Here is a 459307-nt window from a genome sequence, read left to right as displayed (position 1 = left end):
AGGCCGGCAGGAGCAGCACCGCCAGCAGCGAGGGCGCGGCGCGATAACCGGCGAAGCCGGCCAGGGCCGCGCCCAGGCCGTGGCCGTCGCTGAGCCAGGCGGAGGTGTCCCAGAGCGGATCGCCGAACAGCCCATAGCACCACTCGGGCAGGTCCAGCGCCATGACCTGCCCCGCCACCCGATCCAGCGCCGCCATCAGCAGGGCGCCGCCGAGCAGCAGCAGGAGGACTTCGCTGACGCGGAAGAAGCGCCGCCAGGTGAGTATCCGCGAGGACCACTGCAGCGCGGCGTAGGTGGCCAGCGCCAGCAGGAAGCCGAGCACGCCGCCCAAGGCGAACCAGCTCCAGTCCGCCCCCTGCTGCGCGCCGATGCCGTAGAGGAACACCACCGTCTCGCTGCCTTCGCGGGCCACCGCCAGCATCGCCAGCAGCAGCACGCCCCAGCCGCCGTCCTCGGCGATGCTGCGCTCGGCGTCCTGCTCCAGCTGGCGCTTCATGCCGCGCCCATGGCGGTGCATCCACACCACCATCTGCAGGATCAGCAGGCTGGCGCAGAGCACCATGGCGGCCTGGAACCATTCGCCGGACGGCCCCGCCAGCCACTCCCCGGCAAGCATGAACAGCGCGGCCAGCGAGCAGGCCAGCACGACGCCCAGCCCTACCCCGCTCCAGAGCATGCGCAGGCCGCGCGCGGGCTCCGGGCGATGGCAGAGCCAGGCATGCAGGATGCCGACGACCAGCAGCGCCTCGACGCTCTCCCGCCAGACGATGAACAAGGATTGCAGCATGCTTGGCTCCCGGTCAGTGCGCCACGATCTCGCCTTGCGGCAGGTCCATGTGGAACTCGTCGAAGAAGGGGTAGCGGCCGGGACGCAGGGGGTGGATCACCACGAACGAGGTGACGCCCGGCGAGAGCACCTTCTCCACCCGCAGCGGCGTGCTCTCGAACTCGGCCGGCCCGCTGCCGGCGTTGCGCACCACGACCTTGAAGCGCTGCCCGGAGGGCACTTCCAGAGTCTGGGGGGTGAAGTGGCCATCCGTGATGGTCAGCTCATAGGTGGGGAGCGGCGCTGCCTGCGCGGCAACGGCGAACGACAGTGCCAGCAGGCAGAAGAACGAGCGCAACATGACGGCCTCGCGACTCTCGGGAAATTAACGCCGCACCCGCAGCGGGTGCGGCCCGCGCATCAATAGCCGCCTTTCTTGCCGATGCCGGCGTAGGTGAAGTCGTATTCCACCTTGCAGGTCTCGAACCAGGGCGCCACGCCGGTTTCCTTGTCGACGTGGCGGCCGAACATGGAGGCTCCCGACGGCGGCAGGATGGTGTAGGTCAGGTGGTACTTGCCCGGGCCGAGCAGCTTGAGGTTGTCGCCGTAGTGCGGGCCGTCGCTGGCCACCATGCCGTGGAAGTCGCCCTTGAGGACCTGCTCGCTGCCGTCCTTGCGCAGTTCGTAGGCCACCCGCAGGTAGGGAATCCAGCTGCCCTCCTGGAAGCCGTTGGGGTTGTCGGCGGTGGCGGCGATGTCGGCTTCCAGGTGCACGTCGGACTGCGCGGCGGCGCGCATCATCCCGGGCGGGTCCATTTCGATCGGCTGCAGGTACACCGCGCCGATCTCCATCCCGCCGCAGGCCTGCGGCGCGCCGATGGGGTACTCCTTGGCCGCCGCGAACGGGGCGGCGAGCGCCAGTATCACGGGAACGGCGCGGTTGATTCGCATGGTCTTCTCCTTGGCTCGATAGATGAGGAATCGCGAGCCCGCATTTAGGAACCAAACGACGCCATTGAGAATGATTTGTATCAAGAATTCCTGAAGTAAATCCGCAACGCCTGCGCGGCGAGGACAGGAAGACCAGGGCTGTCCACTTCCACGCTCACGGCGTTGATCGCCGATAGGCCTGCCCGGCGCAGAAGAGGGAGCGCCAGGCGGCGCTCCCCTTTCGCCGGCCCTGCCCTACCAGAGCGGCAAGGTGTAGCTGACGATCAGCCGCGTTTCGTCCAGGTCGTTGCCGAAGCTGCTGCGGAAGGTGCTGTTGCGCACCTTGAAGCCGAGGTTCTTCAGCGCCCCGTCCTGCACCACGTAGCCGATGTCGGTGTCGCGCTCCCACTCCTTGCCGTCGCCCTGGCCGTTGAGCAGGTCGATGTTGTCGCCGCGCAGGTAGCGCGTCATCAGGCTCAGGCCGGGCAGGCCGAGGGCAGCGAAGTTGTAGTCGTAGCGCAGTTGCCAGGAGCGTTCGTCCTTGTTGGCGAAGTCGCCGATCTGCACGTAGTTGACCAGGTACGGATCGGTGCCGGTCAGGTAGGCGAAGCCGGTGTCGCCGGACATGCGCTGGTAGCCCAGGCCGAAGGCGTGGTTGTCGAGCCTGTAGGTGAACATCGCGTTGAGCGCGCGGTTGTCGACGTTGCTGCCGCCGTCGTCGGTGGAGCGCGCCCAGCGGATGTCGGACTTCAGCGACTGGCCGGCGGCGATCGGTAGCAGGTGCACCAGGCCCAGGTAGTGCTGGCGGTAGAGGTCTTCGAGATTGGCGTAGTGGTAGCTGGTGCTCAGGCGCTCGCTCCAGCGGTAGGTGCCGCCGGCCAGGTTGAAGCGGTCGCTGCTGAGGTGGCTGCCGGCACTGATGTTGCGCTTGTTGCCGCGGGTGACGCTGAGGTCCTCGGCGTTGGACGAGTCGCGCTGCTTGACCTGGCGCAGCTGGCCGGCCTGCAGGTCGAGGTCGTCGAGTTCCTTCGACTCCACCAGCGCGCCCTGGAAGGTCTGCGGCAGCAGGCGGGTGTCGTTGTACTGCACCACCGGCAGCTTGGGCAGCAGGGTGCCGACTTTCAGGGTGCTGCGGGAGACGCGCAGCTTGGCGGTCAGGCCGAGGTCGCTGTAGTCGTCGGCGGCGCGCCCGCTGCTGGCGGAATACGGCAGCAGCCCGGAGCCGGAGCGGTCGGGGCTGGAGTCGAGCTTGAGGCCGAGCAGGCCGAGGGCATCGACGCCCACGCCGACGGTGCCGTCGGTGTAGCCGGACTCGTAGCGCAGCAGGAAGCCCTGTGCCCACTCCTCCGAGTAGGACTGTTTGGCGCCGCTCTGGCGGTAGTCGCGATTGAAGTAGAAGTTGCGCATTTCCAGGCTGGCCTTGCTGTCGGCCAGGAACTCGGCATGGGCGAACGGGGGCAGCAGCGCCAGTCCGGAGACCAGCACAGGGAGTCGACGAATAGTCATTGTTGTTGTTTCTTTGCAGGAGTGTTGGCGAAACGCCGGGCCGGCGGAGTCCGGCCCGGCAAGGGATGGGCTGGGGCTCAGACGGCCTTTTCCAGCGCCGGGACGAGCTCGAACAGATCGCCCACCAGGCCGTAGTCGGCGACCTGGAAGATCGGCGCCTCTTCGTCCTTGTTGATGGCCACGATGACTTTCGAGTCCTTCATGCCAGCCAGGTGCTGGATGGCACCGGAGATGCCCACGGCGATGTAGAGCTGCGGCGCGACTATCTTGCCGGTCTGGCCGACCTGCATGTCGTTGGGCACGAAGCCGGCGTCCACCGCGGCGCGGGAAGCGCCCACCGCGGCGCCGAGCTTGTCGGCCAGGGCATAGAGCAGCTTGAAGTTGTCGCCGTTGCCCATGCCACGGCCACCGGAAACCACGATCTTCGCGGCGGTCAGCTCCGGGCGGTCGGACTTGGCCAGCTCTTCGCCAATGAAAGTCGAGCTGCGGGCATCGAAGACCTCGCCCAGCGCCTCGATGCTGGCACTGCCGCCTTCGGCGCCCGCCGCATCGAAGCCGGTGGTGCGCACGCTGATGACCTTGATCGGCGCCGAGGACTGCACGGTGGCGATGGCGTTGCCGGCATAGATCGGGCGCTTGAAGGTGTCGGCGCTGAGCACCTCGATGATCTCGGAGAGCTGGTCGACGTCCAGCAGCGCGGCGACGCGCGGCAGGTAGTTCTTGCCGTTGGTGGTGGCCGGGGCCAGCAGGTGGGTGAAGTTCTGGGCGATGGAAACCACCAGCGGCGCGATGTTCTCCGGCAACTGGTGGGCGTAGGCGGCGTCGTCGGCGACCAGCACCCTGGAAACGCCCGCGACCTTGGCGGCGGCTTCGGCCACTGCGCCGACGTTCTGGCCGGCGACCAGTACGGCGATATCACCACCCACTTTCTGCGCAGCGGTGACGGTGTTCAGCGTCGCCGCGGCCAGCACGTCATTCGAATGTTCTGCAACAACCAGGACAGCCATCAGATCACCTTCGCCTCGTTCTTAAGTTTCTCGACCAGTTCGGCCACGGACTTGACCTTGATGCCGGCGCTGCGGGCCGCCGGCGCCTCGACCTTGAGGGTCTTGACGGTGGAAGCGGTGGAAACGCCGAGAGCGTCCGGGGTGATCACCTCCAGCGGCTTCTTCTTCGCTTTCATGATGTTCGGCAGCGAGGCGTAGCGCGGCTCGTTCAGGCGCAGGTCGGTGGTGACGATCGCCGGCAGGTTCAGCGCAACGGTCTGCAGACCGCCGTCGATTTCACGAGTGACCTTGACCTTGTCGCCAGCCACTTCGACCTTGGAGGCGAAGGTGCCCTGGGCATAGCCAGTCAGCGCGGCGAGCATCTGCCCGGTCTGGTTGTTGTCGCTGTCGATGGCCTGCTTGCCGAGGATCACCAGCTGCGGCTGCTCCTTGTCGACCACGGCCTTGAGCAGCTTGGCGACGGCCAGGGAGTTCAGCTCGTCGTTCGACTCGACCAACAGGGCGCGGTCGGCGCCCAGGGCCAGGGCGGTGCGCAGTTGCTCCTGGGCAGCACCGGGGCCGACCGAAACCACCACGATCTCACTGGCAACGCCCTTCTCCTTCAGGCGCACAGCCTCTTCCACGGCGATTTCGCAGAAGGGGTTCATGGACATCTTCACGTTGGCGAGATCGACACCGGAGCTGTCCGCCTTCACCCGGACCTTGACGTTGTAATCGACCACGCGCTTTACCGCGACCACTACCTTCATTCGACTCTCCTCTTGTTGCAGGTGCGTAGGGCGAATAACCGTTCCCGGTTATCCGCCGCTTGACCTTGGTTCCGCGACGCGCCGAGGCTGGCCACGAAGCACCCCCTGGGCCGCTCCGGACTCGACCTCGGCAGCACCGCCCGTAATTTGGCTGGGTTCGCGAGCAAGCTCGCTCCTACGATGCGTCCGCCTCCGAGCCCACCTGTAGTACCGACCGCGCCGAAGGGGCTCTTCGTAGGATGGGTTGAGCGAAGCGATACCCATCACCAGGGTCCGATGGGTATCGCAAGCTCAACCCATCCTACGGGGCTTGCTCGCGAACTCCCCAGGCCGCTCCGGGCTCGACCTCGGCAGCGCCCCCGTAATTTGGGTGGGTTCGCGAGCAAGCTCGCTCCTACGAAGAGCAGGTGCTTCCCTGTAGGAGCGAGCTTGCTCGCGAACGCTTCACTCGCCGAGCTGCTCGATCACGCCCTGGGCCTTGAGTTCCGCCAGGCGCGCCTCGTCCAGCCCCAGCCGGCGCTTGAGCACCTCGTCGGTGTGCTCGCCGAGCATCGGCGCCGGGCGCTGGTACTGCACCGGCGTCTCGGACAGCTTGAGCGGGCTGCCGACCATCCTGAAGCCGGGGTTGAGGGCGTGCGGAATCTCCACCAGCATGTCGCGCGCCAGCACCTGCGGCTCGTCCAGGGCGCGGCCGATGTCGTTGATCACGCCGACCGGCACCTTGACCGCGTGGATGCGGGCCACCCAGTTGTCGGCGCTGTCCTTGCGGAAGTGCTCGGCCAACTGGCCGACGATGGCCTCGCGGTTGCGCACGCGGTCGGCGTTGCGGGTGAAGCGCGGGTCCTTGGGCAGTTCCGGCAGGCCGATGGCCTCGCACAGGGCGACGAACTGGCTGTCGTTGCCGCAGGCGATGATGAAGTCCCTGTCGCTGCCGGAGAACACCTGGTACGGCACGATGTTGACGTGGGCGTTGCCCTGCCGCCCCGGCGAGCGCCCGGTGGCGAGGTAGTTCTGGCTCTGGTTGCCGAGCATGGCCACCTGCACGTCCAGCAGGGCCATGTCGCAGTGCTGGCCGCGGCCGGTCTTCTCCCGCGCCAGCAGCGCGGCCTGGATGGCGACCACCGAGTACAGCCCGGTCATCACGTCGGACACCGCCACGCCGACCTTCTGCGGGCCGGCGCCGGGCACCCCGTCCTTCTCGCCGGTGATGCTCATCAGCCCGCCCATGCCCTGGATGATGAAGTCGTAGCCGGGCTCTTCCGCGCGCGGCCCGGTCTGGCCGAAGCCGGTGATCGAGCAGTACACCAGGCGCGGGTTGAGCTTGGACAGACTCTCGTAGTCCAGCCCGTACTTGGCCAGCGAGCCGGCCTTGTAGTTCTCGATCAGCACGTCGCATTCGCCGGCCAGCGCGCGCACCAGCGCCTGGCCCTCGGGGCTGGCCAGGTTCAGCGCCACCGACAGCTTGTTGCGGTTGGTCGACTGGTAGTACGACGCCTCGGGGCTGTCCGAGCCGTCCGCCGCCTTCATGTAGGGCGGGCCCCAGCCGCGGGTGTCGTCGCCCACGCCGGGCCGTTCGATCTTGATCACCTCCGCGCCCAGGTCGGCCAGGATCTGGCCGCACCAGGGGCCGGCCAGGACACGGCTGAGGTCGAGTACGCGGTATCCGCTCAAAGCACCCATCTTCATATCCTCACTGGCGCGCTCAGACGCGCTCGATAACCATGGCGAGCCCCTGGCCCACGCCGATGCACAGGCTGACCACCGCATAGCGTTGACCACTGCGCTGCAGTTGTCGCGCCGCGCTCAGCGCCAGCCGCGCGCCGGAAGCCCCCAGCGGGTGGCCGACGGCGATGGCGCCGCCGTTGGGGTTGACCCGCGCATCGTCGAAGGCGACGCCCAGGCCGCTCAGGCAGCCGAGCACCTGGGAGGCGAAGGCTTCATTGATCTCGATGATGTCCATGTCGGCGAGGCCCAGGCCGGCGCGCGCCAGCGCCTTGTTGATCGCCTCGACCGGGCCGACGCCCATGATCCGCGGCTCCACGCCCACGGCCGCGGCGGAGAGGATTCGCGCCATCGGCGCGAGCCCATGGCGCTCGCCGGCCGCGGCGGAGCCGATCAACAGCGCCGCCGCACCATCGTTCACCCCCGAGGCGTTGCCGGCGGTGACCACGCCGCCCTCGAACAGCGGCTTCAGGCGCGCCAGCGCGGCTTCGTCGGACTCCGGGCGCGGGTGCTCGTCCTGCTCCACTACCTTCGGCGGCGTCTTGCGCCCGGTGGGCACGCTCACCGGGACGATCTCGCCGGTGAAGAAGCCGGCCTGGCGAGCCGCCTCGTAGCGCGCCTGGGACGCCGCGGCGAAGCGGTCGGCCTGCTCGCGGCTGATGCCGTATTCGCGGGCCACGTTGTCGCCGGTCTGCGGCATGCTGTCGTTGCCGAACCCGGCGACGATCCTGGGGTTCGGGAAGCGCGCGCCTATGGTGCTGTCGAACAGCGCCAGGTCGCGGCTGTAGGCGGCCTCGGCCTTGGCCATGACGAAGGGCGCGCGGGACATGCTCTCGACGCCGCCGGCGACGAACAGCTCGCCCTCGCCACAGGTCACGGCCCGCGCGGCGTCGATGACCGCAGCCAAGCCGCTGGCGCACAGGCGGTTCACCGTCTGGCCCGGCACCGTCACCGGCAGCCCGGCCAGCAGCGCGGCATGGCGGGCGACGTTGCGGCTGTCCTCGCCGGCCTGGTTGGTGTTGCCGAGGATCACGTCCTCGATGGCCTCGCCCGGCACGCCATGGCGGGCCAGCAGTTCACGGATGACGTGGGCCGCCAGGTCGTCCGGGCGCACCGGCGCCAGGGCCCCGGCATGGCGGCCGAAGGGGGTGCGCAGGCCGGCGTAGATAAAGGCATTGAGCATGGAGGTCTCCTTGGATCGGGTGAGCGCCGGGCCTCAGCCCTGCGCGGGCTCGGCATGGCGCAGCGACAAGCCCAGCGCGGCGCGGCGGCGCAGCCACGGGCCGGGGCGGTAGCGGGCATCGCCGGTCAGGTCGGTCATGCGTTCCAGTATCGTCAGCAGCCGCGCGGGGCCGACGGCGTCGCCCCAGGCCAGCGGCCCCTGCGGGTAGCCCAAGCCGCGGCGCACGCCTTCGTCCAGGTCGTCGACGCTGGCGATGCGCTGCTGGACGATGTCGCCGGCCAGGTTGACGATCAGCGCCAGCACGCGCTGGGCGACGAAGCCGACGCTGTCGTTGATCAGGCTGACGCCGACGCCATCGGCGGCCAGCAGCGCATGGGCGGCATCGCGCATGGCCGGGGCGGTCGCCGGGTTCTGCATCAGGCAGCGGTGGCGCTGCAGGTCGAGCAGCAGGTCGATGCACAGGGTGCGCGCCGGGTCGCTGCCGAAACGCCGGCAGGCGCTGGTGGCGTCGATGCCGTAGGGGGCCAGTAGGCAGAGGGCCTCGCTGCTCGGCGCGCTGCCCTGCTCCAGGCGCGCGCCCAATTTTTCCAGCAGCGCGGCCAGCCGCTGGCGGTCTTCGTCACTCTCGGCGCCGATCCATACCGGCGGCAGCACGGCCACGCTCGGCACCGGTTGCGGCGCCGGCGGGTCGATCATCTTGCCGTCTTCATAACGGTAGAAACCACGGCCCACCTTGCGGCCCACGAAGCCGGCTTCGAGCATCTGCCGGGTGAGCGCCGCCGGCCGGTAGCGCGGCTCCTGGTAGAACTGGTTGTAGATGGACTCGATCACCGGGTGCGAGACGTCCAGCGCGGTCAGGTCGAACAGCTCCAGCGGCCCCATGCGGAAGCCCAGGCCCTCGCGCAGGATGCGGTCGATGTCGGCCGGCTCGGCGATGCCTTCCTTGAGCATCTGCAGCGCCTCGGTGCTGTAGGCGCGCCCGGCGTGGTTGATGATGAAGCCGGGGGTGTCCTTGGCGCGGATGCCGCGGTGGCCCATACGCGCGGCCAGCGCCTGCAGGCGGTCGCCCACCTGCGGGTCGCTGGCCAGGCCGTCGATCACCTCGACCACCTTCATCAGAGGCACCGGGTTGAAGAAGTGGAAGCCCGCCACCCGCCCGGGGTGCCGGCAGCCGCGGGCAATACTGGTGACCGACAGCGACGAGGTGTTGGTCGCCAGGATGCAGTCGGCGGCGACCACCGCCTCCAGCTCGGCCAGCAGCGCCTGCTTGGCGTCCAGGCGTTCGACGATGGCCTCGACCACCAGCTCGGAATCGGCCAGCTCGGCCAGGGAGCCGGCGACCAGCAGGCGGGCCAGGGTGGCGTCGGCTTCCCCGGCGCTGATCTTGCCCTTCTCCGCCAGCTTGGCGAGAGTGCGCCCGAGGTTGTCGCGCGCCGATTGCGCGGCACCCTCGCGGGCGTCGAAGAGTTTCACCTGGATGCCGGCCTGGGCGGCGATCTGGGCGATGCCGCTGCCCATCACGCCGGTGCCGACGATGGCCATGCGTTGGATGTCACGCGTCATGGGTCATTCCCCCTGGAAGCTGGCTTGGCGTTTTTCGAGGAAGGCGGCGGCGCCCTCCTTCTGGTCGCGGGAGTCGAACAACAGTTGGAAGGCCTTGCGCTCCAGGGTCAGCGCGCTGTCCAGCGGCAGGTCGGCGCCGGCGAGCATCACTTCCTTGATCTGCGCCACGGCCAGCGGCGGCAGCGCGGCGATCTCGGCGGCCAGTTCCAGGGCGCGCGGCAGGGTCTGCGCATCGCCGACCACCTCGCTGACCATGCCCATCGCCAGGGCTTCCGGCGCCTTGACCAGGCAGCCGGTCAGGGCCATGCGCATCGCCTGGAACTTGCCCACCGCGCGGATCAGCCGCTGGGTGCCGCCGGCGCCGGGCATCAGCCCGAGTTTCACCTCCGGCTGGCCGAAGCGCGCCGACTCGCCGGCGACGATGATGTCGCAGTGCATCGCCAGCTCGCAGCCGCCGCCCAGGGCGAAGCCGTTCACCGCCGCGATCACCGGCTTGGGACAGCGACCGATGGCGTCCCAGAGCAGCTCGGTGTGCCGGCGGTACATCTCGATGGGGCTGGCCTGGGCGAACTCGCGGATGTCCGCGCCCGCCACGAAGCACTGCTCTCCCCCGGTCAGGACGATGGCCCGCACCTGGCTGTCGTCGGCCAGCGCGCGGAAGTGCTCGGCCAGTTGCTGGCGCACGGCGGCATTGAGGGCGTTGCGGGCTTCGGGGCGGTCGATGCGGACCACCGCCACGCCATCGGCCTGGATCGTTCGGTGGACCACGCTGGGGTGCTGGTTGCTCATGATCGTGCTTGCCTCAGTCTTGTTTCGTCTGACGAAACTACATTCCGTATTTACGATTCATCATAGTGAGCCTCGATCGAAGCTGTAAACGGCATCTGCTCGGATCTGTTATTTTTACTTTTAAAAACAATTAGTTAGTAAATATATAAGCGACAATTTTACGCAGACTGGAAAACCCTCTATAATTTCGTCTGACGAAACTGAATTTTATTTTATTGATTTTCTCGGAAAAGGGGTTCTACCATGCGCCGCAACAAGACGGAGCTGGATTCGGCTGCGCCGACGAAAAACGAAGGTGAGATCGGCCTGCTGGAACGGGGGATGTTCGACCCCGCCACGGCGCTGAGCGAGGAGGAAAGCAGCGGTCAGTTCGTCACGGCCCTGGCTCGCGGCCTGGAAATCCTGCGCTGCTTCAACCCACGGGAAAACGTGCTGAGCAACCAGGACCTGGCGCGCAAGACCAGCCTGCCCAAGCCGACCGTGACGCGCCTGACCAACACCCTGATGCGCCTGGGCTGCCTCAAGCGCGAGGTGCACTCGGGCAAGTACCAGCTGGACGTCGGCGTGCTGGGCTTCGGCTACGCGATGCTGTCGAACCTGTCGATCCGCGCGGTGGCCCACCCGCTGATGGAGGAGCTGGCCAACCACGCCCAGGCGGCGGTGGCCATGGCCGCCCGCGACCGCCTGCAGATGGTGTACCTGGACGTGGTCCAGGGCCAGGGGAACATGACGATGCGCCGGCAGATCGGCAGCTACCTGCCGCTGGCGGTGAGTTCGGTGGGCCGCGCCTGCCTGGCGGCGATGCCGGAGAACGAACGGGAGTTCCTGCTCGACCACATCCGCGAGCGCGAACCGCAACACTGGCCGGCCATCCGCAAGGGCCTGGACCGCGCCTTCAGGGACTTCACCGACTACGGCTACTGCCTGTCGATCGGTGAATGGCACCGCGACGTCAACTCCGTCGCCGTGCCCTTGGTACATCCGCAGTACGGGCTGCTGGCCTTCAACTGCGGCGGACCGAGCTTCCAGCTGACCCGCGAGAAGCTCGAGGACGACATCGGGCCCCGCCTGATCAACATGGTCAACAACATAGGTGCCGCCGCTCGCTGATGCCCGGGTGACGGTGCCCTGCCAGACAGGCCCGCCCGGCGGGCCCTTGAGGAGAGCACATGATCCGAGACGCAGAGACGCTGCAGATACTTCTGGATTCCATCCACCAGTTCGTCGACGAGGTGCTGATACCGCGCGAGAACGAAGTCGCGGAAACCGACGCCATTCCCCAGGACATCGTCGAGCAGATGCGTGAGATGGGCCTGTTCGGCCTGACCATTCCCGAAGAGTTCGGCGGCCTGGGCGTGACCATGGAAGAAGAGGTGAACATCACCTTCGAACTCGGGCGCACCTCCCCCGCCTTCCGCTCCTACATCGGCACCAACAACGGCATCGGCTCCATCGGCATCCTGATCGACGGCACGCCCGAACAGAAAGGCCACTACCTGCCCAGGCTCGCCAGCGGCGAACTGCTCAGCTCGTTCTGCCTGACCGAGCCGGACGCCGGCTCCGACGCCGCCTCGCTGAAGACCAGCGCGGTGCGCGACGGCGACCACTACGTGCTCAACGGCACCAAGCGCTTCATCACCAATGCCCCGCATGCCGGCATCTACACCGTGATGGCGCGCACCAACCCGGAGATCAGGGGCGCCGGCGGCATCAGCGCGTTCATCGTCGAGCGCGGCACCCCGGGCATCTCCCTGGGCAAGCCGGACCACAAGATGGGCCAGAAGGGCGCGCATACCAGCGACGTCATCTTCGACAACGTGCGCGTGCCGGCCAGCCAGCTGATCGGCGGCGTCGAGGGCGTGGGCTTCAAGACCGCCATGAAGGTGCTCGACAAGGGCCGCCTGCACATCGCCGCGCTGAGCGTCGGCGCCGCCGAACGCATGCTCGACGACGCCCTGCGCTACGCCCTGGAGCGCAAGCAGTTCGGCAAGCCGATCGCCGAGTTCCAGCTGATCCAGGCGATGCTCGCCGACAGCAAGGCGGAAATCTATGCCGCCCGCTGCATGGTGCTGGACGCCGCGCGCAAGCGCGACGAGGGCCGCAACGTCAGCACCGAGGCCTCCTGCGCCAAGATGTTCGCCACCGAGATGTGCGGCCGCGTCGCCGACCGCTGCGTGCAGATCCACGGCGGCGCCGGCTACGTCAGCGAGTACGCCATCGAGCGCTTCTACCGCGACGTGCGGCTGTTCCGCATCTACGAAGGCACCACGCAGATCCAGCAGGTGGTCATCGCCCGCAACATGATCCGCGAAGCCACGCACTGAACGACGCCCTCGCCGCCCTGCCCCGCCGGGCGGCGACCCGCAGGCTTACCGATGGGCCGCAAGCACCGGCCCACGAATAAATACAACAGGTAGTTCGCCCATGGAAACCACTGCTTCGACTTCCCAAGCGACCACCCAGAGCAAGACCTGGGTGATCGTGTTCCTGTTCTGCTTCATCGGCCTGCTGATCGACGGCGCCGACCTCATGCTGCTGTCCTACAGCCTCACCAGCCTGAAGGCCGAGTTCGGCCTGAGCAACGTCCAGGCCGGCAGCCTGGGCAGCTTCACCCTGGCCGGCATGGCCATCGGCGGCATCTACGGCGGCTGGGCGTGCGACCGCTTCGGCCGGGTGCGCACCGTGGTCTGGACCATCGTGCTGTTCTCGGTCGGCACCGCCATGCTGGGCCTGACCCACAGCTACTGGCAGTTCGCCGCGGCGCGCTTCGTCGCCTCCCTGGGCCTGGGCGCGCTCTACGTCGCCTGCAACACCCTGATGGCCGAATACGTGCCCACCAAGTACCGCACCACGGTGCTGGGCACCCTGCAGGCGGGCTGGTCGGTGGGCTACATCGTCGCCACCCTGCTGGCCGGCTGGATCCTGCCGAGCTACGGCTGGCGCTACCTGTTCTACGTCGCGATCATCCCGGTGGTGCTGGCCGTGGCCATGCGCCGCCTGGTGCCGGAACCGGCCGCCTGGGTGGAAGCCCAGGCCGAGCGCAAGCGCCGCAAGGCCCTGGGCCAGGAGGAAGTCGTCGAGAAGAAATCCGCCGGCGCGTTCCGCATGATCTTCGGCGACCGCCGCGCCCGCAGCATGTTCATCTTCTGGTCGCTGACCGCGGGCTTCCTGCAGTTCGGCTACTACGGCGTGAACAACTGGCTGCCGTCCTACCTGGAAACCGAGATGGGCATGAACTTCAAGTCCATGACCGCCTACCTGGTGGGCACCTACGCGGCGATGATCCTCGGCAAGGTCCTGGCCGGCGTCGCCTCGGACTGGCTGGGCCGGCGCAAGGTGTTCGCCTTCGGCGCCCTGGGCACCGCGGTGTTCCTGCCGGTGATCGTGCTCTACCACAGCCCCGAGGCCATTCTCTGGATGCTGGTGGTGTTCGGCTTCCTCTATGGCATCCCCTACGGCGTCAACGCCACCTACATGACCGAAAGCTTCGCCGCCCGCTACCGCGGCACCGCCGTGGGCGGCGCCTACAACATCGGCCGCATCGGCGCGGCCATCGCCCCGGCGGCCATCGGCTTCCTGGCCACCCAGGTGTCCATCGGCGCGGGCTTCCTGGTGATGGGCGCGGCCTACTTCGTCTGCGGCATCATTCCCGCCCTGCTGATCCGCGACAAGCAGTTCGATCCGCAGACGGAGTGACCTGCGAAGGGGCCAGGGACCGCTCGTGGTTATCCGCCCTACGTGGCTGAAGAGCGCCCTCTCCCTAACCCTCGGCTGCGCGCCCCGCCCTGAAGGGAGAGGGCTGGGGAGAGGGGACGGCGTTCATCTCGAACACTGCTGCTACCGGGTAACTCTGTTCGCGAGCAAGCTCGCTCCTACGAGATAAAAAAGCGCGGCACACCCCGAAGGGCTGGCCGCGCAACACGCTCAACAGGGAATCGGAACTGCTCGGCCTCCAGCCCATACAGGCTTTCGCTCCCGGCCCGCACGCGCACGCGAATCAAGGCCGCGCTTCGATGTCGATGCTTGCCGGAACGGGGCTTCGCGCATGGACCGACTTCTTCATCTTCCCCAGCACCCTGAGGGTAAGCCGGCTACGCGGATAGATGCGGCATGCCAGCACTATTCCCCGTGACTCATCCTCGGCGCTGACATGCTGGCGGCTCATGGCGCAGGACATGTAGCTGCCGCTGATGATCTGCACCTTGCACACGCCGCACCCGCCGCCACGGCAGCCGACGGGAATGCCCTTGCGGCAAAGCCGCGCCATGCCGGCCAGCACGCTTTCCTTTTCGTCGCACTGGAAGCCTTCGTCCGTATCCTCGATCACCACCTCATGCTTCATGGCCGCCCTTCCCTGCCCGGGCCTGGACTTCCTCGGCCCGCCGCATGCTGGCGGGCACACCGCCTATGCCCCAGTTTCCGGGGGCAACGCACAGGCACATGCCGCGTACCAGTTCGCTGCGGACATCCAGTGTCCTGACCAGCAGTTCGGTGAAGCCGAACAACAGGCGCCGGCGCTCCTCCTGGGGGCGTCCGTCCAGCACCATGAACTCGAAGAAGGGCGCGGCGAGTCGGGTGTCGCTGCAAAGCTCCCCGGCCACGGCGAAGTGCCTTGCCTCATGCAGGGTGATGAAGGCCCTGGTCCGCTCCAGGGGCGTCTGCAGGACCTCGCTGTAGAGGTGGCAGGCGCCCTTGAGCAGCAACGCATCCTGCTCGGGGCTGCTCTGCCCGGCCAGCAGGTGGAAATTGACGACCGGCATGCGGCATCTCCTGTTGTTGTTTTTCGTAGCGCACGCAGACTCCGGCTCAGGGCAGGCCCCGGCGTCTCCCGGAATCCAGCATCAGGGCCGAGCCGGTCATGGCGGCGGCTTCCTCCGCCAGCAGCAGGGAGACGGCCCAGGCCACCTGCTCCGGCGTAGTGAAGGCGCCGATCGAAGACTCGGCACGCATGGCGTCGAGCACCGCCTCATGGCTCAGGCCGCGCTGGGCCGCACGGTCGGCGACCACACGGTGCAGCCGTTCGGTGTCGGCGGGCCCGGGGGCGATCAGGTGGGCGGTGATCCCCCGCGTACCGTAGGCCAGGCTGAGCTGGCGTATCAGGTTCATCAACGCCGAGTTGGCCACCCCTGCCGCCGCCGCATAGGCGGAGGGCTCGAAGCCGTAGTGACCGCCGATGGCCACCAGCCGCGCCCCGGCGACCAGGTGGGCATCCAGAGCCCGGACCAGGCGCAGCATCCCGCCCACCTTGAGGTTCATGGCCTCCGCCAGGGCGACCGGCGGCGCCTCCAGCACCCCGCCGGCTACCGTCACTCCCGGCCCATGCACGGCCATGCGCACGGGCCGGTCGATCCTGCCGGCGATCCGTTCGATCGCTTCGTCGCTGGCAAGGTCGGCGACACAGCCCAGCACGCCGGCATGTCGTTCGCCCAGCGCAGCGAGGTCACCCTCGCTGCGCGCCACGGCCAACACGTCCAGGCCACAGGCCCGCAGCCTCGCGACTATCGCCTGCCCGAACGCGCCGGTCGCGCCGACCACCACGGCCAGCTCCGCACCCGTTCCCATGACTTCTCCTCCGTTTTGCGTCGGTGAGCGTGGCGCGGCCTCAGGTGGGCAACCAGCCCCGTTCCCTGGCCATGGTCATGGCGGTGTCGAGGATCATGTCTTCCTGGCCGCCGATCATCTTCTTGCGTCCCAGCTCGACCAGGATGTCGCGCGCCGGCACGCCGAAGCGTTCGGCGGCGCGCTTGGCGTGCAGCAGGAAGGTGGAATAGACGCCGGCGTAGCCCAGGGTCAGCGATTCGCGGTCGACGCGCACCAGGTGCTCCATCATCGGCACGATGATGTCTTCGGCGACGTCCATCAGCTTGAACAGGTCCACGCCGGTTTCGATGCCCATGCGCTCGCACACCGCGGCGAACACTTCCAGCGGGGTGTTGCCGGCGCCGGCGCCCAGCCCGGCCACCGAGCCGTCGATGCGGCTGGCCCCGGCCTCGATGGCGGCGATGGAGTTGGCGATGCCCATGCCCAGGTTGTGGTGGCCGTGGAAGCCGATCTCGGTCTGCGGATCGAGCACCTCGCGCAGGGCGCCGACGCGGGCCTTCACGTCCTCGGGGAGCATGTAGCCGGCGGAGTCGGTGACGTACACGGTTTGCGCGCCATAGGACTCCATCAGCTTGCCCTGCCTGGCGATGCCCGCCGGGTCGTTGAGGTGGGCCATCATCAGGAAGCCCGAGGTGTCCATGCCCAGCTTGCGGGCGAAGGCGATGTGCTGCGGCGAGGTATCGGCCTCGGTGCAGTGGGTCGCCACGTGCACGCTGCGGGCGCCGCAATCGTAGGCCGAGCGCAGTTCGGCCATGGTCCCCAGGCCAGGGATCAGCAGCACCGACACCTTGGCCTGCTTCATCCGGCTGGCCACGGCGGAGATGTATTCCTCGTTGCTGTGCGGGGCGAAGCCATGCTGCAGCGAGTTGCCGCCCAGGCCCGCGCCATGGGTGACCTGCAGGTAGGGAACGCCGGCGTCGTCCAGGGCCGTGGCCACTTTTACCATCTGCTCGACGCTGATCTGCTCGCGCTTGGCATGCATGCCGTCGCGCAGGCACATGTCATGCAGGATGACCTTCCGCCCCTTGAGGCCGGAACCGTTCGACTGGCTCATCAGGCCACCTCCGTCGCTTCGAGTTGGATCTTGCCGCTGAGGATTTCCTCGGCGAACATCTCGGCGGTCCGCGTGGCGGCCGCCGTCATGATGTCCAGGTTGCCGGCGTAGGTCGGCAGGTAGTCGCCGAGGCCGGCGACCTCCATGAACACCGAGACCTTGTTGCCGTCGAACAGCGGCCCGTTGACCAGCCGGTAGCCCGGCACGTACTTCTGCACCTCGCCGATCATCTGCAGGATCGATTCCGTCACGCGCTCGCGGTCGGGCTCCTGCTCGGTCAGGCAGTAGATGGTGTTGCGCATGATCAGCGGCGGCTCGGCCGGGTTGATGATCGCCAGGGCCTTGCCGCGCTTGGCGCCGCCGACCTTCACCAGCGCGTTGGAGGTGGTGTAGGTGAACTCGTCGAGGTTGGCGCGGGTGCCCGGACCGATGGACTTGGACGACAGGCTGGCGACGATCTCGGCATACTCGACCGCCTGGATGCGGGACACCGCATGGACGATCGGGATGGTCGCCTGTCCGGCGCAGGAAATCATGTTGACGTTCATCTCCAGCTTTTCCGCATGCTGGCGCAGGTTGACCGGCGGCACGCACAGCGGGCCGATGGCCGCCGGGGTCAGGTCGATCATCAGCACGCCCAGGGCGTTGAGCTTCCTGCTGTTCTCCGCGTGGACGTAGGCGCTGGTGGCGTCGAAGGCGATCTGGATGTTGTCGTCCTTGATGTGCGGCAGCAGCCCGTCGACGCCTTGCGCGGTGGTCTTCAGCCCCAGCTCGCGCGCCCGCGACAGGCCCTCGGACTCAGGATCGATGCCGACCATCCAGACCGGCTCCAGCAGGGGGCTGCGCTTGATCTTGTAGATCAGGTCGGTGCCGATGTTGCCCGAGCCGATCAGTGCGCATCGTATTTTCTTCATTGGCTTTGCCCTTCGTTGTTCGCGGCTTTCTCAGCGGCCTGCGCCCTGTTCATTCCAGCGACGTAGAACTCTTCGGCACCGTGCTCGGTGATCAGGATGCGCACGGTTTCCGCGCCGCACTCCAGGCTCCGGCTCACGGCCTCGGTGACCGCCGCGGCGACGCGGCGTTTCTGCTCGGCGGTGCGCCCGACGAGCATGTGCATTTCAATGATTGGCATGGCTGAGTTCTCTCGAACCTTGGTTGTTGTTCTCACTCGGTGAAGCGGATGGACACGCTGCCCAGTTCCTGGAAGCGCGCGACCACGCAGTCGCCCGGCTTCACCGCGACGGCCTCGGTGATCCCGCCGCTCATGACGAAGCTGCCGGCGGGCAGGGTCTCGCCGAGCTCGGCGAGGATGTTCACCAGCATGGCGATGGCTTCCGCCGGGTGCCCCAGCACGGCGGCGGAAGCGCCCAGCGCGACGATTTCGCCGTTCTTCTCCAGCACCACGCCCAAGGTCCGCAGGTCCACGTCCTCGACGTAGCGGGGCCGCCCGCCGCCGACGAAGCGCGCCGAAGAACCGTTGTCGGCGACGACGCTGGGCAGGTCGAACTTGAAGCCGGAAAAACGCGAGTCGATGATCTCCACCGCCGGCAACACATGGTCCGTGGCGGCCAGGACGTCCTCGGCCGTGCAGCCGGGCCCCCACAGGTCCTTGCCGATGACGAACGCCACTTCGCACTCGACGCGCGGGTGCACCAGCAGCGCGGTGGAGATCGCGGCGTTCTCCGGGCAGGCCATGCGGTCGGTGAGGAAGCCGATGGAGGGCACGTCGACGCCCATCTGGCGCATCTTCGCCCGGGAAGTCAGGCCGGCTTTCCAGCCCACCAGCCTGTGGCCCTGGGCCAGGAAGCGGCGGCGCAGCTCGCTCTGCACCGCATAGCCATCGGCGACGGTCATCCGCGGGTATTCGTCGGTCAGCTTGGGGATCGCGTAGGCGCGGCGCTGCGCGCCTTCGACGCGCTCGCACAGGCGCACTATGTCTTCGCGGGACAGCGTCAGGTCGAGGTTGCTCATACCGCGCTCCTCCCGCTGAACCTGACCCGGCAACTGCCCACGCCACCGACGGTGCAGACCAGTTCGTCGCCGTCGGCGACCGGGACCAGGCTCGACTGCGAGCCGGACAGGATCACCTCGCCCGCCTTGAACGGGATGCCCAGTTCGCCCAGCGTGTTGGCCAGCCAGGCCACCGCATTGGCCGGCGAACCCTGCACGGCGGCGCCGGCGGCAGTGGAGAACAGCTCGCCGTTCTTTTCCAGCACCATGCCCGCCAGGGTGATGTCGACCTGGCGCGGATCGGCCTTGGCCTCGCCCAGCACATACACGCCGCAGGAGGCGTTGTCGGCCACGGTGTCCTGGATCTTGATCTGCCAGTCGTCGATCCGCGAATCGACGATCTCGAAGCACGGCATCACGTAGTCCGTCGCCCGGATCACGTCCATGGCGGTGACGCCGGGCCCCTGCAGGTCGGCCTTGAGGACGAAGGCGAGTTCCGCCTCCGCCTTGGGCTGGATCAACCCGCCCAGGTCGATGGTGTCGCCGTCGCGGTGGACCATGCCGGAGGTCAGCATGCCGAAGTCCGGCTGGTAGACGCCGAGGAATTCCTGCACCGGCTTGCTGGTGGCGCCGATCTTCTTGCCGACGATGCGCTCGCCGGCGGCCAGGCGCCGGGCGACGAAATGCTGCTGGATGCGGTAGGCATCCTCGATGCTGATGTCCGGCTCGCGCTGGAGCAGCGGTGGCACGCTGCGCCGGGCGACGAACGCCTCGTACAGCTCATTGCCGTATTGCTCGATCTTGTGATTGTCCATGGGGGTCTCGAACGGTCTCGGTGGGGAGCCGCGGCGGCTCAGCTCAGAGCTTCACGCAGACGTTGCGTGTCTCGGTGTAGAACTCCAGCGAATGCACGCCGCCCTCGCGGCCGATGCCCGATTGCTTGGAGCCGCCGAAGGCGGTGCGCAGGTCGCGCAGGAACCAGCTGTTGATCCAGGTGATGCCGACCTCGATCCGGGCCGCGACGCGGTGGGCGCGGGACAGGTCGTTGGTCCAGATGGTGGTGGACAGGCCGTACTCGGTCGCGTTGGCCAGGCCGACGACTTCGGCCTCGCTGTCGAACGGACGGATGTGGCAGCAGGGGCCGAAGATTTCCTCGCGGACCACAGCCGCGCTCTCCGGCAGCCCGGTCCAGATGGTCGGCTGGACCCAGGCGCCCTCGGCCAGCTCGCCCGGCATATCCGGCACGCCGCCGCCGGTCACCACGCAGGCGCCCTCCTCGACCGCCTTGCGGTAGTAGGACAGTACCTTCTGCCGGTGCTCCTGGCTGATCAGCGGGCCGTAGTCGGCGGCGGAATCGTCCGGCCGGCCAAAGCGCACGGCCTCCGCTTTGGACTTCAGGGCCTGGACGAAACGCTCGAAGATCGGCCGTTCGACGTAGACGCGCTCGGTGCCCAGGCACACCTGGCCTGAGTTCAGGAACGCGGAACGGAAGATGCCGTCGACCGCGGCGTCGAAATCGCAATCGGCGAAGACGATGCCGGCGTTCTTGCCACCCAGTTCGAACGACACGTCGCGCATGCCCTGCGCGGCAGCCTGCATGATGATGGTCCCGGTGCGGGTCTCGCCGGTGAAGGTGATCGCGTCCACCCCCGGATGGCGGGTGACGAACTCGCCGGCCGAATCCGGGCCGAAGCCCTGCACCACGTTGTACACGCCCTTGGGAACCCCCACGGCGTTCATCACCTCGCCCAGCAGCGCGGCGGTCGCGGGGCTCTCCTCGGACGGCTTGACCACCACGCTGTTGCCGCAGGCCAGCGCCGGGCCGACCTTCCAGGTCATCAGCATGAAGGGCGCATTCCACGGGCAGACCACGCCGATCACCCCCTTGGGCACGCGCAGCGCGTAGTTCAGCGCACCGCGCCCGTCCGGGGTCGGCGTCTGGAACGACTCGCTGGCGACGTTCTTCACCACGTCGGCGAACACTTTGAAGTTGGCCGCCCCGCGCGGAATGAAGACGTGCTTCATGACGTGCGCCGGCTGGCCGGTGTCGGCCATCTCGGCCGCCACGAAGTCGTCGAAGCGGCGGGTGATCTCGTCGGCCACGCCATACAGCAGGTCGACCCGCTGCTCGGTGCTCAGGCTCCCCCACTCGCCCTGCAGGGCGCTGCGCGCGGCGTCGACGGCCGCGTTCACTTCCGCCTGCCCGGCCTCGGCGATGGAGGCGATGACCCGGTTGTCCAGTGGAGAGCGCTTCTCGAAACGCCTGCCGCTGGCGGCGGCGACGAACTCTCCGGCAATGAAATTCTCGATGTGACGCATGGCAGCTCCGCTCTCTGGTTGGCGCCCGTTCCCGCAACCCCGGCTGGGTTGGCGAACCCTGTTGCCGCGAGTCTAGGAAATGGTTTTCATACCGACTAATACTTTTATCCTTGAGAGGAGATACCTAAAAGGTATCCCCTCCGAAGGCCCCGGATGCCGGCTAGATCGCCTTGAACAGCGGGCTGCGTACCTGCTGGGCATCGGCGGCCGAGATGAATTTCTCGGTGTAGATGTCGCGCTCGAACAGGCGCCCCTGCATCAGGGTGGTGATGCAGGCGTCGATCATCAGGGGCGGTCCGCACAGGTAGGCCTTGTGGCCGCGGAAATCGTTGGCGAAATGGACTTTCGCCGCGTCATGCACGAAGCCCCGCAGCCCCTCCCAGGCCGAGCCTTCCGGCTCGTGGGACAGCACCGGCACGTAGTGGAAGTTGCCGAAGCGCGCCGCCAGTTCGAGGAACGCCTGGTGGTAATACAGTTCCTCGCGGTTGCGCTGGCCGTAGACCAGGGTGATCGGCAGCGTGCAGCCCTCCTCCAGCAGGTCGAGGATCATCGAGCGGGGGCTCGACAGGCCCGAGCCGCCAGCCATGAAGATCAGCGGGACCTGGGCCGACTTCTTGACGAAGAAGCGCCCGTAGGGGCCGCTCAGGGCCACCCGATCACCCGGCGCCAGCCGCTCGTGGATGTAGCCCGTGCCCTGGCCGCCCGGCACGATGCGGACGTTGAGTTCGATCTCCTCCGCCTGGGCTGGCGAGCTGGCGATGGAGAAGGCGCGGGAGCCGATGCCGTCCGGCAGTTCGAAGTTGATGTACTGGCCGGCCTGGAAACGCAGCGGCTCGTCCAGGCGGATCCAGATGCCCTTGATCGTCGGCGTGAGCCGCTCGATACGGCTCACCACCCCGACGTAGTCGCGCACCGGGAGGTTCTCGGCGTCGACGTCTTCCTCGATCTCGGCCTCGATCACCAGGTCGCTCTGGGCGGTGGCGCAGCAGGCCAGGCACTTCTGCTCCTCGCGCTCGAAGTCCATCAGGGCGAAGCTGGAGGCCTCGCCGTGCTCCACCTCGCCGTCCACCACCTGGACCTTGCAGGTGGCGCACAGGCCGTGGCAGCAGGCATGGGGCAGGTAGATGCCGGCCCGCAGCGCGGCATCGAGGATGGTCTGGCCTTCCTCGATGGCGATGGTCTGGCCGAGCGGCTCGATAGTCAGTTCGTAGCTCATCTCGCCTCCGTCAGCCCAGGCGGCACAGGCTGTTCAGGGCCGGCGTGCGCAGGCGCAACTGCTCCTTGTGGCCGATGCCGTTGGCGGCCAGGCTCGTGTTGAAGTCCGGTACCCAGGGGCGGTTGCCCTTCAACCACTCGACCGCCTGCCAGTCGATGGCGGCAGCGTCCGGGTCGGCCTGCAGCAGCGGCTGCAGCGCACCCTCCAGCATCTCGCCGAAGGGCGTTTCCGGCGGCAGGCAGAGCAGGAAGGGCGCGGCGAACAGCAGGTGCCGGTCCCAGCTGACGTAGAGCAGTTGCTTGCCGGCGAAGTTTTCGACGCGGTCACGGGGAACGGCGGTGTAGTCGCCCAAGGTGGCTACAGGCATTGTGCTTCTCCTTTCTTGTTATCGAAGGGGCGCGCTGGCGCACGGGGCCGCCAGGCGCCCTGCTCTATCAGTGGTTGGAGGTGGCCAGGTCGCGCCATTGCTGGAAGTTGCCCTGGTCCTGGGAGCCGACGAAGTCGCCGTTGTCCTGGCCGTCGCGCAGGCTGACCCAGTCCATCCAGGCGGCCAGGTCGCCGTTGAGCGGCGCCTGGAACAGCTGCGGCATCGGCAGCCAGGCCTGCACGTACTTCTCCGGCTCGTTCTCGAAGATGCTCTGGCAGTGGTCCGAGCAGAAGTGGTACTTCTCGCCCTGGTAGTCGACCTCCCGGTGGCAGAGCAGCGTCGGGTCCGCCGGCTCGGTGAACACCGCGGGCAACTGGCAGCACTGGCACAGCTTGGCCAGGCCGAAGTTCTTGAACGGGGTGCCGGCCTCCGCCAGCTTGCGGATGTGCTGCCAGCGCGGCCGGTAGTACTTGTCGAAGGTCTCGGGGTACTTCTCGGACAGCCAGGCCATGTCGGCGTCGGACGGAATCCAGCTGTGGAAGGCGGTGCCGAAGCTCCACTGGTACAGGCCCAGCATCAGCTGGTGGGACATGTGGTCCACCGCGGCCTCGGCGTCGTCCCAGCCCTTGGGCGGGCGGATGCCGTAGCGCGCCAGGTCGCGGAACAGCGCGCTGCCGTTCTCCACGCCGTAGATGTTCCAGGCCTCGCGCCAGGACATCACGCGCTTGGGCAGCATGTAGTCCATCATGGTGCTGACCAGGCTGAGCACGCGCACGCCGCGCCAGAACCACTTGTCGATCCAGCCCTGGACGATCGGCAGGTTGTCCGGCGACTGCTCGAGCATGAACTTGATGCACTCAAGCCCCAGGGTCATGTGCCGCGCCTCGTCGGACTGGGCGGAGAAGCCGAAGGTCACCGTCGCCATGTCGCCGTTGTAGGCGGCGCCCGACATGAAGGGTACGAACAGCAGGTTGGTCAGCACGTACTCGAAGGAGAAGCCGATGGCGATCATGAACTCGAACGGCCCGGCGCTCATGGCGTCGTCGAAGAACGAGCGCGCCACCGAGGTGTACCAGATGCGGTCGCGCTGGTCGGCGAAGGCGTGGAAGCCGTTGTAGTACTTGTTGTAGTTGGACAGCGCGTGGATCTGCGTCTGCGCGTGGCGGATCTCGTCGATCGCCTGCATCTGGCAGGCCACCTGGGTGCCGACCCCGGGGAACTCGCGGCCGACGCGGGCGAAGCCCTTGTGCGCGGCGTACTCGCCCGGGCTGATGGCCTGCAGGAAGATCTTCAGCGCCGACAGGTAGCGGGCATCGGTGATGTGCAGGTGGCCGTTGTTCTGCGCATGGGCGTCGATGATTGCGTAGAACTTGCGCTCCTTTTCCGCCTGGTACTTCCAGTAGGCGTCCATGGTCAGGCGGAAGGGGTCCTCCCACTGGTCCCAGTCGTGGATCTTGATGCCCTCGTAGTGCACGTAGGGGAACAGCTCGTCCTTGGTCCGGTAGGAAGGTTCCCAGCCCAGGTCACGGGTGAAGCACTTGTATTTCTCTTTCAGGCTCAGCTTCTTGTTCGAACTTTTCATGTCCATGACGGCGTCTCGCTCAGCTATCCCAGGTCAGGGTCAGGGTGTCTTCGTCTTCGTCGACGTTGCCGGAAAGCGTGATCAGGTTGATCTGCAGTTCCTGCAGGTCGAAGCTGCGGCCGATCTGCTCCTCGATGGTGTCCTTGCGGATCACCAGGCGGTTGGGCGCGTCGATCTTCACCATCGCCGGCTCGCGGTGCACCACCGCGCGGGGGTTGTCGATCTCGATCGCCTCGATGATCGGGCGGGTTTCTTCGTTGGCTTGCAGGGCAATGAATACGGTCGACATGGTTCCCCCTCAGAGCGCGATGCCGTTCTTTTCCAGACGCGCCTTGAAGGCGCCCACCTGTTCGCTGACCACTTCGTCGGCCTGCGAGCCGAACACCAGCTCGACCACCGGCAGCAACGCCGAGGCCGCGCGATCACCCCAGGTAACGCTCCAGGCCCGCAGTTGCTCGCGGTTGTGCTCGGACTCGGCCGCGGCGACCTTGATCACCGCATCGACCCACTTGCGCGTCTCGTCGAACCAGTCGCTCATGAACTGGGTGAGCATCGCCACCGCCGAAGCGCCGCGGCTCGACAGGTAGTCATCGACGATGCGCTCGTAGACCAGCGGATAGAGCAGGCCATCGAGGCAGGCGTTCTGCGCCATGAACAGCTCGAACGGGTCGCGCACCGTCATGCTGTCCTCGACGTAGCGGCGCAGCGGCTGCCAGGCCAGGGCGTCGAGCCAGGCGCCCTTGCCGGCTTCCAGGGCCTCGGTGCCGCCCAGCAGCAGGCCGAGGCGCGACAGGTACTGGGCGCTGCCCAGGTTGTCCATGGCGTGGTACATGCAGGGCTGGGTGAAGGTGGTGCCGAAGCCGTAGCCGCAGATGAAGGTGTTGTTCTGGTTGGCGCCCCAGGCCGCGTGGCGCAGCGGCACCAGCACGTCGAGGGCCAGTTGGCGCAGTTCGTCCGGCAGCATGTCGGCCAGGCCACGCGATTCGACGAAGTCGAAATTGGCCTCGGCAGTGTCCTGCTGGCGGGCGCGGGACAGGGTGTAGGTGCTGTAGAAGAACTGCCGGGGGTCCTTCAGCGCGTACCAGTCGCGCATGACGATGCGGCTGATGGTCGGGTCGTAGAGTTCCTGCTCCGGCGCCCAGGTGGGCCGGTAGTGCAGGTTCTCGCTGGCCTGGATGTCGTAGCTGCCTTCCTGGTAGCGCGAGGCCGGCTTGTCGCCGAAACGGCGGGCCAGGTGATCGAAGGTCTGGCGCAGCGGCTGGATGCTCACCGTGCGGAGGTCGATTTGCATGGGTCTCTCCTGAGGGCGCCGGAAAACGTTGGCGCCGCTCCTGGTCATTGTCTGAAGCGGGTCTGGGTGGCATCTGCCAAACGCCAGTCCCAATCGCTCGTGTCACTGTCCGCGTCCGTTCTGGGCGGCAGGATTTCCACCTGGTTGGCCGTGCAGAATTCGGCGAAGGCCTCCGGGCCCAGGATCATCTCGACGAACAGCTCCGGCTCGCCGATGGCGAAATCGAATTCGACGAAATCCTGGCCACGGCTGCCGGTGACGCGCACGAAGCGGCGGCGGGTATCGAGCCTGGCCGGCACCAACTCGCGGGGGCGGTTCGAACGAGTCATGGCGGCCCCTCAGGTCACGACGGTGAGGAAGGTTTCGTGCAGCTTGCGCTGCGGGTAGTCCAGGCCCTGGGCGAAGTTGTCCCAGGTCCAGGTCAGCGGCTGGTAGTCCGGGTACGGCTGGTAGCCGCCCATGAAGGTCTCGAAGCGATTGCCCGAGGGATCCCAGGCGTAGATGGTGCAGCCGCGGGTGACGCCGTGGCGGGTCGGGCCGATGTCCACCGCGACTTCGTTCATCGACATGATGTCGCCGGCGCGCAGCACCTGTTCCCAGGTGTCCATGAGGAACGAGCAGTGGTGCAGCTTGCCTTTCTCGGGGTATTCGACAAAGGCGATGTCGTGCACCTTGTGCGAACAGGACAGCCAGATCGCCGCGTTGGCGTCCCCTTCGGGGTTGAGTACCCGCTCCACCAGGTAGAACCCCAGCACCTCGGTGAAGATCTTCTGCACCTCGGCGACGTTCGGGCCATACAGCAGGCAGTGGTCGAGGCGCACCGGCGCGATGCCGTGTTCGCGCTGGGCGTTCCATGGCGCCGGGTTGACGTAGGAGATACCGTTGCCCACGCTGGTCTTTTCCGCGTAGAGCTCGATGAGGTGGCCCGAGGGCAGTTCGAAGCGCACCCGCTCGCCGGTTTCCAGCAACTCGCCGGCCGGGATGCGGGTGGTTTCCAAGCCATAGGCCCGGAGGTCGGTTTCCAGCTTGTCGAGGGTCGCCTTGTCCAGCACCTTGAAGCCGAAGAAATCCAGGCCGGCGCTTTCCGCCTCGCGAATCACGTAGCTGTTGTGGTCGCGCTCGTCCCAGCATTTGAAATACACCCGCCCCTGGGCATCCCGGCCGGTTTCGACCAGGCCCAGCACATCCCGGTAGAAGCGGATGCCTTCTTCGAGGTTCAGCACCCTGACCTGGGCATGGCCGGGTCTCAACACACCTGTCATCGCCATTTCTTGTCTCCTTTATCGGCTCGATGAACATGGAGAAGTCTTCCTGGCCGAATGGCCGTTCGAGGCTTCCCACAGTGCCGTGTCGCGCACTTGCAGAGAGTCATTGCAGAGACGGTGCCAGAAAATATAACTATCTGTTTTTCAAGTATTTTTTAATGAAATACAGGCTGCCGGGAAGGTGCCGGGCCTGACGCTTTTGTCCAGTGGCCAGGGGCGCCTTACAAAAGCGTCAGGCACACCTGGACAGCGGGCCCGGAAATCACCCAGGAAAAAGCCCGGTACCTCCCGTCAGCGGGCGGTCCGGGCAAAGGAGCACGATGAAAACCGGTGATGATGGCCCGTCTGTCGGCCGTACCTGACCAGAGTCAGGCACGGCCCGGGGCCTTGCTCATCGGAGCACGTGGGGATGTTCGCTTTCGTCAGTTGTCGCCGGGGCAATGCCCGGCTTCGCCGCCCTGCTTCAGGCGGTACGCCAGTTGCCGCCGGGTGATGCCGAGCAGGCGGGCCGCGTGGGTCAGGTTGCCATGGGCCCGGCGCACCGCCAGCTCCAGGAGGCGCTGCTCATGGGCCTGCAGGTCGAAGCCTTCGTCGAGCAGCTTGTCGTAGAGCTGTTCGCGCCGCGCCTCGTCCGCGCTGCCCAGCTGGCCGTGCCGGTTGAGGACGCCACCCTGCGGTGCGAAAGGCGTGGCCCCGGAGAACAGGTGCTCGACCTCGATCAGCGCGCCAGGCTGTACCAGCAGCACGGCGCGCTCGATGAGGTTCTCCAGCTCGCGGACGTTGCCCGGCCAGTCGTACGCCATCAATGCCTGCAGGGCGCGATCGGTCAGCCCGGGCAAGGCCTTGTGGTAGATCGGCGCATACTTTTCCAGCAGGGAAGAGACCAGTGCCGGAATGTCCGCCTTGCGTCCCCGCAAGGGCGGGATCACCACCGGATAGGTCGCCAGGCGGTAGTAGAGATCCGCGCGGAAACGCCCTTCGGCGATGGCTTTCTGCAGGTCGACGTTGGTGGCGGCCACCAGGCGCACGTTGACCTTGCGGGCCTTGTCGTCGCCCAGGCGCTCGACCTCGCCGGTCTGCAGGACGCGCAACAGCTTCACCTGGGCCGAGGGCGAAAGGTCGCCCAGTTCGTCGAGAAACAGGGTTCCGCCATCGGCGCGTTCGAAACGCCCGGGGCGCGACTGTTGCGCCCCGGTGAAGGCGCCCTTCTGGACGCCGAACAGTTCGGACTCGATCAGGTCGTTGGGAATCGCCGCGCAGTTGACGGCCACGAAAGGCTGATCGGCGCGGCAGCTGTTCTCGTGCAGCCATTGCGCGAAGACTTCCTTGCCAACCCCGGTTTCTCCCAGCAACAGCACGGTAATGGGGCTGTTGGCGGCGCGGCTGAGCAGGTCGAAGGCGGCACGGAAGGCCGGGGAGCTGCCGACCAGCTTGTTGGGCGGCAACTGCTCGCGCTGGTGGCCGCGCAACTGCACCAATTCCTTCTCCAGGGCCTGCAGCGGATTGTCGACGTCATCCTTGCGGAAATACTCCAGGTGGGCGTCGTCTCCCCAGGCTTCCACGGGCTTGCCGACCATCACGCAATGGTGGTCGCCACGGCAGGTGCATTGCGTCTCGCGGAACACGATGAAGCGCTTGAAGAAGCGCGTCGTGTAGCCCGACGCATAGCCGGCCAGGCTCCAGCAGGCGGTCTCCTCGCTGGTGCCGAACTGCTGCAGATGGGCCTCGGCCTCCCAGGAATTGCTGCACTCCACCTCGCCGAAGAAGCTGCCTTGCTCCCAGTCTATCTGCGCATCGGTGATGCGTGAGCGGACCAGCCCCTCGAAGGCATGCAGCTCCGGCCCGATCTGGAAGACATCGTAGTTGTCCCCCTCGCCGATCAACTTCGACGCCAGGTCGGCATCCTGCTGCCCGGCGGCGAAACCCATGCGGAAGAGCAGGCCCTGGGCACGCTTGGCCCCCAGCGAGTCGTACAGCTCACGGCGCATTGCGCTGAAAGCCTTGGCATGCAACAGGAGCATCCGACTTTCATTCAGCCAGATCTGGCCGGCTTCGATGTCGAAACGCAGCCTCGAGCGCAGATTGAATCGTTCTATCAATTGCAGTACTGCCACGATTGTCTTCCTGCACCACGGGTACGCCGGCGGAAGGATGGCCTACCGCAGCGGCGCCCGGTGGATTGTCGTTTTTGTAATCAGGAAATAGTAGGACGACCGATACCTTACGCTACCTTGTCCTTTCGTAGGGGGGCCAGTGACGAACAAATCTCCTTGACCCGTCGATAGGCATCGCGAACCCGGGGCGCGGCACGCCCGCGGACGCTCTCCAGCTCAGTGCCACCCCGCCGGGCGATGCCGAGCAGTTCGTCGCGGATCCTCCGGTAGTCGCGCAGCGCATCGCGCAAACGCGCCAGGCCCTCCTTCTGCTGCTCGTCCGCCCAGCCGGCGGCGAGTTCCACCTGGCTGTCCACCTCCCGGTCCAGCGCCTCGATCCTGGCGATGTGCGGCAGCATCTGCTCCACGCTGCGCGCATTGAGCACCATGATGTTGTGCGCCCGCGTCTCTTCGACGGCATCCACCAAGGCAACCAGGGCATCGCCCCCGACGTCCAGGTGGCCAGCGAGCCCCTTGAGCTCCACCAGCCCCAGCATCAGCTCGCGCAGGCCGCTGTTGCAGGTGTTGACCTTGTCGTCCAGGTCGCGGGCCAGATGGGCCACGGTATCCGAGCCTTCGAGCAGGCGCACCGAGCTGTCCGCCTCGCAGGCCGCCCGGTCGGCGATCCCCTGTACCGCGCTGACGGTCCCCTGGGAGGCGCCGGCAATCCCATCGAGCACCGTCGAGGCGCCCATCGCCCGTGCCAGGCCTTCCGCCGTTTCCGTCCGGGCGCGAGCGAGCCCCTGGTCGAGGCGGTCGATACCCTCGCCGATCAGGCCGACGATCTCGCCCACGCTGAGGGTGGCCTGCCCCGTGCGCTCGGCCAGTTGCCGCACCTCGTCGGCGACCACGGCGAAGCCCCTGCCCTGCTCGCCGACGCGCGCCGCCTCGATGGCCGCATTGAGCGCCAGCAGGTTGGTCTGGCCGGCGATGCCGCGGATGATCTCGACGATCTCGCCGATGCGCGACACCTGCTGCCGGACCCTGTCGAACTCGACGCCCACCTCCTCGACGACACCGGCGAGTCCGGTCATGCCCGTGGCCACCTGGCGCACCTGGCCACTGCCATTGGCGGCTTGCTCCCGGGCACGCGAGGCGACCTGGATCAGCTCCTGGGCTTCGCCGGCGGTTCGCGTCGCCTGCTCCGCCATGTCCTTGACCGCCGCGACCGAGTCCACCGCGAGCGCCGACTGGCGATCCGCCGTATCGATCACGTCGGTGAACCCCGAGACCAGGCTGCCGGTGGCCACGGTCAGGTCGCCGGCCAGCTCGCGCATGCGGCCGGCCGCACCGACCTTCTCCTGGAGGATGGCGAGCAGCCGGCCCATGGCGTCCTCCAGGCTCCCTTCGGCAGGCTGCGGATCATTCAGCAGGGCGCGGATGTGCCCGAGGCCCGCCTGCAGCGCCTGTTCCCGCTGCCGGTTGGCGCGCAGCGACCAGGCGCCGGCGAGGACGGCGAGCAGCGCCCAACCCCAGCGCCCGTTCCCCAGGTCGGCGCCTGCCGCCGTGCCGGCCAGCAGTACCACCAGCATTGCCAGCGACCCCTGTCCCAGTCGCATGCCGCGCCCCCCGGTCTCAGTTCCCATGTTCGCTCTGCCGTGGGTGCAGCAGGAAGTAAGCGAGTGCCGGAAGCAGAATCAGGGCGCCGAGCATGTTCCAGATGAACATGAAGGCCAGCAGAATCCCCATGTCCGCCTGGAACTTGATGGGCGACCAGAACCAGGTGGCCACCGCAATGCCCAGGGTGATGCCTGTCAGCACCACGACCTTGCCGGTGAAGATCAGGGCACGGTAGTAGGCTTCGGAGAGCGTCATGCCATCCTTCAGGCGGGCCAGCGTCACCGTCATCACGTACAGGGCGTAATCCACGCCGATACCGACGCCCAGGGCGATCACCGGAAGGGTGGCGACCTTGACACCGATGTTCAGCCAGACCATCAGCGCCTCGCACAGTATCGAGGTGAGCATCAGCGGCAGCACCGCACAAAGCACCGCCCGCCAGGAACGGAAGGCGATGAACGCCAGGGCGATGACCGCCAGGTAGACCAGCATCAGCATCTGCACGTTGGCCTTTTTCACCACGATGTTGGTGGCGGCCTCGATGCCGGCGTTGCCGGCGGCGTTGAGGAAACGAATGTCGGGGCTGTCATGGCGCGCCGCGAAGGCTTCCACCGTGTCGACGACACTGGTGAGGGTGTCGGCCTTGTGATCCTTCAGATAGGCATAGATGGTCAGCAGGTCGCAGTTCTGGTTGAACATCTCCCGCGGCGCGCGGGTGATGATGGCGTTGAGCATGTCCTGCGAGCGCGGCATGTCGTACCACTTGAGGCTGCCCTCGTTCATCCCGGCATTGTCGATCTTGGCCAGCCCGGCCAGCGAGCTGGTCGCCTCCACCCCGGGGAGCTGCTGCAGCTGGCGCTCCAGGGCATCCACCGCCATCAGCGTGCGGTAGTGCGCGCAGGCGTACTGCGGGGTTTTCACCATGACGATGAACACGTCGCTGCTGGCCGCATAGTTGGCCACCATGAAGGCGTTGTCGCGGTTGTAGCGGGAATCCGGACGCAGCTCCGGCGCCCCCGGATCGGTGTCGCCGATTTTCAGGTGGGAGCTCACCGCCAGGCCGACGACGGCAAGCCCAACGCCGGACAACACCGCTGCAGTCGCCCACGGACGCCGGGTGAAGCGATCGAGGAAGGCCCAGAACGGGTGCCTCTTGTGCTTGGCATCGGTGCATTCCAGCAGTTCGGCGCGCAGGCTGCGCTGGGCCGCCACGGCGCTCACCCCGGTGAAGGACAGCAGGATGGGCAGCAATACCAGGTTGGTGAAGATCAACACCGCCACGCCGATGCTTGCGGTAATGGCCAGGTCGCGGATCACCTGGATGTCGATCACCATCAGCACGGCGAACCCGACGGCGTCGGCGAGCAAGGCGGTGAGCCCGGCCAGGAACAGGCGCCGGAAGGTATAGCGGGCGGCCACCAGCCGGTGCGTACCGCGGCCGATGTCCTGCATGATGCCGTTCATCTTCTGCGCGCCGTGGCTCATGCCGATGGCGAACACCAGGAAGGGCACCAGCACCGAATAGGGGTCCAGCTCATAACCGAGCGTCGGCAGCAAGCCGAGCAGCCAGACCACCGCGATCAGCGAGCAGAACACCACCAGCAGGGTGCTGCGCAGGCAGCGGGTATACCAGAACAGCACCAGGGTGCAGATGACGATCGCCACGGCGAAGAACACCAGGACCTGGCGCAGGCCGTCGATCAGGTCGCCGACCACCTTGGCGAAACCGGTGACATGGATGGCGATATGGTCCGACTGGTACTTGGCGCGCAGCTGCTCGATACGCTGGGACAACGCGTGGTAGTCGATGCGCTGCCCCGTTTCGGCGATACGATCCTGCAACGGGATCAGGATGATGCTGGAACGGTAGTTGGCCGCGACCAGTTGGCCGATCTCGCCGGAGCGCTCGACGTTGATGCGCACCTGCTCCAGGCTCCGCGCGGAGCCATCGTAGTCGTCCGGTATCACCGGCCCGCCGTCCAGGCCCTCTTCGGTGACGCCGGTCCAGCGTACCGCCGGCGCCCACAGCGACTTCATGTAGGGACGGTCGACGCCCGGCAGCAGGAAGATCTCGTCGCTGAGCTTGCGCACCGTATCCAGGTAGGCCGCATCGAAAATGTCGCCCTGCCTGGCCTCTACCGCAATGCGCAGCGTGTTGCCCATGCCGGACATCTGCTGGCGATTGTCGAGGAAGTTGACGATGTAGGGATGCCCCGTGGGGATCATCTTCTCGAAAGCGGCATTGAGCGACAGGTTGAATGCCTGGTAACCCAGGACGAGGCTGACCAGCAGGCAACCCAGCACGATGGCCAGGCGATTGTTGAACAGCAGGCGCTCCACGAGCGTCCCCGACTGCCTGTCGAAATCATTCAGGTCGGCGATTACCGCATCGGCAGAAATGGAGTGGACATGATTCATCACTGAGCTCCCGCCAGTTGCTCGCGCAACTCGATACGCGCCAGGCCACGCGCGCTGGACAGCACCAGCGCCCCATCGCGGGCCTCGCCGATGCCGGTAAGGCCGGTTCCCGGATGCACCGGGAGGGCGCTGAAACTGCGCCCTTCGTCCCGGCTACGCAGCAGGCGGCCACTCTCGTCCGCGAGCAGGAGGGAGCCATCGCCCAGGCGCAAGCCGGCAGTCACAGTCACCGGCTGGCCGAGGTCGACCTTCACCCAGTTGCTGCCGCCGTCCTCGCTGCGCCAGGCATTGCCCCGCAGCCCGTAGGCCAGGAGGCGTTCGCCGGTCATGCCGAGGACACCGAAGAAGGTGCCGCCATAGGGGACCGACAGGCCATGGAAACTGGCGCCGCCGTCATCCGAGCGGAACAGCACGCCCTGCTCCCCGGCGATCAGGATGCGCCTGGCGTCGATCTGGATCTGGTAGAGGTGGTTGCCGCGCGGATTGGGAATGCGCCCCACCAGGGAGTGCCAGTTGCCGCCGCCATCGGTGGTGGCCAGGGCGATGCCGTAGGCGCCCACGACGAAGCCGTTGCGGGCATCGACGAAGCGCACGCCCAGCAGGGGCTTGTCCGGGCCATCGTCGACCAGGCGTTGCGCATTGCGCACTTCGGCCGAATCGGTGGCCGCGCGGCTGCGCGCATCGTCGAGGATGATCCTGGCGACCTGGTTGCCGTCGAGCTGCAATTGCCAATGCTCGCCACCGTCGGCGCTGTGCAGCACCACGCCGCTGTGCCCCACCAGCCAGCCCTCGCTGGCGGAAACGAAGTGGACGTCCGTCAGGGTCACGCTCACCGGCACGCTGGCAGCCTGGCGCCAGGTGGCGCCGGCATCGTCCGATAGCAATACGACGCCGCGCTCGCCGACGGCGACGAGGCGATCCCCGGCTCGGGCCAGGGCCAGCTGAAGGCTGTGTTGTGCCCGCAGGCTCTGCTCCGCCGGCAACACCAGCGGATCGGCAACCTGCTCTGCCGCCAGGGCCGGGCGGAGCAGGCAGCCGGAAAGGGAAAGGAGAACACAGGCCAGGGCCCGACGCGAACGGCTCAATTTTTGCGCGTGCATTTCTTCTTCTCGAATCCAGACCTCCCGGTCGCCGCAGGCTTGCCCGCGGGGCTGGGAGATCGTCACTAAGTACACCGGCAACCAGGCGGCCGCCGGTCCTGCAGACCGCGTGCTTAACGAACCCCCTCGGCGGCGACCGAGTCACCGGTGAAATAGGTTTCGGGTTTTCGCGGCACGATGCTGAAGGTCGCCCCGTTCAGCGACTGGGTGGTGCTCATCGTGTTGGCCTGCAGGTTGAAGATGTGCGCCGGCTTCAACCCCAGCATGGGCACCGAGGGCAGCACGAAGGGCGTGACCTGGGTGGTGCGCCAGAGCTTGCCTTCGCTGTCATAGCCATCCATCAGCAACACCATCCAGGAGTCTTCGTCCAGGTAGTAGCGGCGCATCGGCACCGCATGCCGCTTGCCCGCGGCCACGGTGGCCTTCACCTCCCATACGCGGTGAAGCTCCCAGCGCACCTTGTCCGGGTTCAGGTGGTGCTTGCCATAGGCCTCCTCGGGCGAGGCGGTCACTATCTCGTTGTCGTTGTAGGGCACGTACATTTCGCGCTTGCCGACCAGCGTCCAGTCGTAGCGGTCGACCTGCCCCATCAGCCCCATGACCTCGTCGAAGTAGTTGGCGCCCGAGGCGACGAAGTCCGGCGTGTCGTAGGCGACGGTCGGCGCCCGGCGCACGCGGCGCTGCCCGACCAGGTACTGCCAGGCCTGGCGCGCCTGGCTGACGTCGATGCTGTCGCGGAAAACCAGGGACTCGCCGGCCTTGAACGGTGGCGCGGTGGTGCTGAAGCGCTGCAGGAAGTACTCGCCGCTCCACTTGTCCGCCGTCCCGTCCTTGTAATAGTAGGGATACTGGTTGGCCTGGTCGTTCATGGTCGCCAGGCTGCGGGAGCCGTCGGCGGTCAGGATGATGTTCTTGAAATTGGCGACGTTGGTGGCCTCGCTTTCAACCCGCAGCAAGTGGTTCCAGATGGCTTCGGTGCCGGACTGCGGAATGGGGAAAGGTATGCCGCCATAGCACCCCTGCAGAGACTTCCCGCCACTGTTGAGTTTGCATTGGGTCGCGTTCTTCAGGGTGTTGTCATAGACATACTGCGGTGCTGCGGCAGTACGGTGCGTGGGATAAATATCGACTCGGAAGCTATCGGGATACTTCTTCAATAGCGCCTGGGTTCCCTCCGACAACTTGTCGGCGTACTGCGCCATATTCGTCGCCGTGATCTGCAGCAGGGGTTTCTCGCCGGCAAACGGCTGAACCGGAATATCGCCAACCTTGGCGGCGGAGTCGGAAACGCCCTGGGAGCCCGTCCAGGCCGGAATGCTGCCGTCCTTGTTGCCGGCCCTTTCCCCGCCCAGGGGAGTCAGGACACTGTTCAGCTCGGCGGCTTTCTGCGCATCGACGGCAGCCTGCGCTACGGAAGTGGCAGACGCGACAGCGAACATCGCTGCCCAAAGAATGGACTTCTTATACATTGTGATTACCTCGGGTAACCGGAGTTTGGGCGTTAGAAAGTGCGCTGGAGGGAGATCGACACGAAGTCACGGTCGCCGTGGAAGTTGTCGTACGACAGTTCGGGTACCGCCGTGTCGTATTTGATGACCGAGCCGGAAGAGCCGTAGTAATGGTTTACCGTCAGGCTGGCCTGCCAGGTCTTCATGTAGTCACCCTTGAGCCCGACGCTGACATTCCCGCCATGATCGGAAGGGAAAAGAACGCCATTGACCGAAGAGCGCCCACTCAGGCCATAGCTCACGCCGATCGGAACCTGGAGGTCGAGCCCGGGGGCGACCTGGAAATACTCGGGGCTGAAGATGAACTGCAGGGCACTGGCGTCCCGGGTCGCGGACGGGTCCAGTTGGTCGCGGTTATCGGTGATGCTCAGGCGCCGGTTGAAGGCGAACTCGCCCAGGAAGGAAGCGCCGTCCCAGAAGGGCGTGGCGGCCAGCACGCTGATTGCCGAAAGGTTGAAATGCAGGGTCCGCCCGACCGGGTAGGCTGCATGGTTATCGCCATCGGCACCCGCACTGGAAGCGACGATGACCGTATTGCCGCTGGCCACCAGCGGCATGTTATCCCGCCAGGACAGTTCGCCTGCGACATTGGTCTCGCCCACCAGGGTGCTGACGCTGAACCCCAGCGTGCGGATATTCTCCCCGAACACTTCCTCGTAGATGCCGGAATCGGGGTACAGGTAGAACTGCGGCATCTTGTCATGCCACTGCGCCGCATAGATTCCGTACTCGACGTCACCGGAGCTGAACTTGAGCTGCATACCGCCCTGCCCCGAGTTCTTCGGCTCGATATCCCCGCCGCGCAACGCCGATACGCCGGGCCCCAGGATCAGGGACTCGCCGCCATCATCGACAAAGTCGGCAAAGCTGAAATAGCTGCCGGCGGCCGGCAAGCGGCTCTTGCGCCACTCCAGCTGGTAGTAGGCGCCAATCGAAACGTCGGGGCTGAGCTGCAGTTGCCCGGCAACCTGCCCGACCGGCCGCATGATTTCCTTGAACTGCGAGTTGGGAACCGAGAGGGCCTTAATCAGGTCCAGCGAAGTCTGCGCCGCCGCAATACCGTTGGAACCAAAGAAGAGACTTTCACCATAGAGTTGAGTGAAACGCCCCGCCTTGACGTTCAAACTCATGTCGGCAGGGGCGAAGTTCCCATAGACGAATGCATCGAGTAATTCAGCGTCTCGCCCCTGCAGCTTCCTGGTGTCGTCGGTGAACTTGTCATAAGCAACGGAACGGGAATTCACCAGGGCGCCGTCAAAGGCCCCCGGATTGTCGTTGCGCTTGTTGTAGACATCGTCGTACCAGGCCGCGCCACTGAGGCGCATCCCATACTTGTCCTGGTAGCGCAGGTCCAGTTCGGAAAGAACATCCAGCCGGTTCGATATCAGGCCACGCTTGAAGTTAAGGTCGCCATCGTTGGTGTTGGCCTGAACCCCCACGGACTCATCGGCCACTTTGGAATCGGGATTGTGCAAGCGCCAAGCTGCGCTGTATTTGACGGTATTGTCCCAGGAAAGACGAAAGTCCGGACTTCCGGTATCCACCTGAAAAGCCAACGCAACACTGCTTAGCGATACTCCGGCAAACACCCCAGCAACTGGCAGTAAAGTTTTTTTCAGGCCGAACATGTTCAGACAAGCACTCTTGCCCATGTCTTTCTCCTCGAAATCATTATTTTTCTTGTGAGTTTCGTTCCACCCCGAGTGCACTAGCGCACCAGGACGGAGAAGAGTTCGAGTCCACGTTATGGCCCGGGAGAATTACCGTCCAATACCATAAAAAGCCCCGAGAGATACCTAATAGGTATCGCGCCAGGGCTTCGAATGCGCGAAAGGATCACGCAGGCAATCCGCTCGGCCTGGAGTTCGGGATCTTGATCGTCGCCGGGCCGGCCAAGGGAAACGCGTAGCGCAGGCCGGACCTGGCGCAAGTCAGGTCACATCACGAAGCCGCCCTGCCGGCGACGGGCAATGCGGAAACGGCAGGGGTGATTGCTGCCGAGACATACTCTCCAATACTATCGATCAGCCACCTCATTACCTTCACGGTATGGCCTCAACAGAAGAAGAACATCCGCATGGACCTACGACACCTGCGCTACTTCATCGCCGTTGCCGAAGAACGCAACATCGGCCGGGCCGCGACGCGCCTGCACATCTCGCAGCCGCCGCTGACGCGGCAAATCCAGCAACTCGAGGAGGAATTGGGGGTGCAGCTGTTCACCCGCACCCCACGGGGCATGGAGCTGACTCAGCCCGGCGAGATGTTCCTGGAGGAAGCGCGGAATATCCGCTCCGTTGTCGAGCAGGCAACCGAGCGCACCCAACGCGCCGGCCAGGGCAAGCTCGGCAGGTTGGACATAGGTATCTTTGGCTCGGCGATCCTCGGCACCATCCCGCGGTTATTGCTGGCATTCCGCAGTGCGTACCCGGAAGTCAAAGTCATCCTGCACAACATGAACAAGGAAGCCCAGATAGAAGCCCTGAGGCAACGACGCATCGACTTGGGCTTCAATCGCTTCATTGAACCGTCCGACGACATCGCCCGTGAACACGTCGCCACGGAACAACTTTTTCTTGCGATCAACATCAGCAACCCGCTCGCGCAACGGCCAACAGTCCCCTTTGGCTTGCTGGCGGAGCACCCGCTCATCCTGTTTCCAAGCGGCCCGCGCCCAAGCTTCGTCGATAAAGTAATGGGAATGTGCCAACAAGCAGGCTTCACACCGCAAGTCGCTCAAGAGGTTGGAGACACGGTAACCGGTATTGCCTTGGTGGCCAGCAACTTTGGAGTATGCCTGGTTCCCGAGTCCGCCACGGTCCTCACCCTGCCAGGTGTTGTATACCGCCCCTTAAGCGACGCACCCGAAAATGCACCGGTTGACTTGAGCTGCATGTATCGCATGGGCGACGCATCCCCGATTCTCAACTCCTTTCTTGAGACTATTCGGACTAGTAGGAACGGAATCACTTCCCAGTAGTCGTTGATCGACTCTATTGAAGAGCCCACCTTCCAAATCCCTCTGAAATCCGCCGCGTCGCCGCTGCGGCGAATCCGCTCGCACACGCCCCCTTCGCTTCTCATGCACCCTCCAAAGCCACCTCCTCACTCCCCGTCAGGAAGGTGCGTTTGATGTCGGATGTTTCTGGAAGCGAACCGACATGCAGCTTTATCGAACAGCGGCTTCTGCTGTCACTGCATGAATCAGAAAAAATCCTTGAAGAGCTCCGCAGAAACAGAAAACAAGAAAACCATTCCACTGATGCAGATCAATGAAACCGATAAAAATGATGTCATATTGACATTATTCGTAAAGAAAACTGCACAGAGAAAACAACGATTGCGTGGCAAAGACAGGGTAAGGATCGATGTTTGCGAATTGACCGTCGGGATGTATGTGCTGGAACTCGACGAGTCCTGGGAGAACACCCCGTTTCTGTTCCGTGGCTTCCAGATCAGGACCCTCAAGGAACTGGAGCGGATCAGGCAGGTAGCCAAGCATGCCTGGGTCGAGGCCCGATCCCTGCCCGACGGCATCCCCGGGGACACCCACGCGGAGCTTGTGCCACTCATTGGCAAGGTGGATTTCCGGCAGGAGATAGAGCAGGCGCAGCAGACCTGGGGCGAAGCGCTGGAGGTTTCCCGGGGCCTGCTGGACGCGGTGCGTCTCGGCCAGGCCCTGGACATCCCCGGGGTCAAGCGCACCATCGAGAAGTGCGTCGACAGTATTCTGCGCAACCCCGCGGCAATGCTCTGGCTCACCCAGATCAGGAACAAGGACGACTACACCGCCGAGCACTCGCTGAGAACGGCCATCTATGCGATTTCCCTGGGCCGCAGGCTCGACATGCTGCCACGGGAGCTGGTCGATATCGGCATGTGCGGCATGCTCCACGACCTCGGGAAGATCAAGGTTCCGCTACCGATACTGACCAAGAACGGCCGGCTGTCGGCGGACGAATACCTGATCATGCAGACCCACGCCGACAGCGGCCGCAAGCTGCTCATGAGCACCAGCGACATCCCGCCGGCGGCCGTCGATGCCGCCTACTGCCACCATGAGCGCCTGGACGGCAGCGGCTATCCCCGGGGCCTGCGGCACGACAGGATTCCGCAGGTGGCGAAGCTGGTGGCGATAGTCGACACCTACGACGCCATCACCAGCGACAGGGTCTACAGCAAGGGCCGCTCCAGCCTCGAAGCGTTGCGGGTGATATTCGATGCCTCCGGCACGCATTTCGACGAGGAGATGGTCGCGCACTTCGTCAAGCTCATCGGCATCTACCCGCCGGGCGAGATCGCCGAGCTGAGCAATGGCGAAGTTGGCATCATCATCGGCTGCCCGCCCGGCAACAAGCTCAAGCCCAAGCTGCTGAGAGTGCTGGACGCCGACAAGCAGCCCTGCCGGGAACGGGTCGTCGACCTGGCCACGAACCCGAAGGACGACCAGGGAAAGCCCTATTACCTCTACCTGGTCCACCCCAGCGGTGCCTTCGGCATCGACATCGAGCACTACCGCAGGAAGGGCCTGCTCGTTCCCGAGAACCTTTAGCCGAATCCAAGTGCCGACCTGTTAATCGCGCCCCGGCCCATCTGGCGCTTGCCGCCGTTTACTGAGATGATAATGATTCCCATGTTCGATTAAACCTCCTCCCCCGCGCCCCTCAGACTCCCGGCACCGTGACAGACCCAGGCCAACACAAGCTGCAGCTGTTCCTCACCCACCGTACCGCGCTGGTCACCTATGCCACGCCCATCGTCGGTTGCAGGGCACACGCCGAAGACGTCGTCCAGGAAGCCTGGCTGCGCTTCGCTAGCGCCGAACTGAGCGTCGCCCAGTTGCATCAGCCCAGCGCCTACCTGTACCGCATCGTGCGCAACCTGGCGCTGGACTTCGTGCGTCGTCCGCTGCATGGGGAACGGCAGGCGGCGGACGACGACTTCTTCGACTTCCTCAGCGACCCGCGTCCCTCGCCGGAGCAGATCGCCCTGCAGCGCGAGGAGCTGCAGCGCGTGCACCGCGCGCTCGACGAACTGCCCGAGCGCACGCGGCGCGTCTTCGAGCTGTACCGCCTGGAGGGGCTGACCCTGCAGGCCATCGCCGACCAGCTGGAGCTTTCCGTGGGGATGGTCCACAACCTGGTGCGCCAGGCCCTTGGCCACTGCGCGCGGAACCTGACCGACGATGGACAATGAAGCCTGGCGCCGCGGGCGCAAGCGCCCGACAATGTCCCCCTCCGCCCCCATGGATGAGCAGGACCGCGTGAGCGAGACCGACGAGCGAGACATACCCCTGGACGACGATCCGGTCTGGCAGCAGGCCATGGACTGGCTGATGCGCCTGCGCGACGCGCCGGATTCGATGGAACTGCGCCGGGCCTGCCGCGCCTGGGCCGAGGCCGACCCGCGCCACGCCCAGGCGCTGCGCCAGGTCGGGCGGGCCTGGCAGCTCAGCGGCATGCCTGCCGGAAGCGCGCAGACGCCGAGGCCAGCGCCCGAGGCCGCGCCTGCGGCTCCACGGCCTCGACAGCGCAGGCGCTGGCCATTGGCGCTGGCCGCCTCGCTGCTGCTGGGCGTGCTCGCCTGGGCCCTGCAGCCGGACGATCCCGACCGCTTCAGCGCCCGCGCCAACCGCGAACTGCGCCTGCCCGACGGCAGCCAGGTCTCCCTGGCCGCCGGCAGCCGCCTGGAACTGGCGTTCAGCGGCGACCGGCGGCAGGTCCGCCTGGTGCAGGGAGAGGCCTTCTTCGACGTCGCCCACGATGCTGCGCGGCCCTTCAGCGTCGAGGCCGGCGATGGCGAGGTGACGGTGACCGGCACCGCCTTCGACGTCCGCGCCGAGGGCAAAGCCTGGGAAGTGGCGGTGGCGCGCGGCTCGGTACGCGTCCAGCCGCCGCTGGACCTGCCGCCGCGCCAGTTGGGCCCCGGTGACCGGCTGCGGGTCGAGCTTCCGGGTGGGCAGGCGCGCCAGGAGAAGGTTCCCGCCGAACAGATCGGCGCCTGGCGCCAAGGCCAGTTGCTGGCCAACGACACGCCCCTGCCCGACCTGCTGGAGCAACTGCGGCGCAATTACCCGGGCGTGCTGCTGGTGGACGAAAAGGCCTTCGCCGGCAAGCGCGTCACCGGTATCTACGACCTGCGCGACCCACGCCGCGCGCTGCAGGCCATGGTCCGGCCATTCGGTGGCGAAGTCGGTGGCTGGGGCCCGTTGTGGCTGTCGGTAAATCCTAGGAGATAAGAAATTTCATGCGGCGATTGAAAAAATCGCCGTAGGTTACGTCATTGAGCGCTGAACACGACTGAGAGTCGTTATCAACTGCAACTGGCGCCTCGCGCGCCTTTCGGAGACAGCGCTCCATGAATCTCAACGGGAAGTCCGTAGCCCGCGGCTGCGGCCGTTTCTACCTGCCCCTGCGCCGACTCGGCGGCATCGGCCTGCTCTGCCTCACCCCGCTCGCTCCCCTGCCCGCCTGGGCCGCTACCCCGCCCCAGGACGACGAGGCGCCGCTGGAGCACCAGCGGCACTTCGAGATTCCCGCACAATCCCTGGCCTCCGCCCTGCTCGTCTTCGGCCAGCAGAGCGGCCTGCAGGTCAGCGCCGACAGCCAGCTGCTGGAAGGCCTGCGCAGCCCGGCGGTTGCCGGGCGGATGAGCGCCTGGGATGCCCTCGACCGGCTGCTGCAGGGCAGCGGCCTGCACTGGCGCTACGGCGAGCCCAACCTGGTCTCGCTGTTCCGCGTCGACCTGAGCAATGCCGTCTCCGCCGGCGACATGTGGGTGCGTGCCCCGCGGATCCGGAACTTCCAGGGCGAGATGGACTTCGACCGCGAGATCATCGAGCGCATGCCGGCCGGCAATGGCGACATCACCAGCCTGCTGAAGATGAACCCCAACGTGCAGTTCGACGACGCCCAGCTCAGCAGCAAGACGCCCGGGGAGATCGACCCGGCCAACGTCAGCATCAACGGCGCCAAGTACTGGCAGAACCTGTTCCTGGTCGACGGCGTGAGCATGAACAACGACCTCGACCCGGCCGCGGACGCCAGCAGCGCCGTCTCCATGACCGACGTGCCCGGGCGCAGCCAGGGCCTGGCCCTGGACACCGACCTGCTGGAGTCGGTGAAGGTGCTCGACAGCAACGTCCCGGCCTCCTATGGCGGCTTCAATGGCGGGGTGATCGAGGCCAACACGCGGCAGCCGAGCCGCGAGCTGCACGGCAAGGTCTCGGCGCAGATGAGCCGCTCGGAGTGGACGCGCTACCACATCGACCAACGCGACCAGCAGAACTTCGAGGACTCCACCAGCTACGCCAACCAGCCGGAGTTCGACAAGCTGGTCCTGCGCAGCACCCTCGAAGGCCACGTGACCGACGACTTCGGGCTGCTGCTCAACTATTCCTCCAAGCGTTCCACCATTCCACTGAAGGGCTACAACGCGAACACCTACGATGCCCCGGCCGAGGGCATGGACAAGGACCAGACCCGGCGCATCGACAACTACTACCTCAAGGGCGTCTGGCAAGCCCGCGAGGACCTGAGCTTCGAGGGGGCGCTGACCTATGCCCCGCAGGACAACCGCTACTTCATCGTCAACGGCCGCGACTCCATGCTGGACATCAAGTCCGGCGGCTACCAGGCCAACCTGCGGGCGATCTGGGACGCCTCCCTGGCCGAGGTCACCCAGACCGTCGCCTGGTCGCGCATGGACAACTCCCGCGACAGCGAGAAGGACTACTTCAAGGGCTGGCGCTGGTCGCCGGAGAAGAACTGGGGCGCCCCCGGCGCCAGCAGCGCCACGGTGCTCAGCTCCGAGGGCAACTACGGCGACATCGAGCAGCGCCAGACCACCTGGAGCTACAAGCTCAACGCCGACTGGCATCCCTGGCAGGTGCTGGGCAGCCAGCACAAGGTGCAGACCGGCCTGGAGCTGACCCGGCAGAACGCCTACTACGACCGCCTGGAGGAATTCCGGTACGGCTCGCTGCTCAAGGTCACCAGCACCTGCAGCGAAAGCGACTGGTGCTCGCTGAGCCCGACGCCCTACTTCGCCGGCAAGGGCCAGGCCTTCACTCAGCTGAACGTCTACGAAGCCGGCAAGATCGAGTTCGACACCACTGCCTGGGCGCTCTACACCCAGGACGAGATCGCCATCGGCCGCCTCACCCTGCGCCCCGGCCTGCGCCTGGATGGCGACGACTACATGGACAAGAAGACCCTGGCCCCGCGCTTCGCCGCCGAATACGACCTGTTCGGCGATGGCCGCACGCGCTTCACCGGCGGCGCCAACCGTTACTACGGGCGCAACATGTTCGCCTATCGCCTGTACGACGGCCGCAGCGCCCTGCAGTACAAGCTGACGCGGGCCAGCGGCGGCGCCGACTGGGGCTCGCCGGTGCGCACCCTGAACAACACGCGCTTCAACCAGCTGGACATCCCCTACGACGACGAATGGACTCTGGGCATCAGCCAGATGCTCTGGAGCACCGAGTTCGCGCTGAAGTACGTGCACCGCGACGGCCGCGACCAGATCATCCGCACCCAGGGCCGCTACCTCGGGCAGCCGGCCAGCGACGACCTGAGCACCAGCTACTACACCTACACCAACGGCGGCAGCAGCGAGAGCGACATCCTCACCCTGACCGTCACCCCGCAGCGCCGCTTCGAGCTCGCCGGCACCAGCAGCCTGCTGCAGCTGGCCCTGGACTGGACCGACGTGACCAGTTCCAACGTCGACTACGCCACCGCCGTCAGCGAAACCGACCTCGCCGACCCGATCATCCAGTACGACGGCAAGTTCATGCGCTACTCCGAACGCCCGGCGGACAACTTCAACCGGCCCTGGACCGCGCGCCTGACCACCATCACCGAAATCCCCCGGGCCAACCTCACCTGGAGCAACTTCCTGCGCTACCGCGCCGGCTACCGGCAGATTCTCGATACCGGCAAGAAGGTGGACTACCAGGGCTCGCCGGTGGAAGTGTGGGAGGAAGAAGACCAGTCCGCCGCCCTCACCTGGGACCTGCGCCTGGCCTGGGAGCAGCCCACCGCCAAGGACCAGGCGCTGTTCGTCAACCTCGACGTGTTCAACGTGCTCGACAAGGTTTCCGTCAGCAGCGTGAACAGCAGCAGCGGCATCCCCACCTACGAGGTCGGCCGGCAGTTCTGGGTGGAGGTGGGTTATCGCTTCTAGGACGCTGCTGGCCGCCGGCTTGCTGCTGGCCGGGCTGGCCCGGGCCGACGACTGCGCCACGCACCTGGACGCGCAGCCGGTGGACTACGCCTGCCTGCGCCAGGTCTACAGCCAGCCTTCGGCGAATTGGCCGGCCCCGGACATCAGCCCGGGGCTGGCCTGGCGCGAGCTGGCGCCGCTGTCCGCGCCCCCGGCGCTGGACGAGCGCCAGGTCGAACTGGGCCGGCGGCTGTTCTTCGAGCCGCTGCTGTCGCGCTCCGGGCAGATCGCCTGCGCCTCCTGCCACGAGCCGGACCTGGCCTTCGCCGACGGCCGCCGCGTGTCCTTCGGCCACGACCGCCAGGCCGGAACCCGCAACGCCCCCAGCGTAGCCATGGCCAGCCACTTCACCAACCTGTTCTGGGACGGCCGCGCCGGCAGCCTGGAACAGCAGGCGCTGATGCCCATCGTCGATCCCACCGAGATGGCCTTCGCCCTCGACCCGCTGCTCCAGCGCCTGCGTACGCACCGCGACTATCCACGGGCCTTCGCCGAGGCCTTCGGCAGCACGCCGATCGACGCCGCTCAACTGGGCCGGGCACTGGCCACCTACCAGCGCAGCCTGGCACCCCGGCGCGGCGCCCTCGACCGCTTCCTGCTGGGCGACGGCAAGGCCCTGAGCGATACCCAGCTGCATGGCCTGCACCTGTTCCGCGGCAAGGCCCGCTGCCTGAACTGCCACCAGGGCGAAGCCTTGAGCGACGACAGCTTCCACAACCTCGGCCTGACCTACTACGGCCGCCGCTACGAGGACCTAGGCCGCTACAGGGTGACCGGCCGCGCCGAGGACGTCGGCGCCTTCCGCACGCCCTCGCTGCGCCAGGTCGCGCGCACCGGGCCCTGGATGCACAACGGCCTGTTCGGCGACCTGCGCGGCATCCTCAACATGTACAACGCCGGGATGTTCCACCCGCTGCCGACGGCGCAGCAGAAGAACGACCCGCTGTTCCCGAAGACTTCGCCGCTGCTCGAACCGTTGCGGCTGAATGCGCAGGAGTTGCAGGCCTTACTGGAGTTTCTCCAGGCACTGTAGGAAACAAGGCTTAGGCGTCATGCGGGATGTCAGCCCAATCCTCCACGCGGGCACCCAGTGTGGTGATCGAACAAACCAAGTGGCGCTGCGATACGGAAGTGGCGTTAAGCATGCGGAAATGATCCGGCAGCATAATCCCCTGCATTCGGAACCGGCCAGAAACGCAAAAGCCCCGCAGTGCGGGGCTTTCAGCTTGGGCAAGATGGCGGAAGCGCAGAGATTCGAACTCTGGGGGCTGTTACACCCGGCGGTTTTCAAGACCGCTGCCTTAAACCACTCGGCCACACTTCCTTTCGGGGGCGCATAGTACCGGATCGCAACACACTGTCAAACTCTGATCCTACGTCTGACAGGCGGCTTTGATATCATCACTGCAACTATGGTCACGGAATCCCATTCCGCTTACAGGAGTGTCTAGCCATGCAAGAACGGCAATATCTCAACCCCGCCGCGGCGGAACAACGGGAAGTCAGCGGAGTCCTGCGCAACACCTACGGCCTGCTGGCCATGACCCTGGCCTTCAGCGGCCTGGTCGCCTATGTCTCGCAACAGCTGCACCTGCCCCACCCGGGCCTGCTGCTGACCCTGGTCGGCTTCTACGGCCTGTTCTTCGCCACCCTCAAGCTGCGCGACAGCGGCTGGGGCCTGGTCACCACCTTCGCCCTCACCGGCTTCATGGGCTACACCCTCGGCCCGATCCTGAACCTGTACCTGGGCATGGCCAACGGCGCCAGCATCATTTCCTCGGCGTTCTTCATGACCGCCCTGGTGTTCTTCGGCCTGTCCGCCTACGTGCTGACCACCCGCAAGGACATGAGCTTCCTGTCCGGCTTCATCACCGCCGGCTTCTTCGTCCTGCTGGGCGCCATGCTGGTCTCGCTGTTCTTCCAGATCAGCGGCCTGCAACTGGCGATCAGCGCCGGCTTCGTGCTGTTCTCCTCGGCGGCCATCCTGTTCCAGACCAGCGCCATCATCCACGGTGGCGAGCGTAACTACATCATGGCCACCATCAGCCTGTACGTGTCGATCTACAACATGTTCCTCAGCCTGCTGCAGATCTTCGGCATCATGGGCAGCGACGACTGACGCTTCCCGGCAACACCGGAAAAGCCCGCCTTGGCGGGCTTTTTCCTTTTCCGGCGCAGCAAAATCCCCGCGCTGGCCTTATCATCGCGCTGTAATCCGCCGACCGGCCCATGCCATGAAATTCGCCATCGCCCTCTTCGCCCCGCCCCACTCGCCCGCCGCCCGACGCGCCCTGCGCTTCGCCGAGGCGGTGCTCGCCGGCGGCCACGAGATTGTCCGCCTGTTCTTCTACCAAGACGGCGTGCACAGCGCTTCGAGCAACCCAGTGAGCGGCCAGGACGAACTGGATGTGGCAGCGGCCTGGACGCGCTTCGTCGGCGAGCACCGCCTCGATGCCGTGGTGTGCATCGCCGCCGCCCTGCGCCGCGGCGTGCTCAACGCCGAGGAAGCCGCCCGCTACCAGCGCCCGGCGGCCAACCTGCAGGCGCCCTGGGAGCTATCCGGCCTCGGCCAGCTGCATGAAGCGACGCAGATGGCGGACCGCCTGGTCTGCTTCGGAGGCAACTGATGGCCAAGTCCCTGCTGATCGTCAGCCGCCAGGCCCCGTGGAGCGGCCCCGGCGCCCGCGAGGCGCTGGACATCGCCCTGGCCGGCGGCGCCTTCGACCTGCCCATCGCCTTCCTTTTCCTCGATGACGGGGTGTTCCAGTTGGCTCCGGGCCAGCAACCCGCCAGCCTCGAACAGAAGGATCTGCAGGCCAACCTGCAAGCCCTGCCGCTGTTCGGCGTCGAAAGGCTCTACGCCGCCGAGCGCAGCCTCACCGAGCGTGGCCTGGCCGGCGCCAGTCTGAGCCTGCCGGTGGAGGTGTTGGACGACCTCGCATTGCGCCAGTTGACCCAGCAATACGACCAGGTGATCACCCTCTGATGAGCACGCTGCATCTGCTTTCCCATTCCCCGTTCGGCGACGGCCGCTTCGACAGCTGCCTGCAACTGCTGTCCCACGACGACGGCCTGCTGCTCAGCGGCGATGCCGTCTACGCCCTCGCCGCCGGCAGCGCCCCACGCCAACGCTTGGAGTGTCTGCCCAACGCCTGCTTCGCCCTCGCCGAGGACCTGCAGGCGCGCGGCCTGCAGGAGCACCTGCCGGCCAACCTGAAGGCCGTGGACTACCCCGCCTTCGTCGACCTCTGCACCCGCTACGACAAGGTCAACGCCTGGCTATGACTACCCTCACGGTGGAAGGGCGCGCCATCGCCCTGGACAAGGACGGCTACCTGCAATACCTGGACGACTGGTCGGTAGCCGCCGCCGAAGCCCTGGCCCGCCAGGAAGGCCTGCACCTCACGCCGGAACACTGGGAAATCCTCCACCTGTTGCGCGAGTTCTACGGGCAGTTCCAGCTGTCGCCGGCCAACCGCCCGCTGATCAAGTACGTGGCCCAGCGCCTGGGCGCGGAAAAGGGCAGCAGCCTGCACCTCAACCTCCTGTTCAAGGGCACCCCGGCCAAGCTTGCCGCCAAGCTCGCCGGCCTGCCGAAGCCGACCAATTGCCTATGACCGCCACGCCTCTCGTCCTGCAGACACCCGCCGAGCATCCTTTCGCGCAGTTCGTGCGCATCCTCGGCAAGGGCAAGCGCGGCGCGCGCAGCCTGACCCGCGAGGAAGCCCGCGAGGCCCTGGGCATGATCCTCGACGGCCAGGTCGAGGAAGCGCAGCTGGGCGCCTTCCTCATGCTGCTGCGGCACAAGGAGGAAAGCGCCGATGAGCTGGCCGGCTTCACCGAGGCCGTGCGCGCGCGCCTGGCCGCGCCGCGGATCGCCGTCGACCTCGACTGGCCCAGCTATGCCGGCAAGAAGCGCCACCTGCCCTGGTATCTGCTCGCCGCCAAGTGCCTGGCCGGCAGCGGCACGCGCATCCTCCTGCACGGCGGCGGCGCGCACACCGCCGGGCGCCTGTACACCGAGCAGTTGCTGCAGACGCTGGACATCCCGCTGTGCCGCGACTGGAACGCCGTGGGCGAAGCGCTCGACCGGGGCGGCATGGCCTTCGCCCCGCTGGTGGACTGGATGCCGGAGCTGCAGCGGATGATCGACCTGCGCAACACCCTTGGCCTGCGCTCGCCCATTCATTCCCTGGTGCGCCTGCTCAACCCGCTGGGCGCGCACTGCATCCTGCAGAGCATCTTCCACCCCGGCTACCAGGAAACCCACCGCGAAGGCAGCCGCCTGCTCGGCGACCGCGCCATCGTGATCAAGGGCGAAGGCGGCGAGATCGAGATCAACCCGGACAGCCCGGCGCATCTCTACGGCACCGAAGCGGGCCAGAGCTGGGACGAGGAATGGCCGGCCCTCTCGGCGCTGCGCCACGTCAAGCCGGAGCGCCTGGAGCCGCAGGTGCTGGTCGAATTCTGGCGTGGCGAGCGGGAGGACGCCTACGGCGAACTGGCGGTGGTCGCCACCATCGCCCTGGGCCTGCGCGGGTTGGGCCGCGACCGCGAGGCGGCCTTCGCCGAGGCCCGGCAACGCTGGGCCGCCCGGGACAGATCGATCGGGTAGATAGCTTCTACCCTGTTTTTGCAGCGATCCATCGATAGCAAGGGCGTAGACTGGTTCCCATTCCCTTTCCTGAGGAGCCAGTCATGGGACAGCTCATCGATGGCCGCTGGCAAGACCAGTGGTACGACACCAGCAAGGATGGCCGCTTCCAGCGCGAGAACGCGCAACGCCGCAACTGGGTCACCGCCGACGGCCAGCCCGGCCCCAGCGGCGAAGGCGGCTTCCGCGCCGAGGCCGGGCGCTACCACCTGTACGTCTCCCTCGCCTGCCCCTGGGCACACCGCACGCTGATCTACCGCCAGCTCAAGGGCCTGGCCGGGCTGATCGACGTTTCGGTGGTCAGTTGGCTGATGCGGGAGAACGGCTGGACCTTCGACCGCAGCCTGGGCTCCACCGGCGACGCCCTGGACGGCCTGGAGTTCCTGCACCAGCGCTACACCCGCGACGATCCGCGCTACACCGGCCGCGTCACTGTGCCGGTGCTATGGGACAAGCAGCGCAAGCGCATCGTCAGCAACGAGTCGGCGGAAATCATCCGCATGTTCAACTCGGCCTTCGACGGCCTGACCGGCAACGATCTGGATCTCTACCCCGCGCCGTTGCAGGGCGAGATCGACGCGCTGAACGAGCGCATCTACCCGGCGGTGAACAACGGCGTGTACCGCGCCGGCTTCGCTACCAGCCAGGAAGCCTATGAGGAAGCGTTCGTCACTCTGTTCGAGGAACTGGACTGCCTGGAGAAGCGCCTGGGCGAACGGCGCTACCTGACCGGCGAACACCTGACCGAGGCCGACATCCGCCTGTTCACCACGCTGATCCGCTTCGACGCCGTGTACCACGGGCACTTCAAGTGCAACCTGCGGCGCCTGGCCGACTACCCGAACCTGTCCGGCTGGCTGCGCGAGCTGTACCAGTTGCCGGGGGTGGCGGGCACGGTGAACTTCCAGCACATCAAGAATCACTATTACGGCAGCCACCACACCATCAACCCGACCGGCATAGTGCCGCTGGGGCCTCAGCAGGATTTCAGCGGGCCGCACGGGCGCGAGCATCTGCCGGGCAAGGGGATTGCGCGCAAGGGCTGAGACCCGGGCTATTCGTAGGAGCGAGCTTGCTCGCGAACAAGCCCCGCAGCGGAATGGGTTCGCGAGCAAGCTCGCTCCTACGAGAAGCCGTGCCCGCCGGTCGGCTCGATTCTCGGGTGAACAAAGCGGGGCTCAGAGCGGCTTGTCGATGCCGTCGTAGATCTTCTGCAGGGCGTCCAGGCGTTCCTGGTAGCGCTGCTTCAGGCAGGCCTTGTCGCGGCCGCAGGCGCGGCGCTGGTCCAGCCAGGCGAGTTGGGCATCGCCCATGTTGCCGCGCATGCCCATGGCGAACAGGCCGCTGAGCAGGCGGTAGGTGGTGGCCATCTGCACGTCCAGTTCGGACAGCTGGCGGTCGGCGCAGATGGCTTTTTCGTCGGCGTGGCGGGCCTTCTTGCAGTCGAAGCTGGCGGCGCCGGCCGGCAAGGCGGCGGCAGCCAGGGCGCAAGCCGCACCCCAGGCCATCGCCGCATGCCAGACCTTCATGGCTGGCCTTCGAACCAGGCTAGCTTGTCGCGCAGGGTGACCACTTCGCCGACGATGACCAACGTCGGCGCGTGCACTTCGTGCTCGGCGACCAGTTGCGGCAGGTTGGCCAGGGTGCCGGTGAACACACGCTGATGTTCGGTGGTGCCCTGCTGGATCAGCGCTGCGGGGGTGTCGGCGGAGCGGCCGTGGCGCACCAGTTCCTCGCAGATTACCGGCAGGCCCACCAGGCCCATGTAGAACACCAGGGTCTGGCCCGGCGCCACCAGGTCGTTCCACGGCAGGTCGGTGCTGCCGTCCTTCAGGTGGCCGGTGACGAAGCGCACCGACTGCGCATAGTCACGGTGGGTCAGCGGAATGCCGGCGTAGGCCGCGCAGCCGCTGGCCGCGGTGATGCCCGGCACCACCTGGAAGGGAATGCCGTTGGCCGCCAGTTCGTCGATCTCCTCGCCGCCACGGCCGAAAATGAACGGATCGCCGCCCTTCAGGCGCAGCACGCGCTTGCCCTGTTTGGCCAGCTCGACCAGTTTGCGGTTGATCTCGTCCTGCGGCACGGCATGGTCGGCGCGGCGCTTGCCGACATACAGGCGGTCGGCGTCGCGGCGGCACAGCTCGAGGATGGCCGGGGCCACCAGGCGGTCGTAGAGCACCACGTCGGCCTGCTGCATCAGGCGCAGGGCGCGGAAGGTCAGCAGGTCCGGGTCGCCCGGGCCGGCGCCGACCAGGTAGACCTCGCCGCGGGCCTCGGCCTGGCCGTTTTCCAGCTTGTCGGCCAACAGGCGCTCGGCTTCCGCCGGCTGCCCGGCGAGCATGCGTTCGGCCACCGGGCCCTGGAACACTTCCTCCCAGAACTGGCGGCGCTGCTGCAGGTCCGGCAGGCGCTGCTTGACCGCTTCGCGGAAGCGGCTGGCCAGCCCGGCCAGTTGGCCGTAGGTGGCGGGAATCCAGGTTTCCAGCTTGGCCCGCAGCAGGCGCGCCAGCACCGGCGCGTCACCGCCGCTGGAGACAGCCAGCAGCAGGGGCGAACGGTCGACGATGGCGGGAAAGATCACACTGCACAGCGCCGGCGCATCCACTACGTTGACCGGCACACCGCGGGCGTGGGCATCGCGGGACACCTGGGCGTTCAGCGGCTCGTCGTCGGTGGCGGCGATGACCAGCACGCAGTCGCCGAGGTCAGCCTCGGCGTAGCGGCGTTCCAGCAGTTCGCCACCGCCCTGCTCCACCAGCTCGCGCAACTCGCTGTGGACCTGCGGCGCGACCACGCGCAGCACGGCGCCGGCACTGTCGAGCAGGCGCGCCTTGCGCAGGGCGACTTCACCGCCGCCGACCAGAAGTGCGCGACGCCCGCGCAGGACGTGGAACAGCGGCAGCGCATCCATCTCAGCCGATCACCTCGATGCCGCCCATGTAGGGCTTGAGCACCTCGGGTACGCGGATGCTGCCGTCGGCCTGCTGGTAGTTTTCCAGCACGGCAACCAGAGTGCGGCCCACCGCCAGGCCGGAGCCGTTGAGGGTGTGCAGCAGTTCCGGCTTGCCGGTTTCCGGGTTGCGGAAGCGCGCCTGCATGCGGCGGGCCTGGAAGTCGCCGCAGTTGGAGCAGGAGGAAATCTCGCGGTACTTGTCCTGGCTCGGCACCCAGACTTCCAGGTCGTAGGTCTTGGCCGCGCTGAAGCCCATGTCGCCGGTGCACAGGGCCAGCACGCGGTACGGCAGCTCCAGGGCCTGCAGCACCTTCTCGGCGTTGCCGACCAGGCTTTCCAGGGCTTCCCAGGACTTCGTCGGCTCGACGATCTGCACCATCTCGACCTTGTCGAACTGGTGCTGGCGGATCATCCCGCGGGTGTCGCGGCCCGAGGCGCCGGCTTCGCTGCGGAAGCACGGGGTGTGAGCAACGAACTTCAGCGGCAGCTCCTTGGCGTCGAGGATCTGCCCGGCGACGATGTTGGTCAGCGAGACTTCGGCGGTGGGGATCAGGTACAGGTCGGCTTCGCCGTCGCGGCCGATCTTGAACAGGTCCTCCTCGAACTTCGGCAGCTGGCCGGTGCCCTGCAGCGCCGGCGCCTGCACCAGGTACGGGGTGTAGGCCTCCTCGTAGCCGTGCTCGCGGGTGTGCAGGTCGATCATGAACTGCGCCAGGGCGCGATGCAGGCGGGCGATCGGGCCGCGCATCAGGGCGAAGCGGGCGCCGGACAGCCGCGCGGCGGTCTCGAAGTCCAGCCAGCCGTGCTGCTCGCCGAGGGCGACGTGGTCCTTGATCTCGAAATCGAAGCTGCGCGGGGTGCCCCAGCGACGCACTTCCAGGTTGTCGTCCTCGTCCGCGCCGACCGGCACCGACTCATGGGGCAGGTTGGGGATGGTCAGCAGCAGGGCGTCCAGCTCGGCCTGGATCGCATCCAACTCGCGCTTGCCGGCTTCCAGCTCGTCGGCCATGCGGTTGACCTCGGCCTTGAGCGGCTCGACGTCCTCGCCACGCTTCATGGCCTGGCCGATCGCCTTGGAGCGCGCGTTGCGCTCGGCCTGCAGGGTTTCGGTGCGGGTCTGCACGGCCTTGCGCTGGTTCTCCAGCGCTTCGATGCGCGCCACGTCCAGGGTGAAACCGCGGGCGGCGAGGCGGTCGGCCACTTCCTGCGGCTGGGTGCGTACCAGTTTGGAATCGAGCATGGTCTGTTCTCGTGTCTAGTGTCGGCGGCGTGCGGGCGCCGCTCAGGATTTTCTGCGTTTTCTCGGGCTGGCCCGGTCCAGGGCCGCCAGGTGCTTGAGCTTCTCGCCGATCTTCAGTTCCAGGCCGCGGGGCACGGGCTGGTAATACTGGCGCGGTTCGAGCTGTTCGGGGAAGTAGTCTTCCCCGGCGGCATAGGCGTCGGGCTCGTCATGGGCATAACGATACTCCTCGCCGTAGCCGAGGTTCTTCATCAGTTTGGTCGGCGCGTTGCGCAGGTGCAGCGGCACTTCCAGCGAGCCGTTCTCGGCCACGTCGCGGCGCGCCGTGTTGTAGGCGTTGTAGACGGCGTTGCTCTTCGGCGCGCAGGCCAGGTAGACGATGGCCTGGGCGATGGCCAGCTCGCCTTCGGGGCTGCCCAGGCGCTCCTGCACGTCCCAGGCATGCAGGCACAGGGTCAGCGCGCGGGGGTCGGCGTTGCCGATGTCCTCGCTGGCCATGCGCACCACGCGGCGGGCGATGTAGAGCGGGTCGCAGCCGCCGTCGAGCATGCGTGCGTACCAGTAGAGCGCGCCGTCGGGACTGGAACCGCGCACCGACTTGTGCAGCGCGCTGATCTGGTCGTAGAAGGCCTCGCCGCCCTTGTCGAAGCGCCGGCGGCTGTCGCCCAGCAGGTTCTGCAGCAGTTCGGCGCTGATCTCGCCGCCGTCCTCGGCCAGGTCGGAGGCGTTCTCCAGCAGGTTGAGCAGGCGCCGGCCATCACCGTCGGCAGCGGCCATGAGGATGGCGAAGCTCTCCTCCGGCAGGCTCAGGTGGCGCTTGCCCAGGCCCTTTTCCTCGCTCAGGGCGCGCTGCACCAGCTTGCGCAGGGCGGCTTCGTCCAGGCTTTTCAGCACGTAGACGCGGGCCCGCGAGAGCAGCGCGTTGTTCAGCTCGAACGAGGGGTTCTCGGTGGTGGCGCCGATGAAGATCAGGGTGCCGTCTTCGACGTAGGGCAGGAAGGCGTCCTGCTGGCTCTTGTTGAAGCGGTGCACCTCGTCGACGAAGAGGATGGTGCGGCGGCCGTACTGCGCGGCCTGCTGCTTGGCCATCTCCACCGACTGGCGGATTTCCTTCACCCCCGAGAGCACCGCGGAGATGGTCTCGAAGTGGGCGTCGGAGACCTGCGCCAGCAGCTTGGCCAGGGTGGTCTTGCCCACGCCCGGCGGGCCCCAGAAGATCATCGAGTGCAGCGCGCCCTGCTCCAGGGCCTCGCGCAGCGGCTTGCCGCGGGCGAGCAGGTGCTCCTGGCCGACGTATTCGTCCAGGCTGGCGGCGCGCAGGCGCGCGGCCAGGGGCTGGGCTACGGGTTCGGAACGGAACAGGTCCACGCTGCTACCTCACGGGCGCCGCGCCAGGCGGCGGCCCTTCACTCCTGGATGACGTCGACGCCCTTGGGCGCTTCGAACACAAACTGCTTGGCGTCCACCGGCTGGTTCATCTTCACGTCGAAGAACAGGATATTGGTGCGCTGGCCGACGCTGTCGATCAGTTGCATGTCGTTGACCACCCCGTTGCGGAAGGAAATCCGCAGGTTGTCGAACAGGGTGTCCTTGTCCTTCGGCTTGAGGATGAAGTCGACCACGTTGCCGCCGTCCTTGCTGGTGATGTCGAAGCTCTCGTGGATCTTCGAGATGTCGCCGGAGAGCAGCAGCGCCGGGGTCTGGGTCAGGCGCTGGTCGAGCTTCTGGATGGTCACCTGCTGCAGGTCCGGGTCGTACAGCCAGATCTTCTCGCCGTTGGAGATCAGCAGTTGCTCCTGGGGCGCGTCGGTGTGCCAGCGGAACAGGCCCGGGCGCTTGAGCGCCAGGTTGCCGGCGGTTTCCTGCAGGCGGGTGCCGCTGCCGTCCAAGGTCAGCTGGGAGAAGCGCGCGCTCAGTGTCTGGGCCTTGCTCAGCATCGCGCTCAGGCGCTGGGTGGCGGCGTCGTCGGCGTGGGCCTGGACGCCGGCGACGGCCAGCGCTGCAAGCACGAGCATGCGGATCAGTCGCATGGAAATCCTCGATCAGTCGCGGATGGGAGCCGGCGCGACCACTTCGCGCGAGCCGTTGGAATTCATCGGGGTGACCACACCGGCCATTTCCATCGCCTCGATCATGCGCGCGGCGCGGTTGTAGCCGATCTTCAGCTTGCGCTGCACCGCGGAGATGGAGGCGCGGCGGCTCTCGGTGACAAAGCGCACGGCCTCGTCGTACAGCGGGTCGTCCTCGCTGCCCTCGCCGCCTTCGCCACCACCGCCGCCGCCACCGTCGAAGCCGCCACCACCGCCTTCATCGGCACCGGCGAGGATGTCTTCGATGTAGTCGGGCGCGCCACGCAGCTTCCAGGCCTCGACCACGCGGTGCACTTCCTCGTCGGAGACGAAAGCGCCATGCACGCGGATCGGCAGGCCGGTGCCCGGCGGCAGGTAGAGCATGTCGCCGTGGCCGAGCAGCTGTTCGGCGCCGCCCTGGTCGAGGATGGTCCGCGAGTCGATCTTGCTCGACACCTGGAAGGCGATGCGCGTGGGGATGTTGGCCTTGATCAGGCCGGTGATCACGTCCACCGAGGGGCGCTGGGTGGCGAGGATCAGGTGGATGCCCGCGGCCCGCGCCTTCTGCGCGATACGGGCGATCAGCTCCTCGACCTTCTTGCCGACGATCATCATCATGTCGGCGAATTCGTCGACCACCACGACGATGGTCGGCAGCGTCTGCAGCAGCGGCGCCTCGTCTTCCATGCTCTCGCGGCGGTACAGCGGGTCGGTCAGCGGCGCGCCGGCTTCCTCGGCGTCCTTCACCTTGCGGTTGAAGCCGGCCAGGTTGCGCACGCCCATGGCGGCCATCAGCTTGTAGCGCCGCTCCATCTCGGCGACGCTCCAGCGCAGGGCGTTGGCCGCCTCCTTCATGTCGGTGACCACCGGGCAGAGCAGGTGCGGGATGCCCTCGTAGATCGACAGTTCGAGCATCTTCGGGTCGATCATGATCAGCCGCGCGTCCGCCGGCGTGGACTTGAACAGGATCGACAGGAGCATGGCGTTCACCCCCACCGACTTACCCGAGCCGGTGGTACCGGCCACCAGCAGGTGCGGCATGCGCGCCAGGTCGGTGATGACCGGGTTGCCGCCGATGTCATGGCCCAGGGCCAGCGGCACGGTGGACTTGTGCTCGTCGTATTCCGGGGTCATCAGCACTTCGGAGAAGCGCACCATCTGCCGGTCTTCGTTGGGGATCTCGATGCCCACGGTGGTCTTGCCGGGGATCACCTCGACCACCCGCACGCTGATCACCGCCAGCGAACGCGCCAGGTCCTTGGCCAGGTTGGAGATGCGGCTGACCTTGACGCCGGCCGCCGGCTGGATCTCGAAGCGGGTGATCACCGGGCCCGGATGGACCGACTCGACCACCACCTCGACGCCGAACTCCTTGAGCTTGATCTCCAGCAGGCGCGACATGGCCTCCAGGGATTCGGGGGAGTAGCTGCGCTTCTTCTCGCCGGCCGGGTCGAGGATCGACAGCGGCGGCAAGGTGCCTTCGACGGCGGTATCGACGAACAGCGGCGCCTGTTTTTCCTTGAGCACGCGCTTGCTGGGCTCGACCGGCTTGGGCGGCGGCGGCGCGTCGATCTTCGGCGCCGGGCGCTTCTCGCGCTCCTGCACGCTCTTGACCAGGGCCTCCTCGCGCTCGATCAGGCGTTCCTTGACCTTGGCCTGCTCGCGGCGGTCGGGCACCACGGGCGCGGCCACCTCGGCGACGCGCTCGTCCACCTCGCGCAGTTGCGCGACCAGTTGCTTGCGCTCGCTGCGCGCGCTCAACCAGCGGTTGAAGGCGTTCTGGATCAGTTCGAAGAGGTCGAGGGTGATCTTCCCGGTGACGTCCATCACCTGGAACCAGGACAGGTCGGCGAACACCGTCAGGCCGAACAGGAACAGGGCGATGAACAGCAGGGTGCTGCCCTGCACGTTGAGGGCGTTCAACGCCAGCTGGCCGAGGCTTTCGCCCACGGCGCCACCGGCGGAGGCCGGCAGGTGGCCGCCGCCGATGTGGAAATGGATGTAGGCCAGCGCCGAACCGGAGAGGATCAGGAACACCAGGCCGATCAGCCGCCAGGAGAACAGCCAGCCGCTGAACTCCCAGGCCATGTGGCGCTTGCGGAAGATCTGCCAGGTCTTGACCCCCAGCAGCAGCGGGAACAGGTAGGCGAAGTACCCCAGCGCGACGAAGAGGATGTCGGCGCTCAGGGCCCCCAGGCGACCAGCGGCATTCTGCACCTGCTCGACGTGGCTGGAATGGCTCCAGCCCGGATCGGACGAATCGTAGGTGAGCAGCGCCATCCACAGGTAAAGGCAGAGCGCGCCGAGCGCGATCAGGGCCCCTTCCTTCAGGCGAATGTGCAATTGCTGACGCCAGGCTGCGGCGTGGCTAGCGGTGGTCGAGTCCTTCAAAACGCGTCTATTCCTGCGCACTGGGCGCGTCCGAGAGTCATCTGGCGACAAAACGGGCCTATTGTACGGCTTTGGCCGCTCGATGCCACAGGGCCCGCCGCGGCGCCTTTTGCCGCCTTTTCCAGGTTCGGTGTAGCATAGCCCACCAAGGTTTCACGGCTGCTCAATTGGAGCATGCATTCTCTTACGTGACAAAGGCTTATGGAGTCTTTTTATGAGTGAAGTCAAGCATTCGCGCCTGATCGTCCTGGGCTCCGGCCCGGCGGGTTACACCGCTGCCGTGTACGCCGCGCGGGCCAACCTCAAGCCTGTTGTCATCACCGGCATCCAGCCCGGCGGCCAGCTCACCACCACCACCGAGGTCGACAACTGGCCGGGCGACGTCGAGGGCCTGACCGGTCCCGCCCTGATGGAGCGCATGGAGCAGCACGCCAAGCGTTTCGATACCGAGATCGTCTACGACCACATCCACACCGCCGAGTTGCAGCAGAAGCCCTTCATCCTCAAGGGTGACAGCGGCACCTACAGTTGCGACGCGCTGATCATCGCCACTGGCGCCTCCGCACAATACCTGGGCATGAGCTCGGAAGAGGCCTTCATGGGCAAGGGCGTTTCCGCCTGCGCCACCTGCGACGGTTTCTTCTACCGCAACCAGGTGGTCTGCGTGGTCGGCGGCGGCAACACCGCGGTCGAGGAAGCGCTGTACCTGGCCAACATCGCCAAGGAAGTGCACCTGATCCACCGCCGCGACAAGCTGCGCTCAGAGAAGATCCTCCAGGACAAGCTGTTCGAGAAGGCCAAAAACGGCAACGTGCGCCTGCACTGGAACACCACCCTGGACGAGGTCCTGGGCGACGACATGGGTGTGATCGGCGTGCGCCTGAAGGACGTGGACAGCGGCGAGACCCGCCAGCTGGACCTGGCCGGCGTGTTCATCGCCATCGGCCACAAGCCCAACACCGACCTGTTCACCGGCCAGCTGGAAATGCGTGACGGCTACCTGGTGGTCAAGGGCGGCGGCGAAGGCAATGCCACCGCCACCAGCATCCCCGGCGTGTTCGCCGCGGGCGACGTGGCCGACCACGTCTACCGCCAGGCCATCACCTCGGCCGGCGCCGGCTGCATGGCCGCGCTGGACGCCGAGAAATACCTCGACGACAGTCACTGACAGGCCCGGGGAGGGCCCGCCCTCCCCTACCCCGCCATGCTCAGTTGGCTTTCCCGCAGCAATTTCGACTTCCCGCCCCTCGAACAGGCCCTGCATGAGCCCAACGGCCTGCTCGCGGCCGGCGGCGACCTCGACCCGCGCCGCCTGGTGGCCGCCTACCGCCATGGCTGCTTCCCCTGGTACCAGGACGACCAGCCGATCCTCTGGTGGTCGCCGGACCCGCGCACCGTGCTCTTCCCCGACGAACTGCACGTTTCCCGCAGCCTGGCCAAGTGCCTGCGCCAGGGCCGCTACCGGGTGACCTTCGACACGGCCTTCGACCAGGTCATCGCCGCCTGCGCCGCGCCGCGCGACTATGCCGACGGCACCTGGATCACCCAGCCGATGCAGGACGCCTACCGCCAACTGCACCGCATGGGCATCGCCCACTCGGTGGAAAGCTGGGACGGCGACGAATTGGTCGGCGGCCTCTACGGCCTGGCCATGGGCCGGCTGTTCTTCGGCGAATCCATGTTCAGCCGCGCCGACAACGCCTCCAAGGTGGCATTCGTCACCCTGGCGCAACATCTGCGCGCCGCCGGGTTCGTATTGATCGACTGCCAGATGCCCACCCAGCACCTGCACAGCTTCGGCGCCCGCGCCATCAGCCGTGCCGATTTCGCCAGCCACCTGCGCCGTCATCTCGACGAAACGCCGCTCTGCGACTGGCGTTCGCAAGCGGACTCGCGCGGACTGGCATAAACTTGCCAGAGGGTTATCGCGGGGGTTGACCATGACCGAACTGGCCCGACTGAAGTTCTACGCGACGCAGCCGCATCCATGCAGCTATCTGCCCGAGGAGCAGGCCACCACCCTGTTCCTCGATCCCAGCCAGCCCATGGACGCGCAGCTGTACGCCTCGTTGTCGGAAGTCGGTTTCCGTCGCAGCGGCGAGCACCTCTATCGCCCGCACTGCCAGCACTGCACCGCCTGCATCCCGGCGCGCATCCCCGCCGCGGGCTTCCAGCCCAACCGCCAGCAGAAGCGCATCATCAAGCGCAACACCGATCTCAAGGTGCTCAAGCGCCGCCCGGCCTTCACCGAGGAGTACTACGCGCTGTACATGCGCTACATCGAGCAGCGCCACGCCGACGGCGACATGTATCCACCCAGCCGCGACCAGTTCAGCACCTTCCTGGTGCGCGATCTGCCGTTCAGCTGCTTCTACGAGTTCCGCCTGCAGGGCCGCCTGCTCGCCGTGGCGGTCACCGACGTGCTGCCCAACGGCCTGTCGGCGGTCTACACCTTCTACGACCCCGACGAGGAACGCCGCAGCCTGGGGCGCTACGCGATCCTCTGGCAGATCGCCGAAACCGAGCGCCTGGGCCTGTACGCGGTGTACCTCGGCTACTGGATCAAGAACTGCCGGAAGATGAACTACAAGACCCAGTACCGGCCGATCGAACTCTTCGTCAACCAGCGCTGGGTGGCGCTCAGCTGAAGCAAGCGCTCCGCTTCTGGCGTACGACATGGATTTCAGGCACAATACTCGCCTTTTTTCAGGCCACCCAGGCCATTCATAGACACCGAGGGCTCTACTGCATGTCGAAAGAAGACAGCTTCGAAATGGAAGGCACTGTCGTCGACACCCTGCCCAACACCATGTTCCGCGTGGAGTTGGAGAACGGGCACGTCGTTACCGCGCACATCTCCGGCAAGATGCGCAAGAACTACATCCGCATCCTGACCGGCGACAAGGTTCGCGTCGAACTGACTCCCTACGACCTGAGCAAGGGTCGCATCACCTACCGCGCCCGTTGAGCGCAAGGTGAATCCGGGCCACGGCCCGGACGAATAGCAAAACGCCCGGCATTGCCGGGCGTTTGCGTTTCTGCCGCAAGGCCGACCGTCAGGCCGGCTCCGCGGTGACCACCTCGTACTCGAAGACCAGCTCGCCGTCCTTCAGGTCGATGTGCGCCACGCCGCCGTGCTCGGCCAGTTCGCCGAACAGGATCTGCTCGGCCAGCGGCCGCTTGATCTTGTCCTGGATCAGCCGCGCCATCGGGCGAGCGCCCATCTGCGGGTCGTAGCCTTTCTCCGCCAGCCAGTTGCGCGCCGCGTCGCTGACCTCGAGCTGGACGCGCTTGTCCTCCAGCTGCGCCTGCAGCTCGGTGAGGAACTTGTCGACCACGCTCTTGATCGTCTCGTGGCTGAGTCGGCCGAACTGGATGATGGTATCCAGGCGGTTGCGGAACTCCGGCGTGAAGCTCTTCTTGATCACTTCCATGGCATCGCTGGTGTGGTCCTGCTGGCTGAAGCCGATGGAGGCCCGCGCCGCGGTTTCCGCGCCGGCGTTGGTGGTCATGATGACGATGACGTTGCGGAAATCCGCCTTGCGCCCGTTGTTGTCGGTCAGGGTGCCGTGGTCCATCACCTGCAGCAGCAGGTTGAAGACTTCCGGGTGGGCCTTCTCGATCTCGTCCAGCAGCAGCACGCAGTGCGGCGTCTTGGTGATGGCCTCGGTGAGCAGGCCGCCCTGGTCGAAGCCGACATAGCCCGGCGGGGCGCCGATCAGCCGCGACACGGTATGCCGCTCCATGTACTCGGACATGTCGAAGCGCACCAGCTCCACGCCCATCGCCTTGGCCAGCTGGCGGGCGACCTCGGTCTTGCCCACCCCGGTGGGGCCGGCGAAGAGGAAGGAGCCGACCGGCTTGTCCGGCGACTTCAGACCCGCGCGGGACAGCTTGATGGCGGTGGACAGCGACTCGATGGCCGCATCCTGGCCGAACACCGTCAGCTTGAGGTCGCGCTCGAGGTTGCGCAGCAGCTCCTTGTCCGAGCTGGTGACGTGCTTGGGCGGAATCCGCGCGATCTTCGCCACTATGTCCTCGACCTGGGCCACCTCGATGCGCTTCACGCGCTTCTCTTCCGGCTGCAGGCGCTGGTAGGCGCCGGCTTCGTCGATGACGTCGATGGCCTTGTCCGGCATGTGCCGGTCATTGATGTAGCGTGCGGCCAGTTCGGCGGCGGCGCGCAGGGCCTCGTCGCTGTACTCGATGTGGTGGTGCTGCTCGAAGCGCGGCTTCAGGCCCTTGAGGATGCCCACGGTGTCTTCCACCGACGGCTCGGTGACGTCGACCTTCTGGAAGCGCCGCGCCAGGGCCCGGTCCTTCTCGAAGATGCCGCGGAATTCCTGGAAGGTGGTCGAGCCGATGCAGCGGATCTCGCCCGAGGACAGCAGCGGCTTGAGCAGGTTGGACGCGTCCATCACCCCGCCGGACGCCGCACCGGCGCCGATGATGGTGTGGATTTCGTCGATGAACAACACCGCATGCGGGCGCTTGCGCAATTCATTGAGCAGCGCCTTGAAGCGCTTCTCGAAGTCGCCGCGGTACTTGGTGCCGGCCAGCAGCGCGCCCAGGTCCAGGGAGTAGACCACGCTGTCGGCCAGCAGGTCCGGCACCTGGCCGTCGACGATGCGCTTGGCCAGGCCTTCGGCGATGGCGGTCTTGCCGACGCCGGCCTCGCCCACCAGCAGCGGGTTGTTCTTGCGCCGCCGGGCGAGAATCTGCGCCACGCGCTCCACCTCGGCCTCGCGACCGACCAGCGGGTCGATGCGGCCCTGGCGGGCCAGGTCGTTGAGGTTGCTGGCGTAGGCGTCCAGCGGGTGGCTGGAGGTGGAGGACTCGCCACCCTCCTCGTCCTGCATTTCCTGGTCGCTTTCCGGGTGCTCGGCATGGCCCGGCACCTTGGAGATGCCGTGGGCGATGTAGTTCACCACGTCTATGCGGGCGACGCTCTGCTGCTTGAGCAGGAACACCGCCTGGCTCTCCTGCTCGCTGAAGATGGCCACCAGCACGTTGGCGCCGGTCACTTCGCGCTTGCCGGAGCTCTGCACGTGAAACACCGCGCGCTGCAGCACGCGCTGGAAGCCCAGGGTCGGCTGGGTCTCGCGGTCCTCGTCGTGCTGCGGGATCAGCGGCGTGGTGGAATCGATGAATTCCTGCAGATCACGACGCAGCTTGTCCAGGTTCGCCCCGCAGGCGCGCAGCACTGTGGCCGCCGCCTCGTTGTCCAGGAGCGCCAGCAGCAGGTGCTCGACGGTCATGAACTCATGCCGTTTTGCCCGCGCTTCCTTGAAGGCGAGATTGAGGGTGACTTCGAGCTCTCGATTCAACATGGCTTCACCTCGCTCCAAACATCCGCATCAGCTTTCTTTCTCAATCTCACACAACAGTGGATGCTGGCTCTCCCTCGCATACTGATTGACCTGCATGGCCTTGGTCTCGGCGATGTCACGGGTGAACGTGCCGCAGACCGCCTTACCTTGAGTATGTACGGTCAACATGACCTTGGTCGCCTGTTCCCGGTTCATGTTGAAGTACAGCTCCAGTACCTCTACCACGAAATCCATCGGCGTGTAGTCATCGTTGAACATGATGACCCTGTACATCGGCGGAGGTTTCAGGGCCGGCTTGGATTCTTCGACCGCGAGCCCGGCCCCCTCTTCCTCGAGGGGATCGGGACGGTCCTGATTGAATGTTAGTCGAATCTGGCTACTTGCATGCATGCTGGAATAAATGGGTTCGCAACGTGGGAATTAAAGGCCTGAGTGGAGTTTGACCTGAATCTCAGGCGCGGACGAGAGCGCCTTGACTAACCCCAAAACGGTGTTACAAACAAAGGATACCCCACAGCGGGTATCAGGCGTTCTGCGGCCCTGGAACCTCTGGGGCTGGAGCGGAATCGTAGTGGATGATACTCCAGCGATGGAGTCCTTTGCAGAGGGATATCAGCATGCTCAGCGGTAAGGTCAAGTGGTTCAACAACGCCAAGGGCTATGGATTCATCCTGGCCGACGGCCGAGATGAGGACCTGTTCGCTCATTACTCGGCAATCCAGATGGATGGCTACAAGACGCTCAAGGCCGGCCAGCCGGTCAGCTTCGAGATCCTGCAAGGTCCGAAGGGTCTGCATGCGGTGAACATCCAGCCGATCGGCGCCGGCGCGCCGGCCAGCGCCGCCCAGGCCAGCCCCAGCAGCGAGGTGCAGAGCGTCACCGCAGAAGCCTGATTCCCCCTGCCCCGCCATTTCCGGCGAAGCGATGAAGAAAGGCCGGTGGGAACCGGCCTTTTTTCGTTGTCTCACGCCCGTTACATCCTGGCGATCATGGCCTCGCCGAACTCCGAGCAGGACACCAGCTTGGCGCCGTCCATCAGCCGCTCGAAGTCGTAGGTCACGGTCTTGGCCGCGATGGCGCCGTTCATCCCCTTGATGATCAGGTCGGCCGCCTCGGTCCAGCCCATGTGGCGCAGCATCATCTCGGCGGAGAGGATCAGCGAGCCGGGGTTGACCTTGTCCTGCCCGGCGTACTTGGGCGCGGTGCCGTGGGTCGCCTCGAACATGGCCACCGAATCCGACAGGTTGGCCCCCGGGGCGATGCCGATGCCGCCCACTTCTGCCGCCAGGGCGTCGGAGAGGTAGTCGCCGTTCAGGTTCAGGGTGGCGATCACGTCGTATTCGGCCGGGCGCAACAGGATCTGCTGCAGCATGGCATCGGCGATCACGTCCTTGACCACGATGTTCTTGCCGGTCACCGGGTTCTTGAACTGCATCCAGGGGCCGCCGTCCAGCAGCTCGGCGCCGAACTCCTCGCGGGCCAGCTCGTAGCCCCAGTCCTTGAAGGCGCCCTCGGTGAATTTCATGATGTTGCCCTTGTGCACCAGGGTGACCGAGCTGCGGTCGTTGTCCACGGCGTACTGCAGGGCCTTGCGCACCAGGCGCCTGGTGCCGTCGCGGGAGACCGGCTTGATGCCGATGCCGCAGTTCTCGGTGAAGCGGATCTTCTTGACGCCCATCTCCTCGGTGAGGAACTTGATGACCTTCTCGGCTTCGGGCGAACCGGCCTTCCACTCGACGCCGGCGTAGATGTCCTCGGAGTTCTCGCGGAAGATCACCATGTCCACGTCGCCGGGCTTCTTCACCGGGCTGGGCACGCCCTCGAACCAGCGCACCGGGCGCAGGCAGACGTAGAGGTCGAGCTGCTGGCGCAGGGCCACGTTGAGGGAGCGGATGCCGCCGCCGACGGGGGTGGTCAGCGGGCCCTTGATGGACACCACGTAGTCACGCACGGCTTCCAGGGTCTCTTCGGGCAGCCAGGTGTCCTGGTCGTAGACCTGGGTGGCCTTCTCGCCGGCATAGACCTCCATCCAGGCGATCTTGCGCTGTCCGCTGTAGGCCTTTTCCACTGCCGCATCGACGACGTCGATCATGACCGGACTGATGTCCACGCCGATGCCGTCGCCTTCGATGTAGGGAATGATCGGGTTGTTCGGTACCTTCAGGGAATTGTCGGCATTGACGGTGATGCGCTCACCTGCGGCCGGCACCTGGATCTTCTGGTATCCCATGCTGAACTCCGTGCTGTGGTTGAACCTCAGGGACCAGCCCCGCTTCGTCGCGGCGTGACGGGAACAGGCCCGGGTTCCTGAGGGTAGCCCAGTTGCCGGCCCCTAACCACAATCTTATGCCTTAGTCTAAAAGCCGCGGGTGCGTCACCCCGCCGCGAGAGTGGTATACTGCGCGCCGTGACTTCACAGTCATCGAGGTCCGAGCCGTCTGGGACCAGACCCCTCCCCTCGCAACGGCCACGTCGCCACCCTGACGCGGTCGTACAACGCTCTACTGGCGCCCCTATATCCCCGCGGCAATTCTCGAATGCCGGCACCTTGCCGTGTCGGACGAAAGCGCCCACCAAGGCGTATCGAGACTCTGTGCGCGCCCAGCAAAGAAGAGAGTCATAGTAGATGTCCAACCGCTCGAAGATCACCTACACCTTCACCGACGAAGCACCCGCCCTCGCCACCTACTCGCTCCTCCCGATCGTCAAGGCGTTCGCCGCCTCCGCCGACATTGACGTCGAAACCCGCGACATCTCTCTTGCAGGACGCATCCTCGCCGCCTTCACCGACAAGCTCGGCGACAAGGCCATCGAAGACGACCTGGCCTACCTCGCCAAGCTGGCCACCGCACCCGACGCCAACATCATCAAGCTGCCGAACATCAGCGCCTCGGTACCCCAGCTCAAGGGCGCCATCGCCGAGCTGCAGGCCCTGGGCTACGCCGTCCCGGACTTCCCGGAAGACCCGCAGACCGACGCAGAGAAAGACACCCGCGCCCGCTACGCCAAGGTCCTGGGCAGCGCCGTGAACCCGGTCCTGCGCGAAGGCAACTCCGACCGCCGCGCCCCCGCCGCGGTCAAGGCCTACGCCCGCAAGCACCCGCACAGCATGGGCAAGTGGAGCATGGCCTCGCGCTCCCACGCCGACTACATGCGTGGCGGCGACTTCTTCTCCAGCGAGCAGTCGGTCACCATCCCCAAGGCCGGTGAAGTCCGCCTCGAGTTCGTCGGCAAGGACGGCAAGGTCGAGCTGAAGAAAACCCTGAAGATGCAGGAAGGCGAAGTCCTCGACAGCATGTTCATGAGCTGCAACAAACTGCGCGCCTTCTTCGAGAAGACCCTGCAGGACTGCAAGGAAACCGGCGTCATGTGGTCCCTGCACGTCAAGGCGACCATGATGAAGATCTCCCACCCGATCGTCTTCGGCCACGCCGTCACCGTCTACTACAAGGACGTGTTCGACAAGTGGGGCCAACTGTTCGACGAGCTGGGCGTGAACCCGAACAACGGCATCTCCAGCGTCTATGACAAGATCAAGTCGCTGCCGGCCTCGCAGCAGGAAGAGATCCTCCACGACATCCACGAGGTGTACAGCCACCGTCCGGAAATGGCGATGGTCGACTCGGTCAAGGGCATCACCAACCTGCACATCCCCAGCGACGTGATCGTCGACGCCTCGATGCCGGCGATGATCCGCAACTCGGGTCAGATGTGGGGCAAGGACGGCAAGCAGAAGGACACCAAGGCGGTGATGCCGGAGAGCACCTACGCCCGCATCTACCAGGAGATGATCAACTTCTGCAAGACCAACGGCGCCTTCGACCCGACCACCATGGGCAGCGTGCCGAACGTCGGCCTGATGGCGCAGAAGGCCGAGGAATACGGCTCCCACGACAAGACCTTCGAGATGGAAGCCGACGGCACCATGCGCGTGGTCGACGAAGACGGCAAGGTGCTGATGCAGCACGAAGTCGAAGCCGGCGACATCTGGCGCGCCTGCCAGACCAAGGACGCCCCGATCCGCGACTGGGTCAAGCTGGCCGTCACCCGCGCCCGCCAGTCCAACACCCCGGCCATCTTCTGGCTGGACCCGGAGCGCGCCCACGACAACGAGCTGCGCAAGAAGGTCGAGCTGTACCTGAAGGACCACGACCTGACCGGCCTGGACATCAGCATCAAGGGCTACAACGAAGCCATCCGCACCAGTATGGAGCGCATGATCCGCGGCCAGGACACCATCTCGGTGACCGGCAACGTCCTGCGCGACTACCTGACCGACCTGTTCCCGATCATGGAGCTGGGCACCTCGGCCAAGATGCTGTCCATCGTTCCGCTGATGGCCGGCGGCGGCATGTACGAGACCGGCGCCGGCGGCTCGGCTCCGAAGCACGTGCAGCAACTGGTGGAAGAGAACTACCTGCGCTGGGATTCCCTGGGCGAGTTCCTGGCCCTGGCCGTATCCCTGGAAGAAGAAGGCATCAAGACCGGCAACGCCAAGGCCAAGGTCCTGGGCAAGACCCTCGACGAGGCCACCGGCAAGCTGCTGGACAACAACAAGTCCCCGGCGCGCAAGGTCGGCGAGATCGACAACCGCGGCAGCCACTTCTACCTGGCGCTGTACTGGGCCCAGGCCCTGGCCGCGCAGAACGAAGACGCCGAGCTGAAAGCCCACTTCACCCCGCTGGCCAAGACTCTGACCGAACAGGAAGCGGCCATCATCGCCGAACTGAACGGCGCCCAGGGCAAGGCCGTGGACATCGGTGGCTACTACCGCTCCAACCCGGAGAAAACCAGCCAGGTGATGCGCCCCAGCGCCACCTTCAACGCCGCCATCGACTCGCTGAACTGAATCGAAGGCTAGCGTGACCGACGAAAACCCCGGCCTGGTGCCGGGGTTTTTGCTTTTCGGGGCTGCGCCTCCACCCAACACCGTCCCCACCTTCCAGGGTTATCATGCCCATTTCCCCCGGAGGACCACCCATGCGCTGGCAACCGCATATCACAGTCGCAACCATCGTCGAAGACCAGGGCCGCTTCCTGCTGGTAGAGGAAACCTCCCACGGCAAGACCGTGCTGAACCAGCCCGCCGGCCACTTGGAGGCCGACGAGAGCCTGCTGCAGGCAGCCGTACGCGAAACCCTCGAAGAAACCGGCTGGGAAGTCGAGCTGACCGCGGTCACCGGCATCTACCTCTACACCGCGCCCAGCAACGGCGTGACCTACCAGCGCGTGTGCTTCGCCGCCCGGCCGCTGCGGCATCGCCCGGAGCTGCCGCTGGACGACGGCATCATCGGCCCGCGCTGGCTGACCCGCGAGGAGCTGGAAGCCTGCCGGGACAGCTGGCGCAGCCATCTGGTAGCGCGCTGCATCGACGACTACCTGGCCGGCGGACGCTTCCCCCTGGCGCTGATCCGCGACGCCGAACTGCCCGTGCCGAACCCGGCCTGATAGAATCCCGCTTTTGCACCGACGCCTGCGATAGCCCGCCATGTCCGATTCCAGCACTACCTCCCCCGTCCAGCCCGGCAAGGGCCGCGTCATCGTCGGCATGTCCGGCGGCGTGGATTCCTCGGTTTCCGCCCTCCTGCTCAAGGAGCAGGGCTATGAGGTGGAAGGCCTGTTCATGAAGAACTGGGAAGAGGACGACGGCACCGAATACTGCACCGCCATGACCGACCTGGCCGATGCCCAGGCCGTCTGCGACCGCATCGGCATCAAGTTGCACACCGCCAACTTCGCCGCCGAGTACTGGGACAACGTCTTCGAGTACTTCCTCGCCGAATACAAGGCCGGGCGCACGCCGAACCCGGACATCCTGTGCAACCGCGAGATCAAGTTCAAAGCCTTCCTCGACTACGCCCTGGCCCTGGGCGCCGACCTGATCGCCACCGGCCACTACGTGCGCCGCCGCGACATCGACGGCCGCACCGAACTGCTCAAGGGCCTGGACCCGAACAAGGACCAGAGCTACTTCCTCCACGCCGTGGGCGGCGAACAGATCGCCAGGACGCTGTTCCCGGTCGGCGAGCTGGAGAAGCCGGAAGTGCGCGCCATCGCCGAGAAATACGGCCTGGCCACGGCGAAGAAGAAGGACTCCACCGGCATCTGCTTCATCGGCGAACGCCGCTTCAGCGACTTCCTCAAGCAGTACCTGCCGGCCCAGCCGGGCGACATCGAGACCACCGACGGCACCGTCATCGGCCGCCACGCCGGGCTCATGTACCACACCATCGGCCAGCGCCAGGGCCTGGGCATCGGCGGCATGAAGAACGCCGACGACAGCCCCTGGTACGTGCTGGAGAAGGACCTGGCGCGCAACGTGCTGATCGTCGGCCAGGGCAACGACCACCCCTGGCTGTTCTCCCGCGCCTTGCACGCCTCGAACATCTTCTGGGTGAACCCGCTGGAGTTGCCCGAGCCGCGCGCCCTGCGCGCCAAGGTGCGCTACCGCCAGGCCGACCAGGACTGCGTCCTGGAGCGCACCGCCGCCGGCTACCGCGCAGTGTTCGACCAGCCGCAGCGCGCCGTCACCCCGGGCCAGTCCGTGGTGTTCTACGACGGCGAGGTGTGCCTGGGCGGTGGTGTGATCGAATCGGCCGAACCGGCCTACGCGAAGGAGCGTGCATGAGCGAGTTGCGCGACCAACTGATCGCCCTCGCCGGCGTCTTCGAAGCCGCCGCCCTGGTGGACCGCCTGGCCCGCACCGGGCAGATTCCCGAAGCCCCGCTGGGCTGCATGCTCGGCAGCCTGCTGGTGCGCGAGCCGAAGACCACCCTGGACGTGTTCGGCGGCGACATCCACAACCTGCGCGAGGGCTTCCGCGCCCTGGCCAGCGCCCTGGAGCGCGATCCCAACAGCCTGCAGCGCGAACCGCTGCGCTATGCGCTGTCGCTGATCGGCCTGGAGCGCCAGTTGGCCAAGCGCGACGACATGCTCGACCTGATCGGCTCGCGCCTGGACCAGGTGCAGCAGCAGGTGCAGCACTTCGGCCTGGTCCACGAGAACGTCATCGCCTCCTGCGCCGGCCTCTACCAGGACACCCTGAGCACCTTCCGCCAGCGCATCCAGGTGCACGGCGACATGCGCTACCTGCAGATCAACGCCAACGCCGCGCGCATCCGCGCCCTGCTGCTGGCCGGCATCCGCTCGGCGCGCCTGTGGCGGCAACTGGGCGGCAACCGCTGGCAAATGGTGTTCGGCCGGCGCAAGCTGCTCAACGAGTTGCGCCCGATCCTGCGCGGCGCCGACTGACCGGCCCGGGGCGCCCGCCCGGGCGCCTTCCACATGGCAGCAAGTACGGGCGACGGCGCGCCCTTTCGTGTATGATGTGCGCCCTTTTCGTTGACCGACAGCCACGAGAACGCCCCATGCAGCTTTCCTCCCTCACCGCGGTTTCCCCCGTCGACGGCCGTTACGGCAGCAAGACCAGCGCCCTGCGTCCGATCTTCAGCGAATACGGCCTGATCCGTTTCCGCGTCCTGGTTGAGGTCCGCTGGCTGCAGCGCCTCGCGGCGCACGCCGGCATCCCCGAGGTGGCGCCCTTCTCCGGCGAAGCCAACGCCCTGCTCGACAAGCTGGCCGAGGACTTCCAGCTGGAGCACGCCGAGCGCATCAAGGAAATCGAGCGCACCACCAACCACGACGTGAAAGCCGTGGAGTACCTGCTCAAGGAACAGGCGGCCAAGCTGCCGGAGCTGGCCAAGGTCAGCGAGTTCATCCACTTCGCCTGCACCAGCGAGGACATCAACAACCTGTCCCACGCCCTGATGCTGCGCGAAGGCCGCGACCAGGTGCTGCTGCCGCTGATGCGCCAGATCGCCGAGTCGATCCGCGAGCTGGCGGTCAGGTTCGCCGACGTCCCCATGCTCTCGCGCACCCACGGCCAGCCGGCCTCGCCGACCACCCTGGGCAAGGAACTGGCCAACGTGGTCTACCGCCTGGAGCGGCAGATCAAGCAGGTCGCCGAAGTCGAGCTGCTGGGCAAGATCAACGGCGCCGTGGGCAACTACAACGCCCACCTGTCGGCCTACCCGCAGGTGGACTGGGAAGCCAACGCCCGCGAGTTCATCGTCCATGACCTGGGCCTGGCCTGGAACCCCTACACCACCCAGATCGAGCCGCACGACTACATCGCCGAGCTGTTCGACGCCATCGCCCGCTTCAACACCATCCTCATCGACTTCGACCGCGACGTCTGGGGCTACATCTCCCTGGGCTACTTCAAGCAGAAGACCGTGGCCGGCGAGATCGGCTCCTCGACCATGCCGCACAAGGTCAACCCGATCGACTTCGAGAACTCCGAAGGTAACCTGGGCATCGCCAACGCGATCTTCCAGCACCTGGCCAGCAAGCTGCCGATCTCCCGCTGGCAGCGCGACCTGACCGACTCCACCGTGCTGCGCAACCTCGGCGTCGGTTTCGCCCACAGCGTCATCGCCTATGAAGCCAGCCTCAAGGGCATCGGCAAGCTGGAGCTGAACGCCGCGCGCATCGCCGACGACCTGGACGCCTGCTGGGAAGTCCTGGCCGAGCCGGTACAGACCGTGATGCGCCGCTACGGCATCGAGAACCCCTACGAGAAGCTCAAGGAGCTGACCCGCGGCAAAGGCATCAGCGCCGAGGCCCTGCAGGTGTTCATCGAAGGCCTCGACATGCCCGCCGAAGCCAAGGCCGAGCTGAAGAAGCTGACTCCGGCGAACTACATCGGCAACGCCGCCGCCCAGGCCAAGCGCATCTGACATGCGCTGAACATTTGCACGCCCGGCTGTGCCGGGCGTTTTTGTTTCAAGGACTTACATATGAATCCTGCTATTCCTCTTCAGCTCCTGGGCGGCATCAGCGCCGATGAATTCCTCCGCGACCACTGGCAGAAGAAACCCCTGCTGGTGCGCCAGGCCATCCCCGGTTTCGAAAGCCCGCTGGAGGCCGACGAGCTGGCCGGCCTGTCCCTGGAGGACAGCGTCGAGTCGCGCATCGTCCTCGAACACGGCAACACCCCCTGGGAAATGCGCCGCGGCCCCTTCAGCGAGGACACCTACAAGGAACTGCCCGAGCGCGACTGGACCCTGCTGGTGCAGGCCGTCGACCAGTTCGTGCCGGAAGTCGCCGGCCTGCTGGAGCACTTCAAGTTCCTGCCCAGTTGGCGCATCGACGACGTGATGATCAGCTACGCCGCTCCCGGCGGCGGTGTCGGCCCGCATTTCGACAACTACGACGTGTTCCTGCTGCAGGGCCACGGCCGCCGTCGCTGGAAGGTCGGCCAGCTGTGCGACGCCGACAGCCCGATGCTGCAGCACGCCGACCTGCGTATCCTCGCCGACTTCCAGCAGAGCGACGAATGGGTGCTGGAACCCGGCGACATGCTCTACCTGCCGCCGCGCCTGGCCCACTACGGCATCGCCGAGGACGAGTGCATGACCTACTCGGTCGGCTTCCGCGCCCCCAGCGCCGCCGAGGTGCTGACCCACTTCACCGACTTCCTCGCCCAGTTCCTCTCCGACGAGGAGCGCTACAGCGACGCCGGCATGGCCGCCGTGCAGAGCGGCGAGGACCAGCACAAGATCCAGCGCGACGCCCTCGACCGCCTGAAGAACCTGCTGCAGGAGCACATGAGCGACGAGCGCCTGCTGCTCACCTGGTTCGGCCAGTTCATGACCGAGCCGCGCTACCCGGAACTGGTGACCGGCGAGGAGATCGACGACACGGACCTGCGGCAGGCCCTGGAAGACGGCGCCGTGCTGGTGCGCAACCCCAGCGCGCGCCTGGCCTGGAGCGAAGTGGACGTCGGCCTGCTGCTGTTCTCCAGCGGCCAGAGCGTGGTGCTGCCCAAGGCCATGGAGCCGCTGCTCAAGCTGGTGTGCTCGGCGGACGCCCTGCACAGCGACAACCTCGGCCAATGGCTGGGCGACGAGGATGGGCGTAAGCTGTTGGCAGAATTGGTCAAACAGGGCAGTTTGGAGTTTGCCGATGAGTAACAAGATCAGGGTTCGCCTGGCCGATTGGCAGAAGGACAATGCCGACCTGCGACGCATCCGCGAGGCGGTCTTCATCGCCGAGCAATCGGTGCCGCCGGAACTGGAGTGGGATGCCGAGGACGCGGAAGCCGTGCACTTCCTCGCCTTCGAGGGGGACTACGCAATCGGCACGGCGCGCCTGCTGCCCGACGGCCACATCGGCCGCGTCTCGGTACTCAAGGACTGGCGCGGGCTGAAGGTCGGCGACCAGTTGATGCGCGCCGCCATCGAGGAAGCCGAGCGCCGCCAGCTCAAGCGCCAGCTGCTCACCGCCCAGGTCTATGCCATCCCCTTCTACGAGCGGCTAGGCTTCAAGGTGGCCAGCGGAGAATTCCTCGAAGCCGGCCTGCCCCACGTCGACATGGTGCGCGAAAGCGCCTGAGGAAGCCGCGATGAAAGACGCCCCGGACCACGAAGGCCAACTCCCGGCCATCGACTTCCAATCCCCGGGGCGTTTCAGCGTGCACAACCCGGCGCCCGACCTGCCGGCCTCCCAACCCTGGGAACCGGCGCCCTTCCGCCTCGGCGAGGCCAGCGGCCTGCAACGCTTCGGCGAACCAGAGGCCGCCCGCTCCCATGCCCTGGCGCTGATGCAGCAGGCCAGCCGCAGCCTGTGCCTGTACAGCCCCGACCTGGAAGCCTGGCTGTACAACCACAGCAGCATCCAGGAAGCCTGCACCCGCCTGCTGCTGCGCCATCCGCAGAACCGCCTGCGCATCCTCCTGCGCGACAGCACCCGCCCGGTCAGGGAAGGCCACCGCCTGCTCAACCTCAGCCGGCGCCTGTCGAGCAACCTGCACATCCGCCTGCTCAACCCGGACTACCCCAGCCCGGAACAGGCCTTCCTGCTCGCCGACCAACTCGGCCTGCTGCTGCGAACCGAACCAGCGCTGCCCGCCGGCCATGCCCACTACAACGACCCCGGCCGCGTGCGCCAGTTGCAGGCGCAGTTCGACCAGGCCTGGGACACCAGCCTCGCCGACCCGAACCTGCGGAGCTTCCTGCTGTGAGCCATCGCCGAACCGCCCTGCTCCTCGCCTGCGCCATCAGCCTGGCCGCCCAGGCCGCGCCGCGCACCGAGATCCTGCCGCTGAGCTACCGCACCGCCGACGAAATCCTCCCGGTGGCGCAGCAGGTCCTCGGCAACGAAGGCCGGGTGACCGCCTACGGCAGCCAACTGGTGGTCAACGCCGAGCCGGCGAAGATCCGCGAGCTGCAGCAGGTGCTGGAGCAACTGGACACCCGCCCCCATCGCCTGCTGATCAGCGTCGACACCAGCGATTCCAGCCAGCGCAGCCGCAGCGGCTATTCGGTGAACGGCTCGGCCAGCGTCGGCAACGTCGAGATCCAGAGCGGCCGCGGCGAGGTCCACGGCCGCGACCAGGTGCGCATCATCGACAGCTCCACCGCCAGCCGCAGCGGCGGCGTGCAGCAGATCCAGACCACCGAGGGCTCGCCGGCGCTGATCCAAGTCGGCCAGAGCCAGCCGGTGTACAACGTCGGCGTCGGCCCCTACGGCCAGGTCTACAGCCAGACCGAGTACCGCGACGCCAACCGCGGCATGTACGTGACCGCCACCCTGAGCGGCAACATCGTCCACATCGACCTGGACACCCGCAACGACCGCTTCAACAACAGCGCCCCCGGCGCCATGGACACCGCCGGCGCCAGCACCCGCCTGAGCGGCCGCCTCGGCGAGTGGATCGAGGTGGGCGGCGTCAGCGAAAACAGCCAGAGCAGCCAGGGCGGCCTGACGCGCAATTACAGCACCCAGGGCCGCAGCGACAGCAGCCTGCGGGTGAAGGTCGAAGTGCTCGACTAAGCCTTCCGAAGGTGACCGGAGAGTCCTCCTTAGACCTTCGTGTAGTAGTCCAAAAAAAACACTACAAAACGTTTGACGAACGTTTGTTCGAAAGGCATGATGGCCTCGCTCCCGCTAACCAGGGGCCCTGAACCGGGCCTCCGGATCGAGCCCGCAGCCCACTCGCTGTGCCGGTCCGTGTTGTTACAGCCCACAAGGCGAAATGACGAGGTTGCGACTGGCAAGAAGTTGTCCTGAGGGACGGGGAAGCAAACAACGTATCAGCAAGATGGTCGAATGCAGCCATTCGCCCTCGCCCAACGGCAGCCACGAGCCGGCAAGCGATCCCGAATGCCATCGCTGCGATCATCTACCTGTTCGCCCGCGCCACCCCCTCCCCCTCTGCGTCAATCCTTCCAGTCGTCATTTCGCCATCTGCGGCGAGCGATCCCACGGGTCCTGCGTGGGAAGTCGGTGCTCAACCAACACATTTTTTGAAGGATTGTTGACCATGTCCGCATATCAGAACGACATCAAGGCCGTTGCCGCCCTGAAAGAGAAGTTCGGCAGCAGCTGGAGCGCTATCAACCCCGAGTCCGTCGCCCGTATGCGCGCCCAGAACCGCTTCAAGACTGGCCTGGATATCGCCAAGTACACCGCGGCCATCATGCGCAAGGACATGGCCGAATACGACGCCGACTCCTCCGTCTACACCCAGTCCCTGGGCTGCTGGCACGGCTTCATCGGTCAACAGAAGCTGATCTCCATCAAGAAGCACCTGAAGACCACCAACAAGCGCTACCTCTACCTGTCCGGCTGGATGGTCGCCGCGCTGCGCTCGGACTTCGGCCCGCTGCCCGACCAGTCCATGCACGAGAAGACCGCGGTTTCCGGCCTGATCGAAGAGCTGTACACCTTCCTGCGCCAGGCTGACGCCCGCGAACTGGACCTGCTGTTCACCGCCCTGGACGCCGCCCGCGAAGCCGGCGACAAGGTCAAGCAGGACGAGATCCAGGCCCAGATCGACGGCTACGAAACCCACGTCGTACCGATCATCGCCGACATCGACGCCGGCTTCGGCAACCCTGAAGCCACCTACCTGCTGGCCAAGAAGATGATCGAAGCCGGTGCCTGCTGCATCCAGATCGAGAACCAGGTTTCCGACGAGAAGCAGTGCGGCCACCAGGACGGCAAAGTGACCGTTCCGCACGAAGACTTCCTCGCCAAGATCAACGCCGTTCGCTACGCCTTCCTCGAGCTGGGCGTTGACGATGGCGTGATCGTCGCCCGTACCGACTCCCTGGGCGCCGGCCTGACCAAGCAGATCGCCGTGACCAAGCAACCGGGCGACCTGGGCGACCAGTACAACTCCTTCCTGGACTGCGACGAGATCAGCGCGGCCGACCTGCAGAACGGCGACGTGGTGATCAACCGCGGCGGCAAGCTGCTGCGTCCCAAGCGCCTGCCCTCCAACCTGTTCCAGTTCCGCAAGGGCACCGGCGAAGACCGCTGCGTCCTGGACTGCATCACCTCGCTGCAGAACGGCGCCGACCTGCTGTGGATCGAAACCGAGAAGCCGCACGTTGGTCAGATCAAGGGCATGGTTGACCGCATCCGCGAAGTCATCCCGAACGCCAAGCTGGTCTACAACAACAGCCCGTCGTTCAACTGGACCCTGAACTTCCGCCAGCAGGTGTTCGATGCGTTCGTCGCCGAAGGCAAGGACGTTTCCGCCTACGACCGCGCCAAGCTGATGAGTGTCGAGTACGACGAGACCGAACTGGCCCAGGTTGCCGACGAGAAGATCCGCACCTTCCAGCGCGACGGCTCGGCCCACGCCGGCATCTTCCACCACCTGATCACCCTGCCGACCTACCACACCGCCGCACTGTCGACCGACAACCTGGCCAAGGGCTACTTCGCCGACCAGGGCATGCTGGCCTACGTGAAAGGTGTTCAGCGTCAGGAACTGCGTCAGGGCATCGCCTGCGTCAAGCACCAGAACATGGCTGGCTCGGACATCGGCGACAACCACAAAGAGTACTTCGCCGGCGAAGCCGCGCTGAAGGCCTCGGGCAAAGACAACACCATGAACCAGTTCCACTAAGAACCGGTTCGCCCGGCCCCTCGGGGCCGGGAAGCGGCCCAGCCGCAAAGGTGTAGCGCCAATGAAAACGCCGTTTCCCTTGGGAAACGGCGTTTTTTCATGTCCGGCGCCGAGATGCGGCGGATAACCGCGAGCGGTTATCCGCCCTACGAACTCGCCGACTGACGCCGAACTATCCGCCCACTCCGAACGCCCCCTCTCCCGCTTGCGGGAGAGGGGGCTCTTCTGCGAGTACGCGGAGTGAACAACTGGCTTGCCGGCTACGCCGAGATGCTCTTCGTAGGAGCGAGCTTGCTCGCGAATGAGCCCCGCAGCGGAGTTTGTTCGCGAGCAAGCTCGCTCCCACGAGAAGCCATCGGACCTTGTCCGCGATAGCCGGAGGTTCCCGCGCGATTCGCGGATAAGATCCGCTCCTACACTGCCCCACCCACGTCATTCCATGTAGGAGCGCGCCCTGCGCGCGAATCGCGGGCAGGGCCCGCTCCTACAGTTCGCCGGGAGGCGCTGCGCTCCGGGCTGACACCCACCTGTAGGAGCGGATTCATCCGCGATCCGGCCGGCAGGCCGGCCTATGCCGACGCTCACACCACCCTGTAACCGTTATCCGCCCTAGGCAGCGGCCTCCGGCGCACACCCCAACGCCCCCAAAACAGCTCATTGGGAAATTCCCGACGCCAATTGACGCCCATAAACCCTTAAAACCGCCGACAATAAAAAGTACGACGCCTATATGTAGTAAAGTTACGGATAAACGACACCGCGAATGATAATATTTATCATTTAAAGAGCACTAGAAACACTTTCTTCATATCCGTAAAAGTGCCATTCGACCAAAGCCTGATCCGCGCCAGCCCAGGCGTAGAGCGGCCTACAGCCGGGGCCCGGACAAAAATGCAAAAGCCTTTTGCCCGATTTGGAAGCATCTGTTTGTGTTAGAAAAATTTACTTGCCCGAGGCTTTGGGCATAAAATTGGAAAGATCACTCGAACCCTTAGCTCGCTATCTTGAGCCCGAGGTTCATGCAGCCGGGCGAAGGCCCGGAATCCAAGACCACCGCTAATTTTTGTAGGAAGGAGTATCGGCATGCCCAACCCAGCTGAACTTGCAGCTCAACACTGGGGACTCGCCGCCTTCCTTCTAGGCGTGGTCGGCCTGCTGGCCTTCATGCTAGGGGTTTCCTCGCTGCTGGGCAGCAAGGCATTTGGTCGCAGCAAGAACGAGCCCTTCGAATCCGGCATCGTTCCCACCGGCAGCGCACGCCTGCGCCTGTCGGCAAAATTCTATCTGGTCGCGATGCTCTTCGTGATCTTCGACGTCGAAGCCCTCTTCCTCTTCGCCTGGTCCGTGTCCGTCCGTGAAAGCGGTTGGGCCGGTCTGGTCGAGGCCACCATTTTCATTGCAATTCTGTTGGCAGGTCTTGTCTACCTCTGGCGGGTCGGCGCGCTCGATTGGGCGCCGGCGGCACGTCGCGAGCGGCAGGCGAAGCTAAAACAATGAGGCTTTGGCGATGCAATACAAACTTACCCGGATCGACCCCGATGCGGCCAACGATCAGTACCCGATCGGCCAGCGCGAAACGGTAGACGACCCTCTAGTAGAGGGGCAGGTCAGCAAGAACATCTTCATGGGCAAGCTCGAGGATGTTCTCAACGGCGCCGTCAACTGGGGTCGCAAGAACTCGCTGTGGCCCTATAACTTCGGCCTGTCCTGCTGCTACGTGGAGATGACCACGGCGTTCACCGCGCCGCACGACATCGCCCGCTTCGGCGCCGAAGTGATTCGTGCCTCGCCGCGCCAGGCGGACTTCATGGTCATCGCTGGCACCTGCTTCATCAAGATGGCCCCGGTCATCCAGCGCCTGTACGAGCAGATGCTGGAACCCAAGTGGGTGATCTCCATGGGCTCGTGCGCCAATTCCGGCGGCATGTACGACATCTACTCGGTGGTCCAGGGGGTCGACAAGTTCCTCCCCGTGGACGTCTACATCCCCGGCTGCCCGCCCCGCCCCGAGGCGTTCCTGCAAGGCTTGATGCTGCTGCAGGAATCCATCGGCCAGGAGCGTCGCCCGTTGTCCTGGGTGGTTGGCGATCAAGGCATCTACCGTGCCGAAATGCCTGCCCAGAAGGACCTCAAGCGCGAACAGCGCATTGCGGTCACCAACCTGCGCAGCCCCGACGAAGTGTGAAGCCGACCTCCACGAGAGGCCCTTACTTCACTCCACCGTTGACCGATAGCGACCGAGACCATGACCGCAGACTCCGCTCTGTACATCCCGCCCTATAAGGCGGACGACCAAGACATAGTCGTCGAACTGAATTCCCGCTTTGGCGCCGAGACCTTCACCGTCCAGGCCACCCGCACCGGCATGCCGGTCCTCTGGGTGAGCCGCGAGAAGCTGATCGACGTCCTCACCTTCCTGCGCAACGTACCCAAGCCCTACGTGATGCTCTACGACCTCCACGGGGTCGACGAGCGCCTGCGCACCCACCGTCGCGGCCTGCCGGGCGCCGACTTCAGCGTGTTCTACCACCTGATGTCGCTCGAGCGTAACAGTGACGTGATGATCAAGGTGGCCTTGTCCGAAGGCGACCTCAACCTGCCCACCGCCACCCGTATCTGGCCGAACGCCAACTGGTACGAGCGTGAGGTCTGGGACATGTACGGCATCCACTTCAACGGCCACCCGCACCTGGCCCGCATGCTGATGCCGCCGACCTGGCAGGGTCACCCGCTGCGCAAGGACTACCCGGCGCGCGCCACCGAGTTCGATCCCTACTCCCTCTCCGTGGCCAAGCAGGAGCTGGAACAGGAAGCCCTGCGCTTCAAGCCCGAGGACTGGGGCATGAAGCGCCACGGCGAGAACGAGGACTTCATGTTCCTCAACCTCGGCCCGAACCACCCCTCCGCCCACGGTGCCTTCCGCATCATCCTGCAGCTCGACGGCGAGGAGATCCTCGACTGCGTGCCGGAGATCGGCTACCACCACCGCGGCGCCGAGAAGATGGCCGAGCGCCAGTCCTGGCACAGCTTCATCCCCTACACCGACCGCATCGACTACCTCGGCGGGGTGATGAACAACCTGCCGTACGTGCTCTCGGTGGAGAAGCTCGCCGGCATCAAGGTGCCGCAGCGCGTCGACGTCATCCGCATCATGATGTCGGAGTTCTTCCGCATCCTGAACCACCTGCTGTACCTGGGCACCTACATCCAGGACGTGGGCGCCATGACCCCGGTGTTCTTCACTTTCACCGACCGCCAGCGCGCCTACAAGGTGGTCGAGGCCATCACCGGCTTCCGCCTGCACCCGGCCTGGTATCGCATCGGCGGCGTCGCCCACGACCTGCCGCGCGGCTGGGACAAGCTGGTCCGCGAATTCCTCGACTGGATGCCCAAGCGTCTGGACGAGTATGAAAAGGCGGCGCTGCAGAACAGCATCCTGCGCGGCCGGACCATCGGCGTGGCGCAGTACAACACCAAGGAAGCCCTGGAGTGGGGTACCACCGGCGCCGGCCTGCGCGCCACCGGTTGCGACTTCGACCTGCGCAAGGCCCGCCCCTACTCCGGCTACGAGAACTTCGAGTTCGAAGTGCCGCTGGCCCACAACGGCGACGCCTACGACCGCTGCATGGTGAAGATGGGCGAGATGCGCCAGAGCCTGCGCATCATCGAGCAGTGCCTGAAGAACATGCCCGAAGGCCCCTACAAGGCCGACCACCCGCTGACCACGCCGCCGCCCAAAGAGCGCACGCTGCAGCACATCGAGACGCTGATCACCCACTTCCTGCAGGTTTCCTGGGGCCCGGTCATGCCGGCCAACGAAGCCTTCCAGATGGTCGAGGCGACCAAGGGTATCAACAGCTACTACCTGACGAGCGATGGCAGCACCATGAGCTACCGGACGCGCATCCGGACGCCCAGCTTCGCGCACCTGCAACAGATTCCGTCGGTCATCAACGGCAGCATGATCGCCGACCTGATCGCCTATCTGGGCAGCATCGACTTCGTTATGGCTGACGTGGACCGCTGATCATGAGCACCATCATCCAGACTGACCGTTTCGCCCTGAGCGAAACCGAGCGCTCGGCCATCGAGCACGAGCTGCATCACTACGAGGACTCCCGCGCGGCGTCCATCGAGGCCCTGAAGATCGTCCAGAAGGAGCGCGGCTGGGTGCCGGACGGCGCCATCCCGGCGATCGCCGAGATCCTCGGCATCCCCGACAGCGACGTCGAGGGCGTGGCCACCTTCTATAGCCAGATCTTCCGCCAGCCGGTCGGCCGCCACATCATCCGCGTGTGCGACAGCATGGTCTGCTACATCGGCGGCCACGAGTCCGTGGTCGGCGAGATCCAGAAGCAGTTGGGCATCGGCCTCGGCCAGACCACCGCCGACGGCCGCTTCACCCTGCTGCCGGTGTGCTGCCTGGGCAACTGCGACAAGGCCCCGGCGCTGATGATCGACGACGATACCCACGGCAATCTCGAGCCGTCGGCGGTCGCCAAACTGCTGGAGGCCTACGCATGACGCTCCTTACCTCCTACGGCACCCCCAACCGCACCGCGCGCGCCGCGGAAACCCACCCGCTGACCTGGCGCCTGCGTGACGACGGCGCCCCGGTCTGGCTGGAGGAATACCAGGCGAAGAACGGCTACGCCGCCGCGCGCAAGGCGCTGGCCGAAATGGCTGCCGACGACATCGTCCAGACCGTCAAGGACTCCGGCCTCAAGGGCCGCGGCGGTGCGGGCTTCCCCACCGGCGTGAAGTGGGGCCTGATGCCCAAGGACGAATCCCTCGACATCCGCTACCTGCTGTGCAACGCGGACGAGATGGAGCCCAACACCTGGAAGGACCGCATGCTCATGGAGCAGCTGCCGCACCTGCTGGTGGAAGGCATGCTGATCTCCGCGCGGGCGCTGAAGGCCTACCGCGGCTACATCTTCCTGCGCGGCGAATACGTCGACGCGGCGCGCAACCTCAACCGCGCCATCGACGAAGCCAAGGCCGCCGGCCTGCTGGGCAAGAACATCCTCGGCAGCGGCTTCGACTTCGAGCTGTTCGTCCACACCGGCGCCGGCCGCTACATCTGCGGTGAAGAAACCGCGCTGATCAACTCGCTGGAAGGCCGCCGCGCCAACCCGCGCTCCAAGCCGCCCTTCCCCGCCGCCGTCGGCGTCTGGGGCAAACCGACCTGCGTCAACAACGTCGAGACCCTGTGCAACGTGCCGGCGATCGTCGAGAACGGCGTCGACTGGTACAAGGGCCTGGCGCGCCCGGGCAGCGAAGACATGGGCACCAAGCTCATGGGCTTCTCCGGCAAGGTGCAGAACCCCGGCATCTGGGAACTGCCGTTCGGCATCCCGGTGCGCGAGGTCTTCGAGGACTACGCCGGCGGCATGCGCGAGGGCTACAAGCTCAAGGCCTGGCAGCCCGGCGGCGCCGGCACCGGCTTCCTGCTCCCCGAGCACATGGACGCCCTGTTCTACGCCGGCGGCATCGCCAAGGTCGGCACCCGCATGGGCACCGGCCTGGCCATGGCGGTGGACGACAGCATCAACATGGTCTCGCTGCTGCGCAACATGGAAGAGTTCTTCGCCCGCGAGTCGTGCGGCTGGTGCACCCCGTGCCGCGACGGCCTGCCGTGGAGCGTGAAGCTCCTGCGCGCGCTGGAGCGTGGCGAAGGCCAGCCCGGCGACCTCGAGACCCTCGAGCAGCTGGTCAACTTCCTCGGCCCAGGCAAGACCTTCTGCGCCCACGCACCGGGCGCCGTCGAACCGCTGGGCAGTGCCTTGAAATATTTCCGTCCCGAGTTCGAAGCGGGCGTCTCCCGCCAGGCTCAGGCCGCGCCGCAACCGCAACGCGTCGGCGCGTAAAGCTTTGGATGCCGGGCCCGCGGGCCCGGCGATGTTCCGTCGTAGCGCCGCGGCATGCCGCCGGCCCGACGGAGCCGTGATTTCCCTTAGCCAAGCCCGCTGACAACGGGCCAACGAAGAACTTGAACCATGGCCACTATCCACGTAGACGGCAAGACGTTAGAAGTCGATGGGGCGGACAACCTGTTGCAGGCCTGCCTGTCCCTCGGACTCGACATCCCCTACTTCTGCTGGCACCCGGCGCTCGGTAGCGTCGGCGCCTGCCGCCAGTGCGCGGTCAAGCAGTACACCGACGAGAACGACAAGCGTGGTCGTCTCGTCATGTCCTGCATGACCCCCGCCACCGACAACACCTGGATCTCCATCGAGGACGAAGAGGCCAAGGCCTTCCGCGAGAGCGTCGTCGAATGGCTGATGACCAACCACCCGCACGACTGCCCGGTGTGCGAGGAAGGCGGTCACTGCCACCTGCAGGACATGACGGTGATGACCGGCCACAACAAGCGCCGGTACCGCTTCACCAAGCGCACCCACCAGAACCAGGAACTCGGCCCGTTCATCGCCCACGAGATGAACCGCTGCATCGCCTGCTACCGCTGCGTGCGCTACTACAAGGACTACGCCGGCGGCACCGACCTGGGCGTCTATGGCGCGCACGACAACGTGTACTTCGGCCGCATCGAGGACGGCGTGCTGGAGAGCGAGTTCTCCGGCAACCTGACCGAGGTCTGCCCGACCGGCGTGTTCACCGACAAGACCCACTCCGAGCGCTACAACCGCAAGTGGGACATGCAGTTCGCCCCGAGCATCTGCCATGGCTGCTCCAGCGGCTGCAACATCAGCCCCGGCGAGCGCTACGGCGAGATCCGCCGCATCGAGAACCGCTACAACGGCTCGGTGAACCACTACTTCCTCTGCGACCGCGGCCGCTTCGGCTACGGCTACGTCAACCGCGAGGACCGTCCGCGCCAGCCGATGCTGATGCTCAGCAAACAGAAGCTGAGCCTGGACGGCGCCCTTGACCAGGCCGCCGCCCTGCTCAAGGGCCGCAAGGTGATCGGCATCGGTTCGCCGCGCGCCAGCCTGGAAAGCAACTACGCGCTGTCCGAACTGGTCGGCGCCGGCAACTTCTACAGCGGCATCGCCGCCGACGAGCTGCAGCGCCTGCGCCTGGTGCTCAAGGTGATGCAGGACGGCCCGCTGCCCTCCCCCACCATCCGCGACATGGAAGACCATGACGCGGTCTTCGTGCTCGGCGAAGACCTGACCCAGACCGCCGCCCGCATCGCCCTGGCCCTGCGCCAGTCGGTGAAGGGCAAGGGCGAGGACATGGCCGCCGCGATGAAGATCCAGCCGTGGCTCGACGCCGCGGTGAAGACCATCGCCCAACACGAGAAGAACCCGCTGTTCATCGCCAGCCTCGCCGAGACGCGCCTGGACGACGTCGCCGCCGAGTGCGTGCACGCCGCCCCCGAGGACCTGGCCCGCCTGGGCTTCGCCGTGGCCCACGCGATCGACCCGAGCGCCCCGGCCGTAGCCGGCCTGGAGCCGGAAGCGCAAGCCCTGGCCCAGCGCATCGCCGACGCCCTGGTCGCCGCCAAGCGCCCGTTGGTGGTCTCCGGCGTTTCGCTGCGCAGCAACGCCCTGATCGAAGCCGCGGCGAACATCGCCAGCGCGCTGAAGCAGCGCGAGAAGAACGGCTCGCTGAGCCTGGTGGTGCCGGAAGCCAACAGCCTGGGCCTCGCCATGTTCTGTGACAAGCAGGGCGGCGGCGAGTCCGTCGAAGCCGCGCTGGAGCAACTGACCTCCGGCGCCGCCGACGCCGTGGTGGTGCTGGAGAACGACCTGTACCGCCGCGCCGAAGCCGCCCAGGTCGACGCCGCCCTGGCCGCCGCCAAGCTGGTGATCGTCGCCGACCACCAGAGCACCGCGACCAGCGCCAAGGCGCACATCGTCCTGCCGGCCGCCAGCTTCGCCGAAGGCGACGGCACCCTGGTCAGCCAGGAAGGCCGCGCCCAGCGCTTCTTCCAGGTCTTCGACCCGACCTACTACAACGCCGACAACCTGGTCCGCGAAGGCTGGCGCTGGCTGCACGCCCTGCACAGCACCCTCGAGGGCAAGCGCGTCGACTGGACGCAGCTGGACCACGTGATCGACGCCGTGGTCGCCGCCAAGCCGCACCTGGCCGGCATCCGCGACGCCGCGCCGAACGCCGCGTTCCGCATCAAGGGCCTGAAGCTGGCGCGTGAACCGCACCGCTATTCCGGCCGCACCGCCATGCGCGCCAACATCAACGTCAGCGAGCCCCGCGCCCCGCAGGACATCGACAGCGCCTTCGCCTTCTCCATGGAAGGCTATTCCGGCAGCGCCGAGCCGCGTCAGCAGATTCCCTTCGCCTGGTCCCCGGGCTGGAACTCGCCGCAGGCCTGGAACAAGTTCCAGGACGAGGTCGGCGGCCACCTGCGCGCCGGCGACCCGGGCGTGCGCCTGATCGAGGCCAAGGGCGAGGCCCTGTGGTTCAGCGACGTGCCGGCGCCGTTCCACACCCCGGCCAGCCAGTTCAAGGTGGTGCCCTTCTATCACCTGTTCGGCAGCGAGGAGAACAGCTCCCGCGCCAAGCCGGTGCAGGAGCGCATCCCGGAAACCTACGTGGCCCTGGGCCGCGAGGAAGCCGAGCGCCTGGGCCTGGCCGAAGGCAAGCTGCTGCGCCTGAGCGTCAAGGGCCACGAGCTGCGCCTGCCGCTGCGTATCAGCGAAGAGCTGGGCGCGGGCCTGGTCGCCCTGCCGGCCGGCCTGGCCGGTATCCCCGCCGGTGTGTTCGGCGGTGTCGCTGAAGGTCTGCAGGAGGCTGCGCAATGAGCTTGATGAGCATGAGCTGGCTGACACCCGCCATCGTCGACATCATCATCGAGGTCATCAAGGCCATCGTCATCCTGCTCGCCGTGGTCGTCTGCGGCGCGCTGCTGAGCTGGGTCGAGCGGCGCCTGCTGGGTCTCTGGCAGGACCGCTACGGTCCCAACCGGGTCGGCCCGTTCGGCGCCTTCCAGCTCGGCGCGGACATGATCAAGATGTTCTTCAAGGAAGACTGGACGCCGCCGTTCGCCGACAAGATGATCTTCACCCTCGCCCCGGTCATCGCCATGGGCGCGCTGTTGATCGCCTTCGTGATCATCCCGATCAGCCCCAGCTGGGGCGTGGCGGACCTGAACATCGGCATCCTGTTCTTCTTCGCCATGGCCGGCCTGACCGTGTACGCGGTGCTCTTCGCCGGCTGGTCGAGCAACAACAAGTTCGCCCTGCTCGGCAGCCTGCGCGCCTCGGCCCAGACCATCTCCTACGAGGTGTTCCTGGCCCTGTCGCTGATGGGCATCGTGGCCCAGGTCGGCTCGTTCAACATGCGCGACATCGTCGACTACCAGGCCCAGCACCTGTGGTTCATCATTCCGCAGTTCTTCGGCTTCTGCACCTTCATCATCGCCGGCGTCGCCGTGACCCACCGTCACCCGTTCGACCAGCCCGAAGCTGAGCAGGAACTGGCCGACGGCTACCACATCGAGTACGCCGGGATGAAATGGGGCATGTTCTTCGTCGGCGAATACATCGGCATCGTGCTGATCTCGGCGCTGCTGGTGACGCTGTTCTTCGGTGGCTGGCACGGCCCGTTCGGCCTGCTGCCGCAGATCCCGTTCATCTGGTTCGCCCTGAAGACCAGCTTCTTCATCATGCTGTTCATCCTGATCCGCGCCTCGCTGCCGCGTCCGCGCTATGACCAGGTGATGGCCTTCAGCTGGAAGTTCTGCCTTCCGCTGACCCTGATCAACCTGCTGGTGACCGGCGCCTGTGTGCTGGCCGCGGCCCAGTAAGGAGAACCACCATGATCAAAGAAATCCTGCACATCGTGCATGGCACCTACACCCAGCTGCGCAGCCTGGTGATGATCTTCGGCCATGCCTTCCGCAAGCGCGACACCCTGCAGTACCCGGAAGAGCAGGTCTACCTGCCGCCGCGCTACCGCGGCCGCATCGTCCTCACCCGCGACCCCGACGGCGAGGAACGCTGCGTAGCCTGCAACCTGTGCGCCGTGGCCTGCCCGGTCGGCTGCATCTCGCTGCAGAAGGCCGAGGCCGACGACGGCCGCTGGTACCCCGAGTTCTTCCGCATCAACTTCTCCCGCTGCATCTTCTGCGGCCTGTGCGAGGAAGCCTGCCCGACCACCGCGATCCAGCTGACCCCGGATTTCGAGATGGGCGAGTTCAAGCGCCAGGACCTGGTGTACGAGAAGGAAGACCTGCTGATCTCCGGCCCCGGCAAGAACCCGGACTACAACTTCTACCGCGTCGCCGGCATGGCCATCGCCGGCAAGCCCAAGGGCAGCGCGCAGAACGAGGCCGAACCGATCAACGTCAAGAGCCTGCTGCCGTAAGGAGACGTCGCGTGGAATTCGCTTTCTACTTCGCCGCCGGCGTCGCCGTGCTGGCAACCCTGCGGGTCATCACCAACAGCAACCCGGTGCATGCCCTGCTCTACCTCATCGTTTCGCTGCTCGCCGTGTCGATGACCTTCTTCAGCCTCGGCGCCCCGTTCGCCGGCGCCCTGGAGATCATCGTCTACGCCGGCGCGATCATGGTGCTGTTCGTCTTCGTGGTGATGATGCTCAACCTGGGCCCGGCGATCGCCGAGCAGGAGCGCAAGTGGCTCAAGCCCGGGGTCTGGATCGGCCCGGGCGTGCTCTCCGCCGTCCTGCTCGTCGAGCTGCTGCTGGTGCTGTCGCGCAACCCCAGCGGCGCCGGCATCGGCCACACCACCGTGGACGCCAAGGCCGTGGGCATCGCCCTGTTCGGCCCCTACCTGCTGGTCGTCGAACTGGCCTCGATGCTGCTCCTGGCGGCACTGGTCGCCGCCTACCACCTCGGCCGCCACGACGCGAAGGAATAACACCATGAATGCAATCCCCCTGGAACACGGGCTGGCACTCTCCGGCGTGCTGTTCTGTCTCGGTCTGGCCGGCCTGATGGTCCGGCGCAACATCCTGTTCGTACTCATGAGCCTGGAAGTGATGATGAACGCCGCCGCGCTGGCCTTCGTGGTCGCCGGCAGCCGCTGGGCGCAGCCCGACGGCCAGGTGATGTTCATCCTGGTGCTCAGCCTGGCCGCGGCCGAGGCGAGCATCGGTCTGGCGATCCTGCTGCAACTGTATCGCCGCTTCCATACCCTCGATGTCGACGCTGCCAGCGAGATGCGCGGATGAACCTGCTGCCCCTCACCTTCCTGTTCCCCCTGGTCGGCTTCCTGCTGCTGTCTTTCTCCCGCGGCAAGTGGTCGGAAAATCTCTCCGCGCTGGTCGGCGTCGGTTCGGTCGGCCTGGCCGCGCTGTCCGCCTTCTGGGCGATCTGGAGCTTCCACAGCGCCCCGCCGGAAGGCGGCGCCTACACCCTGGTGCTGTGGCAGTGGATGAGCGTCGACGGCTTCGCGCCGAACTTCGCCCTGTACCTGGACGGCCTGTCGGTCACCATGCTCGGCGTGGTCACCGGCGTCGGCTTCCTGATCCACCTGTTCGCCAGCTGGTACATGCGCGGTGAAGACGGCTACTCGCGCTTCTTCGCCTACACCAACCTGTTCATCGCCAGCATGCTGTTCCTGGTGCTGGGCGACAACCTGCTGTTCCTGTACTTCGGCTGGGAAGGCGTGGGCCTGTGCTCCTATCTGCTGATCGGCTTCTACTACAGCCACGTACCGAACGGCAACGCGGCGCTCAAGGCCTTCATCGTCACCCGCGTGGGCGACGTGTTCATGGCCTTCGGCCTGTTCATCCTGTTCCAGCAGCTGGGCACCCTGAACATCCAGGAGCTGCTGGTGCTGGCCCCGCAGCACTTCGCCCAGGGCGACCTGTGGGTGAGCCTGGCGGCCCTGGCGCTGCTTGGCGGCGCGGTCGGCAAGTCGGCCCAGCTGCCGCTGCAGACCTGGCTGGCGGACGCGATGGCCGGCCCCACCCCGGTTTCCGCGCTGATCCACGCGGCGACCATGGTCACCGCGGGCGTCTACCTGATCGCCCGCTGCCACGGCATCTTCACCCTGGCGCCGAACGTGCTGGAACTGGTCGGCGTGGTCGGCGCGGTCACCCTGGTCCTGGCCGGCTTCGCCGCCCTGGTGCAGACCGACATCAAGCGCATCCTCGCCTACTCGACCATGAGCCAGATCGGCTACATGTTCCTGGCCCTGGGCGTCGGCGCCTGGGACGCGGCGATCTTCCACCTGATGACCCACGCCTTCTTCAAGGCCCTGCTGTTCCTCGCCTCCGGTGCGGTGATCGTCGCCTGCCACCACGAGCAGAACATCTTCAAGATGGGCGGCCTGTGGAAGAAGCTGCCGCTGGCCTACGCCAGCTTCATCGTCGGTGGTTCGGCCCTGGCCGCCCTGCCGCTGGTCACCGCCGGCTTCTACTCCAAGGACGAGATCCTCTGGGAAGCCTTCGCCAGCGGTCACCAGAACCTGCTGATCGCCGGCCTGGTGGGTGCCTTCCTGACCTCGATCTACACCTTCCGCCTGATCTTCATCGCCTTCCACGGCGAGCAGAAGACCGAGGCCCACGCCGGCCATGGCATCAGCCACTGGCTGCCGCTGTCGGTGCTGATCGTGCTGTCGACCTTCATCGGCGCGCTGATCACCCCGCCGCTGCACGGCGTGCTGCCGGAAAGCGTCGGCCATGCCGGCGGCGAAGCTCAGCACAGCCTGGAAATCGCCTCGGGCGCCATCGCCCTGGCCGGTATCCTGCTGGCCGGCCTGCTGTTCCTCGGCAAGCGCCGCTTCGTCAGCGCCCTGGCCAAGAGCGCGCCGGGCCGCTTCTTCGGCACCTGGTGGTACCACGCCTGGGGCTTCGACTGGCTGTACGACAAGCTGTTCGTGAAACCCTATCTGCTGCTCTGCCGCCTGCTCGGCCGCGACCCCATCGACCAGACACTGGTCCTGGTGCCGCTGTCCGCCCGCGGTGGGCACACCCTTCTGAGCCTGACCGAGAACGGCCGCCTGCGCTGGTACGCCGCTTCCCTGGTCGGCGGCGCGGTGCTGCTGCTCGCGCTGCTACTGGCCTAACGCATTCACGAAAGAGATCGAGCCCGTCATGATTCTGCCCTGGCTAATCCTGATCCCCTTCATCGGCGGCTTCCTCTGCTGGATCGCCGAGTACACCAGCAAGACCCTGCCCCGCTGGGTCGCGCTGGGTTCCATGACCCTGACCCTGGCCCTGAGCCTGTGGCTGTGGCACACCGGCAACTTCCACCTGGCGCCCGCGCCGGGTGGCGAGCCGCAGTGGACCGCCGAATTCAAGCTGCAATGGATCGAGCGCTTCGGCATCAGCGTGCACCTGGCCATCGACGGCCTGTCGCTGCTGATGGTCGCCCTCACCGGCCTGCTCGGCGTGCTGTCCGTGCTCTGCTCGTGGAACGAGATCCAGCGCCGCATCGGCTTCTTCCACCTGAACCTGCTGTGGATCCTCGGTGGCGTGATCGGCGTGTTCCTCGCCGTCGACCTGTTCCTGTTCTTCTTCTTCTGGGAAATGATGCTGGTGCCGATGTACTTCCTCATCGCGCTCTGGGGCCATAGCTCGGACGACGGCAAGAAGACGCGCATCTACGCCGCCACCAAGTTCTTCATCTTCACCCAGGCCAGCGGCCTGGTGATGCTGGTGGCGATCCTCGGCCTGGTGTTCGTGCACTACAACAGCACCGGCGTGCTGACCTTCAACTACGCCGACCTGCTGAAGACGCAGATGAGCGAGCACGTCGAGTGGCTGCTGATGCTCGGCTTCTTCGTCGCCTTCGCGGTGAAGATGCCGGTGGTGCCGGTGCACTCCTGGCTGCCGGACGCCCACGCCCAGGCGCCGACCGCCGGTTCCGTGGACCTGGCCGGCATCCTGCTGAAGACCGCCGCCTACGGCCTGATCCGCTTCGCCCTGCCGCTGTTCCCCAACGCCTCGGCGGAGTTCGCGCCCATCGCCATGACCCTGGGCCTGATCGGCATCTTCTACGGCGCCCTGCTGTCCTTCGCGCAGACCGACATCAAGCGCCTGGTGGCCTTCTCCAGCGTGTCGCACATGGGCTTCGTGATGATCGGCATCTACTCCGGCAGCCCGCAGGCGCTGCAGGGCGTGGTGATCCAGATGATCGCCCACGGCCTGTCCGCCGCCGCGCTCTTCATCCTCTGCGGCCAGCTCTACGAGCGCCTGCACACCCGTGACATGCGCAAGATGGGCGGCCTGTGGTCGCGCATCCCCTACCTGCCGGCCGTGGCCCTGTTCTTCGCGACCGCGTCCCTGGGCCTGCCGGGCACCGGCAACTTCGTCGGCGAGTTCCTGATCCTGCTGGGCGCCTTCAAGACCGTGCCGGTGGTCATCGTCATCGCCACCTTCGGCCTGGTGTTCGCCTCGATCTACTCGCTGATCATGATCCACCGCGCCTACTTCGGTCCGGCGAAAGCGGACTCGCCGATCGCCGGTCTGAACGCCCGCGAGCTGAGCATGGTCCTGGGCCTGGCGGTCCTGCTGATCATCCTCGGCATCTACCCGCAGCCGGTTCTCGATACCTCCGCCGCCACCATGCACGGTGTCCAGCAGTGGTTCGATTCCGCCCTTTCCACCCTTGCCGCACGGTAGTCGCGAAATGACCTTCACGATCCAACACTTCATCGCGCTCCTGCCACTGCTCATCACCAGCGCCACCCTGGTGGTGGTGATGCTGGCGGTCGCCTGGAAACGCAATCACCGGCTGATCGCCACCCTCTCGATGATCGGTCTCAACCTGGCCCTGCTGTCGATCCTCTGGGCGATCAAGGCTACTCCCATCGCCGTCACCCCGCTGCTGCTGATCGACAACTTCGCGCTGTTCTACTCGGCGCTGATCCTGATCGCCGCCCTCGCCTGCTCGACCCTCGCCCATGCCTACATGGAGAGCTACCCGGGCAACCGCGAGGAGCTCTACCTGCTCCTGCTGCTGGCCACCGCCGGCGGCCTGGTGCTGGTGGCGGCGCAGAACCTGGCCGGCCTGTTCATCGGCCTGGAACTGCTCTCGGTGCCGGTCTACGGCATGGTGGCCTACGCCTTCTTCAACAAGCGCAGCCTGGAAGCCGGCATCAAGTACACCGTGCTGTCCGCCGCGGGCTCGGCCTTCCTGCTGTTCGGCATGGCCATGCTCTACGCCGAAGCCGGCACCCTGGACTTCGCCGGCCTGGGCAGCGCCCTGGCCGAAGGCACCGTGCACAGCCCGCTGCTGACCATCGGCGTGGGCATGATGCTGGTGGGCCTGGGCTTCAAGCTGTCGCTGGCGCCCTTCCACCTGTGGACCCCGGACGTCTACGAAGGCGCCCCGGCCCCGGTGGCGGCGTTCCTCGCCACCGCCGCCAAGGTCGCCGTGTTCGCCGTGCTGCTGCGCCTGTTCCAGATCGCCCCGGCGGCCCTGCACAGCGGCGTGCTGCACGTCGCCCTGGCGGTCATCGCGGTCATCTCGATCCTGGTCGGCAACCTGCTGGCACTGACCCAGAGCAACCTCAAGCGCCTGCTCGGCTACTCCTCCATCGCCCACCTGGGCTACCTGCTGATCGCCGTGGTGGCCAGCAACGGCCTGGCCGTGGAGACCGTCGGCGTCTACCTGACCACCTACGTGGTCACCACCCTGGGCGCCTTCGGCGTGGTCACCCTGATGTCCACCCCCTACGGCGGCCGCGACGCCGACGCGCTGTTCGAGTACCGCGGCCTGTTCTGGCGCCGTCCGGTGCTGACCGCGGTGATGACCGTGATGATGCTGTCCCTGGCCGGCATCCCGCTGACCGCCGGCTTCATCGGCAAGTTCTACGTCATCGCCAGCGGCGTCGAGTCGCACCTGTGGTGGCTGGTCGGTGCCCTGGTGCTGGGCAGCGCCATCGGCCTGTACTACTACCTGCGCGTCATGGTCACCCTGTTCCTGGTCGAGCCGAACATGAAGCGCCACGACGCGCCCCTGGACTGGGCCCAGCGCGCCGGCGGCATCATGCTGGTGGCCATCGCCCTGCTGGCCTTCTTCCTCGGCGTCTACCCGCAGCCGCTGCTGGACATCCTCCAGCACTCCGGCCTGGCGGTAGCCGTCGCCGGCTGATTGCCAGGCAGCAAAGAAAAACCCCGCCTCGGCGGGGTTTTTTGTTGCCTGCGAAACGCTGTTCGTACGCGCCGGGATTGTTCTTCGTAGGAGCGAGCTTGCTCGCGAACAGGCGCCGCTGCAGAGCTCATTCGCGAGCAAGCTCGCTCCTACGAAAAGCCGTGCTTCCTGGAGCGTAGGAGCGGATCTTATCCGCGACTCCGCCGGCAAGGCCGGCGTTCATGCCATCGCGGACAGAGTCCGCTCCTACCGCATGAGCGAGCATGGCTTTTCGTAGGATGGTGTTGAGCGAAGCGATACCCATCAGCGCAACCGCATGGGTTTCGCAAGCTCAACCCATCCTACGAAAAGCACCTCGGCGCAGACCGTTGCTCCTACGCAACCCTCAGGCCCTCCCCTACCCCGCCGGGTCTTCCAGTTCCTCGCGGCCGGTGAACAGGTCCCAGCTGGCGATGAACAGCGCGGCGATCAGCGGGCCGATGACGAAGCCGTTGAGGCCGAACAGCGACATGCCGCCCAGGGTGGAGATCAGCACCACGTAGTCGGGCATCTTGGTGTCCTTGCCCACCAGGATCGGGCGCAGGATGTTGTCCACCAGGCCGATCACCAGCACGCAGAAGAGGATCAGCACCACGCCCTGCCAGATCGCCCCGGTGAGCAGGAACCAGGCCGCCACCGGCACCCATACCAGCCCCGCGCCTATCGCCGGCAGCAGCGACAGGAAGGCCATCAGCGTGCCCCACAGCAGCGAGCCCTGGATGCCGAGGAACCAGAAGATCAACCCGCCCAGCGCGCCCTGGGTGGCGGCCACGGCGATGTTGCCCTTCACCGTGGCGCGCACCACGGTGGTGAACTTGGTGAACAGGTGCTGCTTGTGCTCGTGGTCCAGCGGCACCGCCTGCTTGATCCGCCGGCCCAGGGTGCGGCCGTCGCGCAGCAGGAAGAACAGCAGGTAGAGCATCACGCCGAAGCTGACGACGAAGTCGAAGGTGTTCTGGCCGATGCTGAAGGCCTTGGTGGCGACGAACTGGCTGGCCTGCATGGCGCCGCTGGAAAGCTTCTCCTGCAGGCTCGAGAGGTCGCCCAGGTCGAAGCGCTCCAGCCACTGGTGGGCCCACGGCGGCAAGGCGGCGAAGGCCTGCTGCACCAGGCCGGCGAGGTTCAGCTGGCCGGACTTCAGGCTCTGGTAGAGGTTGGCGCCTTCCTGCACCAGCGAGCCGGCGATGAAGATCACCGGCAGGATCACGATGAGGATGCAGGCGCTCAATGTGATCAGCGCCGCCAGGTTCCTGCGCCCGCCCAGGCGCGCCTGCAGCCGGCGGTGCACGGGGGTGAAGATGATGGCCAGGATGGTGCCCCAGAACACCGCGCCGTAGAACGGCAGCAACAGCCAGGCGAAGGCGATGCTGACCACCGCCAGCAGTATCAGGAACGTCCGGTTTTCCAGTTTCGAATCGAGCATGTGCAATCCCATCTGCCGAGAGTGGCCTGCACATTAGTCAGCAGATGGGTGGCGAAGTGCAACCCGGCGCGAGACTGGCGCCCCAGAGGCCCAGCCGACGGACGGCAGCAATGTCTGTAAAGAAAATCGCACAGCCGCCGATATTTCCGAACACCCCCAAGGTTCCCGCAGAGGACACCCCCATGCCTTTTCGTCGCCTCTCCATCCAGTGGAAGATCACCCTGCTCGCGGGCCTGTGCCTGCTCGGCGTGGTCTCGCTGCTCGCCGGCCTCTCGATCTTCCGCATGCAGCACAGCACCGCGCTGGTGAAGGAATCCAGCACGCACATGCTGGACGATGCCGCCGAGGCCCGCCTGCGCGCCCGCGGGGAAATCCAGGCGATGCGCATCCAGCGCTACTTCAGCGATGCCTACCGCTACGCGCAGAGCTTCGCCCGCCAGACCCTGGCCATGCGCCAACTCGCCGCCCAGCGCGGCCTGGACACCCTGGCCCTGCGTGAGGAGTTGAACCGGCAGATGCGCGACGCGGTGGCGGCCAACCCCGAGCTGCTCGGCCTGTACCTCGCCTTCGAGCCCGACGCCCTCGATGGCCACGACGCGCAGGCCGAAGGCCGCACCGAGATCGGCAGCAACGAAAAGGGGCGCTTCTCGCAATACTGGGCGCAGGCCACCCCCGGCAAGCTGGAAGCCGAGCCGATGGACGAGAAGATGCTCGCCGACACCAGCCCCGGCCCCAGCGGCGCGGCCTACAACGCCTGGTACACCTGCCCGAAGGCCGCCGGCAAGACCTGCGTGCTGGAGCCCTACGTCGACGAAGTGGGCAACCGCAAGATCCTCATGACCAGCATCGCCCTGCCCCTGCAGGTGGACGGCAAGCTGGTCGGCGTGCTGGGCGTGGACATCGCCCTCGATCGCCTGCAGGAAATCGCCCATGAAGGCAGCCAGGAACTCTACGAAGGCCAGAGCCGCGTCGCCATCATCAGCCCCGCCGGCCTGCTCGCCGGCTACAGCGCCGACGCCGGCAAGCTCGGCAAGAAGCTGCAGGAGGTCTACCCCGCCCAGGGCGAGCAGTTGCTGCAACTGCTCGGCGCCGACCAGCACAAGATCCTCGAACACGACAGCGAGCTGCGCGCCCTGCAACCGCTGCGCCCGATCCCCGAGGCCGACGCCTGGGGCGTGCTCATCGACGTGCCGCTGCAGGCCCTGCAGGGCCCGGCGGTGAAGCTGCAGCAGGAGCTGGACCAGCAACGCACCCAGGGCACCGTCGTCGAACTCGGCCTGGGCCTGCTCGCCGCCCTGCTCGGCCTGCTGCTGGTATGGCTGACCGCCCGCGGCGTGACCCGCCCGATCCTCGGCGTGGCCGGCATGCTGCGCGACATCGCCAGCGGCGAGGGCGACCTGACCCAGCGCCTGAAGTACCAGGGCCAGGACGAACTCGGCGAGCTGGCCGGCTGGTTCAACCGCTTCCTCGACAAGCTGCAGCCGATCATCCGCGACGTGAAATCCTCGGTGCAGGATGCCCGCGCCACCGCTGACCAGTCCGCCGCGCTGTCGACCCAGACCAGCGCCGGCATGCAGCAGCAGTTCCGCGAGATCGAGCAGGTGGCCACCGCCTCCCAGGAGATGAGCGCCACCGCCCACGACGTGGCCAACAGCGCGGCCATGGCCGCCGACGCCGCCCGCGGGGCCGACGGCGCCACCCGCGACGGCCTGGCGGTGATCGACCAGACCACCCGCGCCATCGACGAACTGGCCCGCGACATGAGCCAGGCGATGACCCAGGTCGAAGGCCTGGCCGCCAGCAGCGAGCAGATCGGCTCGGTGCTGGAAGTGATCCGCGCCATCGCCGAGCAGACCAACCTGCTGGCCCTCAACGCCGCCATCGAAGCGGCCCGCGCCGGCGAGGCCGGGCGCGGCTTCGCGGTGGTGGCCGACGAAGTGCGCAACCTGGCCAAGCGCACCCAGGACTCGGTGGAAGAAATCCGCCAGGTGATCGAAGGCCTGCAGAACGGCACCCGCGAAGTGGTCACCGCCATGCACAGCAGCCACCAGCAGGCCCAGGGCAGCGTCAGCCAGGTCGAGCAGGCGGTGGCGGCGCTGCAGCGCATCGGCGAGGCGGTGGGGGTGATCAACGACATGAACCTGCAGATCGCCAGCGCCGCCGAGGAACAGAGCGCAGTGGCCGAGGAGATCAACCGCAACGTGGCGGGCATCCGCGACGTGACCGAGTCGCTGTCCGGCCAGGCCCAGGAATCGGCGCAGATCAGCCAGTCGCTGAATGACCTGGCGAATCACCAGCAGGGGTTGATGGGGCAGTTCCGCGTATGACCGCGGAAGGTGCCTCCCTGTAGGAGCGAGCTTGCTCGCGAACAGGACTCCCCGGCGGCTGCGGCGTTGGGTGTAAGAGCGCCCTCTCCCCAACCCTCTCCCTGAAGGGAGAGGGGGCTGTCCTGAGCGGCGTCAGACTCAGGCGCAGTCCTCACACCCCGTCATTCCCGCGAACGCGGGAACCCAGTGACTGGCGGCTCGCGAGCAAGCTCGCTCCTACGTAGGGCGCATAACCGTTCGCGGTTATCCGCCGTTGGCCGTACCACCGGGGCGTTGGTCCCTCCCCCCTGAAACCAACAAAAAACGCCGTTTCCCATGACGGGAAACGGCGTTCTTTCTCGAACCCCGGGCCATCACCGGCCCGCCGGTATTACAGACCGAGCTGGCGGTTCGACGCCTTGAGGAACTCCTGCTTCAGGTCCTCGTAGGTGTGCACCGCCGGGAACTGCGGGAACTCGCGGATGACGTTCTCCGGCGCATGGAACAGGATGCCGGCGTGGGCTTCGCTGAGCATGGTGGTGTCGTTGTACGAGTCGCCGGCGGCGATCACGCGGTAATACAGGCTCTTCAGGGCGATCACCGACTGGCGCTTGGGGTCCTTCTGGCGCAGCTGGTAGCCGACCACGCGGTCGGTCTCGTCGGTGACCAGCTTGTGGCACAGCAGGGTCGGGAAGCCCAGCTGGCGCATCAGCGGCTGGGAGAACTCGTAGAAGGTGTCGGAGAGGATCACCACCTGGAAGCGCTCGCGCAGCCAGTCGACGAACTCCACCGCGCCTTCCAGCGGCTTTAGGGTGGCGATCACTTCCTGGATGTCGGCCAGCTTCAGGCCGTGCTCGTCGAGGATGCGCAGGCGCTGCTGCATCAGCACGTCGTAGTCCGGGATATCGCGGGTAGTCGCCTTGAGCGCTTCGATACCGGTTTTTTCAGCGAAGGCGATCCAGATTTCCGGGACCAGTACCCCTTCCAGGTCGAGACAGGCGATTTCCACGAACGATTCCCCGCAGGTTTGGACAGAAGGCGGCACTCTAGCGGCTCGCCCGGGCCGGCGCAACGCGGCACTTATACTCAAAGCACACAGTCGACCTTCCTGATGGTTATTTAGGGGCATATCCCTGCCTTTGTTAAGATCGGCAGCCTTATAGCGCACCGCGCAAGTACAAGTGGAAAACCGCCTGATGAGCCATCCGTTCGACGTCGCCGAAATCGCCGCGACCTATGCCAGCAAGTCCCCCCAGGACATCCTCAAGTTCGCCTTCGAGCACTTCGGCGACGACCTGTGGATCTCCTTCAGCGGCGCCGAGGACGTGGTGCTGCTGGACATGGCCTGGAAGATCAACAAGAACGTCAAGGTATTCAGCCTGGACACCGGCCGCCTGCACCCGGAGACCTACCGCTTCATCGAGCAGGTGCGCGAGCACTACGGCATCGCCATCGAGGTCATGACCCCCGATCCGCGCCTGCTGGAGCCCTTCGTCAAGGAAAAGGGCCTGTTCAGCTTCTACAAGGACGGCCACGGCGAGTGCTGCGGCATCCGCAAGATCGAGCCGCTCAAGCGCAAGCTCGCCACCGTCAGCGCCTGGGCAACCGGCCAGCGCAAGGACCAGAGCCCCGGCACCCGCAGCCAGGTGGCGGTGGTCGAACTGGACGGCGCCTTCTCCACGGCGGAAAAGCCGCTGTACAAGTTCAACCCGCTGGCCAGCATGAGCAGCGAGGAAGTCTGGGCCTACATCCGCATGCTGGAGACTCCCTACAACAGCCTGCACGAGCGCGGCTTCATCAGCATCGGCTGCGAGCCCTGCACCCGCCCGGTGCTGCCCAACCAGCACGAGCGCGAAGGCCGCTGGTGGTGGGAGGAAGCCACCCAGAAGGAATGCGGCCTGCACGCCGGCAACCTGATCAGCAAGGGCTGAGCGCGTCGTCGGCGGGTTTTCCGCCGGCGCCGCAGCGCTTAAGGTAGGCCCTGCCCCTACCGCGAGAGGAAAGCCCTATGCGCATCACCATGGTCAAGAAGGTCCTGGCCGACGGCGAGGACTGCGGCAAGTGCAAGGACGTGCAGCAGCGCCTGGAGAAAGGCGGCTACCTGCCGCGCATCGACCGCGTGCTGGTGGCCGACGAACGCAACCCGGGCAGCGCCGGCTGGATGGTCGCCGCCCAGTACGGCGTGGACAGCGCGCCCTTCTTCGTGGTGCGCCACGACGACGGCCGCGAGCAGGTGTTCACCGTGTTCATGAGCTTCCTCCATGAGATACTCGAAGGCCGCGGACCGGCGCCGCAGGACTCGCCCGAGGTACTGGCCGAGCTGGCCGGGCGCAACGACCTCGACCGGCTCTGATCGCCCTTCCGTCCCAGCTTAATGTCGCCTTCAGGCTCCTACGTCTATAGTCCCGCGTGCCCTCTTACAAGAATCGACCATGCCCACCTTGCTCCCTACTCCCGGCCCCAGCCTGCTGGAGGCGCTCGACCGCCAGGCGTTCCTCGCCATCAACGCCACCGCGCAGACGCCAGCCTGGCTGATCGACGCTGCGCGCTTCATCGCCACCGTGCCGCTCTACCTGTTGCCGCTGGCATTGCTGTACCTGTGGTGCCGGGGTGACCACGGCCTGCGCGGCCATCTGCTGCGAGCCCTGGGAGTGACCGCCGTGGCGCTGGCCTCCAGCCTGCTGATCGGGCTGTTCTGGCCGCACCCGCGGCCCTTCGCCATAGGCCTGGGCCACGCCTGGCTGGCCCACGCCGCCAACGCCTCCTTCCCTAGCGACCACCTGACCATCTTCGCCGGCTGCGCTCTCAGCCTGCTGTTCGACGATGCCTGGCTGCTGGGTGCGTTGATCGGCGCCGTCGGGCTGGCGGTGGGCTACGCGAGGGTCTATCTGGGCATCCACTCTCCGCTGGATATGCTCGGCGCGCTGGCCGTTGCAGCGGTGAGCAACAGCCTGGTCTGGCTGCTCTGGCAGCGTCATGGCGGCACGTTAACCGCCCAGGCCGAGGCGCTGTATCGACGCGCCCTGGCGCCGGTCATCAGCCGGGGGTGGCTGCGTCACTGAAGGCGTCTGGCGAGTGGCATGGTTTCGGTTGTGAACCTGGCCTCTCGCTCCTTCCTTAACAACCTCGTCATTCCCGCGGACGCGCACTGCTGTCCGGCACGCCTCATGCTATTAACAGCTGCCCCTGACGCAGGTTGATCTCGCGCATTCGCTCCTGCCGTCGTCGGTAACGTTCGGCCTCCAGGCCAGGACGCTGAAACAGCGTCGCCTGCACCTCCACCATCAGCATCCACAGGCTCTGCTGCGTTCCCGTTCTGCGTTGGTAAAGACTCAGCAGCAAATAGCTGATCAGCGCACAGAGAATCTGGAGGCGCACGGCATTCTCGCTACGGCCCAGGAAGCGCCTGACCTTCAGGTGTTGCTTGATCCATTTGAAAAACAGCTCGATCCGCCAGCGATCCCGATAGCGCTGGGCGATCTCTACCGCCGGACTGGTCAGGTCGTTGGTCGCCAGGCTCAGGGGCGGCTCATCGCCTGGTCGATCCACCAGGACTCGCCGCAATGGCTTGGTGTAGCCATTACGCCGACGGCCGCCTGGGTTGCGATTGGAGAAGCTCACCTCTTCGTCTCGCAGGATCGTTTCCCGGTCTTGCTGGGGGATCTCGCGCTGAGCCAGGACCTTGAGCTGCACATTGGACTTGAATCGTGTGACGAAGCGGGCCTTCTGGGCATCCAGGCTCGCCCACCAGTTGAAGTCGTAATAACCCTTGTCAAACACGTAGGTGGCCTGCGGTTCGATGTTCAGCCTCCTGCCTTCATCGATATCGTTGACGTTGGCTGCGCTGAAGCTGCAGTGCACGGGCGCAGCCGCCTGCTCGGCATACAGCACATGGACTTTCAGCCCCTGGGAGCGGGTTCGATTGGACAGCGTCCATTCGTCGAAGCCAGGGCCCTTGAGGGGGATCGTGGTGGAATCCAGCAGGTACAGCAGCTCTTTCCCGTCACGGCGTAACTGCCGGCAGACGCCCGCCATCAGGTAGTGCGCCGCCTGGGCGAAGACCTCGGTATTACGGCGTTCGTTGGCGTCGGCCAGGGTGGAACGTCGGATCGGGCCCGTACCCAGGTGATAGTGCTGATGGGGGTGGCTGTTGAAACTGGTTTCAAGCGCACGCAGGCTGCTCGCGCCTGCCAGGTGGGCGTACACCATGGCCACCAGGTGATCCCAACTGCCAAAGCGCTTGCTGTGCTTGTCGGCGTTTTGTTCGGCGACCAGTCGATCGAAGACGCCGCGAGGCAGCGCTTTTAGAACATCGTGAAAACGGCTTATCCTGAACATCTTGCGGGGGCTGTGAGGTTGAGTTGGCGCTCAACGGTTTAACCCGTGCCTTCAGCCCCCGCAAGCCCTCCAGACTTTCCCCGATAAATATTCCGGACAGTAGTGCGCGGACGCGGGAATCCAGTGACTGCGGGGTTCGCGAGCAAGCTCGCTCCTACGAAAAGCAAAAGCAAAAGCGCGTTCGCTCTGGCTTTGGCTCTTGGACTTCCAGAGAAATATCCGAGCGCACCGGAACGCCCCTTCAGAAGGCCGAGCGAAACCCGCGCTCAGGAGGTCATGCGACATGGATGTCGCGAGAGCCCCGCGGGCTACAGGGACGTACCCTCGGGGCGTGCCTCCGTGGCGGGGGAATTCGCGAGGGTAGCCCGGCTCCATCGGGCCCGTATGTTGGGGCAAGCCTTTTTGGTTCCTTTTGTGGCGTTTGACAAAAGGGACTCGCCCGAGGGGGCGAAACAAGAAACATCAACGCACTCGGAGCGGCGCGCTACACCGAGCAAGAAGGCAGCTGGGTTCCCGCGTTCGCGGGAATGACGGGGTGAGGTTAGGGGTGGGAGGATGGCGCCTGACCGACGCACCGCTCAGGACAGCTCCCTCTCCCTTCAGGGAGAGGGTTGGGGAGAGGGCGCTCTTGAACCCAACACCTACCCCACCTAACCCCCGCCAATCCCCACCCGTTTCACACCAGCCTCAATAAACCGGCAGCTCGATCCCTTCGAACAGCTCATCCAGCTCAGCCTTGTTGTGGCACTGCACCGCCTTGGCCAGCAGCTCGCGGGTCAGGTGCGGAGCGAACTTCTCGATGAAGTCGCACATGAAGCCGCGCAGGAAAGTGCCGCGGCGGAAGCCGATCTTGGTCACGCTGGACTCGAACAGGTGGCTGGCGTCGAGCATCACCAGGTCGCTGTCCAGTTTCGGGTCCACCGCCATGTGCGCCACGATGCCCACGCCCAGGCCCAGGCGCACATAGGTCTTGATCACGTCGGCGTCGGCGGCGGTGAACACCACCTTGGGCACCAGGCCGCGCTGGTTGAAGGCCTCGTCCAGCTTGGAGCGGCCGGTGAAGCCGAACACGTAGGTGACGATCGGCTGCTCGGCGAGCAGTTCCAGGGTCAGCTTCGGCACCTTGGTCAGCGGGTGGCCCTGGGGCACTATCACACAGCGGTTCCAGCGGTAGCAGGGCATCATGATCAGGTCGCCGAACAGCTCCAGGGCCTCGGTGGCGATGGCGAAGTCGACGGTGCCGTCGGCGGCCATCTCGGCGATCTGCATCGGCGTGCCCTGATGCATATGCAGGGAGACGTCCGGATACTGCTTGATGAAGCCGCTGATCACGCCCGGCAGCGCGTAGCGCGCCTGGGTGTGGGTGGTGGCGATGGACAGGGTGCCCTTCTTCTCGTTGGAGAACTCCTGGGCGATCTGCTTGATGCTCTCGACCTTGCGCAGGATCTCGCCGGCGGTGTTGATGATGCGCTCGCCGGCCGGGGTGACGCGGGTCAGGTGCTTGCCGCTGCGGGCGAAGACTTCCACGCCCAGTTCGTCTTCCAGCAGGCGGATCTGCTTGCTGATGCCCGGCTGCGACGTGTACAGGCTCTGCGCGGTGGCGGAAACGTTGAGGTCGTGGTGCGCGACTTCCCAGATATAGCGCAGTTGCTGAAGCTTCATGGAGATTCCTCGAAATGGATGTCGCGGCCCGCGACCCGGGCTCTGCTTTTATAACCATATTAATGGTTTGAGGAATAAAGTTAGACGTTTTTTTCGAGCTTGCCTACTACGTCCCCTATGGCAACATCCCGGCAACCCACGGACACCGGGAAAAGTGCGCGGCAGAGCGCCGCGTCCGTTCGTCGCGCAGCCGCCTTCAGCTGCGGTGCTGCAACATGGGCACCAGGTAGACCGGCACTTCCGCCAGTTGCACCACCCGTGCGGCGGTACGCCCCAGGGGCGTGTTCATGCCCTCGCCATGGCTGTGGCTGCCGGCGACTATCAGGTCCACGGCCAGGCGCTGCGCCTCGTCGAGGATCACCTGCGGCGGGTCGCCCTGCAGCACGCGCACCGAACGGATCATGTCCGACTCCTCGTGCAACTCGCCGAGTTCGTCGCGGAAGCCTTCCATCACCCGCCGCTCGATGTTGCCCATGACGGTGCTCAAACCGCTGCTGCGCAGCTCGGCGAGGGTGTCGGCATCCAGGTAGGTCTGCAGCACGGAGTCGGCGAACAGCCCCATCGGCTCCACGGCGTGCACCACGTGGATCTCGGCGTCGTAGGCGCGGGCGAGGGACATGGCGTGCTGGAGGACGTACGGGGCGTAGAGACCAAGGTCGGTAGCGTAGAGAATCGATCGGATCATGCGGCCTCCTACTGCCTTGGCGGCGGGCCTCTGAGCAGAGTAGCAGCAAGCGGCCGAGGCCGCGCTAGCTGGCCGTCTGCGGCTCGTTGCTGACGCCGTGGGGCACGTGGCCGGTGGCGACCACCTCCCGGGCCCGCTCGCAATGCCCGGGCTGGTCGTCGAAGAACACGTCGGCGCTGAAGGCCTCGAGGAACGCCGACTTGTCCAGGCCGCCGAGGAACAGCGATTCGTCCAGGCGGATGTCCCATTCGCGCAGGGTGCGGATGACGCGCTCGTGGGCCGGCGCCGAGCGCGCGGTGACCAGCGCCGTGCGGATCGGGCAGGACTCCTGGGGGAAGGCCTGCTGCACGCGGTTCAGCGCCGCCAGGAAGGGCTTGAACGGGCCGCCGCCCAGCGGCTCGCGGGCGGACTCCTGCTCGCGCGTCTGGAAGGCCTCCAGGCCGCCCTGCTGGAACACCCGCTCGGCCTCGTCGGAGAACAGCACGGCGTCGCCGTCGAAGGCGAAGCGCAGTTCGCCGGCGGTCTCGCGGCGGGCCCCGGCGGAGAGGATGGTCGCCGCGGCGAAGCCGTTTTCCAGCGCGCTGCGCACGTCCTCGACGTGGGTGGAGAGGAACAGGTGGCAGCCGAACGCCGCCAGGTACGGGTATGGGCTGCGCCCGCCGACGAAGGCCGCGCGGGAGATGCCCAGGCCGTGCTGCTGGATGGAGTTGAACACCCGCAGGCCGGTGTCGGCGCTGTTGCGCGAGACCAGCACCACTTCCACCAATTGCCGGCCGAGCATCTCGTTGAGCCCCAGCAGCTTCTGCACCAGGGCGAAGGCGTCGCCGGGCGGCAGCACCTCGTCCTCGTGGGCGATCTGGTACTGCCGGTAAGCCTCCACGCCTTCGGATTCGTAGATGCGGTGGCTCTCGTCCAGGTCGAACAGCGCCCGCGAGGAGATCGCCACCACCAGCTTGTCGCCCAGCCCCTTGCCCATTGCCCGTTCCCCCGTGATGGATCAGCGCGCCTGGTTGCGCGCGTCGATGAAGCGTAGCGCCCGTTGCAGCGCCTCGATGCGCGGCATCGCCACCCCGGCGGCGGCCGCCGCGGCCAGGGGCGCGTCGTAGATCGCCTGCAGCTCCAGCGGCCGGCGCTGGGCGAAGTCGTGGTACATGCTCGGCAGGTAGTCGGGCATGCGTTCGGTCGCGCTCAGCATCGCCGCCGGGTAGCCGGCCGGCAACTCATGGCCGCAGGCGGCGGCGCCGGCCATCACCTCGTCCATGATGGCGGCGATCAGCGCGCGGCTGTCGGCATTGGCCATCAGCGCCCGGGTGCCGCTGTCCAGCAGCACGGAAAGACCGTTGTAGGGGACGTTCCATACCAGCTTCTGCCAGCGCGCGTGCTCCAGCGCCGGCATCGCCACGGAATCCAGCCCGGCCTGGCGGAACAGCGCGGCGCCCTCCTCGGCGATGGCCTGGCCGGCGGCGGCAGCCGGCCCGCTGTGATAGCCCAGGTGCACAGCGCCCAGGGCCTGGTGCTCGATCACCCCGGGGGCGGAACGGTGCACGCAGATGTAGCAGAGCCCGCCGAGCAGGTGCAGCGCGTCCGGCAGCAGCGGGCGCAGGCCCTCCTCCACCGCAAGGCCGTTCTGCAGCAGCAGGACCTTGGCGCCCGGCGCCGCGGCGCGGGCGATCAGCGGCGCCAGTTCGGCGTTGCTGGTGGTCTTGGCGCCCACCAGCAGCCAGTCGCACGGCGGCAGGTCGGCGACGTCGTGATAGGCCTGCACCGGCGCCAGACTCAGGGCGCCGTGCACCTGGCTGTTCAGGCGCAGGCCGTGCTCGGCCACCGCGGCGTATTCGCTGCGCAGCAGGAAATGCACGTCGAAGCCGGCGCGGGCCAGCATCAGGCCGTAGAAACCGCCGATGGCGCCAGTGCCGATCACGCCGATGCGGACGGGGGAAACAGTCATTCAGGGCAACTCCTCGGGAATGCGCAAGGCCGCGGCGCGCAGGGCCTGGGCCAGTGGGCCGGCGCGCAGGGGCGCGTCGAGGCGGCCATGGAAGGCGCCGTCGCGCACCAGGAACAGCGCCGGCAGGTGGAAGACTTCATAACGCTCGACCAGGCCGCCATTGCGCCCGGCATCGACCCAGCACAAGCGCCGCACCGGCAGCCCCATGCCCGGCAACTGCGCGCGGGCCCAGCGGCAGGAGGCGCAGCCCTCGGCGCTGAACACCAGCAGCGAGTCGCCTGGCAACTCGAGCAACCGGTGATCGGCATCCAGGTCGGTGAGTTCCAGCGACGGCACTATACTTTGCCCAATGCCAACGCCAAAAAGATTGCAGTCGGAGCCTTCCGTCATGCGACAGTTCCTGCGTCACCCCTGTGATCTACCGGTGGAGCTGGTGGTCCGCAGGCAGCTCTTCCTGCCGCGCCAGCGCCTGTACAATATCAGCCTCGGCGGGGTGGCCTGCAACGCCCCGCGCGGTTTCCGCCGCGGCACCGCGGTCGAGCTGCGCATCCCGCTGCTGGGCGACGCCGCGCGCTACCCCGGCGTGGTGGCCTGGAGCCGCAAGCTCAGCGACGACTACCTGGTGGGCGTGGCCTTCCTCGACGAAGACACCCTGTTCCGCGCGCGCATGGTCGAGCAGGTCTGCCAGATCGAGCACTTCCGCCGCCAGCGCGAGCGCGAAAGCGGCCAGGCGCAGCCGGTGGAAGACACCGCCCTGGAGTGGATCGCCTGCAACGCCGCCGACTTCCCCCTGTTCTGCGCCATCTGAAACGGCGCCGAACCCCGTCATCCGGGCATTTTCCCGCTGCCTGCCCATTGTCGAGCCGGCGTCCGACGCGTTAAGGTTCGACTTCCCCTTAGCGAGATTCATGCCTGCGCCCCATCGCATGGGGGGTTCCTGGCGGCCGGCACCCGTGACCTGACTGAGTACCACGATGGCTGATTTACAGATCGACGACCTTAACGTTGCCTCCAACGAGACCCTGATCACGCCGGAGCAGCTCAAGCGCGAAATCCCCCTGACCGAAGCCGCCCGGCAGACCGTCGCCCATGGCCGCCAGGTCGTCCGCGACATCCTCGATGGCAAGGACCACCGCCTGTTCGTGGTGATCGGCCCCTGCTCCATCCACGACGTCAAGGCCGCCCACGAATACGCCGAGCGCCTCAAGGTCCTGGCCGCCGAAGTCGCCGACACCCTGTTCCTGGTAATGCGCGTGTACTTCGAGAAACCGCGCACCACCGTGGGCTGGAAAGGCCTGATCAACGACCCCTACCTGGACGACTCCTTCAAGATCCAGGACGGCCTGCACATCGGCCGCCAGCTGCTGCGCGACCTCGCCGAGATGGGCCTGCCCACCGCCACCGAGGCGCTCGACCCGATCTCCCCGCAGTACCTGCAGGACCTGATCAGCTGGTCGGCCATCGGCGCGCGCACCACCGAATCCCAGACCCACCGCGAGATGGCCTCCGGCCTGTCCTCCGCGGTCGGCTTCAAGAACGGCACCGACGGCAGCCTGACCGTGGCGATCAACGCCCTGCAGTCGGTCTCCAGCCCGCACCGTTTCCTCGGCATCAACCAGGAAGGCGGCGTCTCCATCGTCACCACCAAGGGCAACCGCTACGGCCACGTGGTGCTGCGCGGCGGCAACGGCAAGCCGAACTACGACTCGGTGAGCGTGGCCCTGTGCGAACAGGAGCTGAACAAGGCCAAGGTGCCGCTGAACGTGATGGTCGACTGCAGCCACGCCAACTCCAACAAGGACCCGGCGCTGCAGCCGCTGGTGATGGACAACGTCGCCAACCAGATCGTCGAAGGCAACAACTCCATCGTAGGCCTGATGGTGGAAAGCCACCTGGGCTGGGGCAATCAGCCGATCCCGAAGGACCTCTGCCAGCTGCAGTACGGCGTCTCCGTCACCGACGCCTGCATCGACTGGGAAACCACCGAGAAGGCCGTGCGCAGCATGCACGCCAAGCTCAAGGACGTGCTGCCCAAGCGCCAGCGCGGCTGAATCGGACGCAACGAAAAACGCCGGGCAATGCCCGGCGTTTTCATTGGTGCTGGCGGCTCAGGCCATGCGGTCGGCGTGGCGCGGATGGCGCTCCAGGTAGCGCTCGACGTAGGAGCAGGAGGGAATCACGCTGTAGCCCTTGCGCTCGGCGTACTGCAGCGCGTGCTCGGTGAGCGCCGCGGCGATGCCGCGGCCGCGCAGGCTGTCGGGCACGAAGGTGCGGTAGATGTCCAGCGTCTGCTTGCCCAGATCCATGTAGGCCAGGTAGGCACGATGACCGTCCACCGTCGTGACGAACTGGTGGCTGGACTCATCATGATGGATGGACAACGACTCACTCACTTGCACTCTCCTCTTGCGCGTCTCACAACTCGACGCGCACCTGATTGATCTTGTTCAGGCGGAGGTTCATCTCGGCCGAGCCCGTCCCCATGAGGACCGTGATATAGACTCGTCCGTTCTCCACCTTGTGCAGTACACCCTGATAATAGGCACCATCGAAGGTGATGAACTGCAGGCGCTTGCCGGTGTACTGGGCAAGGCTGTCGATACTGACGAAGCCATATTGCTGCGTTCTCTTCTCCGACTCAACCGTTTCTTCGGCTGAAATCTTCTGCGTGGCCGAATCGGCGGTGACCTTGTGCTTCAGCGGGTCGACCCAGGCGAAGCCGATCGGGTTCACCGCCTGCTGGTTCACCAGCACCACCGGGCGCAGCATGCCGACCACGTCCTTGGCCTCGAAGAACTGCAGCCCGCTCCAGGTCATGCCCTCGCTGGGGTTGAGTTCCAGGCGCAGCGACTGCGGGTCGGCCAGGTAGCGGGCGTAGGCGTCAAGCAGCGGCTGGTCCAGCGCCACGCGCTGGCTGCGCATGGCCTTGTCGAACTGCGCCAGGGCCTGCTTGAGGTACTCCTCGCGCTTGACGCCCAGGCGCGCGGCGCAGAATTCCTGGACCTTGCGCTGGTACTGGTTGTCGTCCAGCTCGACGGTCACCTGGGACACCCGCGGCGGGTTCACGCGCATGTCGCCGGGGCGTTCGGAGACGTTGCTCAGGGACATGCCGACGCGGGTGTCGAGCATGCCGCGGGCGTCCGAGCGCAGGTTGAAGGTCAGCTTCTGCGCGCCGGGTTCGAACAGGTACGAGAACTCGATATCCGATTCCAGGGTGCGGTAGCCCATCTGGAGCAGCTCGTCGGAGCCGATGTTGCGGATGTTGCCGCAGGCCACCTCGCTCATGGCGGTGAACACGCTGCTCTCCGCCGGCTGCTGGTACAGCGCCTGCATGAACGGACCGTGCACCTGCAGCTCGACGCCGGTGAGTTCCATGGCCATCTGCTTGGGCAGCTTGCCCTCGGCCAGGCGCTCCTTGAAGCTCAGCAGTTCGCGCAGGCCGTTGAACCTGAGCTGGGCATGGGCCACCTTCAGGCTGTCGCGGGCGGCCGGCACGCGGATCTCCACGTTCTTCAGGCCGACGCGGCCGTCGAAGGAAGAGGAAATCCCGCCGTAGGTGATCTCCACCATCGGCGACAGGCGCGCCACGGCGTCGTCGACGATGCTGCGCACGGACAGCCACAGCGACACCTTGATGATGAGCGCGACGGCCACGATGCCGAGCAGGCCCCACTTGAGCAGTTTCGACATTCGGAAGGACTTCCTTGTAAGCGGATTGATACGGACGGCGGTGCTGGCAGCTTAACAGCACGGCCTGTGCGCCTCCATGCGCCACCCGCCAAATTCACCGGTTCGCCCGCCAGAGAGTGAAATCCGTCGCAAATCGATGGTGACCGGCCGGTCGGATACAGCGCTTTACGGTCGCCGTGGCCGCCAGTATGTTCTGCGCCACGCCCTTTTTCCGGATGTCCTGCCATGAGTGAACTGATCAGCTATCAACTCGACGACGGCGTCGCCACCCTGACCCTCGCCAACGGCAAGGTGAATGCCATCTCCCCCGCCGTGATCGAGGCCTTCAACCAGGCGCTGGACCGTGCCGAGCAGGACCGCGCGGTGGTGATCCTCACCGGCCAGCCGGGCATCCTTTCCGGCGGCTACGACCTCAAGGTGATGACCTCCGGCCCGGAGAACGCCGTGGCCCTGGTGGCCGCCGGCTCGACCCTGGCCCGGCGCATGCTGGCCCACCCCTACCCGATCATCGTCGCCTGCCCCGGCCACGCGGTGGCCAAGGGCGCCTTCCTGCTGCTCTCGGCGGACTACCGCATCGGCGTCGACGGCCCCTTCCAGATCGGCCTGAACGAAGTGGCCATCGGCATGACCATGCACCACGTGGGCATCGAGCTGGCCCGCGACCGCCTGCGCAAGTCGGCCTTCAACCGTTCGGTGATCAACGCCGAGATGTTCGCCCCGCAGGAGGCCATGGCCGCCGGCTTCCTCGACAAGGTGGTGAGCGCCGAGGAACTGCTGGACACCGCCCGCGCCGCCGCCCAGCAGCTGAAGAAGCTGAACATGACCGCGCACCGCAACACCAAGCTGAAGGTGCGCCGGCAACTGCTGGAAACCCTGGACCAGGCCATCGAGAAGGACAAGCAGCACCTGGCCTGAGGTGCTCCTACGCCGCCCCACCCGCGCCCTGCGTGCGATATCGCGGGCAGGGCCCGCTCCTACAATTCGCCGTTAGGCATGGCGTTTCCCCGTAGGAGCGGACCTTGTCCGCGATGGCCGGACATATCGGCGCGGTTCGCGGATGAGATCCGCTCCTACCATACGGGCGGGCACGGCTTCTCGTAGGAGCGAGCTTGCTCGCGAATGTGGCCCCGCTGCGGACTCTGTTCGCGAGCAAGCTCGCTCCTACGAAGAGCCCCTCGGCACAGCCGCTAAGACCCTGCCCCACACCATTCCCTGTAGGAGCGGACCTTGTCCGCGATAGCCGGCCATTCCGGCGCGATTCTCTTGTAGGAGCGCGCCCTGCGCGCGATTTCGCGGGCAGGGCCCGCTCCTACGGGGGCGCCTCGAATAGTTACGAAAAAGGCAAAACTGATTAAGCCAGTTCAGTCTTTTTCAAAAATTATTGCGCGTTAACCTATTGATGAACCCACAGGAAAAGCAACCAACGAGGTGTTCATCATGAAACTCCAACTGATCGCCACTGCCCTCCTCGCCAGCGCCACCCTGCTCGGTGCCCAGGCCGGCTTCGCCGAAGAATCGCCGCTGATGCAGAACCGCATGGTCAACCTGAACCAGGCCGCGCTGCAGCACCAGGCCGAGCGGACCGCCAGCCAGCAGCACGACGCTACCCCCGCCCACCAGGGCTGACCGGCGCTCGCCGGCACTCCGACGGCCACGCCTCAGCCGAGCTTCTCGTCGGCGGCGACTCCCTTGCGATAGACCGCATAGACCACTACGGGGATGTCTAGATGGCCGAGATACCTGTCCAGCAACGGTCGCACGTCCTTCCAGTCCAGCCCGCCGACTCCGGTGGCCAGGCACGGCAGCGCCAGGCTGCGAACGCCCTCCCCCTCAACATACTTAGCCAATTCCCGCAAGCAGTGCCCGACGTTCTCCAGGCTGGCCTTGGCCGGCTTGGCGCTGCGCCCGCTGCTTTGCATGTCCTGGGTCAGCAGGTTGACGATGCCGCGGGTCGAACCGTCGGCGTCCACCCCCGACCAGGCCCAGATGGAACCCGGCGCGGGCGCCGAGGCATGGGCCGCATGACGGTAGTCGCGGACCAGCGACGGCCAGCGCTCACGCAGGGCCAGGGCCAGGCCGCTGTCGAACGGGTCCTGGGGCGCGATGCCATGGGCGATGACCTGGGCCTTGCTCAGCAGAATGTCGCCTTCAACTTCTCGAATCATGGATCTTTCCTTGCTCGGTGGAGTACCTCGGAAGCCTTGCCTTGCGCTCCCGTCTATTTCCACGTTACGCCTGGCCGCACCACGGACCTTGACCCGCATCAAGACCGCATCCCCCTCGCGGCAGGCGGCAAAACATCAATTCCACCGATAGTTGAAAGCAACGAACTTCGTTATTCCATCGACGAGACTGCTGGGAAACTGGCCCCACTCCCACTTCCGGCAGCCACCGCCATGCACCGTTCCACCGCCCGCACCCTGCGCAACGGCGCCCTCGCCAGCATCGGCCTGTACAGCATCGTGGTCCTGGTGGCGCTGGCCCTGAGCGGCGGCTTCCAGCTCACCCGCAACATCCAGCCGGACGGCGTGGACAAGAGCGCGCTGTTCCAGCGTTTCAACGAAGTGCTGCCCAACGCCCTGGCGGTGCTGCAGCAGAGCCTGCGCCCGCACTCCTGAACCCGCGCTGGCGGCCTGCGCCAGCTTGCCCATACTTTGCAGATCGCCGCCGGCGCCCGCCGGCACCGCCCGCCTCCGCCTGCCGGGAGAACGCGCCATGGGTCGAGTCGTCGCATCCGCCGTCTACTGCAAGGGCAAGAAGGTCGCCGATATCCCGCTGGAGGCGGGCTATCGCTGGGCCTGCCAGCCCGACCACTTCGTCTGGACCGGCCTGCAGGAACCCACGCCGGAAGAGCTGATGAACCTGCAGAAGCAATTCAACCTGCACGAGCTGGCGATCGCCGACGCCCTGGAGAAGCACAGCCGGCCGAAGCTGGAGACCTTCGGCGACGCGCTGTTCATGGTGATCTATTCGCCGGTGCGCGCGGACAGCCGGCTGATGTTCGTGGAAACCCACCTGTTCGCCGGCATCGGCTACATCATCAGCGCCCGCCATGGCTTCTCGCAGTCGTACTCGCAGGTGCGCCAGCGTTGCGAGGCGCGCCCGCTGCTGCTGGCCCACGGCACCGACTTCGTGCTCTACGCCCTGCTCGACTTCGTGGTCGGCAACTACGAGCCGGTGGTGGAGGAGATCCGCGGCGAGATCGAGGTGCTGGAGCAGCGCGCCCTGCGCACCTCGCTGAGCCAGGAGGAGATCGAGCGCATCTACGGCCTGCGCCGCGAGGTGCTCAAGCTGCGCCACTACGCGGCGCCCATGGTGGAGATCTGCCAGGAGCTGCAGCGCCTGGACTTCCCCTTCATCGACAAGCAGATGCGCCCCTACTTCCGCGACGTGGCGATCCACGTCAACCGCCTGCTGGAAGACCTCAACTCGCTGCGCGACATCGCCAGCCAGACCATCGAGGTCGGCCTGCTGCTGGAGTCCTCGCGGCAGAGCGTGGTGCAGCGCAAGTTCGCCGCCTGGGCGGCGATCCTCGGCTTGCCCACGGCGGTGGCCGGCATCTACGGGATGAACTTCGAATACATCCCGGAGCTGCACTGGCACTACGGTTACTTCCTGGTGATGGGCCTGCTGGTGATCGGCTGCATCGGGCTGTACGTCAGCTTCAAGCAGGCGGATTGGCTCTGACCCGCCGACCGCGCCAAAGCGCTTGCGTAGGATGGGTTGAGCTTGCGATACCCATCACCATGGCCCGATGGGTATCGCTTCGCTCAACCCATCCTACGGAGGCATCCTGCGCGGGATGCTCTTCGTAGGATCGAAGGGGACGCCTAGTTCTTGCTCGCGAACAAACCCCGCTGCGGAACCTGTTCGCGAGCAAGCTCGCTCCTACGAAAGGCGGTTTGCCTCGGCGCGTGAACGAAAACGCCGCTCCGGGGAGCGGCGTTGGTGGGCGCGGCGGGCTCAGGCGGCGTTCTGCTCGTCCTTTTTCCGGCCCAGCTGGACGAAGCGCATCATCCATTCCGCCACGGTGGCGCCCTGGTGCTCGCGGTCGAGGCTGTCGATGCCCTTCCGGTAGACCGGCTCGCTGAAGATCTCGCGGCGCAGGTCGAGGATCGCCTGGGAGTAGTCGGCGACGAACTCCGGGTGGCCCTGGAAGCACAGCACCTGGTCGCCGATGGCGTAGGCGGCGTTCGGGCAGAAGTCGCTGCTGGCGATGCGCCGGGCGCCCTCGGGCAGCTGGGTGACCTGGTCCTGGTGGCTGACTAGCAGGGTCAGGTCGTCCAGTTGCGGCTGCATCCACTGCGGCTGCTCTTCGATGCGGTAGTCATGGATACCCACGCCCCAGCCCTGGCCGGCGCGCTCGGTCTTGCCGCCCAGCAGCAGGGCCAGCAGCTGGTGGCCGAAGCACACGCCCAGCAGCTTGTCGCCGCGCTCGTAGCGGCTCAGCAGGTAGTCCTTGAGCTTGCGGATCCAGGGTTCGTCGCCGAAGGAGTCGTACTTGCTGCCGGTCACCAGGTAGGCGTCGTAGTGCTCGCTGTCGGGCGGGTAATGGCCCTCCACCACGTTGTACACCTTGAACTCGGCGGGCACCGGTTGCTTGGCGAACAGCTGCTGGAACATCCAGCCGTAGCCGGTGTACTGGTCGATCAGCTCGGGACGCAGGATATCGGTTTCCAGAATGCAGATTTGCAGCGACATGTAGTGGTGGGTTCCTGATGTTAAGCGGGCACGAACGCGCGTTTTCTTAACAAACTGCACGCCCCGTGAAAACTACACACTGTTTTTTCACGATACAAGATGGCAAAGCCATTCCTTGCATCGGAATTTCAGGGGAAATACCCGAAAAACCGCCGCGCATCAATGCCGGCGGAAACGATGGCGACCGGCTGCTCAGCAGTCCCGCGTCATCCCCAGTGCCTGCGCGGTCTCCAGCACCCAGGCGTACTCGCCCTGCAGGTTGCCCAGGGCCATGGCGTGGACCCTGCCCTTGCATGTCGATGACGATCAGGGCGGGGGTTGGGCATGGTGGGTCCGGGGTGATGGGTTTCGCTGCGCTCAACGCCATCCTACGGGGGCGCGGGGAAGAAAAAACCGGCGGGGGGGCCGGTTTTCGGGGGCGTCGCATTCCTGCTTTGGCTTTTGCTTTTCGTAGGAGCGAGCTTGCTCGCGAATGGTGCTCACCTGGGACTGCAGTGTTTGGGCTGGGCGCCTTTCCCTCTCCCTAACCCTCTCCCTGAAGGGAGAGGGGACCGTTCGGTGCGCTCTGGTTTTCCCGAGTCAACCGGCAAGCAAGGTGATTTCCGGCTGAAACCATTCCCTATCTCGGCACGGTCTGGCCCCCTCTCCCTTCAGGGAGAGGGCTGGGGAGAGGGAGCGGAGCCGATCCCAGGCACCGCGCTCTCCGGCAGACTCCCGTTCGCGAGCAAGAACCAGGCGTCCCCCTCGCTCCTACACCAAACCCATTCAGAAGGTCTCGTTGCGCAACGCCTTGTCCAGCAACAACGCCGGCGGCTCGAAGCGTTCGCCGTACTGCTCGGCCAGGTACTGCGCGCGAGCGATGAAGTCCTGCAGGCCGTACTGGTTGATGAACTGCAGCGCGCCGCCGCTCCAGGCGGCGAAGCCGATGCCGAAGATCGAGCCGATGTTGGCGTCGGCGGTCGACAGCAGCACACCCTCCTCCACGCAGCGCACCGTCTCGATGGCCTGGACGAAGAGGATGCGGTCGCGCACGTCTTCGGCCGGGATCATGCCGTCGGGCTTCTCGAAGCGCTGCTTCAGCTCCGGCCACAGGTGCTTCCTGCCGTTGGCCGGGTAGTCGTAGAAGCCGCCGCCGGCCGCCTTGCCCGGGCGCTTGTACTCGTTGAGCATCAGGTCGACCACGGCGAAGGCCGGGTGCTGCGGCAGGGCCTTGCCTTCGGCTTCCAGGTCCTTGCGGGTCTGTTCGCGGATGTGGCTCATCAGGCTCAGCGAGACCTCGTCGCTGATCGCCAGCGGGCCCACCGGCATGCCGGCCTGGCGCGCCTGGTTCTCGATCATCGCCGCCGGCACGCCCTCGCCGAGCATGGCCAGGCCTTCGTTGGTGAAGGTGCCGAACACCCGCGAGGTGAAGAAGCCGCGGCTGTCGTTGACCACGATCGGCGTCTTCTTGATCTGCAGGACGTAGTCGAAGGCGCGGGCCAGGGTGGCGTCGTCGGTCTTCTCGCCGCGGATGATTTCCACCAGCGGCATCTTGTCCACCGGGCTGAAGAAGTGCAGGCCGATGAACTTCTGCGGCTGCGCCACGGCCTGGGCCAGGCCGGTGATCGGCAGGGTCGAGGTGTTGGAGGCGATCACTGCATCAGGCAGCGCGGCGGCCTCGGCGGCGGCGGTGACCTTGCCCTTGAGCGCGCGGTCCTCGAACACCGCCTCGATGATCAGGTCGCAGCCCTCGAAGTCGGCTTCGCTGGCGCTCGGCTTGATGCGGGCGAGGAAGGCATCACGCTTCTCGGCGGTCATCTGGCCCTTGCCGACCTTCTTCTCCAGCAGCGCGGCCGAGTAGGCCTTGCCCTTCTCCGCCGCTTCGATGGAGACGTCCTTGAGCACCACCTCGATACCGGCGGCGGCCGAGACGTAGGCGATGCCCGCGCCCATCATGCCGGCGCCGAGCACGCCGACCTTCTTCGTCGGCTGTTGCGGGTAGCCCTGCGGGCGCGACTTGCCGGCGTTGATCTCGTTCAACTGGAACCAGAAGGTGCCGATCATGTTCTTCGCCACCTGGCCGGTGGTCAGCTCGGTGAAGTAGCGCGCCTCGATCAGTTGCGCGGTGTCGAAGTCCACCTGGGCGCCTTCGACGGCGGCGCACATGATCTTCTCCGGCGCCGGGAAGCAGCCCTTGGTCTTGTCGCGCAGCACGCTCGGGGCGATGGCCAGCATCTGCGCCACGTTCGGACTGGACGGGGTGCCGCCGGGGATCTTGTAGCCGGCCGTGTCCCACGGCTGCTTGGCGTTGGGGTTGGCGGCGATCCATTCGCGGGCCTTGGCCAGCATGTCGTCGCGGCTGGAGGCCAGCTGGTGGATCAGCCCAGCCTTGAGCGCTTGTTCCGGGCGCACCTTCTTGCCTTCGGCGAGGTACGGCAGGGCCTTCTCCAGGCCCAGCAGGCGCACCATGCGCACCACCCCGCCGCCGCCGGGCAGCAGGCCCAGGGTGACTTCCGGCAGGCCCAGCTGCACGTGGCTTTCGTCCAGGGCGATGCGGTGGTGGCAGGCCAGGCAGATTTCCCAGCCGCCGCCCAGGGCCGCGCCGTTGATGGCGGCCACCACCGGCTTGCCGAGGGTCTCCAGGCGGCGCAGCTGGCCCTTGAGCACCAGGATGCCGGCGTAGAAGGCCGGGGCGTCGGCCTTGGTGACCTTGATCAGTTCGTTGAGGTCGCCGCCGGCGAAGAAGGTCTTCTTCGCGGAAGTCAGGATAACGCCGGCGATGGAGTCCTTCTCGGCCTCCAGGCGGGCGACGGTGGCGGCCATGGCCTCGCGGTAGGCGCCGTTCATGGTGTTGGCGCTCTGGCCGGGCATGTCCATGGTCAGGACGACGATGTTGTCCTGGCCCTTTTCGTAGCGGATGGCTTCGGTCATTTCTTCAATCCTTTTCGACGGCTGGCGCAGGGACGCCGGTTTCTGGTTCCCCGCGTTCGCGGGGATGACGATGGGGAGCACCGAGCTTCACCCGTCATTCCCGCGCACGCGGGAACCCAGTCGACGCAGCCCCTGCCCCGGCTCAGATTCGTTCGATGATGGTGGCGATGCCCATGCCGCCGCCCACGCAGAGGGTGGCCAGGCCGTAGCGCAGGTTGCGCCGCTCCAGTTCGTCGAGCAGGGTGCCGAGGATCATGCAGCCGGTGGCGCCCAGGGGGTGGCCCATGGCGATGGAGCCGCCGTTGACGTTGACCTTGCTCTCCGGCACGCCCATGTCCTTCATGAACTTCATCACCACCGAGGCGAAGGCTTCGTTGACCTCGAACAGGTCGATCTCGTCCACCCGCAGGCCGGCCTTGGCCAGGGCCTTGCGGGTGGCCGGCGCGGGGCCGGTGAGCATGATGGTCGGGTCGGTGCTGGTGACCGCGGTGGCGACGATCCGCGCGCGGGCCTTCAGGCCCAGCTCGCGGCCCTTGGCCTCGGAGCCGATGAGCATGGCGGCGGCGCCGTCGACGATGCCCGAGCTGTTGCCCGGGGTGTGCACGTGCTCGATGCGCTCGACGTAGCTGTACTTGCGCAGGGCGGTGGCGTCGAAGCCCATCTGCCCCATCATCTCGAAGCTCGGCTTGAGCGCGCCGAGGCCTTCCAGGGTGGAATCGGCGCGGATGAATTCGTCGTGGTCGAGGATGACGATGCCGTTCTGGTCGGTCACCGGCACCAGGGATTTGCCGAACAGCCCCTCGGCGCGGGCCTTGGCGGCCTTCTGCTGGGAACGCAGGGCGAAGGCGTCGACGTCGGCGCGGCTGAAGCCTTCCAGGGTGGCGATCAGGTCGGCGCCGATGCCCTGGGGCACGAAGCTGGTGTGCAGGTTGGTTTGCGGGTCCAGCGCCCAGGCGCCGCCGTCCGAGCCCATGGGCACGCGCGACATGGATTCCACGCCGCCCACCAGCACCAGGTCCTCGAAGCCCGAGCGCACTTTCATGGCGCCCAGGTTGACCGCCTCCAGGCCCGAGGCGCAGAAGCGGTTGATCTGCACGCCCGCCACTTGCTCGTCCCAGTCGGCGACCAGCGCGGCGGTCTTGGCGATGTCGGCGCCCTGGTCGCCCACCGGGGTCACGCAGCCCAGGACGATGTCGTCGACCTGCGCGGTGTCCAGCTGGTTGCGCCGCTGCACTTCGCGCAGCAGGCCGGCCATCAGGTCGACCGGCTTGACGCTGTACAGCGCGCCGTCCTTCTTGCCCTTGCCGCGGGGCGTGCGCACCGCGTCGTAAATCAATGCTTCGGTCATGGCGTTCTCTCTTGGGAGTGCTCTCTTGGCGTGGAGGTCACGCAGGCAGCGTGTCGGCCTACCTTAACCGCGCGGTGGCGGCCGGCAATGACCGGATCGCTCAGGCGGATTGACCCCCGCGCTCAGCCCGGGCGACCGGCGGTCGCCTGGCGCACCGCTCTGGGCTGCGCGCCGACGGGCGGTCGGATGGGCGGTCGAGCCGCAGGCCAGAGCCGTCACCGCCTTGTCATATAGATGGAATATGCCTGGAACCATAGGATTTGCTGCCAGATCGTCTAAGCCCGCGCCAGCCGGGGCTTAGACTGAAATTTCGCAGTACCTATGGGACGTCGCTGCCGGGTTTTGCCGGAGCGGCCGGTATGCCAAGCCAAGGCCACAGCCACCCGGCGCCGGGTCGTACGAGCGCGCGGGAGCGGGCCAACAACAAGAAAGGCGGGAACATCATGATGGATCAACAACCGAAGAAATGGCGGCAGGCCAGCCTGATCGTCTTCGTTACCGCAGTGGTGCTCATCATCCCCAACCTCAGTCGCCTGGTCGGCTAGCCAACCGTCCGCCTGCTGCTGCGAAGCCGGCGTCGCCCAAGGGGCCGCGGCCCTCGCAGCGCAGGTGGCAGTGCCGTTCGTCGGCATCCTCTGCTATGTTTGCGCAGCCCATCGCTGGAGCCCGCCCATGCGCTTCATCCTGTCGCTGCTGATCCTGCTCTGCCCCACCGTATTCGCCGCCGAACTGACCCTGGAGCTGCCCGCCGGCACGCGCACGCTGAGCAGCGCCGAGCTGCTGGGCAACGCCCAGGCGCGCAACATCGAGATCAAGGACGACGTGGCCTACAAGCGCACCATGCACTACCGCGCGGTGCCGCTGGCGGCGCTGCTGGAGGGCGTGGACGGCCGCGCCCACGTGCAGGCCGTGGCGCTGGACGGCTTCGCCGCCGAGCTGCCCGCCGCGCCGCTGCTGCAGAAGGACGGCGCGCGGGCCTGGCTGGCCATCGAGGACGAAAAGAAGCCCTGGCCGCCGCTGGGCCAGGACAAGCCCTCGGCCGGGCCCTTCTACCTGGTCTGGACCGACCCGCAGGCCTCGGCCATCGGCCCGGAGCAATGGCCCTTCCAGGTCAGCAGCCTGCGTGTGCTGGATTCGGTGGAAATCCGCTTCCCGGCCCTGGTCCCGGCCAAGGACGCCAGCCCCGACGTGCAGGCCGGCTTCGCCCTGTTCCAGAAGCACTGCCTGGCCTGCCACCGCCTGAACGGCGCCGGCGACGCCCAGTTCGGCCCGGACCTGAACCAGCCCTACAGCCCCACCGAGTACTTCGCCAAGGACTTCCTCCACGCCTACATCCGCGACCCGCAGAGCCTGCGCCGCTGGCCCCAGGCGAAGATGCCCGGCTTCGCCCCGGAAACCCTCGACGACACCGAGCTGGACCAGCTGATCGACTACCTCGCGCACATGGCAGCGCGGCGCCAGGCGCTGATGTAGAGCGCGCCGGCAAAGAAAAAGGCGGACGCTCCACAGGGGCGTCCGCCTTTTTTTCGCACCCAAGGCAGCGCAAACGCCGCCCTCCCCGCCTCACAGCTTGGCGATGGACACCTCGGTGGATTTCACGAAGGCGATCACTTCGCTGCCCACGGCCAGTTCCAGTTCCTTCACGGAGCGGGTGGTGATCACCGAGGTGACGATGCCGGCGGCGGTCTGCACGTCGATTTCCGAGAGTACCGGGCCTTCGAGGATTTCCTTCACGGTGCCCTTGAACTGGTTGCGGACGTTGATGGCTTTGATGGTCATGGCGTTTCTCCTATGGGGAATGTCGGTAGTGCACGGATGAACGGTGGATCAGAGCGCCCAGCGCAGTTGCGTGGGCAGTGGGGATACGGGTTCCGGCTCGGGCGGCAGCGGCGGCAACGCCAGCACGCGGTCGAGCACTTCGGCCTCCAGCGCGGCCAGGCGCGCCGAGCCGCGGGAGCGCGGGCGGGCCAGGTCGACGTTCAGGTCCAGGCCGATCTCGCCCTCCTCGATGAGGATCACCCGGTCGGCGACGGCCACCGCCTCGCTGACGTCGTGGGTGACCAGCAGCACGGTGAAGCCGTGGCGCTGCCAGAGGTTCTCGATCAGCCGCTGCATCTCGATGCGGGTCAGCGCATCCAGCGCGCCCAGCGGCTCGTCCAGCAGCAGCAGGCGCGGCCGGTGGATCAGCGCGCGGGCCAAGGCCACGCGCTGCTTCTGGCCGCCGGACAGGCTGGCCGGCCACTCCCGGGCGCGGTCGGCCAGGCCCACCGCTTCCAGGGCTTCCAGGGCCTGCTTGCGCCAGTCGCCGGACAGGCCCAGGCCGACGTTGTCGATAACCCGCTTCCAGGGCAGCAGGCGGGCGTCCTGGAACATCAGGCGGGTGCCTTCGCGGGCCTCCTCCAGGGGCGCGGAGCCGGCCAGCAGTTGGCCGTCGCTGGGGGCGTCGAGGCCGGCCAGCAGGCGCAGCAGGGTGCTCTTGCCGCAGCCGCTGCGACCGACGATGGCGACGAACTGGCCGGCGGGGATGCGCAGGTCGATGCCCTTGAGCACCTCGCGCTCGCCGAAACGCTTGACCACGCCGCTCAGCGCCAGCGGGATGCCCTGCTTGAGGTTCTGCGGAGTGCTGAGGGCGTTCATGCCGCACCTCCCTTGGCCTGGTAGGCCGGGTGCCAGCGCAGCCAGACGCGCTCCAGGCCGCGGGCGGCGAGGTCGGCCAGCTTGCCCAGCACGGCGTAGAGCAGGATCGCCAGGACCACCACGTCGGTCTGCAGGAACTCCCGGGCGTTCATCGCCAGGTAGCCGATGCCGGAGCTGGCGGAAATGGTCTCGGCGACGATCAGCGTCAGCCACATGAAGCCCAGGGCGAAGCGCACTCCCACCAGGATCGACGGCAGCGCGCCGGGCAGGATCACTTGGCGGAACAGGGCGAAGCCGGACAGGCCGTAGCTGCGCGCCATTTCCAGCAGCCCCGGATCGATGTTGCGGATGCCGTGGTAGGTGTTCAGGTAGATGGGGAACAGGGTGCCGAGGGCGACCAGGAAGATCTTCGCCGACTCGTCGATGCCGAACCACAAGATCACCAGCGGGATCAGCGCCAGGTGCGGCACGTTGCGGATCATCTGCACCGAGCTGTCGAGGAAGCGCTCGCCCCACTTCGACAGGCCGGTGACCAGGCCCAGGGCCAGGCCGATGGAGCCGCCGATGACGAAGCCGATGGCGGCGCGCCAAGTGCTGATCGCCAGGTGTTGCCAGAGCTCGCCGCTCTTCACCAGCTGGTAGCCGGCCTCGACCACCGCGCTGGGCGCCGGCAGGATGCGGCTGGAGAGGAAACCGCCCTCCACCGCCACCTGCCAGACCAGCACCAGGGCCACCGGCAGGGCCCAGGGCGCCAGGCGCTGGGCCACTTGGTTGAGAGTATTTGTCTTCATGTCTTGTGCTTCTCCGGGTTGCTCGCGGGGTTCGCGAGCAAGCTCGCTCCTACAAAGTCGACTTCAGCTCTGCGCGGCCTGCTGCTTGGGCAGGATGTCGTTGGCCACCATCTCGCCGAAGGGGCTGACGTAGCCGCGGGCCTCGGGCTGCTGCGGGCGGGCGAGGTCCAGGTGCGGGAACAGCAGTTCGGCGACGCGGTAGGACTCTTCCAGGTGCGGGTAGCCGGAGAAAATGAAGGTGTCGATGCCAAGCTCGGCGTATTCCTTGACCCGCGCGGCCACGGTCGGGCCGTCGCCGACCAGCGCGGTGCCGGCGCCGCCGCGCACCAGGCCGACGCCGGCCCAGAGGTTGGGCGAGACTTCCAGGTTGTCCTTGCTGCCGCCGTGCAGGGCGGCCATGCGCTGCTGGCCCACCGAGTCGAAGCGGGCGAGCGAGGCCTGGGCGCGGTCGATGGTGTCCTGGTCGAGGTGGCTGATCAGGCGGTCGGCGGCCTTCCAGGCCTCCTCGTTGGTTTCCCGCACGATCACGTGCAGGCGGATGCCGAAGCGCACGCTGCGGCCCTGCTTGGCGGCCTTCTCGCGGACCTGGGCGATCTTCTCGGCCACCGCGGCCGGCGGCTCGCCCCAGGTCAGGTACAGCTCGACCTGCTCGGCGGCGAGGTCCTGGGCGGCCTCCGAGGAGCCGCCGAAGTACAGCGGCGGGCGCGGCTGCTGGATCGGCGGGTAGAGCAGCTTGGCGCCCTGCACCTGGATGTGCTTGCCGGGGTAGTCCACGGTCTCGCCTTCCAGCACGCGGCGCCAGATGCGGGTGAATTCGACGGAGGCCTCGTAGCGCTCCTCGTGGTTCAGGTGCAGGCCATCGCCGGCCAGCTCGTCCGGGTCGCCGCCGGTGACCAGGTTGAACAGCGCGCGGCCGTTGGACAGACGGTCCAGGGTCGCTGCCTGGCGCGCGGCCACGGTCGGCGAGATGATCCCCGGGCGCAGCGCCACCAGGAACTTCAGGCGCTGGGTCACCGGGATCAGCGAGGCGGCGACCAGCCAGGAGTCCTCGCAGGAGCGCCCGGTGGGGATCAGCACCCCGCCGAAACCGAGGCGGTCGGCGGCCTGGGCCACCTGCTGCAGGTAGCCGTGGTCGACCGCGCGGGCGCCCTCGGCGGTGCCAAGGTAATGGCCGTCGCCGTGGGTGGGAAGGAACCAGAAGATGTTGAGGCTCATCGCTATAACTCCAGATTGAGCGCGCCGGCGTGGCGTAGCCGCGCGATGATGGGATTCGTGTATGTGGTGATGCTCTTCGTAGGAGCGAGCTTGCTCGCGAACAAATCTCCCGGCCGCTCTGAAGCTGGGCGGGTTCGCGAGCAAGCTCGCTCCTACATCGTGATCGTGCTCGTCAGTTGCTGGCAGCCACCTTGGCCTTGCTGTCCGCCGGCGGCGTCCAGACCACGTCCTTGATGCTCAGCGCCTTGGGAATCAGCTTCAGCTGGGTGAAGGCGTCGGCGATCTTCTGCTGCTTGGCCACCACCTCGGGGGTGATGAACTGCGCGCCATAGCCCTGGCGCTTGACCGCGGTGAGGGTGATGTCGGCGGGCAGGCCGAGCAGCGGGGCGACCTGTTCGGTGACCTGCTCGGGGTTCTTCTGCGACCACTCGCCCACCGAGCGCACTTCTTCCACCAGGGTGGTCAGCACCTGCGGGTGCTCCTTGGCGTAGGTGCGGGTGGCCAGGTAGAACTGGTGGTTGTCGGCCAGGCCGCGGGCGTCGACCAGGGTGCGGGCGTGCAGCTGCTTCTCGGCGGCGGCCTGGTACGGGTCCCAGATCACCCAGGCGTCGACGGCGCCGCGCTCGAAGGCGGCGCGGGCGTCGGCCGGCGGCAGGTACACCGGCTGGATGTCGCTGTACTTCAGGCCGTTCTCCTCCAGGGCGCGCACCAGCAGGTAGTGCACGTTGGAGCCCTTGTTCAGGGCGATCTTCCTGCCCTTGAGCTCGGCCACGGATTTGATCGGCGAGTCCTTCGGCAGCAGGATGGCCTCGCTGGTGGGCGCCGGCGGCTCGTTGGCCACGTAGACCAGGTCGGCGCCGGCGGCCTGGGCGAACACCGGCGGCGTCTCGCCGGTGACGCCGAAGTCGATGCTGCCGACGTTCAGTCCTTCCAGCAGCTGCGGGCCGCCGGGGAATTCCGTCCACTGCACCTTGATGCCCTGCTCGGCCAGGCGCTTCTCCAGCGTGCCGCGGGCCTTGAGCAGCACCAGGGTGCCGTACTTCTGGTAGCCGATACGCAGGGTACCGGGTTGTTCTTCGGCTTGGGCGCCGTGGGCCAGGGCCGCGATCAGCAGGGCCGCCAGTCCACCACGCAAAGTGAGGTTGCGCATTGCATGCTCCTTTGTCGTTGTGTGCTCGCCGGACCTGCGCTCCCGTTGGCGGAATGCTGAGGACCTGATTTCTTGTCGTCTGGCAGTCACGCACCTGCCTATTCGAGGCTCGGTAGCGCTCCACGCTTTTTCTTGCAGCTTGCAGCTTGCCGCTTGCCGCTTGCCGCCTGCAGCCGCTTCTTTCAAATACTCCAGCGTGCCTTGAGCAGGCGCTCGCTGAGCAGGTTCGGGTCGATGGGCCGGGGCCGCCGCGCCAGGGCGCCGTGGAACTGTTCCAGGGACTCCAGCAGGCGCCGCTCCAGGGCCGGCTCCAGCTGCGCCGGCGCATCGGCCGTGGCGTAGGCGATCTGCGAATCCTCGGCGAACACCCCATGGAGCATCTCCTGGGCCTTCAGCGCCGCCAGCACCGGCTTGAGCGCGTAGTCCACGGCGAGCATGTGGGCGCTGCTGCCGCCGGTGGCCAGGGGCAGCACCACCTTGTGGCTCAGGGCGCGCTCGGGCAGCAGGTCCAGCAGCACCTTGAGGGCGCCGGCGATGGAGGCCTTGTACACCGGGGTGGCGATCACCAGGCCGTCGGCCCGCGCCACCTGTTCCAGCAGCTCCAGCACCTGGGGGCTGTCGAAGCGGGCATGCAGCAGGTCCTCGGCGGCGAAGTCGCGCACCTGGTAGGCGCGCACCTCCACCCCTCGCTCATGCAGCCACCGGCGGGCAACGTCCAGCAGGACCGCGGAACGGGAGCGCTGGCTCGGACTGCCGGCGAGGGTCACCACATACATTGCACGCTTCCTTATAACTGAAAGAGCCGACTTGAAGCCGGCTCGCTAACCAACGTGCATAGACCTTAACAGGGGTTTTGATATTCCAATAAATGTTATTTATTCATTTGCTTATAACTTGAATAAAGACTGTAGGAGCGAGCTTGCTCGCGAACGGTGCTCGCCGGAGGCCATGGTGTTTCCGGTTGCTCCGTCCCCTCTCCCCAACCCTCTCCCTGAAGGGAGAGGGAGCTTGTCCGTGCCGAGAGAAGGCAAGGTTTCCGCCGGAAGCTTTCGGTGCTGCCGGCTGACTCCAGAACATCCAAGCGCGCCGAACGGTCCCCTCTCCCTTCAGGGAGAGGGTTAGGGAGAGGGAGCGGAGTCCCCCCAGAACACCGCTGCCACAGGTAACTCCCGTTGGCGAGCAAGAACTAGGCGTCCCCCCCCACTCCTACAAAAAGCGCTGCGGCATCTAGATAACGTGAGAATGCTGCAACTCCGTCAACGCCTCTCCCCGCAGATACGCCAGCTCCACCGCGCGGCGGTCGCGCGGGCGTGGCAGGGGCACCGGGAACTCGCGGCGCAGGCGGCTCGGGGCGCCGCCCAGGAGCAGCACGCGGTCGCCCAGGTAGAAGGCCTCGTCGAGGTCGTGGGTGACCAGCAGGATGCTGATATCGTATTCCAGGGCCAGTTGCTGGATCAGGTCCTGCAGGCGCAGGCGGGTGAAGGCGTCCACCGCGCTGAAGGGCTCGTCCAGCAGCAGCACCTGCGGCCGGCCGTAGAGCCCGCGGGCGATGGCCGCGCGCTGGGCCATGCCGCCGGAGAGCTGCTTGGGCAGCAGGCCGCCCTTGCCTTCCAGGCCGACGTCGCGCAGCAGCCGGGCGATGCGCTGGTCGTCGGCGAGCCAGCCGTCGGCGAAACCGACGTTCTGCGCCACCGTCAGCCAGGGCAGCAGGCGCGGCTCCTGGAACACCACGCCGATGCCGCCGCCGCGGCCGCTCTCGCCGTCCGGGCCGAAGCCCAGCAACGGGTTGCGCTGCAGTTGCCCGGCGAAGTCGGCGTCCAGGCCGGCGGCGATGCGCAGGAGGGTGCTCTTGCCGCAGCCGCTGGGGCCCAGCAGGCTGACCACCTCCCCCGGCGCCAGCGCCAGGCTGACGTCGTCGAGCACGCGCAGGCCATCGAAGCTCTTGCGGATGTTGTTGAGTTCCAGCAGCGCGCTCATGCCTTGCCCTCCAGGCCTTCGAAGCTGTCGCGCCAGGCCAGGGCGCGGCGTTCCACGGCCTTGAGCAGGCCGTCGCTGAGCTTGCCGAGCACGGCCAGGACCAGGATGGCGGCGATGACGATGTCCGGCCGCGAGGTTTCGCGGCCGTCGCTGAGCAGGTAGCCCAGGCCACGGGTGGCGGCGATCAGCTCGGCGGCGACGAGGAACATCCAGCTCAGGCTGAGGGCGCCGCGCAACCCGGTGAACAGGCTCGGCAGCGCCGCCGGCAGGAGGATGCGCCGCGCCAGGGCGAAGGTGGACAGGTGGTACAGCCGGCCCAGCTCCACCCATTTGCGGTCCACCCCGCGAACGCCGGCGACCAGCGCCAGGTACACCGGGAAGAAGGCGCCGAGGGCGATGAGCACCACCTTGGGCGTCTCGTCGATGCCCAGCCAGAGCAGCAACAAGGGCACCCAGGCCAGGCTGGGGATGGCCCGCAGGGCCTGGAAGCTCGGCTCCAGGTAGGCCTCGGCGCGCTGGCTGAGGCCGACCCAGGTGCCGATCAGCAGGGCGGCGAAGGAGCCGATGGCGAAGCCGCTGGCCACCCGCGCCAGGCTGGCGCCGATGTGCTGCCACAGCTCGCCATGGGCCAGTTGCCAGAGGGTGAGCGCGACGCTGCTGGGCGCCGGCATCTGGTTCTCCGCCAGCCAGCCGGCGCGCACAGCGCTCTCCAGCGCGGCGCACAGCAGCAGCGGCAGCACCCAGGCCCGCCAGCGCAGCGGGCGCAGCCGCAGCGACAGGGCCAGGCGGCGGCTACGGCCCAGGTCGAGGGGCTGGCTCGGCACGCCCATGGCTCATTCCGCCCTGGCCAGGGGCTGCTTGCCGATGACCTCGCCGGCCAGTTGCGGGGCGATCAACTGGTCCACCACCTTGGCCACGTCTGTGCCGGGGCGCACCAGTTGCTCATCCACCAGGATGGGCGCGGCGGCCTTGAGTGCGGCGACCTGCTCGGCGCCGGGCAGCGGCTGGCTGAAGTCGGTGCGCGAGAGCTGCAGCCTGGCCACTTCCAGCGGCAGCTTGGCCTCCTCGGCCAGCAGCCTGGCGGTCTCCTCCGGATGCTCGATGGCCCAGTGGCGGGCCCGCTCGTAGGCGCCGATGACCTGCTTGATCAGCTGCGGCTGCTCGTTGGCGAAGCGCTCGGTGACGCTGAGCACGCCGTAGCTGTTGAAACTCACGTTGCGGTACAGCAGCCGCGAGCCGGCCTGCAGTTCGCTGGCCGCCATGTGCGGGTCGAGCCCGGCCCAGGCGTCCACCTGGCCGCGCTCCAGCGCGGTGCGGCCGTCGGGGTGCTGCAGGTGGACGATCTCCACGTCGCCCTTGCCCAGGCCGACGCTCTGCAAGCTGCGCAACAGGAACAGGTAGGGGTCGGTGCCCTTGGTGGCGGCCACCTTGTGGCCCTTGAGGTCGGCCAGGGATTTCAGTGGCGAATCCTTGGGCACCACCAGCGCGGTCCATTCCGGGCGCGAGGCGATGTAGACGGTCTTCAGCGGGCTGCCGTTGGCGCGGCTGAGCACCGCGGCCAGCCCCGCGGTGGAGGCGAAGTCGGTGCTGCCGGCGTTGAGGTATTCCAGCGAGCGGTTGCTGCCCTGGCTGAACACCCAGCGCACCTCGGTGCCCTGGGGCTTGAGCGCCTGCTCCAGCCAGCCGAAGTGCCTGAGCACCAGGCTGGTGGGCGCGTAGTAGGCGTAGTCCAGGCGGACTTCCCTTGGCGTTTGTGCGGAGGCGGTGGCAGTGAAGGCGCCGAACGGCAGACACGCCAGGAGAGCGGCGGTCAGGCTGCGGCGCCAGGTGGACGGACCCATGGTCGATCTCCTTGGCGGCGTGGCTGACGTCTTCTCCCCGTGTGGCGGGCAAGTCAGAGCGGGAAAACAAAGCGCGGCGCGAGGCCGGGCGGGAACGGAAAAAAAGGCGGCCGGCGAACCGGCCGAATACCCTACTCGTGGTTTGGAACAGGTGCGGCTGCGCGGGGCAGCCGCGGGAAAATCAGCGGTTGGGCTGCGGGGTCAGGCGCAGGTACGGCTTGACCGCGCGGTAGCCTTTGGGGAAACGCTGGCGAATCTCGTCCTCGTCTTTCAGCGAGGGGACGATGACCACCTCGTCGCCGTCCTGCCAGTTGCCGGGCGTGGCGACCTTGTGGTTGTCGGTCAGTTGCAGCGAGTCCACCACCCGCAGGATCTCGTTGAAGTTGCGCCCGGTGCTGGCCGGGTAGGTGATGGTCAGGCGCACCTTCTTGTTCGGGTCGATGACGAACAGCGAACGCACGGTCAGGGTGTCGTTGGCGTTCGGGTGGATCAGGTCGTACAGCTCGGAGACCTTGCGGTCGGCGTCGGCGATGATCGGGAAGTTGACCACGGTGTTCTGGGTTTCGTTGATGTCGTCGATCCACTTCACGTGGGATTCCACCGGGTCCACCGACAGCGCGATCACCTTGACGCCGCGCTGGGCGAAGTCGTTCTTGAGCTTGGCGGTCAGGCCCAGCTCGGTGGTGCACACCGGGGTGAAGTCCGCCGGATGGGAGAAGAGAATGCCCCAGCTGTCGCCGAGCCATTCGTGGAAACGGATGCGGCCTTCGCTGGATTCCTGTTCGAAGTCGGGGGCGATGTCGCCGAGGCGCAGACTCATGGGTTGGGCTCCTGGTTCGTGTGGGGTTCACTATGCACAAGGGCGGATTGCATTAAAAAGAATATATTTCGATTTTCTTATAACTAAAAAGACATGCAGCCGCCTGGCCTCGCGCCACTGGCCATTGAGCATAGCCGCCGGGGCCCGCGCCGCCGCCCATTCGTCGCCTGCGCCCCGCCGCCGTGCGGCCTGACTACACTGAAATCATTAACCCGCAAGGTGTGGGAGGTGTCTTCATGTTCGGTAAACGAGTGACTGACGGCGAGCCGGGCACCCACTATCGGAGCGACCGGATCAGCGCGGTCAATGGCCAGTACTTCTTCTCGACCCGCGAAGGTACGCTGGAAGGGCCGTACTTCACCCGCTTCGATGCGGAACGCGAGGTGATGCAGTACATCAACCGGATGCAGCAGGCCGCCGGCTTGTATGCGCGGGTGGCGCAGTAGGTGTCGTCTGGGTTTTAGGCGAGTCATGAACCCCGGCCAGGTGCCGGGGTTTTTCTTTGGGGGTGCCGGGGTGGGCTTTTCTGTAGGAGCGAGCTTGCTCGCGAACAGAGGTTTCCGGGTGTATTGGTGCATCGACTGACCTCCCTTCCCTCTCCCCAGCCCTCTCCCTGAAGGGAGAGGGGGCTTGTCCGTGCCGAGAGAAGATTTGGCGTCAGTCGGAAACTTCGCGGTAGCCGGCTAACGCCGCAACACCCGAGCACACCGAACGGTCCCCTCTCCCTTCAGGGAGAGGGTTAGGGAGAGGGCGTTCTTCAGGACGCACACCGAACCTAGCCGGCAGAACGCCGTTCGCGAGCAAGAGCTAGGCGCCCCCCTCGCTCCTACGAAAAGCCCCTCCAACGAAAAAAGCCCCGGCATCGCTGCCGGGGCTTCGCTATCGGCCCTCCAGCGTGGGGACGGCCGCCAGACTCAGCGGACCGCTTCGAACAGGCCGGTGGCGCCCATGCCGCCGCCCACGCACATGGTCACGATGCCGTAGCGCAGGTTGCGCCGCTGCAGTTCGCGCACCAGGTGGCCGACCTGGCGCGAGCCGGTCATGCCGAAGGGGTGGCCGATGGAGATGGAGCCGCCGTTGACGTTGTACTTCTCATTGTCGATGCCCAGGCGGTTGCGCGCGTACAGGCACTGCGAGGCGAAGGCTTCGTTGAGTTCCCACAGGTCGATGTCGTCGATCTGCAGGCCGCGGGCCTTGAGCAGCCTGGGCACCGAGAACACCGGGCCGATGCCCATCTCGTCCGGCTCGCAGCCGGCCACGGTGAAGCCGCGGAAGAAGGCCTTGGGCTTGAGGCCCAGTTCCAGGGCCTTGTCCAGGCTCATCACCAGGGTCATGGAGGCGCCGTCGGAGAGTTGCGAGGCGTTGCCGGCGGTCACCGAGCCGTCTTCGGCGAACACCGGTTTCAGCGAGTTGAGTCCTTCCAGGGTGGTGTCCGGACGGTTGCAGTCGTCGCGGTCGACCACGCCTTCGACCACTTTCTTCTCGCCGGTGGCCTTGTCTTCCACGGCGTAGCGCACGTTCATCGGCACGATTTCGTCATCGAACAGACCCTCGGCCTGGGCGCGGGCGGTGCGCTGCTGGCTCTGCAGGGCGTAGAGGTCCTGTTCTTCGCGGGTGACGTTGTAGCGGCGGGCGACGATCTCGGCGGTCTGCCCCATGGGGTAGTAGATCCCCGGGAATTCCGCTTCCAGGCGCGGGTTGACGAAGTGGTCGGTGTTGCGCGACTTGGCCGTCAGGGTGATGGACTCGACGCCGCCGGCCACCAGGATGTCGCTGCAGCCGGAGGCCACCTGGTTGGCGGCGATGGCGATGGCCTGCAGGCCCGAGGAGCAGTAGCGGTTGAGGGTCATGCCGGCGACGTGGATGCCCAGCTTCGACAGCACCGCGGCGTTGCGGCCGATGTTGTGGCCCTGGGCGCCCTCGTTGGAGCCGGCGCCGACCACGCAGTCGTCCACCAGCAGCGGGTCCAGGCCGTTGCGCGCCAGCAGCGCGTCGATGCAGTGGGCCACCATGTCGTCGGGCCGGGTCATGTTGAACTTGCCGCGGAACGACTTGGCCAGGCCGGTACGGACGCTGTCGACGATCACCACTTCACGCATGGGGAAACCTCGTTGCTTGTTGTTCGATGGGGAGGTGCAGTCGGCCAAGCATAGGGCGAGGAAATGCCGGGGCGCGACGATCATTCATCCCGGATATGCGCTGCCATCCCCCAGCGGATACGCGACCGCCGCCCAAGGGCGGCGGTCGCGGGGCGCCCTTGCGGCGCGGTCAGACGGTGTCCACCTTCAGCGCGTGGTCGGCCAGCAGGCCGTTGAGCACCGCATGGGTGTCGCCGCTGGAGACGATGGGGCCGCCGTGGTGGTCGGTGTACTTGGCCACCAGGTCGACGTTGGCCAGGTCGATGGTCTGGGTCGTCGCGCCCCCGGTCGCGCCGGTGGGGTTCACCGAGATGGTGGTGGTCGAGGTGGTGGTGTTGACCGAGAAGGTCAGGTACTGCGCCAGCGAATCGGCGGTGGCGTGCTCGCCCTGCAGCAGGTCGGCCAGGTTCAGCGAGTCGCCCTCGCCGATGTTGAAGTCCGTGACCACGTCGTGCCCGGTCTCGCCCTTCTGCCAGACGAACTGGTCGGCGCCGGCGCCGCCGGTGAGGGTGTCGTCGCCCATGCCGCCGAACAGGATGTCGTTGCCGTCGCCGCCGAGCAGGGTGTCGTTGCCGCCCTGGCCGAACAGCAGGTCGTCGCCCTTGCCGCCTTCGAGGATGTCGTTGCCGCCGCGGGTGTCGCCGGCGACGTTGAGCTCATAGGCGTGGGCGACGATGTAGTTGGTCACCTGGCTCTGGGACGGCGCGGCGCCGCCGTTGGCGGCGGTCAGGTAGTCCAACAGGCCCTGGTAGCCGGCGCCGTTGTGGGTGCCGGCGGCGTGCCCGGTCCAGCTCAGGGCGTCGGTGTTGATCACGTCGCCGAAGAGGATGTCGTTGCCGTCGCCGCCGACCAGGTGGTCGTGGCCCACCGCCTGCGGCGAGGTGTTGCTGAAGCCTTCCTGCAACGCGGTCTGCAACTGTTCGGCGGTGTTGATGATCTGCGGCTGGCCGACGTTGGCGGTGAGGTCCGGGGTGTTGCCGGTGAAATGCAGGGTGGCGGTGCCCGTGGTGCTGGTGTTGTCGAAGAACTGCAGGATGCCGCTGTTGATGCCGTCGCCGATGCCGATGGCGTTCACCGACACATGGTCGCTGCCGCTGAACAGGCCGCCGCCGTTGAGCAGGTTGTTGGCGACGTCCAGCGCATCCTTGATGTCGTGGTAGTTGGTGACGGTGCCGCTGTTGCTGGTGTCGCCGATGTAGGTGGTCGGGTTGCCGTCGGTGAGGAAGAACGCCAGGTTGATGTAGTCGTGGGCGGCGTTTGCGCCCCCGCCCACCGTGGCGTTGAACCAGTCGACGGTGGACTTCAGCGCCGCCTCGTAGTTGGTCCCGCCCACGGCGCTGAGGCTGTTGATGGCGCTGATCAGGGTGGCGACGTTGGCGCTGTTCAGGCCATGCACCTGGGTCAGCGTCGAGCCGTCGGCGAAGGACACCAGGGCCAGGTTGATGGTGCCGTCGTGGCCCTTGATCTGGTTCAGCAGGTTGATCAGCGCCGCCTTGGCCAGGGCCATGCGACTGAGCCCGGCGGTCCCGGAGGGGTCGGCCATGCTGCCGGAGGTGTCGATGATCAGCGCGATGTTGTAGTTCTTGCCGGGCGTGGTGGTGACGGAAACGCCGCCCACGTCGCCGATCAGCACGTCGTTGCCGAAGCTGCCGGCGATGGTGCCGTGGTCCGGCCCGAGCGGGCTGGGCACGATGTGGGGCGTCGTCGAGCCGTCGGTGTCGCTGGCATTGCTGCCCACCACCAGGATCGGCGCGCCGTATTTCACGCAGATGTCGAGGTTGGCCGAGGCGGTGTCGCCGTCGCCATCGACGATGGTGTACTGGAACGACTCGCTGATCTGCCCGCTTTCCGGGAAGCTCACGCTGGCCTTGACCGCGTAGGTGTAGTCGCCGGCGTGGTGGCCGCCGCCATCCTTGAGGTACAGCGTCAGGGTGCCGTTGTCGGTGCTGATGGTGAGCAGGCCGCTGCTGGCGTTGTAGCTGCCGGTGGCGTGGCTGGCGCTGGGGTTGAGGTTGGTGAGATTGCCGTTGGCGTCCACCGCGAAGGTCTCGCCGCCGATGCTCACCTGGGTGATGCGCACGGTGCCGTCGGCGCTTACCGGCAAGTCATTGGCCAATACGTTGCCGCTGACCGCGTCGAGGTGGCTGAGGTTGACCAGGGTGGCGCTGAGGTCGCTGGGGTCGGTGACGATGACCGGGGTGCCGTGGCTGTCCACCCGCACCAGGTCCTGGTCGGTGATGGAGGTGCCGACGCCGACGGCGAAGGCCTCGACGTTGTTGGTGCTGCCGTTGTGCGCCGCGAGGAAGCTCTGCCAGGCGTTCAGCGCAGAGTTGGTGCTACCCGTGGTGGGCTCGCCATCGGAGATGAAGTACACCCGGTTGATCGCCGCGGGGTCGGCCCCCGGCGCGTTCAGGTCGGCGTTGATGCTGGTCTGGGCGCGGTTCAGGGCGGCCTCGTAGTTGGTGTTGCCGCCGGCCTGCAGGCCGTTGATGGCGTTCACCAGGCTGGTGTAGCCGCTGTCGCCGGCGTCGTCGAAGCTGTAGTGGCTGGCGGCGCTGGCCGAGGTGGCGAAGCTGATCAGCGAGACCTGGATCAGCAGGCCCATGGACGCGTACTCGTGCAGCATGTTGATCAGCGCGGCCTTGGCCTGGGCCAGCTTGCTGCCCTGCATGCTGCCGGAGACGTCGAGCACCAGCGTCAGGTTGACCGCCGGCGGCGGCTGCACCAGCAGGCATGCCGGGTGGTCGTCCACCGCGGTGGGGCCGTCGTCGGCGAAGCCGATCTTGTTGCCCAGGTCGAGGGTCTGGCTGCTGCTGGCCTTGTCGCCGTCGTAGTCAGTGATGCTGGCGGTGCCTTCCAGGCCGACCAGCCCGGTCTTCAGCCAGGCCACCTGGCTGTCGTAGTTGCCGGAAGCCCCCGGCCCGTCGTGCTGGATGGCCGAGTACTGGGTGAGGATCACCTTGCCGCTGTTGCCGTCCAGGCGCAGGTCGAACACGGTGTTGGCCGTGGTCACGCCCTGCAGGCTGGTGGCGGTGCTGCCGACGATCTTGCCGCCGACGTCGTACAGGTGGATGGTCGCGTTGCCGCTGCTCAGCCCGCTGTCGGCGCCCTGCCCGGCCAGCAGCTTGAGGCTGTAGCTCCAGCTCACGGCGGAGGCCGGGGCATCGGCGCCGGCGCTCTGCGAGGTGATGACGAAGGCGCTGGTGAAGTCGCCGCTGGCGGTGTCGGAGTTGGCGCCTATGGTGTCGGCGTCCTGGGTCAGCACGACGGCGGACTGGCCGCCCAGGCCGACGCTGATGGACGGGCCGTCGTCGGCGAAGGCCACCTTGTTGCCCAGGTCCAGCGAGGCCGTGGAGCTGGCCTTGTCGCCGTCGTAGTCGGTGATGGTCGCGGTGGCCTGCAGGCTCACCAGGCCGGTGGCCAGGGGGGCCTGCTGGGTGGCGTAGTTGCTGGTGGCGCCCGGCAGCGCGTGGTCGATTTCGGCGTACTGCGTCAGGGTGACATTGCCGCTGCCATCCACCTTCAGGTTGAAGATAGTGTTGCTGGCATTCACCCCGCCTTCGGTGTTCGAGGTGCTGCCGATGATCTGGCCGTTCTGCTCGTACAGGTAGATCTTCTGCCCCGCACTGTTCAGGCCCGATTGGGTGCCTTCGGCCACGTCCAGCTTCAGCGCGTAGCTCCAGTTCACCGAAGCCGGAGTGTCAGCACCAGCGCTCTGCGATGTGATGGCGAAGGCTGCGGCGAAGCTGGTGGTGGCGGTGTCGAAGTTCGAGCCGATGGTGTCCGCGTCATGGGTCAGAAGCACGATGGGCTTGCTGCCGCTGAGGTCGATGCAGATGGACGGGCCATCGTCGTCGAACGCGACCTTGTTGCCCAGGTCCAGGGACGCCGTGGAACTGGCCTTGTCGCCATCGAAGTCAGTGATGGTGGCGGTGGCCTGCAGGCTCACCAGCCCGGTGCCGAGGAAGGCCTGCTGCGCGGCATAGTTGCTCGTGGCGCCCGGCAGCGCGTGATCGATCTCGGCATATTGCGTCAGGGTGACGTTGCCGCTGCCGTCGACCTTGAGGCTGAAGATGGTGTTGCTGGAATCGACACCAGCCTCGGTGCTGGAAGTGCTACCGATGATCTGGCCGTTCTGCTCGTAGAGATAAATCTTCTGCCCGGCGCTGTTCAGGCCCGACTGAGTGCCCTCGGCCACGTCCAGTTTCAGCGCGTAGCTCCAGTTCACCGAAGCCGGAGTATCGGCGCCAGCGCTTTGCGAAGTGATGGCGAAGGCTGCGGCGAAGCTGGTGGTGGCAGTGTCGAAGTTCGCACCGATGGTGTCGGCGTCCTGGGTATGCAGCAGCACCGGAGCGTTGCCGCTCAGGCCGACGCTGATGCTCGGACCGTCATCGTCGAAGGCGACCTTGTTGCCCAGGTCCAGGGAGGCCGTGGACGTGGCCTTGTCACCGTCGTAATCGGTGATGGTCGCGGTGGCGTCCAGGCTCACCAGACCGGTGCCGAGGAAGGCCTGCTGCGCGGCATAGTTGCTCGTGGCGCCCGGCAGCGCGTGATCGATCTCGGCATATTGCGTCAGGGTGACGTTGCCGCTGCCGTCGACCTTGAGGCTGAAGATGGTGTTGCTGGAATCGACACCAGCCTCGGTGCTGGAAGTGCTACCGATGATCTGGCCGTTCTGCTCGTAGAGATAAATCTTCTGCCCGGCGCTGTTCAGGCCCGACTGAGTGCCCTCGGCCACGTCCAGTTTCAGCGCGTAGCTCCAGTTCACCGAAGCCGGAGTATCGGCGCCAGCGCTCTGCGAAGTGATGGCGAAGGCTGCGGCGAAGCTGGTGGTGGCAGTGTCGAAGTTCGCACCGATGGTGTCGGCGTCCTGGGTATGCAGCAGCACCGGAGCGTTGCCGCTCAGGCCGACGCTGATGCTCGGACCGTCATCGTCGAAGGCGACCTTGTTGCCCAGGTCCAGGGAGGCCGTGGACGTGGCCTTGTCACCGTCGTAATCGGTGATGGTCGCGGTGGCGTCCAGGCTCACCAGACCGGTGCCGAGGAAGGCCTGCTGCGCGGCATAGTTGCTCGTGGCGCCCGGCAGCGCGTGATCGATCTCGGCATATTGCGTCAGGGTGACGTTGCCGCTGCCGTCGACCTTGAGGCTGAAGATGGTGTTGCTGGAATCGACACCAGCCTCGGTGCTGGAAGTGCTACCGATGATCTGGCCGTTCTGCTCGTAGAGATAAATCTTCTGCCCGGCGCTGTTCAGGCCCGACTGAGTGCCCTCGGCCACGTCCAGTTTCAGCGCGTAGCTCCAGTTCACCGAAGCCGGAGTATCGGCGCCAGCGCTCTGCGAAGTGATGGCGAAGGCCGCGGCGAAGCTGGTGGTGGCGGTGTCGAAGTTGCTGCCGATGGTGTCGGCGTCCTGGGTATGCAGCAGCACCGGAGCATTGCCGCTCAGGCCGACGCTGATGCTCGGGCCGTCGTCGTCGAAGGCGACCTTGTTGCCCAAATCCAGGGAGGCCGTGGACGTGGCCTTGTCACCGTCGTAATCAGTGATGGTCGCGGTGGCGTCCAGGCTCACCAGACCGGTACCGAGGAAGGCCTGCTGCGCGGCGTAGTTACCGGTCGCGCCCGGCAATGCGTGATCGATCTCGGCGTACTGCGTCAGAGTGACGTTGCCGCTGCCGTCGACCTTCAGGTTGAAGATGGTGTTGCTGGAATCGACACTAGCCTCGGTGCTGGAAGTGCTACCGATGATCTGGCCGTTCTGCTCGTAGAGATAAATCTTCTGCCCGGCGCTGTTCAGGCCCGACTGGGTGCCCTCGGCCACGTCCAGTTTCAGCGCGTAGCTCCAGCTCACCGCGGCCGGCGTATCGGCGCCGGCGTTCTGCGAGGTGATGGCGAAGGCCGCGGCGAAGCTGGTGGTGGCGGTGTCGAAATTGCCGCCGATGGTGTCCGCATCCTGGGTCACCAGGTTGCCGAGTTGCGCGCCGCTGGCGCCGATGCCGATGCTCGGGCCGTCGTCGGCGAAGCCGATCCGGCCACCCAGGTCGAGGTTCTGGCTGGCGCTGGCCGGGTCGCCGTCACGGTCGGTGATGGTGACGCTGCCCTGCAGTTGCACCAGGTCGCTGCCGAGGGAGACCTGCTGGCTGTCGAAGCCGCTGGTGGCGCCCGGCAAGGCATGGTCGATGGCGGCGTACTGGGTCAGGGTGACCTTGCCGCTGGCGGCGTCCACCGCCAGCGAGAAGACGGTGTTGGCGCTGCTGACCGCGCCGGCGCTGGCGGCGGTGGAGCCCACCACCACGCCATCGATCAGGTACAGGTGGATGCCCTGGCCGCCGCTGCTCAGGCCCGAGGCCTCGCCCTGGCTGGTGACGTTCAGGCTGTAGTGCCAGGCCACGCTGCCGGCGCCGTCGGCGCCATAGGCCAGGGTCGCCTTGAAGGCGCTGGCGAAGTCCGCCGAGACGCTCTCGGAAGCGCCGCCGCGGGTGCCCGCGTCATGGCTGAGCAGGCTCGGCGCCTCGCCGTCCAGGGCCAGGGAGGCGGTGGGGCTGTCGTCGTTGATGAGGATGGCCAGGTTGCCGCTGGCGGGGGTGCCGTTGCCGTCGGTCAGGGTGTAGGGGACGCTGAGGGCGATGTCGTCCTCGACGCCGTGCTGCGGGTGGTCCAGCGGCTGCTGCAGGACCAGTTCGTAGGTGCCGTTGGCGAGGTTGGTGAGGCTCAGGGTGAACACCGTCTGGCCATTGGCCGAGGCCGTCAGCACGTGGCCGTCGGGGCTCACGCTGTAGCTCAGGGCCACGCCGCCGGAGGTCAGCGCCGGCAGGCCGGTGGTGCTCCAGGCGAAGGTCCCGGGGCCGTCGGCGCCGAAGTCGTAGCCGAGGCTGCCGGAAGCGCTGGCGCCGACGCCGGGCAGTCCGTCGTTGCCCTGGATGCCGCCGGGCAGGCCGTCTTCATCCACCACCGCGCTGGCATTGCCCGCCGTGGGCACGCCGTCCACCGGCGGCGCCGGCGGTGCGGGCGGGCTCGGTGGCTCGGGCGGAGGCGCCGCCTGTGCCTGCTCGGGGCTGGGTATGCCGTCGAACAGCCGCGGGAACAGCGGGCCGCTGGCCAGGGGCCCGGTGGGGAAGCCGATGTCCGGATCGATGTGGCCGCCGATCTCGGTCAGCAGCACGAAGGAGTGCCCGCCGCCGGCCTTGGCGTTGCCGCCGGCGGAGAACGACGGGCCGGCCGCGGTGGCCTCGGCGACCTGGCTCGGGTCCTGCCCGGCGGCGATAGCCGCCTGCAGCGCCTTGACGTCGGTGATGTCCTGCTGGCTGGGCGCGACCGGCGCCTGCGCCGGCGCGCTGTCCGCGTACTGGTGGTGGGCGGCGGCGACCAGTTGATTGCTCATCGGCATCGAACTGTCGCGCCCCAGGGTGAGTTCGCCGCCACCGGCGATCGCCACGGCCACGGCACCTTCGTGCCCGGTCACCAGTTGTTCGCCGACGAACAGCTTGTCGCCCTGGTGCAGGATGCGACGCGAACCATCCGCGGCCACGGCGAAGACCTCGCCCACCGCCTTGCTGACGATACCTACCAAGCTGGCCATGACTGCATCCTCCGCGCTCACCGCCCGGCGCCGCCTCCGGCGGCACCCAAGACCTCCGAGTTGGCCATGCCGTCACCGGCGCGCAGTGATGCGTAGAGGGAAGCAGAAGCCTGAAGGCGCTTTGGCATCAAAAAGCCAGCGGATGAATCCGCCATTTTTTTGACCACGCTTGCTTCGGTACTTCGCGGAAACGCCCGCCCTAGCCGCCTGAAACGTACATGGCTGTATGTGCAAGCCCTATTCGTCCCCATAGCCAAGAAAAATCAGGGTTTGCGAGTTTTACAATGTGCCGCTTTTCATAGGTGTCATAAGATTTTTTCTGAATATGGGATGTGAAAAATTCTTCTGAGGTTCTCGAAAAGTTGTTCTTAGCTCTGATGTTACAGGCGTGAAACGCTTGATATCAGAAAAAAGCCAAGTTTTTGGCGAATTGAAAGAGCATCGAAGTCGAGAACACCAGGAGAACGCCATGCGCAGTCGTAACGCGACGCTATGGAGCGGTGTATTTCTGGCGGCCACCTGCGCTCAAGCCCACGCGATGAGCCTGACCCAAGCCATACAGAGCACCCTGCAATATCACCCGGAGATCAGCCAGAGCATGAACAGCCGGCTGACCGCAGACCAGGAACTGAAGATCGCCCGCGGCGGCTACCTGCCCACCGTCGATCTACTGCTGGGTTACGGCCGCGAAGGCGTCGATAGCCCCTCTACCCGTCAGGAAGGCAACCACAACAAGGAGACGCTCAACCGCGGCGATGCCGAGCTCCGCCTGCAGCAGATGCTGTTCGACGGCTTCGCCACGCCCAACGAGGTGGCGCGCAACGAGGCCAACGTCAATTCCAAGGCGTTCCGCGTGCTGGGCACCTCGGAGAACGCCGCGCTGCGCACCGTCGAGGTCTACCTCAACGTGCTGCAGCACCGCGAGATGGTGAGCCTGGCGCGCAACAACCTGCAGGCCCACCAGCGCATCGGCGACCAGATCCGCATGCGCAGCCAGCAGGGCGTCGGCAGCACCGCCGACAACGACCAGGCCACCGCGCGCCTGGCCCTGGCGCAGAACAACCTCTACACCGAGGAAGTCGACCTGCGCGACGCCGAGGCCAACTTCTACAGCGCCGTGGGCAAGCAGCCCGACGAGCTGGAGACGCCCTCCACCGTCAAGGCCCTGGTGCCGGGCGACATCAACAAGGCGCGCCAGGAAGTGCTGAGCAACAACCCGCTGCTCAAGTCGGCCCAGGCCGACGTGAACGCCGCCGAGAAGCAGTACGAGGCGGCCAAGTCGCCCTTCTACCCGCGCTTCGACCTGGAACTGTCGAAGGCGGCGAACAACAACGTCGACGGCGAGGTGGGCCACTACAACGACTGGGAAGCCCAGGTGGTGATGCGCTACAACCTGTTCAACGGCATGCGCGACAAGAACCGCCTCGGCGCCACCTCGCACCAGATCGACGAAGCCAAGGACATCCGCGACAACGCCCTGCGCCTGCTCAACGAGAACCTCTCGCTGGCCTGGGACGCCATGGAGAACGCCACCAAGCAGACCGGCCCGGCGCGCGAATACGCCGACTACACGCGCAAGGTCCGCGAGGCCTACCAGCAGCAGTTCACCCTCGGCCAGCGCACGCTGCTCGACCTGCTGGACAGCGAGAACGAACTGTTCACCGCCAACCGCCGCTACACCCAGGTGCGCTACACCGAGGAGTACTCGCGCTACCGCGTGCTGGCCGCCATGGGCGCCCTGCTGCGCTCGCAGAACGTCGTGCCGCCCCATGAGGGCGTGGCGCTGTCCGACGTGAAGACCGAGACACGCCTGCCCGACATGAAATAAGGCCCTGCCCGCCCCGCCGCCCGACGCCGGCCCTGCCCGGCCGGCGGCGTTTGCGGGGCGCGGCGGCCGCACGGGGCTCGCAGAAGCCCGGGAGAAGTAGCGTGACCATGATCATCCAGGAGCGCGGCAACCCCGCAGCGGACGATCCCCGCCTGAGCCACGACGACCCCCTGCTCGACGGCCTGCTGATCCTCTGCCGCCTGCACGGCTGTTCGGTCAGCCGCACCAGCCTGAGCGCCGGCCTGCCGTTGCCGCAGCAACGCCTGAACGCCGAGCTGCTGCCCCGCGCCGCGGCCCGCGCCGGCCTGCAGGGGCGCCTGCTGCGCCGCGAGCTGAAGGCCATACCGGCGCTGAACCTGCCGGTGCTGCTGCTGCTCGACGGCGGGCGCAGCGCGGTGCTGCGCCAGTGGGGCGCGGACGGCCAGGCGCTGATCCTGCCCTGCGAGACCGAGGGCGGCGAGCAGTGGGTGAGCACCGAGGAGCTGGCCGCGCAGTACAGCGGCCTGGCCCTGTTCGCCCGCCCGCGCCACGAGCTGGAAGCGGCGCGCCAGCCGCTGGTGCCGCGGGTCGAGGCCTGGTTCCGCGACACCCTCAAGCTGTCGCGCTGGCTCTATACCGACGCCCTGGTGGCGAGCCTGCTGATCAACCTGCTGAGCATGCTGGTGCCGCTGTTCGTCATGCAGACCTACGACCGCGTGGTGCCCAACCAGGCCATCTCCACCCTCTGGGTGCTGGCCAGCGGGTTGCTGCTGGGCACCCTCTTCGAGCTGCTGCTGCGGGTGCTGCGCTCGCACCTGCTGGACATGGCCGGGAAGAAGACCGACGTGGTGCTCTCGGCCACGCTGTTCGAGCGCATCACCGGCATGGCCATGAAGTTCCGCCCGGCCACGGTCGGCGGCTTCGCCCAGAGCATCCACGACTTCCAGGGCCTGCGCGAATTCCTCACCGCGCTGACCCTCACCAGCCTCATCGACCTGCCCTTCTCGCTGCTGATGATCGTGGTCATCGGCCTGCTCGGCGGCTGGCTGGTGGCGGTGCCGCTGCTGGCCTTCCCGCTGACCATCGGCTTCGCCTACCTGATCCAGGTGCGCCTGCGCGACACCGTGCAGAAGAGCCTGACCCTCGGCGCCGAGCGCCAGGCCCTGCTGATCGAGACCCTCGGCGGGCTGGAGACGCTCAAGGCGTGCGGCGCCGAGAGCGAGCGGCAGTACCGCTGGGAAGCCACCCACGGCGCCCTCACCCGCCTGGACAACCACGCCCGCTTCCTCGCCACCCTGGCCACCAACGGCACCCTGTTCGTCCAGCAGTTCGCCGGCATGGCCCTGATCATCTGCGGCGTCTACGCCATCCTCGATGGCCAGCTCAGCGTCGGCGCCCTGGTCGCCTGCTACATGCTCAACAGCCGGGTGCTGGCGCCGCTGGGGCAGATCGCCGGGCTGATCACCCGCCACCAGCAGGCGCGCCTGACCATGAAGAGCACCGACGCGCTCATGGCCCTGCCCCAGGAGCGCCAGGCCAGCCAGCGCCCGTTGGAGCGCACCCAGCTGCACGGCGCGCTGGAGATGCGCCAGGTGGAATTCCGCTACCCCGAGCAGAACGCCGCGGCGCTGAGCCAGATCGGCCTGCGCCTGGCCCCCGGCGAGAAGGTCGGGCTGATCGGCCGCAGCGGCTCGGGCAAGAGCACCCTGGCGCGCCTGCTGCTGGGCTTCTACCAGCCGGACGAGGGGCAGATCCTGCTCGACGGCCTGGACCTGCGGCAGATCGACGTGGCCGACCTGCGCCAGCAGGTCGGCTACGTGGCCCACGACCTGCCGCTGCTGGCCGGCAGCCTGCGCGACAACCTGACCCTCGGCGCGCGCTACGTCGGCGACGCGCGCATGCTGGAAGTGGCCGAGCTGACCGGCGTCAACGAACTGGCCCGGCAGCACCCGGCCGGCTTCGACCGCCCGGTGGGCGAGCGCGGCCAGCTGCTCTCCGGCGGCCAGCGCCAGGCCGTGCTGATGGCCCGCGCGCTGCTGCTGGACCCGCCGATCCTGGTGCTCGACGAGCCCACCAGCGCCATGGACAACAGCAGCGAGGAAGCCCTGCGCCGGCGCCTGCAGGCGTGCTGCGCGGGGAAGACGCTGCTGCTGGTCACCCACCGCACCTCGATGCTCGCCCTGGTCGACCGGCTGATCGTCCTCGACGCCGGGCGCATCGTCGCCGACGGGCCGAAGGACGCGGTGATCGAAGCATTGCGCAAGGGCCACGTCGGCCCGGCAGCGGGGTGAAGCCATGAGCAGCATGCAACCGACGCCGGGCTACCTCGGCGGCCGCAGCGACACCGAGTTCATGCCCGAGGTCCAGGGCACGGTGCTGGAGGACTCGCCGCTGGCCGCGCGCATCACCCTCTGGGCGGTGCTCGCGCTGCTGGTCTGCGCGCTGGCCTGGGCGCACTACGCGCACCTGGAGGAAGTCACCAAGGGCGAAGGCAAGGCCATCCCCTCCAGCAAGGTGCAGACCATCCAGAACCTGGAGGGCGGCATCGTCTCGGAAATCTTCGTCCACGAGGGCCAGGTGGTGGACAAGGGCCAGACCCTGCTGCGCCTGGACGACACCCGCTTCGCCTCCAACAAGGGCGAGACCGAGGCCGACCGCAACGCCCTGGAGGCCCGGGTGGAACGCCTGAGCGCCGAGGCCGAGGGCCGCGAGCCGGCCTTCTCCGACGCCCTGAAGCAGACCGCGCCGCAGGTGGTCGACGACCAGCTGCAGCTCTACCACAGCCGCCAGGCGCGCCAGGCCAGCGAGGTGAGCATCCTCCAGGAACAGCTGCGGCAGAAGAACCAGGAACTGCAGGAATTCCGCGCCAAGGCCCAGCAGTACCGTTCCAGCCTCGGCCTGGTGCAGCAGGAGCTGAACATGTCCACGCCGCTGGTCAAGAGCGGCGCCATCTCCCCGGTGGAACTGCTGCGCCTGCGCCGCAGCGTGGTGGAGATCAACGGCGAGCTGAGCGCCACCACCCTGGCCATCCCCCGCGCCGAGGCGGCCATGCAGGAGATCGCGCGGAAGATCGACGAATCGCGCCAGGCCTTCCGCACCGACGCCCTGAAGGACCTCAACGAGGCCCGCACCGAGCTGAACAAACTCACCGCCACCAGCCGCGCCATCGACGACAAGGTCAGCCGCACCACCGTGGTGTCGCCGGTGCGCGGCATCGTCAAGCAGCTGAAGGTCAACACCATCGGCGGCGTGGTGCAGCCGGGCAGCGACATGGTGGAAATCGTCCCGCTGGAGGACAACCTGCTGGTGGAAGCGAAGATCCGCCCGCAGGACGTCGCCTTCCTCCACCCCGGCCAGCCGGCCACGGTGAAGTTCAGCGCCTACGACTACACCATCTACGGCGGCCTGAAGGCCAAGCTGGAGATGATCAGCGCGGACACCATCACCGACGACAAGGGCAACGCGTTCTATCTGATCCAGGTGCGTACCGACAAGAATCATCTGGGGCCGGACAACAAGCCGCTGCTGATCATTCCGGGGATGGTGGCGACGGTGGATATCATCACGGGCGAGAAGAGCGTGCTGGATTATCTGCTCAAGCCGGTGCTGAAGGCGCGCTGGGAGGCGTTGCGGGAGCGGTGAGGGCTAGGGAGAGGGGGCGTCCGGTGTGGCCGGTGAGTCCAATCGCGGACAGAGTCCGCTCCTACGTCCGTGCTTCCCTGGAACTGCAGGAGCAGTTGTCTCACCGACTGCGCCGGGGTGCTTTTCGTAGGATGGGTTGAGCTTGCGAAACCCATGCGGTCATGGCGATGGGTATCGCTTCGCTCAACACCATCCTACGAGCAGACCTGCACCCGTAGGAGCAACTGTCTTACCTGCTGCGCCGAGTCGCTTTTCGTAGGATGGGTTGAGCCTGCGAAACCCATGCGGTGGTGGCGATGGGTATCGCTTCGCTCAACACCATCCTACGAGCAGACCTGCACCCGAGCGGACCTTGTCCGCGATTGGACGCCCCGGTGGCACGAACAGCTCCCCTAGATGTTGTACTCCACCGGCGGCGCCGGCAGCTCCGCCAGCAGCTCATGCAACCCCGCCGACCACTGCTTGCGGATGCTCGCGTAGTACGCATCCTCCTCCGTCACCCGGTAGCCCGCCGGGACGATCAGGCTGTCGCGGTGGTACACCAGCAGGTCCAGCGGCATGCCCACCGAGAGGTTGCTGCGGATCGTCGAATCGAAGGACACCAGCGCACAGCGCAGGCCCTCGGCCAGGCTGGTGGTGAATTCCAGGTTGCGGTCGAGGATCGGCTTGCCGTACTTGCTCTCGCCCAGCTGCAGGAAGGGCGTGTCCTCGGTGGCCTGGATGAAGTTGCCCTGGGGGTAGATGCTGTACAGCTCCGGCGGGCCACCGGCGATCTGCCCGCCGACCAGGAAGGAGCAGGTCAGGTCGGTGTTGCCGGCCAGGGGCGCGGCGTCGCGGGCCACCACCTCGCGCACGGTGGCGGCCACCAGCGCGGTGGCTTCGTAGAGGGTCGGCACGCTGTGCAGGTTCACCTGGCCGGCGTCGTCCAGGCGCTGCTTCAGCAGGTTCACCACCGACTGCGAGGTGGCCAGGTTGCCAGCGCTCTGCAGCACGATCAGGCGCTCGCCGGGCACGCCGAAGGTGAACAGCTTGCGGAAGGTGGCGATGTGGTCGATGCCGGCGTTGGTCCGCGAGTCCGAGGCGAACACCAGGCCCTCGTCCAGGCACATGGCTACGCAATAGGTCATGGGATGGCCTTCTTCAGGGGTTGCCCGGCAATACTAGACCACTACGGGTTTCCATCCCGTGGCAGCCTCCCCGCCGGCCTCACTGCTGGCTGCGCAGCAGCGGCGCCACCACCACCCGCGCGTGCATCTGCTCGCCCAGGCCGCTGCCGCGGCGCATGCCGCGCACCGGGCAGGCGTCCAGGTAGTCCAGGCCCACCGCCAGCTTCAGGTGGCGCTCCGGGCGCGCCAGTTCGTTGGTCACGTCGAAGCTGTACCAGGCGTCGTCCAGCCAGGCCTCGGCCCAGGCGTGGCTGGCCAGGTCCCGGTCGCTGCCGCGGTACAGGTAGCCGGAGACGAAGCGCGCCGGAATGCCCAGGCTGCGCGCGCAGGCGAGGAAGGCGTGGGTGTGGTCCTGGCAGACCCCGGCGCCGCCGGCGAAGGCCTCGGCCGCGGTGCTCTCGACGCCGGTGGCGCCCGGCTGGAACGGCATCTGCCCGTGCAGGGCATGCATCAGCTTGATCAGCGCGTTGCGGTCGCGGGCCTCGCCGCACTGCGCCAGGGCGAAGGCGCGCAGGGTGTCGTCCGGGGTGGTCAGGCGGGTGAAGCGCAGGAACGGCAACGGCGACTGGTCGTCGTGCTCGGCCTCGCGGCTCTCGTCGATCTCCACCAGGCCGCGGGCGCGGATCACCACGGCCTCGTGGGGTTCGTCGATGCTCAGCACGTGCAGCACGTTGCCGTAGGGGTCGCGCTGGGCGCGGGCCGGGCGCGGCAGCGTGAGCTCCCAGCTGAGCACGTGCTGGCGCTCGCTTTCCTGGGGCGTCAGGCGCAGGTACTGGATGCTGGCGCGCACCGGGTCGTCGTAGCGGTAGGTGGTGTCGTGGCTGATGGCGAGTTTCATACGGCCTCCAGATAGGAACTGTGGATTGCCCGGGCCAGCTGGCGGATCAGCAGGATGAAGTCGGTGAGCCAGGCGTGCAGGCCGTCACCGAGGATTTCGTCGATCGCCGTGTAGCGCAGGCGCGCGGCCAGTTCGGCGGCCAGGCGCTGCGCCGGGCGGCCGTTGTCGCCGGGCAAGGTGGATAGGATGCCGTCCAGTTCCTCCACGCAGGCTTGCAGGGAACGGGGCACCTCGGCACGCAGAAGCAGCAGTTCGGACACGTGGCGGGCATCGGGCGAGCCACGGTAGATCTCGTTGTAGGCTTCGAAGGAGGACAGCGCGCGCAGCAGCGCGCTCCACTGGTAGTAGCCGCGCGCCGAGGTATCGCTGACCTCCTCGGCCTCCTCGCCGAGCAGTTCGTAGCGGGCGTCGAGCAGGCGCAGGGTGTTGTCGGCGCGTTCGATGAAGGTGCCCAGGCGGATGAAGCTGGAGGCCTCGCCGCGCATGATGGTGCCGTAGGTGGCGCCGCGGAACAGGTACGAGCGCTCCTTGACCCATTCGCAGAAGCGGCTGATGCCGTAGCGGCCCAGGCCCTGCTGGGCGATGCTGCGCATCTCCAGCCAGGTGGCGTTGATGTTCTCCCAGATGTCCGCGGTGATCCGCCCGCGCACCGCGTGGGCGTTGCCGCGGGCGGCCTGCAGGCAGCGGTAGATGCTCGCCGGGTTGTCGGCGTCGAGGGCGAAGAAGTGCAGCATGCGCTCGGGCTGCATCTGCCCGTGGCGCTCCAGGTAGTCGTCCATGGTGCCGGTGATCAACAGCGGCATGGCCAGTTCGTCGGCGCCGCCGCCGCGATCGTCCGGCGGCATCAGCGACAGCGAATAGCTCACGTCGAGCATGCGCGCGAGGTTCTCCGCGCGCTCCAGGTAGCGGGACATCCAGTACAGGTCGGCTGCGGTACGGCTCAGCATCTCAGTCCTCCACCACCCAGGTGTCCTTGGTACCGCCACCCTGTGACGAATTGACGACCAGCGAGCCCTCGCGCAGCGCCACGCGGGTCAGCCCGCCGGGCACCAGGCGCGTCTCGCGGCCGGACAGCACGAACGGCCGCAGGTCGATGTGCCGCGGCGCGATGCCGCTGTCGACGTAGGTCGGGCAGGTCGACAGGCACAGCGTCGGCTGGGCGATGTAGGCGTGCGGGCGGGCCTTGATGCGCTCGCGGAAGGCCTCGATCTCCTGGCTGCTTGCAGCCGGGCCGACGAGCATGCCGTAGCCGCCGGAGCCCTGGGTTTCCTTGACCACCAGCTCCGGCAGGTGCGCCAGCACGTGGGACAGGTCGGCCGGCTTGCGACACTGCCAGGTGGGCACGTTCTTCAGTATTGGTTCCTCGGACAGGTAGAAACGCACCATGTCGCCGACGTACGGGTAGATCGACTTGTCGTCGGCCACCCCGGTGCCGATGGCGTTGGCCAGCACCACGTTGCCGGCGCGGTAGGCCGCCAGCAGGCCGGGCACGCCGAGCATCGACTCGGGGTTGAAGGCCAGCGGGTCGAGGAAGGCGTCGTCCAGGCGCCGGTAGATCACGTCCACCGGGCGCGGGCCGGCGGTGGTGCGCATGTACACGCGCTCGTCGCGGACGAACAGGTCGGCGCCTTCCACCAGCTCCACACCCATCTCGCGGGCCAGGAAGGCGTGCTCGAAGTAGGCGCTGTTGAAGCGCCCGGGGGTCAGCACCACCACGCTGGGGTTGTCCAGCGGGCTGGAGCTGCGCAGAGTCTCCAGCAGCAGGTTCGGGTAGTGGTCGATGGGCGCGATGCGCTGCGCGGCGAACAGCTCGGGGAACAGCCGCATCATCATCTTGCGGTCTTCGAGCATGTAGCTCACGCCGCTGGGGGTGCGCAGGTTGTCCTCCAGCACGTAGTAGCTGCCGTCGGCGTCGCGCACCAGGTCGACGCCGGCGATGTGGGCGTAGAGGTCGCGGTGCAGGTCCAGGCCCTGCATGGCGATCTGGTAGCCCTCGTTGGTCAGCACCTGTTCCGCCGGCACCACCCCGGCCTTGATGATGCGCTGCCCGTGGTAGAGGTCGGCGAGGAACATGTTCAGCGCGCGCACCCGCTGGATGCAGCCGCGCTCCACCACGCGCCATTCGCTCATGGGAATGCTGCGCGGGATGGTGTCGAACGGGATCAGGCGCTCGGTGCCCTGCTCGTCGCCATAGAGGGTGAAGGTGATGCCGGCGCGGTGGAACAGCAGGTCGGCCTCGCGCCGGCGCTGCTCCAGCATCTCCGGCGGCGCCGCCGCCAGCCATCGGGCGAATTCGCGGTAGTGCGCCCGGCACTGGCCATTCGCGTCATACATCTCGTCGTAGAAAGTGCGGGACATGCCGAACTCCTTGTCGCCACCAGTAGCCTTGCCATCGCAAGCCCCGTGCCATCGAAACAAAGCCTTGGGTTTCAATGGCTTGCAAAACAAGCCCGGCCTGGGTGCGCCACTTTGGTGCAACCGGCGCGGGCAACGGGCCGGCGCCGCCCCTTTTGGCGCCAACCGCTTCAGTCTAGGCCAGCGGCGGCAACCGGCCCGCCGCGCTTGCGCCTATGCTTATGCGTGGATGGCGAGCCTGCGCTTGTAGCCCCCGCCGGGCGCGGCTAGGCTGCCAGAGATGTCGTTTCGCCATGACACAATGCTGTCGCCCAGGTGCCCCGCCTGCGGTGCGGTACGGCCGCAGAGGCTCCGAACCCCCAACAGGAGTCCGACCATGCCTTCCCCGAAACTCGCCCCCCTGGCCTTCGCCGGCGCCTGCGCCCTGGCCAGCGCCGCCCTGCAGGCCGCCCAGAGCGGCACGCCCGAGGGCGCCCTCGACATCATCGCCTGGCCCGGCTACATCGAGCGCGGCGAGAGCGACAAGAACTACGACTGGGTGACGCCCTTCGAGAAGGAGACCGGCTGCAAGGTCAACGTGAAGACCGCCGCCACCTCCGACGAGATGGTCAGCCTGATGGCCAAGGGCGGCTACGACCTGGTCACCGCCTCGGGCGATGCCTCGCTGCGCCTGGTGTACGGCAAGCGCGTGCAGCCGATCGACGTCAGCCTGATCCCCAACTGGAAGAACGTCGACCCGCGCCTGCAGGACGCGCCCTGGCACACCGTGGACGGCAAGCACTACGGCACGCCCTACCAGTGGGGCCCGAACGTACTGATGTACAACACCAAGGTGTTCCCCAAGGCGCCGGACAGCTGGAGCGTGGTGTTCAAGGAACAGCAACTGCCCGACGGCAAGAGCAACAAGGGCCGCGTGCAGGCCTACGACGGGCCCATCTACATCGCCGACGCCGCGATCTACCTCAGGGCCACCGAACCGTCCCTGGGCATCCAGGACCCGTACCAGCTCACCGAGGAACAGTACGCCGCGGTGCTCAAGCTGCTGCGCGCCCAGCACGCGCTGATCCACCGCTACTGGCACGACGCGACCGTGCAGATGAGCGACTTCAAGAACGAAGGCGTCGCCGCCTCCGGCTCCTGGCCCTACCAGGTCAACGCCCTGCAGGGCGAGAAGCAGCCGATCGCCTCGACCATCCCCGCCGAAGGCGTCACCGGCTGGGCCGACACCACCATGCTGCACGTCGACGCCAAGCACCCGAACTGCGCCTACAAGTGGCTGAACTGGTCGCTGGAACCCAAGGTGCAGGGCGACGTCGCCGCCTGGTTCGGCTCGGTGCCGGCGGTGCCGGCCGGCTGCAAGGGCAGCCAGCTGCTCGGCGCCGAAGGCTGCGCCACCAACGGCTACGACCAGTTCGACCGCATCGCCTTCTGGAAGACGCCGCAGGCGGAGGGTGGGAAGTACGTGCCCTATAGCCGGTGGACGCAGGATTACATTGCGATCATGGGCGGCAGGTAGCGCGCCGGCTTTTCGTAGGAGCGAGCTTGCTCGCGAACGGGGTTTGCCGGTGGCTGCGGTGCCAGGACCAGGAGCGCCCTCTCCCCAGCCCTCGGCTGCGCGCCCCGCCCTGAAGGGAGAGGGGGCTAGTCCGTGCCGAGAGAAGTGATGGTTTCAGCCGGCAACTCGGTACAAGCCGGCTAACTCAAGAGCATCCGCGCACTCCGAACGGTCCCCTCTCCCTTCAGGGAGAGGGTTAGGGAGAGGGGCTCTTGCATCGCACAGAACCCCCGGCAACCGTTCATGACTATCCGCCACCTGACGTCGATCGCCAGCCCACTCGGACTCAGGCGCAACGGCGTACAACCGCAAACGGTCGTACGCCCCACGTCGGCCCCTCCCCCATGCACTACCCTGTTAAAGCACACCAGCCACGCGGGTAGCGCCATGACCACAGCCGTCCAGTTCACCGAGGTGAGCCGCCACTACGGCGAGGTGAAAGCCGTCGACCGGGTGTCCATCGAAATCCGCGATGGCGAGTTCTTCTCCATGCTCGGCCCCTCCGGCTCGGGCAAGACCACCTGCCTGCGCCTGATCGCCGGGTTCGAGCAGCCCTCCTCCGGCTCCATCCGCATCCATGGCCAGGAGGCCGCCGGGCTGCCGCCCTACGAGCGCGACGTGAACACGGTGTTCCAGGACTACGCGCTGTTCCCGCACATGAACGTGCTGGACAACGTCGCCTATGGCCTCAAGGTCAAGGGCGTGGCCAAGGCCGAGCGGCTCAAGCGCGCCGAAGAGGCGTTGGACATGGTCGCCCTCGCCACCTACGGCAGCCGCAAGCCGGCGCAGCTCTCCGGCGGCCAGCGCCAGCGCGTGGCCCTGGCCCGGGCCCTGGTCAACCGCCCGCGGGTGCTGCTGCTGGACGAACCGCTCGGCGCGCTGGACCTGAAGCTGCGCGAGCAGATGCAGGTGGAACTGAAGAAACTGCAGCGCCAGCTGGGCATCACCTTCATCTTCGTCACCCACGACCAGGGCGAGGCGCTGTCCATGTCCGACCGCGTGGCGGTGTTCAACAAGGGCCGCATCGAACAGGTGGACACCCCGCGCAACCTCTACATGAAGCCGGCCACGCCCTTCGTCGCCGAGTTCGTCGGCACCGCCAACGTGCTGCGCGGCGACCTCGCCCAGCGCCTGCTCGGCGCGGCCGGGGCCTGGTCGCTGCGCCCGGAGCACGTGCGCTTCGGCCAGCCGCGCGAGGGTGAGCTGCAGGTCGCCGGCACCCTGGTGGACGTGCAGTACCTGGGCGCCGCCAGCCGCTACGAAATCGCCCTGGACGCCGGCGGCCGGCTGGTGGCCGCGCTGCCCAACGGCGAGCGCGAGGAGCAGCGCCCGCAGCCCGGCGAGGCGGTCAGCGCCTGCTGGGCGCGCAGCGCGCTGGTGCCGCTGCGCGAGGAACCGCTGCCATGATGCGCGCCGTCTCCAGCTTCCTCTACCGGCGCAGCAGCCTCTACCTGCTGATGCTGCTGATCCCGCCGCTGCTGTGGTTCGGGGTGATCTACATCGGCGCGCTGTTCGCCCTGCTCTGGCAGAGCTTCTACACCTTCGACGACTTCACCATGGCGGTGACGCCGCAGCTGACCCTGGCCAACTACGCGGCGCTGTTCAACCCGGCCAACTACGACATCGTCCTGCGTACCCTGGGCATGGCCGTGGCGGTGTCCCTGGCCAGCGCCGTGCTGGCCTTCCCCATCGCCTACTACATGGCGCGCTTCGCCGGGCCCAAGGAGAAGGCCTTCTTCTATATCGCGGTGATGCTGCCGATGTGGGCCAGCTACATCGTCAAGGCCTACGCCTGGACGGTGATCCTGGCCAAGGGCGGCATCCTCTACTGGATCATCGAGAAGCTGCACCTGCTGGGCCTGCTCAACCTGCTGCTGGACGTGCCCGGGGTGGGCGGCAACACCCTGTCCACCTCGCACCTGGGGCGCTTCTGGGTGTTCACCTACATCTGGCTGCCGTTCATGATCCTGCCGATCCAGGCCGCCCTGGAACGCCTGCCGCCGTCGCTGCTGCAGGCCAGCGCCGACCTGGGCGCGCGGCCGCGGCAGACCTTCGCCCAGGTCATCCTGCCGCTGGCCTTCCCCGGCGTGGTGGCCGGCTCCATCTTCACCTTCAGCCTGACCCTGGGCGACTTCATCATCCCGCAGCTGGTGGGCCCCAGCGGGCTGTTCATCGGCACCATGGTCTACGTGCAGCAGGGCTCCATCGGCAACATGCCGCTGGCCGCGGCCTTCACCCTGGTGCCCATCGTGCTGATCGCCGTCTACCTGTCCATCGCCAAGCGGCTGGGGGCCTTCGATGCACTCTGAGCGAGCTTCCTGGGCCTTGCGCCTGGCCGCCTGGGGCGGGCTGGTGTTCCTGCACTTCCCGATCCTGGTGATCCTGCTCTACGCCTTCAACACCGAGGAGTCGGCCTACAGCTTCCCGCTGCAGGGCTTCACCCTGCGCTGGTTCGCCGAGGTGGCCCAGCGCGGCGACGTGCTCGACGCCATCTGGCTGTCGGTGAAGATCGCCTGCGTCGCCACCCTGGTGGCCATGGTCCTCGGCACCCTGGCCGCCGGCGCGCTGTACCGCCGCGACTTCTTCGGCAAGGAAGGCATCTCGCTGATGCTCATCCTGCCCATCGCCCTGCCTGGCATCATCACCGGTATCGCGCTGCTCTCGGCGTTCAAGACCCTCGGCATCGAGCCGGGCTTCCTGACCATCGTCATCGGCCACGCCACCTTCTGCGTGGTGATCGTCTACAACAACGTGATCGCGCGCTTCCGCCGCACCTCGTTCAGCCTCATCGAGGCCTCCATGGACCTGGGCGCCGACGGCTGGCAGACCTTCCGCTACATCGTCCTGCCGAACATCGCCACCGCCCTGCTGGCCGGCGGCATGCTGGCCTTCGCGCTGTCCTTCGACGAGATCATCGTCACCACCTTCACCGCCGGCCACGAGCGCACCCTGCCGCTGTGGCTGCTGAACCAGCTGACGCGCCCGCGCGACGTGCCCATCACCAACGTGGTGGCCATGCTGGTGATGCTGGCGACCATGCTGCCGATCCTCGGCGCCTACTACCTGACCCGCGGCACCAGCGACGTGGCCGGCGGCGGCAAGTGAACCGGCGGCCCGCCGCGGCGGGCATCCAGCCACCGAAGCAGAGGAGCCCCGCAATGCAAAGCAAACTCCTGATCAACGGCCAGTTCGTCGCCGGCGAAGGCGAGAAACTGGACATCCTCAACCCCTCCACCGGCGAGGTGCTGGGCCAGATAGCCGAGGCCAGCGAGGCCCAGGTGGACGCCGCCGTGCGCGCCGCCGACGCCGCCTTCGACGGCTGGTCGCAGACCACCCCGAAGGACCGCGCGCAGCTCCTGCTGCGCCTGGCCGACAAGATCGAGGAACACGCCGCGGAGCTGGCGCGCCTGGAATCGCAGAACTGCGGCAAGCCCTACGCCGCCGCGCTGAACGACGAGATCCCGGCCATCGCCGACGTGTTCCGCTTCTTCGCCGGCGCCTGCCGCTGCCTGCCCGGCTCGGCGGCCGGCGAGTACCTGCCCGGCTTCACCTCGATGATCCGCCGCGACCCGGTGGGGGTGATCGCCTCCATCGCGCCCTGGAACTACCCGCTGATGATGGCCGCCTGGAAGCTCGGCCCGGCCCTGGCCGCCGGCAACTGCGTGGTGCTCAAGCCCTCGGAGCAGACGCCGCTGACCGCCCTGCGCCTGGCCGAGTTCATCGCCGAGCTGTTCCCCGCCGGGGTGGTCAACCTGGTGTTCGGCCGCGGCCCCACGGTGGGCAGCCCGCTGGTCAGCCACGCGCTGGTGCGCATGGTCTCGCTGACCGGCTCGGTGGGCACCGGCAAGCACATCATCCGCAGCGCCGCCGACAGCGTGAAGCGCCTGCACATGGAACTGGGCGGCAAGGCCCCGGTGATCGTCTTCGACGACGCCGACCTGGCCGACGTGGTCGATGGCATCCGCACCTTCGGCTTCTACAACGCCGGGCAGGACTGCACCGCGGCCTGCCGCATCTACGCCGGCAAGAAGATCTACGACAACTTCGTCGCCGACCTGGCCAGCGCCGTGTCCAGCCTGAAGACCGGCCTGCAGGACGACCCGGCCACCGAGCTGGGCCCGCTGATCACCGCCAGCCAGCGCGAGCGCGTCTCCGGCTTCGTCGAACGGGCCAAGGCCAGCCCGCACATCCGCATCGCCACCGGCGGCGCGGCGGTGGCCGGCAACGGCTTCTTCTACCAGCCGACGGTGGTGGCCAACGCCCAGCAGGACGACGAGATCGTGCGCAACGAGGTGTTCGGCCCGGTGGTCTCGGTCACGCCGTTCAGCGACGCCGAGCAGGCCATCCGCTGGGCCAACGACTCCGAGTACGGCCTGGCCAGCTCGGTGTGGACCCGCGACGTCGGCCGCGCCAGCCGGGTGGCGGCGCGCCTGCAGTACGGCTGCACCTGGGTCAATACCCACTTCATGCTGTGCAGCGAAATGCCCCACGGCGGCTTCAAGCAGTCCGGCTACGGCAAGGACCTGTCGCTGTACGGCCTGGAGGACTACACGGTGGCGCGGCACGTGATGATCAAGCATTGAGGCTGGCCGGGCGCGAAGAGCCCCTCTCCCCAACCCTCTCCCGCAAGCGGGAGAGGGGGCTGTTCGGAGCGAGCGGGGAATTCGGAGTCATCCTGATACTCCTAAAAACCCCCTCGTCATTCCCGCGAACGCGGGAATCCAGTGACGGATGGTTGGGTTCGCGAGCAAGCTCGCTCCTACGAAGAGCAGCCCTGGCGTAATCATGAGGCCACCCTGTAGGAGCGGATCTCATCCGCGAATCGCGCCGGTACCTCCGGCTAACCACCTGTAGGAGCGGGCCCTGCCCGCGATTCGCGCGCAGGGCGCGCTCCTACGAAGCGCATCGGTGTCAGAGATCGATCACCAGCCGCGCCGTCCGGGCGCGCGATACGCAGAGCATCAGGCTCTGCTGCGAGGCCTTTTCCGCGTCGCTCAGGTACTGGTCGAAATGCTCCGCCTCGCCTTCGAGGATGGCCGTCTCGCAGGTGCCGCAGACGCCCTCGCGGCACAGGCATTCGACCTTGGCCGCTTTCACGTTCTCGATGGCCTGGAGGATGGTCATGCCCTCCTCCACCCGCAGTTCGCGGCCGGAGCGTGCCAGCACCACGGTGAAGGCGGCGCCTTCGGCCGGGGCGGCGGCGAACTGTTCCCAGTGCACGCGCTCGTCCGCGATGCCGGCTGCCTTGGCGCCTTCGATCACCGCATCGATCAGCGGCTTGGGCCCGCACACGTACACATGGGCATCCCCGGCCAGGCCGGCGAACAGCGCCGCCAGGTCGAGCTTGCGCCCCAGGCTGTCGATGTAGAAGCGCACGTGCCCGGCGTGCGGGCCCTGCTCCAGCTCGGCCTGGAACGCGCCGTGCTCCGGGCTGCGGAACGCGTAGTGCAGTTCGTAGGGCGTGTCACCGCCTTCCAGGTCGTGCAGCTGGGCCAGGAACGGGGTGATGCCGATGCCGCCGGCGATCAGCACGTGGCGCCCGGCGCTCGGGTCCAGGGCGAACAGGTTGTTCGGCGTGGAGATGGTCAGCCGGGTGCCGACCTCCACTTGCTGGTGCATGAAGGCCGAGCCGCCCCTGGACTGCTCTTCCAGGCGCACGCCGATCTGGTAGTGGCTGAGGTCGCGCGGGTCGCTCATCAGCGAGTAGGCGTTGCTGAAACTACCCGCCGGGTCCTGCACGATCACATGGCTGCCGCCGCTGAACGCCGGCAGCGGCTGGCCGTCCTCGCGCACCAGGGTGAAGCGCTTGATCAGCGGCGTCGCCTGTTCCACCGCGCTGACGCGGACGCTGAACATCTCGTATTTGTTGGCCATCATTCACCTCGACTGCAAGGGCGAGCGGCAGGCCCTGCCGCTCCCCGTGACCTCTCCCCGCTCAAACGGCGAGGCACAGGTACTTGATTTCCAGATAGTCCTCGATGCCGTACTTGGAGCCCTCGCGGCCCAGGCCGGACTGCTTCACCCCGCCGAACGGCGCCACCTCGTTGGAGATCAGCCCGGTGTTGATGCCGACCATGCCGTATTCGAGACGCTCGGCCACCTTGAACACCCGGCCGACGTCGCGGCTGTAGAAGTAGGCGGCCAGCCCGTACTGGGTGGCGTTGGCCAGTTCGATCACCTCGGCGTCGCTGGAGAAGCGCACCAGCGCCGCCACCGGGCCGAAGATTTCCTCCTCCAGCAGCGCCATGCCCGGGCGGATGCCGGCCAGCACCGTGGGTTCGAAGAAGCCGCCGCCCAGTTCATGGCTGCGGCCGCCCAGCACCAGTTCGGCGCCCTTGCCGACGGCGTCGTCGATCAGGCTGCGCACCTTGGCCACCGCCTTGTCGCTGATCAGCGGGCCGACCTGGGTGCCCTCGGCGCTGCCATGCCCGACCTTGAGCTCGCGCACGCGCTCGACGAAGCGGGCGGCGAAGCGCTCGTACACCGCGTCGTGCACGTAGAAACGGTTGACGCACACGCAGGTCTGCCCGGCGTTGCGGTACTTGGCGATCAGCGCGCCTTCCACCGCCGCGTCTATGTCGGCGTCGTCGAAGACGATGAAGGGCGCGTTGCCGCCCAGCTCCAGGGAGACTTTCTTGATGGTCTCGGCGCACTGGCCCATCAGCAGGCGGCCCACCGGGGTGGAGCCGGTGAAGGTCAGCTTGCGCACCAGCGGGTGGCCGGTGAGCTGCGCGCCTATGGCCACGGCGTCACCGGTGACGATGTTCAGCAGCCCCGCCGGCAGCCCGGCGCGCTCGGCCAGTTCGGCCAGCGCCAGGGCGCTGAACGGCGTCTCGTTGGCCGGCTTGAGCACCACGCTGCAGCCGGCGGCCAGGGCCGGGGCGACCTTGCGGGTGATCATCGCCGCCGGGAAGTTCCACGGGGTGATGGCCGCGCACACGCCGATGCCCTGCTTGATCACCAGCAGGCGCTTGTCGTTGCTCGGGCTGGGGATGACGTCGCCATAGATGCGCTTGCCTTCCTCGGCGAACCACTCGACGAAGGAGGCGGCGTAGCGGATCTCGCCCAGGGCCTCGTGCAGCGGCTTGCCCTGCTCGAAGGTCATCAGCCGGGCCAGGTCGTCTTCATGTTCCAGCAGCAGCTCGAACCAGCGGCGCAGCACCTGGGCACGCTCCTTGGCGGTCTTCGCGCGCCAGCCTTCCAGGGCCGCGTCGGCGGCCTCGATGGCGCGCACGGTCTCGGCGCCGCCCATCAGCGGCACATGGCCGAGCAGCTCGCCGCTGGCCGGGTCGGTCACCGCGACCGTGCGGCCGTCGTCGGCGTCGCACCAGGCGCCGGCGATGTAGGCCTGCTGGCGGAACAGTTTCGAATCGTTGAGTTTCACGCAAGTCTCTCCAGGCAGCGCCGCCGGCCACGCGGGCCGGCGGCGCTGGCCATCAGTCGTCCAGGTGGGCGACGGCGATCAGGTTGTGGAAGTGGGCGATGCCGTGCTCGCTGATGCCGCTGCGCTGCTTGTCCACCATGATCCGGCCCTGGCCGCGGTAGCCGCGGGACTTCAGGCCCTTCTGCACGCTTTCCACCAGGCGCAGGTCCTCGGGGCGGAACACGTCGCGGTACCACTCCACCAGCACCTTCTGCTCCTCGGTCAGCTCCTTGTCGAGGAAGTAGATGTCGTAGTGCTGCAGGGTGGTCTCGGCGTCCACCGGGAACTCATAGATCACGGTCATGAAGTTGGCGCCCGGCGGCACGTTGAACATGGTGCACGGCCAGGCCCAGAAGCCGGCGAAGGACGGGTCCTTGACCGATTCATCGACCTTGAACGACTGCTCCGAGGACTTGGCGATGCCGTACTGCAGGCTCCAGTTGCCGTGCAGGGTGTGGCCGTACTGGCCGACGTCCACCGAGTCGGCGAAGCTGGGGTGCGCCGGGCCGCAGTGGTAGCACTCCAGGTAGTTGTCGACGATGGACTTCCAGTTGGCCGGGGTGCTGGTGACGAAGCGCGCCGCCAGCTGCAGGTCGTCGATCACCGCGCAGGCCTGGCGCATGCGCGCCTGCAGGCCCGGCAACTGGTCTTCGACGCTGCCGGCGTCGTTGTCCATGTTGATGAAGATGAAGCCGGCGTATTCCTCCACGCGCAGCGGCACCAGGCCGTAGTCGCCCTTGTCGAAGCCCTGCACGGCGTCGCAGTTGCGCACGTGGGTCAGCTCGCCGTCGAGCTTGAAGGTCCAGGCGTGGTACGGGCAGGCGATGACGTTCTTGGCCTTGCCGCTGCCTTCCAGCAGCTGGTGGCCGCGGTGCGGGCAGACGTTGTAGAAGGCCCGCAGCACGCCGTCGCGGCCGCGCACGACGATGATGCTTTCGCCGATCACCTCGCGGGTGATGTAGGCGTTGTTCTCCGCCACTTCGCTGCGGTGCCCCACGCAGATCCAGCTGCGGGCGAAGATGTTTTCCTTCTCGTGCTCGTACACCGCCTTGCTGGTGTAGAAGTGCGCGGGAATGGTGAAGGCTTCTTCGTGGTTGGCGCAGAAATCGGCCGGCAGGCGTTGGAAGTCGTTCATCGGTTGGTCTCCGGTTTCAGGCACGGGCGTCGCCGTGCTTTTTACTTATTGGTTAACGGATATCTGCTGGTTAACAAGCCGGGCAAAAAAATTTGCCGCGGGGTGCCCGCCTCCGCTCGGGAGGCGGGCCGTATCGCTTACTGCGCGGGCGCCGCGGCGGCCACCGGCTGCGGCTCTGCATGGGGCTCCTCGCCGGCCAGGCGGGTGGCCTCTTCCTCGATCAGGTGCGCCGGCATCGAGCCGTAGTCCTGCACCATCCACTTGAGGAAGCCGTAGATCTTCACCAGCAGGATCGCCATGAACGGGATGGCGGTCAGCACTACCGCGGTCTTCATGGTCGACAGCGAGGCCTTGGCGAAGAGCATGGCCAGCGGCACCAGGGTCAGGGTCACGCACCAGAACAGCCGGTGGGTCGGCGTCGGGTCGTCGCCTTCCTGCAGGTTGCGGGTGCTGGTGGCGGCCACCGCGTAGGCCGCGGCGTCCATGTGCGAGGCGCAGAACACCGCCATGATGAACAGGTACACGGCGAGGAACGCCTTGCCCATCGGCAGGGCCGCCAGCAGCGCTTCCACCGCGCTCTCGCCGCCGTGTTCGCTGAGGATCTTCGGCACGTCGATGGCCCCAGTGATGAACTGGTGCATGCTGTAGCTTTCCAGCGCGCCGAAGAAGAACCAGCAACCGAAGCTGCCGCCCATCAACAGGGCAAACACCACTTCCCTGATCTGCCGGCCGCGCGACACGCGGGTCACGAACATGGCCACGCCGGGCGCGTAGGACACCCACCAGAGCCAGTAGAACACCGTCCAGTTGCGGGTGAAGGCGCCGTCCCCGGCGGGGTCGGTGAACAGGCTCATGTGCACGTAGTTCTGGATCATCAGGCCGAAGGCGTTGGCCGTGTTGTTGATGGTGAACTGCGTCGGGCCGACCAGCAGCACCACCGCGGCGAACACCAGGGCGCCGTAGCAGACCATCTTGCTCAGGTGCTGCAGGCCGCCATCGATGCCGATGTAGGAGCTGAGCGAGAAGAGCACGGCGATCACGCCGATGACCATCAGCTGCACCATGAAGGTGTCCGGCGTGCCGACCAGGCCGGAGAGACCGCGGGTGAGCGTCGAGGCGGTCAGCGCCAGGGACACGGTGAGCGCGCCCATCATGGTCAGCAGGAAGATCAGGTCCACCGCGCGGCCCACCGGGCCGGTGGCCTTGAAGCCGGTGACGGCCTCGACGATGGAGGCCAGGTTCAGGCCGCTCTTCTTGCGCACGTGGAAGTGATAGGCCATGGCCAGCGAGGCCAGGGCGTAGATCGACCAGGCGCTGATGCCCCAGTGGAAGAACGAGTAGCTGACGCTGTACTCCAGCGCCTGGGCCGACTCGGGAACCATGTTCAGGCCGGGGGTCTGGTAGTAGTAGGCCCACTCCATCACACCCCAGTACAGGGTCGAGGAGCCCATGCCGGCGCAGATGAACATGAACACCCAGGTGGCGGTGGAATATTCCGGCTTGCCGCTCCCCAGGCGGATGTGGCCGTACTTGCTGAAGGCCAGGTACAGCACCACCAGGGAGCTGGAGAACACCAGCAGCTGCACGCTGGTGCCGAAGGTGCGGGTGGAGAGTTCGAACAGGGTGTTGGCCAGCTGCCCGGACTGTTCCGGGAACGCGGCCAGGCCGACCACGGTGAGCAGCACGGCGACGAGGCTTACGGTAATCAGGAACACATCAATCTTTTTGTTCTTGTGCGACATCAATCGACTCCTGGAGCTATGGAAGTCTCCCCGCCCGCGGGTAGGCAAATCCCGTCTGTGGGTGGGAAGGGCTGTTTCGTTCGGCTGAGCTTGCTCTTTCCTCTGTAAACCTTAAGTTAACCAAAATCCAATGGTTAACATTGTGCCCGCAACGCTTTCTGCCTGCAAGCCTGAAGCGCAGGTCTGATGGGGCTTTCCGGATGATTGGCGGCCCGCTGCGCCTTCCCGTTGCGCAGCGGGCCGCCGGGTAACTCAGCCGGCGACGCGTGCGGCGATGGCCTCGCCCACTTCCTGGGTGGAACGCTGGCCGCCCATGTCGCGGGTCACCTCGCCTTCGGCGATGACCTGCTCGATGGCCGCGAGGATGTCGTCGTGGGCGGCGCGGTAGCGCGCGTCCCCCTGGCCGAGGAAGTCCAGCATCAGCGCGCCGGACCAGATCATGGCGATGGGGTTGGCGATGTTCTTGCCGTAGATGTCCGGCGCCGAGCCGTGCACCGGCTCGAACAGCGAGGGGAACTTGCGCTCGGGGTTGAGGTTGGCCGAGGGCGCGATGCCGATGGTGCCGGCGCAAGCCGGGCCGAGGTCGGAGAGGATGTCGCCGAACAGGTTGGAGGCCACCACCACGTCGAAGCGCTCGGGCTGCAGCACGAAGCGCGCGCAGAGGATGTCGATGTGCTGCTTGTCCCAGGTGATCTGCGGGTAGTTGGCGGCCATGGCCTCGGTGCGCTCGTCCCAGTAGGGCATGCTCACGGCCATGCCGTTGGACTTGGTGGCCGAGGTCAGGCGCTTGCGCTCGCGGCTCTGGGCCAGATCGAAGGCGTACTTGAGGATGCGGTCGACGCCGCGGCGGGTGAACACCGATTCCTGCAGCACGAACTCGTTCTCGGTGCCTTCGAACATGCGCCCGCCCAGGGAGGAGTACTCGCCCTCGGTGTTCTCGCGGATCACCACGAAGTCGATGTCGCCGGGCTGCTTGTTCGCCAGCGGGCACGGCACGCCGGGGAACAGGCGCACCGGGCGGATGTTCACGTACTGGTCGAACTCGCGGCGGAACTTCAGCAGCGAGCCCCACAGGGAGATGTGGTCGGGCACCTTGTCCGGCCAGCCGACGGCGCCGAAGTACAGGGCGTCGAAGCCCTGCAGCTGCTGGAACCAGTCGTCGGGCATCATCTTGCCGTGCTGCAGGTAGTAGTCGCAGCTGGCCCACTCGAAGTGCTCGAACTCCAGCGCCAGGCCGTGTTTGGCGGCCGCCGCCTGGACGACGCGCAGGCCTTCGGGGAGGACTTCGTTGCCGATGCCGTCGCCGGCGATGGCGGCGATGCGATAGGTCTTGCTCATGCTGGGCACACTCTTGTGGCTGTAGGGCTTGTCGTGCCGACCATGCTATAAGCGCCATTCGAAAACATAATCCCGCTTTCCATGGATTCTTAAGACACGAATCGTGAACAATCTGCCGAACCTGGAAGACCTCGCCGTCTTCGTCCAGGTCGCCAAGCGCGCGAGCTTCGCCGCCGCCGCCAGCGAGCTGGGCATGTCCACCGCCTTCATCAGCAAGCGCATCCGCCTGCTGGAGCAGAACCTCGGCGTGCGCCTGCTGCACCGCACCACCCGGCGGGTGTCGGTGAGCGAGGACGGCGAACGGGTGTACCACTGGGCGCTGCGCATCCTCGACTCGGTGCAGCGCATGGGCGACGAGGTCTCGGCGCTGCACCGCGAGCCCAGCGGCCAACTGCGCATCGCCAGCAGCCTGGGCCTGGGCCGGCGCTTCGTCGCCCCGGCGCTGTCGGAGCTGGCGGCGCGCTACCCGCAGCTGGACATCCGCCTGGACGTCCACGACCGCCTGGTGGACCTGGTGGCCGAGGGCGTGGACCTGGACATCCGCGTGGGCAACGAGATCGCCGCCAACCTCATCGCCAAGCCCCTGGCGAAGAACCGCCGGGTGCTCTGCGCGGCGCCGGCCTACCTGGAACGCCGCGGCACGCCGCGCAGCCTGGCCGAGCTGACCAGCCACGACTGCCTGGTGATCAAGGAGCGCGACCACCCCTTCGGCGTCTGGCACCTGGAGGGGCCCAGCGGCGAGGAGAACGTGAAGGTCACCGGTCCGCTGTCATCCAACCACGGCGAAGTGGTGCACCAGTGGTGCCTGGACGGCCGCGGCATCCTCCTGCGCTCCTGGTGGGACGTGCACGACAGCCTGGCCGACGGCCGCCTGGTGCAGGTGCTGCCGGAATACCAGCAGCAGGCGGACATCTGGGCGGTGCACGCCTCGCCCCTGGCCAGCTCGGCCAGGGTGCGGGTGGCGGTGGAGTTCTTCCGGCAGTATTTCGCCGAGCGCTATACGCTGCCGGAGAGCTGAGCGGAGAAGGCTGAAGGCTGAAGGCTTTTCGTAGGAGCGAGCTTGCTCGCGAACGGTGTTCACCGCTGGCAGTTGCGGTGATGGGTATCGCTTCGCTCAACACCATCCTACGGGTCTTGTGCTTACCGGAGGGGGTAGGAGCGGACTCCGTCCGCGATTGTGCTCCCCGTCGGCAATGGTGTTTCGGGTTGCCTCCTTACCCTCACCCCAGCCCTCTCCCAGAGGGAGAGGGGGCCGTTCGGCGCGGCCGGGTTGATCGGTTTCAGCCTGATACCGCAACGCAGTAGAACTTTCAGGATGAAGCCTGACTTCCACTCCGCTCAGGACAGCCCCCTCTCCCTTCAGGGCGGGGCGCGCAGCCGAGGGTTGGGGAGAGGGCCCGCGGCCACCCCCAGCACCGAAACACCCGGCATACACCACGCCGCCCCAGCCCCTCAAATATCCGGCAACGCCCAATCGATCGGCGTCTTGCCATTCTGCTCGAGGAATTTGTTGGTCCGGCTGAAATGCCCGTTGCCGAGGAAACCACGGTAAGCCGACAACGGCGACGGATGGGCGGACTTGAGGATCAGGTGCTTGCGCGGGTCGATCAGCTTCTGCTTGCTCTGCGCGTGGGAGCCCCAGAGCAGGAAGACCACGCCGTCGCAGCGCTCGTTGACCACCTCGATCACCCGGTCGGTGAACTGCTGCCAGCCGGCCTGGGCGTGGGAACCGGCGCGGGCCTGCTCCACCGTCAGCGAGGTGTTGAGCAGCAGCACGCCCTGCTCCGCCCAGTGCTGCAGGTAGCCGTGGCTGGGAATGGGGACGTTCAGGTCGCGCTGCAGCTCCTTGTAGATGTTCTGCAGCGACGGCGGCGCCGGCACCCCCGGCTGCACCGAGAAGCACAGGCCGTGGGCCTGGCCGGGACCGTGGTAGGGGTCCTGGCCGATGATCACCACCTTCACCTTGTCCAGCGGCGTGGAGTCGAGGGCGTTGAAGATCAGCGGGCCCGGCGGGTAGATCACCTTGCCGGCGGCCTTCTCCTTGCGCAGGAATTCGCCCAGCTCGCGCATGTACGGCTTGTCGAACTCCTCGCGCAGGGCACTCTTCCAGCTCTCTTCCAGTTTGATACGATCGTCGGTCTCGGTCATGGGACACCTGATGGAACATGGCCGCCGCACCCTAAGAAAAGCTCCCGCCCCTTGTCAATGCGGCAAAGTCCATGGATCCCTCGGAAAGCTCTCCTGCCATCCCCCCTGCCGACGCCGTGCGCTTCGCGCTGTACAACCGTTTCCTCAAGGGCGAGGCCAAGGTGCCGCAGATGCCCGAGTCGCACCTGCGCGTGCGCCGCCTGCTGGGCGATGCGCGTACTTCGCTGGAGCAGCTGGCGCGGGTGATCAACGCCGACCCGCCGCTGGCCGCCTACCTCATGCAGTTCGCCGAAAGCCCGCTGCTGCGCGGCGCGCGCCCCTGCGCCTCGCTGCGCGACGTTTTGGCGCGCCTGGGCACGCGGCGCCTGGGCAACCTGGTGCTGGGCTTCTCCCTGCGCAACCTCTACATCGGCAAGGAACGCATCCTCCAGCAGATGTTCCGCGCGCGCTGGAACGCCGCCCGCGAGCGCGCCGCCTACAGCGCCCTGCTCGCCCAGCACAGCCAGGTGGCCGAGGCCGACGACGCCATCCTCGCCGGCCTGCTGCAGGACGTCGGCAGCCTGCCGCTGCTGGCCGAGCTGGAGCGCTGGCCGCAGTACCCGCGCGATGCCGAGTCGCTGCAGCGCCTGTGCGAGCAACTGTCCGGCGACATCGGCGTGGTCATCATGACCGTCTGGAAGCTGCCCACCCTGACCATCGAATGCGCCCGCCAGCGCAGCCGCTGGAACCGCGAGCACGACGGCCCGGCCGACCTCGCCGACCTGGTGCAGGTGGCCGAGCAACTGCGCAATCCGGCCCTGGCCGGCGACGCCCTGGCCGAGCTGCCGGCGTTCCGCCGCCTGGCGCAGAACTGCCCGGCGCTGCAACAGCCCATCCCGCAGTTGCGCACGCAGTTGAACGAAGAAGTGAAGCTCTGGCAGCGCCTGCTCGCCGGCCGCTGAGCCTCAGCCCTGGTGCAGCGCCCGATAGTGGCTGGGCGCCATCCCCACCACCCGCTTGAACAGCCGCGAGAAGTAATAGGCATCGGCATAGCCGAGCTGCTCAGCCACCTGGCGCACCTCCAGGTGGCCCTGGTCGAGCAGGCGGCAGGCGTGGGTCATCTTCAGCCGGATGAAGTCCTGGATCGGCGCCTGGCCGGTCAGGGCGCGGTAGGTCTTGGCGAAGTGGAAGCGCGACAGGCGGAACTGCGCGGCCAGCTCGTCGAGGTTGAGGCTGCTGTCCAGGTGCTCGCGCATCAGCGCCTGCACCGCCTCGATGTCCAGCACCGCGCCGGACTTCAGCCGGGCGCGCACCGGGCGCAGCGCCAGGGAGGTCAGCAGGGCCTGCAGCAAATGCGCGGCGTGGATGAAGTGCGGCAGGCTCAGGCCCTGGCGGCGCAGCGCCAGCAGCGCGTCGAACTCCCCGCGCAGGCGCGGCTGCACGCCCACCCGCAAGCGTGGCGAGGAGCCCAGCGGGCGCAGGAACTCCTCGGCCAGGGCGCCGTCCAGGTGCACCCAGTAGATCGACCAGGGCCGCCCGGGCGCGGCGCCATAGGCGTGGGCCAGGCCCTTGGGCAGCACCAGCAGGTCGCCGGCCAGCACCTCGAATCGTCCATCCGCGCAGGTCAGCCAGCCCTCCCCCGCGTTGCAGTAGATCAGCAGGTGATCGTCCGGCGCCTGGCGCTCCATGCGGTGCCCGGCGGCGGCCGGGTAATAGCCCAGCGCCAGCGGGTAGCAGGCCTGGCCCAGCGGGTGCCGGGCCAGGGCGCGGCGCAGGCGCGGCGGGGTGATGAAGCGGACGCCCTGCTGCGGCAGGGGCCAGGCCGAGAGAAGCGGGCTGCCGGACATGCGGATGAATACCCTGGGAAGTCGATCCAATGCCAAGATCGTCCATCCCCGAGGCAAGATCGTCAATCCACAGCGGGGCCCGCCTCGCGCTATAACCGTGGCAGGCTGTCCCACTCCACAAGAACAAACCGAGGAAGCTCCATGGAATTCGATCTCAGCGAAGAACAGCGCCTGCTGGTGGAAAGCGCCAAGGCCTTCGCCCGCCACGAACTGGCGCCGCACGCCGCGGACTGGGACCGCGAGCACCACTTCCCGGTCGACGTCATCCGCCGCGCCGCCGAGCAGGGCTACCTCGGCCTCTACATAGCCGAGGACGACGGCGGCCTGGGCCTGTCGCGGCTGTCCGCGTCGCTGATCTTCGAGCAACTGGCCGCCGGCTGCGTGGCCACCACCGCCTACATCACCATCCACAACATGGCCGCCTGGATGCTCGCCAGCTTCGGCGACGCGGCGCTCAAGGCGCAGTGGCTGCCCGGGCTGATCGGCGGCGAGTCGCTGGCCTCCTACTGCCTCACCGAGCCGGACGCCGGCTCCGACGCCGCGCACCTGCGCACCCGCGCCCGCCGCGACGGCGAGGAATACGTGCTGGACGGCGCCAAGACCTTCATCTCCGGCGCAGGCTCCACCGACGTGCTGATCGTCATGGCGCGCACCGGCGCGGACGGCGCCAAGGGCATATCCTGCTTCCTGGTGCCGGCCAACGCCGAAGGCATCCGCTACGGCCGCAACGAGGACAAGATGGGCTGGAAGGCCCAGCCCACCCGCACCATCACCTTCGAGGGCGTGCGCATCCCGGCGGGCAACCGCATCGGCCCGGAAGGCCAGGGCTTCGTCTACGCCATGAAGGGCCTGGACGGCGGCCGCCTGAACATCGCCAGCTGCTCCCTGGGCGCGGCCCAGGCGGCGCTGGAGCAGTCGCTGCGCTACGTCGAGGAGCGCAAGCAGTTCGGCAAGGCCCTGGCCGAGTTCCAGGCCCTGCAGTTCAAGCTGGCCGACATGCTCACCGACCTCACCGCCAGCCGCCAGATGGTGCGCCTGGCCGCGCACAAGCTGGACCACAAGGACGCCGAGGCGACGCTGTACTGCGCCATGGCCAAGCGCTTCGCCACCGACCGCTGCTTCGCCCTGTGCAACGAGGCCCTGCAGCTACACGGCGGCTACGGCTACCTCAACGACTACCCGCTGGAGCGCTGGGTGCGCGACAGCCGCGTGCACCAGATCCTCGAGGGCACCAACGAGATCATGCGGGTGATAGTCGCGCGCCGCCTGCTCGACCAGGGCGGCATGCTCGACCGCCTGCTGTAGCGCCTTTGATCTTCGTAGGAGCGAGCTTGCTCGCGAACCCGTCCCGATTGTTCGCGAGCAAGCTCGCTCCTACGAAAAGCGGAAAGCGGAAAGCACGAAGCCCCGTAGGATGGGTTGAGCGAAGCGATACCCATGCCACGAAAAGCGCCGCGCAGAAAGATGGAAAAAACGCCCGCCCGGGCGGTCCAATCCGAACGCAACGGACATGGACGCCCGGGCCCGGGCCCCCTAGAGTCCCCGCATACCCCGGCGCCGGCCACGGCCCGCGCCCTGCCAAGGAGAACCCCATGAGCACCGCAGTCGAACCCTACAAGCCCGGCCACTTCGACCTGACCCACAAACTCACCGTGGAGAAGCACGGCCACACCGCGCTGGTCACCATCAACCACCCGCCGGCCAACACCTGGGACCGCGACTCGCTGATCGGCCTGCGCCAGCTCATCGAGCACCTCAACCGCGACGACGACATCTACGCCCTGGTGATCACCGGCCAGGGGCCGAAGTTCTTCTCTGCCGGCGCCGACCTGAACATGTTCGCCGACGGCGACAAGGCCCGCGCCCGCGAAATGGCCCGGCGCTTCGGCGAGGCCTTCGAGGCCCTGCGCGACTTCCGCGGCGTGTCCATCGCCGCGATCAACGGCTACGCCATGGGCGGCGGCCTGGAATGCGCCCTGGCCTGCGACATCCGCATCGCCGAGCGCCACGCGCAGATGGCCCTGCCCGAGGCCGCGGTGGGCCTGCTGCCGTGCGCCGGCGGCACCCAGGCGCTGGCCTGGCTGGTCGGCGAAGGCTGGGCCAAGCGCATGATCCTCTGCGGCGAGCGGGTAGACGCCGAGACCGCCCAGCGCATCGGCCTGGTCGAGCAGGTGGTGGACAGCGGCGAGGCCCGCGGCACCGCCCTGCTGCTGGCGGCCAAGGTGGCGCGGCAGAGCCCGGTGGCGGTGCGCACCATCAAGCCGCTGATCCAGGGCGCCCGCGAGCGCGGCCCGAACACCTGGCTGCCGGAGGAGCGCGAGCGCTTCGTCGACCTGTTCGACGCCGACGACACCCGCGAGGGCGTCAACGCCTTCCTGGAAAAACGCGAACCGAACTGGCGCAACAAGTAAGGATGACCCGATGAATGTACTTTTCGAGGAACGCCACGGGCTGCACGGCTTCCGCATCGGCATAGCGACGCTGGATGCGGAAAAGAGCCTCAACGCCCTCAGCCTGCCGATGATCGAGGCGCTGCTGCAGCGCCTGCAGATCTGGCGCGACGACCCGCACATCGCCTGCGTGCTGCTGCGCGGCGCCGGCACCAAGGCCTTCTGCGCCGGCGGCGACGTGCGCAAGCTGGTCGACGCCTGCCGCGAACACCCCGGCGAGGTGCCGGAACTGGCGCGGCGCTTCTTCGCCGACGAATACCGCCTCGACCACCTCATTCACAGCTACGGCAAGCCGCTGATCTGCTGGGCCCACGGCTACGTCATGGGCGGCGGCATGGGCCTGATGCAGGGCGCCGGGGTGCGCATCGTCACCCCGTCCAGCCGCCTGGCCATGCCGGAGGTGAGCATCGGCCTGTACCCGGACGTCGGCGCCAGCTGGTTCCTCGCCCGCCTGCCGGGGCGCCTGGGCCTGTTCCTGGGCCTGGGCGCCACCCAGATGAACGCCCGCGACGCGCTGGACCTGGACCTGGCCGACCGCTTCCTGCTGGACAACCAGCAGGAGGACCTGATCACCGGGCTGATCCAGCTGAACTGGCGCGAACAGCCCGAGGTGCAGCTGCACAGCCTGCTCCGCGCCCTGGAGCACGAGGCCCGCGGCGAACTGCCCGAGGCCCAGCTGCTGCCGCGCCGCGAGCGCCTGGACCAGCTGCTCGACGTGGCCGACGCCAACGACGCCTGGCAGGCCCTGGCCGCCCTGCAGAACGACACCGATCCGTTGCTGGCCAAGGCCGCGCGGACCCTGGCCAGCGGCTGCCCGCTGACCGCCCGGCTGGTCTGGGAGCAGATCCGCCGCGCGCGCCATTCGTCGCTCGCCGAGGTGTTCCGCATGGAATACGCCATGAGCCTGAACTGCTGCCGCCACCCGGAATTCCCGGAGGGCGTGCGCGCCCGGCTGATCGACAAGGACAACACGCCGCACTGGCACTGGCCACGGATCGCTGCCATACCTGAGGCAGTGGTGGACGCGCATTTCGAGGCGACCTGGGAGGGCGCGCACCCGCTGGCGGACCTGTAGCCCCGCCCCCTCCCCTGTAGGAGCGAGCTAGCTCGCGAACGCTTTTCACCGGCAGCCCCGGCGTGAGGCAGGTTCGCGAGCAAGCTCGCTCCTACGCAAAGACGTGCTTCGTGGCGTTCACCCCTGGCAACCAGAGGAGAACGCGGATGAAACAGATAGCCTTCATCGGCCTCGGCCACATGGGCGCGCCCATGGCCGCCAACCTGCTCAAGGCCGGTTACCTGCTGCGGGTCTTCGACCTGGTGCAGAGCGCCGTCGACGGCCTGGTGCCGCTGGGCGCCAGCGCCGCGCGCAGCGCCCACGACGCGGTGGACGGCGTCGACGTGGTGATCACCATGCTGCCGGCCAGCCAGCACGTCGAGGGGCTCTACCTCGGCGAGCAGGGCCTGCTGCAGCACATCGCCCCCGGCACCCTGGTGCTGGAGTGCTCCACCATCGCCCCGGCCTCGGCGCGCAAGGTCCACCATGCGGCGGCGGAACGCCGGATTCCCATGCTCGACGCGCCGGTCTCCGGCGGCGTCGGCGGCGCCGTCGCCGGCACCCTCACCTTCATGGTCGGCGGCGATGCCCAGGTGCTGGAGAAGGCCAAGCCGATCTTCTCCGCCATGGGCCGCAACATCTTCCACGCCGGCAGCGACGGCGCCGGCCAGGTGGCCAAGGTGTGCAACAACCAGTTGCTGGCCATCCTCATGATCGGCACCGCCGAATCCCTCGCCCTGGGCGTGGCCAACGGCCTGGACCCGCTGGTGCTGTCCGAGATCATGCGGCGCAGCTCCGGCGGCAACTGGGCGCTGGAGGTCTACAACCCCTGGCCCGGGGTGATGGAGAACGCCCCGGCCTCGCGCGGCTACGAGGGCGGCTTCCTCAGCGCGCTGATGGCCAAGGACCTCGGCCTGGCCCAGGAGGCCGCGCAGCTCACCGGCAACGCCACGCCGCTGGGCAGCCTGGCCACCAGCCTCTACCGCCTGCTGCTCAAGCAGGGCTTCGGCGACAAGGACTTCTCGGTGGTGCAGAAGCTGTTCGACCAGGGATTGTGAAGCACGGCTTACGAGTGCATGGCGACCCGGCCGGTTTTTCCCGCGCAGGGCAAGGCCGATCATGGGCGCCATTCCGCCGTGCTACGGCCTTTGCCCTGGAGCTTAACGATGAAAATCGCCCTGATCGGTGCCACCGGCCATGTCGGCCATTACTTCCTGGAAGAAGCCCTGCGCCGCGGCCTGCTGGTGACGGCGCTGGTCCGCGACCCGGCCAAGCTGGCCGACCGCGCCGGCCTCACCGTCGTGCGCGCCGACGTCTACGACGCCGCACAGGTGGCCAAGGCGGTGGCCGGCCATGACGTGGTCATCAGCGCCTTCAACGCCGGCTGGGGCAACCCGGACATCCGCGCCGCCCATGCCCGCGGCAGCCAGGCCATCCTCGACGGCGCCAAGGCCGCCGGGGTGAAGCGCCTGCTGGTGCTCGGCGGCGCCGGCAGCCTGGAAATCGCCCCCGGCCAGCGCCTGGTGGACAGCCCGGAATTCCCGGAAGCCTGGAAACAGGGTGCCCTGGGCGCCGCCGACGCCCTCGACCAACTGCGCGGCGAAAAGGACCTGGACTGGGCCTTCCTCAGCCCGGCCATGCTCCTCGAAGGCGAACAACGCACCGGCAGCTTCCGCATCGGCGGCGACCAGGTGCTGTTCGGCGCCAAAGACGAAAGCCGCATCTCCCTCCCCGACCTGGCCGTGGCCATGCTCGACGAAGCAGAACGCCCCGCCCACCACCGCCAGCGCTTCACCGTGGCCTATTGACCGGAACATTGTAGGAGCGGGCCCTGCCCGCGATTTCGCGCGCAGGGCGCGCTCCTACAAGGGAACACCGCGGGTGGGGCGGCGTAGGGCGTATAACCGTTCGCGGTTATACGCCGCCGGCCGGAACACCGATGCCCCATGCCGATCCGCCCTTCGTAGGAGCGAGCTTGCTCGCGAACGGGCGCGGTGCCGTGCGGTTCGCGAGCAAGCTCGCTCCTACAAAAAGCAAAGCCACGCGATCACCCCTCCCGCTTCTCCGGCGTGGCGATATCGAACCAGAACTCGAAGTCATCCAGCATCCCGAACAGCTTGGCCAGCAACAGCGGATTGCCCGAGCTCTTCAGCTTGCCCTGGGCGATCAGCACCACCGGGTTGGCCTCCTTGAGCAGTAGGCGGTTGAGGTCGGCGCGGTCGATGGTCACCGTCTGCCCGGCGTCCTCGCTGTGCACGCCGCGGATGTTGTTCAGGTGCGAGTTCTTCAGCTCCAGCAGGTATTCCTGGCCGATGTCCGGCAACACCAGGTTGATGGCGAAGTCCTCGCCCTCGGCCTTGCCGGCGTTCAGGCGCACGCCCAGGTAGTCGAACAGCAGGCCGGTGTCCATCGCGGCCAGGGCGTCGGCGCTGGAGGTCTTCAGCGACGGCAGGTCGCGCGGCACGCCGTGGCGCAGTTCGTCCGCCGCGGCCAGGTAGCTGTTGCGCCAGCCGGCGTTCTCCGCCTGGTAGCCCAGCTGCTCCAGGGCGTCGGCCTGCAGGCGGCGGGCAGCCTGGTTATCCGGCTCGGCGAAGACCAGCTTGTTGACCACCTCCACCACCCAGCGGTACTCGCCCTGGTCGAAGGATTTCTGCGCCATCTGCAGCACGTGCTCGGCACCGCCCATGAATTCCACGTACTTCTTCGCCGAATCCTCCGGCGCCAGCGGGTTGAGGGTGGCCGGGTTGCCGTCGTAGTAGCCCAGGTACTTGTTCACCACCGCGCGCACGTTGTGGCTGACCGAGCCGTGGTAGCCGCGGTTGTACCACTCGTTGGCCAGCTCCGGCGGCAGTTGGAAGCGCTCGTGGATCTGGTTGATGGTCACGCCCTGGTTGGCCAGGTGCAGGCTCTGATCGTTGAGGTAGCCGTAGAGGTCGCGCTGCTTCTCCAGGGTGCGGACGATGTCCTCATGCCCCCAGCGCGGCCAGTTGTGCACGGCGAACATCACCTCGGCCTGGTTGCCGTAGCGGTGCAGCGCCTCGTTGATGTACTTGCTCCAGCCCAGCGCGTCGCGGGTCTCGGCGCCGCGCAGGGTGTAGAGGTTGTGCAGGGTGCCGGTGACGTTCTCGGCCATCAGCAGGGCCTTCTGCTTCGGCAGCCAGACGTTCATCTCCGAGGGCGACTCGGTGCCGGGGGTGTTCTGGAAGGCGAAGTCGACGCCGTCGATGCGCAGTTGCTCGTCGTCCTTCTCGATCAGCCGGGTCGGCGCGATCAGGCTCATCGGCCCGTGGGCGACGGCCTTGCCGATGGCCATGTCCACCAGCCCCCGCGGGCCCTGGGGCAGCTCGGTGCCGTACTGGTAGGTGGCGCGGCGCAGCATGGCGTTGCCGGCCAGCACGTTCTCCTTGATCGCCGACTCCATGAAGCCCTTGGGCGCGATGATCTGCACCTCGCCCTTGTCCACCTGTTCCTGGCTCACCAGGCCCTTCACCCCGCCGAAATGGTCGACGTGGGCGTGGCTGTAGATGATCGCCTTGATCGGCTTCTGCCCCAGCTCCTGGCTGACCAGGGCATAGGCAGCCTTGGAAGTGGCCGGGGTGGTCAGGGTGTCGATGATGATCCAGCCGCTGTCGCCCTGGACGAAGGTGATGTTGGCCAGGTCGAAGCCGCGCACCTGGTAGATGCCGTCGGCGACCTTGTACAGCCCGTACTTGAGGTTGAGCAGGGCCTGGCGCTGCAGGCTGGGGTTGATGCTGTCGATGTCCTGGCCGGCATCGAGGAAGCCGAAGCCGCCCAGTTGCCAAGCCACGCTGCCGTCCTCGTTGCGGATCACCAGCTGCTCCGGGCGCTTGATCAGGCCCTGCTCGACCCGCGCGAAGTCGCTGCGGTCGTTGAACGGCAGCGCCTCGCGGACCTTCTGCTGCAGGGCCACGGTGAAGGCGCTGGGCGGCTTGGGCGCATCGGCGGGGTCGTCGGCGGCGAGCAGCACGGGCGACAGGCCGGCCAGCAGGACGGCGGCGGAAAGGCGCAGCATGGAAAACTCCGGTTCTTGTTATGGGAATGCCTGGCACTATGCCGGCAGGCATGGCAATAATTCCAATGCATTCCTTTACCGATCCTGATGCATACCAAGCATGACCGACCTGCGCCAGCTCCGCCATTTCGTCGCCCTCGCCGAACACGGCCACTTCGCCCGCGCCGCCGAAGCGGTGAACCTCAGCCAGCCGGCGCTCTCGCGCAGCATCCAGGCCCTGGAAAGCCAGCTCGACTGCCGTCTGCTGGACCGCAACCCGCGCGGCATCAGCCTGACCGCCCACGGCCGGCTGGTGCTGGAGCACGCCCGCCGCCTGCTGGCCGGCAGCCGCGCGCTGGACAACGCGGTGAGCCAGCTGGGCAACCTGGAGGCCGGCGAACTGCGCCTGGGCGCCGGCCCCTTCCCCGCCGCGCGCCTGCTGCCGCAGACCCTCGCGGCCTTCAGCCGGGCCCACCCGCGGGTCAGCGTGGCGCTGGCCATCGAGAACTGGCAGCTGCTGCACCGGCGCCTGCTGGACGATGAGCTGGAACTGTTCGTCGCCGACTGCCGCGAACTGCTGGGCGACCCGCGCCTGGACATCCAGCCGCTGCGCGAGCACGACAGCCTGCTGTTCTGCCGCCCCGGCCACCCGCTGCTGGCGCGCGGGCGCCTGGCCATCGACGACCTGCGCGACTACCCGCTGGCCGGCCCGCGCCTGCCGCGCGACGCCCACCAGCGCCTGGCGCGCAGCCTGGGCCGCGAGCAGCCGCTGGACGTGCAATGCGACGACGTGCTGATGCTCAAGGAACTGGTGCGCGGCAGCGACGTGCTGTGCCTGGCGGTGGCCGACGTGGTGGCCGCCGACGTCGCCGCCGGGCGCCTGGCCACCCTGCCCTGGCCGCGCCAGGCCGGCGACGCCGCGCTGCGCGGCTCGGCCTACGGCCTGGTGCGCCACGCCAGCCGCAGTCTGTCGCCGGCGGCGCAGGCATTCGTCGAGCTGTTGCTGCAGGTCGATGGCCAGGGCGTCGAAGGCCCGGCGCAGAACGACTGACGGCACCCGAAGGTGCCGTCAGCAGGGGCATCAGCGATGCCAGTAGTAGCCGGGGGCCGGGGCGTAGCGCACCGGCGGCGGCGGAGGCGCGTAGTAGCGATGGCCACCGCGCCAGCCGCCATGGTCGTGTTCGTAGACCACGCAGCCGGACAGCGGCAGGAACAACAGCAGGGCAACGAGAAGGCGACGCATGGCTAACTCCTGATCGGCATCCGCTTCGAATCAGCGGCTTAAACGATCAGACCCGGCGCCCCGGCGGCGGTGCCCGGCTACAGGGTAAAGCTTATGTAAATCACGGATTTACCCGCAGCGCGGGCAGGTGCAGCACGCCGAAGAACAGCACCTGCAGGCGCTCCAGCCAGGGTTGCCGGCGCGCCTTCAGGCGCCGGCCCAGCAGCAGCACCTCGCCGGCATGCACCGCCAGCAGCACGACCGAAAGCGACAGCAGCGGGCGGTACAGCTCGCCGAACGGGTACAGCAGGTTGACCGCGGCGGCCAGCCAGAACATGGCCAGCGCGCCCTTGGCGAAGGACAGCAGGTGCGACATGGGCGACTCCGATGGGGTGGATGGTCCGCGCAGTCTGCCGCGGGCCGCGCGCCGGCCGACACCGACTTTCGACTGGCGCACCAGGATGTGGCGGCGTGCCTCATCAGGGCGCATGGCGGCCCGGCGCAACACCCTGCCCGGCGGAGCCAAGCCTTCTGCCACGGGCCCTGGGCGAAGTTGGCACGCCCCTCGCTTTGTCAGCGGCGTGCAGGAATCGCCCGCCAACGCGGGCCGGCGGCACCACAATTCGAAAATGGATGGCTAGGGTTCCGGCTCGCATGGCGAGTGACTGGTCCGAGAGCCATCGACCTCCAGCGAGGTTACACGGCGGGACAAAAGCCCGGGAGAAGAGCGCGACCTAGCCGCCCGACTCCTGCCCGCCCGACAACCAACCGGAGGTTCCCCATGCGCAAGCCCCGTCTGCCCGCCCTGCTCGCCGCAGCCCTGACAGCCCTAAGCCTCGGCGCCTCCGCCGCGCCCAAGGACAGCTTCAACCTCTGCTGGACCATCTACGCCGGCTGGATGCCCTGGGAATACGCCGCCAGCCACGGCATCGTCGACAAGTGGGCGAAGAAGTACGGCATCCAGATCAAGGTCACCCAGCTCAACGACTACATCGAGTCGATCAACCAGTACACCGCCGGCCAGTTCGACGGCTGCACCATGACCAACATGGACGCCCTGACCATCCCCGCCGCCGGCGGCGTGGACTCCACCGCGCTGATCGTCAGCGACTTCTCCAACGGCAACGACGGCATCGTGGTCAAGGGCGCGGGCAAGACCGTCGCCGACCTCAAGGGCATGGACATCAACCTGGTGGAACTGTCGGTCTCCCACTACCTGCTGGCCCGCGCCCTGGAACACGCAGGGCTGAGCGAGAAGGACGTGAAGACCGTGAACACCTCCGACGCCGACATCGCCGCGGCCTTCAACACCGACGAGGTGCAGGCGGTGACCACCTGGAACCCGATGCTCGCCGAGGCCCGCGCCAAGCCCGGCACCAGCGAGGTGTTCGACTCCAGCAAGGTGCCCGGCGAGATCATGGACATGATGGTGGTCAACAGCCGGACGCTGAAGGACAACCCGGCCCTGGGCAAGGCCCTGGCCGGCGCCTGGTTCGAGACGGTGGCGCTGATGAAGGCCGACGACGCGCAAGCCAAGGCCGCCCTGGAACACATGGCCAAGGCCTCGGGCACCGACCTCTCCGGCTACCAGGCGCAGCTGGCCACCACCCGGCTGTTCGCCACCCCGGCCGAGGCCCTGGCCTTCGCCACCAGCCCGGCGCTGGCGGAAACCATGCAGCGCGTTGCGAAGTTCTCCTTCGCCCACGGCCTGCTCGGCGAAGGCGCCAAGTCGGCCGACGCGGTGGGCATGAGCTTCGCCGGCGGCGCCAGCTACGGCGACGCCGGCAACCTCAAGCTGCGCTTCGACCCGACCTACGTGCAGCTGGCCGCCGACGGCAAGCTCTGACGCGTGGTTTCTGGTTCCCCGCGTTCGCGGGGATGACGAGACGAAGCTCCTTCCCCCAGCGTCATTCCCGCGAACGCGGGAACCCAATGAAAAACAGGTAGGGAACCATGCGCCTGATCAACCTCCACCCCCAGCGCGGCGGCCGCCTGTTCCTGGTGCTGCTGCCCTTCGCCCTGCTGCTGTTCGCCTACCTCACCGGCTCGGCGGCGCGGCTGGCGGAGAACCCCAACGACAAGCTGCTGCCCGGCGTCGCGCAGATGGCCGACGCCGTCCAGCGCCTGGCCTTGCACGAAGACAAGCGCACCGGCGAAGTGCTGTTCTGGGGCGACACCGGCGCCAGCCTGCAGCGCCTCGGCCTGGGCCTGGGCATCGCCGCCCTGCTCGGCCTGGTGCTGGGCATCGCCGCCGGCAGCGTGCCGCTGTTCGGCGCGCCGCTGTCGCCGCTGCTCACGGTGCTGTCGATGATCCCGCCGCTGGCGATATTGCCGGTGCTGTTCATCGTCTTCGGCCTGGGCGAGCTGTCCAAGGTGGTGCTGATCGTCATCGGCGTCGCCCCCTGCATCGCCCGCGACATCGAGCAGCGCGCCCGGGAAATCCCCAACGAGCTGCTGATCAAGGCGCAGACCCTCGGCGCCAGCACCTGGACGCTGATCCTGCGCGTGGTGCTGCCGCAGCTGCTGCCGCGCCTGCTGGTCTCGCTGCGGCTGATGCTCGGCTCGGCCTGGCTGTTCCTCATCGCCGCCGAGGCCATCGCCGCCACCGACGGCCTGGGCTATCGCATCTTCCTCGTGCGCCGCTACCTGGCCATGGACGTGATCCTGCCCTACGTGGCCTGGATCACCCTGCTCGCCTGGCTGATGGACTGGGCCCTGCGCATGCTCACCCGGCGCGCCTTCCCCTGGTACGAAGGAGGCAAGGCATGAGCTTCATCGACGTGAACAACGTCTGGCAGGAATACGCCGGCAACGTGATCCTCGAACGCCTGAACCTGCGCGTCGCCGAAGGCGAGTTCTGCACCCTGGTCGGCGCCTCCGGCTGCGGCAAGTCCACCTTCCTGCGCCTGCTGCTGGGCCAGGAGCGCCCCAGCCGCGGCGAACTGCTGCTGGACGGCAAGCGCCTGGCCGCCGAACCCGACCCGAGCCGCGGCGTGGTGTTCCAGCGCTACTCGGTGTTCCCGCACCTGAGCGTGCTCGACAACGTCGCCCTGGGTCTGGAGCTGCCGCGCTCGAAACTGCTCGGCCGGCTGTTCGGCGCGGCCCGCCGCGAGGCCCGTGAACAGGCCGCCGAACTGCTGCGCAAGGTCGGCCTCGGCCATGCCCTGGACAAGTACCCCAGCGCGCTCTCCGGCGGCATGCAGCAGCGCCTGGCCATCGCCCAGGCGCTGGTGATGAAGCCGCGCGTACTGCTGCTCGACGAACCCTTCGGCGCCCTCGACCCGGGCATCCGCAAGGACATGCACGAACTGCTGCTGCAGCTCTGGCGGGAAACCCAGCTGACCGTGTTCATGGTTACCCACGACCTGTCCGAGGGCTTCAGCCTGGGCACCCGCCTGCTGGTCTTCGACAAGGTCCGCCACGACCCGCAGGCGCCCAACGCCTACGGCGCCCGCATCACCTACGACATCCCGCTCAACGCCGACCGCCGCGCGGCCCGCGCCGCCCTCCCCGCGCCCCTGGCGGCGCGCCTGGAGCAGCCGGCCGCGCCGGTGATCACCCCGGCCTACTGAGGAACCCCCATGACCGCATCCCTCGCCCTGCGCCCCACCCTCTACGAAGAAACCGTCCCCGGCGGCGGCCACACCTCCTTCGTCCTCAAGCGCGGCCAGCTGCTGCGCCTGACCGACCTCGAAGGCGGCGCCAACGTCAGCCTGCTGCTGTTCAACGCCCAGGAGAAAAGCGAGCGGCTGAACCTGCCGGACAGCCTCAAGGCCCAGCACACCGCCAAGCTCAGCGCCGGCCACTGCCTGTACTCGGACATGGGCCGGGTGCTGGCCGCCATCAGCGCCGACACCTGCGGCTGGCACGACAGCTTCGGCGGCGTGCTCAACGCCGCCGAAGTGCTGGAGAAGTACGGCCAGGGCCGCTACCAGGAACTGCGCAACGGCTTCCACCGCAACGGCGCGGACAACCTGCTGGTGGAAATGGGCAAGTGGGACATGCGCCTGCAGGACCTGCTGATGTGCCTGAACCTGTTCAGCCGCGTGGACGTCGACGCCGACGGCTGCTTCCGCTTCGCCGAGGGCAACTCCAAGGCCGGCGACTACGTCGAGCTGTACGCGCCCATGGACACCCTGGTGGTGCTCACCGCCCTGCAGCACCCCATGGACCCGAACCCGCAATACGCGCCCAGGCCCATCGGCCTGAGCTGGCACAAGGTCGAATCCGACGGCATCAGCGTGCTCTGCCGCACTTCGCGCCCGGAGAACGGCCGCGGCTTCCACAACACCGAACGCCTGTTCATTTGAATAGACAGAGGACACTTGCATGCCCATCAGCCACAGCGCCAAGCACCCCGAAGCCGCCGTCTCGCGCACCCTCATCAATGCCGGCGAACCCAGCCTGAGCGAACTCAAGGCCGGGCAGACCCTGCGCATCCTCGACCTGGAAGGCAACCAGGCGGTCGACACCCTGTTCTACAACGCGCGCAACCCGCGCGAGCGCTACGACGTGCAGCGCACCCTGCGCAAACAGGGCAGCGTCTACCTCAGCGCCGGCAGCGTGCTCTACTCCAACCTCGGCAACCCCATGCTGAGCATCGTCGCCGACACCTGCGGCCGCCACGATACCCTCGGCGGCGCCTGCGCCCAGGAAAGCAACACGGTGCGCTACGCCCTGGACAAGCGCTACATGCACAGTTGCCGCGACAACTTCCTGCGCGCGGCCCTGCACGACGGGCGCCTGGGCAAGGCCGACATCAGCCACAACATCAACTTCTTCATGAACGTGCCGGTCACCGCCGAGGGCGGCCTGACCTTCGAGGACGGCATCTCCGCCGCCGGCAAGTACGTCGAACTGCTCGCGCACATGGACATCATCGTGCTGATCTCCAACTGCCCGCAGCTGAACAACCCCTGCAACGGCTGGAGCCCGACGCCGGCGGAGTTGCTGGTATGGGACTGAAGCAGCCGCAAGCTGCAAGCGGCAGGCTGCAAGCGGTACGGCGCTGGCTGTTCCTGCTGTGCCAGAGCCGTTCGGGACAATGCCTGCACGGAGCCCCCGTAGGATGGGTTGAGCCCCGCGAAACCCATCGCGAATCCTCCGGCGATTGATGGGTATCGCTTCGCTCAACCCATCCTATGGAACCTGTTTCCACCACGGACGACCGTGGTGCGCACCGACTGACGGCGGGACGGCCCGCCACCCCATGGGGACTTCCTCATGTTCGACAAGCTCCTGATCGCCAACCGCGGCGCCATCGCCTGCCGCATCCTGCGGACGCTTCGTGAACTGCGTGTGGGCGGCGTGGCGGTCTACGCCGAGGCCGACGCCGCCAGCCTGCACGTGCAGCAGGCCGACGAAGCCTTCGAGCTGGGCGCCGGCCCCGCCGCCGGCACCTACCTCGCGGTCGACAAGATCCTCGCCGCCGCCCGCGCCAGCGGCGCCCAGGCCATCCACCCCGGCTACGGCTTCCTCTCCGAGAACGCCGCTTTCGCCGAAGCCTGCGAGGCCGCCGGCATCGCCTTCGTCGGCCCGACGCCGGAACAGCTGCGGCTGTTCGGCCTGAAGCACACCGCCCGTGCCCTGGCCCGCGAACAGGGCGTGCCCATGCTCGAAGGCACCGACCTGCTGGAAAGCCTCGACATCGCCCTCGCCGCCGCCGAACGCGTGGGCTACCCGGTGATGCTCAAGAGCACCGCCGGCGGTGGCGGCATCGGCATGCGCGTGTGCCGCTCGGCGCAGGAGCTGGGCGAAGCCTTCGACGCGGTGAAGCGCCTGGGGCAGAACAACTTCAGCGATGCCGGGGTGTTCATCGAGAAATACATCCAGCGCGCCCGCCACCTGGAAGTGCAGGTGTTCGGCGACGGCGCCGGCGAGGTCATCGCCCTCGGCGTGCGCGACTGCTCGGTGCAGCGGCGCAACCAGAAGGTGCTGGAGGAAACCCCGGCGCCGAACCTGCCGGCCGGCATGGCCGACGAGCTGTGCGCGGCGGCCATCCAGCTGGCCAAAGCGGTGAACTACCGCAGCGCCGGCACCGTGGAATTCGTCTACGACAGCGAGGCCGAACGCTTCTACTTCCTCGAAGTGAACACCCGCCTGCAGGTGGAGCACGGCGTCACCGAGCAGGTCTGGGGCGTCGACCTGGTGCGCTGGATGATCGAACTGGCCGCCGGCTGCCTGCCGCCGCTGGCCGAACTGGCCGCCGCACTCAAGCCCAGCGGCCACGCCATCCAGGCGCGCCTGTACGCCGAGGACCCGGGCCGCGACTTCCAGCCCAGCCCCGGCCTGCTCACCGCCGTGCGCTTCCCGCCGGCCGACGGCCAGGCCCTGCGCATCGACACCTGGGTGGAAGCCGGCTGCGAGATACCGCCCTACTTCGACCCGATGATCGCCAAGCTGATCGCCTGGGCGCCCAGCCGCGCCGAGGCCAGCGCCGCCCTCGACCGCGCCCTGGCGGACACCCTGCTGTACGGCGTGGAAAGCAACCGCGCCTACCTGCGCCAGATCATCGCCGACGCGCCCTTCGCCAGCGGCTCGCCCTGGACGCGCTGCCTGGAGGGCCTGCGCTACCGCGCCGACACCTTCGAGGTGCTGGGCGCCGGCACCCAGACCAGCGTGCAGGACTACCCCGGCCGCCTCGGCTACTGGGCCGTGGGCGTGCCGCCGTCGGGGCCGATGGACGACCGCGCGCTGCGCCTGGGCAACCGCCTGCTGGGCAACCCGGAAGGCGCGGCGGCGCTGGAGATCACCCTCAGCGGCCCGAGCCTGCGCTTCAACACCGACGCGGTGGTGGCCGTGACCGGCGCGCCGCTGGCCGTGCAACTGGACGGCCGCGAGCAGCCCATGGACACCAGCCTGTTCGTGCCCGCCGGCGCCACCCTGAGCCTCGGCGCCATCGCCGGGGCCGGCGCGCGCAGCTACCTGTGCCTGCGCGGCGGCCTGCAACTGCCGGACTACCTGGGCAGCAAGAGCACCTTCACCCTCGGCCAGTTCGGCGGCCACGGCGGCCGCGCCCTGCGCGCCGGCGACGTGCTGCACCTGGCGCCGCTCGCCGACGCCCGCCACGGCGCCAGCCTGCCCGCCGAACTGCGCACCGAGCTGCCGGCGCTGCGGCGCATCCGGGTGATCTACGGCCCCCACGGCGCGCCGGAATACTTCACCCCGGCGTACATCCGCACCTTCTTCGCCACCGACTGGGAAGTCCACTTCAACTCCAGCCGCACCGGCGTGCGCCTGATCGGGCCGAAGCCGGAGTGGGTGCGCGACAGCGGCGGCGAGGCCGGCCTGCACCCCTCGAACATCCACGACAACCCCTACGCCATCGGCGCGGTGGACTTCACCGGCGACATGCCGGTGATCCTCGGCCCCGACGGCCCCAGCCTGGGCGGCTTCGTCTGCCCGGTGACGGTGATCGAGGCCGACCTCTGGCAGCTCGGCCAGCTCAAGGCCGGCGACAAGGTGCGCTTCGAACCGGTCGACATCCCCTTCGCCCGCGCCTTGGCTCTCTCCCAATCCGCGGAATATCGCGCTCTTCGTAGGAGCGAGCTTGCTCGCGAACAGCTCGGCACCGGGTTCGCGAGCAAGCTCGCTCCTACGAGAGCAAGCGAGCCAAGCTCGCCCATCGTCCTCGACCTCGGCCGCGATGACACCCGCCTGCTCGCCCGCCTGGCCGGCGACACCCACCTGCTGCTGGAAATCGGCCAACCCGAGCTGGACCTGGTGCTGCGCTTCCGCGCCCACGCCCTGATGCAGGCGCTGGAGGCCCTGGCGCTGCCCGGCGTGATCGACCTCACCCCGGGCATCCGCTCGCTGCAGGTGCACTACCAGCCCGAGACGCTGCCTCTGGCGCAACTGCTGGAAACCGCTGCCGGCCTCTGGAACGAAGTCTGCGCGGCGCGCGACCTCAAGGTGCCCTCGCGAATCGTCCACCTGCCGCTGTCCTGGGACGACCCGGCCTGCCAACTGGCCATCGAGAAATACATGACCACGGTGCGCAAGGACGCCCCCTGGTGCCCGAGCAACCTGGAATTCATCCGCCGCATCAACGAACTGCCGGACCTGCAGGCGGTGTACCGCACGGTGTTCGAGGCCAGCTACCTGGTCATGGGCCTGGGCGACGTCTACCTCGGCGCGCCGGTGGCCACCCCGCTGGACCCGCGCCACCGCCTGGTCACCACCAAGTACAACCCGGCGCGCACCTGGACCGCCGAGAACTCCGTGGGCATCGGCGGCGCCTACCTGTGCGTGTACGGCATGGAAGGCCCCGGCGGCTACCAGTTCGTCGGCCGCACCCTGCAGATGTGGAACCGCTACCGCGAGGTCGAGGCCTTCGCCGGCAAGCCCTGGCTGCTGCGCTTCTTCGACCAGATCCGCTTCTACCCGGTGAGCGCCGACGAGCTGCAACGCATCCGTCGTGACTTCCCGCTGGGCCGCTACCCGCTGCGCATCGAGCACAGCGAGCTGCGCCTGGCCGACTACCAGGCCTTCCTGGCCCGCGAGGCGGACAGCATCGAGGCCTTCCGCGCCCACCAGCGCGCCGCCTTCGACGCCGAGCGGCAACGCTGGATCGCCTCCGGCCAGGCCCACTTCGAAAGCGAGGAAGTCGCCCCCGAGCTGGGCGAGGACGCGCCCCTGGGCGCCGGCCAGCACGCCATCGAAAGCCACGTCGCCGGCAACCTCTGGCAGGTGCAGGTGAGCGAGGGCGCCAGCGTCAAGGCCGGCGACACCCTGGTGATCCTCGAGTCGATGAAGATGGAGATCCCCCTGACCGCCCCACGCGACGGCGTGGTCCGCGAGGTCCGCGTGCAGCCCGGCTCGCCGGTGCGGGCGGGGCAGCGGGTGGTGGTGCTGGAGGAGGCGTGAACGGGTCCGCCAAGCAAGAGCAAAGAGCCCCTCTCCCCAGCCCTCTCCCGCAAGCGGGAGAGGGGGCTGTTCGGAGCGAGGGGACACGCTGGAGTCATCCTGAAAACCCATCGTTAGACACCGCGCCAGGCAGCTCTTCCCCCTCGCCCTTCAGGGAGAGGGGGCTGTCCGGAGCAGGGATAGAGATTCGATTCATCCTGAAACCACGGCCCAGCCCGTGATTTGAACCCGACATCGCGCCGGGCCGCTCTTCCCCCTCTCCCTTCAGGGAGAGGGCCGGGGAGAGGGTTGCCGGCCCAGAACTGGAATCCCGAGCATGCCCCACACCTTCGACCTCCGCCTCGCCACCCTCCGCGCCGCCTACCGCGAAGGCCGCGCCACCCCGCGCCAGCTGATCGCCCAGCTGCGCGACAAGGCCGCCGCGCTGAACCCGGACTACCACCTGTTCATCCACCTGCTCACCCCAGCGGAACTTGAGCCCTACCTGGCCGCGCTGGACGGCCGTTCGCCCGACGAGCTGCCGCTGTACGGCATCCCCTTCGCCATCAAGGACAACATCGACCTGGCCGGCATCCCCACCACCGCCGCCTGCCCGGCCTTCGCCTACACCCCGCAAGCGTCGGCGACGCTGGTGCAACGGCTGGTCGAGCTGGGCGCCGTGCCCCTGGGCAAGACCAACCTCGACCAGTTCGCCACCGGCCTCAACGGCACCCGCTCGCCCTACGGCGAATGCCGCAACAGCGTGCTGGCCGACTACCCCTCCGGCGGCTCCAGCGCCGGTTCCTCGCTGGCCGTGGCGCTGGGCGTGGCGAGCTTCGCCCTGGGCACCGACACCGCCGGCTCCGGCCGCGTGCCGGCGGCGCTGAACAACCTGGTGGGGCTCAAGCCGAGCAAGGGCCTGCTGTCCAACCACGGCCTGGTGCCGGCCTGCCGCACCCTCGACTGCATCAGCTACTTCAGCGCCACGGCGGCCGAGGCCAGCGAACTGCTCGCCCTGAGCGCCCGCCACGACCCGCAGGACGCCTACAGCCGCGCCAACCCGGCGTGGAACGACGGCAGTGCCTTCGGTGCGCCGCGCCCCTTCCGCTTCGGCGTGCCGCGCGAACAGGACCTGGAGTTCTTCGGCTGCGCGGAAGGCCCGACGCTCTTCGCCCAGGCCATCGAGCAGCTGCGCAGCATCGGCGGCACGCCGGTGGAGATCGATTTCGCGCCCTTCCTCGAAGCCGCCCGCCTGCTCTACGAAGGCCCCTGGGTGGCGGAGCGCTACAGCGTCGCCGGCGCGCTGATCGAGCGCCAGCCCGACGCCGTGCTGCCGGTGATCCGCGCCGTGCTGGAGAAAGCCCCCGGCGCCAGCGCCGTGGAACTGTTCCGCGCCCAGTACCGCCTGCAGGCGCTCAAGGCGCGCTGCGACGCCATCATGGCCGAGCTGGACTGCGTGCTCACCCCGACCATCGGCCGCCCGGTCAGCCTCGCCGAACTGCACGCCGAACCGGTGCTGCGCAACGCCGAGCCGGGCTACTACACCAACTTCATGAACCTGCTGGACTACGCCGCCCTGGCCCTGCCCAGCGCCTTCATGGGCAACGGCCTGCCCTGGGGCCTGACGCTGTTCGGCCGCGCCTTCAGCGACCAGTACCTGCTCGGCCTGGGCGATGCCCTGCAGCGCGCCAGCGCCCTGCCCCTGGTCGGCGGCAACGCCCTGGCCGGCCCGGCGCCCAAGGCCCCGGCGCGCAACGACCGCGTGCGCCTGGTGGTGTGCGGCGCGCACCTGGACGGCCTGGCGCTCAACTGGCAACTGCTCCAGCGCGGCGCGCGCCTGCTGCAGGCCACCCGCAGCGCGCCGGCCTACAGGCTCTACGCCCTGGCCGGCGGCCCGCCGCTGCGCCCGGGCATGCTGCGGGTGGCCGAGGGCGGCGTGGCTGTCGAAGTGGAAGTCTGGGAACTGCCCAGCGCCGAGCTGGGCTCCTTCCTCAGCGGCATCCCGGCGCCGCTGGGCCTGGGTAAGGTGGAACTGGCCGACGGCAGCTGGGAAACCGGCTTCATCTGCGACGCCTGGGGCCTGGCCGGCGCCGAGGACATCAGCGCCTTCGGCGGCTGGCGCGCCTGGCTGGCCAGCCGCGGCTGAGCGCCGCAGTGGAGAGCCGCCGCGGGAGTCGCTAGAGTGGAAAGGTGACCGCCCCCACTCCACCGGATGAACGCACTCGTAGGATGGGTTGAGCCTGCGAAACCCATGCTGCCGTGATGATGGGTATCGCTTCGCTCAACCCATCCTACGAAAAGCGCTTCGGTGCAGTCGGCAAGACAGTTGCTCCTACGAGGTGCGCCATGCCCACGCTCAGCCATCACGACGCCCAGCAGCGCGTCGATGACATCCACGCCTTCACCCGCGAGCTGCAGCGCCTGGGCGAGGAAGGCGCGCTGAGCCTGGACGCGGCCCAGCGCGAGGGCCTGCAGGCGCACCACCTGCGCCTGCTGGACGAATACCGCGAGCAGTTCGACATCGACCGCGACAGCCAGGACAGCCGCCTGTCCCTGGGCATGCGCATCGCCTCCTGCCTCGGCGCGCTGGCCCTGGCCGCCAGCCTGTTCTTCCTGTTCTACCAGTTCTGGGGCCTGTTCGGCGAAGCCGTGCAGGTGGGCATCCTCGTCGGCGCCTCGGTGATCACCCTGCTGGCCACCTTCTGGCTGCAACGCCGCGACGCCTCCGGCTACTTCGCCAAGCTGGCGGCCATGCTGGCCTTCGCCGCGCTGGTGCTGAACATCAGCATGCTCGGGCAGATCTTCAACATCACCCCGTCCGAGCGCGCCCTGCTGCCCTGGGCGGCCTACGCCCTGCTGCTGGCCTACCTGTGCGACGCGCGGCTGCTGCTGGGTGCCGGGCTGCTCTGCCTGATGGGCTTCATCGCCGCGCGCTTCGGCACCTGGGGCGGCGTCTACTGGCTGGACGCGGGCGAGCGCCCGGAGAACTTCTTCCCCGCCGCCGTGCTGGTGTTCCTGGTGCCGCTGCTGTTCGAGCAGCGCCGCTTCGACGGCTTCGCCGCGCTGTACCGGGTGTTCGGCCTGCTGGCGCTGTTCGTGCCCATGCTGGTGCTGGCCAACTGGGGCAACGGCAGCTACCTGCCCTTCGCCCCGCACCGCATCGAGGGGCTGTACCAGGTGCTCGGCTTCGTCTGCGCCGCCGCGGCCATCTGGCTGGGCGCGCACCGCGAGTGGCCGGAGGTGGTCAACACGGGGCTGGCGTTCTTCGTCATCTTCCTCTTCACCAAGTTCTACGACTGGTGGTGGGAGGTGCTGCCCAAGTACCTGTTCTTCCTCGCCCTGGGCGTGGCGGCGGTGCTGATCCTGCTGTTCCTGCGCTACCTGCGCAACGCCCACGGCCTGCTGGGAGGACGCCTGTGATGAACATCACCCGCAACCACGGCCTGCTGCTGGGCCTGGGCCTGATCCTGCTGAGCAACGCCGCCGCCCTTGGCGCCGCGGCCTGGAACCGCAGCGGCGAGCCGGACAGCCGCCTGAGCCTCAGCGAGCGCGAGCTGCAGCGCAACAGCGACTGGCACCGCGAGAACAGCGGCGTGAGCCTGCGCCTGCTGTGGCGCATTCCCGGCGACGAGGCCAATGCCGCCTGGGCCCCGCGCATCCCGCTGGAGACCATGCGCGCGCTGGGCTTCCGGGTGCCGGACAAGGTCGACCGCGACAGCGCCCTGGCCTTCGACCGCCAGCAGGCCCGTGACGCCCTGCTGGTGCTGGAACTGGACGGCCCGCTGTACCAGCGCGAACTGGCCCTGGCCCGCGAGCGCCTGGCCCAGGCGGAAAAACGCCTGGCCGCCAGCCCCGACGACGTGCACCTGAAGAGCGAGCGCGACTTCCAGCGCAGCGCCCTGGACAACGAGGAACAGCGCGCCAGCCGGCTGTTCCTGGCCGACGCCGGCACCGACCTGCAGGCCCTGCGCCAGCAGTACCCGGACCGCCAGCACTACGCCATCGTCCACGGCCAGGTGCGGCCCCTCTCGCTGTACCGCAACCGCGCCTGGGCCCTGGGCGGCAGCGCCAGCACCGAGGGCGTGCGCGCGCTCAACGTGCCGCAGCGCTGGCACGACGAACTGGAGGGCCTGGCCCCGCGCGCCGAACAGCGCGCGGCCCAGGAGCAGCCGCAGCCCTTCGGCGCCGAGGTGGCCTTCGGCCAACGCCTGGAGCCGTGGATAGAGCAGATCCAGGCGCGCTGAGCGGCCGGCACGAACCGCCGCGCGGACCTGGCCGGGCGCCATCAGGACTTTGGTCCTAGTACCTATTGCACATTGCGCCCCGCGGCCGGGTGGCTAAGGTGAAAGACAGGCCCTGCCGACATCCGCGGCCGGGCCCGTGCCAGTTGTAGACTCTCGAGGACTGCTCCCTTCCTCCCAGCCCCGCCGTCCGGCGGGGCTTCTTTATGCCCTGGCGGTCGCCTGGCACTCCCCTTGCTAGAGCTTCTGTGGCACGGCCCAACGGCGGGTCGTCCACCGACACCGGCGTCCCTTCGCCCGCCCGACGCGGCGCGAAGCGGCGCCTTTTTGCCCCGAGGTAGCGATGACCGACATGACCGCCAAACTGCACCCACTGGCCTGGGTCGCGGGTTCCGATGCACCAGAAAAGAGCGTGCTCGACCTGGGCTTCATGGCCCTGAGCGACGCCGCCTCGCTGATAGTCGCGGCCACCCAGGGCTTCGCCCAGCCCTACGGGCTGACGCTCAACCTGCACCGCCAGGGCTCCTGGGCCATGCTCCGCGACGGCCTGCTCGGCGGCCAGCTGGATGCCGCCCATTGCCTGTACGGGCTGGTCTACGGCGTGCAGCTGGGCATCGGCGGGGTGCCGGCCACCGACATGGCGGTGCTCATGGGCCTGTGCCAGAACGGCCAGGCGATCAACCTCTCCGCCGCCCTGCAGCGCGACGGCGTGACCAGCGCCGATGCCCTGCGCCAGCTGGTCCTGGGCCAGGGCGCGCGGCTGACCCTGGCGCACACCTTCCCCACCGGCACCCACGCCCTGTGGCTCTACTACTGGCTGGCCAGCCTGGGCATCCACCCGCTGCAGGACGTCGACACCCTGGTGGTGCCGCCGGCGCAGATGGTCGAGCACCTGCGCGCCGGGCGCATCGACGGCTTCTGCGCCGGCGGGCCCTGGGGCGCCCTGGCCATCGACGAAGGCATGGGCTTCACCGTCGCCACCAGCCAGTCCATCTGGCCGGACCACCCGGAAAAGGTCCTCGGCGCCACCCGCGCTTTCGTCGAGGAATGCCCCAACGCCGCCCGCGCCCTGGTCATGGCCCTGCTCGACGCCAGCCGCTTCATCGAGGCCAGCGAGGCGAACCTGCGCGGCACCGCCCAGTTGATCAGCGGCAGCGACTACGTCGACGCGCCCCTGTCGAGCATCGAGCCGCGCCTGCTCGGCCACTACCAGGACGGCCTCGGCCACGCCTGGAAGGACGCCCACCCGCTGCGCTTCCACGACGCCGGGCGGGCCAACCAGCCCTGGCTGTCCGACGGCCTGTGGTTCATCACCCAGTTCCGCCGCTGGGGCCTGCTGCGCGGTGAGCCGGACTACCTCGCCGTGGCCGGGCAGGTGCAGCAGCAGGCGCTGTACCGCGAAGCCGCCCAGGCCCTGGGCATCGCCGTGGACGAGCGCGGCCTGCGCAGTTCGACGCTGCTCGACGGCAAGCCCTGGGATGGCACGGACCCCGCCGGCTATGCCTGCGGCTTCGCCCTGCACGCCCTGAACGACGCCTGAGGGAGCTGCGAAGATGCTGCGCATCCTGCTGATCAACGACACCGCCAGCAAGGTCGGGCGCCTGCGCGCCGCACTGGTCGAGGCCGGTTTCGAAGTGCTCGACGAATCCGGCCTGAGCGTCGACCTGCCGGCGCGGGTCCAGGCCCTGCACCCGGACGTGATCCTCATCGACAGCGCCTCGCCCGGCCGCGACGTGCTGGAACAGGTGGTGCTGGTGAGCCGCGACCAGCCCCGCCCCATCGTCCTGTTCACCGACGAGCACGACCCCCAGGTGATGCGCCAGGCCATCCGCTCGGGGGTCAGCGCCTACATCGTCGAAGGCATCCAGGCCGAGCGCCTGCAGCCGATCCTCGAAGTGGCCATGGCCCGCTTCGAGAGCGACCAGGCCCTGCGCGCCCAGCTGCAGGCCCGCGAGCAGCAACTGGTGGAACGCAAGCGCATCGAGCTGGCCAAGGGGCTGCTGATGAAGATGAAGGACTGCCCCGAGGAAGAGGCCTACACCCTGATGCGCCGCCAGGCCATGAGCCGCCAGCAGAAACTGGTGCAGGTCGCCGAGCAGATCATCGCGATGCACGAGATGCTGGGCCACTGAGCCGCGGCCAGTGGCCAGCGGCGGCACCGCGCGATCATCGCGCCAGCGCCACTGCTGGCCCAGCCCGCGAGCGAAGCGGCCTATGCTGCCGCCGCCCCGCCGCCATGGCGGGGCCAGGATCCGCTTCCGCCGCCTGCGCGGAAGCCCGCAGTGGGCGTGCCTGGCCAGGCACCCGGACGTCCACCCGTCAGCGCCGCCAAGCCGGCCCAGCAGAGGCACCCATGCTCGACATCAGTACCTGGAACCTCAGCGTTCCCACCGACCCCAGGCCCACCGAGGTCACCACCCAGCAGATCGCCCGCGGCTACCAGAGCCACTTCTTCACCCGCAACAGCGCGCGGATGACCTTCTGGGTACCGGTCACCGGCTCGCACACCTCCGACAGCGTGTTCCCGCGCAGCGAACTGCGCGAGACGCTGCCCGACGGCTCCATCTACAACTGGTACTACCGCGCCGCCGACAACGAACTGCGCGCCACCCTGGCGGTGGAGCAGGTGCCGTCGAAGAACAAGGTGATCATCGGCCAGATCCACAGCAAGTCGCCCTACAGCAACGACGGCGAGCCGCTGGTCAAGCTGCAGTACCACTACATCCCCGGCCAGGAGAGCGGGCGCATCGAGGCCCTGGTGCGCAACCACCCCGACGACTCCGCGGTGGTCAACGTGCCCCTGCTCAACGGCGTGCAGCTGGGCGAGCGCGTCACCTACAGCCTGCGCGTCACCTCCTCGGGCAACCTGGGCATCCGCGCGCGCAGCGCCGACGGCGCGGAGAACTACTACAGCAAGGCGCTCAGCAGCACCTGGTCGAAACAGCTGCTGTACTTCAAGGCCGGCGCCTACATCGCCGACAACTATGGCCCCAGCGACGAGGGCGCGCGGGTGACCTTCTACCACATCAACATCGCCCACCGCTGAAATCACCCACCGGCAGGCTGCCCGGGCGGGCCGCCAGGGCCTAGAATCGGCCCCCTCTTCCACCGCTTCGCGCAAGGTACCCATGGCCCGCCTCGACCTGCAGTTCCCCGAGGAACTGTTCTGCTACCAGACCCAGTTGACCGTCCGCGTCACCGACATCAACGGTGCCCGCCACCTGGGCAACGACTCCATGATCTCGATGATCTCCGAGGCCCGCGCGCGCTTCCTGTTCGACTTCGGCATCAGCGAGGGCGTCGGCGCGGACGGTGTCGGCATCATCGTCACCGACCTGGCCACCACCTACCGCGCCGAGGCCCATGCCCGCGACCGCCTGCTGTTCGAGGTGGGCGTGATGGACTTCAACAGGTACGGCGGCGACATCATCTTCCGCATCACCCGCCCGGCCGACGCCACCCTGGTGGCCATGGCCAAGTCTGGCTTCGTGTTCTTCGACTACCGCCAGCGCAAGGTGGTGCCCATGCCCGAGGCCATGAAGACGGCCTTCCCCGCGGTCAACCGGGTGGACTGAAGCGCCCCATCGGCGGGCACCGGGCCCGCCCCGGCGCCCCTTTCTGGTTCGCCCCTGGGCCGGTTTCGCCGGCCAGGTAGCCGATTCCACGCCATCTGCGCGGTTGGCCCGGCCCTTGCTGTGGCACCTGCGGTGGCGATCAACGGCGATCCCCCATTCACACGACAAAGGCGTCGCATCCGCACCTGCCCCCCGGGGTAGTGCGCGGAGCGGCGCCTTTTTCGTTTCACCCCGGCGCAGGGGTGTGCGGGACCTGAACGAGACGCGCGACCGCCGCTGACGGCGGCGCCACGACCCCCTCTACCGTTGCTGACGAGGTACCCTCCATGAACACCAGCTTCTGGAAAGCCGGCCACGCGCCGACGCTGTTCGCCGCCTTCCTCTACTTCGACCTGAGCTTCATGGTCTGGTACCTGCTCGGCCCGCTGGCCGTGCAGATCGCCGCCGACCTGCAGCTGACCACCCAGCAGCGCGCCCTGATGGTCGCAACGCCCATCCTCTCCGGCGCGCTGTTGCGCTTCGTCATGGGCCTGCTGGCCGACCGCTGGTCGCCCAAGCGCGCCGGCCTGTTCGGCCAGGTGATCGTCATCGCCAGCCTCGCCGGGGCCTGGAGCCTGGGCATCCACAACCTGGAGCAGGCGCTGTTGTTCGGCGTGCTGCTGGGCATGGCCGGCGCCTCCTTCGCCGTGGCCCTGCCGCTGGCCTCGCAGTGGTACCCGCCGCAGCACCAGGGCAAGGCCATGGGCATCGCCGGCGCGGGCAATTCCGGCACCGTGTTCGCCGCCCTGTTCGCCCCGGTGCTGGCGGCGGCCTTCGGCTGGCAGAACGTCTTCGGCTTCGCCCTGATCCCGCTGCTGCTGACCCTGGTGGTGTTCGCCCTGCTCGCCCGCAACGCCCCCGAGCGGCCGGCGCCGAAATCCCTGGGCGACTACCTCAAGGCCCTGGGCGACCGCGACAGCTGGTGGTTCATGTTCTTCTACAGCGTGACCTTCGGCGGCTTCCTCGGCCTGGCCGCCACCCTGCCCGGCTACTTCCACGACCAGTACGGCCTGGACCCGGTCACCGCCGGCTACTACACCGCCGCCTGCGTCTTCGCCGGCAGCCTGATGCGCCCGCTGGGCGGCGCCCTGGCCGACCGCATCGGCGGCATCCGCAGCCTGCTGGCGATGTACACGGTGGCCTCGGTGTGCATCGCCGCGGTCGGCTTCCACCTGCCCAACGCGGTGGCCGCCCTGGGCCTGTTCGTGGCCGCCATGCTCAGCCTGGGCGCCGGCAACGGCGCGGTGTTCCAGCTGGTGCCGCAGCGCTTCCGCCAGAGCATCGGAGTGATGACCGGGCTGATCGGCATGGCCGGCGGCATCGGCGGCTTCTGCCTGACCGCGGGCCTGGGCGCCATCAAGCAGGCCAGCGGCGACTACCAGCTGGGCCTGTGGCTGTTCGCCGCCCTCGGCGTGCTGGCCTGGTTCGGCCTGCATGGGGTGAAGCGGCGCTGGCGTACCACCTGGGGGAGTGCTGCGGTGACTGCGGCGCGGGTTTGACCGGGGCGGTCGACGCGGTCGGTGAATCCGATCGCGGACGGAGTCCGCTCCTACGCCCGTGCTTCCCTGGAACGTAGGAGCGACTGTCTTGCCGACTGCACCGGGGTGCTTTTCGTAGGATGGTGTAGGAGCGGACTCTGTCCGCGATTATTACGGCAGACCGGGAATCAACCCCCTTCGCGAGCAAGCTCGCTCCTACGAAGAGCACGCAACCCCCATGACCTTGCAACTGACCATCGCCCAAGCCAGCGCCACTGGCCCGCGCACGGAGAACCAGGATGCCCTGCGGGTGGTCACCCCGCCCGCCGGCCTGGCCGCCAGCAAGGGCCACCTGTTCGCCCTGGCCGACGGCGTCAGCCAGTGCGCCGACGGCGGCCTGGCCGCGCGCCTGACCGTGCAGGCGCTGGCCAGCGACTACTACGCCACCCCGGAGACCTGGGCCATCGCCCAGGCCCTGGACCGCCTGCTGCTCTCGCAGAACCGCTGGCTGCAGGCCAACGGCGGCGGCCAGCCGCTGCTCACCACCCTCACCGCGCTGGTCCTGCGCGGCCGGCGCTTCACCCTCGCCCATGTCGGCGACTGCCGCCTGTACCGCTGGCGCGACGGCGAGCTGGAGTGCCTGACCCTGGACCACGTCTGGGAACAGCCGGGCATGCAGCACGTGCTCAAGCGCGCCCTGGGCCTGGACCAGCACCTGGTGGTGGACTACCGCGACGGCGAACTGCAGGACGGCGAGAGCTTCCTGCTGGCCAGCGACGGCGTCTGGGCCACCCTGGGCGACGCCGGCATCCGCCGTATCCTCGCCGATGCCCGCGAACCGCGAGGCGCTGCCGAGGCCCTGGTCAAGGCCGCGCACCTGGCCGGCAGCCAGGACAACGCCAGCGCCCTGCTGGTGCGCATCGACGCCCTGCCCGCCAGCGGCCTGGGCGACACCCTGGCGCAACTGGAACACTGGCCGCTGCCGCCGGAACTGCGCCAAGGCCAGATGTTCGAGGGCTGGCAGGTCGAGGGCCGCCTAGCGCAGTCGCGGCAATCGCTGATCTACCGCGTGCACGACGCCCAGCAACGCCCCTGGCTGCTGAAGACGCTGCCGCCGGCGCTGCACGACGAGCCACAGGCCAGCCAGGCCCTGCTGCTGGAGGAATGGTTCCTGCGCCGCGTGCAGGGCCGCCACTTCCCCGAGCTGCACGGCCTGCCGCAACGCCAGCACCTGTACTACGTGATGCGCGAATACCCTGGGCAGACCCTGGCCGAACGCCTGCGCCAGGGCCCCCTGCCGCTGGCCCAATGGCAGTCCCTGGCGCCGCGCCTGTTGCATGCCCTCGGCCAGCTGCACCGGCGCAACATCCTGCACCGCGACGTCAAGCCGGAGAACCTGCACCTGGGCGAGGACGGCGAGCTGCGCCTGCTGGACTTCGGCCTGGCCTACTGCCCGGGCCTGTCCGGCGACGAAGCCCACCAGTTGCCCGGCACCCCCTCCTATCTGGCCCCGGAAAGCTTCCAGGGCGCCGCCCCGGAGCCGCGCCAGGACCTCTACGCCGCCGGCGTCACCCTCTACCGCCTGCTCTGCGAACGCTACCCCTACGGCGAAATCGAAGCCTTCCAGCACCCGCGCTTCGGCAGCCCGACGCCGGCCAGCCGCTACCGCCCCGACCTGCCGGCCTGGCTCGACGCCTGGCTGCTGCGCGCCGTGGCCGCCGACCCGGCGCAGCGCTTCGAGACCGCCGAGGAGGCCCTGCTGGCGCTGGAACAGGGCGAACGCCAGGCCGGCCTGGCCAGCCGCCCGCGGCCGCTGCTGGAACGCGAGCCGCTGCGCTTCTGGCGCGGCCTGGCGCTGGCCTCGCTGCTGCTCAACCTGGCGTTGCTGGCCTGGCTGCTGCGCCACTGAGCACGCACCAGTTCGAACCCGCCCGCCTCATCACGGTGCAGGAAAACCCCGGCAGCACCGCGAAACCCCGCTGAATCCGCGCTCCGACGACCTGGCACGGCACCTGCAAGAGCACTGGCAACAATCTACAAAAGCGCGTCCCTCAACGAAGAGGCTCGCACTTCCCGATCGATCGGGACTTGGACAAAGGCGTCCTCGCCGGGCAACCGGCGGGACGCCTTTTTTGTTTTCCGTGATTCCTGGAGCCCTCCCATGAAGAAGCTCAAGCTCGTCCTGATCGGCAACGGCATGGCCGGCATCCGCACCCTCGAGGAACTGCTGAAGATCGCCCCGGACCTCTACGAGATCACCGTGTTCGGCGCCGAGCCCCACCCCAACTACAACCGCATTCTGCTCTCGCCGGTGCTGGCCGGGGAGCAGACCTTCGAGGACATCGTCCTCAACGACCTCAACTGGTACGCCGACAACGGCATCCGCCTGCTGCTCGACCGCAAGGTGGTGAAGCTCGACCGCCGCCAGCGCAAGGTCTACGCCGCCGACGGCAGCGAGGCCGAGTACGACCGCCTGGTCATCGCCACCGGCTCCAACCCCTTCATCCTGCCGGTGCCGGGCAACCGCCTGGAGGGCGTGATCGGCTACCGCGACATCGCCGACACCCAGGCCATGATCGACACCGCGAAGCGCCACAGCCACGCGGTGGTGATCGGCGGCGGCCTGCTCGGCCTGGAGGCGGCCAACGGCCTCAAGCAGCGCGGCATGGACGTCACCGTGGTGCACCTCGCCGACTGGCTGCTGGAGCGCCAGCTCGACCGCACCGCCGGCAAGCTGCTGCAATCGGCCCTGGAGGCGCGCGGCATCCGCTTCCGCCTGAACACCGTCACCGACGAGCTGATGGACAACGGCGACGGCCGCGTCTGCGCCGTGCAGTTCAGGGACGGCGACGTGGTGGCCGCCGACCTGGTGGTGATGGCCGCCGGCATCCGCCCCAACACCGAGCTGGCGGAAAAGTCCGGCATCCCCTGCAACCGCGGCATCCTGGTCAACGACACCCTGCAGACCTACGACCCGCGCATCTACGCCATCGGCGAGTGCGCCAGCCACCGCGGCATCGCCTACGGCCTGGTGGCGCCGCTGTTCGAGCAGGCCAAGGTCTGCGCCAACCACCTGGCCCAGTTCGGCTTCGCCAGCTACAAAGGCTCGGTGGTCTCGACCAAGCTCAAGGTCACCGGCATCGACCTGTTCTCCGCCGGCGACTTCATGGGCGGCGAAGGCACCGAGACCATCACCCTCTCCGACCCCATCGGCGGCGTCTACAAGAAGCTGGTGATCAAGGACGACGTGCTGGTCGGCGCCTGCCTGTACGGCGACACCGCCGACGGCGGCTGGTACTTCCGGCAGATCCGCGAGAACCACAACGTGGCGCAGATCCGCGACCACCTGATGTTCGGCGAAAGCAGCCTGGGCGACGCCGGCCACCAGGGCCAGAGCAGCGCCGCGAGCATGCCCGACAGCGCCGAGGTGTGCGGCTGCAACGGCGTGTGCAAGGGCACCATCGTCAAGGCCATCCAGGAAAACGGCCTGTTCAGCGTCGACGAGGTGAAGAGGCACACCAAGGCGGCCAGCAGCTGCGGCTCCTGCGCCGGCCTGGTGGAGCAGATCCTGATCAGCACCGTGGGCGGCGCGGCGGACGTCAAGCCGAAGAGCGAGAAGGCCATCTGCGGCTGCAGCGAGCTCAACCACGGCCAGGTGCGCAAGGCCATCCGCGAGCATCACCTGACCTCCATGGCCGAGGCCATGCGCTTCATGGACTGGAGCACGCCCAACGGCTGCGCCACCTGCCGCCCGGCGCTGAACTACTACCTGATCTCCACCTGGCCGGGCGAAGCGAAGGACGACGCGCAGTCGCGCCTGATCAACGAACGCGCCCACGCCAACATCCAGAAGGACGGCACCTACTCGGTGGTGCCGCGCATGTGGGGCGGCGTGACCAACCCGGCCGAACTGCGGCGCATCGCCGACGTCGCCGACAAGTACCAGGTGCCCATGGTCAAGGTCACCGGCGGCCAGCGCATCGACCTGCTGGGGGTGAAGAAGGAAGACCTGCCGGCGATCTGGAAGGACCTCGACATGCCCTCCGGGCACGCCTACGGCAAGTCCATCCGCACCGTGAAGACCTGCGTGGGCAGCGAGTTCTGCCGCTTCGGCACGCAGAACTCGACGCAGCTGGGCATCGACCTGGAGCACGACCTGTTCAACATGTGGTCGCCGCACAAGGTCAAGCTCGCCGTCTCCGGCTGCCCGCGCAACTGCGCCGAGGCCGGCATCAAGGACATCGGCATCATCGGCGTCGACTCCGGCTGGGAGCTGTACATCGGCGGCAACGGCGGCATCAAGACCGAGGTGGCGGAGTTCTTCGTCAAGCTCAAGACCTCGGACGAAGTGCGCGAGTACAGCGGCGCCTTCCTCCAGCTCTACCGCGAGGAAGCCTTCTACCTGGAGCGCACCGTGCACTACCTGCAGCGCGTGGGCATGGAACACATCAGGAAGGCCGTGCTGGAGGACGCGGAGAACCGCAAGGCGCTCAAGGCCCGCCTGCAGTACGCCCTGTCGCTGGAGCAGGACCCGTGGCAACAGCGTATCGAGCAGCCGCAGCTGAAGAAGGAATTCGAACGCATCCCGCTCGCACAACTGGAAAGCGCCTGACCGGCCTGGGGAGAACACCATGAACTGGCAAGACATCTGCGCCCTGGAAGACATCCAGCCGCTGGGCTCGCGCGTGATCGCCGCGCCGCGCGGCGACATCGCCCTGTTCCGCAGCGCCGACGACGAAGTCTTCGCCCTCGACGACCGCTGCCCGCACAAGGGCGGGCCGCTGTCCCAGGGCCTGATCTTCGGCAAGCGGGTGGCCTGCCCGCTGCACAACTGGCAGATCGAGCTGGACAGCGGCAACGCCGTGGCCCCGGACGTCGGCTGCGCCCACCGCCACCCGGTGAAGGTGGAGAACGGCCGCGTGCTGCTGGCCCTGAAAGACCTGGCCGCCTGCGCCTGACGCGGCCGCGACACGGGAGAGCCCCATGAGCGAACGCCAAGTCACCGCCAGCACCTGCTGCTATTGCGGCGTGGGGTGCGGCGTCCTGATCGAGCACGACGGCGAGCGCATCCTCGGCGTGCGCGGCGACCCGGACCACCCGGCCAACCTCGGCCGCCTGTGCAGCAAAGGCTCCAGCCTGCACCTCACTGGCGACCTGGCCGCCCGCGCGCTGCATCCCGAGCTGCGCCTGGGCAAGCAGCTGGCGCGCAGCCGGGTGGACTGGGACAGCGCCCTGGAGCACGCCGCCGGGGTGTTCGCCGAGACGATCCGCGAGCACGGCCCGGACAGCGTGGCCTTCTACGTCTCCGGGCAGTTGCTGACCGAGGACTACTACGCCTTCAACAAGCTGGCCCGCGCCCTGGTCGGCAGCAACAACATCGACAGCAACTCGCGGCTGTGCATGTCCTCGGCGGTGGTCGGCTACAAGCGCAGCCTCGGCGCCGACGCCCCGCCCTGCTGCTACGAGGACCTGGAGCAGAGCGACTGCGTGCTGGTCGCCGGCAGCAACATGGCCTACGCCCACCCGGTGCTGTTCCGCCGCCTGGAGGCGGCCAAGGCGGCGCGGCCGCAGATGAAGGTGATCGTCATCGACCCGCGGCGCACCGACACCTGCGAGCTGGCCGACCTGCACCTGGCGATCCAGCCCGGCACCGACGTGGCGCTGTTCCACGGCATCCTCCACCTGCTGCTCTGGGAAGGCTGGGCGGACCGCGCCTACATCGAGGCGCACACCCAGGGCTTCGACGAACTGAAGAACCTGGTGCGCGACTACGGCCCGCTGGCGGTGGCGGGCATCTGCGGCATCGCCGTGGAAGACCTGCAGCGCTGCGCCGAGTGGATCGGCCGCGCGCCGAGCTTCCTCTCGCTGTGGTGCATGGGCCTGAACCAGTCCAGCGCCGGCAGCGCCAAGAACAGCGCGCTGATCAACCTGCACCTGGCCACCGGGCAGATCGGCCGCCCCGGCGCCGGGCCCTTCTCCCTCACCGGCCAGCCCAACGCCATGGGCGGCCGCGAGACCGGCAGCCTGGCCAACCTGCTGCCCGGCCACCGCGACGCCGGCGATGCCGCACACCGCGCCGAAGTCGCGCGGTACTGGGGCGTCGAAGCGCTGCCGGAGCAGCCCGGGCTGACCGCCATCGAGCTGTTCGATGCGGTGCGCGACGGGCGCATCAAGGCGCTGTGGATCGCCTGCACCAACCCCGCGCAATCCCTGCCGGACCAGGCGCAGGTCCGCGAGGCGCTCGCCGCCTGCCCCTTCGTGGTGGTGCAGGAAGCCTTCGCCACCAGCGAGACCTGCCGCTACGCCGACCTGCTGCTGCCGGCCGCCAGCTGGGGCGAGAAGGAAGGCACGGTGACCAACTCCGAGCGCCGCGTCAGCCACGTGCGCCGCGCCGTGCCGGCCCCCGGCGAGGCCCGCGCCGACTGGTCCATCGCCTGCGACTTCGCCCGCCGCCTGGAACGCCGCCTGCGCCCCGGCCGACCGAGCCTGTTCGACTTCGCCGGCCCCCAGGCGCTGTTCGACGAATACCGCCCGCTCACCCAGGGCCGCGACCTGGACATGGGTGGCATCAGCTACGCCCTGCTGGATGCGCGCGGCCCGCAGCAATGGCCGCTGCCCGAGGGCGCCAGCCAGGGCCTGAAGCGTCTCTACGCCGACGGCAACTTCGCCACCGCCAACGGCCGCGCGCGCTTCATCGCCGAAGCCTACCGCGCGCCGAAGGAGCGCCGCGAGGCGCGCTTCCCGCTGACTCTCAACACCGGCCGGCTGCGTGACCAGTGGCACGGCATGACGCGCACCGGCACCGCCGCCAGCGCCTTCGGCCACGTCGAGGAAGCCTGCCTGAGCCTGCACCCGGCGGAACTGCGCCGGCGGCGCCTGGAAGACGGCCAACTGGTGCGCCTGAGCAGCCGCCGCGGCAGCCTGGTGCTGCCGGTGCAGGCCGACGACGGCCTGCTGCCCGGCCAGGCCTTCCTGCCCATGCACTGGGGCGAACGCTTCCTCAAGGGCCTGGGGGTGAACGCCCTGACCCTGCCGGCCGTCGACCCGCTGTCGCGGCAGCCGGAACTCAAGCACGCCAGCGTGGAAGTCGCCGCCGTAGCGCTGCCCTGGCAGTTCTATGCGCTGGTCGAGGGCGACGTGCAGCGACGTTTCGAGGCGCTGCGCCCGATTTTCGACGGCCTGGACTACGCCAGCTTCACCCTGGCCGGCCGCGAGCGCCCTGCCCTGCAGGTGCGCGCCGCCGCCAGCGCGGCGCCGGACGCCGTCTGGCTGCAGCAGGTCGATGCGCTGCTCGATCTGCTCGACGGCCCGGTGCTGGCCTACGACGACCCACGCCGCGTCCAGGGCAAGCGGGTGCGCCTGGAAGACGGCCGCATCGCCGGCCTGCGCCTGGCCGGCAGCGGCATCGCCAGCGACTGGCTCAAGGCGCTGTGGCTGTCCGGCGAAAGCGACGCCGACCTGCGCCGCAAACTGCTCGCTCCGCCCGGCGCGCAGGTCGCCGCGGCCAGCGACAAGACCCTGTGCAACTGCAGGAACGTGCGCCTGAGCCAGGTGCGCGAAGGCATCGTCCGCGGCCTGGACCTGGACGGCCTGAAGCGCGAACTGGGCTGCGGCACTCAATGCGGTTCCTGCGTTCCCGAAATACGGCGGTTGCTGGCCAGCGAAGCCGGCGCCCTCGCCGCCAACGCCTGAGGAGAGAGAAGATGAGTGGAAAAGTCTGGCTGGTCGGCGCCGGTCCCGGCGACCCGGAGCTGCTGACGCTGAAGGCCGTGCGCGCCCTGTCCGGCGCCCAGGTGGTGCTGCTCGACGACCTGGTCAACCCGCAGCTGCTGGAGCACTGCCCGGCGGCGCGGGTCGTGCGCGTGGGCAAGCGCGGCGGCTGCCGCTCCACGCCCCAGGATTTCATCCAGCGCCTGATGCTGCGCTACGCCCGCCAGGGCTTCAGCGTGGTGCGCCTGAAAGGCGGCGACCCGTGCATCTTCGGCCGTGGCGGCGAAGAAGCGGCCTGGCTGGAGGCCCGCGGCATCGCCTGCGAACTGGTCAACGGCATCACCGCCGGGCTGGCCGCCGCCACTTCCTGCGGCATATCCCTGACCCTGCGCGGCATCAGCCGCGGCGTCACTCTGGTGACCGCACACACCCAGGACGACAGCGAACCGAACTGGCCGGCGCTGGCCCAGTCCGGCACCACCCTGGTGGTCTACATGGGCGTGGCACGCCTGGCGGAAGTCCGCGACGGCCTGCTGGCAGGCGGCATGCGCCGGGGCATGCCGGTGGCGATGATCGAGAACGCCTCGCTGCCGCAGCAACGCGAGTGTCGCAGCAGCCTGGGCGCGATGCTCGACGACGCCAGCGCCTTCGGCCTGCGCAGCCCGGCCATCCTGGTGATCGGCGAAGTGGCCGCCGAGGCCGCGCTGGAGCTGGCGCGTAGCGCCTGAACGACCTTTCCGCAGAGACGTAGGGCGTACAACCGTTCGCGGTTATCCGCCGTTGGCCGTGCTACCGGGGCGTTCGGCGTGGCCGGGGAATCCAATCGCGGACAGAGTCCGCTCCTACGGTTCAGGGAAGCACGGGCGTAGGAGCGGACTCTGTCCGCGATTCGGCGGATAACGCCGTAGGCGTTATGCGCCCTACGGATTTCCGGTGGGGTTGAGGCTCTGCAGAAGAGCGCCCTCTCCCCAGCCCTCGGCTGCGCGCCCCGCCCTGAAGGGAGAGGGGGCCGTTCGGAGTGGGTGGGGAGTTCGGAGTCAGCCTGAAACTCCTCACTCTCCATCGTCATTCCCGCGAACGCGGGAATGACGATGGGGGGATGGGAGCACAGAGCCAAGAACCACAAACGAAGCCCTCTCCCAAGCACCTGAACAGACTTTTTCGCAGGCAAAGAAAAACCCGGCCGAAGCCGGGTTTTTCCTGGAACTCAGACCAATTACTGCTGCTTGGCCTGGGCTTCCACTTCGGCTTCTACGCGACGGTTGACGGCGCGGCCTTCAGCGGTGCTGTTGTCAGCAACCGGACGGCTCTCACCATAACCAACGGCGTTCACGCGGCCACCTTCCACACCGTACTCGTTGACCAGCACGTCACGAACGGCGTTGGCACGACGCTCGGACAGTTTCTGGTTGTAGGCGTCGGTGCCGACGGAGTCGGTGTGGCCTTCAACGGTGGTGGAGGTGGACGGGTACTGCTTCATGAAGTCAGCCAGGTTCTTGATGTCAGCGTAGCTGTTCTCTTTGACCTTGGACTTGTCGAAGTCGAACTTGACGTCCAGCTGGACGCGGACGACTTCAGCGACGGCCGGGCAGCCGTTGGCGTCAACGGTGACGTTGGCCGGGGTGTTCGGGCACTTGTCGACGTTGTCGCAGACGCCGTCGTGGTCTTCGTCGGAGCAGACTTCAGCGACCGGTTCCGGAGCCGGGGCCGGCTTGGCGCCGCCACCGAAGTTCATGCCGACGCCGACGCCAGCCATCCACTCGCCCTGGTGACCATTGTCACGCTTCTCCAGGCCGTACTGGCCGTCGAGGCTGGCCTTGGCGAAGAAGTTCTCGGTGAAGTAGTACTTCAGACCGGCGCCGATGTTGGCCATGGTCAGGTTCTGACGGCTGCCGTTGGCGCTGTTGACGTTGGTCAGGCTCTGGTGGCCGATACCGGCGGAAACGTACGGACGCAGGCCGACACCCGGAGTACCGAAGTGGTAGACGGCGTCCAGGGAAGCCAGGTTGCCATGGACCTTCTTGTTGCCGGACTCGTAGGTGCCACGAATGTCGTGGTATTCACCGTAGGAGAGCGCCAGCTCGACGTCGTCGGTCAGGAAGTAGCCGACGGAACCGCCGTAGAGGTCGCCGTTCTTCATGTTGCGGGTGCTGTCAGTGAAGTAGCGCTTGCCGAAGGCTTCGGCTTCGACTGCGCCTTGGCCTTGAGCGAAAGCATTCACGGCGGAAGCGGCGATCATGGAGCCGATCACGACGCCCAGGGTGTTCTTCAGTTTCATCCGTTAAATCCCCATCTTGGTGGTCAGTAAGCCGATGACCGCCGACAAAAGGCAGGCCATACAACTTGCGGGCAAGTTTATCAGAACTTGCGAATTAGAGAGACAACATTTACCCAACTATGTTTCGGATATGCCCGAAAACTTTTCGCGCAGCCGATCGAGTGCACGCTTGTATCGCATCTTGGTCGCACTCAGGCCCATGTGCATGATGTCGGCGATCTCCTGGAATTCGAGCTCTGCGACAAATCGTAGCACCAGAATTTCCCGATCAATGGGGTTGACATGTACCAGCCATCGGTCCAGGCCGCCCCGTTCCTCGACCTTCGGCGCCTTCTCCTCGGAAGCCTCCTCGAGCGGGTCCAGGCTCAGCGCATCGAGCAGGCGACGCTTTCGTCTTTCCTTGCGATATTGGGTAATGCACTCGTTGTAAGTGATGCTGTACAACCAAGTTTTGAACTTCGATTTACCCTCGAAGTTCTTCAAACCGTACAACACCTTGAGCATCACTTCCTGACACACGTCATCGGCATCCCGATCGTTGCCCAGATAGCGTGCGCAGACGTTGAACAGCGTGCGCTGGTATCGGCGCATCAGCTCCTCGTACGCCCGGGTGACGTGGAACAGCTCGTCATGGGCGCGCTCCACCAGCTCCTCGTCGGTCAGCTGGCGCGGGTCGTAGCGCTGGGACAATGGTTGCGGCTTGTTCAAGTCGGGTCGGGCCAGGTCATGTCGGCCGCCGACGCGGCTTTCGCGAAGCGGCGTCGGCGTTGCACGGGATCATCTCAGCGGCTGGTCACACGGCGCTCGAGGAGCACGCGGTTGGCAATGGACACCAACTCGCCCTCATCGGTCATCAGAATAGTCTTGATGGTGCCGATTTCTTCGATGATGCCTTCGACATCGTCCACTTTCACCTCTTGCCCGACCTGGTACAGCTCGCGCACGTAGATGCCGGCGATGATCTGCCCGGCGATCTCCCGACTGCCCAGGCCCAGGGCCAGGGCGGCGGCAAGGCCGACGGTGATCAGCACGATGGCGATGATGTAGTTGAGCAGGTCGGTCTTGACCTCGAGCTGGCCGACGGCCACCGAGATGCTGATGATGATCACCAGCCACTGGGCCACGCGCCCCAGGCCGCCGGCGTATTCCAGGCCCACGCCCTCGGCGGCGCCGCGCACCACGCTGTTGAGCAACTGCGCCAGGAGCACGCCGACGATCAGCACCAGGGCCGCGCCGAACACCTTGGGCAGGTACAGGGCGAGCACGTCGAGGGTGGCGGAGACGCGCTGCAGGCCGAGGGACTCGGCGGCGGAGACCAGGAACACCAGCAGCACGAACCAGTAGACGATCTTGCCCACCAGGGTCGAGACCGGCACCTGGATGCCGACGCGGGCCATCAGCTTGGTCAGGCCGGTGCCGCCCATCAGGCGGTCCAGGCCGAGCTTGGCCAGCAGCTTGGACAGCAGGGCGTCGAGCAGCTTGGCCACGACGAAGCCGAGCAGCACCACCACCAGGGCGCCGAGCAGGTTCGGGATGAACCCGGCGAGCTTGCTCCACAGGGTGTTCATGGCGGTGAGCAGGCTTTGCGTCCAGATATCGAATTGCATCTTCAGTCGGCCTTGTCAGCGGAAGGGGCGGAATTCTGCGGGCGCCGGGACACCGGCGCAAGGTGGGCGGCGCCGCGGCTCACGCCCAGGCTCAGGGCTTGCAGCCAGTGGCCCATGAGGCTGAACAGGTCGCCGGCGCCGACCTGGCGGTTGGCGGTCTTCAGCACGCGACCCAGGCGCGCGTCGTCCTCCGGCTCCTGGGCCGGCATGCGCAACAGGTTGCGCAGGGATTCTTCGAACGGGTCGTGCATGCACAGCTCTCCTTCGTGTGCTGCCTTGACGCAGCCACACCCCCACAAGTCACATCAGAGCCAGCGCAGGCGGCGGAAGATCCACCACTGGGTCACGGCGATCACGGCCATCAGCAGGCAGGCCATGGCGAAGCCGTGCGGCGCGCTGGAGCCCGGAATCCCGCCTACGTTGATGCCCAGAAGCCCGGCCACGAAACTCATGGGCAGGAAAAAGCCGGTGATGATACCAAGAATGTACATGGTCTTGTTCATCCGCTCGGTGATCCGCCGGTGCTCGGCCTCCTGGATCAGCGAAATGCGCTCGCGCACCAGCTCCAGTTCCTCGAGGTTGCGCGTCAGGCGGTTATACAGCTCGTTCCAGTAGTCGGCGTCGTCGCCCAGCGTCCAGGACAGCTTGATCCGCGTGAGTTGCGAGTAGATGTCGCGCTGCGGCGCCAGGTAGCGCCGCAGGCCCGCGGAGCGCCGGCGCAGGGCGCGCAGCTCGGCCTGGTCGGGCACGTTGCGCTCGTCTTCCTCGATGGCCTCCTCCATGGCGTCGAGCTCGTCGGCCAGGCCGCCGATCAGGGTGTCGATGCGGTCGGTGAGGTAGTGCGCCAGGCTCAGCACCAGCTCCGAGGCGTTCTTCGGGCCGCGCCCGGCGGCCAGGTCCTGGCGCAGGTCGGCCACCGCCTTGAGCGGGCGCAGGCGCAGGGAGATCACCCGCTGCTTCTCGGCGAACACCCGCAGCGAGACCATGTCCTCGGGCACCGCGCCGGGGTTGAGGTTGACGCCGCGCAGGAACAGCAGCAGGCGCTCGGCGCCCAGGTCCAGCAGGCGCGGGCGGGTCGCCTCCTCCAGCAGCAGATCGCAGGTGAATTCGTTCAACCCGCTGGAGTCGCGCAGCCAGGACTGTGCTTCGGGGACGCCGCGGTCCCAGTGCACCCAGAGGCTTTCCTCGGGCTTGAGGTCAATCAGGTGCAGTTCCGCGCGGCTGATCTGCCGGCCGCCGCCGTGGCCATCGAGGACGTAGCCGTAGATGAGCCCGCGCTCGGTTCCGCTTTCGTATTGCTGCATCGCCTGTTCCTGAAATGCCATGAAGTGCCGGGCGCCGCCGGCGGCTGCGGTCATTGACCGGCGAAGGCGCCCGGCGTTCAGCTCACTCGGGCATTTTCAGGGCCTGGGGGGAAACGATGATGCCGTTGTTGTCGGCGTAGACGAACTCGCCCGGACGGAAAGTGATGCCGCCGAAGGTCACGGCCACGTTGAGGTCGCCGATGCCGCGCTTGTCGGTCTTCATCGGGTGGCTGGCCAGGGCCTGCACGCCCAGGTCGGTCTGCGCGATCACGTCGACGTCGCGGATGCAGCCGTAGACCACGATGCCTTCCCAGCCGTTCTTCGCCGCCTTCTCGGCCAGCATGTCGCCCAGCAGCGCGCGGCGCAGCGAGCCGCCGCCGTCGACCACCAGCACCTTGCCCTTGCCGTCCTTGTCCACCTGCTCCTTGACCAGCGAGTTGTCCTCGAAGCACTTGATGGTGACGATTTCGCCGCCGAAGGAGTCGCGACCGCCGAAGTTGCTGAACATGGGCTCGACGACCTGGACCAGGTCGGGATAGGCATCGCACAGATCAGGGGTGACGTATTGCATGGAGAGACTCCTTGGAGTGTCGGGATGAACCTGCGGCGGACCGGCGGAGCGGCGATGAAGCCCGGAATGACCGGAACCCGGCTTGGCGTCACAGTCTAGCGACTGTCACGCCATCCGCCTACGCCCGCCGCCCTGCTCCGCGGCTTGGCGGCCTTCGGGCACAGATTGCCGAGAGGCACGGTATTCCTCCCGTAGGAGCGGACCTTGTCCGCGATAGCCGGCCATCCCGGCGCGGATCGCGGATAAGATCCGCTCCTGCGCTGCCCCACCCGCATCATTCACCTGTAGGAGCGCGCCCTGCGCGCGAATCGCGGGCAGGGCCCGCTCCTACAGCCCGCCGGATGGCACGGTATTCCTCCCCCGTAGGAGCGGACCTTGTCCGCGATAACCGGACGTCCCGGCGCGGATCGCGGATAAGATCCGCTCCTACGCCACCCCACCCGCATCATTCACCTGAAGGAGCGCGCCCTGCGCGCGAATCGCGGGCAGGGCCCGCTCCTACAGCCCGCCGGATGGCACGGTATTCCGCTCCTACGCTGCCCCACCCACGTCATTCCCCTGTAGGAGCGCGCCCTGCGCGCGAAATCGCGGGCAGGGCCCGCTGGCGAGTATGGCTTCTCGTAGGAGCGAGCTTGCTCGCGAACCGCATGGCACCGCGCTTGTTCGCGAGCAAGCTCGCTCCTACGAAAGCACCTCGGCGCAGCCTGTAATCCTACGGGTTGCCGGGAGGCAGGGCCTGGTGTTCCAGCCAGTGCCGGACCCGCGGCCAGACCTCGCACTGGGCGCCCTTGCTCACCAGCATCTCGACGTGCCCGAAGTTTTCCAAAAAGCCCTGCCGGCGCCCCAGGCAGAGATATTCGCGGACTTCGGAGCCGAACTGCTCGAACAGCTTGCGGCAGGCCCAGGGCGGGTCCTGGCGGTCGCCCTCGGCGCTGACCGCCAGCACCGGCGCCGTCACCTTGGCCAGGCCGCCCCACCAGTCGTTGTCGCGTTCGCCGAAGCGGCCGAACAGGCCATGCCAGCGTAAGGCTTCCAGGGCCAGGCCGATGGGCTCGTCCTCCGGGCCGCGGCGCAGGCGCGGGCCGGGGATCACGCCCATGCGCTTGAGCAGCAGGCGCCCGCTCCAGGCCACCGGCGGCAGCTTCAGCGCCCAGTAGTCACGGCTGACCTGGCTGCCGAACAGCGCCACGCTGGCCACCTGCTCCGGCGCCAGGTAGCCGCCGCCGAGGGTCGCCGCCAGGCTGGTGCCGCCCAGGGAATGGCCGATCCAGTGCGGCGCCTGGCCACTCTGTTCGACGACGAAGGCGGCGATGGCCGGCAGGTCGAAGCGCGCGTAGGCGGCGACGCTGTTGCGCGAATAGTCGAGGTTGCGCGGCGACAGGCCGTGGCCGCGCATCTCCGGTATCCACACGTCGAAGCCGGCGCGCGCCAGGTACGGCCCCAGGCCGATGGCCTTGGGCGAGTACCAGAAGCGCCGGTTGGAGAAGCTGCCGTGCACCAGGATCACCGGTACGCCACGCTGCTCGCGGCCCGGCAGGCCCAGGCGGGTCAGCGCCAGCTCGACGCTGGGATCCGGGCTGTTGTTGGGTTTCAGGCGGTAGACGTCCTCGGTGAGGCCGCCACGCAGTTCGGCGCTGACGAGCGCCACGGGAAAGAGTCGGCTACTGCTGTGCATGTCGTGGAATGGGTTGGCACGAAAAAAGGGCGGGTGCAAGCACCCGCCCTTCCTGAACCCGCAGGTTCGGTTGGCGTCAGGCCTGGCCTTCGGCCAGGAAGAACCAGGTGTCGAGCACCGAGTCGGGGTTCAGCGAGACGCTTTCGATGCCCTGCTCCATCAGCCACTTGGCCAGGTCCGGGTGGTCCGAGGGGCCCTGGCCGCAGATGCCGATGTACTTGCCGGCCTTGTTGCACGCCTGGATAGCGTTGGCCAGCAGCTTCTTGACCGCCGGGTTACGCTCGTCGAACAGGTGCGCGACGATGCCCGAGTCGCGGTCCAGGCCGAGGGTCAGCTGGGTCAGGTCGTTGGAGCCGATGGAGAAGCCGTCGAAGAACTCCAGGAACTCCTCGGCCAGCAGGGCGTTGGACGGCAGTTCGCACATCATGATGACCTTCAGGCCGTTCTCGCCGCGCTTCAGGCCGTTGGTGGCCAGCAGTTCGACCACCTGGGAAGCCTCGCCGAGGGTGCGCACGAAGGGCACCATCAGCTCGACGTTGGTCAGGCCCATCTCGTTGCGGACCTTCTTCATCGCCCGGCATTCCAGCTCGAAGCAATCGCGGAAGGATTCGCTGATGTAGCGCGAGGCGCCGCGGAAGCCGAGCATCGGGTTCTCTTCTTCCGGCTCGTAGAGCTTGCCGCCGATCAGGTTGGCGTATTCGTTGGACTTGAAGTCCGACAGGCGCACGATGACCTTCTTCGGCCAGAAGGCCGCGGCCAGGGTGCTGACGCCCTCGACCAGCTTCTCGACGTAGAAGCCCACCGGATCGTCGTAGCCGGCGATGCGCTTCTCGACGCTTTCCTTGATGTCGGCCGGCAGGCTGGCGAAGTTCAGCAGCGCCTTGGGGTGCACGCCGATCATGCGGTTGATGATGAATTCCAGGCGGGCCAGGCCCACGCCCTCGTTGGGCAGCTGGGCGAAGTCGAAGGCGCGGTCCGGGTTGCCGACGTTCATCATGATCTTGAACGGCAGGTCGGGCATGGCGTCGACCGAGTTCTGGCGCACGTCGAAGCCCAGCTGGCCTTCGTAGATCAGGCCGGTGTCGCCTTCGGCGCAGGATACGGTGACCTGCTGGCCGTCCTTCAGCACGGCGGTGGCGTTGCCGCAGCCGACCACCGCCGGGATACCCAGCTCACGGGCGATGATCGCCGCGTGGCAGGTACGCCCGCCGCGGTTGGTGACGATGGCGCTGGCGCGCTTCATCACCGGCTCCCAGTCCGGGTCGGTCATGTCGGAGACCAGCACGTCGCCGGGCTGCACCTTGTCCATCTCGGAGACGTCGTGGATGACCTTCACCGGGCCTGCGCCGATGCGCTGGCCGATGGCGCGGCCTTCCACCAGGACCTTGCCCTTCTCCTTGAGCAGGTAGCGCTCCATCACGGTGGCGCTGGAACGGCTCTTCACGGTTTCCGGGCGGGCCTGGACGATGTACAGCTTGCCGTCGTCGCCATCCTTCGCCCATTCGATGTCCATCGGGCGCTGGTAGTGCTTCTCGATGATCAGCGCCTGCTTGGCCAGCTCGGTGACCTCGGCGTCGGACAGGGCGAAGCGCGCGCGGTCGGCCTTCTCCACGTCGACCACCTTGACCGACTTGCCGGCCTTGGCTTCGTCGCCGTAGATCATCTTGATCGCCTTGCTGCCCAGGTTGCGGCGCAGGATCGCCGGGCGGCCGGCTTCCAGGGTGGGCTTGTGCACGTAGAACTCGTCGGGGTTCACCGCGCCCTGCACCACGGTCTCGCCGAGGCCGTAGGCGCCGGTGATGAACACCACGTCACGGAAGCCGGACTCGGTGTCCAGAGTGAACATCACCCCGGCGGTGCCGGTTTCCGAGCGGACCATGCGCTGCACGCCGGCGGACAGGGCGACCAGCTTGTGGTCGAAGCCCTGGTGCACGCGGTAGGCGATGGCACGGTCGTTGAACAGGGAGGCGAAGACTTCCTTGGCCGCGCGGATCACGTTGTCCACGCCGCGGATGTTCAGGAAGGTCTCCTGCTGGCCGGCGAAGGAGGCGTCCGGCAGGTCTTCGGCGGTGGCGGAGGAGCGCACGGCCACGGCCATGTTGTCGTTGCCGCCGGCCATCTCGGCGAAGGCCTTGCGGATGTCGGCGTCCAGCTGGGCGGGGAACTCGGCGTCCATCACCCACTGGCGGATCTGCGCGCCGGTCTTGGCCAGGGCGTTGACGTCGTCGACATCGAGGGCGTCCAGGGCGGCGTGAATGCGGTCGTTCAGGCCACTCTGCTCGAGGAAGTCACGGTAGGCCTGGGCGGTGGTGGCGAAACCACCGGGAACCGAAACCCCAGCACCGGCGAGGTTGCTGATCATTTCGCCCAGGGATGCGTTCTTGCCCCCCACACGTTCGACATCATGGACGCCGAGCTTATCGAGGGAAACTACGTACTCTACCAAGGTGATCTCTCCACTGAATGTTGGAAAAGCTCAAACGGGCCACCGCGACGCTGTCCCTTTCTGGCCGCGGCCAGAAAAATAAGTGACAATGCCCCGGCAGGAGGCCTTGCAAAAGCGCGGCCTATCATACTCAGGATTCTTTCCTACATTAAGGCCCGCAGCGCAATGAAACGTACGGCTTTCTTCATTTCCGACGGAACCGGCATCACCGCCGAAACCCTCGGCCAGAGTCTTCTTGCGCAGTTCGAGAACATCCATTTCCACAAACTGACGCGACCGTACATCGACACCGAAGAAAAAGCGCGCGTCATGGTACAGCAAATCAACGCGGCTGCGCAGGCGGACGGCGCCCGCCCGATCATCTTCGACACCATCGTCAACCGTGAGATCCGGGCGGTCCTGGCCCAGTCGAACGGCTTCATGATCGACATCTTCTCGACCTTTTTGTCCCCTCTGGAGCAGGAATTATCCGCGGACTCGTCGTATTCCGTCGGAAAATCCCACAGCATCGGCCACAATCCGCACTACATGGAGCGGATCGACGCGGTCAACTTCGCCCTCGACAACGACGACGGCGCCCGCACCCACTACTACGACAAGGCCGACCTGATCCTGGTCGGCGTGTCGCGCTGCGGCAAGACGCCCACCTGCCTCTATATGGCAATGCAATATGGCATTCGTGCGGCGAACTATCCGCTGACCGAGGAGGACATGGAGCGCCTGCAGCTGCCCAACGCCCTCAAGCCCTACAAGGGCAAGCTGTTCGGCCTGACCATCGACCCCGACCGGCTCACCGCCATCCGCAACGAGCGCAAGCCCAACAGCCGCTACGCCAGCTTCGCCCAGTGCGAGTTCGAGGTGCGCGAGGTGGAGAACCTGTTCCGCCGCGAGAACATCGCCTACATCAACTCCACCCATTTCTCGGTGGAGGAGATCGCCGCCAAGATCATGGTGGAGAAAGGCGTCGAGCGCCGCCTGAAGTAGCCCCGCACGGCCCTGTGAACCGGCTCACGCTGCCGCCCGCCGGGGCCTGGCGGGTGTCGTCACACGGGACCTGCGTGCTAGAATCGCGCCCCGCATCCCTCCTGGGGGGCCCAGGCCCCGGCCAAGGATGACTCGCCCGCAGGCCGTGGCGTTTGCCGGATGTACCCGTTCACTGGCCTACGGCCCCCAGCGCTCAGGACTTATGAGACTCAAGCCCACAGCCCTGCTGCTCCTGATTTTCCTGGCGGCCTTCGGCGGCCCCGCCGGCGCGGCCGGCAAGACCGTTTACGGGCTCATCGAATACGCCCACATCGGCCAGCTCGACCAGGTGCTGGCGGCCAAGCTCGACACCGGCGCCAAGACCGCCTCCCTGAGCGCCCGCGACATCAAGCGCTTCAAGCGCGACGGCGAAACCTGGGTGCGCTTCTACCTGGCCACCGACACCGCCGACAGCCAGCCGCTGGAGCGGCCGCTGGCGCGCATCAGCAAGATCAAGCGGCGCCACGGCGACTTCGACCCCGACGAGGGCAAGGCCTACACCGCGCGTCCGGTCATCGAGCTGGACGTCTGCCTGGGCAGGCTGCGCCGCACCATCGAAGTGAACCTTACCGACCGCAGCGCATTCCAATACCCCCTGCTGATCGGCTCCGACGCGCTCAAGCGCTTCGGCGCCCTGGTCGACCCCAGCCTGAAATACGCCGCCGGCCAGCCCGGTTGCCCCGTTGCGAAACCTGCCGAGTAAAGCCCATGCGCTCCATCAACCTGCACCTGAAGATCCTGATCGCCATCCTGGTGGTCCTGGGCGTTTCCATCACCGCCTACCAGATCTTCATCCTCGGCATCCCCATGACCGAGGCGGAAACCGACGACCTGTGGAACATCGACGCCAAGGTCGAATTCCTCGCCGCGCCGAAGACCCCGGTCAAGGTGCAGATGTTCGTGCCGCCGCTGACCCAGGGCTACGTCAGCCTCAACGAGAGCTTCGTCTCGAACAACTACGGGGTGAGCATCAACCGCGCCGACGGCAACCGCAAGGTGACCTGGTCCTCGCGCCGCGCCAACGGCAAGCAGACGCTCTACTACCGCCTGGTGCTGACCAAGCGCTTCAGCGGCGAGCAACCCAAGGAAAAAGGCCCGATCTTCCGTGACAGCCCGCCCCTGGAAGGCCCGGAGAAGATTGCCGCCGAGGCCCTGATCGCGCCCATCCGCCAGCACTCGGCGGACATCGAGACCTTCGTCAGCGAAACCATCAAGCGCGCCAACAACCTGGCCGACGACAACGTCAAGCTGCTGCTGGCCGGCGACACCAGCCTGGAGAAGCGCTCGTACATCGTCGAGACCCTGCTGGCCCAGGCCCACGTGCCCATGGAGCGCGTGCACACCCTGCGCCTGCTGGCCAACCAGGCGCAGAGCCCGGAACTGTGGCTGCGCAGCTACAACGGCAAGGACTGGCTGTACTTCAACCCCGAGACCGGCGAGCGCGGCCTGCCCGCCGACCGCCTGATCTGGTGGCTGGGCGACGAGCCGCTGCTGGCGGTGGAAGGCGGCAAGAAGGCGCTGATCAGCTTCAGCCTGAACAACAGCGAGATGAACGCCATCCGCCTGGCCAAGCTGACCAACGAGAACACCGACGCATCCTTCCTCGACTACTCGCTGTACGGCCTGCCGCTGTCCACCCAGCAGACCTTCCAGATCATGATCATGATCCCCTTCGGCGTGCTGGTGATCCTGGTCCTGCGCAACCTGATCGGCATCCAGACCCTCGGCACCTTCACCCCGGTGCTGATCGCCCTCGCCTTCCGCGAGACCGGCCTGCAGTGGGGCATCGGCCTGTTCACCGTGATCACCGCCCTGGGCCTGTCGCTGCGCTCCTACCTCGAGCACCTGAAGCTGCAGATGCTGCCGCGGCTGTCGGTGGTGCTGACCTTCGTGGTGGTGATGATCGCCGCCATCAGCCTGCTCAGCCACCGCCTGGGCTTCGAGAGCGGCCTTTCGGTGGCGCTGTTCCCCATGGTGATCCTGACCATGAGCATCGAGCGCCTGTCGATCACCTGGGAAGAGCGCGGCGCCGCGCACGCCATGAAGGCGGCGGTGGGCACCCTGTTCGCCGCGGCCCTGGCGCACATCCTGATGCGCGTGCCGGAGCTGGTGTACTTCGTGTTCACCTTCCCGGCGGTGCTGCTGCTCCTGGTGGCCTTCATGCTGGCGATGGGTCGCTACCGCGGCTACCGCCTGACCGAGCTGTTCCGCTTCAAAGCCTTCCTGAAGGACTGAGCCATGTTCGGCCTGATCAAGCGGTGGAAAGCCCTGGAAGCCAAGGGCATCATGGGCATCAACCGGCGCAACGCGGACTTCGTGCTGAAGTACAACAAGCGCCACCTGTACCCGATCGTCGACGACAAGATCATCACCAAGGAACGCGCCATCGCCGCCGGCATCCACGTGCCGGAGATGTACGGGATCATCTCCACCGAGAAGGAGATCGAGAAGCTCGATTCCATCATCGGCGAGCGCAACGACTTCGTCATCAAGCCGGCGCAGGGCGCCGGCGGCGACGGCATCCTGGTGATCGCCGACCGTTTCGAGGGCAACTTCAAGACCGTCTCCGGGCGCATCATCAGCCGCGACGAGATCGAGTACCAGCTCTCCAGCATCCTCACCGGCCTGTACTCCCTGGGCGGGCACCGCGACCGCGCGCTGATCGAGTACCGCGTCACCCCCGACCAGATCTTCCGCAGCATCAGCTACGAGGGCGTGCCGGACATCCGCATCATCGTCCTCATGGGCTACCCGGTGATGGCCATGCTGCGCCTGCCGACGCGCCAGTCCAACGGCAAGGCCAACCTGCACCAGGGCGCCATCGGCGTGGGCGTGGACCTGGCCACCGGCATCACCCTGCAAGGCACCTGGCTGAACCGCAAGATCGCCAAGCACCCGGACACCACCAACGCGGTGGATGGCGTGCAGCTGCCGCACTGGGACGGTTTCATGAAGCTGGCCGCCGGCTGCTACGAGTTGTGCGGCCTGGGCTACATCGGCGTGGACATGGTGCTGGACCAGGACAAGGGCCCACTGATCCTCGAACTCAATGCCCGTCCCGGGCTGAACATCCAGATCGCCAACGACTGCGGCCTGACCGGCCGCGCCCAGGCGGTGGAGGCCCACCTGGTGGAGTTGCAGGCCAAGGGGGTGCAGGAGACTCCGGAGGAGCGGGTGCGCTTCTCGCAGAAGCTGTTCGGGCATGTGCCGGGGCGGGAGATCTGAGGCGGAGTCGGGGGCTTTTCGTAGGAGCGAGCTTGCTCGCGAACGGTGTTTCCCGGGGGCTTTCGGTGCTGGGTTCGAGAGCGCCCTCTCCCCAACCCTCTCCCTGAAGGGAGAGGGGGCTGTCCTGAGCGACGCGTCGGTCAGGCGCCATCCTTCAACCCCGTCATTCCCGCGAACGCGGGAACCCAGAGACTTTTGGGGTTGGGCTCGGTGTAGCGCGCCGCTCCGAGTCTGCGGAGATTTTTTGTTTCGCCCCCTCGGGCGAGTCCCTTTTGTCAATCGGTGGAAGGCCACCCCCGCAAAAAGGAACCAAAAAGGCTTGCCCCGCATACGGGCCCGATGGAGCCGGGCTACCCTCGCGAATTCCCCCGCCACGGAGGCCCGCCCCGAGGGTACGTCCCGAGGGTATGTCCCTGTAGCCCATCGGGGCTCTCGCGACATCCATGTCGCATGACCTCCTGAGCGCGGGTTTCGCTCGGCCTTCTGAAGGGGCGTTCCGGTGCGCTCGGAGGTTTCTCTGGAAGTCAGAATCGCGGACGGAGTCCGCTCCTACGGTTCCAGGAAGCTCGGCTTTTCGTAGGATGGTGTTGAGCTTGCGATACCCATCACCACGGCAGCATGGGTATCGCAAGCTCAACCCATCCTACGGTTCAGGGAAGCACGGGCGTAGGAGCGGACTCCGTCCGCGATCGACCAACCGCCCGCAGCGGGCTATCCGGTGACGCTCAGCGCACCACCGCCAACTCGAACCCACCCTGGTCGGCATGCTGCCGCACCTTCATCCCCTCCTCGTTCACCGCCAGGTTTTCCAGCGGGCGCTTGTAGGGTTTGTTGTCCAGCGTCTGCAGGGCGCGGTCCTCGTCGGTGGTCAGCAGCAGCACGTAGCGCTCGCCCTGGTTGGCGCGCACCGGCACCGTGCCTTCGATGAAGGCGTAGCGGTACCAGGTTTCCGGGTTGAGCTTGTAGACCGCGTCGCTGACCAGGCGCGTCGGGCGTTTGCGTTCGTCGAGGAACAGCAGCGACGGGTAGACCACCTGGTGGTTGGAGAAGCTGCGCACGCGCAGGCCGTAGACCTGCTGTGAGGCCGGCAGCTTCATGGCTACGTAGTAGCTCTTGCCCATGGGGAAGTCGAAGCTCGGCGAGAACTTGTTGAGCTCCTCGTAGCGCGGCTCGTCGGCGTTCAGCTCGGTGAACTCGCCCTCGGCGATCTGCTCGCAGCAGCGCCTTTGCAGGTCCTGGTAGAGGTCATTGAGGGTCTTGCCGCTGCCCTTGAGCAGGGCCTTCATGGCGTCGCTCTGCTCGCCGCTGCCGTCCAGCCCCGGCAGGGCCTGCGGGCGCTGCTTGAATTGCACCTCGCGGCCCTCGGTGAAGGCGATCTGGTTGCGGCGGATGCCGTCGGCGCGGTCCTGGGCGGTGATCGGCGAGTTGTGCATGCGGCCCTGCTCGTCGACCCAGGTGTAGTACGGGTTGCCGTTCTCGCTGCGGACGAAGCCCTTGTCCTCGTAGGCCTCGGCGTCGATGTACTCGGAGGAATGGTCGCCGTTGGGCAGCACGTAGTCGCCGCGCCCGGCGGGCACCTGGTTGCCGGCGTAGAAGCTGTTCTGCAGGTTGCCCTGGCCGTCCACCCAGGTGAAGTAGCGGCGCTTGCTCTCCCCCGCCGGCGCGCTGCCGGGCCAGAGGGTGCCGCCGTCGTCGCGCAGGCGGGCGCGGTCGCTCTGGTCGATGCGCCTGGCCGCCTGGCGCTGCTGCTGGCCGTAGCCGGCGTCGACGAAGGTGTTGTGCACCTGGCCGTTGTCGTCGATCCACGACAGGTAGCGCCCGGCGTCGGCCAGCGCCGGCAGCGGCGCGGCCGCCGTGGCCAGCAGGCAGAGGAACAGGTGGCGGGAACGCTGCATCGGGCCGCTCCTCAGAAGGTGGTGTTGTAGGTCAGGGCGAAGATATAGGCCTTCACCGTGGTATGTACATCCATGCCGGCATAGGGGTTGTAGACCAGGTTGTCGATGCCGGTGCAGGTCAGGTTGCAGCTCTGCCCGGCCTTGATGCTCTGCTTGGAGACGAAGTAGTTGAAGCCCAGGTCGATGTTGGTGTCCTTGTCCCAGCGGTAGCCCAGGCCCAGGCCGTAGAGGTCGGCGTCGCCGATGGGCACCAGGGCGTCGGCCTTGCTCTTGGGAATCGCCGAGGGCCGGTATTCGTAGCCGGCGCGCAGCTGCAGGCGGTCGTTGACGTCATACTGCACACCCATGGCGTAGCTCCAGGTGTCGCGGTAGCCACGGTCGAGGATGATGCTGTGGTCGGTGGCGCCGTTGGGGGCGAAGTTCTTGGCGATGCGCAGCAGGTCCAGTTCCCTGTCGAACTCGATCTCCAGGTTGTTCCAGTCACTGTAGCCGCTCCACTTCAGGTCGAAGTTGAACTGCCAGTCATCGAACGGGCGCAGCTTGATGCCGGTGGAGAAGTTGTCCGGGTTGGTCATCTTCAGCGTCGCCACGCCGTGCTCCTCCTCGGCGTTGCCGTAGGGGAACAGCGGGCTGAGGAAGGCGCCGAACACCGAGTTCTGCAGGCCGGACCAGAAGCCCTGCCAGTCCTTGGTGTAGTCCACCCGGTACTTGCCCTTGAGCTTCATGCGCGACTCGCTCTGGTACACCGCGCCCCAGGCGAACCAGTCGGTGGGCTCCCAGAGCACGCCCAGGTTGTAGCTGGGCGAGAGGGTCTGCTGCATGTCCAGCTTGAGGTTGGCCAGGGTGTCGTAGGGGCCGATGCGCCCGCCGCAGACGTTGAACACCAGCTCGACGATCTCCTGCGCGCCGGGCACGCAGGTGGTGTCGTGGAGGGTCTGCAGCAGGCCGGTGAGCAGGCCGGGGTTGCGGAAGTCGGTGTCCAGGGCCATGGCCTGGTGGGAGAAACCGATGGACAGGCCGAAGGACAGCGTGTCGTTCATCTGGTAGCCCACCGACGGCGAGAAGTAGGTCAGCCGCTGCAGCGACACGCGGCGCCCGTCGTAGCGCCCCGGGTCGCTGTCCGAGTCCCGCGAGTAGCCCAGCGCCTGGGGCGTGTAGACGTTGGTGGCGAAGGTGAACTTGGAGCCCGGCGGGTTGATCGACAGGCCCGCCAGCGGCGCCACCAGCATGGGCACGTCGGTCATGCCGCCCAGGCCCGGCAGGTACATGGTCGGCGTCATGGTGCGGCTGTGGGAGTTGGCCACCGGGTCGTCGGACACGCCGAAGGTGCTCTCGCCGTAGTTCGGCGGCGCGTGGAAGCCGGCGCGGATGTCCATCACCCCGCTGACCAGCTTCACCGTGGTCTGCCGGCCCTTGAGCTTGGTCAGCGCCGCGGGGTTGTAGTGCACGGCGTCGATGCCGGTGGAATCGGCGGTGACCGCGTTGCCCAGGGCCATCGCCTTGGGGTTGCCGATGGTGATGTCGTTGGCCAGTTGGGCCTGGGCCGGCAGAATCCAGCCAAGCCCCGCCCCTGCCATCGCCAGCAGAAGTGGCGAAATGCGCTTCGTCATGGGAACTCCGCTCGCCGTTTAGTCGGGCTTAAGGCCCTTGATATCCAGGGGCAGGGAAACCCCCAGCAAGATATCCGGTGAGTCTTCGGTCAGGCCGAAGCCGGCGTTCACGTTGACGATGTAGTCAGGCGAGGTGCGCAGGCCGAGCGAGAAGTTCATGACCGCGCTGGTCTGCTCGGGAGCCTCCACCGTGCGGGTGTCGAAGTGGTAGCGGCTCTTCATCTGGTAGGCCATCTGGTAGGAGGTGGCCAGGGACACGTCGTAGGACAGCGCGTAGGCCATGCCCATGGCGAAGTTCAGGGTGTCGCCCGGGGTGACCTTGTTCAGCTCCTCGCCGTACTGGTTCTGGTGGATGTTGTCGACCTTGAGGTTGTAGGTGTAGCCGAGCGAGCCGTAGAGCACGACCGGGTCGATCACGTAGGACATGTTCGCGCCCACGCCGAGGCTGTAGTAGCCGTTGCCGGTGGATACGTCCTTGTCCGGGTTCATGTCGAACGGGCTGTCGCCGGTGGGCAGGCCGAGGGTGGCGTAGAAGGTGGTGACCGGGCGGCCGCGCATCGCTGCCCAGGGCTGCCAGCGCAGAGTCGCGGAAATGTCGCCGAGGCTGTAGGCGTGGACGTCGCTCTCGGTGTCGTACTTGGCCACGAAGGGCAGGCGCAGGCTGAAGGTCAGGTTGTCCCAGACGCCGTAGTCGAAGGTGAAGGAGTTGGTGAAGGTGTGCTGCGCCTCGCTGGTCGCCAGCACGCTGTAGACGCTGTCGCCGGTGCGCACCTGCTGGATGCGGGTGTCGCGCATCATCGAGTAGTCCAGGCCGTAGGTGAGGGTCCGCTCGCCCTTCTTCAGCAGGGTGTAGCTCTTCTCCGCCGCCTGGAACACCTCTTCCAGGGCCTTGGCGCTGTCGGCGTCGTCGGCCTTCTTGGCCAGCGCGTCACGCGCCTGGTCGACCGAGCCTTCCTCGGCCGGCGCCGGGCCCGACGCAAGCAAGGCCAGTATGGCGGCGCACGCATACCCCCTGAATCTCATGATGCAATCCCCTGGTCTTGTTCTTATGGAAGGATGAAACGTCGATCACTTGCTGCGTATGAACTGCACGTCGCCTTTGGATGCGGCCTCGATCATCTGGTTGCTGGTGAACTTGCTCATCTCCGGGAACTCGCGGAAGGCCAGCAGGCTCACGGTGCGGTCGTCCACCAGGCGCAGGTCCTGCTCCTTCAGGGCCAGGGCGTTCTTCGGCTCCTGGCCGCTTGGGTAGATGACGAAGAGGACGTTCTGGTCCCAGATCGCCTCGAAGCGGCTGCGGGTGAAACTGATGTTGCCCAGGGCAGGATCGGCAACGAAGACGTGGTCGTTGTAGACGTCGCGCACCACCACGAAATGCTTGAAGCCACCGTAGTGGATGGGTACCAGCGCCGGGTGCTCCAGCGAATCCAGGTCGGAGAATTCGGCGCGGAAGCCGCCGCTCCTGTAGCCCAGCGCGGCCGCGTAGCGCTTCATGTCCAGCAGCGAGAAGCCGCGGCGCTGGACGATCTTGTCGGCCTCGCCGTACTTCAGCAGGCCTTCCATCACCTGGCGTTCCTGCAGGTCGCGGCCCAGGTAGTAGTCCAGCAGGGTGGTCAACGCCGCCGAGCCGCAGCTGTAGTCGTAGGCCTGGCGGATGACGTTGCGGAACTGCACCTGGCTCATGGGTTCGAGTTGCACGGCCTCGCGGAAGGGGCCGTTGGGCGTGAGCTGCTGGGTGATGTTCACCGTGCCCCGGGGTTGCGGTTGGGTATCCACCGTCTGGGTGAAACCGAACAGGCCGAGCAGGCTTCCCAGCAGTATCTCGAACATCCCCTCTCCTCTCTCCTGGAAGAACCCTTGCCGGCACGGGCCGGCAAGGGGATACGCGTCACACGACCGATGGATCAGTGGCCCCAGATGCGAACCTGGGAACCGGCCATGTTCAGGTTGGAAACGGTCAGCGAACCGATGCTGGCGGCGCTGGTGTCGCCCACCTTGATGGCGCCCACCGAGACGTCGCCGGTCATGCCCGGCAGGCCCAGGGCCAGCTGCTGGGTGTCGGCGGTGCCGATCTTGGTGGTGACCACGTCGACGGTCAGCGGGTTGGCATCGTCGATCTTCAGGGCGGTGCCGCCCGGGCCGGTCAGGGTGATGTTCTCCAGGCGCAGGGAACCGGACTTGGTGTCGTCGATCTTGTCGGTGTAGACCACCGCCCCGATGCTCGCCTTGAAGTCACCGGCGATGCTGATGCCGTCCTGGCCGGTCACGCCGGCGAGCGCGCTGTCGTCCATGGATTTCAGATCGGCATGGGCCAGGAAGGGAGCGGCCAGAACAGCGCTTGCAAGAACCAGTTGTTTGATTTTTTTCATTCTTGTTTCTCTCCAGTGTTCAGGTGGGGTTGCCCCAGGGCACTGCAGGGGGCGTCCTGCCCCGCTGCAGGTTGGCCGGCCAAGCCGACCCTCCAGACCCGCGCCGTCTTCCCTAGGTGCCGCGGGCATGGATTCGTGAAGCACCAGGCTTCGCGTCCTGTTTCCCAAGCTACTGGGCAACCCCCCACCTGCCAGCCCATCCAAGGGATGGAGCCGGAAACGCCGTTCGCCTCAGGCTTCGCTGAGCAACCCCAGGCTCTTGCCCTTGAGTACCGCCTGGGTGCGGCTGCGCACCCCCAGCTTGGCGAACAGGTTGTGCAGGTGCCACTTGATGGTGGCTTCCGACAGATGCACCGCCTGGGCGATGTCGCGGTTCGAAAGCCCGGCCGCCACCAGCCGCAGGATTTCCCGCTCGCGGTGGCTAACATCTTGATTTTCCTCGAAACCCGCCGGGTCGACGGACAGCCTGCGGCACTGTTCGCGGAGCAGTTCCGCCACCCCCTGCCAGGCCGCCGCGCGCTTGGGCTCGGCCTCGCGCCAGGCGTCCCAGAACGGCAGCAGCCAGATGGCGTCGTCCTGGAACAGCCGGCGGTAGCCCTGGTTCCAGGCTTCCTCGAGGGTGGGCGCGAACAGGGCGAAGGCCTTTTCGCTGTTACCTTTCTGCCAATACGCCACAGAAAGTAACAAGGCCAGACGCAACCGCCGGTCGCGCAGATAGGGCGAGGCGTTCGCCGCCAGCGCCGATTCCAGACGCTGCTGGGCGCGCTCGGCGCGCCGCTCGGACAGCGCCACCCGCGCCTCGGCCAGGGCCAGCGCAGCCTGGGCATCGGCATAGCGCTCGGCGGAGAGCCCCGACAGGTGCCGGGCCAGTTGCAGGCACACGCGCTCGGCCTCGTTCGGCCGGCGCAGCCACAGCAGCAGCTGCACCTTGCAGCCCATGGCCAGCGCGTAGACGCGCTCGTAGCCCGGCGACTGCAGGCCGGCCAGCCATTCGTCGAGCTGGGCCAGGCCCTGTTCGGCCTCGCCGGCGAAGAAGCGCGCCTTGGCCATCACCAGTTGGCCGCGGCTGATCAGCTCCATGGGCGTGGCCACGTCGCGCCAGGTGGTGGCCAGCGGCAGTTCGGCGAGGATGGCCGCATGGCGGTCCTGCTCGTAGAGGATGTCGGCGTAGGCCAGGGCCAGCGGCCCGCCCACCCGGCTGCGCCGGCCGAACACGCGCTCGACGCGGCTGCGCGCGCCCTCGGCGATGGTCCGGCCGCGCTCCAGCTCGCCGCTCTCCTTGCAGATCAGCGCCTCGATCATGCTCGCCACCACCTGCAGGTACTCGCTGTCGGCCATGCGCAGGCACTCGCGGGCCACGCCGATGGCGCCGGCGGCCTCGGCGTAGTCGCCCAGCAGCGCATGGGCGGCGGCCAGGATGCAGGCCAGGCTGGCGCGGAACACCGGCTGGTTGGCCGGCACCAACGCCAGCCACTGGCGCGACACCTTGAGGCTGGCCTCCAGCTTGTCCTGGTACAGCAGCACCAGGGCCTTGAGCACCTGGGCCACGGCCAGCAGCTCGGCCAGGCCGAAGTTGCGCGCCTTGCCCTGGCCCATCAGCAGGCGGGCGCTGAGTTCCTCGATGAGCGCCTCGGCTTCGGCGAACTTCTGTTCGAAGGCCAGCTGCCAGGCGTAGAAGATCTGGAACACCGGATGCTCGCGGATCACCTCGGCGGGAATGCCGCCGAGCATGCCGAGGATGCTGTACACCCGGTTGCCGGCGATCAGCCGCGCGCCCTGGCGCTCCAGCAGGTCGGCGGCGAAGGCGTAGTCGCGGGCGCGCAGGGCGTAGCGCACCGCGCGGTCGGCCATGTCGCGGCTTTCGCACCAGCGCGCGGCGGCGTTGAGCAGCGGCGTGGGGTCGGCGCTGCGGGCCAGGCGCCCCTGGAGGAAGTCGGCGAACAGGTGGTGGTAGCGGAACCACTCGCGCGTATCGTCCAGGGGGATGATGAACAGCTGCTCGTTCTGCAGGCGCATGAGCATGTCCAGGCCGTCGCGGCGCCCGGTCAGGGCGTTGCACAGCTCGGCGCAGAACTCGTCGAGCACCGAGGTCTGGTCGAGGAACTGCTGCAGCGCCGGCGGCAGGCTGGCCAGCACGTCCTCGGCGAGGTAGTCGGCGATGTCCCGCTCGGTGCCCGACAGCCCGCGCAGGAAGCCCTCGCGGTCGCTGTGCCGGGCCAGCGCCAGGGCGGCCAGGTGCAGCGCGGTGATCCAGCCCTCCGTGCGCTTGTACAGCAGGCCCAACTCGGCGTCGTCCAACTGCAGGCCCTTGAGTTCCAGCAGGTAGGTGTCGGCCTCCTCGCGGGTCAGGCGCAGGTCGGCGCCGTTGAGGCAGAAGGCCCAGGGCGCCAGCGCCGGCTCGTCCACCAGGAAGCGCGGGCGGTAGCGGGTGCTGGTGACCAGGCGCACGTTGTCCGGCAGGTGCTCAATGAGGTAGCGCGCCCCCGGCTGCAGGGCCGGGTGGCGGATCTGGTGGAAGTCGTCGAGGAACAGGTAGAGCGCTCCGTCGATGCGCTTGAGGTCGGCGAGGAAGGCATCCAGCAGCCCTTCCAGCGGCAAGGTCATGTCCGACTGCAGCAGGTTCGAGGTGTTGGCGCCGAAGCCGGGGGCGACGCTGCGGATGCTCTCCACCAGGTACTGCAGCAGGCGCTGCGGCTCGCTGTCGCCCTCATCGCAGGACAGCCAGGCCACCAGCGCGCCGCTGGCCAGCAGGCGCTCGCGGAACAGGCTGAGCACGGTGCTCTTGCCGAAGCCGGCCGGCGCGCTGAGGATCAGCGCGCGCTGCTGGCGCGCCGAGAACAGGCGGTCGATGAGCGCGCGCCGCGGCAACAGCAGGGCGCCCTCGGTGCGCGGCGGGAACAGCTTGGTGCGCAACAGCGGCAGGGGCGGCTGCTGGGAATTGAGTGTGGTCATGTCAGAGCAGGCTCAGTTCGCGGGCACGGCGAATCGCTTGGGTCCGATTGCGCACCTTGAGTTTCTCGTAGATGTTGTGCAGGTGCCATTTGACGGTGCCCAGGGCCAGCGACAACTGCTGGCCGATCTCCTCGTTGGAGAGCCCCTGGGCCGCCAGGCACACCACTTCCCGCTCGCGGTCGGTCAGCCCTTCCTCGAGCACGTCCTGTGCCTTGCGCGTTTCCTGGCCGGGCCACAACCCCAGCAGGCTGCGGATGAACACCTGCAGCGCCGGCTGGCGCTCGGTGGCCTCCAGTTGCTGGAGCATCTGGCGGATGCCCTCGCCTTCCTCGATGAACAGGCTGCGCACGCCTTCGCGCTCGGCGCCCACCAGGCATTGCCCGAGCAGGCTGTTGGCGCGCTCCTGGTAGCCCAGGCGCTGGTAGCTGAGCGCCGCCAGCAGGTCCAGGCGCAGGCGCTGCAGGCCGTGCCAGTTGGACTGCAGCAGGCCGCGCAGCTGGGTGATCTCGTGCAATGCCTCGCTGAAATGGCCGCGCGCCTGCAGCAGGCGCACGCGGCTCAGGCCGCGCACCCAGAGCACCGGGTTGAACGGGCCCTGGCGGTAGGAGGCGGCGAGCTTCTGCCAGTCGATGCCGTTGAGGCGCTGCTCGGCGCGCTTGCAGCGGTCGGCCGCCGGCTCCTGGAGGATCAGGTTGATCTCCTCGCCCACGGCCATGGCGAAGATGCGCCAGGAATGGTTGCGCGAGGCCAGGCTCTGCATCAGCCCGAGAGTCGCCAGGGCCTCCTTGCCGCGCCCCTGCAGGCGCTGCACCCGCGCCAGGCACTGCATGCCCTGGGCATAGAGGTCGATGGGATTGATCACGTCGACACGCCCCAGCGCCCAGCGCAGGCGCTCTTCCAGGCCGTCGACGTCCATGCGGTAGTAGGCGGTCAGACCCTCGGTGATGGCCGGCAGGGCCAGCGCCTGGGAGCGCCGGTCGAACAGCGGCACGGCCTGCTGCTTGACGCGCTCCACCAGCAGTTGCGCCTGCTTCACCTGGCCCTGCTCCAGGGCCAGCATCACCTCGATGGTGGACAGCTGCATGTGCAGGTAGCGGCCGTCGAGGAAATGGTTGCGCTGCTGCGCCAGGCCCATCAGGCGGCGCGCCTGCTCGGGCTGGCCGTGCATCACCTGGGCGAAGGCGGCGACCAGCAGGATGGCGCATTCGAGGAAGGCCGAGTTCTGCCCCAGTTGGCTCTCCACCCGGCGGGCCAGGGCGATGCACTGCTCCAGGTCGTCCTTCTGCAGCGCCAGCACGGCCTTGACCGCCAGCGCCGAGAGGTACTGGTCGCCCATCGGCGTCTGCGGCTTGCCGTCGCTCCAGCGCGCCAGCAGCTCGTCGAGCATGCGGTTGGCCTCGGGCAGGCTCAGTTCGCTGGCGCGGGTCCAGACGTCGCTGAGCACCAGGATCGGGTAGCGCGCGGCGATCTCGTCGGGCACCTGCCGGCGCCAGCGCGAGATCAGGTACAGCTGGCCGCGGTTGATCAGCTCCAGGCCGTAGCCGTCGACCAGGGCGGCGAGCATCTCCGGGTCCTCGGCCAGGCAGGCGTGCTCGATGGCCAGGGTCGGCATGTGGTGGTTGGTGAACCACAGGCTGGCGTTGAAGTGCAGTTGCTTGAAGCGCTCCGGCTCGCGTTCGCGCAGGTGCGCGCGGAGGAAGTCGGCGAACAGCTGGTGGAAGCGGTACCAGTGGCGCTCGCGGTCCAGCGGCATGAGGAACAGTTGCAGGCTGTCCAGGCGCTCCAGCAGGGCCTGGCCGTCCTGGCGGCCGGTCAGGGCGTTGGCCAGCTCGCCGTTGAAGCGGCTTGCCACGCTGAGCGTCAGCAGGCTGTCGCGGATGTCCCGGGGCAGGCGCTCGAAGACGCTGCGCAGCAGGTAGTCGCCGACCTCGGCGGGGCCGCCGCCCAGTTCGGCCAGGTCGCGCTGGGCGCCGGCGGGCGGCTGGCGCAGCCACAGGCCGAACAGCTGCACGCCCATCACCCAGCCCTCGGTGCGGGCGTACACGGCCTTCAGGCAGGCCTCGTCGAGCGCCACTCCCTCGCCGCTCAGGTATTCGCGGGTCTGCTCCTGGGACAGGCGCAGCTCTTCCACCCCGACTTCCAGCAGCAGGCCCTTGGCCCGCCAGGTGGCCAGGCTCAGCGGCGGCTGCGAGCGGCTGCCGATGGCCAGGGTCAGGCCCGGCGGGGCGTACTGCACCAGGCGGTTGAGGCCGGCGAAGATGTCCGGGTGGGTGATCCGGTCCAGGTCGTCGAGCACCAGCAGCAGCGGCACGTCGACGCGCAACAGGTCGGAAAGCAGGCTCTCCATGACCGCCACGGCCGGCACCCGCAGGGTGTTGTGCAGGTAGGCCGCGGCGTCCCGGCCGACGTCCGGCAGGCTGGCGGCCAGGGCCTCGGTGAGCTTGCCGCAGAAGCGCCCCGGGTCGTCGTCGGAGCCTTCCAGGGAAAGCCACACCACCTTCTGCCCCTGCGCTTCGCGGCGCTCGGCGAGCATGGCCAGCGCGGCGCTCTTGCCGAAGCCGGCGGGGGCGCTGAAGAGCAGGACGCGATGATGGGCGGAACGCTCCAGGGCAGCCTGGAGCTGGGGGCGGTACTGGTATTCGGCAGGCACCCCGGGGGGTGTCGATCTGGTACGCAGAAGGCTGCCGGCTGCGGTTTTTAGCACTACGTCCACGGCCTCTATCCCTGTTTCATTATCGTTGTGGTACGGAGCATGGCTTCCGCGGGATAATCCAATTCTTATCAGAATGCTTACCTTGCGTAAACCGAAGAGAAGGGCTCTAGCATCGACTCTTCGGGCGTGCGCAGGAATGGCTCTCAGCCTAGCCCAGGGTTCCTGTTCCTACCTATGTCCCGCTATTCCGTACACCCGCTCCCCTACCGGGAAGATCCGACGGCGCGCTTCGCCCGCATCGCCCAGGCGCCCGGCGCCGTGCTGCTGGACGCCGGCAGGCCTGGCGCCGACCGTGGACGCTATGACCTTATGAGCGCCTGGCCATTGGCAGAACTGGCGCCAAGTGCCGACGAATCGGCCAAGGCGTTCTTCGCCCGCCTGCGCACGGCGCTGCAGAGCCTCGGACAGGCCGACGCGGGGGAAATTCCGGACCTGCCATTCGTCGGCGGAATGATCGGCTATCTGAGCTACGACCTGGGACGGCGCATCGAACGCCTGCCGCAGCACAGCCGGGACGACCTCGGCCTGCCCGATGCGCGGGTCGGCCTGTACGCCTGGGCGCTGGTCACCGACCACCAGCGTGGCACCAGCCAGCTGGTGTTCCACCCGCGCCTGGAAGCCGCCGAGCGCCAGCGCCTGCTGGCGCTGTTCGAGGCCGACGCGCCGGCGCCGGCGCTGCCGCCCTTCCGCCTGCATGCCGGCTTCCGGCCGGACCTGAGCCGCGAGCAGTACCGCCAGGCCCTGGAGCGGGTGCAAGGCTACATCCTCGCCGGCGACTGCTACCAGGTGAACTACACCCAGCGCTTCCGCGCGCCCTGCAGCGGCTCGCCCTGGCTGGCCTACCTGGCCCTGCGCGAGGCCTGCCCGACGCCCTTCGCCGGCTACCTGGGCCTGGGCGACGGCGCCATCCTCAGCCTGTCGCCCGAGCGCTTCATCCGCATGCACCGGCGCCAGGTGGAGACGCGCCCGATCAAGGGCACCCGCCCGCGCGGCCGCACACCCGCGGAGGACGCGGCCAATGCCGAGGAACTGCTGGCCAGCCCCAAGGACCGCGCCGAGAACCTGATGATCGTCGACCTGCTGCGCAACGACCTGGGGCGCAGCTGCACGCCCGGCACGGTGCGGGTGCCGGAACTGTTCGCGCTGGAGAGCTACCCCAACGTGCACCATCTGGTCAGCAGCGTGACCGGCGAGCTGGCCGCCGACAAGGACGCCCTCGACCTGTTGCTGGGCAGCTTCCCCGGCGGCTCCATCACCGGCGCACCCAAGGTCCGCGCCATGCAGATCATCGACGAGCTGGAGCCGAGCCGCCGCGGCATCTATTGCGGCAGCCTGTTCTACCTGGACGTGCGCGGCGAGCTGGACAGCTCCATCACCATCCGCACCCTGCTGGTGAAGGACGGCCAGGCCAGTTGCTGGGGCGGCGGCGGGATAGTCGCCGATTCGGACTGGGAGGCGGAATACGCGGAGTCGCTGACCAAGGTGGACGTGCTGCTGCGCACACTGGAACGCCTCGGCGACTGAGCGCAGCGCCGCGCAGAGCGCTACGCCGTCGCCCGCCTCGGCAGGGCCACCCGCACCCGCAGCCCGCCCAGTTCGCTGCCCTCCAGCGCCAGGCTGCCGCCGCAGGCCTCGGCGATGTCGCGGGCGATGCCCAGGCCCAGGCCGTGGCCGGCCACCTGCTCGTCCAGGCGGGTGCCGCGTTCGAGCACGCTGTCGCGCAGTTCCTCGGCGATGCCCGGGCCGTCGTCGTCCACCAGCAGGCGGTAGCCGTCCTCACCCTTCTCCACCTGTAAGCGCACCTCACTGGCCGCCCACTTGCAGGCGTTGTCCAGCAGGTTGCCGAGCAGTTCCAGCAGGTCCTCGCGGTCGAACGGCAGGCGCAGGCCGGGCTCGGCCTGGCAGCTGATGCGCAGGTGCTCGCCGTGGATCAGCTGGAGCATCTCGCGCAGGCTGGGCAGCTCGGCGTCGCAATCGAAATGCGCGCCGGGCAGCGCCTCGCCCACCAGGCGCGCGCGGCCCAGTTCGCGGGCCAGGCGTTGGTCGATCTGCTCCAGCTGCTCCTGCAGCACCCGCTTCAGCTCGGGGTGCTGCCGCAGTTCCTCGCGCTCGGCCAGGCTGATCAGCACCGCCAGCGGCGTCTTCAGCGCATGGCCAAGGTTGCCCAGGGCGTTGCGCGAGCGGCGCAGGGTTTCCTCGGTGTGCTGCAGCAGGTGGTTGACCTGCTCCACCAGCGGCTCCAGCTCCTGCGGCACCTGGGTGTCCAGCTGGCTGCGCTGGCCGTCCTGCAATTGGGCGATCTGCTGGCGCACCCGCTCCAGCGGGCGCAGCGCGCGGCGCACCGTCAGGCGCTGGAAGAACAGGATCAGCAGCAGCGCCAGCGCCCCGGCGCCCAGGCCGATGTTGCGCAGGCGGTTGAAGCTCTTGAGGATCGGCGTGTAGTCCTGCGCCACGCTGATCTGCAGGCTGCGGCCGTAGCGCTTGTAGTCGCCGCGGAAGACCAGCAGGCGCTGGCCTTCCGGGCCCTTGGCCAGGCCCTCGCGCAGGCCCGGGTGGCCCGGCACCTTCAGCTCGTGGTCCCACAGCGAGCGCGAGCGCCAGTCGGTCTGTTCGAAGTGGATCTGGAAGTAGCGCCCGGAGAACAGCCGCTCGTAGGCGCCGTCAATACGCTGCGGGTCCAGCTGCAGACCGGCCGGGCCGCGGATGATCGCCACCAGCAGGCTTTCCGCCTCGTCCTGCAGGCCGCTGGCCAGGTAGCGGCGCAGGCCCTGGTCGTAGAACCAGAGCCCGGCCTGGGCCAGCGCCAGGCCGACCACCAGCAGCACCGCGGCGAGGCCGAAGCCCAGGCGCCGCTGGATCGAGATCAAGCCGCGCCCCCGCTGCTGCCGGCGAAGCGGTAGCCCTGGCCGCGGCGGGTCTCGATGATCTCGCGGCCGAGCTTGCGGCGCAGGTGGTTGATGTGCACCTCGATGACGTTGGAGTCGCGCTCGGTCTCGCCGTCGTAGAGGTGCTCGGCCAGGTGCGACTTGGACAGCAGTTGGCCCGGGTGCAGCATGAAGTAGCGCAGCAGGCGGAACTCGGCGGAGGTCAGGTCGACCTCGCGGCCATCCTGCTGCACGCACTGGCGCGCCTCGTCCAGGCGCAGGCCGCCGGCCTCCAGCTGGGCCTGGTTGGCCACGCCGTGGGCGCGGCGCAGCAGGGCCTGGATGCGCAGGAAGAGTTCTTCGGGGTGGAAGGGCTTGGTCAGGTAGTCGTCGGCGCCGGCCTTCAGCCCGTCGATGCGCTCGGCCCAGGAACCGCGCGCGGTGAGGATCAGCACCGGGGTGGCCAGGCCCAGGCCGCGCCATTCGCGCAGCACGTCCAGGCCGGGGCGGCCCGGCAGGCCGAGGTCGAGGATGATCAGGTCGTAGGGCTCGCTGGCCCCCTGCACCGCGGCGTCGCGGCCGTCGGCCAGCCAGTCCACGGCGTAGCCCTGGCGGCTCAGCCCGGCCAGCAGTTCGTCGGCGAGGGGGACGTGGTCTTCCACCAGCAGCAGACGCATCAGTCGTCTTCCTTATCCTTGAGGATGCGCCCGTCACGGGCATCCAGTTCCAGTTCGCGGACCACGCCGCCGGCGGTGAGCAGCTCGATCTCGTAGATGTAGGTGTCGTGCTCCTTCTCCAGCTCCGCCTCGAGCAGGCGCGAGCCGGGGTAGCGCTGCAGCGCGGCCGGCAGTATCGACTCGAAGGGGCGGATCACCCCTTCGCGGGTCAGGCGCAGGGCCTCGTCCTGGCTGAGGTCGTGGGCCAGCGCCGGCCCGGCGACGCACAGGGCGGCGAGCAGGGCGTAACGCAGAGGATAGGTCATCAGTGGTCCTGGCGGTCCTTGAGCACTTCACCGCTCACCGCGTCCAGCTCGACATCCCACTTCACCCCCTGGGCGTCCTTGATGTCGACCTTGTACAGGTAGCGGCCGTGTTCCAGTTCGAGCTCGCTATCGTACACGGTTCCGCCGGCGTGCTTGGCCAGCGCGGCCTGGTTCAGGCGCTGGAAGTCCTGGATGGTGCCGGCGTCGCGCAGGCGCAGGGCCTCGTCGGGGCCGATGTCGTGGGCCAGCGCCAGGCTGGAGGCGCCGAAAAGAGCGGTGGCGGCGATCAGACGGGTGAGGGTTTGCATGGGAAGGCTCCTGCGAATGGCCAATGCTCGCAGGCTATCGAAAGGCCATTAACTCAAGCTGAATGGATGCAGGACGGATCATTCACCGGATGAAGGATGCTGCCTAGGAAAATACAGCGCTTATAATCGCCGGCTCGCCAGAGAGTGCCCCCATGACCGCCATCCACATCAAGTCCCCCGCCCTCACCGTCAAGGCCGGCGCCCGCGCCCTGCGGCGCATCCGCGAACGCGGCCTGAGCCCCGCCGACGTCGGCATCCTGCCCGGCGCCGCCGGCGGGCCGAAGGCGCTGGGCATCCAGGGGCTGGACCTGGCGCTGTTCGGCGAATGGCTGCCGCGCGCGCCGCGCGAGCGCTCGCTGATCGGCGCCTCGATCGGCTCCTGGCGCTTCGCCAGCGCCTGCCTGCCGGACGCCGCCGCCGGCATCCGCCGCCTGGGCGAGCTGTACACGCAGCAGCGCTTCTCGCGCAACGCGGACATAGCCGAGGTCTCCGCCAGTTGCACGCGGATGCTCGACGACCTGCTCGCCGGGCAGGACGCCAGCGTGCTGGCCAACCCGCACTACCGCCTCAACGTGGTGGTGGTGAAGAGCCACGGGCGCCTGGCCGACGACGGCAAGCGCACGCTCGGGCTGGGCCTGGGCGCGGTGATCCGCGACAACCTGCTCGGCCGCCGCCACCTGCACCGCCACTTCGAACGGGTGATCCTCCACGACGCGCGCCTGGCACCGCCGCTGGCGCCGCTGCGGGACTTCCCCTCGCGCTGCCTGCCGCTGGACGTCGGCAACCTGCGCCACGCGCTGCTCGCCTCCGGCTCCATCCCCATGGTCATGCAGGGCGTGCGCGACATCCCCGGCGCCGGCCCGGGCACCTACCGCGACGGCGGCCTGCTCGACTACCACCTGGACCTGCCCTACGAAACCGACGGCGTGGTGCTCTACCCGCACTTCACCGACAAGGTCATCCCCGGCTGGTTCGACAAGGGCCTGCCCTGGCGCCGCGGCGACGCCACCCGCCTGCAGGACGTGCTGCTGCTGGCGCCGTCGCGCGAATACCTGGCGCGCCTGCCGCACAACAAGCTGCCGGACCGCAAGGACTTCAAGCGCTACCTGGGCGACGACGCCGGCCGCGAGCGCTACTGGAACAAGGCGATGGACGAAAGCCGGCGGATGGGCGACGAGTTCCTCGAACTGGTCGACGGCGGACGCCTGGGAGAAAGGTTGGTGCCGTTGTAGGGTGCATAACGCCTACGGCGTTATCCGCCGCTTGGCCTTGGCCATAATCCCACTCGTTGCCGGGCACGGAGCTGCCGTCAAAGCCGCGCCAGGCTCAGCCATGCAGGGGCCGGCGAGGAAAGTGTAGCGGCGGATAACCGCGAACGGTTATTCGCCCTACGTCCATGGTGAGCTTGGCGTAGGGCGCATAACGCCTACGGCGTTATCCGCCGTTTGACCTTAGCCATAATCCCGCTCGTTGCCGAGCACGGAGCCGCCATCAAAGCCGCGCCAGGCTCAACAGGGAAGCACGTACGTAGGAGCGGACTCCGTCCGCGATGGGCCGAGCCCGCACACCACGCCCCACAGATGAATCCCCTACCCCGGCTGCCCGTCGATCCGGGCCTTCCACAACATCGGCCCGTAGTACCCGGCGAAGATCAGGAACGCCAGCGACCAGCACAGCGCCGCCAGCAGCAAGCCACCCAGCGGCAGCCACCACACCACCAGCACCCGAGCCAGCACTCCCAGGTTGAGCAGGGCGAAGCCCCAGGCCATCGCCTTCGGCGGCTGCAGCGCGCGGCCGGTGTGGCCGAGGCTGACGCGGGCGATCATCGCCAGGATCAGCCCGCCGACGCCGCCCACGGTCAGCGCGTGCAGCGGCAGGCTGGAGGGCAGCGCCGCGCCGGCCGCGGAAGCCGCCAGGCCGAACAGCGCGAGGGTCATCCAGGCATAGGCCAGGTGCAGCGACCACAGCAGCGGCACGCTCCACAGGTCGCGGTCGTACCAGCGCACCAGGCGCACCAGGTGGCCCAGGCCGAGCAGGCCGAAGAGCAGCGCCAGCAACGGCCCCGGTTGCAGCGCCGGGCCGGTGGCGCTGAGCACCGCGAGCAGCGCGCCACCCAGCAGCAGCGCCCAGTCCAGCCACGGCCAGGCCGGCACCTGAGCGGTACGTCCCAGGCCGCGCTGGGTGAAGAAGGGAATCACCCGCCCGCCGATCAGGCTCATCAGCGCCACCACCAGCCACAGCGCAGCCAGAACGCCGCCACGCTGCCAGGCCTCGTTGCCCAGCGCCTGTCCAGCCATGACCAGGGCGTCGGCCAGGGTCAGCAGGACCAGCACCATCAGCACCGGGTAATTGCGCGTCTGCCGCACCTGGTAGAGGCTGCGGCCGACGAACCAGGCCAGGGCCGGCGGGAAGGCCAGCTCCAGCACCGTGGCCAGCCACCAGGGCGCGCCCAGCAGCCAGGCCAGTCGCGCCGCCAGCCAGAGCAGCGCCAGGTTGCGCAGCGGCGCACCGCTAAGACCGGGACGCCCGGTCCAGGTCTGCACCGCGGTGAGCAGGAAGCCGGCGATGATCGCCAGGGCGAAGCCGAACACCATCTCGTGGCGGTGCCAGCCCAGCCAGCCGCCCAGCGGTTGCCACGCGGGCAGCCAGCCGGCCAGCGCGGCGAGCCAGAGGAATATGGCGAGCGCCGCGAACAGCGCCCCACCGAGGAAGAAAGGACGGAAACCCAGCCGCCACAGCGGCGGAATCGCCAGCAGAACCTTGCGATCAACCAACAGCACAACAGACCTCCCAGCCCGGTTGGCGCATCTGCCGCTGGGCGATCAGGCGCAGCACGTAGCCCAGCTTGATGGCGGTCGGCCCGAGGACGGTCAGGGCGTGGGCGGCCACCAGTTGCGGCAGGTTGAGAAAGGCGTCGATGAAATAGGCGCCGAAGATGCCTCCCAGCAGCATAGCGGCCCCCGCGCTGAGCAGGGCGTTGGAATGGCTGAGATTGCGTTGCGGACAGGCGAAGAAGCCTTTCATCACACACCTCCGGTAGTTCGGGGTGGCCGGCCCGCATGGGCCGGCCGGTCTAGCCTCAGGCCTCCAGCGCGCTGGCGGGGCCGAAGAACTCGTAGTGGCACTGCTTTTCCGGCACGCCCAGCTCGCGCAGGAGGCGCTTCACCTGGGCCATGAACGGCTTGGGCCCGAGGAAGTAGGCGTCCAGGTCGCGCTGCTCCGGCAGCCAGTTGCTCAGCAACTGCTGGCTGATGAAGCCCTCGGCATCGGCCTGGTCCTGCTCGCGCGGCTCGCTGTAGCAGAAGAAGTGCAGCAGCGTCGGGTGCTTGCGCGCCTGGTTCTCGATGAACTCGCGGAAGGCGTGCACGCCGCCGTGGCGCGCGCAGTGGATGAAGTGCACCACGCGGCCGGCGTCCAGCGCCTGCTGCAGCATGGCCAGCGACGGGGTGATGCCGACGCCCGCGGTGATCAGCGCCAGCGGCTTGTCGCTGTCGCCCAGGACGAAGTCCCCGGCCGGCGGGAACAGGTCGATCTCGTCGCCTTCCCGGAGCTGGTCGTGCAGGTAGTTGGAAACCCTGCCCTCGGGCTCGCGCTTGACGCTGATGCGGTACTCGCGGCCGTTGGCCGGGGCCGACAGCGAATAGTTGCGGCGCACTTCCTCGCCATCCAGGTCCAGGCGCAGGCCGATGTACTGGCCCGGCTCGAAGTCCAGCAGCGCGCCGCCGTCCACCGGTTGCAGGTAGAAGGAGGTGATTTCCTCGCTCTCGGCCACCTTGCGCGCCACGCGGAAGCGCCGCGCGCCGCGCCAGCCACCCTCTTCGGCGGCATTGCGGGCGTATACCGACTCCTCGGCTCCGATCAGGATGTCGGCCAGTTGCTGGTAGGCGGCGGCCCAGGCGGCGATCACTTCATCGGTGGCGATCTCCTCGCCCAGCACTTCGCGGATGGCGCGCAGCAGGCAGGCGCCGACGATAGGATAATGTTCCGGCAGAATCTGCAGCGACACGTGCTTGTTGACGATCTGCCCCACCAGCGGGCCGAGGCGCTCCAGTTCGTCGATGTGGCGGGCGTACATCAGCACGCCGTTGGCCAGGGCCCGTTGCTGGTCGCCGGAGGCCTGGTGGGCCTGGTTGAAGAGCGGACGCACCTGCGGATACTCGGTCAGCATCAGCTGGTAGAAGTGCCGGGTCAGGGCTTCGCCACCGGTTTCCAGCAGCGGGACGGTCGCCTTGATCAGAGTGCGTTGTTCGTTGGACAGCATGCGGATCTCCTTGGAACGCAAGACAGGGTGGGAACTGCCTGTAATCCTTCAGAAAACGTGCCAAGGCCGGCGGCCAGTATTCGCGGGACTTCCGCGGCGTCAGAAGTCATAATGACCAGCAATCATTCGAGTCATACGGACTACATAGAGGTCATAATGACCAGCAATCCCTTGCTTGCCACCCTGCTCCCCCTGGTCGACGACCTGTCCCGCGAACTGCCCGACGAAGAACGCTACCGCCGCCTGCTCGAAGCCCTGCGCGAACTGCTGCCCTGCGACGCCAGCGCCCTGCTGCGCCTGGAAGGCGAGCAGTTGGTGCCCCTGGCGGTGGACGGGCTGAGCCCGGACACCCTCGGCCGCCGTTTCAAGATCGCCGAACACCCGCGCCTGCAGGCCCTGCTGGAACGCCCCGGCCCCACCCTGTTCGACGCCAACTGCGGCCTGCCCGACCCCTACGACGGCCTGGTGGAAGGCGTACACTTGGAAGTACACGACTGCATGGGCTGCCCGCTGTACCTCGACGAGCAGCCCTGGGGCCTGCTGACCCTCGACGCCCTCGAGCCCGGACGTTTCTCCAGCGGCGACCTGGACAACCTGCAGGCCTTCGCCAGCCTGGCAGCGGCCACGGTGAAGGCCAGCCAGCGCATGCTCGACCTGGCCCTGCGCGCCGAGCACGAACAGCAGCGCGCCGACGCCTACCAGCGCGCCGCCGGCGAGGCCCCGCGCGAACTGGTCGGGCAGAGCCCGGCGCACCGCCAACTGGTGGACGAAATCAAGCTGGTGGCCGGCAGCGACCTCAGCGTGCTGGTCACCGGCGAGACCGGCGTGGGCAAGGAACTGGTGGCCCAGGCCATCCACCAGCGCTCGCTGCGCCACGCCCAGCCGATGATCAGCCTGAACTGCGCGGCGCTGCCGGAAACCCTGGTGGAGAGCGAACTCTTCGGCCACGTGCGCGGCGCCTTCTCCGGCGCCGTGGGCGAGCGCCGCGGCAAGTTCGAACTGGCCGACGGCGGCACCCTGTTCCTCGACGAAGTGGGCGAGCTGCCGATGGCGATCCAGGCCAAGCTGCTGCGCGTACTGCAAAGCGGCCAACTGCAGCGCCTGGGCTCGGACCGCGAGCACCGCGTGGACGTGCGCCTGATCGCCGCCACCAACCGCGACCTGGCCGCGGAAGTGCGCGCCGGGCGCTTCCGCGCCGACCTCTACCACCGCCTGAGCGTCTACCCGCTGCGGGTGCCGCCGCTGCGCGAACGCGGCAACGACATCCTGCTGCTGGCCGGCTACTTCCTCGAACAGAACCGCCCGCGCCTGGGCCTGCGCAGCCTGCGCCTGAGCGCCGAGGCCCAGGCCGCCCTGCTCGGCTACCCCTGGCCGGGCAACGTGCGCGAACTGGAACACCTGATCGGCCGCGCCTCGCTCAAGGCCCTGGCCTCAAGCCCCGAACGCCCGCGCATCCTCACCCTGGAGCTCGACGACCTCGGCCTCGAACAGGGCCTGCACCTGCCGGAAACCGGCAAGTCCGCCCCCGCCCGCGAGCTGCCCAAACCCGGCATCGAACTGCGCACCGCGCTGGACGACTTCCAGCGCCAGCTGATCGCCGCCAGCCTGCAACGCCACACCGGCAACTGGGCGGCAGTGGCCCGCGAACTGGGAGTGGACCGGGCCAACCTGAACCGCCTGGCCAGGCGCCTGGATCTCAAGTGAGCCGGGCCTGGGCTATCTTTGCAGACGCATAGCCCATGCCCCGGAGAAACCTTCATGCGCCACCTGCTCGTCGCCCTGCTCGGCCTCGCCCTGGCCGGCTGCATCTCGCCCAACCAGGGCCGGCCACTGAACTTCGACGAGTTCCCCAGCGCCGAGTACCAGGCGCTGGCGGTCCACGGCAACGGCAGGATCGACGGCCGCGCCTTCCTCAAGACCCGCGCCGGCACCCTGAAGCCGGCGGCCGGCAAGGACGTGGCGCTGATCCCGGCGACGCGCTACATGGCGCCGCTGTACAAGGCCTACCAGGAGCGGCGGCCGCTAGGCGAGCCCGACGCCCGGGCGAAGATCTACACCCGCACGGTGCGCGCCGACGCCGAGGGCCGTTTCAGCTTCGCCCAGGTGCCGGCGGGGCGCTATTACCTGAGCTGCGAAGTGACCTGGGAAACCACCGGCGCCAATGGCCCGACCACGGTGGGCGCGGCCGTCATGGCGCCCTTGACGCTGCGCGAGGGCGAGGAAGTCCAGGTCGAGTTGACGCGCTGAGCCGCCGACGGGGTGTGCCCGGCCGGCCGGCAAAGTGGGTACAATGGGCGGTTGCAATTGCCCACTGATGATCTGAAGGCCACCTCTTGGAACTGTTCAAGGAATTCACTTTCGAGTCCGCCCACCGCCTGCCCCACGTCCCGGAGGGCCACAAGTGCGGCCGCCTGCACGGCCATTCGTTCCGCGTGGCGCTGTACATCGAGGGCGAGGTCGACCCGCATACCGGCTGGATCCGCGATTTCTCCGAGATCAAGCAGATCTTCAAGCCGATCTACGAACAGCTCGACCACAACTACCTGAACGACATCCCCGGCCTGGAAAACCCCACAAGCGAGAACCTCTCGCGCTGGATCTGGCAGCAGGTCAAGCCGCTGCTGCCGGAATTGTCGCGGGTGCGGGTGCATGAGACCTGCACCAGTGGGTGTGAGTATCGCGGGGACTGATGCTGTGTAGCGCGCTGCTTCTCGTAGGAGCGAGCTTGCTCGCGAAGGGTGTTTGCCGGTAGCGATGGTGCTGGGTTCAAGAGCACCCTCTCCCCAACCCTCTCCCGCAAGCGGGAGAGGGGGCTGTCCTGAGTGGGGGAAGAGTCCTGAGTCATCCTGATACTCCTCACCCACCCCCGTCATTCCCGCGAACGCGGGAACCCAGAGACTTCTTGTTTGGGTTTAGCGCGTCGCTCCGAGTCTGCGGAGATTTTTTGTTTCGCCCCCTCGGGCGAGTCCCTTTTGTCAAACGCCACAAAAGGAACCAAAAAGGCTTGCCCCAACATACGGGCCCGACAGAGTCGGGCTACCCTCGCGAACTCCCCCGCCACGGAGGCCCGCCCCGAGGGTACGTCCCTGTAGCCCACGGGGCTCTCGCGACATCCATGTCGCATGACCTCCTGAGCGCCGGTTTCGCTCGGCCTTCTGAAGGGGCGTTCCGGTGCGCTCGGATATCTCTCTGGAAATCCTGCTCTTCGTAGGAGCGAGCTTGCTCGCGAACCCAACCACCCGTCACTGGGTTATTCCCCTTCGGGCCAGCGCAAGCGCTGTTCGCGATGGAGCCGCGTCCCGCGTTCGCGGGAATGACGGGTTTAGGTTGGGTACAACGGGCCAAAGCTCGCAAACGAAGCCACAGCCCCTCCCAAACGAAAAATGCCGTTTATCCCAAACAGAGAAACGGCATTCTTTCTTAAGCGAACAGCATCACGCTCTCAGGCGGGGCTTTTCATTGGCCTAAACCTCAACGCGCCGCGCTACGCCCGCCCTTCTTCTTGCCACCAAGCAGATGCGAGAACACCGCATGCAGGTCGCCCGAGGCGCTGTCGCCTTCCAGGTTCAGCTTGTCGTCGATGTGCGCCATGTGGTGCATCATCAGGGTCACGGCCTTTTCCTTCTCGCCCTTCTCGATGGCGTCGAGGATTTCGTTGTGCTCGTCGAACGAGCAGTGCGAACGGCCACCCGCCTCGTACTGGGCGATGATCAGCGAGGTCTGCGACACCAGGCTGCGCTGGAAGCTGACCAGCGGGGCGTTCCTGGCCATTTCCGCCAGCTTGAGGTGGAACTCGCCGGACAGACGGATGCCCGCACCGCGGTCGCCGCGGGCGAAGCTGGCCTGCTCCTGCACCACCATCTCGCGCAGCTCGGCCAGGGTTTCGGCGCTGGCGTTGTCCACCGCCAGCTCGGTGATGGCGCGCTCGACGGTGCACCGGGCGAAGAGGATCTGCCGGGCCTCGTCGATGCTCGGGCTGGCCACCACCGCGCCGCGGTTGGGGCGCAGCAGCACCACCTGCTCGTGAGCCAGGCGCGACAGGGCGCGGCGGATGATGGTGCGGCTGACGCCGAAGATTTCGCCCAGGGCCTCTTCGCTCAGCTTGGTGCCCGGCGCCAGACGCTGTTCGAGGATGGCGTCGAAGATGTGCGCGTAGACGATCTCGTCCTGCGTGCCGGTACGGCTCTTGCCGTTGCGCGCCGGCTTCTTGATCTGTTGCAGCGGGTCGGTCATGGATCCTCAACCTTGTTGGGCGGACCGGCGGCCTGGGCAATCCGCTACCAGGTACGCGGGCGCGACGAAATGATGGCCACCAGTGTACACAAAATGCCCAGCACCGCGCACCCGGCGCATCCCCCTTGCCATGCGGCATTCAGCCGTCCCCTCTGGACAAATTCTGCGCAATGCCTGAACGAATCTTCCGATGAATTGTTTGGAAGAAGGCGGGAGATAGGTACGAAACATTATTTGATTTTTTTGTATACAACCTCATAATCGCCGGCGTGACTTCCTGACTCGCAAGTCAAGAACACACCCTCAAGCCTTCCGCCGAGCCAGGGACGCAGGTGAACCAGCCGACGGCAAGGACCAACAACAAGAGCGTTGAGGAGTACCCGCTGTGGAAAGCACCAAACAAGAACAACAAACCGCTGTCGCCTCCAGCCCACCCGCCACCGGCCTGCTCGAACGCCTGTTCAAGCTCAGCCAGCACGGCACCACGGTGAAGACGGAACTGGCCGCCGGCCTGACCACCTTCATCACCATGGCCTACATCATCTTCGTCAACCCCAACATCATGGCCGACGCCGGGGTCAACCACGGGGCGGCCTTCGTCGCCACCTGCCTGGCCGCCGCCCTGGGTTGCTTCCTGATGGGCCTGTACGCCAACTGGCCGGTGGGCCTGGCGCCGGGCATGGGCCTCAACGCCTTCTTCACCTACACCGTGGTCAAGACCATGAACTACAGCTGGGAGATCGCCCTGGGCGCGGTGTTCATCTCCGGCGTGCTGTTCATGGTGCTGACCTTCTCGCGCATCCGCGAATGGCTGCTCAACAGCATTCCGCCGAGCCTGCGCTTCGCCATGGGCGCGGGGGTCGGGCTGTTCCTCGGGCTGATCGGCCTGAAGACCGCCGGCATCGTGGTCGCCAGCCCCGCCACCCTGGTGCACCTGGGCGACCTGACCAAGCCCGGCCCGCTGCTGGCGGCGATCTGCTTCCTGATGATCGCCGTGCTGGAATACCGCCGGGTGTTCGGCGGCATCCTCATCAGCATCCTCACCGTCACCGTGGCCGGCATCGCCCTGGGCCTGGTGCAGTTCGGCGGGGTGTTCTCCATGCCGCCGAGCCTGGCGCCGACCTTCCTGGCCATGGACATCGCCGGCGCCTTCAACGTGACCATGATCAGCGTGATCCTGGCCTTCCTCTTCGTGCACATGTTCGACACCGCCGGCACCCTGATGGGCGTGGCCCAGCGTGCCCACCTGGTGCGCGAGGACGGCCGCATCGAAAACCTGTCCAAGGCGATGAAGGCCGACAGCACCTCCAGCGTGGTCGGCGCCGTGCTCGGCGTGCCGCCGGTGACCAGCTATGTGGAAAGCGCCGCGGGCGTGGCCGCCGGCGGCCGCACCGGGCTGACCGCGGTGACCGTCGGCGCGCTGTTCGTCGCCGCCATGTTCTTCGCCCCGCTGGCCGGGATGATCCCCGCCTACGCCACCGCCGGCGCGCTGATCTACGTGGCCATGCTGATGATGGGCGGCCTGGCGCACATCGATTGGCAGGAACACACCGAGACCATCCCGGCCATCGTCACCGTGATCATGATGCCACTGACCTTCTCGGTGGCGGACGGCATCGCCATGGGCTTCGTGACCTACGTGGCGATGAAGGTCTTCACCGGCCGCCACAAGGACGTGACCGTCAGCCTGTATGCACTCTGTGCGATATTTGTAGCCAAATTCATCTTCCTGTAATCTGGAGCGGCCCCGCCACGGCCCCGACGCATGCCTGCGTCGGGGCCTTTGCATTCGAGAGCCCGCGATGAACCTGGAAACCTGGCTGCTCTACAGCAGCGCCGCCCTGATCGTGATCCTGATTCCCGGCCCGCTGTCGCTGCTGATGGTCAGCAACAGCCTCAACTATGGCCTGCGCCGTTCGCTGCCGGCCTTCCTCGGCGGGGTCAGCGCCTCCATCTGCCTGCTCAGCGCCTCGGCCCTGGGCCTGGGCGCGCTGCTGCTGGCCTCGGAGAAGCTGTTCAGCGTGCTCAAGGTGCTGGGCGCGCTCTACCTGTTCTACCTGGCCTGGCAGAGCTGGCAGGAATCCCGCATCGCCGGCCAGCCGCGCGCCGCCGAGGAGATGCCGGTCAACCCGGGCTTCCGCAGCCTGTACTGGAAGGCCTTCGGCCTGGGCGCCAGCAACCCGAAGGACATCCTGTTCTTCGCCGCCTTCCTGCCGCAGTTCCTCAAGGCCGACCACCCGCTGTGGCAGCAGCTGCTGGTGATGATCCTCACCTGGGCGCTGCTCGACTTCGCCTGCAAGCTGTTCTACGGCCTCAGCGCCCGCGGCGCCGCGCGCTTCCTGCGCTCGGGCAAGGGCCAGGCCTGGTTCAACCGCGGCAGCGCTGCGCTCTTCGCGACCGCGGGCGGGGCTTCGTTGTTGAGCCGCTGAGGTCCATAGAACCGTTCGCGAGCAAGCTCGCTCCTACAGGTGCCAGTGCTTTTCGTAGGAGCGAGCTTGCTCGCGAACGGTATTTACCGGCAGCAATGGTGTTCAGGGTTGATTCCGCTCCCTCTCCCCAACCCTCGACTGCGCGCCCCGCCCTGAAGGGAGAGGGAGCTGTCCGGTGCAGACGAGAGGTTCGGTGGCAACCTGTAGCGGGCCCTGCCCGCGATTTCGCGCGCAGGGCGCGCTCCTACATGGGAACGCGGTGGGGGTGGAGTGGAGCGATACCCATCGCCATTGCCCGATGGGTTTCGCAAGCTCAACCCATCCTACGAAAGCACCTCGGCGCAAGAGCACACAATCAAAAAAAAGGCCCGCCAGGGGCGGGCCGATGGGACTCCACGAAGAGTCGGGGGGGAAGTCGCTGGCGGCCTAGCTGCCGCGGTAGGTCGAGTAGCTGTACGGCGAGATCAGCAGCGGCACGTGGTAGTGGTCGCTTTCCGAGGCGATGCCGAAGCGCAGCACCACCTGATCGAGGAAGGCCGGTTGCGGCAGTTGCACGCCACGGGCGCGGTAGTAGTCGCCGGCGTTGAACTGCAGCTGGTAGACCCCGGCGCGGAAGTCCTCGCCCTGCAACAGCGGCTCGTCGCAGCGGCCGTCGTCGTTGGTCACGCGGGTGGCGACCAGTTCCAGCTGCTGGCCTTCCACGCGGTAGAGCTCGACCTTGATGCCATGGCCGGGGCAGCCGTGGGCGGAATCCAGTACGTGCGTCGTCAAACGTCCCATGGGCTCTGGGCATCCCCGGCGCGGCCGGCGGACGCCGTCCTCCTTCTCGGTGTGGTGTGGGTTGCACCCCGCAGGCAGCGGCCGGCCGGGTGGGTTGGATGGGACGAAAATACGCCATCACCCAAACATTGTATACAAAAAATTCGTTCCAGCGCCCCGAAACGGCGCCAGCGCACCAGCACGCGGCATTTCGATCCATCGCCGGAACCAGGAAGGCCACAGCCCGCCAGGCTGACCGTTCGGGCAGGTAATTTGCTTGCTCTACCGACGGATGTGGATGACGACGGATGGCGAAATCGGCGCGCGGGATTGTATTTACATTCGACCACACAACTTGTATACAATATCTCGCAACACGGTGGCGCACGCCCTACCGCCCCACGCCGCCCCCAACAAGAAGGAACACTGCAGTGAGCGCTGACTACCCACGCGACCTGGTCGGTTACGCCGACAACCCTCCCCACCCGCACTGGCCGGGCGACGCCCGCATCGCGCTGTCCTTCGTGCTCAACTACGAGGAAGGCGGCGAGCGCTGCATCCTCCATGGCGACAAGGAGTCCGAGGCCTTCCTCTCCGAGATGGTCGCCGCCCAGCCGCTGCAGGGCGCGCGCAACATGAGCATGGAATCCCTCTACGAATACGGCAGCCGCGCCGGCGTCTGGCGCCTGCTCAAGCTGTTCAGGAAATACGACCTGCCGCTGACCATCTTCGCCGTGGCCATGGCCGCCCAGCGTCATCCGGACGTGATCAGGGCGATGGTCGCCGCCGGCCATGAGATCTGCAGCCACGGCTACCGCTGGATCGACTACCAGTACATGGACGAGGCCCAGGAGCGCGAGCACCTGCTGGAGGCCATCCGCATCCTCACCGAGCTGACCGGCGAGCGCCCGCAGGGCTGGTACACCGGCCGCACCGGCCCGAACACCCGGCGCCTGGTGCGCGAGGAAGGCGGCTTCCTCTACGACTCCGACACCTACGACGACGACCTGCCCTACTGGGACCCGGAGAGCACCGCCGAGAAGTCGCACCTGGTGATCCCCTACACCCTGGACACCAACGACATGCGCTTCACCCAGGTGCAGGGCTTCAACAAGGGCGACGACTTCTTCGAATACCTCAAGGACGCCTTCGACGTGCTCTACGCCGAAGGCGCCGAGGGCGCGCCGAAGATGCTCTCCATCGGCATGCACTGCCGCCTGCTCGGCCGCCCGGCGCGCCTGGCCGCGCTGGAGCGCTTCATCCAGTACGTGAAAGGCCACGAGAAGGTCTGGATCGCCCGCCGCGTCGACATCGCCCGCCACTGGCACGAAAAGCACCCGTTCACGGAGAGCCAGGCATGAGCCGCTTCCAGACCCTCACCCCGGCCAGCCTCGACCGCGCGGCCTTCGTCGCCGCCTTCGCCGACATCTACGAACACTCCCCCTGGGTGGCCGAGAAGGCCTACGACCTGGGCGTGGACGAAAGCCTCAACGACATCGAGAGCCTGCAGCAGCGCATGGCCGACATCCTCCTGTCGGCCAGCCATGAAGCCCAGCTGGCACTGATCAATGCTCACCCGGACCTCGCCGGCAAGGCCGCTGTGCGCGGCGAGCTGACCGCCTCCAGCACCTCCGAGCAGGCCGGCGCCGGCATCCACGAATGCACCGCCGAGGAATTCGCCCGCTTCAACGAACTCAACGATGCGTACAAGGCGAAATTCGGCTTCCCCTTCATCAAGGCGGTGAAGGGCAGCAACCGCCACCAGATCCTCGCGGCCTTCGAGGAGCGCATCCACAACACGCCGGAGCAGGAATTCCAGACCGCCCTGGCCGAGATCAACAAGATCGCGATGTTCCGTCTGCAGCAGCTGTGAGCGCGCAGGACCGGACTAACACGTCACCAAGGAGAACAAGATGAGAACCTACAACGCTCCCTTCGAGAAATTCGTCAACCTGGCCGACGAGCGCCTGGGGAGCAAGGTGATCAGCGTCACCGACGAATGGTTCGCCGCTGCCAGCCGCATGCTGCAGCCCACCCCCGCGGTGTGGAAGGAAGGCGTCTTCGACGACAACGGCAAGTGGATGGACGGCTGGGAATCCCGCCGCAAGCGCTTCGAAGGCTATGACCACGCGGTGATCCGCCTGGGCGTGCCGGGCTCGATCAAGGGCGTGGACATCGACACCAGCTTCTTCACCGGCAACTTCCCGCCGTCGGCCTCCATCGACGGCTGCTTCGTGGCCGAGGGCGAGCCGAACGACGACACCCAGTGGACCGAAGTGCTCTCTTCCGTCGAGCTGCAAGGCAACAGCCACCACTACCACGAAATCAGCGACGAGCGCCCCTACACCCACCTGCGCCTGAACATATACCCCGATGGCGGCGTGGCGCGCCTGCGCGTGTACGGCATTCCGTTCCGCGACTGGGCCCAGCAGAACCCCGACGAGCAGGTCGACCTGGCTGCGGCACTGAACGGCGGCCGCGCCCTCGCCTGCTCCGACGAACACTTCGGCCGCATGAGCAACATCCTCAACCCCGGCCGCGGCGTGAACATGGGCGACGGCTGGGAAACCGGCCGCCGCCGCACCCCGGGCAACGACTGGGTGATTGTCGCGCTGGGCCACGCCGGCATCGTCGAGAAGATCGTCGTCGACACCCTGCACTTCAAGGGCAACTACCCGGAGAGCTGCAACATCCAGGCGGCCTTCGTGAAGGGCGGCACCGACAGCCAGATCGCCACCCAGAGCCTGTACTGGCGCGAACTGCTGCCCAGCCAGAAGCTGCAGATGCACAACGAGCACACCTTCATCGAGCAGATCAAGGAACTGGGCCCGATCACCCACGTGCGCCTGAACATCTTCCCGGACGGTGGCGTCAGCCGTCTGCGCCTGTTCGGCAAGGTGGCCAAGTAAGCGAAACACCGCCGTCGTCCCCGCTGGCGCGGGGGGCCAGAGACACTGGGCTCCCGCGTTCGCGGGAGTGACGGAAGAAGCGGTTCCCGGGCCCCGCCCGGGTTCAGTACAACGAATACAAGTGACCAGCCATGCGTACCCTGAAGATCGAACCGTTAACCAAGGAAGCCTTCGCCCCGTTCGGTGATGTCATCGAGACCGAGGGCAGCGACTACTTCATGATCAACAACGGTTCCACCCGCCGCTATCACAAGCTCGCCACGGTCGAGACCGCGCAGCCCGAGGATAAGGCGATCATCAGCATCTTCAGCGCCGAAGCACTGGAGATGCCCTTGCGCATCCGCATGCTGGAGCGTCATCCGCTGGGCAGCCAGGCCTTCATCCCGCTGCTCGGCAACTCCTTTCTGGTCGTGGTCGCGCCACTTGGCGACGTACCTGTACCGGGTCTTGTCCGCGCCTTCCTGAGCAACGGAAGGCAGGGCATCAATTACCACCGCGGCGTCTGGCACCACCCGGTGCTGACGATCGAAAAGCGGGATGACTTCCTGGTGGTCGATCGCAGCGGTTCCGGCAACAACTGCGACGAGCATTTCTTCACCGAGGACGAGCAACTGCTCCTCGACCCCCAACTAAACTAATAAGAGAGGCCCGTCCGCCGCGACGCCGGCGCCCGGGCAAGAGGTAATGACTGTGGAAGCACATCTCATCGAATGGGCGAACCTGCTGGTTCGCTGGATTCACATGATCGTCGGCATCGCCTGGATCGGTGCCTCGTTCTACTTCGTCTGGCTGGAAAACAACCTCAACCGCGTCAACCCGCGCGAGGGGCTCTCGGGTGACCTCTGGGCGATCCACGGTGGCGGCATCTACCACCTGGAGAAATACAAGCTGGCGCCGCCGAAGATGCCGGACAACCTGCACTGGTTCAAATGGGAGGCCTACTCCACCTGGCTCTCGGGCGTGTGCCTGCTGACCATCGTCTTCTACCTGAACCCCAGCCTGTACCTGGTGGCCCCGGGCAGCGACCTGGCGCCCGCCGCGGCCATCGCCATCGGCATCGGCTCGCTGATCGCCGGCTGGTTCATCTACTCCGGCCTGTGCGACTCGCCGCTGGGCAAGACCCCCGCCCTGCTCGGCGCCATCCTGTTCGCCCTGCTGGTGCTCGCCGCCTACCTGCTCAGCCAGGTGTTCAGCGGCCGCGGCGCCTACCTGCACGTCGGCGCGATCATCGGCACCATCATGGTCGGTAACGTGTTCCGGGTGATCATGCCGGCCCAGCGCGCGCTGGTTAAGGCCATCGAGGAAGGCCGCGAGCCCGACCCGGTGCTGCCGGCCAAGGGCCTGCTGCGTTCGCGCCACAACAACTACTTCACCCTGCCGGTGCTGTTCATCATGATCAGCAACCACTTCCCGAGCACCTACGGCAGCCACTACAACTGGCTGATCCTGGCGTGCATCGCGGCGCTGGCGGTGATCGTGCGGCACTACTTCAACACCCGCCACAACGGCAACGGCATGGCCTGGGCCCTGCCCGCCGGCGCCGTGGGCATGATCGCCCTGGCCTTCGTCACCGGCCCGACACTGCAGAGCGCCGCCCCCGCCGGCAACGCCGCGCAGGTGCAGTACCAGCCGCTGCCGGAAACCGCCATCGGCGGCAAGACCGCCGCCGAACGCGCCAAGGAAGAGGCCGACAAGCCCGCCGCCGCGCAGGCCCCGGCCCAGGCGCAAGCCGCCAGCGCCGGCGGCAACGGCGACTTCGAGAAGGTTCATCACGTCATCCAGGAACGCTGCACCGTGTGCCACTCGGCCAAGCCGACCAGCCCACTGTTCAGCGCCGCCCCGGCCGGCGTGATGTTCGACACGCCGCAGCAGATCCAGGCGCAGACCGCGAAGATCCAGGCGCTGGCCGTGGCCTCCCAGGTCATGCCGCTGGGCAACATCACCCAGATGACCCAGGAAGAGCGCAACCTGATCGGCTCCTGGATCGCCAAGGGCGCCCAGACCAACTGAGCCACCGCGGTTCGCCGGAACCAGAAAGACCGCACCTTCGGGTGCGGTTTTTTTATGCCCATGGGCTTTTCGTAGGAGCGAGCTTGCTCGCGAACCACCCAGACACCCAAACCACCCTCGTCATTCCCACGAACGCGGGAAACCAGCGGCGTTCATGGCGCCAGTCTCTGGTTCCCCGCGTTCGCGGGGATGACGGGGTTAAGGGAGGAGGTAGGGCAAGGTTCGCGAGCAAGCTCGCTCCTACAAAGAGCCACCGTGCCTCACGACGAGCTGTAGGAGCGGACTCCGTCCACGATTCCGCCGGCAAGGCCGGCGCCCGATGTTTCGCCTGCACCGCCCAAGCCATGTAGGAGCGCGCCCTGCGCGCGAATCGCGGACGGAGTCCGCTCTTACAGGAACACCGACTCCACGGAATAAAAATGTAGTCCCACCCGACCTACGGCTACATCCCGCCGAAGCCACGGAACACGCGGCCTAGAGCGACCCGAAACCCATCATTCACAAGCCGACCAGAGAGTTGTATACAAAAACATATTGAAGCGAATACACATCAACGCTATAAAGTCCCGCACCGCTTCACCCGCACGGCCCCGGGGGTGTGGCGAGCCAGTACTACCCGGCCGCCGAGCCTGATCGGCGTCCACCAGTGACACAACAATAAAAAATCGAGGTGTTGCATGTCCGAGGTAACTGAGCGCCACGCGGCCGGCTCGTCCGCCGACCAGCGTCTGCCGTTGCTGCAACTGCTACTGGTGGGATTCCAGCACGTGCTCCTGATGTACGGCGGCGCCGTGGCCGTCCCGCTGATCGTCGGCCAGGCCGCCGGCCTGTCCCGCGAGGAAATCGCCTTCCTGATCAACGCCGACCTGTTGGTCGCCGGCATCGCCACCGTGGTGCAATCGCTGGGCATCGGCCCGGTCGGCATCCGCATGCCGGTGATGATGGGCGCCAGCTTCGCCGCCGTCGGCAGCATGGTGGCCATGGCCGGGATGCCCGGCGTGGGCATCAACGGCATCTTTGGCGCGACCATCGCCGCCGGCCTGTTCGGCATGCTCGTCGCGCCCTTCATGAGCCGCATCGTGCGCTTCTTCCCGCCGCTGGTGACCGGCACCGTGATCACCTCCATCGGCATGTGCCTGTTCCCGGTGGCCATCAACTGGGCCGGCGGCGGCAAGGGCGCGGCCAACTTCGGCGCCCTGGAATACCTGTTCCTGTCCAGCCTGGTGCTGGCCGCCATCCTGCTGGTCAACCGCTTCCTCAAGGGCTTCTGGACCAACGTCTCGGTGCTCATCGGCATGCTGCTGGGCTACATCGTCGCCAGCGCCATGGGCATGGTCGACCTGTCCGGCATCGACGCCCGCCCGGCCTTCGAGGTGGTCACCCCGCTGCACTTCGGCGCGCCCAGCTTCCACCTGGCGCCGGTGCTGTCGATGTGCCTGGTGGTGCTGATCATCTTCGTCGAGTCCACCGGCATGTTCCTCGCCCTGGGCAAGATCACCGGCGACGGGATCTGCCCCAAGCGCCTGCGCCGCGGCCTGCTGTGCGATGCCACGGCGTCGTTCTTCGCCGGCTTCATGAACACCTTCACCCATTCGTCGTTCGCCCAGAACATCGGCCTGGTGCAGATGACCGGGGTGCGCAGCCGCTTCGTCACCGTGGCCGCCGGCGGCTTCCTGATCCTCCTCAGCCTGATGCCCAAGGCCGCCTACGTGGTCGCCTCGATTCCGCCGGCGGTGCTCGGCGGCGCCGGCATCGCCATGTTCGGCATGGTCGCCGCCAGCGGCATCCGCATCCTCCACGAGGTGGACATCGTCGACCGCCGCAACCAGCTGCTGGTGGCGGTGAGCATCGGCATGGGCATGGTCCCGGTGGTGCGCCCGGACTTCTTCGCCGCCCTGCCCGCCTGGATGGAACCGATCACCCACAGCGGCATCGCCATGACCGCGATCTGGGCCGTGCTGCTCAACCTGCTGTTCAACATCCTCGGCGAACGTGGCCGCGACGCCCTCTGCGGGCACCACTGAAGCCAACGCTTTCGGCGGGCCCTCCCGACGCCCGCCGCTTCCAGCCGCGCCTCACTCCTGCGCGGCTTTTTTCATTCGTGCTGCAGTGACTGGAGCATCTGCCGGCGCAGTGCCGTGGGGTTCAAGAGCGCCCTCTCCCCAGCCCTCGGCTGCGCGCCCCGCCCTGAAGGGAGAGGGGGCTGTCCTGAGCAGCCGGAGAATCTGGAGTCATCCTGATGCTCCGACCCCCGCCCCGTCATTCCCGCGAATGGGAACGTAGGGCGAATAACCGTTCGCGGTTATCCGCCGCCATCCGTGCCACCGGGATGTCCGGCGTGGCCGGTGAATCCGATCGCGGACGGAGTCCGCTCCTACGCCCGTGCTTCCTGGAACTGTAGGAGCAGACTCTGTCCGCGATTCGAAGGCCGAGCGAAACCCGCGCTCAGGAGGTCTGCGACATGGATGTCGCGTTCGCGGGAATGACGATGGGGAGACGGGAACACAGGACCAAGGTTCGCGAGCCAGCTCGCTCCCACGAACCCAGAGAACCGCCGAACCGGATCAGAACACCAGCTTGTAGCCAATGCTGAACAACATCACCGCCAGGCACGGCCGCAGGACGTTATCGGAAATCCGTCCGGACAGATGGCTCCCCAGGTAGATCCCCGGCAGCGAACCGCACAGCAGGTACCCCAGCAACTGCCAATCCATGTTGCCCATGCTGGCATGGCCCAGGCCGGCCACCAGGGTCAGGGGCACCGCGTGGGCGATCTCGGTGCCCACTAGGCGGCGGGTGGCGAGGAAGGGATACAGCACGAACAACGCCACCGTGCCCAGCGCGCCGGCGCCGATGGAGGTCAGCGCGACCATCGCGCCGAGCACCACGCCGGTGAGAATCGTGAGGCCGTTGAGGCTGGCGCCTCCCAGGTGGTAGTGGTCGCCGGCATGCTTGTGAGCGAAGGCCAGCAGCTTCTGCTTGAACAGGATGGCCAGGGCGGTGAGCAGCAGAACCACGCCCAGGGCGTGCTTGATCACCGTGTTCAGCGCCTGGGTGTCGGCGCCCAGGCTGTGCAGGAACAGCAGGGTCAGGCCCGCCGCCGGCACGCTGCCGAGGGTCAGCCAGCCGGTGATGCGCCAGTCGACGTTCTTGTGCCGGGTGTGCACCAGCACGCCGCCGGACTTGGTGATGGCCGCGTACAGCAGGTCGGTGCCCACGGCGGCAGCCGGGTTGATGCCGAACCAGAGCAGGATGGGCGTCATCAGCGAACCGCCGCCGACGCCGGTCATGCCCACGATGAACCCGACCAGCAAGCCTGCGACAACGAAACCAAGGACGCCGAATTCCATCAACCCTTCCTGAAAGCCGTGAACGGCTTGCGAAAACCGGCGGGCAGGATAGCGGCTTTCCTTATAAGCGCTTATATCAATATCGACTTAATTTATAACCAAATCTTAAAGCACCGCCCACGAAAAAGGGGCCCGCAGGCCCCTTCTCCGTCACGCGCCGGTCAGTCGCTGTCCGGCTTGCTGTCCACCACGCCGGTGGTGTTGTTCAGCAGGCTCTTGGTGGCGGTCTGGATGAAGGATTCCAGGCGCTTCTTCAGCTCGGCCTCGTCCGGCACGCTCTGCACGCGCTCGGCCTTGGGATGGGCGCCGACCTGGTAGTCGTACACGCGGATGTCGCCTTCCTTGGGCTTGATCAGGATACGGTTGCCGGAAAGGATGGCCACCACCTGTTCGCTGCCCGAGGGCTTGATCACGCCGAAGCCCTTGTCGCCGGCCGGCAGGTTCAGCAGGTCGCGGCCCCAGCACTGGTGGCGCACCTCGCCGCCCAGGCGGCCCATGATGGTCGGCACGATGTCGATCTGGGTGCCCACGGTGTCGCGGCTGGCGCCGTACTTATCCTGGATGCCCGGGGCGATGATCAGCAGCGGCACGTTGAAGCGGAACAGGTCCATCTCGGTCAGCTGTTCCGGCGCGCCGAAGCCGTGGTCGCCCACCACCACGAACAGGGTGTCCTTGTAGTACGGCGACTTCTTGGCCTTCTCGAAGAACTGGCCCAGCGCCCAGTCGGAGTAGCGCATGGCGGTCAGGTGCTCGTCGAGGCTGCCGTTGCCGGTCACGCGCTCCACCGGCAGGTCCTTGGGCAGGGCGTAGGGCACGTGGTTGGAGAGCGTCTGCAGCAGGGCGTAGAACGGCTTGCCGCTGGCGGCCAGGCGGTCCAGCTCCTCGTTGCCACGGGAGAACATGTCCTGGTCGGACACGCCCCAGGTCGGGTCGGAGAACACCGGGTTCACGAAGTCGTTGCGGCCGACGAAGGTGGTCATGCCCTGGTTGGCGAAGAAGCCGGACTGGTTGTCCCAGGCGAAGTCGCCGTTGTAGACGTAGACGTCGTCGAACTGGCGCGCGCTGAGCAGCTGCGGCAGGCCGGAGAACTTGTGGCCGCCCTCGGGCGTCTGCATCAGGTACTCGAAGCCCGGCAGGTTGGGGAAGCAGGCCATGGTGGCGAACATGCCCTGGTGGGTATGGGTGCCGTTGGAGAAGAACTGGGTGAACAGCAGGCCTTCCTTCGACAGCTTGTCGAAGTACGGGGTGATGTTGCCCGGCGCGCCCAGGGCGCCGACGAAGTGGCCGGCGAAGCTTTCCATGAGGATCACCACCACGTTCTTCACGCCCGGCAGCGTGCCTTCAGCCGGCGGGGTGAAGTCGCGGCGGATGGCCGCGTCGTCGGCGTCGACCAGCTTGTCGTTGGGCGTCAGCAGCATCTGCCGCACGGTGTCGCGGGCCTGGTCGTCGGGCAGGGTGGCCTTCCAGATGTTCGCGCGGTCCTCGCCGAAGCGGTCCTCGGCGGCCTTGAGCAGGGTCATGGAGCCGTTCAGGCCCAGGTGGTTGGCGAACATCGAGTCGGTGGTGAAGGCATCGCCCCAGCGCAGCGGCGGGCCCTGGCGCAGGGTGCCGCGGTAGGCGACGCCGGCCACCACCACCACCACCAGCAGGGCGGCCACGCGCAGGTACCAGGCGGCGGCCGAGGCGCCCACGGCGCTGGGCCGGGTGGCGCGGTCGACGCCGCGGAACAGCATGAACAGCAGCCAGGTGGCCACGGCCCAGGCCAGCAGGTAGCGGACCACCGGGTAGCCGTACCAGATCATGCTCATGACCGTCTTCGGGTCTTCGGACATGTACTGGAACACCAGGCTGTTCAGGCGCTGGTGGAACTCGCGGTAGAAGTCCAGCTCCAGCACGCCGAGGAACAGCGTCAGGCTGGCCAGGGCGGTCAGCCACACGCGCCAGAACATGCGCCAGCGCATGGCGGTGACGCTGACCAGGGCGAAGATCATCGGCGCGACTATCAGCACCACCGCGCGGATGTCGAAGCGCACCCCGGTGAGGAAGGCTTCGAAGAAGGTGCTGGCCGGGGTGTCGCCGATCAGCTCGCGGTTGTAGACCAGCAGCGCCAGGCGCAGCAGGGAGAACATCAGCATCAGCGCCAGGCTGCCGAGCAGGATGAACCCCAGGTGGCTGGACACCGTGGCGCGCGCCAGGTTGGCGGCGCGCTGGCGGGTATTCAGGACTTCCGATTGGCCCATGTTTCAGGTTCCGTCTTGTGCAACGTTCGGTTCGGGCGCCCTCCCCTGCGGGGAGGTGCGGAGGCTCCACGCCCCGGGAGCGGGACGTGGAAGCGGGCGGCGCATTCTAGTCGGTGAAAATTAGCCAGACCTTAAGAAAATGCCGTCAAGGCGTCGGATTATGCCCAACACAGGTGAAAAAAGAGTCGCCGCCGCCGGATGGTTCCGACAGCGGCGCTTGCGGATCAGTCGTTGTGCGGCTTGCCGATGGCCTGCAGCACGTACTGCGGCAGGGCGAAGGCGCCCTGGTGGATTTCCGGGTTGTAGTAGCGGGTGGCGATGCCGCTGGCGGCGAAGCGCTGGCGCAGGGTTTCCAGCGGCACGCGGCGCAGGGCGGGCTCAAGGGCGCCCCAGGCGAAGGTCATGGCGCCGCCGATGTAGGTGGGCACCGCCGCCTGGTAGAAGTGCCAGTCGGCGAACAGGCCGTTCATCCGACCGGCGGTGTTGCGCACGGTGTCCAGCTGCATGAACGGGGTGCCGTTCTGGGTGACCAGCACGCCGCCCGGGTTCAGGCAGCGGTGGCAGGCCTGGTAGAAGTTCTCGGAGAACAGCACCTCGCCCGGGCCGATGGGGTCGGTGGAGTCGGAGATGATCACGTCGAATTTGCGCTCGGTGGTGGCGACGAAGCGCATGCCGTCGTCGATCACCAGGTCCAGGCGCGGGTCGTCGAAGGCGCCGTTGGAATGGCGCGGCAGGAATTGCCTGCACATGTCGACCACGGTGCCGTCGATCTCGACCATGGTGATGTGCTCGACGCTGGCGTGCTTGCACACCTCGCGCAGCATGCCGCCGTCGCCGCCGCCGATGATCAGCACGCGCTTGGCCGCGCCATGGGCGAGGATGGGCACGTGGGTGAGCATCTCGTGGTAGATGAACTCGTCGGCCTCGGTGGTCTGGATCACCCCGTCCAGGGCCATCACCCGGCCCATGCGGGCGTTCTCGAAGATCACCAGATGCTGGTGCTCGGTGCGCACCTCGTGGAGCAGCTGGTCGACGCTGAAACGCTGGCCGTAGCCTTCGTAGAGGGTTTCCTGGTAATCGCGCATGGGCGGTCTCCCGGTTCAACGGTGAATGAAGCGGGCCGAGGGCCGGCCGTGAAAGGCGCGCATTCTACTGTGCGAGGCATGACAGGTCGAACCCGCTCACTTCGCCCACTCCACTTTGCCCATTCACTTTGCCCGCTCACTTTGAAAGTCAGCTGCGGGACGACAGCGCGGCGGCGGCGGGCTATGGTCAGCGCCATGAACGCACCCATCACGCCCCTCGTCCTGCACCTGCCCTACCAGCCGCCCTGGGACTGGGCACAGTTCCACGCCCATTTCGCCCTGCGCCGCCTGGCCGGGGTGGAAACGCTGGGCGAGGCGCACTACCGGCGCAGCCTGCGCCTGGATGGCGTGCCCGGCTGGATGGAGATCCGCCCGCTGGCCGACGAGCCAGCCCTGCGCCTGGAACTGCACCTGGACGGCGCCGGCGCCGACAGCGCCCCACTGGCCGAGCGGGTGCGCAAGATGTTCGACCTGGACAGCGACCCGCGGGCGGTGGCCGCGCACCTGGGCGCCGACCCGCTGTTGCGCCCGCTCGTCGAGGCCTGGCCGGGGCTGCGCCTGCCCTGCGCCTTCGACCCGTTCGAGCAGGCGGTGCGCGCCATCGTCGGCCAGCAGGTCACGGTGAAGGCCGCGGTGACCATCACCGGCCGCCTGGTGCAGCGCCTCGGCCAGCCCCTGGGCAATGCCGTGGCCGACGGCCCGCAGTACCTCTTCCCTACCCCGCGGGCCCTGGCCGAGACGGACCTGGACGGCATCGGCATGCCCGGCAAGCGCGTGGCCAGCCTGCAGCGCTTCGCCGCGGCGGTGGCCGAAGGCGCCCTGGAACTGCATGTGGAGGATGGCGCAGAAGCGCTGGTGAAGCGCCTCTGCGAACTGCCCGGCATCGGCCCCTGGACCGCCGAATACGTGGCCCTGCGCGCCTTCGGCGAGGCCGACGCCTTCCCCGCCGCCGACCTGGGCCTGCTCAAGTCGCCGGTCTGGGGCGAGGCCGGCACCAGCGCCCGCGACCTGCAACGCCGCGCCGAGGCCTGGCGCCCCTGGCGCGCCTACGCCGCCGTCTATCTCTGGCAAGCCTATTCGCAAGGCAGCCGCATCGGAGGATGAAGCCATGCACTACCGCTACTACGACAGCCCCCTCTGCCGCCTGTTGCTGGCCGGCGACGAACAGGGCCTGCGCATGCTCTACATGACCCCCTTCGAAGGCCACGAGCCGGGCCCGGACTGGCGCGAGGCCAGCAGCCAGCTGGATTCCGTGATGAAGCAGCTGGACGAATACTTCGCCGGCAAGCGCAAGGTCTTCGAGGTGCGCCTGGCGCCCCAGGGCACCGAGTTCCAGCGCCAGGTCTGGCACGCGCTGACGCAGATTCCCTACGGCCACACCACCTGGTACGCCGACCTGGCCGAACGCATCGGCCGACCGAAGGCGGTGCGCGCGGTGGGCGCGGCCAACGGCGCCAATCCGATCAGCATCATCATCCCCTGCCACCGGGTGATCGGCCGCGACGGCAGCCTCACCGGCTACGGCGGCGGCCTGCCGCGCAAGGAGGCGCTGCTGCGACTGGAGGGGGTGATGGTGGGGGAATCGCGGGAGTTGGAGTTGGTTTGATGGGGTTTCCCGGGAGGTTTCGTGTTCTGGGGAAACTCCGCCCCTCTCCCCAGCCCTCTCCCTGAAGGGAGAGGGGGCCGTTCGGAGCGAGCTGGAAGCCTAGCCCACTCCTGATGTCTCGAATTGCTTCAACCCACCGCAATCACAGGATCACTCCGAACCCACAGCATGCAGCGGACAGCCCCCTCTCCCTTCAGGGAGAGGGTTGGGGAGAGGGAGCGGAGTCGATCCGAAACACCAACGCCACCGGCGAACCCCATTCGCGAGCAAGCTCGCTCCTACGAAAAGCTCTGCTACACGCGGACGTTGCCTTTCGGCCCGGCGATCGCCCAGATCACCAGCCCCAGCAAGGGCAGGATGACGATCACCAACACCCAGATGATCTTGATGGGCACGTCGGCGCTGCTCTTGAGCACGCTGATGATCGCCCAGACGTCGAGGGCGAAGATGATCAGGCCGATCAGGCCGTTGAAGGTCGAACCCATGGCGCCGCTCCCGCTGCTGGAGGTGTGCCCTCCAGCATAGACGGCGGCGGCGGCCTCAGCAGCGGGCCGGGTCGATCAGGGCGAAGCTGGCCTGCGTCTCGTGGCCTTCCAAGGCGCCGCCTTCGCGGGCCAGGCCGATGGTTGCCAGGCCGGCTTCGCGGGCGGCGTCCAGCTCCTGCACCACGTCGGAGAGGAACAGCACCTGCTCCGCCGGCAGGCCGATGGCCTGGACGATGCGCGCATAGGAGGCGGCCTCGCGCTTGGGCCCGCTGGTGGTGTCGAAGTAGCCGGAGAACAGCGGCGCCAGGTCGCCGGCCTCGGAGCAGCCGAAGATCAGCTTCTGCGCCTGGATCGAGCCGGAGGAGTAGACGTACAGGTCATAGCCCTCGGCCTTCCAGCGGCGCAGCGCCTCCACCGCGTCCGGGTAGACGTGGCCCTTGAGCTGGCCAGCGCGGTAGCCCTGCTCCCAGACCCGCCCTTGCAGCGACTTGAGCGGCGTGGCCTTGCGGTCTTCGGCGATCCACTGCAGGAGGATGGCGATGCAGCGCTCGACGTCGGCGCCGGCTTCGCCGCTCTCGGCGCGCACCGCGTCCAGCTGCGCGGCCACTTCCGCCTCGCCGGCGTGCTCGCGGACGAAATCCGGCAGGTGCGCGGCGGCGTAGGGGAAGAGCACGTCGAAGACGAAGCTGACAGCGCTGGTGGTGCCTTCGATGTCGGTGAGGATGGCTTTGATCGGCATGGGGACTCCAAAGCAGGGGCGGCCTATTTTTTGTAGGAGCGAGCTTGCTCGCGAACCAACCCCGCCGCGGAATCCGTTCGCGAGCAAGCTCGCTCCTACGAAGAGCACAGGGTTCAGTCTTCCAGCAGCGGGAAGCGCCGGGCGATCTCGTCGCCGGTGAACTTCGCCACCCAGCCCTCGGGGTTGTTGAACAGGCGGATGGCCACGAAGTGCGGGCGCTCGCCCATGTCGAACCAGTGGCGGGTGCCGGCCGGCACCGAGATCAGGTCGTTCTTCTCGCAGAGCACGGCGTAGACGTGGTCCTCGACGTGCAGGGTGAACAGGCCGCGGCCGGCGACGAAGAAGCGCACCTCGTCCTCGCCGTGGCGGTGTTCGTCGAGGAACTTGGCGCGCAGCTCGTCCTTCTGCGGGTGGTCGGCGTTCAGGCTGACCACGTCGACGGTGACGTAGCCCTGCTCGTCCTTCAGGCGCTGGATCTCCGCCGCGTAGGCGGCCAGCACCTCGTCGGGGCTGGCGCCGGGGGCGATGGGCGCGCTGGCCTGCCAGCGCTCGAAGCGCACGCCGAGCTCGGCCAGGGTGGCGGCGATGTCCTCGGCGTGGGTCAGCAGCTTCAGCGGCTGTTCGGGGGCGGATTCGTGGTAGACGGTCAGGCTGCTCATGCTCGGGTCCTCGGGTACTGCCGGATTCGCTCAGCGCGTGCCGCCGCGAAGGCTGATCACTTTAAGTTCGCATTCGAAGAGGAATTCGAAGGCTTCCACCTGGCGCAGGGCGTCTTCCATGCGCGGCCCCCAAGTGTACAGGCCGTGGCCGCGGATCAGGTAGCCGGGGCAGTCCGGGTGGGCGTCCAGCCAGGGCTGGACCTTGCCCGCCAGGCGGGCGATGTCCTGGTCGTTGTCGAAGATCGGCACCGTCACCCGGCCCTCGTGGGTGGTGACGCCGGCGAAGGCCTTCTGCAGCTCGTAGTCTTCCAGCTCCAGGCGGTCGGCGGGGGTCAGGCGCGAGAGCACGGTGGCGTTCACCGAGTGGGTGTGCAGCACCGCGCCTATCTCGGCGCGCCAGGCATACAGCTGGGTGTGCAACAGCGTTTCCGCCGAGGGCTTCTTTCCCGGTTCGAGGCTGTTGCCGGCAAGATCGGTCTCCAGCACGTCGTCGACGCCCAGCTGGCCCTTGTGCTTGCCCGAGACGGTGAGCAGCGCGCGGTCGGCGGCCAGGCGCGCGGAATAGTTGCTGCTGGTGGCCGGCGACCAGCCGCGGCCGTACAGGAAGCGCCCGGCCTCGATGATCTGGCGGGTCAGGTGTTCACGGTTGTTGCTCATGGCCGCTCCTCTTTCAGACGGGTACGGATGATAACGGCTGCGGCCAGCGCCGCCAGGCTGGCGATGGCGAAAGTCCAGGCCGGGCCCAGGCTGGCCCAGCTGTAGCCGGAGTAAAGCGCGCCCAGGGCGCCGCCGGTGCCGGCCAGCGCGGCGTAGAGCGCCTGCCCCTGGCCCTGCTGGCGCGCCTGGAAGCTGCGCTGGACGAAATGGATGGCGGCGGCGTGGAAAGCGCCGAAGGTGGCCGCGTGCAGCAGCTGGGCGAACAATAGCAGGCCCAGGTGGTCGGCCAGGCTGCCCAGCAGCAGCCAGCGCAGCGCCGCCAGCAGGAAGCTCGCCGCCAGCACCTGGCGCAGGCTGAAGCGCCCCAGCAGGCGCGGCATCACCAGGAACAGCAGCACCTCGGCCACCACGCCCAGGGCCCACAGCCAGCCGATCAGCCCGCGGCTGTAGCCGAGGGCCTCCAGGTGCAGGGTGAGGAAGGTGTAGTACGGCCCGTGGGACAGCTGCATCAGGCACACGCACAAGTAGAAGGCGATCACCCCCGGCTGGCGAAGCTGGGCCAGGAAGCCGCTGGCCGGCGCGTCGCCGTGGCGCCAAGCCGGCTGGGCATTGGGCACCCACCAACTGGCGGCGACGATGCCCAGCATGATCGCCAGCAGCGCCCAGGGGTAGTAGTCCAGGCTGGTGGCCTCGAACAACCGACCCAGGCCGACCACGGTGCAGATGAAGCCGATCGAGCCCCACAGGCGGATGCGGCTGTAGCTGGCGGTGCGCTCGCCCAGGTGGGCCAGGGTGATGACTTCGAACTGCGGCAGCACCGCGTGCCAGAAGAACGCGTGCCCGGCCATCACCAGCGCCAGCCAGGCGTAGCTGTGGTCGAGGAAGATCAGCGCGAAGCACGCCGCCGTGCACAGCGCGCCGAAGCGCACGATGCGCAGGCGCTGGCCGGAACGGTCGCCCAGCCAGCCCCACAGGTTCGGCGCCACGCAGCGCATCAGCATGGGAATGGCCACCAGCTCGCCGATGCGCGCGGCGGAAAAGCCCAGGTGGTGGAAGTACAGGGCGAGGAAAGGCGCGGTCCCGCCCAGCAGGCAGAAATAGAAGAAGTAGAAGCTGGACAGGCGCCAGTAGGGCAGAGAAGCGGCCACAGGCTACAGGCAGCAGGCTTCAGGAAAGAGCGGCTTCTGCCTGCAGCCTGCCGCCTGTGGCCTGTAGCTCACAGCTGACCGAGCACCGGCGTGCTGACGCGCACGTCGGCATTCTGCGCGCGCTGGCGCAGCAGGTGGTCCATCAGCACGATGGCCATCATCGCCTCGGCGATGGGCGTGGCGCGGATGCCCACGCAGGGGTCGTGGCGGCCCTTGGTGACCACGTCCACCGGGTTGCCGTTCACGTCGATGGAGCGGCCGGGGGTGGTGATGCTGGAGGTGGGCTTGAGCGCCAGGTGCGCGACTATCGGCTGGCCGCTGGAGATGCCGCCGAGGATGCCGCCGGCGTTGTTCGACAGGAAGCCCTCGGGGGTCAGCTCGTCGCGGTGCTCGGTGCCGCGCTGGGCGACGCTGGCGAAACCGGCGCCGATCTCCACGCCCTTGACCGCGTTGATGCTCATCAGCGCGTGGGCCAGCTCGGCGTCCAGGCGGTCGAAGATCGGCTCGCCCAGGCCCGGCGGCACGCCTTCGGCGACCACGGTGATCTTCGCGCCCACCGAATCCTGGTCGCGGCGCAGCTGGTCCATGTAGGCCTCCAGCTCCGCCACCTTGTCCGGGTCGGGGCTGAAGAAGGCGTTCTGCTCGACGCTGTCCCAGGTCTTGAAGGGGATTTCGATCGGGCCCAGTTGGCTCATGTAGCCGCGCACCTGGATGCCCAGGCTCGCCAGGTACTTCTTGGCGATGGCCCCGGCGGCCACGCGCATGGCGGTCTCGCGGGCCGAGGAACGGCCGCCGCCGCGGTAGTCGCGCACGCCGTACTTGTGGTGGTAGCTGTAGTCGGCGTGGGCCGGGCGGAACAGGTCCTTGATCGCCGAGTAGTCCTTGGACTTCTGGTCGGTGTTGCGGATCAAGAGGCCGATCGGGGTGCCGGTGGTCTTACCCTCGAACACGCCGGAGAGGATTTCCACCTCGTCGGCTTCCTGGCGCTGGGTGGTGTGCCGGCTGGTGCCGGGCTTGCGCCGGTCGAGGTCGCGCTGCAGGTCTTCCAGGGAGAGTTCAAGGCCGGGCGGGCAGCCGTCGACGATGGCGACCAGCGCCGGGCCGTGGCTTTCGCCAGCGGTGGTGACGGTGAACAGCTTGCCGTAGGTGTTGCCGGACATGCGAGGCTCCGCGGAAGACTTGGGTGAACGAAAAGGCCCAGCAGTATACCTGCGACATACCGCCCTGCGAACCTTCCGCGGCGCGCGCCGTCAAACCGCTATCATGCAGTCCATGAAGCCTTCCATGCCGCGCCTCATCGTCCTTCTTTCCTGCTGGCTGTTCGCCACGATGACCTACGCCGCCTCCCCCACCCTCCTGCAACGCCCCTACGACCTGGACACCGGCCACGGCGTGCTGCGCGGCACCCTGCTGCTGCCGCAGACCGCCAACCCGCCGCCGCTGGCCCTGCTGGTGGCCGGCTCCGGGCCCACCGACCGCGACGGCAACAACCCCGAGGGCGGCAACAACGCCTACCTGCGGCGCCTGGCCGAGGCCCTGGCCAGCAACGGCATCGCCAGCCTGCGCTACGACAAGCGCGGCGTCGCCCGCAGCCGCGACGCCGGGCCGGACGAGCGGCAACTGAGCGTCGACGGCTACGTCGACGACCTGGTGGCCTGGAGCGACCGGCTGGCCGCGGACCCGCGCTTCGGCCCGCAGGTGCTGGTGGGCCACAGCGAGGGCGCGCTGATCGCCAGCCTGGCCGCGCCGCGCAGCAAGGCCGCGGCCCTGGTGCTGATCGCCGGCAGCGGCCGGCCGATCGACAAGGTGCTGCGCGAGCAGCTCTCGGTGCGCCTGCCGCCGCCCCTGCTGGCGAAGGCCGACGCCATCCTCGACCGGTTGCGCGGCGGCCAGCAGGTACCCGAGGTGCCGGCGCAGTTGAACGCGCTGTTCCGCCCCAGCGTGCAGCCCTACCTGATCTCGCTGTTCCGCCACGACCCGGCGCGGGCGCTGGCCCGGGTGCGCCAGCCGACGCTGATCCTGCAGGGCACCAGCGACATCCAGGTCGACGTGGCCGACGCCCAGGCGCTGCAGCGCGCAAGGCCGGACGCCGAGCTGCAGCTGATCTCCGGCATGAACCACATCCTGCGCATCGTCCCGGCCGACGTGAAGAAGCAGTTGGCGTCCTACAACGACCCCGGGCTGCCGCTGGCCCGCGACCTGGTCCAGCGGCTGGTCGGCTTCATCCTGCGGACCCGTCCGCAGACTGCATCGGCCAAAGGCGTGAGCTGAAACGGGCGTCTCAAGAAATCACTGTCGGCGTCGATAATCGCTTAGCCCCTGTATGAAAGTCGTTACTTACACGCTTCCTACAGAAGTTGAGTTGATCCCTGGCCGTCGGCCAGGCCCGAGGAATCCGATGACCGACGCCGACCCACTCAGCGACGCCGCCGCCCCCGCCGAAACACCGGCCCCGCCCCATCCCTGGGCGGAGCTGGCGCCGGAGCATTTCCGCCTGCTGCGTCTGGCGCCCCTGCCCACCGACCGCAGCACCGGCGCCCGCGCCCTGCGCTTCGTCCAGCTCGGCCGGGTGGAACGCCACGCCCCGGAGCAGAGCCTGCTGCGCCTGAGCATCCAGCTGCCCGGCCAGGCCCTGCGCAAGGAGCAGAACCTGTTCGAGATCTGGGCCGACCACCGCAACAAGGAAGTGCGCTTCGGCGCCGACAGCGGCTTCGCCCTGGAGCCGATCAACCGCGGCCTGGGCCGCTTCCTGCTGGCCCAGGGCATCGCCTGGGCGCGGCAGAAGTGGGCGCACTACAAGGTCGAGGGCGGCGTGTTGGGGGTGAAGGATGCGCCCAACGAGGAAATCCGCCTGCGCCGCGACCACTTCCTGCGCGCCCAGGGCTTCGACGTGGAGTACGAGGACTCGCGCCTGCTCAAGGCCCGCTACGGCGCCGGGCGGGTGAGCGAGCTGTACGACGACTGGAACAAGGACAAGGTGCAACTGCTGCCGCTGCTGGACGCCGCGGCCATGCTGGAACAAGCGGACCAGAACCTGGCCAGCCAGGACAACGAGATCCGTAAGCTGCAGCAGCGCATCGAGACCTTCCGCCGCGACGACACCAGCCTGCGCTTCATCATCGCCTGCCTGACGGTGTTCGCGGTGTTCCAGGCCGGGCTGCTGATCTGGATGGCGACGCACTGAAGGCCCGGCGCGGACAGACGGGCGGGCACGGCTCGCTCCTACGAAGAGCACAGCCGCGGGGCTTTTGTAGGATGGGTTGAGCGAAGCGATACCCATCGCCACAGCAGCATGGGTTTCGCAGCACGAGTGCGCTTCGGCGCGGCCGGCAAATGCCCCGCCGCATGACCGTCACTCCCGCGAACGCGGGAGCCCAGCGTCTCTGGTTCCCCGCGTTCGCGGGGATGACGGGGTGGCGGAGGCACGCAGGGCGGTTCGCGAGCAAGCTCGCTCCTACGAAGAGCACCCGGCGCAGGCCCCTGTAGGAGCGCGCCCTGCGCGCGAAATCGCGGGCAGGGCCCGCGGCGCCTCAGTTCACCCGCGAACGGAACAGCGCCTGGTGTTCGCGGCACTGCGCCGCCGACAGCAGGAACACGCCGTGCCCGCCGTGGCGGAATTCCAGCCAGGTGAAGTCCACCTCCGGGTACAACGCCTCGACGTGCACCTGGCTGTTGCCCACTTCGACGATCAGGGTGCCCTGTTCGGTCAGGTGGTCGGCGGCCTCGGCGAGCATGCGCCGCACCAGGTCCAGGCCGTCGTTGCCGCAGGCCAGACCCAGCTCCGGCTCGTGCTGGTACTCGGCCGGCATGTCGGCGAAGTCCTCGGCGTCGACGTAGGGCGGGTTGGAGACGATCAGGTCGAAGCGCTGGCCCGGCAGGCCGGCGAAGCCGTCGCCCTGCACGGTGTAGACGCGCTCGCCCAGTTCGTGGCGCTCGATGTTGACGTTGGCCACTTCCAGGGCATCGAAGGACAGGTCGGCCAGCACCACTTCCGCCTGGAGGAATTCGTAGGCGCAGGCGATGCCGATGCAGCCCGAGCCGGTGCACAGGTCGAGGATGCGCGCCGGCTCCGCTGCCAGCCAGGGCTCGAAGCGCTGCTGAATCAGCTCGGCGATGGGCGAACGCGGCACCAGCACGCGCTCGTCGACCACGAACGGCAGGCCGCAGAACCAGGCCTCGCCCAGCAGGTAGGCGGTGGGCACGCGTTCCTCGATACGCTGGCGCAGCAGTTCGCGCAGGTGTTCGCGCTCGTCGTCCTCGAGGCGGCAATCCAGGTAAGCATCGGCCATTTCCCACGGCAGGTGCAGCGCGCCAAGCACCAGCAGGCGGGCGTCGTCCCAGGCGTTGTCGGTGCCATGTCCGAAGTACAGCCCCTCGGCATGGAAACGGCTGACCGCCCAGCGGATATGGTCTCGAAGGGTCAGCAAACGGGATTCGGTCACGGCGCAGGGTCCTCGCGGCGGGCAAAAAGGCCGGCATTCTAGCCCAAGGCGGCCTGCCGCGGGCGCATACCGGCGTCGAGGGGGTCAATACCACTTTGCGCGGGTTTCGCATAGATTCACAGCGCCCGCGGAACAGACCACAATGGTGGCATACGCATCATAGGAGTTCGTCATGTCTCAACCGCTCAGCATGCTGAAGATCAGCGGACGCGGCTATCCGCCCGCCACCCTCCGCCAGAGCACGCTGCTGATCATCGACGCCCAGGAAGAGTACCGCAGCGGCGTCCTCGCCCTGCCCGGCCTGGAACCGGCGGTCGCGCAGATCCGCCAACTGCTGGATGCCGCGCGCAGCCAGGGCACCCCGATCGTCCACGTGCGCCACCTGGGCATCCATGGCGGCCTGCTCGACCCGCAGGGCCCGCGCGGGCAGTTCCTGCCCGAACTGGCGCCGCTGCCCGGCGAGGTGGTGGTGGAGAAGCGCCTGCCCAACGCCTTCTCCGGCACCGAACTGCACGACCGCCTGCAGCACAACGGCCGGCTGGACATCATCGTCTGCGGCTTCATGACCCATTCGAGCATCAGCACCACCGTGCGCGCGGCCAAGGACTACGGCTACCGCTGCACCCTGGTCACCGCCGCCTGCGCCACCCGCGACATCCCCACCCCGGATGGCGGCGTGCTCTCGGCGCGCGACCTGCACCACGCGGAAATGGCCGCCCTGGGCGACAACTTCGCCGCCGTGGTCGGCGAGGCCCAGGCGCTGATCTGAGCGCCGTCCGTCCCGCTGCGGCGGCAAGCTGCCGCCGCAGCTATTAGGCTGTAAGGCGACACATCCAGCGGGCACGCGCCGGACGGGCGGGCCAGGCATTCCCTGTGGGGGCGGAACCCCCTCCCGCCGACACCGGTCATAGCCTCGTTCAGCAGATGAGGAAGCCGGGATGAAGATGTCCGACAGTTTCGATCCACGCACGCTACGCCCGAAGCGACCGGGCCGCTGGCGCTGGCGTTTGGTGGCCGCCGTGGCCGCGCTGATCGCCGCGTTCGGCGTGCTCGGCGCCCTGGCCGGCGGCGCGGCCTTGCTGCGCCGGCAGCCGGCGGCGGGGGTCATGCACATCGAACCGGCGGCCGGCGCGGTATTGCTGGTGATCGGCCTGCTCGCCCTGTGGCTGGGCGTGCTGTTCTGGCGCCTGGCGCGGCGCCGCGCGCGGCGTGGCGACGGCCTCAGCCTGTCGCCGCGGCTGATGAAGAAGCGCGGCTGAGCGGCTTGCCGCAAAGCGCCCGCGATCCGCTAGAATGCCGCCTCTTCGCGGAGGCTCCATGCAAGACGACGATTTTTCCCTGTTCGCCAACGAGATGCGCGGCGTCAAGCGCATCCAGGTGGACCAGGCCGACACCGGCAAGCCCAAGGCCGACCGCCAGCAGGTCAAGCTGCGCCAGCAGAACGCCACGACGAAGGTGGAAAACCAGCGCGTCGACGGGCTGTCCGACCTGTTCGTCATCGACGTCGGCGCCGAGGACGAGCTGTACTGGGCCCGCGACGGCGTGCAGGAAGGCCAGATGCGCAAGCTCAAGGCCGGCCAGATCGGCTTCGAGGGCAGCCTAGACCTGCACGGCATGAACATCGAGAAGGCCCGCGAGCTGCTCTGGGACTTCCTCGCCGAGGCCACCCGCCTGGAGGTGCGCTGCGTGCGCGTCACCCACGGCAAGGCGGCGCGCACCGACGGTCGCCGGCCGCTGCTCAAGAGCCACGTCAACACCTGGCTGCGCCAGCACCCGCAGGTCCTGGGCTTCACCTCGGCCCTGCCGCGCCACGGCGGCACCGGCTCGCTCTACGTGATGCTGCGCCGCACCATGCTGGAGGGGCGCGACGAGTAATCCGTCGCTCCCGCTGGCGCACCGCGCCCTTGCCAGCACGCCACGCGCGCCCTACCCTGCGCCTCTGCGCTTCAACGAGTCCCAACAGGTAGAACATGTCCCTGGAACAAAACTACTCGCAGATCCTCAGCCAGCTCGGCGAGGACGTCACCCGCGAAGGCCTGCTCGACACGCCCAAGCGCGCCGCCAAGGCCATGCAGTACCTCTGCCGCGGCTACCAGCAGACGCTGGACGAGATCGTCAACGGCGCGCTGTTCAGCTCCGACAACAGCGAGATGGTGCTGGTCAAGGACATCGAGCTGTACTCGCTGTGCGAGCACCACCTGCTGCCCTTCATCGGCAAGGCCCACGTGGCCTACATCCCCAACGGCAAGGTGCTGGGCCTGTCCAAGGTGGCGCGCATCGTCGACATGTACGCCCGCCGCCTGCAGATCCAAGAGAACATGTCGCGGCAGATCGCCGAGGCCGTGCAGCAGGTCACCGGCGCCCTGGGCGTGGCGGTGGTCATCGAGGCCAAGCACATGTGCATGATGATGCGTGGCGTGGAGAAGCAGAACTCCTCCATGGTCACCTCGGTGATGCTCGGCGAGTTCCGCGAGAACGCCGCTACCCGTAGCGAGTTCCTCAGCCTGATTCGCTGAGGTCGCTTGCGGGGATGGAAAACCGGCCTGTGGGGCCGGTTTTTCTTTGGGGGGTCGGGGAGTCCATGCCGCCGGAGGGTTCCGCGCGGCCGGGGATAATCGCGGACGGAGTCCGCTCCTACAACCTCCGGCAAATACAATGCCCCGCAGGATGGGTTGAGCGAAGCGATATCCATCACCGCCACCGCATGGGCTTCGCAGGCTCAACCCATCCTACGAAGAACACCTCGGTGCGGCCAGGGAAGCTCGGGCGTAGGAGCGGACTTTGTCCGCGATTGGATTCACCGCCCACGCCGGACGCTCCGATGGCACAAACGGCTCCTGGCGGACTCACCCCCCCGCCGTGTAGTACCCCACCGCAACCAGGTAATGCCCGCTCTTGCGCAGCAGGGCATGCTTGTTCTCCACCTTGCCGGTCACCGGGTTGCGCCACTGGTAGTCGAACTGCCCTTCGCCCTTGCTTTTCGCCAGCGCCAGCATGGCCTGGCCGATGGCGTTGCCGGCCGGGTCCTTGAGGCTGGCGAAGTCGGTGCCGACCATGCGCGTGTTATAGCCGTGGGCGACGAACTTGCCGGTGTCCATGTCGACCACGAAGGCGTAGAGGTCATCCTCGATGAAGGCTTTGTCGAGGTCGTTGATGCGCTTGAAGGTCGCTTCCGGCGCCCCTTCCACCGCCTTCGCCGTCTTCTGCAGCATGGCCTCGGCCTGGCGGGCGTCGGCGCGCGGGATGTAGTAGCCCACCGCCAGGAAGCGGTCGCCTATGCGCTGGTAGTAGGTGTGCTTGCGCTCGACGCGGCCGTCGGCCCAGTTCTTCCAGCGGTATTCGGTTTCCTGCACTTTGCCGTTCTCCGGTGCCTTGAGGGCCTTGGCGAACTGCGTGCGCATGTTCGGGTCGAGCAGTTGCGAGACGTCGCGGCCGATCAGCACCACCGAGGGGCCGCCGCTGGCCAGCATCACGCCCTTGCTGTCGACGACGTAGACGTACAGCTCGTTGTCGACGAACTCGCCCTGGCGGCTGAACGCGGCGAAGGCCTTGTCGCCTTCCTGGCGGTAGTAGGCCACGGCCTTCTCCAGCAGTTGCCGGGCCCGCTGGGCCTGGGCGGCGTCGGCCGCTGTGCTGGTGGCGGCCGGCAGGTGCAGCGGGGTCAGGCAGGCGAGGCAGAACAGCAGCGCACTGAACAGGCGTTTCATGCAGGGTCCTCCATGTCGTCCCTTCTTGTTCTGGACTGAGCATAGATGGCCGCTGCGGTTTCGCCCGCCGGCGTCAGCCGAAGAAGCGCTTCATCGAGCGCGACAGCCAGCCGCCGTGGCTCTGGTCGTGGGTCAGCTCGTGCATGCTGGCCTTGACCGACTCCACGTAGTTGGCGTCGTCGTTGCGGATGTGGGTGAACAGCCAGCGCCCGAGCAGCCCCTTGAGTTCCTCGGCGACGTCCTCGCCGGCGGCGAAGCGCAGGCGGTAGTCGGAAACGCGCTTGATGAAGAGTTCGTGGACCTTCTTGTGGGCGCGGGTGAACTGGTAGCCGGAGTCTTCCAGCAAGGTTTCCTCGAAGGCGAAGTGCGACTGGGTATAGTCCACCAGCTCCTCGATCACCTCGCCGACCCGCGCCTTGTCCAGCGTGCCCTGGGCCTCGTGCAACTGGTTGATCATCTCGACGATTCGCTTGTGCTGGTTGTCGATCACCTGGATGCCGGTGTTCAGGTCATCCTGCCAGACCAGATAGGCCATCTTTACCTCCCCCACCGGCCGCCGGCATTTCTGCCGCCGCGGCCCGGCTACTGCTCTATTGTTGGCTGGGTCCAGGGTAGGGAGGCGAAACGGCGCGCGCCATGATGCCCGTCAATGGGAAGGCCCTTAAACTGCGAGCCAGAGCGCACGAATACGAAAAAGCCCGCGCGATGGTGGGCTTCTTCTGACACCTAGGGACGCTCAGTCGAGCATGCCGACATGCCGCGGGTGTGCCGCGACGCGCGCCATCCAGGCATTGATCGCCGGGTAGCCGGAGAGGTCGAAACCGCCCTGGTGCGCCACGTGGGTGTAGGCGTACAGAGTGATGTCGGCGATGGAGTAGCTGTCGCCCACCAGGTAGGGTGTGCGCGCCAGCTGCTGCTCCATCACGTCCAGGGCCTTGTAGCCGCCCTTCAGGCAGTCCTCGTACTCGGCGCGGCGCTCGTCCGGCATCTTCAGGTAGAACTGGATGAAACGCGCCACCGCCACGTAGGGCTCGTGGCTGTACTGCTCGAAGAACTGCCACTGCAGCACCTGGGTGCGCAGGCGCGGTTCCTTCGGCAGCAGCTCACTGCCGTCGGCGAGGAAGTTGAGGATGGCGTTGGATTCCCACAGGCAGCTGCCGTCCTCCAGTTCCAGCACCGGCACCTTGCCGTTGGGGTTCTTGGCCAGGAATTCCGGGGTCTGCGTCTCGCCCTTGAGGATATCGACGTCCTGCCATTGGTACGGCAGGCCGAGCAGGTGCAGGACCAGCTTGACCTTGTAGCAGTTGCCGGACAACCGGTCGCCGTAGACGGTATACATGTCGCCTCCTCAGGCAGATTGGGCCGCTTGCGCTTCGCGGATCACCGTGGCCAGGCGGCGCAGGCCTTCGCCCAGGCGCTCCGGCGCCACGTGGCTGAAGTTCAGGCGCAGGTGGCCGGGGTTGGCATCGGGGTCGGTGAAGAAGGGTTCGCCGGGCATGAAGGCCACGTTCTGCTGCAGGGCCTTGTCCAGCAGGCCGCGGGTGTCCAGCGGCTGCTTCAGGGTCAGCCAGAAGAACAGCCCGCCCTGGGGCACGTTCCACTCGGCCAGGTCGGCGAAGTGTTCTTCCAGCTGAACCTGCATGGCGTCGCGGCGGATGCGGTAGAAGTCGCGCAGCTCGGCCAGGTGGCCGCGGTAGGCCTCGGTGCCGAACCACTGCAGGGCCTGCCACTGGCCGATGCGGTTGGTGTGCAGGTCGGCCGACTGCTTCAGGCGCAGCAGGTGCGGGAACAGGTCCGGGGTGGCGATCAGGAAGCCCACGCGCAGGCCGGGCAGCAGGGTCTTGGAGACGGTGCCGGTGTAGATCCAGCTGGCCTTCTTCAGGCGGCTGACCAGCGGGGTGGCGCTGCCGGCGTCGAACACCAGCTCGCGGTAGGGTTCGTCTTCGATCAGGGTCACGCCGAACTCGTCGAGCAGCGCCGCCACTTCGTCGCGGCGTTCTTCGCTGTAGCGCACGCCGGACGGATTCTGGAAGGTCGGGATGAGGTAGGCGAAGGCCGGCTTGTGCCGCTCCAGGCGCTGGCGCAGGGCGGCCACGTCCGGGCCCTCGGCGCCCAGCGGCACGGTCACGCAGTCGGCGCCGAACAGCTGGAAGGCCTGCAGCGCGGCCAGGTAGGTCGGCGCTTCGAGCAACACCTCGGTGCCCGGGTCGATGAACAGCTTGCTGGCAAGGTCGAGGGTCTGCTGCGAACCGCTGACGATCAGCACCTGGCTGGCATCGCAGGGCACGCCCAGGGCCCGCGCTTCGGCGGCGATGGCCTCGCGCAGGGCCGGCTCGCCCTCGCTCATGCCGTACTGGCCCATGCTGGCCGGCATGTCCGCCCATTCCACCTTGGGCAGCATGGGTTCGGCCGGCAGGCCGCCGGCGAAGGACATCACCTCCGGACGTTGCGCCGCAGCGAGGATTTCACGGATCAGGGAGCTTTTCAGGCGGGCGATGCGTTCGGAGAAGGCCATGGGGTCACCGGTAGCGGAGGCAGGAGCAAATGGGTCAAACTGGTTGACCGAAGCTACGACGGCCGAACGGATACGTCAATATGCCTGACCTTCTGCCCTCCGACACCTGGTCGGAAGCCATGCAAGCCTTTTACTTCAGCTACCGGGCGTTCACCGCCAAGCCGGACGAGATCCTCGCCCGCCGCGGCCTGGGCCGGGTGCACCACCGCATCCTGTTCTTCGTCGCGCGCCAGAGCGGGTTGAGCGTGAAGGAGCTGCTGGCCACCCTGGGCGTGAGCAAGCAGGCGCTGAACATGCCGCTGCGGCAATTGCAGGAGATGCAGCTGATCCGCAGCGAAGCCTCGCCGGCCGACAAGCGCAAGCGCCTGCTCAGCCTCACCACCGAGGGCGCCAGGCTGGAACGGGCCCTGCGCAACGAGCAGGCGCGCCTGCTGCAGCGCGCCTTCGCCGAGGCCGGCGAAGAAGCGGTGCACGGCTGGCTGGCGGTCAACCAGGCCCTGGCGCAGTCGCTTCAGGAAACCTGAGCGCCGCCCTCCAGCTCCCGCGCGCCGCGCAGGAACATCAGCGCCAGCGGCAGCAGCGCCGCGGCGGCCAGGACGGTGCCGGGGATGAACAGCAGGATGCTGGCCATGCACACGCCCGAGAGCACGTCGAGCCAGCCCAGCACCTTCACCGAGGGGTACGGCAGGCCGATCTTCAGCACCCGCACACCATACCACAGGCCCACCAGGCCGCTGGGCAGGAACAGCGCCATGAAGCCGGCCAGGGCGGCGTTGGGCGTGCCGTCGAGCTGGGCGTCGAAGATCACCGCGTAGGCCTGGATCACCAGCGCCAGGCCGATGGACAGCCACAGCGGCCAGGCCATGCCGCGGGCGCCGAAGCGCTCGACCAGGAACTGCGTGGCGCGCCAGCTGAGGTAGCAGCCGAGCAGCGTGCAGAGCACGCCCAGCCACAGGCTGTAGCTGTCCAGGGCGTCGCCGCGCCCGGTGCCGCCGAGGAACGACAGGCCGAACAGCACGCTCTGCGCCAGCAGCAGCGCCAGGCTCAGCCAGGCCAGCAGGCGCAGGTGACCGGGGCTCCAGCGGCCGCCGGCGAGGCTGGCCGAGGTGCGCGCCTCGATCAGCTCGACCTTGGGCGCGGCATAGGGGTTGTGGTCCATGGCGGGACTCCACGACTGCGACCTGCCCACCATATCCACAGCACGCCGACCGCGCCACTGTACGGCCCGATCCGCCCCTGGCTGTTACGCGACAGCCCGCAGGCCGGGGGTTAGGCTGCGGAAAAACCACAAGACGCGTGCCGCCATGCCCCTCGAACTCCTGGCCGCCTTCATCGGCTTCGCCTTCGTCACCTCCATCACGCCTGGGCCGAACAACATGATGCTGCTGGCCTCCGGGGTGAACTTCGGCGTGCGCCGCACCGTCCCGCACATGCTCGGCATCAGCATCGGCTTCCTGCTGCTGGTGGTCGCCGTGGGCCTGGGGCTGGACCAGCTGTTCCACGCCTTCCCCTTCACCTACCAGGCGCTGCGCTACCTGGGCGCGGCCTACCTGCTGTACCTGGCCTGGGGCATCGCCCGCGCCGGCGCGCCGCAGGCCAACGGGCGCGGCAGCGGCAAGCCGTTCAGCTTCCTGCAGGCAGCGGCCTTCCAATGGGTCAACCCCAAGGCCTGGATCATGGCCATCGGCGCCATCACCACCTATACCCCGCAGCAGGGCTTCGCCGGCAACGTGCTGCTGATCGCGGTGCTGTTCGCCGTGGTCAACCTGCCCAGCGTCGGCGTCTGGACGGTGCTCGGCAGCTGCCTGCGGCACTGGCTGGAACAGCCGGCGCGGCGCCGCGTGTTCAATATCGGCATGGCCCTGCTGCTGGTAGCCTCCCTCTACCCCCTGTTCGTGGACATCACCCCCGCATGACCGATTCGACCAACGCGCGCCTGCGCCCCTTCGCCGACTCCTCCCCCGCCGCCGTGGTGGCCGGCTTCGTCGCCATGCTCACCGGCTACACCAGCTCGCTGGTGCTGATGTTCCAGGCCGGCCAGGCCGCCGGGCTGAGCAACGCGCAGATTTCCTCGTGGATCTGGGCGCTGTCCATCGGCATGGCGCTGACCACCATCGGCCTGACCCTGCGCTACCGCACGCCCATCGTCATCGCCTGGTCCACCCCCGGCGCCGCGCTGCTGATCAGCAGCCTGCCGGGCGTGCCCTACTCGGAGGCCATCGGCGCCTTCATCGTCTGTGCCGGGCTGATCACCCTGTGCGGCGTCACCGGCAGCTTCGACCGCCTGATGCGCCAGGTGCCCGGCTCGCTGGCCTCGGCCCTGCTGGCCGGGGTGTTGTTCCGCATCTGCATCGAGATCTGCCGCGCGGCCGAGCAGCAGACGCTGCTGGTGGTGGCGATGTTCCTCAGCTACCTGCTGGCCAAGCGCCTGTCGCCGCGCTACGCGGTGTTCGTCGCGCTGCTGGTGGGCGTGGCCCTGGCCGGCGCCCTGGGCCTGCTGAACTTCAGCCACTTCCAGCTGGAAGTGGCCAGGCCGGTGTGGACCGCGCCGAGCTTCTCCCTGGCCGCCACCATCAGCATCGGCATCCCGCTGTTCATCGTCGCCATGGCCTCGCAGAACATGCCGGGCCTGGCCGTGCTGCGCGCCGACGGCTACCAGGTGCCGGCCTCGCCGCTGATCTCAACCACCGGCATCGCCTCGCTGCTGCTGGCGCCGTTCGGCTCCCACGGCATCAACCTGGCGGCCATCAGCGCGGCCATCTGCACCGGCCCGGAAGCCCACGAGAACCCGCACAAGCGCTACACCGCGGCGCTCTGGTGCGGGGTCTTCTACGGCGTGGCGGGCATCTTCGGCGCCACCCTGGCGGCGCTGTTCGCGGCCCTACCCAAGGCGCTGGTTCTGTCCATAGCCGCCCTGGCGCTGCTCGGCTCGATCACCAACGGCCTGAGCAACGCCATGGCCGAGGCCCGCCAGCGTGAGGCGGCGATGGTTACGTTCCTGGTGACTGCTTCGGGTTTCACGCTGTTTTCCGTGGGGTCGGCCTTCTGGGGGCTGGTGGCGGGGTTGGTTACGCAGTTAGTGTTGAATTGGCGTCGGGCGATTTGATGAGGAAGGTTCAGGGGTTGGGCGAGAGCCCCTCTCCCCAGCCCTCGGCTGCGCGCCCCGCCCTGAAGGGAGAGGGGGCTTGTCCGTGCCAACGGGGAGAATGGCCTACGCCGGATACTTCGCGCTTGCCGGCTAACTGTGGAGTACCCACGCACGCCGAACGGTCCCCTCTCCCTTCAGGGCGGGGCGCGCAGCCGAGGGTTAGGGAGAGGGAACGGAGCCAACCCCAGACACCGAAATATCCAGCGAACGACAACCCCCTCAAACCACCACTTCCCCCGCCACCCCCTTCTTCACCCCGCGACTGACCCACCACCCGAACGCCCCCGCCGTGAAGAACATCAGCACCCCATAGATCGCCGCCGGGATCGCCATGGTGTGGTTGTTCAGCAGCATCGGGCTCAGGGCCAGGGCGATGGCCAGGGTGCCGTTGTGGATGCCGATCTCCATGCCGATGGCGATCGACTGCGGGCGCGACAGCCGCAGCAGGCGCGGCACCCAGTAGCCCACGGCCAGGCTCGCCAGGTTGAAGCACAGCGCCGCCGCGCCCACCACCGGGGCGTAGGTGACGAAGGTCTGCCAGTCCTTGCTCACGGCGATGACGATGATCACCGCCAGCAGCAGCGCCGAAAGAATCTTCACCGGTTTCTCCAGGGCCGCCGCCAGCGCCGGCAGCAGGCGCCGCACCAGCATGCCGATGGCCACCGGACCGAGGACGATGACGAATACCTGCAACACCTTGCCGAACTGCAGCGGGATGGCCTGGCCCTCGTCCATGAAGTACAGCAGCGACAGGTTGACGATCAGCGGCATGGTGAAGATGGCGATCACCGAGTTCACCGCGGTCAGGGTGATGTTCAGCGCCACGTCGCCGTGGGCCAGGTGGCTGTAGAGGTTGGCCGTGGTGCCGCCGGGGGATGCGGCCAGCAGCATCATGCCCACCGCCAGCGCCGCTTCCAGGGCGAAGCCGAGGGTGATCAGGAAGCAGGCAAGCGGCAGCAGGATGATCTGGCACACCAGGCCGATGAGCACCGGCTTGGGATAACGCACGACACGGGCGAAGTCGGCTAGGGTCAGGGATAGCCCGAGGCCGAGCATGATGATGCCCAGGGCCACGGGGAGGAACAGGGTAAGCAAGGGGCTGGCGGTCATTCTTGTGATTCTCCTGCAGCACGCGAAGGGGCGGTCTGACGCCGCCGTAGGCCGATTCTTCCTACCAGTGTGGCCTTTGTAACTGTCCCTGCCGGCCAAAACAGGTTCCTGCTGTAACAGAATGCAAAACACTGGGAGGGCGCCGGTCGCCTGCGCTGTTCCAGGTCAAGCCCGGCGGACGCCCGCCTGTCCATGCTGTAGCTCACCCCTGCCCCATCCGACAGGAGCCTTGCATGAGCCGACGCCGCGTTTCCCACTCCGACGCCAGCGCCACGCCCTGGCACAGCCTCGCCAGCGACGAGGTCCAGGCCCGCCTGCGCAGCGGCCCCGGCGGCCTCGACGAGGCCGAGGTGCAAAGCCGCCGCCAGCAATACGGCGAGAACCGCCTGGCGCCGCCGCGCCGGCGCGGCCCGCTGCTGCGCCTGCTGCTGCAGTTCCACAACATCCTGCTCTACGTGATGCTCGCCGCCGCGCTCGTCACCGCGCTGCTCGGCCACTGGGTGGACACTGCGGTGCTGCTGGGCGCGGTGCTGATCAACGCGGTGATCGGCTTCATCCAGGAAGGCAAGGCCGAATCGGCGCTGGACGCCATCCGCGGCATGCTCTCCTCCACCGCCACCGTGGTGCGCCAGGGCAAGCGCCAGCAGATCGACGCCGCCGCCCTGGTCCCCGGCGACCTGGTGCTGCTGGCCTCCGGCGACCGCGTGCCAGCCGACCTGCGCCTGCTCGGCGGCAAGGAGCTGCGTGTCGACGAGGCGGCGTTGACCGGCGAATCCCTGCCGGTGGAGAAGAGCGCGCAAGCGGTGGCCGCCGACGCGCCCCTGGGCGACCGCTACGGCATGGCCTACTCCGGCACCCTGGTGGTCTACGGCCAGGCCCGCGGCCTGGTGGTAGGTACCGGGGCGGACACCGAGCTCGGGCGCATCAACCAGATGCTCAGCAGCGTGGAGAACCTGACCACCCCGCTGCTGCGGCAGATCGACCGCTTCGGCCGCATCCTGGCCATGGTCATCCTCGGCATCGGCGCCCTGGTGTTCCTGCTCGGCACCCTGTGGCTGGGCGAGACGCCGGAGCAGATGTTCATGATGGTGGTGGCCCTGGTGGCCTCGGCCATCCCCGAGGGGCTGCCGGCGATCATGACCGTGACCCTCGCCCTGGGCGTGCAGCGCATGGCCCGCCAGCGCGCCATCGTGCGGCGCCTGCCAGCGGTGGAGACGCTGGGCTCGGTGACGGTGATCTGCTCGGACAAGACCGGCACCCTGACCTGCAACGAAATGACCGTGCAGCGCCTGGTCTGCGCCGAGCGGGTGTACGAAGTAGAAGGCGTCGGCTACGTCCCCGAGGGCGGTTTCAGCATCGATGGCCGAGCCGTGCAGCCGGACACGCAACCGGCGCTGCTGCAGGCGATCCGCGCCGGGGTGCTGTGCAACGACGCCCAGCTGCGCGAGGACGCCGGCCAGTGGAGCATCGAGGGCGACCCCACCGAAGGCGCGCTGCTGGTGCTCGGCGCCAAGGCCGGGCTGCCCCAGGAAACCTGCGCCCGGGACTGGCCGCGGCTGGACAGCATTCCCTTCGAGTCGCAGCACCGCTTCATGGCCAGCAGCCACCAGGACGCCGAAGGCCGCCCGTGGATACTGGTCAAGGGCGCGCCGGAGCGCATCCTCGAAATGTGCTCGACGCAGCTCACCGATGCCGGCGCGGCGCCGCTGGACCCGGACTACTGGCGGCGCATGGCCACCGACACCGCCGCCCGCGGCCTGCGCCTGCTGGCCCTGGCCGCGAGGCAGGCGGCGCCGCAGGGCGCGCAACTGAACTTCGACGACGTCGCCGAAGGCTTCACCCTGCTGGCCCTGGTGGGCCTGATCGACCCGCCGCGGGCCGAGGCCATCGCCGCCGTGGCGCACTGCCAGCAGGCCGGCATCCGCGTCAAGATGATCACCGGCGACCATGCCGAGACCGCCCGCGCCATCGGCGCCCGGCTGGGCATCGGCGTCGGCCGCTCGGCGGTGACCGGCGCCGAGGTGGCGTTGATGGACGACGCCGAGCTGCGCCGCGTGGCCCTGGAGGTGGACGTGTTCGCCCGCGCCAGCCCCGAGCACAAGCTGCGCCTGGTGCAGGCCCTACAGGAGGACGGCCAGGTGGTGGCGATGACCGGCGACGGCGTCAACGACGCCCCGGCGCTCAAACGCGCCGAGGTCGGCGTGGCCATGGGCCGCAAGGGCACCGAGGCGGCGCGCGAGGCCGCCGACGTGGTGCTGGCCGACGACAACTTCGCCAGCATCGCCAGCGCCGTGCGCGAGGGCCGCGCGGTCTACGACAACCTGAAGAAATTCATCCTGTTCATGCTGCCGACCAATGGCGGCGAGGCGCTGGTGGTGATCGCCGCGCTGTTCCTCGGCCTGGGCCTGCCGCTGACGCCGGCGCAGGTGCTGTGGATCAACATGGTCACCTCCAGCACCCTGGGCCTGGCCCTGGCCTTCGAGCCGGCCGAGCGCGACATCATGCGCCGCAGCCCGCGGCCGTCGGGCAACGCCCTGCTTTCCGGGTTCTTCGTCTGGCGCGTGCTGATGGTGGCGCTGCTGATGATGCTCGGCGCCTTCGGCCTGTTCCTCTGGGAGCTGCAGCGCGGCACCGGCATCGAGTCGGCGCGGACCATGGCGGTCAACGCGGTGGTGATCGCGGAGATGTTCTACCTGATCAACAGCCGCTCGATCTTCGGCTCGGTGCTCAACCGCGAGGGCCTGTTCGGCAACCGCTGGGTGCTGCTGGCCATCGCCGCGTGCATCCCGCTGCAGCTGGCCTTCACCTACGCGCCCTGGATGCAGGAGATCTTCGGCTCCAGGGGCCTGAGCCCGGCCGAATGGCTACGGGCGCTGGGCGCCGGGCTGCTGGTGTTCCTCGGCGCCGAGCTGGAGAAGTGGGTGATCCGCCACAGCGGCCTGGCGCAGCGCCTGGCCAGGCACTGAGCCTCAGACCGCGGTGTGCCCGCCATCCACCGGCAGCGCGATGCCGGTGGTGAAGCCGGCGTTGTCGCTGCACAGGTAGAGCACCGCCGCGGCGATCTCCTCGACCTTGCCGACGCGGCCCACCGGGTGCATGGCGGCGGCGAACTCGGCCTTCTTCGGGTCGGCCTCGTAGGCGCGGCGGAACATGTCGGTGTCGATCACCGCCGGGCACACGGCGTTGATGCGCACCTTCTTCTTCGCGTATTCCACGGCCGCCGACTTGGTCAGGCCGATCACCGCGTGCTTGGAGGCGGCGTAGATGCTCATCTTCGGCGCCGCGCCCAGGCCGGCCACCGAGGCGGTGTTGACGATGGCGCCGCCGCCCTGGGCGAGCATCACCGGGATCTGGTGCTTCATGCACAGCCAGACGCCCTTGACGTTCACCCCCATGATGGCGTCGAACTCGCTTTCCTTGCCCTCGGCCAGCCGGCCCTGCTCGATCTCGATGCCGGCGTTGTTGAAGGCGTAGTCCAGGCGGCCGTAGGCCTCCACCGTGGCGGCGACCAGCGCCTGGACCTCGGCGTCGCGGGTCACGTCGCAGCGGATGAAGCGCGCTTCGCCGCCGGCGGCGCGGATCAGCTCGGCGGTGGCCTCGCCGCCGGCGGCGTCGACGTCGGAAACCACCACCTTGATGCCCTCGTGGGCGAAGGCCTGGGCGGTGGCGCGGCCGATGCCGGCGGCGGCGCCGGTGACCAGGGCGACCTGGCCGGAAAGCAGCTGACTCATGGACTGTCCTCGAACGGATGGAGAATCGTACGAGTCTAGCCAGCGCCCGCCGCGGGCAAAGCACTATCAGGCAGCTGTAGCTCGCATTATCCGCGCGGGTGATGAATGCCTCACGCCTGGATCATTTACATGGATAACCGGGCATTCTCGTGGTCGGCGGCAGCTTGCCGACGCCGCTGCCGCGGACTATCCCTAGGTTTTCCCCTCCCCGAGGCCACTGCCATGACCGCCCCGCTCAACCGCCAGTTCGTGCTCGCCCAGCGCCCCCAGGGCGCCATCGACCAGGACACCTTCCGCTACCAGGAAACCCCGCTCGGCGAGCCCGGCCCGGGCCAGGTGCTGGTGCGCAACCTGTACCTGTCGCTGGACCCGGCCATGCGCGGCTGGCTCAACGACGCCAAGTCCTACATTCCGCCGGTGGGCATAGGCGAGGTGATGCGCGCCCTCGGCGTGGGCCAGGTGGTGGCCTCGAACAACCCGGCCTTCGTCGTCGGCGACCACGTCAACGGCGCCCTCGGCGTGCAGGACTACTTCCTCGGCGAGCCCAGGGGCTTCTACAAGGTCGACGCGAACCGCGCGCCGCTGCCGCTGTACCTCTCGGCCCTGGGCATGACCGGCATGACCGCCTACTTCGGCCTGCTCGACGTCGGCCTGCCCAAGGCCGGCGAGACCGTGGTGGTTTCCGCCGCGGCCGGCGCGGTGGGCAGCGTGGTCGGGCAGATCGCCAAGATCAAGGGCTGCAACGTGATCGGCATCGCCGGCGGCGAGGACAAGTGCCGCTACCTGGTGGAGGAACTGGGCTTCGACGGCGCCGTCGACTACAAGAACGAGGACCTCGCCCTGGGCCTGAAGCGTTGCTGCCCCAACGGCATCGACGTGTTCTTCGACAACGTCGGCGGCGACATCCTCGACGCCTGCCTGGCGCGCCTGGCGCCCAAGGCGCGCATCGTGATCTGCGGCGCCATCAGCCAGTACAACAACAAGCAGGCGGTGAAGGGCCCGGCCAACTACCTGTCGCTGCTGGTCAACCGCGCGCGCATGGAAGGCATGGTGGTGATGGACTACGCCAGCCGCTTCCCCGAGGCCATGCGCGAGATGGCCGGCTGGCTGGCCGAGGGCAAGCTGAAATCGAAGGAAGACATAGTCGAAGGCCTGCAGACCTTCCCGCAGACGGTGCTCAAGCTGTTCAGCGGGGAGAACTTCGGCAAGCTCATCCTCAAGCTCTGAAGGCTTTGCGCAGGGCGCATAACGCCCTCCTTGCAGGCACGCACCGCTTCTCGTAGGAGCGAGCTTGCTCGCGAACGGGGTTTGTCGGTGGCATCGGCGTTGGGTGTAAGAGCGCCCTCTCCCCAACCCTCTCCCTGAAGGGAGAGGGGGCTGTCCTGAGCGGATGGGGAGTTCGGAGTTATCCTGAAACGCCCAACCATCCCCGTCATTCCCGCGAACGCGGGAGCCCAGTGACGGGTGGTTGGGTTCGCGAGCAAGCTCGCTCCTACGAAAAGCATCCCGGCGCCGTCCCCTACCACCCTCTCGAAATCCTTCGTCTTCCTACGCCTGGAACTGACGCCGGGCAAGCCGCGGCCCTACACTGTGGCTAAGCTTCAGCCCCGACGCTTCACGGAAGACACCCATGCCCCTCACCCGCTGGCTGCCCGGCCTGGACAACCTGCTGCACTACCGCTCCGCCTGGCTGCGCCCGGACGTCCTCGCCGGCCTGTCGGTGGCGGCCATCCAGATTCCCACCGCCATCGCCTATGCCCAGATCATCGGCTTCCCGGCCCAGGTCGGGCTCTACGCCTGCATCCTGCCGATGCTGATCTACGCCCTGGTCGGCAGTTCGAAACAACTGATGGTCGGCCCTGACGCCGCCACCGCGGCCATGGTCGCGGCGGCCATCACCCCGCTGGCGGCGGGCGACCCGCAGCGCCTGCTGCAACTGTCGATGATCGTCGCGGTGATGGTCGGCCTGCTGTCCATCGTCGGCGGCCTGGTGCGCGCCGGCTTCATCGCCAGCTTCCTGTCGCGGCCGACTCTGGTGGGCTACCTCAATGGCATCGGCCTGAGCCTGATCGCCGGCCAGTTGGGCAAGCTGCTGGGCTACCACACCGAGACCAGCGGCTTCCTCGCCGGCCTGCTGGCATTGCTGCGCAACCTCGGCAGCACGCACTTGCCGACCCTCGCCCTGGGCGTGGCCACCCTGCTGCTGATGGTCCTGCTGCCGCGGCGCTACCCGAAGATTCCCGGCGCCCTGGTCGGCGTGCTGTTCGCCACCCTGGCCAGCGTCGCGCTGGGCCTGGACCGCTACGGCGTCGCCCTGCTCGGCGCGGTGCCCCAGGGCCTGCCGGAGCTGAGCTGGCCGCGCACCAGCGTGCAGGAGATGGGCAACCTGTTCCGCGACGCCCTGGGCATCACCATCGTCAGCTTCTGCAGCGCCATGCTCACCGCCCGCAGCTTCGCCGCGCGCCACGGCTACAGCATCGACGCCAGCCGCGAAATGGTCGCCCTGGGCGTGGCCAACATCGGCGCCGGGGTGTCCCAGGGCTTCGTCATCAGCGGCGCCGACTCGCGCACCGCGGTCAATGACATGGTCGGCGGCCAGACGCAGATGGTCGGCATAGTCGCCGCCCTGGTCATCGGTCTGGCATTGGTGCTGTTCAGCGCGCCGCTGGGCTGGATTCCCATGCCGGCCCTGGGCGCGGTGCTGCTGATGGCCGGCTGGGGCCTGATCGACTTCAGCGCGCTGAAGGGCTTCTGGCGCCTGTCGCGCTTCGAGTTCGGCCTGTGCCTGCTGACCACCGTCGGGGTGCTCAGCGTCGGCGTGCTGCCGGGCATCTTCGTGGCCATCGTCATCGCCCTGCTGCGCCTGCTGTACCTGACCTACAAGCCGAGCGACGCGGTGCTCGGCTGGGTCCACGGCATCGACGGCCAGGTCGAGCTGAGCCGCTACCCGCAGGCGCACACCCTGCCGGGCCTGGTGATCTACCGTTTCGACGCGCCGCTGCTGTTCTTCAACGCCGACTACTTCAAGCAGCGCCTGCTGCAGGTGGTGGCCGAGACCAAGGCGCCGCGCGCCGTGCTGCTCAACGCCGAGGGCGTGCTGAACCTGGACGTCAGCGGCCTGACGGTGCTGCGCGAGGTGCAGCAGACCCTGGCGGCGCAGGAGGTGCACCTGTCCCTGGCGCGGGTGCCGCGGGAAACCCTGGCGATGATGGAGCGCTCCGGCCAGTTGGGCGAACTGAAGCCGCCGCTGGTGTTCAGCTCGGTGCGCGCGGGGGTGAACGCCTACCGGCGCTGGTACAAGCGCCAGCAGGAGGCCGCCGCAAGCTCTTCGTAGGAGCGAGCTTGCTCGCGAACAAACGCGGTGCCATGCGGTTCGCGAGCAAGCTCGCTCCTACGAGAAGCCGTGCCCGCCGGTTATGGTAGGAGCGGATTCATCCGCGATTCCGCCGGCAAGGCCGGCGTCAGGCGAATCGCGGACAGAGTCCGCTCCTGCAGGGGCTCTGCCTACAGGCGGAACTGCCCCACCATCCCCTGCAGGTCACGGCTGAGCTGGGCCAGTTCGACGCTGGAGGAGGCCGTGGACTCCATGGCCTGGGCCGATTCGTCGGCGATGCCGCGGATGCTGGTGACGCTGCGGTTGATCTCCTCGGCCACCGCGCTCTGCTGCTCGGAAGCCGCGGCGATCTGCTGGTTCATCTGGTGGATCACCGCCACCGCCGCGGCGATCTCGCCCAGCGCGGTCTCGGTCTGCTCGGCGTCGCCGACGCTCTTCTCCACCAGTTGATGGCTGTGCTGCATGTGCTGCACCGAGGCCTGGGCGCCGTTCTGCAGCGCGCCGATCAGCTTCTCGATTTCCGCCGTCGACTGCTGGGTGCGCCGCGCCAGGGCGCGCACCTCGTCGGCCACCACGGCGAAGCCCCTGCCCTGCTCGCCGGCCCGGGCCGCCTCGATGGCGGCGTTGAGCGCCAGCAGGTTGGTCTGCTCGGCCACCGCCTTGATCACGTCGAGCACGCTGCCGATGTTCTGGCTCTCGCGGCCCAGGTCGTGGATGCTGGCGGAGGCCTCGCGCACCGCCTCGGCCAGCTCGGAAATGCGCCCGAGAGTGCGCCGCACCACCTGCTGGCCGCTGGCCACGGTGCCGTCGGCCTGCTCGGCGGAGTGCGCCGCGGCCTCGGCGTTGCGCGCCACCTCGTGGACGGTGGCGGCCATCTGGTTCATCGCCGTGGCCACCTGGTCGGTCTCGGCCTTCTGGCTGTTGACGCCGCTCTGGGTGCGCTCGGTGACGCCGGACAGCGCCTGCGCCGAGGAGGTGATGCGGCCGACGCCTTCATGAAGACGGCTGACGATGCCGCGCAGGCTCTGCGCCATGGCGTCCACCGCGGCCATCAGTTGGCCCACCTCGTCCTTGCGCTCGACGCGGATGGTCTGGCTCAGGTCGCCCTCGGCGATGCGGCTGGCCATGCCGATCACCTGGCGCAGCGGGCGCACGATCAGCAGGCCGATCAGCAGCGCGGCCAGGGTGCCGACCAGCAGCGCCAGCGCCGCCGAACCGAGCATGGCGCCCACGCTGCTGTGCAGCACGCTGACCATGGCCGCCTGCTGCGTGGCGTAGGAGGCGTCCACCTGCTGCATCATTTCCTCGGCGCGCTGCGACATCTCGCGGTGCGCCTGCTGCTCCTTGGCCAGGCCGGCGGAGTAGTCGCCGAGGTTGTTGCCGAAGCCGTCGATGTTGGTGGCCACGTCCTTGATCACCGAGACGTAGGCCGGATCGGTGATCGCCGTCTGCAGCTGCTTGGACAGCTCCAGGGCCTCGTCGGCGGACTTGATGCGCGCATCGCCCGCGGCCTCGCCGTCCTTCTGGTCCAGGCGCGCGCGGGCCTCGTTCAGGCCCTGCAGCACCAGGCGGTAGAGCTGGCCGACCTGGGCCGCCTGCTTGAGCAGTTCCTCGCCGTTCTGGCCCTGGCTCTGCTTGAGTTCGTAGGCGCCGTCGTCGGCCAGGCTGGACTGCAGGATGTCCAGGCTGTTGGAGGCGCTGGACACCGACCAGTTGGCGGCCTCCAGGGCCAGGTGGCGGCTCTTGCTGGCCTGCTCGAAGCGGTCGAAGGAGGCCAGGTAGCCGGCCATGGCCTGGGCCACGCGCTCCATGGCCTCGGCCTGGCCGGGGTGCGCCTTGAGCTGCTCGACGTGCCCGGCGAGGAGCTTGGCGCGCTGGCGCAATTGCTCGGCGGCCTTGGGGCTGGCGTCGCGGACGAAGTCCTTCTCGCTCTGGCGCATCTCCAGGACTTCGCGGTTGACCGCGCTCATGGCGTCCAGCAGGGCGAAGCGCTGCTCGATGGAGCGCAGCGCCCCGACGCCGATCCCGGCCACCAGCGCCGTCAGCAGCAATACCAGGCCGAAACCCAGCGCCAGTTTCTTCGCCGTGCCCAGATTGGCCAACCGCCGTTGCACGAACGCGACCATGCCACTCCTCCCCTTGCCGAATGCCTTGCGGGAGAGTCTTCGACCGAAGCTCTCCCGTTCTTTGTCGTTGCTTTGGGACGGAACATTAGGAGCCGGCCGACCGGCGGAACAAGGGGCGGCGTCGATGATGGCAATTCGATGTTGCGCACGGGCATGCGCAGGTCGCATCCAGGACAGTCGCGCGCCAAGGTCCCGGCGCGCGGCGGCCTGCGCCCCTATTTGGGGCGGATCATGCTGAAGGTGTCGCGGGTGAAGCTGTAGTGGGTGCCGCCCAGGCGGCCAACCAGGTCGAGTTTCGCCGGGTCGACGTGGCGCTCGTCGCGCAGCACGGCGTCGTCGATGTGCGCCAGCAGCACGCGGGCGAAGATCAGGTAGCAGCTGGGCTTGTCCGCCGGGTAGGGCTGGATCTGCGCCAGCTCGCACTCGAAGGCCACGGCCGCGCCGGCCACCCGCGGCGGCGCCACGCGCACGCTGGGCAGGGTGGCGATGCCGACCTGCTCGATCTCGCTGACGCCATGGGGCAGCGTGGCGGCGGTGGCGTTCATGGCCTCGGCCTGGGCGGCGCAGACCAGGTGGATCACCAGTTGGCCGGTCTCGCGGACGTTGCGCAGGGTGTCCTTGACGCTGCCATCGTCGCGGATGCTGGTGTTGACCATCAGCGTCGGCGGCTCGTCGCTGATGACCTGGAAGAAGCTGAACGGCGCCAGGTTGCCCTGGCCCTGCGCGGACAGGGTGGACACCCAGGCAATGGGCCGCGGGGTGACGGTGGAGGCCAGCCAGCGGTAGGCGTCGGCGGGCGCGAGGGTGCTGAAGTCGAGTTGCATGGGAGAGGGTTCCTGACTGCCGGGCGGGCCGGATCGCCCGTCCGCCCGGCGATTATGCCCGCCCTGCCCGCGCCCGGTCAGCGCCCCGCGCGCGATTCCTTGATGTAGAAGCGCGCCTTGCTGGCCTTGTCCAGGCAGCCGCCGTAGGACTCGACCTGCTGCTCGGTCTTGGCCGCGCTGATCAGCGCCAGCGCCTTGGAGTAGCTGACGGTGCCGGCGAAGCCTTCGGCCTTGGCCAGGTCCAGCTCGTGCCAGGCGGCGTTCAGTTCGCTGGCGCAGCTGTCGCGGTTGACCGTCTTGCCGGAGCAGCCGGCCAGCACCAGGCTGGCGGCGAGAACTGCAAAAAGTGCCTTCATGACAACCTCCTTGGTGATTCGGGCGTGTTCCAGCTTAGACCGCCGCCGCCCTGCGCGCCCTACTCCACGGCAACCTTTGCGTAGGGCGGATAACGTTCGACGTTATCCGCCGTTTGGCCTTCGCTGCCGGCCCGCTCGCCGTCGGGCCTGGCGCTGGTCGGGTATGCGCCCAGGCTCGGCCAAGGCGTTGGCGGCGACGGAGGTGTAGCGGCGTATAACCGCGAACGGTTATACGCCCTACGTGACTGCCTGCCTTTCGTAGGAGCGAGCTTGCTCGCGAATGAATCCCGCTGCGGAGTCTGTTCGCGAGCAAGAACTAGGCGTCCCCCTCGATCCTACGAAGAGCGGCCTACCGGGGGGCTCGGGAACGCAGGTACTCCACCACCTCGTCGTGGTTGCCGCGGAACTCGATGCGCGAGGCTTTGCTTTCCAGCTGGTAGGCATACATGGGGTCGTAGTATTCGCCCAGCAGCCCCTCGATCCAGCCGCGGTGCAGGTCCACCGCGCCGCTGCGGCGCTGCTCGTCCAGGGCCTCGTCCATGATCGCCGCCAGGCGCTGGTAGCGCTCGCCGCCCAGGCGCTTGACGATGCCCGACAGGCTCTTGCGCAGGTAGGCGGCGAAGGCCTCGAAACCTTCTTCCGGCGCGCCCTTCACCTCGACGAACTCGGCGCACAGGTCGATCACGTAGTCCTTGAGGATGCGTTCCACCCGGCCCTCGAAGCTGTCCTCCAGCCACACCAGCGGGTAGCCCTGCATGCCCTGGTACAGCTCCAGCGGCAGCGAGCAGCTGCCGACGATGCGCCCCTCGTCCTCCAGCACGAACTGGCTCATGCCGGCGTGGCGCTTCTTCAGGATGTCGATGGCCAGGCGGTTCTCGAAGTCGATCTGCGCCGGCTGCGGCGTGGCCCGGCGGCCGAAGCTGGAGCCGCGGTGGTTGGCGTGGCCTTCCAGGTCCAGGGCGTTGTCCAGTTGCGCCACCACCTCGGTCTTGCCGGTGCCGGTGAGGCCGCCGATCAGCACGAAGGAACACTCCTCGGTGGCCGCGCGGGTGGTGTCGAAGAGGAAGCCGCGCAGCGCCTTGTAACCGCCGACCACGCGCGGGTATTCGATGCCGGCGTCCTTCATCCACTGCTGGACGATCTGCGAGCGCAGGCCGCCGCGGAAGCAGTACAGGTAGCCGTCCGGGTGGCGCCGGGCGAAGTCCAGCCAGGCCTCGACGCGCTCGGCCTTGAGCGGGCCGCAGACCAGTTCGTGGCCCAGGGCGATGGCCGCCTGCTGGCCATGCTGCTTGTAGCAGGTGCCCACCTTCTGCCGCTCTATGTCGTTCATCAGCGGCAGGTTCTCGGTGTGGGGGAAGGCGCCCTTGGTGTATTCCACCGGGGCGCGCACGTCCATCAGCGGGACGTCGTCGAGGAAGAGTTCGCGGTAGTGCCGGGTGTTGTCGCGCATCAGGCCACCTCTACCGCGTGACTCTGTCGCTCGACCAGCTCGCCGATGGGCGCCAGTCGCAGGCCCAGTTCGGCGGCAGTGGCGAGGAATTCCGCCTCGCCCTCGGGGGTCACCGCCACCAGCAGGCCGCCGCTGGTCTGCGGGTCGCACAGCAGCAGCTTGTGCAGTTCCGGCAGCGGCGCGATGCGCTCGCCGTAGCTGTCGAAGTTGCGCAGGGTGCCGCCGGGCACGCAGCCCTGCTCCAGGTAGTACTGCACGTGTTCCAGGCGCGGCACCGCGTCGAAGCGCACGCGTGCGGTCAGGCCGGCGCCGTCGGCCATCTCCACCAGGTGGCCGAGCAGGCCGAAGCCGGTGACGTCGGTCATGGCGGTCACCCCGGCGAGCTTGCCGAAGCGGCTGCCGGGCTTGTTCAGGGTGCACATCCAGTCGCGGGCCAGGCCCACGTCCTCGGCGCGCAGCCTGGACTTCTTCTCGGCGGTGGTGAGGATGCCGATGCCCAGCGGCTTGGTCAGGTACAGGCGGCAGCCGGCGGTGGCGGTGTCGTTGCGCTTCATGAAGCGCTTTTCCACCAGGCCGGTGACGGCCAGGCCGAAGATCGGCTCGGGGGCGTCGATGGAGTGGCCGCCGGCCAGCGGGATGCCCGCCTCGTCGCAGACCTTGCGGCCGCCGGCGATCACCTCGCGGGCGATTTCCGGGGCCAGCACGTTGACCGGCCAGCCGAGGATGGCGATGGCCATCAGCGGGTCGCCGCCCATGGCGTAGATGTCGCTGATGGCGTTGGTGGCGGCGATGCGGCCGAAGTCGAAGGGATCGTCGACGATGGGCATGAAAAAGTCGGTGGTGGACACCACGCCGCGCTCGCCGTCGATAGCATAGACCGCAGCGTCGTCGCGCGAGGCGTTGCCGACCCACAGGTTCGGGTCCAGGTTCTGCGCGCCGCTGCCGGCCAGGATCACTTCCAGCACCTTGGGGGAAATCTTGCAGCCGCAGCCGGCACCGTGGCTGTACTGGGTCAGGCGGATGGGTTCGCTCATGTTGGCTCCGAGGCGGGAAATCGATCGGCCGATTCTAGCAAACACCCTTGGCGCCCCGCCCTACCCGGGCGTATCGTCAATGACATCCGGCGCCGGCCCAGGCCGTTCGCCGCGCCTTGCAATGCCTTGTTTTCAGAGGAATAACCGTCCATGTCGAAACAAGTGGCGCTGGTGCTCGGCTCCGGCGGAGCACGGGGTTATGCGCATATCGGCGTGATCGAGGAACTGGAGCGGCGCGGCTACGAGATCGCCTGCATCGCCGGCTGCTCCATGGGCTCGGTGATCGGCGGCATCTACGCCGCCGGCAAGCTGGGGGAATACCGCGACTGGGTGGAAAGCCTGGACTACCTGGACGTGCTGCGCCTGCTGGACGTCAGCTTCCGCCTCGGCGCCATCCGCGGCGAGCGGGTGTTCGGCAAGATCCACGAGATCATCGGCGACATCAACATCGAGGACCTGCCCATCCCCTACACGGCGGTGGCCACCGACCTCACCAACCAGCAGGAAATCTGGTTCCAGGAAGGCGACCTGCACCAGGCCATGCGCGCCTCGGCGGCCATTCCCAGCCTGTTCACCCCGGTGATGCAGGGCCCGCGCATGCTGGTCGACGGCGGCCTGCTCAACCCGCTGCCGATCGTGCCGGTGGTGTCCAGCCACACCGACCTGATCATCGCGGTGAACCTCAACGCCACCAACCAGCGCCAGTACCAGTTGCCGGTGATCGAGCGGCCGGCGGCGCTCAAGGGCCGCTTCGACAGCCTGATCGGCAGCCTCGGCGACAAGCTCAGCCGGTTCCGCCGCCACGGCCCGGAGCTGGAACCGCCGGAACTGCGCGCCGAAGCCCTGCTGGAGCCGGTGCCGGACAGCGAGGAGCCGGCCGAGCCGGAGATGCAGCAGCCGGCCGCGGCGCCCCTGGCCAAGGGCTCGCCGAAATCCGCCAGCGGCAGCCGGGTGATCGAGAGCAGCAGCCCGGCCTCGTTGCTGGAGCTGGTCAACCAGAGCTTCGAGGTGATGCAGACCTCCCTGGCGCAGTACAAGATCGCCGGCTACCCGCCGGACGTGCTGATCAACGTGCCCAAGCGCGTGTGCCGCTTCTTCGAGTTCTACAAGGCGCCGGAGCTGGTGGCCCTGGGAAGGCAGATCGCCAGCGATACGCTGGACCGGTACGAGGCGGAGAATCCGTAGGGCGCATAACGCCTACGGCGTTATCCGCCGATTGGCCTGGATCGGTACGAGGTGGAGAATCCGCGTCCACAGGATTGCACCGACCTTTCCACCCGCGCCGAACAGCCCCCTCTCCCGCTTGCGGGAGAGGGCTGGGGAGAGGGTGCTCTTCGCGCGGGTTCGAGCTATCGCGGACGGAGTCCGCTCCTACGACGGGGTTTCGCCTGGCACACAGGTGCGGGCCCTACCCGCGATTCGCGCAAAAGTTGCGCTCCTACGGTTCATGCCGGGCGGCAGGCCCCATTGTAGGAGCGGACTCCGTCCGCGATTTTCATCAGGCATCGCGCAGGCGATAGCCCACGCCGGCCTCGGTGACGATGAAGCGCGGGTTGGCCGGGTCGTCCGCCAGTTTCTGCCGCAGGTGGCCGACCACCACGCGCAGGTAGTGGGTGTCCTCGACGTGGGTCGGGCCCCAGATGTCCTTGAGCAGCTGCTGCTGGGTGACCACCCGGCCCAGGTGCCGGGCCAGGGTGGCCAGCACCGCATATTCCTTGCGGGTCAGCGCCACTTCGGCGCCGTCGAGGTTCACCCGGCGGTAGGCGAAATCGACCAATAGCGGCCCCACCGCCACCTGCGCTTCCTGGTTCTCGCCCTGGTGGCCCTGGCGCAGCAGCGCGCGGATGCGGGCGAGGAATTCCTGGATGCCGAAGGGCTTGGTCACGTAGTCGTTGGCGCCGCCGTCCAGGGCCAGCACCTTCTCGCTCTCGGCGGCGCGCACCGAGAGCACCAGCACCGGCACCTGCGACCATTCGCGCAACTCGCGCAGCACCTGCTGGCCATCCTTGTCCGGCAGGCCGAGGTCGAGCACCACCAGGTCCGGGCGGTTCAGCGCCGCCTGGGCCAGGCCCTCCTCGCCGCTGCCGGCCTCCACCACCCGGTAGCCGCCGGCGTTGAGGCTGATGCGCAGGAACTTGCGGATTTGCGGTTCGTCGTCGATGACCAGGATGCAGGCGGCGTTGGCGTTGCTCATCGGGCTCGGCTGGCTGGGGGCGGTGGCGCCTAGCTTGGGCCTTTCAACTACCGGCATCAAGCTGCTCCAGGTCCGGCTGGCGCTGCAGCGGCAGGTGCAGGGTCAGGGTGGTGCCGCGGCCGTCCAGGCCGTCGCCGACGCTGATGCGCCCGCCGTGGGCGCCGACCATGCCCTGGCAGATCGCCAGGCCCAGGCCGGTGCTCGGCCCGCCGCGGTCGCCCCTGGCGGCGCTGTAGAACATGTCGAAAATCTTCTCGCGCTCGACCTCGGGAATCCCCGGGCCCTCGTCGCTGACGCTGAACTGCAGCTCGTCGCCGACCTGCGCGGCCTGCACCCGCAGGCGCCCGCCCGGCGGCGAGAAGCGCGCGGCGTTCTCCAGCACGTTGACCAGCGCCTGCTCGATCAGCGCCGCGTGCACGTACAGCAGCGGCAGTTCGGCCGGCACGCGGGTCTCCACGCGGTAGGGCGCGAGCAGCGCGCGCAGGCGGTGCACGGCGCTGCCGACGATGTCCTCCGGGGCCACCCAGTCGCGCGCCAGCTTCAGCCCGCCCTGGCCCAGGCGGGTCATGTCCAGCAGGTTCTGGATGTAGCGGTCCAGGCGCTCGGCCTCGTCGCGGGTGCTTTCCAGCAGTTCCTTGCGGTCGGCCGGGGGAATGGCGTTGCCCAGGGCCAGCAGGCTGTCGATGGCGCCGCGCATGGTGGTCAGCGGGGTGCGCAGGTCGTGGCTGACCGAGGCCAGCAGCGCGCTGCGCAGTTGCTCGGTCTCGCCATGCAGGCGCGCGGCTTCCAGGTCGTCGGCCAGGCGCGCGCGAGCCAGGGCCTGGGCCAGCGGCTGGCCGAGCGCGGCCAGCAGGCGGCGGCGCTGGCCGGGCAGCGGCTCGCCGTCCTTCGGCCGCACGCCGAGCAGCGCCAGCGGCCCCTCCTCCGCCGACAGCGGCCACCACCACCAGCGCCCCGACGGCAGGGTGCCGGTGCCCAGGCCGGCCGGCTGGTCGTGCTGCCAGGCCCAGTCGGCGGCGGCGCGCTCCTGCTCGTCGAAGCCGCGGGCGTGGCCGCTTTCCACCTTCCAGTCGTCGTGCTGGCGGGCCAGCACGCAGATGTCCAGGTCATTCCACAGGGCGAACTGCTGGGCGGCGGCGGCCAGCACCGCCTGGCGGTCGGTGGCGGCGGTGAGCTTGCGCGACAGCTCCAGCAGCGCGCCGGTCTCTTCCTGGGTGTCGCGCAGCACCTGCAACTGGCGGCGCTGGCGCGCGGCGAGGTTACCGGTGAGCGCGGCCATGAGCAGGAAGAACAGCAGGGTCAGCACGTCCTCCTCGCGCTGGATGGAGAGCGAGAAGTACGGCGGGATGAACAGGAAGTCGTAGGCCAGGAACGACAGCACCGCGCACACCAGCGCCGGCCACAGGCTGCTGCGCACCGCCACCAGCAGCACGGCGGCGAGGAACACCAGGGAGATGTTCGGCAGCTCCAGCAGATGCGCCACGCCCCAGGCCAGGGCGCTGGCGCCGGCGGCGGCCAGGGCCGCCAGCAGGTAGTCGCGCCAGTGGCCGCGCTCACCGTGGCGCGGGGTGGCCGGAGCGAGGTCGGCCTCGCTGTCCAGCACGCTGATTTCCAACCCTTCGCCCAGGCGCAGCAGGCGCGCCGCCAGGCCGCCGCCGAACAGCCGGCGGTGCCAGCGCTGCCGCGAACGGCCGACCAGGATCAGGCTGGCGCGGCGCTCGCGGGCGTGCTCGACCAGGGTGCGCGCCACTTCCCCACCGCGCAGCTGCACGACCTCGCCGCCCAGGCGCTCGGCCAGTTGCTGGGCGTTCTGCAGGTACAGGCGCGACTGCTCGTCGCGGGCATCGCCGGTGTCGACGTGGACCAGGCTCCAGGGCAGGTGACGGCGCTCGGCCACCCGCGAGGCGTGGCGCACCAGGCGCTCGGCGTTGCGCTCGCCGTCCACGCCCAGCAGCAGCCGGCCGCGCAGCGCCGGGGCCTCGCCGCCCTGCTGGCGGTAGCGATGCGCCAGGTCCGCATCCACCCGCGCGGCGGCGGTCTGCATGGCCAGTTCGCGCAGCGCGGTGAGGTTGGTCTGGCTGAAGAAGGCGTCGATGGCCGCCCTCGCCTGCTCCGGCACGTAGACCTTGCCCTCGCGCAGGCGCTCCAGCAGCTCGCGCGGCGGCAGGTCCACCAGCAGCAGTTCGTCGGCCTCCTGCAGCACCCAGTCGGGCACCGTCTCGCGCACCTGCACGCCGGTGATGTCGCGCACCTGGTCGTTGAGGCTTTCCAGGTGCTGGACGTTGACCGTGGTGTAGACGTCGATGCCGGCGGCGAGCAGTTCCTGGATGTCCTGCCAGCGCTTGGCGTGGCGGCTGCCGGGGGCGTTGCTGTGAGCCAGCTCGTCGACCAGGGCGAGCTGCGGCGGCTCGCGCAGCAGGCCGTCGAGGTCCATCTCGGCGAGGTGGATGCCGCGGTATTCCGAGCGCAGCAGCGGCTGCTGCGGCAGGCCGGCGAGCAGCGCCTCGGTCTCGGCGCGGCCGTGGGTCTCGACGATGCCCACGCGCAGGTTCACGCCCTGGCGCAACTGGCCCTGGGCGGCCAGCAGCATGGCGTAGGTCTTGCCCACGCCGGGGGCGGCGCCGAGGAACACCTTGAGGCGTCCGCGGCCGTTGCGCTCCAGGTCCGCGAGCAGGGCGTCGGCGCGCTTGGGATCGGTCATGCTGGCCTCCAGGGGGTTGCGCGCAAGTCTAGCGAGGCAGTTGCTCGAGGGCCATGTTCAGGGCCAGCACGTTGACCACCGCCGGGCCCACCAGCGGCCGCCGGGTATGCGCCTCGACCAGGTTGTGCACGGCCTGCTCCGGCAGGCTGCGGGCCTGGGCGATGCGCGGCACCTGGTAGAGCGCGGCGTCCGGCGGCAGCTGCGGGTCCAGGCCGCTGCCGGAGGTGGTGACCAGCGCCAGCGGCACCGGGCGCCCGGCCACCGCCTCGGCGGCGGCGTCCTTGGCGATGCGCTCGGCCAGCGCCGGGTTGCCCGGGGCCAGGTTGGAGGCGCTGCTGGAGACGGTGGCGTAGTCGCCGGCCGAGGGCCGTTCGTGGAACCACTGCGGGCCCTCGAACTTCTGCGCCAGCAGCGCCGAGCCGCGGACTTCGCCCTTGGCGTCGCGCACCAGGCTGCCGTTGGCCTGCTCGGGGAAGGCCACCTGGGCGATGCCGGTGACCAGCAGCGGATAGGCCACGCCGGTGACCAGCGAAAGCAGGGCCAGGGAGGCGATGGCGGGACGGATGTGATTGAGCATTTCCAGTTTCCTCGATGCGAGCTCTTCGTAGGAGCGAGCTTGCTCGCGAAGCTTTCGAACCAGGGCGGTTCGCGAGCAAGCTCGCTCCTACAGTTCGGGTAGCCCGTAGGATGGATTGAGCGAAGCGATACCCATCGCCACGGCGGCAGTCCTGTTCAGGCCAGGCCCAGGGCCACCAGCAACAGGTCGATGGCCTTGATCCCGATAAAGGGCGCGATGATCCCGCCCACCCCGTAGATCAGCAGGTTGCGCCGCAGCAGGTGCATGGCGTCGCTGGCCGCCACGCGCACGCCGCGCAGGGCCAGGGGGATCAGCGCGATGATGATCAGCGCGTTGAACACGATGGCCGAGAGGATGGCGCTCTGCGGGCTGGCCAGGTGCATGACGTTGAGCACCTGCAGCTGCGGGTAGATGCCGGCGAACAGCGCGGGCAGGATGGCGAAGTACTTGGCTACGTCGTTGGCCACCGAGAAGGTGGTCAGCGCGCCGCGGGTCACCAGCAGTTCCTTGCCCACCTGGACCACGTCGAGCAGCTTGGTCGGGTCGCTGTCCAGGTCCACCAGGTTGGCCGCCTCGCGGGCCGCCTGGGTGCCGTCGTTCATGGCCATGCCGACGTCCGCCTGGGCCAGCGCCGGCGCATCGTTGGCGCCGTCGCCGCACATGGCGACCATGCGTCCCTCGCCTTGCTCCTGGCGGATGCGCGCCAGTTTCTTCTCCGGCGTGGCTTCGGCGATCACGTCGTCCACCCCGGCCTCGGCGGCGATGGCCGCGGCGGTCAGCGGGTTGTCGCCGGTCACCATCACGGTGCGGATGCCCATGCGGCGCAGTTCGGCGAAGCGATCGCGGATGCCCGGCTTGACCACGTCCTTGAGGTGGATGACGCCCATCAGCTTGCCGTCGGCCACCACCAGCAGCGGGGTGCCGCCGCTCTGGGCGATGCGCTCGACCTCCTTGGCCAGGCTTTCCGGCAGGTCGTCGCGGGCGCGGCCGACGAAGGCCAGGGCTGCGTCCACCGCGCCCTTGCGGTACACACGGCCGTCGAGATCGACGCCGGACAGGCGCGTCTCGGCGCTGAAGGCGATGGGCGTCAGCTGCTCGCGCGGCGGCTCCGGCAGGACGATCTGCGCGCGGAGGAACTCGACGATGGACTTGCCCTCCGGGGTGTCGTCGGCCAGCGAGGCCAGGAAGGCGGCCTCGGCCAGCTCCAGCGCGGTCACCCCCGGCGCGGTGTGCAGCGCGGCGCAACGGCGGTTGCCGAAGGTGATGGTGCCGGTCTTGTCGAGCATCAGCACGTGCACGTCGCCGGCGGCCTCCACCGCGCGGCCGGACTTGGCGATCACGTTCAGGCGCACCAGGCGGTCCATGCCGGCAATGCCGATGGCCGAGAGCAGGCCGCCGATGGTGGTGGGGATCAGCGTCACCAGCAGCGCCACCAGGAACACCAGCGGCAGGCTGCCGCCGGCGAACAGGGCGAAGGGCTTGAGCGTCACCACCACCAGCAGGAAGATCAGCGTCAGGCCGATCAGCAGGATGTCCAGCGCCACCTCGTTGGGCGTCTTCTGCCGCTTGGCGCCCTCCACCAGGGCGATCATGCGGTCGAGGGTCGATTCGCCGGGGTTGACGCTGATGCGTACCAGCAGCCAGTCGGAGACCAGCCGGGTGTTGCCGGTCACGGCCGAGCGGTCGCCGCCGGATTCGCGGATCACCGGCGCCGATTCGCCGGTGATGGCGGCCTCGTTGACCGCCGCCACGCCCTCGATCACCTCGCCGTCGCCGGGGATCAGCTCGCCGGCCACCACGCGCACCACGTCGCCCTTGCGCAGGCTGGTGGCCGGTACGCTTTCATACGCACCGTCGACGTTCAGGCGCTGCGCCATCAGGCCCTGGGTGCCGGCCTTGAGGCTGTCGGCGCGGGCCTTGCCGCGGCCCTCGGCGAGGGCCTCGGCGAAGTTGGCGAAGAGCACGGTGAACCACAGCCAGGCGGCTATCTGCGCGGCCACTGACAGCGGCACCGCATCACCGCCGGTGAAGCACAGCACGGTGGTGAGGATGGCGGTCAGTTCCACCACCAGCATCACCGGCGAGCGCTGCAACTGGCGCGGGTCGAGTTTGACGAAGGCCTGCAGCAGCGCCGGCCTCCACAGCGCGGCGAAACTCAGGCTGTGGCGTTTCTCGGGAGCGGACATGGCGTTCTTGAGCGACATGTCCTGGGTCTTGGCGTTCATCTATCGGTTCCTCAGAAGCCCAGGGTCAGGTGATCGGCCACCGGGCCGAGAACCAGGGTCGGCAGGAAGTTCAAGCCACCGACCAGGAGGATGGTCGCCGCCAGCAGGCCGACGAACAGCAGGCCGTGCGTGGGGAAGCTGTTCGGCCCCACCGGCACGCGCTTCTTCGCCGCCAGGCTGCCGGCGATGGCCAGCACCGGGACGATGTAGCCGAAGCGGCCGATGAGCATGGCCAGGGCGATCATCAGGTTGTGGAACGGGGTGTTGGCGCCGAAGCCGGCGAACGCCGAACCGTTGTTCGCGGTGCCCGAGGTGTAGGCGTAGAGCAGTTGGCTGAAGCCATGGGCGCCGGGATTGCTCACCGAGGCGGCCGGGCCCGGCAGGCTGGCGGCGATGGCGCCGAGCACCAGCACGCCGACCGGCATCACCAGCAGGGTGGCGACCAGCAGGCGGACTTCGCGGGCCTCCAGCTTCTTGCCCAGGTATTCCGGGGTGCGGCCGATCATCAGGCCGGCCAGGAACACCGCGACCAGGACGAACAGCAGCATGCCGTAGAGGCCGGCGCCGACGCCGCCGAAGACCACCTCGCCGAGCATCATGTTGAACATCGCCACCAGGCCGCTGAGCGGGTTGAGGCTGTCGTGCATGGCGTTCACCGAGCCGTTGGAAGCGGCCGTGGTGGTCACCGCCCAGAGCACGCTGGCGGTGGTGCCGAAGCGGCTCTCCTTGCCTTCCAGGGGCGCGCCCTGGGTGATCGGCAGGTGCGCCAGCGCCGGGTTGGGCTGGTACTCGGCCCACAGGGCGACGCCCAGGCCGACGACGAACAGCAGCAGCATGCAGCCGAGGATGGCGCGGCTCTGGCGCAGGTCCTTGACGTAGTGGCCGAAGGTGAACACCAGCGCCGCCGGGATCAGGATGATCGACGCCAGCTCGAACAGGTTGGCCCAGGCCGTGGGGTTCTCGAACGGGTGCGCCGAGTTCACGCCGAAGAAGCCGCCGCCGTTGGTGCCCAGCTGCTTGATGGCGATCTGGCTGGCCGCCGGGCCCAGCGGGATGGACTGGTCGGCGCCCTGCAGGGTGGTGGCGTGGACGTAGTCCAGGAAGGTCTGCGGCACGCCCTGCCACACCAGCAGCAGCGCCAGGATCAGGCACAGCGGCACCAGGCCATAGAGGGTCGCGCGGGTCAGATCGACCCAGAAGTTGCCGAGGTTCTGCGTGGACTTGCGGGCGATGCCGCGGGCCAGCACCACCAGCACCGCCAGGCCCACCGCCGGGCTGACGAAGTTCTGCACGGTCAGGCCGAGCATCTGGCTCAGGTAGCTCAGCGCCGCCTCGCCGCTGTAGGCCTGCCAGTTGGTGTTGGTGACGAAGCTCACCGCGGTGTTGAAGGCCAGGGTCCACTCCAGGCCCGGCAGGTGCTGCGGGTTGAGCGGCAGCGCGCCCTGCCCCACCAGGATGGAGAACAGCAGGGCCAGGCCGGCCAGGTTGAAGGCGAGCATGGCCAGGGTGTAGGTCTTCCAGTCCTGCTCGGCCCGCGGGTCGATGCCGCAGACGCGGTAGACCAGGCGCTCCACCGGCGCCAGCACCGGGCTGAGGAAGGTGCGCTCGCCCTCCATCACCTTGTAGTAGAAGCGCCCGAGCAGCGGCGCGGGCAGCAGCACCAGGGCGAAGAAGGCGGCGATCAGCAGCACGTCATGGCTGTTCATTCAGCCCCCTAGGAACGGTCGGCGCGCAGCAGCGCCACCAGCAGGTAGATGAAAAGTCCCGTGGCCAGGACCAGGGACACCCCGTCGAGCACGCTCATGTCTGTCTCTCCTCACGCAGGCGAATCCTCGCGATGGGAAAAGTCTCCGCAAAGCGGGCGTAAAGAAGCGATTGGCGGGGCTTCCGGCGGGCATAAAGAAAGCGTAAAGAAGCGCTATGGCATGACTTTGTAAGTGCGCTGATACATTGACGACACTCTGTCGATATCCGTTGCCGTCAACCTTGCCTACCGTGGCCCCCCGTGCGACGGCGGGTTAGCATTGACCCCGCGCCCCGGGCGCTCCCAGCGACAGGTACCGCATGTTTCCCTCCAGCCCCTCCTCCAGCCAAGACAGCCAGCGCCGCTGGACCATCCGCGCCCTGCTGGTGGACGACGACGAGCCGATCCGCGAACTGCTTTGCGGCTACCTGGCGCGCTTCAACATCGAGGCACGCGGCGTGGCCGACGGCGCGGGCATGCGCCAGGCGCTGGCCGAGGAAAACTTCGACGTGGTGGTGCTGGACCTGATGCTGCCCGGCGAGGACGGCCTGTCGCTGTGCCGCTACCTGCGCAGCGAGTCGGACATCCCGATCCTCATGCTCACCGCGCGCTGCGAGCCGGCCGACCGCATCATCGGCCTGGAACTGGGCGCCGACGACTACATGGCCAAGCCCTTCGAGCCGCGCGAGCTGGTGGCGCGCATCCAGACCATCCTGCGCCGCGTGCGCGGCGACGAGGCGCGCAACGAACCGCGCGCCCAGGTGCGCTTCGACCAGTGGCGGCTGGACAGCGTGCTGCGCCAACTGCACTCCCCGGACGGCCTGGTGGTGCCGCTGTCCAACGCCGAGTTCCGCCTGCTCTGGGTGTTCCTCGAACGCCCGCGCCGGGTGCTCAACCGCGAACTGCTGCTGGACGCCGCGCGCGGCCGCGCCATCGAGGCCTTCGACCGCAGCATCGACCTGCTGGTCTCGCGCCTGCGCCAGAAGCTCGGCGACGACCCGCGCTCGCCGCGGCTGATCAAGACCGTGCGCGGCGAAGGCTATCTGTTCGACGTCCGTGACATCGCCTGACGCCGGCCCGGCCAAGGAGGCCAGATGAAGAAGCGCTCGCTGCAGCTCGCCGACACCCTGTTCGCCCGCCTGTTCGGCGTGTTCCTGCTGGCCATCGTGGTCGCCCACCTGCTGGCATTCGTCTGGTTCAGCCACTTCCATCATCCGGCGCCACCGCCTCCGCCGCCTCCGCCGCCCCATGAATTCGCCGGGCACGGCCCGCCGCCCCCGCCACCGCCGCACCTGCCGTTCTGGAGCGCGCCCTTCGCCTTCCAGCTGCTGGCGCTGATCGCCGCCGCCTGGTTCGGCGCGCGCCAGCTGGCGCGCCCGGTACAGCGCCTGGGTGACGCCGCGCTGCAACTGAGCGAGGACCTGGACAGCCCGGCGTTGCCGGAGACCGGCTCGCGCGAGGCGCGGCAGGCGGCCCAGGCCTTCAACCGCATGCGCGAACGCATCCGCGAGCAGGTGCAGCAGCGCGGCCGCATGCTGGTGGCGGTGTCCCACGACCTGCGCACGCCGCTGTCGCGCCTGAAGCTGCGCGTGGAGGAGATCGACAACCCGCAGTTGCGCGCGCGCTTCGCCCAGGACCTGGGCGAGATGATCGGCATGCTCGACTCCACCCTGCACTACCTGCACCAGGAGCGCACCAGCGAGGCGCTGCAGTGGTTCGACGTCAACGCCCTGGTCGAATCACTGGCCGAGGACGCCTGCGAGCACGGCGCCCGCGTCAGCGTCGAAGGCCAGTGCGCGCCGCTGAAGGTGCAGCCGCTGGCCCTGCGCTCGTGCCTGTCGAACCTGCTGGACAACGCCCTGCGCTATGCCGGCGAGGTGCAGCTGATACTGCGCGACAGCGGCCAGCAGGTGGAAATCCTCGTCCGCGACCACGGCCCGGGCATCCCCGCGCAAATGCGCGAGCAGGTGTTCGAACCCTACTTCCGCCTGGAAGGCTCGCGCAACCGCAACTCCGGCGGCGTCGGCCTGGGCCTGGCCATCGCCCGCGAGGCGGCGCGGCGCCACGGCGGCGACCTGCACTTCGAGGAAACCCCCGGCGGCGGCGCCACCGCGGTGCTGCGCCTGCCGCGCGCCTGAGGCTTTGTCGGCCGCCGCATACAAAGCGCACATACCGCCGACAAGGCGCCCATCGAATCTGCCAGGACCGGAACTCCAGTTCCGGACCTATAACCTCATGGAGGCAGTCCGATGATCAGCGGAGTCAGCAGCTACAGCAGCTATTACAGCAGCGCCGCGCTCGCCAGCACCCAGCGCAGCGCCAGCAGCTCCAGCACTACAACCAGCACCAGCGGCAGCAGCGACAAGGCGCAGAAATTCGCCGCCGACCTGTTCAAGTCCCTCGACAGCGACGGTGACGGCAGCGTCAGCTCCAGCGAGCTGGACAGCGCCCTGTCCGCCTCCGGCAGCGACAGCGGCGACATCGACATCGACTCGCTGCTGGCCCAGCTGGACAGCGACGGCAGCGGCGGCATCAGCCAGGACGAGCTGAGCAGCGCCCTGCAGCAGGCCCAGGGCGACATGCCGCCGCCTCCGCCGCCGCCCTCCTCCGAGCAAGCCGCCAGCGACCTGCTGTCGTCCCTGGACAGCGATGGCGACGGCAGCATCAGCAGCGACGAACTCAGCGCCGCCAGCGCCTCCGGCACCGACAGCAGCGAGCTGTTCAGCGCCCTGGACAGCGACGGCAACGGCAGCATCAGCCAGGACGAACTGAGCAGCGCCCTGCAACAGGCCCAGGGCGACATGCCACCGCCTCCGCCGCCCGCTTCCGGGGAAACCGACAGCAGCCTGGCCAGCAGCACCAGCAGCGACACATCCAGCACCAACAGCGGCTCGGCCGGCGCCGAAGCCGTGCAGCAGATGCTCGCCATGCTGGCCAGGCACTACCAGGACAGCAGCGCCGCCAGCTACCAGAACACCAGCGGTAGCCTGCTCAATATCGCTGCCTGAGCCTCCTGCCGGCTGCGCCGGGGCGCTTTCGATACCCATCGGGCAATGGCGATGGGTATCGCTTCGCTCCACCCATCCTACGGGTCTTGCAGGTTGCACCGAGATGCTCTTTGTAGGAGCGAGCTTGCTCGCGAACAAACTCCGCTGCGGGGCTCGTTCGCGAGCAAGCTCGCTCCTACGAGAAGCCGTGTCCGCCTCCGTCCGCGGTCGGCCCAATCCGTACGGCGTTATCCGCCGTTTTCATCGGGCCGTAACCCTGTAGGAGCGGGCCCTGCCCGCGAATCGCGCGCAGGGCGCGCTCCTGCAGGGGGACGATCCGCGCCTTGCCAGCCCCCCACCGCTGCAGTAGCCTGTCCGGCCTAATCATCCGATGATTGGATGTCTATATGGCCAATCCCCTCAAACGCTCCCTGGTCGACATCGCCCTGGAGCAGATCCGCCAGCGCATCGACAGCGGCGCCTGGGCCCTCGGCCAACGCCTGCCGCCGGAACCGGAGCTGGCGGAAATCCTCGGCATGAGCCGCAACACCGTGCGCGAGGCGGTGCGCGTGCTGACCTTCTCCGGCGTGCTGGAAGTGCGCCAGGGCGACGGCACCTACGTGCGCGCCTGCGCCGACCCGCTGGACACCATGCTGGCCCTGGCCCGCGGCTCCATCGAACAGGCCCTGGAAGCGCGCGGGGTAATCGAGGTCGAGGCCGCGCGCCTGGCCGCCCTGCGCCGCAGCGACGCCGACCTGGCCGCCCTGCGCCAGGCCCTGGCGCTCAGCGCGCAGCACTTCGGCGGCGACCTTCAGGCCTACGTCGAGCACGACCTGGCCTTCCACCAGCGCGTGGTGGACAGCGCCCACAACCCGCTGCTGAGCGAGCTGTACCGCTACTTCTCCCAGGTCATCCGCGCCGGCCTGCAACACACCATCAGCGAACCCGGCCGCCCGCAACCGGCCTTCGAGCTGCACCAGCAACTGCTGGACGCCCTGGAGCGCCAGGACGCCGAGGCGGCCGCGGCTGCCAACCGCGCGCTGCTGATCTGACTTCCCCTTCCCACTGCCTTGCGATCGCCACCATGTCCCAACAACAACATCACGCCGACGAACTGCTGATCGACGCCGAGATCGACGAAGCCCCCGCCCCTACACCCGCACCGGTGCGGCCCTGGCTGCTGTTGCTCGGCCTGGTGCTGGTGGCGCTGAACCTGCGCCCGGCGCTGTCGAGCCTGGCGCCGCTGCTGAACACCGTGCGCGAGCACACCGGCCTGTCAGCCGCAGCCGCTGGCCTGCTGACCACCCTGCCGGTGCTCTGCCTGGGCCTGTTCGCCCCGCTGGCGCCCCGCCTGGCGCGACGCCTGGGGGCCGAGCGGGCGGTGCTGGTTATCCTCCTGCTGCTGGCCGCCGGCATCGTCCTGCGCAGCCTGTTCCCGATCGCCGGGCTGTTCCTCGGCAGCCTGGTGGCCGGCGCCAGCATCGGCATCATCGGCGTGCTGCTGCCGGGCATCGTCAAGCGCGACTTCCCGCATATCGCCGGGATCATGACCGGCGTCTACACCATGGCCCTGTGCCTGGGCGCGGCCCTGGCCGCCGGGGCCAGCGTGCCCCTGGCCGGGCTGTTCGGCGGCAGCTGGCAGCCGGCCCTGGCCGCCTGGGCCCTGCCGGCGGTGCTCGCCGCGCTGGTCTGGCTGCCGCAGACGCGCCAGGCCCAGCACGCCCACCGCCAGGCCTTCCAGGTCCGCGGCCTGTGGCGCGACCCGCTGGCCTGGCAGGTGACCCTGTACATGGGCCTGCAGTCGTCGCTGGCCTACATCGTGTTCGGCTGGCTGCCGTCGATCCTCATCGACCGCGGCCTGAGCCCGACGGCCGCCGGGCTGATGATGTCCGGCTCGGTGATGGTGCAGCTGCTCAGCGCCCTGGGCGCGCCCTGGCTCGGCACCCGCGGGCGCGACCAGCGCCTGGTGGTGTTCCTGGTCCTGGCGCTGACCCTCGCCGGCCTGCTCGGCCTGCTCTACGCGCCCAGCGGCAGCCTGTGGCTGTGGGCGGTGGTGCTCGGCCTGGGCCAGGGCGGCACCTTCAGCATCGGCCTGGCGCTGATCGTGCTGCGCTCGCCCGACGCCCACGTCGCCTCGCACCTGTCCGGCATGGCCCAGGGCGTGGGCTACACCCTGGCTGCCCTGGGGCCCTTTCTGGTCGGCCTGGTGCACGATCTGAGCGACGGCTGGAATGCGGTGGGCGTCATCTTCATCGCCATCAGCCTGGGCGCCCTGGTGGCCGGCCTCGGTGCCGGCCGCGACCGGCTGGTCGGCGTGCGCAGCGAGGCGCTCCCGGCCGAGGCGGCACGCGGGTAAGCACGGCGCCTTCCTGTAGGAGCGAGCTTGCTCGCGAACAGGCATCGCAGCGGGGCTTGTTCGCGAGCAAGCTCGCTCCTACGAAAAGCCGTGCGTCCTGGAATCGTAGGAGCGGACTCTGTCCGCGATAGCCGGACATCCCGGCGCGATTCGCGGATGACCCACCCACGCCATCCCCCTGTAGGAGCGCGCCCTGCGCGCGAATCGCAGGCAGGGCCTGCTCCTACAGGTTTCTGCACAGCTGGCCTAGGGCGCCTTGTCCCCCGGGCCGCCGGGCGGCAGCGTGCCGCGCTTGGGGCTCTCGATCCAGTCGTTGACCAGGCTGTAGACCACCGCCAGCAGCACGGGGCCGAGGAACAGGCCGATGAAGCCGAAGCTGAGCAGCCCGCCGAGCACGCCGAGCAGCACCACCACCAGCGGCAGGTTGCCGCCGCGGCTGATCAGGTAGGGCTTGAGGATGTTGTCCACGCCGCTGATAACGAAGAAGCCCCAGATGCCCAGGAACACCCCGTAGCCGTACTCGCCCTGGAAGAACAGCCAGACGGTGGCCGGCCCCCAGACCAGCGGCGGGACCATCAGCAGGCTGCAGACGAAGGTCAGCAGGCCGAGCAGGATCGGGCCGGGCACCCCGGCGATGCTGAAGCCGATGAAGGCCAACACCGCCTGGGCCGCCGCGGTGCCGATCACACCGTTGACCACCCGCTGCACGGTGCCAGCGATGAGGTCCATGTAGTGTTCGGCGCGCGGGCCGATCAGGCGCTCCAGCATCTGGTAGGCGAAGGCCTCCAGGCGCTTGCCGTCGCGGTAGAAGAAGAAGATCAGCACCAGGCTCAGGACCAGCTCGAAGATGCCCCCGGCCAGCTTGGCCGAACGCGCCAGCAGCCAGTTGCCGACCTCGCCCATGTAGGGCTTGAGCGCCGAGAAGATGGCCACCCCCTGCTGGTCGATGGAGTACCACCAGCCGACCAGCCGGTCGCCGATCAGCGGGGTGTGCGCCAGCCAGCTCGGCGGTGGCGGCAGGCCGGAGACCTGCAGGTTCTTCACCAGCTCGACGCCGGCGCGCAGCTTGTCCGCCAGGCCGAAGCCCAGGCCCAGCAGCGGCAGCGCCACCAGGATGATCCAGAAAGCGGTCAGCACGCCCGCCGCCAGCGCCTCGCGGCCGCCCAGCAGGCGCGTCAGCAGGCGCATCAGCGGCCAACTGGCGAAAGCCAGCACGGCGGCCCAGAACAGCGCCGTCCAGAACGGCGCCAGCACCCACAGGGTGGCGACCAGCAGGACCACCAGGAGGATGCGCAACAGCAGGTTATCGAACATCGGGGCCGGACTCCTTCTCGGTACGGCAACGGCAGCCGGGCACAGGGCGCGCCCAGCTTCAGCGTAGGCGAATCAGCGCAGCCAGGTCAGGTGCAGACCGTCCCCTTCGCCGCTGCCCAGCTCCAGGCGAGCATCGCGCACGCCCTGGCCGGTCAGGGCGCTGCGCCAGTCGGCGGCATGGGCGCCGGCCAGCTCGACGCGCACGCCGGTGTCCTGGCGCAGGGTGCGCACCAGCAGGTCGAGCCAGGCGCCGCCAGGCTGGGCGGGCACGTGGCTGAGGGTCAGCTCGCCGTTGGCCTTGAGCAGGCGCATCAGGGTCGCGGCGCTGGGCAGCAGTTCGCCCAGGGCGCTGCCGGCGTCCAGTTGCTCGGCGTGCAGGTAGGCGCGGCGGTTGCCGCGGGTGATGGCGTAGACCGCCAGCAGGCTGTCCTGCTGCGGCGCGGCCAGGCGCACCAGCAGGTAGGCCTGCTGGTCGTCCGGGCCGTAGAGGCTGGATTTGCCGAACACCGCATTGGCCAGCAGGCTGCTGGAGCCGCAGTCGCGGCCCTCGCACCAGAACAGCGGGGTGGCGTCGGCCTGGAGCAGGTCCTTGCGCGCAGCGGCGAAGGCGCTGGCGCTGGAGTCCTCGTCGGGCAGGCGGTAGGTCAGCGCGGTGAGCTGGCCGAGGGCGCGCGCCTCGCCTTCCATGCGCAGGCGCCCGCTGATGCGGCTGATCGGCCCCAGCGGGTAGACGCGCTCGGTGGCGGGGGCGCTGGTGAAATCGACGATCTCCGCCCTCGGGAAACGCGGCAGCGCATCGAGGTCGTGGCTGTCGGGAACATCGGCGGCGAAGACGCTGGCCGCGAGCAGCGAGCCCACCAGGGGCAGCAGGGAAAGGCGAGGCATGTCAGGCGTCGCACCTCCGTTGCGCACGCCGCGGCGCGTGCACGCCCGGGCCGCTGGAATCCTTGGGGCCGCCCGGCATGGCGGTGGCGAAGAGCTGAATCATGCAGAATCTCCCGACTGCGATCCATGCAGCGTCGTGGCAAGCCCCGCTTTAGTCAAGCGGGGTGCGGCAACGGGGTGTTTCCCCGCGCCTACGCGCCCAGGAACGGCTGGAAGATCGCCGCCACCGCCTGCGCACCGGCTTCGTCGTCCAGGTGCAGGTGATGGCCGCCGGGCAGCTCGTGCACATCGAAGGGACGCCCGTCGATCAGCTTGCGGATGCCCGGCTCGGCAGAGAGCATGCCGCCCTGGGCCAGCACCAGGCTGACCGGGCACTGCACGGCCTGGACGAAGCTCGCGGCGTGGGCGCGGGTGAAGCGCAGTGGCGAAGGCAGGGTCAGGCGCGCATCGCTGCGCCAGGTGAAGCCGCCGGGCACCGGCATCAGCCCGCGCCGGGCCAGCAGTTCGGCGGCCTCGCGGCTGACCGCGCCGACGCCCTTCATGCGTGCCTCCACCGCGCGGTCGATGGCTTCGTACACCGGCTTGCGCTTGTTCGGCAGCGCCAGTTGCGCCTTCAGCGCCTCGCCCAGCTTGGCCGGCGCGCTGTCGGCCTCGCCGGTGTAGGGCACCAGGCCGTCGATCAGCGCCAGGCGCTCGATGCGCTCGGGCATGGCGCCGGCCAGCAGCACCGAGACGATGGCGCCCATGGAGTGCCCGAGCAGCGAGAAGCGCTCCCAGCCCAGTTGCTCGGCCACCGCCAGCACGTCGTAGGCGTAGTCCCACAGCAGGTAGCTGGCCCCGGGGGCGCGGTGCGCCGAGTGGCCGTGGCCGGCAAAGTCCAGGGCGACGATGCGCAACCCGTCCAGCTTCGGCGCCAGGCGCGCGAAGCTCATGGCGTTGTCCAGCCAGCCGTGCAGGGCCAGCACCGGCTTGCCGTCCTCCGGGCCGAACAGGTGCGCGGCCAGTTCGATGTGCGGAAGGTTCAGGCGGATCTCTTCGACCTGGGCGCTCATGGGCGGGAATTCTCCTGTTCGGCGCGGCGCTGCCAGCGCTCGACGACCTGCTTGATCAGTTCGGCGGTGTCGCGCGGGCGCTCCAGCGGGAACATGTGCCCGCCGGGCAGCGACAGGGATTCGCCCTGCGGCGCCAGGCGCACCGCGCGGGCATGGTGTGGCAGCACCACCCGGCTGTGGCGGCCGCGCACCAGCGCCAACGGCACCGCCAGGCGCCGCGGGCTGCCCGGCGCGGCATGGGGCACGTTGCGGTAGATGCTGATTTCGGTGGGCGGGTCGAACTTCAGGCGCAGGCCCTGGCCACTCGCGGCCAGGCCGTGGCGCACGTAGTCCGCCAGGCAGTCCGGGTCGAAACGGCGGAACAGCGACTTGCCGCCGAAGTAGCGCAGCGCCTCGTCGAAGTCGGCGAACGCCTCGCGCCGCCCCAGGGTGCGCCCGGCCGGGGTGATGCGGTCGATGAAGCCGAAACGCTTGGCGGCGCGGATCACCCACTGGTCGGCGAAGGTCAGTGTCGGCGAATCGAGCATCAGCACGCCGCGGTACAGCTCCGGGCGGCGCAGCGCGGCATGGTAGTGCAGCAGGCCGCCGAGGGAATGGCCGACGCCCCACACCGGCGCGCCCTGGGCTTCGAGATGGAACAGCAGTTCGTCCACCAGGTTCGCCCAGTTGGCGTTCACCGGGAAGCGCGGGTCGTGGCCGTGCATGTCCAGGTGGCGCACCTCGAATTCCGGCGCCAGGGCCTGGAACAGCTTGCCGTAGGTGGCCGAGGGGAAACCGTTGGCGTGGGCGAAGAAGATCGCGTGGGACATGCCGGTGACCGCAGTGCTGATGACTGCGGAATTCTCCCCCAGGCCATGGCTGGCCACAATGGCCCGGCCCACTGCCGGCCAGGGCACTCCGGCCAAAAGCCAGGGCGCCTCAGAACTGCCGCGCCAGGCTGAGCGCGATGCCGCCGGCCACCAGCAGGAACACCAGGCCGCAGGCGCCGTCGATGACCGGCACCGCGCGCAGCAGGCGCTGCTGCAGCGCCGGGCGGGTGAGGGTCACGCTGAGCAGGCTGAACCAGGCGAAGCCGGTGCAGAACAGCATGGCCGCCACCGCCAGCTTGCCGGGCGCGGACATGTCCAGCGGGATCAGGCTGCTGAGCAGGGCGAGGAAGAACACCAGCGCCTTGGGGTTGAATAGGTTGGTGGCCAGGCCGCGCAGCCAGGGCCCCAGCGGCGAGGCCGGCAGCTCGCCGTCCAGGCGCCCTGCCCCGCCCGCGCTACGCCGCGACCAGGCGCGCAACGCGCCTATGCCGAGCCAGCCCAGGTAGAGCGCGCCGGCCCCCTGCAGCAGGCCGAACAACACCGGTGAGTGGCGCAGCAGCAGCGACACGCCGGTCAGCACCAGAGTGCCGTGGACCAGGATGCCGCAGGCCAGGCCCAGGGCGCTGAGTACGCCGGCGCGGCGCCCCTGGTGCAAGGCGGTGCGCACCACCAGGGCGACATCCGGGCCCGGGCTGACCAGGGCGACGGCGAATACGGCGGTGAGCGTCAGCAAGACGCGGGCCTCCTGCATGGCGGGATTCTCCAGGGGAAAGGGGATGTCGGGGTGGGATCAGCGTTGGCGCAGGCGCGCCGGCGGCAGTCCGTAGGTGCGGCGGAACAGGCGGCTGAAGTGCGCCTGGTCGTAGAAGCCCAGGCTCAGCGCCACCTCGCTCAGCGGCTGGCCGGCGAGCACCCGCGGCAGGGCCCGCTCCAGGCGCAGCTGGGTCAGCCACTGGTGCGGCGGCAACCCGCAGTGGTTGCGGAAGCGCCGCAGCACCTGCCAGGGGCTGAGGTCGCAGAAGGCCGCCAGCTCGTCCAGCGTCGGCGGGCTCTCCAGGCGCGACTCCAGCCAGTCGCGCAGGCGTCGCCAGGTCGCGGCGTCGAAGCCCTGGCGTGGCTCGCGGATGCGCAGGCTGGAGGCATGCCCGAGCAGCGTGGCCAGGCCCTGCCAGAGCCGGCCTTCCTGTTCCAGGCGCTCGCCACCAGCCAGCACCTGGTGCAGACCGTGCAGTTGCTGCCGCAGCTGTTCGTCGCGCAACTGGCTGGCCAGCAGCCGTGGCGTGCCCTGACGGCCGTCGCTGAGGCTGCGCGCGGCCTGCTCCAGCCACTGCGGCTCGATGGACAGCACGCGGATGCGGTAGCCGCCGTCGCCCTCGCTGGCGCCGTCGTGGATGCTTTCCGGGCTCATCAGCAGGATGTCGCCGCCACCGGCCAGGCAGCGTTCGCCGGCGTGCACGTAGCGCTGGCGACCGTCGAGCATCAGCCCGATGTGGTAGTCCAGGTGAAAGTGCCGGGGAAAGGCGAAACGGTGGTACTCGGCGTCGATGTAGCGCACGCCGGGCAGCCCGCTGCGGTGGTGTTCGATGCGTTCCATGGGCCTACTCTAGCGCCCGGGCGCCGGCAGGTCTTGGATAAAATTGCGCGGCCGGAAGGCGAATCGCGGACGGAGTCCGCTCCTACGGTCCGTCGTGAGGCATGGCGCTTCCCTGTAGGAGCGGACCTTGTCCGCGATAGCCGAACGTATCGGTGCGATTCGCGGATGAGATCCGCTCCTACGCCGCCCCACACGCGCCATTTCTTTGTAGGAGCGCGCCCTGCGCGCGAAATCGCGGGCAGGGCCCGCTCCTACAGGTCTTCCGTATCGCCTAGCGCTCCAGCGGCACTATGGCCATGGTCAGCCGCGAGATGCAGCTGGGCTTGCCGTCGTCGCCATGCAGGCGGATTTCCCAGACGTGGGTGGAGCGGCCGAGGTGCACCGCCTTCGCCACCGCCGTCACCCGCCCGCTGCGCAGGCCGCGCAGGTGGTTGGCGTTCACCTCCAGGCCCACGCAGTAGTACTTGCTGGTGTCGATGCACAGGTAGCTGGCGGTGGAGCCGACGGTTTCCGCCAGCACCACCGAGGCGCCGCCGTGCAGCAGGCCGTAGGGCTGGTGGGTGCGCGCGTCCACCACCATGCTGGCGGTCAGCGAGTCGTCATCCACCGCCTCGAAGCGGATGTCCAGGACCTCGCCGATGGTCTTCTTCAGGTTGGCGTTGAGCGCCTCCAGATCAGGCGTAGTGCGCCACTGGCTCATGCATTCACTCCCGGCAGTCAGTCATGCCACTGCACCGCTTCGCGGCGCTCGGCCCATTCGTTGAAACGCGCGCCGTAGGTGGATTCCACCACGTTGCGCTTGATCTTCAGGGTAGGCGTGAGGAAGCCGTTGTCCACGCTCCACACCTCCTTCACCAGCACCAGCCCGGCCAGGCGCTCGTGCTTGTCCAGCTCGCCGTTGACCTCCTCCACCAGCTGCCGCAGGCTCTCCTCCAGCTGCGAGCGCGAGCCGTTGGCGGCCTCCTGGCGGCCGACCTCGGACAGCACGCACAACCCCAGCGGCGCCACCAGGCCGTCGCCGACCACGCAGATCTGCTCGATGCGCGAATGCACCGCCAGGCGGTTCTCGATGGGCGCCGGGGCGACGTACTTGCCCTTGCCGGTCTTGAAGATTTCCTTGAGCCGGCCGGTCAGGCGCAGGTTGCTGTCGGCGTCCTGCTCGCCCTTGTCGCCGGTGCGCAGGTAGCCGTCTTCGGTGAGTGTCTCGGCGGTGCGCTCGGGGTCCTTGTAGTAGCCGAGCATGGTCGCGCCGCTACGCACCTGCACCTCGCCCTCGTCGCTGATGCGTACCTCGACACCGGGGCTGGACTGGCCGATCCAGCCTTCGCGCTGCTTGCCCGGGCGGCACACGTGGGAGTAGCCGCAGTTCTCGGTCATGCCGTAGACCTCCAGCACGCTCAGGCCCAGGCGCCTGTACCAGTCGAGCAATGCCGGCGGCACCGGCGCCGCGCCGCACAGGGCGTAGCGCACCGCATCCAGGCCGAGGCCGGCGAGCACCTTGCGCCCGACCAGGCGGCCGACGATGGGCAGGCGCAGCAGGCGGTCGAGCTTCTGCGCCGGCATCTGCGCGTAGACACCCATCTGGAACTTGGTCCAGATCCGCGGCACGCCGAAGAACACCGTGGGCCGCGCGCGGCGCATGTCGGCGATGAAGGTGTCCAGGCTGTCGGCGAAGAAGATCGTCTGTCCGGCGTAGATCGAAGCCATCTCCACGAACATCCGCTCGGCCACGTGGCACAACGGCAGGTAGGACAGCAGGCGGTCCTCCTCGCCGACGCCGAACAGTTGCATGGCGCGGCTGGCGGCGAAGTCGAAGTTGGCGTAGGAATGCATCACGCCCTTGGGCGTGCCCGTGGTGCCGGAGGTATAGATGATGGTGGCGAGGCTGGCGGGGTCCGGCAGCGGCACCTCCTGCAGCGGCTCGCAGGCCTGCAGGTCGTCCCAGCTGTGGTCGAAGCGCCCTGCCGGATGCAGCGGCAGGGACACGCTGAGCACCCCGGCCGGCAGCCCGGGCGCCATCGCCGGCCAGTCGTCGAGCTTGCCGACGAAGGCTACCGTGGCCTCGGAGTGGCTCAGCACCTGGCGCACCGATTCGGCGGTGAGGTTCGGGTACAGCGGCACCGAGATGTGCCCGGCCATCCAGATGGCGACGTCGGCGATGATCCAATGCGCGCAGTTCTTCGAGATGATCGCCACGCGGCTGCCCGGCGGCAGTTGCAGGCTGCGCAGCCAGGCGGCTGCACGCCGCGCCTGGTCGCCGGCCTCGCCCCAGGTGAGGCTCTGCACCTGGCCGCCCGGCAACGGCTGGACCAGGTAGCGCTTGTCCGGGTGACGCGCCTCGCGTTGCAGGAATTGCTCGAGCGGAGAACGAATTTCAGTGACCACATGCCCCTCCTTTTTTGTTGTTCTAGAGGTGTAGCGATAGATCAACCAAGCACTTGCTTGGTCGAATATTCCATGCGTCCTACAGACTGGCAAGAAGGGATATGTGAACTTTTGTAGGGAGATGCTTCAGCAGCGCATGGCGCGTCCGACGGCGAACTGCTAAAAGCAGCGGCAGACCCCTGTGGAAAGCTGCCCATGCCGTTCATCACCGACAGCGCGCTGGCCGAGTTGGCGCTGCTGTTCAACCTGCTCTGCGCCACGCTGTTCGGCGGCCTGATCGGCCTCAACCGCCAGTTGCACCACCGCCCCGCCGGGCTGCGCACCCACGCCCTCACCGCCCTGGCCGCGGCGCTGGCGATCACGGTGATCCAGCAATTGCAGCCGGGCACCGCGGATGCCGCCAGCCGCGTGGCCCAGGGCGTGCTCACCGGCATCGGTTTCATCGGCGCGGGGGTCATCGTCCACCACGAGCGCCGCTACCGCGTCGAGGGGCTGACTACCGCCGCGACCATCTGGGTCTCGTCGATGCTCGGCCTGGCCTGTGGCACCGGGCACGTACTGACCGCCGCCGTCGGCCTGGCGCTGACCTTGCTGATCCTGGTGCTGGGCAACCGCCTGGAACAGCGCCTGGCCGGACGCGGGCCGAACGATGACGTCAGCCTGACGGACGACGACAAACCGAATTGACCCGCAGAAACGCCAAGGCCCCGCGAGGGGCCCTGGCGGAACCGTCAACCGCGTCCGGGATGGTAGAGGGAAACCAGCGTCATCAGCCCCGCCAGCGGCCCCTCGCCTTCCAGTTCGGCCAGGGAGGCGGTGGCCATCGGCAGCGCCTCGTCGCGGCTGCCGTGCACCAGCAGCCCGCCCAGGGAACCGATCAGCGGCTGGTGGCTGACCAGCAGCAGGTTGCGCTCGCTGCGGTTGTCGAGAAAGCGCAGCACGTCGCGAGGATCGTCGTCCGGCGTCAGCCAGGGCGCGGTGCCCACCGCGCCGTCGAAGCCCAGCGCCTCGCGCACCAGTTCGGCGGTCTGCTGGGCGCGCACGTAGGGGCTGGCCAGGATGCCGTCCAGCGGGTGGCCGGCCAGGTGCCCGGCGCTCTGCAGCACTTCCTTGCGGCCATGGGCGGTCAGTTCCCGCTCGGCGTCGCGGCGGGCCTGGGGTTCGGCCTGGCCGTGGCGCAGCAGCCAGATCCTCACAACTTCGGCTCCTCGTCGCGCGCCGGGTGCGGCGCCGGCGGCACGGCGTGGGCGGCCTCGCCTTCGGGGGCGCGGGCGGCCGGCCAGTCGGCGAAGGGCCAGGGTTTCTCGTCGCTGTTGAAGGTGCCAAAGCGGCCGATCTGCGCCAGGTACTGGCTGAGGCTGTCGCCGAAGGCCAGCAGGCTGGCGCTGGGCGCGCCGTAGATGATGCGGTAGACCAATTGCACCACCACCACGGCGCCGAGCAGCATCTGCGCGACGTACCACACCAGGGCGAACAGCAGCATCCAGAGGATGCGCAGGGCCAGGGATTCCTTGTTCATACGGTCGGCCAAACGATCAGCGGACATGGGTATCTCCTCAGAAGCCACTGGTGGGAATGAAGTCGGTGTCGGTCTTCGGCTCGCCGCTCATCAGCGCCTGGATCACCTGGGCCAGGGTGCGCCCGCCGAAGAGGATGGCGTAGAGCCCGGCGACCAGCGGCATGTAGACGCCCAACTCGTCGGCCTTGGCCTTGAGCACCTTGAGGGTGTTCACCCCTTCGGCGGTCTCGCCCATGCGGGCGACGGCGTCGTCGAGGCTCAGGCCCTCGCCCAGGGCGAAGCCGACCTGATAGTTGCGGCTTTTCGGTGACGAACAGGTGACGATCAGGTCGCCCACCCCGGCCAGGCCGAGGAAGGTCATGGGGTTGGCGCCGAGCTTGACGGCGAAGCGCGTCATCTCCGCCAGGGCGCGGGTGATCAGCATGCCTTTGGTGTTCTCGCCCATGCCCAGGGCCGCGGCCATGCCGGCGATGATGGCGTAGACGTTCTTCAGCGCGCCGCCCAGCTCGACGCCGAAGCGGTCGCCGCTGGCGTAGACGCGGAAGGTGCGACCATGCAGCGCTTCCTGCACGCGGCTGCAGAGCGCCTCGTCCTCGCTGGCGACCACGGTGGCGGTCAGCTCATGCTCGGCGATCTCGCGGGCCAGGTTCGGCCCGGAAATGACCGCGATGCGCGCGGCCGGGGCGATTTCCTCGAGAATCTGGCTCATCAGCTTGAAGCTCTGCGCCTCGATGCCCTTGGTCAGGCTGACCAGCGACTTGCCCGCCAGTTGCCCGGCGAAGGGCTCCAGCACCTTGCGCAGCGCGCTGGAGGGCACGGCGACGAAGATGAGTTCGCAATCGTTCAGGGTCGCTGCGAGGTCGGTGACCGGCTCGACGTTCTCGTGGATGCGCACGCCCTTGAGGTAGCGCGGGTTCTCGCGCAGGGCGCGGATGCTCGCGGCCTGCTCCTCGTCGCGCATCCATTGGCGCACGCGTTGGCCGTTCTCCGCCAGCAGGTTGGCGAAGGCGGTGCCGAAACTGCCGCCGCCCAGCACAGCGATCGGTTGCTGCTCAGTCATGTCACTTCCATCACGGGCCGCACGCGGGCGGCGATTGGGGCATTATAAGGCGCCACCGCCAGGCGGCCAGTGCACATCGCACGCTGGCAAAGCGCCCCGCCTCGTTTAACATCCGTCCCCGTAGAAAACCGAGAACAGGGCCGTTCCGTGCAAGCCACGCACCATCGCCAGAATCGACCAGCCGCCGGAGAGGCACGATGACTCCGCGCAAGGGCTGGAACATCCAGAACCGCATGCTCGCCATCAGCCTCGGCCCCGCGTTGCTGTTGACCCTGCTGCTGACCGGCTACTTCACCTATTCGCGCCTACAGGACCTGCGCCAGGAGCTCAACCACACCGGCCAGCTCATCGCCAACCAGCTCGCTCCGGCAGCGGAGTATGGCGTGCTTTCGGGCAACCTGCCGGTGCTGCAGAGCCTGCTGCGCACCACTCTGGGCACGCCGCACGTCCGCTTCATCGAGGTGCGCAACCGCAATGACGAGATCCTCGTCTACGCCGAGCAGCCGCCCAGCGACAACGGCCAGGTCGCGCCCAAGATCGAGGTGTTCCACGCCGCCATCCAGCGCGAGCACGTCGCCCCCGAGGTGCCGGGCGACGCCGCCACGCTGCGCCACACACCGGGCCGCCAGGACCAGCCGGCCAGCGACGCCGACTACCTGGGGCGCGTGGTGGTGGGCATGGCCAACGACGCCTTCAGCGAACGCCAGCAGGAAATCCTCTTCAAGGCCAGCCTGCTGGCCTTCTTCGCCCTGCTGTTGACGCTGCTGCTGGCCCGCCGCCTGGCGCAGCGCCTGGCGGCGCCGATCAGCACCATGGCCAACGCGGTGCAGGCGATCCAGACCGGCGACTACCAGACCAGCCTGCCGGTGCTGGACAACGGCGAAGTCGGCGACCTCGCACGGCACATCAACAACCTGGCGCGCGGCCTGCAGCAGGCCAGCAAGGAGCAGGAACGCACCATCGCCCAGCTGGTGGCGGCCCGCGAGGAGGCCGAGCAGGCCAACCGCAGCAAGTCGGACTTCCTGGCGATGATGAGCCACGAGCTGCGCACGCCGATGAACGGAGTGCTGGGCATGCTGCAACTGCTCGAGACCACCGAACTCAACCACGAGCAGGCCGAATACACGGCGCTGGCCACCGAGTCCACCGAGCACCTGCTCAAGGTCATCAACGACATCCTCGACTTCTCGCGCATCGAGCGCGGCGCTCTGGAGCTGGAGCGCATCCCCTTCAACGTGCTGGAGCTGATCCAGGGCTCGCTGCTGGCCTTCCAGCACAGCGCCCAGCAGCGCGGCCTGACGCTGCGCATGGACGTCCAGCCCGGGCTGGAGCACCTGGAGGTGCGGGGCGACCCGACGCGCCTGCGGCAGATCCTGGTCAACCTGCTGGGCAACGCGCTGAAATTCACCGAGGAAGGCGCCATCCGTCTGGAAGTCCGCTGGCAGGCCCTGGACGATGAAGTGCTGTGGCTGACCTGCGCGGTCAACGACAGCGGCATCGGCATCTCCCCGGAACGCCTGGAGCACATGTTCGAAGCCTTCAAGCAGGCCGACTCGTCCACCTCGCGGCGCTACGGCGGCACCGGCCTGGGCCTGGCCATCGCCCGCACCCTGGCCGAGCGCATGGGCGGCACCCTGCAGGCATCCAGCGAGGAAGGCCTGGGCTCGACCTTCACCCTGGAGATTCCCCTACCCTTCCAGGCACGCAGCCTGGGAGCGGCCGAACGCGCCCTGCGCGCTTCGGAGCAGGCCACCGGCCAGTCGGTGCTGCTGGTGGAGGACAACCCGGTGAATCAAACGGTCATAGAAGCCATGTTGCGCAGCCTCGGCTATCGCGTCACTCTGGTCGGCGATGGCGCGCAGGCGGTGCGCACGGCGGAACGCAACGAATTCGATGCCATCCTCATGGATTGCCGCCTGCCGCTGCTCAACGGCTACGAGGCCACGCGACAGATTCGCGCACTCCCCGGACGCCAGCAGGTGCCGATCATCGCCCTGACCGCCAATGCCCTGCAGGGCGATCGCGAGCTGTGCCTGGAGTCAGGCATGGACGATTACCTGGCCAAGCCGTTCAAGCGCGCTGATCTACAGAAAATTCTGCAGCGCTGGTTGACCTCCGGGCGTTGATCCGCGGGGCCTGTTCGCCCAAACTCGTGGGCCTGCGAGGCTGATCGGCAAAATGCACGCCCAGCTGGAGCAACAGAGGCACCGGAAGAAAGTGAACAACCGTTCGCCCGGTGCTGTGACTTTAACCGACAGGCAATAGTCTATGACTAGGCTGCCGCAGGACGCCGCTACAAGAATGAGGCGCGCGGAGCCGCAGGACGATCGATTTCGCCCTGCCGTTCAGGATTTTTGAGGAGCTCGCATGACCAAACAACACGCCTTCACCCGAGAAGACCTGCTGCGCTGCAGCCGCGGCGAGCTCTTCGGCCCGGGTAATGCGCAACTGCCCGCCCCGAACATGCTGATGATCGACCGCATCACTCACATCAGCGACGTCGGCGGCAAGTATGGCAAGGGCGAACTGGTCGCCGAGCTGGACATCAACCCCGACCTCTGGTTCTTCGCCTGCCACTTCGAAGGCGACCCGGTGATGCCGGGCTGCCTGGGCCTGGACGCCATGTGGCAGCTGGTCGGCTTCTACCTCGGCTGGCAGGGCAACCCCGGCCGCGGCCGCGCCCTGGGTTCGGGCGAGGTGAAATTCTTCGGCCAGGTCCTGCCGACCGCCAAGAAAGTCACCTACAACATCCATATCAAGCGCACCATCAACCGTTCGCTGGTCCTGGCCATCGCCGATGGCAGCGTCAGCGTCGATGGCCGCGAAATCTACAGCGCCGAAGGCCTTCGCGTCGGCCTGTTCACCTCCACTGACAGCTTCTAAGGGTAATCCGCATGCGTCGCGTCGTGATCACCGGCCTGGGCATCGTATCCTGCCTGGGCAATGAAAAAGACACCGTCTCCGCCAACCTGCGCGCCGGCCGTGCCGGTATCCGCCACAACCAGTCGTACGTCGACATGGGGCTGCGCAGCCACGTCTCCGGCTCGGTGAACCTCAACCTCGAAGAGCTGATCGACCGCAAGGTGTTCCGCTTCATGGGCGACGCCGCGGCCTATGCCTACCTGGCGATGGAACAGGCGATCAAGGACTCCGGCCTGACCGAAGAGCAGATCTCCAACCCGCGCACCGGCCTGATCGCCGGCTCCGGCGGCGCTTCCACCCTGAACCAGATGGAAGCCATCGACACCCTGCGCGAGAAGGGCGTCAAGCGCATCGGCCCATACCGCGTCACCCGCACCATGGGCAGCACCGTTTCCGCCTGCCTGGCCACTCCCTTCCAGATCAAGGGCGTGAACTACTCCATCTCCTCGGCCTGCGCCACCAGCGCGCATTGCATCGGCAATGCCATGGAACAGATCATGATGGGCAAGCAGGACGTGGTCTTCGCCGGTGGCGGTGAAGAAGAGCACTGGAGCCAGAGCTGCCTGTTCGACGCCATGGGTGCCCTCTCCACCCAGTACAACGACACCCCGGAAAAGGCCTCCCGCGCCTACGACGCCAAGCGTGACGGCTTCGTCATCGCCGGCGGCGGCGGCATGGTGGTGGTCGAGGAACTGGAGCACGCGCTCAAGCGCGGCGCCAAGATCTACGCCGAAATCATCGGCTACGGCGCCACCTCCGACGGCTACGACATGGTCGCCCCGAGCGGCGAAGGCGCCATCCGCTGCATGCAGCAGGCGCTGTCCACCGTCGACACCCCGATCGATTACCTGAACACCCACGGCACCTCCACCCCGGTGGGCGACGTGGCGGAAATCCGCGGCATCCGCGAAGTCTTCGGCGGCAAGGCCCCGGCCATCAGCTCCACCAAGAGCCTGTCCGGCCACTCCCTGGGCGCCGCCGGCGTGCACGAGGCGATCTATTGCCTGCTGATGATGCAGGGCAACTTCATCGCCGGTTCCGCCAACATCGACGAGCTGGACCCGGAAGTCGCCGACATGCCGATCCTGCGCGAGACCCGCGAGAACGCCAAGCTCGACACCGTGATGAGCAACAGCTTCGGCTTCGGCGGCACCAACGCCACCCTGGTGCTGCGCCGCTTCAACGGCTGATCGTTAGCTCGGTACGGAAAAGGCGCCCTTCGGGGCGCCTTTTTTGTTGTCTGCGTTTCTTGGTCGCCGAAGGCCCGCGGAAGGGAAGCGAAACACGTAGGGCGGATAACCGTTCGCGGTTACCCGCCGATGGCCCTGGTGCCGAAGCCGACGGCAGATAACGCTTGGGGCGTTATGCGCCCTACGCCTGCGCATCAGCTCTGCTTTTCGCAGGAGACGCTTAGTTCTTGCTCGCGAACGGTGTTTGCCGGCATCAGCGGGGTTTCGGGTTGACTCCGCTCCCTCTCCCCAGCCCTCTCCCGCAAGCGGGAGAGGGGGCCGTTCGGCGTTGTCGGCACGTTTGGCGTCGACCTGAAACCTCGGTTCGCGAGCAAGCTCGCTCCTACCAAGAGCACTACAGCCTGTAGACAATTGCTCCTACGGGCGCAGGAGACACACCCTCGTAGGATGGCGTTGAGCGATACCCATCGCCATGGCCCCGCCCCCTGTAGGAGCGGGCCCTGCCCGCGATATCGCGCGCAGGGCGCGCTCCTACAAGGGGAATGCAATGGCGTGGATGGGATCACCCCAGCTTTTCCACGCCCCAAAGCAAAACCCCCGACCAGCCAGGCTGATCAGGGGTTTTGGGATAGGTGCTTGACGATGACCTACTCTCACATGGGGAAACCCCACACTACCATCGGCGATGCGTCGTTTCACTGCTGAGTTCGGGATGGGATCAGGTGGTTCCAACGCTCTATGGTCGTCAAGCAATTCTTTCGGATGCTCGTGGCTTGCGCTCACGCTCACCCAGATTCGGGTATGTGACAGGTCTTCTTTGCGGTTCACACGAACTTTCGGTTCGTCGACTTCACCGTCCAACACACAAATTGTTTGGGTGTTATATGGTCAAGCCTCACGGGCAATTAGTATCGGTTAGCTCAACGCCTCACAGCGCTTACACACCCGACCTATCAACGTCGTAGTCTTCGACGGCCCTTCAGGGGAATCAAGTTCCCAGTGAGATCTCATCTTGAGGCTAGTTTCCCGCTTAGATGCTTTCAGCGGTTATCTATTCCGAACATAGCTACCCGGCAGTGCCACTGGCGTGACAACCGGAACACCAGAGGTTCGTCCACTCCGGTCCTCTCGTACTAGGAGCAGCCCCTCTCAAATCTCAAACGTCCACGGCAGATAGGGACCGAACTGTCTCACGACGTTCTAAACCCAGCTCGCGTACCACTTTAAATGGCGAACAGCCATACCCTTGGGACCGGCTTCAGCCCCAGGATGTGATGAGCCGACATCGAGGTGCCAAACACCGCCGTCGATATGAACTCTTGGGCGGTATCAGCCTGTTATCCCCGGAGTACCTTTTATCCGTTGAGCGATGGCCCTTCCATACAGAACCACCGGATCACTAAGACCTACTTTCGTACCTGCTCGACGTGTCTGTCTCGCAGTCAAGCGCGCTTTTGCCTTTATACTCTACGACCGATTTCCGACCGGTCTGAGCGCACCTTCGTACTCCTCCGTTACTCTTTAGGAGGAGACCGCCCCAGTCAAACTGCCCACCATACACTGTCCTCGATCCGGATAACGGATCAGAGTTAGAACCTCAAGCATGCCAGGGTGGTATTTCAAGGTTGGCTCCACGCGAACTGGCGTCCACGCTTCAAAGCCTCCCACCTATCCTACACAAGCAGGCTCAAAGTCCAGTGCAAAGCTACAGTAAAGGTTCACGGGGTCTTTCCGTCTAGCCGCGGATACACTGCATCTTCACAGCGATTTCAATTTCACTGAGTCTCGGGTGGAGACAGCGCCGCCATCGTTACGCCATTCGTGCAGGTCGGAACTTACCCGACAAGGAATTTCGCTACCTTAGGACCGTTATAGTTACGGCCGCCGTTTACCGGGGCTTCGATCAAGAGCTTCGCTTTCGCTAACCCCATCAATTAACCTTCCGGCACCGGGCAGGCGTCACACCCTATACGTCCACTTTCGTGTTTGCAGAGTGCTGTGTTTTTAATAAACAGTCGCAGCGGCCTGGTATCTTCGACCGGCGTGGGCTTACGCAGTAAATACTTCACCCTCACCGGCGCACCTTCTCCCGAAGTTACGGTGCCATTTTGCCTAGTTCCTTCACCCGAGTTCTCTCAAGCGCCTTGGTATTCTCTACCCGACCACCTGTGTCGGTTTCGGGTACGGTTCCTAGTTACCTGAAGCTTAGAAGCTTTTCCTGGAAGCATGGCATCAACCACTTCGCTCTCTAAAAGAAAGCTCGTCATCAGCTCTCGGCCTTGAACACCCGGATTTGCCTAAGTGCCCAGCCTACAACCTTAAACTTGGACAACCAACGCCAAGCTGGCCTAGCCTTCTCCGTCCCTCCATCGCAGTAACTAGAAGTACAGGAATATTAACCTGTTTCCCATCGACTACGCATTTCTGCCTCGCCTTAGGGGCCGACTAACCCTGCGTCGATTAACGTTGCGCAGGAACCCTTGGTCTTTCGGCGTGGGAGTTTTTCACTCCCATTGTCGTTACTCATGTCAGCATTCGCACTTCTGATACCTCCAGCAAGCTTCTCAACTCACCTTCACAGGCTTACAGAACGCTCCTCTACCGCGCATCTTACGATGCACCCGTAGCTTCGGTGTGTGGTTTGAGCCCCGTTACATCTTCCGCGCAGGCCGACTCGACTAGTGAGCTATTACGCTTTCTTTAAAGGGTGGCTGCTTCTAAGCCAACCTCCTAGCTGTCTAAGCCTTCCCACATCGTTTACCACTTAACCACAACTTTGGGACCTTAGCTGACGGTCTGGGTTGTTTCCCTTTTCACGACGGACGTTAGCACCCGCCGTGTGTCTCCCACGCTGACACTTCCAGGTATTCGGAGTTTGCATCGGTTTGGTAAGTCGGGATGACCCCCTAGCCGAAACAGTGCTCTACCCCCTGGAGTGATACGTGAGGCGCTACCTAAATAGCTTTCGAGGAGAACCAGCTATCTCCGAGCTTGATTAGCCTTTCACTCCGATCCACAAGTCATCCCCTACCTTTTCAACGGGAGTGGGTTCGGTCCTCCAGTCAGTGTTACCTAACCTTCAACCTGCTCATGGATAGATCGCCCGGTTTCGGGTCTATACCCAGCGACTAAACGCCCTATTAAGACTCGCTTTCGCTACGCCTCCCCTATTCGGTTAAGCTCGCCACTGAATATAAGTCGCTGACCCATTATACAAAAGGTACGCAGTCACCCAACAAGTGGGCTCCCACTGCTTGTACGCATACGGTTTCAGGTTCTATTTCACTCCCCTCTCCGGGGTTCTTTTCGCCTTTCCCTCACGGTACTGGTTCACTATCGGTCAGTCAGTAGTATTTAGCCTTGGAGGATGGTCCCCCCATGTTCAGACAACGTTTCACGTGCGCCGTCCTACTCGATTTCACTTCCTAGAACCTTTCACATACGGGGCTATCACCCACTATGGCCGCACTTTCCAGAGCGTTCTGTTAGATTCTAAGAAGCTTAAGGGCTAGTCCCCGTTCGCTCGCCACTACTAAGGGAATCTCGGTTGATTTCTGTTCCTCAGGGTACTTAGATGTTTCAGTTCCCCTGGTTCGCCTCACACACCTATGGATTCAGTGTATGATAACCAGCTTGTGCTGGCTGGGTTCCCCCATTCAGAGATCTCCGGATCAAAGTCTGTTTGCCGACTCCCCGAAGCTTATCGCAGGCTACCACGTCTTTCATCGCCTCTGACTGCCAAGGCATCCACCGTATGCGCTTCTTCACTTGACCATATAACCCCAAGCAATCTGGTCATACGTCTCGAACGTGAAGACGACATTCGCCGAAAATTCGCGCTTGAACTCGCAAATTTTACCTTGACTTGAATGATCACCAGTGAAAGAGATCATTCAGTCTACTTCTATCACATACCCAAATTTTTAAAGAACGGTTCCGGTACAAAGACCAGACAGCAAGGTTCGTTCTATCGAACATTCCTGTCTGAGCTTTACGACGATTGCGGAAGATGGTGGAGCCAAGGAGGATCGAACTCCTGACCTCCTGCGTGCAAAGCAGGCGCTCTCCCAGCTGAGCTATGGCCCCATCAGATCAAGGCACCACCACAACAATTGGTGGGTCTGGGCAGATTCGAACTGCCGACCTCACCCTTATCAGGGGTGCGCTCTAACCAACTGAGCTACAGACCCAATCGTCTAACCAGTGAATCAAGCAATTCGTGTGGGAGCTTATGAGTAAGCTAGGATCTTCGATTAAGGAGGTGATCCAGCCGCAGGTTCCCCTACGGCTACCTTGTTACGACTTCACCCCAGTCATGAATCACTCCGTGGTAACCGTCCCCCTTGCGGTTAGACTAGCTACTTCTGGAGCAACCCACTCCCATGGTGTGACGGGCGGTGTGTACAAGGCCCGGGAACGTATTCACCGTGACATTCTGATTCACGATTACTAGCGATTCCGACTTCACGCAGTCGAGTTGCAGACTGCGATCCGGACTACGATCGGTTTTCTGGGATTAGCTCCACCTCGCGGCTTGGCAACCCTCTGTACCGACCATTGTAGCACGTGTGTAGCCCTGGCCGTAAGGGCCATGATGACTTGACGTCATCCCCACCTTCCTCCGGTTTGTCACCGGCAGTCTCCTTAGAGTGCCCACCATAACGTGCTGGTAACTAAGGACAAGGGTTGCGCTCGTTACGGGACTTAACCCAACATCTCACGACACGAGCTGACGACAGCCATGCAGCACCTGTGTTCCGATTCCCGAAGGCACTCCCGCATCTCTGCAGGATTCCGGACATGTCAAGGCCAGGTAAGGTTCTTCGCGTTGCTTCGAATTAAACCACATGCTCCACCGCTTGTGCGGGCCCCCGTCAATTCATTTGAGTTTTAACCTTGCGGCCGTACTCCCCAGGCGGTCGACTTATCGCGTTAGCTGCGCCACTAAGATCTCAAGGATCCCAACGGCTAGTCGACATCGTTTACGGCGTGGACTACCAGGGTATCTAATCCTGTTTGCTCCCCACGCTTTCGCACCTCAGTGTCAGTATCAGTCCAGGTGGTCGCCTTCGCCACTGGTGTTCCTTCCTATATCTACGCATTTCACCGCTACACAGGAAATTCCACCACCCTCTACCGTACTCTAGTCAGGCAGTTATGGATGCAGTTCCCAGGTTGAGCCCGGGGATTTCACATCCATCTTACCAAACCACCTACGCGCGCTTTACGCCCAGTAATTCCGATTAACGCTTGCACCCTTCGTATTACCGCGGCTGCTGGCACGAAGTTAGCCGGTGCTTATTCTGTTGGTAACGTCAAAACAGCAAGGTATTAACTTACTGCCCTTCCTCCCAACTTAAAGTGCTTTACAATCCGAAGACCTTCTTCACACACGCGGCATGGCTGGATCAGGCTTTCGCCCATTGTCCAATATTCCCCACTGCTGCCTCCCGTAGGAGTCTGGACCGTGTCTCAGTTCCAGTGTGACTGATCATCCTCTCAGACCAGTTACGGATCGTCGCCTAGGTGAGCCATTACCCCACCTACTAGCTAATCCGACCTAGGCTCATCTGATAGCGTGAGGTCCGAAGATCCCCCACTTTCTCCCGTAGGACGTATGCGGTATTAGCGCTCCTTTCGGAACGTTGTCCCCCACTACCAGGCAGATTCCTAGGCATTACTCACCCGTCCGCCGCTGAATCCAGAAGCAAGCTCCCTTCATCCGCTCGACTTGCATGTGTTAGGCCTGCCGCCAGCGTTCAATCTGAGCCATGATCAAACTCTTCAGTTCAATACTGATCGGGTTTTGAGAAAACCCTAAACTTGGCTCAGCAATCGCAAAAAACTCTCGAATTCACGAGTGTTACTTGTGATGCTGATAATCTTGCGATCACCAGTCTTAGCTCACAAGCACCCACACGAATTGCTTGATTCAACTTGTTAAAGAGCAGTTGGTTAAGGCTTTCGTCTCAACCGAGGCCGCGCATTCTACGCCAACCTCTTATTTCGTCAAGCGTTATTTTCAGAATTTTTCGTTCCTACTCAACCGCTTGCGCTGTCGATCGGCCGGAGCTTCTCGTCAGCGGGAGGCGCATTCTACAGCGATCAAACTCGCTGTCAAGCACCTCGGCGATCTTCCTTTTGGCTCGCTGCCGGAGCAGCTGTCGAACCCAAAGGCGGCGAGTGAATCACCGGCCTGATCACCACTCTCAACTTCGAACCTGCTTAAGTGCTTGATTTTCAAGCCCTTTCAGCGCTTCGTCGCTGGGAGTGGTGCGCATTATAGGGACTTCAAAACCCCCGTCAACGACTTTTTGAAACTTTTATTTCAGCGGTACTCTTTCCTGCAGCAGCGAGACCAGCGAGTCGAAGTCATTCATTTGATAGAGCGGCAGGTACAGCTTCCTGACCGCGCCCCTCACCTGCCCTGCCGAGCCCATGTCGCCGCTGACCACCTTCCTCTTATAGGCAACCTGCTCGTCCTGGTGCCGGTACACGTCTTCCGCCGACATCCAGAACACGCCCTTCACGCAAGGCAGGTCGTACCAATAGACGTAGGCGCACTTGCGCGCGCCCGGGCCGTTGACCACGAGCTCGCGCTGGGCGTTCAACTTGCCGGCGACGTCCAGCGTCATCGAGTGGGAATAACACTCGTAGGCCGGATTGACCTTCTGTGAGATCCGCAGGAACGGCCGGAATATGACCTTGAACTCCATCAGCAGCAGAACTTCGCCGCTTTGCACATGCCGCACTTGGAAATCCGGCATGTGCAGCTCCTGCTGATCGGCCCGTTCGATCACGAGCCCCGGAACGAGGGTATCCAGGACTTGCTGGAAGTAGGCCTCGAACACCGCCTCCAGTTCATTGCCCAGGTCGATGTCCGGGTTCTTGTCTATCTGCTTGAGCGTGGAGAGGTGAAACTTCTCGCATTCCCGACAAACCGCGTCGCCGGGTCGTTTCAGCGCTGGAACGCCCTGCGCCTCATCGAGATACATCGTCTGGTAGTAGTGGCGTGACTCCTGCTGCCAGGCGAGCAGCCTGGAGTGCCCCGCCGGAACGCGGGCGACCAGCCCCGGCGGCAACGACTCCAGCAGGTTCTGGTACAGGTTGCAGGCCTTCCATGGATTCGACATGCGAACATCTACTCCCTACAATCGACGCCCCTCAGTCATGCTACACGAAGAGATCGCACGTTCTTCATGATCAAGCTGCTCAACACCTACGAAGACCGCGACGAGGCGGAAGCCGCCGCCGAGAAGCTGACCGGCCCCAAGCGCCTGGCCAGCGAGCGCGACGACACCACCACCATCTACAATCTCTTCGGCGCCCCGACCTGGGGCAACTTCCTCCGCCTGGGCATGTACAACCTGGAGGAACTCAAGACTCTGCTGGCCAACCGGGAAAGCTGGGATGGCGCACAGCAGGCGCGCCACGCGGAAATCGCCCGGACCCTGGCCATCGTGGCCAAGAACTACGAGATCGAAGTTCCTGCCCACTGGCTGTAGCCCTCGGCTACAGCCAGCAGCACCCTACCCTATCCTCGCGAACATCTTCTCCAGATAGCTGCCGGCGCCATCCTCCATGAAGAGGATGTGGCGGTCCTCCAGCTCCGCTTTCGGGCAATGCTCCGCGACGTTCAGCAACTCCGCGTAGGGCGTCGGCGACAGCACGAAGGCGTTGAGCACGAGCGTCTGCTCGCCCGGTTTGGCCAACGTGGCCTGGATCGACTTGACCTCCTTGTACAACCCCAGCTTCGGGTGTCCCAGGTCCAGGTTGCGCAGGCCCTTGGGGTCCACGAAGGTCAGCCACTGCTGCCCCGTCGCCTCGTCCACCAGCCAGAGCAGGAAATCGGGATAGAAGTTGCCCGCGGTGGCGAAGCCCAGGCCCTTGTCCTGGGTGGCGGCGTTGCGCAGCAGGTACAGGCTGCGCGAGCCGATGGCCTGCCTGCCGGCGGGCGAGCCGTGGAAAGCCTCCAGGTCCCTGACGAAATCCCACTCGCTGGGCGCGTCGAACGCCAGCGGGCGCAGCTTGAAGGGCACGGCGTCCTTGTCGTCCAGCGACAGCAGCGGGTAGTACAGGTGACGATCGAAGCTGATGGCCACCATGTGCGGCGCACTCCATTGGCCGGCCTGGTCGATCCGCCCTTCCGCCACCAGCGCCTTCAGCTCCTCCAGCTTGTGGAAATACTCCAGGCCCTGCTCGCTGCCCTCGATCTCGAAGCGGTAGCCCTTGAGCATCGAGCCGTGCCCCGCGTCCAGTTGGACCACGTCGTAGAACTGGCCTTCGTAACCGCTCTTCAGGGCCTTGTAGAAACGCTCGGTGTAGTCGACCAGCAGGCGGACCAGTATGTCTTCCTGCTTGCTGACGTCGGCATAGCCGGTGATCGCCAGCTCGCTGGCCGGGATCAGCAGTGTGTACCAGTCGGCCGGCCCCTGGCAGAACTCCATCAGCTTCTGCCGGTCCAGGCGCAGGTTGCTCCAGCCCCGCTGCAGCTTGCAGTCCTGCAGCTCGACATAGATGCGGTCCCAGTCGAACAGGCCGAACAGCGCCGGGTTGAGCCTGGCGCGGTTGCGCGCCTGGGCCACGGAGCCCGCCGCCTTCGTGGTGCTCAGCGCCTCGATGCGCGGATACAGGTCCAGCGTCACATGGGGCAGCTTGACCTTGCCGGCGAACGCCGCGGGCACTTCGTACAGCCAGGGGAAATGGGTGCGCTTGAAGCCCTTCTGCTGGTTGTCCTTGTAGCCGTCCTTGAGCGCCAGGGTCCTCAGCTTGCCTTGCGGCAGGTTCGCCCGGGTGGGGAGCTCCAGCTCGATCAGCTCGTCGCTGGGGGTGATCCCCTCTTCCTTCAGGTAATCCTTGAAGGCGGCGATGTAGTTGGCGCGCACGCCGAAGATGTTCAGGGTTTCCAGCTTGTCCAGGTGCAGGCCCTTGGGGCGTTCCTGGGGGCTGGTGCGCTTGAGCGAGAAGCCCTCGCCCTTCAGCCGCACGCCGCGGCCGAACAGTTGGATAATCTGCGAACCCTCGCCCTGCCCCATGTTGAGCAGGCCCATGGTGGAAACCCGCCAGCTGCTCCAGCCCTCGGTGAACTTGCGCGAACCGATCAGCACGTTCAGCCGGCTGTCCTTGTGGTTCAGGGTGCCGAAGAGCGCGCCGCTGAAGTCATCCGCCTCGCTGTCGAAGGCAGCGCAGGCCTCGGCCTGGCGGAAGAAGGCGGAGTCGTCGCCGATGTTGATCAGCGCGAAGGGCTCGCCATCGCCCACCCGCAGGGCGAGTTCGCCCTTGCTGCTGCGGATGTTGACCAGCTTCAGGCGCTGGCGGGCCGGGGCGTTGAACACACGCTGGAGGATATCGGCGTACAGCTCGTCGATCCTGTCGCCATAGCCCAGCAACGGCGCGAAGCGCCCCTGGAAGATGTTGTTGCCCTTGGCGTCCAGCAACTGCGCCTTGTCGTTCACCAGGTCCGCCAGCCAGGCCTTGATCTGCGCCTCGCGATTGAGGAACTCGGCGAGGAAGGTCACCACCTCGAGAATGTCCGAATCCTCGTCCGCCACCTTGTTGCCGACGAACACCCAGAGCGGTTTCTCGATGTTGAAGTCCTGCAGCTGCTCGCGATGACGGCTCCACAACCAGGTCTGCTGGTAGAAAGCCAGCAGGCAGGCGGCGAAATACTTGTAGGCGTTGTCGCCCTCGGCATAGGCCTCGCCGTTCATGTTGAGGATCAGCGAGTCCTTGCCGTAGCCATCCTCGTAGAAGAACTTGTACGAGTAGTCGAAGAGGATGCACTTGGCATAGACCTCGCGGGTCGCGGTGATGCGCGCCTGGCGCAGCTCCTCCGCAGTCAGCGCCAACTGCGCCAGTTGGTCCTCGTCCAGCTTCTTCAGGCTGGCGGTCTGGAACAGCATCTTCGCGCGCTTCTTCTTCAGCTCTTCCTCAGCCGCGTCGACGGTCAGCCCCTTGGCCACCGCCTGGCCGAAGGTGGCCGAATACTCGAAGGCGAAGCCGCCGCGCACCAGGGCGTCGCGCCGGCTCATCCAGGCCCCCGCGGCAGTCCCGGTGCCGCGGTGGCCTTCGTCCACCAGCACCAGGTTGTTGCCCTCGAAGGCGTCCACCGCCACGGTCTTGTCGCCCATCTCGTCGCCGAGCTTGTTGATGTCGATGATCTCGATGGTGCCGCGCGGCGGCGTCTGGCTCTTGTTGAAGAACTGGGCGAAGCCGAAGCCGGACAGGTGCAGCTCTTCCAGGTGCTGGCGCGACAGGCCCTCGTTGGGCGTCAACAGGATGACCTTGCTCGGGTAGCGGTCGCCATTGCCGGCCTGGAAGTAGTGCAGGTACTGCAGGATGTTGACGTGCAGCAGCAGCGTCTTGCCGCTGCCGGTGGCGTTCCAGAAGGCGATCTTGTTCAGGTCGTCGGCGTCGAAGTCGCGGAACGGATCGGCGCCGGCCTCCCCGCGGTAGGCCGCCAGGGTTTCGTTCAGGCCATCGAGCAGCGCTTCGCGGCGATTGAAGTACCAGTCCAGGTAGATTTCGGTGAACAGCAGCGACAGGTACTGAAAGTACTTCATCTGCAGTTCGTGGCCTTCGCGCTTGTTGCGCTGGGCGGTGATGCGCTGCCAGTGCGCGACGATGTTCAGGTCGTAGCGGCGCAGCTCCGCCTCGCCAATGCGCTGCGGCTCGAAGAGGTTGCCGGCGAGCTCGTGGAAGAACAGCGTCTGGCCGTCGTCGTCGATGCCTTCGTGGCGGTCGTCGCCCAGACGCAGCTTCAGCGCCCCCAGGCTGCCGCCCTTGAAGAAGCCCAGCATCCAGCGGTTGAGCACCAGTTCCTGGTGGAAGCTCCGCTTGCCGGCCGCGCCCCGTGGTGCACGCGCCATCAGAGCGCCTCCACGGCGAACATGCGTTCGAGGAATTCCGGCTCGATCTGGCGCAGCTTGAGCTCGCGGGTAGCGCCGCCCTCCGCCGCGGTCTGGGTGAGCACCGAGGGGATGTTGTGGTCGCCGTTGAGGTAGATGACATCGAAGCGGCTGTTCGCCGGGTCGATCGCCAGTTCCTCGCAGAGCCGGCTGATGCCCTCGTAGTCGAGAACCTCGCAGTCACGCCAGAGCACCAGGCAGCTTTCCCCGCCCGGCAGGCTGCCGGTGACCTTGACGAAGCCGCGTTCCAGCTGCGCATCCACCTGGCCGACGCGCAGGCCGAGGAGGTAGTTGAAGGTCTCGACCAGGTCCACCGGGCGCCGCTCGAAGGCGCCGGCGGAGTCCACCGCGATGTCCATGGCGTAGTCGAACGGCTTGCGGAAATCGCCGATCGACAGCAACGAGGCGCGGCTTTCCACGTTCAGCATGTAGCGCAGCAGGTAGTCGTCCCGCGCGTGGTCCGGGAGGAAGCCGAACAGGTCGCCCACCGCCGGCGGCCGGGCGAGCTGGATGTTGTTCAGGGCGTCCTCGTAGCTCTCCAGCTTGAGCACCTTGAAGCAGCCGGACAGGCCGGTCTGCGGCGCCGTGGGCTCGCCGTCCTTCCATTGCGCGGAGTAGATGGCCTTGATCGCCCGCGGCTTGGTCACGGTTTCGAAGTACTCGCCCTGCTCCACCAGGATGAACCCGAGTTTGGGCTCCAGGCCCGCGGCCTGGGCCTCGCGCCGCAGCTCCACCACCGCATGGGCGGTGGTGCCGCTGCCGCCGAAGTAGTCGAGCACCAAGGCCTGCTCGTCGGCCTGGACCGCCAGGGAGATGCACTTCTTCACCAGGTGGATCGATTTCGGGAAGTCGAAGCGCTTCTCGCCGAGCATGTCGATGAGCAGGCTGTTGCCATACTTGCCGGCATCGAACTCGCCGCCGCTCCAGACGGTCTTGGGCACGGTCTGTTCATGGGTGACGAACAGGTCCCAGTCATCGCCGACCTTGAGCGCCGCGACGCGCTCCAGGTTCTGGCGGATGGAGTCGAGGCCGAAGTTCCAGCGCCGCTCGACGCCTTCCTGGTCGATAGGCCACACCTCGATGCGCCCATCGGCCAGCAGGACGTTCTTGCCGGTCGGGTGGAAGTCGTCGTCCGGCACCGTGCCGACGTCGACCACGCGGCCGTCCACCACGTAGATCGGGTAGAACGACGGCCGCCGGTCGATGCGCCGGGAGTTCTCGCCCCAACGCCGCATCTTGCGCGGGGTGCCGTTCTCTTCCAGGGTCCTGGCGATGCTCGACAGCCCGTCGCGGGTGAGGAACAGCGCGTACTCGTGGGTACGGTTGAAGTTGCGGGTGATCGAGCCCTTGGGGTTGTGCACCACGGTGACCCGCGACAGCGTGTGCTCCGGCGCCACCTGCTCCATCACCTTGGACAGGTTGACCATCTCAGAGTCGTCGATCGCCACCGTCTTCACGCCGTCGAAGCGCAGCAGGCTCATGCCCTTGAGCAGGCGGTCCTGCATCAGGCTCATCCAGGACGAGTGCTTGTACTCGTTCTTGTAGAGGATGGGCGTGGAGTTGGTGTTGTAGGGCGGGTCTATATAGATGTACTTGACCTGCTCGCGGTAGCGCTCCTGCAGGAAGCTCAGGGCCTGGAAGTTGTCGCTGTGGACGAAGGTGCCGTTGACGCTGCCATCCAGGTCGGCGATGGAAGCCAGCAGCCGCGCCTTGAAGGCGGCGTCGTAGAGGCTGGTGTCGAGCATCCGGAAGGGGGCGTTGCGCAGGTCCTGCTCGGTGCCGTTCGCCGCGCTCGTCCAGAGCCCCAGCTGGCGCCACTGCTCCCACTGCCGGGGGTTGCCGGCGATGGCCGGATACAGCGCCTCCGGCACCCGGTCCAGGGTGATGCAGTAATGGCTGGAGACCACGAACTTCTTCTTCAGCCAGAGCTTCTTCTGGAACTCCTCCAGTTGCGCCAGGAAGTCGATCAGCTCCCGGGCGATGGCCCGCAGGCACTGCGTCATGCGCAGGCTCTTGTCGATGTCGGCGATGGCCGTGGCGTTCTGCAGGTCGTCCAGGTGCAGGACTTCGTTCTTGATGTAGAAGTCCAGCTCGCCGCGCAGGAAACGCCCGAGGTCCTTGTGGATGAAGTAGTCGGCGGTGTTCTTGCTGGCGTAGTCGGTGAGATTCTTCTCCAGCAGCGTGCGCTGCGGGTTCTTCTCGGTCGGCTCGCGCCTGGCCAGCTCGGCCCAGCGCGCCTTGACCGCCGCGTCGCCCAGCACGGTCTCGACGGCCTTGCCGATCAGCGTCTCCTGCTTGGTGCCCTTGGCCACCGCGCGGTATTCGAAGCGCAGCGTCAGCAGCGGCTGGCCGTCGGCCCCGTCGCCCTCCTCGATGGGCAGCAGCGCTTCGTCGTATTCGTGGCCGTGCTCGTCGGTGCGGCTCAGCGTCATCGGCTCGATCAGCGCGAAGCGGCGTTCCTTGTCGTTGTCCTTGCGGTTGTCCTTGGCGGTGTCGGCGGCCACCAGGCGGAAGTGCACGGCGCGGCCGTCTTCCAGGCGGAAGCTGTAGTTGGCGAAGTTCTCGCCGCTCTTGGTGTAGTACTGGTCCTTGTTGGCCCAGTGCAGCATGACTTCCTCGCCGGCGTAGGGGATGGCGTAGGTGTCCCCCTTGTAGCGGCGCTGGCTGACGAAATCGCCGTTGTTGTAGTAACGGCTGAAGAAGGTCAGCAGGTGGCTGAAGACGGCGTTCTCGTGCTCGGCGCCGTCGCCCCCCGCCAGGTGCTCCTGGATCTTGCGCGGCAGGCGCCGCTCCAGGTAGTCGTTGATCTCGCCGGCGCGGGCATTGAGGATGCGGTAGACGCCGAAGTCCAGCTCCGGGCGGTCGATCTGGAAGATCTCGCGCAGCTTGGCGACCAGGGCCTGGTGCTTGGGATTACGGATGTCGCTCATGACTTGGCCTTTTTCAATACCGCTGTATCTGTCCGGGTTCAGCGCCGGGAAAACGCACGCCGCACCCGCAGCCGGGTTCGGCACGGCGGGCTCGGACTATGCTCGGGATGCACGCACCGCCGGCCCGCGCCGCAGTGGCGAGGCGCTTCGGCGGCATGACGACCGGGGTGGCAGGCGGAAATCAGGATTCAGCTCCCTCTGCGATCCGGCAGGCAGTGAATCTCAACTGACTTGCGATTGGCAACCTGGGCCGCGCCCTGCCAATCCAAACCGTTGATCTTACAAGAGAAGCGCGTCATTCGCGACCGGCGGGGGCCGGGCTGCGCCAAGGGAGCTCGACTAGACGCCGGGCGGCAGCTTCGAGCGCATCGCCTTGCGCCGGTCGAACGTCTCGCCATCCGCCACGAAGGTGCCGTCGCCGACCGCATGCAGGGTACGGCGTTCCTCGCGCTTGGAGTCAACGTAGGCGGCGATGCCGTCGAGCACCACTATGTTGTGCCGCTCGACCACGTCGACCACCCGGCACTCGATGTTCGCCAGGCACTCGCCGATCAGCGGCGCGCCGACATGCCGGGCCGGCACGGCGGTCAGCCCGAAGCGGGCGAACTTGTCGGTGTCGGCGCCGGAGCAGGTGCCTATGCCGACCACGGTGTCGAGCAGGTCCACGGCGGGAATGGCGATGACGCACTCGCGGGTCTTTTCCAGCGCGGCGTAGGAGTGGTTCCAGGGCCCGGTGGTGAAGGCGAAGCGCGGGGTGAAGTCGACCACCATGGTCCAGGACAGCGTCATGATGTTGGGCTGGCCAGCGTCGCAGGTGGTGACCAATACCACCGGGCCAGGCTCCAGCAGGGTGAAGGCCTTCTCCAGCTTCAACGCTTTCATGGCGGTGCTCCTCGTCGCAGGGTTCCACGCAGGGGCGGGAAGGCATAGCGTAGGCGCTTTCCCATGGATTGCCCATGAGGCGCCTTACGGGTGACTGCCAGCCCCGGCGCCTCTTCTTCAGGATCGCCGCGCGCTATCGCTCCAGCCGCTGGAAACGCCGCCAGCTGGCCGGCGACATGCCGGTCAGGCGGAGGAATACCCGGGAGAAATGCGACTGGTCGGCGAAGCCGCAGTCCAGTCCTATCTGCGACAGGCCCAGCGGGGTGTCGCGCATCAGGGCCTTGGCCTTTTCCACGCGCATCCTCAGCAACCAGTCGTGGGGCGACAGGCCGGTGCTGAGCTTGAAGGCGCGCGTGAAGTAGCTGCGGGACAACGCGCACTCCTCGGCCAGGCGGGCTACCGACAGGCCGTCGCTCAAGTGGTTGGCGATCAGCTCCTGGGCGCGCCGCAGCTGCCAGCCGGCCAGGCCCCTGGCCGACTCCCGTGGCGCCGGGGCCGCGCCGTAGTGGGCGTTGAGGTGGGTGCACAGGGCGAGCAATACCTGGTCGACGAACAGCTGGTTGACCTGGCCCGGCATGTCCAGCGCAGGCAGCAGGGCCTGCGCCAGGTGGTAGACGACGGGATCGTCCTGCCCGGTGAGCCTGTCGAACGCCACCGGCGTGGCGACGCCTTCCTCGTAGAGCAGTTCGTTCATGGCGGTGCACGGCAGGGTGAAGCGCAGGTTGTCGTAGGCCGCCAGGTGCTGGCAGCGCACCTCGTCGCCCAGGTAGGCGATGGCCATGCTCTGCCGCGCATGGCCGCCGTCGAACACCAGGCGGCCGCCGCGCCAGAGGCGGTGCGAGGCGAAGTCGCGGAGCTGGACGATGACCGAGAAGGCATCGTCGCAGGGGATGTTCAGCACCTGCCCGGCGTCCGGGCGCTCCTCGCTTCTGCGCATAATCGAGCAGCTCCCGCCGCCGAGGGCCGCCGCTGCCCGCGCCTGCCCGTCCCGGGCAGCCTCCTGCCTTGCCTTATTGTCCAAGCGCATGGCCTGCCCTCCCGGCTCGAATTCATCTGTCCAATCGCCCCGCAGGGCGCCCTGGGGAGCGACACCCGCTGAGCCCGGTATAGAGCCCCCGCATTGCAGCGAGACGACAGCCTGCAGGATAGACGCCTCGCCACCCGGCCACTCCCGAGCCGTTAGAGGAAGATGATATTGAGCGTCCAGGCCAGCACAAATAGAATCAATGGAATTTCATCCATTCCCTTTCATGCATGAAACGCCTTCCCGACCTGGAAGCCTGGGCGATCTTCGCCCAGGTGGCCAACAGCGGTTCCTTCGCCGGCGCGGCCGAGGCGCTGGGCATCTCCCAGCCCACGGTGTCCAAGGCCATCGCGCGCCTGGAGCGCCGCCTGGGCACGGCCCTGCTGCACCGCACCTCGCGCCGGCTGTCCCTCACCGCCGCCGGTACCCAGGCCTGGGAACGGGCCTTGCGCATCCTCGAGGAAGGGCGCGCCGCGGAGGCCGAGGCCTGCGCCCAGGCCAGCACGGCAAGCGGCCGCATCCGCATGACCGCGCCCATGTCGTTCGGCCTGAAGTACCTCGCGCCGCTGGTCCCGGCGTTTCTCCAGCGCTACCCGGAGATTGAGCTCGACCTGTCCCTCGACGACCAGGTGGTCGACGTGGTGGCCGGCGGCTTCGATGTGGCCCTGCGCATCGCCGAGCTGCCCGATTCCAGCCTCAGGTCACGCCGGCTGTGCGCGGTACGGCGGCCCCTGGTGGCCACCCCGGAATACCTCGACCGGCACGGCCGCCCGCGCCACCCGGAAGACCTGGCGCAGCACCGCTGCCTGCTCTACAGCAACCTGCCGACGCCGGAGGTCTGGAAGTTCCATCACCCGCTCCAGGGCGACTGCGCCGTGCCGGTGCGCGGCCGGCTCAGCAGCAACAATGCCGACGTCATCGGCCCCGTGCTGATGGCCAGCCAGGGCCTGGCGCTGCAGCCGGAGTTCATCGTCTGGGAGGCCCTCGAGAGCGGGGCCCTGGAGGAAGTCCTGGCGGACTGGCACATCGCCCCAATCCACATCAACCTGGTGACGCCGCCCGGCCCCTTGCGCCCGGCGCGGGTCACCGCCCTCCTCGACTTCCTCGGCGAACACCTGGCCCGCGCGCCCTGGGCCCTGAACGGCGCTTGAGCGAGCGCAGCGCACAAACATCCCAAATGCGCGCATCGCGACAAGACCGGGGGTAGCCGGCCGGCGCACAGTCTGCGCTCCACACCCCACCGGAGCCCCTTCGCCATGGCTACCGCGAAAGCTGCCCCCGGCCGTTCGTTGCCGACCCCGACCGATCGTCTCCTGACCAGGCTCGACGGCCGCTCGCGGCCGCCCTTCGCCAGCACATCCCCGGGCGCCTGCGCAGGCTGCTGAACGCCATGCTCGATCCGGCATGCGGGCGCCCCCGGCGCGGCAACGGCCTCCGGCCGCCCCGGCTGCCTGCCCGCTGCCCGAGGAACGCCCGATGAGCCAAGACTCATCCAACCCCAGCCGCCGCCACTTTCTCGCCGCCGGCTCCGTGCTCGGCGCCGCGGGGGCGCTGCTGTCCGCCCTGCCCCTGGCCGGCGCGGCTGGTTCCACGCCTGTCGAAACCCGAGGCAAATCCATGACCGCCGACCTGATCCTGCACAACGGCCGCATCCACACCGTGGACCGCGACAACCCCACCGCCAGCGCCGTCGCCATCAAGGACGGCAAGTTCCTCGCCGTCGGCACCGGCGCCCAGGCCATGGCCCTGCGCGGCAGCGCCACCCAGGTCGTCGACCTGAAGGGCCGCACCGTCATCCCCGGCCTCAACGATTCCCACCTGCACCTGATCCGCGGCGGGCTCAACTACAACCTGGAACTGCGCTGGGAAGGCGTGCCCTCCCTGGCCGACGCCCTGCGCCTGCTCAAGGAGCAGGCCGAGCGCACGCCTTCACCGCAGTGGGTGCGCGTGGTCGGCGGCTGGACCGAATTCCAGTTCGCCGAGAAGCGCATGCCGACCCTCGACGAACTGAACCAGGCCGCGCCGGACACCCCGGTGTTCGTCCTGCACCTGTACGACCGCGCCCTGCTCAACCGCGCCGCCCTGCGCGTGGTCGGCTACACCAAGGACACGCCCAACCCGCCCGGCGGCGAGATCGTCCGCGACAGCAGCGGCAACCCCACCGGCATGCTGATCGCCCGGCCCAACGCCATGATCCTCTACGCCACCCTGGCCAAGGGGCCGAAGCTGCCACTGGAATACCAGGTGAACTCCACCCGCCAGTTCATGCGCGAGCTCAACCGCCTGGGCCTGACCAGCGCCATCGACGCCGGCGGCGGCTTCCAGAACTACCCCGACGACTACCAGGTGATCCAGCAACTGGCCGACGCCGGCCAGCTCAGCGTGCGCATCGCCTACAACCTGTTCACCCAGAAGCCCAGGGAAGAACTGGCGGACTTCAGGAACTGGACCGGCAGCGTGAAGTACGGCCAGGGCAGCGACTTCTTCCGCCACAATGGCGCCGGCGAGATGCTGGTGTTCTCCGCCGCCGACTTCGAGGACTTCCTCGAACCGCGCCCGGACCTGCCGCCGAACATGGAAGCCGACCTGGAGCCGGTGGTGCGCCACCTGGTGGAACAGCGCTGGCCGTTCCGTCTGCATGCCACCTACAACGAATCCATCTCGCGCATGCTCGACGTGTTCGAGAAGGTCGACCGCGACATTCCCTTCAACGGCCTGCCGTGGTTCTTCGACCACGCCGAGACCATCACCCCGCAGAACATCGAGCGCGTGCGGGCCCTGGGCGGCGGCATCGCCATCCAGGACCGCATGGCCTTCCAGGGCGAATACTTCGTCGACCGCTACGGCGCCAAGGCCGCCGAGGCAACTCCGCCGATCCAGCGCATGCTCGCCGAGGGCGTGCCGGTGGGCGCCGGCACCGATGCCACCCGCGTCTCCAGCTACAACCCCTGGACCTCGCTGTACTGGCTGGTCAGCGGCAAGACCGTCGGCGGCCTGAGCCTGTACCCCGAGGGCCTGTCCCGCGACACCGCGCTGCAGCTGTTCACCCACGGCAGCGCCTGGTTCTCCAGCGAGCAGGGCAAGAAGGGGCAGATCAAGATCGGGCAACTGGCGGACCTGGCGGCGCTCAGCGCGGACTATTTCAGCGTCGAGCCGGAGCAGATCAAGTGGCTCGAATCGGTGCTGACCGTGGTCGGCGGCAAGGTCGTCTACGCCGCGGGCGAGTTCGACAAGCTGGCGCCGCCCGCGCTGCCGGTGCTGCCCGAGTGGTCGCCGGTGGCCAAGGTCCCCGGCCACTGGAAGCCGGCCGCGCCGCTCGCCGCCCAGGTGCACCAGTGCATCGGCGCCTGCGCGGTGCACGCCCACGACCACGGGCGGGCGCGCCGGTCGAACGTGCCGGTCAGCGACTTCCAGGGCTTCTGGGGCGCCTTCGGCTGCTCCTGCTTCGCCTTCTGAAAGCCGGCGCGGGCCTGGCGGCCCGCGCCATCACCGAGAGCCCGCGATGGTCCGACGCTCCCCCACCCTGCTGCTGGCCACCCTGGCCTGCGCCGCCTCGCAAGCCCGCGCGGCCCCGCACGACGGCCTGCTGGACGGTGCGCAATGGTCGCTGCTCGGGCGCAACTACTTCCTGCAGAACGACTACCGCACCCAACCCTCGCCCAGCGGCCAGAGCCTGCGCCAGGAATGGGCCCAGGGCTTCATCGCCGACTTCCGCTCGGGCTTCACCCCGGGCGCGCTGGGGCTGGGCTTCGACGCCCACGCCTTCCTCGGCGTCAAGCTCGACGGCGGCCGCGGCCACGCCGGCACCGGCCTGCTGCCGCGCAATGCCGACGGCTCCGCGGCCGACGACTACGCCGACGCCGGCGGCGCGCTGAAGCTGGACTTCTCCCGCAGCACCCTGAGACTCGGCGAGATGACCGTGGAAACCCCGGTCTTCGACACCGGCGACAAGCGCCTGCAGCCGGAATACGCCAGCGGCGCCCTGCTCGACTCCCGCGAACTGGTCGGCGTGCACCTGCAGGCCGGGCGCTTTACCGCCTTCAAGAACCAGGACTCGGCCTCCGGCCACGGCGACTTCGACGGCTACGGCGCCAGCACCCGCGGCAGCGCGGTGAGCTTCGCCGGCGCCGACTTCGCCCCGCCCGGCGACTTCGGCGGCGCACTGTTCGCCGGCCAACTCGACGACGCCTGGCGCCAGTACTACCTGAACCTGCACTACGGCCACGCCGGCCTGCTGGTCGACGGCAACCTGTACAAGACCCGCGACGAAGGCCAGGCCCGCGCCGGGGCGCTGGACACCACCGCCTGGAGCCTGTCGGCGCGCCAGCGCTTCGGCGCCCAGGCCCTGACCCTCGGCTACCAGCAGGTCGACGGCGACACCCCCTTCGACTTCGTCGGCGGCGACTCCATCTACCTGGCCAATTCCATCAAGTACGCCGACTTCAACGGCCCCGGCGAGAAGTCCTGGCAACTGCGCTACGACCTCGACCTGGGCGTGTTCGGCATCCCCGGCCTGGGCTTCATGGCCCGCTACGTGCGCGGTAGCGGCATCGACGGCAGCCACGCCCCCGCCGACGGCGTCTACGCCGGCCTGTATGGCCGCGGCGGGCGCCACTGGGAGCGCGACAGCGAGCTGCGCTACGTCTTCCAGTCCGGCCCGGCCAAGGACCTGTCGCTGTACCTCTCCCAGGTCAGCCACCGCGCCGACGCGGCCCAGGGCGGCGACGACATCGACCGCCTGTACCTGATCATCGAATACCCCATCAAGGGCGCCCTGTGAGCCCGGAAGCCCCCGCGCCCGGACCAGGCCGCCTGCCACCCGGCTCGGCACGCAGGTGCCGCGCTCCATCCACTCGACCCATGAAGGAAGAGAACCATGAGCAACAAATACCTTGAACTCCTGACCCCGCAGAACAGCCAGCTCATCTTCATCGACCAGCAGCCGCAGATGGCCTTCGGCGTGCAGTCGATCGACCGCCAGGTGCTGAAGAACAACGTCGTCGCGCTGGCCAGGGGCGCCAAGGCCTTCGCCATCCCGACCACGATCACCACGGTCGAGACCGAAGGCTTCTCCGGCTACACCTACCCCGAGCTGCTGGCGGTGTTCCCGGAAAACAGAATTCTGGAACGCACCTCGATGAACTCCTGGGACGACCAGAACGTGCGTGACGCACTGGCCGCGAACGCCGCCAAGGGCCGCAAGAAGGTCGTCGTCGCGGGGCTGTGGACCGAGGTGTGCAACACCACCTTCGCCCTGTCGTGCCTGCACGACACCGACTATGAGATCTACATGGTGGCGGACGCCTCGGGCGGCACCTCGGCGGATGCCCACAAGTACGCGATGGACCGCATGATCCAGGCCGGCATCGTCCCGGTGACCTGGCAGCAGGTGGTGCTGGAATGGCAGCGCGACTGGGCCCGCAAGGAGACCTACGAAGACGTCATGGCCCTGGTCAAGGACCACTCCGGCGCCTACGGCATGGGCGTGGACTACGCCTACACCATGGTCCACAAGGCGCCCGAGCGCGTGCAGCACGGTGAGCGCATCGGCCCGAACCCGGCCAAGTAAGGCCGTAAACCGGCCCCGGGGGCATCGCGCTGCGATCCCCCGGTGCCCACGTCCGCCCCGGCATCGAGGTGCACCATGAAACTGTATGTCCTGTCCTTGGGCGCCGGCCTGCTGGTCGGCATCATCTACAGTCTGTTGAACGTACGCTCGCCCGCCCCGCCGCTGGTGGCCCTGGTCGGACTGCTCGGCATCCTGGTCGGCGAGCAGGTCATTCCGGTCGGCAAGCAGCTGTTGAGCGGCACGGCCTTCAGCACGGCCTGCGACAAGGCCCAGGCGACCAACCACGTGCTCGGCCAGTTGCCTGGCCGGCAGGCGTCGGAAGAGGCCGCCGAACGGGAGCGGACCTGAACGGCGTCACTCCATCCGACTGCGCACTGTCCGCCACCGTTTCCAAGGAGCCAACATGGAACAGCCCGCCGTCTCGCCCACGCTCAGCGGATTGCTGGGGTTCAATGCCGGCTATGTCGACACCGCCGGCTTTCTCGCCCTGCATGGGCTGTTCACGGCCCACGTCACCGGTAACTTCGTCACCCTGGGCGCGACGCTCGTGCACGGGAGCAGCGGCGCCCTGGCCAAGCTCTCGGCCTTGCCGGTCTTTTGCGTGGTGGTGGTGCTGTCGAGGCTGATCCGCTCGCCGGGCTGGCTGATGCTCGCCAAGATTCCCTTGCTGCTGGCCGCCGCAGCCATCCTGATCGCCTCCGGGCCGTTTCAGGACGCCGACGCGGCCCCGGCCTTCACCGCGGGCATGTTGCTGGTGGCAGCCATGGCTATCCAGAACGCGCTCCAGCGCATGCACCTGGCCAGCGCGCCACCCTCGACGCTGATGACCGGGACCACCACGCAGATCATGCTCGACCTGGCCGACCTGCTGCGCGGGGTGGACGGCGCGGCGCGCGCCCTCGCCCTGGGCAGGATGCGCAGGATGGCGTTTGCCGTGCTGACCTTTGCCGCTGGCTGCGGGCTGGCGGCGCTCGTTTATGTCTGGGTGGGGATGTGGTGCTTCATCGTGCCGCCCGTCGTCGCCCTGGCTGTGGCGCTTGTCGGTGTGCGTGGTAGTGAGGGGCGGGTTGCGTAGGTTCCGGGCTGGGAGTGCTGTTTTTTCACAGGGGAACGGTATTTTTCATATGGGGTGGGGCTTGGCTTTTGGCTTGCGGAGTGTGGCGCTTTGGCCCCGCGCTCCGATCTCCACCCCGTCATTCCCGCGAACGCGGGACGCGGCTCCATCGCGAACAGCGCTTGCGCTGGCCCGAAGGGGAATAACCCAGAGACTTCTTCGGGTTGGGTTCGGTGTAGCGCGCCGTTCCGAGGGTACGTCACGGGGCTCTCGCGACATCCATGTCGCATGACCTCCTGAGCGCCGGTTTCGCTCGGCCTTCTGAAGGGGCGTTTCGGAGTGCGCGGATGTTTCTCTGGAAATCCGCCGAATCGCGGACAAAGTCCGCTCCTACCGCATGAGCGAGCATGGCTTTTCGTAGGATGGTGTTGAGCGAAGCGATACCCATCAGCGCAACCGCATGGGTTTCGCAAGCTCAACCCATCCTACGAAGAGCGCCTCGGAGCGGCCTTCCTATAGTTCCAGGAGGCACGGGCGTAGGAGCGGACTTTGTCCGCGATTGGATTCACCGGCACCGCCGAACGCTCCGGTGGCACGGCCAACGGCGGATAACCGCGAACGGTTATGCGCCCTACGAACCTCCCGGCTAACGCTGCGTTACCCACCCACCCCGAACGGCCCCCTCTCCCTCCGGGAGAGGGCTGGGGTGAGGGGGCAGAGCCAGGCTTGATCACCTTCGCTGAACCAACGCACCACACAGCATCACAGCTCTCGGCCATTCACTGCACACACCTCCCGCTCACCGCACCTCGCCCAAACGCGAACAACGCCGAGCACCCGCGCCACCCTCGACCCACTCCCCTTCGACGACCGCACGCCACCAGCGCTCGCCCGCATGGGGCGCATGCAGGTCGACACGTTCCCCCATCCTTGGCGTGGACACCCGCACCTCATACTCGTCCGCCCACACCAACACCCGCTCGAACGGCTCGTGCCAGGCGTGCAGCGCCAGGTCGAAGGTGCCGTTGTGGATCGGCAGCAGCCAGTTCCCGCCCAGGTCGCGGTGGGCCTGCACGGTCTGTTGCGGGTGCATGTGTACGTAGGGCCAATGCTCGTTGTAGGCGCCGGTCTCCATCAGCGTCAGGTCGAAGGAGCCGAAGCGCCGGCCGATCTCGGCGAAGCCGTCGAAGTAGCCGCTGTCGCCGCTGAAGAACAGCCGCAACGCGGGAGTCTCGATCACCCACGAGCACCACAGCGTGCGGTTGCCGTCGCGCAACCCGCGTCCGGAGAAGTGCTGGGCCGGTGTGGCGGTCAGGCGCAGGCCGCCGGCCTCGATGCCCTGCCACCAGTCGAGCTGGCGCACCTTGGCCACCGGCACGCCCCAGGCCAGCAGCCGGTCGCCCACGCCCAGCGGCGTGAGGAACAGCTCGACGCGCGGCGCCAGGGCCTTGATGGTGGCGCGGTCGAGGTGATCGTAGTGGTCGTGGGAAAGGATCACGCCGCGGATCGCCGGGAGTTCGGCCAGGGCCACCGGCGGTTCGTGGAAACGCCTGGGGCCGGCAAACGGCAGCGGCGAGGCGCGCTCGGCGAATACCGGGTCGGTCAGCCACCAGCCGCCCTGCAGTTTCAGCAGCACGGTGGAATGCCCGAGGCGGAACAGGCTGCCGTCCGCCGCGGCCTCGAGCGCCGCGCGGCTCAGGCGCTGCACGGGCAGCGGCGCCCGCGGCACGGTGTGCGCCGGCTTGTTGAACAATGCGTTCCAGACGACCCTGGCGTCCGGCTTGGGCATGTCCGCCGGGCGCGGTGTCAGGTTGTGGAAGCGCCCCTGCCTGGCCTGGGGCGAATACCCATGGTCGGCGATAGGCGCGCGCAGCAGCGGATGGATCTTCAAGAGGACAATCCCGTGGGTGGAAAGGGACAAGCCAGCAGTATAGGGCTGCCCGGGAACAGCGCCTTGCCCATTCCCTCGGCATTCCTGCCCGATCCTGCCGGCGCCGGATAAGGGCACAGGCGGCGCGGCAGCCGGCTCAATCCGCCCCCGATGGCGACGAGAGCGTGGCCTGCTCCATCAAGCGGAAGACCCGCAGCGCCGCCTCGAGGTCGGCCTGGTCGGCCTTGGCCAGCACCTGCTCGCGCGCCCTGCCCAAGGCCTTCTGGATCCGGTGCGGCATGGCCCGGCCGGCGTCGGTGAACCACAGGGTGCGCACCCGCTGGTCGTCGTCGCCGACCTGGCGCCGCACCAGCCCCGCCTCCGTCAGGCAATGCAGCGTGCGCACCATGGTCGCCGCGTCGATGTCCACGGCCTCGGCCAGTTCCCGCTGGCTCACCCCCTCCCCCAGCCGCGCCATGCTCAGCAGGGCGTTGCTGGCGAGCAGGGACAGCCCATAGGGCTCGAGCGCCGCCTGGGCGCAGTGGCGCCAGTGCGCGCCGAAGGGAATGAGGTCGCCGGTGAATTGCTGTCGCAGTTGTTCGGTCTTGTTCATGGGCCGGTCCCATCGTCAGACAGGGCGAAGCGTCATGCTCATCGCCTGGAAGAAATGGCCAGCCGGCAGCGCCGGGCTGGCCGGGTTGCTCACATCTGCCGCGGCGGCGTTTCCCGCGTGGCCGTGGTGGCCTGCCAGCCGCCGCCGAGCGCCTTGTACAGGTTCACCTCGCTGGTGAGCTGGTTCAGGCGGTCGCCGATCAGCTGCTGGCGGGCGCCGAACAGCGAGCGCTGGGCGTCGAGCAGGGTCAGGTAGTTGTCCACCCCGGTGCGGTAGCGCTTGTCGGCCAGGCGGTAGTAGGCGTCGCTGGCCTGCACCAGGCTGCGCTGCGCCTGCAGCTGCTCGCTGAAGGTCCCGCGCGCGGCCAGGCCGTCGGCGACTTCCGCGAAGGCCGTCTGGATGGCCTTCTCGTACTGCGCCACCTGGATATTCTTCTGCACCTTGGCCAGGTCCAGGCTGGCCTTCAGGCTGCCGGCGGTGAAGATCGGCAGGTTGATCGACGGCTGGAACAGCCAGGAGCCGGAGCCGGCGTCGAACAACCCGGACAGCTGGCGGCTGAGGGTGCCGGCGTTGGCGGTCAGGCTGATGCTCGGGAAGAACGCCGCGCGCGCCGCGCCTATGCTGGCGTTGGCCGCCTTGAGCTGGTGCTCGGCTTCGAGGATGTCCGGGCGCCGCTGCAGCAGGTCCGAGGGCAGGCCTGCCGGCACCTGGGCCAGCACCTGCTGCTCCAGGTCCATGCCTTGCGGCAGGTCGGCCGGCACGCCGGAACCCAGCAGCAGGGTCAGGGCATTGCGGTCCTGGGCCAGCAGGCGCGTGTACTGCGCCAGGCTGGCCCGCGCGCTGTCCACGGCGGTCTGCGCCTGGCGCAGGTCCAGGGCCGAGGCGACGCCGGCCTCGTTGCTGCGCTTGGTCAGCTCGTAGCTCTTCTGGTAGGTGCCGAGGGTGTCGCGGGTCAGCTGCAGCAGGTCCTGGTCGGCCCTGAGCGTCAGGTAGGCCGTGGCCACGCTGGCCACCAACGAGGTCTGCGCGCTGCGCTGCGCCTCTTCGGTGGCCAGGTATTGCTCCAGGGCCTGGTCGCGCAGGCTGCGCAGGCGGCCGAACAGGTCGACCTCCCAGGCGGTGGTGCCCAGGGTCACCCCGTACTGGCTGCTGATGCCCGCGCGGCCGGTACCCGACAGGTCGCCCGGCAGGCGCTGGCGCGAACCGCTGGCGTCGATGCCGACCTGCGGGAACAGCTCGGCGCGCTGGATGCGGTACTGGGCGCGGAAGGCCTCGACGTTCAGCGCGGCGACGCGCAGGTCGCGGTTGTTGTCCAGCGCCACCTCGATCAGCCGCTGCAGTTGCGGGTCGCGGAAGAACTCGCGCCAGCCGAGGTCGGCGACCGCGCTGCCAGTGCTGCCCTGCGCATAGGCCGGCCCCTGCGGGTAGGCCTGCGCCACCGGCGCTTCGGGGCGCCGGTAGTCGGGGATCAGCGAGCAGCCGGACAGCGCCACGGCGGCCACGGCCAGGGAAAGGAAGGACTTCTTCATGTCATTGCCCCTTTGCATCGGTTGCGTCCTGCGCGGGCCGCTTGCCCTTGAACAGCGAACCGACGACGACGTAGAACAGCGGCACCCAGAACACGGCCAGCACGGTCGCGGTGACCATCCCGCCGATCACGCCGGTACCGATGGCGTGCTGGCTGCCCGAGCCGGCGCCACTGGAGATCGCCAGCGGCACCACGCCGAGGACAAAGGCCAGCGAGGTCATGATGATCGGGCGCAGGCGCATGCGGCAGGCCTCGATGGCCGCCTCGGCGTAGCCCTTGCCCTGCTCGTGCAGCTCCTTGGCGAACTCGACGATGAGGATGGCGTTCTTCGCCGACAGGCCGATGGTGGTGAGCAGGCCGACCTGGAAGAACACGTCGTTGGACAACCCGCGCAGCAAGGTCGCCAGCAGCGCGCCCACCACGCCGAGCGGCACCACCAGCATCACCGAGAACGGGATCGACCAGCTCTCGTACAGCGCCGCCAGGCAGAGGAACACCACCAGCAGCGAGAGCACGTACAGCGCCGGCGCCTGGGAGCCGGACAGCCGCTCCTCGTAGGACAGCCCGGTCCAGGAATAGCCGATGCCCGCCGGCAGCTGCTTGACGATCTCCTCCACCACCGCCATGGCCTCGCCGGAGCTGCGGCCCGGGGCCGGCTCGCCGAGGATTTCCATGGCCGGCACGCCGTTGTAGCGCTCCAGCTTGGGCGAGCCGTAGCTCCACTTGCCGGTGGCGAAGGCGGTGAAGGGCACCATCTCGCCCCTGTCGTTGCGCACGTACCACTTGCCCAGGTCGTCCGGGTTCATCCGCGCATCGGCGCGGCCCTGCAGGTACACCCGCTTCACCCGGCCACGGTCGATGAAGTCGTTGACGTAGCTGGAACCCCAGGCGATGGAGACGGCATCGTTGACGTCGGCGATGGAAACGCCCAGCGCGCTGGCCTTCTCGTCGTCGATCTCCAGCTTGTACTGCGGCTCGTCGTTCAGACCGTTGGCGCGCACGCGCTGCAGCACCGGGCTCTGCGCGGCGAGCTGGAGGAACTTGTTGCGCGCCTGCAGCAGGGCTTCGTGGCCGAGGCCGGCCTGGTCCTGGAGGAACAGGTCGAAGCCGGTGGCGTTGCCCAGCTCCAGCACCGAGGGCGGCGGGAAGGCGAACACCAGGGCGTCCTTCAGGGTGAAGAAGTACTGCTGGGCGCGCTGGGCCAGGGCGAACACGGTGTTCTCGGCGCCCGGGCGCTCCTCCCAGGGCTTGAGCAGGATGAAGGCGATGCCCGAGCTCTGGCCGCGGCCGGCGAAGTTGAAGCCGGTGACGGTGAACACCGAGCTGACCGAGGCGCTTTCCTTGTCCAGCAGGTATTCGCGCATCTTGTCCACCACCTCCTGGGTCCGCTGGGAAGTGGAACCCGGCGGCGTCTGCACCTGGGCGAAGAGCACGCCCTGGTCCTCGTCCGGCAGGAAGGCGGTGGGAATGCGGGTGAACAGCCAGCCCATGCCGATCACGATCACCAGGTACGCCAGCAGGAACGCCGGGCGGCGGCGCAGCACGGTGCCGACGCCCCGCTCGTAGCGCCCGGTCATGACCTGGAAGCGGCGGTTGAACCAGCCGAAGAAGCCCTTCTTGTGCTCGCCGTGGTCGCCCTGGTGGATGGGCTTGAGCATGGTGGCGCACAGCGCCGGGGTGAGGATCAGCGCCACCAGCACCGACAGCGCCATGGCCGAGACGATGGTGATGGAGAACTGCCGGTAGATCACCCCGGTGGAGCCGCCGAAGAAGGCCATCGGCAGGAACACCGCGGACAGCACCATGGCGATGCCCACCAGCGCGCCCTGGATCTGACCCATGGACTTGCGCGTGGCCTCGCGGGGCGACAGCCCCTCCTCGCTCATCACCCGCTCGACGTTCTCCACCACCACGATGGCGTCGTCCACCAATAGGCCGATGGCCAACACCATGCCGAACATGGTCAGGGTGTTGATCGAAAAGCCGGCCGCGGCCAGCACGCCGAAGGTGCCCAGCAGCACCACCGGCACGGCGATGGTCGGGATCAGCGTGGCGCGGAAGTTCTGCAGGAACAGGTACATCACCAGGAACACGAGGAGGATCGCCTCGCCGAGGGTCTTGACCACCTCATGGATGGAGGCCGAGACCACCGGCGTGGTGTCGTACGGGTAGACGATCTTCATGCCCGGCGGCATGAACGGCTCCAGGCCCGAGATGGTCTTGCGGATCGCCTTGGCGGTGTCCAGCGCGTTGGCGCCGGTGGCCAGGCGGATGGCGATGCCCGAGGCCGGCTTGCCGTTGAACTGCGCGTCGATGCTGAAGTCCTGGCCGTCCAGGCCGATTTCGGCGACGTCCTTCAGGCGTACCTGGGAACCGTCGGCGTTGACCTTGAGCAGGATGCGGCCGAACTGCTCGGCGGTCTGCAGGCGGGTCTTGCCGACGATGGTGGCGTTGAGCTGCTGGCCCTTGACCGCGGGCAGGCCGCCCAGCTGGCCGGAGGAGATCTGCACGTTCTGCGCCTGCACCGCGGTGCGCACGTCACCGGGGCTGAGCTGGTAGCTGTTGAGCTTGGCCGGGTCGAGCCAGATGCGCATGGCGTAGGAGGAGCCGAACACCTGGAAGTCGCCCACGCCCGGGGTCCGCGACAGCGGGTCCTGGATGTTGGAGACGATGTAGTTCGACAGGTCTTCCTTGCCCATGCTGCCGTCGGTGGAAACCAGGCCGACCACCATGAGGAAGTTGCGCACCGACTTGGCCACGCGGATGCCCTGCCGCTGCACTTCCTGCGGCAGCAACGGGGTGGCCAGCTGCAGCTTGTTCTGCACCTGGACCTGGGCGATGTCCGGATCGGCGCCCTGGTCGAAGGTCACGGTGATGGTCATGCTGCCGTCGGAGTTGCTCTCCGAGGAGATGTAGCGCAGGTGGTCCAGACCGTTGAGCTGCTGCTCGATGACCTGCACCACGGTGTCCTGCACCGTCTCGGCGGAGGCGCCCGGGTAGCTGACCTGGATGGCGATGGCCGGCGGCGCGATGGCCGGGTACTGGTTCACCGGCAGCTTGAGGATCGACAGGCCCCCGGCCAGCATGATCACCAGGGCGATCACCCAGGCGAAGATGGGCCGGTCAATGAAGAATTTCGACATGCTGGAATCCCTTGGTTAACCCTGGCTGTCCGTTTTCGCGCCCTCGGCGGGCGCGACGTTCTTCGCCGGCACGGCCTTGGCCTGGGCGCCCGGCTGGACGAACTGCAGGCCTTCGGTGATCAGGCGGTCGCCAGGCTTCAGGCCGTCGATGACCAGCCAGTAGGCGCCGAGGGTGCGGTCGGTCCTGATGTTGCGCAGCTCGACCTTGTCGTCGGCGCCCAGCACCAGCGCGGTAGGCTGGCCGCGCAGGTCGCGGGTCACGCCCTGCTGCGGGGCGAGGATGGCCTGCTGGCGCACGCCTTCCTGCAGCTGCGCATGGACGAACATGCCCGGCAGCAGCTCGCCCTTCGGGTTGGGGAACACGGCGCGCAGGGTCACCGAACCGGTGCCCTCGTCGACCGAGACCTCGGAGAACTCCAGGCGCCCCTGCAGCGGGTATTCGCTGCCGTCTTCGAGCTTCAGGCTGACCTTGGCCGCGTTGTCGCCGGCGCTCTGCAACTGCCCTTCGGCCAGTTCCCGGCGCAGGCGCAGCAAGGCGGTGGAAGGCTGGGTGACGTCGACGTAGATGGGGTCCAGTTGCTGCACCGTGGCCATGGCGGTGGCCTGGCCGCTGGTCACCAGCGCGCCTTCGGTCACGCCGGAACGGCCCACGCGCCCGGAGATGGGCGACAGCACCCTGGTGTAGCGCAGGTTGATGCGCGCCTGCTCGACCGCGGCCTTGGCGCGCAGGTAGGCGGCATTGGCGTCGGCGTACTGCTGCTTGCTCACCGCCTCGTCGGCCACCAGCAGCTTGTAGCGCTCGGCCTGCTGCTGGCTGGAGACCAGGTTGGCCTGAGCGCTCTGGTAGTCGGCCTCATAGGGCGCGGCGTCGATCTGGTAGAGCTGCTGGCCTTCCCTGACGTCGCTGCCTTCCTTGAACAGGCGCTTGAGGATGATGCCGTTGACCTGCGGGCGCACCTCGGCGACGCGGTAGGCGCTGGTGCGGCCGGGCAGCTCGCTGTTCAGGGTCACCGTCCTGGCCTGCAGGGTGACGACCCCCACCTCCGGCAACTGGGCCTGGGCGGCGGCCTGGTGCTTGTCGCACCCGGCCAGGCCCGCCATGGCGATGAGCAGGGCCGACGCCAAGACGGATTTGGCTGGCTTTCGACGCATAGCGCTTGTCCTCATGTTGATATTTTCCATTGCCAGGTCGAGCTGGCGCTTTCACTGTTTTTCAGTTGAAGCCGGCAATACGGAAGCCCTCCCGCACTCTCGAAGAGCAGGTTCGAATGAACTTCCGATCAATTGGAGAAAGTCTTCCGGCAGAGCAGTCGGAAAGTTGAAGCGCTCAACTTTCAATGCGTGAGCAGGACGGAAAAATAGCGATAGAGCCTATTCCCTGGGCTCTCGGAGTTTCAGTTCCGGTCCAAGGCCTGGAATATATTGCTCGAGTCTATTTGGGCTGTTTCTTGTTCGAAGGGCTTGTTCGTCCACGCGGAACTTCAGCATCTTCCGAGACCGCGTCGAGTTGCCCGATGCAGAATGAATACCAAATGAAAACGGCATACCCGACGGACTTGCCCATGCGCCAGCGGCAGGTCGATGCAAACAACGGCGAGAAAAGACAGTGGCGTAACCTTACCCCTGGCATGCCGGACCATCCATGCTATAGGGTACGGTTTTCTATCGAGATCGTACGGAACCATGGACCCTCTTTCCGATGTGCTTTCCCTGCTCAAACCGCGTAGCCAGTTTTACGCCGGCCTGGATGCCGCGGGAGCCTGGTCCTTCGATTTTCCCCCGCACCAGGGCATCAAGTTCACCGCCGTCCTGAAGGGCACGTGCTGGGGGAGAACCGCGGGGCAGGAGCAGCCGATGCGTTTCGCCGAAGGCGATTGCTACCTGCTCAACAGCGGGCAGCGGCTGATCCTGTCTTCAAGCCCCGACCTGGCGCCGGAAGACCCCTCGGACATCATGGAAGCGATAGCCCATGACGGCATCGCCCTGCACAACGGCGGTGGCGAGGTCTTCCTGATCAGTGTGCATTTCGATTTCTCCAACTCCCAGGCCGCCGTGTTGTTCGATGCGCTGCCCTCGCTGATTCATGTCGAAGGCGGTTCGAGCCAGGCGCAGGTCTTGCGCTGGGCCCTGGATCAGCTGGCAACCGAGCTGCGCCACCAGGAACCGGGCTCGACCCTCGTCTCCACGCACCTCGCCCACCTGATGCTGGTACAGATACTGCGGCTGCACCTGGCCAACACTTCCCCGGGTTCCCCTTCGGGCTGGTTCCTCGCCTTGTCCGACCACCAGGTCGCCAGCGCGATCGGCGCGATCCACTCCGCCCCGCAACGCCGCTGGACGCTCGAAGAGCTGGCACGCGTCGCCGGCATGTCGCGCACGGTCTTCGCGCAACGCTTCAAGCAACTGGTGGGCAGGACGGCGATGGAATATCTGGTCCGCTGGCGCATGCTCATGGCGGCGGATCGTCTGCGTAGTGGTAGTGAGAATATTGCTTCTATCGCTTTTTCCCTGGGTTATGAGTCAGAGAGTGCTTTCAGTACTGCATTCAAGCGCACCATGAGTCGTTCGCCTTCGCAGTATCGGCGTGGGTTCGTTGTGGAGGGTGTGGAGCGGTGAGACTTGCGGTCTTCCCCCTTCGCTCAGGACAGCCCCCTCTCCCTTCAGGGCGGGGCGCGCAGCCGAGGGCTGGGGAGAGGGTTACGGACTCCCCCCCACACCTCTGCCAACCCTGACTCCGCTCCCCCTCCCTAACCCTCCCCCGCAAGCGGGAGAGGGACCGTTCGGCGTGAAGTGCAATCACGAAGCTCCCTGACTCCATACCCGTCCAGCCAAACCCATCGCGGACGGAGTCCGCTCCTACGGTTCCAGGAAGCACGGGCGTAGGAGCGGACTTTGTCCGCGATTGGATTCACCGGCACCGCCGAACGCTCCGGTGGCACGGCCAACGGCGTATAACCGCGAACGGTTATACGCCCTACGTTCCGCGTTCGCGGGAGTGACGAGGTGTGAGGACAGCGCCTGAGTTCGACGCCACTCAGGACAGCCCCCTCTCCCTCTGGGAGAGGGCTGGGGTGAGGGCAACAGACTCCACCCCCACCCCCCTGCCAACCCTGACTCCGCTCCCCCTCCCTAACCCTCCCCCGCAAGCGGGAGAGGGACCGTTCGGCGTGAAGTGCAATCACGAAGCTCCCTGACTCCATACCCGTCCAGCCAACCCCATCGCGGACGGAGTCCGCTCCTACGGTTCCAGGAGGCACGGGCGTAGGAGCGGACTTTGTCCGCGATTGGATTCACCGGCACCGCCGAACGCTCCGGTGGCACGGCCAACGGCGTATAACCGCGAACGGTTATGCGCCCTACGAACCTCCCGGCTAACGCTGCGTTACCCACCCACTCCGAACGGCCCCCTCTCCCTTCAGGGAGAGGGCTGCGGACTTCGCCAACACTCCACTGCCAAACCCGTACTCCATTCCCCCCAAGCAACGTTTCCCCATTCTTACCGCCAGAGAAAGAATGTCTTAGGAGCCCCGGCATTTATCGGAACAATCGCGGCGATAACATTGCTCGCAAGCCTTTCACCCGGCAGCGGAACACCCGCTTCATCCTTGCCGGCCGAGGGCGCCACCATTCCCAGGAAGACCCGCCATGAAATACGCTCTCACCCTCGCCGCCGTCCTTTTCGCCAGCCAGCAGGCCCTTGCCGCCCAACCGGATGACACCGGCGCGCCGGCCGCCGCGCAAACCGTCGCCTATGCCTATGGAATGAACCTGGACGTCGCCAAGGTCATTTCCCTGCATGCCGAGCCGGCGGACGCCTGCGCCAGCGCGCCGGCGACGCTCACCTACCAGGACCACCGCGGCGACGTGCACAGCGTCACCTACCAGAAGCTCCCGAGCCAATGCGGGATCGACTGATGCCCGCCCAACGGGCATGACGGCTCACGCGCTTCCCTCCCCGCCGAGCAGTATTTCCTCGTCGGCCGCCAGGCGGCCCGGCAGGTGGTTCTTCAGGTAGTCGATGAAGGTCCTGACCTTCGCATCGAGGAACTGCCGGGACGGATAGATCACCGAAACGTTGCGCTGATGGGCGATCAGGTCGGGCAGCACCCTGACCAGCTCGCCGCGCCGGATCGAGGCCGCCGCCACGTAGAGGGGGATCAGGCAGATGCCCATGTCTTCCCGGGCGGCCTGGGCGATGCCATCCGCCACGTTCACCTGGAACTTCCGGCGCGATGATGCGATCACGTCGATGGCCGAGCCATTGACCTCCCAGCCGCCCGGGAACGCGGGGTCGTCCAGTTGCAGGCAGGTGTGCCCGGACAGCTCGGCGATGCTCCGCGGCACCCCGTTGCGCGCCAGGTAGCCGGGGCCGGCGCAGAGGACGCTGTAGGTCGCGCCGAGCCCCTGGGCGATGAACCCCGAGTCGGGGATGTTGCTGTCGCCGGAGATCAGCAGGTCATAGCCCTCCGCCAGGAGGTCCGGCGTCGCGTGGGATAGCGTCAGCTCGAAGTCCACGCTCGGGTAGAGCTCCGAATACTGCGAAACCAGGGGAATGATGTGGTACTGGCCAATGCCGTTGGGGGCATGCAGGCGCAGTTTGCCGAACGCCTCCAGATGGGCGCCGGCGGCCTCCATCTCGGCCGTGCGCAGGTCATCGAGAATGCTCTTGCAGCGCTCCAGGTAGCGCCTGCCCACCTCGGTCAGGGCCAGCTTGCGGGTGGTCCGGTTGATCAGCCTGGCCTTGAGGTGGTTTTCCAGTTCACTGACGCTGCGCGAGACGTGGGGCGTGGAATGCCCCAGCGAATCCGCGGCGGCCGTGAAGCTCCCCAGCTCGACCACGCGAACGAAAATCTCCATCGAATGAACAAGGTCCATGGTGCGCATACCCCCGTGCTGTGACCGACCGTTCAGGCGCGCAAGCGCCGCTTCCCCGCTTCTGCCCAGAAGCCCGGGTCATCCAGGATCTGCCGGTCCCTGTCGAAGGCTTCGGGCAGCCTGGCCTTGAGGAACTCGACCCAGGTGCGGATCTTCTCGTCCAGGTAATGGCGCGACGAATACAGGGCGAACACGTCCCGGGCATGCAGGCGATAGGCGGGCAGAATGCGCACCAGCGAACCATCCAGCAGGGCCTTGGCGGCCACGAAGCTCGGCAGCAGGCACACGCCCAGGCCCGAGGCCGCCGCCACGCAGGCGGCCTCCGGGAGGTTCACCTTCAGCACGTCGCCCAGCTCCACCAACTGCTCGCCCTGCGGGCCGGAAAAACGCCAGCCCTGCGGCGACAGCGAGTCGGCCAGCTGCAGGCAGCGGTGCCCATTCAGGTCTTCCACCGCCTGGGGCACCCCGTGCTTGGCGAGATAGTCCGGCGAGGCGCAGACGATGCTGAACACCTGCCCCAGGCGCTGCGCGACGAAGGACGAATCGGGCAGCGCCTCGGCCAGGGTGATGAGCACGTCGAAACCCTCTTCCAGCATGGCCGGCGCGCCCTGGGTGAGGGACAGGTCGATGGAGACTTCCGGGTAGTGCTCCAGGTAGTCAACCAGCAGGGGCGTGAGGTGCTCCAGGCCGAACTCGGTCACCGCGTGCACCCGCAGCCGCCCCATCGCCTGGGCGCGCGCGCCGCCCACCTCCGCCGCCGCCTCGGCGACCTCGCCGAGTATCCGCTTGCAGCGTTCGAAGTAGCGCATGCCGATGTCCGTGACCGCCAGGCTGCGCGTGGTGCGCTGCAGCAGGCGGGCGGAAAGCTCGTTCTCCAGCCCCGCGACCAGCCGGGAAACCTTCGAGGTCGACATGCCCAGGCCTTCCGCGGCGCCGGTGAAGCTGCCGCTTTCCACTACCCGTATGAAGGCCTGCATACCTTCGAACAGATCCATCATTCGACTCCAGCGCTCACAGTATGGAAATCATCGGCACGACCAGCGCTCAGCGCGCCTCGGCCGTCACCGCCGCCTGGCCGGACCAGCCGCCGCCGAGCGCCAGGAACAGGTCGACCTGGTCCTGCGCGACCCGGGCATCGGAAGCGGCCAGCGCCGCCTCGCTGTCGGCCAGGGTGCGGTTGGCATCCAGGCTCGCCAGGTACGGCAGGCGCCCCGCGCCATATAGGCGCTCGCTGTCCCGGGCGGCCTGCTGCGCGTGCTCGCGGGCCGCGCGCAGGGCCTGGTTGCGCTGCAACTCCCGGGCATAGAAGGTCAGGGCGGTCTCGGTCTCGCGCAGGGCTTCGAGCACCACGCCATCGAAGCGGGCCAGGGCCGCCTCGCTGTCCGCCTCGGCGGCCTTGACCCTGGCCCGGGCGCCGCTGTCGGGAATGTTCCAGCTGATCAGCGAGCCGAGGCTCCAGTGCTTGGCCGAGGACTCCCCGATCTCGCCGAAGCGCCCGGCCAGGCCGGCCGAAGCGCCCAGGGTGACGCTCGGGTAGAGCTGCGCGGTGGCCACGCCGATGCGCGCGGTCATGCCCGCCAGCTGGCGTTCCGCCTGGCGGATGTCGGGGCGGCGGCGCAACAGGTCGGCGCCCTCGCCCACCGGTATGGGCTGGTCCAGCCGCGGCTCCTCACTGCAGGCCAGGGAGGCAGCCGGCAACTGCGCCGGCGTGCGCCCCAGCAGGGCGGCCAGGCGATAGCGCGCGGCATCGCGGTTGGCGCTGAACTGCGGCAGGCTCGCGCGCAGGGTTTCCTCCTGGGCCCTGGCGCGCTCGACGTCCGCGGGGCTGCCGCGCCCGGCGGTGGCCAGGCGCTGGGTCACCTCGGCGCTGCGGGCCTGCAGGTCCAGCTGGCGCTGCGTGACATTCAACTGGCGGGTCGCCGAGCAGCCCTGCACGTAGGCCCGCACCGTCTGCGCCACCACCGTCACCCGGACCAGGTCTTCGGCCGCCGCACTGGCCTGGGCATCGGCATGGGCGGCCTCCTCGGCGCGCGCCAGCTTGCCGAACAGGTCGACCTCGTAGCCGATGGACAGGCCTAGGCCGCCATCGTCGATCACCGGCGGCCGGACGCCGACCTGCGAGGCCTCCAGCGGCGCCTGGCCGCGCTGCGCGTCGGCCTCCAGCGTGGCGTGCGGATTGGCGTCCGCCGCCACCGAGGCCTCCAGCGCCAGCGCCTTGCGCAGGTTGGCGCTGGACTGGCGCAGGTCGGTATTGGCCGCCAGCGCCTGCTGCACCAGGCTGTCGAGTTGCGCGTCGCGGTACAGGCGCCACCAGCCGTCGGGCACCGGCGCCGTTGCGAAGTCCGCCGCGCCCGCGGCCTGGAACGCGGCAGAAGCCGTGGGCTCGCGCCAGGCGGCCTGCTGCGGCAGGCGGTAGTCCGGCCCGACCTCGGTACAGCCCGCCAGCAGCCCGAGCAGGCCCAGCAAGCCAAGGTACGTTTTCATGGCCGTTCCACCTCACGCACCGAGACAGTGGCCGTGCGCCCGGCGATCAGGCGGAAATCCGCCGGCACCTCGTCCAGGGCGACGCGCACGGGAATCCGCTGGGCCAGGCGCACCCAGTTGAAGGTCGGGTTGACGTTGGGCAGCAGGCTCTCGCCATTGACCCGGTCACGGTCCTCGATGCCGGCGGCGACGCTTTGCACGTGGCCGCGCAGCAGTTGGCCGCTGCCCATGATGCGGATGTCCACCGGCTGGTCGATGTGCACGCCGTCCAGCTTGGTTTCCTCGAAGTAGCCCACCACGTGGAAGGAATGCTGGTCCACCACCGAGAGCACCGGCCGGCCGGCGCTGACGTAGTCGCCATCGCGCGGAACCCGGTCGTTCAGGTAGCCGTCCACCGGGCTGCGCACCTCGGTGCGCGCCAGGTTCAGGCGCGCCAGGGCCAGCGCGCTCTCGGCCCTGGCGAGGCTCGCCTCGCCCTGCTGCACGCGGGCATCGCTGTCTTCCAGCACTTCCTTGGCCACCAGGTCGGCCAGCACGTGGTTGCGCGCGGCCTCGCGGCGCGCCTGGCCAAGGCTGGCGCGCTGCTGGCGGACGACCGCCTCGGCCTGCTGCACCGCCAGCTCGTAGCGGCTGCGGTCGACCAGGAACAGCAGCTGGCCGCGCTTGACCAGCTGGTTGTCCTCGATGTCGACCTGGGTGATCAGCCCGGACACGTCCGGCGCGACCTGCACCACCTCGGCGCCGATGTGCCCGTCGCGGGTCCAGGGCGCGTTGGTGTAGTAGTTCCACAGGTGTTGCGCTATCGGTACGGCCACCGCCACCAGCAGCAGGGTGGGAATGACCGGGAGGAACTTGCGTATGGAGTTTTTCATAGGTGCCAGCCGTGCGTCAGGGTCACGCTGGAGCCCAGGACGATCACATAGAGAGCGAAGTTGAACAGGAAGTGGTGCCAGACATAGCGGTACAAGCCGAGGTACATCAGCAGAGCGCGCAGCACCCGGGTAATGACGAAGGCGAGCAGCAGCATCAGCAGCAGGCTGGGCAGGAACACGCCATAAAGGTCGATTTCGCCGATCATGGCCGGGCTCCTGACGCCGCGCCCGACAGGTCCGGTTCGGCGGCCTCCGGGAACAGGGTGACGCGCAGTTCGACCAGGGCGTTGCGCACCTCGTCCGCCGCCGGCCCGGCGAGGGGCAGCACCTGGCGCAGGCCCTGGTCGATGCAGGCCAGCAGCGCGGCGTCGGGCGCCCGGTAGGCATCCGCCGCTTCGCAGGCCCGGAAATGCGCGGCGATGGCCGCCAGCAGGCGGGCGATCGTCTGCTCGACCTCACCGCCCAGGCGCTGTTCCTCACGCTGCAGGTGCAGCACGCTGAAGCCCACGCGCAGGTCGCGGAACGCGTCGGTGGCCGTCTGCCCGCGCTGGTTCGCCAGCCGCGGCAGCAACAGTTCCAGGCGGTCCTGCATGCGCGCCATCGATTCCGGGTAGTGGCTGCCCTGCCCGCCCGCAGAGCAGTGCGCCAGATCGCGCCAATTGGCATGCACCAACCGGCTCAGCGCCAGCTCGCTGCCGAACGGCCGCATCAGCAGCGTCCACAACAACGCCCCCAGCGCGCCCAGCGCACTGGCCAGGCAACTGTCGAGGAACAGCTGGAAATCGGCCGTGTAGGCGCCCCGCAGGCCGACGAAACTGCCGGTGAAGACGATCATCAGCAAGGCCTCGGTGCCGAACTGGGGCCGGGAGACCAGCAGCACGCCGAACAGCAGGCAGGGCACGAAGAAGCAGGCGACCAGGGTTTCGAACTCATGGGCCGAGGGCAGCACGACGAACAACAGCAGGCCGCCGAGCAGGCTGCTGGCCAGGTTCACCAGCAGGAAGCGGAACATCTGCGGGGCCGGCTCGTCGAGGGAGGCGAACAGGCTGCAGGCGACCGTCCCCAGGACCAGCGCGTTGGCCCCCGGCGCCCAGCCCGTGCTCAGCCAGAGCAGCCCGCCGAGGAAGATGCCCAGGGACATGGAGCCGGCGTAGAAGAGCAGCATGCCGAAGTCGATATGGTGCGAGATGCCGCTCAGGTTCCAGCGCCGATAGGCCGGCTGCCAGCGCGGCAGCGCATCGTCGTTCTCGACGCCGCGGCGCAGCAGCTGGCAATCGCGCCAGAGGTCCACCAGGCCGACCAGGCGCATGCGGAGGGTCCACTCCAGCAGCTCGGGCCAGGTGGCGGTGGCGGACAGCCGCGGTGGAACGGACGGATACCTGGCGTGCTCGACGCTGTCCGCGCTCGCCATCAGCCATCGGCCGACCTCTTCCGTCCGTCGCCGCTGCGCCTCGCTCGCGCCGCCCAGCCGGGAAAGGGCCTCCTGCAGCGCGGCCAGCGACGAGATGTGCGGCATCAGCATGCGCATGCGCGCACGCAGTTCCCGGGCGGCCCGCACGGCGTATTGATTGCCGGTGTCGAAGGCCAGGTGGGCGATCAGCTGTTCGAATGCCTGGAGGCCCGCCGTCAGCGGATGCCGGCTGGCCTGGCTGACCTTCGCCGACAGCGCCTCGGCCGCCCAGCTGGAGACAGCGGCGAACCACTGTTCCAGGCGCTGGCGAATCACCGGGGTCACGCGCTCGCCCATGGCCAGACCAGCGACGACGTTCGCACAGACGATGCCGACGATGATTTCCTCGCTGCGCGCCAGGGCGATCTCGAACACGTTCTGCGGCGCGTGCAACGCCGGCAGGGCGACCAGTGGCATGGTGTAGGCCGGCAGGCGGAACAGGTAGTTGCGTGGCGTCCGGTCGAGCATCGACACGTAGAGCATGGTCCCCGACCACAACGCAGTCGCCAGCATCAGCAGTATCGGCGTGTCGCTCAGGGGCGGCACCAGCAGCACCGCCACGGAGACGCCGAGCAAGGTGCCGCCGACGCGGTAGAGCGTCTTCGAACGCATGGCCCCCATCATCGGCTGGGACACCACGTACACGGTGCCCATGGCCCAGACCGGGTTGGGCAGCGACAGCGCCAGGGCGATGTAGAGCGCCAGCATCGAGGCCGCGAAGGTGCGCAGCGAGAACCACCAGTCGCGGGCGCTGGGCAGGGCCGGGGTCATGATTTCGCGGCGGCTCCCACCGTAGTCGAAGCCTGCGCGAAGCCCTCGATGATGCGGAATACCCGCAGGGCCGCCTCCAGGTCTTCCCGCGGCACGTCGGCGAGCATCCGCGCACGCAGTGTGATGAGTTCATGCTCGACGCCGCTGGCCAGCGCGCGCCCCGTGTCGGTGAACCAGAGCGTCTTGACGCGCTGGTCCTGCAGGCCCTTTTCCCGGCGCACCAGGCCGGCCTGGGCGAGCTGGTCGACGCTGCGCACCAGCGATGCGGCCTCGATGCCCAGCTCTTCGGCCAGCGCGCTCTGGCTGACGCCCTCCCCCAGCCGGGCGATGGCCAGCAGGGCGGAACCGCAAGGCACCGAGATGCCATGGGCCAGCAACGACTCCTGGGCGACCCGTCGCCACAACTCGCCGATGGGGCGCAGGTGGCTGGTGAACTGCTGGCGCAACTGATCGAGCTTTTTCATGGTCGCCTCGGGCCATTCGGATCGGATGTCCGAGACCTTACCCGCCATTAAATTAGTTTGCAAACTAATCATTTAACGAGCCGATCACCGGTCTCCTGCGCCCCTTCGCCAGCCCCGTGCCGAAGCTCAAACGCTGGGCGCACGGGCGCTGCAGCCCCACAGGAAGATCGTCCCCTGCCGCCCGCACGAACGGCACACGCCCTTGGGAACAGGAACGAAGCCCACCGCTGGCCGGGTGGGCGGCGGCCCGCGCAACGCCGTCACCGGCGCCGCGCAGGACCGTGACCGTGGCCTCAGGCGCCCAGGTGCTTCCTGTAGAAGGGCACCAGTTGCGCCAGCGCCTGGCCGGTGGCCTCGGGCTGGTCGTACAGCTCGTAGTGGCTCGTGCCCGCGACGATCTGGATGCTCTTCTGGCTGGAGCGCGCCCGGCCATAGAGCTCCAGGCCGTCACGGTAGGAGCCGAAGCCGCCCGGCACGCCGCCGATGACGATGTGCAGCGGCTGGGTCAGCAGCACCTCGGCGAAGTGGAAGGCGTCCCAGCCCACCGCCGCCGCGGTGCTGGTGAAGCGCAGCTTGTTGGGCGAGCCCGGCTGCTGGCCGCGCGGCGTGGTGTAGTACTGCACGGCTTCGACGATGTCGATGTCGTCGATGCCGGCCTTGGCCCGCTCCGCTTCCGAAGCGGGGATGTAGCCCACGATCAGCGGCTCGGCGCCGCGCGCTTCGGCGGTGCGCTGCCTGGCGATGGCGTCCAGCGTCTTCAGCGCGGCGTCGGGCGTCATGTCGCCTTCGCGCATCAGGCGCCCATAGTTGGCGGCGACCACGGTGCCCACGGCCTTGAAGCGGCGCTCGGTCATCGCTGCGCTGACGGCGTAACCGCCGCCGCCGCACACGCCCAGCACGCCAATGCGCTCCTCGTCCACGTAGGGCAGGGTCACCAGGTAGTCCACGGCGCAGCGGAAGTCCTCGACGCGGGTGGCGGGGTCTTCGCTGAAGCGCGGTTCGCCGCCGCTGGCGCCCTGGGTGGAGGCGTCGAAGGCCAGGGTGATGAAGCCGGCCCGGGTCAGCGCCTCGCCATAGATGGCGCCCGCGGTCTGTTCCTTGCAACTGCTGATCGGGTGGGCGCAGACGATGGCGGCGTAGCGCTTGCCGGCATCGAAGCCCTCGGGCAGGCGCAGGGTGGCGGCCACGTCCCAGGCGCCATGTTTGAAGGTGACGGATTGCATCTGGCTCATGGAAGGTTCCTCGAATGTCGGCGCCGGTAGCGGCGCATTACAGATGGGCCTTGAAGAACGGGCCGAGCTTGGCCATGGCCTCGCCCACCAGCTCCGGCTTGTCGTACATGCCGATATGGGTTCCGCCGGGGACGATGTGCAGGTGCTTGTCCTTGCTCGCGGCGCGGCGGAACAGGTCTTCGCTGATCCAGCGCGTGCCCGCCTGCTCGCCGGCGACGATCTGGATCGGCTGGGTCAGGAACAGCTCCACCAGGTGGAAGGCATCGAAGGTGACGAGCTGCATCAGGCTTCGCGTCGGCGCGATGCTCGGCGAAGTGGGGCGCTGCGCGCGCGGGGTGCGGTAGTACTCGACCGCCTCGGCCAGGTCGGCGTTGGGTGCTTCTTCGGCGATCTTCGGCACGATCGGGTAGTAGCCCGTCGCGGCGCCGTTGGCCTCGTCGGTGCGGGCCTTCGCGGCGCTCTCCAGCATGGCGAAGGCGCCGCCGAGGTCTTCGCGCCCTTCCCAGCCGTTGCGCAGGATCGCGCCATAGTTGGCTGCGCTGACGGCGCCCACGGCCTTGATGCGGCGGTCGCCCAGGGCGGCCGTCACGGTATAGCCGCCGCCGGCGCAGATGCCCATGGCGCCGATGCGCCCGGGGTCGACATAGGGCAGGGTCGTGAGGTAGTCGATGGCGGCGCTGATGTCCTCGACACGCGCATAGGGGTTCTCCAGCTGGCGCGGCTCGCCGCCGCTCTCGCCCTGGTACGAGGCGTCGAATGCCAGCGTGACGAAACCCAGTTCGGCCAGCTTGGCAGCGTAAAGCCCACTGGTCTGCTCCTTCACGCCGCCGGCGGGATGGGTGACGACGATGGCCGGGTAGGTCCTGCGCTCGTCGAAGCCGGCCGGCAAGTGCAGGTTGGCGGCCATCTCGATCGGGCCGTTGTCGAATTTCACCGATTTCATGTCCAGTTACCTCCTCAGAGATTCACCAAGGGACGCGGCATCGAATGCTATTCCCCGCCCGCCGTACGGACCATGCTTTCCAGTACAGATTTCTTTTTCGATCGTACGACCCGAATGAATACTCCCCGTTCACGAGCGCGCTTGCCGGCCCGCGCCACGGCCGGCTGGCGCGTTCGCTGTCAGAGCCCGGCCGCCCGGGCCAGCGATTCCTGGAAATCCGGATGGGCGATGGCGAGCATCCGCCGCGCCCGCTCGCGCAGGTCGCAGCCGCGCAGGTCGGCCACGCCGTATTCGGTGACGATGAGCGCGGCGTCCGCCCGCGGCGTGCTCACCGGGCCGGACAGGCACTCCACCACCCTACTCTGCCTGCCACCCAGCGCCGTGGCCGGCAAGGCGATGATCGGCAGGCCGCCCAGCGAGGCCTGGGCGCCGCGGAGGAAGTCCATCGCCCCGCCTACCGCGCCGACGTAGGCGCCGCCGGCGATCTCCGCGTTGATCTGCCCGGTCAGGTCCACCTCGATGGCCGAGTTGATGGTCACCAGGCGCTCGATGCTGCCGAGCACCGCCAGAGAATGCGTGTAGGCTGTCGAGCGCAGCTGGATGCGCGGGTTGCGGTGGGCATGGCGGTAGACCCGCTCGCCGCCCAGCAACACCCCGGCGACCGTGACGCCCCTGTCGATGTTCTTGCGCGCATTGGTGATCACGCCCAGCTCCATCAGCTCCGCCACCTTGTCGCCGATGGCGCCGGAGTGGATGCCCAGGTCGCGGTGCGAGCGCAGGCCGTCGAGCGCCGCCTCGGGCAGGCTGCCCAGGCCCAGCTGCAGGGTCGCGCCGTCCTCCACCAGGCCGCCGATGTGCCGGGCGATGGCCCGCTCCACCTCGCCGCCGGGCGCCGCCGGGACTTCCAGCGGCGCGCTGGAGGTGCGCACCAGCAGGTCGATGTCGCGCGGGTCCAGGTATTCGCCGTGGGTCCAGGGCGTCTGCTCGTTGACCTCGGCGATCACCAGCCGCGCACTGCGCAGCAGCGGCACCAGGTATTCGGCGGCGATGCCGAAGCTGAAGCCTCCCGGCCCTTCGGCCACCTGCAGCAACAGCACGTCTACCGGCGCCAGTGCCGCCGCCAGCTGGGTGTAGTGGCACGGCAGGATGTCCAGGCGCTTCTCCCGCGCCAGCAGGCGGTTGCGCCCGGCGCCGCAGTACGACTGGTAATGTACCTGGGCGGCATGTTCCGGGCCGACGCTGGCGGACAGGCTCATGCCGACGAAGGCGCGGAAGCTGCCGATCGCCTCGCGCTGGGCCATCAGGCGCGCGGTCAGCGCCGTGGGTTCGGCGCCGCCCTGCCCCCACACCACCCGGTCGCCCGGGTGGATCAGGGCGGCGAAGTCCAGCGTCTCCAGGCGGATTTCTTCCGTCATCTCAGGCTGCTCCCGCTCAGGCCCGCTCGAAGATCGCCGCCAGGCCCTGGCCGCCGCCGATGCACATGGTCTCCAGGGCGTAGCGCCCTTTGCGGCGCTGCAGCTCGTGCAGCACCGAAGTCATGATGCGCATGCCGGTGGCGCCCACCGGGTGCCCCAGGGAGATGCCCGAGCCGTTGACGTTGAGCCGCTGCGCATCGTTCCAGCCCCAGCCCTTGAGCACCGCCAGCACCTGGCAGGCGAAGGCCTCGTTGACCTCCACCAGGTCCATCTGCTCGAAGCCTAGGCCGGTGCGCTCGAACAGCTTGCGCACCGCCGGCACCGGGCCGATGCCCATGGTCGCCGGCTCGCAGCCCGCGGCGGCCCAGCTGTGCAGGTAGCCGATCGGCTCCAGGCCCAGCTCGGCCAGCTTGTCCTCGGCCACCACCAGGCAGGCGGCGGCGGCGTCGTTCTGCTGCGAGGCGTTGCCGGCCGTCACTGTGCCGTCCTTCACCAATGCCCGCAGCCCGGCCAGCTTTTCCAGCGTGGTGTCGCCGCGCACGCCTTCGTCGCGGTTCACCAGGATGGGTTCGCCACGCTTCTGCGGCACGCTGATGGGCACGATCTCGGCGTCGAAGCGTCCGGCTTCCCAGGCTGCTGCGGCACGCTGCTGGCTGCGCGCGGCGAAGGCGTCGGCCTCCTCGCGGCTGATGGCGTATTCGCGGGCCAGGTTCTCGGCGGTCTCGATCATCCCCGAGATGCGTCCGAAGCGGTGCTCCGGCTGCGAGCGCTCGCGGCCGCGGTCGAGGCGGTCGTGCAGGGTCACGGAGCCGGCGCGGGCGCCCCAGCGCATGTCGGTGGAGTAGTACTCGATGTTGCTCATGCTCTCCACGCCGCCGGCCAGGACCACGTCGGCGGCGCCGGTCTGCACCATCATCGCGGCGCTGGCCAGGGCCTGCAGGCCGCCGCCACAGCGGCGGTCCAGCTGCATGCCCGGCACGCTCACCGGCAGGCCCGCCTCCAGGGCGATCCAGCGCCCCACGCAGGGTGTCTCGGAGTTGGCGTAGGACTGGGCGAACACCACGTCATCGATGCGCGCCGGGTCCAGGCGCGTCTGCGCCAGGATGGCCTTGACCACCTCGGCGCCCAGGCGCTCCACCGGCACGCTGCGCAGGCTGCCGCCAAAGGCGCCGACCGGGGTACGGCGCGGCGCGACTATCGCTGCTCTTCTCATTGTCGTTGTCTCCCGGGCGCTCAGAGCGCCGCCTGCAGTTGCGGCACGACTTCGAACAGGTCGCCCACCAGGCCGTAGTCGGCGACCTGGAAGATCGGCGCCTCCTCGTCCTTGTTGATGGCCACGATGACTTTCGAGTCCTTCATGCCCGCCAGGTGCTGGATGGCGCCGGAGATGCCCACGGCGATGTAGAGCTGCGGCGCGACAATCTTGCCGGTCTGGCCGACCTGCATGTCGTTGGGCACGAAGCCGGCATCCACCGCGGCGCGGGAAGCGCCCACCGCGGCGCCGAGCTTGTCGGCCAGGGCATAGAGCAGCTTGAAGTTGTCGCCGTTCTGCATGCCGCGGCCACCGGAGACCACGATCTTCGCGGCGGTCAGTTCCGGGCGATCGGACTTGGCCAGTTCTTCACCGACGAAGGCCGAACTGCGCGAGTCGAACACACTGCTCACGACTTCCACGCTGGCCGAGCCGCCCTGCGCACTGGCCGCGTCGAAGCCGGTGCCGCGCACGCTGATGACCTTGACCGGGGCCGAGGACTGCACGGTGGCGATGGCGTTGCCGGCGTAGATCGGGCGCTTGAAGGTGTCGGCGCTGACCACCTCGATGATCTCGGAGAGCTGGTCGACGTCCAGTTGCGCGGCCACCCGCGGCAGGTAGTTCTTGCCGTTGGTGGTGGCGGGCGCCAGCACGTGGCTGTAGCCGCCGGCCAGGGAAACCACCAGCGGCGCGATGTTCTCCGGCAGCTGGTGGGCGTAGGCGGCGTTGTCGGCGACCAGCACCTTGGTCACGCCGGCGACCTGGGCGGCGGCCTCGGCCACGCCACCGACGTCCTGCCCGGCGACCAGCAGGTGGATCTCGCCGCCGATCTTCTGCGCGGCGGCGACGGTGTTCAGGGTGGCGCCGGCCAGGGCGCCGTCGTTGTGCTCAGCGATTACCAGGATAGCCATCAGATCACCTTCGCCTCGTTCTTCAGTTTCTCGACCAGTTCGGCCACGGACTTGACCTTGATGCCAGCGCTGCGGGCGGCCGGCGCCTCGACCTTGAGGGTCTTGACGGTGGAGCCGGTGGACACGCCGAGGGCGTCCGGGCTGACCACCTCCAGCGGCTTCTTCTTCGCCTTCATGATGTTCGGCAGCGAGGCGTAGCGCGGCTCGTTCAGGCGCAGGTCGGTGGTGACGATCGCCGGCAGGTTCAGCGCGACGGTCTGCAGGCCGCCATCGATTTCACGGGTGACATTCACCTTGTCGCCGGCCACTTCGACCTTGGAGGCGAAGGTGCCCTGGGCGTAGCCGGTCAGCGCGGCGAGCATCTGCCCGGTCTGGTTGTTGTCGCTGTCGATGGCCTGCTTGCCGAGGATCACCAGTTGCGGCTGCTCGCGCTCGACCAGGACCTTCAGGGCCTTGGCGATGGCCAGGGAACTCAGTTCTTCGTTGGTTTCCACCAGGGTCGCGCGGTCGGCGCCCAGGGCCAGGGCGGTGCGCAGCTGCTCCTGGGCGGCGTTCGGGCCGACGGAAACGACAACGACTTCACTGGCGATGCCTTTTTCCTTCAGGCGCACGGCCTCTTCCACGGCGATTTCGCAGAAGGGGTTCATGGACATTTTCACGTTGGCGAGATCGACGCCGGAGTTGTCCGCCTTGACGCGGACCTTGACGTTGAAATCGACCACGCGCTTCACGGCGACGAGGATTTTCATGGGTGTTTTTCTCCAGTAACGCTGGAACGGGAAAGAATGCGGCGGGCACGCTCGATCAGCGGACGATCGACCATCGCCCCGTCGAGCTGGACGGCGGCGCCACTCTGGGCGGCGGCGAGCACGGCCTGCGCCCAGTCCACCGCCTTGGCGTCGGGCAGGAAGGCCTCGCGGATGGGCGCCACCTGGCGCGGATGGATCGCCAGCTTGCCGCCGAAGCCCAGGCCGCTGGCGGTCAGGGCGTCCTGGCGCACCGCGGCGGGGTCGTCGAAGCTGGTGGTGACGCCGTCCAGCGGCGGCGCCAGGCCGGCCAGGCGCGATTGCAAAACCAGCGCGCCACGGAAGTAGGCCAGGGCCTCCCAGCTGGGCTGGCAGCCCAGGTCCAGGGCCAGGTCCAGCGAGCCGAAGGCGGCCTGCACCACGCCGGGCTCGCGCAGCAGGCCGGCCAGGTCGTCGAAGGCGCCGGCGGTCTCCACCAGCGCGATCAGCGGTACCTGGCAGCCGAGCAGGTAGTGCACCAGGCGGACGTCGATGGCGGCCTCGGCCTTGGCCAGCATCAGCGCGTCGAAACGCGCCTCGCGCAGGGCCGCCAGGTCGGCCTGGAAGTCCGCGGTGCGGGTGGCGTTGATCCGCACGATCACCGGCACGCCGTCGATGCCGTGGTTGGCCACGGCTTCCCGCGCCGCGGCGCGGGCGGCGGGGGCCACGGCGTCCTCGAGGTCGAGGATCACCGCATCGGCGCCGCTGGCGGCGGCCTTGGCGAAGCGCTCGGGGCGGTCGCCGGGTACGAACAGGGGCGCCAGCGGCGCCTGGAAGGCATCGTTCAGCATGCTGCGCTGGCCTCCATGTTGAGGTTGCCGTCGGCGTCCTGGGTCCAGGCCTGCAGGCTGTCGCCCTTGTGCTGCCAGGACACCGCCGCGCGGAACGGCCGGCCGGCGATCAGCGGCACCTGGCCGCGGTAGGCGAAGCGCAGGGGCACGCGCCCGGCATGGCTGGCGGCCAGGTTGAACAGCAGGCTGGCCTGCAGCGGCCCGTGCACCACCAGCCCCGCGTAGCCTTCCACCTCGGTGACATAGGGCAGGTCGTAGTGGATGCGGTGGGCGTTGAAGGTCAGCGCCGAGTAGCGCAGCAGCAGGGTCGACGGGGTTTCCACCCAGCATTGCCGCTCGCCTTCCCGTGCCGCGCCGCCGGCCGGCGCCGGGCCGGGCGCCGCCGGGGCGCGGTAGACGATGTCCTGGCGCTCGCGGATGGCCAGGGTGCCGGCGCAGGACAGTTCATGCCTGACGGTGACGAAGCACAGCTTGCCGCTGCGGCCTTCCTTGAAGCGGATGTCGTCGATGCTCGACACCCGCAGGATCGGCTCGCCGATGGGCAGCGGCGCCAGCGTCTCCACCTCGCCGCCGGCCCACATGCGCCGGGGCAGCGGCACCGGCGGCAGGAAGCCGCCGCGGCGCGGGTGGCCGTCCTCGCCCAGCTCGGCCATGCCCGCCGCCGCCGGGCTCGGCGCCAGGCACCAGTGCAGGCCGGGCGGGGCAAAGCCCTGGTCTTCCCACAGGTGCGGCGCCAGGGTGGCGCGGTAGGCCTCCAGCATCTGCGGGGTGATCAGCGCTTCGCAGGACTCCTGGCGCCCCAGCCAGGCCTGCAGCGGGCCCAGATCGTTGGCAGTCATCGCATTCGCCTCAGAAGGAACGCGGCAGTTCGAGCAGGTGCTCGGCCACGTAGGACAGGATCAGGTTGGTGGAGATCGGCGCCACCTGGTACAGGCGCGTCTCGCGGAACTTGCGCTCGACGTCGTATTCATTGGCGAAGCCGAAGCCGCCGTGGGTCTGCAGGCAGGCGTTGGCCGCCTCCCAGCTGGCCTTGGCCGCCAGGTACTTGGCCATGTTCGCCGCGGCCCCGGCGTTGCGCCCGGCGTCGTATTCCGCGCAGGCCTTCCAGCGCATCAGGTCGGCCGCTTCCACCTCGATGTGCGCCTCGGCGATGGGGAACTGCACGCCCTGGTTCTGCCCGATGGGGCGGCCGAACACCACGCGGTCGCGGGCGTACTGGCTGGCCTTCTCGATGAACCAGCGGCCGTCGCCGATGCACTCGGCGGCGATCAGCGTGCGTTCGGCGTTGAGCCCGTCGAGGATGTAGCGGAAGCCCTTGCCCTCCTCGCCGATCAGGCTGCTGGCGGGGATTTCCAGGTTGTCGAAGAACAGCTCGTTGGTCTCGTGGTTGACCATGTTGGCGATCGGTTGCACGGTCAGGCCATTGCCGATGGCCTCGCGCAGGTCGACCAGAAAGATCGACATGCCGTCGGCCTTCTTCTTCACCTCGGCCAACGGCGTGGTGCGGGCCAGCAGGATCATCAGGTCGGAGTGCTGCACGCGGGAGATCCACACCTTCTGGCCGTTGACCACGTACTTGTCGCCCTGGCGCACGGCGGTGGTCTTGATCTTGGTGGTGTCGGTGCCGGTGGTCGGCTCGGTGACGCCCATGGACTGCAGGCGCAGCTCGCCGCTGGCCAGCTTCGGCAGGTAGTAGCGCTTCTGCTCCTCGCTGCCGCTGCGCAGCAGGGTGAACATGTTGTACATCTGCCCGTGGATGGTCCCGGAATTGCCGCCGCAATGGTTCACTTCCTCGAGGATCACCGAGGCCTCGGCCAGGCCCAGGCCGGAGCCGCCGTATTCCTCGGGGATCATCGCCGACAGCCAGCCGGCCTCGGTCATGGCTTTGACGAAGGCTTCGGGGAAGCCTTTCACTTCATCGATCTTGCGCCAGTACTCGGCGGGGAACTCCGCACAGAGGGCGCGCACGCCTTCACGGATGTCCTGGTAGCTCTCTTGGGCACGCTCAGCGTTCATCAACTCAACCTCATGGATACAGTGGCAGCGGGCCGGTCAGACCGGGTCCCAGCAGAACACGTCGGCGCTGACCTGCAGCGGCGTGAAGGAGCCGGCCAGCGCCGGCATGCCGTGCTCGGCGATGCTCTGCGCGGTCCAGCCTTCGCCCTGCTGCACCGAGCGCACCGGGCGGTTCTGGCTCATCAGGAAGATTTCGTTGCGGCGCACGGTGAAGACCTGGCCGTTGACGTCCTTGGCCTGGTCGGACAGCAGGTACGCCGCCAGCGGCGCGTTCTTCTCCGGGGTCATCTGCTTCAGGCGCTCGACGCGGGCCTTCTCCTCCGGGGTGCTGTCGGGGATGGCGCTGGTCATGCGGCTCCAGGCGAAGGGCGCGATGCAGTTGGAACGCACGTTGAAGCGCTGCATGTCCAGGGCGATGGACTTGGACAGCGCGACCATGCCCAGCTTGGCCGCCGAGTAGTTGGCCTGGCCGACGTTGCCGATCAGCGCCGAGGTGCTGACCATGTGCACGAAGGCCCCGCCGTTCTGCGCGCGGAAGCGTTCGGCGGCGGCGCGGCTGACGAAGAAGCTGCCGTTGAGGTGGACCTGGATCACCGACAGCCAGTCCTCCACGCTCATCTTGTGGAAGATCACGTCGCGGATGATCCCGGCGTTGTTCACCACCCCGTCGATGCGGCCGAAGCTGTCCATGGCGCAGGCGACGATCTGCTGCGCGCCGTTCCACTCGGCGACGCTGTCGGTGTTGATCACCGCGCGGCCGCCGAAGCCTTCGATCAGTTTCAGCGTCTCCTGGGCCGGGGTGGCCGAGCCGCCCTCCCCGCCCAGCGAGACGCCGACGTCGTTGATCACCACCGAGGCGCCGGCGCGCGCCATTTCCACCGCGATGGCCCGGCCGATGCCGCCACCGGCACCGGTGACCACCACTACTTTGTTGTCGAGCATGTCGTTCTCTCCGTCGTTCGCTTACAGGCCGAGCACGGCCTTGGCCAGGATGTTGCGCTGGATCTCCGAGCTGCCGCCGTAGATGGTCGCGGGGCGCGCCTGGAGGAACAGGCCGGTGGGGTTGAGGTTGCCGTTGCCCTCGATGGGCTCCAGCAGCGCGGCGTACTCGCCGGAAATCTCCAGCATGTAGTCGGTGATGCGCTGGAACAGCTCGGTCTGGTGCACCTTGAGCAGCGACACGTCGGCGCCCAGGCTCTCGCCGCGGCGCAGGCGCTCGGCGAAGCTCTCGAACAGCAGCTTGTGGTCGTCCAGGTCCAGGCGCAGGCGCGTCAGGCGGTCGCGGAAGCCGGGCTCGTCGGACAACCCCAGGTGCTCGCCGAGCAGCTCCAGGCGCGTCAGCGCGTTGGCCGACTGCTTGGGCGAGCCGAGGAAGATGCGTTCGAAGCCCAACAGCGCCTTGGCCATGGTCCAGCCGGCGTTCATCTCGCCGACCAGGTTGCCGCGCGGCACGCGCACGTCGTCGAAGAACACCTCGCACAGCTCGTCGTGCAGGTCGAGGTTGAGGATCGGCCGCACGGTCACGCCGGGGCTGTCCATCGGCACCAGCAGGAAGCTGATGCCTTCCTGTTTCTTCGCCGTCTTGTCGGTGCGCACCAGCAGGAAGATCCAGTCGGCGTCGGTGGCCAGGGTGGTCCAGATCTTCTGGCCGTTGACCACCCACTCGTCGCCGTCGAGCACGGCCTCGGTGCGCAGGCTGGCCAGGTCCGAGCCGGCGTTCGGCTCGCTGTAGCCCTGGCACCAGATGTGCTCGCCGGAGAGGATGCGCGGCAGGAAATACTGCTGCTGCTCGGGCGAGCCGTAGCGGATCAGCAGCGGGCCGAGCAGCATGATGCCGTGGTCCGGGGTGCGGGCCACGCCGTAGTTCTCGAACTCCTCGGTGTAGATCAGCTGCTTGGCCGCCGACAGGCCCATGCCGCCGAACTCTCGGGGCCAGCCCGGGCACAGCCAGCCGTGCTCGGAGAGGGTCATGTACCAGTCCTTGACCTCGTTCCAGTGCAGGCGCTTGGGCAGGTCGCGCAGCTCCTCGGGGAAGTTCGCCCGTAGGAACTCGCGTACCGTTTGGCGGAACGCGTCGTCGCTCAGCGCGTTGAAGTCGGGCAGTTGCGGTTTGTCGCTCATTGTCGTTCTCCTCCAGCGGATGTCAGGCGTCGCCCAGGCGCGGCATGCAGGCGTCGTAGCGGCGTCGGTGCTGGGCGGACGAGCCGTAGAGGTTGGCCAGGCTCATGGCCTTGCGCAGGAACAGGCCGACGTCGCATTCGTCGGTGTAGCCGATGGCGCCGTGCAGCTGCACGGCCTGGCGGGTGACCAGCAGCGCCGCGTCGGCGGCGCGCGCCTTGGCCCGCGACACCGCGGCGCGGCGCTGGGCCACGGGGGCGCCGGCGTCGCAGGCGGCCGCGGCGGCGTCCAGGCTGGCGCGCCACAGGGCCAGTTGCAGCTTCAGGTCCACCGCGCGGTGCTGCAGGGCCTGGAAGTTGCCGATGGCCTGGCCGAACTGCTTGCGGGTGCGCAGGTAGTCCAGGGTCAGGGCGAAGGCCTGCTCGGCGGCGCCCAGCAGATAGGCGGCGGTGCCCAGCGCGGCTTCGTCCAGGGCGTCGGCCAGGGCCTCGGCGTCCAGCGGCAGCAGCTCGGCCGGGGCCTGCTCCAGCACCAGGCTGCCCAGGTGGCCGCCGTCCTGGGTCTGGGCGACGTACAGGGTCACGCCGGGCGCCCCCACCTCGACCAGCGCCAGCCCCCGGTCCGTGCTGACCAGGAATCCATCGGCGCCGGCGGCCATGGGCAGGCAGACCTTACTGCCGCTGACCTTGCCATCGACCAGGCGCGTAGCCCCGGCCTGCGGTTCCAGGCTGTCGTACTGCTCCTGCAGCGCAGGCAGCAGCAGGCGCTCACCAGTCAGCTGGGCGGCCAGCAGCTCGCCGTTCAACAGGCGCGCGGCCAGCACCGCCGGCACGAAAGGCTCCGGCACCAGCGCGGCGCCCAGCACTTCCAGCAGCGCGCAATATTCGGCCATGCCCAGGCCGGCGCCGCCCTGCGCCTCCGCCAGCGGCAGGCCGAGCCAGCCGTTGCCGGCCATCTCGCGCCACACCGCCTTGTCGAACCCAGGGGCCTGGTAGCGCAGCCCGCGCACCCGCGCCAGCTCGCCCGCCGGGGCGAAGGCCGAGGCGCTGTCGCGGATCATGCGGATATTTTCCAAACGCTCTTCAGACGAATACATCCCGTTCTCCCGATTACCCGACATGCCGCTCACAGCCGAGCCATGTCAGTTGCATAACGCTTCAAGTCGCCACGCCGCGCCTGGCTCTCGTGCTGCCCGGGCTCGCGTCCGGACAGCACGGGTTGCTGCAGTGCCAGCCTGGCCTGGGCCACCCGCGTCTCTCGCCCGCCGGCATTGCCGTCATGGCCGGCCCGCAGCGCGGCGCCACCGCTCCACAGCGGCGGTTGCCCCAGCACGACACCCAGGAGCAACGCATGGATCACGGCGGCCCGGCGCTGGCGGACGCGTCGCACCGCAGTCCCGACGGCCCCGTGTCGTGCGCTGGTTCCAGCAATCATGTGGCGCCCCCTTTCGTGTTGCCTTCGCTGCGTGCCAGAGGTTGAAATCGATATTTCATTATCTGAAATTTCATTTCAATCAACGATGCCGCTAAAATCCCCCCGTCAGCCACGCTATCTGCGCGTTGTTCCGTAGTTCGGTATTCGGCGGGCCCGGCGAAGGCTGCCGGCCCGCTCCGGCGACAGGCCCCAACCCCCATGCCCCAGACTCAAGGACGCCCCGTGAAGAACCTGCGCAAGCCATCTTTCAAACCGGTCGAGGCCGTTGTCCGCGCGCTCAGGGTGCTGCGCGTCATCAACGAGGAGAAGCAGTCGACCGTCGCCTCGCTCCACCGGCAGACCGGGCTGGACAAGGCGACCATCGTGCGCATGCTGGAAACCCTCCACCATGAGGGCTATGTCGCCAGGGACCAGGAGCGGGCGGTGTATTCGGTGACCGCGCGCACGCTCCTGCTGAGCCAGGGCTATGACAGGTCGCGCTGGCTCGCCAGCGTCGCCGAGCCGACCCTGGCGCGCTTCCGCAACGCCATCGGCTGGCCTTCGGACCTGGCCCTGTTCGACTTCGACGCCATGGTGGTGGTGCAGACGTCCCGCGGCAGCGGCCCGCTGTCGTTCAACCGCCAGCCCGGCTTCCGCTCGCCCATGCTGGCCACCTCCATCGGCCTGGCCTACCTGGCGTTCTGCGGCGAGGAGGAACGCCGCTCGATCATCGAGAACCTGGCCGCCAGCCCCGGCGAATGGAACCAGCTCGCCCAGGACCCCGTGCGGCTCGAAAAGCTGCTGAAGAAGATCCGCAAGGACGGCTTCGCCGTCATGAGCAGCGAATACAGCCGCGACGTCTTCGCCAGCAACGTCTGGGCCATCGGCGTGCCGGTGATGCACGAGGGCGAGCTGTTCGCCACCATGAACGTCATGCTGCTCAAGAGCGCCGTCAACCTCACCGAGGCGCGCAAGACCCTACTGGCGCCCCTGCAGCGCACCGCGGCGCAGATCGCCCGCGACCTCGCCCAGTCGCGCTACAGCTGACGGCAACGCCCGAGGCATCGGGCGCCGTGCGATGGAGGCCGGACGGGGATTCCATTGCACGGGCCGCAGCCCTCGTCAAAGCCGCATCCCCAGCCTGCTATGGAAAGATGGCCGTGACCGCCTACGACTCGCGTCGGGGCGGGTCCGGTCATGCATGACAAGAAGAGGATGCGGCCCATGGCACTCGATCCCAGTACGCAAGATTTCGTCACTGCCGCGCGGCTCAATGCCCGCAAGCCCAGGCACCTGATGTCGCCCGAGGAAGCCCGCGATGCCCTGGCGGGCCTGAAGGGCCTGCTCGGCCCGGGGGCCGGGCTGGCGCTGCGGGAGAACCGCAGGCTGGCGGTCGCGGGCGGCGAGATCGAGCTGCGCCTGCTTCGCCCGGAAGGCGAACTCCAGGGCGTCATCGTCTATTTCCATGGCGGCGGCTGGGTCGTCGGCAGCAACGACGAATTCGAGCCCATGTGCCGCAACCTCGCGGCGCAGAGCGGCTGCGCCATCGTCATGGTGTGCTACCGCAAGGCCCCGGAACACCCCTTCCCCATCCCGCTGGAGGATGCCTGGGCCGGGTTCGAGTGGGTCGCCGCGCAGCGCCGGGCGCTCTTCGGCAGCGACCTGCCGTTGCTGCTGGCCGGCGACAGCGCCGGCGGCAACCTGGCGGCCTGCGTGGCCCTGCGCGAACGCCAGCGCGGCGGCGAGCGCATCCGGGGCCTGGCGCTGATCTACCCGGTGACCGACGCGGACTTCCAGACCGCGTCCTACCGCGACCCGGACATGCAGGTCCTGCTGCCCGCCGAGGTCATGCGCTACTACTGGGACCACTACGTGCCCGATGCCGGCCGGCGCAGCGACCCCCAAGTGGCGCCGCTGCGCTCGCCCAGCGTCGCCGGCCTGCCGCCGAGCATCATCCTCACCGCCGAGCACGACGTGCTGCGCGACGAAGGCGAAGCGTTCGCCGCGCGGCTGCGCGAAGCGGGCGTGCCGGTGGCCCATCGCCGCTTCGAGGGGCAGATCCACGCCTTCATGATGATGGTCGACCTGCTGCCCGGCAGCGCCGAGGCCATCCGCTACACCGCCGACGAAATCAGGGCCCTGCTCGGCAGGCGCTGAGCAGGCCCGACCTTGCGAGCGAAGGTGTCGGTTCCCGGTGGGCAGCGGCTCACGCCGGGATCGATGCCGTTTCCATCCACCCCGGGAGAACCCCCATGCAAGCAGAGAAGCAGACCGTCCTGATCACCGGCGGCGCCAGCGGAATAGGCGCGGCCGTCGCCAGGCTATTCATCGGCCAGGGCGCGCAGGTCGCCATCGCCGACATCCATTTCGAACAGGCCAGGGCGCTGGCCGCCGAGCTGGGCGACAACGCCAGGCCCTTCGCGCTGGACGTCGGCGACGCCGGGAACGTCCGCAGCCTGGTCGCGCAGCTGGGCAAGGTCGACGTCCTGGTGAACAGCGCGGGCATCCTGCTCAACAAGCCCTTCCTCGACACCGAGCCCGAGGACTTCGAGCGCCTGCTGCGGGTGAACCTGCTGGGCACCTGCCTGGTCGCCCGGGAGGCGGCGCGGAGCATGCTCGGCCGCGGCGGGCGGATCATCAACGTCGCCTCCGCGGCCGGCCTGCTGGGCTTCCCCGGGCGCACGGCGTACGCGGCCTCCAAGGGCGCGGTGATCGCCGCGACGCGGGTGATGGCCCTGGAGCTGGCCGAGCACGGCATCCTGGTGAACGCCATCGCCCCCGGCTCGGTGGCGACGGCGATGACCGCCGCCACCTACGACGAGCGCTTCCGCCGCAGCATCACCGCCAGCGTTCCGCTGGCCCGGGTGGCCAGCCCCGAGGAGATCGCCGAGGTCGCCGTATTCCTGGCCTCCCCCGCCGCCAGCTACATCACCGGCCAGACCTTTGCCGTGGACGGCGGCATGAGCAGTACCGGCATGACCTGCCAGAGCCTGCAGCAGGACTAGCCCTGGCCACCGGCGCCCGCCGCCGCGGCGGGCGCCTCGAACCCAAGCGAGGACTACCGCATTGAACCCACTCAAAGACGCCTTCGTGAAACGGCAAGGCTACTGGAACGACGACCTGCAGCGCGCCCTGGATACCGACCCGGGGTTCTTCGAGGCCTGCCTCCGGCTCTGCTTCCCCTCCCCGCGCCCGCCGCTGCTGGAGGCGCGCGTGCGGCACCTGGTGCTGATCGCGGCCAACGCCGCGGTGACGCACCTGAACGAACGGGAACTGGGCGTGCAGATAAAATGCGCGCTCGACCAGGGCGCCACCCGCGAGCAGGTCCGGGAAGTCCTGCAGATGGCCTCGGTGCTGGGCATGCACGGCTTCATGCTGGGCGCCCCGATCCTGATGCGCGAGCTCGGCGGCGGCCAGGCCCGCGAGGCGTCGGCCGAACACCGCGCCAGGGCGGAACAGGTCCGGGACAAGTTCACCGCCGGGCGGCAGTACTGGAGCGAGCTGCTGGAGGACATGCTGCAGGCCCACCCCGAGTTCTTCGACGCCTATGCCGACTTTTCCTCGGTGCCCTGGCTGACCGGCACCCTCGAACCCAAGGTCCGCGAATTCATCTACGTCGCCATCGACGTTTCCACCACCCACCTGCATGGGGAGGGGGCGCGGATCCACATGGCCAACGCCCTGCGCCATGGGGCGACGGTGGACGAGCTGGTGGAGGTGATGCAGATCGTCAGTTGCCTGGGCGTGCAGAGCTGGACCACCGGGCTGCGCGTCCTGGAACAGGTCGCGCCGTCCGCCCAGGACTAGCCCCCGTGGCGCATGCCGGGCAACTGCCCGGCATGCGCCCTTCCCGTCAGCGCTGCCCCGCGTTTTCCCGCAGGCGCCACATGCCCGCCCCCGCGGCGAGCCAGCCGCCGTCCACGGCCAGGCATTGGCCGGTGACCGAACCGGCGCGTTCGGAGCACAAGTAGGCCACCGCATCCGCCACTTCGGCCGCGCTGGAGAAGCGCCCGCTGGGAATGCTCGCGACGTAGTCCGCATAGTCCTTCGCCGACAGGTTGGCGATGGACAGCGGGCTTTCCACCGGCCCGGGCGCCACGGCGTTGCAGCGAATGCCCAGGGGCGCGAGTTCGACCGCCGCCTGGCGCGTCAGCCCTTCCAGGGCGGCCTTGGACGGCCCGTAGGCGGCGCGTCCCACGCTCGCCCGCCTGGCGGTGATGGAGGTGATGTTGACGATGGCGCCGCGGCCACTGCGCGCCAGGGCCGGGGCCGCCAGGCGGATGAGCGCGAAGGGCGCGGTGACGTTGACCTCGAAGGTGCGCCGCCAGGATTCGAGGTCGGTGTCCATCAGCGGCCCGAACTCCACGATGCCCGCGCAGTTGACCAGCGCGGCGAGTTCGCCGCACTGGGCGACGATCGAGGCCAGCTGCTGGTGGTCGGTGATGTCACAGGCCAGCGGCGTGACGAACTCCTCATGCTCCAGTTGGTCGATGGCGCCGGCGCGATCCAGGCAGACCACTCGCCAGCCATCGGCGATCATCGCCTGGGTGATCGCACGGCCGATCACTCCGGCGCCACCGGTTACCAGCACGACAGGACGACTCATACCTTGACTCCTTGGTTGGGTGAAACAAGGGTTGGGTGAAACAAGGGAGGGAAACCGCTGCATTGGCGCCAACCCGGCTCAGGGCAGGCTGTCCACCCAGCGGCGGATGTCGGCGAACGCTTCGCGCGCACGCCGGCTGACCATGGCCATGCGCAGGAAGCCGTGGATCAGGCCGTCGTAGCGCAGGTGCGTCACCGCCACGCCGCTCTCGGCCAGGCGCCCGGCATAGGCGTCGCCTTCGTCGCGCAGGGGGTCGAATTGCGCGGTCATCACCAGCGCCGCCGGCAGGCCGGCCAGCGACGGCGCGCGCAGGGGCGCGGCGTAGGGCTGGCAGCCCTGCTCCGGGGTGGCGACATAGTCCTGCCAGAAACGGATCATCGCGTTGCGCGTCAGCGAGTAGCCCTCGGCGTTCTCCAGGTAGGACGGGGTGGCCGGCGTGTGGTAGTCGGTGACCGGGTAGGCCAGCAGTTGCCCGACCAGGCGCGGGCCGCCCTCCTCGCGCAAGCGCAGGGCGGTCACCGTCGCCAGGTTGGCGCCCGCGCTGTCGCCGGCCAGGATCAGGCGCTCGGTGCTCACCCCCAGCTCGCGGTCGTTGACGGCGATCCAGCGGACGGCGGCGATGCAGTCGTCCAGCGATATCGGGAAGCGGCATTCCGGCGCCCGCCGGTAGTCCACCGCCACCACGCTGCAACCGCTGGCGTTGGCCAGGTCGCGGCACAGGTGGTCGTGGGTTTCCAGGTCGCCGATGACGAAACCGCCGCCATGGAAGTAGACGATGAGCCTGTCCGACGCCAGCTCCAGGGGCGTGTATTGCCGCAGGGGGATGCCCAGGCCCGCCACCAGGTCGCGGACCGCGGCGACCGGCGCGCGACGCTCCGGTGGAACGGGCGCGACGCTCGCACGCAGCTCCGCCAGGCTCATGCGTTCCATGGGCGGCATGTCCTCCAGGGACTTCAGGACTACGGCGATTTCCGGATCGAGTGGCATGGCTGGGCTTTCTCCCTGTAGCGCTGGGCAGTTGGCCGCGAAGCCGCCGGGGCCGCCCTGGGCGGGCCGGCCGGTGGCCTTCGCGAAGCGTTCCGAGCCGGGTGGCTCACGGGTTCACATGTTGTTCCACAGGCTTTCGATCCGCGGCTCGTCGATCGAGCGCGCGGCGAAATGGCCTTCGCGCATGGCGCAGACCAGGTCGCGGGGGGAAAGGGCATCCCCCACCACGTACAGCTGCGGCCCGGCGTCCACCAGTTCGTCCCACAGCTCCCGCAGCGCCTCGCGATAGGCCACCACCACGGTGGTGTCGGCCTTCACGCTCTCCGGCCTGAAGCCGTCGATGGGGCGCACCTGCACCGCGTCCCGCTGGATCGCCACCACCACCGAGCTGGTGAGGAGGCGGAAGTTGCCCAGGGCATAGAAGCGCCGCAGCGCGGCCTGGGTCCTGCCGGTCTTGTCGATCTCCGGCGCGAAGGAGGCGTGGCGCGTCACATAGGTGACGTCCAGCCCGCGCTCCAGCAGCATCTCGCAGCAGCCGATGGCCTCGTAGTGGCCGATGTCGTCCACCACCACGGCGCTGCCGCCCAGCTCGCCGGCGGCGCCGAGCACCAGGTCCTCGGAGGAGACCACCCGCGCGCCGGGCTCGATGTCCAGCTGCAGTTGGGGCGCGGCGGTCTGCACGAAGGCGTCGGCGGCGGCCGACATGGAGCCGGTGGCGAGGATCACCACGTCCGGCTGCATCGCCAGCACCTCGGCGGCATCCACGTAGGTGGACAGCTTCACCTGCACGCCGAGGCGGAAGACCTCGCGTTCGAGCCAGTTGGTCAGGTCGCCGATGCCATGGTTCTTCGGCAGGTGCTTGGCGAGGTTGATCTGCCCGCCGAGGTCGGACGACGCCTCGACCAGGGTGACCTCGTGGCCCGCCAGCGCCGAGACGCGGGCAGCCTCCATCCCCGCCGGGCCGCCGCCCACCACGACGACCTTGCGCGGCTGGCCGGAGCGGACGATCAGGTGTTCGCCGAGGCGGCCTTCGTGGCCTACCGTCGGGTTCGCCGTGCAGCTCATGCGGCCGGAGAACAGGCCGCCGATGCAGCCCTGGTTGCAGGCGATGCAGGGGCGCACCTCCAGCGAGCGCCCCTCGACTTCCTTGCGCACCAGATGGGGGTCGGCGATGGTGGCGCGCACGAGGTTCACCATCTCGGCATCGCCCGCCCGCAGCGTCTGCTCCACGTCGTCGAGGGTGCCGAAGCGGCCGACGACGATGCGCGGCACGCTGACGTCCTTGCCCACCTCGCGCATCGCCGGCAGTTGGTAGCCCGCGGGCTGGTCCATCGCGGCATAGCGCTCGACGTGGAAGTAGTAGTCGCCCTGGGAGATGTTCACGAAGTCGATCAGCCCCTTCGCCTGGAGCTGGAGGATCGCGGCGTTCACGTCCTGCGCCGAGAGGATCGCCGGATCGGAACTGGCGCCCATGCGCACGCCGAGCGCGAAGCTGGCCGGCACCTGGGCGCGCACCTCGCCGAGCAGTTCCTCCAGGAAGCGCAGGCGATTCTCGAAACTGCCGCCGTAGGCGTCGCCGCGGGTATTCAGCGACGGCGAGAGGAACTGCGAGATGAGGTAGCCGTTGCCGGCCAGCACCTCCGCGCCGTCTATCCCCGCCTTGGCCAGGCGCACCGCGGCCGCGGCGTAGGCGTGGACCAGCTCGGCGATCTGCCGCGGCGACATGGCCACCGGCGGCATCCGCGAGTAGCGCCCGGGCAGCGCCGTCACCGACCAGGGCGGCCCGCCGTTGGGGGCCGGCTCGACGTTGCCGCCGTGCCAGAGCTGCTGGAACAGCTTCATGCCCGTCGGGCGGATGGCCTCCACCAGGCGGCTCAGCGGGGCGATGCCGGCGTCGTCCTCCAGGCCCAGGGAGAAGGTCGAGGAACGGTGCACCGATACGCCTTCCAGGATGGTCAGGCCGATCCCGCCCCGCGCCCGCTCCAGGTGGTAGTGGATGTGGTCGTCGTTCACCTGGCCGCGCGAGAACAGCGTGGCGTGCGCCGTCCGCACGAGGCGGTTGGGCAGTGTGACCGGCCCGACCTGCAGGGGGGAAAGGGCCAAACGGTACTTCGAGGTCATCAGGTACTCCACGGTATTGCGGTTTCGCCTTGCGTTCTCGCGGCCCGGGCCCGTCAGCGGCCGGCCGGGGCCTGTGGCGCGACGAAGGCGTCGTAGTTGGCGTCATCCTCGCGGGCCAGCAGGTCGAAGTAGGCGCGCGTGCGCTCGGGCCAGTTGTTGACCACCTTGCCGCTGGCGGTGCGATACCAGTTGTGGCAGCCGCCGCTCCAGGAGAAGCGCTCGAACCTGGGCGTCATGTCGGCGTAGAAGCGCTCCTGGGCCTGCGGCTTCACGCTGATGAAGCGGCCCGGGGCGGCCTGGAGGCCCTTGGCCTTGCGCGCGATGTACTTCGCCTGGGCCTCGAGCATGCCGATGATCGAGTTGTGCGTATTGGTATTGGGCCCGTACATCAGGAACAGGTTGGGGAAGCCCGGCACGCTCATGCCGAGGTAGGCCTGCGGCTCGCCTTGCCAGGTGGCGTGCAGGTCGGCGCCGTCCAGACCCTTGACCGCCATGGGGAAGAGGAAGTCCGTGGAGCGGAAGCCGGTGGCGAACACCACCACCTCGGCCTTGTGGCGGTTGCCGTCGGTGTCGACGATCTCATCGCCCTGGAAGGCCTCGAGCCCCGCAGTGACCACTTCGACGTTGTCCCGCGCCAGGGTGCTGTACCAGTCGTTCGACGCCAGGATGCGCTTGCAGCCGGGCAGGTAGTCCGGCGTGACCTTGCGCCGCAACTCGGGGTCGGCGATCTGCGACTCGATCAGCTGGCGCCCTTCCTCGCGCGCCTGGACGTTCATCGGCGTGTCCGCCATGTACTTGTCGAAGCCGGCCTCGAACTGCTCGTAGAGGGCTTCGCGCTCCTGCCGCAGCAGCTCGGGGTGGAGGCGGTAGTGCAGGCGCTCCTGCAGGGGGATTTCGCGCTCGGGCTTGGGGAACACCCAGGCCGGCGAACGCTGCAGCAGAATCAGCTTCTCCACCTCGGGGGCGATGGCCGGGACGATCTGGATCGCGCTCGCCCCCGTGCCGACCACCGCCACGGTGCGCCCCTTGAGCTCGACGTCATGGCGCCACTGCGCGGAATGGAAAGCCGCGCCCTGGAAGCTGTCCAGCCCCTCGACCCTGGGCGTGGCCGGGTGGTTCAGCTGGCCCACCGCCGAAACCAGGGTGCGGCAGGTAGCCAGCACCCCGTCGGCGCCGTGCAGCGTCCAGATGCCCCGCGCCGGGTCGAACTCGGCCTTGAGCACTTCGGTGTTGAAGCGCGTGCGCAGCGTCACGCCCTGGCGTTCGGCGGTTCGCATCATGTAGGCGAGGATTTCCCGCTGCGGCGGATAGTTCGAGGTCCAGCTCCACTCCGGGGCGAACGACAGCGAGTACAGGGCCGCGGGCACGTCGCAACGGGCGCCGGGATAGTGGTTCTCGCGCCAGGTGCCGCCGACCTTGTCGGCCTTCTCGAACAGGACGAAATCCGTCAGGCCCAGTTCGTCCAGGTAATGCGCCATGGCGATACCCGCGAACCCCGTGCCGATGATGGCGACTTCATGATCGACATATTGCTCGCCGATATCTGCCGACTCACTTGTGTAATTGACCATGTTTCACAACCCTACTGAATATTCGGCGAAACGACTCCGCCGCCCTGCGAACGGATCGCACGGATATTGAATTGACGACAGGAGCGCTAGAGGACGAGGAAGGCGACGCCAAAGTGCGCGGACTCAGCCTGCGCACGCTTCCTCAAAACATCATCGGCGGGAATGAACAGGCAAGTAATGAGGCGATAAATGCGTTGCAGATAAATATTCATCGAGATCACCCGTTTTGTATTTCTTATGTGATTCGATTAGAAAACCGCCGCCCGGCAGCGTCAACGCAACCCTGGCAAGGGTTCCGTACAGTGGAATCCGCCGCCCAAGAAAAAAGCAGCGCCCGCCAAAGTCGGGACACTGCTTCGATGCTCAAAGCGAGCAAGACTCCAATCGCTTCGGGGCCTTAAGCCGCGCCGTGCGGCGCCTACAGGCAGCTCCTGGCGCGGTCGCCCCAGGTTTCGGCCCGGCCCTGCGCCGTCGGCAGGAAGACCTCCACCCTGGAACCGCTTTCCTGGGCGTCGATGATCGCCAATGCCACCGGGCCGCTCTGCGGCGCGGAAGCCTCCAGGGAGAACCCGTTCCGCGTCCTGGTCTTGGACGTGGATATATTCACCGCCTGCCACTTGGGCTCCAGGCAGGTGACATATTCCTGCGGGGACTTCCGGGTATATTCGGAGAAACTTCCCGACCTGCTTTCACCCGGCGGCGAAGAACATCCATATAGCGTCATCAGGGAAATGACACCGGCCATCATTTTCATCATTGCGCTCCTTGGTAGTTCGCTGTGCGAAGTCCCGTTTTAAAAGTCACTTCGAAAAAACTCCGCCGGAAAGGCCCCGTCGAAAGAAGGCGAACAATTCCTTCCACCGGCCCTCAGGCGCTGCGCACTTCGGTGCCCGCCTGTTTCTCCACGAAGCGGATGATGCTGGTGAAGTCTTCGTCGCTGTGCCCGTCGGCGACGGCGGCCGCCCAGATCGCGCGGACCGCCTCCAGCCCCGGAACCGGTACCTCCAGGGCCGACGCCTCGTGCACGCCGAGCGCGACGTCCTTGGCGACGATGGAGAGATGGGCGCCGAAGCTGTAGGAGCCGGGCTTGAGCGCCTGCGCCAGTATCTCGGTCAGCGCGCGGCTGCTGCCGGTGCTGGCGGCCAGCACCTCGAGCATGGTCGCCGCGTCCAGGCCGGCCTTGCTGCCCAGGGCCAGGCCCTCGGCGGCGACGACCATGTTCGCCGCCATCACCAGGTTGTTCACCAGCTTCATGATCTGCGCCTGGCCGGCCTGGCTGCCCAGGTTGGTCACCTGCCGGCCGATCCGCCCCAGCCAGGGCAGCACTTCGTCCACCGCGGGCGGCGGGCCGGACACCATCATCGTCAGCCGGCCCTCGCGGGCCGCGGGGGCGCCGCCGCTGATGGGCCCGTCCACCAGGGCGACGTTCTTCGCCGCAAGGCCCGCGGCGATGGCCTGGATGCAGTCGCGGCCGATGGTCGAGGTTTCGACGTACAGCCGCACCCGCTCGCCGAAGATCACCCCGCCCTCGTCCAGCGCGACGCTCTTGCTGATGGCCGGGCTGGGCAGGCAGGCGAAGACGATTTCCGCGGCGTCGGCCACCTCGCGCGGGGAGCCATGGACGACCGCGCCCTTGCGCGAGAACGCGTCCAGGACCTGCGCGTTGCGGTCGAAGACATGCAGGGTGACGTCCTCACCCAGCAGGCGCTCGGCCATGGGCGCGCCCATCTGGCCCAGGCCTATCCACCCCAGATCGATTCGTTTCGACATAAGTTTTCTCGCTCCTGCAGGCTCGCCGAGGGCGAGCGATGCGTGGAAAAGGGGCACGGGCCGCGGCCCTGCCCCGCTGATTCAGTAGATCGTCACGCCGCTGTCGACCGGCAGTATCTGCCCGGTGACGCGCCGGGACTCGTCGGCGCCGAGGAACACCGCCATCTCCGCCATGTCGATGGGCTCGCAGACGCCCAGCAGGCACTGGTCGGCGAGTTTCTTCAGTTCCTCGCGCTGGTCGATCAGCCCGCGGGTGCGCTCCGAGAGGGTCAGGCCCGGGGCGATGGCGTTCACCCGCACCTTGTCGGCGGCATATTCGTGCGCCATCGAACGGGTGATCGCCGACACGCCGCCCTTGGCCGCCGTATAGCAATCGCGCTCGGGCAGCGACATCAGCGCGACCATCGACGAGAAGTTGATGACCGAGCCGCCGCCTGCTTCGATCAGCCTGGGAATGCCGTACTTGCAGCAGACGAAGGTGCCGAACAGGTCCAGGCTGATCGCCCGCCAGAACTCTTCCTCGGGGGCCTCGGTGACGCGGCTGTCGTGGGGCGTGGAGCCGCCGGCGACATTGCACAGGATGTCCAGCTTGCCGAAGGACTTCACCGCCAGCTCGATGCCGGCCACCACGCTTTCGCTGCGGGTGACATCCACCACGCCGGCCACGATGCGCCCGCGATCGGCGCAGGAGGCGATGACGCCCTCCAGCGCGTCCCGCGAGATGTCCGCCGCCAGCACACAGGCGCCCTCCTGCACGAAACGCCTGCAGATCTCCGAGCCGATGCCACCCGCCGCGCCGGTGACGAAGGCCACCTTGCCAGCCAACCTACCCATTGTCTTTCTCCTTCAAGCTGATGCCCGCCCCGCCACCACGGGGCGAACGAACCCATGGTCAATCGCCCAGGCCGGCGGCGCGGCGGATCGCGAACAGCGGATCGCCGGCGTCGCGCTTGCCCAGCGCCCACCTGGGATGGTCGTCCACCGTGCCGATGTTGGGCCGGGCATGGGTGGAGTCGAACACGGTCACCCGCTTGGCGATGCGCCACTGGCCGTCGCGCTTCTCGAAACGGTCGACGTAGCGGCCCAGCACGTCCATGCGGACGCGGCCGCTGGCCGAGGCGTCGGCGTCGTCGCCGAAGAACATCTTGCGGTGCCCTTCGGAGCTGGCGCTGAGCTCCAGCACCGCGAAGAAATAGGTCTCCACCACGGCCAGGTTCTCGTCGCCGAACTCGATCAGGCAGTTGCCCAGCAGGTGCGTGGACTTGGGCACGCCGGAATGGTTGCCGCTCACCCAGTCGATGAACTGCTCGCGGCTGCCGAAGAAGTCGCCGTGGTGGTCGGTGGCGTCCTCGAAGAAGGCCGCGCGGGCGCTCTCCCAGTCGCGGCGGTCGACCGAGCGCGCGTAGCGCATCACCACGTCATGGATGATGGATTTGTCGATCAGTTGCTGGATCGCATCAGTCATTGCTGTTCCCTTGTAGTCACGGATGCCGGCCGCCTTGGCCGCGGCCGGCAGGGCGCATCACGCCAGCTCGGTTCCGGCCTTGGCCGCGGGGGTTTCGAGGCGCTGGAAGATGAAGCCGCGATAGCCGTCGTTCGCCACCTCGTCGCACTTCTCCCGATAGCCGCCGGCGCCTCCCAGGTAGGGGATGAACACCCGGGGCTTGCCGGGCACGTTGGCGCCCAGGTACCAGGAGTTGGCCTTGAGGTAGAGGGTGTTGCTCACCACCTCCTGCACGTGCTCGAACCAGTTCTCTTCGGCGGCCTGGTCGGCCTCGATGGAAGCCAGGCCGTTGCGGCGCATGTAGGCGATGCAGTCGGTCACCCACTCCACGTGCTGCTCGATGGACACCGCCATGTTGTTCAGCGGGCCGGGGCTCAGGGGGCCGGTGATCATGAAGAAGTTGGGGAACTCGCTGGTGCTGATACCCAGCAGCGCCCGCGGGCCGTCCCGCCACTTGTCCTGCAGCTTGCGGCCGTTGCGGCCGGTCAGGTCCACGCGCAGGATCGCGCCGGTGAGGGCGTCGTAGCCGGTGGCGAAGACCATGGCGTCGAATTCGTGGTGCACGCCGTCGCGGGTGAGGATGCCGGTCTCGGTCACGCGCTCCACCGGCGTCTCCCGCAGGTCCACCAGGGACACGTTGTCGCGGTTGAAGGTCTCGTAGTAGGCGATGCCCAGGCAGGGGCGCTTGGTGCCGAAGGGGTAGCTGGTGGGGATCAGCTTCTCGGCGATGGCCGGGTCCTTGACGATCCCGCGGATCTTGCGCGCGAAGAAGTCCGCCACCGTCTTGTTGGCCGCCTCGTCGGCGAGGATGTCGGCGTAGGTCATGCGGAAGGCCAGCAGGTGGCCCATCTCGCCCCAGGCCTGCTCGTACTTCTTCTCGCGCTCCTCGGCGCTGACGTCGAAGGCCTTGGTGCTGGGGAAGTCCACCGGGATGCCGTAGCGGGTGTAGCGGGACTTCTGGCGGCGCGCGGCGTAGCTCTGCTTGACCTTGTCGCGGAGTTCGTCGGTCAGCTTGTAGTTGTCGGTGGGCACGCAATACACCGGGGTGCGCTGGAACACGCTCAGGTGCGCGGCCTGGCGGGCCACGATGGGAATGACCTGGATGCCCGAGGAGCCGGTGCCGAACACCGCCACGCGCTTGCCGGTGAAGTCCACGCCCTCGTGGGGCCAGCGCCCGGTGTGGTAGGTGGCGCCTTTGAAGCTGGAGAGCCCGTCCAGCTCGGGGGCCTTCGGCTCGGACAGCACGCCGACGCCGCTGATGAGGTAGCGCGCCTTGAGGGTTTCGCCGCGGTCGGTGTGCACGGCCCAGAGCGCCTGCTTTTCCTCGTAGGTCGCGGCCGTCACGCGGGTCTGGAACTGGAAATGGCGGCGCAGTTCGAAACGGTCGGCGACATGGTTCAGGTAGCTGAGAATCTCCGGCTGGGCCGCGTAGCGCTCGCTCCAGTTCCACTCCTGCTGCAGCTCCTCGGAGAACGAGAAGGAGTAGTCGAAGCTCTCCAGGTCGACCCTGGCGCCGGGGTAGCGGTTCCAGTACCAGGTCCCGCCGACGTTGTCGCCGGCTTCGAAGCCCTGGACGTCCAGGCCCATGTCGACCAGCTTCTTGGTCATGTAGAGGCCGGACATGCCGGCCCCGATTACCACCGCATCGACGATGCGAACCGTTTTCTCAGTCATGGCAGTGCTCTTCCCATCTCGGTGAATCGATAGCCAGCCAGCGCTGGCGCTGGGCATCCGCCCCCGCCGGGCACGGGGCGCCGGCGGGAGCGAAGCGCCCGTTCCTCGTCAGTCGGCCAGCCTGGCCGACAGCTCCTGCGGCTGGATCCGCTCGATCTCCACCAACTGGTTGCCCTTGAGCTGGGCAACGATGGCCGGAATCAGGATCTGCTGCGGCGTTCCGTAGGTGGCGGCGCCACCGAAGGCGGCAGGGCCGTAGAAGGAGTCGAAGGTGACCTTGGGCAGGGCCGCGGCGACGGCGCCGGGCTCGATGCTCTGGGCCTTCTGCATGGCGGCGGCCAGCGCCTTCACGCCGTCGTAGGAGGCGATCTGGATCGGGTTGACGTCCTCGCTGGTCAGCGCCCTGACGCCCTCGTTCAGGTAGGCCCGGTGCTTGTCGATGGCGCCGCCCTGGGGCGTGGCGAAGCCCATGTACAGGTTCTCCACCGCGCCCTGGCCGGTGACCAGCAGGCCGGCGGCGCTGGTGCCGATCTGGTTGACCTTGACGCCGTTCCAGCCGAGCGCGGCCAGCTCCTTGAACACCCGGCCGCTGTCCGCGGCGGGGCTGGCGCAGAGGTCCACGACGTCCGGCTTGAGCGCGGCCAGCTTGGCGGCGACCGGCTGGAACTCCGAGGTGCCGCGCTCGAACCAGTCGCTGGCGATCACCTTCACCCCGGCGGCTTCCCAGGCTTGCCGGGTGACCGCCTCGACTTCCTTGCCGCTGGCGTCGTTGGGGTTGAGCAGAACCACCGTCCTGATCTGCGGGTTGGCGCTTTTGACGTAGCGGACCAGCGGCGCGACGATTTCGCGGGGGCCGTTGTTCAGCGTGAAGGTCAGCGGGTACTTCGGCCCCTTCAGGCTCTCGCCCCAGGCGGAGGTGAACATCAGCACGCCGCGCCGCTCGGAAAGCGACTGCAGGGCGCGGGCGGTGGCGGTGCCATGGGCGGCCACCACGTACTTGACGTTGTCCTTGCTCAGCAAGGTCTGGGCGACCTTCGCCCCATCGGCGGCGTTGTACTTGTTGTCGTAGGCCACGCACTGGAAGTTGTAGACGTGCCCGGAAACCTTCACGCCACCGGCGGCCGCGACGTCCTTGGCCGCTTCGTCGCACAGCCATTTCGAACCTATGCCCCAATTACCGGCAGAGCCCGAAAGAATCAGCGACATGCCGAGTTTTATAATTTCATCGGCACTGGCCTGAGAGGAAACCGATGAAATACCTATGAATAAAGAGCAGGCAAGCGAAACAACTTTCTTATTGATCTTCTTCATGGCGGTTACCGCATGATGTTGTTATTTGAATTCATTAGAAGTTCGGCCTGCCGCAGCGTCAACGCAACCAGGCCGGACGTTCCGTTCTTTGGAATCTTTCGGTTGAACCGGGCCCGGGCAAGTTCAGGCATCGATGACGCCAAGGCCTGAACCCGGCCTGCCCCTGGGCTCAGAACAACGGGATGGTGTAGTTGAAGATCAGGCGGTTCTGGTCCTCGTTGCGCTGGATGTCGCTGCGCATGGAGGCGTTCCACCAGGTGACGCCGAGGCCCTTCAGCGGCCCGCTCTGGATGACGTAGTTGACGTTGAAGTCGCGCTCCCACTCGCCCTGGTCGCCGCCGCCGACGGCCTCGATGTCGCGCCCCCGCAGGTACATCGCCGAGGCGGTCAGGCCGGGGATGCCGACACCGGCGAAGTCATAGCCGTATTGCGCGTAGCTGGTGGCCTCGCCCGCGGCGGTGAAGTTGGTGATGAGGCGGTTGGTGTACAGGTAGACGTTGACACCGCCGGCGCCGGCGTCGGGCACGCTGCCGGAGTTCAGCTGCACGAAGGGGCTGTCGTCGGAAACCTTCTGGTAGCCCAGCAGGAACGAGTGGCCGTGGACCGAGTAGATGAAGGTCGCGCTCCAGGTGTCGTTGTCGATCTCGCCGTCGCCGCCGCTGGTGTAGCCGCTGACCTGGTAGCCGGCCTTGCCCGAGGCGTTGGCGCCCTGGGAGTTGGTCTTGAAGTAGCGCAGGTCGGTCTTCAGGAACTGGTCGTTGCCCAGGCTCAGGGTGTGCACCGCGCCGACGAAATGCTGGCGGTAGTAGTCCTCCAGCGAGGCCTGGTAGTACTGCACCAGCAGGTTCTTCCTCAGCTGGTAGTCCGCGCCGGCGAAGTAGAACTCGTTGCTCTCCTCCTTGCCGCCCCGCACCGACAGCCCGGTCCGGTCGCTGGAGCCGCGGCCGGTGGTGCTCTCGAGCTTGCCGCCGACCAGGGTCAGGCCGTCGATCTCGCTGGAGGTCACCATCCCGCCCTGGAAGGTCTGCGGCAGCAGGCGGGCGTCGTTGGCGTCGACCACCGGCAGCTTGGGCAGCAAGGTGCCGACCCGCGCCTCGGTCCTGGAGGCGCGCATCTTCAGGGTCATGCCGAAGCGGCTCCAGTTGTCCACGGCGCCCTCGCCGTCGGAGGGGATCAGGGTGCTGCCCGGATGGCGCCCCTTGCCGCTGTCGAGCGTCACCCCCAGCAGGCCCAGGGCGTCCACCCCCAGGCCGATGGTGCCCTCGGTGAAGCCCGACTGGTAGTCCAGCTTGAAGCCCTGGGCCCATTCCTCGGTCTTGGACGGCGCGTTGCTGCCGTCGCGATAGTCACCGTTGAAATAGAAGTTCCTCAGCCCGAGGTTGAGTTTGCTGTCACCGATGAAATCCGCCCTGGCGTGCATCGAGGCGAGTACGCCAAGAAGCGGGACAGTTATATACAACGTGCGTTTCGAACTACACATACCACCACCCTCATTTTATTGTTTTTGGGGTCGAGAAAAGCCGACGCCAGAACTTATCGTCAGCGCGTTTTAAATGGTGATAGATCTAAATTACTGGAATTGGATACTCTGGGCAGGTCGTCGTCAGATCACCTTTTTAAGTTGCCACTCCTTTATCTGAGCAGGGTCGAAACCATATTCCTGCAGAACTTCCAGGGTATGTTCCCCAACCAATGGAGCATGTTTCTGGATTTGCAGAGGCGTTCGGGAAAGATTCACCGGCGGGGCTATATAGGGAGCCCCCGAATCCAGGTGCGGATGTTCCAGCCAGACGTAGGCGCCGCTATCGGCAATCGCCTGGTCGGCATTCACCTGCGCCGGCGAATAGACCGGCCCGGCCGGAATCTTCGCCTGGCCGAGCTCCTGCAGGGCCTGCTCCCGCGTGCGCTGGGCGCACCACTGGGCCATGCGCTCGGAAAGCTCCTCGCCGTTGCGCCCCCTGAGCTCGTCGTCGGCGAAGCGCGGGTCGTCCAGCAGCTCCGGGCAGCCGACGATCCGCGTCCAGCGCTTGAACATGGCCGGGCCGATGACCTGCACGATGATCCAGCCGTCGCGGGTCTCGAAGATGTCCGAGGGGCCGTAGCTCTGGCTGCGGTTGGCGGTGGCCTGGCGCTCCAGCTTCAGCAGTTGTTCCTCGATGAGGTAGCCGCTGGAGAAGTTCAGCGCGGTCTGCAGCAGCGAGGCCTCGACCTTCTGCCCCTGGCCGCTCTTGTTGCGCTCGTAGAGGGCGGCGACGGCGCCCAGCGCGCAGGAGATGGCCGTGGCGTAGTCCACCACCGGCACCATCGACTTGATCGGCTGGCCGGGGAAGCCGGACAGGTAGACGCCGCCGCTCATGGCCTGGCCGACGCCATCGAAGCCGATCTTGTCGCGCAGCAGTTCGCTGTCGCCGAACGCCGAGGGCGCCACCAGGATGATGTCGGGCTTGATCGCCTTGAGCGTCTCGTAGTCCAGCCCGAGGTTGACCAGCGTCGCGCTGGGCATGTTGGCGATGACGATGTCCGCCGATTCCACCAGGCGCCGGACGATCCTGCGCCCCTCCTCGCTGGCCAGCTCCAGGGTGATGGAGCGCTTGTTGCGGTTGGATTGCAGGAACACCGCGCCATCGCCCTGTCCGGTGACCGGCATGACGAAGCGGTCCTCGCTGCCGCCCAGCCGGTCGATACGGATGACGTCGGCCCCCAGGTCCGCCAGCAGCGCGCCGCAGAACGGCCCGGCGATGAACCGCCCGAAATCCAGGACCCGAATATTCTCTAGCACCTTCGCCATGGTTCGCCTTTTCACTTGTTCAAACGGAGGATTCTTGTTCACTAGAACGGCCCTTCGAGGTCGCGGAGGATGCGTTCCAGTTCCGGGGCGGCTTCCTTGAGCCGCTCGCCGATGACACTGCGGACCTTGTCGAAGTCCGCGCCCACCACGGCGGCGCCGCAGTTCAGCCCCATCACGGTCGCGGCGCGGCCGATCCGCACCGGCACGCCGATGCCGTAGGTGTCGCGCTGGTAGCCGCCCTTGACCAGGCAGGTACCGCTGTTCTGCAGTTCCTCGAAGCTGCCCTGGATGCCCGCCAGGACCTGCGGGTAGCGCTCGCCGAAACGCCGTTTCATCTCGCCGAAGAGCTGCGCGCGCTCCGCCTTGCCGAGCCCCCACAGGTAGGCGCGGCCGATGGCGGTGGACTCCATCGGCAGCATCGAGCCCACGCCCAGGCGCAGCGTGGCGATGGACCGGCTCGAACAGTAGGTCACGTAGAGCATTTCCAGGTCGTCGCGAACGGCCAGCGCCACCGACACGTTCAGCTCGTCGGCCAGTTCCTGCATGAAGGGCTGCGCCAGGCGCACCAGGGGGCTCGACTCCAGGTAGGCGTGGCCGATCCCCAGCGAACCGGCCCCCAGCTCGAACTGGCGCCCGCCCACCGCGTGGCGCAGGAAGCCGGCGAACATGAGCGTCGTGGTCAGGCGCGACACCGTCGATTTCGGCAGGCCGGTGCGCGCCACGATCTCGGCGTTGGACAGGGGCGTGCGCTCGCCGCGGAAGGCCCGGAGGACCTGCAGGCCGCGCTCGACGGTCAACAGGGCATCGCCGTGCTCGTCAATTGCCATGCTCGGGCTCCTCCCTGTAGTGGCTGGCGGCGGAGGCGTCCAGCGAGTGCTTGAACTGGCTCGCCAGCGCCGCCAGCTGTGGCCCCAGTTCGCGCGAGACGCGGGCCTTGCTCATGTGCGCCAGCGAACCGATGCAGGCCAGCACGAACAGGCCCTTGCCGGCGACGTTCATCGGCACCGAGACCACGCCCAGGTCGCGGTCGAGCTTGCTCAGCGAATAGCAGAAGCCCATGGTCCGGAACTGATTGATCGACTCGGTCAGGTGCGGCTCCAGCCCCTCCCACTGCGCGGGCATGCGCCTGGCGATGTTCTCCAGCAGGTAGGCGCGCTCCAGGGCCGGCAGCGAGGCCAGGAGCGTGTGGCCCATCTGCGAGGACGAGATGGCGATGCGCGTGCCGACGTTCAGGCCCGAGCGGCGGAAGCTGCCGGTGCCCGTGCAGCTTTCCAGCGCCACCAGGTCCAGGCGATCGCGCATGGCCAGCAGCACGGTCACGTTGTGCGTGCAGGCGAAGCGGATCAGGTCCTGGCGCACCAGGCGCTGCACGTCGGAGTGGAAGGTGGCGGAGTAGCCCAGCGAAAGGACCGGGGCGGCCAGGCGGTATTGCCGGCGCTCCTTGCAGTAGCCGACGTAGCCCAGGGCGACCAGGCTGCGCAGGAAGCGGTTGACCGTGGAGGCCGGAAGCCCCGTCCGGTCGGCGATGTCCTTGTTGCCCAGCCATTGGTCGTGGGCGCTGAAGGCGGACAGCACCTCCAGCGCGCGCAGCAAGGGCATGACCAGCCCCGAGCGGGCGGCGGGAAGCTCCGGAAATTCCAGGGTCTGGCTCCGCTGCAGCTCGGCTGAGGTACTTTCGGCCCGGGTCATGCTCCCCTCCTACACCTGGGTATCGTCCGGGAACTTCGGCGCGCGCTTCTGCCGATGGGAGGCCACGCCCTCCTTCACTTCGGCGCCGCCGAAGCCCAGCATTTCCAGGGCGAGCGAGGCGTCAAAGATGGGGCCGGCCTGGCGCAGCCAGTTGTTCAGCGAGTACTTCGTCCAGCGGATCGCCGATTGCGCGCCGCTGGCCAGGCGCGTGGCCACGTCGAGGGCCTTGTCCTGCAGCTCGTCGTCCTCCACGCACAGCGACACCAGGCCCAGGCGCTCGGCCTGCTCGCCGCTCAGCGGCTCGCACAGCAGCAGGTGGTACTTGGCCTTGGCCATGCCGCACAGCAGGGGCCAGATGATGGCCGCGTGGTCGCCCGCGGCGACCCCCAGCCGGGTGTGGCCATCCACCAGCTTGGCGCTCCTGGCGGCAATCGAGATGTCGGCCAGCAGCGCGGCGACCAGGCCCGCGCCCACGGCGGGGCCGTGGATCGCCGAGACGATCGGCTTGTTGCAGTTGATGATGTTGTAGACGAGGTCCTTGGACTCCTTCCACATGCGGCAGCGGTACTCGAAGTCGTCGATCATCTGCTCGACGACCTCGAAGTCGCCGCCGGCGGAGAACGCCTTGCCGTCGCCGCGGATGATCACGGCATTGACCGAGTCGTCGGCCTCCACGTCGCGCCAGACCCTGGCGATCTCGGCGTGGCCGATGGCGTCCAGGGCATTGAGCCGCTCGGGACGGTTGATGGTGATGCGCAGCACCCGCGGCGCCGGACGGTCGAAGGTCAGGCGCTGGTAGTCGGCTGCATAGGAAACTGTTTCGGACATCGCTGTAATCTCCGTTGTGCTCAGCGTCCGCCGCTGATGGAGCGGTTGGAAACCAAGCCGCCGTCGAGGGTCACCACCGCGCCGCTGGTGTAGGAGGAGCGGGCCGAGGCGAGGAAGACGAACAGGTCGGCCACTTCGTCCACCGTCGCGGGGCGGCCGAGCGGGTAGCGCTTGAAGGCCTCCGCCTCGTCCGCACCTTCGCTGGTCCCGGCTTCCAGCAGACGACGGATGCGCGGGGTGTCCACCGGCCCCGGGTTCACCCCGACGACACGGATCCCGTCGTCCAGGCTGCGCCCGCCCAGCGCCCGGGTGAAGGCCATCAGCGCCGCGTTGCCGGTGGTGCCGGCGATGTAGTCGAAGTCGAACATTTCGCCGCCGCTGCCGATGTTGTTGAGGATCACCCCGCCGCGGCGCTCGCGCATCGCGGCGTAGACCAGGCGGGTCAGGTTGATGTAGCCGAACACTTTCAGCTCCCAGCCCTGCCGCCAGCGTCCCTCGTCCACGTCCCAGAGGTTCCCCGCCGGGATGCTGCCGGCGTTGTTCACCAGCACGTCGATGTCCTGGCCGAAACGCGCCACCTCGGCGATGGCGCCGGGCAGCGACATGTCCAGCGGCAGCACCTCGACTTTCACGCCGAAGCGTTCCCGCACGGAGCCGGCCAACGCGGCCAGGCGGCCTTCATCGCGGGCGACCAGCTTCAGGTCGCTGCCCTCGCGGGCGAACGCCACCGCCAGGCCTTCACCGATGCCCTGCGAGGCCCCGGTGATCATCACTGTCTTGCCTTTGAGTTCGAGATTCATGTCGTGTGCCTATGGGAATTCAGCGCTGCAGCGCCTGCCGGATCACATCCAGCGCAGCGGGGTTGTCCAGCGACGACATGTCGCCCAGCGGCAGGTCGTTGCAGAGGTTGCGGATGACCCGGCGCATGACCTTGGAGCTGCGGGTCTTGGGCAGCTGCGTCACGAAGTGGGCGCGGGCCGGCACGAAAGGCTTGCCCATGCGCGCCTCGACGTGCGCCGCGATGCGCTTGAGCAGGTCGGCGTCGCCGTCCTCGACGCCGGGGGCCACCAGGAACACCACCAGCTTCTGGCCCTTGGTCGGGTCCTTGACGCCCACCGCGGCCGCTTCGCTGATCTGCGGGATTTCCAGCAGCACCTCTTCGATCTCCGCCGGCCCCACGCGCTTGCCCGCCAGCTTGATGGTGTCGTCCGAGCGGCCCAGCATGAAGTAGCTGCCGTTCTCGCGCAGCGCCAGGTCGCCGTGGACCCAGAGGCCGGGGATGGTCCGCCAGTAGGACTCCAGGTAACGCTCGTCGTCCTGCCAGAAGGACTGGGTCATGCCCACGAACGGACGGCGGATGGCCAGCTCGCCGGGTTCGCCGCTCACGTCGCGGCCGTCGTTGTCCACCACGCAGACCGCGACGCCGGGGGAAGCGGTGTTGAACCCCGCGGGGCTGATCGGCCGGATGATCACGCTGGACAGCAGCGCGCCGGACACCTCGGTGCCGCCGGTGTAGTTGATGACCGGGCAGCGGCCGGCGCCGAAATGCTGCTGGAACCAGCAGAAGTGCTCCGGGTCGATCCCCTCGCCGGCGGTGATCAGCAGCTTCAGCGAAGAGAAATCGGCCTGGCAGGAAAGCGCCTCGTGGGCGGCCAGGCCACGGATCAGCGTCGGCGCCGAACCGAAGTGGGTCACCCGGTGGCGTTCGATCAGCCCGCCCATCCGCGACCAGTCCGGGAAGTCCGGCGCGCCGTCGTAGCAGACCAGGGTGGCGCCGCGCATCAGCGCGCTGCACAGGACCAAGGCGCCGGCGATCCAGCCCATGTCGGCAGGCCAGCAGAACACGTCGCCCGGCTTCACGTTGAAATGCACCGCAGAATCGTGGGCGATCTTCAGGGCGAAGCCGCCATGCACGTGCACGGTGCCCTTGGGCTTGCCGGTGGTGCCGGAGGTGTAGACGATCATGAACGGATCGTTCGCCGCCATGCTGGCCGCCGGGCGCTCGCGGCCGACCCCGGCCTGCGCCACCGCGGCCCAGGAAAGGCCATCGCCGCCCTGCCCCGGCGCCCCTTCGGGCGTGTGGACGATCAGCGTTTCGATGGCCGGCAGTTCTTCGCGGGCGGTCTTTATCAGGCCGAGGATGTCGACCCACTTGCCGCGGCGATGGAAGCCCGCGCTGGCGATCAGCGCCTTGGCCGAGCAGGCGGACAGCCGCGAGCGGATGGCGTCCACGCCGAAGCCGCTGAACAGCGGCACGGCGACCGCGCCGACATAGGCGATGGCCAGCAGCGAAACGGTCGCTTCCAGGCCGTTGGACATCAGCAGGCCGATGCGGTCGCCACGCTTCAGGCCGCTGGCCTCGAGCCCCGCGGCGAAGGCCCTGACCATCGCCGACAGCTCCGCGTAGGTGGCGCGCCGCGCCGGGCCGGTCTCGCTCTCGGCGATCACCGCGGCCTGCGCCGCCAGGCTCGCATCGTCCGCCTTGCCGAGGATGCTCTGCACCCAGTTGAGCCGGCCGCCGGGGAACCAGTTGGGGAATTCCGGCCCCCGGGAGTCGTCGAGGTAGGCGTCGAACGGCTGCTCCCAGGCGATGCCGCAATACTGCATCACCATGCGCCAGTAGCGGTCGGGGTCCTGGATGGAACGAGCGTAGAACTCGTCATAGTCATCCGTTCCCAGCAGGCGCATGAGTTCCACCACGTTGGCGGTGGCGAGGTCATCGGCGCTGGGTTGCCATTCAGTGAGCGAGTTGCTTTTCATCTTACTTCCCATGTCCAACCAGATCAGAAGCCAGAGGGGCGGCCAGGGCCCCTCACATACCCATGTATGCCCTTTGCACGTCTTCGTTCTGCGCCAGTTCCGCCGCCACGCCCTGGGAAACGATTTCGCCGCCCTCCATCACATAGGCATAGTCGGCGATGCGCAGGGCGGTTTCCGCGTTCTGCTCGACCAGCAGCACGTCGACGCCGGTATCGCGGATCCGGCCGATCACCTGGGCGATCTGCTCGACGACGGCGGGCGCAAGACCGATGGTCGGCTCGTCCAGCAACAGCAGCCTGGGCTTGCTCATCAGCGCCCGGGCGACCGCGACCATCTGCTGCTGCCCGCCGCTGAGCGAGCCGGCCTGGCTGGGCAGGCGCGGGCGCAGGTCGGGAATGAATTCCAGGCACTGCTCCAGGTCCGCCTCGACCTGCGAGCGGTCCTTGCGGCAATAGGCGCCGAGCATCAGGTTCTCCAACACCGTCATGCTGCCGAACAGGCGGCGGCCCTCGGGCACCAGGCTCAGGCCGCGGCGCAGCAGTTCGTCGGGCTGGCGGTTGGCGACCGCTTCGCCATTGAGCCGGACCTCGCCCGCGTCGCTCTTGAGCAGGCCGCTGATGCACTTCATCAGCGTCGACTTGCCCGCGCCGTTGGCGCCGATCAGCGTCACCACCTGGCCGCGCGCCACGCCCATGCTCACCCCGCGCAGCGCGGGCACCTTGCCGTAGCTGGCGACCAGGTGCTCGACCTGCAGCGAATACTCGACGGCGCTGTTCATTGCACACCTCCCAGGTAGGCGGAGATCACGCGGGGGTTCTGCCTGATCTCCCCGGGCGTGCCGGTGGCGAGCATCTGGCCATGGTGCAGCACGACGATGCGATCGCAGATCTGCATCACCGCCTTCATGTTGTGCTCCACCAGCAGGATGGAGCTGCCGAACTCGCGGCGGATGCGCCGGAAGACTTCGAGGGTGGACTCCACTTCCGTCTGGTTCAGGCCGGTCAGAGGCTCGTCCAGGCACAGCAGCCGCGGGCGGGTGGCGAAGGCGATGGCGATGCTCACCAGGCGCTGGATGCCGTGCGGCAAGGTGCCGGCGGTGGACGCCAGGCACCCCGTCAGCCCGAGGATTTCGGCGGTGTCGAGCGCCCGGGCGCGCTGGGCCTTGCTGGCCAGCAGCGGCAGCGCGCCGATGGCGCCGATGAGGATGTTGTCCAGCACGCTCATGCTCGGCAGGATGCTGCCGTGCTGGAAGGTGCGGGTGATGCCCATGCGGCTGATCGATTCGGGCGAGACGCCGGTGACGTCGTTGCCGTCCACCTCCAACCGCCCGCTCGAGGGCTTGTAGAAGCCGCTGATCAGGTTGAAGGTGGTGCTCTTGCCGGCGCCGTTGGGGCCGATGAGCCCCAGCACCTCGTTGCGGCGGATGTCGAAGCTGAGGTCGGCCACGGCCTTGACGCCGCCGAACGAGCGGCTGATGTCGCGGGTGGCGAGAATGGACTGGGTGGCGGCGTTCATCATTGGGCCCTCCGGGCGACGACGCTGGCGCGGGACGCCCGCGGGCGGCACGACAGGGCGCGGCTGACGAGGCCGGCCACGCCCTTGGGCAGCAGCAGCATCGCGATGACGATGGAGGCGCCGTAGAAGATGTGCTCGTTGAGGCCGCTGTCCAGCGCCAGGGCATTGAGCGATATGAGCAGCGCCGCGCCGAGGATCGGGCCGAGCGGGTGCTGCTCGCCGCCGACCTTCAGGTAGGCCAGGGCGAAGGTCGAGAGCAGGAAGCCGAAGTCCCCGGGGCTGATCACGTTGTTGGTGAAGGCATGCAGCGAGCCGGCGACGCCCACCGCGAAGGAGGCGATGACGAAGCAGGCCACCTTGCTCAGGTGCACGCGGATGCCCACCGAGCGGGCCACGCCTTCGTTGTCCTTGATGGCGGTGAAGATCTTGCCGACGTTGGAGGTCTCGATCAGGTAGAGCGCGGCGACCAGTCCCCCGCTCAGCAGGATCACCAAAGGCGTGGTGTAGGCGTCCAGGCCCTCGGGCATGAAGATGCCGACCAGCCCGGAGTTCCCGCCCAGCCATTCCGACTTGGTGTAGATGATCCGCATGACTTCGGCGAAGGCGAAGCCGATCAGCAGGAAGTAAGGGCCCTTGGTGCGCAGGGTGATGAAGCCGAACACCAGGCTGATCAGCGCGGCCACCACCCCGCCGGCCAGCAGGGCGACGACGAACGGCCACTCCAGCATGGTGGTCATGACCCCGGCGGTATAGGCGCCGATGCCATAGAAGGCCGCGGTGGCGAAGTTCAGCTCGCCGATCAGCATGACGAAACGCAGGCTGGAGGCGACCAGCGCGGCGATGGCGATCCAGACCATCAGCTTGGCGCTGTAGCCGTCGCCGGCGAAATGGCTGGCCACGGCGATGGCGACACAGAAAACACAGCAGACAAGGAATTTTTGCTTAGCCACGGCCCAGCACTCCGTTCGGACGAACAAGCAGCATCAGCATCACCAGGACGAAAATCGCGAGGCTGGCGCTGGAGGGGTCGAAGTAGAAACCGCCGAAGGCTTCTATCGCGGCGATCAGCAGGCTGCCGATGATGGCGCCGGGCACGCTGCCCAGGCCGCCGATCACCACCGCGATGAAACCCTTGATCAGGAAGCTGTCGCCGAAGGTCGGCGACACCGACGACACCGGGGCGATCAGCGCGCCGGCCACGGCGCCGATCAGGGTGGCGAAGACGAAGCCGCTGAAGGCGATCGACTTGTAGGGGATGCCCTGCAGCATGGCCGCCTCGTGGTCGATGGACACGGCGCGCAGGGCATTGCCGAAGCGCGTCTTCGCCAGCGCCCAGGTCAGGCCCGCGGTCAGCAGCACGGCGATGATGCAGATCAGCAGGCGCTGGGCGCTGATGCCGGCGCCCAGAATGCTGACGGTGCCTTCCACCAGCGGCGGGACGGAGCGCACGGCGCCGCCGAAGATCTCCAGGTAGGCCCCTTCGAACAGCAGCACCAGGCCTGCCGAAAGAATGAAGGAGCCGACCAGGTCCCGCTGGAACCAGCGGAAGCCGACCTGGTAGGCCAGCACGCCGAAGCCGGTGGCCAGGGCGATGCCGGCCAGCAGGCCCAGCCCGTAGGCGGCGAACAGGGAAAGCCCCTGGGCGGTGAGCCAGGGAATGACCACCGCGACGACCAGCGCGGACATCGTGAAGAACTGGCCATGGGCGAAGTTCACGATCTTCAGCACGCCGAAGATAATGGTCAGGCCCAGGGCGAACAGCACATAGACCGAGCCGATCTGCACCGTCGTCAAAAACAACTGGAATATAGTTTCCATGACTCCTCCAACCACCTCGACGGCAGCGATCACTGGATGCGCTGGGTCAGCTCTTCGGGTTGCACGCGGCCCACTTCGACCAGCTTGTCCTGTTGCAGCTGAGTGACGATCACCGGGACCAGGATTTGCTGGGGCGTGCCGTAGGTTGCCTTTCCGCCGAACGCGGACTTGCCGTAGAAGGAGTCGAAGGTGATCTCCGGAAGCGCCTCGGCGACGGCCTTCGGCTCGACGCTCTGGGCTTTCTCCATCGCCGCGGCCAGGGCCTTGACCGAGTCGTAGAAGCCGATCTGGATGGCGTTGATCGATTCGCCGGTCTGGGCTTTCACGCCGTCGTTCAGGCGGCGCTGCAGGTCGGTGGTGCCGGGCGAATCCAGGGCGACCGCGGCGCCCATGTAGGTACCGCTGGCCGCCTCCCCGCCGGTCGCCAGCAGGCCGCCCGCGCCGGTGCCCACCTCGATCACCTTGACGCCGTTCCAGCCCAGGCCGCTGAGTTCCTTGAACAGCTGGCCGCTATCGGCCGGCGTGCTGGAGCAGAGGTCGACGGCATCGGGCTTGAGCGACGCCATCTTCGAGGCCACCGGCTGGAACTCGGTGGTCCCGCGTTCGTACCAGTCGCTGGCCAGCACCTTCACCCCGGCCGCTTCCCAGGCCTTGCGCGCGATGGCTTCGGTTTCCTGGCCGGTGGCGTCGTTGGGGTTCATCAGCACCACCGTCTTGATCGACGGGTTGCGCTCTTTGACGAACTTGACCAGCGGATAGACGATCTCGTTGGGCGTATTCATCTGGGTGAAGGTCAGCGGGAACTTGGGCCCCTTGATGCTGGTGCCCCAGGCCGTGGTGAAGATCAGCGCGCCACGGCGTTCGGAGAGGGATTGCAGCGCCCGTACCGGCGCGGTGCCCAGGCTGCCCGCGACGAACTTGACACTGTCTTTGCTGAGCAGCGTCTGGGCAACTTTCGCACCGTCGGCGGCGTTGTATTTATTGTCGTAGGCCACGCATTCGAAGTTATAGGTCTGGCCCGCAACCTTGACGCCGCCCTGCGCCGCCACGTCGCCCGCGGCCTGTTCACAAAGCCACTTGGCGCCGATACCCCAGTTCGCACCGGCACCGGACAGCGGCACCGACAAACCGAGTTTCATGACTTCCGCCGCACTGCCACACAGCGGAGCGAGGGCGCCGAAGGAAAGACCGAACAGCAGATAAAACCGTTTAATTGCGGACATGATCAAACCTCTTGTTCTTATGATTTCATTTAATTCCCGCACTACTGGAGCGTCAACGCGACCGCCCCGCACGTTCCGTACTTCGGAATAACGACTGCTATTGCTCCTCGCGCTGCCGCGCGCCGAAAAACCTGAAGCCCCTTGCCAGAGCGCCTGCCAACTTGAAATTCCAGAAACCGGAACAATTCCGCGACGCGGAATTTCAGGACGAACCCGCCAACTCCACCCGGCCATTGCCGACCACGAGCACATCACGCTCGACGACCCGCGCCTGGAAGCTGCCGTCGCGCCAGATTTCGCAGCGGATGGTCTCCCCGGGATACACCGGCGCGGAGAAGCGCAGCGCCATCGTCTTCAACTGCTGCGCCTGGTAGTCGGCAAGGCTCTTGAGCAACGCGTGGCAGACCACGCCGAAGGTGCACAGGCCATGCAGGATGGGGCCCGGGAAGCCGGCCCGGGCGGCGACCGCCGGGTCGGCATGCAACGGGTTGTCGTCGCCGTTCATCCGGTAATAGAGGGCCTGCTCCGGGCGGGTCGGCAGGTCCACGACGAAATCCGGCGAGCCTTCGGGGCGCGGCCTGCTGGTGCCGATGGGCGTGGTCGAACCGCCGAATCCGCCACCGCCGCGAATGAAGGTGGTATTGAGCGTGGAAGCCACCAGCCGGCCGTTGCCGACATCGGTCAGGCGCTTGCGGGTATACAGCAGCGCGCCCTGGCCCTCGCCCTTGTCGACCAGGCCCACGATCGAGGTTTCGCTGAGTAGCGCTCCCTCGACCGGCAGCGGGGCGTGCAGCGTCAGTTCCTGCTCGCCGTGGACCACCTGGGTGGGGTCGACGCCCGAACGCGGGTCGGCCAGCCAGAAGCCCGGGTGGGCCAGGACCAGCGCCATCGACGGCAGCGCCAGCAGATCGCGGGAATAGTCCACGTAACGCAGTTGCCGCTCGTCCCGCGGGTCCTGCCCGAGCCCGACGGACAATGCGTAGAAAGCGGTTTCCCGGCGCGTCAGCGACTGACGGACACTGGGTATCGAATAACTGAGCAACTTCTCGGCATCGATGGGCATACCGCTTTTCCTCTTGTTCTATCGCCGGCTCGGGCGTTGATCCATTTCATTTCAATTAATGAAATTAGGTTTCAATTCATACTTATCCCATTCAATGGAACGCACAACCGCGAAGTGCGGGTTGTTCCGGATATCAGAATCTGCGGCCGACCCGGATTATCCGGTGAATCGTTTGTTCATCGATTCCAGAGCGGTTCATTCCACGCGGCGGGAAACCCTTTAAAACCTTTGAAGCGGTACTTGTCAGCGGCGATTCGGGGAGATATCCATGAAAACCCGAATTTCATAAATTGAAATTTCATTTCATTCATTGAATCATGCGCCCCATTGCGGGGCTGCCTCGATACCGGCGCCACCCACGCCACTGAAACAGGAGAGAGCAGGAAGTGGAACGCGAATACATGGAATTCGACGTCGTCATCGTCGGCGCCGGCCCCGCCGGTCTGTCCGCCGCATGCCGACTGAAGCAGAAGGCCGCCGACGCGGGTCAGGAAATCAGCGTCTGCGTGGTCGAGAAGGGTTCCGAAGTAGGCGCCCACATCCTCTCCGGCGCCGTGTTCGAGCCCCGCGCGCTGAACGAGCTGTTCCCCAACTGGAAGGAACTCGAAGCCCCGCTGAACACTCCGGTCAAGCGCGACGACATCTACGTCCTGAAGAACGACCAGGCCGCCACCAAGGTGCCGAACTTCTTCGTGCCCAAGACCATGCACAACGAGGGCAACTACATCATCTCCCTGGGCAACCTGTGCCGCTGGCTGGCCCAGCAGGCCGAGGGCCTGGGCGTCGAGATCTACCCGGGCTTCGCCGCCCAGGAAGCGCTGATCGACGAGAACGGCGTGGTCCGTGGCATCGTCACCGGCGACCTGGGCGTCGACCGTGAGGGCAATCCGAAAGAAGGGTACTACACCCCGGGTATGGAGCTGCGCGCCAAGTACACCCTGTTCGCCGAAGGCTGCCGTGGCCACATCGGCAAACAGTTGATCAGGAAGTACAAGCTCGACAGCGAAGCCGACGCCCAGCACTACGGCATCGGCATCAAGGAAATCTGGGACATCGACCCGGCCAAGCACGACCAGGGCCTGGTGGTGCACACCGCCGGCTGGCCGCTGAACGACGACAACCCGGGCGGCTCCTTCCTCTATCACCTGGAGAACAACCAGGTGGTGGTCGGCCTGATCATCGACCTGTCCTACAGCAACCCGCACCTGTCGCCCTTCGACGAGTTCCAGCGCTACAAGCACCACCCGGTGATCAAGCAGTACCTCGAAGGCGGCAAGCGCGTGGCCTACGGCGCCCGCGCCATCTGCAAGGGCGGCCTGAACTCGCTGCCGAAGATGGTCTTCCCCGGCGGCGCGCTGATCGGCTGCGACCTGGGCACCCTGAACTTCGCCAAGATCAAGGGCAGCCACACCGCCATGAAGTCCGGCATGCTGGCCGCCGAGGCCATCGCCGAAGCCCTGGCCGCCGGCCGTGAAGGCGGCGACGAGCTGAGCAACTACGTGGACGCCTTCAAGGCCAGCTGGCTGTATGACGAGCTGTTCCGCAGCCGCAACTTCGGCGCGGCCATCCACAAGTTCGGCGCCATCGGTGGTGGTGCCTTCAACTTCATCGACCAGAACTTCTTCGGCGGCAAGATCCCGGTCACCCTGCACGACACCACCCCGGACTACGCAACCCTGAAGAAGGCCAGCGAAGCGCCGAAGATCGACTACCCGAAACCGGACGGCAAGCTCAGCTTCGACAAGCTCTCCTCGGTGTTCCTCTCCAACACCAACCACGAGGAAGACCAGCCGATCCACCTCAAGCTGACCGACCCGAGCGTGCCGATCGCCAAGAACCTGCCGCTCTACGACGAGCCCGCGCAGCGCTACTGCCCGGCCGGCGTGTACGAAGTGGTGAGCAACAACGACGGCAGCAAGCGCTTCCAGATCAACGCGCAGAACTGCGTGCACTGCAAGACCTGCGACATCAAGGATCCGGCGCAGAACATCACCTGGATCGCCCCGGAAGGCACCGGCGGGCCGAACTATCCCAACATGTAAGGCAGACAAACATGTAAATCAGACATACATGTAATTCCGCCCAACATGTGACGCCAGCCAACCACGGTCGCTCCCCGTGGCCGGCCCGGCCCGAACCACTCCCCTGCCCCGGTGCCCAGCATGACCCGCGAAAAGCCCACAGGCGAAAGCCACCCCCGCCGCGCCGGCGCCAAGGACGTCGGCGCGGTGGTCAACGCCATCCACATCCTCCGCCACCTGGCCGCCGCCGAGGCGCCCGAAGGCGTGACCAGCATCGCCCGCGCCACCGGCATCAGCCCCAGCACCTCGTTCAACATCCTGCGCACGCTGAGCCACGAGCAACTGGTCTGCTTCAACGGCCAGGACAAGACCTACCAACTGGGCCTGGGCCTGTCGGAGCTGGCCGTGGGCTTCATCGGCCGCAGCTACGCCGACCTGATCCAGCCGGAGCTGGACGGGCTGAGCCTGAACCACAACATCCTCATCACCCTCTGGCAACTGACCGGCGATGCCCACATCCGCGTCATCGCCCACTCGATCCCGCCCACCGCGCACATCAACGTAGCCCTGGGCGCGCGCCTCCCGGAACTGGCCGGCGCCGCGGGGCGCTGCATCGCCGCCGCGCGCAACCTGCCCGATGCCGAACTGCGCCGCCGGCTGACGAAAATCCGCTGGGAAAGCCCGCCCGGCTTCGAACAGTTCCGCGCGGAAGTGGCGCAGGCCGCGGAAAGGGGCTGGGGCATCGACCAGGGCCAGCTCTACCGCGGCGTCAGCACCGTCTCCAGCGCCATCGTCGACCGCGAGGGGCAGCCGCGCTTCGTGATCTCCGCCATCGGCATCAGCGCCCAGCACGAGCAGGATGGCCTCGAGCGCATCGGCGCGAGCCTGCGGGATACCACCCGTTTCATCGAACGGGCGTTGTTCCCCTGAGCGGCGTCAGTTGCCGGCCTGGGCGTTCTGGAAGACCTTGAAGAGTTCCGGCTGCGACTTGACCTTGAGCTTGGCGTAGACGTGCCGGCGGTGGACCTTCACCGTCTCGGCGGAGATGTCGAGCTTGGCCGCCACCTCCTTGTTGGAACAGCCGCTGAGCACCAGGCGGATGACGTCCAGCTCCCGGCCGGTCAGGGGCGTGCCCAGGCGCGCCATGATCTGCTCGAGGTTGCCCTGCCAGCGCACGCCGGGCCGGGGGGACGGCTCGTTGACGCCGCCCTCGAAGAACAGGCGCTGGCGCATCAGCGCGCACACCCAGGGGCGGATCAGTTCGAGCAGTGCGATCTGCTGCGGCTCGAAGCGCGAGCGGCTGCCCAGGGACAGGCACAGGCTGCGCTCCCCATCCAGGCAGACGTTGTACTGCACCTCGTCCTCCACCACGTTGTGCGTGAAGTACAGCCGGTAGTACTCGGTCTCGCGGAAGCACTCCGGGGCCACCTCGGCGAGACGGAACAGGCCGCTTGCCGGCCGCTCGCGGTTGGCGATGTAGAAGGGGTCGAGCAGGTACAGGCCCTCCACGTAATCGTGGAACAGCGGGTCGGGGCCGCCGCCCTGGTAGGGGCTCTCGGCGAATATGCGCGGGCGGTCGTCGCTGAACATCAGCGCCACCCAGCTGCCCAGCGCCATGTGGTCGCCCAGTACGTCGGCCAGGGCGCGCCAGAAATCGGGCCGGTCGAGGCGCTCGGCCAGTTGCCCGAAGGCCCGGTGCCAGGCCACGTCCAGGAGCGTCAGAGCCATGCAGTACCCCCAGGGTTAACTAAACGGCGGAATAGGAAATTCGCTTGCGCTTCGCATACTTGCACTGGCCCCGCCGAAAAGTCACCGACTTTCCCGGCGCGGCCCCAGCTCATCGACAAGGTCCGAACAATGAAACTCGAGCTCGTGCAACAAGCCGCCCGCGACGGCGACACCTCCTACAACCTCCACCGCATCCTGCAGGCCATCGCCGGCTGCGCGCCGGACACCGACATCGTCGTCTTCCCCGAGGCGCAGATCACCGGCTTCCTCAACGGGCAGAACATCGCCGCCAATGCCGAACCGCTGGATGGCCCGAGCCTGCTGGCCGTGCAGCGAGCCGCCCGCGAGCGCGGCGTGGCGGTGGTCGTCGGCCTGATCGAGAACGACGGCGGCCGCTTCTACAACACCAGCGTATTCGTGGCCCCCGAAGGCCTGGCGCTGAGCTACCGCAAGACCCACCTGTGGGTCTCCGAACCGGGCCTGGTGCTGCCCGGAGACCGCTACGCCACCCTTGAGTGGCGCGGCGTGCGCATCGGCCTGCTGATCTGCTACGACAGCGAGTTCCCCGAGAGCGCCCGCGCCCTGGCGGAACTCGGCGCCGAACTGATCCTGGTCAGCGACGGCAACATGGAGCCCTATGGCCACGTCCACCGCACCTCCATCACCGCCCGCGCCCAGGAGAACCAGGTGTTCGCCGTCGTGGTGAACCGCGTGGGCGAAGGCGAGGACGACATCATCTTCGCCGGCTGCAGCGCGGTGGTCGACCCCTTCGGCCGCATCCAGTTCGAGGCCGGCAACCGCGAATGCCGGCACTTCGTCGAACTGGACTTCAGCCAGATCGCCGCCGCCCGCGAACTCTACGACTACCAGGCGGAAAAGCGCTTCCAGCTGCCCGGCGAACGCATCGAGCACGCCGACGGCCGCCATGAACTGCTGATCCCCTGAGCCCACGCCTTGCAAGCGCCCTTCGCTACCTGCCAATAACAACAGACCGCTGGCCACCTCCCGGGGAACAGGCCAGCCAGGAGCCCCAGATGAAATTCCCGCGTCTCTTCCCGTTCGGCCTGGCCTCGTTGCTCGCGCTGGGCACCGCCCACGCCGAGCCGCCGACCGTGCACCTGTACAACTGGTCCGACTTCCTAGCGCCGGACACGGCCAAGGAACTGCAGGCCGCCACCGGCATCAAGCTGGTCCAGGACGTCTTCGACGATGCCGAGGTGATGGAAAGCAAACTGATGGCCGGCCGCAGCGGCTACGACGTGGTCATCATCCCGGACGACCTCGTCCCCAACTTCGCCAAGGCCGGCGTGCTGCAGGAACTGGACCGCTCGCAGCTGGGCAACTGGCCGCACCTGGACGCCGAAGTGCTGCACAAGCTGCAGGTGAACGACCCGGGCAACCGCTACGCGGTGCCCTACATGTGGGGCACCACCGGCATCGGCTACAACGCCGACAAGGTCGCCCAACGGCTGGGGCCCGACGCGCCGGTGGACTCGTGGGACCTGATCTTCAAGAAGGAAAACATCAGCAAGCTCAGCGAATGCGGCGTCGCCATGCTCGACGCGCCGGTGGAAATCATCCCCATCGCCCTGCACTACCTGGGCCTGCCGCCCAACAGCAAGAACCCGGCCGACTACGAACGCGCCGAAGCCCTGCTGCGCAGCATCCGCCCCTACATCCGCTACTTCGACTCATCGAAATTCCCCTCCGACCTGGCCAACGGCGACATCTGCGCCGTAGTCGGCTGGGGCGGCTCGGTATACAGCGCCAAACAGACCGCCGAACGGGCCCACAACGGCATGAAGATCACCTACAGCATCCCCCGCGAAGGCGCCCCGGTATGGATGGAAAACCTGGTGCTGCTCAAGGACGCGCCACACCCACAACAAGGCTACGCCTTCATCGACTACATCCTGCGCCCGGAAATTACCGCGAAGAACTCCAACTACGTCGGCTACCCCAACGGCAACAAGGACGCCACCAAACTGATAGACGCCCAACTGCGCGAAAACCCGGCGTTGTATCCCACGAAGGAGGTCATGGATACGTTGTATCCGCTAGAGACATTGCCCTTGAGGCTTGAGCGGGTGCGTACGCGGGTCTGGACGAGGGTGAAGACTGGGACATGATGGGTTTGGGCTGTTGGGGGACCGACTTCTGCTGGGTGGGGGTCGGCTGGTTTTGTTGAGCAGTGGCTGCCATTCCATAGTGACGTCGCCTGACCTCAGCGAAGGCCGCTATCTGACAAGGGCCTTCAAGCCAGTAGGTCTGGCCGGATGCTGTTTCAGACTTGGATATGAGCGAGTTCTCTCGATGGTTTCGTGCGCAATTTGGAGCCAGAAATAAAACAGCTCAAGCAGCGTATGTGCTTAGCAACATTTGATCGAGACAGAGCGCCCTAAACAATCTACCCCTTGCACCCCATGCGCTTATTTCATGGATTTACATGGACGCTAGTGGACACTGACGGATCGCCTACATCCTAGTAAATACGGGACATACAGGCTAAATTAGCGTCCATCACTATCCATGAGCATCCATCGACAGCCAAGCGATTCGGTGGGGTAAAAGTGGGGTAAAATTCCATGAAACCAAATTAGGCAAGGGGTAGGACATGGCCAAACTGACAGCCAAGCAACTGGAAGCGCTCACCAAAACCGATGATGGCCGGATCCTCCGCGAGGACGGGGGCCTGGTCGCCAAAGTCCGTGCCGGCGTGCGTGGTGTGACGGTGCAGTTCCGCTACGAATTCAAGCAGGATGGAATGAAGCGCGACCAAAGCTTGGGCAGTTGGCCGAAGAAATCGCTAGCGCAGATTCGCGCCGAACGCGACGAAGTGAAAACGATAGCCGCCAAAGGGATCGACCCCACCGCTGCCCGCAAGGCTGCCAAGATCGAAGCCCAGGCCGCTATCGCGGCCACCATTGCCGAAGCCGAGCGCCAAGCAGCGGAGAACAAGACAGTCGCCGACCTCTTCGAGGAGTGGATGCGCGATGGCGTATCGCGCCAGGACGGCAATGCCGAACTGCGCCGCAGCTTCACCAAGGACGTGCTGCCGCTCATTGGCAAGAAGCCGCTGCGCACCCTGACCGAGAAAGACCTGCTCAACGTCCTGCGCTCGGTCAAAGCCCGTGGCCTGAACCGCACCGTAGTGATCCGCAGCAAGGACATCGGCCAGATGCTGCGCTGGGCCGAGAAACGCAAGCCATGGCGCACGCTGATGGCCGACGGCAACCCGGCCGACCTAATTGACGTCAACAAGCTGCTCGACCACGATTATGAGGAACAGCGGGACCGCCTACTCTCTCCTGACGAAATTCGCGAGCTACACGACATCTTCGCTCGTCTGGAGCGCGACTACGACGCCCTCCCCGCCGGCCAGAAATACTCTGGCACCCGTCCAGTCAATCCGCGCGTGCAATGCGCCGTCTGGATCTGCCTGAGCACCCTCTGCCGTATCGGCGAGTTGCTCAAGTCCGAATGGCGCCATCTCAATCTGAACAAAGGCACCTGGTTCATCCCCGCCGAAGCCACCAAGGGACACAAGGGCAAGCGCCAGGATCACCACGTGTTTCTGTCGTCATTCGCGCTGAACCAGTTCGAGCGCCTGAAAGAAGAAACCGGACATACCCCGTTCTGCTTCCCCAGCAAGGACGAGAAAAGCCACGTCGACACAAAAACAATCAGCAAACTGATCGGTGATCGACAGTGCCGTTTCAAAAACCGCAGCAAGCCGCTTACTGGTCGCCACCATGACGACTCATTGGTACTGAGCAAGGGCACAAAGGGTGAATGGACTCCACACGACTTACGACGTACAGGCGCGACCATGATGCAAGAGCTCGGCGTTACGCTGGAAATCATCGACCGCTGCCAAAACCATCTACTGGGCGGCTCCAAGGTACGCAGGCATTACCTACACCACGACTATGCCAAGGAAAAAACCGAGGCATGGCGGCTCCTAGGAGAAAAGCTGGATTCGATCCTTTACCGCGACACAAGTGCTTCGAAATTTCATTTCCATCAGGTAGACGATACAACTTGACCTGCCGTGAAAGGTCATCGGGCGCCGTTGACCTCCACTTGATTGAGACCAAAAGCACTCATTCGACAAAAGAGGCTTTCGTCCCCCTCAAGGAACGCCAATCACAGGGCAAGTAACGTACCCCTCACCATTGCCCTGAACAGCACTGATCAGGCAATCAAGACGCGCCACAACACCCGCTTCGCTCCCAAGGCGGCGAAGAAACAGCCCGGTCAATCCTCGCGGTAACCTGGTGCCAATACCGTCGCCTCCACTCCGTAAAGAAGCAGTGGATCCCTCAGCCAAAGGCCGTACTCCGGACACCGCAGCTGATGATCCGGCGAGCAGTCGATACTCCACTTGCGCAATACATAGCCCGCTGTTGCGCCGCACAACCTCAAACGCATTACATCATCGTGCATGCTGTAATCCGAAAGGCCTCGGACTCGGCAACGGTTGCAGCGACCGAAAGCCACCGCTCAGGACGGTCAGATTTCGTAAAAGCCTTCATTGATCAGATAGAGAAGGTCGTAAGACTCTCAAAGCAACGCCGCATCTCCGACAATACGTTCGCATCGCTACTCAACTGTGCTCTGGATCTAGACGTCGATACGCTGCTCGATGGCGACTACATTAAACACCTACGCCAGCGAGAGCGGATGAAGGAATCTGGCGCTAAAGAGCGTCCCGAGATTGGATTCGCATCGCTGCCCACTTAGTCCTCTCCTAATGAGAGCCTGCTAGCAGCAGAAGCGGACACAGCTATCAGAACCTCGCCGCTTCCACGCAGTGGGCTAGCTGTTCTGCCAAGAGAGGATCATGCCGTGAGGCAAGGTAAGGACTAAGGAGGAGCTCCCACCCCGACCGACATCAAGGCGCAGCAGATGAATGAGGTGAAGCTACGCGGTGTCCCCAAACACCGCGCCCCAGAGCTAATGGCCTAATATGGAAAAACTCAGATGCGAGCGTTGATCCATTCCCATACTTTCGGACTCAGCCAACCCCGGTGATTACCGTGAGAAACTTGGGAAACAAATAGGCGGTCATTCGCATCCAAATTTGTACGAAGATCATCCGCCACCTGATTCACAGTCAACGCGGTACTCACCCAACGAACAGACTCAAGCCCTTGGTCTTTGATACTTTAGTAGCGATCGAGGTGCTGAACAAAAGCACGACGCGCCAGATCATAGTTACCGCGCTCTTTATTGAGATTCCAAGTAACGACAAAAACTTTCATGTGTAACTCTTAATTCTAGATAACTTTACGAGCCAGCCGTAAGCGTCCGGCCAATACACCCTCCTGACATGAGGTCGGAACACTTACCATCATCCTGCCCTGCTTGTCACACAACCATATCCCGAGAGGCGTGTTTCAAGGCCTCTGAAAAGGCTGGGTAGCCACCTACGCTCATGAGCATCCCAAGATCATGATACGGGGTTAGGCTGAAGTGGCTTCAGCAGATCGGCCGTCATGATCTCATAAATGCAGAACTCTTTCGGATCCCGAGAGGTGTCCGCTTTGATCTCCGCCAGCTTTTTCACAATGTTCGCCGCCTGTACCTCACCGACCTCCAGATCCTCGATGAGGACATATTCAAGCGCCGTCTCCCCGTCAGATTCATGGGCAAGCTGGATAGCGATTTCAAAACGTCTCAAATTTGGTGGTAGCGTGATTTCCTCACAGACGGCTTCCAACGGCCAATCATCTAGTGACCTTATGAGGTGGCTATAGATATCTGCCAACTCACCCAGCAGCGCGATCGATTGGGGATAGCTAGCGCTATACCAGGGCCTGTCGGTCTCTAGGAAATAGGTGATTCCGTTGCAGGTTATCTGAAGCGGGCTATTTCGATGAAGGCCTGAGTTGTGTACCGTGTTCCGGCAGGCCCCCAAGAACTTGATGAGGTCTTTGTCGTGGTTGATATCCCTCCCGTACTTCTGCTTATCGGCAAGATTGTAAAGCGCATTTATCTTGTCGGGGAAAGAGCGGTAGGGGCCGCGCACATCCAGGATTCTGTCCACGCACTTAGACCTCTCCTCATCCGACTTCGATTTGCCATGCCGGTCGAGCAGCTTGATGACCTTGTCCTTTCGGCTCTCTTCATAAGCAGTCTCCAACTTTTCGGCATAGCCGTCGTACAGCTTAGTGATCCAGTGTTCGAAGCAGGAAAACGCCGAGACCGTGAAGTCCAGCATTAGGCCCCCAACCATCCCATTGATACGATCCGAGAGAAGCGCTCTGACATCGGACAACGACGCTTCGAAATCCTCACGCTCGAGAGCGGCCGGTTTGCCATCGATCTGTACGGCATGGGTCAGGTGCCGTTCCTCAAGCATTTCGACCAGCAACTCGGGGCATAGGTGTCTCGCCGCAGTGCTGGACAATTCTTCGTTCATCATGAAAACGATCGGCAGATCGCATACAGCCCTCAGGAGTGCGAAGTAGTTATGCACCTTGATGAACGGCAGGCGGTTCTTGTTGATCTGGTAATTACCGCGTAGCGTATGCTTTTCCAAGATGGTGGCCTTATTCTTCAAGGCCATGAAAGCAGCAATTATCTTTTTATGGTTGCCATCGAAGGTACTCATCCGAACTCCCTGTCCTGAGTTGTTCATCGTTGATGTGCTGCACTGACCAGTCAGCCCGCGAGCAGGCAAGGCATTGTGACATCACTATGAGCATACACCCAACTCACCTTGCGCGAATCAGACCGGCACCCACCGATGCGGAAGCAATTGCCCGATCTCACTGACTCGCTGCGTCGGCAGCCTCGTCAGCACGTCTTTGAGATAGGCATACGGATCATGCCCATTCATACGCGCCGATTGGATCAGGCTCATCATGGCAGCCGCCCGTTTACCGCTGCGCAATGACCCGGCAAACAACCAGTTCGAGCGTCCGAGCGCTCATGGCCGTATCTGGTTCTCGACCTGATTGTTGTCGATGGGCACGGCCCCATCGTCCAGGTAGCGCGTCAGCGCTACCCAGCGTTTCAGGCTGTAATCGAGGGCTTTTGCCGTGGCTGATCCGTTGGGCACCAGATCGCGCTGAGCCAACATCCAGTCATGCAGTGTTTTGATGATTGGCACCGCCATTTCCTGGCGTATTCGCCAGCGGCCTTCATCGCCCATGTCCCGCGCTTGGCGTTCAACCTCGTACAAACCGCTTATCGAGTGCAGGGCTTGTTCAGCCAGCTGACTTTTATTCGCTACGTGCAGGTCGAAAAACTTGCGGCGGGCGTGGGCCATGCAGCCGATTTCAGTGATGCCTTGCTCAAACCCAGCCTTGTAGCCAGCGAAGTCGTCGCAGACTAGCTTGCCGTTCCAGTCACCCAGGAAGTTGCGCGCATGTTCGCCAGCACGACTTGGGCTGAAGTCGTAAACCACTGCTTTAAGCGTCGAAAACGGCGTAGTGCTGTAGGCCCAGACATAGGCCCGGTGGGTTTTCTTCTCGCCTGGCGCAAGCATTTGCACCGGTGTTTCATCGGCGTGGATCACGCCCTGGTTCAGCACGGCTTCACACAGTGCATCGACCAGTGGCTGAAGTCGCACGCCGGTTTGTCCGACCCACTGCGCCAGGGTCGAGCGAGCAATGGCCAGCCCGGCGCGACCAAAGATTTTCTCCTGCCAGTACGGCGGCAAGTGATCGGCAAACTTGGCCACCATCACGTGGGCCAACAAGCCTGCGGTCGGAATACCTTTGTCGATGACCTGGGCCGGCACCGGCGCCTGGATCAGGGTTTCGCACTGACGGCAGGCCCATTTGCCCCGCACATGTTGCTCGACGGTAAACACGCCCGGCGTGTAATCCAGCTTCTCGCTGACGTCTTCGCCGATGCGTTGAAGTTGGCAGCCGCAGGCGCACTGGATATTTTCAGGCTCATGACGAATCACCGTGCGTGGGAACTGCGGCGGCAATGGCGAACGTTTCGGGGGATTGCCGTGGCTCGGCCTGTGACGTAGCTGGGAGGAGCTGTTTCAGCTCCGCCTCGATAGCTTCAAGGTCGGTATCGAGCAGGTCATCCAGCAAGCTGCCTTGCGCCGGACTGATTTGCTCGCTGCGCTTGGCAAACTTGTGGCGTTTGAGCAGAGCGATTTCGTAAGTGAGCTGCTCGATGATGGTTTCATCGTTCCGGATCTTCTTATTCATCGCCTCGACCTGGGATTGCAACTGCAACGCCTGTGCCGCCAATGCACGAAGCTGTTCCGGGGGCATCTGGTCGAGGTTGGGCGAGAAAGTCATACTGCCGATGGTGCCATAGCAGACGCGGGACGACGACAAGTAGACCAGCCAAATGGCCGGCGTTTACAGCATGCTAATCACACCGCCTGCACCGACGCGCTGCCACGGCAGACCCAGTACCAACGCCTGGAGTTGCTCGCTGTCGAGTTCGACCTCGCAGCCATGGCGAATGCCGGGCCAGTGGAACTTGCCTTGATTCAGTCGCTGCGCGGCAAGCCAGACGCCTACGCCGTCGTGCACCAGCACTTTCGGCGATTGGCGAACAGATAGGCGCAGTGCGGCTTCGCCGCACCGAACACCGCGATCACCCGGGCCAATGCCGTTTCGGTACCGGCGCGCATGTCCATCGGCTCGGTGGCCAGCCAGATGGCATCGATGCGAATCATTGAGCGACAGCCCGAATAAATTGCGCACAACCCTCAGGATCCGAGGCTGGCCATTTCACCATGATCACTTGTCCGGCCATAGGCAACTCGATGGTCACTGATGCCTCGGCAGGCCGTTTAGGTACAGCCTTCAGTGGGACAAATGCCGGCAGCGAAGGTATCGCTGGCTGATCGCGATAGAGCGGCAGCCATTTGCGAATGACGTTGGCATTAATGCCGTGACTGATGGCGACACTGGACACGGTTGCGCCAGGTTGCCACCGGCTGGGCGCTCTGATGCATCGCGAGTGCGGTCGAACCGCATGCGGCATCCTAGTCATACGGTCAATGCAATCGCTGCTGTAGCTTGCTTAGTCGAAGGAAAGGCATTGTCAAACACAAGAAAAGCACGATACCAAAAACATCCGCTACAAAATGAGTGTACGCCGAGGTAAAAGGGATGCCGTTCGTTACAGGATCAACAATCATCTCGTTCCCCATAGAAAAGCATAGAGTAAATACAGCTCCAACCCAGGGAGTCCAAGGCAACCCCTCGTTGAAGTCACGCTTAATCCCTCGTCCAATGGCAAAAAGCGACTCTAGTGGCCATAAAAGCACCGGCACCTGGGCAATCCTTTTGAGAACCTCACGCAGTGGAAGTGGATCCACTTTCTTGCCGGAAACAACTAAGTAGCTCAGGAAAAACGGAAAGGTGAATCCAAACAGCATGTGGCAAAGATGGTAATTCCAACCGACAACATTAAAAAATCGAAGTTGTATGACCAGAAACGCCAGGGAAATTAAAGCTCCAATTGAGAATGGTAGAAAGGCGAAGTGATTCTTCAGTCGCATTGCAGCCCCTATCTCGAGAAAAGATTTATTTAGACCTAATCAGCCACTTCAAGAACCATGAACCCAAAGGAGGTATTCATATCCTACTGCCTCCTGCGGCATCCAGAACCCGTCATCCCACATTGCGCTAATCTCCCCTGCCAGCTCTGGCAACCAGGACGAAGCAAGCACCTGATAGCTGACCTGAGGCTCAATGCCCTCGCGGCGCTTACCGACCTCCCATAGCGCGCGATAAAGCCTGCTGCACGGGGTCAGTTGCTGTACGTTCATTCGGTTGAACTTGAGCGGAATGCTGACCCCTTCGGGATCCAGATCGCCGAAGTACTCAGCGCTGGTTGCATCAACCTCCCGCATGACCTCAGCTAAAGCCATACCGGAAGCGCAAAGGGTATTGCCCGACCCAAAGACGATTGCGCTGTACTCCTTGGCTTGCTGGTTCCATTCACCAAGACTCCAGAAGGTATGGTGGTTCTCGACCACCAGCACTGGTTTGCCCTTCGCATCTGCAGGGCGATATGCCAACGGATGCTCCACCCTCATAGCACCAATTGAGCTCAATGGAAGCTTGCCGGCGAAGAGCGCATCACTGCGCACCCGTGAGTCCAGGTACTTCTCGTCCCCAAAAATCTCCAGCGATCGCTCTCGTAACGGGACAGTGAGGAACCTACCTCTGCGTACAATCAGCCACTCATTGATCAGAGCAGCTGTCGTGAGCTCAACTGAAGATAGGCCTGGCCAAAATCCGAGTTCTGGCACCCAAGCCACCCGGGTGTAATCAACAGATGGCTTTTCCTTACGCTCACGAGCCAGAGTCACAAAGGTCGGCATGGGCGGCCGGCCGAATCTCTCGAAGCTACCGATCGCAGGCAGCTTAAGAAGGCCTAGCTCCTGCCCTTTCTTGAGTGCTTCAAGGAGCCGGTGATCTCTATCGTGCATCTCCAATTGCTCAGGGTGAGCATCGAGCCACAACGAGCGGAGAATCATGAGATCGACCTTCTTGGTTCGATTGCGGCCAAGTCGCTCGAAAAAGAGCTCAATCATACTCGACGTCCCTCAGCTTCAAACGTCGCGGTGGCCATCTCAATGTGGGTACGTCGGGTCTTCGTGTTCACCCCAGCCTTGCGTAAGCGAACAATCCGCCTGAAGCCTTCAAGGATGTTCGCGTCAGCGTTGGCGGTAAAGCAGATCAACTGAATTTTCAAGCTCTCAGCCAGCATGCGCTGCGCATCAATAAGCGCCCTAGTCTGGACGTTGGCAAAGGGATTATCGAGCAACAGCGGCCCTCCCCCTCCCCGCTTGGCCTGGGCTTGAGTGTCGACGCGCAGATGGCTAACCAGCATGTAGAGGAACACTGCGATGACCGTGCCTTGGCCACCCGATTTCTTCATGCTGTTCACTGCCTGGTACTGAAAATCTTTGTTCTGCTCCATCTTGAGAAGATGAAGACCGAACGACTGCCGCGGAGTAAACGCCAGCAGGCATTGGGTGATGATCTCCGCGCCACTGCGTGGCAGCACACCGGCTTCGATCTGACGATTGAGGTAGTAGCGGATTTCATCCTTACGCTGATCCGATGACATCCCGATGTTATGCGTCATCTTCAGAATAGTTTGTCCGCCAACATACGGTGCCTGCGCTGGCAGCTTGATCTCCATCGCATGCTTCAGGAGCGAAGCTGCGGCCGTCGCGTGGTTGTACACCTCAATGGCGCAGCGCTCGAAGTCAGGCACCATTTCAGCAAGGTTGTCCTCAACCGCCGCAATGCGGTCGTCGACCATTTCGACCAAACGAACTCGATCACTACAAGCTGTGTCGAGATCACCAAACAGAAACTGCTCAGCGACAGCCCCTTCGACCTCGACAAAGTCAGCGCTGCGAGCGATAGAAAGAACTACCTTAAGTGCCTGCTCGGCAGTCGCTTGCCATTTTTCGACCTCTTTCGACCGCGTGCGCCTGCTAAGTAACAGCTGTTCGATGAGCTCAGAGACGTCCTCGCCCAACTCAACCTGGCGAGGGGTGAAGCCTTCAAGGCTGAAGGTCGCAGCCAAATTTCTGATCTGATTATCCAAATCCTTTCTAGCTACCAAGTCCTTTTCAGTGCCTCGTTTTGCAGTAGCAATTTGCTCCTGCAGGGCCTTCAAGAGAGATCGCTTTTCTTCGGATTCTTGCCGCTTCCGCTCTGCCGCGCCTTGGATTTCCTCATAGGCCAAGGCAAGCATTTCATCTGTCGGCTCCACATACGTACGACCACGCCAATACACCTCGTACTCCGTAGACGCACGGCTTGCATCACTCACGGCAACTTCATTCTGGACGCTCAACGACTGGTTTTCTCGCCCTTGACTCGCGACCTCTGCCTCGATATCCAAGTCGAGCAGTGCCTCTACGTCATTCGCATCAAGGGAGCCGAAATCATTCTGATACCTCATGCTGGCCTCTACGAGCTCTGCACGCAGCTTCTGAAGCTGCAGAGCGATGAGGCCTAAGCGATCCCTTTCTGCCACTGACAGCTCTGAGTCCACCACCTCGTAACGTCGACGCAAATCATCAATGCTGAAGCCCTTACGCAGGACTTCTGCCGCAGCATCGACATCGCTCCTGAACCTAGTGACGTCATCATGCTCGCGACTTAGGTCACCTCGCAGTGCAAGCAGCCGTTCCCGGGAATCTTGGGTTGTAGAGATTCGACTCTCTTCAAGCTGGAAACCATGAGCCTGATCCGCAAGCTCCGCATCCAAACGATCAATCTGTTTAGCGATCTCGCTGAGCTCCTTGTAGTACGAAGCCAGACTAATCTCCCACGTGTCCAGATAGCTCCTGAGTTGCTTCACATGGCTGTTCTGGGTTGCAATTTCACCATGCATAGCAGCAACACGCCGGCCCAGTTCATCTATGTTCCTTTCCAGCCGCTGGATCTCGCACTCCAACCGCGTGATCGCTTCAAGTGCACGCTGATGCTGATCTCTGCAGGCAGCGAGTTCAGACTCCGTATTGCGCACCAGCTGAATCGCGAACTTGCCCTGAAAATCATGGACTTCAGCGAGTACTTTTCTAGCTACCTTGCCGCGCTCGACTAAGACATCTCGATCAGCAAGCACAGATGAAATCGTGTCCTCGAACCTCACCAGCGCCTGCCGAGCAGCTTCGATGTTGTAAGCGGAATCATTGTGCGGCCGTAGTACTACACGCCCTTCCGAACAGCTCCCAAGATCAAGACTCGCCGGAGCCAAAGTCACAGGTGCAGAGAGCATCAGCCCCAAGTCATCTATCGAGCGCACTGCACTCTCCCACTCATGGGCAGCGACATTTACGCCCAGGTATCGTGCGGGGTCAGACAGGACGAGCGCGCGCGCTTCTGCAGCGTCCGGGCGCAATTCTGCCAGGTACGTATTTGCAGACCTAGCAGAGCGAATTCCAGCTTTTCGAAGCGCTTCCACTACCGCCGTGACATCATCACTCCGACCTGCCAGACTAGTCTGTTCAATGGACTCGCGCTCCCTGTTGAGCTGATCCAGGCGAATAGCCCGCTGTGCCATCTCCTCTTCGATAGCATTGATCAACTGCTGGAGCTCATCAACCAGTAAGGTCGAATATGGATCACACAGACCATCCGCAAGATCGATCAGCAGCGGATTGTGCTGAAGGGACTCCAACGCGATCTCATAGCTGCTCAGGAAGGCTGCCATGAGATCCTGAGCACTGGCAGCGTTGCTGGCCTCGCTCTTCGTGTCGCCCAGACGATTACGAATCTCGTCGAGCTCTGCAGACATGGCCGCACGCTGCTCATCAGACTCAGAGAGCTGAGCATTGAGCTCACTGATTGCATGAGATACCCGGGTGATCGCTGCACTCACATCGATATCGACAGGGAGCAAAATTCCCTGATTCACCAGCTCAGCATGCATCTTTTGTGCAGCGCCAACTTCCCCATTGAGGACGCCTTGCCGTCCAATCAAATCTGCTCTCTGACTCTCCAACGCGGATCGAAGATCACTGAGCCTCTTTTTTTCAGCCTGAGCCTGCTTTAGGGTGGTGGCAAACTCAGCTAGGTTCCCATCCAGCCCCTCGATTCGCTGACGAAGCACGTGCTGCAGCATTGCCCCGAGACTACTGGCTTCATCTTCAAGTGGTCGGAGCTCATTGGTTACCGCATCCTTCTTCCGCTCCTGCTCCTCCAGCAGACTGGAAATGCTCCGGATGTTCCTAGTCGCCTTAGCCGCCTCGAGGCACGACAATCGACGTAGACCTGTAGCTATCGACTCTTTAATTCCCTGAAGCCGTTGCTTGGCGGCATCCCTGTCACGCTGCAAGTGATGGCCGACAAGGGCTATGTATTGACCATCGGCCTCCGCGGCCTGTGACTCGACGACTCCGCACTGTGCAACAAACTGGGAAATGGCTGCTTTTGTCGAGCTTAAGCGGGAGTCGATGTCATTAACCTTCAACCTCATCCCGAAGCTCAAGTCAGCAGCCTCCTGCTCCACCTCTTGCAAGCTTTCACGAGCAGTAATCAGTTGTTCCGCGCTCGCTGCAAAGGGTCTCATGGCCTCCTGCAACGACTTGAGCTGGCCAAGCTTCTTCTCATGTTTCGGTTTCGCCTTCAGGCGATCCATCGTCTGTGCAACAAGGCTCCGCAGCTCTTGCGTGTGCTCCTGGTTCAGGGACAGCGTGAGTAACCGTGATACGAGCTCGCTCTCTGAGCTGAACGACAAGAACCCTTCTTCACTCCCGCCCTCACGACTGTTGAAAGTGACCTGCATTTTCAACAGTTCCAAATCAATGAGACGCTGATCCTCCAAATGCTTCATCCATTCGTATTGGTTGTGCGCAATGATGAAGTCGCCCTTACCGTGACTCCGTGCGAATTTCTGCGCCCACGCCAAAAAATCCTGCATGGTTTTCACCGGCGCCAAAGACACACCTGGGACGGGAAGACTCTCCCAGCACAGCCCTGCACCAGACTCGAACGCAAAGAAACGGCGATCAGTATCGGCAGCTCGATCAGCGGACTCTGTGAAGTGGACAGCCTGCCCGATCACCAACCGGTAGTCAGGCTGATTGGCAGCACGAGCAGGCATGATCCATTCAGTAATTAGGAACGACGGGCGAGGATCTTTGGCAAAGTAATCCCGAAATGCGTGCGACTCCGACTGCAGCGTTTGAAGCCACCGATCCTTTCGTGGATCGAAGCAGCTGAAGATGTACGCTAGCAGCGAGGTCTTGCCACCCCCATTCTCCAGGTTGATGCACGCGTCAATTGGCTCTCCCGTGACGGGATCGCACAGATCCAACGTCGTCTGTTCATACCAACCAGTCTGCGAACCAAATCGGTCAACATAGATTCGAGCAATGCGCATAGATCAGCCTTCCATAGGAGTGGCAGCGTCGATCGCAGCCTGAAAGAGACGTGGGAGGGTCAGTTCACGCAGCTGAACTCGAAACTGATGCGTTGGCGTAAAGGTCGTCGTCTCATTGATGTCCTCTTTTCCCTCTTTACGAACGAGGCCGTAGTCCTGCATCCGCGTTAGGCACACCTTCACCATGCCTTCCAAAGAGTTCAGGGACGCCCGCTCGGCGCCAGGGATTGTCGGAGGTAGATCAACCAACAAACTCCACCCCGGTCGTAGCTGCTCTGCTTGATAGCTATCGCCTTCGGCAGCTCGCTGCAGCCCATGAGCGATAGTGCTCAATGAGTCCCGGATCTGTCCCATCGTTACAGGCCAAGGCGTTCGACTCTCATCATCCAGAAAATCAGTGGTCGGATAGAACGCGGCCCCAATGGCGAGATGGGTGAGCACCATCGCAACCTTCTGCTCCTCCGTCATGTTCCGACGAAGATCCGCAAGCCTGATGGAAAAGCGGCTTTCCTTGCCGAAAGGTGCGATCACCATGCCTCTCTCGCTCACATCGAGAATCTTCAGCTCCAGGCCCTCAGCCATGCCTTTCACGGTTTCAGAAAACTCTCGATCCGCGCGATATTTGGCAAGCAGCTCTCTGTACTCGGCGTCATTGCGCGGGCTGTTGTTTGCACCCAGGGACTTGTAGATCAGCGTGGAAGCCTCTCTGCTATCGGTCTTCATCACTTACCTCCTCGCCCGCCGCCGCAGGGTCAAATCGCAGGTTGTCACCCGACACGACTGGTGACTCGTATTCGCCTTCGACGTTTGCGTGCAAATGCCTGTATCGAGACTCACTGTCAGCAAAAGCGCGGTAGAGCTCGTATCCAATCGCCTTACGCTCCATAAACGACAGTCCAGCCTCCTCTGCCTCGTTCAGCAGTCGATCAAGATAGAGAGGTGTTTCCGCGAGCATTTTGCTGTCAAGCCAGGAGTGGATCTTGGCAATCAGCTCTGGCGAGAAGGGAGGCAATATTTCTGGAAACTCAGAAATCTCACCATCATCGTCTTCCTCCTCGGAGAGCACGGGTTTGTTGCGTCGCTCAAGAAGAACATCGAAGAGGTTGGAAAGGTCTTGAACCTTCGGGGCAACTGCTGGGTAGAAACTTAGGAGCACATCCTCCGCGAACCCGGCGACCACCTGAACAGGTTTGGAGATCATCTCAGGCAAGACCTGGAGCTCCAGATCAGGAAGCCCTGAGCTACGGCGCGGCCGAAAGCCTGCCGCCTGCCCTTCCAGAAACTGATCACCGGCACCGCTAATCTCAGTCTGCAGCTTCATCCGTTGAAGGTTTGCTGCTTCCAGCAGCTTGTGCAGGCCACTCAAGGCGCTCTTGGCATCCAGGCTGTCAGAAACCCTGATCTTCTGCGTCAGCGACTCTTTCATCGCATGGTCAACGGTCTGTCGATCTTCGACGTGTACTCGAGCCTCACTCAGGCGAGGGCTAATTTCCTTTCGCCAAGTGACGGAGCCTGGCGACTTTGCGTTTTGAATTATGAATTCACGAATCTGCTGACGATGCTCAATCGACAGTGCGCGAGCACGTCCTGCGAGCTCAAGCGCCTGCTGGAACCGCCCTCGTTCGATCAGATGCAGCAGCATCTTTTCAATAAGGATTTGATAGTCCTCGACCTCCAGGTCAAGCATCCCCATCAGTACGAGATATCCGTCCCTCGTAGGTGAATAACGAAGGACGCTCTCGTAGTCAGCCTCCAATCGAACCAGTCTAAAATTAGCGATACGCATGCTCCCCGATGGAGCATGAAAGAAGGTTTCTTTGTGCTCAGCGTATTTGTTTGAAGCGTTAGTCAGCGTGTCGAGGACGATTTCAGCAATCCGCTGACAAGAGCGCTCATCCAGTTCAGCCTGCATGCTACCGGCGAGCGCCTTGAGATGATCTGTGACCTCACCTCGAGTAAAGCCCTGATTCAGAGCCGCTCCCTCCATCATGTGATAGAGAGCAGCAAGGCAAAGGTAATTGGTGTCTATACCCTCAAGCAGGTATGAACCGTCATCGCGGATGTGGCTCAGCTTATTGAAGTCGAGCCGAAGGAGCGGTCGAATCAACAAGAGGTTTCTCTGTTGTGAGGAGAGATCCAGGATGTCTCCAAACCCTGTGACATCATACTCAGAGAAATCAGATAGATCAGTCATGATAAGCCCCAGGTTCCTAACCATGCCGGCAGAATCGGCGGGACATAGACAACATCATCGAATCATTTTGATTCGATATCGAATAATAGACCTAAGTTGCAATGCACCGCAACGGCTGAAGCAAACAGGCGCGTTTTGATGGCAATAGACATCCCCGATCACACCCAGGCCCAGCATGAGCGGCTTGCATACATCGACCTGAATCTTTGGTTCTTAGGCGAGGTGCGAAGGCAGAACCTGATAAAGCGTTTTCAGATCAAGTCTGCGTCAGCGACCAGGGATCTAGCGCTATACATGGAGATCGCTCCTGGAAACCTGGTCTACGACAGCAGCGCGAAGACCTACTACATCGGCGAGTCGTTCAAGCCACTCTATGACTTCAGCCCTAGCCGCGTATTGACCTGGCTTAGCCAAGGATTTGCCGATGGATTCCCCGGGGTTTGGTCTGCCGGAGTCCCCACTGTCCAACCAGCTCGGCTTGGCCAGCCCAGACTCGACACTCTGGGCATAGTCACGCGAGCCATTTACCAGGAAAAGCCCCTGCGAATTCGCTATGAATCGATGACAGGCTCGAGCACTCGCGTCATCGTCCCGCACACCCTGGTGGATAACGGGCTCCGGTGGCACGTAAGAGGCTTCGATCGGAAGCGCAGGGGGTTCAGGGATTTCGTGATCACGCGAATCATCGATCCAGAGATACTCTCGGGTCAGTTGGTTCCAGACCAGGAGCGCAGGACGGCTGACAATCAATGGGATCAGACTGTGACCCTGATCCTCATTCCTCACCCTGACCAACCTCGCCCAGAGGTGACCCATCTGGATTACGGCATGACTGATGGGAAGATTGAGATGACTGTACCCGCTATGTCAGCGGGCTATACGCTGAGGCAATGGAGCGTGGATTGCTCGCCAGATCACCGGCTGCGCGGGCATGAGTACCGGCTTTGGCTGCAGAACCATGAGGTGCTAAACGGACTCAGTAACGCAGTACTCGCTCCAGGATATCCAGAGAAAGAAGTAAAGGATGTCGGCGCCGCATAGAGCGTCGACTGCTGCTCCACCGCTTGTATGGATGTACTCCAGGTACAAATCCTCGAAGCCCACGATCAATGCCAACAACGCTCTGCCATCAGTTCGATCCGTAGCTAAAACCTGCCACTCATGAACGTCGGTGGATGACGGCCGCGGATAAGCTTGAGGGTGGGTATGCCACTCCCCGATGTAGCGAATCATCCCATTACTCTCAGCCCATCGAAGTTTCGCAACTGAGTGGTGACGATGGGTGCTGCGCCTATCCCAGAAAGTCGTAAGCGAACGGGCATCACACCTTGCCGGCGGGTACCCAGTTATGCGGCAGCAGCTCGATCAGGGCGCTGGCCTTCTGCGTCGGCAGGCGCATGAGCATGTCCTTCAGGTACCCGGTTGGCGCGCTTGTTGGTGAAGAGGTAGGCACAGTGCGGCTGCGCCGCACCGAACACCTGCACCACCCGGGCCAACGCTGTTTCGGTGCCGGCGCGCATGTCCAGCGGCTCGGTGGCGAGCCAGATGCGCTCGATGCGGATCACCTCAGCAGCTCGCGCAGGAAGCGGGCGCAGCCTTCAGGGTCGTTGCCCGGCCACTGCACCGACAGCTTGCCGGCCCGATGGGGAATGGCGATCTGGATGGCCATGTCGGCCGCATTCGGAGTAGCCGGCAGGCTCGGGACGAGAGGAATCGGAATAAAACTTGAAGGTGCAGCGGGCAACTGCGCCTGCTGGCGGCGAATCCACTTATGCATGAGATTGGCGTTGAGGCCATGACTCAAGGCCACACCGGCAACCGAGGCGCCGGGCTGGATACACTCATCGACGACCTGGGCCTTGAAGGATTTTGGATAGGAGCGGCGTTGGCCTGGCACGGGAGATCCTCCACTAGGGGCTTGAAATGGTGTCCACCCAAAACAGGTGGACACCATGCCGCTAGCTGGAAGAACCGGGGAGGTGTGTTGGCCGGACGCTTACTCTCGTTCTGCAACCGCTCTGCGTCGTCCGATTTCCCAGCAGTGAATTAGCCCCTTGTCCCTCTGCTGCCATATCTCTTGCCAAGTCAGATTCGAACGCAGCGGCTCATCTATTGATCGATTGAGTTGTTCCACCTGCAGATCATCCTCGTGTGTTGATAGGGCTTGCTAGCTCATCCAGCCACAGTTGAATTCGGGACCGGCTAGCCGCCCAGTTGCAAAGCCGTTTTTCGTGCATTCTCAACGTCGAGGTATGCTGAGGCGTATGAAGCAGTGAGCAGCTCGGGAGGAAGCACCCAGTCCCATTTTTCTCGCATCATGTTTTCCACGCCAGCAAGAATCTCGGAGAGTGGCTGCGCCGGCGATATAGCAATGCGCTGCAATGCGTCCCTCACACGATCGACACTACCGCCAACCTCGAGTACCACGCCTGCGCTTTCGCACTTCAGCCCTTGGCGCTCAAGTAGGATCGCAAGCGCATCATTCGTCCAATCGCCTTGCCAAGTAAGCACCGCAGTTTTGGCTCCGATGTCGACAACTCCTCGACTATCCAAACCAAACTCTCGGAAACAGCGACGCGCTTCGTCAAGAAGCTGCTGTGCAATCGGATCTAGAAACGGACATGCCTCATCATCGCTAAGTAGCCGCTTCATCTCCTCGCGAATCTGATCGTGTATGCGTGCACCAATTCCATCGAAAAGCGGCGGAGCGCCTCCGGGCGATGGCCTGACAACCACGACTTTTGCACTTCCATCAACGTCTGTGACTTGCCATCGGCGCCCTGCAAAAATAATGCGCTGATCGACGCTTAGCGGGCTGGAAACAGGTAACGCTCCGAGCGTCTTGCCATCACAAATCAGCCTGAACTCATCGTCGCTAACGAAGGCACTGTAGAAGTCATAATGATTGATGAGTCGCTCTCCTGCCTGCCCAGGCAGGAGCAAACCTCCAGCTTCCTGAGCAATAAGATCGTGCTCCCCCATCGCCCTTAAAAGCATCACAAAGTCCGGTTGTGAAACGGTCGAGAATGGCCCTCCAGTAACAAGGGCTCCCCACAGTTCAGCAGCGGTAGCACCGCCCTTCTGAGCAATGCTGGACAGGATCTGTTGTACGAGTGTCGAGTAGTGAAGTCCGTGAACCCTCGGTGGCTCAAACCAACCGGCCATCAGTAGCCTGATCATTGCAACGCTTTGAACGAGGCCTTGGCGTAAACAATCCGAAAGAGATGAGTCGTCGCTCAATCGACGCTCGATGCAATAGCCCCGCAAGATCGCAGCCTCACCGGCGCGTCTTCCCGACCGACCTAACCGCTGACGCAGACTGGCGACACTCGGCGGCGAACCAATTTGCCCAACGGTTCGAATATTTCCAATGTCGATACCCAATTCAAGGGTGGTCGTACACACCGCGGTAGCTGGCCGCCCTCCAGCTTTCAGAGCCTGCTCAGTTTCCTCTCTAACGTCTTTCGAAAGATTTCCGTGGTGCGGCCAGAACTCGTTGGGAACACCTTCTTTCTCACACAGGCGTCTAAGGCTGTCAGCGTACCACTCAACCTTTTTCCGGCTGTTAGGAAACACAAGGTTGTTGCTACCTCGAAATACCTGAAACAGGTGCGCGGCAATCGACTCTTCTATCCCGACCTGAGCTTCATCAACCTCATCGTCATCGCTGGCTTCTTCAGACCCTTTAGGCTCTTCCACGTAGCCTCTGACTTGGACTTTCAGCACCTGCCCTGAGCTTTTGGACTCGATGATCTTGACGTCCTGCTGCCTCCCTGGGCTCAAAAATGTAGACGCTAGCGACATGTCACCCAGCGTGGCCGAAAGACCGACTCTCGGGACGCTTCGCTCAACGACACGCTCTATCCGATGCAGCAAGGACTGCAGCTGCTTGCCGCGCTCACTTCCGATGAAAGCATGCAACTCGTCGACAACGAGGTATCGCAGGTTCGCGAATATCGCGGCGAGTCCAGCCCCTCGATTCACGAACATCGCTTCGAGCGATTCGGGAGTTATCAATAGAACGCCTCGTGGAGATTTTACGAAGCGCTGCTTACGGCTTGCAGAGATGTCGCCATGCCAAGCAATGACCGGGATATCGAGCTCCTCACAGAGCGCCTCAAGCCTACCCCACTGATCGTTGATCAGCGCCTTCAAAGGGCTAACGTAAATGACGGAGCCCGCAGGCTCTTCATGCTTCAGCAGATTGGTAAGAATCGGGAGGAACGCAGCTTCGGTCTTACCTGCTGCGGTGGATGCCGCAATGATCACATCGCGATCAGCATTCAGTAGTGCAGGGATAGCACGCTCCTGGGCATCACGTAAGGATGTCCATCCCTCTCGATAGACCCAGCGCTGGATTGCCGGGTCCAGGAGATCAAAACCAACTGAATCAGAGCTGGAAGGTGGCAAGCTCATCATCAGGATCTACTTGAATATCTGCTGCACCGCCATTGTCGGCGGCAACCTCCACTGCGCCGAGCAAGCTACGCCAATCCGAACCAGGATTCTGTTCAAGCACTGCAAGCAAGTTGATGAATGCTGTGATTGTCGTCCGTGGCGTGCGGAAATACGCCTCACCAAGCCGTTGATTACAGTGCGCCATAAAGGCTGGCAAAGCCTCGTCAGGCAGCAAGTAGCGCGATTGCTCACCGCCAGCGTAAACATGCCGCAGCTTCTGCAAGAGGACATAGAAATCCTCTGGCGACAGACTAGCCAGGCGAATCACTGGCCCGGACAGGTCAACCAAGCCGGATTTCGCGAAGGAGTTCTCAGCGAGGCGCGACTGCAGCGCCGGATAGCTATAGAGCCCACGCCGAGTATCCATGAGGAACTCTGGCGTCCCGCCAAGCACGAACCCAAGACCTTCTGCGGCGCCCTGGAGGGAGTCGTTCAGGATCCGCAGGATTTGCTCGTAGTTGGCGTTACGCGCCTGCGTGTTAGAGAGCTTGTAAAGGTTCACCAGCTCATCAAGGCAAACCATTAGCCCGCTGAAGCCAGCGAGCCTGACAAAACGGGAGAGGAGCTTGAGCTGATCGTAAACAGATGCGTCATCAATGATCGTGCGGACGCCAAGAGCGGCACGCGCATCAGTCTTCGTAGTGAACTCACCGCGCAGCCACCTAATGGCATCTGCTTTCAGCTGCTCGCTCCCTTCTTCAAAGCCTTTGCAGTAAGCAGCGATCACATCGGCAAAGTCGTAGCCATTCACCATCTCGGTAAGCTCGTCGAGATGTGCGCGAATGACCTCTTCGCTGCTCTTACCTGAGGTTTTCGCCTCTGTCTTAGCCTGGGCAATGAACTTCTCAACGATGCCCTGCAGCGCTCCGCCGTCAGGCTTTGTGCGCGTGGACATGTTCTTCGCAAGCTCCGCATAGAGCGAGCGCGCCTGACCACCGGTAGCGTGCAGACGCCGATCGGGATTCAGATCCGCGTGCATCGTCACAAGCTTGCGCTCCATGGCGATGGCACGAACCAGGTTCAGGAAGAACGTCTTACCCGCACCGTATTCCCCGATGACAACTCGGAATGCAGAGCCGCCATCCGACAGCCGCTCGACATCACGAATCAGTGATTCAAGTTCACCTACACGTCCAACCTGGATGAGATGCTGACCAACCCTAGGCACCACGCCCGCCCGAAGAGACTGAATCACTGCGTCACGATCTTTAGCTCTGATTGTGCTCATACAGTTAGCTGTTCCCTGATCTCTGGATTGATTTCGACAGGCTCCTCACCTTCGGTGACTGGCATGTCAAACAAGTCGAATGCAGCGTCGTTGACGTGCTCTAAAGCACCGTCGAGCATCAGCTCCATGTCCGCAGCTGCGGCTTCAAGTTCGTCTCGACTCCATTCACTGCGAGAGACGAGTAGACGAAGGAATGCAGAGTGCTCTGCGTCGAGATTCCAAAGCGTCGTATCTCCCGAAACCTCCTCCTCTACCGCGGGCTCCTCGGGCTCGACAACTTGCTCGTCGACAAACACCTGGGCGAGGAGCTTGGAGACTTGCTCCGTCTCTTTCTGCAGCGCTGCAATTCGATCCTGGTCGAGTACGAAACCACCGCCCGATGTCGGCGCCGGCACAGCTGTTTTAGATGAAACTGCAGCAGAGGGAGTACTCCCGGGCTGACTGCTCGCCGCAATGTGGAGGTCGCTATAGAGCAACTGAGCATCAAGCTGCAGGGTCTTGTACACACGCTCCAGAAGCTTGACCTCTGCCGGACTCACTTCACCATCAGCCTGAGCAAGGTGCGCCAGGAAAGCAACAATCGCTCTCTTCGCCGACGGATCTAAAGGATCCAAGCGTTTTTTGAGGCTTTGCAGCGTCGGCGGCTGATTCAATTGGAGGCGCAGATGCGCTTTGAGGCGCTTGCGATGCGCGCTGCTCAGGTGACTCCAGGAATCGATGTGGCGCGAGAGCAGCATGATCTCTTGAGGCGAAGTTTCGCCATCAGCGGCGGCAACAGCGCATGCAAGATCAAGGGTCACCGACGCAGCACCATATGCAGGCGAAGATCGCAGATCACCGTCTTCAGGTTGCGTAGCAAACAACGCAATCGAGTCCTCTGCCTTGGGAATTCGGCTCCCCGCCAGAACGTCGGGTTGTAGGCCTATGTGCAGAGACTCAAGGGCCCGCGCGAACGCTAAAACTTTATCTCTTGAGAGCGCGCCCGCGCTCTTCAGACGGCCTGCCAACTCGCCAAAACTCATGACAAGCATGCCATCGCCAATCCGTTCCTTCAGCAGCTCAACCTCAGCGCGCGACGTCTCTGGCCAAAGCGCAATTGGGAGCTGAAGCACGCCTTCTAGCGCATCAGGAGCATCGGGATTACGCCCCAGGTAACGACTGTAAGAATCCAGTTCCGCTGTGCATTCGTCAGCAATCTTCTGAAGCTTATTTCGAGGGCCGCTCACCGCAGTGACATCGGGAAGATTTTCGGTACCTGGCACCTTCAGCGGCTGCAGCGTGGCAGACGCCGGCCGGTACTCGACCTTCACTCGAGTCTTATTCTGAGGCAGAACGATTCCGGCTCCATGGGCCTCCTCGTACCTCATCTTGAACAGCTTGGCGAACTCCACCTGGCAACGAGTGGCAGATGTGCGCAGACCAATGTTGACGTCGGAGTGCACCCAAGCGAGAGCCCATTCTGCCGGCACTGGCTGCTTGTCCATCGCGAGCTGGCCAAGGCCAACTCTAAGTTCCATAGCCATCTCATAAGATGACCGATCTACTTCAGGAGGCTTCTCCAGGTAACGCTTCTCTCGGAAGCCTTCGGTAGTCAAGAATTCCAGAAACCTTCTGGTATAGCCTTGGAACGAGTAGTTGTCCTGATAGATGGCCCGTAGCCGCTCGACTTCAGCAATGATTGCTGGCACTTCTGCTGCCGCGTCCGGATCGCTTTTCGCATCAACGAAGGCGCGCCGCTCCAAGCCATAGAAGAAAATAAAGACGTAGCCGATGTTTGCGTGTGGGGCCTTCCTGCCACTGGACAGCCACTGTAAATATGCACGCCTTGCCTCCGGAGATAGGCTGTCGTAGCTCGGCCAGTAATAGGTCAGGCGCTCGGCGATATCGACGATCCGACGCGCCACAGGAAGGTTTGGGTCGATCATCGAGGGCTCAGTTTCACCGTACGACAGGCCCGTGCTAGTTCCCAGGTAGAACATCCCTCCAGGAATCTTCTCTCCGGCAATTTCAATCGCTTCACCTGCCGGCACCCAATGGGGCTCCATGTCCTCGAATTCTGCTGATCGATCAGGAATCCGGTACGACGATGGCTTACTGGAGCCAATCGATATCGTGAAGAAGTGCGGCAGGTCTTTCTCGGCAGAGGGAGGCGGATCAAACCGAGCAGGTGCTGAAGCAGCTTGAATGATGCGAGAAGGCACCTCAGAAGCGGGCGCTTCGGCCTTCGCAGTTTGATTCAGTGGAACTTCAGCGACCGGCGCTGCTGAAGCTATGGGAGCCGGCTCGGGTTCATCGAGCGAAAGTGTGAAAAATGCCGACAGGTCGATTTCAGTATGCGGAGCCACTTGCGCCTGCTTAGCTGCCTGGGCTGGCTTCGTGATCCGCGGGGCTGCAGCAGCTGGAGCCGCGGGCTTAGTCAGCCTTGCAGGTTTAGAGGAATTGACGAGCTTGGCAGACTTAGTTGACGCGGCCTGATCAACCTTGGCAGGAGGGCTGCGATTAACAAGCGGCTTTGAGTCAGCGACGAGCTTGGCAATCAGCCAAATAACTCCCCCCGCCACAAGCGCGATGCCGATGAGAAACCAGACGGTCTTGGGAATCGAGGAAACGATCACGACGAAGATCGCGGCCAAAACTAAACCGCCGGAGGCGTTCGCTTTCTTCCCTCTGTGCTTCCTTGCCATGAGTCCCCCCCCCCTTCCTTAGATCCGATACTGGCAGATCGTCAGTATCTGGCAATTTGGGCTCAGCCGCCAACTATCAGGAGACACCCGGCAGTTGCCACGTCCGGAGATCTTGCAGCGCGCAGATTATCTGTCCCTGCAGCGGGCTCGCTGTTGGTACGCAAGACGTTGTTTGCGTCGATGTACCGGCCAGGGTGCGTGGCCTGCGAAGATCGAGTTGCCGCTGAGTGTGCCGTATCAGCCGGGGCGATCTGGTCAAAGGCGGTCTACCGTGCCAGTTTTAAGCGAATGGAACATGAAGGGGCTGGCTAACAAAAGTGCATGCAATCAGGTCAAGTACGGCAATGGATGTCTGGATGGGTGCAACGATGTATGTCCGCTTTGGGCCCAGGCTGTGTGAAAACGTCGTCTTCGCCTAGAGTTGCTGAAGCAACGTCAGCGGGGACGGCGTATGAAGCGATTCATCGAAGAGGCGAGCCGGATTCAAGTCAACTTGCTTCCCGAATGCTTGGATGACTTCGTCGCCGAAGACAATCCGATCCGCGTGGTCGAAGCCTTCGTCGAGCAACTGGATTTGGTGGCCCTGGAGTTCGATGGGGTCACTCTTGCCGTAACTGGGCGACCGTCCTATCACCCCGCTGTGCTGTTGAAGATCTACATCTACGGCTACCCCAACCGCATTCAATCCAGCCGACGTCTGGAGCGCGAATGCCAGCGTAACCTCGAACTGATGTGGCTGACCGGGCGGCTGGCACCGGACTTCAAAACTATTGCTGACTTTCGTCGCGACAACGGCAAAGCCATTCGCAATGTCTGTCGGCAGTTCGTCGTGCCGTGCCGCGAACTCGACTTGCTCTCCCTGTCGCTGGTGGCCATCGACGGCAGCAAGTTCAAAGCAGTCAACAACCGTGATCGCAACTTCACCCACGGCAAGCTGCGCGCCCGGATGGAGCAGATTGAAAAAAGCATCGACCGTTATCTGGCAGCGATGGATACCGCCGACCGAACTCAATCCGATGTCGCCGAAGCCAAGGCCTGCCGCCTCCAGGACAAAATCGAGAAGCTCCGCCAGCAGATGCAGGCGCTCAAGGAAATGGAGCAGCAGTTACGCAAAGCACCGGATGGACAAGTCTCGCTCACCGATCCGGATGCACGCTCCATGGCTACCAGCGGCAAAGGCACCGGAGTAGTCGGCTACAACGTGCAGACTGCGGTCGATACCCAGCATCACCTGATCGTTGCCCACGAAGTCACCAATGTCGGCCATGACCGCGCGGCGCTTGCCACGATGGCCGAGCTGGCTCGCGAAGCCACTGGTTCTGAAATCCTTAGCGTCGTTGCCGATCGAGGCTACTTCAGCGGCATGGAAATCCTCGCGTGCGAGCAGGCGGGCATCACGCCCTTCGTGCCCAAGCCGATGACCTCCAGCAGCAAAGCTGAAGGGCGTTTCGGTAAACAGGACTTCCTCTACATAGCCGCTGATGACGAGTACCAATGTCCTGCTGGCCAGCGTGCGATCAAGCGTTTCTCGACGGTGGAAGATGGCCTCGAGCTGGATGCTTACTGGAGTTCTGCCTGTCCGAATTGCTCAATACGCGGCAACTGCACCACCAGCAGTTACCGCCGACTCAAGCGCTGGAAACACGAAGCAATCCTGGAGGCCATGCAGCAACAGCTGGATCGCCAACCGGAGATGATGAGTGTGCGTCGACAGACCGTAGAGCATCCGTTTGGCACGCTCAAACATTGGATGGGCGCGACGCACTTTCTGACCAAGACGCTAACTCGAGTCAGCACGGAAATGAGCTTGCATGTGCTTGCCTACAACCTCAAGCGACTGCTGAGCATCTTCGGCGTCAGCGGTGCAATGGAGGCACTGCGTGCCTGATACCGGCTATTTTCCTGCGTCTCTCCACCACAAACTGCCGTAGATCGCCCCAGAAGACCCTGGCAGCGGTTAACAGCCTGTGGTCGAGATAGTCGCACGCACTTCCGGGGCCCAATTCCAAATGCGATTCTGACGTAAGCCCTTCGCTGTTTTCACACAGCCTGGACCCCGAGCGGACCTCCCGCTAACGGGACTGTGATCTGGGAGACTTGAACCACAGTATTTGGACAAAGTATTGCCCCCTAATTTTCACACTATTTCGTTCACGACATGGCTTGCTTGATCATCGTAATAGAAGGGCATATCAATTCGCACGCAAAAAAAGCAGCTCTCAAGAACTACTTTTCTACCCTACTCGCCCTTTTTGTACTTGTGGGATTTTAGGTCCGGATACTTCTTTTTCTTTTCAGGCGTGACTCTCTGCCTTTTGTCCGGGATAGCATCTTCGTTGGTTCTTTTAGGGTCTGGCTTGATGCTCATGGTAGATTTCCTTTTCCGCTCGGGGTGTTAAATACTGCTGCAACTAGTACAGCTTTCTACATCTGTCAAAGCAGACCAGCGCAGAAGCGCTTGGCAACCTAGATAATCCATCTCACTTCGAGCATTAGAGGCCCGAGTAAGAGATTCCGGCCAAAGCTATACGAAAATATCTGGACGTTCATCATCCCGAGCACGGTGTGGAACAGGTTGTCATGGCTTAATGGCGAGCTTGCCTGAGCTTTTAAACAGCCCACGTTGAGTCTTTCGCTCTTCGCGAGAGACTCAGACATCCAGAGCACCAATGGCACCTTTGTTTGCTCGTCCGGGGCCATCGCATAGGGCAGCCCATGCAGATAAAGGTCACCCTCCCCAGTGACTCCCCGTGATCCGAAACGTACATGAGCTCAGTGTCAAATTTGTTGTTCACTGCCAAGATGTCGATCAGCCCGGTCGTTACGTAGTCAGTGTAAATGATCGAGTTTTCATAAGCATTGATCACCTCCTGCTGCTTACATTTGTCGAGCTCATGGGGTGTTCTCTCGAAGCCGAGTACACTCTCGCGCAACCGCGATCCCGTTTCAGTGTGATTCGCACCAGCAGACCATCAGCAGGCTCTACCGGTAGCTGGGATCGTCGCACAGCGGCAGACGCCCCCTGGCACCAAGGTGTTGGCGGCAACATGCGATGTTGAGACCGTGCAGACCATCCTTGGCCATTCCTGTCTTGACCACAATATTAAAAGAAAGCGACCATGGCACAATTGATCGACAGGCTACGTTGGTCTTCAAGGCCGAGGGCGGCGACGAATACAACGGTGCAAAAACGTGGGTCGCTGTTCACCTTGATGAGCAATTTTTTGTCAATGAGTTTATTTTAGGAGGGAAATTTGAAAAGGACAAAAAGAGAGTACGATTTAGAACTTGATCCATCTGCCTGCTATAAAATGGAATTTGTTCATAATGAATCAAGAGAAAGTTTTGAATCAACAGAGAAGTGGCTGTATCTGGGCGCCAATGCTAGAGATAGTGAATTTGCTAAGGTAGGGATAACCATGGGGGATCTTACAACCAGATCATCCAGCTCAGAGAACCCAGGCTATTATCTGTTTTGCGCTTTTAAGTGCAGGAACAATATAGCGAGATCCCAGCTTGAAGACATAGAGAAAAGTGCTTTAAACCATCTTGAGCGTGTGTTCGTCTACCCTGATGGCTCGACTAAGCGAGCATTGCATCATGAATCAGGGCACATCTCAGAGTGTTTTTATGATGTTGATTTTCTGTTTTTTTTTGGTGAGCTTCATTACTACCTGTATCAGAATTATTGTAATTACTTTATGCTTTCTGGATTTGAAAATGAAGCGGGAGTTGACGAGGGCGAGTTTCTAGATTGCGAATTCAATACACGTCGCATGTCACGCGACGAAATTAACAAACACATAAGAAGGATTCTCCAATAGTACCGTTAGGTGGGCAGTCTATATAATTCCAACCCTAGGAGCACGCATGATTACACCATGCAGCAGTTGTGAACACACGCCTCACGTTTACGTGATGACCAAGGCAGGCGGCGTATAAGTCTTGCTGTTTTCATTGTTGTGCTCAGAAATTCGCGATTAAACCAATTGGACCAGATAATATACGCACCAATATTGGTGATTTTCAGGCTAGGAGCAGTGGTCGATCCTTCCTCTTTTAGATATGAACAAGGGTGTATTCGAGATATATGCAGCGCATCCATTAGCATGTAGGGCAATATTGACTTTTGATACTCCGAAATACCGTGAGCACGATGAGATGCACTGTACTTTTTATTTTAAAAAACTCAATTACGGGATGGGTCAAGTGCTTATTGATCCTGGTGAAACAAGTGAATATCTAGCAAAAAAACATAGAGCAAGTTAAGTCGACCTGAAAGATGAGTTCCACCTCTAACAAACCAATCAAGTGCACCCCTATATTCGTCGAACTGAATTTCATGCCGCCGCTTACTAGGGGTGTTAGGCCTCGTCATAGGAAAACTACGTGAAACCGTCCTCTATTAGACGCGAGCTGCGAGATCTCATTACAGAAGCCGAGAAGCTTGAAGGCGATTTGGCTCGCCATCAACTCAATTGGGCGGAGTGGTCCGCGGGGGAGCGATTAGATGCCCCTCCAGACTGGCTCATAGATAATTTCAATGAACTTGTGAGGCCCTTCGAGCATCTTGCCACGTCCATTTATCTATCTACGGTTGCCCTATTGGATGCAGAGGGAATGCATGCTTACCTGAAGCAGTTCTACCTCAGATTTGGGGAGGAACTTGATTCTTCGAAGGCAGCGTCTGAATTTGATACTGACCACTATTGGTCTGGTGAGCCCTACAACTTATTTCTCTCGCGTTTTAGGCAGTTCATTGCTCCACTTGACGTCATTGGAGATTCAGGCCGTTACCTTAAGCTATCAGGGGTCCAGTATTTAGAGACCGTTCTGAAGAACACTGCTTCAATCATTCACAAGTCAGGCAAGACGCCAAAATCCGAGACTGATGTATACAAATCAGTACGACATGTGCTAGAGGCAATATTCCCATCCGCAAAATCCCCAAAAGCAAACTTCATCAAGTCGGCCCAAGAATACAAGCCTGATATTTTGATTCCCGAGCTATCTGTAGCAGTTGAGTACAAATATGCCGCTGACGAAGCAAGGCTAAAATCGGTAATTGCTCAGATCTCCGATGATGTGAAGGGTTATTCCGGGGACGACGACTACAACTTGTTCTACGCCGTATTTTATGTAACTGAGGACTTTTGGGGAGAGTCAAAGTTCAAAGAGGTCTGGCGAGATAAAGATTTTCCAAGAAACTGGCGATGGTATTACATCGTCGGGAAATGAGGCCTAACTGATCGTTCAACGCGGACGCCAACACATGCCATACCTTTGGTATTTTCATGGCCTGTGTTGGTACCCTCTGCGCTTCGCGCTGCGACGCCGGTTAACTAGAGCGCTAGTGTCTGCACTTAGCCAATTTCAGCCTGTCACCAGCGGTAGTAATGGATCACCACAGTGAGTCATAGGCCACAATCAAGTTGGTACGAACTGTTTTCGGCCCAATTGCGTGAGAATATCGCACCACCTAGAGCTGTTGAAGCGACATCACTGGAGGGTGCGTGAAGCGACACCCTCCAGCGCCCTGCACAAAAGAACGACTACGCAACCTCTCCAGCAGGATCACCTTCCCTCACAAGAGAATAGTTGATCACCAGCATCAGGTCACGAAGGTTGGCATGGGTGACCGCGTCAATGACGGAGCGCCCTTCCAGCTCATCGCGGGGCTGTAATAGCACCCGGTAAAGCTGCCAAGAGTCAACGTCCCCCACCTGCAGCAACACCATACGCACCAGTTCCTGCTTGAGTGGATCAAGCTGCCAGTCGGGAATCCTCTGACCGCGGTTGCCCATGCTTAAGGTCAGCAGCTTGCCGGCCTTGATCTCGCGGTTGATCTGGTCGCGCGATTTACCGGCCAGCTTGGCGAATTGAACGACCGGCAGGTTGCTGGAAGCTTCATAGATTTCGAGCATTTCCCGCCGTTCGCGCTGGAACTCTGAGACAGCTACTTCCACCGGTTCTGGACACGCTGGCACGGCCGACAGGCGTTGGGATGGTGAAGCAGTCACCGACGAAACCAGAATTGGAGATGTGGCGTGCTCCATCGGATACCCAGTTGTTTCGGTACCTTCGGCCAGTACCGGCATGCCATCGATGCGAATGACCAGGTGTGCACTAGCGGCTACCTTGCCCTGCTCCAACAGGTCGATCCGATCGGCCCAGTCCTGCATCATCTTCCGACGGGGCTCCACATACAGGGCATGGTTGTAGGTGGTGCCTGACCTTGTTGGGATCGGCGTGGGAAAGCTGGGCATCTACCCAGATCTTGGGATAGCCGATCTCGTTGAGCGCCGTGGAGAGCGTGGCCCGAATACCGTGGCCAGTGAGCAGTCCCTCGTAGCCCATGCGCTTAAGCGCTGCATTCAGCGTATTTTCGCTGATGCGCGCCTTCAGGTCGCTACGATGAGCCAACAGGTAGCGCTGTGCCGGCTTGACCTGTTCCAGCAGGTAGCGAACGATTTCAATCGCCTGAACAGGCAGGGGCACGACGTAGGGCGGAATATCCTGGACACGCTTGCGGCGCCTGCGCATGCCCTCCTGCAGTTGCTTGACTACCTCGGGCGGAATGATCCAAAGGCCACGCTCGAGGTCGAACTGGTCCGGCGTCGCGAGCCGCAACTCGCCAGTACATACTCCAGTCAGCAACAGCAGGCGAATCCCCAACTGCGTGGTGACCATTCCCCTATAAGCGCGCAGCTTGCGCAGCAGATCAGGCAGATCTTCCAGTCGCAGGAAAGGGTTGTTCATGACAGGAGGCTTGGGCACAGCAACCACGTCCAGGTCCGAAGCGGGATTACCCTCCAGCCCTTCGACCTTCACCATGGCGTAGCGGAACAACTGTCTGAACCAGGTGCGCACTTTCTAGGCAGTGGTCAATGCCTTGCGCCGTTCAATGCGCGCGATGACGTCCAGTAAGTCGGGGCGACGGACGTTGTAGATGGACATAGTGCCCAAAGCGGGCAGCACATCTCTCTGAAAAATACGTCGGATCTGCGACAGCGTGCTCTGGCGCCCTTCCTTGAGCTCCAGTTCGCGATGCGAGAGCCACTGCAGGTACACCGCCTTGAAACTGTGCTCCGCTGCCAGGCAGGCAGCTCGGAACTTCTGTTTTCGGTCGACCTTGGGGTTGATCCCTTTTGCCAGCAGGGCGCGTGCTTCATCGCGCAGCGCACGTGCCTCTCGAAGGCTGACTTCTGGGTAAGTGCCCAGGGACATCCGCTTCTGCTGAGCAGCCCAGTAGTAGCGAAAATGCCAGCACTTGTCCCCTTTGGCGGAAACCGCCAGGGACAGGCCATCGAAATCCGGGAGGGTGTAGTGCTTGCCAGTACTCCGGGCGCGCCGGACGGAGAGATCTGTAAGAGTCATGATCCTGATCCTGAACGAATCAGAGCCGAAGACTTTCCCCGTTTACCACGCTCCTCCAGCAAGAATCCGGAAACCACACCACCCGTAAAGATGGACTTAAAAATGGACTTAAAAGTCCTGGCTTCGGGTGGATTCCAGTGGTTTTCGCTGGAACGAAAAAAAGGCCTTTCGGCCTTTTTTCAATGACTTACAGACTTCAGTGGATGTCTGTAGATCAAGATCTGGAGCGGGAAACGGGTCTAGAATTCAAACCCTAATCTATTGATTTAGAAGAATTTCCCCTACCAACTGCTTGGGCAGCGGACATAATTGTGGACTTATTCAGACGATCAAGCAAACCCAACATCAATTTTCCTTCCAAGAAAGACCACTACCAGCTACTCAGGTCTATTCGGCGCAAACTCGACAGGCAGCATACTTGATTGTGCCGTGGCTTCAGCGATCTGCAGACGGAAGTTACACCAACGCTACTGGAGAGATGCCCCCAGCAGGGTCGGCTGACTGACATCAGCTTTCTCACGCAGGAAATTCCAAGTGGCTTTCATCCGAGAAATGTCCTTAAGCACAAGGGCGTCAGCATCTAGAAGGGAAGACTGAAGACTATCGGCAAGCCAAGCACGCACTACAAGGTATGCATCGGCGTCCGCTGCGAACGAGAATAAGACGGCAAGCCCCACCGGGCCACCATCGAAACACTTTACCCCGACTCCAGATTTTACGCATCATGGCCAGTCTCTCCTCGACGCGCCAGTGGCGATGCCGCTCCTGACCGAGTACTCCAATGGTCTTTTCTAGTAGTCATCAAAAAAGTCGTTTACCTATCTTTTAGCTGTTGAGAAAGCAAGCAGTTCAACAAAGCATTGCGTAATACAAAAAACGCAAACCACAAAGCACCTTCCCAGCGAAAAATCTCAATCTAAAATTATGCACTAGCACACCCACAAACCCTAGTGAATTTTAGCTTATAGACAAACCCATACCTACAGAACAAAGAAAACTCACACAACGTATAGACGCTTCTCCAACCATAACGTTAGCCCCACACATATGAGCTACCAGCCCCCAAAATACTCATAGATAGGCTATCTGTAGAACAATATAAACCACCACCATCCTCCATAGACATCAGTACAATGGAAGCGTATGCCCTGTCATCTAATAGACAAGCGACTTAGGGATTAGTGAGTTAAACTGTTGTCACCTACCACTCTTGCACGCCGTGCCCCATGTCAAACGAAGATCGCCTACACCTCATTAAGAAATATCCCAACCGCCGCTTGTATGACACCCACAGCAGCAACCACGTGACCCTAGCGGACATCCGGCAGATGGTCATCGACGAAGTTCCCTTCCAAGTGATCGATGCAAAAAGCGGGGAAGACCTGACCCGCAACATCCTGATGCAAATCATCCAGGAAGCAGAAAGTGACGGCCAGCCGATCTTCTCCAGCGATACGCTCAAGAGCATCATCCGATTCTACGGTCCCTTCCAGGGTATGCTCGGCAGCTATCTGGAAAAGAGCATCCAGACCATCATCGACATCCAGACCCAGACCGGCGTGCAGTCCTCGCAGGCATGGAGCGAATTCATGGACAAACAGGTACCTGTGATGCAGAGCCTGATGGAGCAGTACATTGAGCAATCGAAGAACCTCTATCTGAACACCCAGAACCTGTTTGGCCTGTTCGGTAGCAAACCCTCGGCGGACAAACCCGACAGGGGGGGTGGCGCAGACAGAAAGAACGATGACGAGGAATGACTCACGCAGCCGACAGTACTGCTTGGTACTCAAGACACTCAGTGTCTAAAATGAGCGGCGGTAGTACAGCGAATAGCTTTCTACGCCGTCATTGGGCTTCTTGATCCCGGCATTGGAGTAATGGATGGCACGAATTCCCAACTCGTGCCCACCAGCGAAACGTAGACCTGTGCCAAGACGATCCTCAAACTGGAATGCCGACCCCAGTTGCTTGTCCTCCAGACGGGTGCGCCCGAATGCAGCGATACCGATTCCGACCTCGACGTAAGGTTTGAGCGCTCCCCCAGAGAACTCGTAGACGAATACCGGCGCCAGCGACAAGCTGTGGTTGTCCGACGTTTTATCCCCTTCCCAGTAGGTGTAGCCGGCATCCCAGTATCCGCTCAGCCTGCTGGTAGCGCTCTCGAACCAGTTGCGCTGAAAATCCCACTGAGCACCGACGCGATAGGTCGTGGTCGATTCCCCCGTACGCCCCACCGCTACGCTGAGATCAGTGGCCCGCACCATGGTCGCAATTCCCATCGACAACACCGCGATCACGGCAATGGAAATATCCCTTCTCAATTAAGTACTCCTAGAACACCGATCATCCCCTGGTACATGCATAAATACGGGGGCCATCGCGTTATGCATATGCATTGACGGCCCCCCTTTTTGGCAATGCAGTGATCAAGACGGCTTACGCGTACCAGTTGAAGCCTTACCCGCCTCACGTGTTGCCTGACCAGCGGCGGAGGCTGCCGCAGCGATGCCATTCTCGGCGATCTCGGCAGCCTGCTTGGCCGCTTTTTGCGCGCTTTCATAGACACTGCCGGCAGTCTCCAGGACCGACTTGAGCACCGCTACGGCCGGCTCAGCCCCCGCCGGAGCGTTCTTGGCGACCACCTCGACCAGTTCCTGTACCTGCTTAGCCCCCGCCTCCACCTGATGTTCGGCAAGCTTGGCGATTTCCGCCTGGGTGCCGGAAATCAGCTCGTACACCTGGCGATTGAATTCCAAGAAGCGCTCGGCCTGGGCGGTGGGCTGGGCGAAGGAGGCCTGCCATTCGACGAATGCCTGCGGGTCGCGGGCCGACACTAGCTTTCGCAGGCTGTCGAACTGCGCATCGGTCGTCGCCCGCAGCGCCTTGAATTGCAGTTGGCCGAGTTGTTCCACTCCTTCAAACAACTTGCCGCTGATCTGTTGCAACAGGTCAAGGTTAGCTTTCTGGGCCTTGTTCAGTTTTTCCGTATCGAATAGGGACATGATCGAGTCTCCTGGGCAGTGGACGGCCGTATGGACCTGATTTCGCATGTGCCGGCTCGATTGCGCCGCATGGCATCCCCGCCACAGGTGATCGAGTCGAATGAAAAACGCTGTGCGCCTCTTCTGGAAGTAGGGCACGCCTCGATTGTTGCACCGCAAAAATTCCATTACAAGAAAATATTTTTGCAGTGCAAAAAATTCTTTTGCCTGCCGTCCTCCCTTTGGCTATAAGGAAGCCTCTACTGTGTCATTTTCCCCGGCTTAGACAGCCTATCCAAGCACGAGCATTCACTCCGGCAGCCAGAAACGGGAGACGGTTGTGGCCAAAAAGGCTTATTGTGCAAAGCAGGAAGACAGTTTCTCGTCCTTCCACAATCTGTTCGATCACCTGGGTCAGTTGCATCGACTGCACCTAGACATAGTGCTCAATGCGCTGGGCCAGCGTCAGAAGACGATTCTCGCCCCCGTGCGCTCGGGCCAGTTGCGCCAGCCGAGCGCTGGTCAGTGGTGGGAATACATGGTCGACCTGGGCCAGCGCACCCTGCTGTTCTGGGACACCCTGCGCCAGCGCGGCGACAACACACTGGCCCACGAGCGCGCCGGCTACCCGCTGGTGCTGAAGTTTCCCTATGAGGTACTGATCGACGGGCGCGACCTGCCCCATCCGGTCAACTATTCCCTGCTGCGAATCCTCCAGGGGCCGGACCAGCCGGTGGACGAGCTCCATCGCCCAGTGATCGTCGTCGACCCGCGTGGCGGCCACGGAGCGGGAATCGGCGGCTTCAAGCAGGATTCGGAGATCGGCGAGAGCCTGCGTGCTGGGCATCCCACCTACTTCATCTCCTTCAGCCACTCGCCCGAGCCAAGGCAGACTCTGCTCGACATCGCCGAGGCTGAGGCACGCTTCATCGAGGCAGTCAGCGATCGCCATCCCTCAGCCGGAAAGCCGGTGGTGATCGGCAACTGCCAGGCCGGCTGGGCACTGATGGGACTGGCGGCGGCGCGCCCGGAACTGCCTGGCTTGGTGATCATCAACGGCGCACCGCTGTCCTACTGGGCCGGGGTCAACGGCCGCAACCCGATGCGCTACGCCGGCGGCCTGCTCGGCGGAGCCTGGATGACCCGACTGGGCAGCGACCTGGGCAACGGTCGCTTCGACGGCACCTGGCTGGTCAGCAACTTCGAGAGTCTCAACCCGGCCAATACTCTGTGGAGCAAGTACTACAACCTATTCCGCGAGGTCGACAGCGAAACGCCCCGATTCCTTGAGTTCGAGCGCTGGTGGGGCAGCCCCACTCTGCTCAACAGCGAGGAAATCGAATCCATCGTCGACGACCTGTTCATCGGCAACCGACTGACCAGCGGCTACGAGCGTCGCAGTACAAGCATCGACTTACGCCGCATCGAAGCGCCAGTGGTGGTGTTCTGCTCCTACGGGGACAACATTACCCCGCCACAGCAGGCGCTCAACTGGATCGCCGACGTCTATCCCAGCGACCTGTCTCTACGCAGCGCCGGCCGCACCATCGTCTACCTGCGCCATGCCAGCGTAGGCCACTTGGGCATCTTCGTCTCCGGCAAGGTTGCGCGGCGCGAGCACCGCCAGTTGCTGGGCGCGATCGATGCAATCAGCCTGCTGCCGCCCGGCCTGTTCGAGTTGGTCATCGACGACATTCCGGGCCAGTCGCTGGGCGAACCCACAGAATACGCCGTGCACTTCGCACCCAGGAAGATCGCCGACATCCTCCGCGACGACGAGGACGGCCGCGACGACGAGCGCGAATTCGCGCTGGTGCAGCGCGTCTCGGAACTCAATAGCACGCTCTACGACTGGCTGGTGCGGCCATGGATGCGGCAGACCGTCAACGAGCCCCTCGCCGACCTGCTGCGCCGGCTGACCCCCTTCCATCAACGGCAGGTAGCCTGGAGCAGCCTGAACCCGGCGCTCTGGTGGCTAGCAGGTACGGCCGCTCTGACACGAGAGAACCGCCGCCTGGCCCCAGCGGACAACCCGCTCTTCGCCTGGCAGGAGTGGTTCTCCAGCCAGGTGGAGGCCGCACTGGACACCTACCGGGACCTTCGCGACGCAGCCCAAGAGATGACCTTCCATGCCTTCTATGGTGGGCTCAGCACTCTGACCGGCGGCAAGCTTCCACGCTCCCAGGAAGAGCGTGTCCAGCAGCGGGACAAGGCGCTGGTCGACCGCCTGCATGATGCCCTGCCGCGCGGCGGAAGCCTGGAAGGGCTGGCGCGCATCTTGTTCCTGCTCGGCCACGTCAGCGGCAAGATCGGCAAGGAACGCATCGAACAGCTCGCCCGGCAAAGCAGGACACTGATCAAGCAGTTCGATATCGACCCACTGACCCTGCGCGAAACCATCCACCTCCAGGGCCTGTTGGTCTTCGCCCACCCCGAGGAAAGCCTGAAGACACTGCCCCTGCTGATTCCCATCGAAGAGCGTCAGAGGTTGCTCGACGCCGTCGTCCATCTGGTGCCAGAGCTGCTGGTCGCCGAAGGGCCGATCGGCGAACTCTGGAGGGAACTGCACTGCGTGCTGGAATGCCCCCCGCCCGGCTTCGCCCTTGCTGCGCCGACAGCACCAGAAACCACCGCGAAGCCGGCCGCGCCGGCCAAACAAAAAACCACCCGCCCCCAAATTGCATCATCGACCAAGTCGCAATCCACCGCTTCCGAAACCTCGGTTCCCACGGCGACAGGCAATGTCCCCGCCAAGGTGTCGAAGCGCAACCGGCCGGCCCACGGCACAGGAAAAGGCAAAAGCCAATGAGCCAGGATCACTATGCCACGCTGTTACAACGTTGCGTCGACCTGCCGCCTCTGACCACAGCCGTGGTCCATCCCTGTGAGGCCGGAGCTCTGCAAGGTGCACTGGAGGCCGCCCAGCAGGGGGTGATCGCACCGATCCTCGTCGGCCCTCGACACAAGATCGAAGCCATAGCTTCGGCCGCCGACCTGGCGCTCGACGACTTGCCGCTGGAACATGTGGAGCACAGCCATGCCGCCGCTGAACGCGCCGTCGCCATGGTCCGCGAGGGCCGCGCCGGGATGCTAATGAAAGGCAGCCTGCACAGCGATGAACTGCTCCACGCGGTGCTCGCTAGGGACAGCGGTCTGCGCACCGAGCGACGCCTGAGCCATGTGTTCGCCATGAGCGTGCCCAGTTACCACAAGACGCTGTTCGTCACCGACGCCGCAGTGAACATCTTTCCCGGCCTGGACGACAAGGCCGACATCTGCCGCAACGCCATCGGCCTACTCCACGCCCTCGGAGTCGAACGGCCCAAAGTCGCCCTGCTGTCGGCGGTGGAGACGATTAACGCCAAGCTGCCGTCAACCCTGGACGCCGCGGTACTGGTGGTGATGTCGCTGCGCGGACAGATCCAGGGAGCCCTACTCGATGGCCCGCTGGCTTTCGACAACGCCATCAGCGCCGAGGCCGCGCGGGTCAAGGGCATTCAGTCGGAAGTGGCCGGCGATCCGGACATTCTCCTGGCACCCGACCTGGAAGCGGGCAACATCCTGGCCAAGCAACTGATCTACCTGGCCGGGGCGGAGTCCGCCGGGTTGGTGCTCGGTGCCCGAGTGCCCATTGTCTTCACCAGCCGCTCCGACAGCCTGCGCTCGCGCGTCGCCAGTTGCGCGCTGGGGGTGTTGCTGGCCGAAACCCGGCAGGCTGCCCTGGCCCAGGGAGTAACGGCATGAGCCTACTCGGTGGCAAACGCATCCTCACCGTCAACGCCGGTTCGTCGAGCATCAGGATCGGCCTGTTCACCGGCCACCCCGGGCATGAGGCACCGACGTCGAGAGCGCGCGGCAAACTGGATGGCATCGGGATACGTCCCCGGCTCCAGGTCGCCCTGGCCGACGGCACCCACCTGCTCGACCGGACATTCCCAGCCGATCAGGTCGCCGACATGCAGGCCGCTTTCCGCCTGGTGGACCTGGCGCTGGCCAATGGTTTGCGCGGCGAGCAGCCGGCGCTAATCAGTCACCGCGTGGTACACGGCGGCGGTCTGTTCAACACACCGGTGCGGATAGATCGTGAAGTGCTGGCACAGTTGCGCGCCTTCGAGCCTCTAGCACCGCTGCACCAGCCTTACAACCTGGAGCCGATCCAGGCGGTGCTCGACGACATGCCTGGGTTACCCCAGGTCGCCTGCTTTGACACCGCTTTCCATGCCGGGCGCAGCGAACTCAGCCAGCTCTTCGCTCTGCCCTATCAGTTGTACGAACAGGGCATACGCCGCTATGGCTTCCATGGTCTGTCCTTCGAGTACGTCAGCTTGCGCCTGGCCGAGGTGGCGCCGGAGATCGCCCGCGGCAGGGTGGTGATCGCCCATCTGGGGGGCGGCTCTAGCCTGTGCGGCATCAAGGGTGGATGCAGTGTCGAGGTGACCACAGGCTTCAGCGCCTTGGACGGCCTGCCGATGGGCAGCCGCTGCGGCGCCCTCGACCCTGGCGTGATACTCCACCTACTGGCCCGAGGCGAGGATGCGCAGAGCCTGGAAGAACTGCTCTACCGCCGCTCCGGGCTGCTCGGCATTTCCGGGGTGAGCAGCGACATGCTCGCCTTGCGCGCCAGCCAGGAGCCCCGCGCCCAGTTGGCCATTGACCACTACGCCTACCGCATTGCCCAGGAGGTCGGGCGGCTGGCTGCCAGTCTCGGTGGGTTGGATGCGCTGGTGTTCACCGCTGGCATCGGCGAAAAAGATGCCGAATTGCGCGCACAGGTAGTGGAAGGCCTAGCCCTGCCGTTCGACCTGCGCCTCGACATGGAAGCCAACCGGCGCAACGCCGAGTGCATCTCCAGCATAGACAGCGCCCGTCCGTTGCTGGTGATCGCGACCGACGAGGAAAGCATGCTTGCTCGGCATGCCTGGCGCGTATATCAGGAGAAGCAGGCATGAGCCCCAATGAAAGTATTCCTGCACGGCAAACGTGGTTTGGTGGTCGGTATCGCCAACCCGTGCTCAATCGCCTGGGGCTGTGCCAAAGCGCTACACGAATTTGGTGCGGAACTTATGATCACCTGGCGGAGCAACGAGGCCAAGCCACATACCGAATCTCAGGCCGAACAAGTGCAAGCATCTCCCCCCTGGCCCTGGACGTCAGCAAATCTGGGGAGTTGGAGGCCTCGTTTGAACGTATCACCTGCTGGAGTAGGTTGCTACCCGCTCTCCACTAGGCCGATGAGCTCGGAGCCCTATGCGCCAGGCTGGTTTGCGACGCCAAACATGAGCGGACCGGTGCCATCCATTTTGTCGATAGCGGTTTCAAGATCCTAAACTGCCCCCCATGACAGACAACACAATGGAAGCGGAGGCAATGGTCAAAGCCGGAACGCGTAGCGGGGCCGGCACCGTCCATGCCTGTCCTGAATACGTGAGGACATGACCATGATGATCCACCTTCCTGAGCTTCAAGAACCCAACGAGCAGAGCGCAAAAAAACCTTTCGATATCGGTTTCGAATTTGGGCTGTCCGGCCGGACACTGTTCGACTGCCCCTACGGCCATGCCACAGAAGAGGTCCTACGGCAACGCCACGAATGGCTCGAGGGCTACCTCACCGCCCTGGCGAACAGTGGAGCACCCGGCTTTTTCTGATTCGACAGACACGTTCGACGAAATACCCCGGGATCAGTCGTTAGCCGCCCCCTGACAGGTGGTTCCGATAACGGCCTGGGGGGATACCGAACCAGCGCAGGCAAGCCTTGTGAAAGCTGCTCGGCTCCTTGAACCCGAGCAGCTCTCCCACCCGCGCCAGGCTATAGGGGCTATGCCGTAGGTAGTAGTCGGCCAGTTGCCGACGCGCGTCGTCCAGGATGTCCTTGAAGTACACCCCTTCCCTCGCCAACCCCCGTTGCAACGCACGCCTGCTGGTGCGCATGCACATGGCTACCGTTTCCATGTCACAGGGTCCCAGGCTGAGGCGCTCGACCAGCAATGCTCGTACACGGTCGCTACAGGTCGTTCCGTGCAACTGATCCATCCGGTACTCGGCGAAACGACCGTGCAGCAGAGCCAGCGCCTCGTTGGCGGTACTTAGGGGCTGCAATAACGCCCTCCGGTCAAACAGGATGCTGTTGCGAAGAGCACCAAAACGTAACTCGCACCCAAACAACGACTGATGCTCTGAAATGTCCGTGGGCTCGGGATAGGTAAACTCGATCTCCCGCAACTGCGGCAGATTGTTGCCGGTCACCCAGCGGCAGAAACCTAGTATCGAGGCCATTCCAGCATCCTCGAACGCCCGGGGTCTAGGGAACCCGTCCTCGGGGTGATCGACGATCCAGAAACGCAGACCATTCCCCTCCTCAACCAGGCCGATCGTGAATCCGCTGACCAACAAAAGGGAGAACTGCGCCAGAGACTCCAGTGCCCGTTTCAGGTTCGGGCTGGACATCATCACATAACCCACCAGTTGCAGGCTGCCAGGAAGGAAATGCCTGCAAGCGCAGAGGCCAATAGCCGGCTTTCCGGAAGTCTGTTCCGCCAGCGCCATCAGTCGGAAGACTTCCTTCCGAAGCACAAAGCCGTCCGGGCTCCTTAACAGGCTCATATCGATACCTGCTTCCCGGCAGAGGTAGGCAGAGTCCAATCCCTCCCCCTCCAGCACGTTCACCAACTGGCTGACAATGCTGGCGCTAACCCTGTACATCACCCCACCCCTCCGCTCAGCGCACTTGGCAACCTAGCTCCACTGCCCACCCTTGTCTTGTGATGCAGATCAACACTGCGCCTATGTTTCCAAAAATGGCTTGAAAGGCTCTGCAGTGGTACTTACGGACATTCAGGCGGCACCCCGGGACGTTGTCGGGAAATAGGCCGGCACCTAATCATTGCCCGGCAACTGAACCCATGTTCATTCGAGGAGGAAACGCCAATGACGACGTCGGCGCGCATCGCTTTGGTCACAGGGGGGATGGGCGGCATCGGTACTGCGATTAGCCAACGCCTGCACCATGACGGTTTCACCGTGGTGGTTGGCTGCAGTCCCGAGTCCAGCCGCAAGAACGACTGGATCGGCAAGCAACTGGCGGCCGGCTATCACTTCCATTGCGTGGATTGTGACATCACCGACTGGGACAGCACACACCAGGCCTTCGAACAAGTACGGGAGCATGTCGGCCCGGTCGACGTGCTGGTGAACAACGCCGGTATCACCCGCGACGCGACCTTCCGCAAGCTGACTGCAGAGAATTGGCGCGCAGTGATCGATACCAACCTAGGCGGCCTGTTCAATACCACCAAACAGGTGGTCGAAGACATGCTAGCCAAGGGGTGGGGACGAATCATCAACATCTCCTCGATCAACGGCCAGCGTGGTCAGTTCGGCCAGACCAACTACTCGGCTGCCAAGGCCGGCATCCACGGTTTCACCATGGCCCTGGCCCGGGAAATGAGTGGCAAGGGCGTTACCGTCAATACCGTTTCCCCTGGCTACATCAAGACGGACATGACCGCGGCGATCCGCCCGGACATCCTCGAAGGCATGGTTGCCGGCATTCCAGTCGGGCGCCTTGGCCAACCCGAGGAAATCGCCTCCATCGTGGCCTGGCTGGCCTCGGAAGAGTCCGCCTATGCCACCGGCGCCGACTTCTCGGTGAACGGCGGCATGAACATGCAGTGATCCCACATTCCGACCGCATGAGGTGAATCATGAGCAACGTGGCAATCGTCTCTGCCGCCCGTACTGCCATCGGCGCCTTCCAGGGCAGCCTGGCCGGAACTCCCGCGCCAGAACTCGGCGCCATCGTCATCAGGCGCCTGCTGGAGCAGACCGGTCTCGACGGCGCCCAGGTCGATGAAGTCATCCTCGGCCAGGTATTGACTGCTGGCTCCGGGCAGAACCCCGCGCGCCAGGCCGCCATCGCCGCCGGGCTGCCCCATGCGGTGCCGGCGCTGACGCTGAACAAGGTCTGCGGCTCGGGCCTCAAGGCCCTGCACCTGGCTGCCCAGGCCATCCGCTGCGGCGACGCCGAAGTGGTGATCGCCGGCGGCCAGGAGAACATGAGCCTGTCGCCCTACGTGCTGCCCAAGGCCCGCACCGGCCTGCGCATGGGCCATGCGCAACTGGTCGACAGCATGATCGTCGACGGCCTGTGGGACGCCTTCAACGACTACCACATGGGCATCACCGCCGAGAACCTGGTGGACAAGTACGGCATCAGCCGTGAGGAACAGGACGCCTTCGCCGCCGCCTCGCAACAGAAGGCCGTGGCCGCCATCGAGGCCGGGCGCTTCCGCGGCGAGATCGTCCCGGTGAGCATCCCGCAGCGCAAGGGCGAGGCACTGAGCTTCGACACCGACGAGCAGCCGCGCGCCGGCACCACCGCCGAGGCCCTGGCCAAGCTCAAGCCGGCGTTCAAGAAAGACGGCTCCGTTACCGCCGGCAACGCCTCCAGCCTCAACGACGGCGCCGCCGCCGTGCTGCTGATGAGCGCCGCCAAGGCCGCCGAACTGGGCCTGCCGGTATTGGCCCGCATCGCCGCCTATGCCAGCGCCGGTGTCGACCCGGCGATCATGGGCATCGGCCCGGTGTCCGCCACCCGCCGCTGCCTGGACAAGGCCGGCTGGCAACTGGCCGACCTCGACCTGATCGAAGCCAACGAAGCCTTCGCCGCGCAGTCCCTGGCGGTGGGCAAGGAACTGGGCTGGGACACCGCCAAGGTCAACGTCAACGGCGGCGCCATCGCCCTCGGCCACCCCATCGGCGCGTCCGGCTGCCGCGTGCTGGTCAGCCTGCTGCACGAAATGCTCCGCCGCGATGCGAAGAAGGGCCTTGCCACCCTCTGCATCGGCGGCGGCCAGGGCGTGGCCCTGGCCATCGAACGCTAATTCCCCCTTTGCTGCCCCAGGGAAACACCCCCACTGCATGCTTCGTCCCTTGTACGCAGAGTCTCCCGTTTTGGGCATGCCGCGCTCGTAGGCGCGGTTTTCTTTTTTCAGCATCAGGATCGCGCCATGGATAGCAATGCAGACACGCTCAACGCCTATTGGTCGAGCCAGCCTCCCTTCGTCGCCAGCCTGGTTCTACAGCAACTACGTCTTTGGATGGCGCAGAATCCCTGGTTCAGCGACTACGACCAGAGCCACTGGTTCGAAGTGCCTACCGAACGGCTCGAACGCCTGCAACTCGACTATCAGCAGGAATGGCTCACCCTGGCCCAGCAACTGCTAGCCCTGCGGCCGTTTGACTTCAGCGACCGGCGCTTCGCCAGCGCCAACTGGAGCGAACCGATGTTCGGCTCGCTAGCCTCCTTCTACCTGCTCAACTCGAACTACCTGCTCAAACTGGCGGCCCTGCTACCCATAGACATGGAAAAGCCCCGTAAACGGCTGAACTACCTGCTCGAACAGGCTATCGCTGCCAGCGCGCCGAGCAATTTCCTGCCGAGCAACCCCGACGCTCTGCAGCAACTGGCTGAAACTGGAGGTGCCAGCCTGTTCAGTGGCGCTCTCCACCTGCTCAGCGACCTGTGGGAAGGCAAGCTGCGCCAGTGCGACGCCGGTGAGTTCGAGGTTGGCGTCAACCTGGCGATCACACCCGGCGATCTGGTGTTCGAGAACGACATATTCCAGTTGATCCAGTACCGGCCGCTGACCGAAACCCAATATCGGACGCCCCTCTTTATCGTCCCGCCGGCGATCAACAAGTACTACATCCTCGACCTGCGTCCGGAAAACTCCCTGGTCCGCCATCTGTTGGAACAGGGCCACTCAGTGTTCCTGATGTCCTGGCGCAACTTCGGCCAGGAACAGTCCGGCCTGAGAATAGACGACCTGATCCAGGACGGCGTGATCGCCGCACTACGGGTGGTTCGCGCAATCAGCGGCGAGCGGCGGCTCAACTGTCTGGGCTTCTGCATCGGCGGGACTCTGCTGGCCAGCGCCCTGGCGGTACTCGCTGCCCGTGGCGACCGCGATGTCGCCAGCCTGAGCCTGCTGGCGACCTTTCTCGACTACCTGGATACCGGACAGATCGACGTATTCATCGACGAGCAGATGGTCGCCTACCGCGAGCGCACCATCGGCGGCCAGGGCTGCGCCACCGGGCTGTTCCGTGGCGAAGACATGGGCAACACCTTTTCCCTGCTGCGCCCCAACGAGCTGTGGTGGAACTACCACGTCGATAAGTACCTCAAGGGCCAGAAGCCGCCCGCGCTGGACCTGCTGTTCTGGAACAACGACAGCACCAACCTGCCCGGCCCTATGTATTGCTGGTACCTGCGTCATACCTATCTGCAGAACGACCTGAAGAGCGGCGAGCTGGAACTCTGCGGTGCCAAGTTGGATCTGCGGCGCATCGAAGCTCCCGCCTACATCCTCGGCACCCAGGACGATCACATTGTGCCCTGGCGCAGCGCCTACGCCAGCAGCGCCCTGCTGGGCGGTTCCTGCCGATTCGTCCTTGGTTCCTCTGGACACATCGCCGGGGTGATCAATCCGCCAGCGAAACAGAAACGCCAATACTGGACCAACGAAGACACGCCGGCCAGCCCGGACGACTGGTTCGCCAGTACCGAACAGCATCCCGGCAGTTGGTGGAACGACTGGTTCACTTGGCTGGCTGGCCACGGTGGCGAATATCGGACTGCCATCACCCGACCCGGCAGTGCCGAATACCCCCCTCTGGGGGCCGCCCCCGGCACCTACGTTAAGGAATGAAATGATACGCACAGACAGGGCCTTTGAGGGCTCGCTCACAGAGGGAAAACAACGGCGATGATGGCGCAGAAACGCAAAGTGGTCCTCTCCATCGGCCTGGGAGCGGCCCTCCTCACGGCAATCGCCCTACTGTGGCAGCAGTTGCAGCCGCGAGGGCTGGGAGACGGTTTCGCCAGCAGCAACGGACGCATCGAGGCGACTGAGGTGGACGTCGCCGCTAAGCTGGCTGGCCGGCTCGCCGAGGTGCTGGTCGACGAAGGGGATTTCGTCGAGGCCGGCCAGATACTAGCGCGCATGGACCCCCAGGTACTGGAAGCGCAACTGGCCCAGGCCAAGGCGCAGATGCGCCAGGTGGAAAACGCCATCCGTACCGCCAACGCCCAAGTCACCCTGCGTCAAAGCGAGAAAGCCACAGCCGAGGCAGTGGTCGGCCAGCGCCAAGCTGAACTGACCGCCACGCGCAAGCGTTACGACCGCACGTTGGTACTGGTCAAGCGCAACGCCCTACCACAGCAGCAACTGGACGACGACCTCGCCGGCCTACAGAGTGCCTTGGCCTCCCAGGCGGCCGCCCGCGCCCAGGTCCTCTCTGCCCAAGCTGGCATCGAGGCGGCCAAATCCCAAGTCATCGAAACACACTCAGCGCTGGAAGCAGCCCAGGCCAACGTCGAACGGCTGCAGGCAGACATCGACGATAGCTTGCTCAAAGCCCCGCGCACCGGCCGCGTGCAGTACCGCGTAGCACAGCCCGGTGAAGTGCTCGGCGCTGGCGGCAAGGTGCTCAACCTGGTCGATTTAAGCGACGTCTACATGACCCTGTTCCTACCCACTGAACAGGCAGGCCGAGTAGCCCTGGGCGCTGAGGCGCGCTTGGTGTTCGACGCTATCCCCAATTACGTCATTCCCGCCCAGGTCTCCTATATCGCTAGCGTTGCCCAGTTCACGCCGAAGACTGTGGAAACCACTAGCGAACGCGAAAAACTGATGTTCCGGGTCAAAACACGTATCGATCCCGAGCTGCTGCGCCGCAACCTGCAGCAGGTCAAGACCGGTGTGCCGGGTATGGCCTACGTGAAGCTGGATGCTTCAGCCAAATGGCCCGAACATCTGCACATCCGGGTTTCCCAGTGACGCCGGTAGCCCGCCTTGCCGGCGTGAGCCTACGCTACAAGGAAACACGAGCCCTGGCCGGTATCGACCTGGAAATTCCCTCCGGGCGCATGATCGGCCTGATCGGTCCGGACGGCGTCGGCAAGTCGAGCCTACTGGCATTGGTTTCCGGAGCCCGGAGCATCCAGACGGGCACGATCGAGGTGCTCGGTGGCAACATGGCATCGCGCCAACACCGCCGCGCGGTCTGCCCGCGCATTGCCTATATGCCGCAGGGCCTGGGCAAGAACCTCTATCCCACGCTGACGGTGTACGAGAATCTCGACTTCTTCGGCCGCCTGTTCGGCCAAGGCCACGCCGAGCGCGCCGCACGCATCGCCGACCTGACACAAAGCACCGGCCTGGCGCCGTTTACCGAGCGCCCAGCAGGCAAGCTGTCCGGCGGTATGAAGCAGAAGCTCGGACTGTGCTGCGCACTGATCCATGACCCCGATCTGCTGATCCTCGACGAGCCGACCACAGGGGTCGACCCGCTGGCACGCAACCAATTCTGGGATCTGATCGAACGTATCCGCCAACGCCGTCCCGGCATGAGCGTGATCGTCGCCACCGCTTATATGGACGAGGCGCAGCGCTTCGACTGGCTGGTGGTCATGGACGACGGCAAAGTCCTGGATACCGGCACACCGCAGGAATTGTTCGAACGTACTGAAAGCGACAACCTGGAAGAAACCTTCATCGCCCTGCTCCCAGAAGAAAAGCGCCGTGGTCACCACGCCCTGGTGATTCCACCGCGCCCAGCCAACGAGGGTGAGGCGGCGATCGCCATCGAGGCGCACGGATTGACTTGCCGCTTCGGCGACTTCGTCGCTGTCGACCACGTCGACTTCCGCATCGAACGCGGGGAAATCTTCGGTTTCCTCGGCTCTAACGGCTGTGGCAAATCCACCACCATGAAAATGCTCACCGGCTTGCAGCCGGCCAGCGAGGGGAGTTGCGCACTGTTCGGTCAGCCGGTCGATCCCAAGAACATCGACACTCGCCGACGGGTCGGCTACATGTCCCAGGCGTTCTCGCTATACAACGAACTGAGCGTGCTCCAGAACCTTGACCTGCACGCCCGTTTATTTCACATCCCGCCCGAGCAACGTGCCGTGCGAATCGAGGAAATGCTCGACGAATTCGACCTGCACGGCGTCGCCGAACAGTTGCCTAGCGATCTGCCCTTGGGTGTACGTCAGCGCCTGTCACTGGCTGTGGCAGTGATCCATTCCCCGGAAATCCTGATCCTCGACGAACCCACCTCAGGGGTCGACCCGGTGGCCCGCGACGGCTTCTGGGAACTGCTGACCAAACTGTCGCGCGAGGACGGCGTGACCATATTCATTTCCACTCACTTCATGAACGAGGCGCTGCGCTGCGACCGCATGTCGATGATGCACGCCGGCCGCGTACTGGATAGCGATACGCCGCGCGGGCTGATGGCCAAGCGCGGCCTGAACAGCCTTGAGGACACCTTCATCGCCTATCTGAAGGACGTCGTGGAAGACGACGCCGGGACCGGCGAGGCGCCTGCTACCAGCGAATTCGGTCACGGTGCATATCTGAAGTCGCGCTTCAGCCTGCGCCGTCTGTATAGCTATGCCCAGCGCGAGTCGATGGAAATCCGCCGCGATCCGATCCGCGCCACCCTGGCTCTGCTCGGCACCGTGCTGCTGATGTTCATTATGGGCTACGGCATCAGCCTGGACGTCGAGGATCTCACCTACGCCGTACTCGACCGCGACCAGACCACCACCAGCTTGGCCTACACGCAGAACATCGCCGGCTCGCGCTACTTCATCGAGAAATCCCCACTGCACAGCTATGAGGAGCTCGATCAACGCATGCGCAGCGGCGACATCAGCCTGGCCATCGAGATTCCCCCGGACTTCGGTCGCGACCTCAAGCGTGGCGCCATACCGCAGGTCGGTTTCTGGGTAGACGGCGCCATGCCAACTCGCGCCGACACTATCAAGGGCTACGTGCAGGGCCTGCACCTGAGCTACCTGCAAGATCTGATGCGCCGTATGGGCCAAGATGCCTCAGGTGTTCAAACCGAGGTCACCCTGCGCTACCGCTACAATCCCGACGTGAAAAGTCTGCCGGCGATGGTGCCGGCAGTGATCCCCCTGCTGCTGATGCTGATCCCCGCCATGCTCACCGCGCTCGGCGTGGTACGCAAGAAAGAACTGGGCTCGATCACCAATTTCTATGTTACCCCAGTCACCCGCCTGGAATTCCTGATAGGCAAGCAGTTGCCCTATGTGGCCCTAGGCATGATCAACTTCTTCCTGCTGGTGGCGGTATCGGTCTTTGTGTTCGACGTTCCGGTAAAGGGCAGCATGCCTACGCTGATCCTCGGCGCCCTGCTCTACACCATCTGCGCCACCGGCCTGGGATTGCTGATTTCCACCCTGCTCAATAGCCAGATCGCAGCAGTATTCGGCACCGCCATCGCCACCCTGATTCCAGCCGCACAGTTTTCCGGGCTGATCCACCCGGTGTCGGCAATGGAAGGCATCGGCGCCCTGGTCGGCCAAGTCTATCCAACAACCTACTTCCTGATCATCAGCCGCGGCGTGTTCTCGAAAAGCCTGAGCCTGGCCGAACTGTATCCCTATTTCATCCCCCTGCTGCTGACCATTCCGGTGCTCCTTTTGCTCAGTGTGGCGGGCCTGAAGAAGCAGGAGAAATGACATGGCCAACCTGAGCAATATCCTGCAACTGGGCATCAAAGAGTTGCGCAGCTTATATCGGGATCCAGCCCTGTTGTTGCTGATCGCCTACTTCTTCACTCTGGGCATCTATTCCGGCGCCACTGCCGTGCCGGAGGCTCCGCACCGCGCCACCATTGGGGTCATCGATGAAGACCGCTCGCAGGTCTCCACACGCATCGTCAGCGCCTTCCAGATGCCCTACTTCATGCCGCCCGAGCACATCGGCCTGGATGAGATGGATCGAGGCATGGATGCCGGATTCTACACCTTCACCCTGAACATCCCGCCGGACTACCAGCAGGATCTGCTGGCGGGTCGCAATCCGGCAATCCAGCTCAACGTAGATGCGACCGCGATCACCCAGGCATTCACTGGAGCCGGACATATCCAGCAGATCATCGCCGACGAGGTCAGGGAGTTCATCGAGCGCTGGCGTGGCAAACAGATGCTGCCAGTCGAAGCAGTGGTGCACATCAAGTACAACCCCAACCTGACCGGATCCTGGTTCGGTGCAATAACCCAACTGATCAACCACATCACCATTCTGGCGATCATTCTCACCGGGGCGGCGCTGATCCGCGAACGCGAGCACGGAACCGTCGAACACCTGCTAGTGATGCCGGTCACGCCCATCGAAATCATGCTGGCCAAGGTCTGGTCCATGGGCCTGGTGGTCTTGGCAGCCTCAGCTCTTACCCTGCGTTTCGTTGTCGGAGATTGGCTGAAGGTACCCATCCAGGGCTCCGCTCCACTGTTCCTCCTGGGAACGGCCCTCCACCTCTTCTGCACCACCTCGATGGGTATTTTCTTCGGCACCGTAGCCCGCTCAATGCCGCAGTTGGGACTCCTGTCGGTCCTCGTACTGCTGCCCCTGATGATTCTTTCGGGAGGCCTGACGCCCCGGGAAAGCATGCCGGAACTGGTACAGAACGTCATGCTGGCGGCGCCTACCACCCACTTCGTCGCACTGGGGCAGGCCATCCTATTCCGCGCGGGAGGATTGTCCGTTGTCTGGCCACAGCTACTGGCCCTATCGCTCATCGGCAGCCTGTTCTTTCTCGCAGCGTTGGCCCGATTGCGAAAATCCCTTCATTGACCGGAGTGGAAGTCCTTAGGACACCGGCCAACACACCAAAAACAACCATGAACCACCTATCGGAGTCTCCATATGAACAAAACCGCCCTAATCGCCTCGGCGCTCACGCTCGGCTTCCTCGCCGGCTGCTCCACCCCGTCGTTGATTGTTCTCAATGACGGCCGGGAAATCCAAACACTGGACACTCCCGACTACAACGCCAAGAGCGGCTTCTACGAATTCAAGCAGCCAGATGGCAAGCTCCAGAGACTCAACAAAGATCAAGTACGAACAATCAAAGATCTCTAACTACGCGACCATCGATTGAAGCATGGACCTGAAGACGGACTGCACCACACAGGGAGCCAACTCCCTCTTCACCTCCACGCCCACATCGTGGGCGAGGGTTAAGCAGTCCCTCGGAACATCACTGTTTTCACCACAAGCCAGACGGGAGAAACACCATGACAGACAAATCACATACCCACGACCTCATTGCCTGGACAAAACAGCAGCTCGATGATCTGGATACAACCATCGCAGAGGTAGAGAAAGCCACCGGGAAGCTGAAAAATAATGCGTACTTAGAAGCGATTCGAGCTCTCACACGCCTTAAAGAAGCCCGCGCCAAGCTGCGAGAATACACCGACGACCTGCGGGCAGAGGCCGGTATCGCGAAGCTACACGCGCAAGAAATCCAGGAGGCAATTGAGAAAGAGTGGGCCGAAGCAGAAGCTGCTTTCCAAAGCTTCCTGTCTTCTGCCAGAGATCAGGCGGACACTGTGCAAAGAATCATTAGCGCCCGAGCTCAAGCCCAGCGCCAATACTGGGAGGAGTCCACCAAGAAATGGCGCGACCAGGCAGCTATCGCAGTTGAGGAGGCGCGTAGAGAGTTCGATGCCGCCATCCAGCAATTGTCGACTGAAACCGAAAAATTTCAAAGCCGGATAGGCGAAGTGAAAGATGCGAGTGACGAATCCTGGAAAGCAGTGAAAGAGGGACTTTCAAACACCAAGGATATTCATCGTCGCACGACTCAAAAAATCAAGGAAGCATTCTCGAAACTTCATTGAGAGCAACTAGCCGATCTGTACTTTACTCTGGAGTCAACGGACGGGTGATTACTCACTTCGCTCACGAAGAAATGGTTCGTCAGAGCCATCGTTACGTTCGAGTAATTGCCCGTCCATTTTTCCCATGGACCACGGAATACCGCTCCCATCATCCAAAAGCCTGGGTCAACGAGCAGCTTTCTAACATCGCCACAAACTAGGTCAGCCCTGCCTGCGACCATGACGAATACGGGAAGCCGCGGCGGCGTATGATGCACCAACCGCTTAGACCTCTTCGTGCAGGGCCAAAACCGCAAGAACACCTCTCATTATCCACGTGGAAAGCATATCCGCGACTTTTGACCAGCATCCCTTAGCGCCCCTCCAGGGCTGGGCTCTTGACCTGAGCATCAGCATGCTGATGGGTAGCGAGGTATCGCGAGCCAGGAGTAGCCCTATTGGCAACGAGAAGACACCAGAGTTGGCATGCAGTCCTATTACGCATAACTCTTTCCGGGAGGCGTCAAACAGATCCGCATCTGTACGGTGTTTACAGAGGTCAACATTGACGGGTACGACTCTCCCCCCTGCATCATCCGTCGTAGCTGATCGACACAGGCAAATTGTCTCAACCTGAGGCCGAGATAATTCTGTAGTTGGATGCTCCCATCAGGAGCGACTGACTGGCATCAGCCTTTTCACGCAGGAAATTCCAGGTGGCTTTCATCCGAGCAATGTCCTTAAGCTCAATGGGCATCAGCATCCAGAAGGTTCGGGTGAAGGCTATCTGCTCGCCAAGCACGCACTGCAGGCGCGCATCAGCGTCCGCCGCGAACGACGGTAGAATGGCAATCCCCGCCCCCGCAGCCGTAGCCTGATGCTGGGCCAAAATACTGGTACTGCGCAGAGCAATGTGCAGGGGCTTGCCGATCTCCTCGAGATAGAACAGCTCCTTGCTATACAGCAGATCGTCTATATAGCTGACAAAGCTGTGCTGGCGTAGATCCTCCCCGCTACGTATCGTCGGGTGGCGCTCAAGGTAGTCACTTGAGGCGTACAACTTGAGCACGTAGTCAGTCAATTTGGTGATGATGAACGGCCCACGCTCAGGCCGCTCTAAAGTGATCACAATATCGGCCTCACGCCGCGATAGATGCACCATGCGCGGTACTGCCAGCAGATCAATTCCCAAGTTCGGGTGTTGTTGAGTGAATTCAGCCAGTTGTGGGCCGAGCATTAGCGCACCGTAGCCCTCGGTCGCACCAATGCGTACATGACCGGACAGACTCTCCCGCTGGCTCTCATGGGTCTTTTCAATGGTAGAGAAGGCACTCTCCATAGCCTCAGCCTGTGGCAGCAGATCACGCCCCGCCTCAGTCAAGCTGTAACCGGCCACTCCACGCAAAAACAGTTGCGCATCCAAGAGCTTCTCCAACGCCTGAATGCGCCGCGCCACAGTCGTGTAATTGACCCCCAATCGACGGGCCGCAGCACTCAATGTGCCAACGCGAGAAAGCTCAAGGAAATAACGCAAATTGTCCCAGTCCATTCATTCGCCTCGTGACCATGCAAAAACGCATACAAGCCCTGCATTTATCCGCATTGATACAAACAAAAACGCACCCTAGCATCATTGCCTGAACCTTAAAAGCCGCCCCTCCATATCTGCTCTTAAAAGCCGGAGCCATAAGCAATGACCGCGCAAGCCAATACTCAGAATGCGATCCCCACTATCAAGCTGTTGATCGGTGGCGAACTCGTCGAATCGAAGACCACCCAGTGGCGCGAGGTAATCAACCCCGCTACCCAGGAAGTGCTGGCCCGCGTGCCCTTCGCCACCGAAGATGAGATGAACGCAGCCGTGGCCGCCGCCAAGATCGCGTTCAAGACTTGGAAGAAGACCTCGATCGGTGCCCGTGCACGTATCTTCCTCAAGTACCAGCAACTGATCCGCGAGAACATGAAGGAGCTGGCGGCGATCCTCACTGCCGAGCAAGGCAAGACTCTGGCCGACGCCGAAGGCGACGTGTTCCGCGGCTTGGAAGTGGTCGAGCACGCCGCCGCCATCGGCAACCTGCAACTCGGCGAGTTGGCCAACAATGTCGCCGGCGGCGTCGACACCTACACCCTGCTACAGCCGCTGGGTGTCTGCGCTGGCATCACCCCCTTCAACTTCCCTGCGATGATCCCGCTGTGGATGTTCCCCATGGCTATCGCCACCGGTAACACCTTCGTCCTCAAACCCTCCGAGCAGGACCCAATGGTGACCATGCGTCTGGTCGAATTGGCCCTGGATGCCGGCGTCCCGGCCGGGGTACTCAACGTCATCCATGGCGGAGCCGAAGCGGTCAACCTGATCTGCGATCACCCGGACATCAAGGCCATTTCCTTCGTCGGCTCGACCAAGGTTGGCACCCACGTCTACAACCGCGCCTCGCTGGCCGGCAAGCGTGTGCAGTGCATGATGGGTGCGAAGAACCACGCCATTATCTTGCCCGACGCCAACAAGGAGCAGACCCTCAACAACCTCGCCGGAGCCGCCTTCGGCGCGGCCGGCCAACGGTGCATGGCGCTATCGGTAGCGATTCTGGTGGGTGAAGCACAAAGTTGGCTGCCGGAGTTGGCCGAAAAGGCTAAGTCGCTCAAGGTCAGTGCCGGTGTCGAACCAGGCACCGATGTCGGCCCGGTGGTTTCCTGTGCCGCCCTGGACCGCGTCAGCGGCCTCATCGAGCGCGGTGTTAACGAGGGTGCGGAACTGGTGTTGGACGGTCGAAAACCGGAGGTTTCCGGTTACTCCAAAGGCAACTTCGTCGGCCCGACCATCTTCTCTGGCGTCACCCCAGAGATGAGTATCTATAAGGAAGAGATTTTCGGCCCGGTACTCTGCGTAATGCACGCTGCAACCCTGGACGAAGCCATTGAGCTGATCAACGCGAACCCCAACGGTAACGGCACAGCCATCTTCACCCGCTCTGGCGCCGCTGCCCGCCACTTCCAGGAAGAGATCGACGTCGGCCAGGTGGGTATCAATGTGCCGATCCCTGTACCGGTACCGATGTTCTCCTTCACCGGCTCGCGCGCTTCCAAACTCGGCGACCTCGGCCCCTACGGCAAGCAGGTAGTGCAGTTCTACACCCAGACCAAGACCGTCACCCAACGCTGGTTCGACGAAAACGAAGTAGGCGGCACCGTCAACACCACCATCAACCTGAAATGATCCGGCGCGGCCGGCGCCCAGTTGCGCCGGCCGCTTGCTAGGAGGCAAAGATATGCAACTGGAAACCCTGCTGATGGACATCCAGGACCGGGTCGGGCTGATCACCCTGAACCGCCCGAAAGCGCTCAACGCGCTGAACAGCCAGTTGATCGCTGAACTCAACCGGGCTCTCGACCACTTGGAAAACGACCCGGCCATCGGCTGCATAGTCATCACCGGTTCGCCCAAGGCTTTCGCTGCCGGTGCCGACATCAAGGAAATGGCCGACCTGACCTTTCCTCAGATCTATCTGGACGATTTCTTCGCAGCGGCCGATCGCATCGCCAACCGGCGCAAGCCGATTATCGCCGCTGTGGCTGGTTACGCCCTGGGTGGCGGCTGCGAGCTGGCGCTGATGTGCGACTTCATCTATGCCGCCGACAATGCCCGCTTCGGCCTGCCGGAAATCACCCTCGGCGTGCTACCGGCAATCGGCGGCACCCAGCGCCTGACCCACGCCCTAGGTAAATCCAAAGCCATGGAGCTATGCCTGACCGGTCGCCAGTTGAATGCCGAGGAGGCCGAGCGCGCCGGTTTGGTCGCCCGCGTCTTCCCGCTCGACCATTTGCTCGAAGAAACCCTCAAGGTCGCTCAGGACATCGCCGCCAAATCACTGACCGCCACCCTCATGGTCAAGGAAAGCATCAACCGCGCTTTCGAGGGCAGTCTCAGCGAAGGCCTGCGCTTCGAGCGTCGGGTGTTCCACGCGATCTTCGCCACCTTCGATCAGAAGGAAGGCATGGCTGCCTTCGTCGAGAAGCGGCAGGCACAGTTCAAGCATTGCTGACTTAACAAGAACAAGAGGTTTCCACCATGCATATCGGTTTTCTCGGTCTCGGCAACATGGGCGCCCCCATGGCCCGCAATCTGCTCAAAGCCGGTCACAGGCTGAGTGTCTTCGACCTTTCCGCCAGCGCGGTCGCCGGCCTGGTCGAAACCGGCGCGACAGCAGCCGCATCCCCCGCTGCATTGGCGCAAAGTGATGTCGAGGTGATCATCACCATGCTACCGGCGGCCCCCCATGTGAAGGGTGTCTACCTTGGCACCGATGGCCTGCTGGCCAACGTCCGTCCCGGTGTGCTGCTGATCGACTCCTCGACCATCGATCCCCACAGTGCTCGCGAGGTGGCCAATGCGTCCCTCGCCCAAGGCAACCCGATGCTCGACGCACCAGTCTCCGGCGGAACTGGTGGCGCGACAGCTGGCACCCTGACTTTCATGGTTGGAGGTGCTCGAAGCGACTTCGAGCATGCCCAGCCAATCCTTGCCGCGATGGGCAAGAATATCGTGCACTGCGGCGGGACCGGTAACGGCCAGGTTGCCAAAGTCGCCAACAACATGCTGCTAGGAATCTCGATGATCGGCGTGGCCGAAGCCATGGCCCTCGGCGTTGCCCTAGGCATGGATGCCAGCGTGCTGGCCGGGGTGATC

General features: G+C 66.3%; 391 protein-coding genes, 3 tRNA genes, 3 rRNA genes, 7 pseudogenes and 1 riboswitch (2 of these 405 cut by a window edge). Of the genes and pseudogenes, 175 read left to right on the top strand and 229 right to left on the bottom strand.

All coding sequences use genetic code 11. The annotated features are described in order from the left end of the window. From M8R19_RS29230 to M8R19_RS29185, 10 genes are all read right to left on the bottom strand, one after another. Nucleotides 1-787, bottom strand: the 5' portion of a protein-coding gene (locus tag M8R19_RS29230) for an FTR1 family iron permease (protein WP_249919673.1). 65 nt of this gene lie to the left of the window's left edge; the window shows 787 of its 852 coding nt (coding positions 1-787); it begins with the start codon at nucleotides 785-787; its stop codon lies off the left edge, out of view. Nucleotides 788-800: 13 nt separating this feature from the next. Continuing rightward, a complete protein-coding gene (locus M8R19_RS29225) occupies nucleotides 801-1127 on the bottom strand; it encodes a cupredoxin domain-containing protein (protein WP_249919672.1) in 327 nt (108 codons plus the stop codon). 59 nt (nucleotides 1128-1186) lie between these two features. Next, a complete protein-coding gene (locus tag M8R19_RS29220; protein WP_249919671.1) occupies nucleotides 1187-1717 on the bottom strand; it encodes an iron transporter in 531 nt (176 codons plus the stop codon). A 234-nt stretch (nucleotides 1718-1951) separates the two neighbouring features. Continuing rightward, a complete protein-coding gene (locus tag M8R19_RS29215) occupies nucleotides 1952-3202 on the bottom strand; it encodes an OprD family porin (protein ID WP_249919670.1) in 1251 nt (416 codons plus the stop codon). Nucleotides 3203-3279: 77 nt separating this feature from the next. Continuing rightward, nucleotides 3280-4209, bottom strand: a complete 930-nt coding sequence (locus tag M8R19_RS29210; RefSeq protein ID WP_249919669.1) for an electron transfer flavoprotein subunit alpha/FixB family protein — start codon at nucleotides 4207-4209, stop codon at nucleotides 3280-3282. Further along, the gene (locus M8R19_RS29205; protein ID WP_249919668.1) at nucleotides 4209-4958 is read right to left on the bottom strand and encodes an electron transfer flavoprotein subunit beta/FixA family protein; all 750 of its coding nucleotides are present in this window, start codon (nucleotides 4956-4958) and stop codon (nucleotides 4209-4211) included. The genes M8R19_RS29210 and M8R19_RS29205 overlap by 1 nt, the downstream gene beginning before the upstream one ends. A gap of 444 nt (nucleotides 4959-5402) precedes the next feature. Further along, complete coding sequence (locus M8R19_RS29200; protein WP_249919667.1) at nucleotides 5403-6638, bottom strand: CaiB/BaiF CoA transferase family protein; 1236 nt, start codon at nucleotides 6636-6638, stop codon at nucleotides 5403-5405. 22 nt (nucleotides 6639-6660) lie between these two features. Continuing rightward, nucleotides 6661-7863, bottom strand: a complete 1203-nt coding sequence (locus M8R19_RS29195; RefSeq protein WP_249919666.1) for a 3-oxoadipyl-CoA thiolase — start codon at nucleotides 7861-7863, stop codon at nucleotides 6661-6663. Between the two features lie 33 nt (nucleotides 7864-7896). After that, nucleotides 7897-9426: a 3-hydroxyacyl-CoA dehydrogenase gene (locus tag M8R19_RS29190; RefSeq protein WP_249919665.1), complete on the bottom strand. Its 1530-nt coding sequence runs from the start codon at nucleotides 9424-9426 to the stop codon at nucleotides 7897-7899. A gap of 3 nt (nucleotides 9427-9429) precedes the next feature. Beyond that, the gene (locus M8R19_RS29185; RefSeq protein WP_249919664.1) at nucleotides 9430-10215 is read right to left on the bottom strand and encodes an enoyl-CoA hydratase; all 786 of its coding nucleotides are present in this window, start codon (nucleotides 10213-10215) and stop codon (nucleotides 9430-9432) included. 243 nt (nucleotides 10216-10458) lie between these two features. On the opposite strand from M8R19_RS29185, the gene M8R19_RS29180 reads away from it, so the two are divergent. From M8R19_RS29180 to M8R19_RS29170, 3 genes are all read left to right on the top strand, one after another. Next, nucleotides 10459-11325, top strand: a complete 867-nt coding sequence (locus tag M8R19_RS29180) for an IclR family transcriptional regulator (protein ID WP_502943020.1) — start codon at nucleotides 10459-10461, stop codon at nucleotides 11323-11325. Nucleotides 11326-11384: 59 nt separating this feature from the next. After that, nucleotides 11385-12539: an acyl-CoA dehydrogenase family protein gene (locus M8R19_RS29175; RefSeq protein WP_249919663.1), complete on the top strand. Its 1155-nt coding sequence runs from the start codon at nucleotides 11385-11387 to the stop codon at nucleotides 12537-12539. A 100-nt stretch (nucleotides 12540-12639) separates the two neighbouring features. Continuing rightward, the gene (locus M8R19_RS29170) at nucleotides 12640-13911 is read left to right on the top strand and encodes an MFS transporter (RefSeq protein ID WP_249919662.1); all 1272 of its coding nucleotides are present in this window, start codon (nucleotides 12640-12642) and stop codon (nucleotides 13909-13911) included. A 301-nt stretch (nucleotides 13912-14212) separates the two neighbouring features. On the opposite strand, the gene M8R19_RS29165 is transcribed toward M8R19_RS29170, so the two are convergent. The 22 genes and pseudogenes from M8R19_RS29165 to M8R19_RS29060 all read right to left on the bottom strand — a co-directional run bounded on the left by M8R19_RS29165 (nucleotide 14213) and on the right by M8R19_RS29060 (nucleotide 37251). Then, nucleotides 14213-14557, bottom strand: coding sequence for a 2Fe-2S iron-sulfur cluster-binding protein (locus tag M8R19_RS29165; protein WP_249919661.1), 345 nt, complete (start codon nucleotides 14555-14557; stop codon nucleotides 14213-14215). After that, on the bottom strand, nucleotides 14547-14975 hold the full coding sequence (locus M8R19_RS29160; RefSeq protein ID WP_249919660.1) for a tautomerase family protein: 429 nt from the start codon (nucleotides 14973-14975) through the stop codon (nucleotides 14547-14549). Before M8R19_RS29160 ends, M8R19_RS29165 begins: the two co-directional genes overlap by 11 nt. Before the next feature lie 46 nt (nucleotides 14976-15021). Beyond that, nucleotides 15022-15777, bottom strand: coding sequence for an SDR family oxidoreductase (locus M8R19_RS29155; protein ID WP_249919659.1), 756 nt, complete (start codon nucleotides 15775-15777; stop codon nucleotides 15022-15024). A gap of 40 nt (nucleotides 15778-15817) precedes the next feature. After that, a complete protein-coding gene (dmpG, locus tag M8R19_RS29150) occupies nucleotides 15818-16873 on the bottom strand; it encodes a 4-hydroxy-2-oxovalerate aldolase (protein WP_349654716.1) in 1056 nt (351 codons plus the stop codon). Continuing rightward, complete coding sequence (locus M8R19_RS29145) at nucleotides 16870-17784, bottom strand: acetaldehyde dehydrogenase (acetylating) (protein ID WP_249919657.1); 915 nt, start codon at nucleotides 17782-17784, stop codon at nucleotides 16870-16872. The genes dmpG and M8R19_RS29145 overlap by 4 nt, the downstream gene beginning before the upstream one ends. Continuing rightward, entirely contained in the window at nucleotides 17781-18002 is a 222-nt protein-coding gene (locus M8R19_RS29140) for a tautomerase family protein (RefSeq protein ID WP_249919656.1), read from the bottom strand. The genes M8R19_RS29145 and M8R19_RS29140 overlap by 4 nt, the downstream gene beginning before the upstream one ends. Nucleotides 18003-18034: 32 nt before the next feature. Beyond that, nucleotides 18035-18841 carry a 2-oxo-3-hexenedioate decarboxylase gene (gene dmpH, locus M8R19_RS29135; protein ID WP_249919655.1) on the bottom strand — a complete coding sequence of 269 codons (807 nt, stop codon included), beginning with the start codon at nucleotides 18839-18841 and terminating at the stop codon, nucleotides 18035-18037. Further along, nucleotides 18838-19635: a 2-oxopent-4-enoate hydratase gene (gene dmpE, locus M8R19_RS29130; protein WP_249919654.1), complete on the bottom strand. Its 798-nt coding sequence runs from the start codon at nucleotides 19633-19635 to the stop codon at nucleotides 18838-18840. The genes dmpH and dmpE overlap by 4 nt, the downstream gene beginning before the upstream one ends. 43 nt (nucleotides 19636-19678) lie before the next feature. Continuing rightward, nucleotides 19679-21139, bottom strand: a complete 1461-nt coding sequence (locus M8R19_RS29125; RefSeq protein WP_249919653.1) for a 2-hydroxymuconic semialdehyde dehydrogenase — start codon at nucleotides 21137-21139, stop codon at nucleotides 19679-19681. A 160-nt stretch (nucleotides 21140-21299) separates the two neighbouring features. Further along, the gene (locus M8R19_RS29120; protein WP_249919652.1) at nucleotides 21300-22355 is read right to left on the bottom strand and encodes an NADH:ubiquinone reductase (Na(+)-transporting) subunit F; all 1056 of its coding nucleotides are present in this window, start codon (nucleotides 22353-22355) and stop codon (nucleotides 21300-21302) included. Between the two features lie 10 nt (nucleotides 22356-22365). Continuing rightward, the gene (locus tag M8R19_RS29115; protein WP_249919651.1) at nucleotides 22366-22722 is read right to left on the bottom strand and encodes a phenol hydroxylase subunit P4; all 357 of its coding nucleotides are present in this window, start codon (nucleotides 22720-22722) and stop codon (nucleotides 22366-22368) included. Nucleotides 22723-22789: 67 nt separating this feature from the next. Next, a complete protein-coding gene (locus M8R19_RS29110) occupies nucleotides 22790-24310 on the bottom strand; it encodes a YHS domain-containing protein (protein ID WP_249919650.1) in 1521 nt (506 codons plus the stop codon). Nucleotides 24311-24323: 13 nt separating this feature from the next. After that, complete coding sequence (locus M8R19_RS29105; RefSeq protein WP_249919649.1) at nucleotides 24324-24593, bottom strand: MmoB/DmpM family protein; 270 nt, start codon at nucleotides 24591-24593, stop codon at nucleotides 24324-24326. A gap of 9 nt (nucleotides 24594-24602) precedes the next feature. Then, complete coding sequence (locus M8R19_RS29100) at nucleotides 24603-25595, bottom strand: ferritin family protein (protein WP_249919648.1); 993 nt, start codon at nucleotides 25593-25595, stop codon at nucleotides 24603-24605. A 44-nt stretch (nucleotides 25596-25639) separates the two neighbouring features. After that, nucleotides 25640-25924 (bottom strand): phenol hydroxylase subunit, encoded by a 285-nt coding sequence (locus M8R19_RS29095; protein WP_249919647.1) that lies wholly within the window; start codon nucleotides 25922-25924, stop codon nucleotides 25640-25642. 9 nt (nucleotides 25925-25933) lie between these two features. Then, nucleotides 25934-26863, bottom strand: a complete 930-nt coding sequence (locus tag M8R19_RS29090; protein WP_249919646.1) for a catechol 2,3-dioxygenase — start codon at nucleotides 26861-26863, stop codon at nucleotides 25934-25936. 419 nt (nucleotides 26864-27282) lie between these two features. Then, complete coding sequence (locus tag M8R19_RS29085; protein ID WP_249919645.1) at nucleotides 27283-28974, bottom strand: sigma 54-interacting transcriptional regulator; 1692 nt, start codon at nucleotides 28972-28974, stop codon at nucleotides 27283-27285. A 107-nt stretch (nucleotides 28975-29081) separates the two neighbouring features. Then, nucleotides 29082-29975, bottom strand: a pseudogene (locus tag M8R19_RS33590) (methyl-accepting chemotaxis protein); the annotation flags it as partial. A 613-nt stretch (nucleotides 29976-30588) separates the two neighbouring features. Further along, nucleotides 30589-32991 carry an efflux RND transporter permease subunit gene (locus tag M8R19_RS29075; protein ID WP_249919644.1) on the bottom strand — a complete coding sequence of 801 codons (2403 nt, stop codon included), beginning with the start codon at nucleotides 32989-32991 and terminating at the stop codon, nucleotides 30589-30591. Continuing rightward, nucleotides 32991-34076, bottom strand: coding sequence for a WD40/YVTN/BNR-like repeat-containing protein (locus M8R19_RS29070; protein ID WP_249919643.1), 1086 nt, complete (start codon nucleotides 34074-34076; stop codon nucleotides 32991-32993). Before M8R19_RS29070 ends, M8R19_RS29075 begins: the two co-directional genes overlap by 1 nt. Nucleotides 34077-34204: 128 nt before the next feature. Beyond that, nucleotides 34205-35560, bottom strand: coding sequence for a DUF1329 domain-containing protein (locus M8R19_RS29065; protein ID WP_249919642.1), 1356 nt, complete (start codon nucleotides 35558-35560; stop codon nucleotides 34205-34207). Between the two features lie 32 nt (nucleotides 35561-35592). Continuing rightward, nucleotides 35593-37251, bottom strand: a complete 1659-nt coding sequence (locus M8R19_RS29060) for a DUF1302 domain-containing protein (protein WP_249919641.1) — start codon at nucleotides 37249-37251, stop codon at nucleotides 35593-35595. 425 nt (nucleotides 37252-37676) lie between these two features. On the opposite strand from M8R19_RS29060, the gene M8R19_RS29055 reads away from it, so the two are divergent. The 6 genes from M8R19_RS29055 (at nucleotide 37677) to M8R19_RS29030 (ending at nucleotide 45860) form a co-directional block, all read left to right on the top strand. Then, nucleotides 37677-38579, top strand: coding sequence for a LysR family transcriptional regulator (locus M8R19_RS29055; protein WP_249919640.1), 903 nt, complete (start codon nucleotides 37677-37679; stop codon nucleotides 38577-38579). 219 nt (nucleotides 38580-38798) lie between these two features. Then, complete coding sequence (locus M8R19_RS29050; RefSeq protein ID WP_249919639.1) at nucleotides 38799-40151, top strand: HD-GYP domain-containing protein; 1353 nt, start codon at nucleotides 38799-38801, stop codon at nucleotides 40149-40151. A gap of 128 nt (nucleotides 40152-40279) precedes the next feature. After that, the gene (locus M8R19_RS29045) at nucleotides 40280-40795 is read left to right on the top strand and encodes a sigma-70 family RNA polymerase sigma factor (protein ID WP_249919638.1); all 516 of its coding nucleotides are present in this window, start codon (nucleotides 40280-40282) and stop codon (nucleotides 40793-40795) included. A gap of 31 nt (nucleotides 40796-40826) precedes the next feature. Then, on the top strand, nucleotides 40827-41837 hold the full coding sequence (locus M8R19_RS29040) for a FecR family protein (protein WP_249919637.1): 1011 nt from the start codon (nucleotides 40827-40829) through the stop codon (nucleotides 41835-41837). 119 nt (nucleotides 41838-41956) lie between these two features. Continuing rightward, complete coding sequence (locus M8R19_RS29035; RefSeq protein ID WP_249919636.1) at nucleotides 41957-44788, top strand: TonB-dependent receptor; 2832 nt, start codon at nucleotides 41957-41959, stop codon at nucleotides 44786-44788. A gap of 19 nt (nucleotides 44789-44807) precedes the next feature. Beyond that, on the top strand, nucleotides 44808-45860 hold the full coding sequence (locus M8R19_RS29030) for a cytochrome-c peroxidase (protein WP_249919635.1): 1053 nt from the start codon (nucleotides 44808-44810) through the stop codon (nucleotides 45858-45860). Between the two features lie 203 nt (nucleotides 45861-46063). Here M8R19_RS29030 and M8R19_RS29025 read toward each other — a convergent pair. Then, a tRNA-Ser gene (locus tag M8R19_RS29025) sits at nucleotides 46064-46151 on the bottom strand. A 129-nt stretch (nucleotides 46152-46280) separates the two neighbouring features. On the opposite strand from M8R19_RS29025, the gene M8R19_RS29020 reads away from it, so the two are divergent. The 7 genes from M8R19_RS29020 (at nucleotide 46281) to M8R19_RS28990 (ending at nucleotide 50527) form a co-directional block, all read left to right on the top strand. Then, a complete protein-coding gene (locus M8R19_RS29020; RefSeq protein WP_009623200.1) occupies nucleotides 46281-46946 on the top strand; it encodes a Bax inhibitor-1/YccA family protein in 666 nt (221 codons plus the stop codon). 115 nt (nucleotides 46947-47061) lie between these two features. Beyond that, a complete protein-coding gene (tusD, locus tag M8R19_RS29015; protein ID WP_009623201.1) occupies nucleotides 47062-47454 on the top strand; it encodes a sulfurtransferase complex subunit TusD in 393 nt (130 codons plus the stop codon). Next, on the top strand, nucleotides 47454-47813 hold the full coding sequence (gene tusC / locus M8R19_RS29010; RefSeq protein ID WP_249919634.1) for a sulfurtransferase complex subunit TusC: 360 nt from the start codon (nucleotides 47454-47456) through the stop codon (nucleotides 47811-47813). The genes tusD and tusC overlap by 1 nt, the downstream gene beginning before the upstream one ends. Beyond that, a complete protein-coding gene (gene tusB / locus M8R19_RS29005; RefSeq protein ID WP_249919633.1) occupies nucleotides 47813-48112 on the top strand; it encodes a sulfurtransferase complex subunit TusB in 300 nt (99 codons plus the stop codon). Before tusC ends, tusB begins: the two co-directional genes overlap by 1 nt. After that, the gene (locus M8R19_RS29000) at nucleotides 48109-48444 is read left to right on the top strand and encodes a TusE/DsrC/DsvC family sulfur relay protein (RefSeq protein ID WP_116424003.1); all 336 of its coding nucleotides are present in this window, start codon (nucleotides 48109-48111) and stop codon (nucleotides 48442-48444) included. Before tusB ends, M8R19_RS29000 begins: the two co-directional genes overlap by 4 nt. Then, nucleotides 48441-49442: a glycosyl transferase family protein gene (locus tag M8R19_RS28995; protein ID WP_249919632.1), complete on the top strand. Its 1002-nt coding sequence runs from the start codon at nucleotides 48441-48443 to the stop codon at nucleotides 49440-49442. The genes M8R19_RS29000 and M8R19_RS28995 overlap by 4 nt, the downstream gene beginning before the upstream one ends. An 83-nt stretch (nucleotides 49443-49525) precedes the next feature. Further along, nucleotides 49526-50527 (top strand): glutathione S-transferase family protein, encoded by a 1002-nt coding sequence (locus tag M8R19_RS28990; RefSeq protein WP_249919631.1) that lies wholly within the window; start codon nucleotides 49526-49528, stop codon nucleotides 50525-50527. Between the two features lie 132 nt (nucleotides 50528-50659). Here the strand turns inward: M8R19_RS28990 and M8R19_RS28985 are convergent, their stop codons facing one another. From M8R19_RS28985 to ftsK, 6 genes are read right to left on the bottom strand one after another with little or no spacing between them, the layout of a single operon-like run. Next, entirely contained in the window at nucleotides 50660-50989 is a 330-nt protein-coding gene (locus M8R19_RS28985; protein ID WP_043318304.1) for a lysozyme inhibitor LprI family protein, read from the bottom strand. A gap of 17 nt (nucleotides 50990-51006) precedes the next feature. Then, entirely contained in the window at nucleotides 51007-52392 is a 1386-nt protein-coding gene (cysG, locus tag M8R19_RS28980; protein WP_074980654.1) for a siroheme synthase CysG, read from the bottom strand. Nucleotide 52393: 1 nt separating this feature from the next. After that, nucleotides 52394-53674, bottom strand: a complete 1281-nt coding sequence (gene serS, locus M8R19_RS28975) for a serine--tRNA ligase (protein ID WP_249919630.1) — start codon at nucleotides 53672-53674, stop codon at nucleotides 52394-52396. Between the two features lie 42 nt (nucleotides 53675-53716). After that, nucleotides 53717-55042, bottom strand: coding sequence for a replication-associated recombination protein A (locus M8R19_RS28970; RefSeq protein ID WP_249919629.1), 1326 nt, complete (start codon nucleotides 55040-55042; stop codon nucleotides 53717-53719). Nucleotides 55043-55080: 38 nt separating this feature from the next. After that, a complete protein-coding gene (lolA, locus tag M8R19_RS28965) occupies nucleotides 55081-55704 on the bottom strand; it encodes an outer membrane lipoprotein periplasmic chaperone LolA (protein WP_009623215.1) in 624 nt (207 codons plus the stop codon). A 12-nt stretch (nucleotides 55705-55716) separates the two neighbouring features. Next, entirely contained in the window at nucleotides 55717-58155 is a 2439-nt protein-coding gene (gene ftsK, locus M8R19_RS28960; RefSeq protein ID WP_249919628.1) for a DNA translocase FtsK, read from the bottom strand. Between the two features lie 193 nt (nucleotides 58156-58348). Here ftsK and trxB point away from each other — a divergent pair, with 193 nt between their 5' ends. The 4 genes from trxB to infA all read left to right on the top strand — a co-directional run bounded on the left by trxB (nucleotide 58349) and on the right by infA (nucleotide 61102). Beyond that, complete coding sequence (gene trxB / locus M8R19_RS28955; protein WP_116424009.1) at nucleotides 58349-59302, top strand: thioredoxin-disulfide reductase; 954 nt, start codon at nucleotides 58349-58351, stop codon at nucleotides 59300-59302. 36 nt (nucleotides 59303-59338) lie between these two features. After that, entirely contained in the window at nucleotides 59339-60043 is a 705-nt protein-coding gene (gene aat, locus M8R19_RS28950) for a leucyl/phenylalanyl-tRNA--protein transferase (RefSeq protein ID WP_116424010.1), read from the top strand. A 31-nt stretch (nucleotides 60044-60074) separates the two neighbouring features. Then, complete coding sequence (locus M8R19_RS28945) at nucleotides 60075-60782, top strand: arginyltransferase (protein ID WP_074980660.1); 708 nt, start codon at nucleotides 60075-60077, stop codon at nucleotides 60780-60782. Nucleotides 60783-60883: 101 nt separating this feature from the next. Next, nucleotides 60884-61102, top strand: coding sequence for a translation initiation factor IF-1 (gene infA, locus M8R19_RS28940; RefSeq protein WP_002553999.1), 219 nt, complete (start codon nucleotides 60884-60886; stop codon nucleotides 61100-61102). An 88-nt stretch (nucleotides 61103-61190) separates the two neighbouring features. On the opposite strand, the gene clpA is transcribed toward infA, so the two are convergent. Then, nucleotides 61191-63464, bottom strand: a complete 2274-nt coding sequence (clpA, locus tag M8R19_RS28935) for an ATP-dependent Clp protease ATP-binding subunit ClpA (protein WP_249919627.1) — start codon at nucleotides 63462-63464, stop codon at nucleotides 61191-61193. A gap of 27 nt (nucleotides 63465-63491) precedes the next feature. Then, nucleotides 63492-63854, bottom strand: a complete 363-nt coding sequence (clpS, locus tag M8R19_RS28930) for an ATP-dependent Clp protease adapter ClpS (protein WP_024128657.1) — start codon at nucleotides 63852-63854, stop codon at nucleotides 63492-63494. Between the two features lie 227 nt (nucleotides 63855-64081). On the opposite strand from clpS, the gene cspD reads away from it, so the two are divergent. Next, nucleotides 64082-64357, top strand: coding sequence for a cold shock domain-containing protein CspD (gene cspD, locus M8R19_RS28925; RefSeq protein WP_043318293.1), 276 nt, complete (start codon nucleotides 64082-64084; stop codon nucleotides 64355-64357). An 80-nt stretch (nucleotides 64358-64437) separates the two neighbouring features. On the opposite strand, the gene icd is transcribed toward cspD, so the two are convergent. After that, nucleotides 64438-65694: an NADP-dependent isocitrate dehydrogenase gene (gene icd / locus M8R19_RS28920; protein WP_009623236.1), complete on the bottom strand. Its 1257-nt coding sequence runs from the start codon at nucleotides 65692-65694 to the stop codon at nucleotides 64438-64440. A 396-nt stretch (nucleotides 65695-66090) separates the two neighbouring features. Between icd and M8R19_RS28915 the strand changes: the two genes are divergently transcribed. The 23 genes from M8R19_RS28915 to nuoN all read left to right on the top strand — a co-directional run bounded on the left by M8R19_RS28915 (nucleotide 66091) and on the right by nuoN (nucleotide 93376). Next, nucleotides 66091-68313 carry an NADP-dependent isocitrate dehydrogenase gene (locus M8R19_RS28915; RefSeq protein ID WP_074980662.1) on the top strand — a complete coding sequence of 741 codons (2223 nt, stop codon included), beginning with the start codon at nucleotides 66091-66093 and terminating at the stop codon, nucleotides 68311-68313. Nucleotides 68314-68444: 131 nt separating this feature from the next. Then, nucleotides 68445-68912, top strand: coding sequence for an NUDIX hydrolase (locus M8R19_RS28910; protein WP_249919626.1), 468 nt, complete (start codon nucleotides 68445-68447; stop codon nucleotides 68910-68912). Nucleotides 68913-68952: 40 nt separating this feature from the next. Continuing rightward, a complete protein-coding gene (gene mnmA / locus M8R19_RS28905; RefSeq protein WP_074980664.1) occupies nucleotides 68953-70092 on the top strand; it encodes a tRNA 2-thiouridine(34) synthase MnmA in 1140 nt (379 codons plus the stop codon). After that, nucleotides 70089-70715 (top strand): high frequency lysogenization protein HflD, encoded by a 627-nt coding sequence (gene hflD / locus M8R19_RS28900; RefSeq protein WP_074980665.1) that lies wholly within the window; start codon nucleotides 70089-70091, stop codon nucleotides 70713-70715. The genes mnmA and hflD overlap by 4 nt, the downstream gene beginning before the upstream one ends. A gap of 116 nt (nucleotides 70716-70831) precedes the next feature. Further along, nucleotides 70832-72202, top strand: coding sequence for an adenylosuccinate lyase (gene purB, locus M8R19_RS28895; protein WP_116424013.1), 1371 nt, complete (start codon nucleotides 70832-70834; stop codon nucleotides 72200-72202). A 60-nt stretch (nucleotides 72203-72262) separates the two neighbouring features. After that, on the top strand, nucleotides 72263-73438 hold the full coding sequence (locus M8R19_RS28890; RefSeq protein ID WP_249919625.1) for a ribosomal protein uL16 3-hydroxylase: 1176 nt from the start codon (nucleotides 72263-72265) through the stop codon (nucleotides 73436-73438). Further along, nucleotides 73431-73859 carry a GNAT family N-acetyltransferase gene (locus tag M8R19_RS28885; protein WP_009623246.1) on the top strand — a complete coding sequence of 143 codons (429 nt, stop codon included), beginning with the start codon at nucleotides 73431-73433 and terminating at the stop codon, nucleotides 73857-73859. The genes M8R19_RS28890 and M8R19_RS28885 overlap by 8 nt, the downstream gene beginning before the upstream one ends. Before the next feature lie 10 nt (nucleotides 73860-73869). Then, complete coding sequence (locus tag M8R19_RS28880) at nucleotides 73870-74487, top strand: DUF7931 domain-containing protein (RefSeq protein ID WP_009623248.1); 618 nt, start codon at nucleotides 73870-73872, stop codon at nucleotides 74485-74487. Beyond that, nucleotides 74484-75299: a secretin N-terminal domain-containing protein gene (locus tag M8R19_RS28875; RefSeq protein ID WP_249919624.1), complete on the top strand. Its 816-nt coding sequence runs from the start codon at nucleotides 74484-74486 to the stop codon at nucleotides 75297-75299. Before M8R19_RS28880 ends, M8R19_RS28875 begins: the two co-directional genes overlap by 4 nt. Nucleotides 75300-75789: 490 nt before the next feature. Beyond that, nucleotides 75790-77385 (top strand): isocitrate lyase, encoded by a 1596-nt coding sequence (locus M8R19_RS28870; protein ID WP_074980670.1) that lies wholly within the window; start codon nucleotides 75790-75792, stop codon nucleotides 77383-77385. 1083 nt (nucleotides 77386-78468) lie between these two features. Then, nucleotides 78469-78882, top strand: coding sequence for an NADH-quinone oxidoreductase subunit A (locus M8R19_RS28865; protein ID WP_009623254.1), 414 nt, complete (start codon nucleotides 78469-78471; stop codon nucleotides 78880-78882). 10 nt (nucleotides 78883-78892) lie between these two features. Beyond that, the gene (locus M8R19_RS28860; protein WP_009623256.1) at nucleotides 78893-79570 is read left to right on the top strand and encodes a NuoB/complex I 20 kDa subunit family protein; all 678 of its coding nucleotides are present in this window, start codon (nucleotides 78893-78895) and stop codon (nucleotides 79568-79570) included. 60 nt (nucleotides 79571-79630) lie between these two features. Then, complete coding sequence (nuoC, locus tag M8R19_RS28855) at nucleotides 79631-81412, top strand: NADH-quinone oxidoreductase subunit C/D (protein ID WP_074980671.1); 1782 nt, start codon at nucleotides 79631-79633, stop codon at nucleotides 81410-81412. A gap of 2 nt (nucleotides 81413-81414) precedes the next feature. Next, nucleotides 81415-81909: an NADH-quinone oxidoreductase subunit NuoE gene (nuoE, locus tag M8R19_RS28850; RefSeq protein ID WP_116424017.1), complete on the top strand. Its 495-nt coding sequence runs from the start codon at nucleotides 81415-81417 to the stop codon at nucleotides 81907-81909. Beyond that, the gene (nuoF, locus tag M8R19_RS28845; RefSeq protein ID WP_043318276.1) at nucleotides 81906-83255 is read left to right on the top strand and encodes an NADH-quinone oxidoreductase subunit NuoF; all 1350 of its coding nucleotides are present in this window, start codon (nucleotides 81906-81908) and stop codon (nucleotides 83253-83255) included. Before nuoE ends, nuoF begins: the two co-directional genes overlap by 4 nt. A 129-nt stretch (nucleotides 83256-83384) precedes the next feature. Beyond that, nucleotides 83385-86114, top strand: coding sequence for an NADH-quinone oxidoreductase subunit NuoG (gene nuoG / locus M8R19_RS28840; protein WP_249919623.1), 2730 nt, complete (start codon nucleotides 83385-83387; stop codon nucleotides 86112-86114). A gap of 11 nt (nucleotides 86115-86125) precedes the next feature. After that, a complete protein-coding gene (nuoH, locus tag M8R19_RS28835; protein WP_074980715.1) occupies nucleotides 86126-87118 on the top strand; it encodes an NADH-quinone oxidoreductase subunit NuoH in 993 nt (330 codons plus the stop codon). 11 nt (nucleotides 87119-87129) lie between these two features. Continuing rightward, nucleotides 87130-87678: an NADH-quinone oxidoreductase subunit NuoI gene (nuoI, locus tag M8R19_RS28830; protein ID WP_074980674.1), complete on the top strand. Its 549-nt coding sequence runs from the start codon at nucleotides 87130-87132 to the stop codon at nucleotides 87676-87678. A gap of 11 nt (nucleotides 87679-87689) precedes the next feature. Continuing rightward, on the top strand, nucleotides 87690-88190 hold the full coding sequence (nuoJ, locus tag M8R19_RS28825; protein ID WP_043318272.1) for an NADH-quinone oxidoreductase subunit J: 501 nt from the start codon (nucleotides 87690-87692) through the stop codon (nucleotides 88188-88190). A 4-nt stretch (nucleotides 88191-88194) separates the two neighbouring features. Continuing rightward, nucleotides 88195-88503 (top strand): NADH-quinone oxidoreductase subunit NuoK, encoded by a 309-nt coding sequence (gene nuoK / locus M8R19_RS28820; RefSeq protein ID WP_009623272.1) that lies wholly within the window; start codon nucleotides 88195-88197, stop codon nucleotides 88501-88503. Then, complete coding sequence (gene nuoL / locus M8R19_RS28815) at nucleotides 88500-90344, top strand: NADH-quinone oxidoreductase subunit L (protein WP_116424019.1); 1845 nt, start codon at nucleotides 88500-88502, stop codon at nucleotides 90342-90344. Before nuoK ends, nuoL begins: the two co-directional genes overlap by 4 nt. A gap of 28 nt (nucleotides 90345-90372) precedes the next feature. Further along, nucleotides 90373-91902 carry an NADH-quinone oxidoreductase subunit M gene (gene nuoM, locus M8R19_RS28810; RefSeq protein WP_074980675.1) on the top strand — a complete coding sequence of 510 codons (1530 nt, stop codon included), beginning with the start codon at nucleotides 90373-90375 and terminating at the stop codon, nucleotides 91900-91902. Nucleotides 91903-91909: 7 nt separating this feature from the next. After that, nucleotides 91910-93376 carry an NADH-quinone oxidoreductase subunit NuoN gene (nuoN, locus tag M8R19_RS28805; RefSeq protein ID WP_009623278.1) on the top strand — a complete coding sequence of 489 codons (1467 nt, stop codon included), beginning with the start codon at nucleotides 91910-91912 and terminating at the stop codon, nucleotides 93374-93376. A gap of 397 nt (nucleotides 93377-93773) precedes the next feature. Here nuoN and M8R19_RS28800 read toward each other — a convergent pair whose 3' ends face one another. Continuing rightward, nucleotides 93774-94838: an AI-2E family transporter gene (locus M8R19_RS28800; protein ID WP_043318269.1), complete on the bottom strand. Its 1065-nt coding sequence runs from the start codon at nucleotides 94836-94838 to the stop codon at nucleotides 93774-93776. A gap of 182 nt (nucleotides 94839-95020) precedes the next feature. Between M8R19_RS28800 and M8R19_RS28795 the strand changes: the two genes are divergently transcribed. Beyond that, a complete protein-coding gene (locus M8R19_RS28795) occupies nucleotides 95021-97165 on the top strand; it encodes a methyl-accepting chemotaxis protein (RefSeq protein ID WP_249919622.1) in 2145 nt (714 codons plus the stop codon). 370 nt (nucleotides 97166-97535) lie between these two features. Here M8R19_RS28795 and thrH read toward each other — a convergent pair whose 3' ends face one another. Then, a complete protein-coding gene (thrH, locus tag M8R19_RS28790; protein WP_058490163.1) occupies nucleotides 97536-98153 on the bottom strand; it encodes a bifunctional phosphoserine phosphatase/homoserine phosphotransferase ThrH in 618 nt (205 codons plus the stop codon). Between the two features lie 187 nt (nucleotides 98154-98340). On the opposite strand from thrH, the gene M8R19_RS28785 reads away from it, so the two are divergent. From M8R19_RS28785 to M8R19_RS28775, 3 genes are all read left to right on the top strand, one after another. Beyond that, nucleotides 98341-99075 carry a phosphoadenylyl-sulfate reductase gene (locus M8R19_RS28785; RefSeq protein WP_249919621.1) on the top strand — a complete coding sequence of 245 codons (735 nt, stop codon included), beginning with the start codon at nucleotides 98341-98343 and terminating at the stop codon, nucleotides 99073-99075. Between the two features lie 77 nt (nucleotides 99076-99152). Next, nucleotides 99153-99497, top strand: coding sequence for a hypothetical protein (locus tag M8R19_RS28780; protein ID WP_074980680.1), 345 nt, complete (start codon nucleotides 99153-99155; stop codon nucleotides 99495-99497). A gap of 79 nt (nucleotides 99498-99576) precedes the next feature. Then, nucleotides 99577-100206: a phosphatase PAP2 family protein gene (locus tag M8R19_RS28775; RefSeq protein WP_249919620.1), complete on the top strand. Its 630-nt coding sequence runs from the start codon at nucleotides 99577-99579 to the stop codon at nucleotides 100204-100206. A gap of 103 nt (nucleotides 100207-100309) precedes the next feature. Here M8R19_RS28775 and M8R19_RS28770 read toward each other — a convergent pair whose 3' ends face one another. The 6 genes from M8R19_RS28770 to M8R19_RS28745 form a co-directional block, all read right to left on the bottom strand. Continuing rightward, nucleotides 100310-101482 (bottom strand): IS4 family transposase, encoded by a 1173-nt coding sequence (locus M8R19_RS28770; RefSeq protein WP_249919619.1) that lies wholly within the window; start codon nucleotides 101480-101482, stop codon nucleotides 100310-100312. Between the two features lie 687 nt (nucleotides 101483-102169). Further along, nucleotides 102170-103144 carry an HTH-type transcriptional regulator CysB gene (gene cysB, locus M8R19_RS28765; RefSeq protein WP_074980682.1) on the bottom strand — a complete coding sequence of 325 codons (975 nt, stop codon included), beginning with the start codon at nucleotides 103142-103144 and terminating at the stop codon, nucleotides 102170-102172. Between the two features lie 196 nt (nucleotides 103145-103340). Continuing rightward, complete coding sequence (locus M8R19_RS28760) at nucleotides 103341-103829, bottom strand: universal stress protein (RefSeq protein WP_009623290.1); 489 nt, start codon at nucleotides 103827-103829, stop codon at nucleotides 103341-103343. Between the two features lie 64 nt (nucleotides 103830-103893). Then, on the bottom strand, nucleotides 103894-104805 hold the full coding sequence (locus M8R19_RS28755; protein WP_074980683.1) for a 5'-nucleotidase: 912 nt from the start codon (nucleotides 104803-104805) through the stop codon (nucleotides 103894-103896). A 21-nt stretch (nucleotides 104806-104826) separates the two neighbouring features. After that, a complete protein-coding gene (locus M8R19_RS28750; RefSeq protein WP_249919618.1) occupies nucleotides 104827-105777 on the bottom strand; it encodes a putative 2-dehydropantoate 2-reductase in 951 nt (316 codons plus the stop codon). After that, nucleotides 105778-106167, bottom strand: coding sequence for a YbbN family protein (locus tag M8R19_RS28745; protein ID WP_009623296.1), 390 nt, complete (start codon nucleotides 106165-106167; stop codon nucleotides 105778-105780). It lies immediately after the preceding gene. Here M8R19_RS28745 and M8R19_RS28740 point away from each other — a divergent pair. Together M8R19_RS28740 and M8R19_RS28735 are read left to right on the top strand one after the other, a co-directional pair. Continuing rightward, entirely contained in the window at nucleotides 106166-106585 is a 420-nt protein-coding gene (locus M8R19_RS28740) for a PilZ domain-containing protein (protein ID WP_024128653.1), read from the top strand. The two genes, M8R19_RS28745 and M8R19_RS28740, sit on opposite strands and share 2 nt — an antisense overlap. Before the next feature lie 166 nt (nucleotides 106586-106751). Further along, nucleotides 106752-107828 carry a 3-deoxy-7-phosphoheptulonate synthase gene (locus tag M8R19_RS28735; RefSeq protein ID WP_009623300.1) on the top strand — a complete coding sequence of 359 codons (1077 nt, stop codon included), beginning with the start codon at nucleotides 106752-106754 and terminating at the stop codon, nucleotides 107826-107828. Nucleotides 107829-107885: 57 nt separating this feature from the next. Here the strand turns inward: M8R19_RS28735 and M8R19_RS28730 are convergent, their stop codons facing one another. Next, nucleotides 107886-108170, bottom strand: a complete 285-nt coding sequence (locus M8R19_RS28730) for a GNAT family N-acetyltransferase (protein WP_009623398.1) — start codon at nucleotides 108168-108170, stop codon at nucleotides 107886-107888. 22 nt (nucleotides 108171-108192) lie between these two features. Next, the gene (locus tag M8R19_RS28725) at nucleotides 108193-109467 is read right to left on the bottom strand and encodes an aq_1923 C-terminal domain (RefSeq protein WP_074980686.1); all 1275 of its coding nucleotides are present in this window, start codon (nucleotides 109465-109467) and stop codon (nucleotides 108193-108195) included. A 225-nt stretch (nucleotides 109468-109692) separates the two neighbouring features. Between M8R19_RS28725 and M8R19_RS28720 the strand changes: the two genes are divergently transcribed. Then, on the top strand, nucleotides 109693-110382 hold the full coding sequence (locus M8R19_RS28720) for a crotonase/enoyl-CoA hydratase family protein (protein ID WP_043272090.1): 690 nt from the start codon (nucleotides 109693-109695) through the stop codon (nucleotides 110380-110382). A gap of 522 nt (nucleotides 110383-110904) precedes the next feature. Further along, nucleotides 110905-111093 carry a hypothetical protein gene (locus M8R19_RS28715; protein ID WP_074980716.1) on the top strand — a complete coding sequence of 63 codons (189 nt, stop codon included), beginning with the start codon at nucleotides 110905-110907 and terminating at the stop codon, nucleotides 111091-111093. A gap of 32 nt (nucleotides 111094-111125) precedes the next feature. Here the strand turns inward: M8R19_RS28715 and M8R19_RS28710 are convergent, their stop codons facing one another. Beyond that, on the bottom strand, nucleotides 111126-111632 hold the full coding sequence (locus M8R19_RS28710; protein WP_249919617.1) for a macro domain-containing protein: 507 nt from the start codon (nucleotides 111630-111632) through the stop codon (nucleotides 111126-111128). 231 nt (nucleotides 111633-111863) lie between these two features. On the opposite strand from M8R19_RS28710, the gene M8R19_RS28705 reads away from it, so the two are divergent. Both M8R19_RS28705 and M8R19_RS28700 read left to right on the top strand, forming a co-directional pair. Then, entirely contained in the window at nucleotides 111864-112085 is a 222-nt protein-coding gene (locus M8R19_RS28705) for a hypothetical protein (protein WP_058490170.1), read from the top strand. 97 nt (nucleotides 112086-112182) lie between these two features. Further along, a complete protein-coding gene (locus tag M8R19_RS28700) occupies nucleotides 112183-113154 on the top strand; it encodes a magnesium and cobalt transport protein CorA (protein ID WP_009618833.1) in 972 nt (323 codons plus the stop codon). A gap of 276 nt (nucleotides 113155-113430) precedes the next feature. Here M8R19_RS28700 and M8R19_RS28695 read toward each other — a convergent pair whose 3' ends face one another. From M8R19_RS28695 to M8R19_RS28685, 3 genes are all read right to left on the bottom strand, one after another. Further along, nucleotides 113431-114168 carry an amidotransferase gene (locus tag M8R19_RS28695; protein WP_249919616.1) on the bottom strand — a complete coding sequence of 246 codons (738 nt, stop codon included), beginning with the start codon at nucleotides 114166-114168 and terminating at the stop codon, nucleotides 113431-113433. A gap of 765 nt (nucleotides 114169-114933) precedes the next feature. Then, nucleotides 114934-117078: a 3-hydroxyacyl-CoA dehydrogenase NAD-binding domain-containing protein gene (locus M8R19_RS28690; protein ID WP_249919615.1), complete on the bottom strand. Its 2145-nt coding sequence runs from the start codon at nucleotides 117076-117078 to the stop codon at nucleotides 114934-114936. 142 nt (nucleotides 117079-117220) lie between these two features. Next, a complete protein-coding gene (locus tag M8R19_RS28685) occupies nucleotides 117221-118426 on the bottom strand; it encodes an acetyl-CoA C-acetyltransferase (protein WP_074980691.1) in 1206 nt (401 codons plus the stop codon). Between the two features lie 672 nt (nucleotides 118427-119098). Between M8R19_RS28685 and M8R19_RS28680 the strand changes: the two genes are divergently transcribed. Then, a complete protein-coding gene (locus M8R19_RS28680) occupies nucleotides 119099-119899 on the top strand; it encodes a c-type cytochrome (RefSeq protein ID WP_249919614.1) in 801 nt (266 codons plus the stop codon). Nucleotides 119900-119989: 90 nt separating this feature from the next. Here the strand turns inward: M8R19_RS28680 and M8R19_RS28675 are convergent, their stop codons facing one another. The 10 genes from M8R19_RS28675 to M8R19_RS28630 form a co-directional block, all read right to left on the bottom strand. Next, complete coding sequence (locus M8R19_RS28675; RefSeq protein WP_009618813.1) at nucleotides 119990-120205, bottom strand: TOBE domain-containing protein; 216 nt, start codon at nucleotides 120203-120205, stop codon at nucleotides 119990-119992. A 48-nt stretch (nucleotides 120206-120253) separates the two neighbouring features. Then, nucleotides 120254-121063, bottom strand: a complete 810-nt coding sequence (ssuB, locus tag M8R19_RS28670) for an aliphatic sulfonates ABC transporter ATP-binding protein (protein ID WP_249919613.1) — start codon at nucleotides 121061-121063, stop codon at nucleotides 120254-120256. Continuing rightward, on the bottom strand, nucleotides 121060-121854 hold the full coding sequence (ssuC, locus tag M8R19_RS28665) for an aliphatic sulfonate ABC transporter permease SsuC (RefSeq protein ID WP_043272099.1): 795 nt from the start codon (nucleotides 121852-121854) through the stop codon (nucleotides 121060-121062). Before ssuC ends, ssuB begins: the two co-directional genes overlap by 4 nt. A 63-nt stretch (nucleotides 121855-121917) precedes the next feature. Next, nucleotides 121918-123069, bottom strand: a complete 1152-nt coding sequence (ssuD, locus tag M8R19_RS28660) for an FMNH2-dependent alkanesulfonate monooxygenase (protein ID WP_249919612.1) — start codon at nucleotides 123067-123069, stop codon at nucleotides 121918-121920. A gap of 172 nt (nucleotides 123070-123241) precedes the next feature. Then, on the bottom strand, nucleotides 123242-124219 hold the full coding sequence (locus M8R19_RS28655; protein ID WP_249919611.1) for a sulfonate ABC transporter substrate-binding protein: 978 nt from the start codon (nucleotides 124217-124219) through the stop codon (nucleotides 123242-123244). Between the two features lie 182 nt (nucleotides 124220-124401). Beyond that, entirely contained in the window at nucleotides 124402-124995 is a 594-nt protein-coding gene (gene ssuE, locus M8R19_RS28650; RefSeq protein WP_064582717.1) for an NADPH-dependent FMN reductase, read from the bottom strand. Between the two features lie 451 nt (nucleotides 124996-125446). Further along, nucleotides 125447-126196: an ABC transporter ATP-binding protein gene (locus M8R19_RS28645; protein WP_061562107.1), complete on the bottom strand. Its 750-nt coding sequence runs from the start codon at nucleotides 126194-126196 to the stop codon at nucleotides 125447-125449. Beyond that, nucleotides 126193-127020: an ABC transporter permease gene (locus M8R19_RS28640; RefSeq protein ID WP_249920248.1), complete on the bottom strand. Its 828-nt coding sequence runs from the start codon at nucleotides 127018-127020 to the stop codon at nucleotides 126193-126195. Before M8R19_RS28640 ends, M8R19_RS28645 begins: the two co-directional genes overlap by 4 nt. A gap of 9 nt (nucleotides 127021-127029) precedes the next feature. Continuing rightward, the gene (locus M8R19_RS28635) at nucleotides 127030-128037 is read right to left on the bottom strand and encodes an aliphatic sulfonate ABC transporter substrate-binding protein (RefSeq protein WP_249919610.1); all 1008 of its coding nucleotides are present in this window, start codon (nucleotides 128035-128037) and stop codon (nucleotides 127030-127032) included. 181 nt (nucleotides 128038-128218) lie between these two features. Continuing rightward, on the bottom strand, nucleotides 128219-128857 hold the full coding sequence (locus M8R19_RS28630; protein WP_249919609.1) for a peroxiredoxin: 639 nt from the start codon (nucleotides 128855-128857) through the stop codon (nucleotides 128219-128221). 236 nt (nucleotides 128858-129093) lie between these two features. Between M8R19_RS28630 and M8R19_RS28625 the strand changes: the two genes are divergently transcribed. After that, nucleotides 129094-129303, top strand: a complete 210-nt coding sequence (locus M8R19_RS28625) for a DUF6316 family protein (protein WP_249919608.1) — start codon at nucleotides 129094-129096, stop codon at nucleotides 129301-129303. Nucleotides 129304-129771: 468 nt separating this feature from the next. Here the strand turns inward: M8R19_RS28625 and M8R19_RS28620 are convergent, their stop codons facing one another. Further along, entirely contained in the window at nucleotides 129772-130956 is a 1185-nt protein-coding gene (locus M8R19_RS28620; protein WP_249919607.1) for a thiolase family protein, read from the bottom strand. 169 nt (nucleotides 130957-131125) lie between these two features. Next, nucleotides 131126-138571 carry a retention module-containing protein gene (locus tag M8R19_RS28615; protein WP_249919606.1) on the bottom strand — a complete coding sequence of 2482 codons (7446 nt, stop codon included), beginning with the start codon at nucleotides 138569-138571 and terminating at the stop codon, nucleotides 131126-131128. A gap of 469 nt (nucleotides 138572-139040) precedes the next feature. On the opposite strand from M8R19_RS28615, the gene M8R19_RS28610 reads away from it, so the two are divergent. The 3 genes from M8R19_RS28610 (at nucleotide 139041) to M8R19_RS28600 (ending at nucleotide 144020) form a co-directional block, all read left to right on the top strand. Further along, nucleotides 139041-140399: a TolC family outer membrane protein gene (locus M8R19_RS28610; protein ID WP_074980699.1), complete on the top strand. Its 1359-nt coding sequence runs from the start codon at nucleotides 139041-139043 to the stop codon at nucleotides 140397-140399. Nucleotides 140400-140506: 107 nt separating this feature from the next. Beyond that, nucleotides 140507-142669 carry a type I secretion system permease/ATPase gene (locus tag M8R19_RS28605; protein WP_249920247.1) on the top strand — a complete coding sequence of 721 codons (2163 nt, stop codon included), beginning with the start codon at nucleotides 140507-140509 and terminating at the stop codon, nucleotides 142667-142669. Nucleotides 142670-142673: 4 nt separating this feature from the next. Beyond that, complete coding sequence (locus M8R19_RS28600; protein ID WP_249919605.1) at nucleotides 142674-144020, top strand: HlyD family type I secretion periplasmic adaptor subunit; 1347 nt, start codon at nucleotides 142674-142676, stop codon at nucleotides 144018-144020. A gap of 392 nt (nucleotides 144021-144412) precedes the next feature. Here the strand turns inward: M8R19_RS28600 and M8R19_RS28595 are convergent, their stop codons facing one another. The 4 genes from M8R19_RS28595 to M8R19_RS28580 all read right to left on the bottom strand — a co-directional run bounded on the left by M8R19_RS28595 (nucleotide 144413) and on the right by M8R19_RS28580 (nucleotide 148382). Further along, complete coding sequence (locus tag M8R19_RS28595; protein WP_069864240.1) at nucleotides 144413-145147, bottom strand: proteasome-type protease; 735 nt, start codon at nucleotides 145145-145147, stop codon at nucleotides 144413-144415. 79 nt (nucleotides 145148-145226) lie between these two features. Further along, nucleotides 145227-146024: a transglutaminase family protein gene (locus tag M8R19_RS28590; protein ID WP_043272106.1), complete on the bottom strand. Its 798-nt coding sequence runs from the start codon at nucleotides 146022-146024 to the stop codon at nucleotides 145227-145229. Next, on the bottom strand, nucleotides 146021-146971 hold the full coding sequence (locus tag M8R19_RS28585) for an alpha-E domain-containing protein (RefSeq protein ID WP_074980702.1): 951 nt from the start codon (nucleotides 146969-146971) through the stop codon (nucleotides 146021-146023). The genes M8R19_RS28590 and M8R19_RS28585 overlap by 4 nt, the downstream gene beginning before the upstream one ends. A 1-nt stretch (nucleotide 146972) precedes the next feature. Then, on the bottom strand, nucleotides 146973-148382 hold the full coding sequence (locus tag M8R19_RS28580) for a circularly permuted type 2 ATP-grasp protein (protein WP_074980703.1): 1410 nt from the start codon (nucleotides 148380-148382) through the stop codon (nucleotides 146973-146975). 373 nt (nucleotides 148383-148755) lie between these two features. Here M8R19_RS28580 and ydcS point away from each other — a divergent pair, with 373 nt between their 5' ends. The 5 genes from ydcS to M8R19_RS28555 all read left to right on the top strand — a co-directional run bounded on the left by ydcS (nucleotide 148756) and on the right by M8R19_RS28555 (nucleotide 154517). Then, nucleotides 148756-149895, top strand: coding sequence for a putative ABC transporter substrate-binding protein YdcS (gene ydcS / locus M8R19_RS28575; protein ID WP_249919604.1), 1140 nt, complete (start codon nucleotides 148756-148758; stop codon nucleotides 149893-149895). A 426-nt stretch (nucleotides 149896-150321) separates the two neighbouring features. Then, the gene (locus M8R19_RS28570) at nucleotides 150322-151341 is read left to right on the top strand and encodes an ABC transporter ATP-binding protein (RefSeq protein WP_116424042.1); all 1020 of its coding nucleotides are present in this window, start codon (nucleotides 150322-150324) and stop codon (nucleotides 151339-151341) included. After that, entirely contained in the window at nucleotides 151338-152243 is a 906-nt protein-coding gene (locus M8R19_RS28565) for an ABC transporter permease (RefSeq protein ID WP_249919603.1), read from the top strand. The genes M8R19_RS28570 and M8R19_RS28565 overlap by 4 nt, the downstream gene beginning before the upstream one ends. Next, nucleotides 152233-153039 (top strand): ABC transporter permease, encoded by an 807-nt coding sequence (locus tag M8R19_RS28560; protein ID WP_009618775.1) that lies wholly within the window; start codon nucleotides 152233-152235, stop codon nucleotides 153037-153039. Before M8R19_RS28565 ends, M8R19_RS28560 begins: the two co-directional genes overlap by 11 nt. Nucleotides 153040-153092: 53 nt before the next feature. Further along, entirely contained in the window at nucleotides 153093-154517 is a 1425-nt protein-coding gene (locus tag M8R19_RS28555; protein WP_249919602.1) for a gamma-aminobutyraldehyde dehydrogenase, read from the top strand. A 328-nt stretch (nucleotides 154518-154845) separates the two neighbouring features. On the opposite strand, the gene M8R19_RS28550 is transcribed toward M8R19_RS28555, so the two are convergent. From M8R19_RS28550 to M8R19_RS28530, 5 genes are all read right to left on the bottom strand, one after another. Next, nucleotides 154846-155808 (bottom strand): PDR/VanB family oxidoreductase, encoded by a 963-nt coding sequence (locus tag M8R19_RS28550; RefSeq protein ID WP_249919601.1) that lies wholly within the window; start codon nucleotides 155806-155808, stop codon nucleotides 154846-154848. A gap of 61 nt (nucleotides 155809-155869) precedes the next feature. Then, nucleotides 155870-157318, bottom strand: a complete 1449-nt coding sequence (locus M8R19_RS28545) for an NAD-dependent succinate-semialdehyde dehydrogenase (protein ID WP_249919600.1) — start codon at nucleotides 157316-157318, stop codon at nucleotides 155870-155872. A 52-nt stretch (nucleotides 157319-157370) separates the two neighbouring features. Beyond that, nucleotides 157371-158492, bottom strand: a complete 1122-nt coding sequence (locus M8R19_RS28540; protein ID WP_249919599.1) for an aromatic ring-hydroxylating oxygenase subunit alpha — start codon at nucleotides 158490-158492, stop codon at nucleotides 157371-157373. Between the two features lie 137 nt (nucleotides 158493-158629). Further along, entirely contained in the window at nucleotides 158630-160234 is a 1605-nt protein-coding gene (locus tag M8R19_RS28535) for a BCCT family transporter (protein ID WP_283939520.1), read from the bottom strand. Between the two features lie 252 nt (nucleotides 160235-160486). Next, nucleotides 160487-161572: a tartrate dehydrogenase gene (locus M8R19_RS28530; RefSeq protein WP_058490192.1), complete on the bottom strand. Its 1086-nt coding sequence runs from the start codon at nucleotides 161570-161572 to the stop codon at nucleotides 160487-160489. A 103-nt stretch (nucleotides 161573-161675) separates the two neighbouring features. On the opposite strand from M8R19_RS28530, the gene M8R19_RS28525 reads away from it, so the two are divergent. Then, complete coding sequence (locus tag M8R19_RS28525; protein WP_249919597.1) at nucleotides 161676-162590, top strand: LysR substrate-binding domain-containing protein; 915 nt, start codon at nucleotides 161676-161678, stop codon at nucleotides 162588-162590. Between the two features lie 434 nt (nucleotides 162591-163024). On the opposite strand, the gene ung is transcribed toward M8R19_RS28525, so the two are convergent. Then, nucleotides 163025-163720, bottom strand: coding sequence for a uracil-DNA glycosylase (ung, locus tag M8R19_RS28520; RefSeq protein WP_116424049.1), 696 nt, complete (start codon nucleotides 163718-163720; stop codon nucleotides 163025-163027). Between the two features lie 71 nt (nucleotides 163721-163791). Between ung and M8R19_RS28515 the strand changes: the two genes are divergently transcribed. After that, a complete protein-coding gene (locus tag M8R19_RS28515) occupies nucleotides 163792-164661 on the top strand; it encodes an HDOD domain-containing protein (RefSeq protein ID WP_249919596.1) in 870 nt (289 codons plus the stop codon). 3 nt (nucleotides 164662-164664) lie between these two features. On the opposite strand, the gene M8R19_RS28510 is transcribed toward M8R19_RS28515, so the two are convergent. Then, entirely contained in the window at nucleotides 164665-165546 is an 882-nt protein-coding gene (locus M8R19_RS28510; RefSeq protein ID WP_116424051.1) for an AraC family transcriptional regulator, read from the bottom strand. 141 nt (nucleotides 165547-165687) lie between these two features. Between M8R19_RS28510 and M8R19_RS28505 the strand changes: the two genes are divergently transcribed. From M8R19_RS28505 to M8R19_RS28485, 5 genes are all read left to right on the top strand, one after another. Continuing rightward, on the top strand, nucleotides 165688-166851 hold the full coding sequence (locus M8R19_RS28505; RefSeq protein ID WP_058070267.1) for an isobutyryl-CoA dehydrogenase: 1164 nt from the start codon (nucleotides 165688-165690) through the stop codon (nucleotides 166849-166851). A gap of 287 nt (nucleotides 166852-167138) precedes the next feature. After that, nucleotides 167139-167957: an enoyl-CoA hydratase gene (locus tag M8R19_RS28500; RefSeq protein ID WP_009618757.1), complete on the top strand. Its 819-nt coding sequence runs from the start codon at nucleotides 167139-167141 to the stop codon at nucleotides 167955-167957. 10 nt (nucleotides 167958-167967) lie between these two features. Next, entirely contained in the window at nucleotides 167968-169071 is a 1104-nt protein-coding gene (gene dspII, locus M8R19_RS28495; RefSeq protein WP_249919595.1) for an enoyl-CoA hydratase/isomerase DspII, read from the top strand. 146 nt (nucleotides 169072-169217) lie between these two features. Then, entirely contained in the window at nucleotides 169218-170108 is an 891-nt protein-coding gene (gene mmsB / locus M8R19_RS28490; RefSeq protein ID WP_061562120.1) for a 3-hydroxyisobutyrate dehydrogenase, read from the top strand. 108 nt (nucleotides 170109-170216) lie between these two features. Beyond that, the gene (locus M8R19_RS28485) at nucleotides 170217-170858 is read left to right on the top strand and encodes an NAD(P)-dependent oxidoreductase (protein ID WP_249919594.1); all 642 of its coding nucleotides are present in this window, start codon (nucleotides 170217-170219) and stop codon (nucleotides 170856-170858) included. A 239-nt stretch (nucleotides 170859-171097) separates the two neighbouring features. Here the strand turns inward: M8R19_RS28485 and M8R19_RS28480 are convergent, their stop codons facing one another. Beyond that, nucleotides 171098-173083, bottom strand: coding sequence for a linear primary-alkylsulfatase SdsA1 (locus M8R19_RS28480; RefSeq protein ID WP_249919593.1), 1986 nt, complete (start codon nucleotides 173081-173083; stop codon nucleotides 171098-171100). A 100-nt stretch (nucleotides 173084-173183) separates the two neighbouring features. On the opposite strand from M8R19_RS28480, the gene M8R19_RS28475 reads away from it, so the two are divergent. After that, a complete protein-coding gene (locus M8R19_RS28475; protein WP_249919592.1) occupies nucleotides 173184-174113 on the top strand; it encodes a LysR family transcriptional regulator in 930 nt (309 codons plus the stop codon). Between the two features lie 30 nt (nucleotides 174114-174143). On the opposite strand, the gene M8R19_RS28470 is transcribed toward M8R19_RS28475, so the two are convergent. Both M8R19_RS28470 and M8R19_RS28465 read right to left on the bottom strand, forming a co-directional pair. After that, a complete protein-coding gene (locus M8R19_RS28470) occupies nucleotides 174144-174305 on the bottom strand; it encodes a hypothetical protein (protein WP_009618749.1) in 162 nt (53 codons plus the stop codon). Between the two features lie 100 nt (nucleotides 174306-174405). Further along, complete coding sequence (locus M8R19_RS28465) at nucleotides 174406-174660, bottom strand: DUF1145 domain-containing protein (protein WP_043318182.1); 255 nt, start codon at nucleotides 174658-174660, stop codon at nucleotides 174406-174408. A gap of 250 nt (nucleotides 174661-174910) precedes the next feature. After that, a riboswitch (guanidine-I (ykkC/yxkD leader) is annotated at nucleotides 174911-175009 on the top strand. 56 nt (nucleotides 175010-175065) lie between these two features. Between M8R19_RS28465 and M8R19_RS28460 the strand changes: the two genes are divergently transcribed. From M8R19_RS28460 to cobA, 19 genes are all read left to right on the top strand, one after another. Then, nucleotides 175066-176130, top strand: a complete 1065-nt coding sequence (locus M8R19_RS28460; RefSeq protein WP_249919591.1) for a putative urea ABC transporter substrate-binding protein — start codon at nucleotides 175066-175068, stop codon at nucleotides 176128-176130. Nucleotides 176131-176237: 107 nt separating this feature from the next. Continuing rightward, nucleotides 176238-177053 carry an ABC transporter permease gene (locus M8R19_RS28455; protein WP_249919590.1) on the top strand — a complete coding sequence of 272 codons (816 nt, stop codon included), beginning with the start codon at nucleotides 176238-176240 and terminating at the stop codon, nucleotides 177051-177053. Continuing rightward, nucleotides 177050-177856, top strand: a complete 807-nt coding sequence (locus tag M8R19_RS28450) for an ABC transporter ATP-binding protein (RefSeq protein ID WP_249919589.1) — start codon at nucleotides 177050-177052, stop codon at nucleotides 177854-177856. Before M8R19_RS28455 ends, M8R19_RS28450 begins: the two co-directional genes overlap by 4 nt. Nucleotides 177857-177865: 9 nt before the next feature. Then, on the top strand, nucleotides 177866-178594 hold the full coding sequence (locus M8R19_RS28445) for an urea amidolyase associated protein UAAP1 (protein ID WP_249919588.1): 729 nt from the start codon (nucleotides 177866-177868) through the stop codon (nucleotides 178592-178594). Between the two features lie 19 nt (nucleotides 178595-178613). Continuing rightward, nucleotides 178614-179249 carry an urea amidolyase associated protein UAAP2 gene (locus M8R19_RS28440; RefSeq protein ID WP_249919587.1) on the top strand — a complete coding sequence of 212 codons (636 nt, stop codon included), beginning with the start codon at nucleotides 178614-178616 and terminating at the stop codon, nucleotides 179247-179249. A 258-nt stretch (nucleotides 179250-179507) separates the two neighbouring features. Beyond that, on the top strand, nucleotides 179508-183149 hold the full coding sequence (gene uca, locus M8R19_RS28435; RefSeq protein ID WP_249919586.1) for an urea carboxylase: 3642 nt from the start codon (nucleotides 179508-179510) through the stop codon (nucleotides 183147-183149). 316 nt (nucleotides 183150-183465) lie between these two features. Then, complete coding sequence (gene atzF / locus M8R19_RS28430) at nucleotides 183466-185274, top strand: allophanate hydrolase (RefSeq protein WP_249919585.1); 1809 nt, start codon at nucleotides 183466-183468, stop codon at nucleotides 185272-185274. Nucleotides 185275-185474: 200 nt separating this feature from the next. After that, nucleotides 185475-186548, top strand: a complete 1074-nt coding sequence (locus M8R19_RS28425; RefSeq protein ID WP_074985780.1) for a DUF2157 domain-containing protein — start codon at nucleotides 185475-185477, stop codon at nucleotides 186546-186548. Beyond that, on the top strand, nucleotides 186548-187372 hold the full coding sequence (locus M8R19_RS28420; RefSeq protein ID WP_074985783.1) for a DUF4824 family protein: 825 nt from the start codon (nucleotides 186548-186550) through the stop codon (nucleotides 187370-187372). The genes M8R19_RS28425 and M8R19_RS28420 overlap by 1 nt, the downstream gene beginning before the upstream one ends. 340 nt (nucleotides 187373-187712) lie before the next feature. Beyond that, nucleotides 187713-188909: a CmpA/NrtA family ABC transporter substrate-binding protein gene (locus M8R19_RS28415; protein ID WP_135499853.1), complete on the top strand. Its 1197-nt coding sequence runs from the start codon at nucleotides 187713-187715 to the stop codon at nucleotides 188907-188909. Nucleotides 188910-188922: 13 nt separating this feature from the next. Continuing rightward, on the top strand, nucleotides 188923-189501 hold the full coding sequence (locus M8R19_RS28410; protein ID WP_074985786.1) for an ANTAR domain-containing response regulator: 579 nt from the start codon (nucleotides 188923-188925) through the stop codon (nucleotides 189499-189501). 221 nt (nucleotides 189502-189722) lie between these two features. Continuing rightward, the gene (locus M8R19_RS28405) at nucleotides 189723-190415 is read left to right on the top strand and encodes a polysaccharide lyase family 7 protein (protein ID WP_074985789.1); all 693 of its coding nucleotides are present in this window, start codon (nucleotides 189723-189725) and stop codon (nucleotides 190413-190415) included. An 82-nt stretch (nucleotides 190416-190497) separates the two neighbouring features. After that, on the top strand, nucleotides 190498-190944 hold the full coding sequence (locus M8R19_RS28400) for a thioesterase family protein (protein ID WP_043318175.1): 447 nt from the start codon (nucleotides 190498-190500) through the stop codon (nucleotides 190942-190944). A 326-nt stretch (nucleotides 190945-191270) separates the two neighbouring features. Then, nucleotides 191271-192482: a nitrate/nitrite transporter gene (locus M8R19_RS28395; protein WP_009618741.1), complete on the top strand. Its 1212-nt coding sequence runs from the start codon at nucleotides 191271-191273 to the stop codon at nucleotides 192480-192482. Between the two features lie 217 nt (nucleotides 192483-192699). Further along, entirely contained in the window at nucleotides 192700-194370 is a 1671-nt protein-coding gene (locus M8R19_RS28390; protein ID WP_283939519.1) for a bifunctional protein-serine/threonine kinase/phosphatase, read from the top strand. Nucleotides 194371-194622: 252 nt separating this feature from the next. Next, entirely contained in the window at nucleotides 194623-197073 is a 2451-nt protein-coding gene (gene nirB / locus M8R19_RS28385) for a nitrite reductase large subunit NirB (protein ID WP_249919584.1), read from the top strand. 19 nt (nucleotides 197074-197092) lie between these two features. Further along, complete coding sequence (nirD, locus tag M8R19_RS28380) at nucleotides 197093-197419, top strand: nitrite reductase small subunit NirD (protein WP_074985796.1); 327 nt, start codon at nucleotides 197093-197095, stop codon at nucleotides 197417-197419. A gap of 25 nt (nucleotides 197420-197444) precedes the next feature. Continuing rightward, the gene (locus M8R19_RS28375; protein WP_249919583.1) at nucleotides 197445-200153 is read left to right on the top strand and encodes a nitrate reductase; all 2709 of its coding nucleotides are present in this window, start codon (nucleotides 197445-197447) and stop codon (nucleotides 200151-200153) included. Between the two features lie 11 nt (nucleotides 200154-200164). Next, nucleotides 200165-200899: a uroporphyrinogen-III C-methyltransferase gene (gene cobA, locus M8R19_RS28370; RefSeq protein WP_249919582.1), complete on the top strand. Its 735-nt coding sequence runs from the start codon at nucleotides 200165-200167 to the stop codon at nucleotides 200897-200899. 488 nt (nucleotides 200900-201387) lie between these two features. Here the strand turns inward: cobA and M8R19_RS28365 are convergent, their stop codons facing one another. The 8 genes from M8R19_RS28365 to ppsA form a co-directional block, all read right to left on the bottom strand. Next, on the bottom strand, nucleotides 201388-202449 hold the full coding sequence (locus tag M8R19_RS28365; protein WP_074986027.1) for an OmpA family protein: 1062 nt from the start codon (nucleotides 202447-202449) through the stop codon (nucleotides 201388-201390). A 117-nt stretch (nucleotides 202450-202566) separates the two neighbouring features. Continuing rightward, nucleotides 202567-203157 carry an RNA polymerase sigma factor SigX gene (gene sigX, locus M8R19_RS28360; RefSeq protein WP_024128632.1) on the bottom strand — a complete coding sequence of 197 codons (591 nt, stop codon included), beginning with the start codon at nucleotides 203155-203157 and terminating at the stop codon, nucleotides 202567-202569. Between the two features lie 74 nt (nucleotides 203158-203231). Continuing rightward, on the bottom strand, nucleotides 203232-204056 hold the full coding sequence (locus M8R19_RS28355; protein ID WP_074986032.1) for a mechanosensitive ion channel family protein: 825 nt from the start codon (nucleotides 204054-204056) through the stop codon (nucleotides 203232-203234). 2 nt (nucleotides 204057-204058) lie between these two features. Continuing rightward, entirely contained in the window at nucleotides 204059-204307 is a 249-nt protein-coding gene (locus M8R19_RS28350) for a CrfX protein (RefSeq protein WP_074986036.1), read from the bottom strand. A gap of 54 nt (nucleotides 204308-204361) precedes the next feature. After that, the gene (cmaX, locus tag M8R19_RS28345) at nucleotides 204362-205360 is read right to left on the bottom strand and encodes a divalent cation transporter CmaX (protein WP_116424064.1); all 999 of its coding nucleotides are present in this window, start codon (nucleotides 205358-205360) and stop codon (nucleotides 204362-204364) included. A gap of 82 nt (nucleotides 205361-205442) precedes the next feature. Further along, the gene (gene rraA / locus M8R19_RS28340) at nucleotides 205443-205931 is read right to left on the bottom strand and encodes a ribonuclease E activity regulator RraA (RefSeq protein ID WP_043272131.1); all 489 of its coding nucleotides are present in this window, start codon (nucleotides 205929-205931) and stop codon (nucleotides 205443-205445) included. A gap of 712 nt (nucleotides 205932-206643) precedes the next feature. Next, nucleotides 206644-207606 (bottom strand): alpha/beta fold hydrolase, encoded by a 963-nt coding sequence (locus tag M8R19_RS28335; RefSeq protein WP_249919581.1) that lies wholly within the window; start codon nucleotides 207604-207606, stop codon nucleotides 206644-206646. 76 nt (nucleotides 207607-207682) lie between these two features. Further along, on the bottom strand, nucleotides 207683-210052 hold the full coding sequence (gene ppsA, locus M8R19_RS28330) for a phosphoenolpyruvate synthase (RefSeq protein WP_249919580.1): 2370 nt from the start codon (nucleotides 210050-210052) through the stop codon (nucleotides 207683-207685). Between the two features lie 165 nt (nucleotides 210053-210217). On the opposite strand from ppsA, the gene ppsR reads away from it, so the two are divergent. From ppsR to M8R19_RS28310, 4 genes are all read left to right on the top strand, one after another. Next, nucleotides 210218-211036, top strand: a complete 819-nt coding sequence (ppsR, locus tag M8R19_RS28325) for a posphoenolpyruvate synthetase regulatory kinase/phosphorylase PpsR (RefSeq protein ID WP_009618715.1) — start codon at nucleotides 210218-210220, stop codon at nucleotides 211034-211036. Between the two features lie 202 nt (nucleotides 211037-211238). Further along, entirely contained in the window at nucleotides 211239-211778 is a 540-nt protein-coding gene (gene rloA, locus M8R19_RS28320) for a retropepsin-like aspartic peptidase RloA (RefSeq protein ID WP_043272133.1), read from the top strand. 5 nt (nucleotides 211779-211783) lie between these two features. Continuing rightward, complete coding sequence (gene rloB, locus M8R19_RS28315; protein ID WP_043318158.1) at nucleotides 211784-213310, top strand: osmotic stress tolerance membrane protein RloB; 1527 nt, start codon at nucleotides 211784-211786, stop codon at nucleotides 213308-213310. Between the two features lie 3 nt (nucleotides 213311-213313). Next, complete coding sequence (locus M8R19_RS28310; protein ID WP_249919579.1) at nucleotides 213314-214300, top strand: alpha-L-glutamate ligase-like protein; 987 nt, start codon at nucleotides 213314-213316, stop codon at nucleotides 214298-214300. 725 nt (nucleotides 214301-215025) lie between these two features. Here the strand turns inward: M8R19_RS28310 and M8R19_RS28305 are convergent. The 7 genes from M8R19_RS28305 to M8R19_RS28275 all read right to left on the bottom strand — a co-directional run bounded on the left by M8R19_RS28305 (nucleotide 215026) and on the right by M8R19_RS28275 (nucleotide 225839). Next, nucleotides 215026-216195 carry a MalM family protein gene (locus tag M8R19_RS28305; protein WP_043314975.1) on the bottom strand — a complete coding sequence of 390 codons (1170 nt, stop codon included), beginning with the start codon at nucleotides 216193-216195 and terminating at the stop codon, nucleotides 215026-215028. An 11-nt stretch (nucleotides 216196-216206) separates the two neighbouring features. Continuing rightward, nucleotides 216207-217805 (bottom strand): outer membrane protein transport protein, encoded by a 1599-nt coding sequence (locus M8R19_RS28300; protein ID WP_249919578.1) that lies wholly within the window; start codon nucleotides 217803-217805, stop codon nucleotides 216207-216209. 18 nt (nucleotides 217806-217823) lie between these two features. Beyond that, complete coding sequence (locus M8R19_RS28295) at nucleotides 217824-218828, bottom strand: transporter (RefSeq protein WP_069864194.1); 1005 nt, start codon at nucleotides 218826-218828, stop codon at nucleotides 217824-217826. A gap of 45 nt (nucleotides 218829-218873) precedes the next feature. Beyond that, the gene (locus tag M8R19_RS28290; RefSeq protein WP_116424068.1) at nucleotides 218874-219635 is read right to left on the bottom strand and encodes a C39 family peptidase; all 762 of its coding nucleotides are present in this window, start codon (nucleotides 219633-219635) and stop codon (nucleotides 218874-218876) included. 74 nt (nucleotides 219636-219709) lie between these two features. Then, on the bottom strand, nucleotides 219710-220174 hold the full coding sequence (locus M8R19_RS28285; RefSeq protein WP_009618705.1) for a DUF6160 family protein: 465 nt from the start codon (nucleotides 220172-220174) through the stop codon (nucleotides 219710-219712). A gap of 231 nt (nucleotides 220175-220405) precedes the next feature. Further along, nucleotides 220406-223126, bottom strand: coding sequence for a helix-turn-helix transcriptional regulator (locus M8R19_RS28280; protein WP_249919577.1), 2721 nt, complete (start codon nucleotides 223124-223126; stop codon nucleotides 220406-220408). Nucleotide 223127: 1 nt separating this feature from the next. Further along, nucleotides 223128-225839: a winged helix-turn-helix domain-containing protein gene (locus M8R19_RS28275; protein WP_502943014.1), complete on the bottom strand. Its 2712-nt coding sequence runs from the start codon at nucleotides 225837-225839 to the stop codon at nucleotides 223128-223130. 174 nt (nucleotides 225840-226013) lie between these two features. Between M8R19_RS28275 and pabB the strand changes: the two genes are divergently transcribed. Beyond that, complete coding sequence (pabB, locus tag M8R19_RS28270) at nucleotides 226014-227363, top strand: aminodeoxychorismate synthase component I (protein WP_074986051.1); 1350 nt, start codon at nucleotides 226014-226016, stop codon at nucleotides 227361-227363. A 20-nt stretch (nucleotides 227364-227383) separates the two neighbouring features. On the opposite strand, the gene M8R19_RS28265 is transcribed toward pabB, so the two are convergent. Genes M8R19_RS28265 through M8R19_RS28250 form a run of 4 tightly spaced genes read right to left on the bottom strand, consistent with a single transcriptional unit; the run spans nucleotide 227384 to nucleotide 229993 of the window. After that, nucleotides 227384-228706, bottom strand: coding sequence for a sensor histidine kinase (locus tag M8R19_RS28265; protein WP_074986058.1), 1323 nt, complete (start codon nucleotides 228704-228706; stop codon nucleotides 227384-227386). Continuing rightward, nucleotides 228703-229380 (bottom strand): response regulator transcription factor, encoded by a 678-nt coding sequence (locus M8R19_RS28260; RefSeq protein ID WP_009618700.1) that lies wholly within the window; start codon nucleotides 229378-229380, stop codon nucleotides 228703-228705. Before M8R19_RS28260 ends, M8R19_RS28265 begins: the two co-directional genes overlap by 4 nt. After that, nucleotides 229380-229685 (bottom strand): PepSY domain-containing protein, encoded by a 306-nt coding sequence (locus M8R19_RS28255; RefSeq protein WP_074986060.1) that lies wholly within the window; start codon nucleotides 229683-229685, stop codon nucleotides 229380-229382. The genes M8R19_RS28260 and M8R19_RS28255 overlap by 1 nt, the downstream gene beginning before the upstream one ends. Then, nucleotides 229685-229993, bottom strand: coding sequence for a PepSY domain-containing protein (locus M8R19_RS28250; RefSeq protein WP_009618698.1), 309 nt, complete (start codon nucleotides 229991-229993; stop codon nucleotides 229685-229687). The genes M8R19_RS28255 and M8R19_RS28250 overlap by 1 nt, the downstream gene beginning before the upstream one ends. 152 nt (nucleotides 229994-230145) lie before the next feature. Here M8R19_RS28250 and M8R19_RS28245 point away from each other — a divergent pair, with 152 nt between their 5' ends. Next, the gene (locus M8R19_RS28245) at nucleotides 230146-231225 is read left to right on the top strand and encodes a patatin-like phospholipase family protein (protein WP_249919576.1); all 1080 of its coding nucleotides are present in this window, start codon (nucleotides 230146-230148) and stop codon (nucleotides 231223-231225) included. Between the two features lie 357 nt (nucleotides 231226-231582). Here M8R19_RS28245 and M8R19_RS28240 read toward each other — a convergent pair whose 3' ends face one another. From M8R19_RS28240 to hmpA, 3 genes are read right to left on the bottom strand one after another with little or no spacing between them, the layout of a single operon-like run. Further along, entirely contained in the window at nucleotides 231583-232773 is a 1191-nt protein-coding gene (locus M8R19_RS28240; protein ID WP_249919575.1) for an NnrS family protein, read from the bottom strand. Further along, nucleotides 232760-233017, bottom strand: coding sequence for a hypothetical protein (locus tag M8R19_RS28235; protein WP_009618692.1), 258 nt, complete (start codon nucleotides 233015-233017; stop codon nucleotides 232760-232762). Before M8R19_RS28235 ends, M8R19_RS28240 begins: the two co-directional genes overlap by 14 nt. 55 nt (nucleotides 233018-233072) lie before the next feature. After that, the gene (hmpA, locus tag M8R19_RS28230) at nucleotides 233073-234254 is read right to left on the bottom strand and encodes an NO-inducible flavohemoprotein (RefSeq protein WP_074986074.1); all 1182 of its coding nucleotides are present in this window, start codon (nucleotides 234252-234254) and stop codon (nucleotides 233073-233075) included. Nucleotides 234255-234410: 156 nt separating this feature from the next. Between hmpA and norR the strand changes: the two genes are divergently transcribed. From norR to queD, 3 genes are all read left to right on the top strand, one after another. Continuing rightward, nucleotides 234411-235958, top strand: a complete 1548-nt coding sequence (norR, locus tag M8R19_RS28225; protein ID WP_074986076.1) for a nitric oxide reductase transcriptional regulator NorR — start codon at nucleotides 234411-234413, stop codon at nucleotides 235956-235958. A gap of 54 nt (nucleotides 235959-236012) precedes the next feature. Beyond that, a complete protein-coding gene (locus M8R19_RS28220) occupies nucleotides 236013-236501 on the top strand; it encodes a carboxypeptidase-like regulatory domain-containing protein (RefSeq protein ID WP_116424077.1) in 489 nt (162 codons plus the stop codon). Between the two features lie 86 nt (nucleotides 236502-236587). Beyond that, entirely contained in the window at nucleotides 236588-236944 is a 357-nt protein-coding gene (gene queD / locus M8R19_RS28215; protein WP_009618684.1) for a 6-carboxytetrahydropterin synthase QueD, read from the top strand. A gap of 781 nt (nucleotides 236945-237725) precedes the next feature. Here the strand turns inward: queD and M8R19_RS28210 are convergent. Continuing rightward, complete coding sequence (locus M8R19_RS28210) at nucleotides 237726-238487, bottom strand: GntR family transcriptional regulator (protein ID WP_249919574.1); 762 nt, start codon at nucleotides 238485-238487, stop codon at nucleotides 237726-237728. A 385-nt stretch (nucleotides 238488-238872) separates the two neighbouring features. Here M8R19_RS28210 and M8R19_RS28205 point away from each other — a divergent pair, with 385 nt between their 5' ends. Beyond that, nucleotides 238873-240222 (top strand): NCS2 family permease, encoded by a 1350-nt coding sequence (locus M8R19_RS28205; protein WP_043314301.1) that lies wholly within the window; start codon nucleotides 238873-238875, stop codon nucleotides 240220-240222. Between the two features lie 67 nt (nucleotides 240223-240289). Beyond that, the gene (locus M8R19_RS28200; protein ID WP_009618679.1) at nucleotides 240290-240916 is read left to right on the top strand and encodes a LysE family translocator; all 627 of its coding nucleotides are present in this window, start codon (nucleotides 240290-240292) and stop codon (nucleotides 240914-240916) included. Nucleotides 240917-241342: 426 nt separating this feature from the next. Here the strand turns inward: M8R19_RS28200 and uraH are convergent, their stop codons facing one another. Continuing rightward, a complete protein-coding gene (gene uraH / locus M8R19_RS28195; RefSeq protein ID WP_009618677.1) occupies nucleotides 241343-241696 on the bottom strand; it encodes a hydroxyisourate hydrolase in 354 nt (117 codons plus the stop codon). 410 nt (nucleotides 241697-242106) lie between these two features. On the opposite strand from uraH, the gene puuE reads away from it, so the two are divergent. From puuE to M8R19_RS28165, 6 genes are all read left to right on the top strand, one after another. After that, nucleotides 242107-243036, top strand: coding sequence for an allantoinase PuuE (gene puuE, locus M8R19_RS28190; protein WP_249919573.1), 930 nt, complete (start codon nucleotides 242107-242109; stop codon nucleotides 243034-243036). Next, nucleotides 243033-243548: a 2-oxo-4-hydroxy-4-carboxy-5-ureidoimidazoline decarboxylase gene (gene uraD / locus M8R19_RS28185; RefSeq protein WP_009618673.1), complete on the top strand. Its 516-nt coding sequence runs from the start codon at nucleotides 243033-243035 to the stop codon at nucleotides 243546-243548. Before puuE ends, uraD begins: the two co-directional genes overlap by 4 nt. Before the next feature lie 40 nt (nucleotides 243549-243588). Beyond that, complete coding sequence (gene alc, locus M8R19_RS28180) at nucleotides 243589-244584, top strand: allantoicase (protein WP_249919572.1); 996 nt, start codon at nucleotides 243589-243591, stop codon at nucleotides 244582-244584. 131 nt (nucleotides 244585-244715) lie between these two features. Next, nucleotides 244716-245222 (top strand): ureidoglycolate lyase, encoded by a 507-nt coding sequence (locus M8R19_RS28175; protein ID WP_074984827.1) that lies wholly within the window; start codon nucleotides 244716-244718, stop codon nucleotides 245220-245222. A 52-nt stretch (nucleotides 245223-245274) separates the two neighbouring features. Continuing rightward, complete coding sequence (locus M8R19_RS28170) at nucleotides 245275-246594, top strand: urate hydroxylase PuuD (protein WP_249919571.1); 1320 nt, start codon at nucleotides 245275-245277, stop codon at nucleotides 246592-246594. Nucleotides 246595-247271: 677 nt separating this feature from the next. Then, nucleotides 247272-248618: a nucleobase:cation symporter-2 family protein gene (locus M8R19_RS28165; protein WP_249919570.1), complete on the top strand. Its 1347-nt coding sequence runs from the start codon at nucleotides 247272-247274 to the stop codon at nucleotides 248616-248618. Between the two features lie 540 nt (nucleotides 248619-249158). Here M8R19_RS28165 and M8R19_RS28160 read toward each other — a convergent pair. The 3 genes from M8R19_RS28160 to speE all read right to left on the bottom strand — a co-directional run bounded on the left by M8R19_RS28160 (nucleotide 249159) and on the right by speE (nucleotide 253269). Beyond that, on the bottom strand, nucleotides 249159-249944 hold the full coding sequence (locus M8R19_RS28160; protein ID WP_009618662.1) for a sulfite exporter TauE/SafE family protein: 786 nt from the start codon (nucleotides 249942-249944) through the stop codon (nucleotides 249159-249161). 161 nt (nucleotides 249945-250105) lie between these two features. Beyond that, nucleotides 250106-252184 carry an LTA synthase family protein gene (locus M8R19_RS28155; protein WP_249919569.1) on the bottom strand — a complete coding sequence of 693 codons (2079 nt, stop codon included), beginning with the start codon at nucleotides 252182-252184 and terminating at the stop codon, nucleotides 250106-250108. A 224-nt stretch (nucleotides 252185-252408) separates the two neighbouring features. After that, nucleotides 252409-253269, bottom strand: coding sequence for a polyamine aminopropyltransferase (gene speE, locus M8R19_RS28150; protein WP_074984839.1), 861 nt, complete (start codon nucleotides 253267-253269; stop codon nucleotides 252409-252411). Between the two features lie 195 nt (nucleotides 253270-253464). On the opposite strand from speE, the gene M8R19_RS28145 reads away from it, so the two are divergent. Both M8R19_RS28145 and M8R19_RS28140 read left to right on the top strand, forming a co-directional pair. Beyond that, nucleotides 253465-254373 (top strand): DNA-3-methyladenine glycosylase family protein, encoded by a 909-nt coding sequence (locus tag M8R19_RS28145; protein WP_074984923.1) that lies wholly within the window; start codon nucleotides 253465-253467, stop codon nucleotides 254371-254373. 4 nt (nucleotides 254374-254377) lie between these two features. Further along, the gene (locus M8R19_RS28140; RefSeq protein WP_249919568.1) at nucleotides 254378-254875 is read left to right on the top strand and encodes a methylated-DNA--[protein]-cysteine S-methyltransferase; all 498 of its coding nucleotides are present in this window, start codon (nucleotides 254378-254380) and stop codon (nucleotides 254873-254875) included. 293 nt (nucleotides 254876-255168) lie between these two features. Here the strand turns inward: M8R19_RS28140 and M8R19_RS28135 are convergent, their stop codons facing one another. From M8R19_RS28135 to aroC, 6 genes are all read right to left on the bottom strand, one after another. Next, entirely contained in the window at nucleotides 255169-255360 is a 192-nt protein-coding gene (locus M8R19_RS28135) for a PLDc N-terminal domain-containing protein (protein ID WP_009618652.1), read from the bottom strand. 55 nt (nucleotides 255361-255415) lie between these two features. Continuing rightward, nucleotides 255416-256099 (bottom strand): acireductone synthase, encoded by a 684-nt coding sequence (mtnC, locus tag M8R19_RS28130; protein WP_249919567.1) that lies wholly within the window; start codon nucleotides 256097-256099, stop codon nucleotides 255416-255418. A 113-nt stretch (nucleotides 256100-256212) separates the two neighbouring features. Next, a complete protein-coding gene (locus tag M8R19_RS28125) occupies nucleotides 256213-256758 on the bottom strand; it encodes a 1,2-dihydroxy-3-keto-5-methylthiopentene dioxygenase (protein ID WP_074984847.1) in 546 nt (181 codons plus the stop codon). A 30-nt stretch (nucleotides 256759-256788) separates the two neighbouring features. Then, entirely contained in the window at nucleotides 256789-257415 is a 627-nt protein-coding gene (locus M8R19_RS28120) for a methylthioribulose 1-phosphate dehydratase (RefSeq protein WP_074984850.1), read from the bottom strand. Continuing rightward, nucleotides 257412-258563 carry an MFS transporter gene (locus M8R19_RS28115; RefSeq protein ID WP_249919566.1) on the bottom strand — a complete coding sequence of 384 codons (1152 nt, stop codon included), beginning with the start codon at nucleotides 258561-258563 and terminating at the stop codon, nucleotides 257412-257414. Before M8R19_RS28115 ends, M8R19_RS28120 begins: the two co-directional genes overlap by 4 nt. Nucleotides 258564-258631: 68 nt before the next feature. Next, nucleotides 258632-259723, bottom strand: a complete 1092-nt coding sequence (gene aroC, locus M8R19_RS28110; protein ID WP_249919565.1) for a chorismate synthase — start codon at nucleotides 259721-259723, stop codon at nucleotides 258632-258634. Nucleotides 259724-259835: 112 nt separating this feature from the next. On the opposite strand from aroC, the gene M8R19_RS28105 reads away from it, so the two are divergent. Both M8R19_RS28105 and M8R19_RS28100 read left to right on the top strand, forming a co-directional pair. Then, nucleotides 259836-260834, top strand: a complete 999-nt coding sequence (locus M8R19_RS28105; protein ID WP_249920244.1) for an alpha/beta hydrolase — start codon at nucleotides 259836-259838, stop codon at nucleotides 260832-260834. Between the two features lie 127 nt (nucleotides 260835-260961). Further along, nucleotides 260962-261747 carry a hypothetical protein gene (locus M8R19_RS28100; protein ID WP_249919564.1) on the top strand — a complete coding sequence of 262 codons (786 nt, stop codon included), beginning with the start codon at nucleotides 260962-260964 and terminating at the stop codon, nucleotides 261745-261747. A gap of 346 nt (nucleotides 261748-262093) precedes the next feature. On the opposite strand, the gene prmB is transcribed toward M8R19_RS28100, so the two are convergent. Further along, nucleotides 262094-263005 (bottom strand): 50S ribosomal protein L3 N(5)-glutamine methyltransferase, encoded by a 912-nt coding sequence (gene prmB / locus M8R19_RS28095; RefSeq protein ID WP_249919563.1) that lies wholly within the window; start codon nucleotides 263003-263005, stop codon nucleotides 262094-262096. A 172-nt stretch (nucleotides 263006-263177) separates the two neighbouring features. On the opposite strand from prmB, the gene M8R19_RS28090 reads away from it, so the two are divergent. The 4 genes from M8R19_RS28090 to folE all read left to right on the top strand — a co-directional run bounded on the left by M8R19_RS28090 (nucleotide 263178) and on the right by folE (nucleotide 265521). After that, the gene (locus tag M8R19_RS28090) at nucleotides 263178-263774 is read left to right on the top strand and encodes a cysteine hydrolase family protein (protein WP_009618632.1); all 597 of its coding nucleotides are present in this window, start codon (nucleotides 263178-263180) and stop codon (nucleotides 263772-263774) included. 169 nt (nucleotides 263775-263943) lie between these two features. After that, complete coding sequence (locus M8R19_RS28085; RefSeq protein ID WP_116424091.1) at nucleotides 263944-264264, top strand: hypothetical protein; 321 nt, start codon at nucleotides 263944-263946, stop codon at nucleotides 264262-264264. Nucleotides 264265-264322: 58 nt separating this feature from the next. Beyond that, nucleotides 264323-264880 (top strand): Smr/MutS family protein, encoded by a 558-nt coding sequence (locus tag M8R19_RS28080; RefSeq protein WP_043272160.1) that lies wholly within the window; start codon nucleotides 264323-264325, stop codon nucleotides 264878-264880. Nucleotides 264881-264975: 95 nt separating this feature from the next. Continuing rightward, a complete protein-coding gene (folE, locus tag M8R19_RS28075) occupies nucleotides 264976-265521 on the top strand; it encodes a GTP cyclohydrolase I FolE (RefSeq protein WP_009618627.1) in 546 nt (181 codons plus the stop codon). A 330-nt stretch (nucleotides 265522-265851) separates the two neighbouring features. Here the strand turns inward: folE and M8R19_RS28070 are convergent, their stop codons facing one another. From M8R19_RS28070 to M8R19_RS28055, 4 genes are all read right to left on the bottom strand, one after another. Further along, on the bottom strand, nucleotides 265852-266712 hold the full coding sequence (locus M8R19_RS28070) for a cache domain-containing protein (protein WP_074984861.1): 861 nt from the start codon (nucleotides 266710-266712) through the stop codon (nucleotides 265852-265854). Nucleotides 266713-266785: 73 nt separating this feature from the next. Next, nucleotides 266786-267247 (bottom strand): bacteriohemerythrin, encoded by a 462-nt coding sequence (locus M8R19_RS28065; RefSeq protein WP_009618618.1) that lies wholly within the window; start codon nucleotides 267245-267247, stop codon nucleotides 266786-266788. 201 nt (nucleotides 267248-267448) lie between these two features. Continuing rightward, nucleotides 267449-268051 (bottom strand): glutathione S-transferase family protein, encoded by a 603-nt coding sequence (locus M8R19_RS28060; protein ID WP_058072299.1) that lies wholly within the window; start codon nucleotides 268049-268051, stop codon nucleotides 267449-267451. Between the two features lie 9 nt (nucleotides 268052-268060). After that, complete coding sequence (locus M8R19_RS28055) at nucleotides 268061-269227, bottom strand: aminotransferase-like domain-containing protein (protein WP_249919562.1); 1167 nt, start codon at nucleotides 269225-269227, stop codon at nucleotides 268061-268063. Between the two features lie 80 nt (nucleotides 269228-269307). On the opposite strand from M8R19_RS28055, the gene M8R19_RS28050 reads away from it, so the two are divergent. Further along, nucleotides 269308-269751, top strand: coding sequence for a MarR family winged helix-turn-helix transcriptional regulator (locus tag M8R19_RS28050; protein WP_074984866.1), 444 nt, complete (start codon nucleotides 269308-269310; stop codon nucleotides 269749-269751). Here M8R19_RS28050 and M8R19_RS28045 read toward each other — a convergent pair. Beyond that, on the bottom strand, nucleotides 269739-270386 hold the full coding sequence (locus tag M8R19_RS28045) for a hypothetical protein (protein ID WP_249919561.1): 648 nt from the start codon (nucleotides 270384-270386) through the stop codon (nucleotides 269739-269741). The two genes, M8R19_RS28050 and M8R19_RS28045, sit on opposite strands and share 13 nt — an antisense overlap. Before the next feature lie 145 nt (nucleotides 270387-270531). Between M8R19_RS28045 and M8R19_RS28040 the strand changes: the two genes are divergently transcribed. Both M8R19_RS28040 and M8R19_RS28035 read left to right on the top strand, forming a co-directional pair. Further along, a complete protein-coding gene (locus M8R19_RS28040; protein ID WP_009618608.1) occupies nucleotides 270532-271143 on the top strand; it encodes a LysE family translocator in 612 nt (203 codons plus the stop codon). After that, nucleotides 271140-272333, top strand: a complete 1194-nt coding sequence (locus tag M8R19_RS28035; RefSeq protein ID WP_249919560.1) for a benzoate/H(+) symporter BenE family transporter — start codon at nucleotides 271140-271142, stop codon at nucleotides 272331-272333. The genes M8R19_RS28040 and M8R19_RS28035 overlap by 4 nt, the downstream gene beginning before the upstream one ends. A 261-nt stretch (nucleotides 272334-272594) precedes the next feature. Here the strand turns inward: M8R19_RS28035 and M8R19_RS28030 are convergent, their stop codons facing one another. Further along, a complete protein-coding gene (locus tag M8R19_RS28030) occupies nucleotides 272595-273485 on the bottom strand; it encodes a bile acid:sodium symporter family protein (protein WP_074984868.1) in 891 nt (296 codons plus the stop codon). Between the two features lie 233 nt (nucleotides 273486-273718). Here M8R19_RS28030 and M8R19_RS28025 point away from each other — a divergent pair, with 233 nt between their 5' ends. Beyond that, the gene (locus M8R19_RS28025; protein ID WP_249919559.1) at nucleotides 273719-276451 is read left to right on the top strand and encodes a cation-transporting P-type ATPase; all 2733 of its coding nucleotides are present in this window, start codon (nucleotides 273719-273721) and stop codon (nucleotides 276449-276451) included. Nucleotides 276452-276454: 3 nt separating this feature from the next. Here the strand turns inward: M8R19_RS28025 and M8R19_RS28020 are convergent, their stop codons facing one another. Then, nucleotides 276455-277216, bottom strand: a complete 762-nt coding sequence (locus tag M8R19_RS28020) for an SDR family oxidoreductase (protein ID WP_074984872.1) — start codon at nucleotides 277214-277216, stop codon at nucleotides 276455-276457. Between the two features lie 222 nt (nucleotides 277217-277438). Between M8R19_RS28020 and M8R19_RS28015 the strand changes: the two genes are divergently transcribed. Beyond that, nucleotides 277439-278443: an NADP-dependent oxidoreductase gene (locus M8R19_RS28015; RefSeq protein WP_249919558.1), complete on the top strand. Its 1005-nt coding sequence runs from the start codon at nucleotides 277439-277441 to the stop codon at nucleotides 278441-278443. A 403-nt stretch (nucleotides 278444-278846) separates the two neighbouring features. After that, nucleotides 278847-280550, top strand: coding sequence for a SulP family inorganic anion transporter (locus M8R19_RS28010; protein WP_249919557.1), 1704 nt, complete (start codon nucleotides 278847-278849; stop codon nucleotides 280548-280550). 170 nt (nucleotides 280551-280720) lie between these two features. Here the strand turns inward: M8R19_RS28010 and M8R19_RS33585 are convergent, their stop codons facing one another. From M8R19_RS33585 to selD, 6 genes and pseudogenes are all read right to left on the bottom strand, one after another. Next, on the bottom strand, nucleotides 280721-281434 hold the full coding sequence (locus M8R19_RS33585; RefSeq protein WP_371857818.1) for a methyl-accepting chemotaxis protein: 714 nt from the start codon (nucleotides 281432-281434) through the stop codon (nucleotides 280721-280723). A gap of 144 nt (nucleotides 281435-281578) precedes the next feature. Further along, nucleotides 281579-281773 (bottom strand): annotated as a pseudogene (locus M8R19_RS33580) (HAMP domain-containing protein); the annotation flags it as partial. A gap of 1118 nt (nucleotides 281774-282891) precedes the next feature. Further along, nucleotides 282892-283500, bottom strand: coding sequence for a flavin reductase family protein (locus tag M8R19_RS28000; protein ID WP_249919555.1), 609 nt, complete (start codon nucleotides 283498-283500; stop codon nucleotides 282892-282894). 77 nt (nucleotides 283501-283577) lie between these two features. Then, the gene (locus M8R19_RS27995; protein ID WP_009618591.1) at nucleotides 283578-283856 is read right to left on the bottom strand and encodes a hypothetical protein; all 279 of its coding nucleotides are present in this window, start codon (nucleotides 283854-283856) and stop codon (nucleotides 283578-283580) included. A gap of 349 nt (nucleotides 283857-284205) precedes the next feature. Continuing rightward, nucleotides 284206-285306 carry a tRNA 2-selenouridine(34) synthase MnmH gene (gene mnmH, locus M8R19_RS27990; protein ID WP_249919554.1) on the bottom strand — a complete coding sequence of 367 codons (1101 nt, stop codon included), beginning with the start codon at nucleotides 285304-285306 and terminating at the stop codon, nucleotides 284206-284208. After that, entirely contained in the window at nucleotides 285306-286340 is a 1035-nt protein-coding gene (gene selD / locus M8R19_RS27985; protein ID WP_058072309.1) for a selenide, water dikinase SelD, read from the bottom strand. Before selD ends, mnmH begins: the two co-directional genes overlap by 1 nt. A 150-nt stretch (nucleotides 286341-286490) precedes the next feature. On the opposite strand from selD, the gene M8R19_RS27980 reads away from it, so the two are divergent. Beyond that, nucleotides 286491-287525, top strand: coding sequence for a patatin-like phospholipase family protein (locus M8R19_RS27980; RefSeq protein WP_074984885.1), 1035 nt, complete (start codon nucleotides 286491-286493; stop codon nucleotides 287523-287525). A gap of 313 nt (nucleotides 287526-287838) precedes the next feature. On the opposite strand, the gene M8R19_RS27975 is transcribed toward M8R19_RS27980, so the two are convergent. The 6 genes from M8R19_RS27975 to kdpF form a co-directional block, all read right to left on the bottom strand. Beyond that, nucleotides 287839-288534: a response regulator gene (locus M8R19_RS27975; protein WP_116424102.1), complete on the bottom strand. Its 696-nt coding sequence runs from the start codon at nucleotides 288532-288534 to the stop codon at nucleotides 287839-287841. Nucleotides 288535-288577: 43 nt separating this feature from the next. Further along, the gene (locus M8R19_RS27970; protein WP_249919553.1) at nucleotides 288578-291235 is read right to left on the bottom strand and encodes a DUF4118 domain-containing protein; all 2658 of its coding nucleotides are present in this window, start codon (nucleotides 291233-291235) and stop codon (nucleotides 288578-288580) included. Between the two features lie 28 nt (nucleotides 291236-291263). Continuing rightward, complete coding sequence (kdpC, locus tag M8R19_RS27965; RefSeq protein ID WP_058072311.1) at nucleotides 291264-291812, bottom strand: potassium-transporting ATPase subunit KdpC; 549 nt, start codon at nucleotides 291810-291812, stop codon at nucleotides 291264-291266. Between the two features lie 155 nt (nucleotides 291813-291967). Continuing rightward, on the bottom strand, nucleotides 291968-294037 hold the full coding sequence (gene kdpB, locus M8R19_RS27960; RefSeq protein WP_249919552.1) for a potassium-transporting ATPase subunit KdpB: 2070 nt from the start codon (nucleotides 294035-294037) through the stop codon (nucleotides 291968-291970). Between the two features lie 11 nt (nucleotides 294038-294048). Beyond that, nucleotides 294049-295743, bottom strand: a complete 1695-nt coding sequence (gene kdpA / locus M8R19_RS27955; RefSeq protein WP_249919551.1) for a potassium-transporting ATPase subunit KdpA — start codon at nucleotides 295741-295743, stop codon at nucleotides 294049-294051. Nucleotides 295744-295751: 8 nt separating this feature from the next. Beyond that, nucleotides 295752-295841 (bottom strand): K(+)-transporting ATPase subunit F, encoded by a 90-nt coding sequence (kdpF, locus tag M8R19_RS27950; protein WP_009618573.1) that lies wholly within the window; start codon nucleotides 295839-295841, stop codon nucleotides 295752-295754. Between the two features lie 260 nt (nucleotides 295842-296101). Between kdpF and M8R19_RS27945 the strand changes: the two genes are divergently transcribed. The 5 genes from M8R19_RS27945 (at nucleotide 296102) to M8R19_RS27925 (ending at nucleotide 301124) form a co-directional block, all read left to right on the top strand. Further along, entirely contained in the window at nucleotides 296102-296851 is a 750-nt protein-coding gene (locus M8R19_RS27945; protein ID WP_249919550.1) for a response regulator, read from the top strand. 24 nt (nucleotides 296852-296875) lie between these two features. After that, the gene (locus M8R19_RS27940; RefSeq protein ID WP_249919549.1) at nucleotides 296876-297919 is read left to right on the top strand and encodes a sensor histidine kinase; all 1044 of its coding nucleotides are present in this window, start codon (nucleotides 296876-296878) and stop codon (nucleotides 297917-297919) included. Between the two features lie 111 nt (nucleotides 297920-298030). Then, a complete protein-coding gene (gene xopAW, locus M8R19_RS27935) occupies nucleotides 298031-298789 on the top strand; it encodes an EF-hand domain-containing protein (RefSeq protein ID WP_249919548.1) in 759 nt (252 codons plus the stop codon). Nucleotides 298790-299175: 386 nt separating this feature from the next. Further along, the gene (locus M8R19_RS27930; RefSeq protein ID WP_009618564.1) at nucleotides 299176-299820 is read left to right on the top strand and encodes a FadR/GntR family transcriptional regulator; all 645 of its coding nucleotides are present in this window, start codon (nucleotides 299176-299178) and stop codon (nucleotides 299818-299820) included. A gap of 32 nt (nucleotides 299821-299852) precedes the next feature. Next, nucleotides 299853-301124, top strand: a complete 1272-nt coding sequence (locus M8R19_RS27925) for a CynX/NimT family MFS transporter (protein ID WP_249919547.1) — start codon at nucleotides 299853-299855, stop codon at nucleotides 301122-301124. A 246-nt stretch (nucleotides 301125-301370) separates the two neighbouring features. On the opposite strand, the gene M8R19_RS27920 is transcribed toward M8R19_RS27925, so the two are convergent. The 8 genes from M8R19_RS27920 to M8R19_RS27885 all read right to left on the bottom strand — a co-directional run bounded on the left by M8R19_RS27920 (nucleotide 301371) and on the right by M8R19_RS27885 (nucleotide 309163). Next, a complete protein-coding gene (locus M8R19_RS27920) occupies nucleotides 301371-302438 on the bottom strand; it encodes an AI-2E family transporter (RefSeq protein ID WP_249919546.1) in 1068 nt (355 codons plus the stop codon). A 72-nt stretch (nucleotides 302439-302510) separates the two neighbouring features. Continuing rightward, complete coding sequence (locus tag M8R19_RS27915) at nucleotides 302511-303323, bottom strand: DUF4892 domain-containing protein (RefSeq protein ID WP_249919545.1); 813 nt, start codon at nucleotides 303321-303323, stop codon at nucleotides 302511-302513. A gap of 191 nt (nucleotides 303324-303514) precedes the next feature. Then, entirely contained in the window at nucleotides 303515-304375 is an 861-nt protein-coding gene (locus M8R19_RS27910) for an alpha/beta hydrolase (protein ID WP_058072957.1), read from the bottom strand. Beyond that, on the bottom strand, nucleotides 304372-305184 hold the full coding sequence (locus M8R19_RS27905) for an alpha/beta fold hydrolase (protein WP_249920243.1): 813 nt from the start codon (nucleotides 305182-305184) through the stop codon (nucleotides 304372-304374). The genes M8R19_RS27910 and M8R19_RS27905 overlap by 4 nt, the downstream gene beginning before the upstream one ends. 109 nt (nucleotides 305185-305293) lie before the next feature. Further along, nucleotides 305294-305935 carry a LysE family translocator gene (locus M8R19_RS27900; protein WP_074984914.1) on the bottom strand — a complete coding sequence of 214 codons (642 nt, stop codon included), beginning with the start codon at nucleotides 305933-305935 and terminating at the stop codon, nucleotides 305294-305296. 39 nt (nucleotides 305936-305974) lie between these two features. Next, the gene (locus M8R19_RS27895) at nucleotides 305975-306778 is read right to left on the bottom strand and encodes an AraC family transcriptional regulator (protein WP_249919544.1); all 804 of its coding nucleotides are present in this window, start codon (nucleotides 306776-306778) and stop codon (nucleotides 305975-305977) included. Between the two features lie 271 nt (nucleotides 306779-307049). Further along, the gene (locus M8R19_RS27890; protein WP_009618548.1) at nucleotides 307050-307478 is read right to left on the bottom strand and encodes a hotdog fold thioesterase; all 429 of its coding nucleotides are present in this window, start codon (nucleotides 307476-307478) and stop codon (nucleotides 307050-307052) included. A gap of 17 nt (nucleotides 307479-307495) precedes the next feature. Further along, on the bottom strand, nucleotides 307496-309163 hold the full coding sequence (locus M8R19_RS27885; protein ID WP_074984919.1) for an AMP-binding protein: 1668 nt from the start codon (nucleotides 309161-309163) through the stop codon (nucleotides 307496-307498). Between the two features lie 195 nt (nucleotides 309164-309358). Between M8R19_RS27885 and M8R19_RS27880 the strand changes: the two genes are divergently transcribed. Next, the gene (locus tag M8R19_RS27880) at nucleotides 309359-309850 is read left to right on the top strand and encodes an MgtC/SapB family protein (protein WP_074984920.1); all 492 of its coding nucleotides are present in this window, start codon (nucleotides 309359-309361) and stop codon (nucleotides 309848-309850) included. Between the two features lie 44 nt (nucleotides 309851-309894). On the opposite strand, the gene sixA is transcribed toward M8R19_RS27880, so the two are convergent. From sixA to M8R19_RS27865, 3 genes are read right to left on the bottom strand one after another with little or no spacing between them, the layout of a single operon-like run. After that, entirely contained in the window at nucleotides 309895-310359 is a 465-nt protein-coding gene (sixA, locus tag M8R19_RS27875; protein ID WP_043272187.1) for a phosphohistidine phosphatase SixA, read from the bottom strand. After that, nucleotides 310356-310682, bottom strand: a complete 327-nt coding sequence (locus M8R19_RS27870; protein ID WP_370311548.1) for a DUF4389 domain-containing protein — start codon at nucleotides 310680-310682, stop codon at nucleotides 310356-310358. Before M8R19_RS27870 ends, sixA begins: the two co-directional genes overlap by 4 nt. A 37-nt stretch (nucleotides 310683-310719) precedes the next feature. Then, complete coding sequence (locus tag M8R19_RS27865) at nucleotides 310720-311742, bottom strand: NAD(P)H-dependent glycerol-3-phosphate dehydrogenase (RefSeq protein ID WP_009618538.1); 1023 nt, start codon at nucleotides 311740-311742, stop codon at nucleotides 310720-310722. A 197-nt stretch (nucleotides 311743-311939) separates the two neighbouring features. Here M8R19_RS27865 and M8R19_RS27860 point away from each other — a divergent pair, with 197 nt between their 5' ends. The 3 genes from M8R19_RS27860 (at nucleotide 311940) to fabB (ending at nucleotide 315854) form a co-directional block, all read left to right on the top strand. After that, a complete protein-coding gene (locus tag M8R19_RS27860) occupies nucleotides 311940-313868 on the top strand; it encodes an ATP-binding protein (RefSeq protein ID WP_043314254.1) in 1929 nt (642 codons plus the stop codon). A gap of 241 nt (nucleotides 313869-314109) precedes the next feature. Further along, on the top strand, nucleotides 314110-314625 hold the full coding sequence (gene fabA, locus M8R19_RS27855) for a 3-hydroxyacyl-[acyl-carrier-protein] dehydratase FabA (RefSeq protein ID WP_009618534.1): 516 nt from the start codon (nucleotides 314110-314112) through the stop codon (nucleotides 314623-314625). A gap of 11 nt (nucleotides 314626-314636) precedes the next feature. Then, complete coding sequence (gene fabB / locus M8R19_RS27850; RefSeq protein ID WP_249919543.1) at nucleotides 314637-315854, top strand: beta-ketoacyl-ACP synthase I; 1218 nt, start codon at nucleotides 314637-314639, stop codon at nucleotides 315852-315854. A 634-nt stretch (nucleotides 315855-316488) separates the two neighbouring features. Here the strand turns inward: fabB and rrf are convergent. The 5 genes from rrf to M8R19_RS27825 form a co-directional block, all read right to left on the bottom strand. Then, nucleotides 316489-316604: ribosomal RNA gene (rrf, locus tag M8R19_RS27845) — 5S ribosomal RNA — on the bottom strand. A gap of 134 nt (nucleotides 316605-316738) precedes the next feature. Next, nucleotides 316739-319628, bottom strand: a 23S ribosomal RNA gene (locus M8R19_RS27840). A gap of 236 nt (nucleotides 319629-319864) precedes the next feature. Then, nucleotides 319865-319940 (bottom strand) — tRNA-Ala (locus tag M8R19_RS27835). A gap of 27 nt (nucleotides 319941-319967) precedes the next feature. Beyond that, a tRNA-Ile gene (locus tag M8R19_RS27830) sits at nucleotides 319968-320044 on the bottom strand. 64 nt (nucleotides 320045-320108) lie between these two features. Then, nucleotides 320109-321645, bottom strand: a 16S ribosomal RNA gene (locus M8R19_RS27825). The 16S, 23S and 5S rRNA genes sit together here with 2 tRNA genes alongside, the layout of an rRNA operon. A gap of 136 nt (nucleotides 321646-321781) precedes the next feature. Between M8R19_RS27825 and M8R19_RS27820 the strand changes: the two genes are divergently transcribed. After that, nucleotides 321782-322054, top strand: a complete 273-nt coding sequence (locus tag M8R19_RS27820; protein ID WP_249919542.1) for a hypothetical protein — start codon at nucleotides 321782-321784, stop codon at nucleotides 322052-322054. 123 nt (nucleotides 322055-322177) lie between these two features. On the opposite strand, the gene M8R19_RS27815 is transcribed toward M8R19_RS27820, so the two are convergent. After that, complete coding sequence (locus tag M8R19_RS27815) at nucleotides 322178-322987, bottom strand: hypothetical protein (protein WP_249919541.1); 810 nt, start codon at nucleotides 322985-322987, stop codon at nucleotides 322178-322180. Between the two features lie 69 nt (nucleotides 322988-323056). Between M8R19_RS27815 and M8R19_RS27810 the strand changes: the two genes are divergently transcribed. After that, nucleotides 323057-323359 (top strand): hypothetical protein, encoded by a 303-nt coding sequence (locus tag M8R19_RS27810; RefSeq protein ID WP_249920242.1) that lies wholly within the window; start codon nucleotides 323057-323059, stop codon nucleotides 323357-323359. 24 nt (nucleotides 323360-323383) lie between these two features. Here M8R19_RS27810 and M8R19_RS27805 read toward each other — a convergent pair whose 3' ends face one another. The 4 genes from M8R19_RS27805 to M8R19_RS27790 form a co-directional block, all read right to left on the bottom strand. After that, the gene (locus tag M8R19_RS27805) at nucleotides 323384-326722 is read right to left on the bottom strand and encodes a DEAD/DEAH box helicase family protein (RefSeq protein ID WP_249919540.1); all 3339 of its coding nucleotides are present in this window, start codon (nucleotides 326720-326722) and stop codon (nucleotides 323384-323386) included. Then, nucleotides 326722-329691, bottom strand: coding sequence for a DNA methyltransferase (locus M8R19_RS27800; RefSeq protein ID WP_249919539.1), 2970 nt, complete (start codon nucleotides 329689-329691; stop codon nucleotides 326722-326724). The genes M8R19_RS27805 and M8R19_RS27800 overlap by 1 nt, the downstream gene beginning before the upstream one ends. Nucleotides 329692-330030: 339 nt before the next feature. Then, entirely contained in the window at nucleotides 330031-330573 is a 543-nt protein-coding gene (locus tag M8R19_RS27795; protein ID WP_249919538.1) for a flavin reductase family protein, read from the bottom strand. Nucleotides 330574-330706: 133 nt separating this feature from the next. Continuing rightward, nucleotides 330707-331510, bottom strand: coding sequence for an AraC family transcriptional regulator (locus M8R19_RS27790; protein ID WP_249919537.1), 804 nt, complete (start codon nucleotides 331508-331510; stop codon nucleotides 330707-330709). 317 nt (nucleotides 331511-331827) lie between these two features. Here M8R19_RS27790 and M8R19_RS27785 point away from each other — a divergent pair, with 317 nt between their 5' ends. The 6 genes from M8R19_RS27785 (at nucleotide 331828) to M8R19_RS27760 (ending at nucleotide 338241) form a co-directional block, all read left to right on the top strand. Next, on the top strand, nucleotides 331828-332748 hold the full coding sequence (locus M8R19_RS27785; RefSeq protein ID WP_249919536.1) for a LysR family transcriptional regulator: 921 nt from the start codon (nucleotides 331828-331830) through the stop codon (nucleotides 332746-332748). Between the two features lie 466 nt (nucleotides 332749-333214). Next, a complete protein-coding gene (locus M8R19_RS27780; protein ID WP_249920241.1) occupies nucleotides 333215-335053 on the top strand; it encodes an amidohydrolase in 1839 nt (612 codons plus the stop codon). A gap of 46 nt (nucleotides 335054-335099) precedes the next feature. Continuing rightward, nucleotides 335100-336377, top strand: a complete 1278-nt coding sequence (locus M8R19_RS27775) for an OprD family porin (RefSeq protein WP_249919535.1) — start codon at nucleotides 335100-335102, stop codon at nucleotides 336375-336377. Nucleotides 336378-336473: 96 nt separating this feature from the next. Beyond that, nucleotides 336474-337166 (top strand): hydrolase, encoded by a 693-nt coding sequence (locus tag M8R19_RS27770; protein ID WP_249919534.1) that lies wholly within the window; start codon nucleotides 336474-336476, stop codon nucleotides 337164-337166. A gap of 75 nt (nucleotides 337167-337241) precedes the next feature. Further along, nucleotides 337242-337514 carry a XapX domain-containing protein gene (locus tag M8R19_RS27765; RefSeq protein ID WP_074985944.1) on the top strand — a complete coding sequence of 91 codons (273 nt, stop codon included), beginning with the start codon at nucleotides 337242-337244 and terminating at the stop codon, nucleotides 337512-337514. A 55-nt stretch (nucleotides 337515-337569) separates the two neighbouring features. Next, nucleotides 337570-338241 (top strand): YoaK family protein, encoded by a 672-nt coding sequence (locus tag M8R19_RS27760; protein ID WP_249919533.1) that lies wholly within the window; start codon nucleotides 337570-337572, stop codon nucleotides 338239-338241. A 778-nt stretch (nucleotides 338242-339019) separates the two neighbouring features. Here M8R19_RS27760 and M8R19_RS27755 read toward each other — a convergent pair. The 5 genes from M8R19_RS27755 to mexA form a co-directional block, all read right to left on the bottom strand. After that, nucleotides 339020-340105, bottom strand: a complete 1086-nt coding sequence (locus M8R19_RS27755; RefSeq protein WP_502943076.1) for an MBL fold metallo-hydrolase — start codon at nucleotides 340103-340105, stop codon at nucleotides 339020-339022. Nucleotides 340106-340247: 142 nt separating this feature from the next. Next, nucleotides 340248-340703 (bottom strand): MarR family winged helix-turn-helix transcriptional regulator, encoded by a 456-nt coding sequence (locus tag M8R19_RS27750; protein WP_249919531.1) that lies wholly within the window; start codon nucleotides 340701-340703, stop codon nucleotides 340248-340250. Between the two features lie 89 nt (nucleotides 340704-340792). Next, entirely contained in the window at nucleotides 340793-342232 is a 1440-nt protein-coding gene (locus tag M8R19_RS27745; RefSeq protein ID WP_249919530.1) for an AdeC/AdeK/OprM family multidrug efflux complex outer membrane factor, read from the bottom strand. Between the two features lies 1 nt (nucleotide 342233). After that, nucleotides 342234-345374, bottom strand: a complete 3141-nt coding sequence (locus M8R19_RS27740; protein ID WP_249919529.1) for an efflux RND transporter permease subunit — start codon at nucleotides 345372-345374, stop codon at nucleotides 342234-342236. Between the two features lie 15 nt (nucleotides 345375-345389). Further along, entirely contained in the window at nucleotides 345390-346526 is a 1137-nt protein-coding gene (mexA, locus tag M8R19_RS27735) for a multidrug efflux RND transporter periplasmic adaptor subunit MexA (protein ID WP_249919528.1), read from the bottom strand. Nucleotides 346527-347057: 531 nt separating this feature from the next. Between mexA and M8R19_RS27730 the strand changes: the two genes are divergently transcribed. Next, a complete protein-coding gene (locus M8R19_RS27730; protein ID WP_074985928.1) occupies nucleotides 347058-347990 on the top strand; it encodes an AraC family transcriptional regulator in 933 nt (310 codons plus the stop codon). Nucleotides 347991-349019: 1029 nt separating this feature from the next. Then, entirely contained in the window at nucleotides 349020-349289 is a 270-nt protein-coding gene (locus tag M8R19_RS27725; protein ID WP_249919527.1) for a DUF2790 domain-containing protein, read from the top strand. A gap of 24 nt (nucleotides 349290-349313) precedes the next feature. Here M8R19_RS27725 and M8R19_RS27720 read toward each other — a convergent pair whose 3' ends face one another. The 20 genes from M8R19_RS27720 to M8R19_RS27625 form a co-directional block, all read right to left on the bottom strand. Further along, nucleotides 349314-350231, bottom strand: coding sequence for a LysR family transcriptional regulator (locus M8R19_RS27720; protein WP_249919526.1), 918 nt, complete (start codon nucleotides 350229-350231; stop codon nucleotides 349314-349316). A 50-nt stretch (nucleotides 350232-350281) separates the two neighbouring features. Then, nucleotides 350282-351244, bottom strand: coding sequence for a LysR family transcriptional regulator (locus M8R19_RS27715; protein ID WP_249919525.1), 963 nt, complete (start codon nucleotides 351242-351244; stop codon nucleotides 350282-350284). A 49-nt stretch (nucleotides 351245-351293) separates the two neighbouring features. Then, nucleotides 351294-352733 carry an efflux transporter outer membrane subunit gene (locus M8R19_RS27710; RefSeq protein ID WP_249919524.1) on the bottom strand — a complete coding sequence of 480 codons (1440 nt, stop codon included), beginning with the start codon at nucleotides 352731-352733 and terminating at the stop codon, nucleotides 351294-351296. Beyond that, nucleotides 352730-353605, bottom strand: coding sequence for an efflux RND transporter periplasmic adaptor subunit (locus M8R19_RS27705; RefSeq protein WP_074985917.1), 876 nt, complete (start codon nucleotides 353603-353605; stop codon nucleotides 352730-352732). Before M8R19_RS27705 ends, M8R19_RS27710 begins: the two co-directional genes overlap by 4 nt. After that, complete coding sequence (locus tag M8R19_RS27700; protein WP_249919523.1) at nucleotides 353602-353811, bottom strand: DUF1656 domain-containing protein; 210 nt, start codon at nucleotides 353809-353811, stop codon at nucleotides 353602-353604. The genes M8R19_RS27705 and M8R19_RS27700 overlap by 4 nt, the downstream gene beginning before the upstream one ends. Then, the gene (locus M8R19_RS27695; protein ID WP_249919522.1) at nucleotides 353808-355826 is read right to left on the bottom strand and encodes an FUSC family protein; all 2019 of its coding nucleotides are present in this window, start codon (nucleotides 355824-355826) and stop codon (nucleotides 353808-353810) included. The genes M8R19_RS27700 and M8R19_RS27695 overlap by 4 nt, the downstream gene beginning before the upstream one ends. Further along, the gene (locus M8R19_RS27690; RefSeq protein WP_074985910.1) at nucleotides 355823-356290 is read right to left on the bottom strand and encodes a MarR family winged helix-turn-helix transcriptional regulator; all 468 of its coding nucleotides are present in this window, start codon (nucleotides 356288-356290) and stop codon (nucleotides 355823-355825) included. Before M8R19_RS27690 ends, M8R19_RS27695 begins: the two co-directional genes overlap by 4 nt. A gap of 293 nt (nucleotides 356291-356583) precedes the next feature. Then, nucleotides 356584-357522, bottom strand: a complete 939-nt coding sequence (locus tag M8R19_RS27685; protein WP_249919521.1) for an alpha/beta hydrolase — start codon at nucleotides 357520-357522, stop codon at nucleotides 356584-356586. A 37-nt stretch (nucleotides 357523-357559) separates the two neighbouring features. Further along, nucleotides 357560-358465, bottom strand: coding sequence for an alpha/beta hydrolase (locus tag M8R19_RS27680; RefSeq protein WP_249919520.1), 906 nt, complete (start codon nucleotides 358463-358465; stop codon nucleotides 357560-357562). A gap of 179 nt (nucleotides 358466-358644) precedes the next feature. Further along, complete coding sequence (locus M8R19_RS27675; RefSeq protein ID WP_249919519.1) at nucleotides 358645-359880, bottom strand: acetyl-CoA hydrolase/transferase family protein; 1236 nt, start codon at nucleotides 359878-359880, stop codon at nucleotides 358645-358647. Nucleotides 359881-359896: 16 nt separating this feature from the next. Then, on the bottom strand, nucleotides 359897-361093 hold the full coding sequence (locus M8R19_RS27670; RefSeq protein ID WP_074985901.1) for an acetyl-CoA C-acetyltransferase: 1197 nt from the start codon (nucleotides 361091-361093) through the stop codon (nucleotides 359897-359899). Between the two features lie 20 nt (nucleotides 361094-361113). Beyond that, nucleotides 361114-362043 (bottom strand): electron transfer flavoprotein subunit alpha/FixB family protein, encoded by a 930-nt coding sequence (locus tag M8R19_RS27665; RefSeq protein WP_249919518.1) that lies wholly within the window; start codon nucleotides 362041-362043, stop codon nucleotides 361114-361116. Then, nucleotides 362043-362792 carry an electron transfer flavoprotein subunit beta/FixA family protein gene (locus tag M8R19_RS27660; RefSeq protein WP_249919517.1) on the bottom strand — a complete coding sequence of 250 codons (750 nt, stop codon included), beginning with the start codon at nucleotides 362790-362792 and terminating at the stop codon, nucleotides 362043-362045. The genes M8R19_RS27665 and M8R19_RS27660 overlap by 1 nt, the downstream gene beginning before the upstream one ends. After that, a complete protein-coding gene (locus tag M8R19_RS27655; protein WP_249919516.1) occupies nucleotides 362789-363619 on the bottom strand; it encodes an HpcH/HpaI aldolase/citrate lyase family protein in 831 nt (276 codons plus the stop codon). Before M8R19_RS27655 ends, M8R19_RS27660 begins: the two co-directional genes overlap by 4 nt. After that, a complete protein-coding gene (locus tag M8R19_RS27650; protein ID WP_249919515.1) occupies nucleotides 363613-364458 on the bottom strand; it encodes an HTD2 family dehydratase in 846 nt (281 codons plus the stop codon). Before M8R19_RS27650 ends, M8R19_RS27655 begins: the two co-directional genes overlap by 7 nt. Before the next feature lie 10 nt (nucleotides 364459-364468). Further along, nucleotides 364469-365635: an acyl-CoA dehydrogenase family protein gene (locus M8R19_RS27645; protein WP_249919514.1), complete on the bottom strand. Its 1167-nt coding sequence runs from the start codon at nucleotides 365633-365635 to the stop codon at nucleotides 364469-364471. A 36-nt stretch (nucleotides 365636-365671) separates the two neighbouring features. Next, the gene (locus M8R19_RS27640) at nucleotides 365672-366577 is read right to left on the bottom strand and encodes an SDR family NAD(P)-dependent oxidoreductase (protein WP_249919513.1); all 906 of its coding nucleotides are present in this window, start codon (nucleotides 366575-366577) and stop codon (nucleotides 365672-365674) included. A gap of 21 nt (nucleotides 366578-366598) precedes the next feature. Next, nucleotides 366599-367738, bottom strand: coding sequence for an acyl-CoA dehydrogenase family protein (locus M8R19_RS27635; RefSeq protein ID WP_249920240.1), 1140 nt, complete (start codon nucleotides 367736-367738; stop codon nucleotides 366599-366601). 40 nt (nucleotides 367739-367778) lie between these two features. Next, entirely contained in the window at nucleotides 367779-368849 is a 1071-nt protein-coding gene (locus tag M8R19_RS27630; protein WP_249919512.1) for an acyl-CoA dehydrogenase family protein, read from the bottom strand. Nucleotides 368850-368878: 29 nt separating this feature from the next. Then, nucleotides 368879-369187 (bottom strand): hypothetical protein, encoded by a 309-nt coding sequence (locus M8R19_RS27625; RefSeq protein ID WP_249919511.1) that lies wholly within the window; start codon nucleotides 369185-369187, stop codon nucleotides 368879-368881. 222 nt (nucleotides 369188-369409) lie between these two features. Between M8R19_RS27625 and M8R19_RS27620 the strand changes: the two genes are divergently transcribed. From M8R19_RS27620 to M8R19_RS27605, 4 genes are all read left to right on the top strand, one after another. Next, the gene (locus M8R19_RS27620) at nucleotides 369410-370213 is read left to right on the top strand and encodes an IclR family transcriptional regulator domain-containing protein (protein WP_196499179.1); all 804 of its coding nucleotides are present in this window, start codon (nucleotides 369410-369412) and stop codon (nucleotides 370211-370213) included. Nucleotides 370214-370390: 177 nt separating this feature from the next. Beyond that, nucleotides 370391-371323, top strand: a complete 933-nt coding sequence (locus tag M8R19_RS27615; RefSeq protein ID WP_249919510.1) for an alpha/beta hydrolase — start codon at nucleotides 370391-370393, stop codon at nucleotides 371321-371323. Between the two features lie 95 nt (nucleotides 371324-371418). Then, nucleotides 371419-372171 carry an SDR family NAD(P)-dependent oxidoreductase gene (locus M8R19_RS27610; protein WP_249919509.1) on the top strand — a complete coding sequence of 251 codons (753 nt, stop codon included), beginning with the start codon at nucleotides 371419-371421 and terminating at the stop codon, nucleotides 372169-372171. 61 nt (nucleotides 372172-372232) lie between these two features. Continuing rightward, nucleotides 372233-372973, top strand: coding sequence for a carboxymuconolactone decarboxylase family protein (locus M8R19_RS27605; RefSeq protein ID WP_249919508.1), 741 nt, complete (start codon nucleotides 372233-372235; stop codon nucleotides 372971-372973). A gap of 46 nt (nucleotides 372974-373019) precedes the next feature. On the opposite strand, the gene M8R19_RS27600 is transcribed toward M8R19_RS27605, so the two are convergent. The 4 genes from M8R19_RS27600 to M8R19_RS27585 form a co-directional block, all read right to left on the bottom strand. Continuing rightward, complete coding sequence (locus M8R19_RS27600; RefSeq protein WP_249919507.1) at nucleotides 373020-373772, bottom strand: SDR family NAD(P)-dependent oxidoreductase; 753 nt, start codon at nucleotides 373770-373772, stop codon at nucleotides 373020-373022. A gap of 78 nt (nucleotides 373773-373850) precedes the next feature. Next, entirely contained in the window at nucleotides 373851-374759 is a 909-nt protein-coding gene (locus M8R19_RS27595) for an alpha/beta hydrolase (protein WP_249919506.1), read from the bottom strand. Nucleotides 374760-374873: 114 nt separating this feature from the next. Then, nucleotides 374874-376880 (bottom strand): oxidoreductase, encoded by a 2007-nt coding sequence (locus M8R19_RS27590; RefSeq protein ID WP_249919505.1) that lies wholly within the window; start codon nucleotides 376878-376880, stop codon nucleotides 374874-374876. A gap of 53 nt (nucleotides 376881-376933) precedes the next feature. Then, a complete protein-coding gene (locus M8R19_RS27585; RefSeq protein WP_249919504.1) occupies nucleotides 376934-378451 on the bottom strand; it encodes a flavin-containing monooxygenase in 1518 nt (505 codons plus the stop codon). Between the two features lie 113 nt (nucleotides 378452-378564). Here M8R19_RS27585 and M8R19_RS27580 point away from each other — a divergent pair, with 113 nt between their 5' ends. Then, nucleotides 378565-378852 (top strand): hypothetical protein, encoded by a 288-nt coding sequence (locus tag M8R19_RS27580; protein ID WP_135499939.1) that lies wholly within the window; start codon nucleotides 378565-378567, stop codon nucleotides 378850-378852. A gap of 17 nt (nucleotides 378853-378869) precedes the next feature. Here M8R19_RS27580 and M8R19_RS27575 read toward each other — a convergent pair whose 3' ends face one another. The 19 genes from M8R19_RS27575 to M8R19_RS27485 all read right to left on the bottom strand — a co-directional run bounded on the left by M8R19_RS27575 (nucleotide 378870) and on the right by M8R19_RS27485 (nucleotide 398394). Beyond that, the gene (locus tag M8R19_RS27575) at nucleotides 378870-379205 is read right to left on the bottom strand and encodes a hypothetical protein (RefSeq protein WP_249919503.1); all 336 of its coding nucleotides are present in this window, start codon (nucleotides 379203-379205) and stop codon (nucleotides 378870-378872) included. A 113-nt stretch (nucleotides 379206-379318) separates the two neighbouring features. Beyond that, nucleotides 379319-380221 (bottom strand): NAD(P)-dependent oxidoreductase, encoded by a 903-nt coding sequence (locus tag M8R19_RS27570; RefSeq protein WP_249919502.1) that lies wholly within the window; start codon nucleotides 380219-380221, stop codon nucleotides 379319-379321. Between the two features lie 81 nt (nucleotides 380222-380302). Then, nucleotides 380303-381055, bottom strand: a complete 753-nt coding sequence (locus tag M8R19_RS27565; protein ID WP_249919501.1) for an SDR family NAD(P)-dependent oxidoreductase — start codon at nucleotides 381053-381055, stop codon at nucleotides 380303-380305. Nucleotides 381056-381113: 58 nt separating this feature from the next. After that, the gene (locus tag M8R19_RS27560) at nucleotides 381114-381686 is read right to left on the bottom strand and encodes a nuclear transport factor 2 family protein (protein WP_249919500.1); all 573 of its coding nucleotides are present in this window, start codon (nucleotides 381684-381686) and stop codon (nucleotides 381114-381116) included. A 57-nt stretch (nucleotides 381687-381743) separates the two neighbouring features. Next, nucleotides 381744-383399, bottom strand: coding sequence for a flavin-containing monooxygenase (locus M8R19_RS27555; protein WP_249919499.1), 1656 nt, complete (start codon nucleotides 383397-383399; stop codon nucleotides 381744-381746). A 108-nt stretch (nucleotides 383400-383507) separates the two neighbouring features. Next, on the bottom strand, nucleotides 383508-384605 hold the full coding sequence (locus M8R19_RS27550) for an ABC transporter substrate-binding protein (protein WP_249919498.1): 1098 nt from the start codon (nucleotides 384603-384605) through the stop codon (nucleotides 383508-383510). Nucleotides 384606-384879: 274 nt separating this feature from the next. Continuing rightward, entirely contained in the window at nucleotides 384880-386130 is a 1251-nt protein-coding gene (locus M8R19_RS27545; protein ID WP_074985851.1) for an OprD family porin, read from the bottom strand. Nucleotides 386131-386313: 183 nt separating this feature from the next. Then, nucleotides 386314-387498, bottom strand: coding sequence for a CaiB/BaiF CoA transferase family protein (locus M8R19_RS27540; RefSeq protein WP_249919497.1), 1185 nt, complete (start codon nucleotides 387496-387498; stop codon nucleotides 386314-386316). Between the two features lie 41 nt (nucleotides 387499-387539). Next, nucleotides 387540-388325 carry an IclR family transcriptional regulator gene (locus M8R19_RS27535; RefSeq protein ID WP_249919496.1) on the bottom strand — a complete coding sequence of 262 codons (786 nt, stop codon included), beginning with the start codon at nucleotides 388323-388325 and terminating at the stop codon, nucleotides 387540-387542. After that, nucleotides 388315-389187, bottom strand: coding sequence for an IclR family transcriptional regulator (locus tag M8R19_RS27530; RefSeq protein ID WP_249919495.1), 873 nt, complete (start codon nucleotides 389185-389187; stop codon nucleotides 388315-388317). Before M8R19_RS27530 ends, M8R19_RS27535 begins: the two co-directional genes overlap by 11 nt. A 9-nt stretch (nucleotides 389188-389196) precedes the next feature. Further along, the gene (locus M8R19_RS27525) at nucleotides 389197-390015 is read right to left on the bottom strand and encodes an enoyl-CoA hydratase/isomerase family protein (RefSeq protein WP_074985841.1); all 819 of its coding nucleotides are present in this window, start codon (nucleotides 390013-390015) and stop codon (nucleotides 389197-389199) included. 20 nt (nucleotides 390016-390035) lie between these two features. Further along, nucleotides 390036-390815 (bottom strand): SDR family oxidoreductase, encoded by a 780-nt coding sequence (locus M8R19_RS27520; protein ID WP_249919494.1) that lies wholly within the window; start codon nucleotides 390813-390815, stop codon nucleotides 390036-390038. Between the two features lie 19 nt (nucleotides 390816-390834). Continuing rightward, complete coding sequence (locus M8R19_RS27515) at nucleotides 390835-392775, bottom strand: AMP-binding protein (RefSeq protein WP_249919493.1); 1941 nt, start codon at nucleotides 392773-392775, stop codon at nucleotides 390835-390837. Between the two features lie 52 nt (nucleotides 392776-392827). Next, nucleotides 392828-393553: an ABC transporter ATP-binding protein gene (locus M8R19_RS27510; RefSeq protein WP_074985833.1), complete on the bottom strand. Its 726-nt coding sequence runs from the start codon at nucleotides 393551-393553 to the stop codon at nucleotides 392828-392830. Further along, nucleotides 393550-394293: an ABC transporter ATP-binding protein gene (locus M8R19_RS27505; protein ID WP_218161396.1), complete on the bottom strand. Its 744-nt coding sequence runs from the start codon at nucleotides 394291-394293 to the stop codon at nucleotides 393550-393552. Before M8R19_RS27505 ends, M8R19_RS27510 begins: the two co-directional genes overlap by 4 nt. Then, a complete protein-coding gene (locus M8R19_RS27500) occupies nucleotides 394290-395240 on the bottom strand; it encodes a branched-chain amino acid ABC transporter permease (RefSeq protein WP_249919492.1) in 951 nt (316 codons plus the stop codon). The genes M8R19_RS27505 and M8R19_RS27500 overlap by 4 nt, the downstream gene beginning before the upstream one ends. Further along, on the bottom strand, nucleotides 395233-396108 hold the full coding sequence (locus M8R19_RS27495) for a branched-chain amino acid ABC transporter permease (RefSeq protein WP_074985829.1): 876 nt from the start codon (nucleotides 396106-396108) through the stop codon (nucleotides 395233-395235). The genes M8R19_RS27500 and M8R19_RS27495 overlap by 8 nt, the downstream gene beginning before the upstream one ends. 29 nt (nucleotides 396109-396137) lie before the next feature. Then, entirely contained in the window at nucleotides 396138-397247 is a 1110-nt protein-coding gene (locus M8R19_RS27490) for an ABC transporter substrate-binding protein (protein ID WP_210147059.1), read from the bottom strand. 286 nt (nucleotides 397248-397533) lie between these two features. Further along, entirely contained in the window at nucleotides 397534-398394 is an 861-nt protein-coding gene (locus M8R19_RS27485; protein ID WP_249919491.1) for a MaoC family dehydratase, read from the bottom strand. 386 nt (nucleotides 398395-398780) lie between these two features. Here M8R19_RS27485 and M8R19_RS27480 point away from each other — a divergent pair, with 386 nt between their 5' ends. Beyond that, nucleotides 398781-400436, top strand: coding sequence for an electron transfer flavoprotein-ubiquinone oxidoreductase (locus M8R19_RS27480; protein ID WP_249919490.1), 1656 nt, complete (start codon nucleotides 398781-398783; stop codon nucleotides 400434-400436). Between the two features lie 120 nt (nucleotides 400437-400556). After that, complete coding sequence (locus tag M8R19_RS27475) at nucleotides 400557-401345, top strand: IclR family transcriptional regulator (protein WP_249919489.1); 789 nt, start codon at nucleotides 400557-400559, stop codon at nucleotides 401343-401345. Between the two features lie 6 nt (nucleotides 401346-401351). Here M8R19_RS27475 and M8R19_RS27470 read toward each other — a convergent pair whose 3' ends face one another. After that, entirely contained in the window at nucleotides 401352-402143 is a 792-nt protein-coding gene (locus tag M8R19_RS27470; RefSeq protein WP_249919488.1) for a helix-turn-helix domain-containing protein, read from the bottom strand. 129 nt (nucleotides 402144-402272) lie between these two features. Between M8R19_RS27470 and M8R19_RS27465 the strand changes: the two genes are divergently transcribed. The 3 genes from M8R19_RS27465 to M8R19_RS27455 all read left to right on the top strand — a co-directional run bounded on the left by M8R19_RS27465 (nucleotide 402273) and on the right by M8R19_RS27455 (nucleotide 406188). Beyond that, the gene (locus M8R19_RS27465) at nucleotides 402273-403088 is read left to right on the top strand and encodes a carbon-nitrogen hydrolase family protein (RefSeq protein ID WP_249919487.1); all 816 of its coding nucleotides are present in this window, start codon (nucleotides 402273-402275) and stop codon (nucleotides 403086-403088) included. Between the two features lie 89 nt (nucleotides 403089-403177). After that, nucleotides 403178-404272: a polyamine ABC transporter substrate-binding protein gene (locus M8R19_RS27460; RefSeq protein WP_249919486.1), complete on the top strand. Its 1095-nt coding sequence runs from the start codon at nucleotides 403178-403180 to the stop codon at nucleotides 404270-404272. Between the two features lie 485 nt (nucleotides 404273-404757). After that, nucleotides 404758-406188: a tyrosine-type recombinase/integrase gene (locus M8R19_RS27455; RefSeq protein WP_249919485.1), complete on the top strand. Its 1431-nt coding sequence runs from the start codon at nucleotides 404758-404760 to the stop codon at nucleotides 406186-406188. Between the two features lie 212 nt (nucleotides 406189-406400). Here M8R19_RS27455 and M8R19_RS27450 read toward each other — a convergent pair. From M8R19_RS27450 to M8R19_RS27405, 11 genes and pseudogenes are all read right to left on the bottom strand, one after another. Continuing rightward, a pseudogene (locus M8R19_RS27450) lies at nucleotides 406401-406598 on the bottom strand (BrxR family transcriptional regulator); the annotation flags it as partial. 997 nt (nucleotides 406599-407595) lie between these two features. Next, nucleotides 407596-408759, bottom strand: coding sequence for a hypothetical protein (locus M8R19_RS27445; protein ID WP_249919484.1), 1164 nt, complete (start codon nucleotides 408757-408759; stop codon nucleotides 407596-407598). 117 nt (nucleotides 408760-408876) lie between these two features. Continuing rightward, nucleotides 408877-410413, bottom strand: a pseudogene (gene tnpC, locus M8R19_RS27440) (IS66 family transposase). A gap of 63 nt (nucleotides 410414-410476) precedes the next feature. Then, nucleotides 410477-410653 carry an IS66 family insertion sequence element accessory protein TnpB gene (gene tnpB / locus M8R19_RS33575; RefSeq protein ID WP_502943002.1) on the bottom strand — a complete coding sequence of 59 codons (177 nt, stop codon included), beginning with the start codon at nucleotides 410651-410653 and terminating at the stop codon, nucleotides 410477-410479. Next, nucleotides 410638-410799 carry an IS66 family insertion sequence element accessory protein TnpB gene (tnpB, locus tag M8R19_RS33570; RefSeq protein ID WP_502943000.1) on the bottom strand — a complete coding sequence of 54 codons (162 nt, stop codon included), beginning with the start codon at nucleotides 410797-410799 and terminating at the stop codon, nucleotides 410638-410640. Before tnpB (M8R19_RS33570) ends, tnpB (M8R19_RS33575) begins: the two co-directional genes overlap by 16 nt. Next, on the bottom strand, nucleotides 410796-411041 hold the full coding sequence (locus M8R19_RS27430) for a hypothetical protein (RefSeq protein ID WP_249919483.1): 246 nt from the start codon (nucleotides 411039-411041) through the stop codon (nucleotides 410796-410798). The genes tnpB (M8R19_RS33570) and M8R19_RS27430 overlap by 4 nt, the downstream gene beginning before the upstream one ends. An 82-nt stretch (nucleotides 411042-411123) precedes the next feature. Further along, on the bottom strand, nucleotides 411124-411630 hold the full coding sequence (locus M8R19_RS27425; RefSeq protein WP_249919482.1) for a hypothetical protein: 507 nt from the start codon (nucleotides 411628-411630) through the stop codon (nucleotides 411124-411126). 48 nt (nucleotides 411631-411678) lie between these two features. Beyond that, nucleotides 411679-412671, bottom strand: coding sequence for a Wadjet anti-phage system protein JetD domain-containing protein (locus M8R19_RS27420; RefSeq protein ID WP_249919481.1), 993 nt, complete (start codon nucleotides 412669-412671; stop codon nucleotides 411679-411681). Continuing rightward, on the bottom strand, nucleotides 412668-416987 hold the full coding sequence (locus M8R19_RS27415; protein ID WP_249919480.1) for a coiled-coil domain-containing protein: 4320 nt from the start codon (nucleotides 416985-416987) through the stop codon (nucleotides 412668-412670). Before M8R19_RS27415 ends, M8R19_RS27420 begins: the two co-directional genes overlap by 4 nt. A gap of 3 nt (nucleotides 416988-416990) precedes the next feature. Continuing rightward, on the bottom strand, nucleotides 416991-417710 hold the full coding sequence (locus M8R19_RS27410) for a hypothetical protein (RefSeq protein WP_249919479.1): 720 nt from the start codon (nucleotides 417708-417710) through the stop codon (nucleotides 416991-416993). Continuing rightward, complete coding sequence (locus tag M8R19_RS27405; RefSeq protein ID WP_249919478.1) at nucleotides 417697-419181, bottom strand: hypothetical protein; 1485 nt, start codon at nucleotides 419179-419181, stop codon at nucleotides 417697-417699. Before M8R19_RS27405 ends, M8R19_RS27410 begins: the two co-directional genes overlap by 14 nt. A gap of 138 nt (nucleotides 419182-419319) precedes the next feature. Here M8R19_RS27405 and M8R19_RS27400 point away from each other — a divergent pair, with 138 nt between their 5' ends. After that, on the top strand, nucleotides 419320-420222 hold the full coding sequence (locus M8R19_RS27400) for a helix-turn-helix transcriptional regulator (RefSeq protein WP_249919477.1): 903 nt from the start codon (nucleotides 419320-419322) through the stop codon (nucleotides 420220-420222). On the opposite strand, the gene M8R19_RS27395 is transcribed toward M8R19_RS27400, so the two are convergent. The 6 genes and pseudogenes from M8R19_RS27395 to M8R19_RS27370 form a co-directional block, all read right to left on the bottom strand. Next, nucleotides 420148-420531 carry a Mov34/MPN/PAD-1 family protein gene (locus M8R19_RS27395; RefSeq protein WP_349654715.1) on the bottom strand — a complete coding sequence of 128 codons (384 nt, stop codon included), beginning with the start codon at nucleotides 420529-420531 and terminating at the stop codon, nucleotides 420148-420150. The two genes, M8R19_RS27400 and M8R19_RS27395, sit on opposite strands and share 75 nt — an antisense overlap. Nucleotides 420532-420656: 125 nt before the next feature. Beyond that, nucleotides 420657-420701: pseudogene (locus M8R19_RS33565) on the bottom strand (hypothetical protein); the annotation flags it as partial. Between the two features lie 41 nt (nucleotides 420702-420742). Next, nucleotides 420743-421078 (bottom strand): IS66-like element accessory protein TnpA, encoded by a 336-nt coding sequence (gene tnpA, locus M8R19_RS27385; RefSeq protein ID WP_249919475.1) that lies wholly within the window; start codon nucleotides 421076-421078, stop codon nucleotides 420743-420745. Nucleotides 421079-421383: 305 nt separating this feature from the next. Next, nucleotides 421384-423597, bottom strand: a complete 2214-nt coding sequence (locus M8R19_RS27380; protein WP_249920239.1) for a DEAD/DEAH box helicase — start codon at nucleotides 423595-423597, stop codon at nucleotides 421384-421386. Then, the gene (locus tag M8R19_RS27375; RefSeq protein ID WP_249919474.1) at nucleotides 423572-424867 is read right to left on the bottom strand and encodes an ATP-binding protein; all 1296 of its coding nucleotides are present in this window, start codon (nucleotides 424865-424867) and stop codon (nucleotides 423572-423574) included. The genes M8R19_RS27380 and M8R19_RS27375 overlap by 26 nt, the downstream gene beginning before the upstream one ends. Further along, entirely contained in the window at nucleotides 424864-427551 is a 2688-nt protein-coding gene (locus M8R19_RS27370) for a tellurite resistance TerB family protein (protein ID WP_333545829.1), read from the bottom strand. Before M8R19_RS27370 ends, M8R19_RS27375 begins: the two co-directional genes overlap by 4 nt. Nucleotides 427552-428002: 451 nt before the next feature. Between M8R19_RS27370 and M8R19_RS27365 the strand changes: the two genes are divergently transcribed. Beyond that, nucleotides 428003-429439: an IS1182 family transposase gene (locus M8R19_RS27365; protein WP_249919473.1), complete on the top strand. Its 1437-nt coding sequence runs from the start codon at nucleotides 428003-428005 to the stop codon at nucleotides 429437-429439. A gap of 351 nt (nucleotides 429440-429790) precedes the next feature. Here M8R19_RS27365 and M8R19_RS33240 read toward each other — a convergent pair whose 3' ends face one another. Next, entirely contained in the window at nucleotides 429791-429919 is a 129-nt protein-coding gene (locus M8R19_RS33240; protein ID WP_283939513.1) for a hypothetical protein, read from the bottom strand. Nucleotides 429920-430077: 158 nt separating this feature from the next. Beyond that, nucleotides 430078-430448: pseudogene (locus M8R19_RS27360) on the bottom strand (sulfatase-like hydrolase/transferase); the annotation flags it as partial. Nucleotides 430449-430627: 179 nt separating this feature from the next. Between M8R19_RS27360 and M8R19_RS27350 the strand changes: the two are divergent. From M8R19_RS27350 to M8R19_RS27340, 3 genes are all read left to right on the top strand, one after another. Further along, nucleotides 430628-430843, top strand: coding sequence for a hypothetical protein (locus tag M8R19_RS27350; RefSeq protein ID WP_249920265.1), 216 nt, complete (start codon nucleotides 430628-430630; stop codon nucleotides 430841-430843). Beyond that, nucleotides 430806-431375 (top strand): hypothetical protein, encoded by a 570-nt coding sequence (locus tag M8R19_RS27345; RefSeq protein WP_249919472.1) that lies wholly within the window; start codon nucleotides 430806-430808, stop codon nucleotides 431373-431375. Before M8R19_RS27350 ends, M8R19_RS27345 begins: the two co-directional genes overlap by 38 nt. Nucleotides 431376-431940: 565 nt before the next feature. Beyond that, nucleotides 431941-432789 (top strand): hypothetical protein, encoded by an 849-nt coding sequence (locus M8R19_RS27340; protein ID WP_249919471.1) that lies wholly within the window; start codon nucleotides 431941-431943, stop codon nucleotides 432787-432789. A 314-nt stretch (nucleotides 432790-433103) separates the two neighbouring features. Here M8R19_RS27340 and M8R19_RS27335 read toward each other — a convergent pair. Next, nucleotides 433104-434928: pseudogene (locus tag M8R19_RS27335) on the bottom strand (tyrosine-type recombinase/integrase). A gap of 1226 nt (nucleotides 434929-436154) precedes the next feature. Between M8R19_RS27335 and phaR the strand changes: the two are divergent. Then, entirely contained in the window at nucleotides 436155-436688 is a 534-nt protein-coding gene (gene phaR, locus M8R19_RS27330) for a polyhydroxyalkanoate synthesis repressor PhaR (protein ID WP_249919470.1), read from the top strand. Between the two features lie 45 nt (nucleotides 436689-436733). Here the strand turns inward: phaR and M8R19_RS27325 are convergent, their stop codons facing one another. Both M8R19_RS27325 and M8R19_RS27320 read right to left on the bottom strand, forming a co-directional pair. Beyond that, on the bottom strand, nucleotides 436734-437210 hold the full coding sequence (locus tag M8R19_RS27325; RefSeq protein ID WP_419792503.1) for an acyloxyacyl hydrolase: 477 nt from the start codon (nucleotides 437208-437210) through the stop codon (nucleotides 436734-436736). A 147-nt stretch (nucleotides 437211-437357) separates the two neighbouring features. After that, nucleotides 437358-437933 (bottom strand): phasin family protein, encoded by a 576-nt coding sequence (locus M8R19_RS27320; RefSeq protein ID WP_249919468.1) that lies wholly within the window; start codon nucleotides 437931-437933, stop codon nucleotides 437358-437360. Between the two features lie 30 nt (nucleotides 437934-437963). On the opposite strand from M8R19_RS27320, the gene M8R19_RS27315 reads away from it, so the two are divergent. From M8R19_RS27315 to M8R19_RS27295, 6 genes are all read left to right on the top strand, one after another. Continuing rightward, on the top strand, nucleotides 437964-438164 hold the full coding sequence (locus M8R19_RS27315; RefSeq protein WP_249919467.1) for a hypothetical protein: 201 nt from the start codon (nucleotides 437964-437966) through the stop codon (nucleotides 438162-438164). 88 nt (nucleotides 438165-438252) lie between these two features. After that, nucleotides 438253-440721, top strand: a complete 2469-nt coding sequence (locus M8R19_RS27310; protein ID WP_249919466.1) for a DUF3141 domain-containing protein — start codon at nucleotides 438253-438255, stop codon at nucleotides 440719-440721. Further along, nucleotides 440718-441656: a bifunctional enoyl-CoA hydratase/phosphate acetyltransferase gene (locus M8R19_RS27305; RefSeq protein ID WP_249919465.1), complete on the top strand. Its 939-nt coding sequence runs from the start codon at nucleotides 440718-440720 to the stop codon at nucleotides 441654-441656. Before M8R19_RS27310 ends, M8R19_RS27305 begins: the two co-directional genes overlap by 4 nt. Next, nucleotides 441653-442861 carry an acetate/propionate family kinase gene (locus M8R19_RS27300; RefSeq protein ID WP_249919464.1) on the top strand — a complete coding sequence of 403 codons (1209 nt, stop codon included), beginning with the start codon at nucleotides 441653-441655 and terminating at the stop codon, nucleotides 442859-442861. Before M8R19_RS27305 ends, M8R19_RS27300 begins: the two co-directional genes overlap by 4 nt. A 6-nt stretch (nucleotides 442862-442867) precedes the next feature. Beyond that, the gene (locus M8R19_RS33340; protein WP_333545830.1) at nucleotides 442868-443239 is read left to right on the top strand and encodes an SDR family oxidoreductase; all 372 of its coding nucleotides are present in this window, start codon (nucleotides 442868-442870) and stop codon (nucleotides 443237-443239) included. A 105-nt stretch (nucleotides 443240-443344) separates the two neighbouring features. Beyond that, a complete protein-coding gene (locus tag M8R19_RS27295; protein ID WP_249919463.1) occupies nucleotides 443345-443560 on the top strand; it encodes a ribosome modulation factor in 216 nt (71 codons plus the stop codon). 40 nt (nucleotides 443561-443600) lie between these two features. On the opposite strand, the gene M8R19_RS27290 is transcribed toward M8R19_RS27295, so the two are convergent. After that, nucleotides 443601-444614, bottom strand: coding sequence for an AraC family transcriptional regulator (locus M8R19_RS27290; protein WP_249919462.1), 1014 nt, complete (start codon nucleotides 444612-444614; stop codon nucleotides 443601-443603). Nucleotides 444615-444839: 225 nt separating this feature from the next. Between M8R19_RS27290 and phbB the strand changes: the two genes are divergently transcribed. The 8 genes from phbB to M8R19_RS27250 all read left to right on the top strand — a co-directional run bounded on the left by phbB (nucleotide 444840) and on the right by M8R19_RS27250 (nucleotide 454641). After that, nucleotides 444840-445586 (top strand): acetoacetyl-CoA reductase, encoded by a 747-nt coding sequence (gene phbB / locus M8R19_RS27285; protein WP_249919461.1) that lies wholly within the window; start codon nucleotides 444840-444842, stop codon nucleotides 445584-445586. Between the two features lie 29 nt (nucleotides 445587-445615). Continuing rightward, nucleotides 445616-446794 (top strand): acetyl-CoA C-acetyltransferase, encoded by a 1179-nt coding sequence (locus M8R19_RS27280; protein WP_249919460.1) that lies wholly within the window; start codon nucleotides 445616-445618, stop codon nucleotides 446792-446794. Between the two features lie 126 nt (nucleotides 446795-446920). Then, on the top strand, nucleotides 446921-448624 hold the full coding sequence (gene phaC, locus M8R19_RS27275) for a class I poly(R)-hydroxyalkanoic acid synthase (RefSeq protein ID WP_249919459.1): 1704 nt from the start codon (nucleotides 446921-446923) through the stop codon (nucleotides 448622-448624). Nucleotides 448625-448684: 60 nt separating this feature from the next. Next, on the top strand, nucleotides 448685-449755 hold the full coding sequence (locus tag M8R19_RS27270; RefSeq protein ID WP_249920237.1) for an HlyD family secretion protein: 1071 nt from the start codon (nucleotides 448685-448687) through the stop codon (nucleotides 449753-449755). Then, on the top strand, nucleotides 449719-452472 hold the full coding sequence (gene rbbA, locus M8R19_RS27265; RefSeq protein WP_249919458.1) for a ribosome-associated ATPase/putative transporter RbbA: 2754 nt from the start codon (nucleotides 449719-449721) through the stop codon (nucleotides 452470-452472). The genes M8R19_RS27270 and rbbA overlap by 37 nt, the downstream gene beginning before the upstream one ends. Nucleotide 452473: 1 nt before the next feature. Then, nucleotides 452474-453589, top strand: a complete 1116-nt coding sequence (locus M8R19_RS27260; RefSeq protein WP_249919457.1) for an ABC transporter permease — start codon at nucleotides 452474-452476, stop codon at nucleotides 453587-453589. 72 nt (nucleotides 453590-453661) lie between these two features. Next, a complete protein-coding gene (locus tag M8R19_RS27255; RefSeq protein ID WP_249919456.1) occupies nucleotides 453662-453877 on the top strand; it encodes a YgdI/YgdR family lipoprotein in 216 nt (71 codons plus the stop codon). Between the two features lie 155 nt (nucleotides 453878-454032). Then, complete coding sequence (locus M8R19_RS27250) at nucleotides 454033-454641, top strand: hypothetical protein (RefSeq protein ID WP_249919455.1); 609 nt, start codon at nucleotides 454033-454035, stop codon at nucleotides 454639-454641. Between the two features lie 607 nt (nucleotides 454642-455248). Here M8R19_RS27250 and M8R19_RS27245 read toward each other — a convergent pair. Further along, complete coding sequence (locus M8R19_RS27245) at nucleotides 455249-456169, bottom strand: LysR family transcriptional regulator (protein ID WP_249919454.1); 921 nt, start codon at nucleotides 456167-456169, stop codon at nucleotides 455249-455251. A 144-nt stretch (nucleotides 456170-456313) separates the two neighbouring features. Between M8R19_RS27245 and M8R19_RS27240 the strand changes: the two genes are divergently transcribed. The 3 genes in view from M8R19_RS27240 to mmsB (M8R19_RS27230) are tightly spaced (at most 52 nt apart) and all read left to right on the top strand, a layout consistent with a single transcriptional unit that may run on beyond the window. Further along, complete coding sequence (locus tag M8R19_RS27240; protein ID WP_249919453.1) at nucleotides 456314-457837, top strand: CoA-acylating methylmalonate-semialdehyde dehydrogenase; 1524 nt, start codon at nucleotides 456314-456316, stop codon at nucleotides 457835-457837. Nucleotides 457838-457889: 52 nt separating this feature from the next. Further along, a complete protein-coding gene (locus M8R19_RS27235) occupies nucleotides 457890-458663 on the top strand; it encodes an enoyl-CoA hydratase (RefSeq protein ID WP_249919452.1) in 774 nt (257 codons plus the stop codon). A gap of 26 nt (nucleotides 458664-458689) precedes the next feature. Next, nucleotides 458690-459307, top strand: partial view of a 3-hydroxyisobutyrate dehydrogenase gene (gene mmsB / locus M8R19_RS27230; RefSeq protein ID WP_249919451.1) — the 5' portion only. It continues 276 nt past the right edge of the window; only the first 618 of its 894 coding nucleotides appear in the window; it begins with the start codon at nucleotides 458690-458692; the stop codon falls past the right edge of the window.

Source organism: Pseudomonas sp. R3.Fl, assembly GCF_023516765.1.
Classification (GTDB): domain Bacteria; phylum Pseudomonadota; class Gammaproteobacteria; order Pseudomonadales; family Pseudomonadaceae; genus Pseudomonas; species Pseudomonas citronellolis.
The sequence above is the reverse complement of the archived record's forward strand: the minus strand, read 5'-3'. Positions and strand labels throughout refer to the sequence as shown.

Bases quoted from the DNA above. Each gene is read 5' to 3' on its own strand.
- M8R19_RS27740 (WP_249919529.1), bottom strand. From the start codon at position 345,374: ATGTCGAAATTCTTCATTGACCGGCCCATCTTCGCCTGGGTGATCGCC.
- M8R19_RS29035 (WP_249919636.1), top strand. From the start codon at position 41,957: ATGAATCTCAACGGGAAGTCCGTAGCCCGCGGCTGCGGCCGTTTCTAC.
- hflD (WP_074980665.1), top strand. From the start codon at position 70,089: ATGAGCGAGTTGCGCGACCAACTGATCGCCCTCGCCGGCGTCTTCGAA.
- M8R19_RS29175 (WP_249919663.1), top strand. From the start codon at position 11,385: ATGATCCGAGACGCAGAGACGCTGCAGATACTTCTGGATTCCATCCAC.
- M8R19_RS28630 (WP_249919609.1), bottom strand. From the start codon at position 128,857: ATGAGTCTGCGCCTCGGCGACATCGCCCCCGACTTCGAACAGGAATCC.
- M8R19_RS28440 (WP_249919587.1), top strand. From the start codon at position 178,614: ATGCCCATCAGCCACAGCGCCAAGCACCCCGAAGCCGCCGTCTCGCGC.
- M8R19_RS28720 (WP_043272090.1), top strand. From the start codon at position 109,693: ATGAGTGAACTGATCAGCTATCAACTCGACGACGGCGTCGCCACCCTG.
- M8R19_RS27560 (WP_249919500.1), bottom strand. From the start codon at position 381,686: ATGACTGATGCGATCCAGCAACTGATCGACAAATCCATCATCCATGAC.
- M8R19_RS27945 (WP_249919550.1), top strand. From the start codon at position 296,102: ATGTTTCCCTCCAGCCCCTCCTCCAGCCAAGACAGCCAGCGCCGCTGG.
- M8R19_RS27595 (WP_249919506.1), bottom strand. From the start codon at position 374,759: ATGCCACTCGATCCGGAAATCGCCGTAGTCCTGAAGTCCCTGGAGGAC.
- nuoE (WP_116424017.1), top strand. From the start codon at position 81,415: ATGAGCACCATCATCCAGACTGACCGTTTCGCCCTGAGCGAAACCGAG.
- M8R19_RS29155 (WP_249919659.1), bottom strand. From the start codon at position 15,777: ATGGGAACGGGTGCGGAGCTGGCCGTGGTGGTCGGCGCGACCGGCGCG.
- M8R19_RS28210 (WP_249919574.1), bottom strand. From the start codon at position 238,487: ATGACCGACCCGCTGCAACAGATCAAGAAGCCGGCGCGCAACGGCAAG.
- M8R19_RS28625 (WP_249919608.1), top strand. From the start codon at position 129,094: ATGTTCGGTAAACGAGTGACTGACGGCGAGCCGGGCACCCACTATCGG.
- M8R19_RS27470 (WP_249919488.1), bottom strand. From the start codon at position 402,143: ATGGCTCTGACGCTCCTGGACGTGGCCTGGCACCGGGCCTTCGGGCAA.
- rraA (WP_043272131.1), bottom strand. From the start codon at position 205,931: ATGCAATACGTCACCCCTGATCTGTGCGATGCCTATCCCGACCTGGTC.
- ssuD (WP_249919612.1), bottom strand. From the start codon at position 123,069: ATGAGCCTCAACATCTTCTGGTTCCTTCCCACCCACGGCGACGGCCAT.
- M8R19_RS27915 (WP_249919545.1), bottom strand. From the start codon at position 303,323: ATGCCTCGCCTTTCCCTGCTGCCCCTGGTGGGCTCGCTGCTCGCGGCC.
- M8R19_RS27245 (WP_249919454.1), bottom strand. From the start codon at position 456,169: ATGGACTGGGACAATTTGCGTTATTTCCTTGAGCTTTCTCGCGTTGGC.
- M8R19_RS28555 (WP_249919602.1), top strand. From the start codon at position 153,093: ATGCAAAGCAAACTCCTGATCAACGGCCAGTTCGTCGCCGGCGAAGGC.
- M8R19_RS28410 (WP_074985786.1), top strand. From the start codon at position 188,923: ATGCTGCGCATCCTGCTGATCAACGACACCGCCAGCAAGGTCGGGCGC.
- M8R19_RS28100 (WP_249919564.1), top strand. From the start codon at position 260,962: ATGACCGACGCCGACCCACTCAGCGACGCCGCCGCCCCCGCCGAAACA.
- M8R19_RS29210 (WP_249919669.1), bottom strand. From the start codon at position 4,209: ATGGCTGTCCTGGTTGTTGCAGAACATTCGAATGACGTGCTGGCCGCG.
- M8R19_RS28990 (WP_249919631.1), top strand. From the start codon at position 49,526: ATGGGACAGCTCATCGATGGCCGCTGGCAAGACCAGTGGTACGACACC.
- M8R19_RS28680 (WP_249919614.1), top strand. From the start codon at position 119,099: ATGCGCTTCATCCTGTCGCTGCTGATCCTGCTCTGCCCCACCGTATTC.
- M8R19_RS27785 (WP_249919536.1), top strand. From the start codon at position 331,828: ATGAAACGCCTTCCCGACCTGGAAGCCTGGGCGATCTTCGCCCAGGTG.
- xopAW (WP_249919548.1), top strand. From the start codon at position 298,031: ATGATCAGCGGAGTCAGCAGCTACAGCAGCTATTACAGCAGCGCCGCG.
- M8R19_RS27700 (WP_249919523.1), bottom strand. From the start codon at position 353,811: ATGATCGGCGAAATCGACCTTTATGGCGTGTTCCTGCCCAGCCTGCTG.
- M8R19_RS28755 (WP_074980683.1), bottom strand. From the start codon at position 104,805: ATGGGCAAGGGGCTGGGCGACAAGCTGGTGGTGGCGATCTCCTCGCGG.
- M8R19_RS29100 (WP_249919648.1), bottom strand. From the start codon at position 25,595: ATGCAAATCGACCTCCGCACGGTGAGCATCCAGCCGCTGCGCCAGACC.
- M8R19_RS28310 (WP_249919579.1), top strand. From the start codon at position 213,314: ATGTTCGGCCTGATCAAGCGGTGGAAAGCCCTGGAAGCCAAGGGCATC.
- M8R19_RS28035 (WP_249919560.1), top strand. From the start codon at position 271,140: ATGACCGATTCGACCAACGCGCGCCTGCGCCCCTTCGCCGACTCCTCC.
- ssuC (WP_043272099.1), bottom strand. From the start codon at position 121,854: ATGAAGACAAATACTCTCAACCAAGTGGCCCAGCGCCTGGCGCCCTGG.
- M8R19_RS28795 (WP_249919622.1), top strand. From the start codon at position 95,021: ATGCCTTTTCGTCGCCTCTCCATCCAGTGGAAGATCACCCTGCTCGCG.
- M8R19_RS27720 (WP_249919526.1), bottom strand. From the start codon at position 350,231: ATGGAGATTTTCGTTCGCGTGGTCGAGCTGGGGAGCTTCACGGCCGCC.
- M8R19_RS28760 (WP_009623290.1), bottom strand. From the start codon at position 103,829: ATGATCCGATCGATTCTCTACGCTACCGACCTTGGTCTCTACGCCCCG.
- M8R19_RS29020 (WP_009623200.1), top strand. From the start codon at position 46,281: ATGCAAGAACGGCAATATCTCAACCCCGCCGCGGCGGAACAACGGGAA.
- M8R19_RS27515 (WP_249919493.1), bottom strand. From the start codon at position 392,775: ATGAAAAGCAACTCGCTCACTGAATGGCAACCCAGCGCCGATGACCTC.
- phbB (WP_249919461.1), top strand. From the start codon at position 444,840: ATGACGACGTCGGCGCGCATCGCTTTGGTCACAGGGGGGATGGGCGGC.
- M8R19_RS28690 (WP_249919615.1), bottom strand. From the start codon at position 117,078: ATGACCGAAGCCATCCGCTACGAAAAGGGCCAGGACAACATCGTCGTC.
- M8R19_RS27250 (WP_249919455.1), top strand. From the start codon at position 454,033: ATGACAGACAAATCACATACCCACGACCTCATTGCCTGGACAAAACAG.
- M8R19_RS28585 (WP_074980702.1), bottom strand. From the start codon at position 146,971: ATGCTGAGCCGTACCGCAGCCGACCTGTACTGGATGTCCCGCTACCTG.
- M8R19_RS28635 (WP_249919610.1), bottom strand. From the start codon at position 128,037: ATGGGTCCGTCCACCTGGCGCCGCAGCCTGACCGCCGCTCTCCTGGCG.
- M8R19_RS27805 (WP_249919540.1), bottom strand. From the start codon at position 326,722: ATGGCGCGTGCACCACGGGGCGCGGCCGGCAAGCGGAGCTTCCACCAG.
- nuoC (WP_074980671.1), top strand. From the start codon at position 79,631: ATGACCGCAGACTCCGCTCTGTACATCCCGCCCTATAAGGCGGACGAC.
- M8R19_RS28010 (WP_249919557.1), top strand. From the start codon at position 278,847: ATGCCCCTCACCCGCTGGCTGCCCGGCCTGGACAACCTGCTGCACTAC.
- kdpB (WP_249919552.1), bottom strand. From the start codon at position 294,037: ATGAACGCCAAGACCCAGGACATGTCGCTCAAGAACGCCATGTCCGCT.
- M8R19_RS27410 (WP_249919479.1), bottom strand. From the start codon at position 417,710: ATGAAGACCGATAGCAGAGAGGCTTCCACGCTGATCTACAAGTCCCTG.
- norR (WP_074986076.1), top strand. From the start codon at position 234,411: ATGACCAGCAATCCCTTGCTTGCCACCCTGCTCCCCCTGGTCGACGAC.
- nuoH (WP_074980715.1), top strand. From the start codon at position 86,126: ATGAGCTGGCTGACACCCGCCATCGTCGACATCATCATCGAGGTCATC.
- M8R19_RS27255 (WP_249919456.1), top strand. From the start codon at position 453,662: ATGAACAAAACCGCCCTAATCGCCTCGGCGCTCACGCTCGGCTTCCTC.
- M8R19_RS27675 (WP_249919519.1), bottom strand. From the start codon at position 359,880: ATGACGGAAGAAATCCGCCTGGAGACGCTGGACTTCGCCGCCCTGATC.
- M8R19_RS28245 (WP_249919576.1), top strand. From the start codon at position 230,146: ATGACCGCCATCCACATCAAGTCCCCCGCCCTCACCGTCAAGGCCGGC.
- M8R19_RS27460 (WP_249919486.1), top strand. From the start codon at position 403,178: ATGAAATTCCCGCGTCTCTTCCCGTTCGGCCTGGCCTCGTTGCTCGCG.
- rbbA (WP_249919458.1), top strand. From the start codon at position 449,719: ATGGCCCGAACATCTGCACATCCGGGTTTCCCAGTGACGCCGGTAGCC.
- M8R19_RS28290 (WP_116424068.1), bottom strand. From the start codon at position 219,635: ATGTTCGAGATACTGCTGGGAAGCCTGCTCGGCCTGTTCGGTTTCACC.
- M8R19_RS28800 (WP_043318269.1), bottom strand. From the start codon at position 94,838: ATGCTCGATTCGAAACTGGAAAACCGGACGTTCCTGATACTGCTGGCG.
- M8R19_RS28060 (WP_058072299.1), bottom strand. From the start codon at position 268,051: ATGTATACCGTCTACGGCGACCGGTTGTCCGGCAACTGCTACAAGGTC.
- M8R19_RS28695 (WP_249919616.1), bottom strand. From the start codon at position 114,168: ATGTCGCTGCAAATCTGCATTCTGGAAACCGATATCCTGCGTCCCGAG.
- M8R19_RS28260 (WP_009618700.1), bottom strand. From the start codon at position 229,380: ATGCGTCTGCTGCTGGTGGAAGACCACGTCCCCCTCGCCGACGAACTG.
- M8R19_RS28645 (WP_061562107.1), bottom strand. From the start codon at position 126,196: ATGAGCGCGCTGCTGGAACTCAACAACATCCGCAAGAGCTTCGATGGC.
- M8R19_RS29060 (WP_249919641.1), bottom strand. From the start codon at position 37,251: ATGGGCAAGAGTGCTTGTCTGAACATGTTCGGCCTGAAAAAAACTTTA.
- M8R19_RS28595 (WP_069864240.1), bottom strand. From the start codon at position 145,147: ATGACCTATTGCGTAGCCATGTGCCTGGACGAGGGCCTGGTGTTCGCC.
- nirD (WP_074985796.1), top strand. From the start codon at position 197,093: ATGAACTGGCAAGACATCTGCGCCCTGGAAGACATCCAGCCGCTGGGC.
- lolA (WP_009623215.1), bottom strand. From the start codon at position 55,704: ATGCGACTGATCCGCATGCTCGTGCTTGCAGCGCTGGCCGTCGCCGGC.
- M8R19_RS27655 (WP_249919516.1), bottom strand. From the start codon at position 363,619: ATGCTGAACGATGCCTTCCAGGCGCCGCTGGCGCCCCTGTTCGTACCC.
- M8R19_RS28515 (WP_249919596.1), top strand. From the start codon at position 163,792: ATGGATCCCTCGGAAAGCTCTCCTGCCATCCCCCCTGCCGACGCCGTG.
- M8R19_RS28070 (WP_074984861.1), bottom strand. From the start codon at position 266,712: ATGAAACGCCTGTTCAGTGCGCTGCTGTTCTGCCTCGCCTGCCTGACC.
- M8R19_RS28870 (WP_074980670.1), top strand. From the start codon at position 75,790: ATGTCCGCATATCAGAACGACATCAAGGCCGTTGCCGCCCTGAAAGAG.
- M8R19_RS27235 (WP_249919452.1), top strand. From the start codon at position 457,890: ATGCAACTGGAAACCCTGCTGATGGACATCCAGGACCGGGTCGGGCTG.
- M8R19_RS27860 (WP_043314254.1), top strand. From the start codon at position 311,940: ATGACTCCGCGCAAGGGCTGGAACATCCAGAACCGCATGCTCGCCATC.
- M8R19_RS27970 (WP_249919553.1), bottom strand. From the start codon at position 291,235: ATGACCGATCCCAAGCGCGCCGACGCCCTGCTCGCGGACCTGGAGCGC.
- M8R19_RS28020 (WP_074984872.1), bottom strand. From the start codon at position 277,216: ATGAGTCAGCTGCTTTCCGGCCAGGTCGCCCTGGTCACCGGCGCCGCC.
- M8R19_RS27490 (WP_210147059.1), bottom strand. From the start codon at position 397,247: ATGAAACTCGGTTTGTCGGTGCCGCTGTCCGGTGCCGGTGCGAACTGG.
- M8R19_RS28300 (WP_249919578.1), bottom strand. From the start codon at position 217,805: ATGACGAAGCGCATTTCGCCACTTCTGCTGGCGATGGCAGGGGCGGGG.
- cspD (WP_043318293.1), top strand. From the start codon at position 64,082: ATGCTCAGCGGTAAGGTCAAGTGGTTCAACAACGCCAAGGGCTATGGA.
- M8R19_RS28985 (WP_043318304.1), bottom strand. From the start codon at position 50,989: ATGGCCTGGGGTGCGGCTTGCGCCCTGGCTGCCGCCGCCTTGCCGGCC.
- M8R19_RS29215 (WP_249919670.1), bottom strand. From the start codon at position 3,202: ATGACTATTCGTCGACTCCCTGTGCTGGTCTCCGGACTGGCGCTGCTG.
- nuoL (WP_116424019.1), top strand. From the start codon at position 88,500: ATGAACCTGCTGCCCCTCACCTTCCTGTTCCCCCTGGTCGGCTTCCTG.
- cmaX (WP_116424064.1), bottom strand. From the start codon at position 205,360: ATGCAGCAATACGAAAGCGGAACCGAGCGCGGGCTCATCTACGGCTAC.
- M8R19_RS28540 (WP_249919599.1), bottom strand. From the start codon at position 158,492: ATGAACGACTTCCAACGCCTGCCGGCCGATTTCTGCGCCAACCACGAA.
- M8R19_RS27425 (WP_249919482.1), bottom strand. From the start codon at position 411,630: ATGCGACTGAAGAATCACTTCGCCTTTCTACCATTCTCAATTGGAGCT.
- M8R19_RS28080 (WP_043272160.1), top strand. From the start codon at position 264,323: ATGCAAGACGACGATTTTTCCCTGTTCGCCAACGAGATGCGCGGCGTC.
- pabB (WP_074986051.1), top strand. From the start codon at position 226,014: ATGTCCCGCTATTCCGTACACCCGCTCCCCTACCGGGAAGATCCGACG.
- M8R19_RS28945 (WP_074980660.1), top strand. From the start codon at position 60,075: ATGACCGAACTGGCCCGACTGAAGTTCTACGCGACGCAGCCGCATCCA.
- M8R19_RS28055 (WP_249919562.1), bottom strand. From the start codon at position 269,227: ATGGCCTTCTCCGAACGCATCGCCCGCCTGAAAAGCTCCCTGATCCGT.
- M8R19_RS27775 (WP_249919535.1), top strand. From the start codon at position 335,100: ATGGTCCGACGCTCCCCCACCCTGCTGCTGGCCACCCTGGCCTGCGCC.
- M8R19_RS28390 (WP_283939519.1), top strand. From the start codon at position 192,700: ATGACCTTGCAACTGACCATCGCCCAAGCCAGCGCCACTGGCCCGCGC.
- M8R19_RS33240 (WP_283939513.1), bottom strand. From the start codon at position 429,919: ATGAGCATCAAGCCAGACCCTAAAAGAACCAACGAAGATGCTATCCCG.
- M8R19_RS28155 (WP_249919569.1), bottom strand. From the start codon at position 252,184: ATGGGCCAATCGGAAGTCCTGAATACCCGCCAGCGCGCCGCCAACCTG.
- nuoN (WP_009623278.1), top strand. From the start codon at position 91,910: ATGACCTTCACGATCCAACACTTCATCGCGCTCCTGCCACTGCTCATC.
- tusB (WP_249919633.1), top strand. From the start codon at position 47,813: ATGAGCACGCTGCATCTGCTTTCCCATTCCCCGTTCGGCGACGGCCGC.
- M8R19_RS29055 (WP_249919640.1), top strand. From the start codon at position 37,677: ATGGACCTACGACACCTGCGCTACTTCATCGCCGTTGCCGAAGAACGC.
- M8R19_RS27815 (WP_249919541.1), bottom strand. From the start codon at position 322,987: ATGTCGAATCCATGGAAGGCCTGCAACCTGTACCAGAACCTGCTGGAG.
- M8R19_RS27870 (WP_370311548.1), bottom strand. From the start codon at position 310,682: ATGAACAAGGAATCCCTGGCCCTGCGCATCCTCTGGATGCTGCTGTTC.
- M8R19_RS33585 (WP_371857818.1), bottom strand. From the start codon at position 281,434: ATGAACCAGATGGCCGCCACCGTCCACGAGGTGGCGCGCAACGCCGAG.
- M8R19_RS27730 (WP_074985928.1), top strand. From the start codon at position 347,058: ATGGACCCTCTTTCCGATGTGCTTTCCCTGCTCAAACCGCGTAGCCAG.
- kdpC (WP_058072311.1), bottom strand. From the start codon at position 291,812: ATGCTCAATCACATCCGTCCCGCCATCGCCTCCCTGGCCCTGCTTTCG.
- M8R19_RS27705 (WP_074985917.1), bottom strand. From the start codon at position 353,605: ATGAAAAACTCCATACGCAAGTTCCTCCCGGTCATTCCCACCCTGCTG.
- M8R19_RS27240 (WP_249919453.1), top strand. From the start codon at position 456,314: ATGACCGCGCAAGCCAATACTCAGAATGCGATCCCCACTATCAAGCTG.
- M8R19_RS27585 (WP_249919504.1), bottom strand. From the start codon at position 378,451: ATGGTCAATTACACAAGTGAGTCGGCAGATATCGGCGAGCAATATGTC.
- folE (WP_009618627.1), top strand. From the start codon at position 264,976: ATGTCCCTGGAACAAAACTACTCGCAGATCCTCAGCCAGCTCGGCGAG.
- M8R19_RS29145 (WP_249919657.1), bottom strand. From the start codon at position 17,784: ATGAAGAAAATACGATGCGCACTGATCGGCTCGGGCAACATCGGCACC.
- M8R19_RS27280 (WP_249919460.1), top strand. From the start codon at position 445,616: ATGAGCAACGTGGCAATCGTCTCTGCCGCCCGTACTGCCATCGGCGCC.
- M8R19_RS27900 (WP_074984914.1), bottom strand. From the start codon at position 305,935: ATGCAGGAGGCCCGCGTCTTGCTGACGCTCACCGCCGTATTCGCCGTC.
- M8R19_RS28580 (WP_074980703.1), bottom strand. From the start codon at position 148,382: ATGTCCCGCACTTTCTACGACGAGATGTATGACGCGAATGGCCAGTGC.
- M8R19_RS27930 (WP_009618564.1), top strand. From the start codon at position 299,176: ATGGCCAATCCCCTCAAACGCTCCCTGGTCGACATCGCCCTGGAGCAG.
- M8R19_RS28880 (WP_009623248.1), top strand. From the start codon at position 73,870: ATGAAAGACGCCCCGGACCACGAAGGCCAACTCCCGGCCATCGACTTC.
- M8R19_RS27640 (WP_249919513.1), bottom strand. From the start codon at position 366,577: ATGCTCGACAACAAAGTAGTGGTGGTCACCGGTGCCGGTGGCGGCATC.
- M8R19_RS27660 (WP_249919517.1), bottom strand. From the start codon at position 362,792: ATGAAAATCCTCGTCGCCGTGAAGCGCGTGGTCGATTTCAACGTCAAG.
- M8R19_RS28365 (WP_074986027.1), bottom strand. From the start codon at position 202,449: ATGAAACTGAAGAACACCCTGGGCGTCGTGATCGGCTCCATGATCGCC.
- M8R19_RS28175 (WP_074984827.1), top strand. From the start codon at position 244,716: ATGCGTACCCTGAAGATCGAACCGTTAACCAAGGAAGCCTTCGCCCCG.
- M8R19_RS28220 (WP_116424077.1), top strand. From the start codon at position 236,013: ATGCGCCACCTGCTCGTCGCCCTGCTCGGCCTCGCCCTGGCCGGCTGC.
- M8R19_RS27315 (WP_249919467.1), top strand. From the start codon at position 437,964: ATGGACCTGATTTCGCATGTGCCGGCTCGATTGCGCCGCATGGCATCC.
- M8R19_RS29205 (WP_249919668.1), bottom strand. From the start codon at position 4,958: ATGAAGGTAGTGGTCGCGGTAAAGCGCGTGGTCGATTACAACGTCAAG.
- M8R19_RS27905 (WP_249920243.1), bottom strand. From the start codon at position 305,184: ATGTCCCACGCGATCTTCTTCGCCCACGCCAACGGTTTCCCCTCGGCC.
- M8R19_RS28675 (WP_009618813.1), bottom strand. From the start codon at position 120,205: ATGACCATCAAAGCCATCAACGTCCGCAACCAGTTCAAGGGCACCGTG.
- M8R19_RS28165 (WP_249919570.1), top strand. From the start codon at position 247,272: ATGTCCGAGGTAACTGAGCGCCACGCGGCCGGCTCGTCCGCCGACCAG.
- M8R19_RS28305 (WP_043314975.1), bottom strand. From the start codon at position 216,195: ATGCAGCGTTCCCGCCACCTGTTCCTCTGCCTGCTGGCCACGGCGGCC.
- M8R19_RS27695 (WP_249919522.1), bottom strand. From the start codon at position 355,826: ATGACCCCGGCCCTGCCCAGCGCCCGCGACTGGTGGTTCTCGCTGCGC.
- M8R19_RS28090 (WP_009618632.1), top strand. From the start codon at position 263,178: ATGTCTCAACCGCTCAGCATGCTGAAGATCAGCGGACGCGGCTATCCG.
- hmpA (WP_074986074.1), bottom strand. From the start codon at position 234,254: ATGCTGTCCAACGAACAACGCACTCTGATCAAGGCGACCGTCCCGCTG.
- M8R19_RS27975 (WP_116424102.1), bottom strand. From the start codon at position 288,534: ATGAGCAACGCCAACGCCGCCTGCATCCTGGTCATCGACGACGAACCG.
- M8R19_RS28120 (WP_074984850.1), bottom strand. From the start codon at position 257,415: ATGAGCAACAACCGTGAACACCTGACCCGCCAGATCATCGAGGCCGGG.
- M8R19_RS28420 (WP_074985783.1), top strand. From the start codon at position 186,548: ATGAACATCACCCGCAACCACGGCCTGCTGCTGGGCCTGGGCCTGATC.
- tusD (WP_009623201.1), top strand. From the start codon at position 47,062: ATGAAATTCGCCATCGCCCTCTTCGCCCCGCCCCACTCGCCCGCCGCC.
- M8R19_RS28775 (WP_249919620.1), top strand. From the start codon at position 99,577: ATGCCCACCTTGCTCCCTACTCCCGGCCCCAGCCTGCTGGAGGCGCTC.
- M8R19_RS28450 (WP_249919589.1), top strand. From the start codon at position 177,050: ATGAGCTTCATCGACGTGAACAACGTCTGGCAGGAATACGCCGGCAAC.
- M8R19_RS27415 (WP_249919480.1), bottom strand. From the start codon at position 416,987: ATGCGCATTGCTCGAATCTATGTTGACCGATTTGGTTCGCAGACTGGT.
- M8R19_RS28235 (WP_009618692.1), bottom strand. From the start codon at position 233,017: ATGAAAGGCTTCTTCGCCTGTCCGCAACGCAATCTCAGCCATTCCAAC.
- M8R19_RS28050 (WP_074984866.1), top strand. From the start codon at position 269,308: ATGCCTGACCTTCTGCCCTCCGACACCTGGTCGGAAGCCATGCAAGCC.
- M8R19_RS29170 (WP_249919662.1), top strand. From the start codon at position 12,640: ATGGAAACCACTGCTTCGACTTCCCAAGCGACCACCCAGAGCAAGACC.
- M8R19_RS27325 (WP_419792503.1), bottom strand. From the start codon at position 437,210: ATGGGAATTGCGACCATGGTGCGGGCCACTGATCTCAGCGTAGCGGTG.
- M8R19_RS27570 (WP_249919502.1), bottom strand. From the start codon at position 380,221: ATGTCGAAACGAATCGATCTGGGGTGGATAGGCCTGGGCCAGATGGGC.
- M8R19_RS27495 (WP_074985829.1), bottom strand. From the start codon at position 396,108: ATGGAAACTATATTCCAGTTGTTTTTGACGACGGTGCAGATCGGCTCG.
- nuoG (WP_249919623.1), top strand. From the start codon at position 83,385: ATGGCCACTATCCACGTAGACGGCAAGACGTTAGAAGTCGATGGGGCG.
- M8R19_RS27765 (WP_074985944.1), top strand. From the start codon at position 337,242: ATGAAACTGTATGTCCTGTCCTTGGGCGCCGGCCTGCTGGTCGGCATC.
- M8R19_RS29115 (WP_249919651.1), bottom strand. From the start codon at position 22,722: ATGCCTGTAGCCACCTTGGGCGACTACACCGCCGTTCCCCGTGACCGC.
- M8R19_RS27270 (WP_249920237.1), top strand. From the start codon at position 448,685: ATGGCGCAGAAACGCAAAGTGGTCCTCTCCATCGGCCTGGGAGCGGCC.
- M8R19_RS29040 (WP_249919637.1), top strand. From the start codon at position 40,827: ATGTCCCCCTCCGCCCCCATGGATGAGCAGGACCGCGTGAGCGAGACC.
- ssuE (WP_064582717.1), bottom strand. From the start codon at position 124,995: ATGTATGTGGTGACCCTCGCCGGCAGTCCGAGCCAGCGCTCCCGTTCC.
- M8R19_RS28740 (WP_024128653.1), top strand. From the start codon at position 106,166: ATGCGACAGTTCCTGCGTCACCCCTGTGATCTACCGGTGGAGCTGGTG.
- M8R19_RS27795 (WP_249919538.1), bottom strand. From the start codon at position 330,573: ATGAAAGCGTTGAAGCTGGAGAAGGCCTTCACCCTGCTGGAGCCTGGC.
- M8R19_RS28135 (WP_009618652.1), bottom strand. From the start codon at position 255,360: ATGGGTTCGACCTTCAACGGCCTGATCGGCCTGATCATCTTCGCCCTC.
- M8R19_RS27565 (WP_249919501.1), bottom strand. From the start codon at position 381,055: ATGGGTAGGTTGGCTGGCAAGGTGGCCTTCGTCACCGGCGCGGCGGGT.
- M8R19_RS27780 (WP_249920241.1), top strand. From the start codon at position 333,215: ATGACCGCCGACCTGATCCTGCACAACGGCCGCATCCACACCGTGGAC.
- M8R19_RS29050 (WP_249919639.1), top strand. From the start codon at position 38,799: ATGAATCAGAAAAAATCCTTGAAGAGCTCCGCAGAAACAGAAAACAAG.
- M8R19_RS27645 (WP_249919514.1), bottom strand. From the start codon at position 365,635: ATGAACGCTGAGCGTGCCCAAGAGAGCTACCAGGACATCCGTGAAGGC.
- M8R19_RS27940 (WP_249919549.1), top strand. From the start codon at position 296,876: ATGAAGAAGCGCTCGCTGCAGCTCGCCGACACCCTGTTCGCCCGCCTG.
- M8R19_RS28125 (WP_074984847.1), bottom strand. From the start codon at position 256,758: ATGAGCAGCCTGACCGTCTACCACGAATCCGCCCCCGAACAGCCGCTG.
- M8R19_RS28770 (WP_249919619.1), bottom strand. From the start codon at position 101,482: ATGTTCAGGATAAGCCGTTTTCACGATGTTCTAAAAGCGCTGCCTCGC.
- M8R19_RS28015 (WP_249919558.1), top strand. From the start codon at position 277,439: ATGACCGCCCCGCTCAACCGCCAGTTCGTGCTCGCCCAGCGCCCCCAG.
- M8R19_RS28550 (WP_249919601.1), bottom strand. From the start codon at position 155,808: ATGGCCAACAAATACGAGATGTTCAGCGTCCGCGTCAGCGCGGTGGAA.
- M8R19_RS27380 (WP_249920239.1), bottom strand. From the start codon at position 423,597: ATGAGCTTGCCACCTTCCAGCTCTGATTCAGTTGGTTTTGATCTCCTG.
- M8R19_RS28565 (WP_249919603.1), top strand. From the start codon at position 151,338: ATGATGCGCGCCGTCTCCAGCTTCCTCTACCGGCGCAGCAGCCTCTAC.
- M8R19_RS27725 (WP_249919527.1), top strand. From the start codon at position 349,020: ATGAAATACGCTCTCACCCTCGCCGCCGTCCTTTTCGCCAGCCAGCAG.
- M8R19_RS27290 (WP_249919462.1), bottom strand. From the start codon at position 444,614: ATGTACAGGGTTAGCGCCAGCATTGTCAGCCAGTTGGTGAACGTGCTG.
- uraH (WP_009618677.1), bottom strand. From the start codon at position 241,696: ATGGGACGTTTGACGACGCACGTACTGGATTCCGCCCACGGCTGCCCC.
- M8R19_RS27485 (WP_249919491.1), bottom strand. From the start codon at position 398,394: ATGCCCATCGATGCCGAGAAGTTGCTCAGTTATTCGATACCCAGTGTC.
- M8R19_RS28295 (WP_069864194.1), bottom strand. From the start codon at position 218,828: ATGAGATTCAGGGGGTATGCGTGCGCCGCCATACTGGCCTTGCTTGCG.
- mnmH (WP_249919554.1), bottom strand. From the start codon at position 285,306: ATGCGCGACAACACCCGGCACTACCGCGAACTCTTCCTCGACGACGTC.
- aroC (WP_249919565.1), bottom strand. From the start codon at position 259,723: ATGTCCGGCAACACCTACGGCAAGCTGTTCACCGTCACCACCGCTGGC.
- M8R19_RS28355 (WP_074986032.1), bottom strand. From the start codon at position 204,056: ATGCAATTCGATATCTGGACGCAAAGCCTGCTCACCGCCATGAACACC.
- M8R19_RS28995 (WP_249919632.1), top strand. From the start codon at position 48,441: ATGACCGCCACGCCTCTCGTCCTGCAGACACCCGCCGAGCATCCTTTC.
- M8R19_RS29200 (WP_249919667.1), bottom strand. From the start codon at position 6,638: ATGGGTGCTTTGAGCGGATACCGCGTACTCGACCTCAGCCGTGTCCTG.
- M8R19_RS28560 (WP_009618775.1), top strand. From the start codon at position 152,233: ATGCACTCTGAGCGAGCTTCCTGGGCCTTGCGCCTGGCCGCCTGGGGC.
- M8R19_RS28745 (WP_009623296.1), bottom strand. From the start codon at position 106,167: ATGACGGAAGGCTCCGACTGCAATCTTTTTGGCGTTGGCATTGGGCAA.
- M8R19_RS28475 (WP_249919592.1), top strand. From the start codon at position 173,184: ATGACCGACCTGCGCCAGCTCCGCCATTTCGTCGCCCTCGCCGAACAC.
- M8R19_RS33340 (WP_333545830.1), top strand. From the start codon at position 442,868: ATGAAAGTATTCCTGCACGGCAAACGTGGTTTGGTGGTCGGTATCGCC.
- kdpF (WP_009618573.1), bottom strand. From the start codon at position 295,841: ATGAGCGTGCTCGACGGGGTGTCCCTGGTCCTGGCCACGGGACTTTTC.
- M8R19_RS27750 (WP_249919531.1), bottom strand. From the start codon at position 340,703: ATGAACAAGACCGAACAACTGCGACAGCAATTCACCGGCGACCTCATT.
- M8R19_RS28460 (WP_249919591.1), top strand. From the start codon at position 175,066: ATGCGCAAGCCCCGTCTGCCCGCCCTGCTCGCCGCAGCCCTGACAGCC.
- M8R19_RS28885 (WP_009623246.1), top strand. From the start codon at position 73,431: ATGAGTAACAAGATCAGGGTTCGCCTGGCCGATTGGCAGAAGGACAAT.
- M8R19_RS27510 (WP_074985833.1), bottom strand. From the start codon at position 393,553: ATGAACAGCGCCGTCGAGTATTCGCTGCAGGTCGAGCACCTGGTCGCC.
- M8R19_RS28915 (WP_074980662.1), top strand. From the start codon at position 66,091: ATGTCCAACCGCTCGAAGATCACCTACACCTTCACCGACGAAGCACCC.
- M8R19_RS28655 (WP_249919611.1), bottom strand. From the start codon at position 124,219: ATGCGCAACCTCACTTTGCGTGGTGGACTGGCGGCCCTGCTGATCGCG.
- M8R19_RS28505 (WP_058070267.1), top strand. From the start codon at position 165,688: ATGGAATTCGATCTCAGCGAAGAACAGCGCCTGCTGGTGGAAAGCGCC.
- M8R19_RS29165 (WP_249919661.1), bottom strand. From the start codon at position 14,557: ATGAAGCATGAGGTGGTGATCGAGGATACGGACGAAGGCTTCCAGTGC.
- M8R19_RS27770 (WP_249919534.1), top strand. From the start codon at position 336,474: ATGAGCAACAAATACCTTGAACTCCTGACCCCGCAGAACAGCCAGCTC.
- M8R19_RS29140 (WP_249919656.1), bottom strand. From the start codon at position 18,002: ATGCCAATCATTGAAATGCACATGCTCGTCGGGCGCACCGCCGAGCAG.
- M8R19_RS28030 (WP_074984868.1), bottom strand. From the start codon at position 273,485: ATGACCGCCAGCCCCTTGCTTACCCTGTTCCTCCCCGTGGCCCTGGGC.
- M8R19_RS27530 (WP_249919495.1), bottom strand. From the start codon at position 389,187: ATGACCCGGGCCGAAAGTACCTCAGCCGAGCTGCAGCGGAGCCAGACC.
- purB (WP_116424013.1), top strand. From the start codon at position 70,832: ATGCAGCTTTCCTCCCTCACCGCGGTTTCCCCCGTCGACGGCCGTTAC.
- trxB (WP_116424009.1), top strand. From the start codon at position 58,349: ATGAGTGAAGTCAAGCATTCGCGCCTGATCGTCCTGGGCTCCGGCCCG.
- M8R19_RS27365 (WP_249919473.1), top strand. From the start codon at position 428,003: ATGAAGCGATTCATCGAAGAGGCGAGCCGGATTCAAGTCAACTTGCTT.
- M8R19_RS27665 (WP_249919518.1), bottom strand. From the start codon at position 362,043: ATGGCTATCCTGGTAATCGCTGAGCACAACGACGGCGCCCTGGCCGGC.
- atzF (WP_249919585.1), top strand. From the start codon at position 183,466: ATGCCCCACACCTTCGACCTCCGCCTCGCCACCCTCCGCGCCGCCTAC.
- M8R19_RS27550 (WP_249919498.1), bottom strand. From the start codon at position 384,605: ATGTCGCTGATTCTTTCGGGCTCTGCCGGTAATTGGGGCATAGGTTCG.
- M8R19_RS27910 (WP_058072957.1), bottom strand. From the start codon at position 304,375: ATGAGCGCCCAGGTCGAAGAGATCCGCCTGAACCTTCCGCACATCGAA.
- M8R19_RS28715 (WP_074980716.1), top strand. From the start codon at position 110,905: ATGAAACTCCAACTGATCGCCACTGCCCTCCTCGCCAGCGCCACCCTG.
- M8R19_RS27600 (WP_249919507.1), bottom strand. From the start codon at position 373,772: ATGAGTCGTCCTGTCGTGCTGGTAACCGGTGGCGCCGGAGTGATCGGC.
- M8R19_RS29125 (WP_249919653.1), bottom strand. From the start codon at position 21,139: ATGCGTCACATCGAGAATTTCATTGCCGGAGAGTTCGTCGCCGCCGCC.
- rloA (WP_043272133.1), top strand. From the start codon at position 211,239: ATGAGACTCAAGCCCACAGCCCTGCTGCTCCTGATTTTCCTGGCGGCC.
- M8R19_RS29095 (WP_249919647.1), bottom strand. From the start codon at position 25,924: ATGACTCGTTCGAACCGCCCCCGCGAGTTGGTGCCGGCCAGGCTCGAT.
- nuoM (WP_074980675.1), top strand. From the start codon at position 90,373: ATGATTCTGCCCTGGCTAATCCTGATCCCCTTCATCGGCGGCTTCCTC.
- M8R19_RS28415 (WP_135499853.1), top strand. From the start codon at position 187,713: ATGACCGACATGACCGCCAAACTGCACCCACTGGCCTGGGTCGCGGGT.
- M8R19_RS27715 (WP_249919525.1), bottom strand. From the start codon at position 351,244: ATGGATCTGTTCGAAGGTATGCAGGCCTTCATACGGGTAGTGGAAAGC.
- M8R19_RS28400 (WP_043318175.1), top strand. From the start codon at position 190,498: ATGGCCCGCCTCGACCTGCAGTTCCCCGAGGAACTGTTCTGCTACCAG.
- M8R19_RS28735 (WP_009623300.1), top strand. From the start codon at position 106,752: ATGGCTGATTTACAGATCGACGACCTTAACGTTGCCTCCAACGAGACC.
- alc (WP_249919572.1), top strand. From the start codon at position 243,589: ATGAGAACCTACAACGCTCCCTTCGAGAAATTCGTCAACCTGGCCGAC.
- cysG (WP_074980654.1), bottom strand. From the start codon at position 52,392: ATGGATGCGCTGCCGCTGTTCCACGTCCTGCGCGGGCGTCGCGCACTT.
- M8R19_RS27790 (WP_249919537.1), bottom strand. From the start codon at position 331,510: ATGCGCAGAAGCGAGGAGCGCCCGGACGCCGGGCAGGTGCTGAACATC.
- mnmA (WP_074980664.1), top strand. From the start codon at position 68,953: ATGTCCGATTCCAGCACTACCTCCCCCGTCCAGCCCGGCAAGGGCCGC.
- M8R19_RS27980 (WP_074984885.1), top strand. From the start codon at position 286,491: ATGTCGAAACAAGTGGCGCTGGTGCTCGGCTCCGGCGGAGCACGGGGT.
- M8R19_RS28025 (WP_249919559.1), top strand. From the start codon at position 273,719: ATGAGCCGACGCCGCGTTTCCCACTCCGACGCCAGCGCCACGCCCTGG.
- M8R19_RS27260 (WP_249919457.1), top strand. From the start codon at position 452,474: ATGGCCAACCTGAGCAATATCCTGCAACTGGGCATCAAAGAGTTGCGC.
- rloB (WP_043318158.1), top strand. From the start codon at position 211,784: ATGCGCTCCATCAACCTGCACCTGAAGATCCTGATCGCCATCCTGGTG.
- mmsB (WP_061562120.1), top strand. From the start codon at position 169,218: ATGAAACAGATAGCCTTCATCGGCCTCGGCCACATGGGCGCGCCCATG.
- M8R19_RS28535 (WP_283939520.1), bottom strand. From the start codon at position 160,234: ATGTCGCACAAGAACAAAAAGATTGATGTGTTCCTGATTACCGTAAGC.
- phaR (WP_249919470.1), top strand. From the start codon at position 436,155: ATGTCAAACGAAGATCGCCTACACCTCATTAAGAAATATCCCAACCGC.
- M8R19_RS27880 (WP_074984920.1), top strand. From the start codon at position 309,359: ATGCCGTTCATCACCGACAGCGCGCTGGCCGAGTTGGCGCTGCTGTTC.
- M8R19_RS28350 (WP_074986036.1), bottom strand. From the start codon at position 204,307: ATGCACGACCCGTTCGAAGAATCCCTGCGCAACCTGTTGCGCATGCCG.
- M8R19_RS29110 (WP_249919650.1), bottom strand. From the start codon at position 24,310: ATGGACATGAAAAGTTCGAACAAGAAGCTGAGCCTGAAAGAGAAATAC.
- M8R19_RS27540 (WP_249919497.1), bottom strand. From the start codon at position 387,498: ATGGCGAAGGTGCTAGAGAATATTCGGGTCCTGGATTTCGGGCGGTTC.
- M8R19_RS29185 (WP_249919664.1), bottom strand. From the start codon at position 10,215: ATGAGCAACCAGCACCCCAGCGTGGTCCACCGAACGATCCAGGCCGAT.
- ydcS (WP_249919604.1), top strand. From the start codon at position 148,756: ATGCCTTCCCCGAAACTCGCCCCCCTGGCCTTCGCCGGCGCCTGCGCC.
- M8R19_RS27590 (WP_249919505.1), bottom strand. From the start codon at position 376,880: ATGACCTCGAAGTACCGTTTGGCCCTTTCCCCCCTGCAGGTCGGGCCG.
- M8R19_RS29180 (WP_502943020.1), top strand. From the start codon at position 10,459: ATGCGCCGCAACAAGACGGAGCTGGATTCGGCTGCGCCGACGAAAAAC.
- M8R19_RS28705 (WP_058490170.1), top strand. From the start codon at position 111,864: ATGCACCGTTCCACCGCCCGCACCCTGCGCAACGGCGCCCTCGCCAGC.
- M8R19_RS28750 (WP_249919618.1), bottom strand. From the start codon at position 105,777: ATGACTGTTTCCCCCGTCCGCATCGGCGTGATCGGCACTGGCGCCATC.
- fabB (WP_249919543.1), top strand. From the start codon at position 314,637: ATGCGTCGCGTCGTGATCACCGGCCTGGGCATCGTATCCTGCCTGGGC.
- M8R19_RS28510 (WP_116424051.1), bottom strand. From the start codon at position 165,546: ATGTCCGGCAGCCCGCTTCTCTCGGCCTGGCCCCTGCCGCAGCAGGGC.
- M8R19_RS27475 (WP_249919489.1), top strand. From the start codon at position 400,557: ATGACCCGCGAAAAGCCCACAGGCGAAAGCCACCCCCGCCGCGCCGGC.
- M8R19_RS29000 (WP_116424003.1), top strand. From the start codon at position 48,109: ATGACTACCCTCACGGTGGAAGGGCGCGCCATCGCCCTGGACAAGGAC.
- nirB (WP_249919584.1), top strand. From the start codon at position 194,623: ATGAAGAAGCTCAAGCTCGTCCTGATCGGCAACGGCATGGCCGGCATC.
- M8R19_RS27685 (WP_249919521.1), bottom strand. From the start codon at position 357,522: ATGAGCCAGATGCAATCCGTCACCTTCAAACATGGCGCCTGGGACGTG.
- M8R19_RS27745 (WP_249919530.1), bottom strand. From the start codon at position 342,232: ATGAAGAAGTCCTTCCTTTCCCTGGCCGTGGCCGCCGTGGCGCTGTCC.
- ung (WP_116424049.1), bottom strand. From the start codon at position 163,720: ATGACCGAGACCGACGATCGTATCAAACTGGAAGAGAGCTGGAAGAGT.
- M8R19_RS28445 (WP_249919588.1), top strand. From the start codon at position 177,866: ATGACCGCATCCCTCGCCCTGCGCCCCACCCTCTACGAAGAAACCGTC.
- M8R19_RS28255 (WP_074986060.1), bottom strand. From the start codon at position 229,685: ATGACCTATCCTCTGCGTTACGCCCTGCTCGCCGCCCTGTGCGTCGCC.
- M8R19_RS27690 (WP_074985910.1), bottom strand. From the start codon at position 356,290: ATGAAAAAGCTCGATCAGTTGCGCCAGCAGTTCACCAGCCACCTGCGC.
- M8R19_RS27760 (WP_249919533.1), top strand. From the start codon at position 337,570: ATGGAACAGCCCGCCGTCTCGCCCACGCTCAGCGGATTGCTGGGGTTC.
- M8R19_RS27865 (WP_009618538.1), bottom strand. From the start codon at position 311,742: ATGACTGAGCAGCAACCGATCGCTGTGCTGGGCGGCGGCAGTTTCGGC.
- ppsR (WP_009618715.1), top strand. From the start codon at position 210,218: ATGAAACGTACGGCTTTCTTCATTTCCGACGGAACCGGCATCACCGCC.
- M8R19_RS28610 (WP_074980699.1), top strand. From the start codon at position 139,041: ATGCGCAGTCGTAACGCGACGCTATGGAGCGGTGTATTTCTGGCGGCC.
- cysB (WP_074980682.1), bottom strand. From the start codon at position 103,144: ATGAAGCTTCAGCAACTGCGCTATATCTGGGAAGTCGCGCACCACGAC.
- M8R19_RS27520 (WP_249919494.1), bottom strand. From the start codon at position 390,815: ATGAATCTCGAACTCAAAGGCAAGACAGTGATGATCACCGGGGCCTCG.
- tusC (WP_249919634.1), top strand. From the start codon at position 47,454: ATGGCCAAGTCCCTGCTGATCGTCAGCCGCCAGGCCCCGTGGAGCGGC.
- icd (WP_009623236.1), bottom strand. From the start codon at position 65,694: ATGGGATACCAGAAGATCCAGGTGCCGGCCGCAGGTGAGCGCATCACC.
- clpS (WP_024128657.1), bottom strand. From the start codon at position 63,854: ATGCATGCAAGTAGCCAGATTCGACTAACATTCAATCAGGACCGTCCC.
- M8R19_RS29225 (WP_249919672.1), bottom strand. From the start codon at position 1,127: ATGTTGCGCTCGTTCTTCTGCCTGCTGGCACTGTCGTTCGCCGTTGCC.
- tnpB (WP_502943000.1), bottom strand. From the start codon at position 410,799: ATGATTCGCATCGATGCCATCTGGCTGGCCACCGAGCCGATGGACATG.
- M8R19_RS28785 (WP_249919621.1), top strand. From the start codon at position 98,341: ATGAGCCATCCGTTCGACGTCGCCGAAATCGCCGCGACCTATGCCAGC.
- M8R19_RS27545 (WP_074985851.1), bottom strand. From the start codon at position 386,130: ATGCACGCCAGGGCGGATTTCATCGGTGACAGCAAACTCAACCTCGGG.
- M8R19_RS27405 (WP_249919478.1), bottom strand. From the start codon at position 419,181: ATGACTGATCTATCTGATTTCTCTGAGTATGATGTCACAGGGTTTGGA.
- M8R19_RS28040 (WP_009618608.1), top strand. From the start codon at position 270,532: ATGCCCCTCGAACTCCTGGCCGCCTTCATCGGCTTCGCCTTCGTCACC.
- M8R19_RS27895 (WP_249919544.1), bottom strand. From the start codon at position 306,778: ATGGAACGCATCGAACACCACCGCAGCGGGCTGCCCGGCGTGCGCTAC.
- M8R19_RS28860 (WP_009623256.1), top strand. From the start codon at position 78,893: ATGCAATACAAACTTACCCGGATCGACCCCGATGCGGCCAACGATCAG.
- M8R19_RS28570 (WP_116424042.1), top strand. From the start codon at position 150,322: ATGACCACAGCCGTCCAGTTCACCGAGGTGAGCCGCCACTACGGCGAG.
- M8R19_RS28725 (WP_074980686.1), bottom strand. From the start codon at position 109,467: ATGTCGAAACTGCTCAAGTGGGGCCTGCTCGGCATCGTGGCCGTCGCG.
- M8R19_RS27995 (WP_009618591.1), bottom strand. From the start codon at position 283,856: ATGAAGGCACTTTTTGCAGTTCTCGCCGCCAGCCTGGTGCTGGCCGGC.
- speE (WP_074984839.1), bottom strand. From the start codon at position 253,269: ATGCGCGATTACCAGGAAACCCTCTACGAAGGCTACGGCCAGCGTTTC.
- M8R19_RS28425 (WP_074985780.1), top strand. From the start codon at position 185,475: ATGCCCACGCTCAGCCATCACGACGCCCAGCAGCGCGTCGATGACATC.
- M8R19_RS27445 (WP_249919484.1), bottom strand. From the start codon at position 408,759: ATGAGTACCTTCGATGGCAACCATAAAAAGATAATTGCTGCTTTCATG.
- M8R19_RS27400 (WP_249919477.1), top strand. From the start codon at position 419,320: ATGGCAATAGACATCCCCGATCACACCCAGGCCCAGCATGAGCGGCTT.
- M8R19_RS28700 (WP_009618833.1), top strand. From the start codon at position 112,183: ATGGGTCGAGTCGTCGCATCCGCCGTCTACTGCAAGGGCAAGAAGGTC.
- M8R19_RS27710 (WP_249919524.1), bottom strand. From the start codon at position 352,733: ATGAAAACGTACCTTGGCTTGCTGGGCCTGCTCGGGCTGCTGGCGGGC.
- M8R19_RS27455 (WP_249919485.1), top strand. From the start codon at position 404,758: ATGGCCAAACTGACAGCCAAGCAACTGGAAGCGCTCACCAAAACCGAT.
- M8R19_RS27920 (WP_249919546.1), bottom strand. From the start codon at position 302,438: ATGTTCGATAACCTGCTGTTGCGCATCCTCCTGGTGGTCCTGCTGGTC.
- M8R19_RS28480 (WP_249919593.1), bottom strand. From the start codon at position 173,083: ATGCTGCGCCTTTCCGCCGCCGTCCTGCTGGCCGGCCTGTCGCCCGTG.
- serS (WP_249919630.1), bottom strand. From the start codon at position 53,674: ATGCTCGATTCCAAACTGGTACGCACCCAGCCGCAGGAAGTGGCCGAC.
- M8R19_RS27630 (WP_249919512.1), bottom strand. From the start codon at position 368,849: ATGTATTCGTCTGAAGAGCGTTTGGAAAATATCCGCATGATCCGCGAC.
- M8R19_RS28530 (WP_058490192.1), bottom strand. From the start codon at position 161,572: ATGAGCAAGACCTATCGCATCGCCGCCATCGCCGGCGACGGCATCGGC.
- M8R19_RS28780 (WP_074980680.1), top strand. From the start codon at position 99,153: ATGCGCATCACCATGGTCAAGAAGGTCCTGGCCGACGGCGAGGACTGC.
- M8R19_RS28200 (WP_009618679.1), top strand. From the start codon at position 240,290: ATGAACCTGGAAACCTGGCTGCTCTACAGCAGCGCCGCCCTGATCGTG.
- M8R19_RS28045 (WP_249919561.1), bottom strand. From the start codon at position 270,386: ATGGACCACAACCCCTATGCCGCGCCCAAGGTCGAGCTGATCGAGGCG.
- M8R19_RS29195 (WP_249919666.1), bottom strand. From the start codon at position 7,863: ATGCTCAATGCCTTTATCTACGCCGGCCTGCGCACCCCCTTCGGCCGC.
- M8R19_RS28910 (WP_249919626.1), top strand. From the start codon at position 68,445: ATGCGCTGGCAACCGCATATCACAGTCGCAACCATCGTCGAAGACCAG.
- M8R19_RS27670 (WP_074985901.1), bottom strand. From the start codon at position 361,093: ATGAGAAGAGCAGCGATAGTCGCGCCGCGCCGTACCCCGGTCGGCGCC.
- M8R19_RS29105 (WP_249919649.1), bottom strand. From the start codon at position 24,593: ATGTCGACCGTATTCATTGCCCTGCAAGCCAACGAAGAAACCCGCCCG.
- M8R19_RS27300 (WP_249919464.1), top strand. From the start codon at position 441,653: ATGAGCCTACTCGGTGGCAAACGCATCCTCACCGTCAACGCCGGTTCG.
- M8R19_RS28620 (WP_249919607.1), bottom strand. From the start codon at position 130,956: ATGCGTGAAGTGGTGATCGTCGACAGCGTCCGTACCGGCCTGGCCAAG.
- dspII (WP_249919595.1), top strand. From the start codon at position 167,968: ATGAATGTACTTTTCGAGGAACGCCACGGGCTGCACGGCTTCCGCATC.
- M8R19_RS28600 (WP_249919605.1), top strand. From the start codon at position 142,674: ATGAGCAGCATGCAACCGACGCCGGGCTACCTCGGCGGCCGCAGCGAC.
- M8R19_RS28500 (WP_009618757.1), top strand. From the start codon at position 167,139: ATGAGCACCGCAGTCGAACCCTACAAGCCCGGCCACTTCGACCTGACC.
- mexA (WP_249919528.1), bottom strand. From the start codon at position 346,526: ATGCGTCGAAAGCCAGCCAAATCCGTCTTGGCGTCGGCCCTGCTCATC.
- M8R19_RS27610 (WP_249919509.1), top strand. From the start codon at position 371,419: ATGCAAGCAGAGAAGCAGACCGTCCTGATCACCGGCGGCGCCAGCGGA.
- M8R19_RS27575 (WP_249919503.1), bottom strand. From the start codon at position 379,205: ATGAAAATGATGGCCGGTGTCATTTCCCTGATGACGCTATATGGATGT.
- M8R19_RS29220 (WP_249919671.1), bottom strand. From the start codon at position 1,717: ATGCGAATCAACCGCGCCGTTCCCGTGATACTGGCGCTCGCCGCCCCG.
- aat (WP_116424010.1), top strand. From the start codon at position 59,339: ATGCTCAGTTGGCTTTCCCGCAGCAATTTCGACTTCCCGCCCCTCGAA.
- M8R19_RS27420 (WP_249919481.1), bottom strand. From the start codon at position 412,671: ATGATTGAGCTCTTTTTCGAGCGACTTGGCCGCAATCGAACCAAGAAG.
- M8R19_RS27370 (WP_333545829.1), bottom strand. From the start codon at position 427,551: ATGGCAAGGAAGCACAGAGGGAAGAAAGCGAACGCCTCCGGCGGTTTA.
- M8R19_RS27535 (WP_249919496.1), bottom strand. From the start codon at position 388,325: ATGGCAATTGACGAGCACGGCGATGCCCTGTTGACCGTCGAGCGCGGC.
- M8R19_RS28395 (WP_009618741.1), top strand. From the start codon at position 191,271: ATGAACACCAGCTTCTGGAAAGCCGGCCACGCGCCGACGCTGTTCGCC.
- M8R19_RS27555 (WP_249919499.1), bottom strand. From the start codon at position 383,399: ATGACTGAGAAAACGGTTCGCATCGTCGATGCGGTGGTAATCGGGGCC.
- M8R19_RS27375 (WP_249919474.1), bottom strand. From the start codon at position 424,867: ATGAGCACAATCAGAGCTAAAGATCGTGACGCAGTGATTCAGTCTCTT.
- mtnC (WP_249919567.1), bottom strand. From the start codon at position 256,099: ATGCCGATCAAAGCCATCCTCACCGACATCGAAGGCACCACCAGCGCT.
- M8R19_RS29120 (WP_249919652.1), bottom strand. From the start codon at position 22,355: ATGAGCTACGAACTGACTATCGAGCCGCTCGGCCAGACCATCGCCATC.
- selD (WP_058072309.1), bottom strand. From the start codon at position 286,340: ATGAGCGAACCCATCCGCCTGACCCAGTACAGCCACGGTGCCGGCTGC.
- uca (WP_249919586.1), top strand. From the start codon at position 179,508: ATGTTCGACAAGCTCCTGATCGCCAACCGCGGCGCCATCGCCTGCCGC.
- ssuB (WP_249919613.1), bottom strand. From the start codon at position 121,063: ATGAACGCCCTCAGCACTCCGCAGAACCTCAAGCAGGGCATCCCGCTG.
- M8R19_RS27925 (WP_249919547.1), top strand. From the start codon at position 299,853: ATGTCCCAACAACAACATCACGCCGACGAACTGCTGATCGACGCCGAG.
- M8R19_RS27625 (WP_249919511.1), bottom strand. From the start codon at position 369,187: ATGATTGCTGGAACCAGCGCACGACACGGGGCCGTCGGGACTGCGGTG.
- M8R19_RS27320 (WP_249919468.1), bottom strand. From the start codon at position 437,933: ATGTCCCTATTCGATACGGAAAAACTGAACAAGGCCCAGAAAGCTAAC.
- nuoI (WP_074980674.1), top strand. From the start codon at position 87,130: ATGATCAAAGAAATCCTGCACATCGTGCATGGCACCTACACCCAGCTG.
- M8R19_RS27890 (WP_009618548.1), bottom strand. From the start codon at position 307,478: ATGAGCCAGTGGCGCACTACGCCTGATCTGGAGGCGCTCAACGCCAAC.
- M8R19_RS28590 (WP_043272106.1), bottom strand. From the start codon at position 146,024: ATGAAACTCGCCATCAGCCACGACACCACCTACCGCTACGACGACCCG.
- M8R19_RS29065 (WP_249919642.1), bottom strand. From the start codon at position 35,560: ATGTATAAGAAGTCCATTCTTTGGGCAGCGATGTTCGCTGTCGCGTCT.
- infA (WP_002553999.1), top strand. From the start codon at position 60,884: ATGTCGAAAGAAGACAGCTTCGAAATGGAAGGCACTGTCGTCGACACC.
- M8R19_RS28485 (WP_249919594.1), top strand. From the start codon at position 170,217: ATGAAAATCGCCCTGATCGGTGCCACCGGCCATGTCGGCCATTACTTC.
- M8R19_RS28465 (WP_043318182.1), bottom strand. From the start codon at position 174,660: ATGTCGCACCTGCTGTCCTTCGCCAAGGGCGCGCTGGCCATGTTCTGG.
- M8R19_RS28160 (WP_009618662.1), bottom strand. From the start codon at position 249,944: ATGGAATTCGGCGTCCTTGGTTTCGTTGTCGCAGGCTTGCTGGTCGGG.
- M8R19_RS28890 (WP_249919625.1), top strand. From the start codon at position 72,263: ATGAATCCTGCTATTCCTCTTCAGCTCCTGGGCGGCATCAGCGCCGAT.
- M8R19_RS27650 (WP_249919515.1), bottom strand. From the start codon at position 364,458: ATGACTGCCAACGATCTGGGCCCGCTGCAGGCCTGGCTGGGGCGCCAG.
- M8R19_RS28250 (WP_009618698.1), bottom strand. From the start codon at position 229,993: ATGCAAACCCTCACCCGTCTGATCGCCGCCACCGCTCTTTTCGGCGCC.
- M8R19_RS28605 (WP_249920247.1), top strand. From the start codon at position 140,507: ATGATCATCCAGGAGCGCGGCAACCCCGCAGCGGACGATCCCCGCCTG.
- M8R19_RS28375 (WP_249919583.1), top strand. From the start codon at position 197,445: ATGAGCGAACGCCAAGTCACCGCCAGCACCTGCTGCTATTGCGGCGTG.
- cobA (WP_249919582.1), top strand. From the start codon at position 200,165: ATGAGTGGAAAAGTCTGGCTGGTCGGCGCCGGTCCCGGCGACCCGGAG.
- M8R19_RS27800 (WP_249919539.1), bottom strand. From the start codon at position 329,691: ATGAGCGACATCCGTAATCCCAAGCACCAGGCCCTGGTCGCCAAGCTG.
- M8R19_RS28615 (WP_249919606.1), bottom strand. From the start codon at position 138,571: ATGGCCAGCTTGGTAGGTATCGTCAGCAAGGCGGTGGGCGAGGTCTTC.
- M8R19_RS27305 (WP_249919465.1), top strand. From the start codon at position 440,718: ATGAGCCAGGATCACTATGCCACGCTGTTACAACGTTGCGTCGACCTG.
- M8R19_RS28145 (WP_074984923.1), top strand. From the start codon at position 253,465: ATGAACGCACCCATCACGCCCCTCGTCCTGCACCTGCCCTACCAGCCG.
- M8R19_RS27465 (WP_249919487.1), top strand. From the start codon at position 402,273: ATGAAACTCGAGCTCGTGCAACAAGCCGCCCGCGACGGCGACACCTCC.
- M8R19_RS28865 (WP_009623254.1), top strand. From the start codon at position 78,469: ATGCCCAACCCAGCTGAACTTGCAGCTCAACACTGGGGACTCGCCGCC.
- fabA (WP_009618534.1), top strand. From the start codon at position 314,110: ATGACCAAACAACACGCCTTCACCCGAGAAGACCTGCTGCGCTGCAGC.
- M8R19_RS28285 (WP_009618705.1), bottom strand. From the start codon at position 220,174: ATGAAAAAAATCAAACAACTGGTTCTTGCAAGCGCTGTTCTGGCCGCT.
- nuoF (WP_043318276.1), top strand. From the start codon at position 81,906: ATGACGCTCCTTACCTCCTACGGCACCCCCAACCGCACCGCGCGCGCC.
- M8R19_RS28335 (WP_249919581.1), bottom strand. From the start codon at position 207,606: ATGCACAGCAGTAGCCGACTCTTTCCCGTGGCGCTCGTCAGCGCCGAA.
- M8R19_RS28710 (WP_249919617.1), bottom strand. From the start codon at position 111,632: ATGATTCGAGAAGTTGAAGGCGACATTCTGCTGAGCAAGGCCCAGGTC.
- M8R19_RS29075 (WP_249919644.1), bottom strand. From the start codon at position 32,991: ATGAATCATGTCCACTCCATTTCTGCCGATGCGGTAATCGCCGACCTG.
- clpA (WP_249919627.1), bottom strand. From the start codon at position 63,464: ATGTTGAATCGAGAGCTCGAAGTCACCCTCAATCTCGCCTTCAAGGAA.
- M8R19_RS28685 (WP_074980691.1), bottom strand. From the start codon at position 118,426: ATGACCGAAGCATTGATTTACGACGCGGTGCGCACGCCCCGCGGCAAG.
- M8R19_RS27615 (WP_249919510.1), top strand. From the start codon at position 370,391: ATGGCACTCGATCCCAGTACGCAAGATTTCGTCACTGCCGCGCGGCTC.
- M8R19_RS27505 (WP_218161396.1), bottom strand. From the start codon at position 394,293: ATGATGAACGCCGCCACCCAGTCCATTCTCGCCACCCGCGACATCAGC.
- M8R19_RS28085 (WP_116424091.1), top strand. From the start codon at position 263,944: ATGAAGATGTCCGACAGTTTCGATCCACGCACGCTACGCCCGAAGCGA.
- M8R19_RS28105 (WP_249920244.1), top strand. From the start codon at position 259,836: ATGAAGCCTTCCATGCCGCGCCTCATCGTCCTTCTTTCCTGCTGGCTG.
- M8R19_RS28000 (WP_249919555.1), bottom strand. From the start codon at position 283,500: ATGCAACTCGACTTCAGCACCCTCGCGCCCGCCGACGCCTACCGCTGG.
- nuoK (WP_009623272.1), top strand. From the start codon at position 88,195: ATGAATGCAATCCCCCTGGAACACGGGCTGGCACTCTCCGGCGTGCTG.
- dmpE (WP_249919654.1), bottom strand. From the start codon at position 19,635: ATGGACAATCACAAGATCGAGCAATACGGCAATGAGCTGTACGAGGCG.
- M8R19_RS28470 (WP_009618749.1), bottom strand. From the start codon at position 174,305: ATGCGTCGCCTTCTCGTTGCCCTGCTGTTGTTCCTGCCGCTGTCCGGC.
- M8R19_RS27680 (WP_249919520.1), bottom strand. From the start codon at position 358,465: ATGAAATCGGTGAAATTCGACAACGGCCCGATCGAGATGGCCGCCAAC.
- M8R19_RS28455 (WP_249919590.1), top strand. From the start codon at position 176,238: ATGCGCCTGATCAACCTCCACCCCCAGCGCGGCGGCCGCCTGTTCCTG.
- M8R19_RS29090 (WP_249919646.1), bottom strand. From the start codon at position 26,863: ATGGCGATGACAGGTGTGTTGAGACCCGGCCATGCCCAGGTCAGGGTG.
- M8R19_RS28280 (WP_249919577.1), bottom strand. From the start codon at position 223,126: ATGACCACACTCAATTCCCAGCAGCCGCCCCTGCCGCTGTTGCGCACC.
- kdpA (WP_249919551.1), bottom strand. From the start codon at position 295,743: ATGAACAGCCATGACGTGCTGCTGATCGCCGCCTTCTTCGCCCTGGTG.
- M8R19_RS29190 (WP_249919665.1), bottom strand. From the start codon at position 9,426: ATGACGCGTGACATCCAACGCATGGCCATCGTCGGCACCGGCGTGATG.
- M8R19_RS27525 (WP_074985841.1), bottom strand. From the start codon at position 390,015: ATGTCCGAAACAGTTTCCTATGCAGCCGACTACCAGCGCCTGACCTTC.
- dmpH (WP_249919655.1), bottom strand. From the start codon at position 18,841: ATGAGCAACCTCGACCTGACGCTGTCCCGCGAAGACATAGTGCGCCTG.
- phaC (WP_249919459.1), top strand. From the start codon at position 446,921: ATGGATAGCAATGCAGACACGCTCAACGCCTATTGGTCGAGCCAGCCT.
- M8R19_RS28405 (WP_074985789.1), top strand. From the start codon at position 189,723: ATGCTCGACATCAGTACCTGGAACCTCAGCGTTCCCACCGACCCCAGG.
- uraD (WP_009618673.1), top strand. From the start codon at position 243,033: ATGAGCCGCTTCCAGACCCTCACCCCGGCCAGCCTCGACCGCGCGGCC.
- M8R19_RS28140 (WP_249919568.1), top strand. From the start codon at position 254,378: ATGCACTACCGCTACTACGACAGCCCCCTCTGCCGCCTGTTGCTGGCC.
- M8R19_RS28065 (WP_009618618.1), bottom strand. From the start codon at position 267,247: ATGGCCTATCTGGTCTGGCAGGATGACCTGAACACCGGCATCCAGGTG.
- M8R19_RS27295 (WP_249919463.1), top strand. From the start codon at position 443,345: ATGACCATGATGATCCACCTTCCTGAGCTTCAAGAACCCAACGAGCAG.
- M8R19_RS29160 (WP_249919660.1), bottom strand. From the start codon at position 14,975: ATGCCGGTCGTCAATTTCCACCTGCTGGCCGGGCAGAGCAGCCCCGAG.